The organism is Gordonia terrae, assembly GCF_051789125.1.
GTDB classification, from domain to species: Bacteria; Actinomycetota; Actinomycetes; order Mycobacteriales; family Mycobacteriaceae; genus Gordonia; species Gordonia terrae_A.
Genome location: NZ_CP196526.1, coordinates 2,459,615 through 2,920,987 on the forward strand (window position 1 = coordinate 2,459,615; position 461,373 = coordinate 2,920,987).

Consider the following 461,373-nt stretch of genomic DNA (forward strand, 5'->3'; position numbering starts at 1 on the left):
CATTGCGCGCGGTCCGGGAGCGCGATGCGTATGCGAACCTCGTACTGCCGAAGATGCTGCGGGACAGGCGGATAGAGGGGCGCGACGCAGCGTTCGCCACCGAACTCACCTATGGTACGGCGCGGGCACAGGGGTTGGTCGACGCGGTGATCGAGTCCGCGGCCCAGCGGCCCGTCGCCGACATCGACGGCACGGTCCTCGACGTGTTGCGGCTCGGTGCGTATCAGCTGTTGCGGACGAGGGTCGGCGCGCACGCCGCGGTGTCCACGTCTGTCGACATGGTCCGCTCCGAGAACGGTATGGGGCCTTCGGGATTCGCGAATGCTGTGCTGCGGAAGGTGTCGCAGAAGACGGAGGAGATGTGGGTCGATGAGCTGGCACCGTCGCCCGCCGAGGACCTGGTCGGCTATCTCGCGTTCCAGTACGCCCACCCACGGTGGATCGCCGAGGTCTTCCGCGATGCGCTCGGCGGCTCCGCCGGTCAACTGCAGGCGGCTCTGGCCGCCGATGACGAACGGCCGCCCGTACATCTGGTCGCTCGCCCCGGTTTCATGACCGCCGAAGAACTGGCTCTGACCAGCGGAGGCGACGTCGGCGACTACTCGCCGTACTGCGTGTACCTCCCCGGCGGTGATCCCGCCGACGTCGCGGCCATCCGCGAGGGCTACGCGGGTGTGCAGGACGAGGGGAGTCAGCTGGTCGCCCGAGCGGTAGCGGTGGCCGAGGTCGCCGATGACGCCGGTCGATGGCTCGACATGTGCGCCGGCCCCGGCGGAAAGGCGGCGCTCATCGGGTCGCTCGCGGAGATCGACGGTGCGCGACTCGACGCCGTCGAGGTGTCGGAGCACCGTGCCGATCTGATCCGCAAGGTCGTGTCGGATCTGCCGGTGACGATCCATGTCGCCGACGCCCGGTCGAGCGGCCTCGACGTCGGTTTCGACAGAATCCTGCTCGACGCGCCGTGTTCGGGGCTGGGGTCGCTACGCCGCCGGCCCGAATCACGCTGGCGCCGGAAGCCTTCCGACGTCGACGAACTCGTCGTCCTGCAGAAGGCTTTGCTCACCGAGGCCTTGCGGCTGGTGAAACCGGGTGGCGTGGTGGTCTATTCGACGTGCTCACCACATCCCGCCGAGACGACCTTGGTGGTTGCCGACATCGTCGGTTCCGTCGATGGCGCGCGCCAGCTGGATGCCCGTCCGCTGGTGACCGTGGGAAAGCTGGGTTCGGATCTACTGGGCGAGGGGCCGCATGTGCAGCTGTGGCCGCATGTACACGGCACCGACGCGATGTTCTTGGCGGCGTTGACGCGGGATCAGTAGGACGCACGCGCAGTCGACCGTGTCCTACCCACCCCCGCGGTCGGGCATGATCGAGGATCGGGCGTGGTGTGATGCCAGGGGTTCAGAACCGGCGGACCGATGAGTGATGGCAGCGGCGGTGATCCGCGTGGACCTCAGTGGGATGTGGACGGGGCAGGGGGGCTTGGGTTTGTGTTGAGATAGTCTTCGGACGATTTCCGCTGGTTGCCTGAGCGACTGACGCGGACCAAACTGCGACGGGGGACAGTATGGTGGAACGCTTTGCTGTGGATGAGGTCGGCGTCATCCACGAGGTTGGTGCCACAATCGCGCAATGTGGTACCGAGATCGGAAATCTCTGGAACACCGAGGGTGCGTTCCTACTCGCGGCATCGGCAATGCCGGCATCGGCGATCGGAGAGGCCTGTGCCGGCAAAGATGCCCTGGTGCGTGCCGTACTCGACCGAGCAGCGTCGAGGCTGGACCAGGTCGCCCACACCTGTTTTCAAGCCGGGCAGCAGGTGGTTGACACAGAAGATGAGCTTGCCAGCGGTTTCAGTGCGATCTCAGAGTTCTGATGACACGGCCGACGCGCTCCACCGTGAACCGATGGGACGTTCTGTCTCTCGACGACGCAGCGAATAGCTTGGACACTGCGGTCACATTGCTTTCGAGGTCCACGCAGAAGATGGTGGATGCTCCTATGAACGCTGGGGATTCGAAGGCGTGGATTGGTGCATCTCAACTCGGATGCGAAGCCAGAACTCAGTCGGATCGGACGGAGATCAACAAGATCGGCACCGATCTGACCACTGCGGCGACCGTGCTGCGGAACACCTCGACAGCAATCAGCGCCAATCGCAACGTCGCACTGATCCGATCGTTGGCGATGGAGATGGATCAGTTCAAGGTGCATGACGACTGGTCAGTCACCGACGCGCGGGATTACGCAGGCGAGCTGAGGGGTGTCGAGCCGGGTAGCACGACGGAGACCCGCATTCTTGCCGAGCAGGCCGTGCGAGCAGGCGAGGCCATCAACGCTCAACTCTCCTTACAGAGTCTCGCCGACCAGATGGGCGAGGATGATCGCAACGGTGCGCAGGCACTTGCCGCCGCTATCGGTAGCGCGGATGCCAATGCGCCGATCACGTCGGCGTACTCACCTCAGACTGCCAAAGCTGATTGGCTGGCGGTCATGCAGGGAACTGCCACGCCTGAGCAACGTGAGCGGTTTGCCCGGGCGACGGAGCTGACACCCGAGCAACGCGCGGCTTTGGTCCGCGGGGAGCATGCTGTGGTCCCCAAGGAGCAACTCGACTACCTGAAAGCCTTCTACGACGCCTCGGAAGGCGGAGTCGCAGGCCTGCCACGAGGTCTCGATGCCCAAGCCGCGTTCGGAGACCGCTACGGGGGGCCCGAGTCGGCAACGCTGAAACAGCAATTCGCGAACGGACTATATCTACTCGGTAATCCCGGGGTGCGAACGGAGCAGCGCCTCGAGCCGGGCTTTCTCGCCGGAACGTTGGGGGCGTTGGGAGTGACACCTCCCCAGCGGTTCGTGACCGGTGGAGTGAATGAGCTGCCCCCTTCGGTCAGGGACTTGCTGACGAAGTCGGCGGTGTCGGAACGAGATGTGTCCAGATCGATGACTCTCACTGGCCACTACGCGAATATCGAGGAGTTCCACGGGATTCAGAAGCTGATGGGTATCCTCGATCACCGATCGATAGAGGCGGGCGAGGGTAACCAGTTCGGAAGTGACATTGACAGGGCGCTCATTGCACGAGCCAGTGAGATCGCCGGCGGTGGGATCGGCAAGGATGCCTACAGCGTCGGCGACGACGAGATCGCGCGCGGCGACGTGGAAAAACTTCTCGGGAGAATGCTGGATAACGCCGGCAGCGATCACATCGCCGTTCACGACGCACTCATGGGTCGCCATGGAAGCGCAGGTCCGCTTGGCTCCATGCCCGAGGTCTACGACCTGAACGGGACACCGAGTTCTTACAACGCCAGCGACGCAATGCGAAACCTGCTCACATTCGATTGGTCGGATCACGTCGATGAAAACGGTGTGGGAGTCGGCAGCCAGGGAGTGAACAAACTGTTCAGTTGGATGCCAGATGCTGCGATTCCGCAGGACGGAAGTCCAGAGGCTATCGCGGAGAGCGAACGAGCTGGCCATGTCGCGAGCGAGCTCGCACGGATTTTCGGGGAGAACAGGACCGAACTCGTCGACATCGGCGACGACAAGCTTGCGATCGGCGAGCTCAATCCCGAACTCACGCAGACCCTTGCTAATGCTCTCGCTCCATACACTCCGGAGCTGGCCGGCGCCGACAGTGAGATATTTGCAACGCGGGGCGTGGCGGCGTTGGATTCCGCGTATCAGCTGAAGTCGATGTTCCAGGTGCTTGATTCCGACCCGGTGTCGGGACGGATCATCAACTCGATGGCAGCGATTCAGGTTGATCATATTCAAGAACTCTTCGGTGCAGATCCGAGTCGAGCCTCACTCGGTACTCTCGCAGGTCGGATAGAAGGTGCGATGACCGGGGGGATGCAGGCGCAGATCGACAACGACATCGTGGACCAACGAACTCACGCCGTTGAGAGCTACACCAAACACGGTGCGATGTTCGACAGCGGCAAGGCGTTGGTCTCAGCGGTGCCTGGCCTCGGCCCGGTCGTGAAAGCGATTCTCGACGTGTCCGCGCCAGAAGCAAAACTGGAGTTTGTGGGGCTCCCACCTGGGCAGGGCGGTGGCAATGCCGAGCTGTCCGCACTCGACAACCAGGTTTTCAAGAGCATGTCGACAGAGGCTCAGTACGTCCAGATGCTGGAGGGACATCTTCGGGCACACCCCGATCTGGCTGACGATCCGGAGTTTCGGCTCTTGTTTCCAGACCAAGACAAAGAGTTCTTCGAGGGGGTGCGGGCAACCGGTACGTTGCCGCCGAACTTGGTTGACATCGCCAAGGTCCCGGAATTCATGCTGAATCTTCCGGACGTCGAGATAGACAATTACAGCACGTTGTACGACCCGCAATTCGATCGTGCCAGGACCGCGACCGAGGATCGAGAGGGCTGGTGATGGGAGTCGTCCCACCACGCGTGGCCAGGGCGGTCGTTCGCCTATTCCTTCTTTTGGCAGTCCTCGCTGCGTCTAACGGGTGCGGTCCGACTAATCCGCCGCCGTCGGAATCGACGTCCGTGGCACCCTCGGCCGATCATCTGCCGCCACGGTATGGGGTCACCTTCCGCTGGGCGTCGACCGACGTGATCGACCTGCATGATCCGGCGGGAACCTTTGTGCGGGCTTTCGTCGAGTCGTTCGAGTTGGCATTCGCCGGTCGATCTCCGGAGTGGGGCTACCCGGGGTTCAGGCAGGCTGCGCCTGCCGACATCGACTCCCTCGTCGCTGGGCGGCTCGTCTCTCCGAGCTACTCCACGGACCTGACTGGCACATACTTCTTCCGGCCACTCAGACGCGAGGACGACGGGCTGTTCACGACCGTGGTCTTGTGCCGCAGCGACGTTCAATCTGTACGTAGGAATCCCGAGGATCCCGCTCGCGAATGGCTGAACACGAGTTTTCCATACTGGACCTTCCCCGCTGTCATCCGATTCGAACGCACGCCTGGCGGTCTTCCGGCAGTCGACCGAGGTGGAGAAGCCAGAGGTGCCAACCGTGACGTGTTCGGAACGTGGCGCGTTGTCGATTACGTTCGCCAATCCGTCGGGGGCACGCGTTATTCGAAGGAGACGGCGGAATGCGGCCGGATCGGAAGAAACCCCGACATTCCTCGACAGCCCAACGATTTTGGGCCCAGACCATGGCCGGCGATGAAGTCGTCCCCTGGCTGGCAGGTTCATCCCGCAGTGTAAGGACAACGCGCCGAGCTCCTGGACATCAGCTCGTTTCGATGCGCCGGATTGTCTATCGGGTCACTAAGGCCGCATAGCTTGGCGGGAACAAGGAGGCAGCGGTGGGCTACTCCGATCCCGTTGCAGCGTGCTATCTGCGACAGTTTGCAGCGGGGTCCTAGTCAGCGGCTTCAGTCTCGACCAGCTCTGCGAGCGCGGCGGTGACCGAACCCCAGCCGTCGATGAAGCCGAGTTCGCTGTGCCGAGCGCAATCGCTCGGATTGCCGTGCCGCACAATGACGTCGTACTCCGTTCCCTCGTTGTGCTCGGTCAGCGTGATCTCCGCGGTCATGGGGACCGGCGACGGCGTCGCCGGACGCCAAGAGCTGTCGACCGCATTGGTGAAGACGAGCCTGTGATGGGGCTCTGCGACGAGGAAGACGGCGTCCATGTGCGGGACGAACGTGGTGCCGTCATCACTCAACCTGGTGACGATCGCGCCGCCGGGACGCGCTTCGAGCCGGTCGACGCGGGTGACCGTCGGTGCCGGCGTCCACCACTTCGCGAACTGCTCCGGGCGGGTCCATGCGTCCCAGATGCGTTCGCGCGGAGCGCGGATCACGCGGTGCAGGGTCAGGTCGAGTTCGGCGTCGATCATCGATTGTTCTCCTCGATATTGGTGACGAAGTCTTCAAGTCGGTCGGTGCGTTCGGTCCAGGCCACGCGCTGGTGTTCGAGCCACGTCGACACCCGTCTCAACCGCCGGCGGTCGAGCGTGCACATCCGCGTTCGACCGGTCTTCTTGGTCATGACCAGCCCGCTGTCCTCGAGGATGCGGAGGTGCTTCATGAAAGACGGCAGGGTCATGGGGAAGGGGTCGGCGAGTTCGCCGACACTGGCTGGTCCGCGCCCCAGTCGTTCGACGACCGCACGGCGCGTGGGGTCTGACAATGCGCCGAAGATGTCGTCGAGAGCGATCGAACTGTGTGCCATATGGTTTAGTATCGCAGCTGCGGACACTGAACACAATGGCTAAGTGAAGCCACTCTTCACAGGGCGTGAGAAGTAGCTTCGGAGCTCGGCGTATCGGTGTACTGTCGAACGTATGAGCGAAACACTCAGGCGTCAAACCGAAGTGGGTGACGACGACCTTCGCCTGTTGGTGGATCGTCTCGCAAGGATGCGGCCCGGCATGGACGAAGCGGGCTCGCTTCACCGCTTGACCCTGCTGGAGGAGATCAAGTCGGCATGTACTTCGGCTCAGGTTCGGGAGACCGTGAACCTCGACCAGCTGCGTTCGGCGGACGAGGCTGTCCGGAACGTCCCGCAACGCAAGCGCGGACGTGGGCTCGCGGCCGAAGTCGGCCTGGCGCGCAAGGTGTCGCCACGTAAGGGAAGTCAGTACCTCGGTGTTGCCCGTGCTCTGGCGCATGAGATGCCGCACACGATGGCGGCACTCACCGCCGGTGTGCTCACCGAGTGGCGGGCAACGATCTTGGTGCGCAAAACCGCCTATCTGACACGCGAATCGCGCGAGGAAGTCGATCGACGGATGTGCGCGGACCGCCACTTGTTGGTGGGCGTGTCGGATCGCGAGGTCGAGGCGAAGGCCAAGGGGTTTGCCTACGAACTGGAGCCCGAGGCTGTCGTGCGGCGGAAGGCCAAGGCGGAGGGGGATCGTCGTGTCAGCATCCGGCCTGCGCCAGATCTCATGACCCAGCTGTCGGCGCTGCTGCCACTGACGGACGGTGTCGCGGTGTATGCCGCGCTCAAGAAGCACGCCGACTCGGTGTGCGGCTCTGACGATCGGACCCATGCTCAGGTCATGACGGACACGCTCGTCGAACGTGTGACGGGTCGATCTGTCGCGGAACCGACGCCGATCGCGGTGAACCTCGTCTTGTCCGACCGCTCTTTGCTCGGTGTCGACGATTCGGCCGCGAACGTTCCGGGTTTCGGTCCGATCCCGTCTACCGTCGCACGTCTACTGATCGCCGATTCGGTGGTTCCCGGCGGTGACACCGCGTCGACACTGCGTCGGCTGTATGCCCGCCCGGCCGACGGCGCGCTTGTCGCCATGGAGTCGCGATCCCGCGGCTTCCCACCTGCGCTTGCGCGATACATCCGCCTGCGCGATCAGCGCTGCCGGACCCCCTACTGCGGTGCGCCGATTGCTGAGATCGACCACGCGACAGCGCATCGCAGGTCCGGACCGACCAGTGCGGAGAACGCCGACGGGATCTGTGTCATCCACAATCGCGCGAAGGAGGCCGATGGCTGGCACTACAACGCCAAGGTCGTCGATGGCGTCCACGTGATACACGTGATCACACCCACCGGCGGCCGGCACATCAGCGTTGCACCGGCCGCCATCGGACATCGTCCGTCGTCTCGCAGCGAGGTCGAGACACGACTGCTGCAGCTACTCGCCGCAGCGTGACTGTGGACGGACCGACACGGCCGGGGCTCGTCGTATTAAGTTGTTCGTCGTGGCGGTGTGCCACGTCGTCTGTTGCTCTGTCTGGAAGTCAAGACAACGACCTTGTAGACGGTTATGAGAATTGACTCGATAGATTGAAGGGCCCGAATCTGCTGGAGGGTGCCGAGTTGTGACTCAACACCGCCGACTGTGGCTCGGTCGAGAGTCAGCCCGATTAGACGGCCGTGGTATCGAATCCTGCGAAGAGTGGCCTGCCGCCGGGTTTCGATGTCACTTTCCGGTGGACGTCAGATAGGGGCTTCCACCCGATGAGTGCCGAGAGCGCATTCGTTCGCGCATACGTGAAATCTTTCGTGGTGGCAGAAGAAGGCCGGTCGGTGTCGTGGGGATACCCCGGATTCCGAGATGCCTCTCCGCGAGGCATTGATGACCAGGTTCGAGCGGTGCCGAGCGAAAGTGCCATCACCGGTTTGGTGGGAACATCGGTGTTCAGCGTCCTCAGTCGTGAAGTCCGCGGTGAACAGACACGAATAGTGATGTGTGAGTTCGGGTATAAGTCGGTCCGCGATCGGACGAGTCGAGATGGCGGTTGGCGAACTCACCCCAGGCACAGCTGGACAACCATCATCGATTTCATGCGCGAGGGTGCGGCCCCGCCGGTCGCTCAGCGGGGTATGGCGCGCAGGCCATCGAGCAACGTATTCGGTGACTGGAAGGTTACGGACTTCCAGTACTTCGCTGTGGGCAGCGAGAATCAGGCCGAGATGGAGGTTGCGACGCCGCACCGAGACCGGCTGGTGTCCCACCCGAAGCAGAGCTCCGCGGAACCGGTCCCACAGCGCATCCCCCTCTTCTCCCCACTCCCGGCTGGCCGGCCAACGGCGTCTGAGACATCCGAGCGCTTTCGTCTGTACGAGCCCCGCGCCCTACACTTGTCGACCATGTGCACTGCCGGTTCCGCGCCCATGATCGCTCCGTCCATCCTGTCCGCGGACTTCGCGAATCTCGCCGCCGAGGCGGCGGCGGTTGCGCAGCCGGGCGCGACCCGGGCCGACTGGCTGCATGTCGATGTCATGGACGCACATTTCGTGCCGAACCTGACGCTCGGCTTGCCGATCGTGGAGAGCCTGCTCAAGGCGACCGACATCCCGCTGGACTGCCACCTGATGATCGAGAACCCGGAACGTTGGGCGCCGCCGTACGCGGAGGCCGGGGCACACAACGTGACGTTCCACGCGGAAGCCACGGAGAACCCCATCGCTGTGGGCCGCGACATCCGCGCGGCGGGCGCGAAGGCGGGTCTGTCGATCAAGCCGGGTACCGCGCTCGAGCCCTACCTGGAGATACTGCGCGAGTTCGACACCCTGCTGATCATGAGCGTCGAACCCGGCTTCGGCGGTCAGAAGTTCATGCCCGAGGTGCTCGAGAAGGCCCGCGCCATAAGGAAGTTCATCGACGCGGAGGATCTGAAGCTGCTCGTCGAGATCGACGGCGGCATCAACGCCGACACCATCGAGGAAGCGGCGGAGGCCGGTATCGACTGCTTCGTCGCAGGGTCGGCCGTCTACGGCGCCGACGATCCGGGTCAGGCGGTCGCGGCACTGCGCGAGTCCGCCGCCACCGCCCGGGCCCAGAACCAGAACTGACAGAACCACACCTGACCCGATGGACATCGCCGCCGCCATGGATCGCGCGATTCGCGCATCCGCCGAGGCGATGGGGATCAGCTCGCCGAACCCGCCGGTGGGTGCGGTGGTCCTCGCGAGCGACGGCACCGTCGCCGGTGTGGGCGCCACCCAACCGCCGGGCGGACCGCACGCCGAGGTCATGGCCCTGCGTGCCGCCGGCGAGGCTGCACGAGGCGGAACCGCGATCGTCACCCTCGAACCCTGCAACCACACCGGCCGCACCGGCCCCTGCACCGAAGCACTCATCGAGGCCGGGATCGCCGAGGTCCACTATGCGGTGAGCGATCCGAACCCGGTCGCGGCGGGCGGGGCCGACACACTCCGGGCCGCTGGGGTACAGGTGACCGGGGGAGTGGCCGCCGACACGGTCGAGAACGGTCCGCTGCGGCCATGGCTCACACGCGTGCGCCTCGGTCGTCCGATGGTGACCGCGAAGGTCGCCGCCGGAATCGACGGCCGGATCGCGGCACCCGACGGAACCAGCCAGTGGATCACCGGCCCGGCGGCCCGCGACCACGCCCACGCGCAACGCGCACGACTCGACGCCATCGTGATCGGCACGGGCACCGCACTCGCCGACAATCCGGCACTGACCGCCCGCACACCCACCGGCGCGCTGTATCCGCATCAGCCGACCCGGGTCGTCCTCGGTCACCGCGACCTCCCCGCCGACGCCAACCTGCGCGGTCAGTCCGGCGGGCCCCTGCTCAGGGTCGAATCCCATGATCCGGCCGACGTCCTCGCCGCGCTTCCGGACGCGCTGTGGATCCTCGTCGAGGGCGGTCCGCACATCATCGGGGCGTTCGTCGCCGCGGGGCTCGTCGACGAGGTGCACGCCTACGTCGCGCCGCTCGTCCTCGGTGCGGGTCGCAGCTCAGTGGACATCCCGGGCGTCACCACGCTCGACGATGCCCGACGGTTCCAGACCAGCTCGGTGAGCCGACTCGGTGACGATGTCCTCATCACCCTGTCCGCCGCGCCCCCCGACCGACTCGACCGGTGAACGTCGTCATGGTGTCGCCCCTTTTCACTCACCGGAATCGCAATGCGACTGACATCGGCGACCGTGCTAGCGTCGATGTCACCAGTTCTCGGGGCGGGGTGAAATTCCCCACCGGCGGTGATGAGGGTGCGGTGGATCCGCATCGTCCAGCCCGCGAGCGCCTGCCGACAGGCAGGGACAGCAGATTCGGTGAGAATCCGAAGCCGACGGTCACAGTCCGGATGCGAGAGAACAGGCGACACAAGGCCGCCCTGTCTGCTCCGAGCGAGCAGGAGGAGTGCGTGTTCACCGGAATCGTGGAAGAACTCGGCGTCATCGCCGACCGCGAGGATCTCTCCGACGCCGCCCGTTTCACCGTTCGCGGCCCCATCGTGACCACCGACGCAGGCCACGGCGATTCCATCGCCGTCAACGGTGTGTGTCTGACCGTCGTCGACCTCCGTCCGGGTGAGTTCACGGTCGATGTGATGCGGGAGACGCTCCGCCGCAGTTCGCTGTCCGACCTCGCCGCCGGTAGCACCGTCAACCTCGAGCGGGCCATGCCCGCCAACGGGCGCTTCGGTGGCCACATCGTCCAGGGCCACGTCGACGGAACCGGCACGATCGCCGCGGTGTCGCCGTCGGAGAACTGGACGGTCGTACGCATCGCGATACCCGCCGAACTCACCCGCTACCTCGTCGAGAAGGGATCGATCACCGTCGACGGTGTGTCGCTGACGGTGTCCGCGGTCGGCGGGTCGGGCGACGACTCCTGGTTCGAGATCTCGCTGATCCCGACCACCCTCAACGAGACCAACCTCGGTGCCGCCCGACCCGGTGCCGTGGTCAACCTCGAAGTCGACGTGATCGCCAAATACGTCGAGCGCCTTCATCTGGGTTCGGACACGACTGGTACTCCTGATGTTGCGGGGGCGAAATGAGCACAACGAGTGAGGTTCTGATGAGCGAGTCGCCGCAAGACGGTGCAGACGTGACCGCAGCCGAGGGCACCGGGGTCGCTTTCGACACGATCGAACGCGCCATCGCCGACATCGCGGCGGGCAAAGCCGTGGTGGTCGTCGACGACGAGGACCGCGAGAACGAGGGCGACCTCATCTTCGCGGCCGAGATGGCGACACCCGAACTGGTCGCCTTCATGGTCCGGTACACCTCCGGCTACCTCTGCGTCCCGCTCGACGGCGACGCGTGCGACCGTCTCGGTCTGCCGCCGATGTACTCGATGAACCAGGACAAGCACGGCACCGCCTACACCGTGACCGTCGACGCGCGCGAGGGCATCGGCACCGGGATCAGCGCAGCCGACCGCGCCACCACGATGCGACTGCTCGCCGACCCCGCCGCCAGCGCCGCCGACTTCACCCGGCCGGGTCACGTCGTGCCGCTGCGCGCCAAGGAGGGCGGCGTCCTCCGTCGTCCGGGACACACCGAGGCCGCCGTCGACCTCGCCCGGCTGGCGAACCTGGCCCCGGCCGGCGTGATCTGCGAGATCGTGAGCCAGAAAGACGTCGGCGCGATGGCACAGACCGATGAGCTGCGCGTGTTCGCCGACGAACACGACCTCGCACTCATCTCCATCGCCGACCTCATCGCATGGCGCCGCCGCCACGAGAAGCACGTCGTCCGCGTCGCCGACGCCCGCATCCCGACCCGTCACGGCGACTTCCGTGCGGTCGGATACTCCAGCGTGTACGACGACGTGGAACACGTCGCACTGGTCAAGGGCGACATCACCGGCGCCGAGGGCGAAGGTCACGACGTCCTCGTCCGCGTGCACTCCGAATGCCTGACCGGCGATGTCTTCGGCTCGCTCCGCTGTGACTGCGGCCCGCAGCTCGACGCGGCGATGGAGATGGTCGCCGACGAGGGTCGGGGGATCATCCTCTACATGCGCGGCCACGAGGGTCGGGGGATCGGCCTGCTGCACAAACTGCAGGCCTACCAGCTGCAGGACGCGGGATCGGACACGGTCGACGCCAACCTGGAACTGGGCCTGCCCGCGGACTCGCGGGACTACGGACTCGGCGCCCAGATCCTCGTCGACCTCGGCGTCCGGTCGATGCGGCTGCTCACCAACAATCCCGCCAAGCGTGTGGGGTTGGACGGTTACGGACTGCAGATCGTCGACCGCGTCGCCATGCCGGTGCGCGCGAACGCCGAGAACCTGCGCTACCTCCGCACCAAGCGGGATCGGATGGGCCACGACCTCGTCGGCCTCGACGACCACGCCGATCCAGCGGACCACATCGATCCGTCCGAAGGAGCTCCCGCATGAGCGGTCACGGAGAGCCGACCCTGGAACTCGCCGACGCCGGCCGGTTGCGCCTGGCCATCGTGTCGTCGCAATGGCACGAGACCGTCTGCGGCGCATTGCTCGACGGCGCGATCCGCGCGGCGCGCGACAACGGCGTCACCGAACCGACCATCGTGCACGTCGCCGGCGCCATCGAACTGCCGGTCATCGTGCAGGCTCTCGCGCGCACCCATGATGCGGTGGTCGCGCTGGGCGTCGTGATCAAGGGTGAGACACCGCATTTCGAGTATGTGTGCGACGCGGTCACCGCAGGTCTCACCCGTGTGTCGCTCGACGAGTCCACCCCGGTCGGCAACGGGGTGCTGACGGTGCTCACCGAGGACCAGGCCATCGCCCGCGCCGGGCTACCCGGGTCGACCGAGGACAAGGGTGCGCAGGCGACCGTCGCCGCCCTCGCTTCGGCGTTGACGCTTCGGGCCCTCGCGAACGAGACCGCAGCGGTGGGTGCCGGAGGGGCTTCGGCGTGAGTTCCCCGGGTCACCCCGCGGGGGATGCGGACACCGCCTCGTGGGACCTGGTGTACCGGCCGCGCAAGCTGCCCCGGTGGGCCGTGGCGGCCGCGATCGTCGTGCTCGCCATCCACATCACCTTCGGGCTGCTGCTGACGATCGACGACGTCGGCGTCCGCAATCTCGGCGGATCCGACCAGGTCGCCATCATCCTCATCGGGGTGCTGGTGGCGGGTGCGATCCTGCTGCTGACCCGGCCGCGCCTCCGGGTGGGCCCCGAGGGCGTCGAGGTCCGCAACCTCGCGACGACCCGGCTGTTCGAATGGGACCGTGTCCTCGGTCTCACCTACCCGGAGAACGGCTTCGGGGCCTGGCTGCTGTTCCCGGCGGACGAGCACATCACCGTCCTGGCTGTTCAGGCCGGTGACGGCCAGCGCGCGATCGACACCATGACGCGATTCCGCGAGCTCGAGGAGCGCTATCGCGGGACTGTCCGGCCCGGCCACTAGCCTGGAACACGTGGCCGACCCGACAACCTACCGTCCTGCGCCCGGAACCATCCCGACCGATCCCGGGGTGTACAAGTTCCGCGACGAGCACGGACGTGTCATCTACGTCGGCAAGGCCAAGAATCTGCGGTCCCGGCTGACTTCGTACTTCGCCGACATCACGTCGCTGCACCCGCGCACCCGGCAGATGGTGACCACCGCGGCGTCGGTCGAGTGGACCGTCGTGGGCACCGAGGTCGAGGCGCTGCAGCTCGAGTACAACTGGATCAAAGAGTTCGATCCGCGGTTCAACGTGCGGTATCGCGACGACAAGAGCTATCCGATGCTCGCGGTGACGCTGAACGAGGAGTACCCCCGACTGTTCGTCTACCGCGGTCCGCGTCGGCGCGGGGTGCGGTACTTCGGGCCGTACGCGCACGCCTGGGCGATCCGCGAGACCGTCGACCTGCTGACGCGCGTCTTCCCGGCGCGGACGTGTTCGGCCGGCGTGTTCAAACGGCACCGTCAGATCGACCGGCCCTGCCTGCTCGGCTACATCGACAAGTGCTCCGCGCCGTGCGTGGGTCGGGTCGACGCCGAAGAACACCGCGAGATCGTGGAGGACTTCTGCGACTTCCTGGCCGGGCGCACCGACCTCATGATCCGGCGGATGGAACGCGACATGGCCGCCGCCGCCCAGGATCTCGACTTCGAGCGGGCGGCCCGGCTGCGTGACGACATCGGCGCGATGCGACGCGCCATGGAGAAGCAGGCCGTGGTGCTCGGCGACGGAACCACCGCCGACGTGATCGCGCTCGCCGGCGACCAACTCGAGGTCTCCGTCCAGGTCTTCCACGTCCGAGACGGTCGCGTCCGCGGCCAGCGCGGTTGGGTCGTCGAACGCAGCGACAACGGCACCGACGGCGACGTCGTGGGAGAGTTCATCACCCAGTTCTACGGCGCCCAGGTCGATTTCGATGCCACGGTCGCCGTCGGCTCCGACCGTGCACGCGGTGAGTCGATCCCTCGTGAGGTGCTGGTGCCCGAACTGCCCTCGGACGCCGAGGAACTCGAGGAGTGGCTGAGCGGGCTCCGCGGCAGCCGCGTGCGCCTGCGGGTGCCGCAGCGCGGCGACAAGAAGGCCCTGTTCGACACGGTTGCGCGCAACGCAGGTGAGGCGCTTGCACAGCACAAGCTGCGGCGCGCGGGAGACCTCACGACCCGCTCGGCGGCCCTGACCGAACTCCAGGAATCGTTGCTGCTCGACCAGGCCCCACTGCGCATCGAGTGTGTGGACATCTCGCACGTGCAGGGCACCGACGTCGTCGCTTCGCTGGTCGTCTTCGAAGACGGACTCCCGCGCAAGTCCGACTACCGCCACTACTCGATCCGGCATGCCGCAGGCGAGGGCCGCTCCGACGACGTCGCCTCGATCGCCGAGGTGACCCGCCGCCGCTTCCTGCGACATCGAACCGACCGGGAGGCGCCGCCGCCGGTGTCCGGGGAGATCAGCGTGGCCGCCGAGACCCCCGCCCAGCCACGCAAGTTCGCCTACCCGCCCAATCTCTTCGTCGTCGACGGCGGCGCGCCGCAGGTCCACGCGGCGGCCGCGGTTCTCGACGAACTGGGCATCACCGACGTGGCGGTGATCGGGCTGGCCAAACGCCTCGAGGAGGTGTGGGTTCCCGGCGACGACGATCCGATGATCCTGCCGCGAAACAGCCAGGCACTGTTCCTGTTGCAGCGGGTGCGTGATGAAGCCCATCGCTTCGCCATCACCTTCCACCGCAGCAAACGCAGCAAGCGGATGACCGAGTCCGTGCTCGACGGGGTCCCCGGCCTGGGCCGCACCCGACGCACGGCACTGGTGACGCACTTCGGCTCGGTGGCCCGGCTCCGTGAGGCATCCTTGGACGAGATATCGCAGGTGCCGGGCATCGGCTCCACCACGGCGCGCGCGGTGCAGGCCGCCCTCGCCGGGGACAGCCCGGCGCCCCAACAGATCCCGACCCCGGCACCGGAGCGGGCCGAGAAGGAGATGACCGTGGCGACCGGCGATCCGCGACGAGGTGTCGATGAATAACCAGACGTCAGTGGACAAGCAGACAGAGGCCGACCCCGACGACAGCGGGGCCGGCCAGGACGGCGAACTCACCGTCCTGTTCGTCACCGGCATGTCCGGAGCGGGCCGGTCCACCGCGGCCAACGTCCTCGAAGACGACGGGTGGTACGTGGCCGACAACGTCCCGCCGTCACTCATCTCGACGATGGTCGGCATGGTCCGGGAGAGCGACCCGTCCATCACCAGACTCGCCATGGTCCTGCGCGCGTCCGACGCCAACCTCGCCCATGAACTCGAGCAACTGCGAGACCGGCTCGAGGAGTCCGGAATCCGAACCCGGCTGCTGTACCTGGACGCCAGCGACTCGGTCCTGGTGCGCCGCTTCGAACAGGTCCGGCGCCGGCACCCCCTGCAGGGCAAGGAAACCCTCGTGGAGGGCATCGCGCGCGAGCGCGCCATCCTGGCCCCGATCAAGAACGTCGCCGATCTCGTCGTCGAGACGTCCGCGCTGACGGCCGCCAAGCTGCGCGCGGTGGTCGAGGGGGTGGCACCCGGCGACACCGAGCCCAGGCTCTCGATCGCCGTCCAGTCGTTCGGATTCAAGTACGGGCTGCCGATCGACTCCGATCTCGTCGCCGATGTGCGGTTCCTGCCCAATCCGCATTGGATCGACGAACTGCGCGACCACAACGGGCAGGAGGCGCCGGTCCGCGACTACGTCCTCGGACAGCCCGACGCCGGCGGTTTCCTCGACCTCTACACCGGCCTGGTGTCCATCGTCGGTCGTGGCTACCTGCGAGAGGGGAAGCGGTACATGACGATCAGCGTCGGATGTACCGGCGGCAAACATCGCAGTGTGGCGATCGCCGAAGAACTGTCGGCGCGTCTGCGCCGAGCCGTCGACGAGGCGGGGCTCGCGTCCTACGACGTGCGCGTAATGCATCGCGACCTGGGGCGAGAATGACCCCGCGCGACCCGAGGATCGTCGCCCTCGGCGGCGGGCACGGCCTCTACGCGACATTGACCGCGATGCGCTACCTGAGCACCGACATCACCGCGGTGGTCACAGTCGCCGACGACGGCGGCTCCTCCGGCCGCTTGCGGGCCGAGCTCGGCCTGATCCCGCCCGGCGACCTGCGGATGGCGCTCGCCGCGCTCATGAGTGCGCCCAAGGCGCTCGAGGACTTCCAGGTGGCCGGGCATCCCGACACCCGCCGGCGTCACGAACTCTGGGCGGACGTGCTGCAGCACCGCTTCGGCGGACGCGGTGCGCTGGCCGGCCATCCGATCGGCAACCTCCTGTTGGCCGGGCTCACCGAGGTCCTCGGCGACACCGTGGCGGCGCTGGCCGAATTGCGCGACGTCTTCGGCATCCGCGGACAGGTGCTGCCGATGTCCACCGTTCCGCTCGACATCGAGGCGGACGTGTCCGGCCTCGAGGCCGATCCCCGGATCAGCCGTGAGATCCGCGGCCAGGTCGCGGTCGCCACCACGCCCGGCAAGGTTCGACGCGTGCGGTTGCTGCCGCACGAGCCGCCGGCGTGTGAATCTGCGCTCGAGGCAATCGAATCGGCAGACCTGGTGATGCTCGGACCGGGATCGTGGTTCTCCAGCGTGATCCCGCACGTGCTCGTACCCGGACAGCTGAAAGCCTTGCAGCGCAGCCCCGCCCGCAAGGTGCTGGTGGTCAATCTGGCACCCGAGCCGGGGGAGACCCCGGGCTTCTCCGTGGAGCGGCACCTCCATGTCCTGCACGCGCACGCCGACAGTTTCCGCGTCGACCACGTGCTCGTGGACGCGTCGTCGGTTCCCGCCGGGCGCGAACGCGACCACCTCGTCCGCGCGGCCGGATTGTTCGGTGCCGAGCTGAATGTCGGCGACGTCGCCGTCCCCGGTCGGCAGGTCCATGACCCGGCGAAAGTCGCCGCCGTCGTGAACGAACTGTGCGAAGGTGAACTGACCCGTTACTCTGGCCGGGCGGACGCCTGACTCATGTCGGTGATGCCGTCGTGCGATGACATGCAATCGTGCGGTGAAACACGCGCGGGCCGTGAATACGAGGGACGTGTGGTCTGGTGACAGGAGGACAGGGACCGGTGGCGATGACGGCGGCGGTGAAGGACGAACTCAGTCGCCTGTCGGTGACTCAGGTGAGTTGCCGGAGAGCCGAGGTGTCGGCGCTGTTGCGCTTCGCCGGTGGTCTGCACATCGTCGCCGGGCGTGTGGTGGTCGAGGCCGAGGTGGACATGGGCAACGTGGCCCGCCGTCTGCGCGGCGAGATCCACGATCTGTACGGATACGCCTCCGATGTCCATGTGCTGCGCGGCGGCGGTCTGCGCAAGTCCGCTCGCTACATCGTGCGCGTCACCAAGGACGGTGAAGGGCTCGCCCGGCAGACCGGCCTGCTCGACATGCGTGGCCGGCCCGTTCGCGGACTGCCCGCTCAGGTGGTCGGCGGCAGTGTCGCCGATGCCGAGGCCGCTTGGCGCGGCGCGTTTCTCGCGCATGGTTCGCTCACCGAACCCGGGCGATCGTCGGCGCTGGAGGTGAGCTGCCCGGGCCCCGAGGCCGCACTCGCGCTGGTCGGGGCGGCGCGCAGGCTCGGCGTCACGGCCAAGGCCCGCGAGGTCCGCGGCGCCGATCGGGTGGTCATCCGTGACGGCGAGGCGATCGGTGCGCTGCTGACGCGGATGGGTGCCCACGACACCCGGCTGGTCTGGGAGGAACGGCGCATGCGTCGCGAGGTTCGCGCGACCGCCAACCGGCTCGCCAACTTCGACGACGCCAATCTCCGCCGGTCCGCGCGGGCGGCGGTGGCGGCGGCGGCCCGCGTGGAACGTGCCCTCGACATCCTCGGCGACGAAGTACCGGACCACCTCATCGCGGCGGGGCAGCTCCGCATCACGCACCGGCAGGCATCCCTGGAGGAGCTCGGCCAGCTGGCGGATCCGCCCATGACGAAAGACGCCGTCGCCGGCCGTATCCGTCGCCTGCTCTCCATGGCGGACAAGAAGGCGCGCCAGGACGGCATCCCCGACACGGAATCCGCGGTCACCTCGGAGCTGCTCGACGACGCCTGAGGCCGCCCCGGTGGTCTCGACCCGGACCTGCGGTGTGCCGTGCCCTACAGGGCCTACTAGGCTGGGGGCGACGTGGGCGGAGGCGTGATCACTCCTGTGTGCAGCCGGTGACCGCTCACGGCGCGGCCAGACAGGGCTTGACTCACAGGCCTGACCATGAATACCGCTAAGGAGCACAACTGTGACTGTTCGGGTAGGCGTCAACGGATTCGGCCGGATCGGCCGCAACTTCTTCCGTGCCGTCGAAGCGCAAAAGGCTTTGGGCACCACCGACATCGAGATCGTCGCGGTCAACGATCTCACCGACAACGCGACTCTCGCGCACCTGCTGAAGTTCGACTCGATCCTGGGCCGTCTGTCCGACGACGTCACCCTCGAGGGTGACGACACCATCGTCGTCGGCGACAAGAAGATCAAGGCGCTCGAGGTCAAGGAGGGCCCGGCCGCGATTCCGTGGGGTGACCTCGGTGTCGACGTCGTCGTCGAGTCCACCGGCATCTTCACCGCCCGCGCCAAGGCGCAGGGTCACCTCGACGCCGGTGCCAAGAAGGTCATCATCTCCGCTCCGGCGTCGGATGAGGACATCACGATCGTCATGGGCGTCAACGACGACAAGTACGACGGCAGCCAGAACATCATCTCCAACGCGTCGTGCACCACCAACTGCCTCGGCCCGCTGGCCAAGGTCCTCAACGACGAGTTCGGCATCGTCAAGGGCCTGATGACCACCATCCACGCCTACACCCAGGACCAGAACCTGCAGGACGGCCCGCACAAGGATCTGCGTCGCGCCCGCGCCGCCGCGATCAACATCGTGCCGACCTCGACGGGTGCGGCCAAGGCCATCGGCCTGGTGCTCCCGGAGCTGAAGGGCAAGCTCGACGGTTACGCACTGCGCGTGCCGATCCCCACCGGTTCGGTCACCGACCTCACCGCGCAGCTGTCCAAGACCGCCACCGCCGACGAGATCAACGCCGCCCTCAAGGCTGCCGCCGACGGTCCGCTCAAGGGCATCCTCAAGTACTACGACGCCCCGATCGTCTCCTCCGACATCGTCACCGACCCGCACAGCTCGCTGTTCGACGCCGGCCTGACCAAGGTCATCGACGATCAGGCCAAGGTCGTGTCCTGGTACGACAACGAGTGGGGCTACTCCAACCGCCTCGTCGACCTCATCGGTCTCGTCGGCAAGTCGCTCTAGTCCACCCACGTCGTTCCACCTGAAAGGGAGTCAACGCCATATGGGTGTTCCCACACTGAAAGACCTTCTGGACGAGGGTGTTTCGGGCCGGGGCGTGCTGGTCCGGTCGGATTTCAACGTCCCGCTCGACGGGTCGACGATCACCGATCCGGGTCGCATCCTCGCGTCCCTGCCCACTCTCAACGCACTGATCGACGCCGGCGCCAAGGTGATCATCACCGCGCACCTCGGTCGTCCGAAGGGCGAACCGGATCCGAAGTTCTCGCTCGCGCCCGTCGCGGCGCGACTCGGTGAGGAGCTCGGTCGAAACGTGCAGCTGGCCGGCGACGTCGTCGGCACCGATGCGCTCGCCCGCGCCGAGGGCCTCACCGACGGCGACGTCCTGCTGCTGGAGAACATCCGCTTCGACCCGCGGGAGACCTCCAAGGACGACGCCGAACGTGAGTCGCTGGCCAAGGCGCTCGTCGAGCTAGTCGGCGATGACGGTGCCTTCGTCTCCGACGGTTTCGGGGTGGTGCACCGCAAGCAGGCCTCGGTCTACGACGTCGCGAAGTTGCTCCCGCACTACGCGGGTGAGCTGGTGGCGGCGGAGGTCGACGTGCTCTCCAAGCTCACCGAGGAGGTCACGCGTCCCTACGCGGTCGTCCTCGGCGGCTCGAAGGTCTCGGACAAGCTCGGGGTCATCGAGGCCTTGGCACCCAAGGTGGACACGCTGGTCATCGGTGGCGGCATGGCGTTCACGTTCCTTGCCGCACAAGGTCATCCGGTCGGAACCTCCTTGCTGCAGGAGGATCAGATCGACGTCTGCAAGAGCCTGCTGGAACGGTTCGGCGACGTCATCCACCTGCCCGTCGACGTGGTCGTGGCCGACAAGTTCGCGGCCGACGCCGAATCGGACACCGTGGCGGCCGACGCCATCCCGGACGGTTGGATGGGTCTGGACATCGGACCGGAATCGGTGAAGCGTTTCACCGCTGTTCTCTCCAACGCCAAGACCATCTTCTGGAACGGCCCGTCGGGCGTGTTCGAGTTCGAGAAGTTCTCCGCGGGTACCCGCGGGGTGGCCGAGGCCATCGCCGGCGCCACCGGCAACGGTGCGTTCACCGTCGTCGGCGGCGGCGATTCGGCCGCGGCGGTCCGGACCCTGGGTCTGCCCGACAGTGACTTCTCGCACATCTCCACCGGCGGCGGCGCCTCCCTGGAGTACCTCGAGGGCAAGGAACTGCCCGGCCTCAACGTCTTGGAGAGCTGATCAGATGGCAAGCAGGAAGCCCCTCATCGCGGGCAACTGGAAGATGAACCTCAACCACCTCGAGGCCATCGCGCTGGTTCAGAAGATCGCGTTCGCCCTGCCGGCGAAGTACTTCGAGAAGGTCGACGTGACGGTGATCCCGCCGTTCACCGACATCCGCAGCGTGCAGACCGTCGTCGACGGCGACAAGCTCCTGCTGACCTACGGTGCGCAGGACCTGTCGGCGCACGACTCCGGTGCCTACACCGGTGAGATCAGCGGTGCGTTCCTCGCGAAGCTCGGCTGCACCTTCGTGGTGGTCGGGCACTCCGAGCGTCGCACCTTGCACGGCGAGACCGACGAGGTCGTGCTGGCCAAGACCAAGGCCGCACTCAAGCACGAACTCACCCCGATCGTCTGCATCGGTGAGGGCCTCGACGTCCGTGAAGCCGGGGAGCACGTGGCGTACAACGTGGCGCAGCTCAAGGGCTCTCTCGCAGGCCTGTCGGCCGCCGAGATCGCCAAGACCGTGATCGCCTACGAGCCCGTGTGGGCCATCGGTACCGGTCGTGTGGCCAGCGCCGACGACGCACAAGAGGTGTGCAAGGCCATCCGCGAGACCCTCGCGGAGATCGCCGATGCCGAGACCGCCGCCTCGGTCCGCATCCTCTACGGCGGATCGGTCAACGCCAAGAACGTCGGCGAGATCGTGGGACGCCCCGACGTCGACGGCGCACTGGTCGGCGGGGCATCGCTGAAGTCCGACGAGTTCGCGACGCTGTCGGCAATCGCCGCCGGTGGCCCCTTGCCCTGACGGGCAGAACCTCCGCGTACACTGTGGCAGGTTGGCTTCGGTTCACCCCGGGCCGACCTGCTACAGCTGTATCTGAGGGTTTTACGGAAGGGCGTTTCGACTCGTGACTGTGCAAGGTGCACTCGACATCGGATTGATCGTGACCAGCGTGCTGCTGATCGTGCTCGTCCTGCTGCACCGCGGCAAGGGTGGCGGTCTGTCGTCGCTGTTCGGCGGCGGTGTCCAGTCCAGCCTCTCGGGATCGAGCGTCGTCGAACGCAACCTCGACCGCCTCACCATCTTCGTCGGCCTCATCTGGGTCATCTTCATCGTCGGCGTCGGCGTCGACATCAAGCTCTCCGGATAGCCTCCCGAGATGCCGCGCCCCGGTTCTGCCGGGATACTCGACGGCATGAGTGACACCGTTCCCGCGCAGGGAACTCCGGCATCGCGTCCGTCCATCTCGATCGTCGATCACATCGTCGTCGACGACGCGGGTAGGGCCCTGACCGAACCGCTGCGCGAAGACATCCGCCTCCTCGGCGGGATACTCGGCGACGTCGTCCGGGAACACTCCGGGACCGAGGTCTTCGATCTCGTCGAGTCCGCCCGCGTCGCGGCATTCCGTGTGCGGCGCAACGAGATCGACCGCACCGAGCTGGCCGAGATGTTCGTCGACCTCGACATCTCGACCGCCGTGCCGGTGATCCGGGCATTCAGCCACTTCGCCCTGCTGGCCAACCTGGCCGAGGACATCCACCGTGAACGCCGTCGCGCGATCCACGTGCGCGCCGGGGATCCGCCGCAGGACAGCAGCCTGGCCGCCACCTACGCCAAACTGTCCGGTGCCGGACTCGTCGACGAGGAGGTCGGCAAGGCCCTCGCCGACGCCGCCGTCGTCCCGGTGATCACCGCCCATCCCACCGAGACCCGGCGCCGCACGGTGTTCGAGACGCAGAACCGGATCACCGAGCTGATGCGTTTTCGCGGCCGCACCGAGCTGACGCCGGACGAGGATGCTGAGGTCACCGAAGCGATCCGCCGGCAGATCCTCACCCTCTGGCAGACCGCACTCATCCGGCTCGAGCGGCTCACGATCCAGGACGAGATCCGTTCCGGGCTGCGGTATTACGACGCGTCGTTCTTCGACGTGGTGCCCGCCATCAACACCTCGGTACGGGCCGCCCTGCGCTCGACATACCCGGCGGCCGGGCTCGCCGACGAGCCGATGATCCGGATGGGTTCGTGGATCGGCGGCGACCGCGACGGCAATCCGTTCGTGACCGGCGAGGTCGTGACGCTGGCAACCACACTCGCCGCGCAGACCGCCGTCGGACATCATCTGTCCGAACTCGAGCATCTCGCCCAGGAACTGAGTATGTCGGCCCGTCTCATTGACACCGACGAGACATTGCTCGAACTGACCGGGGCCGAGGCCGACCAGCCATCGGCCGACGAGCCGTTCCGGCTTGCATTGCGGCACATCCGCTCCCGGCTGGTGGCGACCGCACGGGACATGTTCGACGACGACTTCCTCACCGCCGGCGACCTCTTCCTCATCGACGGGAAACAGCCCTACGCCGACGCCGCGGAACTGCTCGCCGACCTCGACGTGATCGACGCCGCACTCCGCGCCAACAAGGACGACTCGATCGCCGACGACCGCCTGCTCGCGCTCCGGGAGGCCGTGCGCACCTTCGGGTTCCACCTGTCGGGGCTGGACATGCGGCAGAACTCCGACACCCACGAAGAGGTGATCGCCGAGCTGCTCGCCTGGGCCGGGGTCTGTCCGGACTACGCGTCGCTCGACGAGGCGGCGCGCGTGGAGATCCTGTCCGCCGAACTCCGCTCCCGTAGACCGTTGACCAGTGCGGATGCGGAGCTCAGCGAGCTCGCCGACAAGGAACTCGGGATCGTGCGCGCCGCCGCCCGGGCGGTGGCGACCTTCGGTCCCGAGGCGGTGCCGAACTACATCATCAGCATGTGCACGTCGGTCAGCGACATGCTCGAGGCGCTGATCCTGCTCAAGGAAGCCGGGCTCTACGACCCGAACGACGACGACCCGCGCTGCTCGGTGCGTGTGGTGCCGCTGTTCGAGACGATCGAAGATCTCCAACAAGGAGCCGAGACGCTCCTCGCGGTTCTCGAAGTGCCGTTCTACCGGGCGATGGTCGAGTCCCAGAACGGGATGCAGGAGATCATGCTCGGCTACTCCGACTCCAACAAGGACGGCGGCTACATGGCCGCCAACTGGGCGCTCTACCGGGCCGAGCTCGACCTCGTCGAGGCGGCGTCCCGCTCGGGTATCCGGCTGCGGCTCTTCCACGGACGTGGCGGCACCGTGGGCCGCGGCGGCGGTCCCAGCTACGACGCCATCCTGGCTCAGCCGCCCGGAGCCGTACAGGGATCCCTGCGCATCACCGAGCAGGGTGAGATCATCGCGGCGAAGTACGCCGAACCGGTGACCGCCCGCCGCAACCTCGAGACTCTGCTCGCCGCGACCATCGAGTCGTCGTTGCTCGACGTCGAAGGTCTCGGCGACGAGTCCGACTCGGCCTACGAGATCATGGACGACATCGCGGCGAAGGCACGAGCCGCCTACAGTCGGCTGGTCCACGAGACACCGGGATTCGTCGAGTACTTCACCACCTCGACGCCCCTGTCGGAGATCGGCGCGCTGAACATCGGCAGCCGTCCCGCCTCCCGCAAGCAGACCGAGAAGATCTCCGACCTGCGCGCGATCCCGTGGGTCCTCTCGTGGACGCAGTCGCGTGTGATGCTCCCGGGTTGGTATGGGACGGGCTCGGCGTTCGAGGAGTGGGTCGGCGACGATCCGGAACGCCTCGAGACGTTGCGACGGTACTACGCGAAGTGGCCGTTCTTCCGGACCGTCATGTCGAACATGGCGCAGGTGCTGGCGAAGTCGGACATGGGGCTGGCCCACCGGTACGCACAGCTGGTTCCGGACGAGGAGCTGCGCGACAAGGTGTTCGGGATGATCGTCGACGAACACGAACGCACGATCGCGATGTGCGCGCAGATCACCGGAACCGACGACCTGCTCCATGACAACGCCGCACTGAAACGCTCTGTCTACAACCGGTTCCCGTACCTCGAGCCGCTGAATCTGCTGCAGGTCGAACTGCTCCGCCGGTTCCGCGCGGGGGAGGACACGCCCATCGTGCGGCGCGGAATCCAGCTCACCATGAACGGTCTCGCGACCGCGCTGCGTAACTCCGGCTAGGAGATCACTTGATGTCGGCGGCGGCCGCGTCGTCGAGGAACCAGATCGTCTCCTCGGTGCCGCGGGCGCCGGCGGCAGGCCAATCGGCGGCGTCGGCGCCACGATGCGCCGCGGCAACGGCTTCGGCCTTGTCGGCCCCGGCGACCAGGAACCACACCTGGCGCGCGCGGTTGACGACCGGCAGGGTCAGCGTGATGCGACGCGGCGGCGGCTTCGGCGAATCCTCAACGGCGACAACTGACTTCGTGGTCTCGGCGGTGGCCGGGGAGTGGGGGAACAGCGAGTTGACGTGGCCTTCACCGCCCATGCCGAGCAGATGCACGTCGAACTCCGGAGCAACCCCGTCACTCGAGCGGCCGGCCAGGATCGCGGCGTAGTCGGCGGCGGCGGCCTCGATGTCGTCACCCAGCGGACCGTCCGACGGTGCCATCGGGAAGATCCGCGACGGGTCGACCGGCACCTTGTCGAGCAGCGCCTCACGCGCCTGACCGGAGTTGCGTTCGGGATCGTCGGCCGGCACGAATCGGTCGTCGCCCCAGTAGATGTCGACCTTCGACCAGTCGATCGTGCCGCTGTCGGCGGCCAGCGCCGACAGGATGCCGATGCCATTGCTGCCGCCGGTCAGCACCACGCTCGCGACGCCGCGCTCGGCCTGGGCGCGCGTGATCAGATCGACGAAGCGGGACGCGGCCGTGGTGACGAGCTCCTGCTTGGTGTCGAAGACGAGTGTCTCGGTGGTCATCGTGCGGCAACTCCTTGCGTGTCGGCGGCGAATTCGACCTCGGGCACACCCTGCAGTGCCTCCACATACACCTCGTCGGTGTCGAGGCGTCGAAGTTCCTCGGCGATACAGGCGGGCAGTTCACGACGGCCCATGGCAACGCGTCCGTCGGGTTTGCCCGGCATCGTCAGGACCGCGTTGTTCTCTTCGTCCACGGCGAGGATGGTCGGCCCCTCGTCGCGGAACAGGCGGATCTCGAAGCTCCCGCGCAGGCGGCGGGTCGGTACCTTCAGGGCGGAGCGCAGCCAGCCGGCGAGCAGGTCGACCGACGGGGAGTTCTGCGCGCCCGTCACCCGGACCTCGGTGATCGGAGTGTGCGGCGGCCGATCCAACGCGGAGGCGAGGATCGCGCGCCAGTGCGTGACGTGGGTCCAGGCGAGGTCGGTGTCGCCGGGGGAGTAGGTCTCGAGTCGTTGCGCGAGCACCGTCAGCGAGTCGTCCGCCTTGGTGGCGTCGACGATTCGGCGGTGACCGAGTTTGCCGAGCGGATCGTCGGCGGGACGCACGGGACCCTTGCCCGGCCACCAGGTGACGACGGGGGTGTCGGGGAGCAGGAACGGGGTGACCACACTGTCGGGGTGATCGGCCAGTTCTCCTTGCAGCGACAGCACCACCACCTCGGAGGCGCCGGCGTCCCCACCTACGCGGATCTGCGCGTCGAGCCGTGAATCACCTTCGCGCACACCGCGATAGACGACGATGACGCGGCTCGGGTGCTCGCGGCTCGCACCGACCGCCGCCTCGATCGCGCCTTCCATCGGCTCGCCCAGTTCGACGCAGACCACGAGGGTCAACACCCGGCCGAGGCTGAGTGCGCCACCGGCTGCGCGTACCTCGATGATCTTCTTCGCGACCTTTCCGGTCGACGTGTCGGACAGTTCGACGATCATCGGGAGGCCTCCTGAACGGGACGATCGGTGAGAGCGTGCGGACGTGTCGTCACGGCCTGCGCCATGCGCGGCCGGTGCGGGACATCATCTCCTCGGCGGAGCGCGGACCCCACGTCCCGGACTCGTAGGTGTCCGGCGACCCCGTTGCGGCCCAATGGTCGAGCACCGGATCGAGTATGCGCCAGGACAACTCGACTTCCTCGTTGACCGGGAACAGCGACGGCTCGCCCAGCAGGACGTCGAGGATCAACCGTTCATACGCCTCCGGGGAGGCCTCGGTGAAGGCGGTGCCGTAACTGAAGTCCATGTTGACGTCGCGGACCTCCATGCTCGAACCCGGCACCTTCGACCCGAAGCGCAGCGTGATGCCCTCGTCCGGCTGGACCCGGATCACGAGCGCGTTCTGGCTGAGCTCCTCGGTCATGGTCTGATCGAAGGGCAGATGCGGGGCGCGTTTGAACACGAGGGCGATCTCGGTGACCCGGCGGCCGAGGCGCTTGCCGGTTCGCAGGTAGAACGGCACGCCCGCCCAGCGGCGGGAGTCGACCTCGAGGGCGATCGCGGCGAAGGTCTCGGTCTTGGAATCCTTCGCGAAGCCCTCCTCTTCTTTCAGCCCCGGCACCTTCTCGCTGCCCTGCCAGCCGGGTCCGTACTGCCCGCGTGCGGTGTTCTCGTCGATCGGCAGCACGTTACGCGTCGCGGCGAGGACCTTGATCTTCTCGGCCTGCAACTGCTTGGGCTCGAACGAGATCGGCTCCTCCATGGCCACGAGGGCCATGAGCTGCATCAGGTGATTCTGGATGACGTCGCGCGCCGCGCCGATGCCGTCGTAGTATCCCGCCCGTCCGCCGAGACCGATGTCCTCGGCCATGGTGATCTGGACGTGATCGACGTAATGCGAACTCCACAGCGGATCGAACAGCTGGTTGGCGAACCGTAGCGCCAGGATGTTCTGGACGGTCTCCTTGCCCAGGTAGTGATCGATGCGGAACACCGACGACTCCGGGAACACGTTGTTGACGATCGCATTGAGCTCGCGGGCGGACTCGAGGTCGTGCCCGAACGGCTTCTCGATGACGACCCGCCGCCAGCTGTCACCGGTGGGGGCGGCCAGCCCGCTGCGCTCGAGCTGTTCGCACACCGTCGGGAACGCCTTGGGCGGGATCGACAGGTAGAACGCGTGATTCCCGTCGGTACCGCGTTCGACGTCGAGCGATTTCAGGGTGTCGCGCAACTTGTCGAACGCGGCGTCGTCGTCGAAGGCGCCCTGCACGAAGCGGAACCCCTCCGCCAGCCGCTCCCACACCTCTTCCCGGAAACCGGTGCGGGCGTGTTCGCGGACGGCATCGTGGACGATCGCACCGAAATCCTCGTCGCTCCAGTCCCGGCGGGCGAAACCCACCAGAGCGAACGACGGCGGGAGGAGGCCGCGGTTGGCGAGGTCGTAGACCGCAGGCATCAGCTTCTTGCGTGCCAGGTCTCCGGTGACTCCGAAGATGACCAGACTGCACGGACCCGCGATGCGGGGGAGCCGTTTGTCCTGCGGGTCGCGGAGCGGATTGGTCCGAGAACCGGACGCGACCGAATCCTCGCCTGCGGCCACCGCGCCTCAGCCCTTGTTCGCCGCGGACAGTTGCTCGGCGGTCGCGCCGAGCAGATCGTTCCAGGCGTCCTCGAACTTGCTGACGCCCTCGTCCTCCAACACCTTGAAGACGTCGACGGTGTCGACTCCCTGTGCCGAGATCTTGTCGAAGATCTCCTGCGACTCGTTGGCGAGCCCGACGATCGAGTCGGTGTTGACCCAGCCGTGGTCGGCGAAGGCGTCCATCGTCTTGCCCGGCATCGTGTTGACGGTGTTGGGGGCGACCAGCTCACTGACGTACAACGTGTCCGGGTAGTCGGGGTTCTTGACGCCGGTCGAGGCCCACAGCGCGCGCTGCGGACGGGCGCCCTTGGCCAGCAGATCGGGGAAGCGGGACTCCACCTCGAAGATCTGCTGATAGGCGGCATACGCCAGGCGGGCGTTGGCCAGTGCCGCCTTGCCCTTGAGTTCAACCGCTTCCGGCGTGCCGATGGCGTCGAGGCGCTTGTCGATCTCGGTGTCGACGCGCGAGACGAAGAACGACGCGACCGAGTGGATGCGCGAGAGGTCATGCCCCGCCGCGGCGGCGGAGTCGAGGCCGTCGAGGTAGGCGTCCATGACCTTCTTGTAGCGCTCGACGGAGAAGATCAGCGTGACGTTGACGCTGATGCCCTCGGCGATCACCTTCGTGATCGCGGGCAGGCCCGCCTCGGTGGCCGGGATCTTGATGAGCAGGTTGGGGCGGTCGACGATCTTCCACAGCTCGATCGCCTGGGCGACCGTGGCGTCGGTGTCGTGTGCCAGCCGGGGGTCCACCTCGATCGACACCCGGCCGTCGACGCCGCCGGACTGCTCGAACGTCGGTGTCAGGACGTCGCACGCGTTGCGGACGTCGTCGGTGGTCACCGTCCGGATCGTGGTGTCGACGTCGGCGCCACGGGCGGCCAGCTCGTTGACCTGGTCGTCGTAGGCGTTGCCCTTCGACAGGGCGGCCTGGAAGATCGACGGGTTGGTGGTCACCCCGACGACCGACTTGGTCGCGATGAGGTCGGCCAGTTCACCTGAGCTGATCAGGTCTCGGGACAGGTCGTCCAGCCACACCGAGACTCCGGCGGCGGACAATTCGGCGAGCTTCTCGTTCTGGGTCACGATTCTCTCCTCTTGCGTCGGTGGCCGGATCGCGGCCACCTTGATGGGTTGGTCGCTTGGTCAGCCGGCGACGGCGCGCTCAGCGGCGGCGGTCACGGCCTCGGCGGTGATCCCGAACTTCGTGAAGAGCACCTTGTAGTCGGCGGACGCACCGAAGTGCTCGATCGAGACGATCTCGCCGCCCGCACCGACGATCCGGTACCACGGCATCGCGATGCCGGCCTCGACGGCGACACGCGGAACCGACGGCGGCAGGACGTCGTCGCGGTAACCCTGCGGCTGCTCGTCGAACCATTCCACACACGGCATGGAGACGACGCGCGCCTTGATTCCCTTGTCCGCGAGTGCCTTTTGTGCCTCGACGGCGAGGTGGACCTCGGAACCCGTGCCGATGAGCACGACGTGCGGATCGCCCTCGGAGTCGCTGAGGACATATCCGCCGTTGGCGACGCCCTGGGCGGAGGTGCCCTCGAGGATCGGGATGTTCTGACGGGTGAGGGCGAGGCCGACCGGGTGATTGCGCCGGGTCAGCAGGTGCTGCCACGCGTACGCCGTCTCGTTGGCGTCACCCGGGCGCACCACGTCGAGGTTGGGGATCGCACGCAGGGCGGCGAGGTGCTCGATCGGCTGATGCGTCGGGCCGTCCTCGCCGAGACCGATCGAGTCGTGGGTCCAGACGTAGATCGGGTCGATCTCCATCAGGGCGGCGAGCCGGACCGCGGGACGCATGTAGTCCGCGAACTGCAGGAAGGTGCCGCCGTACGCGCGGGTGGGCCCGTGCAGAGCGATACCCGACAGGATCGAGCCCATCGCGTGCTCCCGCACACCGAAGTGCAGGGTCCGGCCGTACGGGTTCGCCGACCACTTCTTGGTGCTGATCGAGGTCGGACCGAACGACGGTTCACCGTCCATCGTCGTGTTGTTGGAGCCGGCGAGGTCGGCCGACCCGCCCCACAGCTCGGGCAGGACCGGGGCCAGGGCGCCGAGCACCTTGCCCGATGCACTGCGGGTCGCGACGTCCTTGTCGCCGACGTTCCAGCTCGGCAGCGCATCGGTCCAGCCCTCGGGCAGTTCCTGGGCGGTGAGCCGGTCGAACAGCGCCTTCTGGGCCGGGTTCTTCTCGGCCCAGGCGTCGAACGATGCGGTCCATGCCTTGCGCTGCTCGGCGCCTCGTTCGATCAGCTTGCGGGTGTGCCCGATGACCTCGTCGCTCACCTCGAAGTTCTTGTCGGGGTCGAAGCCGAGGACCTTCTTGGTCGCCGCGACCTCGTCCTCGCCGAGCGCCGCGCCGTGGGCCATGCCGGTGTTCATCATGTTGGGCGCCGGGTAGCCGATGATCGTCCGCAGACAGATGATCGACGGCTTGTCGATGACCTGCCGGGCGGCCTCGACCGCGGCTTCGATGGCGACGACGTCCTCGCCGCCCTCGACCGTCTGGACGTGCCAGCCGTAGGCCTCGTAGCGCCTGGCGACGTTCTCCGAGAGCGCGATGTCGGTGTCGTCCTCGATCGAGATCTGGTTCTGGTCGTAGAACACGATCAGGTTGCCGAGCTGCTGGGTACCGGCCAGCGAGCTGGCCTCCGAGGTCACACCCTCTTCGATGTCACCGTCGGAGGCGACGACGTAGATGTAGTGGTCGAACGGACTCTGGCCCGGAGCGGCGTCGGGATCGAACAGCCCGCGCTCGCGGCGTGCGGCCATCGCCATGCCGACCGACGAGGCGAGGCCCTGTCCGAGAGGGCCGGTCGTGATCTCGACGCCACGGGTGTGGCGGAACTCCGGGTGGCCGGGGGTCAGCGAGTCCCAGGTGCGCAGCGCCTCGATGTCGGAGAGTTCGAGTCCGAAACCACCGAGGTAGAGCTGGATGTAGAGCGTGAGGCTGGAGTGTCCGCACGAGAGCACGAACCGGTCGCGGCCGGCCCAGTCGGTATCGGTGGGGTCGTGGCGCATGACCCGCTGGAAAAGGGTGTAGGCGAGAGGCGCGAGACTCATCGCGGTACCGGGGTGCCCGCTACCGCACTTCTGCACGGCATCGGCGGCCAGCACACGGGCGGTGTCGACGGCCCGGGTGTCGATCTCGGTCCAGTCGTCCGGATGGCGGGGGGTGGTCAAAGCGCGGATCTCGTCTGTGTCGGCCACGATGCTGAATATCTCCTGTGCCTGCTGGTGCGATCGGTGAACGTTGAAGAGGTGGACGCCGGCGGCCCGTCGGCACCGCGGGTTCACCACTTGCCGACTCGTACCAGGCAACCGACCACTGTCGGCGCGTACCCGTCCAGAGTAATCGCCGCCGGGCTCACGCTGCGCGCCGACCGATGGTTACCGACGAGTTCGGGCGTCGTCGCCGGTCGAGGGCACGACCGAGGCGTCGCCCCGCCTCGATTCACGGTTGGCAGAGGCAAACGTCTACCATGCTGTGTAGTAGCCCGCGGCGTCTGTGCGGGCGGACGAGGAGTGTTCGTGAGGATAGGGGAGCGTGTGAGCGGGAACAGTTCCGCCGCATCTCACTCGACCGACACCGCATCGAATCCGCAGGTTTCGACGAATCCAGTCGCACCGGCCGATCAGTCGTGGGCCGGGCGCGTGCGTGCGACGCTGCTGGCCTACGTCGCACTGACCAAGCCGCGTGTCATCGAGCTGCTCCTGGTCGCGACGATTCCGGTGATGCTGCAGGCCGACCGCGGTCACGTGGACCTCGCGGTCATCGCATTCACCCTCATCGGCGGATGGCTGGGTGCCGGCAGCGCCAACACCCTGAACATGGTGGCCGACGCCGACATCGACAAGAAGATGAAGCGGACCGCACGCAGGCCGCTCGCCCGCCGCGCCGTCGCCACTCGCAGCGCGCTGATCTTCGGTCTCGCGCTCTGGGTCGCCTCCTTCGCCGTCCTCTATTTCGCAGCCAATCTGCTGTCGGCGCTGCTGGTCTCGGCGACCATCCTCTTCTACGTCGGCGTGTACACCCTCATCCTTAAACGCCGCACATGGCAGAACGTCGTGTGGGGCGGTGCGGCCGGATGTATGCCCACGCTGGTGGGCTGGGCCGCGGTGACCGGGTCGATCAGCTGGCAACCCATCGTCCTGTTCGCGGTCATCTTCTTCTGGACGCCCCCGCACACCTGGGCTCTGGCGATGCGCTACAAGGAGGACTACAAGGCCGCCGGCGTGCCGATGCTCCCCGTGATCGCCACCGAGGAACGCGTCACCCGCCAGATGCTGATCTACACCTGGCTCACGGTCGTCAGCTCGCTCCTGCTGATTCCGGCGACGAGCTGGATCTACACCGTCATCGCCCTCGCGGCCGGTGCATGGTTCCTCGAGCGCGTCACCAAGCTGTACCGCGACACCAAACGTGGCGCCGAGGTCGCACCCCTCAAGGTGTTCCTGCAGTCCAACGAATATCTGGCGATCCTGTTCTGCGGCCTCGCGATCGACGCGGTTGTCGGGTTGCAGACGATCTCGTCGTACTTCTGACCGTCCGTCCTCAGCTCTCGGCGGGCACCAGCACGGTCGTCCCGGTTGTGACGCGCGCCTCGAGATCGGTGTGCGCGGCAGCAGCGTCCGCGAGCCGGTAACGCTGTCCCACACGCACGTCGAGTCCGTCGAGGACAGCGTCGAAGTACTCTCCCGCCCGCCACGTCAGCTCCTGCGCCGTGGCGGTGAAGTGGGCGAGCGTCGGCCGGGTCACCGACAGCGAGCCCGCCGCGTTCAGCCGCTGCAGGTCGAAGGGCGGCACCGGCCCGCTCGCCGCGCCGAACAGCACGATGATCCCGCGGATCGCGGTCGAGGCCAGTGACTGTTCGAAGGTGTCGGCGCCGACGCCGTCGTACGCCACCGACACCCCGGTGCCGTCGGTCAGTTCGCGAACCCGCGCGGACAGATCATCCCCGTAGCGCAGGACGTGGTCGGCGCCGGCGGCGCGGGAGAGCGTTTCCTTCTCGTCGGAGCTGACCGTCGTGATGACCGTCAGGCCGCGCCGTTTCGCGAGCTGGGTCAGGATGAGACCCACCCCGCCACCGCCTGCGTGCACGAGGACCGTGTCGCCCGATAGTGGGTGGGCACTCCCGTCGAGGAGGTAGTGCGCGGTGAGCCCGCGGAGCAAGGACGACCCTGCGACCGCGTCGTCGACGCCGTCGGGAACGGGTACCGCCTTCGACTCGGGGACCGCGACGAGTTCGGCGTACGAGCTGGGCGCGGCGCACCACGCGACGCGCTGTCCCTCGCGCAGCGTGGTCACCTCAGGACCCGCGGCGACGACGACACCGGCGCCTTCCGTGCCCGGAATGTACGGCGGCGTCGAGGGGTAGAGACCACGCCGCAGGTAGGTGTCGATGAAGTTCACACCCACCGCGGTCGTGCGGACGATGACCTCGTCCGCGGCCGGGATGGGGTCGTCGACGCTGCCGTAGGCCAAGACGTCCGGTCCACCGTGGCGGGTCACCTGAATCGCTCGCACCACACTGTTCTACACGTCCGACGAGGCCGTGGTTCGGCACGTCTGGCCGCGGGAGCGTCGGTCGTGACCGGTATGCTGACCCCCATGACTGACACCACCGACGAGAAGCCGGGCAGCACGCCCGACGAGAACTCGGCCACGCAGAAAACGGTCGAGGCGCCCAGCGAGGTCGTGGCCTCGGTCCGCAAGTTCGTCGCCCGAGAAGGCGGCAGCGCCAAGGTGGTCCTGCAGGCCATCGGCGACGCCGGGGTCCGGATCACCCTCGTCGGCGATGCCAACGGGATCCTCGGTGACCGGGTCGTGCCCGACCTCGCCGCCGCACAGGCCGTGGTGGACGCGGTGGAAGGTCTCGAGATCGCCGAGTGGGACCGGGACCTCACCTCGGAGACGACCGTGTCGCCGTCTCACTACCGGAAGATGGCCGGCTGGGTCGCCCGTCAGAAACGATTCCCGAAGGCGCGCAACCGCGCCATCCTCTGACGCCGCAGGCGGCGGCATCGACGCACCGATCAGGCAGACTCGCGCAGCGGGTCTGCCTTTTTCGCGACCAGCACCTGCCAGGTCGCTCCGATCAACAGCACGGCGCTGCCGAACATGTGCGCGATCACGAGCGCAACCGGCAGATCCGTCGCGTACTGGACGAAGCCGATGAGGCCCTGCAGAGCGAGCAGGACGACGAACACCACGGCGGAACGCTGCTGCGGACGGGCGAAGACCCGGGCGTAGACGAGGGCGGCCACAGCCAACCCGACAAGCGTGAAGACCGCGTCGGCGTGCAACTGGGTGGCGTTGTCCGGGGCGAGCCCGTTGCGCGGGGCATCCGCGTCGCCGGCGTGCGGACCGGAACCGGTGACCACCGTGCCCAGATAGATCGTGACCCACGTGGCCAGGTACACCAGCCACGAGAGGTAGATGCCGAGTCGCCGGGTGGCGGTCGGGGGCGCCTCGGTGTCGAGGACCTCGGGTTCGGCGGGGGCGGGATACGGCCGCACCCGGTAGACCAAGACGGTCGCCGCCGACACCAGCGCCATCGACAGCAGGAAGTGCAGTGCCACGACCCATGGGTTGAGTTCGGTCAGGACGGTGATCCCGCCGATCACCCCCTGGAACGGGATGCCGAGTGCGATGAGCGTGACCAGCCACTTGTCGCGGCGGGCCGAGCCCGCGTACCGGAGGACGGCGATCCACGCGCCGATCGCGATGACGATCAGCACCCAGGTCAGCATGCGGTTGCCGAACTCGATCGCACCGTGCATCCCGAGTTCGCCGTGCGGCACGAACGACTCGTCGGTACACCGCGGCCACGTCGGGCATCCCAGACCCGACCCGGTGACCCGAACCGCGCCGCCGGTGGCGACGATGCCGACGTTCGAGATGAGCAGAGCGATCGCCCACCGATGCACGAAACGGGCGGTCGGCCGTCCGAATCCCGGGACGCGGCGCCAGAACCCGGTCGCCGGGCGATCGCCTGCGGCCGTCGACCGCTCGCGGACCGCGGCCGGTGCCTTGGAAGTATCGGATGTCATCGGAATCGGAACCACCTCACGGCCAAGGTGCCGGCCACCGCGGCCCACACCAGCAGAACGCCCACCCCGAAGGCGTCGAATGAACCCTCGGCCGCGAGCTCGAGTGCCTCGCTCAGCGCTCCCGAGGGGATGCACCGCGCGATCCAGTGCACGGCGTCGGGAACGTTGGAATCGACGACGACCAGGCTGCCGAGGCCGATGAACGCGAACCACAGCAGGTTCGCGAGAGCCAACACCACCTCGGCCTTCAGGGTGCCGCCGAGCAACAGGCCGAGTGCGGCGAAACACGCGGTGCCCACCACGAGGACGAACGCGCCGATCAACAGGCCGACCGGGCTCGGACGCCAGCCGAACGCCGCGCCGATCCCGCCGAGGATCAACGACTGCGCCACCACGACGAGCAGCACCGCCACCGACTTCCCGACGATGATCCCCCAGCGTGGAATCGGCGTCGCACCAAGTCTTTTCAGTGCCCCGTAACGGCGGTCGAATCCCACGGCGATCGCTTGACCGGTGAATGCGGTGGACATCACCGCGACGGTCAGGATGGCGGGCACGAACAAGGTCGCGCGCTCGGCCGGACCATCGCCCAGGCCGGTGTCGATGGGAAGCAGGCAGAGACCGACCAGCAGGGTGATCGGGATGAACATCGTCAGGAGCAACTGCTCCCCGTTGCGCAGCAGCAACTTGAGTTCGAGGGTCGACTGCGCGGCGATCATGGCGGGCAGCGAGGCCGCACGCGGTGCCGGACGGAAGAGGCCGTCGGGGAACACGCCTGGGGTCGATGCATCGGACGAGGGCCGGGGGAGGCCGGCAGAAGCTGATGAGGTCACGGTCGCAGGGCCCGTCCGGTGAGATCGAGGAAGACGTCTTCGAGACTGCGGGTCTCGACGCGGAGATCGGTGGCGAGCACGTTGATCTTCGCGCACCACGCGGTCACGGTCGCCAGCACCTGCGGGGTCATCGGACCGATGACGAGGTAGGCGCCCGGATTCGGCTCGGTGCAGTGATAGCCCTCCGGGAGTGCCAGCACCAGCATCGACAGGTCCAGTCCGCGCGGTGCGGTGAAGCGGAGTTCGTTCTCGGCTCCCGTACTCGTCAGATCCGCAGGTGTGCCGTCGGCGACCACCCGGCCGTGGTCGATGATCGCCACGTGGTCGGCCAGGTGTTCGGCCTCGTCCATGAGGTGGGTCGTGAGCATCACCGACACGCCGTCGGCACGCAGACGGTCGATGAGCTCCCAGACGACGAGCCGGGCGTGCGCGTCGAGGCCGGCGGTGGGCTCGTCGAGGAAGACCAGTTCGGGACGTCCGACGACCGCGCACGCCAGGGCGAGGCGCTGTTGCTGTCCTCCCGACAGGCGGCGGTAGGAGGTGCGTCGAACCTCGGTCAGACCGAGAGCCTCGAGCAGGAAGTCGGGGTCGATCGGGTTCGCCGAGTACGCCGCGACCAGGCGCAGCATCTCCTCGGCACGTGCTCCGGGGTAGGCGCCGCCGCCCTGCAGCATGACGCCGATCCGGCGGCGCAGGGCGTCGTTGTCGGCGATGGGATCGAGGCCGAGGACCCGGACCGTTCCGGCGTCGGGTGTGGTGAACCCTTCGCAGATCTCCACGGTGGTGGTCTTGCCTGCGCCGTTGGGTCCGAGAAGGGCGAAGACCTCGCCGCGTCGGAGGGTGAGATCCAGCCGGTCGACGGCGGTGCGGTCACCGAATCGCTTCACCAGACCCTTCACCTCGAGGGCCGGATGGTCCGACGAGGGTGTCCCGGACGGCCCGCCCGCGGAGGTGGATTCGGGATCGCTGCGGCGACGATCGTTCACGCGATCGTCGTCGTTGACTCGCCGAGAGGTCGTGCTCCGCACACTGGTCAGACTAGGCGCTCGGAGCCCAGGGACGAAAAACGGTGAGCAGGCCCACCGCAGGCACGATCACGAGCCGGTCGAGGACGACTCGACCGCCGGTTTGTCCGAACCCGACCCGTTGTCGCGGCGCCGCAGGCGGCCCGGGGACAGGTCTTCGAAGAAGAGTGCGGTCAGGACTGCCACCATGATCACGCCCGCCAGAAGCCCTTGTGCCAGCACGACTCCACTGGTGTTCGAGCTCGTCGGCATCACCACGATGGCGATGATCGCCGACGCCGCGATGGCCGAGATGCGGAACCATGCCCCGGTCGCCCACGCCGCGAGCGGGATCACGGCCCAGAGGAGATACCAGGCCTGCACGAACGGAAAGAACACCACCACTGTGGCCATTGACACACCCAGTGCGCCGAGGGGGTGCAGGCGTCCGCCCACGGTCGCCAGCATCCATCGCAGGACGAACACCGCGGCGACGAGCTGGGCGATCGGTCGGGCCACCTCGAGGATCGCCTGGGTGTGCTCGCCGAGACCGAGGGTCACGCCGATGCGTCCGGTGGTGACCGACAACAACGTGGGCATCGACATCCACGAGCGGACGATCTCGCCGGTCGACAAGGTGCCCGTCCACCCGAACCCGAGACCGGTGGCAAGGGAGATCCCGGCCGTCACGATGCCGAGGATGACCACGTAGAACATCGCCGAGACGCCCAGCGCGTACACGGTCCATCGCGATCGGCCCCACCACTCACGAACGGGTGCGTGACGTAGCGCGGGAAGTGTCGCCCCCCACCGCATGGCCAGGGCGATGCCGACGAAACCGAGGGCCAGCATCGAGGTGGCCTTGACCATCGCCGATGCCGCCAGCACGGCACCTCCGGCGATCAACAGCCACCCCGCCCGGGTCGGGACGAGGGTGCCGGGTCTGCGGAGGCGGTCTTCGCCGTAGATCGCCCGGAAGCTCAGTTCGAGGCCGACGAGCATCAGGCCGAGCATGAGCGCCTCGTTGTGGATGCCGCCGACGAGGTGGAGGATCACCAGCGGGTTCATCGCGCCGAGCCACAGTGCGGCCACCGATGACACCCCGCACCGGCGTGCGAGCCGCGGCAGCGCCCACACGATGAGTGCGATGCCGATCAGCGCCACGACCCGGTGCAGGAAGATCGCGGCGGTGATGTTCGCGCCTGTCACCTTGGTGATGCCCTCGCCGATCCACAGGAACAGCGGGCCGTACGGCGCCGGGGTGTCACGCCAGAGGTTGGGCACCGACCGGGTCAGGATGTGATCGACACCGAGTCCGCCGACCGGGCTGATGGAATACGGATCCATCCCGCGGTACGCGATCGCACTCTGGGCGAGGTACGAGTAGATGTCCTTGCTGAGCAGCGGGGGCGCGACGATGATCGGTGCGATCCACAGCATGAGGGTCCGGTCGGCCTGGCGTCGGCTCATGCGGCGTTCGGGACTGCGGCCGTGGCGGACCTCGACGCTGAACCGGCCCACCGCGAAGCGGCCGAGCAGCAGCCACGCCACGACCAGGGTGATCGCGCCGCCGATGGAGAGGGCGAGCGCGGTGCCGAACATCCGCGACGGCAGCGACAGGACCCGCATCCCGGCCACCGGGTTCTGCAAGACGGGCACCGCGCCGGTCCCGAGTGCGCCGACGAGGATCAGGACCGATCCGGTGGCACCGAACAGCTTGATCCGGCGGAGACGTCGGGTCTCCTCGGCGTTGAGGGGGCCGACCTCGCGTTCGTCGTCGTGCAGGCGGGCGACCGTCTTGCCGTACTCGCCGCGCTCCGGCCGGGCGGGCCGCTGTCTGCGCAGTCCGAGGTAGTCGCCGAGGTGGTGAAGGAGGGCGATCACTCGGGTCCACACGAGTCCGAAGTAGTCCGGCACACGGCGCGGAGCTGTGGTTTCGGGCACACGACGACTGTAATGGCCGAGACCAGGCGGCTCGCGACCACCCTTTACCGCCTCCCGGGGCGCGGGATGGCCACGTCGGACCCGAAGGCTAAGGGCACCCTTGCTGGCAGCACGGAATCAATTACGTCACACTCGTGTTGTGAAAACCATGCGGAACGATGCTGTGCTGTCTTCAGACAGCGGCAGCGCCGTGCCTTCCGCAGGTAGCGGCGCCCACACGACTCCCGGTGTCACCGACCCGCACCACGACGGCCAGACACGCGACGCCGTCGTCAATCTGCTCGTCGAGGACGGACCGCTGACCGCGGGCGAGATCGGCGAGCGGCTGGGTATCTCGGCTGCGGGCGTACGGCGCCACCTCGACGCGCTCACCAGTGCCGGCGACATCGAGGTCGCGTCGCCTGGATTCGGCCAGCGTGGTCGCGGACGACCGGCGAAGTGGTTCCAGCTCACCGCGTCGGGGCGCGGCAAGATGCGGCACGCTTACGACGATCTCGCCGGGGCCGCGATGCGCAAGCTCCGTGATCTCGGCGGAACCGACGCCGTGGCCGAGTTCGCCCGTGAACGTGTCGAGCGCATCGTCGCCGATGTGGCACCGAGTACGGACCCCGACACCGTGGCCTCGACCGTGGGCGAGATCGCCGACGCGCTGACCGGTGCGGGTTACGCCACCAACACACGTCAGGTCGGGAACGGTCTCCAGATCTGCCAGCACCACTGCCCGGTGGCCCATGTCGCCACCGAGTTCCCCGAACTGTGCGAAGCGGAGACCGCGGTCTTCACCGAACTGCTCGGCACGCACGTCCAGCGTCTGGCGACCATTGCCAACGGCGACTGCGCGTGCACCACCCACGTGCCGATCCATCCGCCGCCAGGCGGGGCCCGCACGGACAGACCCGAACAACCGCGGGGTGAACCGATCACCGATACACAGCCCGTATCCGACCGGCGCACCCCACTCCCGAACCCGATGACCACGACAACCCGAAAGGCCACGCGATGACTGTCACCGATCCGGCCACGACAACACCGTCGGCTCCGACGCCGCTCACGCAAGAGGAGACCATCGCCACGCTGGGCAAGTACGGATACGGCTGGGCCGATTCCGATGTCGCCGGTGCGAGCGCGAAGCGCGGCCTGTCGCCTGCGGTTGTCGCCGACATCTCCGGAAAGAAGAGCGAGCCCGAGTGGATGCTCGATCAGCGACTGAAGGCGCTGAAGATCTTCGACAAGAAGCCGATGCCGGGCTGGGGAGCCGGCCTCGAGGGCATCGACTTCGACAACATCAAGTACTTCGTGCGCTCCAGCGAGAAGCAGGCCGCCACCTGGGACGACCTGCCCGAGGACATCAAGAACACCTACGACAAGCTCGGCATCCCCGAGGCGGAGAAGCAGCGCCTGGTCTCCGGTGTCGCCGCGCAGTACGAGTCCGAGGTCGTCTACCACTCGATCCGTGAGGATCTCGAGAAGCAGGGCGTCATCTTCCTCGACACCGACACCGCTCTCAAGGAGCACCCGGAGATCTTCCAGCAGTACTTCGGGACCGTCATCCCCGCGGGCGACAACAAGTTCTCCGCGCTGAACACCGCGGTCTGGTCGGGCGGCTCGTTCATCTACGTGCCGCCGGGTGTCCACGTCGACATCCCGCTGCAGGCCTACTTCCGGATCAACACCGAGAACATGGGCCAGTTCGAGCGCACGCTGATCATCGTCGACGAGGGTGCCTACGTGCACTACGTCGAGGGTTGTACGGCGCCGATCTACAAGACGGATTCGCTGCACTCCGCGGTCGTCGAGATCATCGTGAAGAAGGGCGGCCGCTGCCGTTACACGACCATCCAGAACTGGTCGAACAACGTCTACAACCTGGTGACCAAGCGCGCCAAGGCCGAGGCCGGCGCCACCATGGAGTGGGTCGACGGCAATATCGGCTCCAAGGTCACCATGAAGTACCCGGCGGTCTGGCTGACCGGTGAGCACGCCAAGGGCGAGGTCCTCTCGGTCGCGTTCGCGGGCCCGGGGCAGCACCAGGACACCGGCTCCAAGATGGTGCATCTCGCGCCGAACACCTCCAGCAACATCGTGTCCAAGTCTGTCGCACGCGGTGGCGGACGTGCGTCCTACCGCGGTCTGATCAAGATCAACAACGGTGCCCACGGCAGCCGGTCGACGGTGAAATGCGATGCGCTACTCGTCGACACGATCTCCCGCAGCGACACCTACCCCTACGTCGACATCCGTGAGGACGACGTGACGATGGGTCACGAGGCGACCGTCTCGAAGGTCAGCGACGATCAGCTGTTCTATCTCATGAGCCGCGGTCTGACCGAGGACGAGGCGATGGCGATGGTCGTGCGCGGCTTCGTCGAGCCGATCGCCAAGGAACTGCCGATGGAATATGCGCTCGAGCTCAATCGCCTGATCGAGCTCCAGATGGAAGGAGCCGTCGGCTGATGGCCGATCCCACACTCCCGGTCTCCACCCCGGGTTCGCATGCCCCTGTCGTCAACAAGGGTGAGCTGTTCACCTCGTTCGACGTCAACGCATTCGAGGTGCCCGGCCCCCGCGAAGAGGCGTGGCGGTTCACCCCGTTCCGTCGACTCCGCGGACTCCATGACGGTTCCGCACAGCGAACCGGCGAGGCGGGCGTGGAGGTGACCATCCCCGAGAACTCTGACGGTGTGACCGTCGAGACCGTCGGCCGCGACGACAAGCGTCTCGGCGACGGCGGTGTTCCTTTCGATCGCATCGCCGCACAAGCCTTTTCGTCGTTCACGCAGGCGACGGTGGTCACCGTCGGCCGCGAGGTCGAACTCGCCGAGCCGCTGACCATCACGGTGACCGGTCCCGGTGAGGGCGAGACCGCGTTCGGACACATCCAGATCCGGCTCGAGGCCTTCGCCCGCGCCGTCGTGGTGCTGGACCAGCAGGGCGGCGGGACGTTCGCCGAGAACATCGAGTTCGTCGTCGGTGACAGCGCCGCGCTGACGGTCGTCAACGTCCACGACTGGGACGACGACGCCGTCCACGTCGCCGCCCACCACGTGCGGACCGGCCGTGACGCCGTGGTCCGCCACTTCGCGATCAGCTTCGGCGGCAACCTCGTGCGGCTCTCGCCGATCGTGCACTACGACGCTCCCGGCGGCGACGTCGAGATGTGGGGCCTCTATTTCGCCGACGCGGGCCAGCACCTCGAGCAGCGTCTCCTCGTCGACCACAGCCAGCCCAACTGCCGGTCGAACGTGGTGTACAAGGGTGCGCTGCAGGGCGACCCGTCCGGAGACCGCGCCCGCGAGGCGCACACGGTGTGGATCGGCGACGTCCTGATCCGTGCCGAGGCCGAGGGCACCGACACGTTCGAGCTGAACCGCAACCTGGTGCTCACCGACAACGCCCGTGCGGACTCGGTGCCGAACCTGGAGATCGAGACCGGCGAGATCGTCGGCGCCGGACACGCCAGCGCCACCGGACGTTTCGACGACGAGCAGTTGTTCTACCTGCAGGCTCGCGGCATCCCGGAGGACCAGGCGCGCCGTCTGGTGATCCGCGGATTCTTCGGCGAGGTCATCGCCAAGATCGGTGTGCCCGAACTGCGCGAACGACTCTCCGCCGCCGTCGAGCGCGAACTCGAACACTCCGGCGCCTGAACCTCGCCGCGTCCGTCTCCGAACTCCCACAGCCTGTTAGAGAGAACACACCATGACCACTCTGGAAATCCGTGACCTGCACGTCGATGTCGCCCAGACCGACTCCGACGCCGAGCCCATCCACATCCTCAAGGGTGTCGACCTGACCGTGAAGTCCGGTGAGACGCACGCGATCATGGGACCCAACGGTTCGGGCAAGTCGACACTGTCCTATGCCATCGCCGGTCACCCGAAGTACGAGGTGACCTCCGGATCGATCACCCTCGACGGTGAGGACGTCCTGGAGATGAGCGTCGACGAGCGGGCCCGCGCCGGTCTGTTCCTGGCGATGCAGTACCCCGTCGAGGTGCCGGGTGTCTCGATGTCGAACTTCCTCCGGACCGCGGCGACCGCCGTGCGTGGCGAGGCGCCGAAGCTGCGTCACTGGGTCAAGGAGACCAAGGAGGCGATGACCGCGTTGGAGATCGATCCGTCGTTCTCCGAGCGCAGCGTCAACGAGGGGTTCTCCGGCGGCGAGAAGAAGCGCCACGAGATCCTGCAGCTCGATCTGCTCAAGCCCCGCATCGCCATCCTCGACGAGACCGACTCCGGTCTCGACGTCGATGCACTGCGCGTCGTCAGCGAGGGCGTCAACCGGTACAAGGACCGCGACAACGGCGGCGTCCTGCTGATCACGCACTACACGCGCATCCTCCGTTACATCAAGCCGGATTTCGTGCATGTGTTCGTCAACGGCCGCGTCGTCGAGTCCGGCGGTTCCGAGCTGGCCGACGTGCTTGAGGAGAACGGCTACGAGCGCTTCACCTCGGCGGCCAAGGCCGTCTGAGCCGTTTTGAACCGAGTCCGTCCGAGTCCGCACACAGGAGGTGTACGCAGGTGACACTCTCGACCGAGACAACCTCGGCGGCGCTGGACGTCGACGCGCTGAGGGCTGATTTCCCCATCCTGTCGCGCACGGTGCGCGACGAGAAGCCGCTGGTCTACCTCGATTCCGGGGCCACGTCCCAGCGCCCGCTCCAGGTGCTCGACGCCGAGCGGTACTTCCTGACCCACCACAACGCCGCTGTGCACCGAGGCGCCCACCAGCTGGCCGAGGAGGCGACCGACGCCTACGAGGACGCGCGCGAGGTCATCGCGCAGTTCGTGGGTGCGTCGGCCGACCAGCTCGTGTTCACCAAGAACGCGACCGAGGCGCTGAACCTGGTGGCCTACACGCTCGGTGATGCGCGCTCGGCGCCGGTCCTCGGCGGCTCGGCTCTGGGTCCCGGCGACACGGTGGTCGTCACCGAATTGGAGCATCACGCCAATCTCGTCCCGTGGCAGGAACTCTGCCGGCGGACCGGCGCGACGCTGCGGTGGTACGGGGTCACCGACGACGGCCGGATCGACCTGGACTCACTGACTCTCGACGAATCGGTGAAGGTCGTCGCGTTCACCCAGCAGTCCAACGTCACCGGCGCGGTCGCCGATGTGCCCGAGCTCGTGTCCCGTGCTCGCGCGGTCGGCGCTCTCGTCGTTCTGGATGCCTGCCAGTCGGTTCCGCACATGCTGGTCGACTTCCCGGCACTCGACGTCGACTTCGCCGCCTTCTCCGGGCACAAGATGTTCGGTCCCAGTGGGGTCGGGGCGCTCTACGGCAAGGCTGAGATCCTCGATGCCCTGCCTCCGTTCATCACCGGCGGCTCGATGATCGAGACGGTGACCATGGAGGTGTCGACGTACGCGCCCGCTCCGCAGCGGTTCGAGGCCGGTGTGCCCATGACCTCCCAGGTCGTCGGGCTCGGTGCCGCTGTCCGCTATCTGCAGGCGATCGGCATGGAAGCCGTTGCGGCGCACGAGCACGCGCTCACCGAGCGGGCCCTCGACCGGCTGGCGACGATCGACGGTCTGCGCATCATCGGACCGGCGAACACCGAGAAGCGCGGTGGCGCGGTGTCGTTCCTCGTCGACGGCATCCACGCCCACGATCTCGGACAGATCCTCGACGACGAGGGTGTCGCGATCCGCGTCGGCCACCATTGTGCGTGGCCGTTGCACCGACGTTTCGGCGTCGCCGCAACCGCTCGCGCCTCCTTCGCCGCCTACAACACCTTCGCCGAGATCGACGCCCTCGCGGCCGCGATCAGCAAGGCGCAGAAGTTCTTCGGGACGGTCTGACCATGCGGATGGAGCAGATGTACCAGGAGGTGATCCTGGACCACTACAAACATCCGCACGGCCGCGGGCTCCGTGAGCCGTACGGCGCCGAGGTGCACCACGTCAACCCGACCTGCGGGGACGAGGTGACGTTGCGCGTGGCCGTGTCCGAGGACGGTACGACCATCGCCGACGTCTCCTACGACGGGCAGGGATGCTCTATCTCGCAGGCCTCCACATCGGTTCTGCACGACCTGATCGTCGGGCAGCCGGTCGCCGACGCTTTGGTGACCGTCGACTCGTTCACGTCGATGATGACCTCGCGCGGCAAGGATCCCGGCGATGAGGACACCATCGGCGACGGCATCGCGTTCACCGGGGTCAGCAAGTACCCCGCACGCGTCAAATGCGCGCTCCTCGGCTGGATGGCGTTCAAAGACGCACTCGCGCAGACGATTGACAGCCTTGACACACGAGTGGAGACAGCATGAGTGACGACACCGCAACCACAGAACAGACACCGACCGACACCGGCGTGACGGGCACGCCACCGGCGCCGGCCACGTCGCTTCCCGCGATCGACGATGTCGAGGAGGCCATGCGCGACGTCGTCGATCCCGAGCTCGGCATCAACGTCGTGGACCTCGGGCTCGTGTACGGCATCGAGGTGACCGACGATGCGGTGGCGAAGATCGACATGACCCTCACCTCCGCGGCGTGCCCGCTCACCGACGTGATCGAGGACCAGTCGCGCGGCGCACTGGTCAGCAGCGGCCTGTGCACCGACCTGGAGATCAACTGGGTCTGGCTTCCGCCGTGGGGGCCCGACAAGATCACCGACGACGGTCGCGAGCAACTGCGCGCCCTCGGGTTCACCGTCTAGTCGGGTTCCTGTTCGTCGGCGATGACGTCAAGGTTCGAGTCGCGAGTCGAGCGGATGATCCGCGAGGCGACCGAGCGCGGCGAGTTCGAGAACCTGCCGGGTGCCGGAAAGCCGCTGGACCTGTCCGACAGCGATGACCCGGACTGGTGGGTCAAACGGAAGATCCGCGACGAGAACCTCGACTCGACGGCCTTGTTGCCCGCACCGTTGCAACTCCGACGGGAGGCGCAAGACTTTCCGGAGTCGCTGCGCGACATCGCTGACGAGAACGCCGTCCGGAACATCCTGACCGATTTCAACCGCCGCGTGCGCGAGGCGCATCTGGCCTCGCGTCAGATGATGCTGCCGCACAGCGTCGTTGCGCACACCGTCGACGTCGACGATGTGATCAGACGCTGGCGGGCACTGCGCGGCTGAGGTGCCGCGCAAACGGGGCGCAAATCGGTTGCCACGCCCCGTACGGTGAGACGGTGATCCTCTCCGTGCAGGTCGCCGGGGACAGTGAGGTCCCGGCCACCGATCTGGGCTTCCTGCTCCACAAACATCCGGACCGGGTACAGACCTTCCCGACCAGCCAGGGCCTGGCCACCGTGTTCTACCCCGAGGCCACCTCGTCGACCTGCCGGGCGTTGCTCCACGTCGACGGGGCCGGCGCGCGGGTGCCCGGCGACACCGGGCGTCACGTGAACGACGTCGCCCACGCCGCCGGATCGCGACTCGTCGTCGCCATCGGCAAGGTGTACGGCGACGCGCTGGCCGGACGCTGCAAGCTCAAGCCCGACCTCGTCGATCACCGGTGGCCGGTGACCGTGACCATCCCGTCGGTCCCGTTGCGTGCGCGGACGACCCCGGCAGACCTGTTCGGCCCGCTCGGGTGGGCCGTGGAGGTCGAGCCGCAGGAGCTGCGACCGTCCGAGTGGGGAGACTCCGGCTACGCGACCGTGACGGTGCGCGGATCATTCACCGTGCGCGATACGCTGCGTCATCTCGCGGTGCTCGTGCCGGTCCTGGCCGACGATCAGCACTACTTCGTCGACGAGCCGGAGATCGAGAAGCTCGACCGGCTCGGCGCCGACTGGCTGGCCGCTCATCCGCAGCGCGACGCCATCGTCGGCGGTTATCTGAAAGGCATCCGTCCACTGGTGGACGGGGCGCTGGACCGCCTGAGCGGCGACGACACCCCTTCGCCCAGCCCGACTCCGCGGTCCCCCCAGCGCGACTCGCTGGCCCGCCGGCGCATCGACCGTGTCGTCGAGCTGATCCGGTCGTCCGGTGCACGATCGGTCCTCGACGTGGGGTGCGGGGAGGGTCGGCTCCTGGCGGCGCTGGCCGCAGACCCCGGTCTCGTCCTGGCGGGCGTGGACGTCTCGACGGCCGCGCTTGGTCGTGCCGACGCCGCCCTCGCGCGCGTCCGAGGAGTGGAGTTGTGGCAGTCGTCCCTGGTCTACGCCGACGCCCGGTGTCGCGGGTACGATGCGGTGATCCTGATGGAGGTCATCGAGCACATCGACCTCGACCGGTTGCCGAGGGCCGCCCACACCGTCTTCGACGGGATGGCACCTCGCGTGGTGATCGTCACGACACCCAATCGGGAGTACAACGCGCACTACGGAATCGACCTGCGGCACCCCGACCACCGGTTCGAGTTCACCCGCGCCGACTTCGCCCAGTGGTGCGACACGGTGGCCGCCGAGTATCGCTACGACGTCGAGATCGGCGGCATCGGCGACCTGCACCCGGACCACGGGACGCCCACGCAGTTCGCGGTCTTCAGCCGCCGCGACGCCGCCGCCGCACGGAATGAGGAAACCGCATGAGCCGGATCGACATTCCGTCGCTCGGGCTCGTCGTGCTCGTCGGCGTCGCGGGTGCGGGGAAGAGTACATTCGCGCGCGCTCACTTCCGCGCCACCGAGGTGTTGTCCTCAGACGTCTTCCGCGGGTACGTCGCCGACGATCCGACCGATCAGACCGCGACGGCCGATGCGTTCGCGGCCCTCGTCGACGTCGCCCGCCGGCGACTGCGCCGCGGCCTGCTCACCGTCATCGATGCCACCTCGCTGCGTCCGGAGGACCGGAAGGTGCTGGTCGACCTGGCCAAGGAGGAGGACGTCTTCGCGGTCGCGATCGTGCTCGACGTACCGGTCGCCGAGCTGCTGCGCCGGGCGACCGACCGCGACGACATCGACGAGGGCGTCGTCGTACGTCAGCACAAGCTCCTGCGTCAGCACGGAAAGCATTTGCGGCGAGAGGGTTTCCGGTTCGTCCATGTGCTGTCCGATACGGCCGGGATCGACGCGGCGGAGGTGGTGCGCACCCGCCTGTTCAACGACCGCACCGACGACCACGGCCCGTTCGACATCGTCGGCGACGTCCACGGCTGCGCCGATGAACTGTCCGACCTGCTGAGCGCTCTGGGATGGTCCCTGATCCGCAACGCCGACGGGCGGGCGGTCGCCGCACACGACCATCCCGACGGTCGCCGTGCGATCTTCGTGGGCGACCTCGTCGATCGGGGGCCCGACACCCCGGGTGTTCTGCGTCTGGTCATGTCCATGGTCTCGGCGGGACAGGCGATGTGCGTGCGCGGCAACCACGAGGAGAAGCTGCTACGCATCGTGCGCGAGCGAACCGCGCGAGGCGCCGAGCCGAAGGTCCTGGCACACGGTCTGGCCGAGACACTGTCTCAGTTGGCCGACGAGCCCGAGGAATTCGTCACCGAGGTGATCGCCTTTCTCGACGGCCTGGTGTCGCACTACGTCTTCGACGACGGACGCCTCGTCGTCGCGCACGCCGGACTCGCAGAGCGCTACCACGGGCGCACGTCGGGCCGGGTGCGCAACCTCGCGATGTACGGCGAGACGACGGGGGAGAAGGACCGGTGGGGGTTTCCGGTCCGGGTGGAGTGGGCGCGGGACTACCGGGGCAAGGCGATGGTCGTGTACGGGCACACGCCGGTACCGACCGCCGCCTGGTTGAACAACACCCTGTGTGTCGACACCGGGTGCGTCTTCGGAGGTCGTCTGACCGCTCTGCGATATCCCGAGGCCGAGATCGTCGATGTCGCTGCGAGCGTGGAGCACTGGCCCTCCGAACGTCCCCTCGGGTACGGCGGCACCACCGCCGACGCGCGTGTGCGGTCCACGATCCGAATCGACGACGTCCTGGGCAAACGTGCGGTGAGCAACCGGTTCGGACCGCCGATCACGGTGCGTGAGGACCACGCCGCGGCCGCGCTCGAGGTGATGTCCCGGTTCGCCGTCGATCCGGGGTGGCTCCGATACCTGCCGCCGACGATGAGCCCGGTGACCGGCAGCGCCGACGGATTGCTGGAGGATCCGGCGGCCGGATTCGAGTTCTTCCGGCGGTCGGGCGTCGAGCGGGTGGTGTGCGAGGAGAAGCACATGGGTTCCCGCGCGATCCTCGTGCTCTGCGACGGTGAGTCGACCGCGACGGAGGTCTTCGGTGTCCCCGGCGCCGCCGGTGCTCTCTACACCCGTACGGGACGGCCGTTCTTCGACCCGCAGGACACCGCGTCGATCATCGAGCGCGCCCGGTCGGCGGCGCGCTCGGTGTTCGATTCGCTCGGATGCCGCTGGATCATCTTCGATGCGGAACTGCTGCCGTGGAACATCAAGGGCGAGGGCCTGATCCGAAGCGAGTTCGCAGGCGTGGCGGCGGCCGCGAGGCCCGAACTCGATCTGTTGTCGGCCGAACTCGCCGTCGCAGCGGGCCGGGGCCTCGATGTGACGGGTCCGGCCACCGCGACGGCATCGCGGCGGGGCGACATCGACGCGTTCACCCGGGCCTATCTGAATCACTTAGAGGTCGGCGCGGGCGTGTCGGCAGCGCGTATCGCACCCTTCGAAGTGTTGGCGTTCGGTGGACCCGACGGGTCGCGCACCGCCGAGAAGCTGGCGCATGCATGGCATCTCGACGTCGCCGAGCAACTCCGCGCGGCCGACCCGGGACTGTTCGTGGCGACCGCGCACCGCCACGTCGATCTCGGCGATCCCGCCGCGATCGATGATGCCGCACGCTGGTGGCAGGACCTCACCGACGCGGGCGGGGAGGGCATGGTGGTCAAACCCGCCGAGAACATCACCCGCGACCGTCGAGGACGGATGGTCGCACCCGGGGTGAAGGTGCGCGGGCGGGAGTACCTGCGCATCGTCTACGGGCCGTCGTATCCCGACGACATCGCGCGACTACGAAGCCGGGATCTGCGCCACAAACGATCGATGGCGATGCGCGAGTACCAGCTCGGCCGAGAGGCGCTGGCGCGCCACACCGCCGGAGAACCGCTGTGGCGGGTACACGAAGCCGTCTTCGCCATCCTCGCCCTGGAGTCCGAGCCGGTCGACTCGCGGCTCTAGGTCGGGTCGTCGGCCCACGCCGGCGTCGACATGGCGCCGCGGGCGACGACCACGCGCGTCCGCATGTCGACGGACCTGATGACTCGGGTCATCGCACCCATCGTCCCGGTGAGGTCGTCGCGGTCGCTCAGGTAGCTGCGTTGCGCGGCGACGGGCATGGCGAAGAACGCTTCGAAGAACGCGACGGTCTGTGCCGGGTTCAGCTGCAGCAGCGCGTTCAGCCCGCGCAGACGCAGATTGTGTACTGCGCGGGTCTGCGCGGGCCACAGGTCCGACGCGGGGTCGCGGCCCGCGGCGAGTGAGGCGACCACCGCGTCGGTGCACATCAGGGAACTCGCGACGCTGTAGCCGGTCGTCGGGTTCTTGAATCCCCCTGCGGCACCGAAACGGAACGTCGGGTCGCGCCACGGTCGCGGAGACGAGCCGGTGAGCGGGAAGTCGACGTGCTCGACCCGCCGGATCGTGTCCGGCATACCGCCGAGGCGTTCGGCGAGGCGCCGTTCGAGCTCGTCGAGTCCCAGAGCGGGGTGCCCTGCGAGACAGGTTTCCTCGAGGAGGTATTCGCCATCGCCCAGCGGCACCACGTACAGAAAGGACGGTAGGGCGTGGCGGTGCGTGGCCCCGCCCCGCCAGTCCATCAGCAACGCCTCGTGTCCGGCGAGAACCGGTGCGGCCGTGGCCGCGTCGACGACGATCCCGTATGCGGTCTGGCGCGCCGCGTCGTGGGGGAGCGCACCGCGGCAGTCGACCACGGCATCACCGGTCAGTATGGAGCCGTCGTCGAGATGCACACGGCCGCCGTCGATCTGGACCACACGTGCGGCCATGATCGGAACCCCGTCGAGGGTGAGCGACCGCTGGAGGCCGGGGGTGTCGAACACGGTGTAGCCGCGGGCCACCTCCTCGAGGTCACGACCGGCGACCCCGACCCGTTCGGTCCGGGCGGCCACCGCCGAAGGGTCGAGCCAGTCGGGCAGCTCGTCGGACCAGCAGGCGAAGGTCGACTGCCAGACCCGCTCGGGGGCCGGGTCGACGAGTGTGGACGGCACGCCTGCGCGTATCAGTCGGTGGACGAGGGCGCGACCGGCCGGTCCGGCCCCCGCGACGATGACTTCGGAGCTCACACCCCGTCCTTCGTCACGGACGCCGGTCCGGACGGGCAACCGTCGGCGGACGATGGGTCACGCGCCACCGGTGGCAAGCATGCCGCCGTCGACGGCCAGCGTCTCGCCGGTGATCCACGCCGACTCGTCGCTCGCCAGGAAGGCGACCGCCCGGGCGACGTCCTCCGGTTCGCCGATGCGCTTCATCGGATACGAAGCGGCGGCGCGTGCCTCGTTGTCGCCCTCGGTGAACACCGACGCGAACTTGGTCCGCACGATCGACGGTGCGATCGCGTTGACGCGGATGTTCGGGCCGAGTTCCCACGCCAGTTCGGCGGTGAGTCGGATCAGTGCGGCCTTGGACGTCCCGTAGGCCGCGATGACACCGGTCGACCGCAGACCCGCGACCGACGAGATGTTGACGATCGACCCGCCGGTTTCCTTCATCCCCGCGCGATAGGCCTCCTGGACGAACCCGAGCGCGGCGACCACGTTGGTGTCGAACGTCTTGCGGTAAGCGGCGAGGTCGGCATCCATCAGCGGGCCCGCGAGGGGAGCGATACCGGTGTTGTTCACCAGTATGTGGATTCCTCCGCCCTGGGCGACCGCGGCCGCCACCGCTGCGGCGCGGTCGTCGGCGTCACCGGTGTTGCCCGCGCTCGCCGACACCGTCGCGCCCGGCACCGCCGCCCGGATCCGGTCCGCGGCCTCCGCGAGCGGCTCGGCCTTGCGGCTGGTGATGACGACCGAGGCGCCGCGTCGGGCGAGCTCGGTGGCGATGGCCTCGCCGATGCCGCGGCTGGCACCGGTCACCAGTGCCGAGCGGCCGGTGAGGTCGGAGGACTGGGGAAAGTTCTGCGGAATCGTTGTGGATTGCGTCACGCTCCACACCGTATCGGGCCACCGTGTCCCCGCGGGGGGAGTCGATGGCGTCCCCAGGAGACCGTGCGTGGACAAATCGGTGGCGCGACACCGGTAGACTGGCACGTCGTGATCACCGCGACCGACCTTGAGGTACGAGCGGGCGCTCGGACCCTGCTGTCGGCGCCCGGCGATGCCCTGCGTATCCAGCCCGGCGACCGCATCGGCCTCGTGGGCCGCAACGGCGCGGGAAAGACCACCACATTGCGCATCCTCGCGGGGGAGACCGAACCCTACGCGGGTTCGATCCGCCGCTCCGGCGAGCTCGGCTATCTCCCGCAGGATCCGAAAGAGGGCGATCTGGACGTCCTCGCCAAGGACCGCGTGCTCTCCGCACGCGGGCTCGACGAGATCCTGCGTGACATGGAGAAGCAGCAGGCGGCGATGGCCGAGGCCGCCGACGACAAACTCCGCGACAAGGCGGTCGCCCGCTACGGTCGTCTCGAGGAGCGCTTCTCGTCCCTCGGCGGTTACGTCGCCGAGTCCGAGGCCGCCCGTATCTGCAACAGCCTCGGTCTGCCCGACCGCGTCCTCAGCCAGCCGTTGCGCACGCTCTCCGGTGGTCAGCGCCGGCGCATCGAACTGGCCCGCATCCTGTTCGCGGCGTCCGACGGTTCCGGAAAATCCGACACCACCCTGTTGCTCGACGAGCCGACCAACCACCTCGACGCCGACTCCATCGCCTGGCTGCGCAGCTTCTTGCAGAACCATGAGGGCGGTCTCGTCGTGATCAGTCACGATGTCGACCTCCTCGCCGATGTGGTGAACCGCGTCTGGTTCCTCGACGCGGTCCGCGGTGAGGCCGACATCTACAACATGACCTGGAAGCGGTACCTCGACGCGCGCGCAACCGACGAGCAGCGTCGCCGCCGCGAACGGGCCAACGCGGAGAAGAAGGCCTCCGCGTTGCGCACGCAGGCCGCGAAGCTGGGTGCCAAGGCCACAAAGGCCACTGCCGCGCAGAACATGCTCAAGCGGGCCGAGCGGATGATCGACGCGCTCGACGACGAGCGGGTGGCCGACCGCACCGCCCGAATCCGGTTCCCCGAACCAGCCACGTGTGGCAAGACCCCGCTGATGACCTCGGGTCTGTCGAAGAGTTATGGATCCCTGGAGATCTTCACCGGCGTGGATCTCGCGATCGACAAGGGCAGTCGCGTCGTCGTGCTCGGCCTCAACGGTGCCGGCAAGACCACGCTGTTGAAAATGCTTGCCGGCGTGGAGAAGCCGGACACCGGTCGCCTCGAGCCCGGCTACGGGCTGAAGATCGGTTACTTCGCACAGGAACACGACACCCTCGACGATCAGGCGAGCGTGTGGGAGAACATCCGCCACGCCGCACCCGACGCCGGCGAGCAGGATCTCCGAAGCCTGTTGGGCGCGTTCATGTTCACCGGGCCGCAGCTCGATCAGCCGGCCGGCACCCTGTCGGGCGGCGAGAAGACCCGTCTGACGCTGGCCGGTCTCGTGTCGTCGGCGGCGAACGTACTGCTCCTCGACGAGCCGACGAACAACCTCGACCCGATCTCGCGCGAACAGGTCCTCGACGCCCTCCGGAGCTACACCGGCGCCGTCGTTCTCGTCACGCACGACCCCGGGGCGGCCGCCGCCCTCGACCCGCAGCGTGTCATCCTCCTGCCGGACGGCACCGAGGACCACTGGAGCGACGAGTACCAGGAGCTCATCGAGCTGGCCTGATCCTCGCCGCCCCGGTCGTTCAGCTCGCCGGCCAGTACTTCTTGCGCAGGTCGCCCTTCACGAGCTTCCCGGTGGGTGTCCGCGGCAGCTCGTCGACGAAGTCGACCGAACGCGGGGCCTTGTACGCGGCGATGTTGTCCTTGGTGAAGGTGATCAGGTCCTCGGCGAGTTCATCCGTGGGCTCCTGGCCCTCGGTGAGCTGGACGCAGGCCTTGGCGACTTCGCCCAGATCGGCGTCGGGAACCCCGATGACGGCGACGTCGAAGACGGCCGGATGGTTGATCAGGACGTTCTCGGCCTCCTGCGGGTAGATGTTGACGCCGCCGGAGATGATCATGAACGCCTTGCGGTCGGTGAGGTACAGATACCCCTCCTCGTCGACATAGCCCACATCGCCTGTCGTGGACCAGTTCTCGTGCTCGGGGTGCTGGGCGCTGCGCGTCTTCTCCGGATCGTTGTGATACTGGAAGGCCACGTCCTCGCGCTCGAAGAACACCTGGCCGACCTCGCCGGTGGGCAGTTCCTTGCCGTCCTCGTCGCAGATGTGGACCACGCCGAGCAGCGGTTTGCCCACAGAGCCGGGGTGGTCGAGCGCCTCCTGCGGCCCGATGAAGGTGGCGCCCGCGGCCTCGGTCGATGCGTAGTACTCGTGAATAACCGGACCCCACCACTCGATCATCGCCCGCTTGACCTCGACCGGACACGGCGCGGCCGCGTGGACGGCGATCTTCAGGCTGCTGACGTCGTACTTGGTGCGGACGTCGTCGGGCAGCTTGAGCATGCGGATGAACATGGTCGGCACCCACTGGCTGTGGGTCACCTTGTACTTCTCGATGGCCGCGAGAGCCGCCTCCGGATCGAAGCGGTCCATCATCACGACCGTGCCGCCGACGGAGTTCGTCATTCCGCAATAGCGCAGTGGCGCAGCGTGATACAGCGGGGCGGGGGAGAGGTACACCGCGGACTCGTCGAAGCCATACATCGGCGCGAAGATCGCCGTGTAGGCGTCGGGGATCTCGTCGACCTGTCCTTCGGGCATTGGTGTCTTGATGCCCTTGGGGCGGCCGGTGGTACCCGAGGAGTAGAGCATGTCGGTGCCCCGCGGCTGGTCGGTGCGGGGTTCGGGCGAGGCGTCGGCCAGGATCTTGTCGTAGTTGTCGAAACCGTCGAGGTCGCCGCCCCAGACCACGCGTCGACCCGCACCCGACAGAGCCTCGATCTCGGTCGTCGCCGACACGGCGTCGACGACCGAGGCGCCGGCGAACAGCACCTGCGCGTTGCAGTCGCCCAGGATGTAGTTGGTCTCGGCGGCGGTCAGATGATGGTTGACGGCCGTGACGTACAGACCGCTGCGCAGCGCGGCCCAGTAGACCTCGAACACGTGCAGGTCGTTGGCCGAGACCACCGCGATGTTGTCGCCGCGCTTCAAGCCGAGTGAGTCGAGGTAGTTGGCCAGCCGGGTCGAATTCTCGTCCAGTTGCCGGTAGGTCAGCTGCTCACCGGTGGCGGCACGAATGATCGCGGGCTTGTCCGGAGTGGACTTGGCGAAGACTCCTGGGAACAAGGGTGCACTCCTCGAAAACGAAGGGACGTTCACCCCGAACGAGCGCTATCTAACGCTCGTTCGGGGTGTCGTGAGTCACACTACCTGACAGACGTGTCCGATCCCCCTGGGCTCAATGCGATGCGAGGAACCGGTCCATGGTGCGCTCGGCCAATGCCGTGATCGTGAGCGCCGGGTTGACCAGGCCGACGGCTCCGGGCGCGAAGGACCCGTCGACGACATAGAGGTTGTCGTAACCGTGCACCGCGCCGTCATAGGATGCCGCCTGGTTCATCACGACCCCGCCGAGTCCGTGATAGGTACCCGCTGAACCGAATCCGACCGCACGGGTGTAGATCGGCACGCCGTTGGCCGGACGGCCGTAGCGCGCCTCGGTGCGTTGGTGGAACCGTGCGATGAAGGCGGTGGCCTGCCGATCGACGGCGTTGGTGCCCTCCGCGTGGGGGTAGCTGAGCTTCGCGGTACGCGTGGCGTGATCGAAGTCGACCGTCCCGCGCTCGTCGGTGAGCGCCTGCACGAGGTGGGTCGTGGCCGCCTTGCCGAGCGGCGCCGGCAGAGGCGTCGCCTGATAGACCATCGACACCGGCGAGTCGGTCAGATGGTCCTCGTAGATCCGCGCGTAACCGGGACCGCCCTGCACCAGGCCGAAGTCCTCGGACGGGTTGCTGCGGATGGTGAGGAAGTCGCCGTTGGTGCCGAACCCGTCGCCGATGCGCGGCGACAACCGGGGCAGCGTCCCCTTGGCCCGCGCCTCGACGAGCATCCGTGTGGTGTGGAACGAGCCGGCCGCCATGAACAGGTGGTCGGCTTCCGCGGTCACCGTCCGGACGGTCCGGCCCTGTTCGTCGCGGACGCGCGCGGTCACGACGAATCCCGCGCGACGCGAACGTGGGCGGATGTCGAAGACCTCGTGCATCGGCTTGATCGTGACGTTTCCGGTGCGTTCGGCGGCGGCCAGATACGTACGGTCCGTGGACTTCTTGGCCCCGCTGTTCACGCCGTAGCTCAGTTCGCCTGCGATGACCGACGGATCCTTGCGCCCGGCGATCTCGTCCCGGACGATGTCCCAGTCGATCGCGAAGTCGAAGAAGTGGGGCGTCGCACCGTAGCGGGCGATCACCTTGAGCCAGTTCCGTGCGCCGACGTAGTTGGGGTGGGCCAGGATGTCGGCGGGCATCGCCGACACCCCGAGCCCCTGCTTGGCCCGTGGATAGTAGGTCGCCGCGAGTTCGGCGTAATCGGCTGCGGCCGGGAAGACGTACTCGAAGTCCTGTCTGCGCGGTACGGGTGCGAACGAGCCGAAGACCAGCGAACCGCCGCCGACCCCGGCGCCGTAGACCGCCTCGATACCGTTGCCGACGACGTGGTCGAGAACTCCGGGGTATGGCTCGACCGGGATCGAGGTGGCGCTGTTGGCGCCCGCGCGGTTGCCGAACCAGGCGGCACGCTTGTCGGGCCTCGAGAATGCCGCGAAGGTGTTGCCGTCGGGACGGATCGGCCAGCGTCGTCCGCGTTCGAACACGGTGGTGGCGAATCCCGCCTGGCCGAGGCGCAGCGCGGCGACCGATCCGCCGAAGCCGGTCCCGATGACGATGGCCGTGCGGCCCGGGGCGGCCTGCGAGGTCGCGGGCACCGAGGCGAGGGCGCCGAGCGCCCCGGCCGCCACCGCGGAACGGATGACAGTCCGCCGCGAAACCGGCGGCGTCGAGATGTTGTCGAAGATCACCGGGAAACCTTAGCCCGCACAACTAAGGTTAGGAACTCCTAAGAACTGGCCACTCTGTGGAATGGGTCACCATCGGGATAAGCTGCCCGTCGTGGGTGGGCCGCTGGAGATCGAGGTGGATCGAGACAGCGTGGCGATGGGTGATGACGTCATCTCCCATGTGCGGCGGGTCGCGGTGACCCCGGGTACGCCGTTGAGTGTCGTCTTGGACGCGTCCGCACCCGAAATCCGTTCGCGCGGTTGGTCATGGGTGGCCGAGGTCGACGGCCGGGTCGCTGCGGTCTGGTCGGTCGACCACGGCGTGCAGATGCTGGTTCACGACTCTGCGGTGACCGACGCCGATGCACCGCGCCGAATCCACTACCGGTATTTCCTACAGATCGATCCGGCGTGGCTGCATCGGCGACTCGCCCACGGTGCGGCACCGAACCGGCGCGCGTTGGAACGGGACTATCGCCCGATCGGTGACCGACGACGCGAGGAGGAGGAGCGCCGCCGGGAGCGGGACTCGCCGGCGCGGTACCTGTCCGTCGAGTGCATTGAGGCGTTGCGCGGGTTGGGTGCGGAGTTCGATCTGCACAACGATCGCATGGCTCGCTTCACGGTGTCCGGATCGCTGATACGGGTACAACGCGCCGACACCATGACCATGACCTTCGACGCGTCGGGCCGGGTCTTGTCATCGATTCGGCCCGTCGCGGTCGCCGAGTGCTGGCTGATCGCCGTCGCGGGACAGCTGATGCGGCAGGCGCGCGGACTGCCTCCGGTCGCCGACGACCCCCGGACGCCGGCGCCGGACCTTCGGGCGATGGGTTCGGGGGTCTCCGGGGCGGCGCGCTGGACGACGAAGGGGGAGCCCGTCGTCCAGCTCACCGGCGACGACGCGGTCCGCGCCTACCGGTTGTCGGCCGGAAGGTCGATGAGCGAGCTCGTGGCGATCCTGACCGCGGAGTGAGCCGGGCGGTCAGTCGTGTGCGCGCACCGACTCCTCGACGAGGTCGAGCACCGCGTGGAGGTCGTCGGTGGGCTGTCCCGTCGCCAGTCGTGTGATGAGACCGTCGAGCACCAGATCGAGGTAGTTGAGCAGCACGTCGGTCGGCACGTCGTCCCGGAGGCGCCCGGCCTGCCGGCCGCGTTCCAGCCGGCTCAGGGTCGCCTGCTCGACCTCCGCCGAGTGCGCCAACCATTCTGCACGAAAGCCGTTGTCCGTACGCAACTTACGCGCGATCTCCAGCCGGGTTCCGAGCCAGTCGAAATCCTGAGGCCGGGTGAGCATGTCCCGCATGACCTGGACGAGACCCTGCTCGGCCGCCACGTCGGCCATGCGCTCGGCATCTTCCCGTGCGAGCGCGAGGAACAGCGCTTCCTTGTCCCGATAGTGATGGAAGATCGCGCCCCGGGACAGGCCCGTGGACTCCTCGATCCGTTTGACGGTCGCGCCGTCGTATCCGTACTCGGCGAAGCAATGCCGCGCGCCGTCGAGAATCTCTCGACGACGCGCGGCAAGCCGGTCATCGCTGACCTTGGGCACGTCGCGTGCCTCCTGTCAGCTCTTGATCATGTTGCGCAGCACGTACTGCAGGATGCCTCCGTTGCGGTAGTAGTCGGCCTCTCCGGGGGTGTCGATGCGGACCTTGGCATCGAACTCCACCGTCGAACCGTCCTCCTTGGTGGCGGTGACGTGCACGGTCGACGGCGTGGTGCCCGAGTTCAGCTCCTCGATACCGGCGATGTCGAAGGTCTCGGTGCCGTCGAGGCCCAGCGACTTGTGCGACTCGCCCTCGGGGAACTGCAGCGGGATCACGCCCATTCCGATCAGGTTCGAGCGGTGGATGCGCTCGAAGCTCTCGGTGATGACGGCCTTGACGCCGAGCAGGCTGGTGCCCTTGGCGGCCCAGTCGCGCGACGACCCGGTGCCGTACTCCTTGCCGCCGAGCACGACGAGCGGGATGTTCTGCTCGGCGTAGTTCTGCGCGGCGTCGTAGATGAACGACTGCGGTGCACCCTCCTGGGTGAAGTCGCGGGTGTAACCGCCGGTCACACCGTCGAGCAGCTGGTTCTGCAGACGGATGTTGCCGAAGGTCGACCGGATCATCACCTCGTGGTTGCCGCGGCGGGCGCCCAGGGAGTTGTAGTCCTTGCGAGCCACTCCGTTGGCGTCGAGGTACTGCGCGGCGGGGGTGCCGGGCTTGATCGTCGACGCGGGGGAGATGTGGTCGGTGGTCACCGAGTCGCCGAGCTTCGCGAGCACGCGTGCGCCCTTGATGTCGGTGACGGGCGACGGCTCGCGCTGCATGCCCTCGAAGTACGGAGGCTTGCGCACGTATGTGGACTCGTCGTCCCACTCGAAGGTCTTGCCCGACGGGGTCGGCAGGTTCTGCCAACGCTCGTCGCCCTTGAAGACGTCGGCGTAGTCCGAGGCGTACTGCTCCGGCGAGATCGACGATGCGATGGTCGCCTCGATCTCCTCGTTGGAGGGCCAGATGTCCTTGAGGAACACGTCGTTGCCGTCGGTGTCCTGGCCGAGCGCGTCGGTCTCGAAGTCGAAGTCCATCGTGCCGGCGAGGGCGTAGGCGATGACCAGCGGCGGCGACGCGAGGTAGTTCATCTTCACGTCGGGGTTGATGCGACCCTCGAAGTTGCGGTTACCCGAGAGCACCGCGGTGGCGGTCAGGTCGTTGTCGTTGATCGCCTTGGAGATCTCCTCCGGCAGCGGTCCCGAGTTGCCGATGCAGGTGGTGCAGCCGTAGCCGACGAGGTAGAAGCCGAGCTTCTCCAGGTACGGCCACAGTCCGGACTTGTCGTAGTAACCGGTGACGACCTGCGAACCGGGTGCCATCGAGGTCTTGACCCACGGCTTGGAGGTCAGGCCCTTCTCGACGGCCTTCTTGGCCAGCAGGGCGGCGCCCAGCATGACCGACGGGTTGGAGGTGTTGGTGCAGCTGGTGATCGACGCGATGGTCACGATGCCGTGGTCGAGGATCATCGACCCGCGCTCCTCGGAATCCACCCGCACCGGCTTGGAGGGACGGCCCTCGGCACCGTTGGCGGCCGAGTGCACCGGCTCGGCGCCATCATCGGCGAAGGACAGCGTGGCCGGATCCGACGCCGGGAAGCTCTCCTCGACGGCCTCGTCGAGCTTGGTCTGCGGGGCGGAGTTGCCGTTCTCGACGTAGTTGTGGATGTCCTTGCGGAACGCGTTCTTGGCGTCCCACAGCTCGATGCGGTCCTGCGGGCGCTTCGGGCCGGCGATCGAGGGCACGACGTCGGCGAGATCGAGCTCGAGGTACTCGGAGTAGACGGCCTCCTCGGCGTCCTTCTCCAGCCACATGCCCTGTTCCTTGGCGTAGGCCTCGACCAGCGCGAGCGTCTCCTCGCTGCGGCCGGTGAGCCGCAGGTACTTCACGGTCTCCTCGTCGATGGGGAACATCGCACAGGTGGAACCGAACTCGGGGCTCATGTTGCCGATGGTGGCGCGGTTGGCCAGCGGGACCTCGCCGACGCCGTTGCCGTAGAACTCGACGAACTTGCCGACCACGCCGTGCTTGCGGAGCATCTCGGTGATGGTGAGGACCACGTCGGTGGCGGTCACGCCGGGCTTGGCCGAACCGGTCAGCTTGAAACCGACGACACGCGGGATGAGCATCGACACCGGCTGACCGAGCATCGCAGCCTCGGCCTCGATACCGCCGACGCCCCAGCCCAGGACGCCAAGACCGTTCTCCATCGTGGTGTGCGAGTCGGTGCCGATGCAGGTGTCGGGGTAGGCGACGCCGTCGCGGACCATGATCGACCGCGCGAGGTGCTCGATGTTGACCTGGTGGACGATGCCGGTGCCCGGCGGCACGACGCGGAAGTCGTCGAAGGCGCCCTGGCCCCAGCGGAGGAACTTGTATCGCTCTTCGTTGCGCTGGTACTCGATCTCGACGTTGCGCTCGAAGGCCTGCGCGTTACCGAAGGCCTCGATGATGACCGAGTGGTCGATGACCATCTCGGCCGGCGCGAGCGGGTTCACCTTGTCGGGATCGCCGCCGAGCTCCTTGACCGCGTCACGCATCGTGGTGAGGTCGACGATGCAGGGCACGCCGGTGAAGTCCTGCATGATCACGCGGGCGGGGGTGAACTGGATCTCGATGCTCGGGTCGGCGTTCGGATCCCAGTTCGCGATCGCCTCGATGTGTTCTTTGGTGATGTTGGCGCCGTCTTCGGTGCGCAGCAGGTTCTCCGCCAGGACCTTCAGCGAGTAGGGGAGTTTGCCGGTGCCCTCGACCGCGTTCAGACGGTAGATCTCGTAGCTGTTGTCGCCGACGTCCAGCGTGCCGCGGGCGTCGAAGGAATTGATACTCACGTCTAAATCCACTCTCCTCATGTACCGGCGGGCTGCGCCGGCGATACTCGATGATCGGTCTTGCGGTCGGGCGGGACAGCTGGGCGGCTGCGTCTTCTCTGCATGTCGCTTCTGCACCGCCGATGTCCCTGCGCCGGCGGGCTGCACCGGCGCCATCGGATGTCCGCGAGGGCGACCCGCGACAACATCGTCCAGTCTAACAGTACGGGCGTACTGTTACCAAGCTCGTGCCCGGGACACGCCGAACCGGAAGGGCTGGTGGCCGGATACCCAGACGATCCCATTGTGTCGTACGGTGCAGGGCGGGGTTCGGCGAGTGGGAACTCGACCACGGCGCGATGCCGTGCGTCCATGTCCGGGAAACCCGGAGATCTCGAGAGGCAGGGGTGGCGATGGGCCCGCAGGCGACGACTCAGGTGTTGGCAGCTCCCGCGGAGAACACCGAACTCACCGGCCTGGTCGGCGTGGACATGACCGAGTTGTCGAAGGACATCGCCGACGACGGCGTCGCCGGCGCCACTGAGGAACAGCTCCCTGCCATGCTCGACGTCGTCGCCTACGCCCGGTCGAAGGGGCACGACGTCAGCTTCGTCGTGGTCGATCAGGTCCAGCCGCGCTTCACGCTGTATCGCGACATCGCCAACCAGTTGCAGGACCAGGTCGGTGGCACCGTGATCGTCCTCGGTCCCAACTCGGTCGGCAGCTCATCACCCGACTTCAGCCGGGTCGTCCAGGAGCAGGCGACCGACGATCTGACGCTGACCTACCCGCCCGGCGCTGCGCGCCAGATGATCGACACGATGACCGGGCCGAACGTCGACTGGACCGTCGTCGGAATCGCTTTGATCCTCGTGGTGCTCGTGGGGGCGGTCCTCGCTCGTCTGCGCTCCGCCCGGGCCCGCAGGCACGCCGCGCAAGGCCCGCTCGGACCCGTCGCCTCGACGGTCGGTCCGGATCGTGCCGAGGGCGAGGCGCCTGCGGACGAGCCGTCGTCGAGCCGGTCCCGCTGACCGACGCCTGACCTCGCCGAAGCGCCGCTGGCAGCGTCAGGCGCGGCGCGCATATCGCAGCTGGACGATGGCCGGAACGCGATGTGGGGCGTGTCCCGTGCTCTGTTGCCGATTCGAGACCTTCGGCAACCATCGAACTTTTGCCAGTTCACGGCATTTTCGCAGGTAATCACGCCTTTGTAATTCTGCGACAAGGTTTTCTCGTGTGGTTGATGTGACGTACGGTTCTGATGTCGCATGTGTTTCCTGTGAGTCCCACAGGGTCACTTGTTACTGAAGTGCAGTGTGTGATCGCGGGCCCCCGACCGCCGATCGCCAGCCGGGGATCGCGAGCATCCCCGCACGAAACCGCGAGGAGTTCCGGTGAGTCGAGGAAGAACTGGTGCGTCCTGGCCGGCGCGCATCTCGGCAGCCCTTGCTGTCGTGCTCATCTGCGCGGTCGGTGCCGGTCATGCGACCGCGGCGCCGAAGAAGACGCCCGAGTCGCCGGTGTCCGGCCTGATCAACCGCATCGCGTCGGTCAACCAGGACATCGCCGACCTGGATCAGGCGCTCGCGGCGCGGCAGGAGACGGTCAACCGGTCGATCGTCGACTTCCAGAACTCCCTCGCGCAGCGCCGCCTCGCCTCGGTCGCGGCGCGCGGTGCCCGCACCGAACTCGACCGTGCCGGCCGCGCCGTGGTCGACGCGCAGAAAGAGTTCGACCGCTTCGCTCGTCTTGCCTACCAGCAAGGGCCCGAACAGGTCTCGATGTCGAACTACGTCTCCTCGACCGACCCCCAGGCCGTGCTCGATCGCATGAAACTCCTCGATCAGGTCGGCAAGAAGCAGCAGGAGATGATCCGCAAGCTGCAGGTCGCCCGTAACCAGAAGGCCAACCGTCTCGCCGCGGTCGAGGCGACCCGCAGGCAGGCGTCCTTCGCCGCCAAGAGTGCCGAACAGCGCAAGAACGACGCGATGGCCGCGGTGACCGAGGCGAAGACCGCGATCACGACACAGCAGAAGCGCAAGGCCACGCTGATCACCGAGCGTGACCGGGTGCAGAAGCGGCTCAACACCATTCGCGGTTATGTGCCCAAGAAGACCGTCGAGGGCCCGTCGGCGAGCGACCTGCTCGCCGATCTGTTCCCGTCCGACCCGTCCGCGGGCGGCGTCCTCAAGGCGCTCCCGGCGACCCCGGCGACCGACAACCAGGCCCTCGCGGTGGCGGCCGAAGCCGCTGCTCGGCTGGCCATCGACGTGGGCCAGTCGGTCCTGGCGAGTCTGGTCGGACAGCAGCAGCTCCCGCAGTCGGAGTTGCTGAACGAACTCGGCATCGGCGGTGCCGACCTGACCGGGAGCAGCGGCGGGGACACCCTCAGCGCACGGCTCGGTTCGGGCAGTCTGGGCACTCTGTTCGGCAGTTCGTCCGGCGGAGGCGGCGGTGGCGGCGGGATGGTCCGCCCCGGGCTGCGCGGACCGCAGGCCGTCGAGATCGCGGTGAACCGTGCGCTGTCGCAACTCAACGTCCCCTACGCGTGGGGCGGCGGCGACGCCAACGGTCCGACGCAGGGCATCCGCGACGGCGGTGTCGCCGACAGTTACGGCGACTACAACAAGATCGGCTTCGACTGCTCGGGTCTGATGATCTACGCGTTCGCAGGCGTGGGTATCGAACTGCCGCACTACACCGGCTATCAGTACACCTCCGGCCCACAGTTCCCGTTGTCGCAGATGCGTCGCGGCGACATGATCTTCTACGGCCCGAACGCGAGCGCGCACGTCGCGCTGTACCTGGGCGACAACAAGATGGTCGAGGCGCCGCAGTCGGGTGACGTGGTCAAGGTGTCGCCGCTGCGCACCGACGGTGCGATGCCGAACGTCGTGCGACTGCTCTGATCAGGCCGGGCCGTCCAGAACGCACGACCCTTCCGAACGCACGACGCCGGTCAGGTCTTCTTGGCACCTTTTCAGTTCTCACCGCTAGGCTGGCACAAGCACACGCGGGGGTCTCGGCCTGCGCGCGGCGCGTGGCCATTCCCGACCGGCCGCGCCCACACCAGCTGACGCATCGCAGTTCAGACGAACAGCAGTTCAGAGGAACAGGAGCACGGGTTGACCGAATCGCACTCCCTCGACAAGGCGGCCCCGGGAGATCCCGGGACGAGCGGAGCGGACGCCTCGGTGCTGAGTGACGCCGACACCGCCCTGCTCGAGCGGGCCATCTACGAGGTCAAGCGAGTCATCGTCGGCCAGGACCAACTCGTCGAGCGCATCCTCGTCGGTCTCCTCGCGCGCGGGCACATCCTGCTCGAAGGCGTTCCCGGCGTCGCGAAGACGCTCGCGGTCGAGACGTTCGCGCGCGTGGTCGGCGGTTCGTTCTCGCGCGTGCAGTTCACCCCCGACCTCGTTCCCACCGACCTGATCGGTACCCGCATCTACCGGCAGGGTCGGGAGGAGTTCGACACCGAGCTCGGCCCGGTCGTCGCGAACTTCCTGCTCGCCGACGAGATCAACCGTGCACCGGCCAAGGTGCAGTCGGCGTTGCTGGAGGTGATGGCCGAGCGGCACGTCTCGATCGGTGGCAAGACCTACCCGATGCCCGATCCGTTCCTGGTGATGGCGACGCAGAACCCCATCGAGAACGAGGGCGTGTACCCGCTGCCCGAGGCACAGCGCGACCGCTTCCTGTTCAAGGTCCTCGTCGACTACCCGTCGGTCGAGGAAGAGCGCGAGATCGTCTACCGGATGGGTAACGTCCCGCCGACGGCCTCGCAGGTCCTCGACCCGGCGGCGATGCTGCGTCTGCAACGGACGGCGGCGAACGTCTTCGTCCATCACGCGCTCGTCGACTACGTCGTCCGGGTCATCAACGCCACCCGCAGGCCCGCCGAACTCGGTCTCAACGACGTCGCGTCCTGGCTGTCCTACGGCGCGTCGCCGCGTGCGACTCTGGGTATCGTCGCGGCCGCCCGCGCGCTGGCGCTCGTCCGCGGACGCGACTACGTGATCCCGCAGGACGTCGTCGAGATCATGCCCGACGTCCTGCGTCACCGGCTCGTGTTGTCCTATGACGCGCTGGCCGACGAGATCGATGCCGATCAGGTGATCTCCCGTGTCCTGCAGACCGTCGGCCTGCCGCAGGTGGGTGCCCAGCCCATGGCCCAGGGGCAGTACCCGGCCGCACAGTCACACGCGCCGAGTCCGCAGCAAGGTCCCAACGGCTATGCGGCGCAACAGGTTCCGCAGTCCGGCGGTCCGGTGAACCCGAATCAGGCGCAGGCGAACCGAAGTTCTTCGCAGTATGGCGGCTAATCGGGACCTGCCGAGCCTCGGCGCCGGATTGCTCGACGAGCCGCAACTGACCGCGGCTCTGAAGATGCTCGAGCTCACCGTGCGGCGCAAGCTCGACGGCGTGCTCCAGGGCGAGCATCTGGGCTTGATCCCCGGGCCGGGGTCCGAGCCGGGGGAGTCCCGCGCCTACCAGCCCGGCGACGACGTGCGCCGGATGGAGTGGTCGGTCACCGCGCGGACCACCCAGCCCCACGTGCGACAGATGATCGCCGACCGTGAGCTCGAGACTTGGCTCGTCGTCGACGCCTCGGCGAGTCTGGATTTCGGGACCGTCGGCTGCACCAAGCGCGATCTCGCCGTCGCCGCGTCCGCCGCGCTGGTCCACCTGACCTCCGGCGGCGGCAACCGCCACGGGGCACTGGTGGTGACCGGTGACGACGTGGTGCGGGTTCCCGCCCGCGCCGGCCGTGCGCACGCGCAGAACCTGTTGAAGGCCATCGCCACGACCCGCCGCAGCGCTCCCGGTGTCCGCGGTGATCTGAAGGCGGGCATCGAGGCGCTCCGCAGGCCGCAGCGACGACGCGGTCTCGCCGTCGTCATCAGTGACTTCCTCGGGCCCATCGACTGGGAACGGTCACTGCGCGCGATCGGCGCGCACCACGAACTCCTCGCGGTCGAGGTTCTCGACCCGCGCGATCTCGAGCTCCCGGCCATCGGTGAGGTCACGCTCGCCGACGCCGAGTCCGGTGAGATCCATGACGTCACGATCACCGACGAACTCCGACGCGACTTCGGGGCCGCGGCCCTCGCGCATCAACAGCGGGTGCACCGCACGCTGCGCAGCTGCGGTGGAGCGGTGCTGACGCTGCGCACCGACCGCGAATGGATCACCGACACCGTCAAGTTCGTGGCCCAACGCCGACGTGGACTCGCGGCGGGGGTGGGGTAGTCGATGTTGTCCAGTCCCTGGTGGCTGTTGCTGCTGCTCGTCGTGGCGCTGCTCGGCGCCGCCTATGTCTACATGCTGCGCCGGCGCAGGCAACGCGCGCTGACCTTCGCCAACCTCGACCTCCTGAAGTCGGTGGCCCCCGCCGAGCGCAACCGGCTCCGGCACCTCCCGATCGCATTGCTGATGATCTCCTTGGTCCTGCTGACCGTCGCGTTGACCGGACCGCAGGCCGACCGGAAGGTCCCGCGGAACAAGGCCACCGTGGTTCTCGTGATGGACGTGTCCCGGTCGATGAACGCGACCGATGTGTCCCCGTCGCGGATCAAGGCGGCGCAGGAGGCCGCCAAGAAGTTCGCCGACGAACTGACCGAGGGCATCAACCTGGGTCTGATCTCCTTCGCCGGGACGGCGGCGAGCCTGGTCTCACCGACCCCGGACCACAACGCGACCAAGGTCGCCGTGGACAAACTCCGCCTGGACGACAAGACCGCCACCGGGGAGGGGATCTTCGCCGCGATGCAACAGATCAGCACCCTCAACGCGGTCCTGGGCGGCACCGAGGGCGCACCTCCCGCACGCATCGTGCTGCTCTCCGACGGCAAGCAGACCGTCCCCGACGACCCGGATGATCCCCGCGGTGCCTTCACCGCGGCGCGCAAGGCCAAGGAAGAGAAGATCCCGGTCTCGACCATCTCCTTCGGCACCCGCACCGGCACCGTCGAACTCGAGGGCGACCGAGTTCCCGTGCCGGTGGACGACGACTCGCTGCGCAAGATCGCCAACCTCTCGGGTGGCGAGTTCTTCACCGCCGCGAGTCTCGACGAGCTCAACAAGGTCTACGAGAAGCTGCAGGACGACATCGGTTACGAGACCAGGCGCGGGGACAATTCGAGGCCGTGGCTCATCGCGGGTACCTTGTTCGCGCTGGTCTCGGCGTTCGCAGCGCTGGCGATCAACCGTCGCCTGCCCTGATGTGGGCAGTGCCGATCGGTACAGGCACGTCCGAGCCCGGTGACCGCCGTGTCACCCCCGCAACGAGAACGGATAGGTTGAACACCCATGACGGCAGCTAGCAACGAAGCGCAGAATCCCTCCCGTTCGGTCCTGGTCACCGGTGGCAACCGTGGGATCGGTCTCGCGGTGGCCCAGCGCCTGGCCGCCGACGGCCACAAGGTCGCGGTCACCCACCGCGGTTCCGGTGCGCCCGAGGGCCTGTTCGCGGTGAAGTGCGACGTCACCGACTCCGAGTCGGTCGACCGCGCGTTCACCGAGGTCGAGCAGCACCAGGGCCCGGTCGAGATCCTGGTGGCCAACGCCGGTATCACCGACAACATGCTCCTCATGCGGTTGTCCGAGGAGTCGTTCGAGAACGTCATCGACGCCAACCTCACCGGCGCGTTCCGGTGCGCCAAGCGCGCCACCAAGGGCATGCAGCGTGCCAAGTGGGGCCGCATGATCTTCCTCGGCTCGGTGGTGGCGATGTCGGGCATCCCCGGCCAGGCCAACTACGCGGCGTCGAAGGCGGGACTCATCGGCATGGCGCGGTCGATCGCCCGTGAGATCGGCTCGCGCAACATCACCGCCAACGTGGTGGCGCCGGGGTTCATCGAGACCGACATGACGGCATCAATGGAGGACCGCTACATCGAGATGGCCAAGCAGGCCATCCCGCTCGGCCGCACCGGCAAGCCCGAAGACGTGGCGGCGGCCATCAGCTTCCTCGCCTCCGACGAGGGCGGCTACATCTCGGGTGCCGTCCTGCCGGTCGACGGCGGTATGGGCATGGGTCACTGACCCGCCCGTCGCGCCAGACCAACAGCAACCCAACCAACGTCGATCTCAGGAGCACAACTTCGTGAGCGGAATCCTGGACGGGAAGACCGTCCTCATCACGGGCATCATCACCGATGCATCGATCGCCTTCCACGCGGCGGCCATGGCCCAGGAACAGGGTGCGACGGTGATCATCACCGGCATCCCCGAGCGACTTCGGCTGATCGACCGGATCGCCAAGCGGCTGCCGAAGGAGGTGCCGCCGGCCATCGGTCTCGACGTCACCAACGAGGACGACCTGAACGCGCTCGCGGGCAAGATCTTCGAACTGGCCCCGCAGGGTATCGACGGCGTGATGCACTCGATCGCCTTCGCGCCCCGCACCCTGATGGGCCCCGAGGCCAAGCCGTTCCTGGAAGGTCCGGGTCCCGACGCCGCCAAGGCCTTCGAGATCTCGGCGTGGAGCTATGCGTCGCTTGCACGCGCCGTGCTCCCCGCCATGAACGAGGGCGGCTCCATCGTGGGCATGGACTTCGATCCCCGCACCGCGATGCCGTACTACAACTGGATGGGCGTGGCCAAGGCCGCACTCGAATCGGTGAACAGGTATGTCGCCCGCGAGGTGGGAAACGCCAAGAACGTCCGCTCGAACCTCGTGGCCGCCGGGCCGATCAAGACGCTTGCCGCCAAGGCGATCGCCGGCACCGCGACCGACGATGCCAAGCAGCTCACCATGCTCAACGAGTACTGGGACGGGGCCTCACCCATCGGCTGGGACGTCGACGACCCGACCGTGGTCGCGAAGTCGGTGTGCGCGTTGCTCAGTGACTGGTTGCCCGGCACCACGGGGTCCATCGTCTACGTCGACGGCGGAGCCAGCCACAACACCTGGTTCCCGGAGGGCATGACCTCCGGCTCATGAGCTCTTCAGCCGCAGCGGGTGGATCGGCGACGGTCGATTCCGAGCCCTTCGACTCCGTCCTGTTCCTGTCGTTCGGCGGGCCGGACGGCCCGGATGACGTGATGCCGTTCCTCGAGAACGTCACCCGGGGCCGTGGCATCCCGCGTGAGCGGCTGGAGTCCGTGGCCGAGCACTACCTGCACTTCGGGGGTGTCTCGCCGATCAACCGTCTGAACCTCGAGATGATCGACGCCCTGCGGGCCGAACTGGACCGGCGCGGCATCGATCTGCCGGTCTGGTTCGGCAACCGGAACTGGCACCCGATGGCCGAGGACACGGTGGCGCAGATGTACCGGGACGGACACCGCCGCGTGCTGGTGTTCCCGACGTCGGCGTGGGGCGGCTACTCGGGGTGCCGCCAGTACCACGAGGACATCGATCGAGCGCTGACCTCGCTGACGCGTGCGGTGCCGGCGGCGACGGAACCCGACTCCGCGATGCTGCTGCGCAAACTGCCGCAGTACTGGTCGCATCCGGCGTTCGTCGCCGCCGGTGCCGACGCGGTCCGTCGAGCCATCGAGTCGCTGGGGCCGGGCGACGAAGCGCCGCGGTTGGTGTTCACCGCCCACTCCGTACCGGACTCGGCCGACGCGGCATCGGGTCCGGCGGCCGAGGGCGGGCACCTGTACTCACGCCAGGTGATGGCCGCCTCGCAGGCGGTCGCCGACGCACTGGGCATCGCCGAGTTCGACCAGGTGTGGCAGTCGCGGTCGGGGCCACCGCAGATCCCGTGGTTGGAACCCGACATCTGTGATCACCTCGAAGACCTTGCCGCACGGGGGATCCGGCGAGTCGTCGTGTACCCGATCGGGTTCATCTCCGACCACCTCGAGGTGATCTGGGACCTGGACAACGAGGCGGCAGAGGTCGCCGAACGCCTGGACATGGACTATGCGCGCGCCGGGACCGTCGGACCCGACCGCCGTTTCATCGAGATGATCGGGGAGTTCGTCGAGTCCTACGCAGGCGGCGGCGGCGATCTGACGGCGATGGGCTGCGCCGACAACGGCCGCACCTGCCGGGAAAACTGCTGCGTACCCGCGGCCCGTCCGACTCGACGCCCGCAGACGTCCGACGCCTGACTCAGCGACGCAGCAGTTCGACGATCGTCTGATTCACCGCGGCGGCCCGCGCCGTCCGGGTGAGAGTCTGCAGACCGCGTAGTGCCGAGTCGCCCGAATCCCATTGGCCCGCACCGTCTCCGATCTCGGCACTGCGCACGTTCGCCAGGTCGACGATCGCCTCCACCTGCGCGGCCGTGTCGATGAGCCTCGTCGAGCGCGTGTCCAGCGCATGTGGGGGCAGCGTCACCCGGTGACGGGTGGTCAGCGTGGCGAGGTCCGCGCGCAGGTCGGTCGCACCCGCGGACCGGCGCCCGTTGAGGCCCCCGATGATCGCCGCCGCATCGCGCACCGCCTGCCGTAACTCGTGTTCGAGGTCACCCGCCGAAGGACCCGCGGACACCAGATGGCCGAGGTCGAGGGGCGCGTCGTATCGGAACACCGTCCACCGGCAGGTGAGATGACGGGGATCGTCGCCGAGTGCATCCAGGTGGTCCACGGACACCTCCGGGACGACCGCGAGGGTGCCCGGCGCCGACCCGCCGTCGACGAGCAGCACCTCGCCCGCGAGGAGCGCGGCCGACGTTGCCGGGTGCGGGGGAAGTCCCTGGGGGTCGCCGGTGGAGGGGAGTCGCACCAGGAGACGCCGTGCCGGTCGGAGCACGCCGAGCAGATCGAGCACACCGTTCGCAGAACCGTCTGCGGCGTCACCGAATTCGGCGCCGGAGGCGGTGGGGTCGAACCATCTGACCTCATGCCGGTCGGCGGACTCCGCGAGCGCCTCGATCACGTCGTCGGGGGAGCAGCGCCCGGCCAGCCACGCCGCCGACCATGCGCCGAGGGCGCATGACGGCCACGCGACCGTGGACGCGAGGATCTCACTGCGTTTCATCGAGCTCACCGGTTTTCATCAAGAGGCCAGGATACCGGCGCCGATCGCGGCGAGCCGGGCGTGGCAACCGGGTTCGTGACGTCCGGGCGAATACGGTGTGTGCGCTGCGATGCGAGGGACCGATCGACAAGGTGGTGCGCTGATGGATGACCGATACGGACGCGATGTGCTTTCTCAGCCCCGTCGGGCCAAGCCCCGCCCGGCCGAGGTCGCCGCGGAGCGGGACCTCGTCGTCGAAGATGCCGCGACCGGATTCTGCGGCGCCGTCGTCGGACTGGAGAAGAGCTACTCCGGGGACCTCGTCCGCCTCGAGGACCGGCGGGGTCAGACCAGGGTCTTCCTCATGCACCCCGGCGCCTTTCTGATCGACGGCCGTCCGGTCACGCTCGTCCGTCCGCGCTCGCGAGGACCCCAACAGCCCGCGATGACCGCATCGGGTTCGCGGGCCGCGCCACGCACCAGGGCGCGGACCGCCCGCGCGAGCCGCATCTTCGTCGAGGGCGTGCACGACGCGACCCTGCTCGAACGGGTGTGGGGCGACGATCTGCGCGCCGAGGGCGTCGTCGTGGTCAGCCTCGATGGTCTGGACAACCTCGACGAGGCGCTCGCCGACTTCGCACCCGCCCCGCACCGGCGTGCCGGAGTGCTCGTCGACCACTTGGTCGCCGGTTCGAAGGAAGCGAACCTGACCGCGTCCGTGGGCGAACACGTCCTCGTGTGCGGGCACCCGTACATCGACGTCTGGGAGGCGGTGAAGCCCGCGTCGGTCAAGATCGACGCCTGGCCGCGGATCCCGCGCGGGACCGACTGGAAGACCGGCGTGTGCGCGGAACTCGGGTGGGGTCACCCCCGGGACGGCTGGCGGCGGGTGCTGGGCGGGGTCAGCAGCTTCCGGGATCTCGAGGTGGATCTGCTGCGGTCGGTGGAGGAACTCATCGACTTCGTGACCGCCGCCGAGGAGCCCAGGTGAGCGGGTCCGAGCACGGTAGCGGCCCGGCCCCCGTCCCGGTGCGGGCTTCGGGTCGGTCATCTCTGGCAGACTGGACACATGAGCGCCCTGCTGTGGCTGGCGGCCGCGATCCTCCTGGTGGTCGCGGAGATGTTCGGTGGCGAACTCGTGCTGCTGATGCTCGCCGGCGGCGCGCTTGCCGCCGCGGGAGTCGATGTCGCCTTCGACCCGCCGCTCTGGGTCGACGGACTGGTCTTCGCCGGGGTGTCGGTGCTGCTGTTGGCGGCGGTGCGGCCGATCGCACGACGCCACATGCTGAACCGGCCGGCGGTGCTCATGAACACCGAAGCACTCGAGGGTCGGCCGGCGGTGGTGACCGAGCAGGTGGACGCCCGTGACGGGCGGGTCAAGATCGGCGGCGACGTGTGGTCGGCCCGTGCCATGGACCCGACCCAGGTGCTCGAACCCGGAACCCATGTGACCGTCGTGGAGATCGACGGCGCAACCGCGGTGGTCTGGCGCGCCTGAACATCCCGACGCCGGACACCGGAACGACGAAGCTGGAAGGTGACCATGGAGTACGAGATCTTCGGTCTGATCGTCTTGGTGCTACTCGTGCTGCTCGTGGTGGTGGTCGTGGTCAAGTCGGTCGCCCTCATCCCGCAGGCCGAGGCTGCTGTCATCGAACGTCTGGGCCGGTACACCCGTACCGTTTCCGGCCAGCTGACGTTGCTGCTGCCGTTCATCGACCGGATCCGGGCGCGTGTCGACGTCCGTGAGCGCGTGGTGTCGTTCCCCCCGCAGCCGGTGATCACCGAGGACAATCTGACGCTGTCGATCGACACCGTCGTGTACTTCCAGGTCACCAACCCGCGGGCGGCCGTCTACGAGATCGACGACTACATCGCCGGCGTCGAGCAGCTCACCATCACGACCCTGCGCAACGTGGTCGGCGGGATGACCCTCGAAGAGACCCTCACCTCGCGGGACTCCATCAACGGCCAGCTACGCGGGGTCCTCGACGAGGCGACCGGTCGTTGGGGTCTCCGGGTCGCGCGCGTCGAGCTCAAGTCGATCATGCCGCCGCCGTCGATCCAGGAGTCGATGGAGAAGCAGATGAAGGCCGATCGCGAGAAGCGCGCGACGATCCTCTCCGCCGAGGGTCAGCGGGAGTCGGCGATCAAGACCGCCGAGGGCAACAAGCAGTCGCAGATCCTTGCCGCCGAAGGCGCCAAACAGGCCGCGATCCTCGCGGCCGAGGCCGAACGACAGTCACGCATCCTCCGCGCTCAGGGTGAGCGTGCGGCGTCGTACCTGAACGCCCAGGGCGAGGCGAAAGCGATCGAGAAGACCTTCGCCGCGATCAAGGCCGCCAAGCCGACGCCGGAACTCCTGGCCTACCAGTATCTGCAGCAGTTGCCGGAGATGGCCAAGGGCGAGGGAAGCAAGGTGTGGGTGGTGCCCTCCGACTTCGGTTCGGCGCTGCAGGGTTTCGCGAAATCCTTCGGAGTCCAGGGCGACGACGGGGTGTTCCGGTACGAGCCAGCCGACTCGCCGCCGTCGCCGATCGACGAGTCCGAGACCGAGGACTGGTTCTCGTTGGCGTCGGATCCCAAGGTCGCGCAGGCCGTCGCCGAGGCCGAGGCCGTCGCCCGCACGCCGGTGGCGCCCGAGATCACCTCGCGTGCGGCGCGGGCCTCCCGGCATGCATCGCCGATCGGTTCCGAGCCCGCCGAACTCGCCGACACCGGCTGGGCCCCGCCAGAACAGCAGGACTCCGCACCGACCGAACCTCCGTCCTGACGTTCGCGACGGATCAGCGGATGAGGAGATGTTCGATGCCGGCCATCCCGACCGCCCACATGACCGAGGCGAAGGTGCCCATGATGAACTGCTCGGCCGCATGGGCGGCACGCAATTCCGGATAGCGGGCGAGGCTCTTCACGGCCAGGATGATCGCGAGGCCCTCGGGCCATCCGGCCATCAGGGTGGTGACGACCGCGAGACGTTCGAGGTAGCCGATCACGCGTCCGCCGCGTAGCGGACCGGCGTCTCCGTCCGGGCGTCCCGTGTCGGACTGGGTCGGGTCGTCGGATCCGGGGGAGTCGGGGGCAGGGGTGTCGGCGGAATCGGGTGCGGGACCCGGCCGCCCCGCCGAGCCCACCCCGCCGGCCACCAGAACCGCTCGCACGACGGGTCCACCGCCGGTGACCGCCGCCAGGGCGGCGACGACGGGAGCCGCCGACGCCGGGAACCCGGTGACCGGTCCCGCCGCGGCAGCCAGGACGGCGGCCGCGGCGGCCACCACGAGCAGCCCGATGGCCGCGACGAGTTCCAGGCGCCTGGCGGTCGCCGCCGACGCCCGGTCGCGGGTCCGCCGGGTCACGACGATCCAGGCAGGTGCTGCGAGTGCGGTGACGACGAGGAGGGCGATCGCGGCGGTGGTCACGTGGTCCTTCCGTTCTGCGGCCGGCGGTCTGCCTCGGCCAGTGCGTCGGCGACGAGGTCCAGGGAATCGGACTCGAGATCCCATCCCGCGGCGCGGAGTCGTTGGCTCATCGCCTGCGGCGTGATGTCGAGCCGGGCGGCGGCCTCGGCCTGCGTGAGGCCACGTCGCATCAGCTCCACCGCCTCCTCGCCGGCGGCACTCCGGCTGCTCATGACGTCGGCGATGAGCCGGCCCGCGGTCTGGGCGTGGCGGCACCACCGCTCGTGCGGGCCGCGGACGCAGAACGGGATGCGCTGGCGTTTGGCGGCCTCCACCGCGTCACGTGCGTGGATGAATGCTGCGCCTCGACCCGCTCGCGTCGATTCGGGCAGTGGTTCGTCGACCGCGCCGGTCCCGATACCGACACTCCAGTGCCCGTCCGCGGTCAGTTGCAGCGCGATCCGCGCAGTCACCGCGGGGTCGGCGAGGATGCCCTGGATCTCGTCGCCGGCGGTGCGTTCGAAGCGGCGCACAGTGTCGACGGTGTCGAGCAGGGCGAGGGCGGTACCCACACGATCGACGTCGCGGCGACTGCCCCGTTGGTCGACGGTCATGACGAACATCCGTCAAGCCTAAAGTCTTGATCGGAAGGAATCAAGGTTCAGGACTAGATAGATCACGTGTAATGACTTGATGCCGGGTCGATCAAGGTTCTGTACTTGTCAGGTTGGCTTCCGACCCCGACCGGGACACCGGCAGTCTGGAATCGAGAACCAGTCCGGCGATCCCGATCGCGAACAACGCGCCGCTGACCACCAACTGCAACGGATGGGTGTCGCCGGTCAGTGAATCCCCCAGCATGACCACGGCCGCGGTCCCCGGGGCCATACCGATGATGCTGGCGACCGCGTAGGGAAGCGGTCGCACCGACGACAGCGCCGAGCAGTAGTTCGCCACGGAGAACGGACAGGCGGCGATGAAGCGCAGCGAACCGACCGCGAGCCACCCACGACGTTCCAGCCGGTACTCCACCGACTTGACGACCGGCTTCTTCAGGTAGGGCTGGACGCGATCCCGGCCGATCGTCCGGACCAGAGCGAAGGCCGCCACCGCCGCGACCGAGGACGCGATCATCGCCCCGACGAAGCCGACGAGCGGGCCGAAGAAGATCCCGGACATGACGGTGAACGTCGACCGCGGGATCGGGGCGATGGTGATCACCGCATAGGCGAGGAAGAACAGCCACACGAAAGACGGACCGAGGTCGTCGCCCCAGGTCCGCACACTCGCGACCGACGGCAAGGGCACGAAGTACGACGCGGCGAGAACGGCGGCGACGAGCGAAATGGCCAGCATGGCCCGGCGTACGACGCGACGGTCGAATCGTCGTCGTCGACCGGCTCTGGTGGCCGGCTCGTCAGGAGATCCGGTCCCGATCGGGTCGGCGATATTCTCGCTGACTGTCGATGGATCGGGCACCCGGACACTCTACTCTGGACCCCGCGGCGGTCAGGGTCTGCGAGTGTCCCACGTCACGCCCACCTCGACACCGGGCCGAGCGAGCGATCGGCTAGTGTCTTGTACGCGCTCATCACAGTGCATTGACGGAGGTGTGCTTCCCCACATGCCACAGCAAACTGACCAGCCCAATTCCGAGTCAGAACTCGATCAGGCCTACCAGGCGTGGTCTGCGGCCGCCGCGGCCGTTCTGGCGAAGTCGCGACGTGTGGACGTCGACGAGCTGCCCGACACTCCCGAGGCGTTGCTGTCGACCGACACCGCCGACGGGCTGACCATCCGGCCGCTCTACACCCGACGCGACGAGATCGCGGAGCCCGGCCTTCCCGGCCGGTTCCCGTTCGTCCGTGGCGCCGACCCCGCCCGGGACGTCACCACCGGGTGGCGTGTCACCGAACGGTTCGGCGACGACGCGACCTCACCGGCCGACCTCAACGAGCTCGTCCTCGAGGCCATGGCCAACGGCACCAGCGGTTTGTGGCTCTCGGTGAGCAGGCCTGCCGACGGGCTCGGCATCGACGACCTCGCGACCGTGCTGAACGGCGTCTACCTCGATCTGGTCCCGGTGACGCTCGATGCCGGCACCGAGGGGATCGCCGCAGCGCGTGAACTCGTCGCTCTCAAGGAGAAGGCGCAGGCCGCACCTGTCGCCGCTGCACCCACCGCCGCCACCGTCCACTCCTTCGGCCTGTCTCCGCTGACCGCGGCGTTCTCCGGCCGCCCGACCGTCGACCCGGACGAGGCGACCGCACTCGCGGCCTCCGGTCTGCCTGCCGGCGTGCGGTCGTTCCGCGTCGACGGCAGCGACTTCGCCACCGCGGGCGCCGACAACGGACTCGAACTGGCGCTGACCGTGGCCGCGGCCGTCGCCCACCTGCGCGACCTCACCGCAGCCGGCTTGTCTCCCGAGGCAGCCCTGGGCCAGCTCACCTTCGGTGTCTCGGCCGACGACGACCAGTTCGCCACCATCGCGAAGTTCCGTGCGCTGCGCAAGATCTGGGCACGGGTCGCCGAGGTGGTCGGCGCACCCCAGGCCGGTGGCGCGCTGACGCACGGCGTCACCGATCTGTCGATGTACTCCCAGCGGGATCCCTGGGTCAACATGCTGCGCAGCACCATCGCGGCGTTCGGTGCCGGTGTCGGCGGTGCCGACCAGCTCACCGTCCTGGGTTACGACGCGACGATCCCGGCGGACAAGCGCACATCGAGTGCGTCGTTCTCGCGCCGCATCGCGCGCAACACCCAACTGTTGTTGCTCGAGGAGTCCAACATCGGACGCGTCCTCGATCCGGCCGGCGGTTCGTGGTTCGTCGAATCGCTGACCGACGAGATGGCCACGAATGCCTGGACGGTGTTCACCGAGGTGGAGGCGGCGGGTGGATACCGCGCCGCGCTCGACACCGGGTGGATCGCCGAGAAGGTCGACGCCTCACTCGCGCGTCGTGACACCGAGGTCGCGCATCGCCGGATCTCGGTGACAGGCGTGAACGAGTTCCCCAACATCGACGAACGCGCGCTCTCGGAGACGCCGGGGGCTCCCGCCTCCGCAGCCACCGACGTCGTGACCGGAACCCCGCGGCTGGCCCGTATCGGACGCGCCTTCGAGGCTCTCCGGGATCGTTCCGATGTCGTCCTCGCCGAACGGGGCGCACGGCCGTCGGTCCTGCTCATACCGTTGGGCAGCGTCGCCGAGCACAACGGGCGCACCACCTTCATCGCGAACTTCCTGGGAGCAGGCGGTATCACCGTGGTGAACCCCGGACCGCTGACCGCCGACAAGATCGGTGACGCGGTTGCTGGTGCGAACACCCCGATCGCGGTGCTCTGCGGAACCAAGGCGCGCTACGCCGAGGAGGGGCCCGCCGCGCTCGCCGCCGCTCGGGCAGCGGGGCTGTCGAAGGTCCTGCTCGCAGGCCCGGACAAGGAATGGCCCGACGCAGACGACCGTCCGGACGGATCACTGCGCGTCGGCATCGACGCGGTGAGCACCCTGGACGATCTCCTCGATCAGCTGATCTCAACGGCGGGAGCGACAGCATGACGCAGACCGAACCCACTCTGTCGCAGTCGGAGTCGGCCCAGGGCGACCCGGTGCAGTCGATCCCCAGCTTCGCCGGGGTCGAGCTGACCGGCGACGCGACCGTCGCCGAGTCGGGGTCCGGTGCCGCGGTCACCGAAGAACTCGCCTCGGCACACGGCTATTCGGTGGACCAGGTCACCTGGAACACCCCGGAGCAGATCGACGTCACGCCGGTGTACACCCGCGCCGAGCGCGACGCCGTCCTCGCCGACGCCGAGCATCCGTACCCGCTCGACTCGGTCCCCGGCGCGGCGCCGTTCATCCGCGGGCCCTACCCGACGATGTACGTCAATCAGCCGTGGACGATCCGCCAGTACGCCGGCTTCTCGACCGCGGCCGAGTCCAACGCCTTCTACCGCCGCAACCTCGCGGCCGGCCAGAAGGGCCTGTCGGTCGCCTTCGACCTCGCGACCCACCGCGGGTACGACTCCGATCACCCGCGCGTCGCCGGCGACGTCGGCATGGCCGGTGTGGCGATCGACTCGATCCTCGACATGCGTCAGCTCTTCGACGGCATCGACCTCGGCAGCGTGTCGGTGTCGATGACGATGAACGGCGCCGTGCTGCCGATCCTCGCGCTCTACGTCGTGGCCGCCGAGGAACAGGGCGTACCGCCGGAGAAGCTGGCCGGGACCATCCAGAACGACATCCTCAAAGAGTTCATGGTCCGCAACACCTACATCTATCCGCCGAAGCCGTCGATGCGGATCATCTCGAACATCTTCGAGTACACCAGCCAGAAGATGCCGAAGTTCAACTCGATCTCCATCTCCGGCTACCACATCCAGGAAGCCGGTGCGACAGCCGACCTGGAGTTGGCCTACACCCTCGCCGACGGTGTGGAGTACATCCGTGCGGGCCTCGAGGCGGGTCTGGACATCGACAAGTTCGCGCCGCGCCTGTCTTTCTTCTGGGGCATCGGCATGAACTTCTTCATGGAGGTCGCGAAGCTCCGGGCGGCCCGTCTGCTGTGGAGTGAGCTGGTCGCGGACTTCGAGCCGAAGAACGCGAAATCGCTGTCGCTGCGCACACATTCGCAGACCTCCGGATGGTCGCTGACCGCCCAGGACGTGTTCAACAACGTGGCCCGCACCTGTGTGGAGGCGATGGCCGCGACCCAGGGGCACACGCAGTCGCTGCACACCAACGCCCTCGACGAGGCGATCGCGCTGCCGACGGACTTCTCCGCGCGGATCGCGCGCAACACCCAGCTGCTCCTCCAGCAGGAGTCGGGCACCACGCGCCCGATCGATCCGTGGGCCGGTTCGAACTACGTCGAGTGGCTGACGCATCAGCTCGCGCAGAAGGCGCGCCAGCACATCCGCGAGGTCGAAGAGGCCGGCGGCATGACGCAGGCGATCAACGAGGGCCTGCCGAAGCTGCGTATCGAAGAGGCCGCGGCCCGCACCCAGGCGCGCATCGACTCGGGCCAGCAGCCGCTGGTCGGCGTGAACAAGTACCAGGTCGCCGACGACGAGGAGATCGAGGTCCTCAAGGTCGAGAACTCCAAGGTGCGTGCCGAGCAGCTCGAGAAGCTGGACCGACTGCGTGCCGAACGAGATTCGGCGGCGGTCGAGGCGGCCCTCGCCGATCTCACCCGCGCCGCCGCGTCGTCGGAAGGCGGCCTGGAGAACAACCTGATGGCACTGGCCATCGAGGCCGCGCGGCACCAGGCGACGGTCGGCGAGATCTCCGAGGCACTCGAGAAGGTCTACGGTCGGCATCAGGCGGAGATCAAGACGATCAGCGGGGTGTATCGGCATGAGGCGGGCGAGGTGAGCAACATCGACGCGGCGATCGAGGCCGTGCGCCAGTTCGCCGAGGCGGAGGGTCGGCAGCCGCGTGTCCTGGTCGCGAAGATGGGTCAGGACGGTCACGACCGCGGCCAGAAGGTGATCGCGACCGCCTTCGCCGACCTCGGCTTCGACGTCGACGTGGGCCCGCTGTTCGCCACGCCCGAGGAGGTGGCCGCGCAGGCCGCCGACAACGATGTCCACGTGGTGGGTGTGTCGTCACTGGCCGCCGGACACCTGACGCTGGTTCCCGCCCTGCGGGAGGCACTGAAGGAGGTCGGCCGCGAGGACATCATGGTGGTCGTCGGCGGTGTGATCCCGCCCGGTGACTTCGCCGAACTGTACGAGGCAGGGGCTGCCGCGATCTTCCCGCCCGGATCGGTCATCGCCGACTCGGCCGTGGAGCTCATCGGCAAGCTCGCCGACACCCTCGGCCTGGAACTGCCCGGGGCGACCGCGAACTGATGGCGGTCCAACCTCGACGTCAGATCGACGTCGACTCGCTGGCCGACGCCGTGCTGGCCGATCGCCGCGCCGATCTGGCGCGCGCGATCACGCTCGTCGAGTCCAAGCGCGCCGACCACCGGGCGGCCGCCCAGGAACTGCTGCTGAAGCTGACGCCGCACGCGGGCAAGTCATTCCGCGTCGGCGTCACCGGTGTGCCGGGTGTCGGCAAGTCGACGACGATCGAGGCGCTCGGCATGCACCTGCTGGAGCTGGGCCACAAGGTCGCGGTGCTCGCCGTCGACCCGAGTTCGACGCGTACCCGCGGCTCGATCCTCGGCGACAAGACGCGTATGGGCCGACTGTCGACGGCGGAGAACGCCTACATCCGGCCGTCGCCGACATCCGGCACGCTCGGTGGCGTGGCCAAGGCCACCCGCGAGAGCATCGTGCTGGTCGAGGCCGCGGGCTTCGACGTCGTGCTGGTGGAGACCGTGGGCGTCGGCCAGTCCGAGGTGACGGTCGCCAACATGGTCGACACGTTCACGTTCCTCACCCTCGCCCGCACCGGGGATTCGTTGCAGGGCATCAAGAAGGGCGTCCTCGAACTCGCCGACGTGGTCGTCGTGAACAAGGCCGACGGCAAGCATCTCAACGAGGCGAAGAGCGCGGCCCGCGAACTCAAGAACGCACTGAAGCTCATCTATCCGCACGACGCGCTGTGGATGCCACCGGTGCTCACCATGAGCGCGATCGAGAACACCGGGGTCGACGAGTTCTGGAAGACCGTCGTGCGCCACAACGAGACCCTCACCGAGGCAGGCGAGTTCACCGCCCGACGCAATCAGCAGCAGATCGACTGGACGTGGGCGATGGTCAACGACATCGTGCTGTCCCGGCTCGGGGACTCGCCCGCGGTGCGCGACATCCGCGGCGAGGTCGAGCAGCAGTTGCGCGACGGGTCGTTGACACCGGCGCTAGCCGCCCAGCGGATCGTCGACGCGTTCGACGAGCGCTGAGTGCACCAATCGAGGTCGCATGCGATCTCGATCCGTCCGTGCGACCTCGATCGAGGTCGCGTCAACGGACTGGCGTCGCATGCGACGTCAATCCCGGCGGCTGCGTGGACATCTGGTGCGGCCCGGCGCCTCCGAGGGGGTCAGGCCAGCAGCGGTGCGAGTGTCTCTCCGAGCAGCGAGACCCGCCCCGGCACATGGCCGTTGGCGGGTGCGTTCACCGTGACGCCGTCGATACCGGTCGCGAGCAGATCGGCGTATCGGGCGGCCACCTCGTCGGGGTCGCCGACGATCGTCGAGCCGCGACGCGCCTCGGCCGCTGGTGTGCGCTCCAGGTACGCCTCGAGCTCGGCGGCCGCCTCGGCGTGGGTGGGTGCCACGCATGCCGACGTCTGCACGGTCACGGTGATCTCCGAGCGGTCCCGGCCGAGTCGTTCGCAGTGTTCGGCGAGAGCATCGAGTTTGCGGGGAATGTCGGCGGGTGTGCACAGCAGGTTCGATTCGTCGGCGTATTGCGCGACCATCCGCAGCGTCTTGCGTTCGCCACCGCCACCGATCATCACCGGGATCTTCGACAGCGGTGCAGGGACATTGAGCGCACCGGAGACCCGATAGCGGTCACCGTCGAGGCTCGGTGCCTCGCCCGCGAGCATGCCGAGGATGATCTGCAGCGCCTCCTCGAGGCGTTCGAACCGGTCGGTGAACGTCCCGAACTCGTAGCCGAGTGAATCATGTTCCAGCTCATACCACCCCGCGCCGATGCCGAGCTGGGCCCGGCCACCGGACACCACGTCGAGTGCCGTGACCGTCTTCGCGAGCAGGGTCGGGTTGCGGTAGGTGTTTCCGGTGACCAGCGACGACAGTCGCACCGTCGAGGTGTGCTGGGCGAGTGCCGCGAGAAGGGTGTAACACTCGATCATCGGGTCGTCGGGTTCACCGAGCATCGGCAACTGATAGAAGTGGTCCATCACGAAGACGGTGTCGAAACCGGAGTTCTCGGCTTCTCGCGCCTGCGCGACGACGGTGGGGAACAACTGGTCGGCGGCGACGCCGGGGTAGGTGAAGTTCGGGATCTGGTAACCGAGTCGAGTCACTCGTTCAGACTAGTCCGGTGGAGTCCACCGGCGCGGCGCCGACGACTTCCGTTGCGCGGCTGCGAGCGAACGAGCCGATCGTGTCGATGAGTTCGTCGAAGACAGCCTCGACGTCGGCGGACGTCGCGATTCGCGCGTTCGGTCCCGACGAGGACATCCAGCGTTCGTCGGCAACCGTCATGCCTCTCGTCAGCGTTCCGGCGAGTTCGACGGCCACGTGTGCGGGACGGGTCGTCACCGTATCCGGCGCCAGCGCGACGAGTGCGGCGAACGGATCGTGGAGGTGGGCGATGTACCCCTCGTCGTGGTCGTCGTGGAACTCGAAATAGAAGCGCAGCGCATCGACCAGGTGTCGGATGATCTCGTTGCCGGTGGCGGACCGCAGTCCGCGTTCGTCGGCCGGATCCGGGCATTCCACGGGTGTGCTCCCGGCGGCTGCGGCGAGCCGCACGACGTGATCGGGTGTGAGGACGACCGATTCGGTGAGATCGAGTGCGCACACGATGGGTTCGGGCGCACCGCCGATGCCGAAGGCGGCGAACACCTCCGCGGCGGCCTCCGGATCGACGGCGACATTCCACTCGGACGTGGGCGTCGTGTTGCCGTGGGTGTGGAATGCGCCACCCATGATCACGAGCCGGCGCAGGCGAGACGGCAGAGTCGCGTCCCGGCGGATCGCCGTGGCCAGCGAGGTGAGCGGGCCGGTCACGAGACCCACCAGTTCGCCGTCATGCGCGCGCGCCGCCTCGATCCAAGCGTCGGCGGCATCGACCGGGCTCGCGGTGATGGTGGGGGTGGGCAGCTCGGCGTACCCCACGCCGAGCGGACCGTGCGTGTCCTCGGTCGTCATCAGGTCGGCGACCAGGGGAGTGGCCGACCCCACGTGCACAGGGACCTCGGGCCGTCCGCACAGTTCGAGCCAGGCCAGGTTGTTGGCGGCGACCACGTCGACGGGCACGTTGCCTGCGGTGGACGCGACACCCACGAGATCGACGTCGGTGCGTGCGAGCAGATAGATCAGCGCGAGTGAGTCGTCGATGCCGGTGTCGCAGTCGAAGAACAGGCGCTGGGTCACCACACAATTGTGCCGGTCCGGCGCGAACCACACACCACCACCCCGACGGGCCTCTACGCTCGCCACATCCGGGACGAACGTCGTCGCCCCGACGAGTCCCGGAGGAACCGATGGCCTCGACACGACTCGCGCTGGCCGCACTCGGTGCCGGGGCGGTACTTCTCATCAGCGCGTGCGGAGCGAGCTCTACGCAATCGGACGGGTCCTCGACGGGTGGGTCCGCCGTCCCCGGCGGGTTGCCCGCTGATCCCGTCGTCACGCCGGTTGTCGGTTCGGTGATGTTCGCCCCGACGCCGTTCGCCGGTTCCGACGGCAAGAACCACCTCGTCTACGAGATCTCGCTGACCAACTACATGCGCACACCCGTCGCGATCGCCGGGGTGGAGGTGCTCGACGCCGACACCGACCGCACACCGCTCCTCGTCCTCGACGAGAACGGGGTCCGCAACCGCCTCAAGCCGACCGGTGCACCCTCGGTGCCGCCTGCTCCCGGTGCACCCGACGGGTTCTCGGAGGTGTTGGCAACGGGACAGAACGGCGTCCTGTTCATCCACGTGATCCTGTCGGGCGCCGCACCCAAGAAACTGGTCCACGAGATCTCGGTTCGCGCCGACGCGGCACCTCCCGGCATGCGGGACGTCGACGAACGCATCGCACCCGTCACGGTCGGGGACTCGGTCGTCCCGGTCCTGGGACCCCCGCTCGCGGGCGAGCGCTACATCGCCGCCGACGCCTGCTGCGACGCTGTCCGGCACACCCGCGCGATCCTTCCGCTGAACGGGTCGCCGGTCCTCGCCCAGCGCTACGCGGTCGACTGGGAGCAGGCCGATGCCGACGGACGGATCTTCGTCGGTGACGCGAAGGACCCCGCGAACTATCGGATCTTCGGCGACGACGTTCTCGCTGTCGCCGACGGGACTGTGGTCGCGAGTCGCAACGATCTGCCCGAGCAGACGCCGGGGACCTATCCGCCGGACCTGCCGATCGACGACGCCGACGGCAACAATCTCGTTCTCGACATCGGAGACGGCCTCTACGTGAACTATGCGCACATGCAACCGGGGTCGGTCCGCTTCACGGCGGGCGACCGGGTACGTCGCGGCGAGGTGATCGGCAAGGTCGGCAACACCGGGAACTCGGTGGCGCCGCACCTGCACGTGCACGTCATGAACGGGCCGGAATTCCTGGGTTCGCAAGGTGTCCCGAGCGTGACCGAGACGTTCACGATCACCGGGCAGGTGGCCGACACCGCGGCTTTCGACGCCTCGGAAGGGACGGGGGTGCCTCTGCGGCTCACCCCCGGAGTGACGGAGAGCACACACAGGGACCAGATGATCCTCGATCAGAACATCGTCACGTTCACCGCAGGATGACAAGGGTTTTCGACCCGTCATGCCCGGCCCGGTCGCGGTCCCGGCGGGCCGCGGCGACTGGACAACGATGTCATCATCCGTACGGTCGGACCCATGTCGATTCAGGACTCTGCCTTTGAATGGACGGAAACGAATCGCGAATGGCTGATCGAGAATCCCGCTCGCATCGTCGCCTACGTGGTCGTCGCGTTGATCGTCCGTTTCGTGATCCACCGTGCCATCGACCGCGCCACCCGGCCGCGGTCCCGTGATGCCGGCGACGGCCGCGGGACGGTCTTGATGCGGGGCCTACGCGCCAAGTCCGCATCCACCGAACGGACTGCCACGATCGCCGCTCGGCGGGCCCAGCGCGCCGCGACGATCGGGTCGGTCCTCAAGTCGACCGTGTCGATCGTCCTGCTCGTGTGGGTCGTGCTCTCGGTGTTGAGCGTCCTGGGCGTCAACATCGCACCGTTCATCGCCTCGGCCGGCATCGTGGGTCTCGCGGTCGGTTTCGGTGCTCAGAATCTGGTGCGGGACTTCGTGACCGGGGTGTTCATGCTGCTCGAGGACCAGTACGGGGTGGGTGACATCGTCGACCTCGGGGAAGCCGTCGGCGAGGTGGAGTCGGTCGGATTGCGGGTGACCACGCTGCGAGACATCGACGGCACCCTCTGGTACGTCCGCAACGGCGAGATCGCCCGCGTGGGCAACATGAGTCAGGAGTTCGCGGTCGCGCGGGTCGACGTCCCGGTCGCGCCGGGCGCAGACATCGACAAGGCGCAGCGGGTGGCCGACGACGCCGCGCGTGCGGCCGTCGCCGAGGATGCCACCGACATCCTGGGTCCGATCGAGATGCTCGGTGTCCAGGAGGTCTCCTCGGACCAGGTCGTCCTGCGTCTGACGGTCAAGACCAAGCCGAACGGCCAGTGGGCGGTGCAGCGGCGACTGCGCCGCGCGATTCTGCGGGCGTTCGTCGAGAACTCGATCGACCTGCCGTACTCGCGCGCCTGGGGGTCCCTCGCCGACGCGATCGCGAACTGAGCGGGGGTAGGACCAAAGCGTCTGCCGCACAACGAAGAAGACCCCGGCCGTAGCCGGGGTCTTCTGCATTGATCGTGGTGTCCGAGGGGGGACTTGAACCCCCACGTCCGTTAATAGGACACTAGCACCTCAAGCTAGCGCGTCTGCCATTCCGCCACTCGGACCTGCTCACTGCCCGCGGTTCTGCGTCGGTCTCCCGCCGTCGTCTCGCTGCAGCGGGATAACCCTAACCGAGGTTGCCCGCGTATCCCAAATCCCGTAGGAGTGAGGGGTGTCTTCACAGTCTGCGACCGACGAAGTCGTCGATCTGGTCAGCCAGCTGATCCGGTTCGACACCTCCAACACGGGTGAACCCGAGACCACCAAAGGCGAAGAGGAGTGCGCCAAGTGGGTGGCCCAGCAACTCGAGGAGGTGGGCTACACCACCCAGTACGTCGAGTCGGGACGCCCCGGCCGCGGGAACGTCTTCGCGCGGCTGGCGGGGCCGCCGGACTCCGACCGCGGCGCCCTGCTCGTGCACGCCCACCTCGACGTCGTCCCGGCCGAGCCGGCCGACTGGAGCGTCCATCCGTTCTCCGGCGCGGTCAAGGACGGCTACATCTGGGGTCGTGGCGCCGTCGACATGAAGGACATGGCCGGGATGGCCCTCGCGCTCGCCCGGCAGTTCAAACGCGACGGCACGGTGCCGCCTCGGGAGATCGTGTTCGCGTTCCTCGCCGACGAGGAGGCCGGCGGTGCCTGGGGTTCGCATTGGCTGGTCGAGAACCGGCCGGATCTGTTCGACGGGATCACCGAGGCGGTCGGGGAGGTCGGCGGGTTCTCTCTGACCGTCGACCGGCCGGACGGCACCCAGAAGCGCCTCTACCTCGTGGAGACCGCGGAGAAGGGTCTGGCGTGGATGCGCCTGACCGCCGAGGCGCGGGCCGGGCACGGATCGTTCCTGCACGACGAGAACGCCGTCACCGAGGTCGCCGACGCGGTCGCGCGCATCGGTCGCCACACCTTCCCCCTGGTGATGACCGAATCGGTCAGCCAGTTCCTCGCCGAGGTCAGCGCGGAAACCGGCCTGGACCTGAGCCCCGACGCGCCCGATCTCGAGACGTCGCTGTTCAAGCTGGGCAACCTCGCACGGATCATCGGCGCCACACTCCGCGACACCGCCAACCCGACGATGCTCAAGGCCGGGTACAAGGCCAATGTCATCCCGCAGAAGGCCGAGGCCGTCATCGACTGCCGCGTCCTGCCCGGCAGGCAGGCCGCCTTCGAGAAGGAGATCGACGAGCTCATCGGGCCCAATGTCACGCGCGAGTGGATCACGCACCTCGATTCCTACGAGACCACGTTCGACGGTGACCTCGTCGAAGCGATGAATGCCGCCATCCTCGAACACGATCCGCGGGGAAAGACGGTGCCGTACATGCTGTCCGGGGGCACCGACGCGAAGGCGTTCGCGAAGCTGGGCATCCGCTGCTTCGGCTTCGCGCCGTTGCAGCTGCCGCCCGAGCTCGACTTCGCCGCGCTGTTCCACGGCGTGGACGAACGGGTGCCCGTGGATTCGGTCCTGTTCGGTACCAAGGTCTTCGAGCACTTTCTGCGGCACAGCTGAGCACTCACATAGAGTGGCGGGAGGCTCCGCGACGGCGGGTGAGCACTCGTCGCCGCCGAGTGTCCGGACCGATCAGATGCGCGAACCGTCAGAAAGGTGACCACATGTCGTCATTCGACCCGTACTCCCCGCTACCGAGCCTGCCCGGCTTCACCCTGACCTCCGAAAGCGTCACCGACGGCTCGGGTCTGGCCAACGGTCAGGTCAGCGGGATCATGGGCGCGGGTGGCGCTGACCTCTCACCGCAGTTGAGCTGGTCCGGATTCCCCGCCGAGACCAAGAGTTTCGCGGTCACCGTGTACGACCCGGACGCGCCGACCGCATCGGGATTCTGGCATTGGGCGGTCGCCGACATCCCCGCGTCGGTCACGAGTCTGCCCGAAGGGGCGGGCGACGAGGACGGTTCCGGTCTGCCCGACGGTGCCGTCACCCTCACCAACGACGCATCCCTGCGCCGCTACATCGGTGCCGCACCGCCGCCCGGGCACGGCCCGCACCGCTACTACGTCGTCGTGCACGCGGTGGACACCGAGTCACTCGGCCTCCCGGAGAACGCGACGCCGGCCTACCTCGGCTTCAACCTCTTCTCGCACGCGATCGCGAGGGCGACCCTGGTCGGCACGTACGAGCAGGCCGCCGAGAACGTCTGAGTCCCAGGCCTCCGGCTCAGCGGGCCGCGCAGCCGACCGCGTCGGCGATCGAGGAGAATCCGCCCTCGCGCACCCGCTGGGCCAGCCCGGAGTTGAGTTCGTACAGCCACACCGGCCCGCCGTAGATGAAGCCGGTGTAGACCTGCAGCAGATCGGCCCCGGCGCAGATCCGCTCCCAAGCCTGGTCGACGCTCTCGATGCCACCGACGCTGACCAGCGCGATCCGGCCACCCACGCGGCCGTAGAGCCGACGCAGGACGGTCAACGACCGGTCGGCCACAGGCGGTCCGGACAGACCGCCCGCACCGATCTCGCGGACACGGTCCTGCGGGGTCCGCAGACCTTCCCGGCCGATGGTGGTGTTGGTGGCCACGATGCCGGCCAGGCCGAGTTCCACGGCGAGATCGGCGACGGCATCGATGTCGTCGTCGACGAGGTCGGGTGCGATCTTGACTAGCACCGGCACCTCCACCTGCGCCAGCACGGCGGACAGGATCGGCCGCAGCGAGTCGACGGCCTGCAGGTCGCGCAGACCCGGGGTGTTCGGTGAACTCACGTTGACCACCACGAAGTCCGAGAGCGGGCCCAGCAGGCCGGCCGATCGGGTGTAGTCGCCGACGGCCTCGTCGACCGGCACGACCTTCGTCTTCCCGATGTTGGCGCCGATCGGGACCCGAACCGCGCCCCGGCGCACGTCGGACAGGTGCCGGGCCGCCACCTCCGCACCGGGATTGTTGAACCCCATCCGGTTGATGAGCGCACGGTCGGCGGGCAGTCGGAAAAGCCGTGGCTGCGGGTTGCCGGGCTGACCCTCACCTGTGATCGTGCCAACCTCGGCGAAGCCGAACCCGATCTGTCCCCACGTGTCGATCGCACCCGCCGTCTTGTCGAAACCCGCGGCGAGCCCGATGGGGGCGGGGAAGTCGACGCCGAACACCCGAGAGCGCAGCACCGGGTCGTGCTGTGCGAGAAGACGTGCCGACACGAACGACAGGGGCGCGAACCGGCCGATGGTGCGCAATGCCACGAAGACGATGTGGTGGATGCGTTCCGGCGGCACCCGGAACATCACGGAGAGCAGCAGGGGATAGAACCACCGGTTGACTGCGACGAGCACGGCGGTGGAGCGTCGAGCGGTCAACATGCGCGGGCACTCCGGGGGTCGGGTCCGGTCTGATCGGTGGACTCGTGGTCCTCGGGTCCGCGGCTGCCCCGCGGCGGTCGGCGGCGCTTGAGTAACACCTTGCGGGTCCCGTCGGAATAGAGGCGCACCCGGGACAGCTCCCATCCGCCGAACTCGGCTTCCAGTGCCAGTCGCATCGAGGCGGTGACCCGGGTCACATCCGGGGGCAGGCGCAGCAGGATGCACTCGACGTCCTCGGAGGTCACCTCCCATCCGGTCGGATACCGGGAACCGAGGCGCGCCGCGGTGCGTGCGCGATGGGCTTGGAGTCGTCGATCAGTGCTCATCCGACCTGCTCACCGGCCCGGTTCGACAGGTGCGACGCCGGGAGGCGTTCCGGGGGCGGGAACCACCTGCAGTGCGCCCTCGCGCCCGGAGAGGACGTAGACCGCTCCCGCGGAATCGACCGCGATCCGGTCGGGCTGGGCGACGGAGGCGAACCGTTGCTTCTCGGTGGGTTCACCGTCGGCCAGGTCATATGCCACCACCTCGTTGTTGCCGGTCGTCGACACCCAGAGCAGGTCGCGGGTGTCGTCGTAGTCTACGGCGTACGGGCCGTCGGCCACGGGGTAGCGAAACCTCATCACCAGCGGCGATCCGAAGAACCCGAGGATCTCCCCGTCGCGCGTGTTGGCGATGAGAACGCGTCCGAACGGGTCGACGGTGGCGTTCGTGGCGCCGTTCCCGGCGCGAAGCGCGGGACCCAGCTCGCCGGACCGCGGATCGACCGGGGTCACCGACGACTGAGCCCGATCCAGGACGACGACCTGACCGTCGAGTCCATCGGCCGACCCCGGCGCGGCGGTGAGCGCGTCCACCCGGACGAACGAGTCGATGTCGTGCTTCTTCTCGAAGTCCTTGTCGTACACCAGAACACGTCCGTCGGCGGTGCCGACGACCACCTCGCCCGACGACGTCTCGACCACCGCGGTCGGGTCCTCGGCGTCGAGGTCGACGGTGCGCGCCGACCCGCCGGCGTCGACGACGACGAGCGAGCCGGGACCCACACCGAGGTAACCGCCGTCGGCATCGGCCGCGAGTGCGGTGACCTCCGGGATGTCGATCCTCGTCGGCGGGGTGGTCATGGCCCCGGTGTCGTACCGCAGCAGTTGCCTGCCGTCGGCGGAGACCACGCCGACCGTCTCGCCTGACGCGGCGAGAGCCCTGGCGCCGGCCGGGGCGGGGACGGTCGAGCCCGCGGGGGCCACCGCCGAGCTCGCCGGGGCCTGCACCGCGGTGGCCGGTGCGACGGTCGGGACATCCGGTGAGCCGTCGTCGGACGAACCGCACGCGGAGATCAGGCCGACGCCGGCCACGAGCGCCACGACGACCGCAACCGGTCTGCGCGACCTCGGGCCCGTTCCCGGGGACTGCTGAGGGGTACGGCGTCGTCGCGGCACATGCATGTCCCCATCTTGCGTGAACGGCGGCACCGATCGGACAGCCGGGTCGGGGACGTGTCGCCGAGTCGGGCCGCCTCGGCCGGTGCCGCGTAGCATCGGGCGCCGTGACCGACACCATGACGTGGACCCAGTCGATCGTCCTCGGAGCGATCCAGGGGCTCACCGAGTTCCTGCCGATCTCGTCGTCCGGACATCTGCGGATCGCCTCCGAACTCATGTTCGGGGAAGATGCCGGCGCATCGTTCACCGCCGTCACCCAACTCGGTACCGAGGCCGCGGTTCTCGTGTTCTTCGCCCGCGACATCGTCCGGATCATCACCGCGTGGTTCCGCGGGCTCCGCAACGCCGACGAACGCAACCTCGACTATCGGATCGGTTGGTATGTGATCTTCGCGACCATCCCGATCGGGCTGATCGGCTACCTCTTCAAGGACGAGATCCGCACCACCGGACGCAACCTCTGGCTCGTCGCGATCATGCTGATCGTCTTCGCCGGCGTCTTCTGGCTGGCCGAGCGGTACGGACAGAAGCAGCGCTCACTCGATCAGCTCACCCTGCGTGACGGCCTCATCATGGGCGGCGCGCAGTGTCTCGCGCTCATCCCCGGAGTCTCGAGATCGGGCGCCACCGCGAGCGCGGGCCTGTTCCTGGGCCTCGAACGCGAGGCGGCGTTCCGGTTCTCGTTCCTGCTGGCCATCCCGGCCGTCACCGCCTCCGGGTTGTTCAGCCTGCCGGATGCCTTCAATCCGAGCGGAGAGGGCATGGAGGCCAGCGGATCCCAGCTGCTGGTGGCGACGCTGATCGCCTTCCTCGTCGGATACGCGGCCATCGCATGGCTGCTCAGATTCGTCAGCGATCACTCGATGAACTGGTTCGGCGCCTACCGGGTGATCCTCGGCGTGACCGTCATCATCCTGCTCTCGACGGGAGTGATCTCGGCGACCTGACGCCGGTGGGCGAGGGCCCGCGCCGCGGCGCCGGAGTGGTCGCGCCGTGCGGGTCGTCGGGACCGGTGCCTATGGTTGTGGGATGACCGTGATCCTTCTCCGGCACGGCCGTTCCACCGCGAACACCTCGGGTGTGCTCGCCGGTCGCAGCCCCGGAGTCCACCTCGACGACCGGGGACGCACGCAGGCCGACGCGCTGGTCGCTCGCCTCGGGGACCATCTCGGTGCGATCAGGGCAGTCGCCCGATCGCCACTCGACCGGTGTGCCGAGACCGTCGCGCCGCTGCTGGCCGCGCTCGGCGCGACCGGGGAGGTGCCGCCGGAGATCGTCGTGGACGACCTCGTCGAGGTCGACTACGGCGGCTGGACCGGCCGACCCATCCGCGAACTGCTCTCCGAGCCGCTCTGGAAGGTGGTGCAGCAGCAGCCGTCCGCCGCGGTGTTCCCCGACGGGGAGGGCTTGGCCGACGTCCAGGCGCGGGCCGTACGTGCCATCCGTGAGCTCGACCGGATCCACGGTGGACCGGATGGGTCCGGTGTGTGGATCGCGTGCTCGCACGGCGACGTCATCAAGTCGATCATCGCCGACGCGATGGGCTCCCACCTCGATTCGTTCCAGCGGATCGTCGTCGAACCGGCGTCGATCAGCGTCATCCGGTACGGCTCGTCGCGCCCCTACGTCCACGCGGTGAACACCACCGAGACGCTGTCGGTGCCGAAGCCCCCGCCGCCGCAGGCCGACGGTCACGCGTCTGATGACGCGGTCGTCGGCGGTGACACGGGAGCCGATACAGCGCCACCTGCCAACGGGGCCACCACCATCCCGGCGGCATCGGGATAATGAACACGACGACGAAGGAGGTGTGATGTCTCGAGCCATCCACGTGTTCCGCAGCCCGGACCGATTCGTGGCGGGCACGATCGGGCAGCCCGGCGACCGCACGTTCTACCTCCAGGCGGTCCATGAGGCCCGCATCATCAGCGTGATGCTGGAGAAACAGCAGGTGCGGATCCTCGCCGACCGGATCGGCGCCCTGCTCGACGAGATCCACCGCCGCTTCGGCACCCCGATCCCGCCGGAAACCGACCGCGTCGGCGACTTGAGTCCACTCGTCATGCCTGTCGACGCCGAGTTCCGGGTCGGCACGATGGGACTGGGCTGGGACGCCGAGTCGGAGGCGGTCGTCGTGGAGCTGCTCGCGGTCACCGAGGGCGAGTTCGACGAGAGCGTGGTCCTCGACGACACCGACGAAGGTCCCGACGCCGTGCGTGTGTTCCTGACCACGGCCGCCGCCCGTGAGTTCGCGGCGCGCTCCTCGAAGGTCATCTCGGCGGGACGCCAGCCGTGTCCGCTGTGCAGCGAACCGCTCGACCCGGAGGGCCACCTGTGCATCCGGACCAACGGTTACAAGCGGGACGCGCAGTTGAGCAAGTCGCTGGACTTCATCGATCCGGATGTCTTCAACAGCCTTGCGGCGCAGAATGATCCAGGGCTGGCCGTCGACGACGACGACTTCGGTGACGCCGAGGACCCGGACGACCCCGACGAGCCCGGTGACGCCGGGCCCGCCGCCCGTGGCTGACGCGGGCCGTCGATGATGCCGGACGTCCCCCGGCCGGAGTCCGCGTCCGGGTCCGGCCGGGACCTGTCGGACCTGGAGATCTTGTCCGACGCGGAGCTCACCATCCTCGGCCGCATCCCGTCGGCGAGCAACGCGACGCTCGTCTGTGATGCCGTACTCGACGAGGACACCGCGCTGCGGTGCGTGTACAAGCCCGTGCGCGGCGAGGTGCCGCTGTGGGATTTCCCGGACGGCACGCTCGCCGGACGCGAAGTGGCGTCGTACCTCATCTCCGAGGCACTCGGCTGGGACACGATCCCGGCGACGGTGCATCGCGACGGGCCGCTGGGGCCGGGAATGGTCCAGCGCTGGGTCGAGACACCCGACAACGCCGACCATCCCGCACCCGAACCCGACACCCGGGTCGATCTCGTCGACCTGTGCCCGCCCGACGCGGTCCCGGTCGGATATCGCGCGGTGCTACGGGCGTTCGATCCCTACGGTGAACCCGTGGTGCTGGTCCATGCCGACGACCCACGGCTGCAGCGGATGGCGGTGCTCGATGTGATCCTGAACAACGCCGACCGCAAGGGCGGTCACGTTCTCGAAGGCCTGGACGGCAACGTCTATGGCATCGACCACGGGATCTGCCTCCACGAAGAGGACAAGCTGCGCACGGTGCTGTGGGGGTGGGCGGGGGAGCAGGTGCCCGGGCATCTCGTCGCCGACATCGCCGAGCTCGCCGAGCGTCTGGAGACCGAGACATCGCCTCTCCGGGAACAACTGGCCGGACACATCACCTCGGACGAGATCGATGCGCTGGCCATTCGCGCCATCGTCGTCGCCGAGTCCGCGACGATGCCGCAGCCGCCGGGACACCGGCCCATACCCTGGCCCCCGTTCTGATCGGGTGACCGAGTTCCGATCGCGCGACCCCTCACGTTCAGGGCCCTGAACGGGCCGGAGTCCGTGGGCAATACAGTGGACGCATGCAGTCGTGGCCCGATGTCGAAGTCCCCGAGGTGCCGGGCAGTGGACCCGCCCTCCGTCTCTACGACACCGCCGACCGCGCGGTCCGTCCCGTGGCGCCCGGTGAGACCGCGACCATGTACGTCTGCGGCATCACCCCATACGACGCCACCCATCTCGGCCACGCCGCGACGTACCTGACCTTCGATCAGGTCAACCGCGTGCTGCGGGACCAGGGCCACCGGGTTCACTACGTCCAGAACGTGACCGACGTGGACGACCCGCTGTTCGAGCGGGCCGACCGCGACGGCGTGGACTGGCGGGACCTCGGAGCCCGGGAGACTCAGCTGTTCCGCGACGACATGTCGGCCCTGCGTGTCCTCCCGCCTCGGGACTACATCGGCGCCGTGGAATCGATCAACGAGGTCGTGGAGGTCGTCGGCAAGCTGCTGGCCTCGGGTGCGGCCTACACGGTCGACGACCCCGAGTTCCCCGACGTGTACTTCCGGACCGACGCGACCGAACAATTCGGATACGAATCCGGTTACGACCGCGAGACGATGGCCGGCTTCTTCGCCGAGCGCGGGGGAGACCCGGACCGTCCCGGCAAGCGCGACCCGCTCGATGCGCTCCTCTGGCGTGCGCAGCGTCCCGGCGAGCCGTTCTGGGAGTCGCCGTTCGGCCCGGGCCGGCCGGGCTGGCACATCGAGTGTTCGGCCATCGCGCTGAACCGCCTCGGCGTCGAGTTCGACATCCAGGGCGGCGGCAACGACCTCATCTATCCCCATCACGAGTACTCGGCGGCCCACGGTGAGGCGCTGACGGGATCGCGGCGGTTCGCGCGGCATTACGTGCACACCGGCATGGTCGGGCTCGACGGCGAGAAGATGTCGAAGAGTCGCGGCAATCTGGTGTTCGTCTCGGTCCTACGCCGCGAGGGTGTGGACCCGGCCGCCATCCGACTCGCCCTGCTCGCCGATCACTACCGCGGCGACCGCATGTGGACCCCGGCGGTGCTCGACACGGCCCTCGATCGTCTCGCGCGGTGGCGGTCGGCCTTCGCCGCGCCTGCCGGTCCCGACGCGGCGCCGGTCATCGCGCGCGTGCGCCAGCACCTCGCCGACGATCTCGACACCCCCAAAGCGCTTGCCGCAGTCGACGCTTGGTGCGCCGACGTCCGCAACGGCATCGGCTCGTCGGCGTCGGCGCCGGGCGAGCTCGCCGCCGCGGTCGACGCGCTGCTGGGCGTTCCGGCGGCAGCCGCGTCCTGAGGACCGCCGGACACCACGCCGGGATGTCTGCCGGCGGGTGTCTGGGTAGAGTGCTGTCGTGGCGCGCGTGCAAGAGATCCGACCCGAGACCGATGCCGGAGTGTTCACCGTCGTCACCCGGACATCGACCTATCTGCTCGACTTCACCGAGATGACGCTGTTGCGTGCACCGGGAGTGGGCGGGACCGACGACGAGGACTGGACCGTCAGCAGGTTGCGGCGCGACTCCGAGGACATCCCGCTGCTGGGGGTGAAGTCCTGCCGTCTCGGTGAGTCCGCCCAGTTCTGGGTGCGGGCAGCCGACGATCCCGACGTCCGCACGTGGCGGATCACCACACCTGTGGTGTCCATCGAGCAGATCGGCTGACGCCCGCCTGTTCTCAGGCGCCGAACGGCCCCTGCCCCCGGCGTTTGAGGTAGCGCTCGAACTCCGCGGCCAGTGCGTCCCCGTCGATCTTGGCCATGACCTCGTCCGGGTCCACTTCGGCGTCGCCGCGCTCCTCCAGGCCGCGCACGTACTCCGCGATCTCTTCGTCGTCCTCGGTCATCTCGGTGACGGCGCGTTCCCACTCCTCGGCCTGCTCGGGCAGGGTCCCGAGCGGGACCTCGATGTCGAGCACCTCTTCGACCCGGGTCAGCAGGGCCACCGTCGCCTTGGGGTTCGGTGGTGTGGAGACATAGTGGGGGACCGCCGCCCAGAACGACACGGCGGGCAGCCCGGCCTGGACGAACAGGTCCTGTAGAACCCCGGTGATCCCGGTGGGTCCCTCGTAACGGCTCTCGGCGAGGTTGTACTTCGCGGCGGACTCGCTGCTGTAGGCGGCGCCGGTCACCGGTACCGGCCGGGTGTGCGGCGTGTCGGCGAGGAGCGCGCCCAGCATCACCGTGGTCTCGACGTCCAGTTCCTGCGCGAGTTCGACGATCTCCGCGCAGAACGCCCGCCACCGCATGTTGGGTTCGATGCCCCGGACGAGCACGATGTCGCGGTCGGCGCCCCGAGGGCTGCAATACGAGATCGACGTCGTCGGCCAGTCGATGCGGCGCGTCACCCCGTCGATCTGGTTGACGGTGGGGCGATTGACCTGGAAGTCGTAGTATTCATCGGAGTCGATGTCGGCGAGCGGCCGGGCGTCCCATTCCAGCGCGAGATGTTCGACGGCGCTGCTGGCGGCGTCTCCCGCGTCGTTCCACCCCTCGAAGGCCGCGAGCAGGATGGGTCTGCGCAGCTGGGGAAGGTTCGACATCTGCTCAGCGTTCACCGAACCAGCCTACGACCGAACACGCAGAGAGGGCGAACTACGCTGTCAACCATGTCCCCTGATTCTTCCGGAACCGATCCGCGCGACTTCGACACGACATTCATGTCGGCGATGTCGCGGCGGGTGCTGATCGGCGACGGGGCGATGGGCACCATGCTGCAGGCCGCGGATCTGACGCTCGACGACTTCCGTGGCCTCGAGGGTTGCAACGAGATCCTCAACGACACCCGGCCCGACGTGCTCGAGGGCATCCACCGTGCGTACTTCGAAGCCGGTGCGGATGCGGTGGAGACCAACACCTTCGGCTGCAATCTACCCAATCTCGGCGATTACGACATCTCGGACCGGATTCGCGAGCTCTCGTTCAAGGGCACCTCGATCGCGCGCGGCGTCGCCGACGAGATGGGTCCCTCGGCCGACGGCACCGCGCGTTTCGTGCTGGGGTCGATCGGACCGGGCACCAAGCTGCCGAGCCTCGGCCACATCACCTACGCGGCGATCCGCGATGCCTACCTCGAATGCGTCATCGGCATGCTCGAGGGTGGGGCCGACGCCGTGCTGATCGAGACCGCGCAGGACCTGCTTCAGGTCAAGTCGGCGGTGGTGGGCGCCCGGCGCGCGATGGAACGGGTCGGTCGCCGAATCCCGATCATCACCCATGTCACGGTGGAGACGACGGGCACCATGCTCCTCGGATCGGAGATCGGCGCCGCGCTGGCCGCGTTGGAACCCCTCGGTATCGACCTGATCGGGCTGAACTGCGCGACCGGGCCGGCCGAGATGAGCGAGCATCTCCGATACCTGTCCAAGCATGCGCGAATCCCGGTGTCGGTCATGCCGAATGCGGGACTCCCGGTCCTGGGCGCGAACGGTGCCGAGTATCCGTTGACGCCCGAAGAGCTGGCGCAGGCGATGAGCCAGTTCGTCGGCGAGTTCGGACTCGAGTTCGTCGGCGGGTGCTGCGGTACGACACCCGAGCACATCCGGCAGGTCGCCGCGGCGGTGGCCGAGGTGTCGCCCGCGACGCGTGCCCCGCAGCACGAGTCGGAGACGTCGTCGCTGTACTCGGCGGTGCCGTTCGACCAGGACGCGAGCTTCTTGGTGATCGGCGAGCGCACCAACACCAACGGGTCCAAGGCATTTCGCGAGGCGATGATCGCCGAGGACTACCAGAAGTGCCTCGACATCGCCAAGGACCAGACTCGCGACGGCGCGCACATGCTCGACCTCAACGTCGACTACGTGGGTCGCGACGGTGCCGCCGACATGACGGCGCTGGCCACCCGGTTCGCGACGTCGTCGACGCTGCCGATCATGCTCGACTCGACCGAGCCGGAGGTCATCCGCGCCGGACTCGAAGCGCTCGGCGGCCGATGCGCGGTGAACTCGGTGAACTACGAGGACGGCGACGGACCCGAGTCGCGGTTCACCAGGATGATGCAGCTCGTCGTCGAACACGGTGCGGCTGTCGTCGCACTCACCATCGACGAGGAGGGGCAGGCGCGTACGGCCGACTGGAAGGTGCAGGTCGCCGAGCGGCTCATCGCCGACATCACCGGCAACTGGGGTCTGGCCGAGGAAGACATCATCATCGATGCGCTGACCTTCCCGATCTCGACCGGCCAGGAAGAGGTCCGCCGCGACGGCATCGAGACCATCGAGGCGATCCGCCGTCTGCACGAAGCGCACCCCGAGGTGCACTTCACGCTGGGCATCTCCAACATCTCCTTCGGTCTCAACCCGGCTGCTCGGCAGGTCCTCAACTCCGTGTTCCTGCATGAGTGCGTACAGGCCGGCCTCGACACCGCGATCGTGCACGCATCGAAGATCCTGCCGATGGCCCGGATCCCCGAGGAGCATCGCGAGGTCGCACTCGACCTGGTCTACGACCGGCGCCGCGAGGGGTATGACCCCCTGCAGAAGCTGATGCAGCTGTTCGAGGGTGTCTCGGCAGCCTCGGCGCGCGAGTCGCGCGCCCAGGAGCTGGCCAAGCTGCCGCTGTTCGAGCGACTGGAACGACGCATCGTCGACGGCGAACGCAACGGCCTGACCGACGATCTCGACGAGGCGATGACGCAGGTCCCGCCGCTGAAGATCATCAACGACACGCTGCTGTCGGGGATGAAGACCGTGGGCGAGCTGTTCGGATCCGGTCAGATGCAGCTGCCGTTCGTGCTCCAGTCCGCCGAGGTGATGAAAACCGCGGTGGCACACCTGGAACCGCACATGGAGTCGACCGGGGAGGATGGCAAGGGCCGCATCGTGCTGGCGACCGTCAAGGGCGACGTGCACGACATCGGCAAGAACCTCGTCGACATCATCCTGTCCAACAACGGCTACGAGGTCGTCAACATCGGCATCAAGCAGCCGATCGCCACGATCCTCGACGTCGCCGCCGACAAGCGCGCCGATGTGATCGGGATGTCGGGCCTGCTGGTCAAGTCGACGGTCGTGATGAAGGAGAACCTCGAGGAGATCAATTCGCGCGGTCTCGCCGAGGAGTACCCCGTCCTGCTCGGTGGTGCGGCGCTCACCCGTTCCTATGTCGAGAACGACCTGTCGGAGACGTACGAGGGCGACGTGCACTATGCGCGTGACGCTTTCGAGGGCCTGCGGTTGATGGACGACATCATGGCGGCCAAGCGCGGCGGGGGACCGGATCCGGACAGCGACGAGGCGAAGGCCGCCGCCGAGAAGGCCGCCGAACGCAAGGCGCGTCACGAGCGGTCCAAGCGCATCGCCGCCAAACGCAAGGCCGCCGAGGAGCCGGTCGAGGTCCCGGCACGGTCGGATGTGGCCGCCGACAACGAGATCCCGACCCCGCCGTTCTGGGGCTCGCGGATCGTCAAGGGCATTCCGATCGCCGACTACATGCAGCTCCTCGACGAGCGGGCGCTGTTCCTCGGGCAGTGGGGTCTGCGCGGTGCCCGCGGAGGCGACGGGCCGTCGTATGAGGAACTCGTCGAGACCGAGGGCCGCCCGCGTCTGCGGTACTGGATCGATCGGTTGTCGACCGAGAACATCCTGCAGCACGCGGCGGTCGTGTACGGCTACTTCCCAGCGGTCAGCGACGGCGACACCGTGCACGTGCTGACCGAACCCGAGCCGGACGCACCCGTGCGCTTCAGCTTCACGTTCCCACGCCAGCAGCGGTCGCGGTTCCTGTGCATCGCGGACTTCATCCGGTCCCGCGAGGACGCCAAGGCGGCGGGCAGGGTCGACGTGCTGCCGTTCCAGCTCGTCACGATGGGACAGCCGATCGCCGATTTCGCGAACAAACTGTTCGCCGAGGACGCCTACCGCGACTACCTCGAGGTCCACGGCATCGGCGTGCAGCTGACCGAGGCCCTCGCCGAGTACTGGCATCAGCGCGTGCGCAGCGAACTGACGTTCGGTGACCGGGCGATGGACAGCGAGGACCCGGAGAGCGCCCAGGGGTTCTTCGACCTCGAATACCGCGGTGCGCGTTTCTCCTTCGGTTACGGCGCATGCCCCGACCTCGAGGATCGGGCGAAGATGATCGAGCTGCTCGAGCCCGGGCGGATCGGCGTGGAGCTGTCGGAAGAACTCCAGTTGCACCCCGAGCAGTCCACCGACGCGTTCGTCCTCCATCATCCGGAGGCCAAGTACTTCAACACGTGAGTGGGAGGCAGGGACGATGACGGTGATCGAGCGGACCGAGGGGCCGGTGCGGGTCATCGGCATCGACCGACCGGATCGGCGAAACGCGGTCGATCGGCCCACGGCCGACGCGCTGGCCGATGCCTTCCGTCGGTTCGATGCCGACGAGTCGGTCGCCGTCGCGGTCCTCCACGGTGCGGGCGGGACATTCTGCGCCGGAGCCGATCTCAAGGCGATCGCCGAGGGTGACCCCAATCGGGTCGACCCCGAGGGTGACGGTCCGATGGGTCCGTCACGGATGGAGCTGACCAAGCCGGTGATCGCCGCGATCTCCGGGTACGCGGTGGCGGGTGGACTCGAACTCGCGTTGTGGGCGGACCTGCGGGTCGTCGACGACGACGCGGTCCTCGGGGTGTTCTGTCGCCGCTGGGGCGTACCGCTGATCGACGGCGGCACGGTCCGGTTGCCCCGGTTGATCGGCGAGAGTCGTGCAATGGACCTCGTGCTCACCGGTCGCGCGGTGGCCGCTGACGAGGCACTGGCGATCGGGCTAGCGAACAGGGTCGTGCCGTCGGGTACCGCGCTCGCGGCCGCGATTGCACTGGCCACCGAGATCGCGGCCTTCCCGCAGACGTGCATGCGGCAGGATCGCATGTCCGTGCGTGAGCAACACGGGCTGGACACCGCGGCGGCCATCGCCAATGAACTGCGTCACGGGATGGTCTCCCTGACCGCCGACACCGTGGCCGGGGCAACGCGATTCGCCGGCGGCGCGGGCCGGCACGGCACGGGGACGTCGCCGGGCTAGCCGTCGAGGACCTCGGTCAGTTGCGGCACGATCTGCTTCTTGCGCGACACCACGCCCTTGCCGAACGCATGACCGCCGGTGACGGTGACGCCCAGCGCCTGCTCGACAGCCGCAATGGGCTCGCCCACCACGAGAAGGTCGGAGTCGCATGCGATCACGTCGGTGATCAACAGCAGGTAGAGGTCGTAACCCGCGGCGTCCTTCTCGGCGGTCATCGCGGCGAAGAACTCGTCACGTCGGTCGAGGACCTCGGCGGAGTCGACCGTGGTGAGCTGCGAGACCCGGACCGTCTTCGGGCCCATCGCGAAACTCTTGGAATCCCGGCCGATGATCGTCGACGCCAGTTCGTCACCCAGGGCGGTACCCGCCCGGAGCAGGGCGTCGCCGTAGTCGTCGACATCGACGCCGGCGATCGCCGCGAGTTCCGCGGCGGCGGCGCGATCGGCATCGGTGCAGGTCGGCGAGTGGAGCAGCAGGGTGTCGGAGATGATCGCCGACAGCATGATCCCGGCCTGGGGCCGCGGGATCTCGACTCCGTTCTCGGCGTACATCCGGGTGAGGATCGTGCACGTGCACCCGACCGGCTCGACGCGAACGTACAGCGGCGCCGCCGTCTCGAAGTTGGCGATCCGATGGTGGTCGATGACCTTGAGGATCGTGACGTCGGTGATGTCGGCGACACTCTGCTGCCGCTCGTTGTGGTCGACGATCATCACGTCGTGCCCGGCGGCGGTCTCGATGACCCGAGGCGCATCCAGTCCGAAATGATCGAGCGCGAAGGCGGTTTCGAGGCTCGGCTGACCGAGTGCCACGGCCTCGACATCGCTGCCCAGCGCCGACTCGAGGTGAGCGAGACCGATGGCCGCTCCGATGGCGTCGGTGTCGGGGTTGCGGTGTCCGAACACCAGGATCTTCGACATTGCGTCCTCGGCTTCCGGGTCGGCGGTGATGAGGTGCACCCAGACTACGACGATGACGTCAGGCCGCGACCGGATCGCGCCGAGGCGGCGCCGGGGTCGCGCACCGGACACGGCCGGGGTTTCGGGGGGCTCCGGAATGGATATGTTGTCCGATGGTCATCGGCCGGTCTCGGCCGGTCCGCCGGAGCAACGCGAAGGAGCACCAATGTCGGATGTGAGTGATTTCTCGGAGACCTGCGCACGTGTGGCGGATGCCGCGATGGAGGCAGGTGTGCGCATCGCGGTCGCGGAATCACTGACCGGCGGGAACCTCGCGACCGAACTGAGCAAGGCCCCGAATGCGGGTACCTGGTTCCGGGGTGGTGTCGTGGCCTACCACAAGGACGTCAAGTACAGCCTGCTCGACGTTCCTGAGGGGCCGGTGGTCAGCGAGACGGCCGCACGGGCGATGGTGGCATCCACCGCACGCCTCTTCGACGCAGATCTCGTCGTCGCCGTGACGGGCGAGGCGGGGCCCGAACCCGACGAAGCCGCACCCGGCACCGTGTGGTTCGGACTCGACCACCGTGGACGCGTGAGCGCCTCCCGCGAGGTGTTCGACGGCGAGCCCGAGGAGGTCCTCGCGAAGACGATCGGTCACGCGCTGGAGCTGATCGAGTCCTGCCTGGCGTCCTGACGGCGGTGGCGGACTCCGAGGCGCCCTCCATCGTGCGGTTGGGGATGATGGACGGGTGACCGACACCGCCCAGCACATCCACTCCGACTCCGGCTCGCCCACATCGGGTTGTTCGCTGCCCGCCGCCGTCCTCTGGGACATGGACGGCACCCTGCTCGATTCCGAACCCATCTGGGACGTCGCGATGGCCGAGCTGGCTGCGCGTCACGGTGTCGTCATGACGCCGGAACTGCGGGAGTCCACTCTGGGGAACTCGCTTCCCGATGCGCTGGCGAAGGTCCACGACGCCGCCGGCGTCCCACCGCACGAGCGCGATCCAGACGCCGACGGCCGGTGGACGCTGGACCGGGTGACCGAGTTGTTCGCCGAGGATCTGCCCTGGCGTCCCGGTGCGCGCGACGCGCTCGACCTGGTGGCCTCGGCCGGGATTCCGATGGCGCTGGTGACCAACACGGTCCGCGAGCTCACCGAGGTGGCCCTGACGACGATCGGCCGAGAGCGATTCGCCGTGACCGTCTGCGGGGACGAGGTCGCCACGGGAAAGCCCGCCCCCGACCCGTACGTGCGGGCCGCCGAACTGCTCTCCGTCCCGACCGCACACTGTCTCGCGGTCGAGGACTCGCCGACCGGTGCTGCGGCTGCCTCCGCCGCGGGATGTCCGACGCTCGTCGTCGAATCCGCGGCACCGGTCGCCCCCGGTCGCCTGCGGGTCTTCCGCGACTCTCTCGCAGGCCTGCGTCTCGGCGATGTCGCCGACGCGTGGACCGGCGGTCTGTCGCGTATCGCGACATGCCAAAATGAGGAATCGTGAAGACATTCGAGGAGCTGTTCGCCGAACTCAGCGAGAAGGCGCAGAACCGACCCGAGGGTTCGGGCACTGTCGCCGCCCTCGACTCGGGTGTGCACACCCTGGGCAAGAAGATCATCGAAGAGGCGGGCGAGGTGTGGCTCGCCGCCGAGCACGAGTCGGACGACTCACTCGGCGAGGAGATCTCGCAACTCGTCTACTGGTTGCAGGTGATGATGATCAAGCGGGGCCTGTCGCTGGAGGACGTGTACCGACATCTGTGACCGGTCGACCCGGTCCAGACGTTTTCCCATGACTTCCAGCGCCCCGGCGCACCCCCACGAAAAGGACATCGAAATGCTGCGAGTGGCCGTACCCAACAAGGGTGCGCTCTCCGAATCCGCGTCGGCCATCCTCTCCGAGGCCGGCTACCGCAGACGAACCGACTCCAAGGACCTCACGGTTCTCGACAACGGCAACGACGTCGAGTTCTTCTTCCTGCGTCCCAAGGACATCGCGATCTACGTCGCGTCCGGGCGGCTCGACCTGGGCATCACCGGCCGGGACCTGGCGCGGGATTCCGGCGCCGAGGTCGCCGAACAACTCGCGATGGGCTTCGGGTCGTCGAGCTTCCGTTATGCCGCGCCCGCCGATCAACAGTGGACCGTCGCCGACCTCGCGGACAAGCGTGTGGCGACCTCGTACCCGAATCTCGTGCGCGCCGACCTCGCCGCGCACGGCATCACCGCCGACATCATCCGCCTCGACGGCGCGGTCGAGATCTCGATCCAGCTCGGTGTCGCCGATGCGATCGCCGACGTCGTCGGTTCCGGTCGGACCCTGCGGCAGCACGGCCTCGTCGCGTTCGGCGAGTCACTGTGCGACTCCGAGGCGGTCCTGATCTCTCGCCGCGACGCCGACCTCACCAAGGCCGAACGGCAGTTCGTGGCCCGTGTGCAGGGCGTCGTGTTCGGTCAGCAGTATGTCATGATCGACTACGACTGCCCGCGTTCGCTTCTGGAGAAGGCGTCCGCCCTGACGCCGGGTCTCGAGTCGCCGACCGTGGCGCCGATGGCCGACCCCGACTGGGTCGCGGTCCGGGCGATGGTCCCGCGCAAGGACCACCAGAATCTGATGGACGAACTGTCCGAGCTGGGTGCCAAGGCCATCCTGGCCACCGACATCCGGTCCTGCCGGTTCTAGCCGTTCGCAGACCCACCAGTTTTCGACAAACCCACCGCTCGCGAGGCGGTGGGTTTGTCGATTGCGGGTGGGTTTGTGGCTAGTTCACCGCGCTGAGCATCACCGTCTGAGCCGACCGGCCGATGTGGCCCGAGGCGTCGTAGAGATCGGCGAACGTGGCTCCGAACCCGTCGGGCCCGGCGAGCATGTGCGCGTCGATGCCCAGCCATGGTCCGCTCGGCACGCGGGTCAAGTGGACCGTGGTGTCGGTGTTCATCCAGGTCCAGCTACTCGGGCTCAGACGCGTACCGAGGCCGTTGGCGACGTCGATCACGGTGAACATCGACTCCAGATCCTCGGTCTTCTCGCCGGCGACGAGCGGGATGGCCGGTCTGAGCCAGACCGCCGGCGTCGATCCGTTGCGGCCCTCGATCCGGATCGACTCGATGGTGCCGATGAAGCCGAGCGTGCCCCAGGCGACCGCCTCGCCGCTGTCGTCGGGAAAGCCGATCACCGATCGCGACTCGTCGGGCGGGCTCAGTGGTTCGGGTTCGTTCGCGATCTCGGAGGTGTCCGCGCCGCGCAGACGCCACCCCACCGATCGCGCCGCGGCGCGGAACGACCCGTCGGGCTGCTGCACCTCCAGTTCGGTCTCGACCAGACTGATCTGCCGCCCCGGGCGAACCACACGGGCATGAATCCGGTTGGTACCCAACCCGACCGGGCCCAGGATCTCGGTGGTCACGCGGGTGAAGTGCTGCGCGGGATCGGGTGCGCACCGGAGCAGCGACCGCATCATGAGGGCCGAGGGCGGCCCGCCGTGTTGCATCGTCGGCGACCAGACACTGAGCGTCGCCTCGGTCGGACGGAAGTACTCGTAATCGAGGTCCGATCCCGAAGGGGCGTCGATGGGTTCGTAGTACCAGCTCTCCACGGGGACAACTCTATGTCTCCCGGCATAGCGAGTGGGAACGGGGCCCGAGGCGAGCGGTCAGGCGGTGAACCCAGGGGGTGGTCCGGGATAAGGCGGGACCTCGCCGCCGAACTCGGGACACCGCGCACGGTGCTCGCAGAACTTGCAGAGCCACGAACGCTTCGGGCGGAAGTCGCCCGAGACGACAGCGGCCCTGATCGCCTGCCAGATGGCCCGCAGGGTGCGCTCGAAGCGGATCAGCTCGTCGTGATCGGGGCGGTAGACGAGTTGCTGGCCGTCGGAGAGGTACATCAGCTGCAACCGAGCGGGAACGACGCCGCGCGTGCGCAGGATCGCGAGCGCGTAGAACTTCATCTGGAACAGTGCCTTCGCCTCGTAGGCCTCGCCCGGCGACCGTCCGGTCTTGTAGTCGACGACGCGGATCTCGCCGGTGGGTGCGACGTCGATGCGGTCGATGAATCCGCGCATCAGCATGTCGTCGGCGTCGATCTCGACGTGCTCCTCGACGGCGTCGGCGTCGAAGGCCGTCGGGTTCTCCATCGTGTAGTAGGTGGCGATCAGCTTCTGGGCACCGGCGAGGAACGCTTCGTGACTGCCCTCGCCGATCACGTCGGCGAGAGCCGGATCGCTCTCGCACAGCGCCGCCCACGCACCCTCGACCAGCAGTTCGGCCGAGTCCTGCGTCCGGAGCTCGGCAGGCATGTCGAACAGGTGCTCCAACGCTGCGTGCACGACCGTGCCCCGGGTCTGCGCGGCTGTCGGGGTCTCGGGGAACCGGTCGATCGCGCGGTAGCGGTAGAGCAGCGGGCACTGTTTGAAGTCGGCGGCTCGCGACGGGGACAGCGCGAGCGGCCGGCCGACGATCCCACGCGCTCCGTCGCCGGGGGAGTCCTGACGCTGCGGGTTCCCGGCGTCGGTGGGGGTGTCGTCGGTCCCGCAGGTGTCCTCGGTGCCGATCATGGTGCTCACTCCTCGCAGGGTAGGCCTCGCCCCCGACAGCCCGCCGTTCCGACACTCGCCGGGGGCGCAGGCACCGTCGGGTAACGTCCACACGGCCCACGAACCGCCCGCGCCGCAGCGCCGGGCACGTTCGGATCGTTCACGAGAGGAAGCCCCTGTGCCCACCACCGGACCGTTCGTCGTCGGCGACCGGGTTCAGCTGACCGATGCGAAGGGGCGCAAGTTCACCGTTGTGCTGGAAGAGGGCAAGCACTTCCACACCCATCGTGGCGCGATCGCGCACGACGACCTGATCGGTGCCCCCGAGGGGAGCATCGTCTCGGCCATCAGCGGCACCCAGTACCTGGCGCTGCGTCCCCTGCTCGTCGACTATGTGCTGTCGATGCCGCGCGGCGCCCAGGTCATCTACCCCAAGGACGCCGCGCAGATCGTCCTCGAGGGCGACATCTTCCCGGGTGCACGGGTCCTCGAGGCCGGCGCCGGATCGGGCGCGCTGACGTGCTCGCTGCTGCGCGCGGTCGGCGGCGAGGGCCAGGTGGTGTCCTACGAGGTCCGCGATGATCACGCCGAACACGCGATCCGCAACGTGGAGACCTTCTTCGGGGGCCGGCCCGACAACTGGCATCTGACCGTCGACGACCTGGCCAACGTCGATCAGGACGAGCAGTTCGACCGGGTCATCCTGGACATGCTCGCACCGTGGGAGCTCCTCGACGTCGTCCGCGCCGTGTTGAAACCAGGTGGGGTCTTGACCGTCTACGTGGCCACGGTCACCCAGCTCTCGCGCGTGATGGAGCGGCTGCGGGAGCAGGAATGCTGGACCGAACCGCGTGCCTGGGAGACGCTTCTGCGCGAGTGGAGCGCAGTGGGCCTCGCGGTGCGTCCGGAACACAAAATGCAAGGCCACACGGCTTTTCTCATCACCGCCCGTCGCCTGGCCGACGGCACCACGACGCTGCGACCGCAGCGCCGCCCGAGCAAGGGCTGATGCGGGCCGCGGCGAGCGGCGAAACATCGCGAATACGTTGCGAAGACGCACATTTAACACACCGTCAACACCGCGGATCGCGGGGTGGACGGCGATTCCGCGTCGCTGCCGGTAGCGTAGGGATACGGCGCGAGCATTCCGATCGAGGGATCGGGTGATTGCCGGCGAGAGGAGTCAGCAATGACCGAATCTGACCGCCACGATGCCACGGGGGACCGAGGGGTCCCCGAGAGCGTCAGTGCATCCGACGAGGGCTTCACCCCTGCCTACACACCGCCTCTGCCACGCAGCGGCCCGAGCGCTTCCGCGCGCGGTGCAGCCGGCCGGGCGGGTGACGCCAGGGATCTGCAGGAGCGGGTCGACAGTCTCACCACGCGCAACGCGAAGTTGCTCGACACGCTCAAAGAAGCCCGGCAGCAACTCGTCGCCCTGCGCGAGGAGGTCGACCGGCTCGGACAGCCGCCCAGCGGGTACGGCGTGCTCCTCGACGTCCACCCCGACGGCACGGTCGATGTCTTCACCTCCGGTCGCAAGATGCGGCTCACGTGTTCGCCGAACATCGACACCGAGTCGCTGACCAAGGGGCAGACCCTGCGCCTCAACGAGGCGCTGACCATCGTCGAGGCTTGCGAATTCGACACGGTGGGCGAGATCAGCACACTGCGCGAGATCCTGGGTGACGGCAAGCGTGCCCTGGTCGTCGGTCACGCCGACGAAGAGCGGGTGGTGTGGCTGGCCGAACCGCTGCTCGGCGATGTCGACGGCGAGGACGGGCTCCGGCGGAAGCTGCGCCCGGGCGACTCCCTGCTCATCGACACCAAGGCCGGGTTCGCCTTCGAACGGGTTCCCAAGGCCGAGGTCGAGGATCTCGTCCTCGAAGAGGTCCCGGATGTGGGATACGAGGACATCGGCGGCCTCGGCCGCCAGATCGAGCAGATCCGCGACGCCGTGGAACTGCCGTTCCTGCACAAGGACTTGTTCCGCGACTACCAGCTGCGCCCGCCGAAGGGCGTGTTGCTCTACGGTCCTCCCGGATGCGGTAAGACGCTCATCGCCAAGGCCGTCGCCAACTCCCTCGCGAAGAAGATCGCGCAGGCACGGGGCGACGACGCCAAGGAGGCGAAGTCGTACTTCCTCAACATCAAGGGACCCGAGCTGCTGAACAAGTTCGTCGGTGAGACCGAACGTCACATCCGGCTGATCTTCCAGCGCGCACGCGAGAAGGCCTCGGAGGGTACGCCCGTCATCGTCTTCTTCGACGAGATGGACTCGATCTTCCGCACGCGCGGCTCGGGTGTCTCCTCCGACGTCGAGACGACCGTCGTGCCTCAGCTGCTCAGCGAGATCGACGGCGTGGAGGGGCTCGAGAACGTCATCGTGATCGGTGCCTCGAACCGCGAGGACATGATCGACCCGGCCATCCTGCGTCCCGGCCGGCTCGACGTGAAGATCAAGATCGAGCGTCCCGATGCCGAGTCGGCGATCGACATCTTCTCGAAGTACCTCACCGAGGCGCTGCCCATCCACGCCGACGACATCGGCGAGTTCGGCGGTGATCGCACGGCGTGTGTCAACGCGATGATCGAGAAGGTCGTCGAGCGGATGTACGCCGAGAGCGAGGACAACCGGTTCCTCGAGGTCACCTACGCCAACGGCGACAAAGAGATCATGTACTTCAAGGACTTCAACTCGGGCGCGATGATCCAGAACGTCGTCGACCGCGCGAAGAAGTACGCGATCAAGTCTCAGCTCGACACGGGCACGCCGGGTCTGCGGGTGCAGCACCTCTTCGATTCGATCCTCGACGAGTTCGCGGAGAACGAGGACCTGCCCAACACAACGAACCCGGACGACTGGGCCCGGATCTCGGGCAAGAAGGGCGAGCGGATCGTGTACATCCGCACGCTGGTCACAGGCAAGAGTTCCGGCGCCAGCCGGGCCATCGACACCGAGACCAACACGGGTCAGTACCTGTAACGATCCGCGTGTCATTCGGACAGACGGCCGACTCCTCAGGAGTCGGCCGTCTGCTCGACAGAACCGCCTGCGTGGTGTGCTCACGCACTAGAGTTGTCGTCGATGAACAGCACACCGATGGCGCGGGGACGGGTGATCGTCGATGGTGGGGCGCCGCATCCACTGGGCGACTCCCCGCGCATCACCATGGGCCGGGAGTCCGACAACGACATCGTCATCAATCACCCGATGGTGTCGCGTCGCCATCTAGCGGTCGAGTGGCGGGGCACGGCGTGGTACCTGGTCGACATCGGGAGCACCAACGGCTTCTTCGCGCACGGACAACGCGTGGCCGAGATGATGGTCACCGGCCCCATCCAGGTCCGTCTCGGTGATGTGAGCACCGGACCGGTCGTCGACCTCGTGGTCGACGCGGGGGCGCCGACCGCTCGACCCCCCGGCAGTCCGGGCCGCGGCATCCCGGTCCGGCCGGTACCGCCGGTCTCGCGCCCCATGTATTCGGGTCACCCGCAGTCAGGTCCTCGCGCAGGCGGCATGCCGGCCTCCGGTCAGATGCCGGCGCGGGCGCCCGGCGGTTACGCGCGTCCGGGTGGCGGCATGGACCCGATGCCGCGCGAACTCCTCAACGCACCGCATCTGCAGGCACTGCAGCAGAACGTGTCCGCGGTCTACCGGTTGCCGGGCGCGCCGACCCCGCCGGAGCGGGAGTCGATCTCGCTTCGCGGTGTGCAGCGCATCGGTCGCACCCCCGACAACGACATCGTCGTCAGCGACGTGCTCGCCTCGCGACATCACGCGCAGGTGTCCAACCGCGGCGGTGCCCTCGTCGTCGAGGATCTGGGCAGCGTGAACGGGACCTTCGTCAACGGCCGGCGGGTGTCGAGCGCGCCGCTCACCGACGGTGACGTCGTCACGATCGGCAACAGCGACTTCGTGGTGTCCGGCGGAACCCTCATGCGCGGGCAGGAGAGCGCGGCCGTCGCCGACGGATTGCATGTCCACGGGGTGAGTCTCGTGGTCGACGGTGGCAAGCGTCTGCTCGCCGACGTCGACTTCAGTGCGAGTCCCGGAACTCTGACCGCGGTCATCGGGCCGTCGGGTGCGGGGAAGTCGACGGTCTCCAAGATCGCGGCGGGATTGAACTCTCCGACAACCGGTCTCGTCACGTTCGAGAGCCGCAACGTCCATGCCGAATACGACGCCTTGCGCACCCGGATCGGGATGGTCCCGCAGAAGGACGTCCTGCACCACAAGCTCACCCTCCGTCAGGCGTTGCGCTACGCCGCGGAGCTGCGCCTGCCGCCCGACCTCTCCACGGCCGACCGCGATCGCGTCATCGACGGCGTGCTCAGCGAACTGCAGTTGACCGAACACGTCGACACGCGCGTGGAGAAGCTCTCCGGCGGGCAGCAGAAGCGCGCTTCCGTGGCGATGGAGTTGTTGACCGGCCCGTCGTTGCTCATCCTCGACGAACCGACATCCGGACTCGACCCGGCTCTCGACCGACAGGTGATGGCGACCCTGCGCCGGCTCGCCGATGCGGGGCGCGTGGTCCTCGTGGTGACCCACTCGCTGACCTATCTGTCGATGTGCGATCAGGTGTTGCTGCTCGCGCCGGGCGGCAAGACGTCGTTCTGCGGCGCGCCCGCCCAGGTCGAGGGGGAGATGGGCACCTCTGACTGGGCCGAGATCTTCGCCTACGTCGCCGACCAGCCCGATGCCGCGCACATGCGCTACCTCGAACGTCACCGTCGCGCGCCCAACCCGCCGCCACCGCAACGCCCGCCCGGCCCGCCGATACCGGTGCCGCACACCAGTTTCACCCGGCAGTCGTCGACGATCGCACGACGCCAGGTCCGATTGATCTTCGCCGACATCGGATATCTGGTGTTTCTCGTGCTGCTACCGGTGGTGCTCGGTCTGCTCACCCTGGTCATCCCCGGGTCCAGCGGGTTCGCTCGACTGGAGGTGATCCCCAACGCGCCACCGCCCAAGGACGGGGCCGAGGCGATCCAGATCCTCGTCGTCCTCGTCGTCGGAGCGGCGTTCATGGGTGCCGCGCTCACGGTCCGCGACCTGGTCGGCGAACGCGACATCTTCGAGCGAGAACGCGCGGTCGGATTGAGGCCGGGGGCATACCTGTTCGCGAAGATCGTGGTGTTCTTCCTCGCCGCGATCCTGCAGACCATCATCATGGTCGGCATCACCTTCGCCGGGCGCGGACTACCGGACTTCGGTGGTCCGATCCTGCCGCCGCCGCTGGCGCTGCTGGTCGCCGTGGCCGTCCTCGCCTGCGTCAGCACGCTTGTCGGTCTGGCCATCTCGTCGGCGGTGAAATCCAATGAACAGGTCATGCCGCCGCTGGTCATCGTCGTGATGGTGCAGCTGGTGTTCTGTGGCGGTCTGTTCAAGCTCGACGGCATCGGACTCGAACAGCTGTCGTGGATCTTCCCCTCGTTCTGGGGATACGTGGCCGCAGCAGGCAGCGTCGATCTCGCCTCGATCAATGTTGCGGCACCGCAGCGCATCTCGCTCTGGGAGACGTCGGTCGCGCACAGCGCGCTCGCCTACGGGGTGCTCGTGGTCATCAGCCTGCTGTTGCTCGCGTTCACCTATTCGAGGTTGCGCCTCAAGAAGCGCTGACGACGCCGGTCCCGTCACCTGGTGGGGCACGGTTCGAGCGTCCCGCGGAGGACGAACCGGTTGTCGTCGGAGCGTACGGAGAGCGGCACGCCGCTCGCGGCGATCGGCTGGACCCGGGGCCGGATCAGGCGATATCGGCGCCCACGATGCCGGACACCGGCTCCCTGGGCCGCCAGCACGTTTCTCACCCAGTCGGACCGGGCACCGTAGTTGAGCACGACGCGCAGTGTCGTGCCGGACACGAACACCATGACCGGTGTCCGGTAACGCCGACCACTGCGGCGCCCCACGTGTTCGACGACCGCCATGTGGGATGACCGTCCCGCCCAGCCGGCCACGATCGGATTGGTGACGCGCTTGTTCACCCGTGCGATGGCGCGCATCCGACCTGCCCCCAGGACGGACGCGAGCCCCGACATGACCGACCACCTTACGGGCGCTCTCCAACTCCATATGAAACATACTACCGCACAACAGAATTAAAACCCATTGCCACACAACCAATTTCCCTACGGGAATCTACGCCTGAGGCGACCGATACTCGCACATGCAACCAAAAAGGCCGGCCTCCGGGCCGTGTGGCGCAATTGTGGCCCGACATTCAGGTGACAGAAGGCGAGGGTTGAGAACCGGGGCGGCTCGGTATGCTCGCCGTTGGGTTGTAGTAGGCCTGTTCCCCACCCCCGCCCAACTTTTTGGAAGGTGTGATGATCGGCAAGCACGTGAACCGTTCGGACCTGATCTACCACTACACGACACCCGCCGGCCTCACCGGAATCCTGGGACACGAGCAGAGACCATCTGCCCAGCTATGGGCGACTTCAGCCATCTTCCTCAACGACGCCCAGGAACTAGTCTTCGGGGCGCAAGAAGCCGCCGCAGCGATCGCCACAGAACTCGAGACCATCCCACCCGACAGTGACCCCGGGTGGATACGCTCCGCGCTCACCGGCCAGAAATACACCCTCAGCACCTACTCCACCGAGGCCGGAACGCTACCCCAGTTGCTGCGCGCCTCGCCCTACGTGGCCTGCTTCTCAACTGAGGGCGACGACCTCGCCCAATGGCGCGGCTACGGCGCCGGCGGCGCCGGCTACTCAATCGGTTTCCGGCGCGATGTCCTCGCACAGCACGTCGCCACAGAACGCCTCACCTCAACTGACCAGGAACTCATCGGCACGCAACTCGCTCCTGTCCTCTACGGCGACGACGCTCGGCAACACCTCACTGTCGCCACCCAGCGCTTGGTCAGAAGGCTGCGCGATCGCGCTCCCGCCGGTGACTCAGGTGTTCACGACCACTTCCGGTTCCTCGACACATATGCCCCTGAACTGCCCCGCTGCAAACATGCCGCATTCAGCGGCGAACGTGAGTGGCGCATCATCGCCGGTCACGGTCGCGACGAACAATTTCGCGGCACTCACCTCGGCCCCACCCCGTACATCACCCTCGAGCTTCCCCTCGAAGCCGTCGCCACCATCACCATCGGCCCTGGACCCAACAAGACCATCCGCGCCGCTGCCGCCGCATACCTCGCCGATCGCGTCATCCACACCAACCGCCACGAAGAGATCGAGATCGCGCACTCAGTCGCGCCGTTCCGTCCCGCCCCCTCCTAAGGCGCAAGTGACCGACAACCACCACGCTCGCGTTCTCGGTGCCGCTTTCTCAGATGGCTCTCGCTGATCGCCTCTACTCTGACCGATACCGACCATCACCACGACCTAGCCGCGGCGCGACCACAACCCACGAAGGACGCTATGACACTCGAGGAAATGCGCAACCTCATCACCGACTCCACAGCCGGCGATTGGCACCGCATTACCAAGATCGGCCCCACCTACCGCGACCGATTCGGATCATGGAGCAGCCCCGCCGACAACACTTCGGGCCTCGAGCACGACACCCACCCCGACGTTGCCGTGTACCGCCCCGACATCGACTTGACCATCGCCTACGGCATGGCCGAGAACCAACACGATCGCAACGAACTCACTTTCGGGTGGACGAGCGCATTCCCAGATTCAAAGATCCATCAGATCAACCTCGTCGACTTCTTCTGGCGCGGTTCGCTCGTCGACCGACTCAACTACGTCCACGTCGACGGGGCCCGCGGAATCCTGCCCCTCGGCAGCGGACACCAGGGACTAGAGATCACCCGATACGAGTTGACCGTCGCGCGGCTGCTCAGCGACATCGCCGATCACCGAGAGTTCGACCGGTACTACTCCCGAGTGCCGTTCGAGATCCAGGACTGAACCCGTGACACTCAACCTCGTTGAGCTACGCCGAGGACCGGCCAACCGGAACATCTGGTTGCCTCCCTTCGACTTCCAAACTCCCTACGAGAACGACCGATGGTGGGATGAGCCCCGCTATCTTGACGACGACCCTTGGTTCGTACAAGTACTCGAGGACGCTGCCGAAGTTGCTCGCGTGGAATTCGACGACCCCGGTGACATCAACCCCCAGTACGAGAACGTGCCACCACTCGGACCCGAGCGTTTAGAGATCCAGTTCTTCGAAGTAGCCACGCCCGCCCGCCACCGCGGTATCGGGACCCGAGTGGTGCAGGCGCTACATGAGCTGCACAATGATCGACGGTTGTTCGCATACTCCGAAGAGGCACACGGATTTTGGGCATCGCTCGGCTGGGACCGGTTTGGTCACCCTGAAGGCGACAGGTACCACCGACCGCTATTCATCCAGCCGCCAACTACCTAGCGACCCCGCCATCCCCATACTCGACTTATGTCAACTCCCCCTGATCGTCGTCGCTCTCGCCGGGATGCCATCACGGCCGCGGGTGAAGCCCTCCTCGTGGAGGACGACGACGGCACAGAGACACCGGTCACCGCCCTCACTGTGGAGCGATGGTCAGCCGACCTACGGGCTAGCAGCACTTTCGTGTGCGCGGGATGCAAAGTCCGCGTCCGCCCGTGGAACATCCACTCCACCCACCGCACGCCGACATTCACGGCCTCACCTGATCCCCATACCCCGGATTGCCGCCGCGGCGCAGACACGCACAACGACGATGGGTCCGCGCGCGACGCGCGATCTGAGGTCCTGGGCCGCGACGTGGCAGTCCCCATATCCCTGGTCATACCTGGAGACTCCGTTCGCGCCGGCTCCACCGACGACACGAACCTAGACCAGCCAGCGCCCAGCACGCGGTCACGAACCCGCGCAGGATCAACCCCGCGGACGCTCGCCCCGGGCGGGCGAAGCAATCACGCACGCGCCCTCGGACGCGTCGTCGATGCGTGGATACACATGGCCGACCGAGAAACACGGCGCCGGCACCCACTCAAGCTGCCCGACGTTGACACCGACAACTACGCCTACGCCTTCAAACGACTCGACGCCTGGAACGGGCCCATCGCCCCATCGCCACCACGGGTCTTCTACGCCCAGCTCCGCTTCGCCGCGGCCCCAATCGAAAACGGCAACCTGCTCACCGTCACCCTGCAACCCACCCAACCCATCCACCAACTCAAGACCGCACCCCGTCTAGCCCACCTGATCATCGACCGAACCAACTGGTCACGGGGACGCCAAGCCGCCCTGCGCCGAGAACTTCACTGGGCCTACCCCGCCGGCCGCCAACTATGGACAGAACGCAGACACGGAGTCACCGTCTTCTTCCTCGGCCACCAAAATGACAGCGACACATCCCAATACACCACAACCGACCAGCGCCTGATCTACATGACCGACGACACGATCACCTACTGACACTTCCGCGCGGTGAAGCCGAACCTCTCCACCATTCGACCACCTAGAACTGTGCGCATGGCACGATCACAGGCGCTCATCAGAGTCCGGCCGGCGGTGGTGCTGTGCCGTGGGAGGCCAGGACGTCGACAGACCATAGACATGCCAGTATCCGTCGGCGTCTTGTTGCAGCGCCAGCACCCGGTATTCGGTGAATGCGGTCTCACCGAATACCCGCATGCTGTGGCCGGTGACGGGAACGAACTTGAGGTAGACAACGTCGTCGCGGTCAGTGTCCTCGTGGACCCCGGTGGCCAGCGAGTAACCCTCCAGTGCCTGGGCGACATCGTCAAAGTCCCACGCCTCGGGTGAAACGCTGAGATTCCCTACCGCGTAGGGGTATTCGTCACGTTCGAGTAGTGCAAACCACCATGCTCGCGCCACCGCGGCCGGGTCACGCAGGGTTTCCTCAATGCCGTCGGGGAACTGCTTATCGACCTCTGCGTCGTCGACGATCTCCAACGTCGGCACGGGCGAGATGATGTCCACAACGGCGGCGGCGAACGTCGGGGTGACCGACCGTAGCGCTTCGGCGAGTTGCCCCGGGGTGTGGGGTGGGTGTTGATTGCGGTCCACAAGGGCGGTGACCGCGCTCATCACCCGTTGGGGGTCGAGGTCGAGCTGGTCGAGCAGGAAATCGTCTGGATGTACCGCAGTGATGCCGTGCGGGTCGCACGCCTGTGAGGGAAAGTCTTTGAGGTTGGCAGTGACGATCAGCGCGGCCCCGGAGGCGACAGCCGAGGCCAGAACGTGTCGGTCCTTGGGGTGGTTGGTCATCGCATCGACGAGGGTGAGGTAACCCGCGCTGTGGTCGCTGGCATGCGGGAACGCCCGGCGCATCTGGGTAATGCGGTGATCAGCCTGCCCGGCAGTCACGCCGAGCTTGCCGGTGAGGTTGCGATGGACCTCGTCGAGAAGATGTGGCGTCCACACCGGTGTGAACAGGTCGTGCTCGGCAAGAGTGAGGAGCAGGTTGTTGAGGTGCTGCGGCAGCATCACGCAAGCGTCGAGCACGACGCGGAAAGTTGCGGCCACAAGCGTCAGCGGGTGGTGATGAAGCCGCCGGCCTCCGTCGGGCCGGGGTCCGGGGCAGCAAGCTCGGTGAGGGCCTCAGCCCGCTGCGTGCGCATGCGCTGTTGGTAGGCCAGGACGTCAGTGAGCTGCACCCGGCGATGCCGGCCGGGGGTGGTGTACGGGATCTCGTTGTCGGTCAGCAAGCGCACCAGGGTCGGCCGGGTGATACCGAGGATGTCGGCAGCCTCCTGAGTCGTCAGCATCGTGCGATGCGGCTCCACAGTCACCGCGGTGCCCTGAGTGAGGTTGGACAGCACAGTGCGCAGAATCTGCCGCAGCTCCTCGGGCAGTTCCGCCGAATGCTCACCGGCACGCACAATCACCGACTGATCCGCGGCGAGCACAGCGAGCAGCGCATCAAGTTGCTGCGCATCGCCACCATCGGTGTCAGGGAGAACAGTCTGATCCAGCAGCGTGGTCATAACTCAAGTGTAAAACGAAAAAAGCGAAAACGCACTGGTGGTGTTGTCGGTCCCGGTCCGCCACCTGACCCCCGGCCGTGCCGTCGTCGCGTGCAGTCGGCCCTCTGCATCACGAAACGACTGCAACAGTCCACCGATTGTGCGCGAACGTGGGGCCTATGACGACTGATCGGCCATCTTGAGGCTGCCGTAGCGTCTCGGGCGTGAAGAAGCTCATCGAGTACCTGCCGATGATCGTGATCTACCTTCTGGGCGCGATCGGCTTGCTGTCGGCAATAGCCCTGGCCAATCGCTGGGGCGTCGAGCAGCTTGGCACCGTCTCTTCGTGGGTCTCAGCAGCCGGCGCGATCGCCACCTGCATCGGGGTCGGGATCGCCGCCCGCACCTATTGGGTCCAGCGCCAGGACGAACTCGAGGACCAGGCCAGCCAGGCGCGATTGGTCGTTGCCTACCACCCAACCCTGCACGCCAAGCGCGACAACGATGGAGGAATTGTCGTCCAGGTCCGCATCAAGAACCGCAGCGACCGAACGGTTTTCAACGTGCAGATTCATCACCTACGGTTCGTCGTCGATGACGGCGGTGAACCGGTGGCGATGATGTGCACAGCTCCCGTGGACGTTCTGGAAACCACCCAGTGGTTGGGTGACACCCCCCGCGAGGCCGAACTCGCCCCGGACGCCGAGTTCTCCACGCTGTGGAGAGCGGCCGACGATGACCGCATTGCGCCGCCCGGAATCACCCTGAGTTACTCGCTGACAGATGCAAACGGCCGCACATGGGTCATCGGAAATGGCCGCGAGCCGCGGAAGCTGAACCGCTCCTGACGGGCCCCAGGGGTTCTCGATTTTTAGCCGGTGTCTTCTGGATCGAGCCACTGATCGAGCGACCAGGCACCGGACGCAGACACCCCGATAGCCGTGCTGAAGTGCTTCACCCCGCGGCGGTTCATCGCTCTCACGGTCCCTTCAATTGGGACCGACTCCGGAGCACCGGCACGAGGGATGATCGTGATGTCGACCGCGCTCGAAGACTCGTACGGCGCCAAATCGCCCACATCGATCGAGATCTCCCACCCCTCGGCTGTTTCCACGACTAGAGCATCACCAGCTGCGCCAATAGACGGCATCTCAGGCGACGTGTAGGACGGTGGGTGAATCTGGGAAAGGAGGGCTGTGGCCGGGTCGGGCCACCGCGGAGGGTCCGGACAACTCGCCGCTGGTCGTGCGTCGAGCACGTACAACTCGCCCCGCGCGATAGTCGCGGTCACACGCGCCCCGCTCACCGAATCAGCGCTGTCGTTTGTCACCGAGAACTTCACAGTGTTGGCGGCCGGATGATCCACAATCTGTCCCTCCACCTCCCGCACCAGCGTGTTCCGCCGCGTTTTCAGGTAGATCGCCAAGTCTCGCTCAAACGTGGTGGAGTCTTCCTGGTTGGCCCACAGCGAGTCGTATATGCCGGCGGTCGCTATCCCGAAGCCCGTCGACCGCGGTGACGTGGGCTTCGGCTTGCCGCTGTCATCGCGGACGCACTGCTCGTGACGCCGCATCCACTCTTCGATGGCGGCACGCGAGTCATCCAGCCTGACCAATTCATAGTCGCTCACGACGTGCACGGTCAGATCGACGTCTGGCTGCCGTCCGCCTGCTAGTAGTCGTTCCTCGAGCATCCGGATCTCGGAGGGGCCGGCGGGTTCGGTTTGCGCGGCGCCGCGGACGAAGATCGTTCCTCGCCGGTTCTTCTCATACTCTTTCTGCAAGGTGTGCAAGTGGTCACCCGCGCGCGGCGCCTCGACCATGACGACCAGTACCGTCACACCGTCGACCGTCACGTAACGCGGTGTCCAGCGGGGGCCGTCGACGTAACTCTTGATGCCCTGCTCGATCGCGGCGTGATCAGTCGCAGGGACGCCGGTGACCGAGCCGGGTTCGGCTCCGACGACCATGTACGCGACGCCCTCGAGTGCGCGGTGCGCCCGGTCGACCGGTCGGTTGGCGAAGCCCAGGATCGCCTTGGCGACCGTGAATTTGCCCGCCAGTTGACCGAGAGCCAGCTGGCCACTCTTCCATTCCAGCCAGTTTGTCTCCTGCGCGGTCGCCGGCGAATCACGAATCGCCTCAACGAGGGCAATCAGCTCGTCGTCGGTGCGCAGGGCGCGTGAGTGATCAATGGTGCTCAGGGACACGTGCGGTCACCCCTTGCTGGCGAACGCGTCGAGGTCCAGTGAGACCTCCACGCCGTCCTTCTCCACCACGATGCGCGGATGCTGGGCGCCGGTCGCGGTCAGGTATTCCCGTAGCGTCGACAGCAGCAGGTCGTGGCGGCGTTCGATCTTCGACACCGCGGCTTGCTCCACACCGAGCGCCGCGGCGACGTCGGTCTGGGTCATCTGGCCGGCCCTGCGGATCTCGGCGAGGGTCTGCACGTACACCCGGTCCAGAGCGGCGGTCTGCTCGCGGACCTGCTCGACCTGCTCGGCGATCACCGGGTTCGCGGCCAACGCGGCGATGGTGGACGACCCGGACATGATGACCCCCTGTTCTCGCCGACACCCGCCGTCCCAGTGTGCGGTGCAGAAGCGATCGATGACATCGGTGAACACCCCGAGATGCATGTCGGGGTGTGCACCGGGCCGGCTCAGCCGGCTGCGACGGGGTACCGCACCAGACCGAGCTCGGCCTCGTGCGACAACTGCTCATGCCGCGGCAGCACGCGCACGGTGTAGCCGAGCCGACCCGACACCGGGGGCGCGAGGAGTCTTGTGAAGAGCACCCGGCCCGACGCATCGCGCTCGTCGCCGGGGCTCATCTCCTCGACGGTGGGGTCGACGATGTCACCGTCATCGGTCACCCGGCCCACCACCACCTGAACCGACACCTCATCGGGGCCGAGATCACCGAGGCCGACATGTGCTGTCACGTGCAGGCCGTCGTCGCGACTCTCGTCGTCGACACCGGCGACCACGACCGACGACCATCCCGTCTCGAGCGACCGGCGATAGGCGGCGAGGTCGCGCGCCCCGGCGTAGGAGTTCGCGCATGCGGCCTCGTAGGCGCGGGCCGCGGGCCCGTACAGCGCAGTCGTGTAGTCGCGCACCATCCGCGAGGCGAGCACCTGCGGCCCCAGCCATGTCAGCGTGTGCCGCATCATCTCGACCCAACGCCTCGGCACACCGCTGCCGTCGCGGTCGTAGAACTGCGGGACCACGGTGTCCTCGAGGAGGGCGTACAGCGCCTCGGCTTCCAGGTCGTCCCGACGATGCTCGTCGGAGATTCCCTCGGCGGACGGTATGGCCCAACCGTTCTCGCCGTCGGCCATCTCGTCCCACCAGCCGTCGAGGATCGACAGATTGAGCCCGCCGTTGAGCGCGGACTTCATCCCCGACGTCCCGCACGCCTCCATCGGACGTACCGGATTGTTCAGCCACACATCGCATCCCGCATAGATGTGGCGTGCCATCGAGATGTCGTAGTCGGGCAGGAACACGATCCGGTCGCGCAGTTCCGGGTCCTCGGCGAACCGTACGACCTGCTGAATGAGCGATTTACCGCCCTCGTCGGCAGGGTGGGCCTTGCCCGCGATCACCAACTGGACCGGCCGCTCGGAGTCGGTGAGGATCGCGCGCATCCGCTCCGGGTCCCGCAGCATCAGGGTGAGTCGTTTGTAGGTGGCCGCACGCCGGGCGAACCCGATGGTGAGCACACCGGGATCGAACAGGTCTGCGGTCCAGGCGAGTTCGGCGTCGGTGAATCCGCGTTGCCGACCGCTGTCACGGGCACGGCGACGCACCTCCGCGACGAGGTCGGCGCGCAGTGCCTCGTGGGTCGCCCAGATCATCTCGTCGGACAGCGCGGCATACGCCTGTGGAGCCGAGTCCTCGTCTCCACCGGAGAAGTCGCGCCACACGGGTGCGACCCACGTGGGCCCATGCACACCGTTGGTCACCGCCCCGATCGGCACGTCGTCGGCGTCGAAGTCCGGCCACAGGTCGGCGAACATCGTGCGGCTCACCGCGCCGTGCAGTTGTGACACCCCGTTGCTGCGCTGACCGAGCCGGAAACCCATGTGCGCCATGTTGAACACGCCGGGATCGGCTTCGTCGCCGAGTTCGGCGATCGTCGCCGCCGACAGTCCGGGCAGCAACCGCGAACCGCCTGCGTCGTCGGCGTCGAGGTAGCGGGCGACGAGATCGGTGGGGAAGCGGTCGATCCCGGCTGGGACGGGGGTGTGGGTGGTGAAGACGTTCGACGCGCGGACGACCGCCTCCGCAGTGTCGAAGTCGAGACCGCCTGCCACCAGTTCACGGATGCGCTCCACGCCCAGGAATCCGGCGTGGCCCTCATTCATGTGGAAGACGGTGGGCTCGGCGCGACCGGTGATGCGTACGTACTCGCGGAGCGCACGGACACCGCCGACCCCGAGCAGGATCTCCTGCACGATGCGGTGCTCCTGATCGCCGCCGTAGAGTCGGTCGGTCACGGCGCGCAGGTCGTCGCCGCCGGCTCCGTCCGCGGGCTGGTCGCTGTTGCGGGCGATGTCGGAGTCCAGCAGCAGCAACGGGATCCGTCCCACCGACGCCACCCAGACCTGCGCCGACAACGTGCGCCCACCCGGCATGGCGACCTCGACGACGACCGGTGAGTCCCCGTCGGTGAGCAGGTCGAGCGGCAGCGCGTCGGAGTCGTTGACCGGGTATCGCTCGATCTGCCACCCGTCGTGGTCGAGGCCCTGCCGGAAATAACCCGACCGGTAGAACAGGCCCACACCGATCAACGGCAGCCCGAGGTCGGACGCCGCCTTGAGATGATCGCCCGCCAGGATGCCGAGCCCGCCCGAGTAGATCGGCAAGACCTCGGAGACACCGAACTCCATGGAGAAATAGGCGATCCCCGGCGGGACCGGGTGTCCTTCGGCGGCATGACGCCCGAACCACTGCTCATCGGCGAGATAACGCTCGAGTTCGTCGTGCGCGGCGGCCACGCGGTTGACGAAGCCCTGGTCGCCCGCGAGTGCTGCGAGCCGCGCCGGATCGGCGTCGGCGAGCACACGCAGCGGATCACCGGTCTCCGACCAGCGGATCGGGTCGATCTCGGCGAACAACTCCTGCGTGGGGGCGTGCCACACCCACCGCAGGTTGCGCGACAACGGACCCAGGGCTCCCAGCCCGGCGGGAAGGGGTACCCGAACGGTGAACCGGCGGAATGCTTTCACGGCGTCGACGGTACTCACGGCGTGCGGCGGTTGCGACCGGCGTGACGTGAACATCTACCCTCGAAGGATGCAGCGAATCATCGGGACCGAGGTCGAGTACGGAATCTCCGCGCCCGGCGACCCGACCGCGAATCCGATCATGACCTCCACGCAGGCCGTCCTGGCCTATGCGGCGGCCGCCGGGGTGCCGCGCGCCAAGCGCACCCGCTGGGACTACGAGGTGGAATCGCCGCTGCGCGACGCGCGTGGCTTCGACCTCGGCCGCGGGTCCGGGCCCGCCCCGATCATCGACGCCGACGAGATCGGTGCGGCCAACATGATCCTGACCAACGGTGCGCGACTCTATGTCGACCACGCCCACCCCGAGTACTCCGCACCGGAGGTCACCGACCCGCTGGACGCCGTCATCTGGGACAAGGCGGGCGAACGGGTGATGGAGGCCGCGGCCCGCCACGTGGCGAGCGTGCCGGGCGCGCCCAAACTGCAGCTGTACAAGAACAACATCGACGGCAAGGGTGCCTCCTACGGCACCCACGAGAACTACCTCATGGCGCGCGACACCCCGTTCACCGCGGTCATCGGCGGGCTCACGACGTTCTTCGCCTCACGGCAGGTCATCACCGGTTCCGGCCGGGTGGGCATCGGCCAGTCCGGGGACGAGGCCGGATACCAGTTGTCGCAGCGTTCGGACTACATCGAGGTCGAGGTCGGCCTCGAGACGACACTCAAGCGCGGCATCATCAACACCCGCGACGAGCCGCACGCCGACCCGGAACGGTACCGCCGGCTCCACGTCATCATCGGTGACGCGAACCTCGCCGAGACCTCGACCTACCTCAAGGTCGGCACCACGGCCCTCGTCCTGGACCTCATCGAGGCCGGCGTCGACTTCTCCGACATCGAACTCGCCCGCCCGGTGCAGGCCGTGCACACCATCAGCCACGATCCGACGCTCACGGCCACGGTCGCGCTGACCGACGGGCGCGAGCTCACCGGGCTCGCGCTGCAACGCGAGTACCTCGATCGCTGCCAGAGATTCCACGACCGCGAACACTCCGACGACGAGCGCGCGGCCCACGTGCTGCAAACGTGGGCGGACGTCCTCGACCGCCTCGAACGCGACCCGATGGAATGCGCCGACATCCTCGACTGGCCCGCCAAGCTCCGGATTCTCGAGGGCTTCCGGCAGCGCGAGAACCTGACCTGGTCCGCACCGCGCCTGCAGCTCATCGACCTGCAGTACTCGGATGTCCGCCTCGACAAGGGGCTGTACAACCGCCTCGTCGCGCGCGGCTCGATGAAACGTCTCGTCGACGAGAACGACGTGCTGGCCGCCATCACCCAGCCACCTCGCGACACACGCGCCTACTTCCGCGGCGAGTGCCTGCGCCGATTCGGCGCGGACGTGGCGGCCGCGAGCTGGGATTCGGTGATCTTCGACCTCGGCGGGGATTCGCTCGTCCGCATCCCGACCCTCGAGCCGCTGCGCGGCACCGAGGCGCACGTGGGTCGACTCCTCGACTCGGTGTCGTCGGCGGCCGAACTGGTGGACCAGCTCACCACCTGACACGGTGTCGGGGCTTGTGCCTCGTTCCACCACAGTTGTCGTCGCCACAGGTAGTGTGGGAGCACACGATTCCGCAAGGTCGGGTCACCGGGACGGACGTCCGGCACACAGCCGGCACCTCCGGGTTTCGCGACTCGGGTAGCCCGCCAAGGGGCGATCGGTTTCAAGGAGGCAGCAGATGGCGCAGGAACAGACCAAGCGTGGTGGCGGCGGCGACGACGAGGGCGTGGGCCCCGATTCCGGCGCCGGACAGGAACGCCGCGAGAAGCTGGCCGAGGAGACCGACGACCTGCTCGACGAGATCGATGACGTGCTCGAGGAGAACGCCGAGGACTTCGTCCGTGCCTACGTGCAGAAGGGCGGCCAGTGAGCGACAGGTTCGGTTCACTGCCCCCGCTGTCCCATACCCGTTCGGCCCCCGCCCTGAGTGCGGACATCTCGTCGTTCACCGAGTTCCTCCGGGTGCACGCACCGGACCAGTTGCCGCAGGCCCAGGTTGATCGCGTGGGGTCGTTCGCAGGCGGCACCGGCGGTGCCTCGGACGTTCCGCACGGCACCACGATCGTGGCCGTGTCCTTCCCCGGCGGCGTCGTACTCGCCGGTGACCGGCGCGCCACCATGGGCAACCTGATCGCGACGCGCGACGTCAAGAAGGTCTACATCACCGACGAGTACTCCGCGGCAGGCATCGCCGGCACCGCGGGGATCGCGATCGAGATGGTGCGCCTGTTCACCGTCGAACTCGAGCACTACGAGAAGATCGAAGGTGTCCCGCTCACGCTCGACGGCAAGGTCAGTCGCCTGGCGTCGATGGTGCGCGGAAATCTGGGCGCCGCCCTGCAGGGGCTCGCGGCCATCCCGCTTCTCGTCGGATACGACATCGATCACGACGACCCTAACGAGCGAGGCCGGATCTTCAGCTTCGACGTCGCGGGTGACCGCCACGAGGAGTTCGGCGGCTACACCGCCATCGGTTCCGGCTCGGTGTTCGCCAAGTCGTCGCTGAAGAAGCTCTACCGCCCCGACCTCAGTGCCGACGAGGCCCTGGCCATCGCGGTCGAATCCCTCTACGACGCGGCCGACGACGACTCGGCCACCGGTGGACCCGACCTGGTGCGCAAGATCTTCCCGATGGCGGCCGTCGTCGGAGCCGAGGGTGCACGGGAGGTCGAGGCGTCCGACATCGAGGCGGCCGCACGGGCCGTTCTCGAACGCCGGAGTGCCGAGCACGAGGAAGGTGCCCGATGACGTTCCCGTATTACGCCAGCGCCGAACAGATCATGCGCGATCGTTCAGAGCTCGCGCGCAAGGGCATCGCCCGGGGTCGCAGCGTCGTGATCCTCACCTACGCAGACGGGGTGCTGTTCGTCGCGGAGAACCCGTCGAACACGCTGCGCAAGACGAGTGAGATCTACGACCGGATCGGCTTCGCCGCGGTGGGCAAGTACAACGAGTTCGAGAGTTTGCGCAAGGCGGGCATCCAGCTCGCGGACATGCGCGGCTACAGCTACGACCGTGCCGACGTGTCCGGGTTGTCGCTGGCCAACACCTACGCGAATGCCCTGGGCAGCGTGTTCACCGAACAGGCCAAGCCCTTCGAGGTCGAGCTGTGTGTCGCCGAGGTCGCCCGGCCCGGAAAGCCCAAACGCTCACAGCTGTACCGGATCTCGTACGACGGATCGATCACCGACGAGACCCGGTTCCTCGTGATGGGCGGTACGACCGAGCCGATCGCGGCCGCGCTGAAGGAGAGCTACGAGCCCGACTTGGAACTCGGGCAGGCGATCGGGGTCGCGGTCACCGCGCTGACGACCCCCGCCGACAACGGTGGCGGCGCTCCCGCCGAACGGCGCGCGCTGACCGCGGGCGACCTCGAGGTCGCCGTCCTCGACCACAACCGTCCGCGGCGTGCGTTCCGGCGCCTGACGACGGCCACGGTCGAAGGGTTGCTCCCCGCCTCCGCCGACGCCGCCCCGACCGACGCCGGTGCGGACGACGGCACCGGTCAGACTCCCTCCGACGAAGCACGATGAGAACGCCGCGGCTCGCGACGACCGGTCTTCACACACCGGTTCGGCGCGGGTCGCGCGAGTAGGGTTGGTCAAGTGCAGCGACGAATCATGGGCATCGAGACCGAATTCGGTGTCACGTGCACCTTCCACGGCCATCGCCGGCTGAGTCCGGACGAGGTTGCGCGCTACCTCTTCCGCCGTGTCGTGTCCTGGGGGCGGTCGTCGAACGTCTTCTTGCAGAACGGCGCACGGCTCTACCTGGACGTGGGTTCACACCCGGAGTACGCGACGGCCGAGTGCGACAGTCTGATCCAGCTGATCAATCACGACCGTGCCGGTGAACTGGTTCTCGAGGATCTGCTCGTCGACGCCGAACAACGGCTGGCCGACGAGGGCATCGGCGGGGACATCTACCTGTTCAAGAACAACACCGACTCCGCGGGCAACTCCTACGGTTGTCACGAGAACTACCTGGTGGTGCGCGCGGGGGAGTTCTCGCGTATCTCGGACGTGCTGCTGCCGTTCCTGGTGACCCGGCAGCTCATCTGCGGCGCGGGCAAGGTCCTGCAGACACCCAAGGCTGCGACGTTCTGCCTGTCGCAGCGCGCCGAACACATCTGGGAGGGCGTCTCGTCAGCGACCACCAGGTCCCGGCCCATCATCAACACGCGCGACGAGCCGCACGCCGACGCCGAGAAGTATCGCCGCCTCCACGTCATCGTCGGCGACTCGAACATGTCCGAGATGACGACGATGCTGAAGGTCGGCTCCGCGGCACTGGTTCTCGAGATGATCGAGGCCGGCGTCGCCTTCCGCGACTTCGCCCTCGACAATCCGATCCGCGCCATCCGCGAGGTCAGCCACGACCCCACCGGTCGGCGCCCCGTACGGCTCGCCGGCGGTCGTCAGGCGTCGGCCCTCGACATCCAGCGCGAGTACCACGCCCGGGCCGTCGAGCATCTCACCAATCGTCGCCCGGACCCCGAGATGGACATGGTGGTCGATCTGTGGGGTCGCATGCTCGACGCCGTCGAGAGCGACGACTTCGCCAAGGTGGACACCGAGATCGACTGGGTGATCAAGCGGAAGCTGTTCCAGCGGTACCAGGACAAGTACTCGATGGAACTCTCCGACCCGAAGATCGCGCAGCTCGACCTGGCGTTCCACGACATCAAGCGCGGCCGGGGCGTGTTCGACGTCCTCATGCGCAAAGGCCTCGTGGCGCGCGCCACCACCGACGAGGCGATCAAGACCGCGGTCGACGAGCCGCCGCAGACGACCCGGGCCAAGCTGCGCGGCGACTTCATCTCGGCCGCACAGAAGGCCGGTCGCGACTTCACCGTCGACTGGGTGCACCTCAAGCTCAACGACCAGGCCCAGCGAACGGTCCTGTGCAAAGACCCGTTCCGGAGCGTCGACGAGCGCGTCGATCGCCTCATCGCATCCATGTGAGATGGGGGACAGGCGTCGTGGCAGCGTGCCTCCGCACGGCGCGATCCGCCACGTTCTAACCTGACCCGGTGGCAACTCCCAAAGTCGAGCGACTGCTCAACCTCGTGATCTGCTTGCTGTGGACGCGGGAGTACGTCACCGCCGACTACATCCGGCGCAACGTCGCCGGGTACTCCGACGGTGCACACGCGGACAAGAAGCAGTCCGACGAGGCGTTCAACCGGATGTTCGAGCGGGACAAGAACGAACTCCGCGATCTCGGTATCCCACTGGTGACCGGCCGGTCGCCCATGGTGGCCGGTGCCGAGGGTTACCGCATCGACCGCGACTCCTACGAGTTGCCGGAGATCTCCCTGGAATCCGACGAGGCCGCCGCCATCGCGATGGCGGCAGCGCTGTGGGACACCCCCGAGGTGTCGACGTTGTCCCAGACCGCGATCCTCAAGCTCCGCGCCGCGGGACTCGACGTGCGGTCCGAGGACGACCTCGGCATCACGTCCGGGGGGACGTCGCGATCACTCGGCCCCGAGGAGGTCATCGCCGGCCTGCTCAGCGCGGTCCAGGCCAATCGCGCCGTGGAATTCACCCACCGTGCGTCGGCCACCGCCGCGCCGACCACGCGGCGCGTCGAACCGTGGGGGGTGGTCTCACACCGCGGTCGCTGGTACGTCGTCGGCCACGATCGCGACCGGAATGCCACCAGGACCTTCCGGTTGTCCCGGATCTCCTCGGTCACCGCGGTCGGAGCCGCGGGAACGGTCGTCGTACCGCCGGGAACCGATCTCCAGCGGATCGTCGCCGACGCCGTCGACTCGGCAGCGGGATCCGACGGTCGCACGGCACGGATCTGGGTGGCCGCCGATCGCGCCGTGGGTCTGCGCCGTGCGGCGACGACCACCGAACCGGGCGAATTCGACGGCGAACCGGGAGATGTGCTGACCCTCGACATCCACTCGTTGACCACGGTCGCGCGCATGGTGCTCGGGGTCGGTCGCGACGCGGTCGTCCTCGACCCGCCCGAACTGCGCGAACTCGTCGTGGCGGGTCTCGACCGACTGACGGGGGTGAGTGTCTGATGGGTGCGGCACAACCGTCGCGTCTCAATCGCCTCCTCGCGATGGTGCCGTATTTCCAGGCCCGCCGCGGCATCTCGATCGTCCAGGCGGCGGCCGAGCTGGGGGTCACGCAGGCGCAGCTGACCAAGGACCTCGAGCTGCTGTTCGTGTGCGGGCTCCCCGGGTACTACCCCGACGACCTCATCGAACTCGAGTTCAGCGAGGGCTACGTCACGGTGGGGTTCACCGCCGGGATGGACCGGCCCCTGCGTCTGACGACGGTCGAGGCCAGCACTCTTCTCGTCGCACTGCGTGCGCTCGTGGAGACCCCGGGTGTGGTGGACGTCGCCGCGGCCCGTCGCGCGATCGCGAAGATCGAAGAAGCGGTCGGCGCCACGGTGCCGGGGGTGGCCGCGGCGTCGGACACCGCTGGTTCGTCGGCGGGGGAGAACCCCACCTACACGACCATCCGCGAGGCCACGAGGCGGGGACGGGCACTCCGTCTGCGCTATTACTCGGCCGGGCGCGACAGCATCACCGACCGCGTGGTCGATCCGATACGGCTGCAGGTCATGGACCAGCACACCTACCTCGAGGCGTGGTGCCGCATGGCCGAGGGGGTCCGGCTGTTCCGCTTCGACCGGGTGGACTCCGCGACGACGCTCGACGAACCGAGCCGTCCGCCGGCCGACGCGGGCGCCTCCAACCAGTCCGTTCTCGTCGCCGAGGACCCGGACCTGCCCGCCGTCGACATCGAGATCGACCCGGATCACCTCTGGGTTCTCGACTACTACCCGCTCGAACCGACCGAGCCGGTCGAGGACCGTCCGGACCCCGACCTACCCGTGCGTGCCCGCCTCGTCTACGGATCGCCGGAATGGCTGACCCGGTTCCTGCTCGGGTTCGGAGGGGCGGTGCGCGTACTCGACGCACCGGCCATCACCGCCGCCGTGGCCGAGTCGGCCGGCGCCGCGAGGTCGCGCTATCGGTGAGCCCGCCGCGCACCCACCGGCGGCGCTGATGTCGGGTAGCATTGACCGTGGTCTGATCCGATCTGAAGGGTTATCTCATGGGCTTCACGTCATGGTGGCACTGGGCGATCGTCATCGTCGTGCTGCTGATCCTGTTCGGCTCGAAGAAGCTGCCGGACGCTGCCCGAGGTCTGGGACAGTCGCTGCGCATCTTCAAGAGCGAGGTCAAGGAGATGCAGAAGGACGACGCCGCCGACACCGACGCGGCCGCGCCGACGGATCCGTCGCAGCGCGAGCTTCCCGCAGGTGACTCCACCCAGCCTGCTTCCCAGCCGAACGCCGACGTCAAGAAGTCGGCTTAGGGGCGCGTCGGAGAATCCGAGTGCGCATTCCGATCCCCCCTCGACTCGACCCGCGGCTCCGCAAACGAAAACTCAATCCCGACGGCACGATGTCGTTGGTCGAGCATCTCTATGAGCTGCGCACGCGGATGGTCATCTCGATGCTGGCCATCATCGTCACGACCATCTTCGGTTTCATCTGGTACAGCCATGGGATCCTGGGTCTCCCGTCCCTCGGCGACATGCTGCGCGGTCCGTACTGTGACCTGCCCTCCTCGGCCCGCGCCACGCTGACCGCGGACGACTCCTGCCGTCTGCTCGCGACCGGGCCGTTCGACCAGTTCATGTTGCGGCTCAAGGTCGCACTCACCGCGGGCGTCGTGCTGGCGTGCCCAGTCTGGATCTATCAGATCTGGCAGTTCATCACCCCCGGTCTGCACGACAACGAGCGTCGCAACGGGATCGCGTTCGTCGCCATGGCGACGGTGCTCTTCGTCTCCGGCGCGGTGCTGGCCTACCTGGTCGTCGCGAAGGCGTTCGACTTCCTGTTGACCGTGGGCAACGAGGTCCAGGTCACGGCCCTCGCCGGCGACCAGTACTTCGGGTTCATGCTGAACGTGCTCGTGATCTTCGGTGTGAGTTTCGAACTCCCGCTGCTGATCATCGCGCTCAACGTCGTCGGCATCCTCACCTATGCGCGGCTCAAGAGTTGGCGTCGCGGCCTCATCTTCGCGGTGTTCGTGTTCGCGGCCATCGTCACGCCGGGTCAGGATCCGTTCACGATGCTGGCTCTCGCCGGCGCACTCACCGTGCTGCTCGAGTTCTCGATCCAGTTCGCCCGTCTCTACGACAAGCGGCGCGCACGGAAGACGACGAGCTGGGAAGGCCTCTCCGACGACGAGGCGAGCCCGCTGCCGCCCACTCGTCCCATCACACCCGCCGCACCGATCAAGGTTCCGGCGAACGGTGCCGCGACCACCACCCGGACCTCCACGCGGGCGCGCGAGACTTTCGACGACGTCCTGTGAGCCAACTCGACTCGTTCGCGGCACGGCTCACCTTCCGGCTCGACGACTTCCAGCGCCGCGCCTGCGAAGCTCTCGAAGGCGGTCACGGTGTCCTCGTGTGCGCCCCGACCGGGGCTGGCAAGACGATCGTCGGCGAGTTCGCCGTCCACCTGGCCCTCGCCGGCGGCACCAAGTGCTTCTACACCACGCCGATCAAGGCGCTGAGCAATCAGAAATACGCAGACCTCGTGGCCGTGCACGGCCACGAGTCCGTCGGGCTGCTCACCGGCGACAGTTCGATCAATCCCGACGCCCCCGTCGTCGTGATGACCACCGAGGTCGTCCGCAACATGATCTACGCCGAGTCGCGTGCGCTGGACGGACTCTCACACGTCGTCATGGACGAGGTGCACTTCCTGGCCGACCGATTCCGCGGCGCGGTGTGGGAAGAGGTCATCCTGCACCTCGAGCCGTCCGTGCGGGTGGTCAGCCTGTCGGCGACGGTGAGCAATGCCGAGGAGTTCGGCGACTGGATTCAGACGGTCCGCGGCGACACCTCGGTCATCGTCGACGAACACCGCCCGGTGCCGCTGTCGCAGCACATGCTGGTGGGTCAACGTCTCTTCGATCTCTTCGACCCGGCCGACACCGGACCGGCGCGGAAGGCGGGTTCCCGACCCCGGGTCAATCCCGAGCTGAAGCGACAGATCCGGCATCGGATCCTCGTCGCCGACGACGAGCGGGAGGCCAACCGGGGCCGCGGACGCGGTGGTGGGCACCGACGGCGTGACGGTCGCGGCCCCCAGCTGTCTCGACCGAACCTCGTCACCCGGCTCGACCGCGAGGGTCTGCTCCCGGGTATCGGTTTCATCTTCTCCCGTGCCGGGTGCGACGCGGCCCTCGCCCAATGTCTGCGCTCGGGCATCTCGCTGCTCACACCCGCCCAGGTGGCGGAGGTCGACGAGGTCGTCGACCGTCACCTCACCGAACTCTCGCCCTCCGACCTCGACATCCTCGGGGTGCACGAATGGCGCGAGGGTCTGCGTCGTGGCCTGGCGTCGCACCACGCGGGAATGCTGCCGACCTTCCGGCACACGGTCGAGGAGCTGTTCGTCCGTGGTCTGGTGCGCATGGTGTTCGCCACCGAGACGTTGGCGCTGGGCATCAACATGCCCGCCCGTTCGGTGGTGCTCGAGCGACTGGTGAAGTACAACGGCGAGTCACACGTCGACCTCACCCCGGGGGAGTTCACCCAGCTGACCGGTCGCGCGGGTCGCCGCGGAATCGACGTCGAGGGCCACGCCGTCGTCGTCTGGACGCCCGAGGTGGTGCCCGAGGAGGTCGCGGGTCTCGCCGGGGCCCGTACGTTCCCGCTGCGCAGTTCGTTCTCGCCGGAGTACAACATGGCGGTCAACCTGCTCGGCCGCCTCGGCCTCGACGGCGCCCGCGAGCTGCTGCACCGCTCGTTCGCGCAGTTCCAGGCGGACCGGTCGGTGGTGGGGCAGGCACGCAAACTCCACGAGTCCCAGCGCGCCCTGCGCAAACTCGACGGCGAGCTGGCCCGCGCGGCGCAGGCACGCGGCCTCGAACCCGGTGGCACCCACTCCGACACGGCATCGGACGGTACCGGCTCACTCGACGGCACCGTCGACGACGGCGCGTACGCCGGTTTCCTCGGCTACATCACGCTCCGTGAGGACATCCGCCGACGCGAGCGAGACCTGAAGTACCGCAAGCGTGTCGACACCCACGACGCCATCACCGCCGACCTCGCCGCCCTCAAACGCGGCCACGTCATCGGTGTGCCGGTCGGACGTCACCGAGGTCTGGCCGTCATCATCGAACCGGCGACGCAGGCGCAGGACCCGAAGCCGCTCGTGCTCACCGAGGACGCCTGGTGCGGCCGTGTCGGCACGCGGGACTTCGTCAACCCGCCCGAGGTCCTGGGCAACATGCGCCTGCCGAAGAACGCCGACCGTCGTACCGGACGGGGCCGCCGCGATCTGGCCTCGGCGCTGCGATCGACCGGCATCGAGATGCCGCGCGGCAGGCAGAAGAAGCGCTCCGATGCCGCCGACGACGGCGAACTCGCGCACCTCCGCCGGACGCTTCGGTCTCATCCCGCTCACGAGTTGCCCAGCGGTGACGACCTCTTCCGGCTCGCCGAACGCCGCAACCGGTTGCTGCGCGACATCGTGAGCGCCGAACGGAGCATCGGCGAGCGGACATCCACCCTCGGGGTCACCTTCGACCACATCGTCGGAGTCCTCAGTGAACTGGGTTATCTCGAGCGGGCACCCGAAGCGGAGCAGTCGACCGGGCACACCATGCTCGTGACGGAGTCGGGCAAGTTACTCGGCCGCATCTACAGCGAGAGCGACCTGGTGGTGACCGAGTGCATCCGCGCCGGGGTGTGGGACGACCTCTCACCCGCCGACCTCGCCGCGGTGGTCGCCGCACTCGTCTACGAGAGCCGACGCGACAGTTACAGCGGCGTCGACGTGCTTCCCGGGAACAGCTCCATGCGGACGGCGATGGCCGCGACCGTCGAGATCTGGTCACGCGTCACCGCCGTCGAATCCCGCCATCGTGTGAGCACGACCCGAGAACCCGACACGGGATTCTCCGTCGCCGTCGCGACCTGGGCGTCGGGCCGCACCCTCGGGGAGGCACTTTTGCTCGCCGGCGAGCGCGGGCAGCTGCTGTCGCCGGGTGACTTCGTGCGGTGGAACCGACAGGTCGTCGACCTTCTCGAGCAGATCAGGCTCGGTGTCGGCACCGACACCCGCCTCGGTGCGACGGCGCGTGCGGCAGTGAAGGCGATCCGACGCGGGGTCGTCGCCGCCGAGCTGGGCTGAAGCGCCAACGCACGGCAGTTCGCGTCGTGTCCGCGTTGTCGGTTCACCGGACGACGCCACCCGCGGGCCACGTGCGATGTTGCCTGATACTCGCAGGCCCCTGGGGTAACGTTCATCCCGCATCCGGTGTCGGCGTGATCGACTCCGACGCTGCCGCGACGTCAGTTCGCCGACACCTGCTCCGCGGGTGGACGGCCGAGTGGGAGGGACACATGACCAACCCGTACAACCCCGATCCGTCCCAACCCAATCCGTCCCAGCCCGCCGGTGACCGGTCCGGCGCCGACGGCAAGACCGAGATCGTCAATCTGCCCGGCGGGGCGCCGGGTTCCGGTGGTTCCCCGTCCGGCCCCTCCCAGTCCGAGCAGACCCACGGCGAGCCGGCCCACGCGGATCCGACACGGATGGCACCGAACCCGGGGACCGGTCAGCCGCAGGCGGATCCGTATCAGGCGAACCCGTACCAGCAGAATCCGTATCAGCAGAATCCGTACCAGCAGCCCGGCGCCCAGCCCGCCCAGTCCGCGGCCCAGCCCGCCCAGTCGCAGCCGACCCAGGTCGGATATCCCGGTGCGCAGCCCGGCCAGTACGGACAGCAGGGTCAGTACGGACAGCAGGGCCAGTACGGACAGCCCGGTCAGTACGGACAGCCCGGCGGACAACAGGGCCACCAGGCCGCGCCCGGTTTCGGTGCGCCCGGTCAGCAGGCACCCGGCCAGCCGGGCGCCGACCAATATGGGGCCGGTCAGTACGGGGCACAGAATCAACCCGGCCAGAACCAGTACGGCCAGAATCCGTACGGGCAGAACCAGTACGGGCAGAACCCCTATGGCGGTTCGCCGATGGGCGGTGACCAGTTCAGCGGCATGGCCACCGGCAAGTCCAACAAGACTGCGCGGACGCTGATGTTCGCCGGCGGCGGCGCACTCATCCTGATCGCCGCGATCGTGCTGATCACCGCGTTCCTCGTCCCCGGCTGGGCACCCAAGAACCTCGATCAGCAGGCCGCCCAGGACGGGGTCCAGAAGATCCTGACCGAGGACTATCAGGCCAGCGACGTCAGCAACGTGAAGTGCCCCTCCGGCCAACGGGTCGAGACAGGGGCGTCGTTCACCTGCTCGGTGACGGTCGGCGGTCAGGACCAGCAGGTCAAGGTCACCTTCATCGACGACGACGGACGATACGAGGTCTCGCGACCCAGCTGACGCTCAGCCGGCCTGCGGCCAGGACAGCGCCTTCGCGAGACGACCCACCGATGCGCCGATGCCGAGTTCCTCGACGAGCTCGGCGAGTGCCGCCGGATCGGCGGGCGCAGGCGGGAGGGCGTCGGGGCCGCTGTCGATGGTCTCGGCATCGGTGCGCACCGACACCACGGTCCGGGCCGCCTGGAGGTAATCGGCGGCCGCCAGCAACGCTTTGCGGCTGCGGGTCGGAACGGTGGACGACGGGTCCGCGGCGGCTGCCTCGAGAGCATCGAGACTTCCGAATTCGGTGATGAGCTTGGCGGCGGTCTTCTCGCCGATACCGGCGACACCGGGTAGTCCGTCGGATGGGTCGCCGCGCAGCATCGACATCTCCGCGTAGCCGATGCCGGCGCGTTCGGGAGGCACGCCGTACTTCTCGGCCACCTCGCGGGGGCCCATCATCTCCGCCTTCGCCAATCCGCGGCCGACGTAGAGGACGCGCACGGGGACCGGATCGTCGGCGACCACCTGGAGGAGGTCCCGATCGCCGCTCACCACGATCACCGGATCGTCGGCCTCGTCGTAGGCGAGCGTCCCGATGACGTCGTCGGCCTCGCAGCCCACCGCGCCGGAGGTCGCGATCCCCGCCGCAGCGAGAACCGCCATGATCATGTCGACCTGCGGGGTGAGCGTGTCGGGAACCTCCTCGACGTCGACGGGATCGCCGTCGGCCCCCGTGCCGCCGGCCGGCACCGCCACGCGATGGCCCTTGTACGACGGGATCAGGTCGGTGCGAAAGGCCGGCCGCCAGTCGAGATCGAGGCACACGACCAGCCGTGTCGGATGTTCGCGCTGCACCAGGTTGGCGATGGTGTCGATGAACCCGCGGACCGCGTTCACCGGACGTCCGTCGGGGCTTGTCATCTTCTCCGGCAACGCGAAGAACGACCGGAACCACAGGCTCGCACCGTCGAGCAGCATCAACGAATCCGTCACCCCCACACTCTGTCACCCCGACCGGTCGGGCGTCAGCACCACGTCGACGCTCGCCGGTAGTGTTCGTCGCATGGCATCAGCGACCGGGACATCAGCCACAGCCTCAGGGACAGCCCGTGCGAGCGCACCGCCGCTGTTCGCCGCCGACGTCTACCGGAACCGTATGCGTCGAGCCGCCGAGCTCACCCGCGACGCGGGCCTCGACGCGCTGGTCGTCGCGCCCGGGCCCGACCTCCGCTACCTGGTGGGATCGCGGGCCGAGACATTCGAGCGGCTCACGGCGCTGGTGATCCCGGCCGCGGCTGAGCCGCGGCTGGTCATCGCGCGGCTCGAGGTCCCGTCGCTGGCGATGTCGGCGGTGAAGGATCTCGGCATCGAGGTCGCCGATTGGGTCGACGGTGACGATGCGCACGCATTGGCACTCGAGGGCCTGGCGACCCGTCCGCGGATCGCCGTGTCCGACTCGATGCCGGCACTGCACGTGATCCCGCTCGCCGAACACACCGGCGCCACTCCGCAACTGGCCACCGCCGTACTGCGCGAACTGCGAATGGTCAAGGACGCCGCCGAGATCGACGCCCTTCGCCGGGCGGGTGCGGCCATCGACCGGGTCCACGCACGAATGGGGGACTGGCTGCGGCCCGGCCGGACCGAACGGGAGGTCGCCGCGGACATCTCCCGGGCGATCCTCGACGAGGGGCACACCGAGGCGGCGTTCATCATCGTCGGGTCGGGCCCCAATGGCGCCGACCCGCATCACGAGTTCTCCGACCGGGTCATCGAACGATCCGACATCGTGGTCGTCGACATCGGCGGACCCGTCGAACCCGGATACAACTCCGACTCGACCCGCACCTACTGCTTCGGCGAGCCCCCGGCCGACATCGCCGACGCATATGCGGCACTGCACGAGGCCCAACGGGCCGCCGTCGCCGCCGTACGACCGGGCGTGGCCGCCTCGGCGATCGACGCGGCCGCACGCGACCTGCTGCGGTCCCGAGGTCTCGCCGACCACTTCATCCACCGCACCGGGCACGGAATCGGGCTGTCGGTGCACGAGGAGCCCTACATCGTCGACGGCAACGACGTCCCGCTGCGCGCCGGCATGGCGTTCAGTGTCGAGCCGGGGGTGTACTTCTCCGGTCGGTGGGGTGCCCGCATCGAGGACATCGTGGTGGTGACCGATGACGGCTGCGAGTCACTCAACAATCGTCCCCACCAGTTGGTCCAGTTGTAGGGGGCCGAACAGGTCAGTGGGTCAGCGGGTCAGCCGAGGAGGGACCGCGAACCCAGGACCCGTCCGACGCTGATCTCGATCACGACGCGTCGCGGATTCGGTTTCGGCTGCTTGTAGCGGCGTGCATAGCGCTCTTCGGCCTCGCGCACGCGGTCGGGCTCGCGCCGGACGGTCGCAGTCCCCTCGAGGGTCACCCAGCGCGGCCCGTCGACGTTCGTGACCGCTGCGTAGCCGCCACGCTCGACGTTGCGGACCTTCTGGTTGCCGTCGGAGGTGATCACCCGTGCCAGCCCGGCGTCGGGGTCCCAGGTGAATCCGACCGCGACGGCGTGCGGCGTGCCGTCGGCGCGCAACGTGGTGAGGGTTCCGAGGTGGCGTTCGGTGAGGAACGCCACCGCGTCGGGTCCGACATCGGCAGCGGTACGTGGCATGGTCTCCACGCTAGCGGCGACGGCGGGGCGCAACGGTGCCGGGGCCGATGCGATACTTCTCGCCATGGCGTTGCGCAGCAGAGCGGCTTCAGACCGGGGTTCCGAGGCGGCCGGTTCGCTGGTTCTCTTCGGGGGCCGTAGCGAGATCGGCGTCGCCACCGCAGCCCGGCTCGCGGCGGGGCGAGTGGTGGTCCTCGCTGCTCGACGCCCCGATGACCTGGTCGAACAGACCGAGCGGCTGCTGGCGGCCGGGGCGTCGGCGGTCCACACCGTTGCCTTCGATGCCGACGACGTCGACGGTCACCCCGCACTCGTCGACGACATGATCGAGCGGCACGGTCCGGTCGGGATCGCCATCATCGCCTTCGGCATCCTCGGCGACCAGACCCGCGCCGAGACCGATGTCAGCCACGCCCTGCAGATCGCCCACACCGACTACTACGCCCACATCAGCGTGCTGACACCGCTCGCGGCGGCCCTGCGCGCGCAGCGATTTGGCACCCTCATCGTGTTCTCGTCGGTCGCCGGCATCCGGGTCCGCCGGGCGAACTACGTCTACGGCTCCACCAAGGCCGGACTCGACGGCTTCGCCAGCGGTCTCGCGGATGCGTTGTACGGCAGCGGCGCTCGGCTGTTGCTCGCCCGCCCCGGCTTCGTCGTCGGGGCGATGACGCGCGACCTGATGGCGTCCGGGGTCAAACCCGCCCCGCTGTCGGTGAACGCCGAACAGGTTGCCGACGCCGTCGCACGCGCCTACCGCCGGGGACGCGGCGAGGTGTGGATCCCGTGGGCTCTGCGGCCGCTTTTCGTCGGTATGCGGCTGATGCCGCGCGCGGTGTGGCGGAGACTGCCTCGATGAGTGCCGGATCGCCCGATTTCGTGGTGGTGGGCATCGGCGCCGACGGATGGCGCGGACTCGGTGAGACCGCCCGCGACGAGTTGCGTACGGCGACCGCGATCTACGGTGCCACAAGGCAACTCGACCTGTTGGCCGAGTCCGGTGAGGAGTTGACCGCAGATCTACGGCCGTGGCGATCGCCGATGTCGGCGCACCTCGCCGAACTCGTCGAACAACCAGGCTCGCATGTGGTGCATGTCTTGGCGAGCGGCGACCCGATGTTCCACGGTGTCGGCGCGAGCATCGTGTCGCGCGTGGGTGCCGAACGCGTACGGGTGTACCCGGCGGTCTCGAGTATGAGCCTGGCGTGCGCCCGACTCGGCTGGGACCTCGCGTCGACCCGCGTGGTCAGCACCGTCCGTGCCGATCCGTCGGAGGTGCTGTCGGAGGTGACCGGGGGAGCGCGCGTGGTGGTCCTGAGCCGCGACGAGACGACCCCCGCGTCGATCGCGCGGGTGCTCTCGCAGTCGGGCTTCGGCGCATCGACCTTGACGGTTCTCGAGCAGTTGGGTGGTCCGGGCGAGCAGATCCGGCGCGGTACGGCGGACGCGTGGCCTCACCCGCCCGGCGACCCGCTGAACGTCGTCGCCGTGGACTGCGTGGGTCCCGCACGCACTCGGCTACCCGGTCGCGCGGACGACACCTACGAGCACGACGGCCAGATCACCAAATCCACCATCCGCGCGCTCACCGTCTGCGCGTTGGAACCCGCGGGCGCACAGGTGCTCTGGGATGTCGGATCCGGATCGGGCAGTGTCTCCATCGAGTGGTTGCGCGCCGACGACCGCGGCACGGCCGTCGCATTCGAACGCGACCCCGAGCGGGCCGACAGGTTGACCCGCAACGCAATCCGCCACGGAGTCGGGTCGCGCCTGTCGGTCCGGGGGCCGGCACCGCAGGCGTTGTCCGACGCGCCCCGTCCGCACGCGGTGTTCATCGGCGGCGGGCTCGACGACGAGATCCTCACCCGCGCGTGGGAGGCGCTGCGGCCGTCGGGGCGTCTCGTGGTCAACGCGGTGACCGTGGAGAACCAGACCCTGGTGGCGCGACGCCACCGCGATCACGGCGGCACGATGCGCCGCCTGGCGATCGAGACGGCCGCGCCGCTGGGCACCATGACCACCTGGCGGCCCGCCCTGCCCATCGTGCAGTGGGTCGTCGTGAAACCCCATGTACCCAACGGCCCCGACACCACCATCGAGGACACCGGAGCGGCGCCATGACCGTCTACTTCATCGGGGCCGGCCCCGGGGCACCCGATCTGATTACTCTCCGCGGAGCGCGCGTGCTGGGAGAGTGTGCGACCTGCCTGTATGCGGGATCGCTCGTCCCGACCGAACTGCTGGACCTCTGCCCCGAGGGTGCCGAACTCATCGACACCGCACGAATGCCGTTGTCCGACATCATCGGCCACATCGTGGACGCTCACCGGCGCGGCCACGACGTCGCGCGGCTGCACAGCGGCGACCTCTCCCTCTACTCGGCGATGTCCGAACAGCAGCGCGAACTCGACGCGCGAGGTATCGACCATCAGATCGTGCCCGGTGTGCCGGCGTTCGCGGCCGCGGCGGCGGCACTCGACACCGAGCTGACGGTGCCCGGAATCGGCCAGAGCCTACTCATCACGCGGGTCTCGACCCTGTCCACCGACATGCCCGCCGGGGAGGATCTCGCCACCCTGGCCTCGACCGGGGTGACCCTCGCCCTGCACCTCGCCGCCCATCGCGCCGAGCAGATCGTCGAAGCTCTGTCCCCGCACTACGGCGACGAGTGTCCGACCGCCACAGTTGCTTTCGCGAGTCGCGACGACGAGCTTATCGTCCGTTGTCCGTTGCGTAGACTGCCGGAGACCCTCCATGCGGCCGACATTCGCAGGACGGCAGTGATCTTCGTCGGCCGTGTGCTGGATCCCCGCCGGGCCGAGGCCACCGACAGTTACCTGTACTCGCACGCACGCATGACCAAGCTGCGTGCCGAGGGTGGTGGCACGGCGTGACGGGTGACCCCCGGGCGACCGGACGCGTCCTGATCCTGGGCGGCACCGGCGAGGCGCGGGCTCTGGCATCGGCTCTCGAGGGCACCGGTATCGGGTTCATCAGCTCCCTGGCCGGTCGGGTGAACAATCCGCGTCTGCCGGTAGGCCCGGTCCGGATCGGGGGATTCGGCGGGCCTGACGGGTTACGCGAGTGGTTGCTCGCCAACAGGATTCGCGCGGTTGTCGACGCCACCCATCCGTTCGCCGCCACCATCACCCGCAACGCCGCACGCGCGACCGCGGAGGCGGGTGTCCCGCTGCTGCGTCTGCGCCGCGAACCCTGGAGTCCGGGTGCGGCCGACCGATGGATCCGCGTACCCGATCTCCCCGCCGCGGCGGCCGAGGTCGCTCGCCGGGGAACGCGGGTCCTGCTCACCACCGGCCGCCAGGACGTCGGAGTGTTCGCCGGCATCGACACCGCATGGTTTCTGATCCGGGTCGTCGACGCGCCCACCGCCGCACTGCCCCCGCACCATGCGCTGTTGCGTTCGCGTGGACCCTACGACCACACCTCCGAGACGGCGCTGTTGCGCGACAACGGCATCGATCTACTCGTCACCAAGAACAGCGGCGGTGCGCTGACCGAGGCCAAACTCGCCGCCGCCGCCGATCTCGGGGTTGGCGTCGTCATGGTCGACCGGCCCGCGGAGCCGGACTCGGCCGCGGTGTCCGACGTCCGAGCGGCCCGGGAGTGGCTCGAGCTCCTACTCGACTGAGACCTGTTCGGACGGAACCTGGTCGAGTGGAACCTGGTGGGGCGGGACCTGTTCGGCCGAGTCTCGTCCCGTGTCGCCGGGTGCCGCTCCGGTCGGTGCCGAGTTCTCGCGTCCCGCGTCGTCGACGGGGGTGTGGCTACGGGGCGTGAAGACCAGCGTCCCCGCCGTCCGCGGGACGACCCGTGTCGCCGACGACCCGATGATGATCATCGTGCGCATGTCGACGACGGCGGGGTCGAACTCGGCGACCGTCGTCGTCGTGAGGGATTGCTCCGGCCCGCCGACGTCACGTCCGAGCACGATCACGCGGTCGGCGGAAACCGTCTGCGTCAGGGTGTGTTGAAGGGCGCCGACCTGCCATGTGCGACTGGCCGAGCCGGGGTTGTAGATCGCGATCACCAGATCAGCGGCGAGTGCCGCACGGATCCTGCGGTCGATCACCGACCACGGTTTGAGACGGTCCGAGAGGGAGATGACCGCGAAGTCGTGGCCGAGCGGCGCGCCGACCGCTGCGGCCACGGCGGTCGCCGCGGTCACCCCCGGCACCACCCGCACCGGGACGTCGTGCCAGCGGGGTTGCGCGGCCACTTCGGCGACCGCCGCGGCCATCGCGAACACCCCGGGATCACCTGACGAGACCACCGCGACGCGGGCACCGCGGCGGGCGAGGTCGAGCGCGAACTCCGCCCGTTCGGCCTCCACCCGGTTGTCGCTGGCGTGCACGCGTTGTCCGGGTCGGGGAGTGACCCGTTTGAGGTAGGTCGTGTAACCGACGAGGTCGGTGGCCGTCGCCAGTTCGGTGCGCACCTGCGGGGTGGTCCAGCTGTCGTGCCCGGGGCCGAGACCGACGACGACGACCTCACCGGGCACGGGCTGGGGTTCGAACTTCGGGTTGTTGCGACGGCCGGGCACCACCACGATCGAGAAGTACGGCACCTCGGTGGGATCCACCTCGGCCGCGGGCAGAACCCGCTCGACGGTCGTCGACGCGCGTTCGACGTAGAACGCCTCGTCGAGGCGACCCGCCTCGCGCAGCGCGTCCCGGACCCGCTCGAAGGTGCGGCCCAGTTTCATCACCACGATCGCGTCCGCGGATCGGAACCGGAACAGCAGCTCCGTCGTCGACGCGGTGCCGGGGACGACGGTCAGCGTCTCCTCACCCTCCACCAGGGGCACGCCGGTCGCCGCCGACGCCGCGCTCACCGACGTCACACCGGGAACGATCTGGGCGTCGAAGTGCGGGGACAACCGTTTGTGCATGTGCATGTAGGAGCTGTAGAACAGCGGGTCGCCCTCGGCGAGGAGGACCACATCGCGACCGGCGCGCAGGTGCACCGCGAGCCGTTCCGCGCTCTCGGCGTAGAAGTCGTCCAGCGCTCCCTGATAGCCACCGGGGTGGTCGGTCGTCTCGGTGGTGACCGGGTACATCAGGCGTTCCTCGGTCTGGCCCTCGCGCAGGTACGGTTCGGCGACCGATCGGGCGATGCTGTTGCCATGGCGCGCAGAGTGATACGCGATGACGTCGGCGGTGCTGATCAATCTGGCGGCCTTGACCGTCATCAGCTCGCTGTCGCCTGGGCCCAACCCGATTCCCCACAACTTGCCCGCGGCGGGGCCCGCCGGACGCGCGGCGTCCGGGTGATGCGTTGCACTGGAGGAGTGTTCGGGATTCACGGGGTCGGATCTCATTCCTGCGGGGTGGCGAGCGCGTTGAGGGCCGCGGCGGTGATCGCCGAGCCCCCGCGGCGGCCGGTGACGGTGATGAACTCGAGGTCGTCGCGGTCGGCGAGCGCTGCGCAGGACTCGACGGCACCGACGAAACCGACTGGGGCGCCGACGATTGCGGCCGGCCGCGGAGCCCCGTCGTCGATCATGTCGAGCAGGGCGAACAGCGCGGTCGGGGCGTTTCCGATCGCGACGACCGCCCCCTCGAGGCGGGGTCGCCAGAACTCGAGGGCGGCAGCGGTCCTCGTGGTTCCCATCTGCTCGGCGAGGGACGGCAGTGACGGCTCGGACAGATAGCAGAGCACCTCGCTGTCGGCGGGGAGTCTCTTGCGGGTGACGCCGGAGGCGACCATCGACGCATCGCACAGGATGGGTGCGCCCGCTTCGAGGGCGCCGCGTGCCGCCGCGACGACACCGGGTGTCGCGACCACGTCGCGGGTGAGGTCGGTCTGCCCGCACGCGTGGATCATCCGCACGACGACGGTCGCGACATCGGGGGCGAACGCGGAGAGATCGGATTCGGCGCGGATCGTGGCGAAGGACTGGCGGTAGATCGCAGCGCCGTCGCGCAGGTACTCGGTCATGGTGCTGACGAGCCTAACGGCGCCGCCGTTCGTATCCGCCGTCGGGCGTGGCCTCGACCGACAGATGCGTCGTGGCCGGGGAACCGCAGCCACGTGCGCACCCCACCCAGTGTTCGCGCTCGTCGAGCGGTTCCCCGTCGCGCGCCCGGGCGACGAGGTCGTCACGGACCGGTGCGTGCGCGGAGGCGCAGCCGGGCGCTCCCACGCAGCAGGTCAGGCGGGCCCACGGCGAGGAGGCGTCGAAGATCAGACCCATGGGGGCGAGGACCCGCACGACGGTCTCCGCGACGCCCTCGTCGAGATCACACATCAAGATCTCGCGGTCCGGGGTGAAGATCACCGGCGCCTGCACGGCGGCGATGAACTCGGCCAGGCGCGCAGGCAGCCGTCCCAGCTCGACCACCGAGCCCAGCAGAACCGAGCCGTCGTCCTGGTCGAACCACCCCACGATCGGTTCGGCAGCCGAGGGCTCGGCGATCAGGCCCGGCGAACCGACGACAGGGTCGAGCCCGGCACCCGCGAGCTGGTCGAGATCGTGTCGCTCGGCTGTTCCGAGGTCCTTCACCCGCCACGAGCCCGGCGACACCCGACCGAGGCCGGCGGCCACGGCCATCAGCGCTGCCACGATCGCGTCCACCCCGGACGCCGATCCGACCGCGGCCCCGCCCACGAGGATGTCGGCGGTCAGCGGTGCCTCGCTGCGGACGACGGCGCAGGCGTCGGGGCGACGGGCGACGATGTCGCCGCGGCCGTCGTCGATGCCGAAGAGGAACCGACCGGACAGCGTGGCCGCCGCGGGGTCGGACCGCAGCGCGTCGTCGAGCGCGGCGGCCAGCGGACGGGCGTCGGCGACGCCCCCGATCCGGCCGGTCAGCGGGCTGACCTCGATGTTGCGCACCTTGTCGTGGCTCGCGCTCGGGGCGAGCCCCGCGGCGACGACCGCCTCGGCGACGGCGTCGACATCGGTGATCCCACGCAGTTGCACATTGCCCCGGACCGTCAGTTCGAGGTGACCGTCGGCGTGCGCCGCGACCGCCTGCGCCAGGATCTCCAGTTGATCCGGACGGATACGACCACCCGGGAGCCGGATACGGGCCAGGGCGCCGTCGGCCGCCTCGTGTGTGCTGAACACCCCGGGGCAACGGTCGGCGGCGTCCCGGACTCGCTGGTTCATCCCACCAGCCTACGACCGGCGCCGGCGGTGGCCGTAGGCTGAACGCACCGCGAGCGGGCTGAAGCCGGTGCAATTCCGGCGCGGTCGCGCCACTGTGATCGGGGCCCGGGCATCGACGCCGGGGCAACCGGGAGTCAGACCAGTCCCTCGCACTCCACCGCCTCACGGCACCGACACGCACCGGGCGCGACAACCCGGCGAGGAGACACGATGATCCTGCTGCTCTCGACCTCGGACACCGATCTGCTGACGGCCTCGGCCGCTCACGACCCGGAGCCCGGTTCCGCACTCGCCCCGGTCGCGTACCGCGGTGCCAACCCGTCGCGCATCCTGATCGACGACATCGCCGGCCTGGCCGCGGACGCCGACCTGATCGTCGTGCGCATCCTGGGCGGCGTGCGGGCCTGGGAGGACGGTCTCGCCGCAGTCGAGGCGACCGGGAAACCACTGGTCGTGTGTTCCGGCGAACAGCAGCCGGATCCGGACCTCATGGCGCATTCCACGGTGCCCGCAGGCGTCGCCACGCAAGCACATCACTACCTCGCCGCGGGCGGTGTCGCCAACCTGGTGAACCTGCATCACTTCCTGTCCGACACCGTCCTGCTCACCGGCAACGGTTTCGAACCACCGCATCAGACTCCGGCGTGGGGAGTGCTCGAACGGCCCTCGAGCCACGAGGCGCCCCACACCCCGACGATCGCGGTGCTGTACTACCGCGCCCAGCATCTGGCCGGCAACACCCGCTACATCGCCGCGCTCTGCGATGCCATCGAGGCCAAGGGCGCACGCGCGCTGCCGATCTTCTGTGCGTCGCTGCGCACCGCACCCGACGACCTTCTCGAGCTGCTCGGCACCGCCGATGCCCTCGTGGTCACCGTGCTGGCCGCCGGCGGCGCCACCCCGGCCACCGCATCGGCCGGCGGCGACGACGAAGCGTGGAACATCGAACGACTCGCGGCACTCGACGTCCCGATTTTGCAGGGCCTGTGCCTCACCGGGTCTCGCGCGGACTGGGAGGACAGCGACGACGGCCTGTCGCCGCTCGACGTCGCCACCCAGGTCGCCGTGCCCGAGTTCGACGGCCGCATCATCACCGTGCCGTTCTCCTTCAAGGAGTTCGACGACGACGGATTGCCCTGGTACCAGCCCGATCTCGAGCGCTGCGCGCGGGTCGCCGGCATCGCGACCGCGCACGCGCGGCTGCGGCGGACACCGGCTGCGGACAAGCGGATCGCGGTGATGCTGTCGGCCTACCCGACCAAACACGCGCGGATCGGCAACGCCGTCGGTCTCGACACCCCGCGCAGCCTGTTGCGCCTGCTGGCGGCCATGCGCGACGCCGGTTACGACATCGGGCCCGAGACCGGACCCGGGGCGGTTCCCGGTCTCGCCGACGACGATTCGGACAGGCTGATCCACGAGATCATCGCCACCGGCGGACAGGACGCCGACTGGCTGACCGAGGAGACACTGGCGGCCAATCCGATCCGTCTGTCGGCGCAGGACTATCGCACCTGGTTCGACACCCTGCCCGAGGGCCTGCGCGATGCCGTCACCGAACACTGGGGTCCCGCGCCCGGCGAGCTCTTCGTCGATCGCACACACAATTCCGATGGCGACATCGTCATCGCGGCACTGACTTTCGGCAATGTCGCGATCATGGTGCAGCCGCCGCGCGGTTTCGGCGAGAACCCGGTCGCGATCTATCACGATCCCGATCTGCCACCGTCGCACCACTACCTGGCCTCCTACCGATGGCTGGCCGCCCACGACACCGGTTTCGGCGCCGACGCGATCGTGCACGTCGGCAAGCACGGCAACCTCGAGTGGCTTCCCGGTAAGAACCTCGGGATGTCGGCGAACTGCGGTACCGACGCCGCGCTCGGCGACCTGCCGCTGGTCTACCCGTTCCTCGTCAACGACCCGGGGGAGGGTACCCAGGCGAAACGGCGCGCCCACGCGGTGCTCGTCGATCACCTGATCCCGCCGATGGCGAGGGCCGAATCCTACGGCGACATCGCACGTCTCGAGCAATTGCTCGACGAGCACGCCAACATCTCCGCGCTCGACCCGGCGAAGCTGCCGGCCATCCGTCAGCAGATCTGGACGCTGCTGACCGCGGCGAAGATGGACTCCGACCTTGGGCTGACCGAACGCCCCGACGAAGAGGTGTTCGACGACATGCTGCTGCATGTCGACGGCTGGCTCTGCGAGATCAAGGATGTGCAGATCCGCGACGGCCTGCACGTCCTGGGCGAACCGCCGCGCGACGACGCCGAGGTCGACCTCGTGCTCGCGATGCTGCGCGCCCGCCAGCTGTGGGGCGGGACGTCCGCACTGCCGGGTCTGCGGGAAGCCCTCGGACTCGTCGAGGACGGGTCGGCCGAGCGAAACACCGTCGACGCGGTCGAGGTCCAGGCCCGCGAACTCGTCGCGGCGTGCGCGAAGGACGACTGGTCGGCGACCGCCGTCGCCGAGGCCACCCGCGGCCTGCCCGACGCGGTGGGCGACGTGCTCCGCTTCGCCGCGACCGAGGTGGTGCCCCGACTCCGTCAGACCACGGGGGAGGTGCCTCGTGTGCTGCACGCCCTCGACGGTGGCTTCATCCCGGCCGGGCCGAGCGGCTCCCCGCTCCGGGGATTGATCAACGTGCTGCCCACCGGGCGCAACTTCTACTCGGTCGACCCCAAGGCGGTGCCGTCGCGACTGGCGTGGGAGACCGGCCGTGCGATGGCCGACTCCCTGCTCGAGCGCTACCTCACCGACCACGGGGAGTACCCCGCATCGGTGGGGCTCTCGGTGTGGGGGACCAGCGCCATGCGCACCTCGGGTGACGACGTCGCCGAGGTGCTCGCGCTGCTCGGCGTCATGCCGGTCTGGGATGAGATGTCGCGTCGTGTCTCCTCGCTGGAGCTGATCGGCCTCGACGAACTCGGACGCCCCCGGATCGACGTCACCGTGCGGATCTCGGGCTTCTTCCGGGACGCCTTCCCACACGTGGTGACGATGCTCGACGACGCGGTCGCGCTCGCCGCCGCCGCGGACGAACCCGACGAGCAGAACTTCGTCGCCGCCCATGTGCGCGCCGCGATGTCCGACCACGGCGACCGGCGTCGCGCGATCACTCGTGTCTTCGGCTCGAAGCCCGGCACGTACGGCGCCGGGATTCTGCAACTCATCGACTCCCGTGAATGGCGCAGCGACGAGGATCTGGCCCGCGTCTACACCGAATGGGGCGGGTACGCCTACGGCCGCGATCTCGACGGTGTACCGGCCGTCGACGACATGCGCGCCGCCTACAAACGGATCGCCGTTGCCGCGAAGAACACCGACACCCGCGAACACGACATCGCCGACTCCGACGACTACTTCCAGTACCACGGCGGGATGGTGGCCACGGTGCGGGCGCTCACCGGGAAGTCGCCCGAGGCCTACATCGGCGACAGCACCCGGCCCGATTCGGTCCGGACCCGAACGCTGTCCGAGGAGACGGCGCGTGTCTTCCGCGCCCGCGTCGTCAACCCGCGGTGGATCTCGGCGATGCAGCGCCACGGGTACAAAGGTGCGTTCGAGATGGCCGCGACCGTCGACTACCTCTTCGGTTACGACGCGACCACCGACGTCGTCGCCGACTGGATGTACGAGAAGCTCACCGAGTCCTACGTACTCGACGAGACCAATCAGCAGTTCATGCAGCGGTCGAATCCGTGGGCGCTGCACGGCATCGCCGAACGTCTGCTCGAAGCCGTCGAGCGCGACATGTGGCGCGAACCACCCGCCGAACTGCTCGACGCCCTGCGCAACGTCTACCTGCAGACCGAGGGAGACATCGAGGGCCGCGGCGAGGATTCTCCCGCCGGCTGAGTCTGGCCTTTACACCGGCTGAGCGAGCCGTCGGGAGAAAATCCGGCGCCTCGTTCGTTGACCCGACGAACGCAGACGTCAACGGGTGCCGTTCGGGTACCGAAAGACAGGTGAAGCATCATGGCTCTCCGCTACCTCGCTGTCTACGCAGTGCTGGAGATCGCCGCTTTCGTCGCGATGGTCGTGACCCTCGGCTTCGGGTGGGCGGTGCTGATCAGCATCGCCGCCGTCGTCATCGGGCTGCTGACCCTGCAGTGGCAGGGCCGCAAGGTGTTCGGTGAACTCGGCCGGGCCGCCCGCAACGAGGTCGACGCGCGCGCACCGCTCGCCGACACCGCGCTCGTCGCGGCGTCGACCCTGCTGCTGATCGTGCCCGGGGTGGTCACCACCGCGGCCGGAATCCTCCTGCTCTTCCCGCCCACCCGACGCGTTCTGCGACCGGTCGTGCTTGCCGCGGGCGAACGCCGGGTCGCCACCGCGATGGACCGCGCCGGCATGTACGCCACCGGGCTCTACGGGCGTGGCGCGACGGTCGTCGAGGGTTCCGTGGTGGAATCCGACGCCACCGGGCAGGGCACCGCCGGGGCGCACCCGGGCGTTCCCCGGCTCCCGCAGGGTCACTGAGGTCAACCGCAGGGCTGCAAGGCACACTGAACGATCGTGGCAACCCAACTGCTCCTGGGCGGTGCGGTGTACTCACCCGCTGCGCCCGACGCGACCGCGATGGCCGTGACCGACGGCACCGTCGTCTGGGTCGGGACCGATGACGTCGGACGCGCACTGCACCCCGATGCCGAGATCACAGACCTCGGAGGATTGTTCGTCAGCCCCGGTTTCGTCGATTCGCACGTTCACCTGACCTCGACCGGGCTCGGTCTGGACGGGCTGACCCTCAACGAGGCGTCGAGCCGCACGCACTGTCTGCGGCTCGTCGAGAAGGCGGTCGCCGCCGGGTCCGACGCCGAAGCGGGGGAGCTCCTCTGGGGTCTGGGTTGGGATGACTCGACCTGGGAGGGCCCCGAAGAGGCCGACGGCCGGTATCCCACGACGAGCGAGCTCGACGCCATCGTCGGAACCCGGCCGGTCTACCTCGCGCGGGTCGACGAGCATTCCGCGGTGGCATCCACGGCGCTACGCCGCCTCATCCCGGATCTGGCGGACGCCGTCGGCTATCACCCCGAGGACCCGCTCGTCGCGGAGGCCCACCACCTGGTCCGCGGTGCCGCCCGACTCCTGGTGACCGCCGCACATCGGGAACGCGCGCAGCGTCGCGCGCTCGATCTCGCCGCGGCCCACGGAGTCGTCGCCGTCCACGAGAACGGCGGACCCGACATCAGCGGCATGGACGATTTCCTCGCGCTCGGCGAGCTCGACCACCCCGTCGAGATCCGGCGCTACTGGGGACAGGCCGTCTCCGATCCCGACCATGCCCGTGAGCTGATGTCGATCACTCGCGCCGACGCCCTCGGCGGCGACCTGTTCATCGACGGGGCGATCGGCTCGCACACCGCGTGGCTGTCCGAGCCCTACACCGACGATCCGCACACCTCCGGCATCAGCTATCTCGATGCCACGCAGATCCGCGACCACCTGCGTGCCTGCACGCTCGCCGGAATCCAGGCAGGATTCCACGTCATCGGCGACGCGGCCACCGGTGTCGTCGTCGATGCCCTCACCGAACTCGCCGAGGAGCTCGGTACCCCCGCGCTCGCACGTTGCGCGCATCGGCTCGAGCACGCGGAGATGGTCACCGCGCAGGACGCCGCCGTTCTCGCGCGCTGCGGTGTCATCGCCAGCATGCAGCCGCTGTTCGACGCCGAGTGGGGAGGCCCGGGCGACCTGTACGACGCCCGGCTCGGCCCCACCCGCGCGGCAACCCTCAACGACTTCGCGATGCTCGCGAAAACCGGTGTCGCCCTGTCTTTCTCATCGGATGCGCCGGTCACGGCCATCGACCCGTGGTCGACGATCCGGGCTGCGGTGCACCACCACCAGCCGACCAACGCGATCTCCGCGCGCGGCGCCTTCGCCGCCACGACCCGCGGCGGCTGGCGGGCGGGCGGTGTCAACGACGGGGTCACCGGCACCCTCACGCCCGGTGCGCCCGCCAGTTACGCGATCTGGGAGGTCGACGACCTCGTCGTCGCGGGCTCGCACGAGAAGGTCCAGCGCTGGTCCACCGACCCCCGCTCACGCGTGCCCGCGCTGCCGGACGTCTCGCCCGGCGCGGTGCTGCCGCGCTGTGTGCGCACCGTGCACCGCGGGCGGGTTCTCCACGACCGGGACGCCGGATGACCTTCTCCACGACGTGGCTCGTCCGCACCGGCACCGCGGTCGTGGCCGGCCTGGCGATGTGGGCGGCGTTCCCCCCGCGCAACTGGTGGTTCCTCGCCGTCGTCGGCCTGGGCCTGCTGTTCGCCGCCCTGTTCGTCGGTGCTCCCCGGGTCCGCACGGGAGGCTGGGTCGGGTTCGTCTTCGGTCTCGCGTTCTTCGTACCGCTGCTGCCGTGGATCGGCGTCTATGTCGGGCCCCTGCCCTGGCTGGCGCTCGCGGCGGTACTGGCCGTCTACCTCGCGGTCTTCGGGGCCATCGCGACGGTCACGATGCGACTAGCCGCCCCGCCGGTGTGGTTCACGCTGTCGTGGGTCCTCATCGAGGCGCTGCGTTCGGCGTTCCCGTTCGGCGGGTTCCCCTGGGGCAGGGCCGCGTTCAGTCAGGTGGACGGCCCGCTGCTCCCACTCGCCTCGGTCCTGGGTGCGCCCGGACTCTCCGCCGGGGTCGCGTTGTTCGGGTCGTCGGTCGTCTGGCTGGTGGTGATTCTCGTCCGTGCCTACCGGCGCACGCCGAACATCGACGCCCCCACCGAATCCGGTGACGCACCGCCGACGGGGGAGGGCTCGTCGGGGGTCGTGCGGGTCGCGACCCTTGCGGTCGCCATCGCGCTGCTGGCCCCGATGGCGGCGATCGCGCTGACACCGGGCACCGTGGACCGCAACATCGCGACTTCGTCGGCCCGCATCGGCGCGGTGCAGGGCAACGTCCCGCGACTCGGCCTCGACTTCAACGCGCAGCGGCGCGCAGTCCTCGACAACCACGTCCGCGCCACGCTCGCCTACGGCAAGGCCGTCGACGGCGGGCGCATCGATCAGCCCGACTTCGTCCTCTGGCCCGAGAACGCGTCGGACATCTCGCCGCTGGACAACGCCGACGCGGCCGCGGAGATCACCGCGGCCTCCGAAGCGGTCAACGCCCCGATCCTGGTCGGCACCCTGATCCGCAACCCCGACGGCCGGCCCACCAACTCGGTGCTCGTGTGGGACGGTTCCCAGGGGCCGGTCGACCGTTACGACAAACACATCGTCCAACCGTTCGGCGAATACCTGCCGTGGCGGCCGTTCTTCCGACTCTTCTCGTCGTACGCCGACATGGCGGGCGACTTCCGCCCGGGGACCGGGCCGGCGGTCGTCGAGGTGCCGGGACGTTCCGGAGAGGTCACCGTCGGAGTCGCCACGTGCTGGGAGATCGCCTTCGATCGCGCCGCGCGACAGTCGGTGCGCGAAGGCGCGCAGATGTTGTTCGTGCCGACGAACAACGCGACCTTCGGACGCACCGAGATGACCTATCAGCAGTTGGCCATGTCACAGGTGCGTGCCGTCGAGCACGGCAGGTCGGTCGTCGTGGCCGCCACCAGCGGTGTGAGCGCGATCATCAACCCGGACGGCTCGATCACCCGACAGTCCGGCGTGTTCACCGCCGATGTCCTCACCGCACGACTTCCGCTGCACGATGACACCACCGTCGCGACCCGTCTGGGCCCGTGGCCGGAGGTCGTGGCGATCGTTGCGGCGGTGGCGGGGCTTTTGTTTGCGCTGCGCTCGCGTACTAGGTTCTCACTCAGACCACGCACGGCCGCCGCACGGGCGACCGGGACAACGAAGGAGCTCGATGGCATCGGGGATTGACGCCACGGCAGGGCAGCGGCTGCCCGACGACCCGCCGCAACCCGTGGTCGGTGGAGACGGTACGGGTGCGCTGGTCGTCGTGCCGACATTCAACGAGCGTGACAACCTGCCGCTCATCGTGGCGCGTCTGCACGACGTCCTGCCCGGTGCCCATGTCCTGGTCGTCGACGACTCGAGCCCGGACGGGACCGGCGAGGTCGCCGACGAACTGGCGCGCGCGGACGAGACGGAACGAGTGCACGTCCTCCACCGGGTGGAGAAGGACGGCCTCGGCAAGGCGTATCTGGCCGGATTCGCCTGGGGACTCGGCCGGGACTACCCCGTCATCGTCGAGATGGATGCCGACGGAAGCCACGCTCCCGAGCAGCTGCACCGCCTGTTCGATGCCATCAACGACGGTGCGGACCTCGTCATCGGCTCCCGGTACGTTCCGGGGGGCAAGCTCGTCAACTGGCCGAAACGGCGCGAGTTCCTCTCCCGCGGCGCCAACACCTACGCCCGGATCGCCCTCGGCGCCCGGGTGCACGACATCACCGCCGGCTTCCGCGCGTATCGGCGCATCGTCTTGGAGAAGATCGAGCTCGACACCGTCGAGTCGGCGGGCTATTGCTTCCAGATCGACCTCGCCTGGCGCACGGTGCGGGCCGGCTTCGACGTACGGGAGGTGCCCATCACCTTCACCGAACGCGAGATCGGCGTCTCCAAGATGAGCGGCGGCGTGATGTCGGAAGCGTTCACGATGGTCGCCCGCTGGGGTGTGCAGAGCCGACTCGAACGCTGGGGCCTCGTCAACTCGCGGTAGCGCCCTCGCGGCCCGGATTCAGACAGACCAAGACCCGACCAAAAAAGACTCGACCCGGCAGGATTACCCTGCCGGGTCGATGTCGTCGTGGGCGACGGTGTCAGTTGGTGATGCCCTTGCGCCGCTGCTTGAGCAGGTCGAGCCGCTCGTTCAGCAGAACCTCGAGCTCTTCCTCGCTGCGTCGTTCGAGCAGCATGTCCCAGTGCGTACGCGGCGGTTTGGTCTTCTTCTCCTCGGGCTCGGCGCCCTCGAGGATGGTGCCCTCCATACCGTTCTTGCACGGCCACTTCGACGGGACCTCCGCGTCATCGGCGAACGGCACGTCGAAGATCTCGCCGTTGTCGGTGCGGTACTGGACGATGCGTCGCGGCGCGAGGTCGTGGTCGCGATCGGTCTCGTAGCTCACCGCGCCGAGGCGGCTACCCCGAAGTACTCGATCTGCCATGAAAGGATTCCTCTCAGCTTCGTCGGATTTCTCGGTCTGCCGGGAAATCTCTGTTGCTTGCTCCGCGTGCGATTCGCACGACTGAGTGGTCAACAGACATATTCTACGCGCTTGTGTGCGTGACATCGCCATCGGCGACGTTCCGTGTTGTCGCGCGACTCCTGGACGGCGGCCGCACGGTACGGTCTCGGTGTGGAACCTGGCTACCCTCACCGTCGCCGGCCATATTCGTGCGCGTGGTGTGGCCGCACCATGGTCGACTCCGACCTGGGGCGTCGTCGCAAGTATTGCAAGCGTTCCTGCAGGCAGCGAGCTTACGAACAGAGAACGCTGCTGGAGGGCACATCCATTCCCGCTGACGCCGTCATCCTGTCGTCGGCTGAGGCAGCCGATTTCGGGGACCGGATGTTCGCTCTGCGCTGCGCCGCCGAAGACCTGGGTACGGCGGTGGCCGAGCGCGCCGACCACGACGTCCTCGCCGATCTCGCCGAGACGCTGCTCGACCTCGCTCGCGATGCCGAGAAGCTGCGATGATCGCGCGCATCTTCGGCCCGTCGCTGGTCGTCACCCTGATCGCGATGGCGATCGCCTACCTCTACCTCGGCTGGACCGGACTCGCCCTGTGCGCGATCCTCGGTGTTCTGGAGGTGTCGCTGTCCTTCGACAACGCCGTCATCAATGCGACGATCCTTGAACGGATGAGCGCGTTCTGGCAGCGCATGTTCCTCACGGTCGGCGTGCTCATCGCCGTGTTCGGCATGCGTCTGCTCTTCCCGCTGCTCATCGTCTGGGTGACCGGGAACCTCAACCCCGTCGAGGCCCTGGACCTGGCGATGAACCCGCCTCCCGAGGGCCAGACGCACTTCGCCGACGGGCAGCCGAGCTACGAGACGATCCTGACCGACGCACACCCCCAGATCGCCGCCTTCGGTGGCATGTTCCTTCTGCTGCTGTTCCTCAACTTCGTGCTCACCGAACGGCGACACACCTGGCTGACCTGGCTGGAACGGCCGCTGGCCGCACTCGGCAAGCTCGACCAGCTCGCGGTCATCCTCGCCGCGGGTGCATTGGTGCTCGCCGCGGAGTACCTCGCCCCCGACGAGATCCGCGCCACCGTCCTGATCGCCGGAATCCTCGGGATGATCACCTACCTCACGGTCGACGGACTCAGCGCACTGTTCATGTCGGACGCCCCCGAGGACGATGACGACGCCGATGGCGGTGAGGGTGACCAGGGCGCGAGTGAGGGTGAGCGCACGAAATCGGGTCGGGCCGGGCCGACGCCCGTCACCGTCGCGACCGGCAAGGCCGGGTTCTTCCTGTTCCTCTACCTCGAGGTGCTCGATGCGTCGTTCTCCTTCGACGGCGTCATCGGGGCGTTCGCGATCACCTCGGACCCGATCATCATCGCGCTCGGCCTGGGCTTCATCGGTGCGATGTTCGTGCGGTCGATCACCATCTACCTGGTCCGCAAGGGAACGCTGGGGGAGTACCGATACCTGGAGCACGGAGCGCACTGGGCGATCGGTGCCCTGGCCGTCATCCTGCTGATCAGCATCGAGATCGAGATCAACGAGGTCATCACCGGACTCGTCGGCGTGGCCTTCATCGGGGCGTCGCTGGCGAGCAGCATCCACGCGAACCGGCGGGACGCGCGGGCAGAGCAGGCCAAAACGGTCGGGGTCTGAGGGCCAGAAACCCGCGGCTTCCGAACTCGAGATGAACGTCGGCGGGATGTTTGGAATCACTGTGGGCCGCCGCCTGTTTTCTGTCGTCCGACCGGTGTACAAATAACGGCGTCGGTGACGTGTGTCACGCGAGAACCGTAGCCAGACGGTCCGCGGCACCACGTCCGGGTAGTAGGTCGAAAACGCAGATTCGGTGGTGTTCATGGACAGCAAGCAGCAGCAGATGATCCGGTTCGAGACGGACTGGTACCCGCTGGGAGGTGGCTCCTCGCGGCAGATCGTCGAGGAGTTCGGCCTGACCGATCGAGATTTCTTCTCGGAGGTCAACCGACTGGTCGACGCCGACCCACCCGCCGCGCTGAGTGCTGCGGAGCTGCGCCGCATGCGTGAGGTCATCCGTCGTCGGCTGTGGATGGCACGCTGACGCGGACCCGCTGAGTTCGGTCGCCCACCGGCGCGGGGGATAATCGGGCGGTGCCTTTCTCCGACGACGATCTCGAATCGTTCTACCGCGAGATCGAGGCACGCACCGCATCGCGTGATCAGCCGCGACGCAGCCACCGCGGGGGCATCGACTATCCGGCCTGCCCGACGCCCGACAAGCTGCCGTTCGCCTCACCCGCGGACGCGCGCGACGGTATCGATCGCCTCCGCCGTCACATCATCGGCAACGCCCCCGATCTCCGGTACTACGAATGCAGCTGTGGCGCTTGGCACATCACCAGTTCGGCACAGCTGATCCACCGTCGGGTCCCGCCGCCGTCCGTGCGACGTCGTAAAGGTAAGAAGAAGCGGTGACTCCTGCGTCCTCCGGGCCCATCGTCCTCGTCGACCTCACGTGCGCCGAGCCGGCCTCGTCGGCCGCTGCCTACCAGCGGCTCCTGGACCGGCCGGTGGTCGCCTCGGCTGCCGAGGACCAACGGTTCGCCGTGAGGGTCGGCAACACCGCACTCCACCTCGGTGCATCGGAACGGGAGTCGTCGGCGGGGACCGGCGAGCACGGCGTGTACTTCATCGTCGACGACTCCGCGGCCGTCGGGCGACTGCTCGCCCGACGCAACCATCCGGTGACCCCGTCGCCCCTCGGACTGATCGGTGACCGGCCTCGCCTCGGGGTCGTCGACCGAGAGGCGCAGACCATTCCGCGCGACGGTCCGGCCGTTCGTGACGGCGATCTCACCGGCCTCGACCACCTCGTGTTCACCTGCGGCAGCCGCGATGCGGCCGTCGCGTTGTTCGCCGGCACCTTCGATCTCGACTTCCGGCTCGATCAGAGGATCGCCACCGACAGCCGACAGTTGTTCTTCCGGCGCGGCGACCTCATTGTCGAGGTCGTGGCCACCCCCGATCCGCAGCCGGCCGCTGAGCCGTCGGTCGTGCTGTGGGGTGTGGCATGGCGTTCGGCCGACGTCGACGCCTCGCACGCCCGCCTGACCGAGGCCGGATTCGACCTCAGCGACGTGCGTACCGGTCGCAAACGCGGTACCCGGATCTTCACGGTGCGCGACCGCGAACTGGCCACCCGCACGGTGGTGATCGGGCCCGCCGACTGACTCGGCAGGCCCTCTCACCTCGGTCGATTCCCGACCACACAACCCGGAAAACGCCAAACGGTGGGTTTTCGCACCCTCCTGAGCTAATCTGACTACAAATGTTGTCGAAATCCACTTTGCCGAGAACGACGTTGGGGGCACCATGACCGCGGTACACGAAGAACCGACATCGACCGACCTCACCGCAGCGGGACCAGCGGCACCGGCGACACCGGGCACCGAGGAGACAGTTCCTGTCGAGCCGCTGCTCAACCATCGTGACGACGAGATCGAGCTGATCCCGCCGGAGTCGCTCACCGCCAAGCTCACCGGCATGTACACATTCCTGCCGATCAACGGTGCGGCTTTCGTCATGCAGGTGATGCATCCGGTCATCGGCGACGTGGTCGGCAAGTACTCGGTCTTCCGCACCGATCCCGTCGGACGGGCCATCAGGTCGGCCGACTCGGTGCTCCGCTGGACCTACGGGGGCCAGGAGGCACTCGAGGAGGGCAAGCGCCTGCGCAGACTCCACCAGCCGCTACAGATGCGTAACTCGGAGGGCAAGCACATCAGCGCGCTGAATCCGGAGGCGTACGCGTGGGTCATCGCCACGGCGTTCCCCACGATCGAGACCGCGGCGCCGCTGGTACTCGGTCGCCACTTCACTCTCGAAGAGCGCAAGGAACTGCTCCGCGACAACCGACGGATCGCCAAGATCGTCCAGGTGCCGATGAAGGGATACCCGGAAACCCTCGAGGAGTTCGACGAGTACTTCGACGATTTCATCGAGAACAAGCTGGTCCGTCACCCCGTCGCGCTCGAACTGATCGATCAGATGCGCGCGGCTCCCGTCATCCCGAAGTCGGTACCCAAGGCGCTGCGGCCCGCGGTCAAGAAGGCGGCAGCCACCGCATCGGTGCCGTTCCAGAACTTCAACTACCTCACCACCGTCGGCGTGATGGACCCCCGTGTCCGTGAGATCCTCGGTCTGACCTGGACCGACGCCGAGCAGCGTCATCTCGAGCGAATTCATCGAAACCTGCGTTTCGCCTACCGCGCGCTGCCCGAGCGCCTGACGTACTTCCCGCTGGCCTATCACGCCCGTCGCCATCACGACGCGATCCAGGCCATGAAGGTGCGCGAGCAGGCGAGTGCCGCCTACCAGTACGGATCGAAGAAGGGCTGACCGCGCAGCCTCACACCATTCTTCGTCGGGTTGGTCACGTCGTCGGGGGCGCGACCAACCCGACGACGTGTTCACCGATCGCCGGCGACGCGGTGATGCCGGGAGACTCGATGCCGAAGAGATTGACCAATCCGTCGACACCGTGAGTCTCCGGGCCCGCGATGACGAAGTCACCAGGGGGCTCACCCCGTCCCGCGACCTTGGGACGAACCCCTGCGTAGTTCGGAACCAGGGCGCCCGTGGGCATCTCGGGCCAGTAGGTGCGGATCGCGTGCTCGAACGCGTGCACCCGAGAGGTGTCGACGGAATAGTCGATCGCCTCGGGTGACGTGGTCTCGTCGAGCCACTCCACATCGGGACCGAACCTGGCCGAGCCGGTGAGGTCCATCGTGAAGTGCACTCCGAGCCCGCCGTCGGACGGCACGGGGTAGATCAGGTGCCGGAACGGTGCGGGCGCGCCGGACAAGCCGAAGTAGTTGCCTTTGGCCAGCCGGCGTGGGGGGATGGGGTCGTCGAATCCGGTGAGCGATCGGGCGACGTCCCATGCGCCGAGTCCGGCGCAGTTGACGAGCAGACGACCGGTCGCCTCGCCGTTGGTGGTCTCCACGGTGAACCCGTCGCGACCGACGCGGCCACCGATCACCTTGCTGCGCAGCGCGATCGCACCGCCGGCGGCTTCGAGATCGAGTCGAAACGCCCGGACGATGCCGTCGACGTCGACGATGCCCGTCGACGGTGAGAACAGCGCGCCGGCACCTGCGACCGCCGGTTCCCGCTCCCGCAACTCCGCCGGCCCGATGAGTCGCAGGTCGCCGACCCCGTTGGCCGTGCCCAGGCGCATCAGATCCCCGAGACGCCCGAGCTGTGCGGCATCGGCGGCCACGATGAGTTTGCCGGGTTGCCTGCGGGTCACGCCGTGCTCGTCGCAGTATCGCGTCAGCAGTTCGCGTCCACGGACGCAGAAGCGGGCCTTCAGGCTGCCCCGGGGATAGTAGATCCCGGCGTGGAGAACCTCGGAGCTTCTCGACGTCGTCTGGGTGCCAACGGTTTCCGCCGACTCGAGCACGACGACCTCGAGCCCTCGGCGCGCGCAGGCACGTGCCACGGCGAGCCCCACGATGCCGCCACCCACGACCAGGCAGTCGGTCTTGGTCACGGTGGTCCTCTCGATTGTTGCGAGAACTGCGCCGGGTTTTCCGAGAACTGGAGCCAAGCTATCCGAGAGCCGGCAGCTGCGTGGGGCAGACTGGGCTGATGCGGCATTCAGATGTTCTCGCGATCGTGCAGGCCGGTGGGCGTGGTTCCCGGATGGAGGTTCTGACGGATCGGCGGGCCAAGCCGGCACTCCCGTTCGCCGGGAACTACCAGCTCATCGACTTTCCGCTGTCGAATCTGCACCACAGTCACATCGACGATGTCTGGCTGTGCGTGCAGTACGAGGCGGAGACGATCACCGAGCTCGTGGCCGGCGGTCGTCCGTGGGACCTCGATCGCACGAGCGGCGGGTTGCGGATCGTGATGCCCGAGGAGACCGACGCGCCCGAGACCGAGGACGGATTCGCCACCGGCAACGCAGACCTGCTGTATCGCATCCGCCACCGGATCGCCGATCACCGGCCCGCCGAGGTCATCGTGATGAGTGCCGACCACGTCTACGACTTCGACTTCCGTGACGCCCTCGAGACCCACCGCCGCCGTGAGGCCGAATGCACCGTCGTCACCACCACCTGTCCGCTCGACGAAGCCACGCAACACGCCACAGTCACGAGTCGTCGTGACGGCACGGTCCGCGAGTTCCGGTACAAGCCGGACCGCGCGACGACCCGCACGATCGCCACCGAGATCTTCATCTACGACCCGGCGGTCCTGATCGAGGGCCTGGAGTATCTGGCGAGCCAGACGTCGGCCGGAACCGCTAAAGACGACACCGGCCTCGGCGACTTCGGCGAGCATCTCCTGCCGTGGTTCGTCGACCGGGGCAAGACGGTTGCGCACGCGATGCCCGGGTACTGGATCGACGCGGGTCGGCCGGAGACCTATCTACAGGCGCATCGCGACCTGATCGGCGGGTCCCTCGACGTCTTCCGCACCGATCGGCCGATCCTCACCCGCCAGCCGCAACGCCCGGCCGCGCGCGTGGAGTCAGGCGCCGTGATCGAGGACAGCCTGGTCAGTAGCGGGGCACACATCCGCGGAACCGTTCGTCGCAGCGTTCTCGGACCCGGTGTCGTCGTGGAGAAGGGTGCGGTCGTCGCCGACTCGGTCATCTTCGCCGACGCGGTGGTCGGTGCGGGCGCGTCGATCGCGTGGTCGGTGCTCGACGAGCGTGTGCGCGTGGGGCCGGGTGCGACCGTCGGCGGGCACCCACGCACGCGGCCGGTGCCGACCGACAAGATAACGCTCGTCGGCATGGACACCCAGATCCTGCGGAACGCCCGCGTCGCGCTCGGTGATCGAGTCGAGCCGGGTCGGCGGATCCGTTGACAGGTACCGGCGCCGGGAGCGAAGCGAGCGGGCCTAGCACTCTCGCTCGGGCGCGGCTCTGGCGGGATCACGATCCCGACCCCGAGACCCGCGCGCGACTCACCGATCTCATCGACGCCGCAACAGGCGGCGACGCCCGTGCCGTCGCCGACCTCGAGTCGCGTTTCCGAGGCCCGCTGACCTTTGGGACCGCCGGGTTGCGCGGCGAGGTCGGCGCGGGGGAGACCCGGATGAACGTCGCGGTTGTCACCCGCGCGACGGCGGGCCTGGCCCGATATCTGAGCGACACCGTCGGGCCTGATGCTCGTGTCGTGGTCGGTTGCGATGCCCGACACGGCTCTGACGACTTCTTCGATGCCACCACCGAAGTGCTTGCCGCGCAGGGCTTCACCGTGTTCGCGCTGCCACGGCGGTTGCCTACGCCGCTGACCGCGTATGCCACCCGGGCGCTCGACTGCGATGCGGGCGTGATGATCACCGCGTCGCACAACCCGCCTGCCGACAACGGGTACAAGGTCTATCTCGGCGCCCGGGCCACCGACGAGTCGGGGCGGGGCGTGCAGATCGTCTCACCCGCCGACGCCGACATCGCGGACCGGATCGCGCAGGCGCCTCCTGCGGACGAGGTTCCTCGGGATCGGGACGCCGTGATCGGTGTCGGTGAGGACACCGTGGGGGACTACGTCCGCCGCACCGCGGGGTTGCGTGCAGACCCCGACCCCTGCCCGGTGCGCGTCGTGCTGACGCCGCTGCACGGGGTCGGCGGAACAGTGGCCCGTGAGGTTCTCCGGTCCGCCGGAATCGACGACGTCCACTCCGTCGCAGCACAATTCGCGCCCGACCCGGACTTTCCGACGGTCGCGTTCCCGAACCCGGAGGAACCCGGCGCCCTCGACCTCGCGCTCGACCTCGCCCGGGAGGTGCGCGCGGACGTCGTGATCGCGCTCGATCCCGACGCGGACCGGTGTTCGGTCGCGACGCCCTCGGGCGACGGCAGCTGGCGGCAGCTCACCGGCGACGAGATCGGGTGGTTGCTGGGGGAGCAGGCCGCACAGGATCCGACGCGCGATGGCGACACCCTCGCGTGTTCGATCGTGTCGAGCCGGTTGCTGGGAAAGATCGCCGCCCATCACGGTCTGCGTTTCTCGGCCACTCTCACCGGTTTCAAGTGGATCGCCCGAACCCCGGGGTTGCGCTTCGGATACGAGGAGGCGATCGGCTACTGCACCGATCCGCTGAGCGTTCGTGACAAGGACGGGATCGGGGCGATGGTCCGCGTCATCGGGCTCGTCGAATCCCTGGCCCGGCGGGGCCGCACGCTCACCGACGCGCTGGACGCGCTGGCACGCCGGCACGGATTCCACGCCACCGCACCGATGAGCATCCGGGTCGAGGACACCGACCGGATCGGGTCGATGATGCGACGGCTCCGGTCCGCGGAGATCGGCGACCTCGCCGGTTCGCGGGTCGTCGAGATCGAGGATCTCTCATCGGGTTCGGCCGATCTGCCGCCGACCGACGCGCTGGTCGTCCGCACCGCCGCCGACGACCGGGTGATCGTCCGGCCGTCGGGCACCGAACCGAAACTGAAGTGCTATCTCGAGGTGGTTCTCGACTGTCCAGACGGTGCGATACCCCGTGACGAGGCGGCACGGCGTCTCGAGGTGCTGTCGAACGATGTCGCCGCTTTGCTCGGAGTCTGACGAGTGGCGGCACTACGATCGGTCTGTGCCGCGTACCGACTCCGACCAGCGCCTGCGGGATCTGACTCTGCTCAGACAGGTCCGTGACCGCATCGACCGCGAGTATGCACAGCCGCTCGACGTCGAGGCACTGGCGCGGGGGGTGAACATGTCCGCGGGACATCTGAGCCGCAAGTTCCGCCAGACCTACGGCGAATCCCCGCATTCGTATCTGATGACCCGCCGGATCGAACGCGCGATGACCCTGCTGCGCCGCGGCGACCTCAGTGTCACCGAGGTCTGTTTCGAGGTCGGATGTTCGTCGTTGGGAACCTTCAGCACTCGTTTCACCGAACTCGTCGGGGTGCCGCCGACGGTGTATCGCGAACAGTCCGCCGATGCCACGGACGGCATCCCGGCATGCCTGGCGAAGAACATCACGAGACCGATCAGGAATCGAGAAGCGCAGCGCCGGTGAGGGTGCCTAGCCTGATCCCATGAACATCACCATCCAGTACACCTTCCTCCCGCACACCGACGGCGACGCCGCGCTCGGCTTCTACCGCGACCTCCTCGGATTCGAACTCCGCAAGGACGTCGGCTACGAGGGCATGCGATGGCTCACCGTCGGCCCGCCGGGACAGCCGGGCACGTCGATCGTTCTGCACCCGCCGGCCGCCGACCCCGGCATCACCGATGAGGAACGCCAGACCATCCTCGAGTTGATCGCCAAGGGCAGCTACGGGGCGGTCACCCTCGCCACCGACGATCTCGACGGGCTGTTCGAGAAGCTGCAGGCGAGCGGCGTCGACATCGTGCAGGAGCCGATGGACCAGCCGTACGGCGTCCGCGACGCCGCCGTCCGTGACCCGGCGGGCAACCTCATTCGCATCGATCAGGCGAGCTGAGACATGTGCGGTCCCGGTCGATGTCCGCCTCCCCAGGCCGTCGACACGGTCGTCGCCGTGGAACACGCCGCGGCGGCGACCCGCGCCCTGGTTAGATCGACCGGGAGTCCGCACGTTCGCCACGCGGATCCGAGTCCCGTTCACAGCGCCGACCCAGCACCGTCGGTCGCCGCCCCGATGGAGAGACGATGAGCCGAGCAACGCGCACCCCGCCTACTTCCCGAGCAGCAATGTCGGTGACCGACGCCCACCCCGCTGACACCCACGACCGCATCCGCGTCCACGGGGCGCGGGAGAACAACCTCAAGAACGTCGACGTCGACCTGCCCAAGCGGCGCCTGACGGTGTTCACCGGGGTCTCCGGATCCGGAAAGAGCTCGCTGGTCTTCAGCACCATCGCCGCCGAATCCCAGAGGCTCATCAACGAGACCTACAGCGCGTTCGTCCAGGGATTCATGCCGTCGATGGCGCGCCCCGACGTCGACGTTCTCGAAGGCCTGACGACGGCCATCATCGTCGACCAGGAACGGATGGGCGCCAATGTCCGGTCCACCGTCGGCACCGCGACCGATGCCAACGCGATGCTGCGAATCCTCTTCAGCCGCTTGGGAACCCCGTATATCGGTTCACCACAGGCGTTCTCGTTCAACGTCGCCTCCATCAGCGGTGCCGGTGCGGTGACCATCGAGAAGGCAGGCCAGAAGGTCAAGGAGCGTCGCAGTTTCTCGATCACGGGCGGCATGTGCCCGCGATGCGAGGGTCGCGGCGATGTCTCCGACTTCGACCTCACCGCGCTGTACGACGCGTCGAAGTCGCTGAACGAGGGCGCGCTCACCATCCCCGGTTACTCGATGGACGGCTGGTACGGCCGGATCTACCGTGGTTGCGGCTTCTTCGATCCCGACAAGCCGATCGCGAAGTTCACCAAGAAGCAGCTCAACGACCTGCTGTACAAGGAGCCGACCAAGATCAAGGTCGAGGGCATCAACATCACGTTCGAAGGTCTGATCCCCAAGATCCAGAAGTCCATGCTGAGCAAGGACCGCGAGGCTATGCAGCCGCACATCCGCGCCTTCGTGGACCGCGCGATCACCTTCGCGACCTGCCCGGATTGTGAGGGCACCCGCCTGACCGCGGAGGCCAGGGCGTCGAAGATCAACGGCATCAGCATCGCCGACGCATGCGCCATGCAGATCAGCGATCTCGCCCAGTGGGTGGCCGAGCTCGACGATCCGTCGACGGCCCCGCTGATCGCCGCGCTGCGTGAGCACCTCGACGCCTTCGTCGACATCGGGCTCGGATACCTCTCGCTCGAACGGCCGGCCGGCACGCTGTCCGGCGGAGAGGCGCAGCGCACCAAGCTGATCCGCCATCTCGGGTCGTCGCTGACCGATGTCACCTACGTCTTCGACGAACCGTCGATCGGCCTGCACCCGCACGACATCACCCGCATGAACGACCTGCTGCGGGCCCTGCGGGACAAGGGCAACACCGTGCTCGTGGTGGAGCACAAGCCGGAGGTGATCGCGATCGCCGACCGTGTCGTCGACCTCGGTCCGGGCGCCGGCACCGACGGCGGCGAGATCGTTTTCGAGGGCACCGTCGACGAGTTGCGCGCCGCGGACACCCTGACCGGCCGTCACCTCGAGGATCGCGCCGCGGTCAAAGACGAGGTGCGTGCTCCGAGCGGGCATCTCGAGGTCCGTGGAGCCGATGCGAACAATCTCCGGGACGTCGACGTCGACATCCCCCTCGGGGTCCTCGTGGTGCTCACCGGTGTCGCCGGCTCCGGCAAGAGCTCGCTGATCAACTCGACGGTGGCCAAGCAGGACGGTGTCGTCTCCATCGACCAGAGCGCCATCAAGGGGTCACGACGCTCCAACCCGGCAACCTACACCGGCCTCCTCGAACCGATCCGAAAGGCCTTCGCCAAGGCAAACGGCGTCAAACCGGCTCTGTTCAGTGCCAACTCGGAGGGTGCGTGCCCCAACTGCAACGGAGCGGGCGTGGTCTACTCCGACCTCGCGATGATGGCCGGGGTCGCTGCCCCGTGCGAGGTGTGCGAGGGCAAGCGGTTCCAGGCCGAGGTGCTCGACTACACCCTGGGCGGGCGCAACATCAGCGAGGTCCTCGAGATGTCTGTCGCCCAGGCCGAGGAGTTCTTCGCCGACGGTGACGCCAAACTCCCCGCCGCACATAAGATCCTGCATCGGATGGTCGACGTGGGTCTCGGCTACATCAAGGTGGGTCAGCCGCTGACGACCCTGTCCGGCGGTGAACGCCAGCGGCTGAAGCTGGCGAGCCATATGGGGGAGAAGGGCGACGTCTACATTCTCGACGAGCCGACCACGGGCCTCCACCTGGCCGATGTCGAACAACTGCTGGGCCTGCTCGACCGCCTCGTGGACTCCGGCAAGTCGGTGATCGTCATCGAACATCATCAGGCGGTGATGGCGCACGCCGACTGGATCATCGACCTGGGACCGGGCGCGGGCCACGACGGGGGGCGGATCGTCTTCGAGGGCACACCCGCCGAGATCGTGGCCGACGGTTCGACCCTCACCGGCAAGCACCTCGCCGAGTACGTCGGCGTCTGACGCACTCAACTCGATCAAACGGTCGTATGCGCCGATAACGCGCGTCACGACCCGTCAACGGGACGTGTGTCCGTCGACCGACCCGGTCCCGCTCAGCACCGCCGAGCGGGACCGGATTGCTGGCGCCGAGTTCTCTTGGATTTTCAATCTCTGTGGAGTTGTCAAGGAACTTGTCGCGGTCCCGGGCGCTGCCGGGTGCGAAAAGTGCTACGCGAGGTCTTGGGCTCAGGCGGCGTTGTCGAGTGTCATGGTGCGTCGGTTGTAGGCGGGTAGGGGTCGGCGCAGGGGGTCGATGGTGGCGGGCGGGACGAGCCAGGGGTGTCGGTCGTAGCCGAGGATGATGTCCCAGCCGTGGTGGTGGACTTGGGTGTGGCAGCGTTGGCAGAGCAGGCAACCGTTGTCGAGGTCGGTGGTGCCGCCGTCCGCCCAGTGCTCGATGTGATGGACCTGCGTATGCGACGGTGGCGCACCGCATTTGATGCAGCAGGTGTCGCGGACGATGACGGCTTTGCGCAGGTGTGCGGGGAACAGTCGGCGGGTCTGTCCCATCTGTAGCGGGACGCCTTCGCCGTCGAGCACGATCTCGGTCAAGGTCCCGTCGCACGACACCTGTTTGGCGGTCGCCTGACTGACGGATCCGGTCCACGGCAGCGACGCCGGGGCGGTGCCGGTGGCGGGGATGGTCAGCAAGAGTTGCGTGCGTGGGGACCCGATGCTGTCGATGCTCGCTCCGAGTGCGGCTTGGTCGAGGATGAGCTCGAAGGCGTCGGCGCGGCGTTGCTCGGCAGACCGGCGGTCTTCGGCGCCGTCGGGTTCGGGCCGCAGGCAGGACCGTTCGTCGATCATGGTCAGGAATTTCTCGCCGATTGTTTGGGTGAGGTCGGCGCGGATGTCGATGCGGCCGTCGTCGGTGGTGTGGGCGTTGACCGAGTTCAGTGACGAGTCGTCGGCGGCGGGGAGGCCGGTGTCGGCGGCGTCGGTGATGGTGTTGCCGATGGTGCGGGCGTGTTCGAGCACCTGTGTCGGTGTCGCTCCGGAAAGTGCCTGACCGATGAGGTCGACCTCATGGGCGGTCTGGTCTTCGTCGGAAAGAGTCTCGGGACAGCGTGTTTCGATGTGTGCCAAACCGCGCACGATTGCATCGACGACTTCGGTGGACAGACGTCCGTCGGCGGCATGACGGTTGACCCTTTCCCGAATCGGTAGTGCGTCGACGATCCGCATGACGCGTGAAGCGGCGGCGGGTGGGTGGCCCATCTCGATGAGGAGCTTCCGCGTGGTGCTGCCCGCCTTCCGGGCAACCCCGAGGGTGTCGAGTTGTGCTGTGTGGGTGACGATCTGATGGTCGACGACGTTGCGAATCAACCGCAGCGTGTTCAACGCCTCGAATGTCGTTCCGCCCGTGCGATCGCCGGTGGGCGGGGTGGTCTCGATGAGCTGATCGAGGAGGGTGTCGAGCTCTGCCATGACTCCACAGTACGCGAACATACGTTCGAATGCCAGGAATATCCACAGCCTGATCCAGCCGAATGCGACTGGTACGTAGGGGAATTGAGTTCATTCCTTTCCCACTCGGCAACTGTGGTGAACTCCAGTCACACCCGTCTCTGATTTCTTTCCGAGATTGGTGGATGTGTCCTCAACTGACGCTCATACGATCAGCGAGGTGCGTCGTCTGAAGAGCCGTTGCCCTCGCGCTGTCGATCCGCGCACCACCGGTTGCCGAGGCCCTTGTGACCAGCCACGCGAGCACGACGTCCCCCGGCCGACCAGAAGTGATCGCCCACTTGGAACGCGCCCACTGAAGGAGCGCAGCGCCAGGAGTCACATCCAAGCGACCCGCCAGCACCCTCGTATTGCCCTCTGTGTCACCCCGTCATGGCACGATGGGCCCCGATGAACGGCGGGCGAGGTGAGAGCGGATCCTTGCGATCCGTCTCAGGGGTAACCCCTGGGTGCAGTCCACAGTTGGTTCCTGCGTCCGACGCCGGCCCGCACGCTGCACGTGCTCCGCGGCGCCGCGACACCACAGTTCTGGTCACCACACCCGTCGTTCATCACCAGTTCAGCCTGCGGCAGCGGGGTGCCGCGTGACCGAAGCCTTCCTGAGCGCCGCCGAGGCGGCCGAGATCGCCGCGGCGTTCTCGCGCACCTACGCCGCCTGGACCTGGCCAGAAGTGGTGGACGCGGTGCGGGCCGTGATGCCCGCGCACCTCGTCGACGACGTGGCGTCGCGTGTGTTCGAGCTGTCCCCGCACGAACCCCGCCACGCCGCGGAGGTACTGACCGAGGCCCTGGCACCGTGGATCCACCCGCCCGAGCAGGTCCGCGTGCCGCTGATCCTCCGAGAACCGGTCTCGCCCGGCACGGTTCCCGACGATCTACCCGACCTGTACGACGTCACCCAGCTTGCCCACTGGCTCGATTTCACTGTCCCCGAACTCGAGTGGTTTGCCGATCGGGGCGGATGGCTGCGGACGGCACGTCCACCGCTGCGCCACTACCGGACCTGGCAGCGTCCCAAGCGCGACGGCGTGCGCCTCCTCGAAGCGCCGAAACCACGGATGCGCGAGACCCAACGGCGCCTCCTGCGTCGGCTCGTCGAGAAGATACCGGCGCATCGGGCCGCGCGGGGGTTCGTCCCGGGATCGTCGGCTGCCGCGTTCGCGTGGCCGCACACCGACCGTCCGGTGGTGCTGCGGGTCGATCTGCGGCACTGCTTCGAATCCATCACCGTCGCGCGTGTCCGCGCGGTGTTCCGCGACGCCGGGTACCCCGCGCACATCGCCCGCATCCTGGCCGAATTGTGTACCACGACAACGCCTGTCGATGAACTAGGCGGCATCGGGATCGGTCACGCCGCCCTGTTGCGCGAACGCCATCTCCCGCAGGGCGCGCCGACCTCACCCCATCTCGCCAACCTCGTTCTGCGTCCGCTGGACCGTCGAATCGACGGCTACGCCCGACGCCACGGACTCCGGTACACCCGCTACGGCGACGACCTCGCCCTCTCGGGTGACTCCATGGACGCCGACCGTGCACTCTGGACCGTCCTGCGCATCGTCGAAGCCGAGAACTTCACGGTGCACGACGACAAGGTCCGGATCATGCGCCGGCACCAGCAGCAGCGCCTCGCCGGCCTGGTGGTCAACGACCGGCCTCAGGTCGCCCGATCGGACTACGACAACCTGCGGGCTCTGCTGCACAACGCCCGCCGCCACGGCGCGGCGTCGCAGAATCACGACGACCATCCGGACTTCCGGGCACACGTGTACGGGCTGATCGCATGGGTCGGCGCGACACGGGAGGAGCGTCGCCGGCGACTCCTGACGATGGCCGACGCGGTGGACTGGGACACCTGACAGCCCGAGCACGTCCAGGACGAGAGGGGCGAGGCCACCACGATACGATCCGCTCGGAAGCGAGGGCTCGTGACACCTGCAGTGAAGACCGACCGTGCACTGGACCACTACCTGGGATCGGCCCGGGCTCGAGGCGGGACGCTCGCCGCGTTCGTCATCAGTTCGATTCTGGCCATCGTCGTCCTGCCGAATCAGCCACCGACGCCGTACCGGATCGACTTCGACGTCTACCGCATGGGCGGCCGGGTCCTGATCGACGGCGGCGACCTCTACGGCGACCTCCCGCGACTTGCCGAAGGAGCCCACCTGCCCTTCACCTACCCGCCCCTCGCCGCCGGCCTGTTCTCGGTGTTCACGATCGTCCCCCTGTGGCTGGGCCAGATCCTGTTCACCGCCATCTCGATCGGCTGCCTGCTCCTGGTGTGCCGAATCGTGCTGTCGCGCCTCGTCAACCGTCCGCCGGCCGACCTGTGGTGGCTGGCAACACTCGCCGCGACGATCGGGCTGTGGCTCGAACCGGTGCGCGACACGCTCAACTTCGGTCAGATCAACATCGTGCTGATGACGCTGGTCGTCGTCGACGCGATGCTGGGCCGCGGCCGGTGGTGGAACGGGCTGCTCGTCGGACTCGCCATCTCGATCAAACTCACCCCCGCGGTGTTCCTGCTGTATTTCTTCCTGCGGCGGGACTGGCGTGCGCTCGTCGTCGCCGCCGTGTCCGCGATCGGATACGCCGGCGTCGGATACCTGCTCACCCCGAGTCATTCGGTCACCTACTGGACGTCGACCCTGTTCGACACCGATCGCATCGGGAGCCCGCACTTCGCGAACAACCAGTCGCTCAAGGGTGAGCTCGGACGTCTCGGACTCGACTCCGATCTGGCGTGGTTCCTCGCCTCACTGGCCGTGGGCCTGTTCATCGCCTGGGTGGCCTGGCGCCTGCTGTCGGCGGCCCCCGGAAGTGACGCCACCGCGACCGGCCCCGGCGACCTCGCAGCGCTGATCGCCGTCGCCTGCGCGGCGCTGTACTGCTCGCCGGTCGCGTGGGACCACAGCTGGGTCTGGATCGTCCCGCTCCTCCTGCTGTTGATTCACCTCGCCACACGGCCAGAGGCTTCGTCGGCGTGGTGGTGGCTCGTGGGGTCGGGTCTGGTCATCTTCGCCGTGGCGCCCCATCAGATCGTCCCGCAGCGCTACGACGCCGAGCTGTCCTGGACGTGGTGGCAGCACGTGATCGGATCGTCATACCTGCTCTGGGGCTTGGTGGTACTCCTGGCGCTGGGGGTCTCCGCGCCGCGTCTGATCGGTGTGCGACCCGTCCACGACACGCTGATCCATCCAGCCTGACCACCCCGTCGCCACGGCATGCTTGAAACATTCGCTACTATCCGTTCCAATGGTGCATAGTGATGTAACGCACATCGGATCGATGGGGAGTGGCAAGAAGATGGCGAGTCGGAAAAAGCAGATCCAAACCGTGCTGGCGGCGGCGAGCCGGCGGTACCCGAGCTCGGAGCGCCCTCTGGCCGAGCCACCCGAGGGCTCGGACCTCAAGCCCGTGATGGGTGACCCGGGGATCCCGTGGCTCGGTAACACGCTCGAGGCGCTGGTCGACCCGCTGAAGTCGGCGATGGACCGCTACGAGAAGTACGGGCAGGTGTCGTGGTCGGGTGCACTCGGCATGAACATGGTGACCCTGGTGGGCCCGGATGCCATCGAGGCCGTCTGGATGAATCGCAAGAAGGCGTTCTCCAGCGAACTCGGCTGGGAGCCGATGATCGGACCGTTCTTCCGCCGCGGAGTGATGCTCATGGACTTCGACGAGCACATGCAGCACCGCCGCATCATGCAGCAGGCGTTCAGCCGTCCGCGCCTCAACGGCTACCTCGACATCATGACGCCGCACATCGAGAAGACACTGGCCAATTGGGAGGTGGGCAACGGCTTCCGCATGTACTCGCGGACCAAGGACCTCACCCTGTCGCTGGCCACCGAGGTGTTCATGGGCGCACACGTCAGCGAGTCCGAGGCCCACCGCCTCGAGCACGCCTTCGAGGCAGCCGTACGCGGCGGCCAGGCGATGGTCCGTAAGGACGTCGGCAATTGGACGTGGGCGCAGGGCCTCCGCGGGCGCGAGGCGCTGCAGGAGTACTTCCGCTCGGAGATCCCGCTGCGGCGCGGCAACGACGGCGACGACCTCTTCAGCGTCCTGTGCAACGCCGAGAGCGACGAGGGAGAGACCTTCACCGACGAGGACATCGTCAACCACATGATCTTCGTGATGATGGCCGCGCACGACACCAGCACCATCGCGTTGTCGATGCTGACCTACTTCCTGGGCCGGCATCCGGAATGGCAGCAGCGCCTCCGCGAGGAATCGCTCGCCCTGGACAAGCCGACGATCGACTACGACGACGTCGACAAGCTCCCCAGCATGGAGCTCGCGTTCAAGGAGACACTGCGGCTCAATGCCCCCGTCGGCATGCTCTTCCGGATGGCCATCGAGGACACCGAGATCTGCGGCCACTTCATTCCGAAGGGCACGCTCCTCGCCATCCATCCGTGGGCGACGATGCTGCGCAAGGAATGGTGGCCGAACCCGAACCACTTCGATCCGGAACGGTTCTCCGACGAACGTCGCGAGGACAAGGTGCACCGCTTCGCGTGGGCACCCTTCGGCGGCGGTGCACACAAGTGCATCGGGCTGTACTTCGGTGGCATGGAGGTCAAGTCGATCCTCCACCAGATGCTGCAGCGCTTCGAGTGGGACGTTCCGGCAGGCTACCGCCCGGAGCTGACCTACGGCACCGGCCCCACCCCGGCCGACGGCCTGCCGATCAACCTGCGGCACCGCAAGATCTGAGCGTTCCTGTCTCCGCTCCCTGAGGTATCAGGAGCGCAAGCGACGAGCCACGAAGGGGCCGTGCCGATCTCACGGTCGCCCTTCGTGGCTCGCTGCGCTCGCACCTCAGGGAGCAGATCTGGCCGCCTGCGGACTCCGTCGACTGTGCGGGTTTTCCCGTCGACTGTGCACCAGTTCCCGTCGACCGTGCACCTTTTGGCGTCGAGTGGGTAGTCCGCCCATACGCCGAAGGCAGCCCCTACGACGCGTTGAGAATGCTGATCTCGAAGACGAGGGTGTCACCGACCTCGATGCCCGCCTGGGGGTTCCCCGAGGCATAACCGTCGGCGGAGGTCATCGCGACGCCCACCTTCGACCCGACCTTCTGCCCGGCGATGGCCTTGCTGAAGCCGGGGATCACACCGTCGAGCGGGAAGTCGACCGGCGTCCCGCTCTCGTACGCGCTGTCGAAGGTCTCACCGGTGCGGCCGTTGACACCGACGTAGCAGACCGACACCGACGCGGTCTCCGGCACGACGGCACCATCACCCTCGACGAGGGTCTTCACCTGGGTCTCGGTCACGCTCAACGGTGTCTCGATGGTGATCTTCGGCGCTTCGGTCGCCGTCGACGCGACCATCTGCAGTCCTCCGGTGGCGCCCTTCTCGCTCCACTGCGGTGTGGCATCGGCCTTGGCGGGGGCGGTGGGGCAGTTCGCCGCGCCCGAGTCGGAGGCGCCGGCGTCGGCTCCTCCTGTCGCCGCTGTCGCGGTCGGTTCCGTTGTGCCCGAACCGGAGTCGGAGTCGGAGCTGCAGCCGGCCACCGTCAGGACGACGGCCGCACCGAGGACGAGGATCGCGTTCTTGATGTTCACCCCGGGAACGCTACCCGAGCCGCGCACAGTCACCGAGAGCTATGACCGGCCAGAACGCGGGCGGCGCGTTCCAGATCTGCCCGCACGGCTCGCGCCGCCGGCCACCGGCCGGCACTCAGCACCAACCCGACGACGGCCGGCACCGTCAGCACCGCTTCGGCGTGCACGCCGGTGCCGAGATCACGCTCCTCGAACGTCAGCGTCAACACTGCATCGACCGATCGCCACCGTCCGATCTCGCGCCAGGTCCGCCCCGGTTCACACGCCGTTACCTCCATCCGCGGCGCCACACCCGGCACGACGGTGACATCAGTCCAGCTCGTGCCGAGTCCACCCGCCCGGTCACCGATCTGGTGGAGGTCGTCGACGCGGCGCAGGCTCGACTGCCACTGAGGACGGTTCGACGGGTCGGCGAGATAGTCGAAGACGACATCGATCGGCGCGTCGAACTCGACCACCGAGTCGATCACGGTGACGCGGGCGGGGGAGAGCATCAGCGGATCAGTCCGGCGAGTTGCTCGACCTCGGCGACGCTTCCGGGCGACACGAGCATCGTGGTGACCCCACACGACTCCCACACCTTGATCTGCTCGCGGACGTGGTCGAGGTCGCCCACGATCGCCGAATCCTCGACGACAGCATCCGGAATGATCTGCGCCGCCTCGTCTTTCCTATTGCTGCGGAACAACGCGGTGACCTCGTCGACGACGTCGGCATAGCCCATCCGGCGGTAGACCTCGGCGTGGAAATTGGTGTCCTCGCTACCCATTCCGCCCATGTACAGCGCCAGGAAGGGCTTGATGGCCGCGTAGGTCCCCGCCTTGTCGTCGGTGACGACGATCTGTGCGGTGGCACAGATCTCGAAGTCCTCCCGGCTGCGTCGCGCACCGGGACGCGCGAAACCCTCGTCGAGCCACTCGTTGTAGGTGTCCGCCATACGCGGGGTGTAGAACAGCGGCAGCCAACCGTCGGCGATCTCGGCCGCCAGTGCAACGTTCTTCGGACCTTCGGCGCCGAGCATCACGGGGATGTCGCTGCGCAGCGGATGCGTGATCGGCTTGAGCGTCTTACCCAGTCCCGAGGCGCCCTCACCGTCGAAGGGCAGCGGATAGTGCGGGCCGGCACTGCTGACGGGTGCCTCCCGTGCCCAGACCTGACGCATGATGTCGATGTATTCACGGGTGCGCGCAAGGGGTTTGGCGAACTTCTGTCCGTACCATCCCTCGACGACCTGCGGTCCTGAGACGCCCAGTCCGACGATGTGGCGCCCGCCGGAGAGATGGTCGAGGGTGAGTGCGGCCATCGCGCAGGCGGTCGGCGTGCGAGCCGACAGTTGCAGCACCGAGGTCCCCAGCCGCACGCGCTCGGTGGATGAACCCAGCCAGGCGAGCGGTGTGTAGGCATCGGATCCCCACGCCTCGGCGGTGAAGATGCTGTCGAAGCCGGCCGATTCTGCCGCGGTGACGAGTTCGGCGTGATGCGTCGGAGGTTGAGCGCCCCAATAGCCCAGTTGCAAGCCCAGTTTCACTGGCTGACCCCCTCGGATTCGGCCGCGGCTTCGGCAGCGATCTGGTCGAACTGGGCGCCCATCGCCTCGGCGACGGCCTGGGCGCCCGACAGCGGCCGGACCATCACCATCAGGTCGTCGATCTGTCCGTCGGCGTTGACGTGGATGAAGTCGCAGCCGGTGATCTTCTTGCCGCCCACCACGGCTTCGAAGACGAGTGCCGAGTCGTGTCCGTCGGCGTCGTTGATCTCCCGGATGTAGTGGAAGTCCTCGAAGACGCGCAGCACGCCCCGCAGGATGGCCGCGGTGATCGCCTTGCCCGGGTACGGCTTGAACGCGACCGGACTGGTGAACACGACGTCGTCGGCGAGCAGCGATCTCATCGCCTGCTCGTCGCGCGCCTCGACGGCCTCTCGGAACTGCTTCATACGTCGACCTCCCTGTCGATGGATATCGATTCGACGCTAACCAATGTCCTACGACGAGGAGCCAGGAGTACGACCAATGCCGTGGCCAGCACGGCGATGCCCAGCCATCCGACGACGGTGATCGGCTCGGCGAGCACCACGACGGCCAATGCTGTCGCCACTGCCGGTTCGATCAACGTGATGGTGGTGGCGGTGGAGCTGTCGATACGACCGAGCCCCTGACTGAACAGCACGTAGCCGAGGAATTGCGGCACCAGGACGAGATACCCCAGAACGACGAGCGTGTCCGGGTGGTCGACGATCGCCGGCACACCGACCGCCACCACCGGCACCAGCAGCAGCCCGCCGAGTCCCATGACGCTGCCGGCCGCGGCGCCGCGCGGGACCGACCGGTTCATCAGTCGGCGCATCGCCCACGAGAACCCGGCGTAGGTGAGCCCGGCGAGCAGACCGAGACCGACACCGAGCGCCGCGGAATGACCGTCCGACACCGAATCGGAGTGCGACGACTCGCTGCGCGACAGTGCGAGGGCTGCGCTACCGGCGATGCCGAGGAGACAGGCGGTGCTCCATCGCCGGGTGAGTCGCCGGCCGTCGGCGATCCGCTCGATGACGGCCGACACCAGGGGCGCCGACGCCAGCGACACCACGGTGCCGAGCGCGACGCCGCCGACGCGCATCGAACCGAAGAAACACAACGGGTAGACCATCACGCAGACACCGCCGACGAGGGCGACCCGCCACTGAGCGATGAGCCGGGGCCACGAGCCGCGGAGCACTCGCACGTTGGCCGCAGCCTGCAGGAGCCCACCGCCACACATCGCAACGGCGCCGATGGTGACGGCACTGAGCGCCGGTGCGAGTGCCGCCGCGGTCCCCGAGGTGCCCCACAGGATGGCGGTGAGCGCCACCACGACCATCCCGACGCGCTCCGACGATCGGGTGTCGCCACTCATCCGCGCGCCGGCCGCGGGTGACGCGCGTAGAAGTCGAGATGCCGTCGTGCGGCGTCATCCCAGGTGAGTGAGGCGGACAACGTCTGCCCGGCCTGCCGGCGGTGATCATCGGACTCCAGAGACCTCTCCAGTGCCGCCGCGAGTTCGGGCACGGTCGAGGCGTAACGCACGGTCTCTCCGAACACCTCGCGCAGGATCGGAAGGTCACGCGCGACCACCGGCCGGCCGGTCGCCAGCGCTTCCATCGCCGCGAGCCCGAAACCCTCCTTGACCGACGGGAACGCGAAGGTGCGACACGCGGCTACCAGCGACGGCAGGTCGTCGTCGGGGATGTTGCCGAGTACGACGGGTTCGACGTCGAGTTCCGCGCGGCGCCGCTCGAACTCGGCTCGATAGTCGCGGTAGTCGAACAAGGTCTCGCCGCCGGCGAAGACCAGCCTCAGATCCGGATGGCTCTCCCGCAGAAGCGCATACGCCTCGAGAAGGTCGATGCTTCCCTTGCGGGGCTCGATCCCGCCCACCGCCAGCACGTAGTCACCGAGCTGCTCCGACCACCGTCGACGCGCGACGGCGGCGGCCGGCGATGCCGAGGCGGCGTCGGCGAACCGTTGGTGGGCAACACCGTTGGGGATCACGGTCGGATCCAGGCCCCAACCCTGCCGTACCTCCTCGGCCACCGCGCGGGACACGCAGATCCGGGCGTACGGTGCGACGACCGCCTTCTCGTGGCACTCGACCAGGACGGGCGTCGTGAACTGGTCGAGGTGATGGATCGTGCGGATGCACTCGCCGACGGCGTTGGCGCTGATGCAGTCCTGCGCGTGGACGATGTCGAAAGCATCGGGCTCGAAGGCGTGAGAGAGGGTGTCGATGGACCGCACGATCCGGTCGGTGATCGTCTCGTTCTCCCGGTCGGGAAACGGCACGAGCCGCAGGTGCACCGCCGGATCCACCGTCCGGAAGAAGCCGTCGTCGCCGCCACGCGCGAGTGACCACACCGTGACGTCGACCCCGAGACGGGCCATGGCCTCGGCCAGGTTCAACGTATGTACCACCCCGCCACGGGGTTTCGTCGAATACGTGAGCAGGGCGACACGCAGCGCGGGGGAGTCCACCCCGGTCATGGTAGCTCCGCCGACATCGACGACCGGTAGGCATCGGGCCGCAGTTCGGCGAGGTGGCTCAGCACCCGGCGCGCCCGGTCGATGTCGGCGTCGACGTCGACGGTCGCCGTGGCCATCCCGCCTTTCGATCGGGTCGTCGCGAGGATGTCGCCACCCGGCCCGACGACCTTGGCCTGCCCCAGGAACCGTAGGGATCCCATCACACCCGTCTGATTCGACGACACCACGAACACCTGGTTCTCGGCGGCCCGCGCGCAGTCGTAGAGGTCGAACAGCCGGGACTGACGGTCGGCGGGCAGTCGTGCGGCGCGGTCGGTGACGCTTGCAGGCCACGCGGACAGGGCGGCGATGACGCGCGCACCGTCGAGCGCGAGTGTCCGTGCCGACTCGGGGAACGTCTTGTCGTAGTCGATGAGCATGCCCAACCTGCCGACCGGGGTGTCGAAGGAGCTGAATCCGTCACCGGCGGCGTAGGCGAGGGACTCGCCGGCGGGTTGGTGCACTTTGCGGTGACTGCCGAGGATGCCGTCACCGGATACGCAGACAGCGGTGTTGTAGCGCTGGTCGCCGACGGCTTCGGTGTAACCGATGCACACCGTCATCTCACCTGCGGCGGCGGCGATGGCGGCGAGTTCTGGTCCGTCGCTGCGGAGTGCGGGCGGCAGTTCGGCGGGATCAGGGTGTCGCAGGTCGCCGAGGTATCCGCCGAGTGAGGCGTCGGGGAAGACGAGGAGGTCGACGCCGTCGCGGGCCGCGGCTTCGACGATGCCGACGGCCTTGGCGACACCGCGCTCCACGTCGCGACCGAAGTGCGCAGCCAGGGCACCGAGGGTGACCGTCCTCATGGTCGAACTGTACCGGTCGTCTCCGGTGCCGCGGCGGGTTGCGCGTTCGGCTCCGCCTGCCTCATGCCGCACCCAGCCCCGTGACGGTGGACGCCACCGCGACGGTCACCGCACCGTCCGGCCATCGCAACCGCACGCCGGGTTCGGCGGTGAGACGGCCGCAGTCGGCGACGGTCACCGGACCGGCGGCGGTGCCGACCGGCCGCGTGCTCGGGCGGTCCGTGCTGAGCATCGCGTAACCCGGGAAGCAGGTCAGCCATGCGCCCATCGATGCCGCGCGGGGCCGGGGGACCGCGGTCACGTCGAGTTCGGCGCCGGTTCCCGACGCCTCGGCGAGCATCCCGAGGGTGCCCGCGATCCCGGCCATGCTGACGTCTTTCGCCGACGCGGGCGCCAGATCGGTCAGGTGTGCGCCCATGGCGCACAGTTCGTCGCTGCTCCGCGAACTCGTCGAGTCCCACTGACGGTCGTGGTAGCCGGGCCGCCAGGATCCGCCGAGGTCGGCGTGCAGGGTGACGGTGTCTCCGACTGCGCCCCCGCCTGCGCGAAGCGGGCGGTTCGTGGTCCCCAGGGCCGTCACCGACAGGGCCGACGGCACGCCGACCTGGGTGTGCCCGCCGAGAACCGGTGTGCGCCAGGCCGCGGCGGCCGACGCGATCCCCCTGATGATGCGGGTGAGGTGCGAGGTGGTCGGGGCGCCCACGGCGTCGAGCAGACCCAAGGGCCGTGCACCCATGGCGCTGAGGTCGTTGAGATTGACCAGCACCGAACACCATCCGGCCCATTCGGGGTCGCGTTCGATCATCGACGGGATGATCGCATCGCAGGCGGCGATCACGTCGGTGCCCGGCACGGGGACGCCGTCGTCGCCGCGAAAACCCGCCGCGCCCAACCCTCCCGGCTGGCGTCCGAATGGGGCAAGCGCCTCGGCGAGTACAGCTTTCGTCCCGTCGACCGTGCGTTGAATTCTGTCGACTGGGTAGCGCATCTGCCGATGCAATCTGCCTTCGATCAGCGGACCCGCACCGTGGTCTTCCCAGCCGAGCCGCATGAACATCGGTGCAAAGCGGTCCTGCACGGTGGCATCGAACCGCAGCGCGCCCAGCTGTTCGACGTGCGCGCACGCCGCCCGGATCAATGCCGGTCCGACGCCCGGGGCGTGTCCCGGGTCGGCGACGACGAGCCGGCTGCCCGTCCACCATCCGATGTCGTCGTGGACGGCTCCCGACCACCGAGCAGGCGCGACACGGACGCCGCCGGCAACGCGTCCGTCGGGAAGGGTCGCCACCAGCACCGCGGTGCGGGGATCGGCGTCGAGGTCGTCGAGATCGGAACGTTCGAAAAGCCCTTGCCGCTCGACGAACTCGCGGTACCGCAGCGCTCGGTAGGCGTCGCGCTGGGTGGTGGTGTCTGCGACGGTGATCAGGAAGTCGGGGTGAGGCGCGACGCGGCGCCGCCCCGACAGAATCGACAGCTCGCCGAATGACTCGGGCGAGGCGGTGCGAGGGATTGGTGACACCTCAACCTCCCACTGTCGGTAGGAGACTGCACGCACCACACGCCGCACACCCGGCGCGCTGATCCGACCCGGACATCCCGATGAAGGTCAGGTGACCGGCGACCTCGCGGCTGATCTTCTCGACGATCGCCGGGTCCGGTGCCGGGGCATCGTCGACGTCCACGGCCAGGGTCCCGGCATGGCGCCGGAACGGCACGATGAACGGATACACACCCATGTCGGCGAGTTCCTTGGCACCGGCGATCATCTCGTCGGTGTCCTCGCCCAACCCCACGAGCAGATAGGTGGACACCTGGTTGCGTCCGAACACCCGGACCGCTTCGGCCCACGCCGCGCGATACTCCGACAACGGAACCGACGACTTGCCCGGCATCCACCGGCGACGCACCTCGTCGTCGAGCGATTCGACGTGGATACCGATCGCATCGGCACCGGCGTCACGCAGCTCGGTCAGCACCGCGAGGTCCGCCGGCGGCTCGCACTGGACCTGGATCGGCAGTTCGGGCACGGCGGACTTGATCGCGCGGACGCACCGGGCGAGGTGACGCGCGCCGCGGTCCTTTCCCGCGCTGGTGCCGGTGGTCATCACCATCTGTGTCACACCGTCGAGATCGACCGCCGCACGGGCGACCTCCGCGAGTTGCTCGGGCTTCTTCACCGCGACAGTCGATCCCGACCGCAACGACTCCTCGATAGAGCAGAAACGGCACCGCTGGTCCTCGGCGTAGCGGATGCAGGTCTGCAGCACTGTCGTTGCGAGCACGTTGCGGCCGTGCAAACGTGCGATCTTCTCGTAGCTCACCCCGTCCGCAGTCTGCAGGTCGTAGAACCGCGGACGACCGATCGCACTGACCTCGATGCCGACGTCGACACCGTCGTAGAGCACACGGTCGCCGTCGAACACGAACGGACTCTGTGGGTTTCGGGGAATCGCGGCGTGTAGGCCGTCGATCATGAGATGGCCGTCGTCGCTGGGCCCCGCGCCGCCGCTGCGTTGCAGCGGGGGATCGCCCCGGATTCCGAGCAACGCCAGGTCGACTCGGGTCGATACCGTCATGGGTACTCCTTAAGTGTGTTCCCTGAGTTCGAGGAGCGCCACCACTGCGCCCAGAGGTGCGTCCATCTACTGCTCCCTGAGGTGCGCTCCCTCTGCTCCCTGAGGTGCGAGGAGCGTTAGCGACGAGCCACGAAGGGCCGCCAACCACCCCGCCAAACCACCCTGACAACTACCGCGCAGCAACCAGATGCGGACGTACGCTGCGGATTCCGTCGATGATGTGGTCGGCGACGTACTTGGCGTCCCGGTCGATTCCGAGGAATCGACCCGAGCCCCACGTGTGCATCCACGGCAGGCCGATGAAGCTGAGTCCGGGGACCTCGGTGATCCCGCGGGTCTGCATAGGTCGCCCGCCGCCGTCGAACGCGCTGGCCTCGATCCACCGATAGTCCGGCCGGTAACCGATGGCCCAGATGATGGAGGTGATTCCCGCGGCCTCGAGATCGAGTTCGGTGGGGTCGCTGTCGGGCGTCCACACCGGCTCGTACCGCGACGGTGCGGGTGCGTCGATGCCATGGGCGTCGATGTGCCGGTCGATGTCACCGCAGATCGAGTTGTACACCGCGTCGGCGCGGTCGAGTGCGGCGGTCAGCGTCGGCGCGAAACGCAGTGTCGAGTCTTTGCCCTCGGTCAGCACGCCGTAGAGCTGCATGCCTTCGAGGGCGAATCGGCGCAGGTCGATGTCGCGCCCACCGTCGCGGCCGGTGACGTAGTGGTTGGTCTTTTCCTGGGCGGCGCGTCCCCCCGGGTATTGCTGGGTGGGGGTGTCGTACAGCCCCATGTCCGACAGCCACGTCATGCAATCGCGGCCCCGGTAGGTGCGGGCCACCCGCGGGGCGTTCCCGATCGCGAGGTGGACCTGGCGGCCGGAGAGGTGGAGATCTTCGGCGATCTGGGTTCCGGACTGTCCGGACCCCACGACCAGGACCGCCCCGTCGGGGAGTTGTTGCGGGTTGAAGTACTGCTCGGAATGAATTTGGTGCACAGTGGAATCGAGCGAGGGTGCGAAGGGAGGTATCACCGGCACCGGATATCCGCCGGTGGCGATGACCACCTGATCGCAGCTGAGCGAGAGCACTCCCTCGGGGCCGTCGAGCGTCAGGTCGAAACGCTCACCGGAGGGTCGCTGCACGCGGGTGACCCGCGTGTGTTCGACGAGCGGCGGCTCGAAGGTCTCGAGCCACCCACGCAGCCACGCCACCACCTCGTCGCGCGTCATGAACCCGTCCGGGTCGGGCCCGGCGTAGGTGTAACCGGGCAATCGGCAGTGCCAGTTCGGGGTCACCAGGGTGAACTCGTCCCAGCGCTTGTCGGCCCATGCGTGCACGGCGGTCTCGGCCTCGACGACGAGATGTTCAACGCCCGCCTCGCCGAGATACCAGCTGACCGAGAGTCCGGCCTGGCCGCCGCCGATCACGACGACGGGAACGTGTGCGTTCATGAGTGCTCCTGCGCGGCGGTGGTGGTTGCGGGCAACGGCGGATACATCGAGATGACCTCCACCTCGGCCGAATCCGCGTGGCGACCGGCGTCGACGGCGATCGCTTCCGACGAGGCCGCGGCGGAGGTGCACGCGAAGCCGTACTTGGCGCGGACTCTGGAACTCGCCTCGTCGAGGGCCGCGGTCGCACGATTGCGGAAGTCGTCGACGCGGTACGAACCCGGAGCCAGATGGTCGTGCAGCACGAGGCTGGGGGAGTAGTACTGGCGGAGAACACCGTCGGGCCATCGGACCTGCACTGTCATCTCAGGCATGGGCGAGGTCCCGCCAGGCGATGTCGCCGGCGGTCTCGGCCTCGGCGAGCATGCCGTAGACCTCGGGACGCCGGTCCCGCAGATGGAACATGCCGGCCCGCATGGCGGTGAAACTCTCCGCGATGTCCACCTCGGCGACTGCCATTCCGCTGTCGAGAAGCGTTGTGTCGAGCACATTTCCGCCCGGATCCACGATCTTGGCGTTCCCGACGTAGCGGAGCGAGCCGAACGTGCCGCTCTGGTTGGCCGCCACCCAGAACACCTGGTTCTCCAGTGCCCGGGCGGTGTCGAAGAGATTGAACCGATAGGTCCAGCGGTCGTCCTGGAGGTTCTCCGCGGTCGCGGTTCTCGCCGCGGGCCACGCGGAGAGACTGGCGATGATCTCGGCTCCCTTGAGTGCCATGATGCGGGCAGCCTCGGGAAACGCTTTGTCGTAACAGATCTGGAGTCCGATGCGCCCTACCGGGGTGTCGAAAACACCGTAACCGTTTCCCGACGAGTACGACATGTTCTCGCCCAGCGGTTGGTGGACTTTTCGGTAGCTGCCGTAAATCCGGTTCCCGTCGAGGACGGCGGCTGCGTTGTAGCGGGTCACGCCGTCCTCACCGAGTTCGCAGAACCCTATGGCCACCACCAGGTCTCCGACGATGGACTGGACCCGAGCTATCTCGGGCCCGTCGAGCGAGATCGCCGGTGGCAGTGACCGGGAGCTGTTCTTACGGGTGTCGCCGTGATTGCCCAGCGACGACAGGTACCCGCCGATAGCGGCCTCGGGGAACACGAGGAAGTCGACGCCCCGCGTCCGTGCCTCGGCGACATAGTGTTCGATGGTCGCGTAGTTCTGCTCGAGGTCGCGGGTGAAGTTGGCCGCGACGGTTCCGATGGTGGTCATGGTGAGTCCTCAGACCATGTAGGTGGAGTTGATGATCGCGCCCTTGCGGGCGTAGTGGATGAGGGCGTCCTGGACGTCGAGCGGATGAGCCGGGATGACGCCCTCGATCAGGTCCTCTTCGCGTCCGCCATGCAGGGCGAGACCGAAGCGGCAGCAGAACACGGTGCCGCCCTCGGCGATGAAGGTCTCGAGCGAGTTGTTGATGTTCTGTTCGCCGGGGAATCCGGAATCACCGGTCGTCGGGAAGCCACGCGTGGCAAGGCAATTGATGGCTCCGGGACCGTAGAAGTACATCGCCGACTCGAAACCCTTGCGGAGTGCGCGGGTGGCCTGCAGGACTGCCACGAACGACACCGACGACTCGTGGGCGATGCCGTGGACCAGGGTGAAGTAGCTCTCCCCGTCCTCGGCCTGGTAGTCGGGGAAGATCTTGGTTCCACCATAGATGTTGGAGCCCTTGGGAAGTGAGGGGTGAGGGATCTCCGCGAGAGACGCCGCGATGTTCTCGGTGATGGCTTCGTCGAAAGAGGGCACAAGAACTCCTGGGATGGCGAGACGCGGCCGCGGGGGCGGCTCGTCGTGAGAGAGAGGGGGGTGGGCGCCGTTGCCCTGAGTGATTCGACCGGCGAATCCGGTGGGATCGAGTAGCGATGACTGCTACGACACACAGTTCACTCGTCGTCGATTACCGATTGGTTACCCACGGAATAAATGAACGGCCGGTTCGCGTAACACGCGTCGTGTGCGCGGCGCCCGGGCATGACCGCGCCCGCAGAAGTGAAAATCCGACGAACCGGTCGGGTCGGGGGTCTGACCGGTTCGTCGGACGTATTCATCGTAACGCTCGCATGCGACGCCGGTCCACCGAGGTATCCGCAATTCTGTGACCTGTTCGATTGCAGATCGCACATCGCCCCGACTCGCCATTCAACTCCCCAACGATGCCACTCTTGAAGCATGCTCACCGCTGTCCTCTACGGTCTGGCGACCGCTGTCCCCATCGCGATCGGCGCTGCGATCGGCATCCGCTGGAACCTGCCGAGCCCGGTCCTGGCAACGCTCATGGCCTTCGGCGCAGGCACGATGATCGCCGCGGTCACCAACGAACTCTTCGAACCTGCATACGTCCAAGCGGGCACACTGCTCGCCTCGATTGCGCTGTTCTGCGGCACCGCGGTCTACGTCGTGGCCGACCGGGTCGTGGAGACCAAGCTCGGCTCGGCCGCCGTCGGCCCGGCGCTGATGCTCGGTGTCTTTCTCGACGGCGTGCCGGAGAACACCGCACTGGGCGTCTCGCTGACGGCCGGCGGGTCGCTCGTCCTGGTGGTCGCGATCGCGGTCGGCAACTTCCCCGAGGCGGTCAGCGGTGCGTCGTTGATGCGTCGCGAACACGACGCCTCCGGCCGCTCGGCGCTGATCCTGTGGCTGTTCACCGCAGTCGTCCTGGTTGCCGTCACCGTCGGTGGCTACGCGGTGTCGGACACGATCTCGCCGACCGCGATCAGCATCGTCCAGGCGTTCGCCGGAGGTGCGACGCTCGGCGTACTCGCAACGTCGCTCATGCCGGAGGCCTACCGCGAGGGCGGCTGGTGGGTGGGCCTGGCCACCGCCGGCGGGTTCCTGCTGGCGTTCGTGCTGGGTTGAGTCGACCACGGTTTACCCCCACCGCTCAGTGCGTCTGCGCGGCCTCCGGGTCGGCGGCCACGTGCCCGTCGGCGAGCTCGTTCAGTGCCCGGAACACCCTCTTCGACGCCTCAGCCCACGGCATGAGGATGGGGAACACGTGGAACATGCCGGGTTCTTCGATGGCGTGCGTCGGCACCTCCGACGCCTCGAGCCGGGCCGCGAAGTCGCGTATGCCGTCGCGGAACATCTCGCTACCGCCCCAGCAGACGAACGTCGGCGGGAACCACGACGGGTCGGGTTCGCCGTTGATGGGAGACACCCGCGCATCGTTCGGTTGGACACCGTGGAGGTACGGAGTCACCGGGATGCTCCAGGGGAGGATGTCGTACTGGGCGTTCTCGGTGATGGACGGATGGTCGAGGTCGAGGTCGATCTCCGGCGAGAACAACGCCAGCGCGCCCGGTCGTGGCAGGTCGTGGTCATGAAGGTAGGCGACCAGCGACGCGGCGAGCCCGCCGCCTCCGGAGTCGCCGGCGACGATGACGTGATCAGGATCGACGCCGCGCCCCAACAATCCCCGGTACACGTCTGCGGCGTCGTGAACGCCTGCGGGGAATGGGAATTCGGGTGCCATCCGGTAGTCGGCGATGAAGACCTCGTGGCCGGTGATGCGCACGAGGGATGCCGCGAAGGCCGAGTACATGATCGGCGACGTGCCGATGTACCCGCCGCCGTGGAGGTACAGGATGGTGGCGCCGATCTCCTGCTTGTCGTCACAATCGTCGACGTAGGCGTCGGAACTCGCCTTGGCGCGACACCACAGCCCGGGAACGCCGCCGACGATGTCGTCGGTGAGTTCGACCCCGTCGGTCAGTTCGACGAATGGTGGCATCACGACGCGACACACGTCGTCGAGGATCTTCTCCATCGACCGGAACTCCTCGATCGGCAGCCCCATCGAGTAGCCCATGAACGCGCGGATCGTCTGCCGGGTGACCGACTGGCCGAGGTTGTCGAGCAGTCCCGACGGGCCCGCCCACGGCTTGCGGAACGGCACCCGCGCCAGCCCGTTGAGCATGCTCTGCGCGAGTCCCACGACGGCGAGCGCGGTCACCGGTCCGGACGCGGTCTGGACCTCGGGACGATCTGCCATCACCATGCCGCCCAGGGTAACGAGAGTGCCGGGGCGCGGCTGGACGCGCGACCCACCGGGTGGGGCTGCGGCCACGACGCGTGGCAGACTACCCGGGTCCTCTAGTCCCCGAGATCCCCGTGAGGCGGCGATGGAGTTTTCAGCCTTCCCGGCTCCGGTCGAGGCCCCAGGCGAGTCGCGACAGACCTCGTCTGCGCAGGTCACGCTGGCCGAGGCGTGGGAATCGAACCGCACGATCCAGAAGTCGGCGGTGGGCCGCCTGTTCGCCGCCACCAACTCGGCCCTCTACGTGACGTTGATGGAACGCCACCTCGACTACGGCACCAAACTGTCGGAGACCGAGCTGACCGTGCGCCTGGACCGCGACCTCGCCGACCTCGAACTCACCGATCAGGCCAACGGCCTCGAACTCGTCAAGATGTGGGCCCGCCAGGGCTGGCTGCACCGCGTGACCGACGCCTCCGACCCGGACGCCCCCAACCTGTGCCATCTCACCAGCGAGGCGCGTTCGGTCCTGGACTTCATGCGACGCCAGCGGCGCGAGGACTCCATCGCGACGGGCGGCTCGATCACCGGCATCGCGGCCGAACTCCACCGCGTGGCGGGTCAGGTCAGCAACGACCCCGATCAGATCCGCTCCGACATCGAAGCACAGATGTCCGACCTCGACGCCGAACTCGCCGACCTCGACGCGGGCCGCCGCCCCCCGGTCGACCTTCGGATCGCCGAGGACGCCGCGCGCACCATCGGCTATCAGATGGAGCAGATCATCTCCGACATCGGCCAGTACGGCACGATGCTCGACCGCATCACCACAGCGCTGCTCGACGACCCGGGCGACTCCGACCTCGCCTACCGCGACCGTCAGCGACAACTGTTCGACGACTACGAGGCCCTTCTCGATTCGCCGCAGTCCGCGTCGTACCAGGCGTTTTCGCAGATGATCCAGGACCCGGAACGCCGCGCTCGCCTCAAAGCCGACATCGAGACGATTGTCGTCAACTTCCCGGGCATGGACGCGGGGCTGCGGTCGGTGATGGACAACTTCTTCGGTCTCGTGACCCACCAGATGGCGGAGGTCGGGCGCACCAGGCAGCGCTGTGCACGCCGTATTCGACGCTTCGTCGCGTCCGGGACGCTCGAGCAGAGCCGCGGCCTGGCCCGTCAGCTGAACGACGCCCTCGCCACTGCCAACGAACTGCTCAAGACGTCCCTCGCGGACCGTCGTATCGGATACGAGCTACCGCTCGCCGCGCCGACCGTGAACTCGATCGGCCGGCTCGCCTTCGAGATCCGCGAGCACGTCCCACCTGCGCCCGCGCTTCCGGCCGGCGTCGACGCCGATCTCACATCGTTCGCGTCGCTGTCGGGGCAGGTCGACACCACCGAACTCACCGACACGGTGAACGCCGCGGTCGCCGCCGGGCCGGTCGCTCTCGCCGACGTCATCGAAGGGCTCGAGGAGCCTTACCTCGCGCACGTCATCGTCCTGTGGTCGTGGGCCTCCAAACAGCAAGCGGTAGGGGAGAAGGTGCCGATGACCACCGTGCGATTCCGGTCCCTCATCGGCGACGACCACGCCATCGAAGTGCCCGACCTGACCTTCACCGAACCGATTCCGACTGCGGAGGTCGACGCCGAATGACCACCACCCCAGAAACCAGTACCGGGGACACCAGTACCGGGGACCCCAGCACGCGGGACTCCGCTGGGAGCGTGCCCGACGAATTCGCCGGCTTCGACGACCTCCCCACCGTCGCCAATCGCGCGGCGTCGCACACGCCGAACGCACCGCGCTTCGACGGCGACGTCAGCGAGCTGCCCGACCGCGCGTGCTGGGCGCTGCAGAACCTGTTGACCCGCCGCTACATCAGCGGAGACCGGCAGCCGCAGCTGTGGTCGTGGGTGGCCGAGTACCAGGACGTGCTGCGCGGGCGCCTCTCCGAACTCGACCTGCGCCTGCGCATCGTCGACGAACTGCAGGTCGCCTTCGTCGAGCAGGCGGGCTACGACTCCCGCTGGGGCCGAAAGATCCTCAAGCGCGAGACGATTCACACCTACGACGCCATCCTGGCGTTGCACCTGGCCAAGTACGTGCGCGCCGCGCGCGACGAGCCGGTCCTGATCACCCGCGAGGAGATCCACGAGCTCTTCGCCGGCGTCACCAACACCATCGACCGCGACCTCGCGCTCTTCGACAAGCGCATCGAACGCGCCCTCGACAAGATGGAGGAACTTGAGTTCCTGCGCAAGCAGCGCGACGACGCCGACACCTTCATCGTCAGTCCGGTGATCTCCGCGGTGATGACGGCGTCGGTGATCACCGATCTACAAAGGCAGTTCGAGCAGTTCATCGGATCCGGTGACACCGGGGAAGTACCACCGGAGGACCTCGCCGACGAGCCTGCGGAACGCGACGACGACCCAGACGATCTGGATGGCGCCTACGGCGAGAACGACGAAGGAGACGACTGGTGAGCGGGCAGGTCGACCAGTACCACCTGTCCCGGTTGCAGCTGATCAACTGGGGCGTGTTCGACGGGTATCACTCGATCCCGTTCAGTCCCAACGGTTCTCTGATCACCGGGTCGTCGGGTAGCGGTAAGTCGTCGTTGCTAGACGCGATCTCGCTGGCGTTTCTGCCGGATCATCGGCGCAACTTCAACGCCTCCGGCGACGCGACGGCAGCCGGGTCGTCCAGCGGCAAACGCACGGTCGGCAAGTACGTGCGCGGCGCGTGGGGTGAGCGGCGCGACGGCACCAACGCCCACCGCGAGATCATGTACCTGCGTGGCACCGGTCCGGCATGGGCGGCCATCTCGGTCACCTACACCTCCAGCTCCGGCGAGGCCATCACCGGCCTCGTGCTCAAATGGCTTGCCGCGGGCAAGATGACCGACGCGCACAGCTCGTACTTCATCTACGACGGCGACGCCGACATCGTCGAGGCCTGCAACGAGTGGGCCGCCAACAACTACAACTCGGCCAGGTTTCGCGACCGCGGCTGGCGCGGCGGACCCGGCGAGGGCAAGTACCTCTCGACGCTGTACTCGCTCATCGGCATCCGCGGCTCGGACGCCGCCCAGCAGCTCCTCGGAAAGGCCAAGTCGCTCAAGAGCGTCGGTGGTCTCGCGCAGTTCGTGCGGGAGTTCATGCTCGACGCCCCGACCAGCATCGTCGGGATCGCCGACGCACTCGACCAGATCGACCCGCTCGTCGAAGCGCGGGAACTGCTCGACGTCGCGCGGCGCAAGCGCACCATCCTGGGCAACATCGAGGAGGTGCACGAGCGGTACGCGGGGGAGGCGGCCACCTTCTCCGTCCTCGACACGATCGACAACACCACCATCCGCAGCTACGTCAACAACCTGCGGATCCATAACGCTCAGCCGGAGGTCGCCGACCTCGACGACCAGATCACCCGCCTCGACGGTGATCTCGCCGCGCTGACCACCCAGCACGACCAGCTCCGCCAGGACCACAGCCTGCTGCTGTCCCGGATCGCCACCTCCACCGGCGACCTCGCCCCACTGCGCGAACAGCTCGGCGGCGCACAGAAGCTCAGCACCGAGGTCACCGCCCGACGCAACGCGTACGAGGACAAGGTCTCCGCGCTCGGCTTCACCCCACCCACCCGGGCCGAGGGATTTTGGCTGCTGCGCGAAGAACTCACCGAGGAGGCCGCCAAGATCGACGGCCAGCTCGACGCCGGACGCGCGCACTATGCCGAGGCGCTGGCCAGCGAGGTCGCTGCGCGAACCCGCCGCGACGCAGCGATGGAGGAGCTCGGTCGCGTCGAGAACGCCGGCTCCGCACTGCCACGGACCGAGCACGAGATGCGTCGCGTCATCGCCCACGGGCTTCAGATCGACGAATCCGAGCTGCGCTACGTCGCCGAACTCGTCGAACTCGACCCCGACGAAGAGCGCTGGCGCCTGGCCGTCGAGAAGGTGCTGCGGAACGTGGGTCTGCGTCTGCTGGTGCCCGACAAGCATTTCCGCGCCGCCCTGCGCTTCGTGAACTCGCACGACATGCGCGGCCGGATCCAGCTGCATCAGGCCGACTCTCGCCCGATGCCTGCGGTCGAGCCGGGCACCTTGGCCTCGAAGCTGCGTCCCGTCGATGCGTCGCACCCGTGCGCCGCCGAGGCGATGACGGTCCTGTCGAAGCTGGGCAACCACATGTGCGTCGACAGTCCCGGCGAGTTCTCTCAGCACGCCAAGGCCGTCACCGACCAAGGCCTGCGAAAGGATTCGGCGAAGCTCGCGGTCAAGGACGATCGCCAGCAGCTGCGCCGGTCGCAGTACATCTTCGTCGGCGACGTCGCGTCCAAGATCGCCGCGCTGCGCGACGAACTCGAGTACGAGGAGCGGGCGTTCGAGGATGCCCGCCAGGATTGCGCCGAGCTCGACCGGGAGCGCAGCGCCAAGGAACGACGACGCGACGCGTATCGCCGTGTGTGCGAGCAGTTCACGCAGTGGAACGAGATCGACGTCGACTCCGTCGATGACCGGGTCGACCAGCTCACCGATCAGTACGACCTGCTGATCGAGGAGAACCCCGACGTCGAGGCATTGCAGCGGAAGGCTGAAGACCTGTGGGAGCAGGTGCGCAACGCGATTTCGCAGGCCGCGCTGGTCAAAGACAAGATCGCCCGCCAGGACTCCCGGCGTACCCAGCTCCTCGACCTCATCGACCGGCTCAAGCCCGAAGACGTTCCCGCGCAGGCTGAGAAGACGCTCGACGGCTTCCGCGAAGACCTCTCGGCGACTCTCGACGTACTCAACCCGGAGCCGTACCGCCAGGAGATCGTCAAGGCCGCGAGCCGTGAGCGCGACCGCATGCGATCGGATGCTCGACGCTCCCGCGATGAGCTGGCCCGCATCCTCGACACCTACGACGAGGAGTTCCCGGACGCCATCCCGAACGACAGCGATGACTTTGACGAACGTCTCCACGACTACGTCGCCGTCTGCCGCCGCATCGACGAGCGCGAACTGCCCGCCGCCTACGAGCGGATGCGCCGCCTGATCACCGAGCAGGCGCCCGGCGCGATCCTCGGTCTACACATGGCCGCCGACGCCGAGGAACGACGCATCGTCGAGCAGATCGAGCGCGTCAACACCGGCCTCGGTGCGGTGGCCTTCAACCGCGGCACCCGCCTGCGTCTGCGTCCAGGGCGCAAGAAGCTCGCCGCTGTCGAGGAGCTGACCGAGAAGGCCCGCCAGATCTCCAACCGTGCGACCGCGGTCAGCTTCGGCGACGAGCAGGCCATCCTCGAGCAGTACTCCGACATCCTGCTGCTGCGTGAACGCCTCGCCGGCAACACCCCGGAGGACCGCCAGTGGACGCGCGACGCTCTCGACGTGCGCAACCGTTTCGACTTCTACTGCGAGGAGCACGACGCCGAGTCGGGGGAGACCATCCGCACCTACTCCAACGCCGGCGACAACTCCGGCGGCGAGCAGGAGAAACTGATGGCCTTCTGCCTTGCGGGTGCCCTGAGCTTCAACCTGGCCAGCCCGCACGGAAACGACAACCGACCGATCTTCGCCCAGCTGATGCTCGACGAGGCGTTCTCCAAGTCCGACCCGCAGTTCGCCCAGCAGGCGCTGTCGGCATTCCGGAAGTTCGGGTTCCAGCTGATCATCGTCGCGACGGTCCAGAACACCAGCACGATTCAGCCATACGTCGACAACGTGGTGATGGTGTCGAAGACGGAGGCCGGGCCGGATCTGCGGCCGGTTGCCACAGCTACTTCGACGGGGATCAAGGCGTTCTCGGAGTTGCGACGGTCGGGGAGTCAGTTGTCGGTCTAGGGGAGTCGTGTCGGATACCCGCACTGAACGGAGCTTCGTCTGGGGCGTGCCTCGTGGAAGCCTGAAATTCTGGCGGTGTCGCGCTGCGCACGCTGAAGGAGCCGAGGCAGCGCGTTCGGATGCTGTCGTGTACGGAACTGGGAATGTGCCGCGACACACTCGAGATCCGATCGCAACTGCTATGCGCTATCTCCATGGTCGCAATCTCGTTCGAGAGTGTGGAGGACCGCCATACAGGCGGCGCCGACGCCCATTGCACGAGACCCTGAGGGCTTGCCGTGACTCCTAGTCGTGCGACGTAGGACTATTCCTTGGCCCCACCTCCCGTCAGGGCCGCAACCTGCTACCACTACAGAAGGAGATTTTGGTCATGGTCGTTAGAGGAGTTCTGTGAGCACCCTGGGTAGTTTCATCTGGTCTATCGCCGACCAACTTCGAGGTCCCTACCGCCCCAACCAGTACGGCCACGTGATCCTCCCGCTCACTATCCTGCGCCGCCTCGATTGCATCCTCGAGCCCGATCGGGGGACGGTGCGCGCGCTGGCGGCGAAGTACGACAACCCCAATCGCCTCAAGGTCGAGGTCAAGAAGGCCACCGGGCGGCCGTTCTACAACACCTCGAACTACTCCTTCGCGAACCTCCTCCAGGACGCCGACGGGCTGGCGGACAACCTGGCCGACTACATCGACCGGTTCTCCCCCGATGTCGACGTGTTCGAGTACTTCGACTTCAAGAAAGAAATCCTCGCCCTCGAGAAGGCCGAGCTCCTGCGCGAGGTCATCACCTCGTTCAAGGCCGTCGACCTGCACCCGGATGTCGTTTCCAACGCCGACATGGGCGATGCGTTCGAGTACATCATCCGCAGGTTCAACGAGGCCGCGAACGAGACCTCCGGTGATCACTACACCCCGCGGGACGCAATCCGGCTCCTGGTGGATCTGCTCTTCGCGGAGAAGAACGCCGACCTGACCGAGGCGGGCATTGTCCGCACCCTGTACGACCCCACCGCGGGCACCGGCGGCATGCTCGCCCTGGCCGAGGAACACCTGCTCGAACAGAACCCGGACGCGAAGCTGAGCCTGTACGGGCAGGAATACAACGGCCAGTCGTACGCGATCTGCAAGTCCGACCTGATCGCCAAGGGGCACGACGCGACCAACATCGCCTTCGGCAACACCCTCACTGACGACGCGTTCAAGGACAGGAAGTTCGACTTCTGCATGTCCAATCCGCCGTACGGGGTCGACTGGAAGCAGTACGCCAAGGCCGTCACGAAAGAGCGCGACGAAGCCGGCCCTTACGGCCGGTTCGCCCCCGGCCTGCCGGCGACGTCGGACGGGCAGATGCTCTTCCTGCTTCATCTGGCCCACAAGATGCGCGCCCCGGAGGACGGCGGTGGCCGCGTCGGCATCGTTATGAACGGCTCTCCGCTCTTCAATGGCGCCGCCCAGTCCGGACCCTCCAACATCCGCAAGTGGCTGCTGGAGAACGACCTGGTCGAGGCAATCGTCGCGCTGCCGACCAATATGTTCTTCAACACCGGCATCGCCACCTACATCTGGATCCTCGACAACACCAAGCACCCCGACCGCAAGGGCCTGGTCCAGCTCATCGACGGCACCTCGTTCTGGACCAGGATGCGCAAGAACCTCGGCTCCAAAGGGCGGGAGATCAGCGACACCGACCGCAAAGAAATCGTGAACTTGTATGCCGACTTCACCGACGCCGACCCGGACTACTCCAAGGTGCTGCGCACCGACGAGTTCGGCTACTGGACCATCACCGTCGAGCGTCCTCTGCTCGACGAGGATGGCAACCCTGTCGTCGACCGCAAGGGTAAGTCCAAGCCGGACTCGAAGAAGCGCGACACCGAGAACGTCCCGTTCACGTACGGCGGTTCGAACGCTGGCGCCGCAGGCAAGGTCGAGGTCATTCAGGCGTACTTCGACGCCGAAGTGAAACCCCATGTCCCCGACGCCTGGATCGACCAGGCCAAAACCAAGACCGGCTACGAGATCCCCTTCACCCGCCACTTCTACAAGTACATCCCACCCCGCACCCTGGCCGAGATCGACGCTGACCTGGACAAGCAGGTCGCCAAGATTCTGGACCTGCTGCGAGAGGTCGAGGGATGAGCGACTCGGTCCGCCTCAAGTGGCTCCTCACGGAATCCGACGTCCGAGCTGGGGCGGAAGCCAGAGATCTTCCTCTCTTGTCGGTCTCGATCAGCTGGGGCGTCCGACGCCGTGAGTCGGCGGACATGACCACACGGGCAGCGTCCGAGGATCTGTCCAAATACAAGCTCTGTCGCGCCGGCGATCTCGTCATCAACCGGATGCGGGCGTTCCAGGGAGCGCTTGGAATCGCACCGGAAGATGGAGTAGTTAGCCCTGACTACGCTGTGCTGCGAGTCGACCCGAGGGTCGACAAGCGGTGGCTGAACTACCTCCTGACCAGTGGATTCACTGTGGCGACGATGGCGAGCCTCGTTCGGGGCATCGGCGGTACCGAGGCCGGGAATGTCCGGACTCCCAGGCTGAACGTCAGCGACCTGCAGTCGATGACCGTCCCCTTCGTGGCGGCAGACGAGCAGCGCGCGATCGCTGACTACCTCCACCGCGAGACCGCCCGCATCGACACGCTCATCGAGGAGCAGCAGATCCTTGTCGGCTTGCTTGCCGAGCGTCGTGTTGCTGTCATGGCGGAGCCATTCGGTCAGGAATATCCAACGGTGCCACTTGGGTCGGCACTTGAGGAACTGATCGACCACAGGGGCAAAACGCCTGGCAAGGTTGGGGAGAAGACCGACGACTTCACCGACGAGGGCGTGCCGGTCGTCTCGGCCATTCACATCAAGAACGGGCAGATATCTTGGGATGAGCGAGAACGGTTTGTGCCCTACTGGATGTTCGAGAAGTGGATGCCGGTTCGGCTGCGTGCAGGGGACGTGCTACTCACTTCGGAAGCACCGCTGGGGAACGTTGCGCAGGTTACCAATGATGCGCCTTTGGTCTTGAGTCAGCGTCTGTTCGCGCTTCGGAGTCGCGAAGACGTTCTGGACTCCACCTACCTCCGGTATTTCCTCGAGAGCGACCGCGGCCAAGCTCTCTTGAGAGATGGCGCGAGTGGGTCGACCGTCGCGGGCATCCGGCAGTCGCGATTGGTGCAAATTCCGGTGCCGGTCCCGCCGCTCGACGAACAGCGCCAAGTCGCACAGCAGATCAAGGAGCAGATTGCCAAGATCGACACGCTTATCGCTGAGGCGGAGCTGTTTATCGAGCTCTCGAAGGAGCGGCGTTCGGCGTTGATCACGGCCGCGGTGACGGGTCAGATCGACGTACGGGAGATGGTGTGATGGCCGCTCACAACGAGGTCGTCTTCGAGTCCGAGATCTGCGCCCACCTCGAGTCCCACGGGTGGCTGTACACGGTGAACGACACCGGCTACGACCGGGAGCGGGCGCTCTTCCCCGAGGACCTGTTCGCCTGGCTGCAGGCGACCCAGCAGACGGCGTACGAGAAGGCGCTGAAGGCCGCGGGTTCGCAGGCGAAGTTCCTCGACGTGCTGACCACCGCGCTCGACAAGCCTCTTGAGCACGGTGGCGGGACGCTGAACATCCTGCGCAACGGGGTCCAGTACATCGGTGGTGGCCGGTTGAAGATGGCGCAGTTCCGTCCCGAGACCAGCCTGAACGCCACCACGAGCACCCAGTATGCGGCGATGCGGGTGCGGGTGATGCGGCAGGTGCATTTCTCCACCGCCGACCAGCGCAGCATTGACCTAGTCTTCTTCGTCAACGGACTCCCGGTCGCCACGGTGGAGTTGAAGACCGACTTCACACAGTCGCTCGATGAGGCGATCAACCAGTACCGCAAGGACCGGAACCCGATGACCAACGGGCGATCGGAACCGCTGCTGTCGTTCGGGCACCGAGCTCTGGTGCATTTCGCGGTCTCCAACGATTTGGCCGCGATGACCACCCGGCTCGAGGGCGAGAAGACGCACTTCCTGCCGTTCAACATCGGCTACAAGGGCGGCGCGGGGAACCCGCCGGCCGAGGGTGGGCGGTCGGCGACCGCGTACTTGTGGGAGCGGGTCTGGGACAAGGACACCTGGCTCAGCATCATCGGCCGGCTGATGATCGTCGAGACCCAGGAAGAGTGGGACGTCGTCACCGGGACATCGGTGCGGCGGACGAGCATGCTGTTCCCTCGGGTCCACCAGTGGGAGGCCGTGACGAACATCGTCGCCGCCGTCCGCGAAGAGGGGGTGGGGCAGCGTTACCTGATCGAGCACTCGGCGGGGTCGGGGAAGACGAACACCATCGCCTGGACCGCACACCGGCTCGCCCGGATGCACGTCGATGACAAGAAGGTCTTTGACTCGGTGATCGTGGTTGTGGACCGCACCGTGCTCGACGGGCAGTTACAGGACGCGATCCGGCAGATCGACGGGTCCGGGAAGATCGTGGCCACGATCAGTCCGGAGGACGTCCGCAAAGCCGGGGCGAAATCGAAGTCCGGACTGTTGGCGACGGCGCTCAAGAACGGGGAGCTGATCATCGCGGTGACGGTGCAGACCTTTCCCCATGCCCTCGACGAGATCCGCAAGGACTCCTCGCTCAAAGGCCGCCGTTTCGCGGTGATTGCCGACGAGGCGCATTCCTCGCAGTCCGGCCAGATCTCCTCCAAGCTCAAGGCCGTGCTGACCGCGGAGGAGGTCGAGGAGGGCGGTGAGGTCGACGTCGAGGCGATCCTTGCCGCGGAGATGACCGAGCGGGCCGAGTCGGAGAACATCTCCTACCTCGCGTTCACCGCGACACCGAAGAACAAGACCCTGGACATTTTCGGCCGCAAAGGCATCGATGGGAAGCCGGTCTCGTTCCACCTGTACTCGATGCGGCAGGCGATCGAGGAGGGCTACATCCTCGACGTGCTCAAGGGCTATCAAACCTACGACACAGCGCTGAAGATCGCCGGCAACGCCGAGGCCGGCGGCGATGGCGAGGTGGAGGAGTCAGCAGCACGTAAGGGTTTGATGCGGTGGGTGAAGCTGCACCCGACCAACATCAGCCAGAAGGTGCAGATCATCGTCGAGCACTTCCACGCCAACGTCGCCCACCTGCTCGAGGGCAAGGCGAAGGCGATGGTCGTGACCGACTCCCGCAAGGCCGCGGTGAAGTACAAGAAGGCGATCGACGCCTACATCACCAAGCGTGCCGCCGAGGACGCCTCATACAACTACCGCACCCTGGTCGCCTTCTCGAGCTCGGTCACGATGGACGAGGACGAGCAGTGGGCGCCCGAGTGGGGGCCGCAGCCGAGCAAGGACGACGAGTTCACCGAAGCCAACCTCAACCCTGGCGCCGGCTCCGACCTGGCGGCGGCGTTCAAGGGCACGACGTACACGATCATGTTGGTCGCCAACAAGTTTCAGACCGGCTTCGATCAGCCGCTGCTCTCGGCGATGTACGTCGACAAGAAGGTTTCCGGAGTCACTGCGGTGCAGACGCTCTCTCGGCTTAACCGCACCCACCGTACGGCGAGTGGAGAGCAGAAGCGCAAGACGTTCGTCATCGACTTTGTGAACGAGCCTGAGGACATCCGAGCTGCGTTCGAGCCGTACTTCACGGGCGCCACCCTGGAGACCGAGACCGACCCGTACGTCGTGGTCCACCTCGCGACCAAGCTCGACCAGGCCGGGATCTACACGCCGGAGCAGGTACGGGATGTCGCCGAACTCTGGGTGACCCGCAAGGGGAACAACGCACTCTCAGCCGCGATCAGCCCGCCCAAGCACGACTTTGCGCGGCGCTACGCGGCAGCACTCGAGACTGACGACAAAGTCACCCTCAACGAACTCGACCTATTCCGCAAGGATATCGCCACCTACGTCCGGCTTTACGACTTCATGAGCCAGATCGTCGACTACGGCGACCCCTACATGGAGATGCTGTCGATCTTCTTGCGGTTGTTGGAGAGGGTCATCGCTGACTCGGCATGGGCGGCGGAGGTAGACCTTTCGGACGTGGTCTTGGTCGGGCTCAAGCACACGCAGAGACCCAGAACGGACATCTCGCTGACGGGTGACGGTCAGCTGAAGGGAATCAGTGCCGCTGGAAGTGGCGTCCGGAAGGAGCCGAAACTCGTTGCCTTACAGGTAGTCATCGACAAGATGAATGACCTCTTCGGCGCAGAGGCTTTCACACAGTCACAGATCCGGGAGTTCGTGCAGGGGTTGGTCCAGCGATTGCTCGCCTACCCAGACCTGGTCAACCAGACCGCGGTGAACTCGAAGAAACAGTTCATGGAATCGCAAGATTTCCAGGCCGCCGTGACCGAGGCAGTCATTGAAAACCAGGGAGCTCACAACACTATGGCCGACTATTTCTTCAGCGACGGCCCGGCGATCAACGGGGTCATCATTGCGCTCGCGGATGCGTTCTACGAAGCGGCAATCGATCACAAGACGACCGCATAGCTACACTCAAAAGGTCGTTGGCAACGGGAGTCGTTTCGATATTGCGATGGTGCTTCTGCGGTGGGCTACGAAGCTCGCTGCTCATCCCGCCCGCGTCCGCATTTCTCGTCGTCGGCGCTAGAACGTCGGTTCGGTAGAGACTGCCGTCCTAGTCGAGACCTTCGAGCTCAGCCAGCAGGTAGTCTACGGCTGTGCTCAGTGATACGTCGGCGCCGCATCTTCAACCAATTACCTTCGACTGAAGGCCTTCAGCGCAACGAGCAATCAGGCTCTGCCCGAAGCCGTCTTGAGTCGGATGTTGTTGTGAACCTACGAATCCGGAGTCACATGCGACTGCTTGGAGCTAGTCCTCAACATCTGTGGAGATTCTAGCGCGCAGTTCCCGAAGTCCTTTTCGATAGGGAGATCCAGTCGCGTGGACATCATTCAGTGGAGGAAGGAGTTCCGCGATCACCGCCGCCTCCACCGGTCCGGGTCTGTTGGTCGCGAGCCAGGAGACCGACAGGTGCTCCCGCATCCACTCGGTGAGGGCTCGCTCGCCGAGGGGAGCAAGGGTGAACTTTCCGGGGGCTTGTAAGCGCTCGACGTGCGGCCGGAGTTTGAGGTCGTCGACAAGCAGAGCGGTGAGACTGCGCCGGAGTGCTGACCGGCGTGTTGAGCTCAAATGGTTTTTGGCAATCCGCTTGCCCACAGTCTGGGGTGCGGCCAAACCTACATACAGTGGGATGGTGATCGACGTTGGCGGGAAGTCAGGTGGCCAGGGTAGGTACTCAGAGCCCCACCACGCGTACACGCCGGTGCCGGCAGCTTCGGAAGCCGTTACATCGGGCGTGCGTCGGGGTCCGGTCAGCAGTTGCGACCAGGACATCTCGAGCGCCTCGTCCCGATTGCTGGCCCGCCGGCGCCCACCGTCGTCTGTCATTGCCAACGCCGCCCTTGCGGCGTGTGCCGGCAAGTGGCGACGCTGTCGGTCTGGAGTCGGTGGGCCCGGTCGCCCAACTTGGCGCATGGTGTTCCAAGTTGGACGCTCGGCGCGCGCGTCAGTGCCTTACTCGTCCTGGAGGCAGTCAGTCCTGAGCAGTAGAGCTGCCCGTCGGCTGAGTCTTTGCCTAGCTCGTGTTCATAGCTGGGACCGCCGTCGCGGTGCACCGACGATGGCAACGCCTCCGCGGTTCCAGGGCTATGTGCACAGAACACTGCGACCGTCGCAACTCCGATGCCAACAAATCGCATGAGGACCATCTCCCGGTAGACGTGTCTGTAGGCTTCGGCACCCACGTCCATCGCTGGTCCGGAGCGTGTACGGGTCCGCTCGGACATTATGACGCGGCATAGAGGGCGAGCGGAGCTCAATCGACAGAGGACTGCCGAACCAGCGAGCTCTGTGGCCGCACGGAGTCCGCTAGCGTCTTTGCGGTTGCTGTTCGCCCGCCGTGTCACCCACCAACCCCGATCGGCGAGTGGAAGATCGCCGCGTCCCGGCTGACCGAGCGCTGGCGGATGCGGCAGCAACTATCGTCGGAACGTCGAGATCACCGAGGGGACGTTCGTCGGGGAGGATTGAACAAACCGAACCCGCCGGAGATACCGTGGTCGTGCTGCTCGCGTCGACAGTAGCGTTCCCACGCAACCGATTACGCGACTCGCAAGACCGCCACGAGGAACTCCGACTTGTCTGTGAACGGCCGGACGTCCCACGATTCGAGCAAGAGATCCTGAGCGAAGCCGGCGGTGGTGGCGTTCTCGAGGAACTCGTCGAACGAGTAGTCCCGACCAGCGCCGAACCCGATGACAGCACGGCCGTCGTCACTAAGATGCGCGCGCAGTCGCTCGAGGACGGTCACTCGGGTGCTCGGCGCGAGAAACGCCATCACGTTGCCGGCGGAGACGATGAGGTCGAACGGCTCGTAGATGCCGCGGGCCGGGAGGTCGAGTTCGGCGAGATCGTTCACCAGCCAGCGCGGGCCTGGGTGGTCTTCTTCGGCGGCCTGGATGAGGACCGGGTCGACGTCGACGCCGACGACGTCGTGCCCAACCTCGGCGAGGTAGCCACCGACGCGCCCTGGACCGCATCCGGCGTCGAGGATGCGGGACCCGCGGGCCGCCATCGCGTCGATGAGCCGCGCCTCGCCGACCAGGTCGTTGCCCTCACGCGCCAGCTCGCGGAAGCGCTCCACGTACCAGTTTGAGTGGTTGGGGTTCTCGGCGACCTTCTGCATCCAGATGCTCTGTTCGACCATGCCTCCATTGTGCCGAACCCGCAGCTCGCCCCTGCGACACCGAAGGGCTCCACCGACGTCAACCCTGCCGCTCTCACCCCGCCGTCGATGAACGCCGATAGTAGGCGGACGCCGACGGAAGCCACAGGAGGACCAGGACGGCCACCTCGATCATCACCAGCAGCAGCTCGAGCGTGGCCGTCACCGCTCTCTCGTTCGTGGCGAGGGACATGGTCCCAAAGGCCACCCCGACCAGGCCGAACACGGTCGACGTGGTTCGTGCCCAACCGAGACCTCGCGCGTTGGCGTACGCCATTCCGATCCACAGGCTCGCGGCCACCAAGCAGAGCACAACGATCAGAGCAACCCCGATGCCCGTCCCGGTTTCCAGCGCGGAATCCAGTGCATCAGAACGTGACTGGATGATTTCAGAACCGTCGTTCATCAGATGTCGCGCACGCACTTCCTCGCTGATCTGCTCGACGAGCGACAGGGCGTAAAACATGCCGATGAGCTGCACACTCGCACCTGTACACATCAATCCACACGCTAGCCACATCGTGTGCGGCATCGACGCCAGCCGCGACGTCGACACAGGCTCTCCACCCTTCGTATCAGTGCTCATGCGGTGAAGGTAGAGCCACACCGCGGTACTGACAGATCCTCATACACAGGACGTCGATGGCTCTATCGTGGCGCCATGCCGAATACCGACGCCGTTGGCCGCTTGGACCAGCTTGCACACATCGAAGCGATCAAACACTTGAAGTACCGATACTGGCGGGCGTGTGATGCCAAGGACCCGAGCGGTTTTCGAAGTTGTTTCATCCAGAAGGGCGCTCGTATCGACTACGGCCCGCTCGGCACGTTCGACGACGCCGAACCGATGGCGCAGATCTTCGAGCAGGTTGCCCTGCACAGAGTCGACGGGCAGTACGTCATTCTCGACATGCACCACGGCTTCCACCCGGACATCGCACTCACCTCCGACACGACCGCGACGGGTCGGTGGACCCTCAAGTTCCGACAGGTGAACCTGCTCGACCGCACAGAAACGGTCATGGCAGGGGAGTACTCGGACGAGTACGTCGTCGAAGACGGCGAGTGGAAGATGGCGGCGAGCACGCTGACCGAGCGGTGGTCGGTCCGACGCCCGCTCGGCGACGACGCCACGGTCCGAACAGGGACGTTCGCAAGCCGTCCTGAGTGATCCCCACGCCCGAACCCTGCGTCAGCGAGCTGTCGGGGACCAGCTCATTGGACGACACCCCTGTGGACTGTGCGATGCCATCTCCCTCCTAGTGATCTAGCATCAAACGGCACGGCGATGACTGCGGGGGAGTCCGGTGATGACGACATACGTCGATGAAGTGCGGGCATATCTGTCCGGTTTCGGCGATCCACCTCGGCTGTACGACGCCCTGCGAGACACCGATCTCGTCATCCCGCTCGACTACGAGAACCGCCTGTTCACGGTGGTCGAGGCGGGTATTCCGTGGATGCTGGCGTTCACGACTCCGGAGCGGCTGCGCGACTTCGCCGAACTCACCGACCGAGACCTCGACGAGGTCCGCTACCTCGACGTTCCCGGCCATGCGCTCATCGACCGCGTACTCGACCAGGCCCCCGAACCCACCGGCCTCGTCGTCGACCCTGCGACGACTTCGACGATGACGTTCCCACCATCGCGCGAGCTGACTCCCCACTGCTACTACGACGACGACGGCGAGGTAGTCCGATGACCGAAAATTTGAGCGTCGATCCTGCAGTCCTCGCCCAGGCCAGCGCCGGCATCAACGGCGTGATCGACGGACTCGCCGACACTGGCGTGGGATCCGACTACAGCGCCGCGATCGGTCGCGGATACGGCGACCTCGACCTCGACGGCCGGACGATCGGCCACGCCGACCCCAAGAGCGGACTCGAGGAGTACTGCAACCGCTGGGAATGGGGCGTTCGAGCGCTCATCACCGGCGCGGCCGAGATCTCGAAGGGGCTCGGGCTCGGGGCCAGCCACTATGAGCGCGAAGAGAAGTGGGCGGGCGACCAGCTCAAGAACTACACCATGGATCTGATCGGCGACCCGAACCTGACACCAGAACAGGTCAAGGAGATGTCGTGGGGTCAGCTGTGGGACCACAATGGCAACGTCCTCAGCGACCCGCAGTGGGCGCTGACGCCGGAGGAGATGGAGCGTCACCGGCAGTTCGGCGAGGACAACAGGGCGACGTTACTCGAGGACCTGGAGACCATCGGCCGTCACCAGATCGACCCGTCGTCCCTCGTCACCGACACGATCGATGGTTTCGAACGTGACGGATTCACCGCAGACTCACCCAGCGGGCCCCAGGGCAGACCGGCTGACAAACCCGAGGCCGAATAGGTGGGCATGTTCGACGCCCTCGAAGGCGGCAAAGAGTTTCTCGGGGGACTGGTCGACGACGCCACCGAGGTCATCGGCGGCGGTCTGCGCGCCGTCGGTCTCGAGAGCATCGCCACCGGCGTCGAAGACTTCGGCGACGACGTCGCCAACTCGTTGGGCGCCATGCCCGACGAGAAGAACCTCGGGCAGACTTCCGATCCCAAAGAGTTGGTCCTCGGGGACCCTGCCGGGATCATTGCCCTCGCCGAGAAGTTCACCAGTTACGCGAGCAACTTCCTCAAGGCAGGCGAAGGCTTGCGCGGTATCTCTGTCGGCAACTGGAGTGGTTCGGGCGCGGCAGAGTATCGCGACGCGTCTGCACGCGAAGTACCGAAGTGGGTGTCGGCAGGCGACGCCGCCGCCAAAGCCGCAGCGGCACTGACGGGGTGGGCCGGAGTCGTCACCTTCGCGCAACAGAAGGCCGCCGAAGCGGTCCGCATCTGGGAAGAGGGCGAGCGCAAGCGGGACGAATGGGTCGCGAAAGCCAACATCTACAACGACGAGCTCGACGACTACCAGCACCACCGACGCGACGCCCCGCCAACACACCCCGGACCCGACCCGTGGCCCGCGTACAAGGCTGAGGCGGAGCGAGTCCTGAAAGTCGGCCGAGATCACCGGAACTCGTCGGCTCCAGGGGTCAAAGCCGAACTCAGCGGTGCCGCCGATATGGCACCGCCAATGCCGTCTGCGTTCGATCAGGCACGAATGACCGCCATCGACGCCGGCACTGCCGGTTCCATGGCGGTTGCGCACTTCGGTGCCGGTATGTTCGGCGCGGTCACCGAGGTGGTCAAGGGGCTCAACACACTGAGCCCCCAGAATCCGTACAACGTCGCCAATCCCCACCAGTACATGCGCAATTCCGCGGGCATGATGATGGGGATCGTTCATCAGATAGCCCATCCCGACGAGTTTGTGCGCAACTTCGCCGGGTCGGGATGGTCCACCGATCCGTCCCAGTCCCTGGGGAATGTCTTCGCCAACGTGGCAATGTCCGGCCTTCCTGGGCCGAAGGGCATCAACCTGCTGACCAGGCCCGGTCGGAACGCGCCGAGCCCACCGACACCTGAGATAAGCCCAACGTCGCGTCACCCCGACGCTCCGCCCGCGTCCCCGCATCCGTCGCCCGCCCCGCATGGGTCGTCGTCCGAGACCCCAGGCGCCAGCCCGAGCGCCGACGTACCGGGCCGGCATGGTCCCGACATCGCTGTAGACCACGGCGCACCGCCGGTGCCGAGGGCAGACACCGGTCCCACACCGGATGCCCCGACGCCAGAAGCACCGACTCCCGCGGTTTCACCGAGTTCGGCACCCCCGCCCGACGGTGCGCCGACGCCGACTGCCCTGGATTCTCCGCCCGGCGGTGGAGCACCTGAGACGCCCAGCCCTCGTTCCGACGCCGCGACCCCGGAGCAGCCTGCCGGCGTCGGCCCTCTCGAGGGCACCGGGCCACACCCGCCCCACCCCGCGAACCCAGGACCTGCGCCGACGCCCGAGCCGACGCCGACACACGGCGCAGACGGACCGGGATCATCGTCGCCGGGACCCACAGACAGCTCGCCTGCACCGCGGCATCTCGGCGACGACGACCCGCCGGGACCGAATCGCGGCGAGACCACTACGCCCGCCGCCACACACATCGGCGACCAGACACCCGGCCAGCCCACCCCGGGCCCGAACGCGGTCGACCGCGAGGGTGCGCCGAACCCGGCGTCCGCGAAACCCGATGAGCCCGTCGTCGACCGAGGCCCGGCTCGGCATGACGAACCTAGTGGCGGGCATCCACCAAGGGCTGGCGACGAACCATCCACTCCAGCAACGCCTCCCACACGGCCGGACGCTGATGTACCCGGGGTGCGTCCCACACCAGGGTCGGTTCACCCCGACCCCACGACGGCCGCGCGGCCCGACGCCGTCGACACCCCGATCAGAACCGACCCTCCGGGGGCCGGACCCATCGCGCCCGTCGCCGGTCACCATCCGGTGTCGACACCGAACACGACACCTGATCCCGCACAACCGAAACCAGCACACACACCAGGGAATAGCGCACCGGCGGGGCGCGCGGACAACCCCGCGGCGCCCCCGCGAACACCCGACCACACTCTGGACCGCACGCCACCCGCACGGACCACACCCGAGAGTTCCGCACCGCCGCGTGACCCCGACCGCGCTCGCCCGGTTCCCTCGAACACCCACCACATTCCCGAACCCGCCGTGCGAAACACGCCCGATGCGCCGCCTCACCCACCGCGAACGGCGCCAGAGGACCGGCCGATACCGCCGACCGTGATCCCGGACCGTCCGTTCACCCCGGAACGTCCATCGGCCGTCAACCCACGTCCCGCGAACCCCGACACGCCGTCACCGCGAGACCCCGCACCGACCACCAGACCGGACGGTGACAACCCGGACGGAAACAACTCGGCCCCTGACAATGACACCGGGGAGCCCTTCGAACCCGCGCGGCCCGAACGCACTGACGAGGGATCGACCGAGCGCGCCGACACCAGCGAGGGCAACGAGGCGCCCGAACAGTGCCGCAGCAACGGCGAGCCGGTCAACGTCGCGACAGGGGAGTACTTCCTCCCGCTGACCGATGTCGATCTTCCCGGGACCCTGCCGTTGCGACTGACTCACCGGCATCGATCTCGCTATCGCTGGGGGCGGTGGCTCGGGCCGACGACGCCGTCCACGTTCGACGCGCGTGCCATCGTCTCCGACAACGTGGTGACCATCGTCGACGCCGACGGCACGATGACGAATTTTGCCAAGCCGCAAGCAGATTCGGTGTCACGGAGCGTGAACAACACCGACTGGGAACTGCGGGCAACGGCGACCGAGGGCTACCAGCTGACCCATGTTCGCACCCTTGTCAGCTGGTTCTTCATCCCGATCCCCGAGCTCGACGGCGTCGACATCGCGGCCGGGAGCATCGCGGTCTCAGCCATGACCGACCGGCATCACAACCGGATCCGTTTTGTCTTCGACGAGAAGGGAAGGCCGGCGGCCGTCGAGCATTCCGCCGGATACCGAGTCGACGTGCAGTGCGACGGCGCCCGGATCCTGGGGTATCGCCTGACCGCCGGCGTTGACGGTGTGCGTGTCGACCAGCAGCTGTGCACGTTTGCCTACCACCGTGGCCATCTCGCCGTGTCGACCAACGCCGTCGGCGCGACAACGCGTTTCGAGTACGACGACGCCGGACGCATGACCTGGTGGCGTGACTCGATCGGAATGGAGTACCGGAACCGCTACGACGACCTCGGTCGCGTGACCATCCAGTCCGGCATGAACGGAGTGTGGTCGGGTCGATTCGAGTATCAAATCCGAACTGCCGGTCCGGGTTCGATCACGACGTACACCGACGCCGTCGGAGCGACGACGCTGTACGGCATCGACGCGGACAACAGGGTGCGGCAGGAGATCGATCCGCTGGGCCGGATCAGCCGAACCGACTACAACACCGGACGCCAACCGATGGTGCTCACCGGTCCGGATGGGCTGGCAACTCGTATGCGTTACAACGCTTTCGGCGATGTCGAGCAGATCGTCGGTCCCGACGGTGCGCTGACCGAGGTCAGTTACGCGGGTCCTGGGAGGCCGGAGAGGATCGTCGAACCCGGACCGGTCACCACGCGAATTGCCTACGACGCCAACGGCAACCCGGTGTCGGTGAGCGACAACGCCGGTGCGGTCACGTCGTACACCTACGACGACCAGGGTGCCCTGACCTCGCAGACGGATCCCGACGGCGTCATGGTTCGGTATCACAACAACGCGGCCGGGTTGCCCGTCGAGATCATCGACATGCTCGGCAACACGACCCGAATTACGTACGACGCGTTCGGGCGTCCCGTCGAGGTCGTGGACGCCGAAGGAGCCACGACCGCTGTCGGGTATGACGCGATGGGCAACCGGACAAGTCTCGTCGCTCCCGATGGTGGACATTCGCGGTGGGAGTACGACGGCGAGGGCAACTGCGTCGCGCATGTTGACCCCGTCGGCGCGACGACGCGTTGGGAGTACGGCCATTACGACCTGCCGGTCGCTCGAGTCGGCGCAGACGGTTCCCGGACAGAGTTCACCTACGACGCCGCCCGCCGGCTCGTCGCGGTCACCAACCCGGACGGACTGGTGTGGAGCTACTCGTACAACGCTGATGGCCCGCTGCAGTCCGAAACCGACTTCAACAATGCGACAACGACATACACCTACGACGCCGGCGGCCGACTCGCCACCCGAAAGAATGCGGCCGGACAGACTGTGGCGTTCGAGTACGACGCGGCGGGTCGTGTTGTCGCCGAACGCAGTTCCGACCCGCTCAATCCCGACTTCGATGGGGAGGTCACCGAGTACAGCTACGATTCCGCCGGTCGGCCGGAGAGTGTCGTCGGTGCGTTCGGATGGTGGCACTCGACCTACACCGCCGCGGGAATGCCGCAACTAACCGGCGTGAACGACGGGTCCACCGACTGGGTGAGCGAGTCGGGGTGGACCGGCGCGGGCCGGCTGGCGTCGGTGACGACGCCGACGGCGGTGCACACCCGCTACGGCTACGACCCGCGCGGCGTGCTCGACTTCGTCTCGTCGGCGGGTCGTACTTGCGACATCACGACCAGCGCTACCGGACGTGAGCAGCGTCGGCGGTTCGACGGCACGGCCATCGACTCGGCATGGGATCCGGTCGGCAGGCTCACCGGTCGGACCATCGCGACCGTTTCCGGCAACCCGGCGACGTTGAACCTCGGGTCAAGCGGTGCAGGTGCCGGGGGACCGGAACGCCCGGTTGCGCGGGCCGAGTACACCTACCGCGCCGATGGAATCCTCACCGCTTCGACGACGACGCTGGCCGATCGTGGCCGGACCGACTACCGAGTCGACGTGCTCGGTCGCATCACTGCGGCGATCCGCCCGTCCAGCACGGAGCAACTGACCTACGATGCCAGCAGCAACATCACTGCTTACGACATAGCGGACAGGTCAATAAGCACCACCGAGTCTCCGCTCCCTGAGGTGCGAGGCGGCACCCAGTCTCCGCCCCCTGAGGTGCGAGGCGCCACCCAGTCCCCGCCCCCTGAGGTGCGAGGCGCTAGCCGAGCCTCGAAGGGCTCCCGCTGGCGATACTCCGGCACCCTGCTGGTCGACGACGGCCGGACGTCGTATCGCTACGACCCGGCGGGTCGCGTCACTTCGATGAGTCGTAGACGATTGTCGCGCAAACCCGATGTGTGGCATTACGTCTGGGATGCTCACGATCGGTTGCGCAGCGTGACCACTCCCGACGGGACGTTGTGGACGTACACCTACGACCACCAGGGCCGGCGTCTCAGTAAGACCAACACGGCAACCGGGGCAGTCACCCGGTTCCACTGGCACGGTGAGCAGCTGGTCGAGCAGACGGAGTCCGCGCTTGATACACCTGACGCGGAGTCCAACGCTGGTCTCACGGTGACTACCTGGACGTTCCCGCCCTACGTATACACGCCCCTCGCACAGACACGAAGTACGGAACCGATCACGCCGTCAGACAGTGTTGAGTCCGCGGGCAGCGCACCGGACGGGGACGTGAGCCTCAACCTGGGTTCACCCGGGCCAGCCTCGTTCAAGCCGCGCGAGTGGACGCAAACCGAAGTCGACCGAGAATTCTTCGCGATCGTCACCGATCAGATCGCGTCTCCTACAGCGCTCGTAGATCCGCTCACCGGAGCGGTCACCGGGCACGCGGCAAGGACGCTTTACGGCGAGAGCACCTGGATTGGTTCCTCGACGCCATGGGCCTTCCCAGGTCAGTACTCGGATGAAGAGAGCGGTCTGCACTACAACCGCTATCGGTACTACCAACCAGGGACCGGAAGGTATCTGAGCCCAGACCCGCTGGGACTGGCGCCTGCGCCGAACCCACATACCTATCCGGAGAATCCAGCGGTCTACGCGGACCCTTTGGGGCTCGCACCAACCGACTGTTCGACTGTCAGCGACAACGGACCTGCGAACGACAGACCGCGGTTTGTGGTCAGCCCGGAGGGTACGGTAATGCCGACCAGCCGTGCTGACCTCGAAGACGGTTTCAGACGAGCGGGTTTCCCTGCAAGCCGGACGAGGAACTACGACGGCATGGAGTACGTAATGCCCGATGGGAGCAGAGTCCGAGTCATGGACGCACAGACCACCCCCGGGGGTGCCGGTCAGCGAGCTTCATTCGAGAATGCAAACGGTCAAGCTGTCGGCATCGACGGAAAACCCGTTCAGCCTCCTCGTGGACTGACCAAACCTGAGCGTAAGGCGTTTGTCCGCGAACGTACTCACGTTGAGCTGCACTGATGTCTACGCTCGCGATCGCGCGACACGCACTACCGCTACTTGTCTCGAGCTGCGAACTGCTGGAATTCAACATGAACTTCGCCGGCGAGGGCTGGCATCTGAACGCTACGTGCGACTTCCGCATCGAGGTTGCCGGTCACATCTACACCGACGAATCCGCGCCGGAAGAGTTGCGTGAGGTCGAGCGGAACGCAGTAGGCAGGTCGATCGTCTCAATCGAGTCGAATGCCGACATGGACGACCCGACGTTCTACCTGGACGACGGCACCCGGATCTCGCTCACAGCGGACCCAGATGATCCATACGAGCCATGGACCATGCGCATACCAAACATCACTTTGCTGGGAAGTTCACCCGCTCAGGTCAAAGCCGCGAAGCTAAACCAGGCTGCACTTGCCCCCGGGGAGTTGACAGCCCTAGGCGAGGTCATCCGTGTCCAGAAGTTCCCGCCTGGCTGGTCGATGTCAGGCGACAATTGGCATCTCGTCGTCTCCTGTCCATGGCAACGTAGTTCCGCCGGTGCAGCTCAGAACGCCCAGTCTGGTGACGTGCCCGACGTTTACATAGGTCGACGGATTGATCGCTTCGAGTACGAAACCCACCGCTGCGCAATAGAGTTCGACGATGGATCGCGGATTGATGTAACCGCCGATGATGGTCGGCAACCATGGTTCTTACGATATGGGGATGACAACGAGTTGATAGTGGGGCAACCCTTTCCGGCGCCTAGCGCCTAGTCATCTGCACGTGGTGCTGACACACCCGGCAGCCCGTCGAAGCTGGCGCTTCAGGCGTTCGATGTCAGGCGTTCGATAACGGCAGTTCGGGTCCGGGCGGAACAAGATCGATGTCGCATCAATCAGCGGACTCGAGTCGGTGTGACCCCTGACTGGGTCATGACACTCCGACGCCGATCGATCTTCGCGTTCCGAGCGGAGTCGGCAACCACTCGAAAATCAACGATCCCACCGACAATGCCGGTGGGATCGCTCTTCAGAACAGGCGAGCAACCGTCACGGATGAACGCCACGCTTGTTGAGCCAGGCCTGCGGGTTGATCTTGGTGCCGTTGGTGTCCCAGACCTCGTAGTGGAGGTGAGGACCGGTGGACTGGCCGCGGTTACCGACGGTCGCGATCTTTTGGCCGGCGCGGACTTTCTGGCCGGCGTGCACGAAGCTCTGGTCGACGTGTCCGAAGACGCCGACGGTGCCGTCGTCCTGCTTCACGCGGACCCACTGGCCGAAGCCAGAGGCGGGGCCGGACTCGAGGACGACGCCGTCGGTCACGGCGTAGATGGGGGTTCCGACTTTGTTGGCGATGTCGACTCCGTTGTGGTGGGTACCCCAGCGGGGGCCGTAGCCCGAGGTCACGGTGCCGCTGACCGGCTTCACTGCGTTTTTGATACCGGGGAGGCCGGGGTTGCCGGGGCCGAACACCGACGGCGGCAGGACGTCGCGAGCGAGGTCATTGATCTCGGGCGGCAGGACCAGGCCGGCCGGCAGCTTGACGTTGTCCGGCAGCGCGATCTTCGGCGCAGGCGGGGGAGCGGGCTGCGCCGTTGCCTGTGCGGCGGTCCCGGCCGTGAGGCCGACCGCGCCGACGAACGCGGCGAGAGCGCCCGTTCGCAGTGCGGTGCGGGTGGTGGAGCGCGAAGTGGCGCGATGCCGCCCGGGGCGCCGGTTATGCGACGTCGAGTCGAGCAGGGCGCGGGTCGAGGGCCGCGTCGAGTCGTGGGCGTTCAGTCGGTGTTGAGGCACAGCGTTGTCCATCTCAGGTTGGGTAACAGTTCGGTATCGGCAAGGACACGGCGACGTTACCCACACGCCCTTAAGCAGACCCTGAGAAGGCCGCGCCGGGCCTCAAAGAGTCGCAGCTCAGACGGCGCGGGAGACATGGGTCACTCAGGCGCATTCAGCGCCGTGGCACCGTGGAACCATGTCCGATCCCGAGTACACCCCTGACGGCCACCACATCGTCATCAACGGCCGGAAGTGGCGGGCGACGGATCCGCTCATCCCCGACGAGCGTCGGTCTGAACTGCAGTCGATCTTGATGGCGTGGCGTCGAGACGTGAAGCGCACCCGAGGTGCGCCCGAGTCGCGCGCGGGCGTCCAGGCGACCAAGGTTGCACTCGGGGAGCGCGGAACCCCGTGGTGGGAGCAGACCGAGGACGAGCGTCGCGAGAGGTGGGAAACCCACGTCGAGCGACCAGAAGACTGAAGCTCGCCTACCGCGGCAACAGCGACTCCGCCGCGTACCGTCCCGCGCGCTCAAAACTCTCGCCGATTTCGAAACTCGGGTCGATCTGCCAGTACCGCATGCTCGACACGTAGATCGCCGCGACCATCTGCGCCAAGAACTCCGGCGGGTGATCGGTGCGCACATCCTGCTGTTCGACGCCGCGCTCGATCAGACGCAGCACCTCCGACGTGAACACATGGCTGCGTTCGCCGAGCGTTCCCGACATCGATGAGATCCGCTCGATCTCGATCGTCACCGTGCGCATGTAGTCGGGGTCGGCCACCGACGATCGCGCGAAGTCCACGAACACCCCGACGACGCGGTCGTGAGTGCTCAGCGGCTTGTTCAGCATGGCGTCGACCACGTGCGAGAACGTCCCCATCAGCTGCGCATACAGGTCGGTGAGCAGGTCATCCTTGCTGGGGAAGTAGTTGAAGAACGTTGCCCGCGACACCTCGGCGCGTTCGGCGATGAGTTCCACCGTCGCCGCATTCCCGTCTGTCGCGAGCAGTTCGCGAGCCGCGGTCAGCAGTCGCTCTCGCGTCTGCTGCTTGTTGCGTTCGCGGCGGCCGACGGCCGGAGCTTCGGTCATTGGATGTGGCAGCCTTCCGTGCCGACGGACGTTCCCGATGACCAATTCTTGCATTCCCCTCCCAAACTTTGGATGGTCGTCTAACTTTTGCCTCTGAGTCCAGTGTGATCCAGCTCATGCAACGGGCGAAGTCACCAGAGTCGACCTCGGGGGGTCTTCCGGACGCCGGATTGACGGTTCGTGCCGCGGCATGCCCGGACTCCCGGCGCGCGGGACTCATTGCGCGACAGACTATTTCGAAACCGTTCAGCGACAACGGCGGCAGGGTTACAGTCGCCGGCAAGTCACCACATCCGACATTTCGGTCGCCCCTGGAGACGGGGTGGTCGGGAATGCCGGTGCCACGATCGAAGGGGATCGCATGAAATCACCCAGTGCACTCAGGCGTGTACTCCGGACCGCAACTGTGATCGGTTGCGCCGGGGTGCTCGCTCTCGGCGGTCTGACGGCGTGTGCCGACGACAGTTCGGAGAGCACGACCGCAGGCGAGACCAGCCAGCTGCCGAGCAACCCGGCAACCGGCGACCCGGTCAAGGTCGGTCTGATCGTCCCCGAGGGCGGCGCCGTGACCACCCCGATGGTCCGCGAGGGCAGCGAGGCGGCCGTGGAGTACCTGAACAAGAACGGCGGCGGCATCGGCGGCCATCAGATCGAGCTGGTCGTCTGCAAGCAGCAAGAAGAGCCCGCGTCGGCCACCAAGTGCGCGAATCAGATGGTGGAGCAGAAGGTTTCGGTTGTGGTCTCGCCGCTCGGCGCACAGGGTGCGGTCATGCTGCCGATCATCGCCGGTGCGAAGATCCCGTTCGTCGCGCAGGCCCCTGTCTCGCAAGCCGAGATGGCCACGCCCGGATCGTTCATGCTGTCCGGCGGAATCATCGCCGTCCTGGCGGGACAGGCCGCGACCGCAGCCAAGGACGGACTCAAGAAGGTCACGCTGATCATCGGCGATTCCGGTGACGCGGCCGCATCGGTACAGGCCTTGGGCGGTCCGATGTTCCAGCGCGCGGGCGTGACGCTGAAAGTCGTCACCGTCCCCGTGGGCGCCGCCGACCTGACGCCCCAGATCACCGCCGGCCTCGCCGACAACCCGGACGCGGTCAGCATCCTCGGCGACACCCGTCAGTGCATCTCGGTCCTCAAGACACTGCAGACCGTCGCACCAGACGCCACGAAGTACCTGATCGCGAGCTGCCTCGACAAGCCCGTCCTTGACGCCGTGGGCAACGAAGCCGTCTCCGGCGCAAAGGCGTTCACCACCGTCAACCTGAGCTCCGATGATCCCAGCGTCACCCAGTACCGAAGCGTGATGGCGCAGTACGCGCCGGACACCGATCCGGCCGGCCTCGCCTACATCGGCTACCAGGTCATGACCGCGCTCGGCGAATTGAACGGACTCGAGGGAACGGTCGACGCCCAGACGTTCACCACGGCGCTGTCACAGGCGAAGAACGTGCCGCTGCCCGCTGCGCCCGGAATCACCTTCACCTGCGACGGCAAGGCGTTCCCGCCCCTGACGTCCCTGTGCAGCAAGGCAATCCTGGTCAGCGACGTGTCTTCGGACGCCAAGCTCGAGAACACCGTCGTCACCAACAACTAGTTCCTCCACTGATCGGGGGTCGCGCCCGCGCGGCCCCCGATCACCGCACTTCCATGAGTGGGAGTTCCATGACCGACCATCTCGCATTCCTCGTTCTCGGGCTCGGCAACGGAGCGGTCTTCGCCGCACTCGGCCTCGCCCTGGTGATGACCTTCAAGAGTTCCGGTGTCGTCAACTTCGCCACCGGAGCTGTCGCTCTGTATGCCGCCTACACGTACGCGTTCCTGCGCGACGGCGAACTCCTCAACCCGATTCCCGGGTTCCCCTCGACGATCGACCTCGGCTCCGACGTGGGTGTCGCTGTGGCACTGCTCGTCTCAATGCTGATCGCTTCGATCCTCGGCGTGATCCTCTACCTAGTCGTGTTCCGCCCGATGCGTACGGCCCCCGCCCTGGCCAAAGCGGTCGCGGCGATCGGCGTCATGCTGGTCATCCAAGCGCTCATCGCACTTCGCGTCGGCGAGAACACCCCGAGCGTCGGTCCCATCTTCAAGGTCGACACCTTCACGATCGGCTCCAGCGCAGTGCCGACCGACCGTCTGCTGCTCGCCGTCGTCATCGTCGGCCTGGCGATCTGCGCTGGCCTCGTCCTGCGCTACACCCGATTCGGGGTGGCCACCGAAGCGGCTGCCGAATCCGAGAAGGGCGCCCTGGTCACCGGGCTCTCGCCGGACCGCATCGCGGTCACCAACTGGGCACTGTCGTCGGCCACCGCCGGACTCGGCGGCGTGCTGATCGCACCGATCGTGCCCCTCAACCCTGTTGCCTACACGATGTTCATCGTCCCGGCCCTCGCAGCGGCGCTCGTCGGCAACTTCACCGCGATCTCTGTGACGGTCGGCGCGGGCCTCGTCATCGGCATGCTGCAATCGGAAGCGACCAAACTGCAGGCAACCTGGGACTGGATGCCCGACGCTGGTGTCGCCGAGGCAGTCCCACTCATTCTCATCATCGGATTCCTGCTCATCCGCGGGCGTCCACTGCCCGGCCGAGGTGCGGTCACCCGCAACGACCTCGGTCGCTCGCCCCGACCCAACAGCATGCTCGTGCCCGGGCTCATCGGCGTCGCCGTCGCCGTCCTGGCACTGTTCGTCACCTCGGGGAGTCTGCGACTCGCCGTCATCGCTTCGATGATCTACGCGATCGTCGCACTGTCCCAGGTCGTCGTCACCGGGTATGCCGGACAGGTCTCGCTGGCACAGCTGACGCTCGCGGGAGTCGGCGCCTACGCACTCAGCAGGTTCACCGAGGATCTGAACCTGCCGTTCCCCGTCGCCCCGCTGCTGGCGGCATGCGCCGCGACGGTGGTCGGCGTCGTCGTCGGCCTTCCGGCTCTACGGGTCCGCGGTCTGCCCCTCATGGTCGCGACGCTGGCGCTCGCCGTCTTCTGTGAAGCGTTCTGGTTCCGGAATCCGTCACTCAACGGCGGACTCCAGGGCGCCCCGGTCGACGCGCCGTCGCTGTTCGGCATCGACCTCGGCATCGGCGCCGGCGAGGGCTACCCGCGGATCGCCTTCGGCATCACCTGTCTCGTCGTGCTCACCGCGGTGACCTACGGCGTGGCTGTCCTGCGCCGAAGCGGCCTGGGCGCTTCGATGCTGGCCGTGCGTGCCAACGAACGATCCGCTGCCGCAGCCGGGATCAACGTCGGCGCAACGAAACTAATTGCGTTCGCCATAGCATCGTTCATCGCCGGGCTCGGCGGTGCGCTGCTGGCGTATCAGCAGACCCTCGCCACGGCGGGCAGCTACGCCGTGTTCGCGGGCATCGGCCTGTTCGCCGTCATCTACGTCGCGGGCGTGACCTCGATCTCGGGAGCGATCCTCGCGGGCGTCATCGCTCCCGGCGGATTGATGTACTTCGTCGCAGACAAGTACGGATCCTTCGGCGACTACTACATGCTGATCAGCGGAATCCTGCTGGTGCTCACCGTCGTCACCAGCCCGGACGGCCTCATCGGGTACTTGCACAGGGTCCGGCTCCACGGCACTCGACGTGCACCGGCCGAAGACCGCGTCGGCGCGCCGGAACAGACTGGGCCCGCCACTCCACAGCCTCCCGAGAGGCGCGGTGACGGGGTTCTGCTGTCGGTTCGCGACGTCACGGTGCGCTACGGCGCGGTGACCGCCGTCAACGCCGTCGGCTTCGACGTGCGTGCCGGCGACATCGTCGGCCTGATCGGCCCCAACGGCGCCGGTAAGACGACCCTGATCGACGCCATCAGCGGATTCGCCACGGCCACCGGATCAGTGACCCTCGACGGAAAGACTCTCGACGGCCTCGCTCCGCATCGACGCAGCCGATCCCGACTGGGGCGCACCTTCCAGGACATCGAGCTCTACGGAGAACTGTCCGTGGCCGAGAACCTGGCGATCGCGGCACGTCGAGCACCGGGCGACACCGCCGACAATGTCGACACTGTTCTCCATATGCTCGACATCACCCACCTGAAAGAGGTTGCCGCAGCCGACCTCTCGCAGGGCCAACGGCAACTCGTCGCGGTGGCACGCGTGCTGGCCGCCCAACCCCGGATCGCGCTGCTCGACGAACCGGCCGCCGGACTGGACAGCACCGAGAGCCGTTGGTTGGGGGAGCGCCTCCGCGCCGCCAGGGCCCATGGGATGTCAATGCTTCTCGTCGACCACGACATGGATCTCGTGCTCAGCCTGTGCGATCGGGTGATCGTGCTCGACCTCGGCTCCGTCATCGCCGACGGCACGCCGGACGAGATCAGGCGGTCGCCGGCGGTCGTGAACGCATACCTCGGGACACCATCGTCGGCGACCGACGACGAGGAGCACGACGGAGGTCAGACGAAAAGCGTTCCGGCCGAACCGAATGCACAGTCGAAGGAGATGACGCCGTGACCGTCCTCGAGTGCCGAAACCTCGACGCCGGATACACTCGTGGCAAACCGTGCGTCCACGGACTCGAGTTGTCGGTGGCGCAAGGTGAGATCGTCGCGCTGCTGGGGCCCAACGGTGCTGGCAAGACGACGCTGCTCACGACACTCGCCGGCCTGCTCCCGCGTCTCGGCGGCGAGATCAGCCTCGCCGGACAGCAGGTCAAGTCCGGCAACGCCCGTGCCGCGGTGCGTGCCGGGCTGGTGCTGGTGCCAGACGACCGGTCGCTCTTCAAGCAGCTGACCACGCGACAAAATCTGCAGCTCGCCATCCGCCGACGTGGTTCAGCTCGGACCGTAGCCGTCGATCGCGTACTCGAGCACTTCCCGGCCTTGCGGGCCCGGTTGAAGGTGGCGGCCGGTGAACTGTCCGGCGGTGAGCAACAGATGCTGGCCATCGGCCGAGCCCTGCTGCAGCAACCCAAGGTGCTGCTCATCGACGAGCTGAGCATGGGTCTCGCACCCATCGTCGTCGAATCGATCCTGCCTGTACTCCGTGGTGTCGCCGACTCCGATGGCACCGCGGTCGTTCTCGTCGAACAACATGTTCGGTTGGCGCTCGGTATCGCCGACCGGGCGATCGTGCTCGTCCATGGCGAGGTCGCACTGACGGACTCCGCTGCGTCGCTCAGCAGCGACATCGGGCGTATCGAAGAGGCGTATCTGGGCAGAGCCCGGCGGTAGCCGCGGGCGTTGCGTCGCGCCGGGCGTTGACATGCAAGCAGCGACTTGCCTATTGTCAGGCGTGGCCGATGTGTTCCATGCACTGGATGATTCGACGAGGCGCGCGATCCTCGACGAACTCGTCGACCGTGACGGCCAGACGCTGTTCGAGATCTGTGGCCGGCTCACGTCCCGTCGTGGACTCGACCTGAGCCGCCAGGCGATCTCGCAGCATCTGGGCGTTCTGGAGTCGGCCGGCCTCATCCACACCGAGAAACGTGGACGTTCCAAGTTCCACTACTTCGACGCAACACCTCTCGCCGAGATCGCTGATCGGTGGCCGCCACATCCACAGAAGGACGCACCATGAAAATCACCCTCACGTCGATCTTCGTCGACGACCAGCGCAAAGCACATGACTTCTACACCGACGTCTTGGGATTCAGCGTCCGGCACGACATTCCGATGGGGGAGGACACCTGGTGGCTCACTGTTGTCTCCCCGGAGGATCCCGAGGGGACAGAGCTGCTGCTCGAACCCTCCGGTCATCCCGCGGTCAAGCCGTACCGGGACGCTCTCATCGAAGACGGTATTCCGCTGGCCCAGTTCTCTGTTGAGGATGCGCACGCAGAGTACGAGCGGTTGAAGCAGCTCGGTGTGGAGTTCACCCAGGGGCCCACCGACATCGGGCCGGCTGTCGTCGCCGTCTTCGACGACACGTGCGGCAACCTCATTCAGATCGCGTCACTGAAAGAGGCTCCCTCACAGTAACTTACGACGTCGCCTGTCAGGACGGGGCCGCGAGTGGCGGGATCTCGACAACCCGGTCGGGCACCTCGCCGGACTCCTGGACCAGCGTCACCCACCAGCCGATGTTGGGTGCCTTCTCCTTCCGTCCTCCGATGTCACCCTGCCAGCGGGTCAGCGCGGGCGCCGCGATGAACATCGGGGATGCCGGGTCCCGTACCACCTCGAGGAGTCGGGCTTGTCCACGATGGCGGACGACGTCGCCTCGCATGCGGAACGGGCCCAGCGCGAGCTTGACGGCGTTGACAACCGCATACACCGCGTTCATCGACCTGTTCGACGCATACTTCGGGGATGACGGATCGACGGGGTGGCGAACCGGGGTGAAGCGGTCGAAGTCGAACTGCAGTCCGGCGAGCGCTGCCTCGCGGACCATCCAGGCCAGGCTCAGCTCGGACGGTTCCGTGGTTCTGAGCCCACCGCCGATGTCGGAATGGACACCTTCGAACCAGACCTGCGCGACGTCGGTCACGTCGTTGCCTGCAGTGCTCCACACACAGGGGTCGAACGTCAGGCGGCGTTCGTCGATCGCAAGCGCCTGACGGGCCACGGCCACCTGGAGTCCGAGCTTGACGTCGTGGAACCTGTACCGCAGACGCGTGATCCCGGGTATGCCCAAGGCGCCCACGGTGTCGAACACCCCGATGAACCTCACCGGGACCTTGTCACCGGGCGTGTCCGGCGGCAGCTTCTCCGGCCCCGAGCGGTACAGGCGCAGAACTTTCTCGAACAGGTTCTCGGCGGGGTGGCCGGCGAGTTCGCGCGGGGTGACCAGACCGATGCGCCAGATCATGCCGACGAGACTGCGTGCCGTGTATGCGCCGCGGCTGAACCCGAAGACGAAGATGTCGTCGCCGGGCTCGTAGTTCAGCGCGAGGAAGCGGTACCCGTCGATCAGGTTCTTGTTCAGTCCGCGGCCGAACGCCCCGCCGAGGACCCGGTCCGACCACCCGGACCCCGTACCCACGCCGTTGACGTAGTGGACGAGCTGGACAGCACCGTCGTCGGCGGTCGTCTCGATCGCCCGGGCGATCTTCTCGACGTTGGAGATGAGCGGATCCTGCGACGACTTCCAGGTTCCGTCGCAGCAGACCACCAGGCGCTTCCTCATCTCGAGCCTCCACTGGTTTCGGTGCCACCACCTGGGTCGACGGTAACCCTCGCGGTGGGTTCGCGACACCGATGTCGGTTCTGCGGTTTACTGCGTTGGTGAGGTCCATGGCGGAGTGGTCGGTAGTGGTGAGGTGTTCACAGTGAGGTCTGGGTCGATGAGGGTTGGGTCAGTACGAGTACTTCGGACCGCAACCCTGTGTGCCGCCGTCGTCGGTGCGGTGATGCTGTCCGGCGCGACCACCCCGACCGCACACGCGGCGCCGTCGACCGCCGGCCTCGACCCCGTCCTGCGCACCGCATACGACCAGGCGTCGAACACCGCTCGTGCACAGGGCGTTCCGCTGTGGATCACATCCGGTACACGGTCCGATGCCGAGCAGCGCCAGCTGTGGCGCGACGCGATCGCGACCTACGGCAGTCCCGGCGCCGCACGCAGGTGGGTTCTGCCGGCCGAGGAGTCGCCCCACGTGCAAGGCAAAGCCGTCGACGTGGGCCCGCGCGAAGGCGCAGCCTGGCTCGAACGCACGGGAAGCCGCTGGGGACTGTGCCGCACATTCGCCAACGAGTGGTGGCACTTCGAGGTCGCCACCGTCCCCGGCGTCCCGTGCCCACCGATGTGGCCCGACGCCGCCGCGCGCGCCGACCGGCTCGCAACTCGGTAGCGAGCCGCCAGAAAGATGTGCCGCGGATGTCGAATGGCGGTCGGCACGGTCGTCATCACTGCACACGGGCCGACAGACGGTCTGATGAACAGGAGGTTCGACGATGCACTACTCACTGCTGTTGCACTACCCGGAGATGGACGCCTCGACCCTGGGTGAGGAGACCATGGCGCAGGGACAGGCGGCGTTCGCCGCGTACACCAGCGCACTGCAGGAGGCCGGCGTCCTGGTGACTGCCGAGGTGCTGCAGCACTCGGACGTCACGACGACGCTGCGCAAGGTCGATGGCCGACTGGTGGTGCAGGACGGGCCCTTCGCCGACACCAAGGAACAGCTCGGCGGGACCGTCGTCATCGACGTGGCCGATCTCGACGCGGCGATCGAGTGGGCACGCCAGGCGCCGCCGATCGAATGGGGGGTCGTAGAGATCCGCCCCGGCGCGACGTACACGGTCAACGGCTCCTGGACCCCGAACACGTGACTCGACGAGAAGCGCACACCGCCGCGGAACATGCTGCCCGCGAGTCGTACTCGCGGCTGGTGGCGCTTCTCGCCTCGTCGTCGGGTGATCTCGCCCTCGCCGAGGACGCCCTGGCGGTCGCGTTCGAACGGGCACTCGTCAGCTGGCCGTCGGACGGCGTGCCGGCCAACCCCGAGGGCTGGCTGCTCACTGTGGCCCGCAATCAGCAACGTGACGTGTGGAAGTCGTCGGCATGTCGGACATCGACGGTCCTCGACGACACCCTCTCTTGCGGAGCGATGGCCGTGACCCCATTCGACGACGTCGATCTCGACGCCATACCCGACAAGCGACTCGAGTTGATGTTCGCGTGCGCTCATCCGGCGATCGACGCGGCAGTACGGACGCCGCTGATGATGCAGACGGTCCTCGGCTTCGAAGCCGCCGACATAGCGGAGATCTTCGTCGTCGCGCCGGAAGCGATGTCGCAGCGGCTGGTCCGGGCCAAGCGCCGCATCCGCGACGCCCGCATACCGTTCGTCATCCCTGACCGTGGTGCGATGCCCGAACGTCTGCCCGCCGTCCTGGAAGCGGTGTACGGATGTTTCGCCAAGGCCTGGAACGATGAGGACGGCACGAATCCCGATGTCGCCGAATCGATGGCGGGGGAGTCGCTGTACCTGTCCGTGACACTCGCATCGTTGCTCGACGAACCGGAGGCGTGGGGGCTGGCGGCGTTGATCGCACTGTCTCTGTCCCGCGCACCGTCGCGAACCGGCCCGTTCGTACCACTTGACGAACAGGACCCGCAGTCCTGGGATGCGGCGCTCATCCGCGACGGCGAGGCGATGCTCCGGCGGGCCGCATCGGTCGGCCGGCCGCGCGGACGTTTCCAGCTCGAGGCCGCGATGCAGTCGGTGCACGCCGATCGCGCGCGGACCGAGGTCGTCGATTGGGCTGCGCTGCAGACCCTGTCGGCCGCCTTGCTCGACATCGCCCCCACGCTCGGTGCTCGCACCGCTCATGCCGCGATCGTCGGACGTTCGACGTCGGCGGCCGACGGACTCACACTGTTGGATGGGCTGGATGCCGACCCCGCCGTCGCCGACTTCGCACCCTTCCACGCGGCGCGCGCGGACCTGCTCGTCCGGTTGGGCGATGGCGAGGCGGCGCGGGAGCACTTCGAGCGTGCTGCTGCACTGACGCGTGATGAGCGAATGCGGGACCATCTCCGACGACGCGCCGCCGAGTAGCTGTGAGGGGCGGCGTAAGGCTCGGCGATTCAATGTGACCGGCTTTACCGCGGCATCCACAGTGACGACCAAACGGCGTGAACGCCTGAATCTGGCAACGCGGACGACCTAATGTGTGTGACGCAGGGCACAACAGTGCCGGGGCCCGCGTTCGGGTCGTTCACAACGGTCGAGTCCGCTCGACGATGGGAGGCAGTCATGACTGCAAGTGCCGAGGTCACCAACAACGTGACCACCGAGCCGTACCGCTCGCGACGCAATCACTGGAACAACCAGGTGCGCCGGCACGCGATGATGACCCCGGACAAGACCGCCATCACCTATCTGGACAAGCACACCACCTGGAAAGAACTCGATGACCGGTCTCACGCGTTCGGTGCGGCGTTGCACCGCCGGGGGGTGCGGTTCGGCGACCGCGTCCTGATGGCCCTGCTCAATCGCACCGAGTACATCGAGGCGATTCTGGGTGCCACACTCATCGGCGCGATCCCGGTCCCGGTGAACATCCGCATGAGTCCGGCTGAGGTTGCCTACCTGGTGACCGACAGTGGCGCGCGGGTGGTCGTGACAGAGAAGCTCCTGGCGCCACTCGCCGACGCGGTGAGCACCTCCACCGGCGGGATCGACACCATCATCGTCGTCGACGGCAGTGACAACGAAGCGCACCTCGACTTCGAGGACCTGCTCGCCGAAGACGCCTCGGATCTGCCCGAGATCGACGTTCCGGAAGAGACCGTTGCCGCGATCATGTACACATCCGGCACGACCGGTAAGCCCAAGGGCGCCATGCTCACCCACCAGAATTTCCAGGCGCAGGCGGTGACCACGATGGCCACCACCAACGGGCAGTCCGACGACGTGGCGTCGATCGTGCCGCCGCTGTTCCACATCGCCGGTATCGGCGGGTTCGCGCCCATCTTCTATCGCGGGGTCCGTGCGGTGCTGCATCCGCTCGGCGCCTTCGATCCGGACACCATGCTCGACACTCTCGAACGCGAGGGCGTCACATCGGTCTTCATGGTGCCCGCACAGTGGCAGGCCGTCAGCGCAGCGCAGAAGGCGCGGCCCCGGAACCTCAAGTTGCGGACCATGAGCTGGGGTGCGGCCCCGGCGTCCGACACCGTCCTGAACGCCATGAACGAGTCGTTCCCCGGGGCGTCCAACATGACGGCGTTCGGCCAGACCGAGATGTCACCGGTGACCACCATCCTCGAAGGCAAGGACGCGCTCCGCAAACTCGGCTCCATCGGCAAGGTGGTACCCGCGGTGACCGCGCGGATCGTCGACCCGCTGATGAACGACGTGAAACCCGGCGAGGTCGGGGAGATCGTCTACCGCGGACCCAACATGATGATCGGGTACTGGAACAAGCCCGAAGCCACGGCAGAAGCCTTCCGCGGTGGGTGGTTCCATTCGGGCGACCTCGTGCGCGAGGACGAAGAAGGCTTCCTCTACGTCGTCGACCGCGCCAAGGACATGATCATCTCCGGCGGTGAGAACATCTACTGCGCCGAGGTGGAGAACGTCCTCTACGGTCACCCCAGCGTCACCGAGGCCGCAGTCATCGGCCGCGCGGACGAGAAATGGGGCGAGGTCCCCGTCGCCGTGGTCGTGCTCGCCGAGGGTGTCGACGACCTCACCCTGGCGGAGATGGAGCCCTACCTCAACGAGAATCTCGCGCGCTTCAAGCATCCGAAAGACATCGTGATCATCGACGAGCTGCCGCGCAACGCCGGCGGCAAGGTCGTCAAGCCCCGATTGCGAGAGGCATACGGCAGCAAGGACGCCGGCCTGTCGGACTGACCGGCACGGCGTCCTCGGCAGCGGTCACTCCGGGTCGGCGAAGCGCGGCTCGCGTCGCGCCATCCCGGCGTGTACCGCTTCCATCTGGTTCGGCGACCCCATCAGCTCGACCTGCAGTTCGCTCTCGAGCATCAGCGCCGCCGCGGGGTCCGTTCCCGCCCAGGACTCGTCATAGAGCTTCTTGGCCGCCCGGACCGCGTGCGGCGACTTCGCAGCGATCTCGTGTGCGAGTTCGAGTGCGGCGGAGAGGGGATCGTCGACGACCCGCGTCACCAGACCGAGCCGCTGGGCTTCGGCTCCGTCGACGACGCGACCGGTGAACGTGAGTTCCTTGGCGACGTCGGCGGGGAGGAGCCGCGGCAGGGTCTGCGTGATCCCCATGTCGGGGACCAGACCCCACTTGACCTCCATGATGGACAGTCGGGCGTCGGGGGTCGCGTACCGGATGTCGGCGCCCAGTGCGATCTGCAGCCCGCCGCCGAAGCAGTTGCCGGTGATCGCGGCAATGACGGGTGCCGGGACACGGCCCCAATCGAGCGACACCCGTTGCGCGTGATTCCCGAGCACTCCGGGTTCGCGTTCCAGCAGGGAGCTCACGCCGCCACCCTGACCCAGGCTCGACACATCGAGCCCCGAACAGAAACTCTTGCCTGCTCCGTGGACGACCACGGCGCGGACGCGCGCATCGGCTGCCAGGGTGCCCGTGACCTCGATCAGCGCCTCGAACATCGCCGGGTCCAGCGCGTTGTGCTTCTCGGGCCGGTTGAGCGTCGCGGTGGCGACCCCCGTGTCGTCGATGTCGACCAGGATTCGCTGCTCGGTCACGTGTCATCGCCCTTCGGTCGTCGGGGGGTGCTTGATCGCGCTGAGCTGGCGACCGCGCCTGCGGTAGCGCCAGATGAAATAACCGACGCCGACGGCGAGGAGCAGGCCGATGATCACACCCCAGGCGGTCGCCGCCCGGAACCCGGGTGCTTCGACGTCGAAAATGCGCTCACCGGCGTGGGCGCCGTTGCCTCCGCCGGCGACCACCGTCAGCGTGAGGAGATTGGGGACGGCCACGACCACCCCGAGGACCGCGAACGCGATCGTCGGGACGTTCTTCATCCGACCGCGATTCACGAACGACCACATGAAGAAGAGGATCGGGACGAACGTACAGACGATCCCGAGAACGAGACCGGTCGCGATCCCGCGTCCGAACGATCCCTCGACGCGGCGTCCGATCTGACCGGCCCACCAGCGAGGGAGGAACGCTTCCAAGATGAAGTAGGTGACCACCAGCAAGGCGGCGATGACGAGGCCGATCACGACCTTCTTCACCACCGAGTTCGCTCGTTCGCCGACAGTCGGTTTCGTCGTCGGCTCCGCCACCCCGGGGGTTCCCGAAGGCGACGCGGCCGGCGGCATCGAGTCGTGGTGGGATCCCGTCGGGGGTACCGATCCGGGGCCGGATGCCGGTGGTGTCGCCCCCGGCCCGCCCGGTTGCCCGGCTTGTCCGCCTGGATACGAAGAGAACTGATCGTTGCCCATGCGCCGAGTGTAGGCGTGGCCGGCGAGCCGAATGTCTGAAAAGTCGGCGAGTTCAGTCAGTGTTGCGGATTCCGCCATAGATGCCCCGCCGCACGATCCACGGCTGCAGGATCGAGTCGACCGACCAGGCCGGAAAGCGGAACGGGCGCCCGTTGGGTGCGAACACCTGCAACCCGTCGGCCTGCACACCCAGGACCGAACCCCATCGACGACGAGGTGGTTCGTAGCGCCGCGCGCGGTGAGGGTGCCCGGTGAGATCGGCGCGGATGTTGTGGGCGAGCAGCCGATCCGCCCGATTGCGGGCCGAGCTGCGGAGGGCATCGGTGGCGGCGACATCGCCGACCGCGTACACGTGATCGTGCTCCGGAACACGCAATTCCGGTGTGACGCGGACGAATCCAGCCGGGTCGAGAATCTCGGCGGGCAGCCATTCGGTGTTCGGCGTGACGCGTCCGATCGCCCACAGCACGGCATCGGCATCCACCGGCGGCTGCCCGGTGGAGAAACTCACCGGTCCCGCGGTGATCTCGTCACACGCGAAACCGTCGGGTACCACGGCACGGTGGCCGCCGTGGACGTCGACACCGAGCCGGCGCAGACGTTTGTGCACGTCGGCCCAGGTACGCGGATGATGCTGCGGCAGGGCACGTTCACCGGGGTGGTACAGGGCGATGTGTTTGTCCGGCCAGGTCGCGGCGAGGTTGGCGGCCGCGCTCACCGCCGCGGCGCCGCCGCCGATCACGACGACGCCGGCGGATTCCGCGAATCGTCGGTGCACGGAGCGTAGTTCGGCGTCGACGCCGTCGATCGTCTGCACACCCGGCTGACGCCAGAAGCCGTTGCGGACGCCCGTCGAGATGACCAATGCGTCGTAGTGCTCGATCCGTTCGGAGCCGGACGCCTCGCGGACCGTGACCGTCCGGTCCATGAGGTCGGCAGCCGTGAGCGTGCCGTGCACGGTGCGGACCCCGTCGAGACGGCGAAAGCGTCCGAACGGAATGCGGTAGTCCCGGACCCAATCATCGGGGCGGCTGATGCGCATGCCGAGTTCCTGACCGCTGACCAGGGCCGGCTTCGACGAGATCCCGACGATGTCGAACCGGCGAGCGAGGTGTGTCGCCGTGAGGAGACCGGAGTCGCCGAGACCGGCGATGGCGACTCGCGGTCGATTCACGCCGTCGCCTGACCCGGTGGATGAGCGCCTGGGTGCGAGGGGCTGGTCCGGGACCGGGGCGGACGGGGGACGAAGCGTGACACCCGGTCGATGACTTGCTGGTAGTCCGGGCGCCGCTCGAGGCTGCGCTTCTCCATCATCGGGATGCTGGCCCCGAGGAACATCGCGAGCATGAGTACCGCGCCGACGAACAGCCACCACCAGTCACCGGGTGAGGCGGCCAGTCCGAACAGGGCCATGGACACCCAGAACAGCACCTCGCCGAAGTAGTTCGGATGACGGGACCAGGACCACAGACCGGTGTCGAGCACCGCCCCCGGCTCACGTCGGGCGACGAAGCGGCGCAACTGACCGTCGGCGATGTACTCGAGCGCCACAGCTGCGAGCCCGACGACGGCGGCAATCACCGTCAGCCACACCAAAGTCCCACCGGTGTGCGTCACCGCGACGTACACCGGGATCATGCCGAGGAACACCTGGATGGTGGGGAAGACGTGGATGGCGAGCAGGTCGACGACGAGCTCGGCGCGACCGGCACCGGACTTCAGCATCGGGTACCGCCAGTCCTCGTGGTGCAGACCGGGCCAACCTATCGCCCAGTTCGCGGTCAGCCGGATCGCCCACGCTGCGACGACGATCGCGACGACCCAGCAGTGCACCGCACCGATGCCTGCGTCGCCCGCCGCCCACCAGTACACGAGCAGAGCGGGCGGGATGACACTCCAATAAGCGTCGTACAGACTCGAATTCGAGTACACCCGGCTGAAGACGAAGATCACCAGCGTCGCCAGCAGATCGGCGACAAGGGTGTCGAGCCACAGACGGCCGGTGTCCGGGCCCCACGCCAGCCACGCGCCGGCGACGCCGAACGCCACCACGTAGGCGACGATCACGCGCACGAACGAACCTGTCCTGCTCACCGCGGCGGTCGTGGTCACGGACGCGTCCCTCCTACCCGGTTCGACATCTCAGAGCTGCTCTTCGATCGGACCGGCGAGCTTCTCCGGTTTCGTCGTGGGAGCGAACCGCGCGACGACCGCCCCGTCTCGTCCGATCAGGAACTTGGTGAAGTTCCACTTGATCCGGCCGCCCAGGACGCCGGACTTCTGATCGCGCAACCACACGAACAGCGGGTGCGCCTCGGGGCCGTTCACGTTGACCTTGGCGAACATCGGGAACGAGACGTCGTAGGTCAGCGAGCAGAAGTTCTTGATCTCCTCCTCGTCACCGGGCTCCTGGTGCCCGAACTGATCGCAAGGGAATCCCAGCACGCGTAATCCCTTGTCGGCGTAGTCGCGATGCAATTCCTCGAGGCCACGGTATTGCGGTGTGAAGCCGCACTGGGACGCGGTGTTCACGATGAGCAGGGGACTGCCCTGGAATGCCGAGAGGTCGACGGTGTTCCCGTCGATCCCGGTCGCGGCGAAGTCGTACGCAGAGGTCATGGTCGATACGCTACGTGCCGATCAAGCACTTACTTGGGAAATTCGGCGAAAGCGGACAGCGTGCCTGCCGAACCCCGGACACCTCATTCGCCGAAGCGCTCGGTACGGATTCGGGCGCGGTCGTGGCCTGCTTCGACCATCCATTGAGCGCAGTTCTCGACGAACCGGTTCGGCCCGCAGATGAAGACGGTGGGGTCGCGAGCCGGATCCATCGTGAGCGCGGCCAACTCTGCGGCGGACAGGCGCCCCGCCGGCCGCGGTGACCCGTCGGGAGCGACACGCGTGTGGATCAGATGGACATCCATCCGGTGGTGTTCGGTCAGGAGCGCGATCTCGTCGCGGTAGTACACGCGTTCCGGACTTCGCACCGAGTACACCAGTGAGAACGGCGTGTGTGGCGCCTCGACCTCCCGCGCGCGGATCATCGACATCAACGGCGCGATCCCCGAACCGCCGCCGATCAGCTGGACCGGACGGTCGTCGCCCGACGGCCAGGTGAAGAAGAATCCGTGGGGGTCGCTGATCTCGAGTGGGTCACCGGCCTCGACGACGTCGACGAGGTAGGGCGACACCTCGCCGTCCTCGAGCCGCTCGACAGTCACCTCGACCGACCTGGTCTCGCGGACATCGGACAGCGAGTAGGCACGTGCGGTCGAGTATCCGTCCTCGGCGGTCAACCGGATGTCGATGTGCTGACCGGGCAGTGCGTGGAGGGGTTCGGGCAAGGCCAGGCGCAAGGTCCGGGCCGACGGCGTGATGTCGACGACAGAGGTCACCGTCGTGAGATGCCACGTGGTCACGAGTACCGCTGTTCCTGCCAGGGGTCCCCGTACATGTGGTATCCCCGTTCCTCCCAGAAACCGGGGGCGTCTTCGGTCATGAAGCGTAGGCGGCGAACCCATTTGGCGCTCTTCCAGAAGTACAGGTGGGGCACAAGCAGGCGCGCCGGCCCGCCGTGCTCGGCGGCGAGCGGCTCACCGTCGTAGGTGTCGGCGATCCAGCCGCGTCCGCCGATGAGGTCGGCGAGCGGCACGTTGGTGGTGTACCCGCCGTGACAGTGGGCCATCACATACGGTGCCGGTTCCCACGGGAGCGCATCGAGCAGCGTGTCGAACGACACCCCGCGCCACCGGGTATCGAACTTCGACCATCGTGTGACGCAATGGATGTCGGTGGACACCTCGTCGTGCCGCAGGTCCTGGAACTGCTCCCAGGTGAAGGTCGCCGCGCGGTGGTCGGTCGACTGCACCGCGAGCTTCCATGTGTCGACGGACACCGACGGGGTCGGCTCGGCCGAGAGCACGGGAAAGTCGAGAGTCGTGTATTGGCCGGGAGGGAGACGCCGGGCGTCGCGGTCGCGCCGCCCCACGAATCCTCGGTTGACGATCGCCATGGTCGCGAAGTCTACGCGCACGTCGACGCGACGATGTGGTCGCGCACGTCGCCTACGCGAAGCCGAAGAGCGGCGGCACCGCCGCGACCACGATCGCCGCCCACAGCCCGAAGATCGGCAGGTAGTCGGTCTGCCACTTCTCGGTCGCATCGAAACCCCGGCGCCGGCTGATGAATCCGAACAGCAGGTACGCCGCCCACGAGAGATTCACCAGGAGAACGAGGTTCAGGCCCAGGGCCACGGTCTTGTTGGCGGTGAACCCGAACTCGGCGATCCGCGAGGCCATGATCGTGAGCATGACGGCGTCGACGGCGAGCGCCGTGACCACCAGGACCAGCTGCAACCGGTCGAACAGTTCTGGTCGGAGGTGCGGATCACGGGCGGAGATCGCGTAGAGCAGCAGGCCCAGGACGACGACGAGGATCAGGTCGACGAGGATCAGGAGTCCGCGGTCGACATCGACGACATTGCCGCTGGTCACCATCGCGACCAGCAGCACGACGAGCATCACCGCGGTGACGGGCGTGAACACCTTGGTGAGAACCGGCGCGATGTTCTCCACGACACTCTGTTTGGCCTCCACGAGCCACGCCGCGAGCAACGCGATCCCGGTTGCGGCGACCGGAACGACCCACTCGGTCACGACACTCTCGACGTCGATGTCGAGCGCGGCGAACGCCCCGACCGTCAACCCGGTCAGCACTGCCGCACCGAGAGCGAGAAGTGTTGCGTAGACGACCCATTCGCCGGTGAACCGGATGAAGTCCATTCGCCGTGGACCCGATCGCCAACGCCCGCCTACGTACATCAGACCCACCAGGAACCACAGCACGATCGGTGCATGGATGGTGACGATCACCTGGGTCGGTCCTTCGTCGACGAAGGGGTAGGCGTTGACCACGACCCCGGCGAGGACGAAGCCCGCCACCGCCGTACCCGCGGCGCGTGGCGACACCTGTCGCTTCCATCCGAAGTACAACGCCAGATAGGGGAGGACGAGCAGCGCCGCATTGCGGACGAGCACCCACTCGGGCATCACCTCGAGAGCGATCCGCAAGGTCGCCGACGCTGCCACGATGAGCGCGATCACCACCGGCAGCTCGTGGCGCAGGCGGCCGAGGTGCTCCACGGGTTCGGCCGTGAGGACCAGCTGTTTCCACAACCGGTCGGAATGCTCACGGGCGAACTCGCGGGAGAGTGCGTCGACGCGCCCCATGCGTTTGACGGCGACCAGGAACGCTTCGTCGTCGTCGAGGCCGGAGGCGGCGAGATCGGAGATCTGCCCGCGCAGGTGATCTTCCATCTCGTCGGCGTCGGTGGTGGCGATCGCCTGATGTCGGAGCACATACCCGCGCCAACGGTCGATCTGGGTCTCGAGCTCGGAGTCCGCGGTCATGCGAGCCCTTCCGCCGTCGGCGGCATCGCGACCGACCGCCAGACCTGATCGAGGGCGTCGGCGACCACTTCCCACTGCGAACGACGCTCGGCCAGGGCGGCAAGACCCGTCGCGGTGATCGTGTAGTGCTTGCGGCGACGTCCGGAATCGGCGCTACCCCATGACGCTTCGACGTGACCCGCGCGTTCCAGCCGATGGAGCAGGGGATAGAGCATCCCGTCGGTCCACTCCATGCGTCCACCGGACATCTCCCGGACGCGTTTGAGGATCGCGTAGCCGTACGACTCACCCTCGGCGAGGATGCCCAACACCAGCGGTGTCGCCGACGCCGCGACCAGATCCTTCTCGATATACATAGCACTCCTATACCTAGAACTGTTAGAACCATAGCAGTTCTAGGTATAGGAGTGCGTCGAACGCAGGGGCTACCCCGCAGCAGCTACTTCTTGGACAGCGATGACTCCTTGTGTGCCGCCTTCGACCCCGTCTTCGCGGACTTCACGATCCAGTAGGGCTCGTCCTCGCTGGCCTTGAACTTCTGACCCTCGAAGGTGAACTCCTTGGTGCGCTTCTCTTCAGCGGTACCTTCGGTTTCCCCCTGGGAAGTGTTCCAGCGGACGGTGTCGTTCTTCTTGATGGCCATGCCGGAGTGTGCCCAGCCGACATCGGGAGGTAAACCTCGCGCGTGGCCCGACCCTCTAGCGCAGAGCTGCTGCGAGCCGCCGCCACTGCTCGCGGGGGAACCCACGATGGTCGGCCTGCAGCACCTGCACACACACATGGTCGGCACCCGCGGCGCGATGCTCGTTGATCCGCTCGAGGATCGCGGTCTCGTCGCCCCACACGATGAGCCCGTCGAACAGGCGATCGCTGACCTCGGAGAGATCTTCTTCGGAGAAGCCGAGCCGGCGCAGGTTGTTGGCGTAGTTCGGCATCGCGAGGTAACCCTGGAGCCACTTGGTGCCGATCGCTCGCGCCTCGTCGCGATCCGCCGCGAAGATCGCGGTCTGCTCGGGAGCGAGCAGTGGTCCGTCTCCGAGTGTCTCGCGGGCGATCTTCGTGTGATCCGGCGTCACCAGGTAGGGGTGTGCACCGAGGGTGCGGTCCGCGGACAACTGGAGCATCTTGGGCCCGAGTGCCGCCAGGACCCGGGCGTCGGTGGGCACAGCAGTCGGCGCGGCGTCGAGGCCGTCGAGGAACGCCTTCGTCGTGGCGAGGGGTTTCTTGTAGCGCCCCGCCTCTTTGGCGTCGATCAGCGGTGCGTGACTGATGCCCAACCCGAGGAGGAATCGCTGCCCGAACTGTTCGGCGAATCGTGCATGGGCGGCCGCGACATCGGCGGGCTCATGCATCCACATGTTCAGGATTCCGGTCGCGACGACGGCGTTGGTGGTGGCACCGAGCAGGTTTTCGACCGAATCCAGCACCGGACCACCGACATCCGGGATCCACAGGGCCGAGAACCCCAGTTCGTCCAGTTCGGCCGCGGATTCCGCGGCCTCCCCGGTGTCGCCGTAACGCAGTGGTGAACTCCAGATTCCAACGCCTTCGAGTTTCATGCAGCCGACATTACCGATGTGCCGGGACCGTTCGTTCCAGTCGTGCATCCATCGCCGTCGTGAGCCGCTTGAACACGTTGATGCCCACGGCTCCGACCACGATGATGATCACACCGGCCACGGTGCCGAGTGAGTCGGTGACCAGGCCCGCGATGCCGATGGCGATGACGTACATCGGCACCCATTCGAACAGGTGCAGGACAGACTGCGGTTTCTCGTCGGTGGCCCAGCCCTCGCGTGACGCGGTGCGGTACGTGGCGTAGTCGGGATAGAACTCGGTGAAGGCGATCGCGAAGATGGTGCCACCGATCTGGATGATCCAGCCCGTCCAGAAGTTGTTCGAATCCTCCAAGACCAGGTCGCCGAAAGCTCCCGAGATGGCCGCGACACCGAACCCGCCGACCCACGCCCAGGTGATGACGTAGTTGATGCGGATGAACAGCGGGCTGTCCCAGAACTCTTTCTCGGTGGTCTCCCGTGCGTATTGCAGGGTGAACGGCTGACGTAGCAGGATCGAACCGAGCGCGAAACTGACGAGGGCGATGTTGGTGAGTTCGCCGCCCCACCTCTCGAGCCAGTCGATGACCGTCTCAGAGGCGAACAACGCGATGAGCGCCATCGACCCGAAGTATGCGACGTCGAACACCTCGAGCAGTTTGATGCTCGTACCTCGTTTGTGTCCGCCGATGACGAGCAGGAGAGACAGCGCGAACGCAGCGGCCGCGGCTTCTTCGAAACGGCCCGGACCCGTGATCAGTGCCATGAGAATCCACGGAGCCATTCCGGCGAACGGGGAGTTGAGGAACATGGTCAACGCCCGGCGCGCACCGGATGTCGATGGGGGATCGGCGGGCTCGGCACCCGTGACGGGCGAGGAGGTTGATTCGTCGGTCATGACTGAATTGTGCGGCTTCGCAGGGCGTCCCGCAGGAGTCTGCGACTATCCGGGCACGAGACAGACCTCTACGAGCGGAGAGAACTGCACCGCGAGCACGCAGCCGAGTGGGCGCCGAGGGGACGACAATCCGCCTGAACCGCCACTGTTCGGTGCCCCGTGGGGGAACATGGACGTCGCGTACAGGGCTCGGAGGGGAGCGCAGCGTGCCTGAACCGACATCCGACGACCGGTCCGACTCCGTGGCGCCCACCGGCGGGGCCGGTGCCGACCCGGCGGACACCGCGGTCGCGGAACGCTATCGGCTTCTCCTCGAACTGAGTCCCGATGCCGTCGCCGTGCACCAGGAAGGCGCGATCGTCTACGCGAACTCGGCGGCCCTCGCGTTCGCGCGCCTCGACGAACCCGCGGACATGCTCGGCCGGCCGATCGCCGATTTCGTCCACCCCGACGAACTCCGTCCGATGACCGAGCGCATCGCCGGGATGAGAGACCGTCCCGGAGCGTCGACCGAGCCGCGGGAGGTGATCATGGTCGACGCCCATGGGGTGCCGCGCCCGATGGAAGTGACCTCGGTACGCACCGTCTGGCACGGCCGGGCCGCCTATCAGGTGATTCTCCGCGACATCACCGCTCACAAGGCGGCGGAATCGGCACTGCGTCGCCAGGCGGCACTGCTCGACCATGTCAGCAACGCGGTCATCGCCGTCGCCGACGACATGACGATCCGGTCGTGGAACCCGGCGGCCGAGACGATGTACGGTCGCACCGCATCCGACGCACTCGGACGTGATCTGGGTGAGGTTCTCGGCGCGCGGGTCGACCCGCATGCGGCGGTGTCCCTCGGCGGCGCCGTCGACCAGGTCCACCGGCGCTCCGACACCGGCCGGTCATTCCTCGCCCACCTGTCGGTGACGATCATCGACGACGGCTTCCTCATCGTCGCGGAACCGAACCGGCGTCCGCTCGTCGAACGGCTCGGATCCGTACTCGCGGCGCTGCATCAGGCGATCATCGTGGTCCGGGAGGACGGCACGATCGAACTGGCCAATCCGGCAGCCGGAACGATGCTCGGTCCGCAGGCGGTCGCCGGTGCCAGCGTCCACCGGCTGTCACTCGACTTCGCCGACGGGGGATCACCGATCGAGCGCTGTCTGCGCAACGGCGAAGCGATCACCGATGCCACCGCGACGATCACGACGCCGACAGGGGAGAGGTGGCTGTCGTGCAGTTGTCGGCCCATCGACGACGACGGCAGGGACGTCGTCGCGCTGGTGTCCTTCCTGGACATCACCGACCGTCACCGGGAACGAACACAACTGGTCTGGGAGGCCGACCACGACCCCGTGACGGGCTTGTACAACCGCGCCGGCATCATCCACGAACTCGAATCACAGCTCAGCACGCTGCGTGCGGAGGACAACGCCTGCTGTGTCGCGATCTTCTACATCGACCTCGACAATTTCAAGATCGTCAACGACTCACTGGGTCACGCGGTAGGCGATGAGGTGCTGCACACGGTCGGGCAGCGGCTGGCCGCGGTGACACCTGATGAAGCAGCCGTCGGCCGCACCGGCGGTGACGAATTCGTCGTCGTCACCACGCTCGGCATCGCGTGCTCGGCAGAAGAGGTCGAGCACCAGATCGACAACATCCGCGGCTCGGTCTTCCGGCCGGTGTCCGTCAGCGGTCGGGCCGACCCGTTGGAGGTGGAGGCGAGCATAGGTGTGGCGACCGTCCAGGCCGACGACGACTACACCGCGACCGACCTCCTCCGTGACGCCGACATCGCGCTACACCAGGCGCGCAAGACATCTCGCGCCTCCTACGTCAGGTTTCGGACCCAGCATCGCGAGGAGATGCAGCGCAGGCAACGAATCGAAGAGGAATTGCGGCGCGCTCTCGATGCCGATCCCGGTTGCCTGGAAATCCACTACCAACCCATCGTGTCGACCGACGACGGCACCCTGGTCGGACTGGAAGCCCTTCTGCGATGGCGTCATCCGGAACTGGGTTCGATCTCGCCCGCCGAATTCATCCCGGTCGCCGAGGAATCCAACCTCATCGATCGCGTCGGCGCCTACGTTCTGGGAACTGCGGCAGCCGAGGTGGCCGCCACTACCGGTCTTCGCGGGGTGACGCTGTGTGTCAACGTATCTCGGCGAGAGCTCACCGACGGCCTGTTCATCACACGACTTCGCGAGACCTTCGAGCGATCCGGGTTGGCGCCCGAGGCGCTGTGCCTGGAGATCACCGAGAGCGCGCTCGCGCCCATCGACAGCGATCTGCTGGCCCTGCTCCGTGACGTGCGCGAGCTCGGAACGCAGGTGTCGCTCGATGATTTCGGTACTGGCGCCTCGTCTCTCAGCGAGTTCTACCGGCTGCCGGTCAACGTCCTCAAGACCGCGAAGTCGTTCGTCGACGCCCTGGACGAGCACCACAGCGCGAGGTCGATTCTGGCCGGGATCGTGACCATGGCCCACGCCGCCGGGATGCGGGTGGTCGCCGAAGGCGTGGAGACATCCGCCCAGGCCGAAACGGTCGCCGAGGTGGGATGCGACCTCGCCCAGGGCTATCACTTCGGACGTCCGGCACCCCTGGCCGATGTGTTCGCCTCCGGGGTACGGATCCGCGCCGACCGAACCGCGTGAGCACGCCTGAGGCCCGTGCGACGTCGTCCGCCCCTACAACGGTTGCCGCCCGCGGGGTGTCGTGGATCGCGAGGTGTTCGATAACCTCTGGATCGGCGGACTTCGCGAGTAGATTGGTCCGCAACGCCGGTTCACGGCGTCCATGCAACCGGACAGCGAGGTCACGGCCATGACACACATTCCGCGGTGGATTGCGACAGTGATCGGGGCCCGGTCATGACCGACTTTCAACGTCGCGAGGTCGCCGAACAGCACACCGCGAAAGTCATCGGCGTCACCGTCGCCGCGGCCGTGGGCGGGTTCCTGTTCGGCTTCGACAGTTCCGTCGTCAACGGCGCGGTCGACTCGATCGAAGCGGATTTCGGACTGGGAAAGCTGATGACCGGCTTCGCCGTTGCCATCGCGCTGCTCGGTTGTGCGCTGGGTGCGTGGTTCGCCGGCCGACTCGCCGACGTCTGGGGACGCAAGCGTGTGATGCTGCTCGGCTCGGCGCTGTTCATCATCTCGGCGATCGGGACCGGTTTCACCCAGACCATTCCGGATCTGCTGATCTGGCGTGTCCTCGGCGGCATCGGCATCGGCATCGCCTCGGTCATCGCGCCTGCCTACATCTCCGAGATCGCCCCTGCCCGCTATCGCGGAGCGCTCGCCTCGATGCAGCAGCTCGCGATCACCTTGGGCATCTTCTCCGCTCTGCTCTCCGACGCCTTGCTCGCCGACAGTGCCGGCAGCGCGTCAGCCGACTTCTGGTGGGGCCTGGAGGCCTGGCGTTGGATGTTCCTCGTCGGCGTCGTGCCCGCCATCGTCTACGGAGTGCTGGCGCTGCTGATCCCTGAATCACCGCGATATCTGGTGGGCCGCAACCGCGACGCCGAGGCGGCGCGGATCCTGCAGGAGGTGACCGGCGAGGAGAACCCCCTCGAGCGGGTCAAAGAGATCAAGCTGACCGTCAAGCGCGAGGCGAAGTCGTCGATCAAGGACATCTCGGGGCCCTCGTTCGGTCTCCACCCGCTCGTCTGGGTGGGCATCTGGCTGGCCATCTTCCAACAGTTCGTCGGAATCAACGCGATCTTCTACTACTCGACGACGCTGTGGCAGTCGGTCGGCTTCTCCGAGGCCGACTCGTTCAAGACATCGGTGATCACCGCAGTCATCAACGTCGCCATGACCTTCGTCGCGATCCTGTTCGTCGACCGGATCGGCCGGCGGAAACTGCTGCTCGCCGGATCGGTGGGCATGTTCATCGGTCTGCTCATGGCGTGTATCGCGTTCACTCAGCAGATCGGTGAGGGCGAGAACATCTCGCTTCCCGACCCCTGGGGCGTGGTCGCGCTGATCGGCGCCAACCTGTTCGTCGTCGCGTTCGCCGCGACGTGGGGCCCGGTCATGTGGGTGATGCTGGGTGAGATGTTCCCCAACCGAATCCGGGGAGTGGCGCTGGGCGTCTGCACCGCGGTGAACTGGGTTGCCAACTTCACCATCTCGATGCTGTTCCCGCCGATGACAGAAGCCGTGGGACTGGGAATCATCTACGGCTTCTTCGCCTTCTGTGCCGCGGCGTCGTTCTTCTACGTGTACCGGAAGGTCGAGGAGACCAAGGGGATGGAGCTCGAGCAGATGGATTCGGTCGCCGACGCGCGACTGTCACAGTTCACCGCCGTCCGCGCGGCGAAAGACAAGGCGTGAATGTTCGATCTCCGTGAGCTCTCCCGCCGTGTTGTCGCCGCCCCCATGGCAGGTGGGCCGACCACCCCGGACCTCGTCGTGGCTGCGGGCGCGGCAGGCGGCATGGGTCAACTCGCCGCCGGGTACCTGACACCCGAGAAGCTGCGGGCCGACATCGCGGCCGTACGGGCAGCAGGCACCGAGGTCTTCGGCGTCAACATCTTCGTTCCGGAATCGGAGCCCATCGATCGAGACGCGGTCGCTCGCTACCGCGCCGAACTCGTGCCCTACGCACGAGGTCTCGGAGTGACACTCCCAGAGGTCGACGACCTCGGTGAGGATGACGATCACTTCGACGCCAAGATCCGGCTGATGTGCGACGAGCGCATCCCGCTCGTCTCGTTCGCCTTCGGCTGCCCGCCACCGGACGTCTTCGACGAACTGCACCGGCACGGGTGCAGTGTCGGGGTCACGGTGACCACCGCCGCAGACGCCGAGACGGCGCGCGAGGCCGGCGCCGACTGGCTCGTCGTGCAAGGACCGGACGCCGGCGGACACCGCTCCGTCTTCGATCGTCGGACAACCCCTCCCACACTGCGCCTCGACGAGCTGATCGGTGAGGTCGGTGATCGGGTGGCGTTGCCGATGGTCGCAGCGGGCGGGATCTCCACCGCGGACCGTGCCGACGAGGTCCGCGCGCTGGGACCCGTTGCGGTGCAAGTCGGTACCGTCTTGTTGCGAACCACCGAGGCAGGTACCAAACCCGCACACGCGGCGGCCCTGGCCGACCCGATGCGCACCGACACCGTGGTCACGTGGGCGTTCAGCGGCAGACCGGCACGCGCGCTACGAAACCTGTTCACCGACAGGTTCTCCGACGCCGCGGTGGCCGAGTATCCGGCCGTCAACACACTGACAGGCGGCATCCGGCGCGCTGCGAGCAGCGACCCCGACGGGATCAACCTGTGGGCCGGTAGCGGGTTCCGCGATGCCGTCGCCGAGTCGGCAAGGGAGACCATCACCCGACTCGGCTGAGGCCCTTCGCGGCGCGGGCTCCACTTGCCGGAGCGGAGATGGGGCTCACACGCCGTGTGGGTCGAGGTTGTTCAGGGTCGCGACGACCTCAGCGTAGTTTCCGCGAACCTCCCCGTACCGGAGGAACTTCACGCGCTCCACCTGGATCTCGGTGGCGCCGGGCCGGGCGTCTAGTATCTCGACCACTTCGTCGACGAATTCGTCGAGGGGCATGGCGAAGTCGCTCTCGCGCTGGCCGGGCATGAGGTCGGTCCGCACCGCGGGCGGCACCAGTTCCACGACCTCGACGGTGGTGTCGGCGAGTTGCAGTCGCAACGATTCGCTCAGCATGTGGATCGCAGCTTTGCTGGCGTTGTAACTCGGTGTCACCTTCAGGGGAACGAACGCAAGACCGGAGGACACGGTCATGATGGTGGCGGCAGGCCGCGTACGCAGGTGATCGATGAACGCCGCTATCAGACGGATCGGGCCGAGGAGGTTCGTGGTGATGGTCGCCTCGGCGCTGTCGAGGAACCCGGCGGGTGAGGTCCAGTCCTCGGTACGCATGATGCCGGCCATCGTGATCAGGACGTCGAGGTCGGGGAACTCGGAGATCACTGCTCCGGCGGCCGCATCGATGCTCTCTGGGTCGGTCGTGTCGATGGCGATGGTGTGGAGCCCGGGATGATCGCTCTGGATCTGTGCGAGCAGTTCGCGCCGACGGCCACCCACGATGACCGTGTTGCCCTTGTCGTGCAGGCGCAGCGCAAGTGCCAGACCGATTCCACTCGTGGCCCCGGGGATGAAGATGGTGTTTCCGGTGATGTTCATGGTCTCAGTGTCGAGCGGTGCACCACCCGCATCCAGAGCGCGGTCATCGGGGGATCGCCGATCCCTGGCTGCGCTGCGACGGCCACGCGATACTGACGTGGTGGACCGTGATGCACTCGCCGGATTTCTCGTGAGCCGACGACACTCGCTGCAACCGTCGGATGTGGGTCTCGCGCCGGGCGCCCGCCGACGCACCTCCGGGCTACGCCGCGAGGAGGTCGCGCAGCTCGCGGCGATGTCGACCGACTACTACACACGTCTGGAGCAGCGTCGCGGGCCACAACCGAGCACGCAGATGCTGGCGGCGCTGGCTCGCGCGTTGCGGCTGACGGGCGACGAGCGCGACTACATGTTCCGCGTGGCCGGGCACAGCGCACCCGACAGGGTGGCCGGTTCGGACCACATCGCACCGGGCCTTCTCCGAGTCCTCGACCGTCTCACGGACACGCCGGCGCTGATCTTGTCCGCACTGGGGGAGACACTCGTCCAGAACGACTGCGCCCGAGCGCTGTTCGGCGAAGTGGAACATCTGACGGGTTTCGAGCGCAGCGCCATCTATCGGTGGTTCGTGCACCCGGACACGCGTGGTCTGTATCCGCGGGACGACCACGAGCGGCAGAGCCGCGCCCAGGTCGCCTCGCTGCGTGCTGCGTACGGGGCGATGGGCGCCACCTCGCGTGCCGGGGCGATGGTCGACGAACTCATACGGCGCAGTGACGAATTCGCAGACCTGTGGGACACGCACATCATCAGCCGACGATTCGAGGATCACAAGGTTCTGCTGCATCCCGAGTTGGGCGCCATCGAAGTCGATTGCCAGGCGTTGTTCACCGAGGACCAGTCGCAGGTGTTGCTCGTCCTGACCGCCGCCCCGCGCACCGATGCCGCGGGCAAGATCGAATTGCTCAATGTGATAGGCACGCAGAAACTCTGAGCGGGCAGCGACGATCCAGCCGTACGGTTCGCTCCGGACGTCACGACGACCCGGACGGCCGGACGTTGATTCGGCGGCCGATCGCGGCGAGCTGCCGGAGTTGCGCACGGGTCAGCCGGTCGATGACGAGTTCGCGGACATTCGCGAGGTAACCGGGAGCTGTTGCCACCACCTTCTCCCAACCCGCCTCGGTGAGAACGGCATTGGTGAACCGGCCGTTCTCCGGGCACGGATGCCTCCGCACCCAGTCGCGCTTCTCGAGTCGTCCGACCACGTGCGACAGGCGCGACAACGAACCGTAGGACAGCTCGGCGAGTTCGCTCATCCGGAGTGTGCGATCCGGCGCCTCGGACAACGCTGACATCACCTCGTACTCGAAGTGCGTGATCTGAGCATCACGCAAGAGCTGAGCATCGAGGGCATGGGGCAGATGCGCGAGCGTGGTCGCCATCTGGATCCAGGCGTCCATCTCCTCGTCATCAAGCCACCTCGGCTCGGGCGCAGTGGGCATCTGCGCAGTGTATCCGAAGTGAACAGCGGTGCCCTGTTGTTGACGCATCAAGTGTGACCCTCTAGCCTTCACTTGATCCATCAAGTCTCATCACTCGCAGTAAGGCGGCTCTGTCATGACCAACCCCCTCGTCCGCAGCGCGGGCATCCTCATCGGACGCGTTGCGCTCGGCGTGATCTTCCTGGCACACGGGTTGCAGAAGTTCCAGCAGAACGGGTGGTCGGGACCGCAGACCGGATTCGATGCGATGGGTGTTCCCGCCGCATCGTTCTCGGCCTTCGTCGTCACGTGGCTCGAGATCCTCGGAGGCATCGCCCTGATCGCGGGTCTGCTGACCCCGATCGTCGCGGCGCTGTTCGTCCTCGACATGGTCGGCGCACTGTTCATCGCCCACGTCGACAGCGGGATCTGGGTCTCCGATGGCGGATATGAGTTCGTCCTCGCACTCGCGGCCGGTTCGCTGCTGCTGGCGGTCGTCGGTGCCGGACGGTTCAGCGTCGACGCCGCGTTGGGGTCCAAGCTGGGCTGGCTCGCCACCGACGATGCGCGGTCGCGCGATCTCGCCGGCGCGTCCCGCTGAGGGACAACCCCACGACCGCCGGACCCCGCACACCGAGTGCGGGGTCTCGGCGTATCTGCGTGCCGTGTCTCGGTTCTCGGGCGGGATCGCCTACAGTCCGAGTGCAGGCGTCGTCGGATCGCCTGGGGCACGGTGACGGTTCGGCGCGGCTCCGCCTCCGCCGGTGGGTGAGGGACATGACCTGGTTGATGCTGATCGGCGCGATCGTTTCCGAGGTCGCGGCAACGCTGTCGCTGAAGGGTTCTCAGGACGTTCCAGCGCTGTACATCGTGGTGGTCGCCGGTTATTCGATCGCGTTCGTCCTCTTGGCCGCCGTCCTGAAGCGGGGCATGGGGATCGGTGCGGCGTACGGCATCTGGTCGGCGTCAGGCGTCGCTCTCACCGCAGCCTCGGCGACGTGGATCTTCGGTGAGTCCTTCACTGTGCTGATGGGGATCGGGATCGTCTGCATCATGGTCGGGGTTGTCCTCGTCGAGACCGGGCACCGGCCACCGGAACGTTCCGATCCCGCGGAGGCGTGACCGTGGGATATGCCTTTCTCGTCGTCGCGATCATCGCCGAGGTCAGCGGCACGCTGGCGTTGCGAGCCGCAGCCGGTGGCCGCCCGCGGTTCTATGCCCTGGTCGCGGTCGGATACGCCGTGGCCTTCGCCGCCCTGACCCTGGGACTGCGACACGGTGTCCCACTCGGGGTCGCGTACGGGATCTGGGCGGCCACCGGGGTGGCCGTCACCGCGATCGCGGCCCACTTCCTGTTCCGCGAACGACTGAACCGCCGCATGGTCGCAGGCATCGGCATCATCATTCTCGGTGTCCTACTGGTCGAGCTGGGCGCGCTCCACTGACAGAGCGGGCCGCCCGGAGGACCGGGGTGGCACTCGCGGCTCAGCTTTGGTCTGCCGCGGAGTCGCGTCGGGCTTCGGGCTCGTCGCTGTCGCGTGGATTGTCGAATGACACGTCGATCTCCTGAAACCCCTTGTTGCGCTGGGCGAGGACCTGAGCGGCGTAGGCCGCCTCGTCTCCCTCGGTGAGACTGACGTTGTCGGTGAAGGGTGTGAGCAGGGAACGCGGATAGAGATGGTCCACCCGAACGGCGTTCACTTCCAGGCAGATCACGATGATGATCGACGACACGTACAGAAAGGCGAGAAGTCCGAGGACGATCGCGAAGACGCCGTTGGTGGAGCTCGTGTTCCCGATGACGTGCTGAACGTAGACGGCACCGAAGGTCTGGATGATCTGCCAGCACACGGCGGCCCCGAAGGCGCCCGGCAGCACATCCCGCATCGACACGTTGCGAGCCGTGCCCACTCGGAAGGCCACGGTGAACACGAGAGTGCTGAGGGCGACCGAACCGAGAATCGTCAACCATCTGCCGACGATTCCGAGCTCGAACGCCGCCGAGAGCCCGTTCACGACGGTCAGACCGATGACCGCGACGCCGATGGTCGACAACAGCAGCAGTCCTCGAAGCCGGGCGAAGATCGGATCCGGTCGTTCGTTGCGCGGGACCGCCCAGATCGTGTTCATGGCATTCTGGGCCGCCACCGCCACGCCCAGTCCGCCGTACAGGGACACCACCACGCCGATCACGATGGCGGTGACACCGCCACTGAGCTTCTCGGGCTCTTCGAGCTGGCTTCCGATGACCGGGATCTGGCTCATCGCCGAGTCCAGGATGCGTTCCTGCAGCGACGGATTGTCCGCGAGCACGATGCCGAGGACCGTCGCGAACAGCAGGAGCAGCGGAAACAACGAGATGAAGGCGTAATACGCGCACAGCGCCGCGAGATAGGCACCCTGGTCGTCGACGAACTTGTAGACGACGGCAAGAGGGAATCCGGTCGCCGGATGTCGTCGCTGGAACCGATCGACGCGTTCGGTCAACGACATCCGCATGCCTCCCTGTCGACGATCCCGCCCCACTGTCTTCGTGTGATGAGCCTGTGCGCCAGGCCTGCTGGTGCGACTCTATCCCGGCTGACTGGCCGAACACCTCACGCGTGCCGGACGGGTTCCTCTCGGAACGGATCGAACCCGGGCATCCCGAGCGCGCGAAGAGGTGACCCCCCACGCCAGTAGGCGAGGCCGGCCAGACCGCGCGGGAAGTAGCGGGTGGTGGTGACGATGTCGACCGTGGTCTGCGATCCGTGACTCCCGACCACCGTGTGATCGACATAGGCACGACCGAACTTCGTGCCGGACAGTCTGACTCGGAGGAAGTCGGGCCGTCGGGCATCGACGACCTCTCCGCGTCGTCGTGCCGTGGCACGCAGGTCTTCCCAGATCGTCGACGCCGTGCCCCGTTCGGTCCTGCGGGCGGTCGATTCGAACATCTCTTCGCCGGCCCAGTCCGGGTCGGTGGGGATGGGCTCGGCAGCCGAGACGTCCGGGGTTGCGTTGGTCCACGGTGCCACACCGTCACCGCGCTGCGACCGCTCCAGTGTCCGGGCGACGGCCAGCGCATAGGGCGTGAGACCACCCCGTGGCCTGTCGATGATGGCGTCGACCGCACGATCACGGCACACCGCGTCACACTCGAGCGATTCGATCAGCGGTCGTGCGATCTTGCCGCGAATGGGGGTGACGAAACGGACCCAGCGACTGGCCAGAGCCGGCGTCAGATAGGGGAGGACGACCATCATCCGCGGGCGGAGCCCGGCAACCTCGGCGTAGACCTGCATCATGTCGCGGTACTCCAGGACGTCCGGTCCGCCGATGTCCCAGGTCCTCGAGTCCGGTACGGCAGCGGTCGCGGCCTCCACCAGGTAATGCAGGGCATCGTCGACCGCTATCGGCTGGATTCTGTTGTGAACCCACCGCGGGGTGGTCATCGCGGGAAGCCGCTCGGTGAGGTGCCGGATCAATTCGAAGGATGCCGAACCGGAGCCGATGAGCGTGCCGGCCTGCAATGCGACGGTCTCGATCGACGAGTTGATCAGGATGTCCCCGACCTCGGCACGCGACGCGAGGTGTTCGGAGAGTTCGGTGCCAGTGGGGTGAAGCCCGCCGAGGTAGACGATCCGCGAGACGTTGCAGTGCTGCGCCGCTGCCACGACGTTCTCGGCAGAGCGCCGCTCCTCGGCGGCGAAATCCGAGTCGGAACTCATCGAGTGCACGAGGTGATAGACGACATCGACGCCTGCGAACGCCTTGACCAGCGAGTCCCGATCCGAGAGATCACCTCGGACCACCTCGGCGTCGGCCTCCGTGGCCCAGGGCGCGTCGGAGAGTTTGGACGGCGTACGGGCCAGGGCGCGCACACGATGACCGCGCGCGAGCAGGCGAGGCGCCAGCCGGCCCCCCACGTAGCCGGTCGCACCGGTGACCAGGCAGGTTCGCGACTCGCTCACTTCACTCCTTGACGCTCGGGTGCCTCCAATCTAGGGGGCGATGTCGAGCGGAAGACGCTGTGCGGCGGGTCGGTGCACGATCGTTCCCGGCAGGCCACGGAAGTGTAACGATGGGCACCTTGCGTGCGGGTGGCCATCAGTGCTCGCCGCGGGTCTCGCTGTCAGTTCTCGTCCGTCGCACCGGGCATGTTCTCGAACCACTGACAGTCCTCGAGCAACCGGCTGCTCTTCCAGCCCTCCGGGGTGCGGACCATCGAGTGGTGGTAATTGCCACCGCACGTGCTGAGTTCGGTCATGCCGACAAACCGCATCGGGTTGTAGAACATCGCCCGTACCTCGGCACGGTCGCCGTCGAATGTGTACTCGATGTTGGTGATGAAATGCTGGCTGACCGACACGAACGCGAAGCTCTCCTCGAGCCAGGCAGCGATCTCGTCCCGATGACCCGCCTGTCCGAACGGTGTCGACGTGTAGTCGACTGTCGCGTCGTCGGTGAAGACCGATCGCCACAGATCCCAGTCCTTGGTGTCGACCGCCCGCGAGTATCGGGACAAGGTGTCGGCTATCCCGAAGCGATCACCGATCTCCTGAAGGTCCATCGTTCTCCTGTCCGAGCACGCGGGGCGACAAGGCAGCGCGGGATCTGGTTTCACGCTGGTGAAGACCCCGCCATCTCGCGACTATAGACAGCCGTCCAGACGTGTGTCGGAGAACGGGGATCACGACTGTCACTGCGCTACCGCTTGCGCCGTCTCAACTCCGGGATTCACGAATCGAGCGGACCGCACGTCGAACGGCGACCCCGGCGACGGCTCCGGTGACCACCCACGGACCGCCCACGAGCAGCGGATCGATCCAGGTGTGATTGTTGTCGACGCGCTTGCGACCTACGCGAGACGACCAACCGTGATGACTGAGTTCGGATTTGATGCCGGTCTCGGTGAACGGGTTGTCCGGACGTCCGGTGGCGAAGGAGGCCAGGTGTGCCTCCACAGACGCCACCCGGTCGGCTCCCAACAATATGAGCCAATGTGCCGCGCGCGCCTCACTGAAGCGGTACGCCGAACGCCGGATCACGCCCGACAACCCTCGCGGCGGCGTCGAGGTGCCGAAAACCGGTGTGAGGAAAGCGTGTTCGTTCGATCTTTCGCGCGGCCACCGTTCCGGCTGGTCCTCGGGCACCGCCCAGTGGACGCCGGGCGCCGGGCCCACGGCGAGCTCCTGCGGGAATGCGGGACGGTCGGCAGGGTCTGAATCGACGCCCCAGCCGGGGATCCGGTCGACAAGAGCGGAGGTGTCGGGATCGTCCGGTCGGTCTGCGGGATAGGCGGGCATGGGTCCTCCTCAGCCGGCGTCGGCGACGATGATGGGTTTGATGCAGTCGTCGAGCTTGGCGGAGAAGATGTGATAGCCCTCCGCGATGTGCTCCAACGGGATGCGATGAGTGACGATGTCGTTCGGCTTGAAGTACCCGTTTCGGATGTGCTCGAACAGGCGGGGCCACTGCCGCTTGACCGGGCACTGGTTCATGTTCAGCGTCAGCCCCTTGTTCATTGCGTCACCGAATTTCACCGCGCTGAACATGGGACCGTAGGCGCCCATCACCGAGACGGTGCCACCCTTGCGCACCGAGTCGATCGCCCAGTTCAGGGCGATGGGGGAGCCGCCCTGCAACTTGAACTTCGCGGCGGTCACATGCTGGAGGAAGTTCCCGTCGGCCTCCGCGCCCACGGCGTCGATCACGCGATCGGCACCGATGTTGTCGGTGATGTTCTTCAAGTGGACGATGATGTCGTCGTACTCGGCGAAGTTGTAGGTCTCGGCGTGCGCGAACTGGGCCGCCTTGTCCAGTCGGTACTGCAGGTGGTCGATGACGATGACCCGCCCGGCGCCCATGAACCACGCCGACCGCGCCGCGTACAGACCGACCGGACCGGCCCCGAAGACGATGACGGTCTCGCCCTGTCGAATGTCGGCGAGCTGGGCGCCGAAGTATCCGGTGGACAACGCGTCCGTCAACAGCAGTGCGTCCTCGGGATCCATCCAGTCCGGGATGATGGTCGGACCGACATCGGCGAACGGAACGCGGACGAACTCCGCCTGACCCCCGTCATAACCACCACAGGTGTGCGAGTACCCGTAGATGCCCCCGACCGCCGTTGCGTTCGGATTCACGTTGTGGCAGTTGGAATACAGGCCCCGCGCGCAGAAGTAACACGTCCCGCAATACACGTTGAACGGCACCATGACCCGGTCGCCGACCTCAAGGTTGCGCACCGATCCGCCCACCGACTCGACGACGCCGATGAACTCGTGTCCGAAGGTCATCCCGGGACGGGTGTCGGGCATCATGCCGTGGTAGAGGTGCAGGTCCGATCCGCAGATGGCCGCGTGTGTCACCCGCACGATCGCGTCGTTCGGGTGCTCGATGCGGGGCACCGGCTTCTCCTCGACGCGGACCTTGTAGGGGCCGCGGTAGACCATCGCCCGCATCGTGTCAGTACTCATGCGCGAAGGCTTACCCCCGCGTCGAGTCGACAAACCTGGCTTCTGCCGCAGGAACGTGAGAATGCGGCGTCAGCGCGCGCGGCCACGCTCCAGGGCATCGGTCGCCGCGGCGAACATCGTCGACTTGATCGCCGCGACCGTGCCGGGATCCTTGCCGAGAATCGGTGAAAGGCGTTGCATCGCAACGTCGACGACCGAATCCTCGGCGGCGGTGTCGTCGACGAGGCCCGCGGACCGCGCGTCGGCACCTCCATAGCGCCGACCTGTCGTCATGGCCTCGAGTGCCGCCTGAGGGCTGAGCTTTGACTGGATCAACGCCGCCATCCCCGCCGTGAACGGGATGTTGATGTCGACCTCGGGGAAGCAGTAGTAGCCACGATCCTGTCGCATGACCCGGAAGTCATGCGCGAGGGCGAACATCGCGCCGGCCCCGAAGGCATGTCCGTTGACCGCCGCCACGGTGGGCAGAGGAAAGGTCAGCAGCCGTACGAACAGTCGTTGCACCTGATCGACGTAGTCATCGGCCTCGTCCGGGTGCGCGAGGAGCCACTCCAGGTCGAGGCCGTTCGAGTAGAACTTGCCGGTCCCGACTGTGATCAGACCCTGTGCGTCGTGCTCGATCTCGTCGAGTTGCGCGCGCAACGCCGACAGCCGCTCCGGTGAGAATCGGTTCTCGTCGGCGCCGAGCGTGAGCACGGCGACCTTGTCTCGGTAGTGCAGGGTGGTCGTCACGGGTGTCCTTTCGTCGTGGGTGTGAGAGTCCTGTTGGTCATGGGTGGTTCCTGCTCCGGCGGTGGCAGCGTCAGGACTGCGCGGACCGCGGTGGCGAGTCGTTCGCGCACTCGGTCGTCGGGTGCGCGATGCCCACGTAGGAGCAACGCCGTGGGGAGTTCGACGACGCAGTCGCGGATCACGTCGACGGCAGCCCGGTCGCGACGATCCCACATCTCCTCCGACAGCCCGATCAGGACGGCGACGAGTTGCTCGTCGATACCTGCGATCGCCTCGGCCAGATCGCTCGGGAGATCGCGTGTCCCGCGCACGTCGTCGCGACTGACCCGCAGCAGGAATTTCCCGGAGGTCGGGTGTGCGGCGAGGAACCGGGCGGGACTGTCCGCGGCGGCGACGACCGCCTCGACCGCGCGGGAGCGTTCATCGGCGTACCTCCCCCTGGCTTCCGTGTCCCTGGCGCCCGACTCCCTGGCTCCGGCGTCGTCGGTGGCGGCGTCGATCGCGTCCCGCTGAAGCGCGAGGAACCGCTGGGCCGCCCGCAGCCACGTCCGGCCCACCAGGCCGGCTCGCGACTCGAATGCGTGATATATCGCGCCGTTGGACATCGACGTGAGTCGGGAGATCGCGCGCACGGTCACCGCCTCGGGTCCCGATTCGACGGCGACGGCCTCGACGGCGTCGAGTACCGCATCGAGGTCGTGGACGCGAGGACGGGGCATGCCGATCACCATAACAGAGCACTTGCTCTGTTATGGCCGCAGGGTCGTGGCCGACCATCCGAACGCGGGGTCGTCGAGCGCTGGAACGAGGTGTACAAAAGGAACCCGAGTACGAGACCGCTCCGGGAGAGGACCGTCGATGTCAGTGGTGTCTTATGTGATCGCCGGGTCCGAGGCGACCGGGGGAGCCGGTATCCAGGCCGATCTGCGGACCTTCGCCCAGCTCGGCACCTACGGTGTCGGCACGATCACCTGCATCGTGTCCTTCGATCCGAAGGCGGGATGGGCTCATCGTTTCGTGCCGATCGACCCTGAGGTGATCGCGGACCAGATCGAGGTCGCCACCGCGGCGCACGAACCCGATGTGGTCAAGATCGGCATGCTGGGCACGCCGGCGACGATCTCGACGGTGGCCGAGGCCCTGGCGTCCCGGCAGTGGCGACACGTCGTCGTCGATCCGGTGCTGATCTGCAAGGGCCAGGAGCCCGGTGCCGCCCTGGACACCGACAACGCACTGCGCTCGCAGATCCTGCCGCTGGCCACCGTGGTGACACCGAACCTCTTCGAGGCGGCGACGCTCGCCGGGATGGATGAGCTCACCTCGGTCGATGACCTCGCGGAGGCCGCCCGCCGGATCCATGACCTCGGCCCCGGCGTCGTCATCGTCAAGGGCGGCGTCGGACTCCCGGGTGACGACGCGGTCGATGTCGCGTTCGACGGCACCGACGTGACCGTGCTCCGGGCGCCGAAGGTGGGCGACGAGCGTGTGTCGGGCGCCGGCTGCGTATTCGCGGCCGCGACCACCGCGGAACTGACCAAGGGCGCCGACGTGCTGGATGCCATCCGGACCGCGAAGCAGTTCACCCACGACGGGATCGTCGGTCGCCTCGCCTCGCACGCCCCCTTCGACGCCGTCTGGCACGGCGCGCGCTAGCCCGCGGCGGGCGTAGCGTGTGGCCATGTCCACCACCTCCGACGCTGCCGTCATCGGCGCCGGGATCATCGGCCTGTCGACCGCGTACCACCTTGCCCGACAAGGGTTGTCGGTCACAATCTACGAGTCCGGTCGGCCTGGGTACGGCCAATCGGCAGGGCAGTCGCGCATCTTCCGCCACGCACACGACGACCCCAGACTCGTCGAGCTGGCGGTTCGTGCACGTCATCAATGGGACGAGTGGTCCGACCAGCTCGACACCCCGCTGATCTCCGCTGACGGCGCCGTCGCCCTGGGCGACGCGGTCGGAGACCGACGGGCGATCCTGGAGAGCGCTGACGTGGAGGTCGTGTCACTCGACCCGGAATCGCTACGGGAGGTACTGCCGATACTCGCGGACTACAACGGCCAGGCGATGCTCGACGTCCGCGGCGGCTCCATCGACACACGAGCCGCGATCACCGGGCTCGCCGACAGGTTCCGCGACGACATCGTCCACGAGGAGGTCATCGCCGTTCACAACGACGACGACGCCGTGACCGTGCGTACACCTACCACGATGGGGAAGCACGGCGCGGTCGTGGTGTGTGCAGGGCGAGGGACCGCGGCGCTCGCGCGCGGAGTGGGATTGACCCTCCCGCTACGCCTGGGCGCGCACGTTCGCGTGTCATTTCGAGTGCGGGACAGCACGGTTCGACTCCCGACGCTGCAGGACGGCGGCGGCCACTTCGGCGCCGAGGGTGTCTACGCCGCGGTGTACCCCGATCGGTCGGCCTACGGTCTGGGGATCGCCGACGACGTCGACGCGCTCGGCGACGGATCGATCGTCGACGGGGGCCGGCTCGGCGATCTGGCAACTGCGGCGCGCCAGTACGTGACAACCGCACTGCCCGGACTCGATCCCACCCCGGTCGAGACCGTGCACTGCTGGGTGACGACGCTGCCGTGGGGCGACGACGGTGTGGCGATCTGGCGCACGGGACCGGTCGTCGCGGTGGCCGGCCACAACATGTTCAAACATGCGCCCGTCGTCGGCGAAGCCCTCGCACGGACAGTGGTCGGGGGACGTGTTCCGGCCGGGTTCGGTCCCGACGACCGCCTGGGGGACTCACGCCTGGGAGCGCCGACGGTCTGAGACCCCGCACTCGCTCGTTGTCGGGACGGCGTGGTGTCAGAGTGACGTTCCGCGGGTAGTCGTGGGAGATCACGGTGTCGCCGACGGCGCCGCCAGACACCACCGCCGAGGAGCGCCATGTCCGACACTGTTGCAGACGTCGTACTGAATCGATTGCGCGAGTGGGGTGTTCGACAGATCTTCGGGTACCCCGGAGACGGCATCAACGGGTTGCTCTCGGCCTGGGGCCGCGCCGGCAACAACCCGCAGTTCGTCCAGTCGCGCCACGAGGAGATGAGTGCGTTCCAGGCCGTCGGGTACGCGAAGTTCTCTGGCCAGGTCGGGGTCTGCGCCGCGACCAGCGGCCCGGGCGGCGTCCATCTGCTGAACGGTTTGTACGACGCGAAGCTCGATCATGTGCCGGTGGTGGCGTTGGTCGGACAGACCGAGCGTTCGGCGATGGGCGGTGCCTATCAGCAGGAGATCGACATGCTGGCCCTGTACAAGGACGTCTGCAGCGACTTCGTGCAGATGTGTTTGGTGCCCGAGCAGATCCCCAACCTCATCGACCGGGCCATTCGGGTCGCTGTCGCGGAGCGGGCTCCCACCGCGCTGATCTTTCCCTCGGACGTGCTCGATCTGGACTATGAGCCGCCGCAGCAGGCGTTCAAGCAGGTGCCGTCCAGCCTGGGGATGACGCGTCCGACACAGGCACCCGACCCCGAGGCGATCAGGCAAGCGGCCGACATCCTCAACGCGGGCGAACGGGTGGCGATGCTGGTGGGGCAGGGCGCCAAGGACTGTGTCGCCGAACTGACGGCCGTGGCCGACACACTCGGCGCCGGGTGCGCCAAGGCGCTTCTGGGGCGGGACGTGCTACCGGACACCCTGCCGTGGGTCACCGGATCCATCGGCTTGCTCGGGACAACGGCGAGTCACCACCTCATGACCGGGTGCGACACCCTCCTCACCGTCGGGTCGAACTTTCCCTACTCTCAGTTCCTCCCGTCCTTCGGCCAGGCTCGGGGAGTTCAGATCGATCACTCGCCGAAGACCATCGGGATGCGATATCCCAACGAGCTCAACATCGTCGGCGACGCCCGGACGTCGTTGCAGGCTCTCATCCCGTTACTCGAGACCAAGAGCGACCGGACGTGGCGCGACGAGGTCGAGGCCTCGATCGAACGATGGTGGGCGACGGCGGCCGAGCAGGCGATGACCGACGCGAACCCGATCAATCCGATGCGGATCTTCCACGAGTTCTCGCGACGGGCTCCCGCCGACTCGATCGTGACGGCAGACTCCGGCACGGCGGCCGACTGGTACGCCCGCCACATCGTGTTCCGCGACGAGATGCGCGGTTCGTTGTCGGGAACGCTCGCCACGATGGGGCCCGCAGTTCCGTACGCCATCGGCGCGAAGTGGGCGCATCCGTCCCGGCCGGCCATCGCCTTCGAGGGCGACGGAGCGATGCAGATGAACGGGCTGGCCGAAATGATCACGGTCGCGCACTACTGGCGACAGTGGACCGACCCCCGCCTCGTCGTCGCCGTCCTGCACAACAACGACCTCAACCAGGTGACCTGGGAACAGCGAGCCATGTCCGGATCCCCGAAATTCGCTCCGTCGCAGGATCTTCCCGACGTCGACTATGCAGCATTCGCCCGCAGCATCGGGCTCCTCGGAATCAACGTCGACGACCCAGACGACCTCGGCGCCGCGTGGGACACCGCGTTGTCGGCAGACCGCCCGACCCTGCTGGATGTTCGATGCGATCCCACGGTGCCGCCGATACCACCGCACACGACGCGCGAGCAGGTCCTGGCCCTCGGGGAGTCCCTCCTCAAGGGCGATGAGGACGCCAGGGCCGTCGCCGAGAACGTCGCCAAGCAGAGCATCGGGCAGTTCAGTCCCGGCACCGACTGACGTTCGCGCGCCGCGGCCCGCCGCAATGCCGCCCGGTATGTACCCATGGTGTCCGAGGTGGTGCATCCTGGACACAGCACGTTGTCGTCGAGCAGAGGAGAACCGGGTGGCCACGACGCCTGAGGAAGTGGATGTGCTGATCGTCGGGGCCGGCATCTCCGGCATCGGCGCCGCGCGGTACCTGCGGACCGAGCATCCCCGTAAGTCGATGATCGTCGTCGAGGCTCGCGACAACGCGGGCGGAACGTGGGATCTGTTCCGCTACCCGGGGATCCGCTCCGACTCGGACCTGCACACCTTCGGTTACGAGTTCAAACCGTGGACCGACAAGCAGGCCATCGCCGACGCACCCCGCATCCTCGACTACCTGCACGAGACCATCGACGAGAACGAGCTCGCCGGGAACATCCGGTACGGCCATCGAGTCGTGGCGGCGGCGTGGTCCTCCGAGCTGGCCCGCTGGCTCGTCGACATCGAACGCACCGACACCGACCGAGGCGGGAACGGACACGAGCCGGAGCGCATCCAGGTCAGCGCCAGGTGGATCTTCTGCGGATCCGGCTACTACGACTACGACGCGGGCTTCACACCCGAGTTCAGTGGACAGGAACGGTTCCGCGGTCAGATCGTCCACCCACAGCACTGGCCGGAGGACCTCGACTACGCGGGCAAGCGAGTGGTGGTCATCGGAAGCGGGGCGACCGCGGTGACCCTGCTACCAGCGATGGCCGAAGAGGCTGCGCACGTCACCATGCTGCAGCGCACGCCGACCTACATCATCCCGCTGCCGCGGGAAGACGCGATCGCCAACACCTTGAAGAAAGTGTTCGGCGACAAGCGCGGCTATGCATTGACGCGACAGAAGAACGTCGCACAGCAACGCATCGTGTTCGAACTGTGCCAACGCTTTCCGAAGGTCGCCCGCCGGCTGATCCGCAAGATCAACCAATCCCAGCTCCCCGCGGGGTTTCCCGTCGACGAGCACTTCAACCCGCCCTACAATCCGTGGGATCAACGCCTCTGCGTGGTTCCCGATGCGGATCTCTTCCGGACCCTCCGTTCCGGTGCGGCGTCGATCGTCACCGACCGTATCGACAGCTTCACCGAGGACGGAATCCTGCTCGAGAGCGGCCAGGAACTGCAGGCCGACATCATCGTCACCGCGACAGGCCTCAACATCAAGATCATCGGCGGCATCGACCTCAGCGTCGACGGTGATCCCGTGTCCCTGCCCGACACCATCGTCTACCGCGGGATGATGCTGTCGGGTGTGCCGAACTTCGCGCTCGCCATCGGCTACACCAATTCCTCGTGGACACTGAAGATCGGCCTGCTGTGCGAGTACTTCTGTAAACTTCTGGCGCACATGGACTCTCACGGCCAGGACACGGTCTGGGCGGTGGCGGATCCGTCGATGCCGACTCGTCCGTTGCTCGACTTCGGCGCAGGATATGTACAGCGAGCGCTGGACACGTTGCCCAAGCAGGGCCCTGAGGCCCCGTGGGTCATGTCGATGAGCTACTACACGGATCGACGGCTGTTCCGCGGCAGCGTGATCGACGACAACCTCCGGTTTTCGCGGGCAGGGGACCGTTCGCAACCTCGGGCCGGCGCGCGGACCTAGACCGGTCGCGAACCCAGACCGGGAAAGACCGCCATGAAGGAGCACCCTTGGCACAGCCGCACCGCATTTTCAGGACCAGCTTCGCCAGCATCTACCCGCACTACCTGACGAAAGCCGAACGCAAGGGCCGCACCGCCGACGAGGTGGACCGGGTCATCTGCTGGCTCACCGGATACGACGCCGCCGGTCTCCAGAAGACCATCGACGACGACGTCGACATGGAGACCTTCTTCGCCGAGGCGCCTGCGTTCAACCCGGACGCCGCACTGATCACGGGCGTCATCTGCGGGCACCGCGTCGAGGACATCGAGGACCCGTTGATGCAAAAGATCCGTTACATGGACAAACTGGTCGACGAGGTCGCCCGGGGCAAGAAGATGGCGTCGATCCTGCGGGGCACGTCGTAGGCCCCGTGGTCACATGCGGGCGAACCGCGCGAGCCAGTAGCAGTAGACGCCGTAGGCGGCGATTCCCACTGCGGCAACGACCATCAGAATCTGCCCGGCGGGCAACCCGGCCAGGGACTTCACCGCACCGTCGATGCCGGTCGCCTTCGAGGGGTCGGCGGTGGCGACTGCGACGATGACGAGGATCCCGGTGCCCACCAGCACGGCGCCCTTCCCGCAGTAGCCGACGATCCCGGCAACGGTGGCACCCTTGTCGTCCGAGATCTTGAGATCGTCGAGAAACGAACGGCTCGCCCCCTTGTACACGTGGTAGATCCCCACGCCGATGATGATCAGTCCGGCCGCCACCAGCACGAATTTGCCACCGCCCGACTGCAGGAGCCGCGCTGTCAGCCCGGCGTTCTCCTGGCCGCTCGACTTGCCCTGGCCGGTTGCGAATCGCACGGCCGACCAGGCGAACCCGACGTAGACGACGGCCAGCGACAATGCCTTCCCGCGGTCGAACCACTGTTCGGCACCGTCGTTGTCCTGGCCTGGCTCGGTGGCATGCGGGCCGACGATGGCCTCGGCCAGGCGCCAGAGGGCGAGTGCCGCGAAGGCCACCACCGCGATCCACAGCACGACCCGGCCGCCCGATGAGTCGGCGAAGATGCCCAGGGCGCCGGACTGGTCGGCATTGCCGGTGTCGCCGAACGCGATTCGCAGGACGATGAAGGCGATCAGCAGATGCAGGACACCGCTGACGGCGTGTCCGGCGCGGGCCAACCGCTCGAACCACGGGCTGTCGGTGGCGCGGTCGACCGCGCCGGTCACCTGGTTGTGGGTCATCTCGATCATTCTCCCCGCGAGTTGCGGAGCTCTCGGGCCTGTTCGATGAACTTGCGGTCTTTCTCGTCGTTCTTGTCCGAGGCCTTGGTGTCCCGAGGGGGCAATTGCAGGTGCTCTTCGGCGGGCATCCCGGCCTGCAGCTGCCGGCCACGCTCGAGCTCGGAGTCGAACTCGGCCCCGAAGAGCAGCGCCAGGTTGGTCAGCCACAGCCACAGCAGGAACACGATCACGCCGGCCAGCGCGCCGTAGGTCTTGTTGTAGTTGCCGAAGTTCGACACATACAGGGCGAAGGCCGCCGAGGCCACGATCCACGTGACGATGGCAAGCACCGCCCCGGCACTGATCCAGCGGAACTTGGGCTGGCGGACGTTGGGCGTCGCCCAGTACAGGATGGCCACGATCAGGATCACAAAGATCAGCACCACCGGCCAACGGACGATGTTCCACACGGTCAGCGCGGAATCACCCAGACCGATCGCGTCACCGATGGACTGCGCGATGGGTCCGCTGACCGCGAGCATCAACGCGACAGCCGCGGCGAGGACCAGCGCCACGAAGGTGACCAGCAGCATGAGCGGGCGCAGCTTCCAGACCGGCCGACCCTCGTCGATCTCGTACATGCGGTTCATCGCCCGACCGAACGCGCCGACGTAACCCGATGCCGACCAGAGTGCACCGGCCAGACCCAGGACGAGCGCGAAGCCCGCGCTGGGCGCGGACACGAGCTGTTCCACCGGGCCTCGCAGGGTGTCCACCGCCGACGACGGACCGACATCATCGATCATCTTCAATACTGCGTCGGTCGTCTTCTCTCCTTGGCCGAAGACGCCCAGCAGCGACACCAGGGCGAGTAGGGCGGGGAAGAGCGACAGGACCGAGTAGTAGGTGAGGGCGGCTGCCAGGTCCGTGCACTGATCGCGGGAGAACTCCCGAGCGGTCTTCCGCAAGACGAACCACATCGACGGCTTGGTGAGGTCGGTCGGCGAGTCGGGCTTGCGCGGATCGTCCGGATCCGCGGACTCCGGATCGTCGCGTACGTCCTTCTCGACTGGGGGAGCATCGTCATCTCGCTTCACCCCAGGGTCATAACCCCGGGACGTCGGCGCCAAACTTCCTGCGGCCCGCGACCGTCCTCGCTGAGGCCCTCACCCGGTCATCAACCGACGATGCCGTGGGCCGCGTCGACAGCGGCTTGGAGGTCGGCCTGGATCATTCGCGTGATGGCCGCCGGCGTTTCCTGCCCCAGCGGCGTCAGGTCGACGGGGGCGCCTAGGGTCACCACCGGTGCGCGGCGGTCCCCCGGGTAGGCGATCCCCGCCGACACCAGACACACCTGCGTCCCGTCACGGAGGGCGCGGTGTGCGATGTGGCCGATGCCCGTCCCGAGCTTCTGCACCCGCCTCGGGTCGACCTCGTTACACGTGCCCTCGGGGAAGACGGCGATGCTGTCACCACGCGCCATCCGTTCGACGCAGACCGCGATCATCTGCCGTCCGGCATCCGCGGCGGCTCGCATGCCGTGATCCTTGCTCCGGAAGACCGGTATCCCGCCCAGCGTGTCTATCTTGCGACGTTGCCTGGGCTCCTCGAACAACTCGTCCTTGGCCAGGACCCGCAGACGCCCGATCCTTCCACGCAGGGGCGACCGGAACCCGGCTGCCGCCAACACCAGCGGATCCCGGTCGGAGACGTGGTTGGCGGCGATGAGCAGCGGTGCACCACTACGGGCCGCACTTCTGAGAGCGTCTCGATCCGCGGGTCGGACCATGGGCCGGATGCGTGCAGCCAACAGCCCATACATCATCCGAGCCCGAGCCCGGTCCTGTTGATGGGCCAGGTAGTGCTCGTATACCGCTCGAGAGTCGGTAAGGGTGACGTCCACGTAAGTTACGGTACCGTAGGTTGGCGTGGACCAAAGGCGGTTGGTCCGCCCGTCGGTTATCGACTGCCCGGCGAACTCAGTCGGGAACCACCACGGCGCGGCCGCGCAGTTCGTTGGCGGCGAGTCGCCGGTACGCCTCGAGACCGTTCTCCAACGAGAACTTTTCGACAGCGACCTCCAGAACGCCGTCGCGCGCCAGATCGAGGACCTCGATGAGCTCGTCACGGGCACCCCAGTAGGGAGCCCGGACCGACACCTCGTAGGGCTGCGTGAAGAACCCGACCTTGGCTGCGGCGACGCCGTCGCCGATACCGACGATCACCACGTCGCCCATCGTGCCGACGACCCCCATGGCAGTGTCGATGGTCGGCTGGAGTCCGACGAAGTCGAATACCGCTGTGGCGCCCTCGGTGCCGGTGATCTTCCGGACATTGGCGACGGCATCGGCATCACTGAGGACGGTCTCGTGGGCACCGACTTCCCGAGCGAAGGCGAGCTTGTCCTCGCTCACATCGAGCGCGACGATTCGCGACGGAGTGAGGTGCCGCAGCAGTTGGATTCCGATGTGGCCGAGCCCGCCGGCGCCGATCACCACCGCCGTCGTGCCGCCGACCAGCTTCCCCAGCGACGGTTTGATCGCGTGATAGGGCGTCAGACCTGCATCGGTCAAGGGCACCGCGGCCACCGGATCGAGGTCGCCGAGCGGAACGAGGTGGCGGGCGTCGTCGACGATCATGTACTCGGCCATCGCCCCCTCCTTGCCGAGGCCGGGCGGTGCGATGCCCAACTCGGCCGCCCGGGGACAGTAGTTCTCCAGTCCGCGTGAACAGAAATGGCACACGCCGCAACCCCACGGGCCGTACACGGCGACCGAGGTTCCTTCCGACAGCGTGGTGACCCCGCTGCCGACAGCGGCGACCACCCCTGCACCTTCGTGTCCGAGAGTCATGGGCAACGGATAGGGGAAACCCTCGGCAGGCATGTTCAACACGAAATCGTCGGAATGGCAGGCGCCGGCAGCGGTGACCTTCAACAGCACCTGACCGGGACCCGGGGCCGGCTTGTCGACCTCGCGCAACTCGGGAGCTTGACCTGGCGTGACGATCTGGATGGCTTTCATGCAGTGAGACCTTTCGATTCTCTCGTCCGTGTCGACCCACCTCCGGTCTACTCGCACATGGCCGGGTCCGCATACGTGACGGCGATTCAGCGCCCATCCGACCGGTACATGGCTCGTTGCATCCGCGAGATGTGCTTCCTGCGGCGTTCGCGCTCGGCACGTAGACGCGCATCGGAACGGGACGCCGCATACTCGTTCTCTCGTTGCAGGCGGTGATAACTGTCGAGCCGGCGGCGGGGAAGGACGCCGGATTCGACGGCCGCCAGGACAGCGCATCCGGGTTCGGTGGCGTGCGCGCAGTCGGTGAAGCGACACATGGTGGCCAGTTCGGTGATCTCCGAGAAGGCGGAATCGATACCGTCGTCGGCGTCCGCCAGGCCCACGCCGCGCAGTCCTGGGGTGTCCAGCAGCACCCCGCCCCGGGGGAGTGGCACCAGTTCCCGCCAGGTGGTCGTGTGTCGGCCCTTGCCATCGGACTCACGCACCGAATTGGTTGGCAGGAGTTCGTGCCCGAGAAGCCGGTTGCCGAGTGACGACTTCCCGGCACCGGACGGACCGATGAGCACCACGGTGCCCCGCAGGGCGGCCGCCAGGACGTCGAATCCGTCGCCGGTGACGGCACTGGTGACGACGACCTCCACGCCGGGGGCCACCGCCGTTGCGTCGGACAAAGCCTGCGGCACATCGAGACAGCGGTCGGCCTTGGTGAGAACGAGCACCGGGGTGCCGCCGCTCTCCCAGGCCAGGGCGAGCATCCGTTCGATCCGGCCCGGTGTGATCGAGTCGGCCAGCGAGGCGACGATCACCACGGTGTCGACGTTGGCCGCCAGCACCTGAACGCGAGAGCTCCGGGAAGCACTCGAGCGGACAACAGCGGTGCGGCGGTCGAGAACTGCTACGACGGCCGCCTCGACCGCCGGAGTCGGCGGTCGCACGGCGACCCAGTCCCCGGTGCAGGGCGTCATGCTGTCGTCATTGGTGTGCGGACCGACTGCGGCTCGGAGGCGCCGGTTGTCGGCGACGACATCGCAGAATCCGCGCTCGGCGCGGACGACCCTTCCAGGCAGGTGACCCGCGGCCCGGAACGGACCGAACGCCTCGTCGCGCGCGTCGTCCCAACCGAGTTCGGCGGGAGTGGGCGGTCGTGACGGGCGAGGGAAAACAGGGCGAGCATCGGAGGACGGAGAATCGGACGAGGGAAAGATCGGGTGAGTCAACGTGAGGACCTTTGTCGAAGCGGGCCCGGCTCGCGAGGCGTCTTCGACCCACCGATCGAGGTGGGGTCGAGCGCGAATTAGGCTGCGACGCCTGGGGTGAGGGCCCTGGGGGTGAGGATGATTCGGGCACAGCGCACACACGTGCGGTCCATGACGGTCATCGACTCACCTCCGATGTCTTCGTTGTCGACTGATTGTCAGGCGTGGGCGACGCTACCACCGACGGGTTCGCCGGCGCGCCTTGTTTTCCGGCCTCCCATCGTGCGGGTCGATGCGAGGGCGCGCGCCCTCACCACCGCCGCATCGGATCACGGACGGCGCAGCCGACACATTGCCGTGCCGCCGGCAAGACCTCAAGACGCTCGGGATCTATTGCCACGCCGCAGGTCTCGCATCGACCGTACGAGCCGTGACCGAGGCGCTCGACGGCTGCGTCGATCTCGTCGAGGCGCACTCGGGAACGTTCGAGTTGCGCCACCAGATGGCCTCGCTCGACGGCCAGGGTCGACCCCTCGGGGTCGTGCTCGTCGTCCGCGGCGGCATCCGCCGTCGCCTCGAGCACGGCGTCCAGTCGCGACGACAGCGAGTCGATGAGTGCGGCCGTCCGCACCCGTTCGGCAGTCAGGGCATCCCGCGACAACCGCGGGGAGTCGGATGCCCGCACATCGTCAGGCGGCGTCATGTCCCGCAGAAGGTCTGGAAGCTGTCACTGAAGGCCTGGGGGGCCGGCGCGGCGTAGTGGGCCAGCTCCGCGCGGCGCTCGTAGGGATGCGTGACAGCCTCCAGCAGGCGTTCGAACGGGTCCATGTCCCCATCGGTTGCGGCGCGCAATGAGGCGTCCACCTGGTGGTTCCGGGGGATGTAAAGGGGATTGACGCGGTCCATCGCATCGGCGGTCTCCTCCGCTGTCCGTCCGACGCGGTCCAGCGACGCGCGCCAGCGTTCGAGCCAGGGACCGATATGCTCGCGAGGTATGGCACTGGCGATGGGCACGTCGTCGCCGCGCAGGTCGTCGGCCAGTGCGCGGAATGTATTGGTCCAGTCGGCGCGATGCTCCCTCATCAGCGACAGGAGATCGTCGATCAGCTCGGGGTCGGTGAAGGCATCGGACAGGCCGATCTTGGCGGACATCCCGGCCGTGAAGTGCCGGTCGTAGCGCCCGTCGAAGGTTGTGAGCACCGCGGTCGCCGCCGCGATGGCCTCGTCGGGGGTCGGTCCCATCAGCCGCAGGAGAGTCTCGGCGAATCGGGCCAGGTTCCACTTCAGGACCGCGGGCTGATTGCCGAATGCGTAACGCCCGCCGTGGTCGATCGAGCTGAAGACCGCTGTCGGATCGAAGGCGTCGATGAACGCGCAGGGACCGTAGTCGATGGTCTCGCCCGAGATCGTGGTGTTGTCGGTGTTCATCACTCCGTGCACGAAGCCGACGAGCATCCACCTGGACAGCAGTTGCGCCTGGCGTTCCAGAACCGCCTCGAAGAACTTGAGGTACTTGTTGCCGCCGCCGGTCTCGGGCAACCCCGACAGCTCGGGGTAGTGCCGGGCGATCGCGTAGTCGGCCAGCGGTTGAACGAGTTCGGTGTTGCGCGCTGCGTATTCGAAGGTCCCGACCCGGAGGTGGCTGGCCGCCACCCGGGCCAGCACCGCGCCGGGTTCGATTCCGTTGCGCTGCACGCCTCGTCCGGTCGCCACGACCGACAACGACCGGGTCGTCGGGATACCGAGTGCGTTCATCGCCTCGCTGACGAGGTACTCCCGCAGCATCGGGCCGGTCACCGCGAACCCGTCACCACCCCGGGAGAACGGCGTGGGCCCCGAACCCTTGAGCTGCAGATCGACCCGAGATCCGTCGGCTTCGATGAGCTCGCCGAGCAGGAGCGCCCGGCCGTCGCCGAGCAGCGGTGTATACCCCCCGAACTGGTGTCCCGAATACGCGGTGGCAACAGGCGTCGCGTCGGCCGGCGCTGCCGCACCCGACAGGATCGCGATGCCGTCGTCGGACGTCAACGCCTCGACATCGAGACCCAGCGTCTCGGCGAGTTGCTCGTTGAGCACGAGGAGAGTGGGATCAGGCGCATCCGCGCCGCGCCACGGCACAGTCAGCGGCGTCAGCTCATCAGCGAACGTGCGGGTGAGACCGGTGATCGCGGTGCTGGTGCGGGCGGGGGAGTCGGGGGCAGCCACAGTATCGAGAGTAACCAGTTCCACGGCCGGCAAACCGCCTCGCGCAACGCGGCGTCGATCAGCACCGCTCTCGGTCGGCGACGCCGTCAGATCGCGATGGCCGCCCCGCAGATGCCGCAGGCCTCGAACTGTTTGCGGCCCCACCGGGCAATCGGGATGAAGAAGACCGTGAACTGAGTGAACTCGCGCATCCGAGTCCACTGGGTGGTGTTGTGGCAGCGCGGACACGTTCGGGTCTGTCCCGCGCCGAGGTGCTGCTGTTTGCGGCCGTAGCCGAAGAGGAAGAACACCTCATCATCGTAGAGACGCGTGGCATTCGGCGACGCCGGTCGCGTCTCGCCACCTTTGTCCCGGCCGGCGATCGACCGCCGTCGGTACGCTCGACGGTGTCCGGTTTGCCGGGACGGCCGACTCGTCGCCGTGATCGACGGACACGAATAGCTGGAGGTAGGCATGGATGGACTGATCTTGATCGCGGTCATCGTTCTGGTCGTCGTCGGAGTGGTCGTGATCGCGCAACGACGGTCAGGCGTGTCGGCGGCCCGCACGCTCGACGACGCCAAGGCCGATGCGCGACAGGCGATCGAGCGGCTCGGCGGTCAGGTATTCATGCTCGTCGGGGACGGGCCCGCGTCTAAGCAGGCACTCGCCGACGCCGGTGAGCGCTATACCGCCGCCGGTTCGCAGATCGAGCAGGCGAACTCGCCGGCGCAGGCCCGACTGGCCAAGCAGACCGCGATCGAGGGTTTGTACTACATCCGCGCCGCCCGCACCGCGATGAACCTGGACCCCGGTCCCGCCATTCCCGAGCTCGACGGTCAACGAAGCGCCGGGGCGGTCACCGAGGAACGCGAGGTCGACTTCGAGGGCCGGCAGGTGGCGGCGTCCCCGACACCGTCGGAGCGGACGCCGAACTACTACCCCGGTGGCCGTGTCGCCGGCCGGCCGGTGCCCGCCGGCTGGTACTCCGAGCCGTGGTGGAAACCGGCTCTCGTGGCCGGGGCGTGGGGACTCGGATCGATGCTCTTGTTCTCGGCGATGTTCTCCGGCATGGCGGGGGTCCCGTACGACGCCCAGGGGTTCGAAAGCGGATCGGGTGACGCCTCCGACGCGGCCGCCCTCGACGGCGGGGACCCCACCGACGGGGGCGGTGTCGGAGACGCCGGCACGGACAGCGGCTTCGGTGGCGACGGTTTCGGCGACGGTGGCGGTTTCGGCGACTTCGGAGGCGGCGGCTTCGATTTCTGACACCGCACGCCGGTCTGCCGTGGCGACTAGGCGGACTCGTCCCGGCGACCGGTGGGCACGACTCGCCGCAGGAATGTCAGCTGATCGGCGATCACCGTATCGAACAGCGGTGGCAGATACGGGCTGAAATGCCCGCCGGGGTAGGCGATGAACGTCGACGTTCGAATCCGTCGGGCTGTTCGCCGCGCGGATCGCGCCGGTGCGATGTCATCGCCGTCAGCGACCTGTATCAGCGTCGGACATGTGATGGCACCGGCGCGCCGACCCGGCGAATACAAGCCCACCCGGAGGACCACCCGTGCGGCCACCGTCTCGGGGTGATCTCCGCGCCGATGGCCGGATGCGGCCACCATGAGGTCGACGGCCTCCTCCGCGCCGGGAGCGGTCATCACGGCAACGCTCCCCGGCACCCCTACCGAGTCGACATAGACGGGTTCGGCGCGGCGAACCGCGCGCCAGGAGTCCCTGAGGGCCGCCGGCAGGAGCCGCACGGATCCTCTGACACCGGTCGCCCGCACAGCGGCGAGCCCATCGGTGTGCGGAACCTGCGCGATGATGGCTGCCAGGTCTTCGCCGTCGGCGCCCATGGTCAGGACGTGCCCGCCCGCGAACGACGTCCCCCACGCGACGACTGCCGTCGGGTCCACGCCGTCGAGCCCACGTGCCCAGGCGATAGCCGCCCGCCAGTCCTCGAGCTGCGAGGGGATGTCCAGTACCTGTCTCGGCGTCCCGTCGCTGTCTCCGAAGTTGCGATAGTCGAACAGCACGACCGCGTAGCCGGCCTGCGCGAAGCGAGCTGCATAGGCGGGCAGGCGTAGCTCCCGGACACTTCCGAAGCCGTGGGCCATGACGATCACCGGAACCGGGTCGGCCCCGGTCGGCGTGTAGATGCGCGCGGCGCAGCGCGTTCCGTGTGACTCGAACGCCGACTCGACGGTCGCGAACGACCCGTCTCCCACCGTGGGACTCATTCCTCGCCACCCCTCAGAGCTTGTTCTTGAATGCCATTCAAGAAGATAGCGCATCCCAGCCGCCAGTCAAGATATGGTCGTCTGGTGCCACGGAACCGACGACCCCGCGATCGCGAAGAGAAACGCGGCGAAATCGTCGACGCCGCGCGCGAACTGTTCCTGGACGTCGGCTTCGACAGCGTGTCGATCACGCAGATCGCTTCCGCCGCAGGGGTGACCTCGACGACGATCTACTGGTACTTCGCCGGCAAGGACGAGCTCCTCGTCGCCGTGCTCGACGGTTTGCTGACGACCTCGTTGAGCCGCTTCGGCGAACTCGCCGATCTCGAAGTCGCCGACCGAATCCTGTGGGTCGTCGACGAACTTCGATCGATGAGCACGTTGGTCGACACCGTCCACACGCGCCGGTTGTCATCCCCGCTCATCGACGACTGGCACACCAGGTTTCACGCACTCGCAGATGAGCTGACCCGGGCGACCCTGCCGCCCGACCTGACTCCCGAAGTCGCGCAGGCCCATTGCCGCATCGCCACCTTCGTCATCGAGGGTCTGCTCACCCACGCCCTCGGCATCGCCGAGACACGGGCCGTCGCGCGGTCCCTGGCCGCGGCCATCGCCACAACCGGGCCGTAGGCGGACTGACCCTGTCAGACGGGGGAGCGCAGCTGCCAGATGGCCTCTCGCCGATCAAGAAGTGGTGTGTGCCACCTGCGGACGTGAGGTCGACGCAGGTGACACACCGGCATGAGCACTTGTTGTGCTTTCCACTTCACGTGTGGGTGTGATCCGTAGTGATCACGACAGGAGAGAGGTGAACGTGATGATCGAGGTGGCACAGAGCATCAGCCCGATCGTGACCCCGGCATAAGCGTGGTCGGCTACTACCGGCGCTTCATCGGCAATGCTCCGCGCTTCGGTGGAGTGCACAGTCGAGCTGGTCACCGGCAGTACTCCTCTGTGAATCTCTGATCACCGTCCCCAGAACAGTAACTCCCGCAACGCGCGTGGCCCGACCCGGACGCGCAGCTGAGGCTGCACCGATGCCGACGAGCAGCAATTGTCACGGAACGGTAACGGTCCTCGATGAGGAGGTTTGGAACGTCGACAAGGGCGCTCGCGAACAGTGGAGTCGGGCGGGTGGCATGTGCGTCAGTATCGCACACATGTGCGATACTGTTTGCGTGAAAGCGCAGACACGGGCCGGGCTGACACCCGGCGACCTGGAGTCCCTGTCCGCAGCGCTCGCGGCCGGCAAGCGAGCCACCGTCTACCTTCGCGATCCCATGCCGTCGCTCGATCTCGCAGCCGGCACCTCGGCGCGAGTGGTCTCCGTCGACGGCTCCACGGTGATGGTGAGCCCCAAGGGCATCGACGATCAGTTGCCGTTCGAGGCCGACGAGCTGTCGAGGACCCGCATGACGACCCCGGCCCCGGAGTCCACTTCTCGGCGACGTACGCCCCCAACCTCGGTGACGCCCACCCGACCGACGGCCGATGCCGTTCGCCCGGAGCCGGATTCGCGCCCGCGGACGACTCCACCGAAGACCAGCACGACCCCACCGGCAGAACCGACGAGGCCGGTCGAGACCGGCCCCAGACCGGCGGCCAAGGCATCGCGGCGGCCCAAGACGCCGACCGCGCCGGTGAGTGTCACGGTCACGGCGGCGGGGGAGAGCACCTGGACGGTGTCGGTGTCCCACGGTGCCAAGAAGCAGGGCAGGCCAACGGAAGTGACGGCGGATCGGGTGGCACGAGCAGTGCGCGAACTGGGGGACGAGTCCGCGATAGCGGCCGTCGACAACGTCATCGAGTCCGCCCGTGCGGCGGCGCAGAGGCGGATCGAAGAACTCAGCAGCGAGCTCGAGGCCGCGCGCGCAGCTCTCGCCCATCTCGACGGCCAGACTGCCGAAGATTGAAGTAGGAGGGGCGACGTCCGTCCCTGTCTAGCGCAGCCCCAGTTCTCCGCTCTGTGCCACCACCTCCCGCCGGGAGGTCAGGCCCAGCTTCGCCAATACCGCCGAGACATGATGATCGGCGGTCTTCGAGGAGATGTAGAGCCGGGTCGCGATTTCCGCGTTGGAGAGACCTTGCGCGACGAGCCGGGCCACCTCGAGTTGCCTGTTGGTGAGGCCGCCCGGATTCACCCGGGTGGTTTGCCGAGGACGCTGCGGTACGACGCCACGACCACTGTCGCGCAGCACCGCACGCGCGCGGTCGGCGGTTCCGGCCGCGCCGAGTCCATCCAGCATCGTCACGCCGCGGCCCGGGTCGTCGGAGTCGAACCAACTCATGGCCGCACAGAACGGGTCGCCCGCCTCGGACCACCATCGAGCGGCCTCGGCATGGCGACCGTCGAGTGACATCTGGTGGGGCTCCGCCAACCGTGCGGTGTCGGTGTGCAGCCCCAGTCGCATCCTCCACACCGCCAGATTCCCTGCCGCCCAGCTCGTTCCGTCGTCATGACCGACGGTGACCGCGTCTGCGACCCTGTCGTCATGCTCGCCGGTCATCCAGCTGATCTCTGCCAGCGCCGTCAGGACTGCGAGGCGACGTGCGGGCTCGTCGATCTCGTCGGCGAGGGCCCATGCGTCCTCGACGCCCGACGGGTCGAACGGGTCACCACACCGAAGGGGCACCAGAACCTTGGCCAGGAGCGGCCAGAGCGTTGCGACCGGCATGCCGTCGGCGTCTATGACCGCCCCGGCGTCCTCGAGCGCGCCGCCCCAGTGCCCGCGAGTGAGCTGCAATCGACTGCGCACCGCGGTCTGCCAGTGTCGGCAGATCTGTATGTCGCGCTCGACGGTGAAGGGGAGGGCGACATCGAGAACACGGTCGGCATCGCGATATCTTCCCTGCTCGACATCGAGGCTGGCCACCTGGGAGTAGACGGTGGACGCCAGATCATCGAAACCGAGCGACCGCGCGGCTTTCATGTGCTCCAAAAGCCTTGCGCGCGCTGATGTATCACCTCCGGACAGCGCCGCCGAGTCGGAGACGACCTGATTCCACAGGCGCAACTCTTCGTCGGACGCCGCGCCCGAATCGGCCAGGAAGGTCTTGACGTGGGCGGCGTCTCCGCGCAGGAAGGCGAGGAACGCACGCTGGATCTGCGCCTGGCTGTAGACGGCGCTCGCACCTGCTTGCTGAGCGATCTCCGACGCACGCTCGAGGTGGGATTCTGCGCTTCGACGATGCGCGCTGTAGTACTCATACACACCGACGGCAACGTGCGCCGTCGCCACTCCGGTGTCGTCGCCCAGCTCGGTCCAGAGCGGGAAGGTCGCGTCGACACTGGCGATCGCATCGCGCAGCCGACTCACCATGTACTGCTCGTTGGCCAGCGCCAACAACACCTCCGCACGCTCACGCGCAGATGCACTGTGCTGGTTGCGCTTCGCGATCTCGTAGTAGGCGACGGCCTCGGTGTGCGCACCACCGCGGATCGCGTCCTCCGCGGCAGCGAGGGCGTGGCGCACGGCACGTTCGGAATCACGCGCAGCCACGGCGTGGTGCGTCAGGACCGACGGGTGGACCGCACCCAGTTGCTCCAGCGCATCGAGCAGTCGCACGTGGAGACGGATGACGCCGCCGGGCGGAATCGTGGATTCGATGGCACGACGGGCCAATTCGTGACGGAAGGCGATGCCGTCGACTCCCCACTCCAGCAGACCCGTCTCGACGAGCCGCTGCACCGCCATGTAGTCGATGTCGAGAGCGTGCAGAGCGTTGTCGGCGACTCCGTCCGGCGACGCGGCGATGACCTGAAGCGCCTCGAAGTCCGCGGCACTGACCTTCGTCGTCCTGGCGAGCACTGCGTCACGTACCGACGACGGGATCGGAAGTCCGGGTTCGCGGGCGACCTCGGTCGCGAAGTACGGGTTGCCGCCGGTGACGGCGTGCACGCGAGCCGGGTCGAGGCCCGTCCCACCGACCAGTTCGGCGATGGCTTCGAGACTGAGCGGCGCCAGCTCGACCCGGCTGACCTCCTCGGCGAGCAGCGTGCGTGCCGGCGCCTGAGGCTCGAGCTCTCGGTGGGTGAGGAGCAGGACCACCGGGATGGACTCGATGCGCCGACACAGGAACCGCAACACATCGCACGACGCGACGTCGGCCCAATGCAGATCCTCGACGACGAGCAGGGTCGGTTCGGATCGCAACTGAGTGAACGCCGCCTCACACGCCTCGGCGAGCATCGTCGGTTCGCGCGCCAGCCCCAGATCCCTGATGGGTCCCAACGGACGCGGGATCTCCAGCGGGTCACACCGGGCGTGCATGACCCGCACTCCGGGCGCCGCCTCGCACACTTGTCCGACCAATGCCGTCTTACCGGCGCCGCTCTCACCTGAGACCGAGAATGCCGACCCCTCCGGCAGGCGGGAGAATGCCGCGTTGATCTGCGACAACTGCTCCGCCCTCTCCAACAAGCGCACCGTCCGAGTGTAGGCCGCCCAGTCGGTCCCATAGGTGGTTCTGCTCCTCCGTTCGACCGACTCGTACGTCGAAAAATGGGAGGTCGCCACCGATGCCATCCCTATGGCCTGTCACCGATCGTTGGATATGTGCCGGTGATCGAGACCGGCCACGGACGACGCCCAGTCGTTCCTCACCAGAGAACGGAACATTCCCATGACGACAACCATCACACCGGACCTCGTCTCGCTGCGTGCCAAGCAGCAGATGGTCTGGAGCAGCGGCGATTACAACCGCATCGCGGCACTGACCGTTCCGGTCAACGAGGCGACGGTCGCCGCGGCCTCGATCATTCCCGGCGAGCGCGTGCTCGACGTCGCGACCGGTACGGGACACTCAGCACTCGCCGCAGCCCGCCAGGGGGCAGCGGTGACCGCGATCGACTACGTGCCGGCCCTACTCGACATCGGCCGCCACCGAGCCGATGCCGAGCACCTCGACGTGGACTTCATCGAGGCACCGGCGGAGATCCTGCCGTTCGGCAACGCGGCGTTCGACGTGGGGATCTCGACCATCGGCATCATGTTCGCGGCCGACCACGAACAGGCCGCGCGCGAACTCGCCCGGGTCGTTCGCCCAGAGGGTCGGATCGTGGTCACGAGCTGGACCGCGGGCGGCTTCGTCGGCGGAATGCTTGCGACCGTCGGCAAGCATGTGACGCCGCCGCCCGGCGCACGCCCCGCGACTCGTTGGGGAGACCAGGACTACGTCGCGGAGCTCTTCGGCAACCGCGTCGAGTCCGTCAGGTCGCGGACCGCGACGTTGACCGTTCGATTTGTCGACGCAGCCGCATTCGCAGACCTGTTCCTGGGCTACTACGGACCGACCTTCTCCGCGGCGTCGAAACTCAACGACGACGGCAGAGGAGCGCTCCGTGCCGACCTGGTCGCACTCGCAGAATCGCATCAGCAGCCGGCCTCCGGTGGAATCGCCATCGACTGGGAGTATCGCGTGGTGGAGGCCGTGCGCTCGTGACCACTCCACGGGTGCGGGGTCGTCGTTCACGACCCCGCACCCGACGCCCTGTCCGTCATCGGATGCGTCGCCGTTCTGCTCGTCCGTGGAATCAATCCGCCGGAGCACCCGTTGGTGCCACCATGCGAGCAATCACCTACAGCCGCTTCGGCGGACCCGACGTCCTGGAACTCACCGACCTGCCCACCCCGAAGGTCGGCCCCGACTCCGTACTCATCCGAGTACGCGCGTCGAGTGTCAACCCGGTGGACTGGAAGGTCCGAGCGGGTTATCTCGCCGGGATCATGGACACCGTCTTTCCGGTGATCCCCGGGTGGGACGTGGCCGGTGTGGTCGAGCAGGTCGGCCTCGACACACCCGAGTTCCAGGTCGGCGACGAGGTGTTCGGCTATGTCCGCAAAGACGTCGTCGGTGGGGAAGTGGCGGGCGGCACGTTCGCCGAGTTGGTCGCCGCCCCGGTCCGCACACTCGCGCACAAGCCGTCCAGTTGGTCGTTCGAGGAGGCGGCGGCCGTTCCGCTTGCCGGACTGACGGCCTATCAGACCATTCGACGGGCCGGCGTGCAGTCAGGTCACACGGTGCTGGTTCATGCCGCCGCGGGCGGCGTCGGATCGTTTGCAGTTCAGATCGCACGGTCTCTGGGTGCCCGAGTCATCGGCACCGCGTCGGAGACCAACCATGACTATCTCCGGGATCTCGGCGCCGAACCGATCACCTACGGCGACGGTGTGAGCGATCGCGTTCGCGCGCTCGCGCCCGAGGGCGTCGATGTCGTTCTCGATTACGTCGGTGGTGATGCACTCGACTCGGTGGCCGCCGTACTGCGTGACGGCGGCACGGTCGCGTCCATCACCGATGCGCGGGCGCGTGACGAGTTCGGTGGACAGTACGTGTGGGTGCGGCCCGACTCCGCGGACCTCGCCGAGCTCGCCCGCCTCGGAGACGCCGGCGACCTGAAACCGGAGGTCGCCGACGTGTTCGACCTGGCCGACGCGGCCGGCGCCCACGAGCGGAGCGAGTCCGGTCACGTGCGCGGCAAGGTGGTCGTACGCGTTCCCGCGTAGCCTGAAACGGTGTCTGCACGCCCAGCCCCGCTGTGGCTTTTCGCCGATCAGTTGGGGCCGCACATCCATTCGTCGGACGAGAACATCGACCGTGACGTCGTTCTGATCGAATCGTCGGCAGCGCTGAACCGGCGCGCCGGGCACCGGCAGAAGGCACACCTGCTGTTGTCCGGCATGCGGCACCTCGCTGAGGAACTCGGCGATCGGGCCCGATACGTCCGCGGGGTCGGATACCGCGACGCGCTGCAAGAATTGCCCGGCCCGGTCGCTGTTCATGAACCCACGTCGCGGGCCGCGCACGATTTCGTGCACCTCCTCCGCGAGGAAGGGCTCGTCAGCGAGATACTGCCCAACCCGTCGTTCGCGTTGTCGCGCGAGGAGTTCGCTCAGTGGGCCGGGGAGCACTCGACGTTTCGAATGGAGGCGTTCTACCGCCGGCAGCGGACGCGCTTCGATGTGCTGATGGACGGCGACCAGCCGACGGGCGGTACCTGGAACTACGACCACGAGAATCGCAAGCCGCCACCGAAACAGCGCACACTCGGTGTCGACGACCCATGGTGGCCGGAAGAAGACGCGATCGACGAAGCGGTCCGCGCGGACCTCGACGCGATGGATGTCGCGTGGTCGGGCGTCGACGGACCGAGACTCTTCGCAGTGACCGCCGACGAGGCGCGCCATGCGCTCCAGACATTCATCGACCATCGGCTCGCCACCTTCGGTCCGTACGAAGACGCGATCATGGCTGACGACTGGACGATGTCGCATTCTCTTCTGTCAGTGCCGCTGAATCTGTCACTACTCGAACCGCTCGAGGTCGTCCACGCCGCAGAGCAGGCCGCCCGCGAGGATCAGGTGAGCCTGGCCAGCGCCGAAGGTTTCATCCGACAGATCCTCGGTTGGCGTGAGTACGTCTGGCATCTGTACTGGCACTTCGATTCCGACTACGTCACCAACAACAAGCTCGATGCGACCACACCGCTTCCGCGCTGGTTCCGCGACCTCGACGCGGACGCGGTGACCGCCAGATGTCTCTCCGACGCCCTGTCGGGTGTCCGGGACGAGGCTGGGTGCACCACATCCCACGTCTGATGGTCCTGGGAAGCCATGCACTGCAACGCGGTTACGATCCGAGGGAGCTCACGGCGTGGTTCACGGCCAACTTCGTCGACGGTTATGAGTGGGTCATGCCGGTGAATGTTGTCGGAATGAGCCAACACGCGGACGGCGGATTGATGGCGACAAAGCCTTACACCTCCGGTGGCGCCTACATCAACAAGATGTCAAACCACTGCGGCGACTGCGAATTCGACCCCAAGAAGCGACTCGGAGACGATGCCTGTCCCTTCACCGCGGGCTACTGGTCGTTCACCCACAAGCACCAAGACCGCCTGGCCAAGAACATGCGAACTCGACGACAGGTCTCGAACATGAACCGGCTCAACGATCTCGAAGCCGTTCTTGAACAGGAACGTGAACGCGACCGGTTCTGAGGTTGGGTTTTGAGATGGCCGTCATGGTCTTTTCGTCACGTGTGACGTTTCTAGGTCGGAGCAAAGTGCGTGGGGAGTAGCCGTGGCTGACTCGACGCCGAATTCCTCACGTGCGAAGCAGCCGGAGTCGGCTGGCCATGCGGAAGGTGTCTGGGCGCGTGGTTTCGGTCGCGAGGAAGTCATCGACCGCGTGTGTTGCGATGAACGTTGTGGGGGTGTCTGTGTCGGTCAGGATGTCGATGACGTTGATGAACCGCTGCTGCGCTTCGCGGCTTGCATCGTTGAACAGTGGGATATCGGTTATGACCCAGCTACGGAACGCGTCGACCCAGGAGAGATATTCGACCGTCGACAGTGGTGAGTCGCAGAGTTGAGCGAACGAAATCCACAGCTGATCGTCACGGACCGCCAGCGCAGGAAATTGTCGGCCCCGGACGGTAAGCGTCGCTTTCTCGTCGTCGGATGAAGGGCTACCAGTGGGTGAAGCGGTCAGCCACCTGCCGGACGCGAAGCCCGTGGTGTGGCGTGGTGTCAGCGTCCGGTAGTCGGTGGGACCGTCGAGGTGGAAGACGTCGAGGTGGCTCTTGATCATCTCGATTCCCGACTCAAAGGTGTGGTGCCAGATAGGATTTGGCAACAGCGAGTCCGGGGAGTAATTCGAGGTGACCACCACGGTCAGGTGCTGAGCAAACACGCGCTCGAGGAGGCGCGTGAGAAGGCGAGCGTCACCGGAATCGTGGACATGAAACTCGTCGAAGAACAGCAGCTGAGTCTGCCCGAGTAGTTCGGTGAGTGCGCGGTCCAGCGCTCTGGGATCATCGCGGGAGTCGTGCACGCGGAGGTGCAGCTCATCGAAGAAATTGTGGAAATGAACCCGGGTTTTCGGCATTGGTACTGCATCGAAGAATGCTTGAGCCAGCCAGGACTTTCCGCGACCGGCTGGCCCGTGGACATAGAGTCCATGTGACTTCTCATTCCGGCGGGCCCGCAGTCGACGACCGGCGGGCTGAGTGAGCATCGCGAGTCGTTCGGCGAGACGCCTCTGGTCTTCGTTGAGAACGATGCCGGCCTGGACGGCGGAGCTGTCGATTGCCTCGATGACGCGCTGGCTCACAGGTAGCACTCGACGATCGTTGCACGCTTGCTACCGGATGCACCGACACTGTGTGCGACCTCGCACATCGCGAATCTGGCAGGACATGGGTAACCAACGCCTTGCAGTGGCCGATGCCCAGACGCGACCGGAGGCGTCAAGGACTGCTTGACACCGCCTCACGTGTGCGTCAGGCTGTCCCTGACATAGGAGGTAAGGGTGACGTTCATCGAGATGGCAACACAAGCCGACATCACTTCTGCTGTGAGGGCCGTAATCACTGCGGGAGCAACGGAAGCCGGTCGATGCGCCGATGAAATCATCGGCTTTGGGCCGCTTCCCGGCACCAAGGAGTGGGATGAAGAACAAGCTACAACCGTTCCGGCGGAGCGCGCCCTGGCGTGGCATCTGCTGAGTTTGCGCATCCAACTCGCGGCGGGGTTGGACGGAATCGAGACGATAATCGTCTTGCGGATGCAGGGAGCGTCGTGGGCTGTAATCGGGCAAGCAACGGGCATGAGTCGCCAAGCCGCCCATGAACGATGGGGCGCGCGAGCGCGCGCAACCCTGGACCCGATGGGGACTGGAATGCCGGCAATTGTCCCTGATGACAGCCCTGTTCGTTGAGCCGCCGCCGGGACGGCGCATGGTGTTTTGACACGGCCGATACGTCCTAGTTAAGTGCCGATAAGATACATTATGTCAGGTAACTGCTTTGTGCAGCCCTACTGAAACACGCTCTACCGCGCCTTACGATCCGAGTTCTGATGCGCAGCGAAGTCACCCGACCACGATTGACCATCGGCTGATGAAAATTTGGAGCGGGCTCATCAACGGCGTCGCCGACTATCCGACGCGAACCACCGTCTCGACGGAGGGCAAAGGCAGAGTCGGCGCTGCAGCCGCTGCCCTGTTCACGCCTGGTACGGTCGCGGCCATCGACGGCGGAACCACAGCCCTCGTTCTGGTCGAGGCACCCTGCGACGGCGCTTCCTCCCCCGCGAGCTACCCGACCCCGATCCGATCACATACGTGGCCAATAGCATTCGCACCACCCCGTACCGATACACAGCACGAGCCATCGTTTCCGCACCTGCCGAAACGATCGCTGCCCGGCTGAATTCCGCGGTCCCCGGCCGAGTGCGACCCCTCAACGACCACACGTGCACCGTCACCCTCGGAGCTGACTCACCCGAACCCATCGCCGCGGACCTCATCGCCCTCAGCGCGCCCTTCACCCTCGACGCCCCACCTGAACTCCTCGACAACCTGCACACCCTCGCCGACCGCCTGGCCGCTGCCACACGTCCACCAGATATCCCAATCCCCGTAGCGTGACGCTTCCCTCAGGTGACTCCTCGGCCGGGTTGAGCTCTCGGCCGCTCTGGACTGAATTTGAACCTGAAGGCAGCCGATACTGTGTCCCCATGGGCGATATAGAGAAGCCGGCGACATATAGATCTGAACAGGCGCGGCAGCATCTGGACGCCGCGACAACCACACCCAATCGGCTCGTCGACCTGGTAATTCCGTGGTGGCATCGTGGTGCGTTCATGCGATAGGTCATTCAAGACTTGATGCATCACGCGGCGGAACCGACGGTGGTTAGCACGACACAAGAGGACTGGCATCGAACTCACTTATCTTCGCCCGATCCCAAGTGCGGTCGCTCCCGGGGTGCCGATGCCCTCGTACGTTTTAGGCCGGGCCGCGTTGCCACGGAATCCAACCCGATGACCTGTGGATTGGCGTCGATGATGCACTGGATGAATCAATGATGCATCAGATGAGACGTCCCGGCGTTCTGTAAAGGATGGCCGCGGCAACCCGGTCCGGCGCATAGTCGTGGCATGCTGCGTTTCTGTGCTGATGTCTCCCGCAGACTCCCCCGGACGACGCTGGCCGTCCCCCACCCAGTCCAAAGCTGTCCAAACCACCGTCCGTCGGCGGTGGCACCAATAAGTGAGCCGCGGCGCTGCAGGACCGGAAAATGCAACGACCGAAAGCATCGCATCCTGCCCGTCGCCCTGCCGGTCCCTCACCACCTGGCGGGGACCTGACCGGACTACAGCACATTCCCGGTCATGCCCGCCATCGACCCGGACACAATCTGGTCCGCCTCTGCAATGTCGCCGCGCTCGGCGAGCCACCGCGCGGACTCTGGCAGTCGAAACCAGCACTTGCGTGACTTAAGTCACGCAGTGTTGGTGTCGCAGATCAAAGCAATCACAGTGACGTGGTGTATTCATGCCTGGAATGGTTGCCGCCCAGCCAGATTTGCTGATGATTGACTGAGCTCCGCACTGTCACAGGCAACCCGAAAGAGAGTAATTGCGCTCCTGGCACCTTGCCCCGGTCTCCGCTAACAGCCAGTTGCAGTTCTGGCTTACGCCTACATTTGTTGAGCGAGTTGGGATTTGGTGCACACCAGGGTGCCGTCGCGCGCGCCGGTGTGCATCCCGGGAAGGGAGGGGCGTAGGACAGGTCGCTGACCGCTTCGACGTAGGCCGTTAGGCCGTGGGACGGACCGGGCAAGACGCATGCTAGTCGGACATCGGACTCGGGCACCGCATCCGGCATTGCCTGAATCAACGCCCAAGGCCGACCGAACCGGAGGATCTGGCGTTCCAGCACGTCGCCAGTGAGCGGCGATGCCGGTCACTTGACACCATCGATTGTGAGGTGCAACATACCTTCTTGAGGGATCGCTCAAGAGTGATTGCTCAAGAAGAAGCCTCCGGTCCTCCTGGTCACAACCGTCGAGTTCACGACGTGGAGCCCGAGCTGCATCACCACCTGTTTCTCTTCGGGAGATCACATGCCTACTGACTCGATCTCGATCGTTGGTGCAAGCGCGGCCGGCGTTGCCGCGGCACGGTCGCTACGTGCCCATGGTTTCGACGGCCGCGTCGTTCTCATCGACGCAGATCGGCGGCTGCCCTACGAGCGGCCGCCGTTGTCCAAGACGGACTCGGCCGAGACCTTGACCGACATTCTTCCGGCCGACGACTACGCGAAGAATGACATCGACCTGCTGCTTGGGCACCGCGTCGATGCCCTCGACAACACCCGCCGTGAACTCGTTCTCGACGGCGGTCAACGTCGCATCCCTGCAGACAAGGTGCTGCTGGCCACCGGTGTCCGCGCCCGCCGCCTGACGGTTCCGGGTGCCGACCTGGCCAACGTGTTGACTCTGCGAGACGCGAGTGACGCCCACGCGGTTCACTCCCGACTGGGTCTCGGCGGTCCCCTCGTCGTCATTGGCGGCGGTTTCATCGGACTCGAGCTCGCTGCGCTCGCCCGATCCCGGGGAATCGACGTGACTGTCGTCGAACTCGGCCCGGTACCGCTGGCACGCCCGTTGGGATTGCCTCTCAGTCGATGGCTCACCGACCACCACCTGCGTCGGGGCGTTCGTGTCATCACTGATGTCACGGTCTGCGAGATGCGTGGTACCGACTCGGTGGAAGCGGTCGTCCTGTCCGACGGCACGACACTCGATGCCGCTACCGTCGTGGTGGGTGTCGGTGTCGATCCTCTTAGCAACCTCGCCGAGGACGCGGGGGTCTACTGCGCTGCGGGCATCGTCGTGGACGATGCGTGCCGCACGAGCTCGGACTGGATCTTCGCCGCCGGTGACGTTGCCAGCCGGCCAGGGCTGCACGGCCTGGGACGGGCACGTATCGAACACTGGGACAGTGCGGTGCGGCACGGCGAGATCGCCGCGGCGTCGATGCTCGGCATCAAGCACAGCGGCGACATCACACCGTACTTCTGGTCCGACCAGTACGACCTGATTCTTCAGATGTACGGCCAACGCGATGCAGGCCACACCTACGTGAGCCGCGCGGCCACGGACACCAGCGCGCTGGCGTTCTGGATGGTCAACGGGGTCGTGACCGCCGCCGCCGGAGTCAACGCCAGCAAAGACCTTCGCGCGGCGAAGACCCTCATCGAAAACCGCACCCCTGTCCGTGCCGACGAACTCGCGGACCCCGGGGTCAACCTACGTGCGCTGGCCAAGCGAGCGAGCCACTCTCATACCCCTGCGATGGAGGCCCCCGCGTCATGCCTTGGATAGCTGCTTGCTCAGTCGACGATGTGCCCGACGACGGCGACAGCTTCAAAGTCGAGACGACCCCCCCGATCGCGATATTCAACTCCGCCGGACAGTACTTCGCCACCGCCGACACTTGCACCCATGCCGAGTTCTCTCTGTCCGAGGGCTACGTCGAAGACTGCACCGTCGAATGCCCAGTGCACCTGGCGACCTTCTGCCTCAAGACCGGTGCGGCACTGAAGCTCCCAGCAACCGAAACCTTGCAGACCTACCCGGTCCGGGTCAGCGGAGACGCCATCGAGATCGACGTCCCCTGACCAACACTCCTGCCAACCCCGAAAGAAAAGGAACTCATCATGACCTCAGTGACCGAACTCGGTTACGTCGGCCTCAATGTGACCGACATCGAGGCCTGGCGCGAGCTGGCCACCACAATCCTCGGACTCTCGGCCGAGGACACTGCGCACGGCAGCCTACGGCTACGGTGTGACGAGCGTGGGTACCGCGCCGAACTGTTCCCCAGTGACACCGACTCCCTCGCCCACCTCGGCCTGCAGGTCGCCAACCTCACCGCGCTGGCCGACCTCACCGAAAAGCTGCACAGTCAGGGCCACAGCATCAAAGCTGGCGACCAGGAACTCGCCCGCGAGCGGGGGGTCAGCGCGGTGTCGCTAGTGACCGACCCGGCCGGCAACACCGTGGAGCTGTACGTCGGCCAGCCCTACGCCGACACCCCGTTCGTCTCACCCACCGGCGCACGATTCATCACCAAGGGCCTGGGTTACGGCCACGCATTCCTCACGGTGCCCGACCTGCCCGCCGCCGAGAAGTTCTACATCGACGGCCTCGGCTTCCGCATCAGCGACCGAATCCCCGCCGGACCCAACGACGCACTGTTCCTGCGCTGCAACCCACGCCATCACAGCATCGGCCTGGCCAGCGTCCCCAACATGCCGCCTATGCTGCTGCACATCATGTTCGAGGTCGACAGCCTCGACACCGTCGGGCACGCCTACGACAAGTGCCGTCGCGGAGCCGCGCCGATCGTGAACACCCTCGGTCGGCATTCGAACGATCTGATGCTCTCGTTCTACCTGCGCAACCCGTCCGGTTTCGACATTGAGTTCGGCACCGAGGGTCTGCAGATCGACGAGGCGTCATGGAACGCCGCAGAGAACCGCTACGAGGTTGAGAGCTTCTGGGGTCACATCCGCACTCCCGACAACGTCCGCGGAGCTGAGGAAGGCTGGCAGTACTGATGCCGCAGCTATTCGAACTCGACGCCGACGTCGAGGAACGCCCACTCGACTCGTGGGGATCGATCGCGGCGGAACTGGCTGGAGCCGAGATCAAGTTCGTGTCCGGCAAGCGATGGACCCATCGAGTCATCGCCGCAGGGACCTCCGGTCCCCCGCTGGTGATGTACCACGGGATCGGCGGGCACGCCGAGACCTACGCCCGCAACATCCGCGCGCTATCCCAGACGTTCCGGGTCTACTCGGTCGATGCAATCTTCCACGGTTACAGCGGAAAGAACGATTTCAACCTCGCAACGATGTACGACCTTCTCACCGAAGGATTCATCGACCTCATCGATGCGCTCGGTTACGCCAGCGTCCTCTTCGAAGGTGAATCGATGGGCGCGCAGTTCGGTGCGACAGTGGCACTGCGCTACCCGGAGCGCATCGACCGGATGGTTCTCAACGCCGGCTTCTACCTCAACACACCCAAGCGAGGCGGCTTCCGACCCACCGGCCGCAGCGCGTCAAATCTCGGCGAACTCTCCGCCAAAGCAGTCACCGACCCAAGCGTGGAGAACGTCCGCGCGCGGATGGAATGGCTTGTGGCAGAACCGGTCCGGATCACCGACGACATCGTGTCGGTGCGCAGTCACATCTACTCCGAACCCGAGGTGAACGCCTCATTGCATCGGATCTTCAATCTCGACGCCGGCACCTTCGGACCCCACCTCTACGACATCGGCTACAGCCACGCCGACTTAGAGGGGTGGAAGCCCGAGACCCTAATCCTGTGGGGCGAACACAACCCCGGCCACGGACCCGATTACGGGGCCTACTGGGCGGATACCATCGGTGCTCGCTTCTACGAGGTCCGAGACGCCGGCCACTGGCCGCATTGGGAGAAGCCCGACGAGTACAACACCGTGCTCACGCAGTTTCTCTCCAGCTGAACAACGAGAACAACCCATCTCGAATCGCTTGAGCGAGCGACCAATCGCTCACCATCTGGAGGTCACAGTGACTCCCCACGACCGAGCCTTCGCCAACAGCGCAGGCACCACCATCAGTCGCTCCATCTTCTCCGACTCCGAGGTGTACCAACGGGAACTAGCCCGGGTCTTCTCCCGGACCTGGCTATTCCTCGCCCACGAGGGACAGTTCCGCAAGCCCGGCGACTTCTTTACCACCTACATGGGCGCCGACCCGATCATCGTCACCCGCCAGCGGGACGGCAGCTACCGAGGCCTGCTTAACTCCTGCCGGCACCGCGGCATGCGGGTATGCCGCTTCGACGAGGGCAACGCGAAGGTTTTCACTTGTCCGTACCACGGCTGGGGCTACAACACCGAAGGCTCGCTGGTCAACGTGCCCGACCAGGAAGCCACCTACGGCGACTCCCTTGACACCTCGGCGTGGGGGCTGAAGACGGTGCCCCGCATCGAGACCTACAGAGGCCTGATTTTCGGCACGTGGGATGACGAGGTCCCGCCGCTGGTCGAGTACCTCGGTGACTTCACCTACTTCCTCGACGTGCTGCTCGATCCCGATGGCAACGGCACTGAGGTGGTACCCAACGTCCACAAATGGCGGATGCGGGGCAACTGGAAACTGGCCGCCGAGCAGTTCGCGGGCGATATGTACCACGCCCAGTCGACCCACCTCTCGGCGTTGATCGTCGAAGCCCAGGCGTCACACGGCATCATGCCTCCGGCGACCGGGTTCCAGGTCGGGTTCCCCAGCGGGCACGGGCTCGGGGGTTTCGACGGGTATGACTATTGGCGTGCCAGCGGCGTGAGTGACGAGACGGTCGACTGGATGGCCGGTCTCGCCGACCGCACCGAGGCGCACCTCGGGTCTGCGCGGGCCAGGGACATGGTGCTCATCCACGGCACGATCTTCCCCAACATCTCGTTGCTCTGGCCGCGTTGGAACCTGCGCGTGTGGCATCCCAAGGGTCCGGATGCGATGGAGGTCTACTCGTGGTGCATCGTCCCGAAGAAGGCTCCCGATGCGGTAAAGAGAGATTTGATCCTCGATTACCAACGTCACTTCAGTGCCTCGGGCACGTGGGAGCAGGACGACGGCGAGCAGTGGAATTATTCGACCAACAGCAGCGACGGGTTCATGACTCGTGACCTACCGTTGCACTACGCCATGGGGCATGGTCGGGCGCCCAACACTCGCCACCCCGACTTCCCCGGGCTGGTCGACGAGGTCACCAGCGAGGTCAACCAGCGACTGTTCTACGAGCGGTGGGAGCAGATGATGGCATCACCACACCCCAAGGAAAATGGGGCAGCACTGGCGGCCGCAATTCCGCCAGCCGAGACCGCAGGGGTGAAGTGATGACCGCCGCGACCGTCCCCGCCACTTCAGCGTCCCCGGTCTCGATTGACGATGTGCTTTTGCATCACGAGATCTCGCAATTCCTTTACCGCGAGTCTCGGATGTTGGTCGAGCGCGATTACGAATCGTGGCTCGCGTTGATGGCCGATGACTTGCACTACTACATGCCGATCCGCAAGAACAAGCATCCGCGTCTGCCCGAGACGACCGAGGGGCCTCTCGCACTAGCGCTGTTCGATGACGACAAGCCGTTCCTGGTTCAACGCGTGGCGAAGATCGCGACGGGTGTGTCCTGGTCGGAAGATCCGCTGTCGCGGGTCACGTACTCGATCGGCAACGTCATCGTCGACATTGCCGAGGATGCCGCGGCTGATGCGTTGAATGAGTACACCGTGTACTCGACGTTCATCCTGCAGCGAAACCGACTCGAGGACGAGGCCGACACCTACACCGGCGTGCGTCGGGATCGGATTCGACGAACAGTTAACGGTTTACAGATTGCCCGCCGACATATTCAGCTCGATCAGTCGGTCATTCTCACCAAGAACATGAGTGTGTTCTTCTGACCGGAAAGGCAGACCCATGTCGTGGTTGAACGAACAGGTGGCCGTGATCACCGGCGCCGGTTCCGGTCTCGGTCGATCGATCGTGGACACCTTTGTCCGTGAGGGCGCGAACGTCGTCATTCTTGAACGCTCGCCGGCGAAGTGCGCCGACCTGCGCTCGTCCTACGATCCCGCCCGTGTCGGGGTCGTAGAGGGTGACGCCACCGTCTACACCGACAACGTCGCGGCGGTCGAGTTCGCCGAACGGCTCTTCGGTCGGCTGGATTCCTTCATCGCCAATGCAGGCCTGTGGGACTTTGCACGACCGTTCGAAGAGATGTCGGCCGAACAGATCTCGTCTGCGTTCGATGAGATGTTCTCGCTCAACGTCAAAGCCCCGATGCTGGGTGCACGGGCTGCACTAGCTGCGTTGCGCGCCTCGAACGGCTCGTTCTTGGTCTCGTTGTCGAACGCTGCTCTGTTCCCAGGCGGCGGCGGCACCTTGTACGTGTCGTCCAAGCATGCAGGTGTCGGGCTGGTCAAGCAGCTCGCCTACGAGCTCGCACCCGATGTGCGGGTCAACGGTGTCGCACCTGGCGGCATGGCCACCGACCTGCGGGGGCCACAGTCACTGGGACTCGATCAGACGGCGTGGAACTCCATGCCCGTCGACGACATCCTCGCCGCCAATACTCCGTTGCAACGGGGGCCGAGTCCATCGGAGTACTCGGGCGCATACGCGCTACTGGCCTCGCGCGAGTTCGGCACCACCGCAACGGGAACGGTGCTCGACGTCTGCGGCGGCATGGGCATCATTGGTGCCGTTGCCGAACGTCGCGGACAGGAAGCAGATGTGTTGAAGTCCTGACGATCTCAGGATGAGATTGCCAGCGGCCCGGTGCGTGATGACACATCGCGCAGCGGGCCGCCCCATCGGTCCATGACCGCACTGTCTCGGCCGCACGAACCACCTCAGTAGTGGTGTTGTTCGAGATAGAGCTTGACCAATTGCGCACTGCGTAGCATCGCCGAGCGGAACGCCTCAGCGGAAAACCGCTCGGAGATGGCCGCTCCGCGCGTCAGGTGGATTGTGAATTCGGCGGCCTCTCGAGACGCAGCGGTGGGGTTATCGGCGCCGAGCGCGACCGCGAACGGTTCGATCATCGCCGCGATGGCCGTGTCGACCTCGACACGGAAGCGGTCCACGGTGGCCACCACATCTGCCTCCTCCGGATGCTCCAAGATCACAAAGAGGGTCAACCGGTAGTAGAGGATCTCGTCGATGATCGCGTCAGCGGCACCGAGGAACAGGTTCTCGATGGTGTCTGTCCCATGAGTCCGACGGCCACGTTCAATGCCCTCCACCACTCGGAGAGACCCACGATCGAGGATCTCTGCCAGCAGACCTGCTTTGCTGCCGAAGTAGTGGTAGAGCGACCCGTTCTTTGTGCCCGATTTAGTACAGATCTGGGCCACCGATGTCGCCGAGTAGCCTTGTGTGCCCATCAGTTCTAGACCCGCCGTGAGGATTTGGGCCCGCGCCGACGGATCGGGAACACGCTCGATCACGCTCACTTCACCGATCGCCTTTCAGCGCGGCCGCCCCGTGTTCGGCGATGGCGACGTCCTGGTCACCAAATCCCCCACTCACCCCAACGGCGCCCACCACATCGGAACCGTCGACGATGGGGTGGCCACCTGCGAGGATGAGCAGGGACTCGTCGCCGGCCAGACCGGTGACCAACATCGGATCGGCAGCACACACTTCCCACATGACCTTCGTCGACACCGACATGACCGCCGCTGTGAACGCCTTTCGGGTTGCGAGATCGACCCCGACTTGCAGGGCACCGTCCTGACGTGCGCTCGCGATCTGATGACCGCCGGTGTCAACGACGGCTACCGCGACGCGTGCACCGATTTCTTCGGACTTTGCCAGGGCGGCATCGAGCACTGCGAGGGCCCCGGTCAAAGTGATCGTCCGTTGTTCCCGTACTACCGCGGCGGCGTCGCGTGATGTCATTAGATCTCCTTGTGCTGCAGATGCGCTGTTTGCCTTCGCCAGTCACGAATCGGCGGTGGACCGTTGTCGCCTGGTGAGAACGTTACCGAGTTCGTCGGCGGCTGCGCGGACCGAGGAGGCGTGGGCAGACGGGTCGAAGCGTGCGGAAGGGCCGGTGACGCTGCGGCGCGACGCGGATGACATCTCAGGAGAGGACGAATCGATGACGGCTGTAGCATCCGAATCTAGCGTCGACCGTGACGCGACTTCACTTCCGAATCGTGCAGAAGCGTTGCTTGATTTGTTGGCGAGTAACGCTGTGCAGACAGAGAAGGACCGCCGAGTTGCCGAGGCGAACATTGAGGCTTTGAGCGATGCCGGTCTGTTCTAGATCGCCGTGCCCAAGCGGCTCGGTGGGCACGAGGCCGATTTCACCACGCATCTACAGGTCACCTCGACGCTGGGGCGAGCCTGCGGATCGACGGCTTGGGTTGCGAGTCTGATCAACGTGTGCCACTGGCTGATTGGCCTGTTCCCCGACGAGGCCCAGAACGATGTGTTCGGTTCTGACCCCGATACGCGGGTGTGCGGGGTATTTGCCCCGACATCAACCACGCGGGCCGTCGATGGTGGTCCTGTCGTGACCGGAAGGTGGGGCTTTGCGTCCGGGTCGTTGCGGCCAGTGGGCACTGCTCGGCGTTCCGATCGTCGACGAGACGGGCGCGCAGATCGACCAGGGCCTTGCGCTCGTACCGATGAGCGAATTGGCCATCGAAGACACCAGGTATGTGGTCGGGATGAAAGGCACCGGGAGCAACACCATCGTCGCCGAGGACGTGTTCGTGCCGGCACATCGCATTCTGTCTCTGCCGCAGGCAGTAGAGGGGCAGTCCGCGACCCCGCATACCGACGAGACGCTCTACCGCTCGGCGTTCGTACCGGTTGTGTCGCTGATACTGGTCGGACCACAGCTCGGTCTGGCTCAGGGAGCCCTTGAACTGGTCCTCGCATCCCTCGCAAAGGGGCGTGGCATCTCGTACACGTTCTATGACCGTGCCGTGGACGCAGGTTCGACGCAGATCAACATCGCCGAAGCGGCCTCACTGATCGACACCGCGCAGCTCCACATGGCGCGCGCCGCCGCCGACATCGACGCGGCCGCGGCCAGCGGCGAGTACATGGACTTTCAGACTCGAGCCCGAGTGCGCATGGACGTCGGGGTAGTAGCCACTCGAGCTCGCGCCGCGATGGACCTCCTGCTCACTGTTCAGGGCGCCGGATCGTTTGCCGAGTTCAACATGCTCCAGCAGAAATGGCGCGACCTCGAAGCTGGCTCGAGGCACGCGGTTGTCAATCCGTCGATAGCGGCCGAGATCTACGGACGGTCGCTGTTGAACGTGAAGGAGCAGGTCACACCTTTGGTGTAACCGCAACACAACATGTGTTAGGCCCGAGTCGAGCTGGCTCCGCGCCTGCGCCCGCGCAAAGGGGCGCTGATCAAGTCTAAACGGGCGGTTTGCCCCACGCTTCCAACCAGCGGATCGTCCCGGCGTGTGTTGGGCTGACCCGGATTCGCTGACCAGCGACCATTATCTGGCCGCTCTCGGGTACTCGGCGTTGCAGGGTTTGAGGTCCTGATTCCGGCGGCGGTGGCAAAGGCGTCGATGCTGCACGAACGCCTGCCAGCTTTCGAATCTCATTGGAATCGCCGTCCTTGGAGGGTGACGGTGAAGGCATCTTCGCCTATCGAATGACGCCTGCAGCTCCGTCACCATCTGGGTCGCGGGTGTTCTCTGTCTGGCAGACCGATGTCATCTTCTACGGGGCCGATCTCCTCAAGTGTCTCGAGAACGAGATGGCCGGGGGTGGAACTCGTCGCCTGTCCCCTAGAAGCGTCGACGTCACAGGTTCTCACGTCGATCGATTTGGGACCGTACCTGTCCTAACTCCGCGACACACTCGAATCATGAGTGAAACCGAATCGACTGCAGGGCAGCCCGATCAGACCAGTATCACCGACTACAACGATCCGAACGCGCCGTGGAACCAGGCATGGGACCAAGAGGGCGGCATCGCCAACTGGAACGATGATGTGATCAAGGAGTTCCGGGAGAACATGGGCAAGGTGGGCGGCGCTTACTCTGGCGTCGACCTCATCCTTCTCACCACCACCGGAGCCAAGAGCGGAAAGCCGCACACGACTCCACTGGGACCCTGCTACCGGGACGACACCATGTACGTGAGCTCGTTCATCGAGGACAAGTACCCGGCATGGTGGTACAACATCAAGGCGAATCCGCAGGTCACCATCGAATTTCAGGATAAAACGTACGAGGGCACCGGCAAGGTGCTCGAAGGCGCGGACTATGACGAGTTCGCCGCCTGGGTGCTGGCCAACAACCCACTGCTGGCAGACTTCCAGTCCAAGGTTGACCGCCCCATCCCGCTTGTCGTGCTAACCACCGTCGGTTCCGCCGCGTGATGCATCAAGTCTTGAATGACCTATCGCATGAACGCACCACGACCGGGACCGCGACTACTCACCGACGTCCCAGCGGCGTTCTCTCAGCGAAGGTCAGGCCAGAATGGAGCTTGTGCTGATCGAGGAAATCGCGGTCAAGGTAGCCGAGAGCGTGCCCCGGTTGGGATCTACCCGACTGGTCGCTGTAGACGGGCCGGGCGGCGCAGGAAAATCGACTCTGGCGGAACGTCTCGCCGTAGCATGCTGTGCTGAGCTGCTCCACACCGATGACTTTGCATCCTGGGACAACCAGATCGACTGGTGGCCCAGGCTGGAAAGGCAGGTTCTGGAATCGCTCGGCCAGGACCGTCCCGCCCGGTACCAGCGCTATGACTGGAACACGCGCGCCTTGGCGGAATGGCACGAGATAGCAGGCCCGGATGTGCTGATCCTGGAAGGCGTGTCGTCTGCGCGCGAGGCTGTACGTGATCGTCTGTCGCTGTCGATCTGGGTGGAAACCCCGCGCGATACGCGGCTCGCGCGGGGGCTGGACCGCGACGGGGTCGAAGCTCTGCCGTTGTGGGAGCAGTGGATGGCTGCTGAGGATGCCCACTTCGCCGACGATCGAACACCAGACCATGCGGATCTGATCGTCGACGGATGGCACAGCCAGGAATGAACGCTGATCACGTCCCACCTGCGGTCGGGTAGTGCGCGGTTCGGATACCTAGCCCCACCAGATGCGTTAGTTGTCGGCCGCCTCCACATCTCATTTGCCCTTCTGACTACGGTTTCCTATAGTTAGGGGATGGGAAATCCGCTGAGCACCAACCTGAACGACATGAGTGCGTTTCTGCAGGCGACGGGGTTCGTGATCGAAGAGCAGTCGGGAGCTCAGGTGTCCGGGTACGTCGAGCTCGGGGCAGACCATCTGACGCCCTGGGGCGTAGTGCACGGCGGTGTGTATGCAACCATCGTCGAATCCGCGGGCAGCATCGGCGCGAGTGCCGCCGTTCGCGACAAGGGACAGTTCGCTGTCGGACTGCACAACAGCACCGACTTTCTGCGTTCGAGTACAGGCGGACGGGCGCGGGTCCTGGCTGAGCCCATACAACAGGGGCGGACACAGCAACTGTGGCTGGTCACGATCACCGACGAAACGCGTGGCAAAGCCCTCGCCCGCGGCCAACTCCGCCTGCAGAACGTGCCGCTGCCCGACTGAGCAGGCTGCTGGGCATCTCTGCGCACGTGAGCGACGCTGCACCGTTCACTCGCAGGCGACGGTCGGACCCGGTTGAAGACGAACCCGCGTGCCGACATTTCCCTGCGACCGACAAGAATTCGGAGCAGATCGCACCAATCGCTCAGCCCTGCACCGACATCACCGTCGGAACACCCTCAGTTTCGTGACCAAGGGATCTTGCATCCTCCAACCGCGAACCCGTCTCTCCCCCGGCGTCATTCACGCGGATCTTGTGTCAGGTACTACTGCACGGGTTACTGATGGCGCTTAGATGCGCCTCCCAGGCAACGACTTCGGACGACGAACGCCGCAGAGGCCTACCCGTTCGCCCGTGGCTGACATTGCGAGTCGGCGTTTCAACCCTGGGTCTTGTCGGTTCGACCAGTCGTTGACGCCAGGGTTTCGGCGAGGGCAGGATCGGCTGCTGCAACGATCAGGCGGGCGGCCGACCCCAGCTGTTCGAGCTGAGCGGCGTCCATGGCGTCGACGACGAGCCGCCGCACCTCTTCGACGTGCGTGGGCGCAATACGCTGGAGCTCCCGCCAACCCGTCTCGGTCATGAGTACTTCGGTTCGTCGGCCGGCGCCACCGCACGCCCGGCGCTCCACCCACCCGGCAGCCTCGAGACGTGAGACGGCGTGCGACAGCCGGGACAATGACCCCTTCGCCTCCATGGCCAGATCACTCATCACGCTGACGCGCCCGGGAGCTTCCGACAAAGACACCATCACGCTGTACTCATAGAAGTTGATTCCGCCAACCTGCTTCAACTGCGCGTCGAGCTTTCCGGGCAGGGTCATCAACACTGCGACGAGGGATGCCCAGTCGCGCTGCTGATCGTGAGAAAGCCACACATCATCGTGCGCATCCGGGGTGTAGGTCACCCAGCCATGCTAGCCAACTTGAATATTCAATATCGGCGCGTATGGTTCAACTTGCACGTTCAAGTTCGCGCCTACTCAAGGAGAACCACATGACCCTGTTCCGTCTCGACGCCAGCATCCGAGTCGAGGGATCACACAGCCGCGCGATAGCCGACATCGTCGAAGGAGAGTGGAAGTCGGGGCATCCCGACGATCGGATCATCCGGCGCCACGTCGGCACCGACCCGATCCCCTCGTCGACCTGGGCAACAGCTGCCTTCGCCGGCAATACCCCCGAGGATCAGCGGTCACCCGAGCAACGTGACGCGCTAGGTGTCGCGGCCGAACTCGCTGATGAGCTGATCGCCGCCGACGCTCTCCTGTTCGCCGTGCCGCTGTACAACTTCGGGGTGTCCCAACATTTCAAGACCTGGGTCGACACGGTCATCACCGACCCTCGCTTCAGTCCGGTCGCCGCTCCGGTTCTCGCGGGCAGGCCCGCCGTGCTCGTGACGGTCCAAGGCGGCAACTATGCGGCCGGGACGCCTCGCGAGGGCTGGGACCACGCGACCGACTGGATGCGTCGCATCCTCGCCGATGTCTGGAGCCTGGAGCTCGAGGTCGTCGAGACCGCATTCACCCTCGTTGGCGAGAACCCTGCGTTGGACGAGTTCTCCGACCCCGCCGCAACACTCCGTAGCGAAGCCGAGCAACTCGCTCGCAAGGCCGGACAGGCACTCGGGGCCGCTCGCCTCTGAGAGATCGGGGGCCGGCTGTCTTGGTGCGCGGCATCAAGACGGAGGTCGCATCGTTCCGCAGGTCGGTGACTGTCGACGATAAGGGCGATGCCGTCACCCCCGATCGCCTGAGACAGACCCTGATCCCCCACTTGCAAATGCGATCGCAGGAAGGGCTTCTCGTAGTGCCGGGCCCGGTTCGCACAGTGTTCCGTTCCCTGCTCCGATATTCCGACACCGAACATGCATGGGGCTACCAGCAGAGCACCGCATCTGTATCTGCATCATCGTGACCGCTCCTTCTTGCGCCACTGTCAACGGCCAATGTCGCTACGAATACCGCTGCCACCGAAGGCTTTAGAGACCCGATCGAGAATTTCGGCAGATGGCGAAGCCCCACGTCATCGCGCTTGCAGATGTGACTGCGCGAGGCCGTAACCCGAAGCACACTCAACATGGGCCGCTGGGCCCCTAACCGAAGCGGGCCGGGTCGCCACGACGGCGGCCCGGCCCGACTCCCCCGACCATGCGTCTGGTCGGATCAGGAACGGGCTCAGCAGAACTCTGTGATCTGCAGCTCGATGTTGCCGCTCTTTGGACCGGTCAGGCCGACACTGGGGTCCATTGTTTGTCCGGGGACCGGCCGGGCATCGGCTGTCCGATCAAAGCAAGCGGGACAAAGAAGTTCACCTGGCCGATTGCCATGGCGAGAGTGGCCAGGGCCTTGTCGTCGTAGTGCTTCGCTGCCAGGTCGTAGAGACTGTCGGGCACCCGCTCACCCTGTGTGGCCGGCTGCTGAACAGCTTCTACCAACGCCAGCGCGACACGTTCGGGGTCGGTGAAGTAGGGGGCGTCGCGCCAGGTCGCGACGGCGGCAATCCGTTCTTCGGTTTCTCCGGCGGCGCGCAGGTTGGCGGTGTGCAGGATAGCCAGGTAGGTGCTGCCGACGATCTGGCCGGCCCGCAACTGCACCAGGCCGATGGTGGCATGTGGAACCGCTCCGGTGCCGGTGGCTCTGAACAGCGCCGCGCCGATGTCGCCGAGTTCGGGGACTAGCTCCTGCGGGTTGGGCATCCGAGAGCCTTCGCGCTGCTGGGTTGTGGAGTTCGCGGTCATGGTGTGGGTTTCCTTTTCTCTGTGGTGAATTGCGGTGGGTTTTCGGACGATCAGACGTGTTGAGTCCGAAGCCGGGCGCCGATCACAGGCATGGCTGCGGCGGTCGATCCCCCGTGCGGCAGCCATGCTCGGGTGGCGAATGTGGCGGCGGCAAAGAACAGGGGTGTCGCCCACTTATCGGGGCCGTCGCCGACGGTCATGTGTGAGGTGGCGGCGCCGCCGTAGACGAAAACCAGTCCGGCGTAGGCCCATTCCTTCGTCTGCGGGTGACCAGGAGTCAGGATTGCGGCGATTGCGGCGGCTTTGGCGACGCCCAGGATGGTGGCGAAGTACATGGGGTAGCCGAGGTGGTTGAACGAATCGCGAACGTAAGAGACCCGCGCGAGGTCCCAGTAGGCCCCGACCGCGGTCTCGACAAGGACGGCGCTTACAGGGACCCAGCGGGCGAGTCTGAGGCCGCGGGACATCATCGAAATAGCATGAGAGGACATATTTGTTGCTCCTGGAAACTTGTTGACTCGGGAGTGGTCAGGCCGCGGAGGTGACGCCGGTTCTGGTCGCGGCGTGGTGCAGGGCGGCGGCAAGCCGCGCGTTTTCGGGGGCGCTGAACGCGAAGGCAGCGCGGCGGCGGGTGTAACCGTAGGTAAGGCCGCTATGTGGGTCGGCGAATCCGTCCGACCCGGCGGAACCGGTGTGTCCGAAGGCGTGTGCGCCGAGGAACGGATGCAGCAGGCTCTTCGCTTCGAAACCCAGCGTGTAGGGGGCGCGCTCCCCGCGCACCAGATCGGGACCGACCGAGTGGATCGCTGAAAGTGTGGCGATGGTTTCCGCTGACAGAAGCGCTTTCCGATGCTCGATGCCGGTGGTGGCCGCGGCATACATGGCTGCAACGCCGCGGGCGCTGCCGACGCCACCGGCCGAGCCCTGGCCTAGGCGGCGTACTGCCGTGTTGTTGGGCAGTTCCATGACGTCGGCGGCGGTGAAGCCGCGAGCATTGAGGTTGTATGAGATACCGGCGATGCCATGCGGGTTGGGTGAGTTGGAGGCGAAAGCCGCTTCCATCTCCGGCGTGGCCCGCCATGGCTGTATCGGCAGATAGCGGTGATCGAGTTCAGCGGGCAGTCCCAGGTAGACGTCGAGTTCGAAGGGGGCTCGGATCCGGTGCTCGAAGTGCTCCTGAATGGTGCTGCCGGTGATGGCCCGCACCACCTCGCCGAGGATGGCGTAGGTGACGAACCCGCCGTAACCGTGTACCGTCCCCGGTTCGAAGAAGGGCCGTTGGCCCACCAGCCGCTCGGCAATGACTCGTTCGTCGGAGAGTTCCTCGACGGTGAAGCCACCGTCGACCCCGACGATCCCGGACCGGTGCACCAACACGTCGCGAGCGGTGATGTTCCCTTTGCCCGCTGTGGCGAACCGTGGCCAGTAGTGGGCGACCGGTTTATCGACATCGAGGCTCTCGTCCTGAATCAGGAGTGCCACCACCAGGCCCGCGGCCCCCTTGGTCGTTGAGTGCAGACCCGTCAGGGTGGTACCCGACACCTCCGGCCCGGCCCACAGGTCCACCACCTGCCGGCCATGCACGAATGCGGCGAGCTGAGCGCCTGATTCCCCGCCCTCCTCGGCAACGACGGCGGCGAACTCGGCGCGCACCCGCTCGTATCCGCCGGCGACGGTACCGTGTATTTCGATCGCGCTCACTGTGTCATTCCCTTCTTGATAACTGCGTGGTTCCCGCAGGGGGAAGACCTCGGCTCCGGAATCCGGCGCGGTCGGCGGTCTAGTGCATTGACGGACGGCGGTGAACAAACGTGACCGCGGCGCGGAAAACCAGCAAGTAGAGCGTTTTGGGGGCTTGCCGGGATCACAGAGCCCGAATACGGCCGTCGTCTGTCCGAGTCGATCGCGCCGTGCTTGCGGCGAGCTACGCCGGAAAGTTGGCGACGAATGCGGGATGGGGTCACGTTTCCCGCGCGCGGTTCGTCATTGATACGGGACGAGATCGAGGAGGACTTCGTGCACGATGCGCATTTGTTGGCCGAGGAATTCGAGGGACACCGCGCTCACTTGCGCGCGGTCGCCTTTCGGATACTTGGTTCGCTCACTGAGGCCGACGACGCCGTGCAGGAAGCGTGGCTGCGGTTGGCTCGAAGCAACACCGGCGATGTCGACAACCTCGGCGGTTGGCTCACCACCGTCGTGGGCCGGGTCTGCCTGGATATGCTGCGGACACGCAAGACCCGCCACGAGGAACCCCTCGACTCCGAGCACTTGCCCGACCCAGTGATCGTCTGCGAGAACACTCCTGACCCCGAAGGTGAGGCACTGCTCGCCGATTCGGTGGGGCTGGCGCTCTTGGTGGTGCTGGAATCGCTCAGTCCGGCCGAACGACTTGCCTTCGTCCTACATGACATGTTCGCCCTGCCGTACGAGCAGATCGCCCCGATTGTCGACCGCACCCCGCAGACAGCGAAGAAGCTGGCCAGCCAAGCGCGCCGTCGAGTCCAAGGCGTGACACCGAATCCGGACCTGCGTCGTCAACGTCGCCTCGTGAATGCCTTCCTCACCGCCGCCCGTGGCGGCGACTTCGACGAACTCCTGCAACTCCTCGACCCTGACGTGGTGCTGCGGGCCGACGCCGGCGAAGCGATGCGAGTGATCCGCGGCGCGGCCGCAGTGGCCGGGCAAGCCGAAACGTTCCAGCGCATGGCCACCCTGTGTGCCATTCATCCCGCTGTGGTCAATGGTGGTGCGGGACTGGTCAACACCGTCGACGGCGCCCCATTCTCGGTCATCGGATTCTCCGTCGCCGGCGACCGAATCACCGCGATCGACATCCTCTCCGACGCGAGCCGGCTCGCCCGCCTTGATCTGGCCGCAGTCCTGAACTGACAGCGGCCTGCCCATGCTGACGAGCAGTCAGCCTGCCGGAGGTCGTGTTGCCACTTTGGCGACAGTCGTGCCGGTGACCGACCCTTGCAATATGCAGTGCTACCAGCCAAAGCTCACGAATGGGCCTACCAGTGCCGCCCTACCGTCACGTGTGTAGTCCCCACGCGACGGGCAGGTGCCGAAGTGGGCCATCAGCGCAGTGCGGCCACGACTTGATCGGCCATTGCCTGCTGGCCGCGTGCGTTGGCGTGCATGGCCGGGAAGCTGACCGCACCCAACGTCGGCTCGACCCATCGCCGCTCGCCCGCGCAGGCGTCGTGGCCGGCGGAGACCTTGGTCATGCCTACATAGGTTGCGTGTGTGGCTGCGGCGGCGCGGCGCATGGCGTCGTTGAGGGCGGTGAAGACTCGGTGCAGGTATTTGGTGTCTCCGGGCGCCGTAAGCAAAGACGCCGAGCAGAGCGCAGTGCCGGCGGCCGGGTAGATCTGCGGATACCCGACGAGGAGGACGCGGGCACGCGGCGCGGCGCTGTCGATGCGGCGCAACGCGTTGACGAGGTCGGGGTAGGTCGAGGAGTTGATCTTGTCGACCAACGAGGTGCCGAACTTGTCGCGGCACGGGGTGGCCGACAACGGCGCGGACAGCCAGGCCTGCTGGCAGGCCGAGGTCGAGTCGTTGAACAGCCCGTTGTTGTTCGCGCCGATCGTGAGGGTGACCAAGCGGGTGGCCGGACCTACCGCGCTGATCTGCGGTCCTTGCCACCGGTATTGCGACTGGGTCAGATTCTCGGTCGTCGCGCCCGCGCAACTGACGTCAGCGACAGTGGTTCCGCGTCGCTTGGCGACGAGGCTGGAGTAGTTGACCAACGAGTTCGAGCAGAAGGTTGCCGCACTCGTCGCCTGCGGGAACACGGATGCGCCTGCGCTGTAGCTGTCACCAAGATTCACGTACGGATATCCGTCCGCGTCCGCTGCCTGGGCTCCGCCGGCCTGGGCGAATCCGCCGACGAGGGCGACGGCGGTGGCCGCCGCGGTCAGCATGAGTCGGGTGCCGAGGCGTCGGCGGGGTCTGCGGCCATTCGGCACGGGCATTCGGTAACTCCGGATCGTGGTGCTCAAGTTACTGATGTTGTTATTGAGACTAACACCAATGGGTCGACACACCTGCACTCGGCGGGCGTCGGTGGTCAATTCGTCATCATCATCGCGACTGCGACCGCGGCCGTGGCAACGGCAACGCGCTGTCGTCGAAGCTGAACCGGGCCATACCGCGCCCGACCATGCGTACGTGACCCGCCTCGTCAACCAATGTTGACGAACAGTGGAACTGCGGGCACCCTGGTCGGCATGAAGGTAGGACTGGACAGCGACGACGACATGACACCGATCGAGCAACTCGCCCAGGTCGCGACGCGACGACAGCAAATCGCGCGAGAGGAAGAGGTCGCAGTGCGGCGGGCGCGCTTGGCCGGGCTCTCGTGGGCAGAGATCGGGAGCCTACTTCAGGTCTCGAAACAGGCCATGCACAAGAAGTATCGGAAGGTCGGCTGAAGAACGGCGCCCGGCGTGGCCGCCAAGGCACTCGGCCGGACCGCTCGTTTCAGTCGTTGTCTGTGGCGGGGCCGTCTTGGGTTGCCCCGCCCTCGCCGGTCCAGTCGCCGGACTTCTCCCCTTCTGCCGGGTCGGACTGTACGTCGGGGTTGGCACCCTCCGGTCCCGTGCCGAGCTCTTCGGTGTGCGGGTCGGTCTTCTTCTCAGTCATACGACTCTCATACCCGAACACGACCGCGCTCAACCCGCCATGGCCGGTCTCGCCAGCTCGAACGACAATTCAGCGTCATTGCGCAGCGACTGCCGCGGTCACGAGGTCGACCAATTCGCGGGCGAGCATGCCTGCAGGGTCGTAGCGCGCGTCGTAGGACGCCACACTGATCGAGGTCGTCGTCGAGAGCTCACCGATGTCATCGATGAGCCGGCGCACCTCAGCTGACAGAACCCCGCCGGGCTCCGCGTATTCGTTGGCGGGCGCGATGGATGCACTCATCCCATCGACTCTGTCACCGGGTGACGGCGAAGTTGGGAGTGTGACAGGCGCTAGTCTCGGCGGCGAGCGTTCTCGCCTACGCCACCGTCGTGACGCCGAGAATTGGTTGTCAACGCATCAGCGTGAACGTCCGCCCACTGCCAGAGGCCTTCAAGTGCCGCACCCAGCCCGGCACCACGGTGCGCGGTCAATTCGTAGGACTTGTTGGGCAACTTTGCGACGACCCCTGCCTGCGCAAGCACGTTCAGGCGCGCTGCCAGCACGCTTGATGAGCAGTTCCCCATCCGTCGGCGAAGCTCCAGGAATCCCAGCGGACCGGGCTCCAGTTCCCACACCACGCGCAAGACCCAGCGTTGTCCGAGCAGGTCCATAGCGGCGTAGATCGCCGCTTCGGGTGAGTCCGACTCCCGACTGGAGCTCCTTGCGCTTCTCATTTCGAACCATCATACTCACGCTTCGAAATCAGAAGTACTTCTAGATCAGAAGTCTGAGGCAGATTCGGAGCCGGAGTTGAGAAGTTCCACGAACATCCTCGTCACGGGCGCATCGAGGGGTATCGGAGCCGCGGTCGCGCGAACCCTCGCGCGCGACGGTCACCATGTAGTCATCAACTACCGCGAGAAGCGCAAGCGCGCTGAGCAACTGGTCGAAGAGATTCGAAGAGACGGAGGAACCGCAACCGCAATATGTGCGGATCTCAGCAACCAGACATCAGTCGCGGACATGATCGACATCATCGGCGAACAGTTCGGCCACCTCGACAGCCTGGTACTGAACGCCTCCGGGGGCCTCGAGCGCGGTGCTGCTTCCGACTATCCCATGATGATCAATCGCAACGCGCAGCTACTCACCCTCGAACTCACACTCCCGATCCTCCGCCCAGGGGCAAGGGTCGTATTCGTCACCAGCCACCAAGCTCACTTCGTTTCAACACACCAGGTGCCGGACGACTACTACCCCGTTGCCGTCAGCAAACGCGCCGGCGAAGACGCAATCCGAGAACGCATACCCGCTCTGACACGCTCAGGCGTCGGCCTCTCGATCGTCTCCGGAGACATGATCGAAGGAACGATCATCGTCCGCCTCCTCGAGCGTCGTGACCCCGATGCGGTCGGCAAACGCCGCGACGCTGCCGGCCTACCTTCTATCGAGGAGTTCGCCGAGGCCATCGCCGAAGAGTCCGTTCGATCCGATATCGTGCCTCGCACGGTCTTCGTAGGCGGAAGTGACTATCTGCAAGCAGTCGACCAGCTCACCTGAGCTTTCGCTGTTGTAACTGTTGTTCGCTTTATCTGGGCGGTCCCGTCGAGGCGATCCAGGCAGCGGTTCTGCTGCACCTCGACCGCTCCCATCTCGAGCATCACTCAATCGAGCACACAGCACTCACCCCTCGAGGCCTTGTCGCCTTACCCGTGAAGAAGGGGGTACGCCGGCACGCATCCACAGCTCGCGGATCGCCACCCCGACAAGGACCAGCGTCAGCGAGACGGTGCTGTGCAGGTACACGCCGTCGATGGCACCCGGAGTGGCCAGGACAAACAGGGTCAGTGCCGCGAAAGGCGTTACCACGGTGATGATTCCGACGACTAGACGTCTGGATGCGAACGCATCGACGATCGCAGCGACCACCACGAGGACAAACGCTGCGAGCGCGTAGACCGCCGGGTTCTGCCACCACTCCGGGCCAGGCGAAAAAGCCAGGTCGACATAGCCCGTACCGGTGACAGGAAGGTAGGGAGTGTAGATCGTCCACCCTCCGAGGCCGCCTCCGAACGAAGCACCGACCGACTCGTGTACCCGCCACCAGGTGATCCCACCCGCAAAGAGAGCCGAGACCACAAACACCCACCACATGACATGACCGACGATCCGCGCGCTGAACACCAGAGGCCTTTGGGACATGTTTGCAACTATGGCCCACAACAAAGAAAGCAGCTTCGATCGGCGGCGCGACACGCGCCGCCGGTCGTGTCAGCCCCTGACGTCTACTCGGGGAAATCTGCTTCGCGCGAGAGTGTTTCGTTCGCTCGGATATCCGCCGACGCCGCCTCCAGGGTGTCGGCGACGGCGTCGAAACCGGCATTGCCGAGCACCAGCCGCCGAGGAGGCTGGTCCAGGTCCATCGCCGCGATCACCGCACGAGCACCGCGGCGAGGATCGCCGGGCTGCACACCGTCCATTTCGACAAACGTTGCCCGGACCTGCTCGAGCATGTCGTGATACTCCGAAATCGGTTCTGACACCGGCTCGGAGGCGAAGCCGGCATAGGCATTCGTGCGGAACGCTCCCGGTTCGACTGCCAGGACGGAGATGCCCTGTGCGGCGACCTCGTCGCGCAGCGTCTCCGTCACGGCTTCGATGGCGAACTTCGTCGCGCTGTAATAGCCGAACCCGGTCGCCGCGACGAGTCCGGCCACCGAGCTCACGTTGACGATCCACCCGTCGCCGCGGGCGCGCATTCCTGGCAACACCGCGCGCGTGACGGACAGTACTGCGAAGAAGTTCAGCTCGAACATCGCGCGGACCGAAGATTCGTCCATGCCCTCGATCGATCCGAACCAGCCGCGGCCGGCGCTGTTGACCAGCACGTCGATACCGCCGAAATGCTCCTCGGCTGCGCGCACCGCACGCAGCACTTGGTCGGCGTCGGTGACATCGAGCGGTACAACCAGAACGCGGTCACCGTACTGCTCGGCCCACGGCGCCAGCTCCTGCGGACGCCGGGACGTGAGTACCACTCGATCCCCTGTCTCCAGCGCCGCCTCGGCGAACGCCACCCCGAAGCCGCCAGGCGTTCCTCCGGTGATGAACCATCGCCGCGTCATGGCTCGATCACCAGCCGGCTGATCAGCGAACCATCCAACGCGAAGCGGTAGTGCAAGTCCGCGACTCCGCCGGGGAAGTTTCCCTCCAAGTGCTGTCCGACGTCGATCGTCGTTGCGGTTGTGATCGCACCGGTGAACTCGGATGTGTACGTGTACTCACCGACCGAGGCGGCCAGCCAGGCTCCGATTTCGTCGCGACCTGTGTAGTCGCGACCGTCGTCGGTCACGACGGCATCGGCGGTGAACATGGCGAGCGTTCGGCCGTCCTCTCGGGCGCCCAGTTCGGTCATGAACGTCTTGATGGTGTTCGGGAGGTCGTCCCATTCTGTGGTCATGACCCCACGGTGGGGCTTCCTCCAAGGGGAAGGTCAACCCCGGCGCGGCGCAGGCGTCGGATCCACCCTGCGGTGTTGACGTTGCCCCAGGGGGAAGCTGGAGGATGTCCATACGCGATCAAGCGGGGCGGCGCACCACAGCGCGCATCACTGAGGAGGGCGCGATGGGCGCACAGGTTTCGATCGGTGACTTCGCAGTCATGACCAGCCTGAGCAGGAAGGCGTTACGGCACTACCACGACATCGGCATTCTCGAGCCGGCCCACATCGATCCCCACACGGGCTACCGCTTCTACGACACCGGCCAGGTCGATCATGCACACATCATCCGCCGGTTCCGGTCTCTCGGAATGTCCATTCCCGACATCAAAGCGCTCCTGAGCACAGACGACGCAGCGACTCGCACCGAGATCATCACGACGCATCTCGAACAGATGGAGGTGCAGCTGCAGCAGACTCGTGACACCGTCGCCGCGCTGCGCGAATTGCTCTCTCCGGTAAACACTCCCACCTTCGTGTCGGTGCGGCATGAACCTGCGCTGGCCGTGTGGTCCATCGGCGCCACCCTCGAGGTCTCGGAGCTCGACAGCTGGTTCTCGACGACACTGACGACTCTGCGGGACGCCGTTGCCGCAACAGCGAGCGCAGCATCCGCAGTCGTGCCGGGCGGCCTTTATGATCGAGCGCTGTTCCTCGAGTCATACGGTGAGGCAACACTCTTCGTTCCTGCGCCGGAGGCCGCGGCTCCCCCGGACGGCATCCGGGCCGAGATCTTGCCCCAGGCCGACTATGCGATGCTCACCCACTCCGGCGGTCACGACGGCAGTATCGACCGCAGCTACGGAGCCCTCGGCAGGTACGCGAACGAGCGGCTGATCAGCCGCGAGGGACCGATCCGCGAACGCTACATCGGGGACACACAATCAGGCCCGACAACGTTCTCCGCCACGGAAATCTACTGGCCGATCTTGAGCACCGCGCCACCGAGGGGGTGACAGCAGTCCACTGCGAGGCAGCGCTCGCGGGTACCCCGCAGCTGGGATACAGGGATCGCCGGGTGGGTGTCAGGAGAAGGATGGCGGTCTCGACAGCTGCAGTGCCGAGGTTGCGTCGGTGCCGATGTCGACTGCGTCACGACGGGGCCACGTGCGACTCCGCAGGGCTGATCTCTACTGCGCCGGGTACCGTGGGCCTCGGCATCAGGTCGGAAGAGGACGGGAGCATTCGATGTCGAGGTTGATCGACCTCCTACTGGGAGACCGACGCGATCCTCGTGCGGTTCTGGCCGAAGAATTCGGAGTGCCGATACCGGAGTCGGCGAGTCCGCCGGAAGCGGCGCGGGTCTGGGCACGCGGTGTATTGGCTGCCGCCGGGGTGCGGCCGGAACAGAACCGGACGGCTGCGATTGCGGTCCTGCGCCGGGAGAAGAAGCTGGCCGTTCGCCCGGCAAGGTACTTGGTGGACTACCTCGCCGAGTACCACCCCGAATCGGACTCGCAGTAGGAGTGATCGCCTCCGCCCTCGAGCGTCGAGTAGATCGCCACCAGGGGCGATCCGGGCTCCCGCCCCGCGCGACGGCACACGGCGATGATCATCGCGTATTCCACCCCGTCAGGCCCGTAGCCCAGCCGCGATCCGTTCGATGCGTGGCAACGCGATGGCCAGTACAGGCAGATACGCTGCCGCCCAGACCGGCGCGCCGAAGCTGAGAATGCAACCCCCGGCCACCGGGATGACCTCGTGTCGGGTCGCGTTCACCCCCGCGACCTTCCACGCCCACGACCGCCCTTCCACGAACTCGGTGATCTCGAAGGGCAGGGGCACCCCCGGAAGTGTCGTGATCGTTCCGCGCGCCCCGAACGTCAACCTGATGCCTCCGTCCAAACGAGCCCCTGAGACGGTAGGGCCCCATTCCGGCCAGGTTCGTACATCGACGATCGTTGCCCACACCGCTTCGACGGGCAGGCTCGTGCGCAGCTCGGCTGTCGGCATGCCGTGTCGAAACGAAGTACGAACTCGCAGCGTCGACCTCAGCAGTGGCTGCGTCGCGGGACGCCTCATCGCTTGATCCGACTCGAGGGCGGTGAATGGCTCCACCCTGGCCGTGTGGGACCGGCTTGGTCGAGCGTGTGAGGGCTCATCAGGCCATCGTCGCAGAATATGGGCGGTTCGGCACTGATCGATGCATCCGAAGTCTGTCAGACAGCGACCGCGCGCCGTCAGCGAGTGCGGCTCCGGACCCAAGTCAGGGAGCTTGTTTCCACCATGCGATGACGTACAGAGTGAGCGATGCGACGAGACCACCGAGAACCCACAACACCACCGAGTAGTCGACCCACGACCCGAACGGCGGTGTGCCGGGGAAGATGTTGCGCAGGGGTAGCACCGCGAAGAGCATCACCGCGAACCAGGTGACCATCGGAGGCTGAAAGGCCTTGCGGCGCCGAACAGTTTGAATCGACACGAACAGCGTGCAGATCGGCAGGATCACCAGCATCACGCACAGCGCGAGATCGAATGTGAGGGATCCTGCTGTCCTCGACGACGTGATCGTGAATGCATTCCCACCGGCGGCGGTGGTGTCCCCGGCGTTCACATCCCAGCCGATGAGCGAGTCCGTGAACGCCACCTCTGTCGGCAACTCGAGTTCATTCGGACCATACGCCTGCACCGTGACCGAATCCGAAACGTAGCTGTCGAACGGCCAGAGCCTGATGTCGCCATTGCTGTACAACGACACAGGCAATACACCTGGCCGTGTACCGGCGGTGAACGTCAATTCGGTGGCCGAGACCATCGGTGAGACGTCAACGGTCAGGTCCTCTCTGAGTTCTCCCCTGGCGTCGACCAGATCCCGGCCGGGATAAATCGAGACATTGCCTGCGATCTCGAAGGCGGCACCGTTGACGGCGTTGATGTCGAGGTACACCAAGACCTCGTTGGGCGCCGGCCTACGTGGATCCGAATCGTCCCCGGAATCGCCTGCGGCATAAGCCAGCAGCACAGCGATATAGACGATCAGCAGGCCGATGACAATTGCTACGCCCTTGACCCACGCCGGTTTACCGGACTCCGCCATACGCCAGCCTCCACGATCGTCACCGTTCGGCGGCCGTGAAGGGCGCCGGCTGACGGTGAGTGTATCGACTGAAGCTCATGAGGACGATAGATGCTAAGCCTGGCGTCGCATTTCGTCCTCGTTTTGAACCTCCGCAGCGGCGGGCTCTGATCGAGCAGGATCCTCGTCGAGTTGTGCTCGCACTTCGATTAGATGCACATCCACCTGTAGACGTCTACGTTTCACTGACGCAGCGGCTACAGATGGTTCGCAGAACCCGACCGGCCGCTCTTAACCGCTCGATATCTTTCGATTTCTCCCCGAACGATGAAGGAGCCCGCCGACCGGCCTGCAATGTTCGAACTGATCTCTCGCCACGACCTCCTCGAGGGAGCCGGCGAAAATCTGCGCAACACGACCCGCACGTGGGTCGAAGCCCTGCCGAACGCGTGCGCGAAGTCAGGCTCGACGCAGATCAACGACACGTGCTCGCATTGTGGTCCGGCGTCCAGGGAATAGGCGTCATGTTCGGGCGCCGCGGTGCCGACGCCATCGCATCGGAGCAGGTGACGGCGGACTCGATTCTCGCCGTTCTCATCGACGGGACTCTGGGTGTCCGCTAGCAAACGGCGCTCCCGACTTTATGCGGGATTTCCGGCGCGGTGGTCAGGTCGTAGGGGAATCTGCATGAGGCTCCGGTGATTCCCGCCCAGGGCTACTGACCCGCACCTGCAATGCTGCAACCACTGCAGCCACCAACGCGATGATCAAGTAACGATCTCCGAGTTGACGCGCACTGTGATCACCGACGGCGACGATCACGACTGCCACGCCGAGAATGAGCCACGGGAGGGCTCGCGATCCGACCATGCGGGCAATCGTATGTCCAGAGACCCACCGGTAGGAATCGGCGGCGACTGGGCACCACTCGGATCAGCTGTGCCGCTGCGCGACTGTTGCCACGATGATCGCCAACCAAGCCTGTGGCGCCGCCGCGAATAGTCCACCAAACGCTGAGGCATTCCCGGCCAGCGCGGCGACTGCGATGGCGATGTAGACAATCACCATCAGCCACGACGTCGACTTCCGAAGCGAGATCGCAGCGACCACAGCCGGCACAGCACACAGAACGGCAGTCCCGACGAATGGCCATATGCCATAGACCTCGAAGGCCGGTGACCAACACTCGTCCCAGGTCTCGACTCCGCCGGTCGGGCGGTAGACCTGACACTCGGACAAATGGGCAGCACTGTCCACCGCAGCCCAGATGTTGAGCGCAATCCCGGCGAGCGCGATGAACAACCAGGCTGCCCTCAGGTCGACCCTCGAGTCGGGAAGGCCGATCTCGCCACGCCTGCTCACGGATGAAGCCGAGGCATGCAGGCGTCGCGATCAAGCTGTCGCATGCAGCACAACCTACATTCGGTAAACCGTCAGAACTCGGCCCTGCCCCAAGTCACCTGTTCACCGAACAGGCGTCACTCCTCCCAGTGCGCCGTTTCCGCCGCCGCCTGATGGGTCTGCCGGAGGAACTTCAGGACCATCGCGTCCGGGTCCGGGGCTTGTCGCACGAGGTGATAGGGCAGCACGTACTCCCCCAGCGTGCTGTCCCAATGTGCGGGAGCCTCGACCGCCGGATGAGTGTCGTAGCCCTCGGGATGCGGATAGGCGTATGCGTAGAAGGCGCCTTCCTCGGCTCCGCCCGGCCAATAGCCGGCGCTCGAGACCTCATCGCTGTAGGCCTCATGCATGACCCAGTCGGGACAGTTCGGAACGCCCCCTGGGTGCTGCGGAGCGGGCCGTCCCGAGAAACGGGTGACGGCGAGATCGAATGCGCCCCAGAAGAAATGGACGGGCGATGACTTGCCTCGGAACTCGCCGCGGAATTTCGCGAAGACTCGCTGGGCGCTGACGAGCGACCGCCAGAACCGGGTCACGGCCTCTGCGTCATACGACGCGTGCGTGGTGTCGTCGGCGAACGGGGTCGCGTCCGGCAGTTCGACGGGTGTCCCGACGATGTCGATGTCGAACCCGAGCTCACCGAGGTGTCGCGTGTATTCGGCGTAGAAGTCGGCGACGGTACGCGGTTCGAGCGCCATCCGACGACTGCTGCCGTCGGTGACGAGGAACAGGAGTTCGTGTTCGACGAAATCGAAGCGGATCTCGAGACCGCGGGTTCCGACGGCCATCAGCGAGGTGGTGAGCCCTCGTGCGTCGACATACAGCGACACACCCCACCAGTGGTTGACCTCCGGACCGAGCGCGAGGCGAGTCTTCCCGACGATCTGGGTCCACAGCTGCAGCGTGTCCCTGGTGTCGATCCACGACTCGACCGGTAGGGCAGGCCACGCCTCGTAGTGAGTTTCCATGACCTCATGATCCATGACGCGTCAACTCAAGAGGCTGGGCGAACGACATCGCCTGGCTGCGGGGCCGACCGGCACCGGAAGCTTTCGCCGGACCCTGACGTTCGCACGTGTATGTCGACGCCAGCCCACTCTCTCGATCCCGCTCTCGTGTCCATTGTGGCCGAGCATCAAGAGTCCATCTTGATCACGATTCGACGCGATGGTCGCCCGCAGTCGTCGAATGTCATCCACCTGTGGGAGCCCGATACATCGTCGGCGCTCATCTCGGTGACTGCTCCGCGAGCCAAATCCCGGAACGTCGAGCGCGACCCGCGGGTCAGTCTGCACGTGCTGGGCGACGGCTTCTTCTCCGCATACGCGGTGGCGGAGGGCTGGGGCGAATTGAGTCCTGTTGCCGCTCAACCCACCGACTCGACAGTCGATGCACTCGTCGACTGGTACCGCCGGATGCGCGGCGAGGACCACCCGGACTGGGATGACTACCGCGCCGCGATGGTCCGAGAGCAGCGTCGACTGCTCCGGGTTCGCGTCGAGCGGCTCTACGGCATGACTCGCCTACCGCGCTGAGCCCGCCGTGCGAGTAGAGCAGATGTCGCCTACTCACACCTCGGCGACGCAGACCACCAATTTACGTTCGTCGTAGGTGAAGTACTGCGTCGTGCTGTCCGGGCACTGATTCTCGTCGGTGGTGGCGGTCAGGATCTCGAGCACCTTCACGGTGTCGGGCTTACCGGGCGTGCACGGGCTGTGCGTCGGACTGTCGTTGCCCGTGGGAATCGTCATGCACTCGCCCGGCACCCAGTCGATGTCCAGACAGAGTGCCCCCTGCTCACGCCCGCCCACGGTGACGTAATAGGTCTGGTCGACGTCCGATGCGCAGCCGTCCTGCGTGGGCGCCTTGGCGACAACCTTGTAGTTGGCCTCGTTGCTTCCGCAGACCGCGTGGTCGATGTTCGCGTCCAGCATGGTTCCGGAGAGGGTCACGCAGTCGCCGATCTTCGCGTCGAAGTCGACGTCTCCACCTTCGTCGGCCCCGTTCTGCCCGACGACCGCCGAGCTCGCCGATGCACTCGAGGTCGACACAACTGTGCCGCCGTCATCACTGCTACACCCGGACAACACCGCGATCGAACATCCGACGATTCCGATCAGACTCGTCAACCTCACCAATGCCGACACTTCCACCCACCCCTGACATGTATCTCGTTGAACGTCGGCAGGTGTGCGGGACTCGCAGGCGCACTCGGCCGAAAAGGACGATGACGAATGTTGCCCGGCGGTGTGCACTGCCCGCAACCAGGACATTCGATCAACCGACCTACTTCTTCCGCCGGGTCCGGGTGGACCGGGCGTTGCGCCACCCCTCCTTTTCTGACAACATACGTTCTCAGTTGAAAGGGGGGAGTACGTGGGAGCTCCGGTGATCCGCTGTTCTGGTGTCTGCGCGCAAGGGTGCCGCGATCACTCGTGCCAGCCCGACCAGACCGGCGATGCGTCATCCGCGACCGTCACTCCCCCGTGCACCTCCAACCCTGACGCCTGGTTCCCCGACCAGGCTGCTGACGTGCGCAGCGCGGCGAGCCGACATGCGCTCGACCGGTGTATCCGCTGCCCGATCCGATCAGGATGCGCCCGTCTCGCCCTCGACGGCTCCAGCTTCGTCACCGGGATCTGGGCCGGGGTCTACATTCCGCCCGCGGGCAAACAACACTCTGCGCGAACACATGCCCTCAGGCGGTTGCAGACCGTCGGTTATCCCGGTGAAGCCGCGTCCTAGCGGGCCGTAGCCTTTCTCGCAGAAGGTCGTCGTTCTGCGCCCGTCTCTGTCACTGTGGTTTGGAAGCGAATTCGGTGAACGGAACCGATTCGGTACCGGCGACAATCCAGGCGGCAGCAAATGAAAAGAATCTGGTGCATACTTTCGACCTTCGTGCTCGCCGCGGGCCTGGCGAGCTGGACGCCGGCGACAACATATGCGGCGCCCGGTCCCGGCGGTGCGACCGTCCTCACGCTGGACCCGGCATTTCGATCGCTCCCGATGAATTGGCTGCGAGGAGAGCTGTTCGCAGCGCCCAACGAAGTCGTCGAAGTGCCCTACAACAACTTCCCCGGCGCGACCAACACACATCGAGGGCGCGACAAACTCGACGAGATGCTGCATGCCATTCCCGGGCGAAAGATCGTGGTGGGCCACAGTCAGGGCGCACAGGTGCAAGACGACTGGTTGCGCACCTACGGACCCACGAGCGATATCGACCCGGCGACGGTGACGTTCGTGCTGACCGGAGACCTGGAAAGTAAATACAACGGTTGCGCCAACCAGGGTGGTTGCCGAGCCGACTACGGCGGCAACAACTTTCCCGATGACACTCGGTACACCGTCAAAATCGTCGCGCGGCAGTACGACTACTGGGCCGACGCCCCGAATCGCGACCGCCTGAACGACGCCGCAGAGCGCAATCACACCGCGTCGAACTCGTTCGGCGGTCGTGGCGAGAGCCGCCCGGTACACAACGACTACAGCATGATCGGGCTCAACGATCCCGCCAACAAGACGTTCGTCGAAGGCAATGCCACCTACATCCTCGGCGCGCCCGCGACCTACTACCTACCGATGGTGTCTCAGATGTGGACGACCACGGCCCGAAAAGAAGCCGAAGACGCCCGACTCCGCCCGGAAGTCGAGAAAGCGTACGCGCGTCCCATGGGGGCTCCCCCGGCACCACCGGTCGGGAATTGACCGCCACCACCCTTTCCGAGCCGATAACCAAAACGATCTCGTCGTAGTATCGCCCCGATTACCATCGAATCCGACCCTATGCGACCGCGGCAGATCGGAACCGGCGTGAAAAAGACACTGAACTCCCTGTCCGAGAGCGAGTACGTACTGGTCAGGGAGACCAAGAAATCGCAGATGGCCGGTCTCGACGAAGATGGCCTCATCGACCTGCATTCGCGAATACGTCGGGCCCGCAACAAATACGTCACCCTGTACCGCCGTGCGGGTGCGGAGAAGGTGAAATCAAAGGGCGGTCGCGGCAGCGCGAAGGCTGCCAATGTCCGCAATGCCGCGAAGGCGGAGGTGTTCGAGGATGCCCTCAGCCGAGTGAGCCGGCGACTCGCGCGCGTATCCCGCGACGCCGCCCTGGAACTGAAGGCCGAGAGGTTGGCTCGTGCCCGGACCGACGCCCCGGACCTCGGCGATGGTGCCTCAGGAGACGGAAAGGTATCGTCCGCCGGGCGTGCTCGCGTCGACAAGACGCGAGAGTCATCGGGACGAAAGAAGTACGAGGCGTCGACAATCGCGAAAGGCGCAAAACGGCAGGCCAAGAAGGATCGACGCCACGATTCCTAGCGGCCGCGCCCACTCCGTCCTTGCGGAGTCGCCCGAGGAGGCTGAGCAGTCAGCGCATCTGTCGATGCGGAAGACGCAGATGCAACAGCGGGAACGGGCGTCCGTCGGCATCGACAGGTGACCGTCCGACCTGCTCGAATCCGCGGCTCCGGTAGAACGCCACGGCCCCCGGGTTCTGTTCGTTCACATCGACGTCGGTCACGTGGGCGTCGTCGATCGCACGGGCCAGCAACGTGGAGCCGATGCCCTCACCGTGGACGACCGGGTCGACGAACAGCATTTCCAGGCGCCCATCAGAGGTGCCGCTGAAACCGACGACCGTCTCATTGCTCTCGGCAACCATCACCTCGACCGAGGGAAAGAACTCGGTCGCCATGCGACTCGCGTAGCGCTCGACGTCGGACGGGGCGAGGAAGTGGTGGGTCGCTTCGACCGCCGCACGCCAGACGGCGACGAGGCGGTCGGTGTTTTCGGGTTCAGCCGGCCGCACGATCACGTCGGTCATGCTCGACCGACTGTTCGGGGTGCGGGCCCAGTGTCGCGAGAAGGCATGTTGCGCAGAGTAGTTGGAGTGCGCGAGGACAGGCAAACCGATTCTTGGGCGCGTCGCGGCGATGGGGCCGCCCACTCAGTTCATCAGATGACATCCGGGCCGATGTCGGGTTTCCTCCTGCGCTCCAGGTCGTCGACGCACCATCATGGTCCCCGACGGATCGCGTCCCCACCCGGGGACGCGTCGACAACGAACGGGGGTTGTACACATGCTCGAGATTCGCGGCCTGTCCAATGAGACGGTGGTCCTGGACGGCGAGTGGTTCGAGAAGCTGCGAGGCGGCACATCCAAGACCCGGCTCCCGGCATCGTCGTTCGTCTCCGCGGATGTGCAGGACATCGATCGACGTAAGAAGTTGTTCGGCAGCGAACGCGAGCAGCTGCTGCAGGTGACCTTCACCTTCTCCCGTCCACCGTTCGTCGGCCTGATGACGTCGGCGGAGAATCGAAGCAAGGTCGAAGCGCTGATTGCCGGGCTCGAGGCCGCCCGCGACGCAAGCTGAGGGCTAGGCGGGACGGTCTTCTCCCCCGCCCCGCGGGCGGCCCGATACCGGGTCCTCGCTGCGGCGCTGTTGCGCGCGGATCAGCTCGAGCAGCAGACGTCGAAGCTGCGGCTCCGACTCCCCGATAGCCGCGATCAGATCAGGATCGGACCGTTCGCGTTCGAGCAGGGCGTGGTACACATCCGTTCCGGCCTGCGTCGCGCTGACGTGCTTGCGGCGCTCATCGCGTGAATCCACCTGCCGAAGCACATAACCCATGCGTTCGAGTCGCTCAATCGTGCGACTCGCCGTCTGATCGGTGACTCGTGCGTGTTTGGCGATCTCCCGCTGAGTTGCGGGGCCGGTCGACAGCACGTGCAGCACGACGAGACCGGCGCTGGAGATGTCGTACTCCCGGAGCACACCTTCCCAGGCATGCTCGACCATCCGCGCCGCGGCCGACAAGAGGCGACCCGTCGGCCACCCATCCATCCCGTCGTTCATCTGACCTGCCGATTCCCTGTTCCGCCCGACGCTGACTTGCATTTGTTCAGCCTGCTGAACATCATGGTGCTGTCCGACGCCTGCCGCACACAAGGAACGGAAGCCCAGTGAACTCACGCACCTCAGACCGACGAGTCAGTCGTCTGCGATGGATTCTGCCAGCACTGTTCATCATCGGATGGCTGGCGGTGGGTGCTACAGGCGGACCGTTCGCCGGCAAGCTCGGGGATGTCCAGGCCAACGACAACACGTCGTTCCTGCCGGCGTCGGCGGAGGCGACCGAGGTGTCGCAACTCGAGGCGGACTTCGTCGATTCCACCGAGATCCCCGCGGTCGTCGTCGCCGAGCGTGGCACCGGGGTCACCGACGCGGATCTCGCCTTCGTGTCCGATGCCGTCGCGAAGGTGGCCGGAACGTCCGGGATCGCCGAGCGAACGTCCCCGCCGATCCGCTCCCAGGACGGCCAGGCGATCCAGCTCATCGTGCCCGTCGACTCGGCCGGTGAGGTGTCCGAGAGCGTCGAGGCACTGCGCGAACCGCTCTCATCCGGAGCGCCGGGTGGACTCTCGGTGTTCGTCACCGGACCCGCCGGCACCGCCGGCGACCTGACCACGGCCTTCGGCGGGATCGACGGGCTGCTCCTGCTGGTTGCAGGTGCGGTGGTGATCTTGATCCTCATCGTCGTCTATCGCAGCCCGATCCTGCCGTTCGTCGTGATCGTGTCGGCTGTGTTCGCGCTCGGCCTCGCCAGCCTCCTCGTCTACGTCCTGGCGTCGAACGACGTCATCACATTGAACGGTCAGAGCCAGGGCATTCTGTTCATCCTGGTCTTCGGTGCCGCAACGGATTACGCCCTTCTCCTGGTATCTCGATATCGCGAGGAACTCCGCCTGACCGACGACAAGTACGACGCCATGAAGGCCGCGTGGCGCGCCACGCTGGAACCGGTCGCGGCCTCTGCGGGAACGGTGATCGCGGGCGTCCTCTGCCTGCTGCTGTCCGACCTGAACTCCAACCGGGGACTCGGACCGGTGGCCGCGATCGGCATCGCCGCGTCGTTCCTCGCCTCGATGACCTTCCTGCCCGCGGCACTCACCCTGCTGGGCCGCACCGCGTTCTGGCCGAAGCGCCCAGTCGCCGATCCGGATTCCGGGCGACGCGACGATGGTCATCGGTTCTGGGGTGCGCTCGCATCACGGATCGGCCGGCACCCTCGGCGGTTCTGGGTGGCGACAACTTTACTTCTCGTGCTGTTCGCTCTGTTCCTCCCCCAGTTCCGTGCCGACGGTGTCGCCCAATCCGACACCTTCCTCCTACCGGTGGAATCGCAGGAGGGACAGCGGGTTCTGACCGCACACTTCGACGCCGGGGACGGTTCGCCCGCGGTCATCATCGCCAACGACGACTCGCTACAACAGGTGCGGGCGGCGGCCACCGGCGTCGAGGGCGTCGCCGAGGTCGCCCCGGTCACGTCGAACGGTGCCCCCACGATCGTCGACGGGCGAATTGCCCTGCAGGCCACCCTCACCGATCCCGCCGACTCCCTGGCCGCCGAGGAAACCATCGAACGGTTACGCGACGCGGTACGCGGCGTCGACGGCGCCGACGCGCTGGTGGGTGGCCCGACGGCCGTCGATCTCGACACCAAGACCACCGCGATCCATGACCGCAACCTGATCATCCCCATCGTCAGCGTCGTGGTGCTCCTGATCCTGTGTGCGCTGCTGCGCTCCATCGTCGCGCCGGTGCTGCTCATGGCCACGGTGATCCTGTCTTTCGCCGCGACACTGGGCATCTCGTCGATCGTCTTCAACCACATCCTGGGATTCCCCGGCGCAGACCCGGTTGTGCCGCTGTTCGCGTTCGTCTTCCTCGTCGCGCTCGGTATCGACTACAACATCTTCCTGATGACCAGGGTCCGTGAAGAAGCGCTCCAGATCGGCACGCGCCGAGGCGTTCTCCGCGGACTCACCGTCACCGGTGGCGTCATCACCTCCGCGGGTGTCGTTCTCGCCGCCACGTTCTCGGCACTCGCGGTCATTCCGTTGATCTTCCTGGCTCAGATCGCGTTCATCGTCGCGTTCGGTGTCCTGCTCGATGCCCTGATCGTGCGGACCCTGCTGGTCCCCGCCCTCGTGTACGACATCGGCCGGCCCGTCTGGTGGCCGAGCACGCTGGCGAAGAAGGCGGACGACCCCGACACTGCGCCGCTACCCCCTGCGCCCTGATCCGAGATAGTCCGCACGATGTCTCGCGCCCGGTTGCTCAGTTGTTGACTGACAGACTTCACCTCGACCGGTGGACTTCGATCGAGGTCTATCGGTCGAGGTGAAGTCTGTCGGTCGCGGGTGGTTCAGCGGGCCCCTCGCATGGCGGTCTTTCGTGCTTCAGACGACGGCCACCCCGCCCGGCGCGGCGGGCCGCGGCGGCAGCACCGCGTCGACGAGACGACGTGTGACCGGATCGCGGTCCGGGGCACGGAAGTCACGCGCCTCGAACCGGTCGACGACCCGCCCCCCGTCCAGAACCACCACGTCGTCGGCGAAAGCCTGTACGACGGCGAGGTCATGGGCGATGAGCACGTAGTCGACCGATGTCGTCGAACGCAGGTCGGCGAGGAGTTCGAGGATCTCGTCCTGAGTCGTGACGTCCAGGGCCGACGTCGGTTCGTCCAGGATCACCAGCGCCGGCTCGACCCCGAGCGCCCGGGCGATGCCGACCCGCTGGCGCTGTCCGCCGGAGAGCTGATGTGGATACCGGTCGCCGATGACGGCGGGATCGAGTCCGACCAGATCGAGCAGCTCGTCGGTACGCCTCCGCGCCGCCGGGCCGGAAGCGACGCCGAGCCGGCTGATGGGTCGGGCGATCTGCTCGCTCACCCGGATGCGCGGGTTCAATGCGCTTCCGTGATCCTGGAACACCAGTTGGACGTGGCGTGCGCGTTCGGCGCGCCGCAGCCTCGAGATCTCGATCTCGACCCCGTCGCGATGGATGGTCGCCGATCCCCGGGAGGTCGATTCGATCCCGGCCAGAATGCGGGCGAGCGTGGACTTCCCGGACCCGGACTCCCCGATCAGCCCGAGTGTGCGTCCGCGGTCCACCCGGATCGACACGTCGTCCAAGGCGGTGAAGTCCTCGGTCCGCCCGCCGGTCGCGGTGAACACCTTCGACACCCCGGAGATCACCGCGGCCGGGGCGGTGGCGGCTCTGGATTTCTCGCGCTCGCCGAGGTGGGCGTCGGCGGAGAGTTCGGGAACCGCGGAGATGAGCCTGCGGGTGTACTCGTGTTGCGGAGCTCCGAGCAGTTCGGCGGTGGCGCCGTACTCCACGAGACGGCCGTAGCGGAGAACCGCGACCGAGTCACTCAGCCGTGCGACGACGCCGAAGTCGTGGGTCACCAGCAGCACCGCGATGCCGAGCTCGCGGCGCAGGCCGTCGATGAGGTCCAGGATGTGGACCGAGAGGGTCGGGTCGAGTGCGGTCGTCGGCTCGTCGGCGATCAACAGATCGGGTTCGGGCAGGCAGGCCGCGGCGATCATGACTCGCTGCCGCATTCCGCCGCTGAGCTGATGCGGGTAGCTGCCCAGGACGCGACGGGCATCGTGGATACCCACGCGTGCCAGCCAGTCCGCGGCCAGTTCGCGTGCGTCCGCCCTGCTCGACCGACGATGCAGTCTGATCAACTCGACCAACTGGTTGCCGATCGTGAACGACGGGTCGAACGAGGTCGCCGGATTCTGGAAGATGGTCCCGATCCTCCTGCCGCGCAGTGTGTTCAGTTCACGTTCCGGCGCGCCGACGATCTGCCGCCCGTCCAGTGAGATCGATCCGGTCACCTCCGGCCGGGCACTCGCCGGCAGCAGACCGGCGATCGCGGACGCGGTGACGCTCTTGCCCGATCCCGACTCCCCGACGAGTGCCAGGACATGGTTGGTGGGTAGGTCGAGACTCAGGTCGGTGACGGCGTCCACGCCACCGTCGCGGTGGGGGAAGCGAACCGACAAGTGCTCGACGCGCAGTAGCGACGCGGCGCCGGACTCCGTGGTGCGCGTCGCGACATCGTCGTGGGTGGCAGTCATGATCGAGGGCTCCATCGCGGGTCGAGTACGTCTCGCAGTCCGTCGCCGAGCCAGTTGAATGCCAGGCCGACGACGAGGATCGCGATACCCGGGACGATGGCCACGAACGGGCTTCCCGAGATCAGCACCTTGGCACCCTCGGCGACCATTCGGCCCCAGTCGGGGGTCGGTGGCTGGACGCCGATGCCGAGCGCACTGAGACTCGATGCCAGCACGATCAGGATTCCGATCAGACTGGTCCAGTAGACGATGATGGTGGCGCCGACGTTCGGCAGGATCTCCGACCGCAGGACCGTCCACGACGACGCTCCCAGACCGACTGCGGCATCGACGTATTCGAGTTCACGCTGCCGACGCGTCTCAGCGTGCACGATGCGCGTCACGTAGGGGACCGCGGCGAATACCACAGCAGCGGCCACCACCCACACCCCCATGCCGATCACCTCGGCCAGTGCGAACGCGACGATGACGACGGGGAAGGCGAACAGGATGTCGACGATGCGCATGACCCCAGAGGACAGCCACGACCGCGACCAACCGGTGAGCAGGCCGATGACCGAACCGATGACGACGGCGACCGAGGTGGCGATCGCGGTCGGCACGATCGTCGCCCGACCACCCCAGATGAGGCGGCTCACGATGTCGCGACCCTGCTCGTCGGTACCGAACAGATGACCCTCGGTGCCCGGTGTCAGGTACCGCGACGCCGGGTCGCCGACCGTCGGGTCGTGGGGGGCGATCCACGGCGCCAGCACCGACACGACGATCACCACCGCCAGTACCGACACCGCGACGACGAGTTGCCGGTGATGGGTCCATGCAGGCCGGCGCCGCCTTTGACGGGCCGGGACCGGGGTGGCGACGTCGGCAGTGCGGTCGATGGATTCGTCGGACAGGGTCACGTCAGCTCCTCAGCCGTGGATCGAGTAGGTCGCCGAGAACGTCGGTGACGAGGTTGACGAGGACGAAGACGACGGTGACCAACATGACGCCGCCCTGGATCACTGGATAGTCGTGTGCGCTGATCGCGTTCATCAGATCGGTGCCGACGCCGGGCCAGCTGAAGACGAACTCGACGAACACCGCACCGCTGAGCAGCGTCCCGATCTCGAGTCCGGTGGTGGTGACGATGATCGGCGCGACATTGCGCCCCACGTGCTTGACCAGGATCCGCCGGCGCGGCACGCCCTGACTACGCAGGGTACGGATGTAGTCCGACTCCATGCTCTCGATGACGCCGGCACGGGCGAAGCGCGCCAGGATCAGCATGGAGATGAGTGCGGCGGAGAATGCCGGGAGGATGAGGTGATGGATCAGGTCACCGGCTCCCCCGCTCCCGGAAGCGTCCCGCATCCCGGTGGCGGGCAACACCTTCCACTCCAGGGCGAACAGCCAGATCAGCAACAGCCCGAACCAGTACACCGACAGGTTGGAGCCGATCTGTACCAGCAGCATGATCGCGCGGTCGACGAACCTGTTGTGGTTCAGCGCGGCGATGGTGCCGATCAGCACCCCGAAGACAACCGAGACCACAACTGCAGCCGCAGTGAGGACCAGAGTGTTGCCGAATGCCGTGCCCAAGGTGTCGAACACCCTCGAGCCGTTGATGATCGAGCGGCCACCACCGTCGGTGAACAAACTCGACACCCACGTGAGGTACTGGGCCACCACACCGTCGTTCAGTCCGTAGGCCTCCTGCAGATCGGCCACCGCGTCGGGCGGGAGCACCCCGTGCAGGCTCGCCTTGATCGGATCACCCGGACTGGCCTTGCCGAGCACGAAGACCAGGATCGAGATGACGAACAGCACCGGCACGAGCAACAGGACTCGGCCTGAGATCCGGAGCGCGAGGCGATGCCTTCGGGTCGCACGACGGAGCGTGACCCAGCGACCCGGCCGCCCCTCCCCCGGCTCGCCGCGTTGCGCCGGCGGACCGGGCCGTGCGGCGGCCTCGTTCGTGAGCAGTGTCGTCGACATCAGCCTTCCTTCGACACCGGACCGAGGTCATACCAGTTCGTGTTCGGCCAGACGAATCCGCGGACCTGCGGCGAGATGGCGTAGTAGCGAGTGAAGTTCACCGTCGGTATCACCGCATGATCGGCGGCGATGACCTTGTCGGCGTTCTGCCAGTTCGCGATCCGCACAGCGGGATCGGCGGTGTAGCGTGCCGCGTCGAGGGCACGGGTGATCGCCGGGTAGTCGACGTAGCGCTCGCCGCCGTTGGCGACGACGGTCGAGTTGAACCCCTCGAGCGCCCATTCCGGGTAGGTGCCGCCGTACTCGCCGAGGTGGAAACCGTCGTCGGGCTGCGGGTTGGAGATGCGTGACGAGTAGTTGCCGCGCTCGAGTGCGACGACCGGCGCGTTGATCCCGACGGCCTTCAGGTTCGCCGAGATGGCCTCTGCCTCTGGCTGACCCGCGAGGTCGGCGATGATGTTGAACGACACCTGACCGCTTCCGACTCCGGCGCCGGCGAGCACCGCCCGTGCACGCTCGGGATCGTAGGAGTAGTTCCGGAGGTTCGCGTCGTACGCCTCGTTGCCGGGGTTGAGGAACGACCACAACGGCTGGGCGTGACCGGAGTAGATGTTGTCGGCGAGACTCTGCCGGTCGATGGCGAGCGAGACCGCCTCGCGCACCGATGGGTTCTGCGCCCACCGGTTTTCGAAGAGGAATGACACGTAGTCCAGTTGCGCCCCAGTGCCCTTCGGCACCACCGCTCCCTTCCGTTCGAGCAGCTCGACATCGGTCGGCTGCACTCGGGTGAGGATGTCGATCTCCCCACTCTGGAACGCTGCGAGCCTGCTCTGGTTGTTCGGGATGGTCCGGAACACCAGGCGCTTGAGCGAGGGACTCTCACCCCAGTAGCCGTCGAAACGATCGAGCGTGATGTGGTCGTTGATCTTGCGCTCGACGAATCGATACGGCCCTGTGCCGGTCGGATGTTCGGACAGGCCGTCGTTGCCGTACTGCCGCAGGGCTGCGGGGCTGAAGATCAGCGGCGACCCGATGGACTGGGCGAGCAGACGGGGAAAGCCCAGATACGGCCGGTTGAAGGTGAACTCGTAAGTGTGATCGTCGACGATGCGGGTGCCCTTGAGGTCGTTGAAGCGCGCCTTGAGCATCGCGGCGCTCTTCTCGTCATAGAACTCGAAGCCGGGGTCGGAGAACCTTTTGACGTTGAAGTCGAGTGCGGCGGCGTCGAAGTCCGTTCCATCGTGGAACTTCACTCCGCGGCGGAGATCGAATGTCCAGGTGCTGGCGTCGGGACTGTGTCGCCACGCCGTCGCGAGGCCCGGGGCCAACTCCGTCACGCCCTGGTCGCTCGACAGCACCTCCTGCACAAGCGGCTCGTAGATGTTGCGTGACGCACGGAAGGTCTCCCAGAAGTACTCCCGCTGCGGGTCGATTGCCGTCGGTTCCGTGTAGAGCCCCACCACCAGGGTGTCGGAGGGATTCTTCGAGGCGATCGAATTGCCTCCTCCTCCGCCGCAGGCGGTCGCGATGACGGCAACCGACAGTGCCAGGGCGGCAGCGATGACGCCGCGACGGCGGATCCGTTCGATGAGCATGGTGCTGTGGCCGTTCTACGAAGGGGGTGCGCCGGCGATCGCCTGCCCACGTCGGGGCACGACCCTACGGGCCCGGCGCGTCATCCGGCATCTCTTCGGTTCAGCGTGATCCGATGTCGGACAACAGGAATAGTCACCCTCGTCGAGCGCTCAGATTCGGTTGCCGCACAGTTTGATTCCCGTCCGGCGCGATGAAATCTCGGCGCGCGAAACGATCGATTTCCGTCGCCCGCACGCCGATACTCGTGCGAGTGACCCTCGAGTTCCGGAACCTGTCGACGCCAGCGGAAGTGAGGTCGGCGCTCAGCACCTTCTTCCGATCCATGGTGGGATTACCGCCGTTGACACTCGACGCCACCACGATCACCGATCCCGGGCGCTACATCGGCGCTCTCGACGACGGCCGGGTGATCGGCGGAACCGACTCCTATGGCGGCTATCTCGTCGTCCCCGGTGGTGCTCGTGTCTCCCACGCCGCGGTGACGCATGTCGGCGTGCTGCCGACACACCGGCGCCGCGGGGTGCTGAGCCGGCTGCTCGCGGCGCAGTTCGACGACCTCGCACGGCGCGGGGAGATCGTCGCGACGCTGCGGGCGTCGGAGGCCGTCATCTACGAGCGGTTCGGCTACGGGGTGGCGAGCAGCGTCCGCTCGGTTCGGGTGGATGCGCGGCGTGCCCGGTTGCGGACCACGCAGCCGGAGGGCGGCCCGGTCGACCTCCTCGACGACGCGGTGACCACCACCCGGTTGAGAGACATCGCCGGGCGCGTGGAGTCACCGGGTTCCATCGGGCTCCCGGAGCCGTGGTGGGAACTCCAGCGTCTGCGCCGTGCCGCTGACCCGGCCTCCGTCCACGTCGTGGTGCACCGCACCGGAGACGTCGACGATGGCTTCGTCATCTACCGTCCTGAGGACTCCGAGCACTGGTTCGAGAGCAACGAACGCAGGATCACGGTCACCGACTTCGTCGCCACGGACGACGCCGCACGGGCCGGCCTGTGGCGACACCTGCTCTCGCTCGACCTCGTGGACGTCATCGACGTCGCAGCCGTGGCACTCGACGACCCGATCGTGCTGGCGGTCGACGACCGTCGGTCGCTGACGCTCGGGCCCGAACGCGACGAGACCTGGCTCCGCCTCATCGACGTCGAGGCGGCGCTCGGTGCACGAACATATGCCGAAGAAGACCCGGTGAGCGTCGCCGTCGTCGATCCGCAACTGCCGTCGAACTCCGGCGTCTACGAGATCGCCTCGAAGTCGGTGCGGCGCACCGACGCGCGGCCGGATGTCACGGTCGACGTGTCCGCGCTGGGTGCCACCTATCTCGGCGGCACCCGGTGGCGCCAACTTGCGGCGGTCGGCCGGGTCACCGTGCACCGGGACGACGCGATCCGTCGTCTCGACGTGCTGTTCGGCACCGACCGGTTGCCCTTCTCCGGGACCTCGTTCTGAGCCCTGCGCCGACTCCTCAACCGATCCCCGAAAATTCTCGACAAGAAAGCAGTGAGCACATGACCGACACCGCGGCGCCGACCGCGCCGGTGTATCTGCAGCCCGCCACGGCCACCGACGCCGAACTGGACGAACGTTTCGCACCGATCTTCGAACGCATCGCCGCGGGAAACGTCGACCGCGAACGCCGCCGCGAATTCGCCCACGACCAGGTGTCGTGGCTCAAGGCCGCAGGTCTGGGGCGGATCCGGATCCCCGTCGAGAAGGGCGGGCTGGGGGCATCGCTGGAACAGACCTTCGCGATCCTGGCTGCACTCGCCGAGGCCGATGCCAACGTGGCCCACGTCTGGCGTAACCACCTCGCTTTCGTCGAGGACCGACTCAACGCACCGCAATCGGCCGCCAACGACCGGTGGCTCGACAGATTCCTGGCCGGCGAGTTCGTGGGCGGCGGATGGACGGAGGCGGGCAACGGCACCCTCGCCGCGATGGCCACGACCATCCGCCCCGACGGCGACGACTACCGGGTCACCGGGGCGAAGTTCTACGCGACCGGCAGCCTGTTCGCCGACTGGCTCGACGTCATCGGCCGCACCGACGACGGCGCACTGCTCACCGCCCTCGTCCGTCGTGACCACCCGGGTGTCGAACTCGTCGACGACTGGACCGGATTCGGGCAACAGACCACCGCGAGCGGCAGCGCGAACTACATCGACGTGCCCGCCGACGACGGGGACGTGTTCCCGGTTGACGAGCGATTCGTGTACCAGGGGCACTTCTACCAGGTCGCGATACTCGCGGTCCTGACCGGGATCATCCGTGCCGCCTTGCGCGACGGCGTGACCGCCCTGCGCGCACGCGGACGCAACTATCCCCAGGGCCTCGACCCGGTGCCGGCGTCGGATCCCCAGCTGCTGCAGGTCATCGGGAGTGTGTCGGCCCACGGATTCGCCGCGGAAGCGGCCCTGCGGCAGACCGCTCTCGAGTTGGACCGCCTCGCCCTCGCGCACGCTGCCGGCGATGCCGACGAGCGCGCACTGCGTATCCGGACCTCCCAGGTGGCCACCGACCAGGCCCAGCTGGTGATCATCGACGCCGCGCTCGACGCCACGACCACCGTGTTCGACGCACTCGGGGCGTCGGGGGTGTCGACAACCACGCTGCTCGATCGGCATTGGCGCAACGCGCGAACCCTCGCATCGCACAACCCGCGCGTCTACAAGGCACGCATCCTCGGGGACTGGGTGGTGAACGGCACCGATCCGGTACCCAACCTCTTCGCCGCCGGTCGCGGCGGACAGGGCAACTGACGATGGCCGACCCCTTCCTCGCGCTCGGACTGACCGGCTCGGCGGTTCTGCGGCTCCTCGATGACCCGGAACTGAGGGCCGACTGGGACGATCTCCCGCTGGCGTTCTCGATCCTCGGGATCGACCTGCTCGACGGACGTGCCGGTCCCGCTGCTGCGACCGTCGACGGAAGTGCCGCCGCGGCTGTCCTTCTGGCGCGTACCGTCGCTGCGCGCGTCCTCGTTCCCGCGCCGCCTCGTCGCGATCATCCGTACAACCTCGCGCGTCGCGTCGCATCCCTCGGCCATCTGTCGGCGGGCCGGAGCGGGGTGGTGTTCGGATCCGTAGATCACGCGAGCCCTTCCGACGACCCGTGGGCGGGAGCCGCCGATGTGTCAGTGGACACGTCCCCGACGGGTCGAGCCGTCGCCGCAGCCCGAGCGGTGCGGGCGTTGGAACGAAGCTGGCCGCTCGAGTCGGTAGTGGGCGACCGCGAGTCGGGGATCTTCGTGCGCTCCGACGAGATCCACCACGTCGACGTCGAGGGCATCTACCGGATCGCCGGCCCGCTGACGGTGCCGGAGCCGCCACACGGTCCGTCCGTCATCGCGTGGTATGCGGCCGGTGCGCACGACGCGCCCGAAACTGACGGCGCGGTCGACCTCGTGATCGGCGGCGCCGGTCCGGTCTCCGTCGTGGATCCCGGCGAGGCGATCCCCGGCGACGCGGCGGGCGTCGTACTCCGACCGGAGGCGGACTCCGATCTCGCCGAGGTGCTGGCCACCGCGCGTCGGTGGCTGACAGACCGGGCACGTCCCACGGATCGGTCTCAGCCCCTGCGCACGGCTCTCTCCCTACCGACACCCGCACGCGACAGCGGACGCCCGGCATTCGCCGTACCCCAGCCCCATCCATGGCTGTAGTGATCACCGACCTGCCCGGCCCGGCCCCGGCACACCGACACAATCCTCAGGAGTACCCATGACCGAGCGTCGCGACGGACACGTCATCCTCGGGATCAACGTGCTGGTCCTCGGCTACCTGCCCGCGGCGTGGCAGTCGCCCCAACTCGATGCTCGGTCCTTCGTGGACCCCGCATACTGGCGACGGATCGGGGCGGCGGCCGAGCGGGGCACCCTCGACGCCCTCTTCCTGGCCGACGTCCCGGCCCTCGGCGATCCCGCCCACGACGCCAACCCCGCACACCTCGAACCGACGGTGAACTGGGGCCACGTCGCCGGTGTCACCGAGAACGTCGGCCTGGTGTCGACGGCCTCGACGACGTTCAACGATCCCGTCGAACTCGCCGAACGACTGCTGTCGCTCGACCTCGCCTCGGGTGGCCGCGCCGCCTGGAACATCGTCACGAGCCGGGGTACGGCACCCGCCCGCAACTTCGGCCTGCCCGATGTCCCACTCCGCGACGACCGGTACGAACGTGCCGCCGAGTTCGTCGACCTCGTTCGCGCACTTTGGGATTCGGCCGCCACCGGACAGGAGGTACACCATCGGGGTGACTTCTTCTCCGTGGATACGCGGCTGCGGGTACCACCCTCCCGGCAGGGCCATCCGGTGCTCTTCCAGGCGGGCGGTTCGGCCAAGGGTCGCGCACTGGCGGGGCGGGTTGCCGAAGGTGTGTTCGCCGCCGAACTGACGCAGGACAAGGCCATCGAACACTATCGCCTGGTCAAGGGTCTCGCCCGCGCCGCCGGCCGCTCCCCCGACGACGTCAAGATCCTCCCGGGATTACTGTTGTCCCTGGGCAGTACGGAGGAAGAGGCCCGTCGGCGGAGCGACGACCTGCACGACCGCGGCCCGGCGTCGTACTCCCTCGGATGGCTGTCGCAGGCCATCGGTTATGACGCCACCAAGCTCGAACTCGACGAGCCGTTCCCCGAGGACGTGCTGGCCGCCCCGGCGGACCTCCAGACCTTCGCCGGCAGTGTGGGTTTCCGCGAATCGATCGTCGCCCAGATCAGAAAGACCAACCCGACGGTTCGGGAATACCTCAAACAGACGCGCTACACCGGTTCCGGACATGCTGGTTTTGTCGGGACGCCGGAGCAGCTGGCCGATCACATCGAAGACTGGTTCCATTCCGGCGCGATCGACGGCTTCAATCTCCAACCGGATGTTCTCGTCGACGGCCTGGACGTGATCGTCGACGAGCTCGTGCCAATTCTCCGTCGCCGCGGGCTGTTTCGACGCGAATACGACACGCACACGCTGCGGGACCACCTCCGGGCGGCGTCACCCACCCCTGCCTGGGCGCTCTGACTCCTCGCCGAATCGGAGAGAAAGAACCGCAGCGAGCGCAACGAGTTTCTCGGCGACCGAATCCGCGCATACTCGGTCCCGACCGTTCATCACCTCGCGGCCATCGTCGAAACAGCTGCGCGCCAGCGTGTTCCGACGACATCGCGATTCGAGAAAGCAGGGAGTCATGACCGCATCCGCGGAGACCCCACCGACCACCGATGCCGGCACGTCCCGGCATTCTCCGGCGGGCCCGAATTCGCCGGCACCATCGCCGACGACACTGTCCCTCGGCGGACGCAACCTCACGTCCGCGGAGACCACAGGACTGGAGAAGGACGCGCTGGGCACCTGGGGCGTGTTCGCCCAGGGGCTCGCCGCGGCGGCGCCGAGCGTCGCGATTGCCGTCGTACCGTTCGCGCTGTACACGGCGGCCGGCAAGGGGGCGGCCTGGGCGGCGATCGTCGGACTGGTGATAGCTCTGCTGATCGCCGGCACGATCGGTTTCCAGGCCCGCCGCACGGTGTCGAGCGGATCCTTGGGCACCTACACCGGCAACGGTCTCGGTCCGGGATTCGCGTTCGTCGCGGGCACCAGCCTGCTGCTGGGATACATCGGCTTCGCCACCACCGGCACCCTCGGCGGCGTACTGTACGTCGACGCGTTCCTGTTCGAGATCGGATTGGGCAGCGAGGCAACGTGGTTCAAGCTGCTCCTCGTCGTCATCGTCGTCGGAGTCGGCATCTACCTGCCACTTCGGGGAGCGACCCTCGCGGCAAGGTACGAACTCGCCTTCGAGGTGCTGGCGCTGGTGTCCATCGCCGTCATCATCATCGCGTCGTATGTGGCCTACGGATTCCGGTTCGACGCCGAGCAATTGAGCCTCTCCAACCTGGGTGACAGTTCGACATTCGTCGCGGCGGTCACCGCCGTGGGTGCCTATGCAGGATTCGAGAGCGTGGCATCGCTCGGCGCCGAGGCACGCGATGCGCACCGCACAATCGCCCGGGCACTGTTGCGCGTCGTGCTGATCATCGGGGTGCTCTACCTGCTGGCCACCTACCCCCAGGTGCTGCACTTCGACGGTTTCGACGGGGACAAGGCCGTCCTGCCCCAGCTCGCCGACGACACCGGGGTTGCGTGGATCAACCCGGTCGTGAGCGCGGCGGTGGCCATCGCGTTCATCGTCTTCGTCACGGCTGTCACCACCTCGGCCGCCCGGTCATTGTTCACCCTGGCCCACGAGGGTGCCCTCCCGAAGGTGCTCGCGCAGGCGCACCCGCGGTACCGCACGCCGTGGGTCGGCATCCTCCTCGTCGGCGCGGTGGCGCTGGTGTTCGCCGTCGTCGCGACGTTCAGCTCGGCCGGTCGGCTGGTCTTCGACGTCTACGGCGCCTACGTGGCCAACTGGGGCTTTCTGATCAGCTACCTTCTCGTGGTCATCGCGACGCCGATCTGGCTGTACCGGATCAAGGCCCTCACACCGGTGCGCGCCGTTGTCTCCGGTCTTGCCGCGCTCGGGCTCGGCTACGTCATCCTCAACAACGTCTATCCGCAGCCCGAGTGGCCGTTCAACGTCCTGCCGCTGGTGTATGCGGCCATCCTGGCCGTCGCGGTCGGCTGGTACCTCTACCTGCGCCGGACACGCCCGGATGTGGCGCGCCGCATCGGTAGCATCCAGACACTGTCGGTCGAGGAGCAGGCCCGGCTCGCCGACCTCGGCATCGTCGAGGTCCTTCACGCCGAGAGCGACTCCACCACAGACGATCACCGGCGCCCCGACACAGACCACATCGACGCGGCACCGCGTCATTGACGTTGAGCCCGGTCGGCCCGGGGCCGAGGCGCCGTCCCGAGGTCGACCGGGGTCAGGTCTCGGTCGTCTCGACGGGGCTCCGCCGCCGCCGGACGACCCCGGTCGCCACGGCGATGACGGCACCGACGGCGAGGACAACCGCCGACGCATACGGAAGAGCGTTGTCGACGGCGCCCACGACGAGCACCACCGGGATGACCAACGCGGGCCAGGGGACCACGGTCTTCCAGTTGCCCGAGCTCCACCCGAGAATCGAGCAGATCCCCACGGTGAAGAGCGCTATACCGCCGCACAGGATCCATCGCCCGGCAGACTCCAACTCACCGATCGGGTGGAGCACATACTGTTCGATACCCACCCCCAGGAGAGCTGCACCCAGGGTGAGCGGCAGGTGACCGTAGATGTACCCGTCGGCCCGCCCGCTGCCCACCGCACTGTCGTCCTCTTGGATCTCGACCTTGGCCTCGGCCCCTCCGATGTCGAAGTACATCCACCAGACGGAGGCGGCGATCGTGAACCCCAGGGCTGCCACCGCGGTCGACGACCATGCCCAGTGGCTGTCCTTCATGCCGAGCACGATGGCCGAGATCGATTCGCCGAGAACGAGGATGACGAACAGCCCGAAGCGTTCGGGAAGGTGTTCGAGGTGTAGCGGTACGTCCGGGCCCCAGCGCGTCGCGGCGAAGGGCGCCACCGCCTCTACGAGAATGCCCACCGCCCACAGGATGTAGGTGACCGGTGACGGCATGAACAGCGAGACCGTCCAGATCAGCGCACTCACGATGGTGGCCGCGAGATAGATGTCGACCGTGACGCGCACCTCGACGATGTGTCGCCAAGCCCGGAAATACAACGCCGCCAGGATGACCCGGGTCGTGATGTAACCCACCCCGAACGCCACGGTACCGTCGCCGCCGACCGCGGTCGCGGCACCCGCGGCCATCACCGCGACCGCGAATGTCGCGGCCAGTTTCAGGACCCGGTAGATCACGTCATTGGTGTCGAAACGGTTGGCGTACAGCGTCGTGGTCACCCACGACCACCACGTGACCACGAACAACCCGGCGAACACACCCACGCCCCGCCAGCCCATGCTGTCGGTGAGCGCCAGCGCCAATTGGTGGATGACGAGGACATAGGCGAGATCGAAGAACAGCTCGAGCCTGGTGGCCGCCCGATCCTCCTCCACGCGCAACCGGGGAGGTTCGACGAGCGGGGCCCGCTGGCCCGCACCGCTGCTGTCCTCGCTGTCCCGTACATCGATTGCGTCGTCGACGCCGGCAGTGTCGTCTTGCCCACCGTCGGTCGGCGACTGCGTACTCTCACCCATCATCGGCGTCCCATCCTCGGCCGGGCGGGCTCGTCTGCTACCCGCCCTGCCCTGCGGGCGTCGACGCATTGGAGCGACGCCTCGTCGGTGCACTCCGGTACCCCACCGTCGCAACACCTAAACGACAGGGGCAACCTCGAACAGCGGCCGCCCTCGACCACGGTGGGGTCCGGACATCGCGACCTAGGAGGCGAGTCGTTCGTAGATCGTGGCGTTCGCCAGACCGCCGGCCTCACACATGGTCTGCAGGAGATATCGCCCGCCGCGCTGCTCGAGAGCGTTGAGACCGGTGGTGGCCAGGCGCGCACCACTGGCCCCGAGGGGGTGCCCCAGCGCTATCGCGCCGCCGTGCACATTGACCTTGTCGAGGTCGACACCGAACTCCTCCGACCACGCCAACACGACCGGGGCGAACGCCTCGTTGACCTCGAACAGGTCGATGTCGCCGATGTCGAGGCCGCCGCGCGCGAGCGCTTTCCGCGTGGCCGGGATGATTCCGGTCAGCATCAGGAGCGGATCATCGCCCGCAACCGCGATGGTGTGTACCCGCGCACGTGGTCGCAGGCCGAGTTCGGCAGCCTTCTCCTCACTCATCACGAGAACCGCCGCCGATCCGTCGCTGATCTGGCTGGCGTTCGCCGCCGTGATCTGCCACCCGATCTCGGGGAACCGTCGGGCGATCGCCTCGTCGTAGTAGGCGGGGCGCAGACCACTCAGCCCCTCGAGCGTGCTGCCGACGCGGATCCCCTCGTCGGCATTCAGGCCCGCCACCGCCACCAGCTCGTCGTCGAAGAGTCCGTTCTTCGTCGCGGTCGCGGCCCACTCGTGTGAACGCAACGAGAACTCGTCCATCGCGCGCCGCGAGATGCCCCACCGGGCGGCGATGAGTTCGGCCGAGATGCCCTGTCCGACCAGGCCTTCGGCGTATCGCTCATCGAATGCGCGTCCGTTGAGGTCGGCGGTACCGAATGCCGCCGACCCCATCGGGACCCGCGACATGGACTCGACGCCGGCGGCGACCACCACGTCGTAGGTGCCGGCGATGATTCCCTGCGCGGCAAAGGCGATCGCCTGCTGCCCACTGCCACACTGCCGATCGACCGACACCCCGGGAACCGACTCGGGATAGCCGGCGGCAAGCAGCGCTCGGCGGGCGATGTTGAAGCTCTGCTCCCCCACCTGACTGACGACCCCCGTGATCACGTCGTCGATCACCGCGGGATCGATGCCCGTGCGGTCCACGACCGCCCGCAGGCTGTGCGCCAGCAGATCCACCGGGTGCACGTCGTGGAGCGCGCCGGTCGCCTTTCCCTTGCCGATAGGTGTCCGTACCGCGTCGACGATGACCGCAGACCTCATGACCGAACCTCCTCGTGACCGGTCGGCTGTGAAAGGACCGACCCGAACCACAGCTGACTTTTGTCAGCCATAGTCAGATGTCTACGCTCTGACTATGGTCATGTCAAGTCAGGCTAGAATGGGTTCATGATGCACCTGAAGGGACCGTTGGCCGAGCGGGACAATTGGCAGGCGACCGGCTGTTCGATCGCCAAGGCGGTCGACCTCATCGGGACGCGTTCGGCCATCCTGATCCTTCGCGAGGCGTTCTACGGGGCGACCAGATTCGACCAGTTCAGTCGACGCGTCGGGGTCACCGACGCAGTGGCGTCGGCCCGGCTCAAAGAGCTCACCGAGGCCGGGATCTTCGTCAAGGTGCCCTACCGCGACGCGGGCCAGCGCGAGCGACACGAGTACCGGTTGACCGACATGGGTCGCGACCTGTTTCCGGTGGTGATGTCCTTGATGGAGTGGGGGAACAAGCACCTCCAGCCCGACGGCGCGCCGCTGACCCTGACCGATAGATCGCGCCACCCGGTGCATGTCGGTGTCGTCGCCGACCCCTCGACGATGCTCGCACCCGAAGACGTCGAGGTGCGCATCACCCGACCCCGATGACCACAGACGGCCGCGGGACCCGGCACAGGGCAGACCGATGATCCTTCCGAAGGTGCTGGACCCACGATTGGTGACCATTCGACGCGGAGGATCGCTCACCGATACCGACCATCACCTGCTCGCACTGTGGGCGGCGTCATGCGCGGAGCACGTGCTGCCCCTTTTCGAGGCTGTGCGTCCGGATGACCACCGCCCGCGCGAGGCCATCGCCGCGGTTCGTGGGTGGGTGCGCGGCGAGATCACGATGATGGATGCTCGCGCGGCGGGCGGGCACGCGATGGGAGCCGCTCGCGATCTCCGAGGGGCCGCACGCTTCGCGGCCTATGCGGCAGGTCAGGCAGCGGTCACCGCGCACGTTGCCTCCCACGACCTCGGTGCGGCGGCGTACGCGATCAAGGCGGTCCGTGCCGCCACCGGGGATTCGAATTCCCGCGACGCCGGTCGACGCGAATGCCGTTGGCAGCGTGACGAACTCCCGCCCGAGATCCGAGATCTCGTACTCGAGGACCAGCAGTTGCGAAACGAGCTGTGCTGGTCGGTGTTCGACGACTGATCCCCTCCAGCCACCTGCCCGATTCGTTGGCGGCCATACCGGCCTGCTAGTGTTGGCATCACGTTCACGCGGTGCTGTAACCCGCTTGTTGAGCCAGAGGCCGGGGCGCTTACAGGAACCCCCGGTCTTGTCCAAACTTCCACCTCACCCGTAGGCCCGGTTGATGCGTGGCCGCGTGGGGTATGCCCGGCATCATGACCCTTCATCGTGACGTCGTGCCCGGCATCCACCGCCTGGAGTACGCGCACACCAATCAGTATCTGGTCGAAGACGGGGATCGATTGGTTCTCGTCGACGCCGGCCTCCCACGCTCATACCAGGCGCTGGTCACCGCGATCCGGGAGCTGGGCCGCGACACCGACTCGGTCTCCGATCTCATCATCACGCACGGGCACTTCGACCACGTCGGCACTGCGCGTCGGCTGGCGAGGGAGTGGCATCTGCCGATTCACGTGCATGTCGACGATGCCTGGCTGGCGTCTCACCCCTACCGGTACGCCCACCAGAACCTGACGCGTTTCGGTGTGCCGCTGCGCAACCCGCGATCCCTGGCCTTGCTGGGGCGGATGACGGTCGCCGGTGCGCTCGCGGTCCGCGGCGTCGACCCGTCGACCGTGACCCGATTCGGCGACGCTGCCGTTCTCCCCGGGGGCGCAACGGTGATCGCGACGCCGGGGCACACGTTCGGTCACGTGTCGCTGCACTTTCCCGAGCGGAATGCGGTCATCGCCGGAGACGCCCTGGTGACGCTCGACCCCTACACGGCGGCCACCGGGCCGCGGATGATCGCCGGATCGGCAACCGCCGACCTGGAACGCAATCGCTCGTCTCTCGACGCCCTGGCGGCCACCGGGGCGGACACTCTTCTACCGGGGCACGGGGTCCCCTGGCATCACGGCGTGGCCGTGGCCGTCGAACGGGCGCGCGGCACCGACGGCTGACGGGCTGCGTCCGCGACCACCGCACCCGCACACCGACGGGCCGGCACCCGCTGGTGCCGGCCCGTCGGTTCGCTCATCGCAGTAGTACTCGGCGACAACTCATTTCGCCGCGGTACGACGCAACTTGGTGTTGACGAACTCGCCCATGCCCCAACGCCCCAGTTCACGTCCGTAGCCCGACCGCTTCACCCCGCCGAAGGGAAGGCCGGGCAGCGTGGTGCCGTGTTCGTTGACATAGGCCATCCCGACCTCGAGCCGGTCCGCCACCTTCTCGGCCTTGTCGATGTCGTCGCTCCACACCGAACCACTGAGGCCGAACTCGACATCGTTGGCAAGAGCGACGGCTTCGTCGGCCGAGGACACCTTGTACACCATCGCGACCGGCCCGAAGATCTCCTCGGCGTAGGCGTCCATGTCGGGGGTGATGTCGGTCAGCACCGTCGGGGCGAAGAAGGCGCCGTCGCGGTCCAGTGGTTTGCCACCCGTCCGCAGCGTGGCGCCCTGTTTCACCGCCGTGTCGACCTGCTCGGCCACCGTGTCACGGGCCGAGAGCGAGGACAGCGGGCCCATCCGTGTGGACGAATCCGCGGGATCGCCCACCGTTGTCGCCTCGAACTGCTTCACCACCCCGTCGACGAACTCGTCGTACAACTCGTCGATGACGATGAACCGCTTGGGCGAGTTGCACGCCTGCCCTGCGTTCGACAGTCGCGCCCGCGCCGCGATCGTGGTGGTGCGTTCCATGTCGTCGGAATCGAGCAGGATGAACGGGTCCGACCCACCCAGTTCGAGCACCGACTTCTTCAGGTTCTCGGCCGCGACCTTGGCCACCGCGGCGCCCGCCTTCTCGCTGCCGGTGAGCGACACGCCACGAATCGCGTTGTGGGCCAGAAGCTCCGCGATCTGGTCACTACTGGCGTAGGTGTTGATGTAGACGTCCTCGGGGACACCTGCGTCATGGAGGATGTCGGCCATGACAGCCGACGACGCCGCACAGATCGAGGCGTGTTTGAGGATGACGGTGTTGCCGGCGAGCAGGTTGGGCGCCACGAAGCGCGCCACCTGGTAGTAGGGGTAGTTCCACGGCATCACCCCGACCAGCGGCCCGATGGGTGCGACTTGCACGACGGATTCCTGTGCGCCCTGTGGGTCGAGGGCCTCCGGGGCGAGTAGATCGGGGCCGTGCTCGGCATACCAGCGATAGATGTCGGCAGCCAGCTGCACCTCCCCCGCCGCCTCCTTCGCCGGCTTGCCCATCTCGGTGGTGATGACCGAAGCGAGTTCCTCGGCCCGCTGCTCGTAGAGGTCGGCGGTCCGGGACAACGTGGCCGCCCGCTCAGCGGGCGAGGTGGCCCGCCAGTCGTCGAACGCCGCCAGCGAGCGCTCGGCAAGACCCGCGACCTCGCCGTCCTGGAGTCCGGGGAATTCCTTGTCGGTCGTGCCGGTGGTCGGATTCGCGGTCACATATGTGCTCACAGAGCACCTGCCTTCCAGTGTCGTTCGATTCCGAATGTCGTTCGATCCAGACTGTGCTCAGCCCGGACATGGTCGGGTACCCGCGACCCAGGGCGACAAACACCGGCACTGCCCACTTCACACCTCGCCACCGAACCTGTTCTAATGTGTCGGCGGCTCCGCGTCGGTTCATCTCGACCGACACGGCTGTCGCCGACGTCGACCGTGGGGGCGTGTCGTCGAGCAGGGTCGTCGGAATGTGCTCCGAGGGGGAACCAAGCAGTGTCATCGTGGCAGAGGGCCGCCGGGCTCAGTTGCGCGTTTCTGATCGCCGTTGTCGCGAGTATCGCTGCGCCACAACCATCGTCGGCCGCCCCGGCCAGGCTCAGCGAGTCGTCCCGCGTCCTCGCGGTCTCGTCGGCGACGCCCGCCCGGGCAACCATGACCGTGTACTCGGCCGCCATGAAGCGGCCCGTCCGGGTGAGCGTGTTGGTGCCGCGCAACAGCACCCGCCCGCGACCCACCGTGTATCTCCTCGACGGCATCGACGGTGGCGTGTACACCAACTACACCCAGAGCGGGTGGACCTTCCAGACCGACATCGTGGAATTCATGGCGGACAAGCAGGTCAATGTCGTCATGCCGATCGGCGGAACCGGGTCGTACTACACCGACTGGCGCAAGCTCGATCCCGTGCTCGGCCGGAACATGTGGGAGACCTTTCTCACCGAGGAACTGCCACCGCTCATCGACAAACGCTTCCGCGGGAACGGCGGCAACGTCATCGGCGGGCTGTCGATGGGGGCGCTCGGCGCGATGTCGATCGCGGTGCGCCATCCCGATCTCTATCGCGGAGCGGTCGCGTTCAGTGGGTGCCTCGACCAGGGGACCCCGGAGTTCCGGCAGGCGACAGCGACGTCGGTGACGACCCGCGGAGGTAACCCCGAGAACATGTGGGGTCCGCTCTCGCATTCGACCTGGGACGCCCACAACCCCGCCGACCACGTCGCGGCCCTACGGGGCAAGCCCGTCTATGTCGCAGTCGGCAACGGCCTTCCCGATCCCGCACTCGGCGTGGCCGGTCTGGCCTCCCCGGTGGGTGGCGTGCTCGAGGGCGTCGTCGCGCGGTGCACGGACAGCTTCAAACGCCGTGCGGATAGCGCGGGGGTCGACATCACCTACGACTTCCGTGCCGGCCTGCACTCCTGGGGTTACTGGAATCAGGACCTGCACCGCGCCTGGCCGACCATGGCGCGAGCACTGGACATCCCCCGCTGAGCAGGCGCACATCCCGGACGCGAGATGAAGTTCGGCGACCGCCGGGAAAGCCATTTTCTGTCGATCGATAGGGTGCGAGGTGGTGACGCGACCGAGGTGTCGTGCACCCGCCCCACTCGTGAAAATCGGAGAAGGAAGTGGTCGCCACCGTGGCCGTGCTCGATGAGAAGATCAGCGATCTGTACGCGCAGGTTGTCGCGCGCAATCCCGGCGAGGCCGAGTTCCACCAGGCGGTGCGCGAGGTGTTCGACAGCCTGGGCCCGGTCCTGGCGAAGCATCCCCACTACGCCGACGCCGGCATCATCAAGCGCCTGACCGAACCCGAACGTCAGATCATCTTCCGGGTGCCCTGGGTCGACGACGACGGCGAGGTCCAGATCAACCGGGGATTCCGGGTCGAGTTCAACTCGGCACTCGGTCCGTACAAGGGCGGTCTGCGATTCCACCCGAGCGTCTACCTGGGAGTCGTGAAATTCCTCGGCTTCGAGCAGATCTTCAAGAACGCACTCACCGGACTGCCCATCGGCGGCGGCAAGGGCGGGGCCGACTTCGATCCCAAGGGACGCTCCGACGGCGAGATCATGCGGTTCTGCCAGTCATTCATGACCGAGCTGTACCGGCACATCGGCGAGTACACCGACGTGCCTGCCGGCGACATCGGGGTCGGCGGCCGTGAGATCGGCTACCTGTTCGGACAGTACAAGCGCATCACCAACCGGTACGAGTCCGGCGTCCTGACCGGTAAGGGACTCGCGTGGGGCGGTTCGCAGGTCCGTACCGAGGCCACGGGGTACGGCGTGGTGTTCTTCGTCCGCGACATGCTGGCCGCCGCCGGCGACAAGCTGGACGGCAAGACGGTCGTCGTATCCGGGTCGGGCAACGTCGCCATCTATGCCATCGAGAAGGTGCAGCAACTCGGCGGGCGCGTGGTCGCCTGCTCGGATTCGGGTGGCTACGTGGTCGACGAGGGCGGTATCGACCTCGAACTCCTCAAAGAGATCAAGAACGTCCAGCGCGGCCGGGTCGCCGACTACGCCCGCGCGCGTCGTGAGACGGCCACGTTCGTCGAGTCGGGTTCGCTGTGGAACGTCCCAGCCGACATCGCGGTCCCCTGCGCGACGCAGAACGAGCTCAACGGCGTCGACGCGGCGCAGCTGATCAAGAACGGATGCCAAATCGTCGCCGAGGGCGCGAACATGCCGACCACCCCCGAAGCGGTCCGCCTCTTCAACGAAGCGGGCGTCAGCTTCGCGCCGGGAAAGGCCGCGAATGCGGGCGGGGTGGCGACGAGCGCACTCGAGATGCAGCAGAACGCCTCTCGGGATTCATGGTCATTCGCCCACACCGAGGACCGGCTGTCCGAGATCATGTCCGGCATCCACGATCACTGCCTGCACACCGCGGACCACTACGGCGTACCGGGCAACTACGCGACGGGGGCCAACATCGCGGCGTTCACCCAGGTTGCCGACGCCATGCTGGCACTGGGCCTCATCTGACCTCAGTCGGGCTCACCCGCGAGGACGCGGACGTCCGACACGTCGTACTCGGCCACGACCGCCGAGAGGATCGCCGCGCTCTGGGCTTCGCCGACGCCCTCGCCCCGGAATGCGTCGACGGCTGCCTGCGAGGCCCATCTCTCGAAGATGTTGATCCGATTCGGGTCGACCGGGTCGGCGCAGATCGCGAAGTCCAGGCAGCCGGGTGTGCGGCGCGCCGCCGAAACCACCTCCGCGCATTCGTCGAGGTAGGCGGTGCGTCCTTGCGCGTCCACCTCGAGACGTCCGGCAACGATGACCATGTGAGCCCTCCGCTTTCTCGGTGACGGTTCGATCGGCCCTCTGATCGGGCGTCAGAGGTCCGACCGTCCGGACCGGCGAAACTCATCGGTTTCCGTCGTCGCGGACAAACAACTCCGCGCGGCCTAGGCTGATCGGATGGCACTGGTTCTCGGTCCGATCCTGCGACACGTCGACGAGACGTCCGCCCTGGTCTGGGTGCAGACCCACGAACCGGCCGAGGTCGAGGTCCTCGGCCACACCGCGGGCACCTTCGAGGTCAGCGGTCACCATTACGCGCTCGTCGAGGTGACGGGGCTGGAACCCGACACCGTCACCGAATATCAGGTTCACGTCAACGGCGCGCCGGAGTGGCCGCTGCCGGAGTCGGACTTCCCCCCGAGTGTGATCCGCACCCGCGGACCCGAGACCGCCGGTCGGCACAGGTTCGTGTTCGGCTCGTGCCGCTACCCGCGAGCCGAGGACCCGAAGATCGACGAGAAACTGGGCCTCGACGCCCTCGATTGCTACGCCATCCGGATGCGCGGCCTCCCCGTGGAGGAATGGCCCGACACGCTGATCCTGCTCGGCGATCAGGTGTACGCGGACGAACTGACCCCACAGGTCAAGGAGTCGCTCGCCTCGAGCCGGACGTCGGCGACCGGCCCGTCGGATGAGGTCGTCGATTTCCAGGAGTACGAGGGGCTGTACCGGCACACATGGGGCGATCCGGAGATCCGGTGGATCCTGTCCACCGTCGCCACCGCGATGATCTTCGACGACCACGACATCCGCGACGACTGGAACACCTCGGATACATGGCGGCAGCAGATGAGTGAGAAGCCGTGGTGGCGGGACCGTATCCGCGCGGGTCTTGCGTCGTACTGGGTGTATCAGCACCTCGGCAACCTCTCCCCCGCCGAGCTGGAGGACTCCGCCGACTATCGCCGCGTTCGCGAGATCGACGGCGATTGCTGGCCGTATCTGGTCGAGCTCGCCGACCGCGCCGATCACGAGACCGACGGCACCAAGGGGATCCGCTTCAGCTTCCGATGGGACCTCGGTGCCACGAGGCTGATCATGATCGATTCGCGGAACGGTCGCATCCTGGCCGGAGGAACTCGAAAGATGTTGAGCGACATAGAGTTCGACTGGATCGAGAAGCAGGTCGCCGACAACCTCGACAGCGTGGACCATCTGGTCCTCGGATCGTCGCTCCCGTGGCTGCTGCCGCCCGTCATCGGGGACGTTGAGACCATGAACGAGATCGGCGCCCGGCGGCGCGGGCTTCGCGGACGCCTCGCCGAGAAGATCCGACAGGGCGCCGACCTCGAGCACTGGCCGGCGTTCTTCGACTCCTTCGTCCGCCTCAGCGAGATGATCCGCGCCGTGGCCGACCGCGACTCGGGTCCCGCGACGGTCAGCGTCCTGTCCGGCGACGTCCACCACAGCTATGCGGCCCGGGCCGACTTCCCCGAGCCGACCCGCGCGGCCGTCCACCAGTTGGTCTGCTCGCCGGTCCACAACGAGATCCCGCCGTACATCAAGGTGGTGTTCCGGCTCGGCTGGTCGGCTCGGCTGGCCGCCGGGGTCCGGCGTTGGGTCCGCCGACAGGGGTCTCCGGAGCTGCCGGTGGCCTGGCACAACACTCTTGGACCACTGTTCGGCAACACCATCGCGATCCTGGCCGTCGACGACAGACGTGCCCAGGTCACCTTCGAGCAACCCGACCTCGACGGGACGCTGGGCACAGCGGGGCACCTCGCGCTGACGCCGGACGTCGCGGCAGCCGAACGCGACCAGGGCGCGCCGTCGCCGCGACAGCACTAGTCCAGACAGAATTCGTTGCCCTCGGGGTCCTGGAGCACGATGTGACCCCCGCTCATCGGTGGCGCGGGCTCGTGCCGTTCGACGCGCGTGGCGCCCAGGGCGACTAGCCGGGCCGCCTCGGCCTCCAGCGCACGCATGCGCTCGTCGCCGCCCAGCCCGGGCGCGGCCCGGACGTCGAGGTGGACACGGTTCTTCGCCGCCTTCCCCTCGGGCACCCGCTGGAAGAACAGGCGCGGGCCACGCCCGTCGGGGTCGACGACACCCGATGCGTCGTTGCGGTGCTCGGGCGGAACACCGAACGCTTCCAGCGCCGCGTCCCAGGTGTCGAATCCCGGGGGCGGGTCCTGCACTCGGTACCCGAGCACGTCCGCCCAGAAGGCGGACAGCGCCGCCGGATCACCACAGTCGAAGGTCACCTGAATCTCTGAAGACATGGGAGATACTCTGCCCCCGATCGAGGACAACCAGGGTCCTATTGCCAGCTTGCGACAATCTTCAGATCTCGTCTCTTTGCACGTACCATCGACGGCATGCATGTCCACGAACTCCTGCCCACCACTCCGACGAACACCGCGGAGGCGCTCGACCTGTTCGACTCGTCACCCGCCGTCGATGCCGACTTCATGATCGGCACCTGGCGCGGAGCCGAGCTCCCGACCGGGCATCCCCTGGACGGGTTCCTCGCGGCCAGCGGTTGGTGGGGTAAGCAATTCGTCGATGCCGAGACCGTGCACCCGCTGCTGTTCCCCACGCGGGACGGATCCGCACTCTGGGCGATGAACCCGGCGATCGCCTTCGGCGGACTGGGGATCGCCGAGAAGGCGCCCGGAGTCAAATCGATGTCCTTCGCGACCCCGATCGCCGCCACCCGGCTGCTCAGCCAAACCAGACGAGCCCGCGCCCGCCTGCGGACCACTCGGTACCGGGGCACCGACACGGCGACCATGGTCTACGACCAGTTGCCGATCAACGACGTCTTCCACCGTCTCTCCGACGAGGCCGTGCTCGGCGCGATGGACCTGAAGGGCTCGGCGGCTCCCTACTTCTTCGTCCTGCGACGCGACGACTCCCTGCGCGTGCTCTGACCTGGTCGCCCTCGCCCTGAATGGCCTGACGACCGCCGGCCGCCGAGAGCCGAAGAGGCGTTCAATGGATCCATGGACACCTCACACAGATCTCGCATAACGCATCTCGGTGCCGCGGCGGCCGCGTGCGCTGCGCTGACAGGCATCGCACTCGGCTCACCGGCGGTCGCGCACGCATCCCCGGCGATACCGAGCGGCTACTACCAGGGCGACGTGCCGGGCCAGCCGATCGCGAACACGCTCTGGTACGGCAAGAACTTCACCGGCTCCTCCGTCGTGAACGACACGGCCATCGGCTGGGCTTTTCCGGGAGCGGTCTACCCGGGCAGGTCCGTGCAGGACGGCGCGCCGGTGATCGTCGTGGACTATTCCGGAACACCTCTAGGTTTCGTGCGCGACGAACTCCGACCCGACGGCCGGGGAGGCTACTGGGGACGTGCGCTCACCGGAACCACCGAGCTGACCCGCTTCCACCTGATCCGGCCCTGAACTGCCACGCTCAGGTCCGGTATCAGAGCTCGGCCAGCGCGGTGCGGATGTCGTTGGCCGATGCCACCGCCTCCCGCAGCCCCACCTTCGCCTCGGAACGCCCGCGCTCCGCGGCGGCCAGACGCTGCCGGGCAAATCGCAGCTCCTCCTCGCACCGCGCCAGCTTCTCGCGTAACTCCTGCGCCGCTCCGGCGAGTTCGTCGATCTCAGCCGACACGGTGTCCACCGCCCGCGACGCCTCGGTCAGTGTCGCCCGCGCGGCCTTCTCGTCTTCTTCGGCACCCGCCAGGTGCGCCTCCAGTTCGCGACGGGCCTTGTCGGCTTGCTCTGCCCGCTCGTCCGCGTCGGGCCCCTCGGTGTCCGTGCTGGACGCCGGCGACGGGTGCGACGCCTCGGATTTCGACGACTCAGCGACGACCGGATCCGGCACGACGAACACACCGGCCGGCCCGAAACCGCTGTACTCGACGGCGGTGACCAACCGACCGTGCATGAGCTGGTCCAGGACCTCCTCGTCGGCCACCGCGGCACGCAGTGTCTGAGTGACCTCCCGAATTGCGCTGTCCGCCAGCGTGACCCGCAAGTCAGCCGCCGTGCGGGCGATGCCGTCAGCGGAGGCAGTGAGCAGTTGCTGTCTGCGCCGCGACAGCTCGCGCATCTTGTCGGCCGCCGAACGGCGTTGCGCCGCCGAGAGATCCGCGGCAAGCTGGGCGATGAGGGCGCTGTCGTCGGGGTTCGCCCGCACCCATTGGTTGACGGCCCAGGCCGACTGGGTCGGCCGACGCAGCTTGGAGACACGTGCGGCGAGGTCGCGATCGCCGTCGTCCTTGGCCGCCTTCGCGAGCTCGTTGCGGCGTTTCACGAACACGTCGGGAGCCAACCCGTAGAGCTCGTCGACGATCTCGTCGAACTGAGACATCGCGACACCTATTCGAGTCGACGTCGCGGGCACATGGGTCGATCCTACGACGGAAGGCCGGACGCCCGGGGACATCTCACAACCGACCTCCGCCGCCTTGCAGTCATCTCGCTTCGACGGGCGGCGACGACGATCCGGAACTATGCTGGCGCTTTCCCCGCGCGGCGGACGATCGTCGCGGCAGAAGGCGAGGACGACGATGATGTCCGGTGAACACAAGTCCCTGGGTCACATCCGACTGACATCACACAGCGGTGGTATAGATGCGCCGCCCATCCGCTGGGGTGCCGCGACGGCATCGGAACGCGGACCCGTCATCGGGACCACGGTCACGCGGGGGCACCGTAACGTGATCGGCACCCACAGCGGGTCCTACAGCGTCTACCGCGCGCTGGCCGTCGCCGCGGGGGCGCTGGCCCGCGAACACCGTGCCGACCTCACCAACACCTCGCCCACCGACCACATCGGGCCCTACCCGCAGTGGCGAGATCCACGGGCGATCGTGTCCCTCGATCCGTGGGGCGCCACGGTGGCGCAGAGTTTCCCCGACGAGATCGGGCGGGGCTACGACATCAGACCCACCATCGCCGTCACGAAGGCGCACGTCATCCTGCCCGAGATCGCCGAGGCAATCGAGAAGGGTCGCCTCGTGCCGGACGGTGAGACCCTGCTGCCCAATGGCGCGGCGCTCGTCACCAAGGCGGCGGTCGAACCCGTCTGGCATCTCCCCGGTGTGGCCGAGAGGTTTGGGTGTTCGGAGGCGGAACTGCGCCGCGTCCTGTTCGAGGAGACCGGCGGGATGTACCCCGAGCTCGTGACGCGCTCCGACCTCGAGGTGTTCCTGCCGCCCATCGGCGGGCAGACGGTCTACATCTTCGGTGATGCGCGCGATCTCGCCGACCCGTCGGTCGAACTCACCGCCCGCGTCCATGACGAATGCAACGGATCCGACGTGTTCGGCTCCGACATCTGCACGTGTCGCCCGTATCTGACCCATGCGATCGAGGAATGCATCCGCGGCACACAGAACGGTGGTGTCGGGCTGGTCTCCTACTCGCGCAAGGAGGGCAGGGCACTCGGCGAGGTCACCAAGTTCCTCGTCTACAACGCCCGTAAGCGCCAGGTCGGCGGCGACACCGCCGACCAGTACTTCGCCCGTACGGAATGCGTTGCCGGAGTGCAGGACATGCGGTTCCAGGAACTGATGCCTGACGTGCTGCACTGGTTCGGGATCACCAAGATCCATCACCTGGTGTCGATGTCGAACATGAAGTACGACGCGATCACCGGCGCTGGGATCGAGGTCGGCGAACGGGTGAACATCCCCGACGAGCTGGTACCGGCCGACGCACGTGTCGAGATCGACGCGAAGATGGCCGCCGGTTACTTCACGCCGGGACCCGTCCCCGATGCCGATCAACTACGCCAGGTCAAGGGCCGGGGGCTGGAGTGACCCCGGTCGAATCGACTGCCCCTGAGGGGCTGGAGGCCGTCGAGGCTGTCGCTCTACTGCGTTCGACCGCGACGATCCGGGACCGGGCGCGTCAGCTGCTCGATCGGGCACGGACCGGCGAGTCGTCGTGGTTCACCGTGCACGACTCCTTTCTGGACCCGGCGGCCGAACTCGTCGTCGACACGAGTCGAACACGATATCCTCACGGCGACATACCGTTCCACAGCCGCTGGCGCCACTTCGAAGCCGGGGGTGTCGACCGTCTGGCAACTCTTGACGACCGGCTTCCGGCCACCGAGGGAGCGGAACGCAGCCGCACCCTCATCGACATCGTGCTCGTCAGCGTGCTGCTCGACGCCGGCGCCGGACCCGACTGGAGCTACCGCGACTCGAACGGGCTCACACTGGCACGCTCGGAAGGTCTGGGCGTCGCGAGCTGGGAGGCCTTCGGTGCCGGTCTGTTCTCCAGCGACCCGACACGACCACTGCAGGCCGACGCCGCCGGACTGGAGGCGATCACCGTCGACGCGCTCAGCGCCGCCTTCCAGGTGGCAGACGACAACCGGCTCGCCGGCCTGTCCGGACGCGTCGACCTCCTGCGCGGCCTCGGCCGCGTGCTGGCCTCCCGCCCCGAGATCTTCGGCGCCGACGCACGGCCCGGCGGGCTGTTCGATCACCTCACACGGGGCGGTCGCTCCCGGGTGCCGGCATCCGACATACTCCAGGCGGTCCTGGAACACCTGGGCCCGATCTGGCCGACGCCCAACATGATCGGGTCCCACCCACTGGGCGATTGCTGGCGCCACGACGCGGTCACCGGACCCGGACTCACGGCCGGGTGGGTGCCCTTCCACAAGCTGTCGCAGTGGCTGACCTACTCGATGCTCGAGCCGTTCGTCTGGGCGGGTGTCGACGTGACCGGGCTCGACGACCTGACCGGCCTGCCCGAGTACCGCAACGGCGGGCTCCTGCTCGACACCGGCGTGCTCGCACTCCGGGACGACGCCGGTGCGGCACGCGAATGGGACGTCGACGACGAGCTCATCGTCGAGTGGCGAGCCCTGACCGTCGCGCTCCTCGACGAGCTCGCCGATCGCGTCCGGGACCGTCTCGGGTCGGATCCGGCCGCGATGCCGCTCGCGTGCGTCCTGGAGGGCGGCACCTGGGCAGCCGGCCGCCTCCTCGCCGCACGACTCCGAAACGGACTGCCGCCGTTGTCCATACGAAGCACCGGCACCGTCTTCTAGCCACAACACCGTCAGTCGTATCCCGAACCTCGCACGTGCTGGAGGTCGGTCGACCCCGAGAGGAATCCATGGGCACCGTTGCCGTCATCGATCACCCGCTGGTGCAGCACAAGCTGACCCTGATGCGCCGCAAGGACACGTCCACCAACGATTTTCGGCGACTCCTGGACGAGATCTCGATTCTCATGGCCTACGACGTGCTGCGGGACATCCCGATGCACGAGGTGACCATCGACACCCCCCTCGAGTCCACCCGGGCGAACGTCATCGACGGCAAGAAGCTCGTGTTCGCCGCCGTCCTGCGAGCAGGCGCCGGCATCGCCGACGGCATGTTGACGGTGGTACCCGGCGCGCGCGTCGGCCACATCGGGCTCTACCGCGACCCGAAGACGATGGTCGTCGTCGAGTACTACTTCAAGATGCCGTCGGAACTGTCGGAACGGGACGTGGTCGTCGTCGATCCGCTTCTGGCGACCGGGCATTCGGCGGTCGCTGCGATCGATCGCATCAAGGAACATTCCCCGAAGTCCATCAAATTCGTGTGCCTGCTGACCTGCCCGGAGGGCATCGCGGTCCTGCACCGCGCGCACCCCGACGTGCCGATCTTCACCGCGGGGGTCGATCGCGAGCTCGACGACAACGGTTTCATCCGGCCCGGACTCGGCGACGCCGGCGACCGGATCTTCGGGACCGCCTGATCCGGGACCGGGCGCCGTCTAGGACACCTGCCACGCCACCGCCGCGCCGATCGCGCCGGTCGCGTTGATCGCCCAGTGCAGCGCGATCGGTGCCAGCAGACTCGTGGTGCGCTGACGGAGCCAACCCAGCACGAAACCGGCCGCCCCGGTCGCCACCACGGCACCCGCGATCCCCGCGACCTGGGCGAGGGCTCCCGAACCGAGCACATCACTCAGGCCCTCGTTGCCCGCGGTCAACCCCGTCGAGGACAGGATGTGCCAGAGTCCGAACGCGACCGCCCCAGCCAGCAGCGTCACCATCGGGCCGAACACCCTGCCCAGGGCACCCTGCAGGACACCGCGGAACAGGATCTCCTCGGGAATCGCCGTCTGCAGCGGAATGATCACGAATGCGGCAAGGAGGGCGTCGGACGTATCGTCGTAGCGGTCCGACAGGAAGAACTCGCGCGTCGCCGGAATCGCGACCGCCGTCGACACGACTGCCGCAACCACAATGACCGAGGCGACCGCGAACGGAATGCCCGCGCGCAGTTCTGATCGACTCATCCCGAGGTCGCGCCACCCCAGGCCACCTGCCCGTGCCACCAGAACCGACGCCGCCGCGGCCACCGGGACGATCACCACGGCCACCGCGCCGTCGACCCGGTGCGCGAGGACGTTCACCCCGATCAGCAGGAGGGCCACCGTGACCAGAAGCACGACGCCGTTTCGGCGGGACGGGGTGGCCACGCGTCGAGTGTGCCGTACACCGCCGTCGGGGTGTCGGTGATCCACGGGCCCGTGTCGCAGAATGATGCGGTGCGCAAGCCCGAGACCGTCGTCGATCGCCTCGAACGGCATCAGGTCGTGCTCTACCTCGGCGCCATCGTCGCCGGGTTCGTGCTCGGCGTGTCCGCACCCGAACCCGCGGAGGTCCTCGCCGTCGCGATCACCCCGCTCGTCGCCACACTGCTGTACGTGACCTTTCTGCAGGTGCGGTTCGCCGACCTGCTCGACTCGATGCGCGACCGACGGTTCCTGGCCGCGGTTCTCGTACTGAACTTCTGTGTCGCACCGGTGGTGGTGGCGGCGTTGTCGTTCGTACTACCTGCCGATGACGCGATCCGTCTCGGAGCGCTGCTGGTGCTGTTGTGTCCCTGCGTCGACTACGTCGTCGTGTTCACCGGCCTCGCCGGCGGGGACGCTCGACGGATGCTGGCAGCGACCCCGATCCTGCTCGTCGTCCAGATGCTGGCGGCGCCGCTGTACCTCGCGTTGCTGCTGGGCGACGGCCGTTCGGTGATCGATCCCGGCCCGTTCGTCTGGGCGTTCCTGGTGCTGATCGTGTCGCCCCTGGCACTGGCCTGGATCACGCAGATGTGGTCGCGCACATCACCGGTCGGGCGACGCTTGCAGGACGGAGCCGCGACGACGATGGTGCCGCTCATGATGGGCGTGCTGTTCGTCGCGGTGAGTTCCCAGGTGCCGCGGGTGGACTCACGATTCGCTGACATCGCCGGCGTGATCCCGGTCTATGCGACATTTCTCGTCGTCATGGCCCTCGTGGGGCTGGTCATGACGCGCTTGTTCCGGCTCGCCCCGGCGTCGGCCACCGCGGCGGTGTTCTCGGGTGCGACCCGGAACTCACTCGTCGTCCTCCCGCTCGCCCTGGCACTGCCGGTCGGCGCCGAACTCGCGGCCGCGACCGTGATCGCTCAGACGCTCGTCGAACTCGTCGGGATGGTCGTGCTGGTGTGGGCCTTCACTTGTGCGGCACGTCGGCGCTGAGCCCGCCGTCCATGACGAACTCTGCACCGGTGGCGTAGGACGATTCATCACTGGCGAGGAACACCACAAAGGTCGACACCTCGCTCGATTCGGCCGCCCTGCCCATCGGCACGGTGACCATGTCCTCGGGAATCCCCTCGGTCATCGGGGTGCGGATGAGACCGGGGTGGATGGAGTTCACCCGCACGTTGTGCGGAGCCAGTTCCAGCGCAACGGATTTGGCCAGGCCCCGTACCCCCCACTTGGTGGCGACATAACCGTGGGCCCACGGACTCCCGCGCAATCCCTCGACCGAGGACACGTTGATGATCGACCCCCCGCCCGCGTCGATCATCAGGTCGGCGACGGCCTGGATACCGAGGAACGTCCCCGTCAGGTTGACGTCGAGGATCTGCTTCCACTTGTCGAGCCGGAACTTCTGGATCGTCGACCCGTTCACAATGCCCGCATTGTTCACCAGGACGTTGACCTTGCCGTACTCGTCGACGGCGGTCGTCACCGCGGCCTGCCAGTCCTCCGGTGACGTGACGTCGAGATGCACATAGCGTGCCGCGTCTCCGAGTTCGGTAGCGAGCTGCTTGCCCTCGTCGTCGAGGATGTCGCCGATCACCACCTTCGCCCCCTCGGCGACGAGGGCTCGGGCGTGCTCGGCACCCATCCCCCGCGAACCGCCCGTGATCACCGCAACCTTGCCGTCTACGCGTCCCATGGCGAGCAACGCTACCGCGACCACAGCGAAAATAGAACAGGTTCCACCAAGAAAATGGTCTACTGAACAGACAGAAGTCCGGACAGGTGTACACCGCGCCGACCGGCGCCTTTCGATGCAAGGAGTTCCACACATGTCCATACGGGTAGCCCTCGTGGGAACCGGCAACGTCGGCAGGTTGTGCTTGACGCAGCTGATCGACGATCCGCGCTTCGACCTCGTGGCCGTGTGCGTATCCACCCCGGAGAAGGTCGGGGTCGATGCGTCGATCCTCGCCGGCTCGGCAGCGCCGACAGGCGTTCTCGCCGTCGACGACCTCGACGCGGTAATAGCGATGGAACCCGACTGCGTCGTGTACTGCTCGATGGGAGACACTCGCCCGGTCGAGGCGTTCGACGACGTGATGCGCGTCCTCGCCGCGGGCATCGACGTCGTGGGATCGTCGCCGAACACGCTGCAGTACCCGTGGGGAGTGATGCCGGAGCGTGCCATCGCCAAGGTCGAGGAGACCACCGCGGCCAGTGGTGCGAGCCTGTTCGTCACCGGTGTCGATCCCGGTTTCGCGAACGACCTCATCCCCCTGGTGTTCGCCGGCACCTGCCAGCGGATCGAGCAGGTTCGCGCCATGGAGATCGCCGACTACGCCACGTACGACGGCGCGACTGTCATGTTCGACGTCATGGGCTTCGGCAAGCCCCTGGACCAGACCCCGATGCTGTTCCTTCCGGGCGTTCTCGGCCTCGCATGGGGGACCACGATCCGCCAACTCGCCGCAGGCCTCGGCGTCACCGTGGACGACATCGACGAGGTTCACGAGAGTGAGCCCGCACCAGAGGATTTCGACATCGCAGCCGGACACATCGCCGCCGGGACCCGCGCAGCCGTGCGCTTCGAGATCATCGGCAAGGTCTCCGGCAAGCCGGTGATCGTCATCGAGCACGTGACCCGGCTTCGGGAAGACCTACGACCGGACTGGGCGCAGCCGGCACAACCCGGCGGATGTTACCGCGTGGAGATCACCGGCGAACCGTCATACACCGTCGACATCTGTCCCACCAGTCGCAAGGGCGACCACAACCACGCCGCGATCGTGGCGGCCGCCGGACGCATCGTGAACGCGATTCCCGCCGTTCTCGACGGCCCGCCGGGAATCCGTACGACATTGGACCTTCCGCTGGTGACGGGTCCTGGGATCGCGTAGCGAGAGAAGGGATACAGCGAACTCCGCCACCGAATGATCCCGATGGGTCGAGGGTTCAGACCATCCCGGCGTCGTGCATGAGGATCGCGACCTGGACGCGGTTGCCGGCATCGAGCTTGGTGAAAATGTGCGAGATGTGCGCCTTGACCGTCGCGAGGCTCATGTGGAGACGCTCGGCGATCTCCGCGTTCGACGCGCCGCGCGCGAGTTCGATCGCGACGTCACGTTCCCGCGCGGTGAGCAGGTCGACTCGTCCGACAGCGTGCGACGCGCGACTGGCACCGGAGTTGACGACCTGTTTGATCAACGCGGCCGTCACGGTGGGACTCAACACCGGCCGGCCGGCGAGCACGTCGCGGATGGCGGCCACGATGTCGCTCGGTGGCGTGTCCTTCAGCAGAAAGCCGTCGGCACCCACGGCAAGCGCTCGGACCACGTAGTCGTCGGCGTCGAACGTCGTCAGCACGATGACTGCGGGCGGAGACGCCAGGGCCTTGAACCGGCCGGTGGCGGCGATCCCGTCCAGGACCGGCATCCGCAGATCCATGAGCACCAGATCGACGGGTTCGAGTGCGTGTGCGTCGATGGCCTCCTGGCCGTTCGCGGCCTCGGCGACTATCTCGAGGCCCGCATCGCCCCCGAGCAGGAGCCGGAGGCCCGACCGGACGAGGGGGTCGTCGTCGACGATCATGATGCGCGCGGTCATGACTGCCACGGTAGCCACACGTGCAACAGGAAGCGTTTGTCCTCACTGACCGTCGCCGACTGCCGTCCGCCGTGCAGTTCGACCCGCTCGGCCAGACCGACCAGCCCGAACCCCCGTGTGGGAGAGGACGAACCCGCCGACAGTGGCAGTGCATTCTCGACGAGCAGGTCCACGCCGTGGTCGGGACCCCCGCGGATGTGCAACGCGACGGGCGCGCTCGGCGAATGCCGACGCGCATTGGTCAGCGCCTCCTGGACACACCGATACAACGTGCGCGAGATCGCGGGACTCAGAGCGTCGATCTCGGCGTCACAACGCGCGTCGATCCGCATGCCCAGCGCACGAGCCTCGTCGATGAGGGACATGAGGTCCAGTGCTGTCTGCGGCTCCTCCGGTCGCGCATCCCCTGGACCCTCGCGTAACACACCGAGCACCTCACGGAGTTCGGTCAATGCCAGGTGTGACGCCTCCTGGATCGTCTGCGCGGTGTCGCGGACCTGCTCTCGCGTCAGATCCGAGCGGTAGGCCAGGGCTCCGGCCGACATGCTCATCGCCGAGATGCGATGGGCCAGGATGTCGTGCATCTCCCTGGCGATGCGGGCTCGTTCCAGGGAGCGCGCCTGCATCACCTTCGCCTGCTGCTCCGCCTCCGACGCGAGCGCACGAGCCTGCCAGCTCGCGAGAAGCTCGCGGCGCGAACCGATGTAGAGACCCCACGCGACCATCGCCGCCGTTGCGACGGCCGTGACCGAGTACTGGACGATGACGGGATCGTTCGCCTCGGTGGGAGTCGCGAAGAATGCGAGCGCGATGATGCCCGCGACGACGGACAACACTGCCTGCGGGATGATCTCGCGCCACTGTCGCCGGGTGGACAACGACACCATCGCGAGAATCCCCGGCCCGAGTGACGACGACGACACGATGGTCGCGAGGTTGGTGAACGTGGCAACCGCGACCGGATGCCGACGGCGCCACCAGATCACGAGGTAGGAGACCACTCCGAGCGCGAGATCGAGGACGAACCACCACCGGGCCTCCTCCCAGAGGTACGACGCGCGCGTGGCGAAGGTGCCCGCCGACACCAGGAGCATCACCGCCAGGCGCCACAGGCGGCCGCCCCAGGTCATCGGGGGCTGATACTGCTCGGGCCGCAGTGAGATGTCCTTGCCGGCCTCCGGCCGGTGTGGGACATCGTTGCCGGCCTCCGGCCGGTGTGGGACGCCCGCCGAGGGAGAAGGAGATCGACGAGGGCGCACGTGACAACCGTAGCCGCACCTCGGTCACCCGAACATCGGACCGATGGGTGCCGACCCCTACGACTTTCGGCTGATGCGACGCTGTCCTCTCGCCCGATGCGCGCGGACGTGCGTGGAGGACACGATGAACGTCATGATCACAGTGAAGAATCTGACGAAGCGCTACGGCGAACACGTCGCGGTCGACGATGTGTCCTTCACCTGCCGTCCCGGCCAGGTGACGGGGTTCCTCGGACCCAACGGTGCCGGCAAGTCGACGACCATGCGGATCATCGCCGGCCTCACTCCGCCGACGTCGGGCGTGGCCCAGCTCAACGGCGCCGACTACCGATCGATCCCGAATCCCGCCACGCAGGTGGGAATCCTGCTCGACGCGTCCGCACAACATGCGGGCCGCACCGGGGCGGAGGTGTTGCGCCTGTCGGCGATGACGATGGGCGTGGGGCGTGACCGTGTCGACGAGATGCTCGAGATGGTCAGCCTGACACCGGAAGAAGCAGGCCGCCGGGTACGCAACTACTCACTCGGCATGCGGCAACGACTCGGGATCGCCGCCGCCCTGGTCGGGGACCCGAAGATCCTGATCCTCGACGAGCCGGCCAACGGACTCGACCCGGCAGGCATCCACTGGATGCGAACCCTGTTGCGCGAGTACGCCAATCGTGGCGGCACAGTCCTGCTCTCATCGCACCTGCTGCACGAGATCGAGATCATCGCCGACGACATCGTCGTCATCGGTGGCGGGCGGATCGTCGCCCAGGGCACCAAGGAAGAGCTCCTCGCCGGGGCCGGGACCCGGGTTCGATCGCTCGACGATGAATCGCTCGGCACCGCGCTCGCCGCTGCCGGCATCACGGCGCGCCGCAACACCTCCGGCGGGCTCGACGTCGACGCTGACGCCGTCGACGTCGGCCGGACCGCCGCCGCGGCCGGTGTCGTCCTCACGGAGTTGCGCCCTGCGGACGGCGCTCAACTCGAGGCCATGTTCCTCCAGCTCACCGCAGGTTCTCAGCGCGAACAGCCCACACTTGAAGGAGCACTTCGATGACCCTCGCCGACTTCGGTTCACCCATCGCCCCGCCGGTCGCGATCGACGTCGACCGTCCCGGCATCCCGTTCACACGTCTGGTCCGTGTCGAACTCCGCAAGCTCGTCGACACCCGCGCCGGGTTCTGGTTGACGGCGTCCATCGGTGTGATCGCGGCGATCGTCGTGGTCGCGATGCTCGTCGCCAACCGGAACTCACCCGAGAATCTGAACCTCGGGCAGTTCTTCGGGATGATGAACATCCCCACCGCGATCATCCTGCCGATCCTGGCGATCCTCCTGGTCACCGGCGAGTGGAGTCAGCGCACCGCGCTGACCACATTCACACTCGAGCCACGGCGCGAGCGGATCATCGGGGCCAAACTGGTTGCGGCACTGATCACCGCGGTTGCTGCCGTCGCAGTCGCACTCTTCCTCGGCGTCGTCGGCAACGGCATCGCCGGTCTGGCGTTCGCCGACCCGGCCGGGGCCTGGGAGCTCACCCTCGCCGGGTTCGTCAACTCCTTCGTGTTGCAGGCGTTCGGTCTGCTGCTCGGCTTCGGCTTCGCCGCGCTCATCTTGAACACCCCCGGCGCGATCGTCGCGTACTTCGCCCTGCCGACCGCGCTGTCCGTGGTCAGCGAGCTGGTCCCCTGGTTCAAAGACAACCTCGGGCAGTGGGTCGACACGACCCTGACCAACATGCCGTTCCAATCCGGCGACTGGGCCACGGGTGGCGAATGGGCCCGACTGCTGGTGTCGGCGGTCATCTGGATCGCCCTGCCACTCGGGCTCGGGGTTCTGCGGGTGCTGCGGTCGGAAGTGAAATAGGAACGACGGGGAGGCGTGACGGTCACGGTCCCGTCCGACGCAGGCCGTCACGTCGTCGATGTTGATACCGTGACCGGGTTCTCAAGAAGCGAGGAACCCACGTGTCATCGACCACCTCCGCATCCGACCCGGCCTCGGAACCGACGCCGGCGAAGCTGACCGAGCCGGGCGAACAGGCCGCGTCGACGAGCGACGAGGACGCACGACCGGCGTGGTGGCGGCGTCGACTCGATCGTTACTCATGCGTCGGACTCACCGTCGCGCTGGTCTTCCTGTGGTTGTCGGTGACACCGTCACTCCTCCCCCGCGGCCCGCTGTTCCAGGGCATCGTCAGCGGCGCCTCGGCCGCGGTCGGTTATGCCCTCGGCGTCGGTGTCTCGTGGCTGATCCGATACATGATCTCCCGGGACGAACCGTGGCCGTCGCCGATGCGCCGGGTCTGGGTGGCGCTGGGCCTGGCCACCGTGGCAGGCACCGTCGTGATGCTCATCGCGTTCCAGCGATGGCAGGATCAGATCCGCACGATGATGGATGTGGACCTGCTGTCGTGGACGGCGTATCCGCAGATCGTGCTCATCGCGATCGTGGTCTTCGCGCTCCTGATGACCATCGGCCAGGCCTGGGGCGACGGTGTGGCATGGCTCGTGCGGAAGCTCAATCGCGTTGCTCCGCCACGGATCTCGGCTTTCACCGCCGTTGCCGTCGCGGTCGTCGTCACCGTCCTCGTCCTCAACGGCGTGGTCGCCGACTACGGGATGAAGGCGCTGAACTCGTCGTTCGCCGCGGTCAACGAGGAGACGACGGCCGACTCCAGTCCGCCGACGACGCCCCTGCGTTCGGGCGGCCCGGGCTCACTCGTGACCTGGAACTCACTCGGACGTCAGGGGCGGATCTTCGTCTCGGTGTCACCGACCGTCGAACAGCTGAGTGCGTTCAACGGGACCCCGGCGATCGAACCGATCCGGGCGTACGTCGGGTTGGGGTCGGGCAGCGACCTGCGCGCCAACGCCGACCTCGCCGCGGACGAACTCGTCCGGGCCGGTGGGTTGCAACGCAAGGTCATCGCCGTCGCCTCGACGACGGGCACCGGGTGGATCAACCAGGCAACCGTGGACTCTCTCGAGTACATGTACAACGGCGATGTCGCGACGGTCAGCATGCAGTACTCGTACCTGCCCAGCTGGTTGTCGTTCCTTGTCGACAAGGAACGCGCCCGCCAGGCCGGTCAGGCCCTGTTCGAGGCGGTCTCGAAACGGGTGCGTGAGGTGCCCGAGGCCCAGCGGCCGAAACTGGTCGTGTTCGGCGAGAGTCTCGGGTCCTTCGCGGCCGAGTCGGCGTTCGGGACGATCCCGGCGCTCAGCGCGCGAACGGACGGCGCGCTGTTCACCGGTCCCACATTCAACAACTCGTTGTGGGTGGACACCACCGGCGCGCGCGATGACGGCAGCCCCGAAGTCCTGCCGGTCTACGACGACGGCCGTGAGGTCCGGTTCATCGCCGATGCACCCGACCTCGATCGGCCGACCCCGGACTGGATGACGACGTCCGGGCGCGCGGTGTACCTCCAGCACGCATCCGACCCGATCTCCTGGTGGTCACCCAGCCTCATCCTGCGTGAACCGGAGTGGTTGAAAGAGCAACGCGGACGCGACGTGCTGTCGGCGATGCGCTGGATTCCGTTCGTCACCTTCCTCCAGGTGAGCGCCGACATGGCGGTCTCGGTCGGGGTGCCCGACGGCCATGGACACAACTACCGGTCCGCGATCCCGGCAGCGTGGGCGAAGATTCTCCAACCACCGGGATGGACCCAGACCAAGACCGACGAGCTCATCCCCCTTCTCCGACGCGACTGAGCGCAGCGGCACGGTGGAACTCCGGCCGGGCCACATCCATCGGGGCAATTTCGGTCGGGCGCAGGACCGAGCCGTCGTCGCATACTCAGGGGGTGAGCGCTTCCCCGACCGACCGCGACCGACTCCGGCAGCTGCTCGACGCCGTCCTCGCCGAGGACCACGGCTCGCTCGACGCCATGGCCTCCGGCGCGTACTCGTCCCCGTTCCACTTCGTCCGGCAGGTCAGACGTGGAGCCGGGGAGGCACCCGTCGCCCTGCGCCGACGGGTCCTCCTCGAACGAGCTGCGTGGCTGTTGCAGCGAGGCGAGTCGGTGACCGACGTCGCCTTCGACTCGGGATACTCATCGGTCGACGGCTTCTCCCGCGCATTCAACCGGGCGTTCGGTCACAGTCCCGGCCGGATGGGTGCCGTCGGCGAACACAGCCACTGGCTGCCGGCACCGAACGGTATCCACTTCCACTCGCCGACCGCGCTCTATGTCGACAGCGGCTCGCCGACCACCGAGGACGCGGGCAACGTGGTGATGCTGATGATCCGCCACGATCTCGACGACACCGAGGCGCTTCTCGACGCGGTCGAGAACATCGACGACGACGCCTGGCGGGCGCCACGCCTGAACGGTCACCAGTCCCTGTCCTGGAGTGGTCCGGAAGAGACTCTGGCGCAGGTGATGTCGCATGTGGTCGCGGACAAGCTGCCATGGTTGGCGACAATCGGTGGCGACGATCTCCCGCCTCCCGCGCCCACCGAACTCACCGCCCTCGTCGAACTGCACCGCGACATCGCGCCGCGATGGCTGGCACTGGTCCGCGACATCGACCGGCGTGGGGCGTGGCAGGACAGCGTGATCGACGCCCTGTGCGATCCACCTGAGTCGTTCCTGCTCTCCCAGATCGTCGCTCACGTCCTCACGTTCTCGGCGCATCGTCGACTCCTCGCGCGCTGGATGCTGCGCGACGCCGGCGTCGACGTCGCCACACCGACTCTCGACCCCGACCCGATCATGTGGCACCGCAAGCATTCCGGAGGTTTCTGATGGCATTCCGCTACTACACCGCGACGACTCTCGACGGTTACCTCGCCGACGACCACGACAGTCTCGACTGGCTGCTCAGCCAGCCGCAGGAGGAGGGCGGGGCGATGAACTACGACGACTTCTTCGCCGGCGTCGGCGCGGCGGTGATGGGGCGGACAACCTACGAGTGGATCGTCGAACACGAAGTGGCCGAGGGGAAGCCGTGGCCGTACGAGATCCCGTCGTTCGTGTTCAGCCACCGGGCGCTCACGCCGGTCGCCGACAGCATCACCGCTCTCGAGGGCGCACCCCGGGATCACCGCGATCGCCTTCTGGCAGCGGCCGCGGATCGCGACGTCTGGGTGGTCGGCGGCGGCGACCTGGCCGCCCAGTTCGCCGAGTCCGGCATGCTCGACGACATGATCATCGCGATCGCGCCGGTCACGCTGGGGTCGGGACGACCGCTGTTCCCACGACCCTACGACCTCGAACTCCGCGACTTCGCGCGCAACGGCGCCTTCCTGTGTGCGCGCTATTCCCCGATCGGGTCACGGACGCGTTCCGCGAGCGCCTGAGCGGCGGGAATTCAGCCTTCTCCCACCGACTTGCGCATGGTCTCGGGTACCTTGCCGCGAGCCCACCGCGGCAAGATGAAAATGCCCTCGGCTTCGGCGGTCACGTGCTCGCCCACTGAGATGGTGCCGGTGACGAACGTCTTCACGCCTTCGACCCGCTCGACGCGAGCTTCGCCCCGGATCGGGCCGAGCGGCGTCGCCCGCCGGTACCGGACCGTGAGCGTGCCGGTCATCCCGGGCACCCCCTGGAACTCCGCCGTCGATCCGAGCAACTGGTCGAAGATCAGGGCGAGCACCCCACCGTGGACGAGTCCGGCCGGCCCCTCGTACTGAGGGCCCAGGTCGACCTCGGTCCAGCTGTGGTCGGCCTCGTGACGGAGCTCGACCGGAGGGGCAATCGGGTTGCGCCGCCCCAGCACCGCGTTGCCCCATGAACGCTTGGTGCCGTCGGAGTTGAACCGGATACCGAAGGGGCCGGGCAACTGTTCCTTGCGCAGGATCTCGGTGGCCGCCGCGATCAGTCGCCGCGCCTCGGCGATGTCGGCATCGCCGACCTCGGTCCGCACCGTCGCATCGACCAGTTCGCGGACGCTTCCCGCGATCGACGAGGCCAGCTCGGTCCGGTGTGCGAGTTCCTCAGGATCGATGTCCTCCTGGATGTAACCGCTCATCCGTCCATCTAACAGGGTGCGCCTGCGCCCGAGGCCGACACCCGTGCGCGCACGGCTCCGGGCACGAACCCTTCTGACCGCCGAGTAAGCTCGCCCGCATGACTGACCACGCCTGGAATGACCGCGACTGGACTGCGTTCGACGTCAGCGTTGCCGACAACGTCGCCGAGGTCGTACTGACCGGCCCCGGCAAGGGCAACGCGATGGGCCCCGACTTCTGGCGCGAGCTCCCCGAACTGTTCGGCCACCTCGACACCGATCCCGGAGTGCGGGCGGTGGTGCTCACTGGTTCGGGCAAGCACTTCTCCTTCGGTCTGGACCTCGTCGCGATGGGCGGTACGTTGTCGAGCGTGCTGGCGGGCGACGCGCAGGCCGCCCCGCGGACCGAGTTCCTCGACTCGCTGCGAAAACTGCAGGCAGCCATCACCGCGGTCGCGGACTGCCGCAAACCGGTGGTCGCCGCCGTGTCGGGCTGGTGCATCGGCGGCGGTGTCGACCTGATCTGTGCCGCCGATGTGCGATACGCGAGCTCCGATGCGAAGTTCAGTGTGCGTGAGGTCAAGGTCGGCATGGTCGCCGACGTGGGAACGTTCGCACGGCTGCCGTTCATCATCGGCGACGGCCACATGCGCGAGCTCGCGCTGACCGGCAAGGACATCGACGCCGCCCGCGCCGAGAAGATCGGCCTGGTCAACGACGTCGCCGGTGACCCCGCGGGCGTCCTCGACCTGGCACGCGCGACAGCGCGGGAGATCGCCGACAATCCCCCTCTGGTGGTGCACGGGATCAAAGCCGTCCTGGATCATTCGCGCAGCGCGGCCGTCCACGACAGCCTCCGCTACGTCGCCGCGTGGAACTCCGCGTTCCTGCCCAGCGAGGATCTCTCCGAGGCCATCACCGCGGTCTTCGAGAAGCGCAAGCCGGAGTTCAAGGGCCGCTGACCCTTCGGGCTCGTCAGCGTTCGGCGCGGTGGATCTCCGTGGCGAGCGGATGCTCGTCGTCGAGGCCGGCGAGCATCCGCACGCCGTCGAACGGACGACCGTGCGGCGCGGCGATCTCGATGCCGGACGTCCGCCGGGTGACCGAGGCGGCGAATCGATCACGCAGCCGGTCGTTGGCGGCCATCACCGTGCCGACCCAGCTCACCCGCGCGGAGTCGCCCGGACGATGCCCGCTGCGCTCGAGCGCGGTGACCGCCGAAGCCGCCAGCTCATCGGCCGCGTCGGCCAGGATCTGTTGTGCCACCGCATCGTCCGCGATCGATGCGGCGTCGACCCGACGCGCGAAAGCTGCCACGCGCGTCACCCGATCCGGGTCACCCTGCAGTTCCATGTACAACTCCGGGAGCGGTCCGAACTCCTCGTGCGCCGCGTCTTCGAGGACTGTGGCCGGACCGCGACCGTCGTACGACCGCAGAGCCGCCTCGATTCCGGCGCGGCCCATCCAGTAGGCGCTGCCGGCATCGCCGAACAGATGCCCCCAGCCGTCGACCCGGTGCACCCCGGCCGCTCCCACACCGAGGGTCACCACTCCCGTTCCGACCGCGGTGACAGCACCGAACTCCCCTCGGTTGGCCGACAGGTACCCGGTCACCGAATCATGCGCCAGCGCAACCGAAACGATCCCGAGGTCCGCGAGTTCGTCGAGGATCTCCTCGGGCCGGGAGGCGGACGGAGTCAGGCCCGAGACACCTGCGGCCACCGTCGTACCCGGCACCTCGCCCGAGATGTCTCGCACCGTCGCTGCGATCTGGTCGACGACCGCACGGTCGGTCCGGATCGGCGCCGCCTCGAATTCGTCGACACCGTCCGCGGACTCGACACGCACACGCGTGCCCGTCTGACCTCCGTCGATGAGGATGTGTCGGCGCGTTGCAACGGTCACGGGGCCGAAGCTACTCCCCCCGGCAACCGGTCCGATGCCATACCCGACAACGCCGCCATCGTCGTCGACACCCGGCGCCCGTGACACACTGGACTGATGAAGGTGCGGCGCCGCCTTGCGGTCAAGATCGGTTCCATTCCCTGGATGCCTCGTTTCCTGCCTCAGATAGTGGTGAGCGACAACGCGATCCAGGCCGTCACCGGGCAACGTCTGAGCCTGCTCGACATCGCCGACCTACCCAACATCACGATCAAGGTCCCCGGGCGAAAGAGCGGCGTGGTCCGCACCACCCAGTTGCTGGCTGTTCCCGACGGGCCCGACTGGCTGATCGCGGGATCGTACTTCGGCAGTCCCAAGATGCCTGCGTGGGTGTACAACGTCCGGGCCGCGGACGAGATCGAGATCGTCGTCCACGGGGAGACCACGGCGGCGACCGCGACCGAACTCACCGCGGGTGAACGCACCGCCGCGTGGCAGACGCTGCGCGCGGTCTGGCCGAACTTCGACCTCTACGAACGACGCACCGACCGCACCATCCCGGTCTTCCGCCTGCGCCCTCGCTGAGTGGTCTCAGCCGGGATAGCTTCAGTCGGGGTCGGAGACGAACTGCGGCCGATCCGCCGTGAGGTCGACCGATCCGACCAGATACTGCTCGTCGACGGTCTCCACACGCGGACCGTCGTCGTCATAGCTCGGCGTGTACGCCACGCGCCACCGCACCGGTCCGACGACGTCGACGGTGCCGAGGTCGGTCGTCTCGGGCTCGGTCGAGCTGTGGCCGGGTGAGGTCGTCGGCGCGCGCAGGAGGTAGCGGAGCCCGGACAGGTCACGCGGTGCCGTCCACCGGACACTGCCGGGAACCGCGGACCGGAACAGTCGCTGGGTGCAGCCGGCGATCTCCGCGGCCGGGTCGATGCGGGTGGAGTTCGCACAGCCCCGGAGGTGCTCGGACACCGCCTCACTGACGGCGCTCGTTCCGCTCGGGCTGAGTTCGCCCGTCACCCGAACCGACACCGGGCCGCGCGGCTCGATCGGATAGGTGTCCCCGGCAACGCGGCCGACGAAGTCGGTGTCTGCCGAGCCCCACCGTTGCGGTCCGGGGAACAGGTGCACCGTGTCGCCTCGGCCCACCGCACGGCCGAACAGGGTGGGCCGGACCACCTGCAGCGCATCGATGCGCACGGCCACGGCGCCGTCGACGACCGCCCAGCCATCGGCCACCCGCGTCACCCGAACGGCGGTGTCGGCGACACGTCCGCCCATCCGATACGACGCAGGTACCTCGGTCCGGCCCGCGGCGTAGGACGAGCCGGCCGACTCGTCCGACGCCGCCGAGCCGATCCGGATCTCGCTCATGGGAGCAGCCGCACGCTGCGCGCGGAGCACCTCGTCGGTGAGAAACGTTGCCTCGGGACGAGGTTCGATGACTGCGAGCGCGGTGGCGGCGTCGGCGTCGGCGAGTGCGTTCAGATAGGTGCGGACGGCGTCTTCGGGTGTGGTGGCCCGATCGTCCTCGCGGGACAACCCGGTCAGGAGAGCGGCCACCAGGACCACGGTGAGAAGGACTGCGGCACCGGCGAAGACGACCACCCATCGTCGGCGGTTCACCGCCGCCCCACCCCCGGTCCCGTACGTCGAGGGGTTCGGGCCCGGGGGTGCGGCGATGTGATCAGGGGCTGTCCGATCAGGAGTCCGATCCGGCGGAGGTCGAACCCGCGGCGAACGAATCCGTGAGACGCCCCGCCAGGATCTTCGCGAATTCGGCGGGGTCGTCGAGTTCGCCGCCTTCGGCGATCACGGCCATCCCGTAGATCAACTTGGCCGTCGGAACCAGTTGCTCGTGCTCGCCCGCCGCATATGCCTTGTTCAGTGCCCCGACCAACGGGTGATCCGGGTTGAGTTCGAGGGCACGCTTGGACTTGGGGAACTCCTGGCCGGACGCGCGGTACAGCTTCTCCAGCTGAGGCGACATCGAGAACGTGTCACCCACCAGACAGGCGGCCGACTCGGTGAGCCGCGACGAGAGCCTGGTCTCGCTGACATCGTCGGACAGCGTGGTCGTGAGCCACGACAGCAGATCCGCGTAGGTCTTGTTCTGCTCCTCCTTCGAGGAATCGTCGGCGTCATCGTCGTCGGCGTCGAGGTCGACGGCACCCTTGGCGATGGACTGGAAGGTCTTGCCGTCGAACTCCGCACCCGCCGACACCCACATCTCGTCGACCGGATCGGACAGGATCAGCACCTCGATGCCCTTGGCGCGGAACGCCTCCATGTGGGGCGAGTTGACGATCTGCTGCCGGGACTCGCCGGTCATGTAGTAGATCGTGTCCTGCCCGCTCTTCATCCGGCCGATGTAGTCGGCGAGCGTGGTCAGCTCGTCCTCGGCGTGGGTGGTGGCGAACGACGACGCCTTGAGCAGTGCGTCGCGATTGTCCGGGTCGTTGACGAGGCCTTCCTTGAACACACGACCGAAGCCGTCCCAGAACGTGCGGTAATCGTCCGGACGGCTGTCGCGCATCTCGGTGACCGTGGAGATCACCTTCTTGGTGAGGCGGCGCCGGATCGCGCGGATCTGCCGATCCTGCTGGAGGATCTCGCGGGACACGTTGAGCGACAGGTCGGCCGCGTCGACGACGCCCTTGACGAAGCGCAGGTACTCCGGCATGAGCTCGGCGCAGTCGTCCATGATGAAGACGCGCTTGACGTACAGGTGGATGCCGACCTTGCTGTCACGCATGAACAGGTCGAACGGCGGCTGAGTCGGGATGAAGAGCAGCGCCTGGTATTCGAAGGTCCCCTCGGCCTGGAGCGTGATGGTCTCCAGCGGCGCGTCCCAGGCATGCGAGACGTGTCGGTAGAACTCCTGGTACTCCTCCTCGCTGACCTCCGACCTCGACTTGGCCCACAGGGCCTTCATCGAGTTGATGGTCTCCGTCTCGACGACCGTCTTCGTCTCCGGAGCCTTGGATTCCTCGCCCGACTCCTCGTCGGAATCGGCGGCGGGGGCCTGCACCGGCACCGTCTTCTCGACGTCCATCCGGATCGGCCAGGCGATGAAATCGGAGTACCGCTTGACCAACTGGCGCAGCTTGCCCTGGTCCGCGTAGTCGTACAGATGATCTTCGGTGTCAACGGGTTTGAGCGTCAACGTGACCGACGTTCCCTGCGGCGCGTCGGCGACGTCATCGATGGTGTACGTGCCGTCGCCGGTCGACTCCCACCGCGTGCCCGTGGTCTCCCCCGCCTTACGGGTCACCAGGGCGACCTTGTCGGCGACCATGAAGGTCGAGTAGAAGCCGATGCCGAACTGTCCGATCAGCTCCTCGGCCGCGGCGTCGGAGACACCGTTGGCCCGCGCCTCGGCCAGCGAACGCCGCAACTCCGCCGTGCCCGAACGCGCCAGCGTGCCGATGAGGCCGACGACCTCGTCGCGTGTCATGCCGATGCCGTTGTCGGCGACCACGAGGGTGCGCGCCTGCGCATCCGGCGCCAGCGTGATGTGGAGATCGGAGGTGTCGACGTCGAGGTCCTTGTCGAGCAGCGACTCCAGTCGGAGTTTGTCGAGCGCATCGGATGCGTTCGAGATCAGCTCGCGCAGGAAGCTGTCCTTGTTGGAGTAGATCGAGTGGACCATGAGATCCAGCAGTTGCCGGGTCTCTGCCTGGAACTCGTGGACTTCGGGCTGAGCGCTCATCGCAGACCTCCATGTTCTGTTCTCATGCACCGGCGGCGGCGATTCGGTGCCGGTGCGACGCGTCGGGGACGGACACCGACTTTACCGATCGGCGGTGTGGCTACCCTGGGTCGGGGACCGACTACCCCGGACGAGACCCCGGTCCGTCGGGGACGATCAGGAAGCCAGGTGGATGGGCACACCGCGACTGCTGTTGGTGCACGCGCACCCCGACGACGAATCCCTGTGGACCGGCGGGCTCATCGCGCGTCATACCGACGCCGGCGGCGAGGTCGACCTCGTGATGTGTACGTGGGCCGACGGCACCGTCCGGCACCGCGAACTGTCCGAGGCCGTGGGCATCCTCGGTATGCCGCGGCCGCCCATCATGCTCGGCTACGCCGACGACCGGCGCCCGGAATCGGCCCCCGACGCTCCTCGACTGTGCGCGGCCTCGTTCGACGACCAGGTGCGTGCCCTGACCCACCACATCCGCGCGCTGCAACCCGACATCGTCGTCACCTACGACCCGCTGGGCATATACGGCCATCCCGATCATGTGCACGCCCACCGGCTGGCGTGCGCCGCCGCCGACGCCGCCGCGTCGACGAAGCTCTATCACCGCGCCGGACCCGCGTGGCGCGTGCGATCGCTGTATTTCGCCACCATCCCCGAGTGGATGATGGACGAGCTCGGCGAGAGCCTCTTCGCCGACATCCCGCGTGAACAGCTGCCGGGGACCCCGGAATCAGAGATCGACCTGGTCGTGGACGTGTCCGATCTGACGGAGCGCAAAGAGGCGGCCGTCCGCGCGCACCGGTCGGAGATCCACCGCAGCCGCGCGATCTCCGGTTTCATGGCACTGCCCGACGAGGTCCAGAAGAAACTCCTCGGCGTCGAGTGTTATCAACGTCGCGACCTCGTCCCCGGTGGCTGCGACCTGATCTAGCGGGAGCGCCGCGGGCCCTCGCCACCGCAGCGGCGGTCGGCCTACCCGGGATCGGGGTGGGAGGTCCGCTGATCATCGAACGGGGTCACCGCCGATCGCAGCCCGCTGGCGCGTTGCACCCGACGGTTCACCGCCGCAGCGAGTACCTCGGGCGTGCCGACGATCCGAACTCTGGTGCGGGCACGTGTGATCGCGGTGTAGAGCAGCTCGCGCGTGAGCAGTTCAGATCCTGTGGGCGGTAGGACCACGGTGATCTGATCGAACTGGCTGCCCTGACTGCGGTGGATGGTCATGGCATGAACCGACACCACGTCGGCGAGCTGTGTCGGGTGCAGTAGACGCACGGCGCCTGCACGCCGGAAGGCCACCCGCACGGCATCTCGACCGACGCCGCGCTCGCGTCCGGACCGACTCTCGGGGTCGGCGATCACGACTCCGGTATCACCGTTGAACGTCGACGTCTGACGGTCGTTCGCTGTCACGAGAATCGGTTGTCCCGCATACCATCCCGCGTGCTCGGCAGCCGTCGTTCCCAACCAGTCGGTGATCCGTGCAGACCATCCGCGTACGCCCCACGAGCCCTCACGGTGCGCGCACAGCACCCGGTGTGCGTCGAGTGCGTCCAGCGCGGCGTCGGCGTCCCCCTTCCGAGCCGCGGCACGCAGCGCCCTCCCCCAGCCCACCAGGTCGTCGCGCACGTCGTCGAGGGCGTCCGGCGAGATCAGTTCGACATCGGTGACGTCGGTCGAGGCGACCAGACGTAGGACCTCCTCGGCGTCCCCGGCGTTCACCGCGGCGGCCACCCGCGAGATCCCGCCGCCGAATCGGAATTGCCTGCGCAGCGTGATGACACCGTCGGTGAGACGTGCGGCGTCGTCGGTTCCCAGTCCGTCCGGCGCTAGTCCGGCAGCCTCGACGGCGTGCCGGAACACCGACATCTGCTCCCCCGAATCCGGCCGCACATCCGCACCATCCGTGCGTTCGACGAGATCGGCGAGAACAGCACCAGCCTCGACCGACGCCAGCTGATGCGGGTCGCCGACGAAGATCACCCGCGCGTCCGGACGGACCGCGTCGAGCAGTCGGCTCATCGCGGTCATCGACAACATCGATGTCTCGTCGACGACGATGACGTCGTGGGGAAGCGTGCGACCCCGGCCGTACCGCGGATTGGCTCCCGGGCGCCAGCCGAGCAGTGAATGCAGGGTGACCGCATGCGCGGTGACCGGCAGATCGGAACCCGACTGGACCGACTCGGCTTCCACCGATGCCTGCAACTGCGCGGCGGCCCGGCCCGTCGGTGCGCACAACCCGATGCGCAGACCGGGTCCTTGCAGAATGTGCAGAACGGCGAGAATCCGTGCGACGGTGTAGGTCTTGCCCGTCCCCGGTCCACCGGCGAGAACAGTCGTCCACCGCGTCGCGGCCATCGCGGCGGCGAGCTTCTGGAGGTCGCCGTCATGGGCGGATGAGTAGACGGCGGAGATCGCCGCCCGCAGCGCCGCGGTGTCGGCCGGTGGTGCTGACCGTGCCCGGCGATCCAGGATCTCCCGGATCATCTGCTCCTGCCGGAAGTACTTCTGGAGGTAGACGAGTGGACCGTCGACCGAATGGCGAACCACCAGCGGGCGTAGCGGACCGGCATCACTTCCGGCGACGAGTGGACTCTCGAGGAGTTCGCCGAGCAGGGTGCCGGTCGCCGGGATCGTCAGATGCGAGGTGTCGTCACCGGCGAGCTCGTCGAGCCGGTCCAACGCGAGACAGGTGGAGCCGAGGCGGACGGCGCGGACCGCCAGGGCGGCGCCCAGCCGCGCGGTGTCCGACACCGGTTCGGCACACATCCCCACGAGACGTTCGGTGATGTGGACGTCGGCGGCTGCGAGCACGCCCGCCTCGTTCCATTCCGCCAGGACGCCGCTCGCGCCCTGCACCCGCTGGTCGTCGGAGATACTCATCGGGCTCCTGTCGCGAGGGCATCGGACAGCGCGGTGACCAGTGATGCGGGCAGTGCCCACTCGAACACGCCGCATCCTGCCGGTGTGGCCGGGCCGGCCATCCCCCGCACGAAGTGGTACTGGACCGGACCGAGGTGACGAACCGGGTCGTAACCGGGCACTCGCCAGCGCAGATAGCGGTGCAGCGCAACCGAATACAGCATCGCCTGCAACGGATAGTGGGCCGAGATCATCTCACCCGCCATCGCCGCGGCGTCGAAGTCCTCGACGACCAGGTCGCCCGGACGGATGCGGTTGGTCTTGTAGTCCACGATCACGTAGCGCCCCTCGGGAGTGCGCAACACCGAGTCGATGCTCCCGGTGAGAAAACCACGCAGCCGCCGGTCCGGAAGCTCTCGCAGGTGCCCGGAATACTCCCGTAGCGGATCCTCGGGAGTCAGGTGTTCGTCCATGAGGTCGGCGAGCAGACCCGGTGTCGCACCGGCCGCCGGATCCTTGTCGTGGGGCTCCGCCGGACCCAGCGGCAGCTCGAAGTCGAGTTCGGCGAGCCGGTCGTCCGGGTCGACACCCCACAGGTCGCCGAACCCCAGCGGGGTGGTGAGGACCCCGACGAGCGCGTTGACCAGGGTGTCGGGATCGACGTCGGCGGCGAGGGAACCGATCGCGTCCGAACACAGCTCGCGCACATGGGTTTCGATGTCCGGGGCCGAGGTGTCGACGTATTCGAGGACCTCGTGGACCAGGGTGCCGAACGCAGCTCCGTAAGGAAGTCCGTTCATCAGTGACGGCGTCCCCGCGCGGATGCCGCCATCGCCGGTCACGTCCTCGACCACCTCGGGGATCCCGACCGGTTCGTCGGACAGGATGTCCTCGGCCGGCTCGCTGCCGGTGGTCACGACGGACTCAGCGGGGGTCCCGGGAGCCCCGTGCGCCACGTCCGCGACGATCGCCGAATACGACGTGCGTCGCCACTCCTGGTCGATGCTGCGCCGGAAGTCCGCGACGCCGAGGGCCGCGGGGTCCGGGCCCGGGTGGGGGCGCGCCGCCGGGCCCGCGAGCTCGATGCGGCCTGCAGGTTCGACGGAGATCTGCCGATCGCGATCGGTCAGTGTGCGCAGGACGGTGACACAGGCGGCATCGTCTTCGGGGATCGGCACATCCGAGCCGACCGACCACACGACCTCGCCGTCCGCGCGTGGTGTCTCGACGGCGCTGTCACGTCCGAAGATCAAGCGGTGCAGGGGCCCGCTCGCGGTGTTCATCGACGGCGCCCACCACGCGACGACCTGTGATCGTGCCCGGGTGAGGGCGACGTAGAGCAGTCGCAGATCCTCCCCTGCGGTCTCCTCGGCGTAGCGCTTGCGACGGGCCGCGCGCCCGGGCGCCTGTCCCCCGCCCACATCGAGCCGACGCGTTCCCGAGTCGTCGTGGTAGGTGATGTTGCCGCGGTCGCCGATCCACGTGCCGTCCCAGCCGTAGGGCACGTACACGATCGGGAACTGCAGGCCCTTGCTCGCATGCACGGTCATGATCTGCACGGCCTGGGTGTCGCGATCGAGCCGGCGGCTCTGGTCCTCGTAACGCTGCCGGGCGGAGGTGTCGGCGATCCGCTCGCTCAGCCACTCGACCAACGCGCTCACACCGTCTGAGGTCTCGACGACGTGCTTGTTGCACAGCGCGGAGACCTGGAGGAGGTCGGTGAGGACGCGTTCGCCGTTCTCGGTGGCCAGCACCCGGGCCGCGACGTCGTGGGTGTCGAGGAGCCGTTGCGCCATCGCCGCGAACCCGCCCTGTACGAAGACCCGTCCCAGCGCGGACAGTTCGGCACCGAGACCCGCGATGTCGGGTTCGGTTGCGGTCGCCACCCGCTCCGTCGACCACCCGAGCAACGTCGTGAGCGCGGCGAGGCGGACCCGGTCGGCACGCGACGGCTGCTCGACGGCCCGCAGCACCCACAGCCAGTGGTGGGCGGCCGTCGTCGAGAACACGTTGACCCCGGACCCGATCACCGAGTTGACACCCCGCTCGGCGAGTTCCCGCTGTAGCGGTTCGATCGTGCTGTTGAGCCGCACCAGGATCGCGATGTCACCGGGATCGACCGGGCGCGACACCCCGTCCACGTCGATGCGCGTGCCCTGCGCGAGGGTGTGCGCGATGTCGTCGGCGACATCGGTGGCGATCCGTGCCCGGACCTCCTTCACCGACGGCAGGTTGTAGGAGTTCAGGGACGCGAAGTCGCCGCGAAGGAATGCCCGGATGCGCAGCGGGGACCCGTTCTCGAGCCTGCTGCCCGCGGCGGACGCGGTCACCGGGTGCACGACGATGTCCGGATGCCCCAGTGCCGCTTGCCCGTACAGGTGCCCCAGCGCGTCCACGAGCGCACCGTCGGATCTCCGGTTGACGTCGAGCGCCTGCAGGGTGTCGGCGGATGACACGGCGGCGAGGTAGCTGAGTACCTCCGCGCCGCGGAAGCCGTAGATGGACTGCTTCGGGTCGCCGACGAGGATCAACCGGCGGTGACCGTGGAAGCAGCGACGCAGGATCTCCCATTGCAGCGGATCGGTGTCCTGGAACTCGTCGACGAGCACCACCGAGAACGTACTGCGGATGCGGGCGCAGGCCCGCTCACCCACAACCGGGTCCGTCACGATCCGGTGGAGGATCGCCTGGAGATCGTCGTAGGTGCGCACCCGCGAATCACGTTTGCGCGTCTCGACGATCCGTCGCACGGCGGTGGCGAAGCTCACCCGGCGGGCGGCCACGGCGTCGGGGTTCGTACCATCGGCGAGGTCGTCCTGGTCCGGTGCGAGTTCCACCGAGGCCTGCCGGACCGCGTCACGAGCGATCTCCCGCGCCTCGGCGAATCCGAAATCGGGTGTGTCAGTGGACCAGAACCCGCGGAGGTAGAGGTCGAGCGCCACTTCTTCGGTGAGGTCGTCGACCTCCTCGACGATCGAGTACACGAGTTCGCGCTCACCCAGGAACCCCAGGGCCTCCAACATCCGGTTGCAGAAGGTGTGCGTGGTGGCGATGGTCGAGGCGTCGAAGTCGCTCAGGGCCCGCGCGAGATTGCGGCGGCGGGTGACGACCTCGTCGGCGGAGCCGCTCGCCAGCATCCGCAGCAGCGGATCGTCGGGCTCTCCCGCACCCGCCGCAGAGCGGTCGGCAGCGTCGAGTGGGTGGGGGGACTCGAGGGCGTCGAGAAGCTCACGGACGCGTTCGCGCATACGCTCGCGCAACTCCGCGGTCGCCGCCCGGCTGAAGGTGACGAGCAGCATCTCCGAGATCGGTACGCCCTCGGCGATGTGCCGCGCCGCGAGTCCGACGATCGCGTACGTCTTCCCGGTGCCCGCACTCGCTTCCAAGACGGTGGTGTGTTCGGGGAGGTCGGCGGTGATGTCGAAGGTGCCGGGGCGCGTCATGTGCCCTCCCGGTGGGCGTTGAGGGGTGTCCACACGGCGCGCGCCAGACCGGCGAAGAGCGGGTCGTCCTCTCCCATCGGCAATTCGACGCCGCCCAACGGGTTCTCCGCGAGGCCGCGTCGGGCCAACAGGTCGTCGAATTCGACATCGGCGAGCACGTCGCCGCCGAAGGCGAGCCGGACGTACCGATCGTGGCGGGCACCGAACTTGTCGTCGAAGACCTTGCGCGCGTTCATCAGCGCGAATCTGCTTCGTCGGCCCGGGCCGTCGTTCTCCATGAAGGCGCATGCTGGCTCGAGCGGCAGGGGCAGCGGTCGGCGCAACCCCTCGTCCCGGAGTCGCACCAGATCGTCGAGCAGGGACACCGGGTCGTCGGGACGCCGAAGGGTGATGGTGTGGGTTCCACCGCCGCGTGCGGCGCGTCCGACGAGCACCGCGGTCTGTACGCGACCCGCCGCCTCGTTTCCCTGTGCCGCCGCCGCAGCGACCGACAAGAGCGTGATCCATCCGCTCAGTTGCTGTTTGGCCTTCAGCCGCGAATAGGTGGCCCGCACGACCGTCGCCGGGCCGTCCGGATCGCCGAACACCTCGCCCACCGTCCCATGGAGCCGCCGGCCGTCGGGCAACGCGATGAGGACGTCCAGGGTTGCCGGCGCACCGGAACGCAACGGTTCGACGACGCCGTGCAGACGTGTGACCGCACGCGAGATCGCCCGGAGTTCACGCGTACCGAAGGCGAACGGCGGCAAGGTGCCGCGCCGCAGCTCGGCTGCTTCGCAATCCGCGATGGGCACCCCGGTCAGCATGCGTGACAGGAATCGATCCCCGATCCCCCACTTGTCCAGCGGATCGAGTTCGACGTCGAGCTGGTCATCGTGGCCAGTGTCGTCGTCGGGGATGCGTGCGCCGAGCCGCTGACGCACGAAGGCGGTGATCGGGTCGACGTGGAAGTCCACGAGGGCCGTCAGATCGATGTCCTCGGTGTCGGACGTGCGTTCGGGCGCGGGCAGGGTCTCGCGTGCGGCGACGACGACTCTCCCCGACGGTTCACGCATGCTCTTCGCTCCTTCGAGCAACGCCGCATCGTGACTGAACGGGCCGTCGACACCCTCGACACCGCCGGGCACGAAGTTGCGCGTGTCGAACCCGTGGAGGGTGTGCCGACGAACGGGACTCGTGCCGGCAAGTCGCGTGAGGGCGTCGACGAGTTCGCTCACCACCACCGCAGGGGGCACCCGGCGGCCCGACACGGGGTCGGCGCCGCTGTAGAAGACGAGCAGTGCGTCCCGGGCGGCACAGATGGCGTCGAGGAAACACTGTCGGTCCTCGTCACGCGGATTGCGTTCTCCTACCAGCGGATCGACCCCGAGCACGTCGTCGCCGTCGATGCGTTGCACCCGGGGGAAGACGTCGGCGTCGATGCCGAGCAAGACGATCACCCGGTGCGGCACCGACCGCATGGGCACCATGGTGCAGACCGTGAGCTCGCCGGTGCGGAAGTTCGATCGCGTCGGACGGCCGGCGACGAGGGCGGACAACAGATCTCGCACGTCGGCCAGACGCAGGATCTCGTCGGCTCCGTCCGATGCGCTGTCGCCGAACGCCTCGCTCAACATCCGGATGGCCTGTGCGCGCTGCCAGTCCTCCGTGGGCTCGGTGTCGGTGAGCGAGGTCACGGCGTCGACGAGCGTCTGCGCCCAGCGCCGGGCGGGCGCTGGGGTGCCCAACGCGGTCAGCACGTGTCCGAGCCGGTCGAGGAACTCGTCGAAGCGGCCGACGAGATCGATCCCGGTGCTCTCCACGCCCGCCAACGGCAGCGCGGTGCCGAGCCACTCGTCGTCGGCCTCCTCGGCAACGACCCCCAGGGCGATGCGGTCCAGGCCGGCGTCGAACGTACCCTGGCGGAACCGCTCCAGCCCGTACCTCGCGCGTTGCCCGGCATCGAGACCCCAACGGACATGGCTGTGCGACAACCATTCCCGAACCAGGTCGAGATCGTCGTCGGTCATCGCGAAGCGTGCCCGGACCGGCGGGCTGCCGAGCAGGTCGACGACGTCGCCCGCGGTGACCCGCCCGGCGGCCAGTTCGACGACGCCCACGATGACATCGACGATCGGATTGACGTGTCGTATCCCGCGGTCGGCGAGCCTGACCCTCAGGTCGAAGGCCGGGTGAGGAAGTCCGGCCTGACCGAACGCCCCGCGGATCAGCGGCGCGAAGGTCTCGACGTCGGGACACATGATCAGGACATCGCGCGGCTGCAGGGTCGGGTCCGCCGCGAACAGATGCAGCAGCCGGTCCCGCAGCACCTCGATCTGCCGTTCCGGACCGTGGCAGGCGTGCACCTCGACCGAGTCGTCGGCGCTCACACGGGGCGAGGTGGCCTCGCCTGCCGTGTCATCACGGATGGCGGACTGGAGCGCGCCGAGCAGAGTCGCGGCCCGCGTGTCGTCACGCGGTGGATGGTGCAGATCCCGCTCGACGATGGGTCCGAGGCGGAGCTGCAGCTCTTGTAGATCCCGGGAAAGACCCGCCAGCAACGGATTTCGAAGCTCAGGCAGGGACCGTTCGCGGCGACGCGGCGGAACGGCCACCCGTTCTTCGTGTTCGCCGATCCCCCCGAGGTCTTCCCACCGACCGATCGTGTCCCACAGCTGCGGACTCGGATGCGGTACGAACAGGTGGACGTCGTGGTGGGCGCCCGCCGCGCTCATGATCCGACGGAACGACTCGGTGATGCGGGTGGGGCCGAACACCGACAGTCGCTCCGGGAGTCCCCCCGCCGACGCGTCCGTGCGCAGCCGGTCACACACCTCGGCCAGGGTCTCCGCCGGATGCGGCACGCCGATCTCGTCGCGGACCGCACGCCAGAATCCCGGCTGCCACGCGAGGTCGTCGCGTAACGGCCCTCCCGCCCCGTCGAGATCGGTCCCCGCCGCCCAGTCCGCGATCATCGACGGCCGTGACCGCCCGTAGTGCTCGAACAACTCCGCGATGTGACGTGCGGTCGCATATCGGCGTCCGATCCGGGGCGATTCGGCGTCTCCGCCGCCGATGTGACGGGCGATGACGTCGAGTTCGGGATCGTCGATCCGGTCATCGAGAACACGCAGGACCGGCCATGTGAGTTCGGCGGCACGCCACGGTTCCGACGCGGACGAGCGGGTCGCGGTCTGCAGACGGGTGCCGTCGGTCACCGCGGCGGCCACGGCGTCGGCCAGCCGCCCCGGGCCCGTGAAGTCGATGTTGGCGGCGACGCCGTCGGATCCCGTTGTCCCCGATCCGAGTCGACGCGCGAGATGCTGTGCGAGCCAACGTTCCACACCGGCGACCGGCACCGACACGATCTCGGCCCGCATCGGGTCTCGCAGGGGACTCGAGAGCACCTCGGCCAGCGCATCGGCAAGAGTGTCGGTGCGTTCGGCCCTGTGCAGGATCAACACGGCGGGAGTATCAACACGGCGGGATCGACATGGCGGGGCGGTCGGCTCGGCGTCGTCAGCCGGCGACGTGCGCGCGGGGGGCGTGGAACCGCGCGGGTTCGCCGAGGCGGGCGGTCAGCAACGCCCGCGCGTCGTCGGGTATCGGGGACGGACGACCGGTGTCCGGGTCGACCACCACCATCGTCGTCTCGGCGGTCGCGCACAGTGTGCCCGACTGGTCGAGCAATCGCAGCACCATGACGAACGAGGAGCGCCCGACTCGTCCGATGCACGTCCGGATGTGGACGGGATCGACCGAGTAGTACACGGGTGCGGAGAACTCGATGTCCTGGCGGGCGACGAGGAAGGAGAAGTTGCGCGGACGGCCTGGCATCCACTCCAGGAACGAGCGGACCCGACTCTCCTCGAACAGGCGCGAGATCTGCACGTTGTTGATGTGGTTGTTGATGTCCATGTCGCCCCAGCGCAACGCCACCGGCACGTCCAGGGAGTAACCGGGCGCGTCGCCGGCTCCGCCCGGGGAGGCCGCGCCGTCAGAAACTGCGGCAGCGGAGGTCGAGGCAGAGGAAGCGGGGTCGAGGTCCACGGGCGCGATCTTAGTGCGAGACACGCGTGCTCTGAACTGCGGCACTCGTCGGCGTTCAGGTCGTAGACTCTCGCCGGGGCAGGAATCCGAGGTGGACAGTGGTGTGCGGCCGTGCGGCGGCCGCGGTGAGGGGTTCGGGTGAACATCGACACGGCGAGGGCCCGACTCCGCCCGGTGTCGTCCGTCGACGTCGACGAGCTCGTCCACCTGGACAGTGATCCCGAGGTCATGCGTTTCGTCAGCGGTGGCGCTGCCACCCCGCGTGCCGTCATCGAGGACTGGGTGGTCCCCCGCGCGGAGACCGAACGACGGATGTACGGCACGGGCACCTGGGTGCTGTGCGATCCCGCGACGACGGCGTTTCTCGGGTGGATCTCGCTGCGGACGCCACGACACAGCACTCGCGCCGAACTCGAGCTGAGTTACCGGTTGCGCCGCACGGTCTGGGGTCGTGGACTCGCGACCGAGGCCGCCTTCGCACTGATCGCCTTCGCGTTCGACCATCTGAGCACCGACCGGGTCTTCGCGAGCACCGTCGCCCGCAACGCCTCGTCGAGACGCGTCATGGAAAAGCTCGGCATGACCCTCTCCGCGATCCACCTCTGCGACGACGAGGCCGACTCCGCCGAGCTGCTCACTATCCACCCCGACCGGGACCGGTCCGAGGTGGAGTACGAGATCCTGCGCGCGGACTGGCAGGAGCGATCCCTGCGCTGGTCGTCGGCGGGCGATCTGTCCGCGTGAACGCAACACCCCTCTGGACGCGCCTGTCCGATCATCATTGACTACCGTTGACGGTGTGCACGGTCTTGCTCCGACCCCGTCGCCACGCGGTTCCACCGGTTGGCGCTCGGCACCCCCGGTCGGGTTGTCCGCAAGATCGTCGTCCAACGAGCGAGAAGGAGATGTCTGGAGATGAGCAGCCCCGCCGCCCAGGCCCCCGCTGTAGCGGCCACCACCCGCAGGAAAGTGGTCATCATCGGTTCCGGCTTCGGCGGATTGTTCGCCGCCCAGCGACTGGCGAAGGCAGACGTCGACGTGACGCTGATCGCCAAGACCACCCATCACCTCTTCCAGCCGATGCTCTACCAGGTCGCGACCGGCATCGTCGCCGAAGGTGAGATCGCCCCGGCCACCCGCGTGGTGCTGCGCAAGCAGAAGAACACCGCCGTGCTCATGGGTGACGTGACCGAGATCGATCTCACCGCGAAGACGGTGACCTCGCAGCTCCTCGAACGCGTCACCGTCACGCCGTACGACGACCTGATCGTCGCGGCCGGCGCCGACCAGTCCTATTTCGGCAACGACCACTTCGCCGAGTACGCGCCGGGCATGAAGACGATCGACCACGCGCTCGAACTCCGCGGACGCATTCTCGGTGCGTTCGAACAGGCCGAACTGTCGCACGATCCGGCCGAGCGCGCCAAGCTGCTCACCTTCGTGGTCGTCGGTGCCGGGCCGACCGGCGTGGAACTGGCCGGCCAGATCGCCGAGATGAGCGACAAGACCCTCAAGGGCGCGTTCCGCAACATCGATCCCACCGAGGCGCGGGTCATCCTCCTCGACGCCGCGCCCGCTGTGCTGCCTCCCTTCGGTCCCAAACTCGGGGCCAAGGCGGCCGCCCGGCTCGAGCGCATGGGCGTGGAGATCCAGCTGAACGCGATGGTCGTCGACGTCGACTACGACGGACTCGTCGTCAAGGAGAAGGACGGCACCACCCGGCGCATCGAGTCGCAATGCAAGGTGTGGTCGGCCGGCGTCCAGGCCAGCCCGCTCGGCCAGCAGCTCGCCGAACAGTCGGGTGTCGAACTCGACCGTGCCGGACGGGTGAAGGTCCTGCCCGACCTCACGATCCCCGGTCACCCCGAGGTTTTCGTGGTCGGCGACATGATGGCCGTCGACGGTGTCCCCGGTGTCGCTCAGGGCGCCATCCAGGGCGGCCGCTACGCGGCTGATGCCATCAAGGCCGAGCTGAAGGGTCAGACCCCTGACCAGCGCAAGCCGTTCAGCTACTACGACAAGGGTTCGATGGCGACCATCTCGCGGTACTCCGCGGTGATGCAGGTGCCGATCCCGGGTATCAAGAAGACGTTCGAGACGGAGGGCTACTTCGCGTGGCTGGGCTGGCTCGCGCTGCACCTCGTCTACCTCGTGGGTTTCCGCAACCGGTTGAACACCCTCATCAACTGGTTCTTCGCGTTCACCACCCGCGGTCGCTCGCAGCTCGCCGTCACCGAGCAGCAGGTCTACGCACGGACCGCGATCGGGCAGCTCTCCGCGCTCGAGAAGGCCGGCACACCGTCTGATTCGGAACCGGCCAAGACCGATGCCGGGACGGTGGACTCGGGGTCGACCGCCGCCGAGACCACCGGTTCGGTGCCGACCGAGGGCAAGGACGCCGACGGCAAGGAATCCGAGGCCGAGGCCAGCTGACACCGTCGCCGTGCGACAGGCCCTGCGGGGCCTATCGCACGGCGGCGAGCGCGTCGAGTTCGAGAACGTCGGCCAGACGGCGGGTCGCCGCGACCGACGCGCCCAGGGCGTTCGTCAGACTCGCGTCGCCGGCAAGCCGCAGGCGGGCAGCGAATTCGGTGGGGTGCACCACATCGGGACGAAGATCCGGGTAGCGGAAGACACTGCTCATGGCGCGGTGACCGATCGATGCCGCCGGTGTCCCGGCCCCCAGGGCGACCCGGTGGGCCAGCGTGATGTCGCCACCCACCTCCACCCGCAGTCCCCCGGTCCAGGTGCCGGTCCGGTCGCGGTCGACCATCTCGGCCGGCATCGTCGTCGACCGTCCTATCTGGACGTGTTCGTGGAGATCGAGCGTGGCTTCGGTCCCCATCCGCACCACGATGTCGGAGTCGTGCACCGCGCCGCCGGCCACCACGGTGGGTTGCGCGTCCAACCGCAGATGGCCGGCGTCGGCGACCTCGATGTCCCACCTCATCACCGAATCGGCACGACCGCGGGCGGGCAACGCGATGGTGGCGGCCACACTGCCGACGCTGAGGTGCGCACCGGTCTCGACCCGGATGCGCACGACGATCTCGTCGCCGCCGAGCGGGGTGGCCGCGGTGCCGATCAACTGCACATGACCGGGTGCGATGACCCGGACCCCGAGGCCGCCCGACGCCCGGTGGCGGACGCCGCGGTCAGCGGTCGCGACGATGTCGACCTCGGTGCGCATCGTCATCCCGCCGGAACGGGCGCCGCCAACTGGGCGCGGACCCAGGCCAGCACGTCGGTCGCCGCCGGATCGTCGGTGAGGGAGATCATGGCGGTCGGACGGCCCTCGCGGACCTTCGCGGCGTCACGCCGCATGACGCCGAGGTCGGCGTTGACGCGTTCGGCGAGATCGATCTTGTTGATGACCAGCAGATCGGAGAACGTGACGCCCGGACCACCCTTGCGGGGCACCTTGTCGCCCCCGGCGACGTCGATGACGAAGATCTGTACGTCGATCAGACCGGTCGAGAAGGTGGCCGTCAGGTTGTCGCCACCCGACTCCACGAGGATCAGGTCCAGGGGCGGGTTCGCCTCGACGAGATCGTCGATGGCATCGAGATTCGCGGTGATGTCGTCGCGGATGGCGGTGTGCGGGCATCCGCCGGTCTGCACGGCGGTGATCCGCTCGTCCGGGAGAACGGCATTGCGGCGCAGGAAGTCCGCGTCCTCGGTCGTGTAGATGTCGTTGGTCAGCACGGCGACCGACAACTCGTCGCGCAGTTGCCGGCACAGCGCGGCCACCAGGGCTGTCTTGCCGGACCCCACCGGCCCGCCGACCCCGATGCGCAGTGCCTCCCCCGGCTCCCTGCGGCGGCGCGGCCGGTCGTGATCGTGGGTGTGGGGCTGCCCGTCGATGAGATGCGGGGGCATGGTGGTCTCCTCTGGGTCGGGACGCGTGGACAGCGTCGGAATCAGGACATGAAGAGCGGCATCGGTTGCCGCTCATGACGTTCGGCGAAGATGTCGAGCACCGGATCGGACAGGTCCGCCAGCCCCACCGCGGCCTGGGCGGCGACGCGTTCACACTCCGCGCCGAGGTCAGCGATCATGATCGAGACGTCGGCGGGATCGAGGGCGAGCAACCGCTGTCCGGCGGTCGCCGAGCCGCTCATGGCGGTGTAGACGAGGACCAGCGCGGTGTGGAAACCCGAGAGGGACGACGCCGCGCCGATCGAACCGCTGATGACCGGTAGATGGGTCGTGGGCCGGTGTGCGGACCAGTCGGCGTCGGGCCACATACGCCGCGCCAGGCGCAACATTCCCCGACCCTGTGCCAGCGACGCTTTGCGCGCCGCGGCAGACGGTGTGCGGGCGTCGGTCTCACGTTGCGCCGTGGTCACGTCGAGCGCGCCGTCGGCGACGGCTGCGGCCACCGACGCAGCCACCAGTGCACCGGTGGTGACCCGCCGGTACAGGAAGGCGGCGAGATCGCTTGCGCTGCGGACGAATCCGTCCGCGATGGCCTGTTCGACGCCACCGGAGTGGACGTGACCGCCGACCGGCAGGCGCGAGTCGGCCAGGGTGAGCATCATCGCCAACGGGGCGTGGAGCGCCGCGGACGTGTCCGGGTCGTTCATCAGAACAGGAAATACCGTTGTGCCATGGGCAGTTCCGCCACCGGTTCGGACTCCCACACCTCGCCGTCGACCTTCACCGTGAAGGTGTCGGGGTCGACCTCGATGGTGGGGCACGCGTCGTTGTTCACCATGTCCGCCTTGCCCACCGAGCGGGTGTTCTTCACCGGCACCAGCCGGCGATCGACGCCGATCCGGCCGGCCAGGTCGGCGTCGGCGCCGGGGGCCACGAAGCTGACCGAGGTCGCGGCCGCCAGTTTGGGTGCGGCACCGAACATCGGCCGCGGGAAGACCGGTTGCGGCGTCGGGATCGACGCATTCGCATCCCCCATCGCGGCCCAGGCGATGGCGCCGCCCTTGATCACCAGGTCCGGCCGGACACCGAAGAAGGCAGGGTCCCAGAGCACGAGGTCGGCGAGCTTGCCGATCTCGACCGATCCGATCTCGTCGTCGAAACCGTGCGCCCGTGCCGGGCAGATCGTGTACTTGGCGACATAACGGCGTGCGCGATGGTTGTCGGCACGGCCATCACCGGGCAGCGAACCCCTTTTGCGCTTCATCACGTGTGCGGTCTGCCAGGTTCGCAACACGACCTCGCCGATCCGGCCCATCGCCTGCGAGTCCGAGCCGATCATCGAGATGGCACCCAGATCGTGCAGGAGGTCCTCCGCGGCGATCGTCGACGGCCGGATCCGGCTCTCCGCGAAGGCCAGGTCCTCCGGGACCGTCGGATTGAGATGGTGGCACACCATCAGCATGTCGAGATGTTCGTCGAGGGTGTTGACCGTGTGCGGACGGGTCGGATTGGTCGACGACGGCAGGACATTCGGATAGGCCGCCACGGTGATGATGTCGGGTGCGTGGCCACCGCCGGCACCCTCGGTGTGATAGGCGTGGATACCCCGGCCCGCGATGGCGCCGAGCGTGGTCTCCACGAACCCCGCCTCGTTCAGGGTGTCGGAGTGCAGTGCGACCTGGACGCCCGTCTCGTCCGCGACGCGCAGGCAGGCGTCGATCGCCGCGGGTGTGCTGCCCCAGTCCTCGTGCAACTTGAAACCCGAGGCCCCGGCGCGGATCTGCTCGTGCATCGACTCGGCGCTGACGGTGTTCCCCTTGCCGAGCAGCGCGATGTTCATCGGCCAGTGGTCGGTCGCGGCGAGGATCGACGCGAGGTGCCAGGCGCCCGGCGTCACCGTGGTGGCCTTGCTGCCCTCGGCAGGACCCGTGCCGCCACCGACCACCGTCGTGACGCCATTGCCCAGCGCCTCGTCCATGATCTGTGGACAGATGAAGTGGACGTGACAGTCGACGGCGCCGGCCGTGATGATCTTGCCGTTGCCGGCGACGATCTCCGTCGACGGCCCGATCACCAGATCGGGGTGCACCCCGTCCATCGTGTCGGGGTTGCCCGCCTTCCCCATCGCGACGATTCGACCGTCCCGAATACCCAGGTCTGCCTTGATGATTCCCCAATGGTCGAGGATCACGACCCCGGTGATGACGGTGTCGGGAGCACCATCGGCACGGGTCGCCCGGCTCTGCCCCATCGACTCCCGGATGACCTTGCCGCCGCCGAAGACCGCTTCCTCGCCCGCGCGGCTCGGACCGCCCGACAGGTCGTCGGTGACCTCGATGAGCAGATCGGTGTCGGCGAGTCGGATCAGATCTCCGGTCGTCGGACCGAACAGTTGGGCGTAGCGGTCGCGTCCCAGGATGGCCATGTCACTCGCTCTCTTCGGTGCCGGGCGCCGGAACCGCAGCACGCTGGACCGGACCACACCGTCCGGGCGGGTCCAGCGAGATTCCGTACACCTCACGGCTTCCGCCGAGGGGCACCAGCGCGACGGTCATCTCGATCCCCGGCTCGAACCGCACGGCCGTGCCCGCCGGGATGTCGAGCCGGCGGCCGTGTGCGAGCGCCCGGTCGAACTCCAGGGCCGGATTCGATTGTGGGAAGTGGACGTGGCTGCCCACCTGGACGGGACGGTCGCCGGAGTTGACGACGGTCACCTCGACGACCGGTGCACCGGCGTTGAGCTCGATCGTGCCCTCGGCGGCGATGATCTCACCCGGGACGAGTGTCGATCCGGAACCGGACGAGCGGGTGGCCGACATGTCGGTCCTCTCTACGCGAGGCGGTCACGGCGGGCGGCGTAGTCGCTACCCCGCCGCGGCGGCGCCGGTGGTCTAGGCGATCGGGTCGTGGACGGTCACCAGTTTGGTGCCGTCGGGGAACGTCGCCTCGACCTGGACGTCGTGCAACATCTCCGGGACGCCGTCCATCACGTCCGCGCGGCGGAGGACCTCACGTCCCGACGACATGAGCTCGGCCACCGACCTGCCGTCGCGGGCCCCCTCGAGCACGTGATCGGTGATCACGGCGATCGCCTCGGGATGGTTCAACAGCACACCGCGGGCCTGCCGCCGCCGGGCGAGTTCGGCCGCGTACGAGATCAGCAGCCGTTCCTGTTCATGCGGCGACAATCGCACCGAGACACTCCTCGAGAATGTGGTCGGACGGGCGGTCGATTCCCGGTGCCCGGCCGGTCAGTGGATGTCATCCTGCCATGCCACCTTCGCGACGGCGCGGCGAGCGGTTCGCGGTGCCCGCGACCCTCACCCGTCGAGACCGCTGTCGCCCCTGGCGACTTCGCCGCGGCGTCGTGCGATCACTTCATCTCGATGTTCTGCAGGCGCACCTGTGTCTTGGCGAGCAGGGTGCCGTCCTGGTCGACCATGTCGACGGCCCAGAGCTGCTGACGACGGCCGCGATGGACAGGCGTCGACGTCGCGGTCACGGTTCCCGACCCGACGGACCGGATGAAGTCGGTGTTGTTGTTCACCCCGACCGCCGTACCGCCTATGCCGGTGTCCTGCAGCCAGAGGTACGCGCTCATGCTCGCGACGCTCTCGCCGATCGCACAGTAGACGCCGCCGTGCACGATGCCGAACGGCTGATGATGACTCGGCGTGATCTCCATCGTGGCGATCATCTTGTCGGGTCCCGCCTCGACGACCTGGAGGCCCAGGACGCCGTCGAGTCCCTTGCCGAATGAACCCTGGAGGATCTCGTCCGCACTGTTCGCTGCCATGCCGTCCACAGTGGCATGTGCCCCCACCGGCGGCGACAGCGGTCCGGGGAACACCGGTGTCGCGGCGCGCGTTGTCCGTCGTACATACCGAAAGGCCCCGCACCTCGAGGAGATGCGGGGCCTTCCGTGCCGTGGACCGGGGGTCTCTGCAGCCCTCAGGACTCTCGCGCGGTCCGACGTGACACTTAATGTAGGCTAGCCTTACCAACGTGTCAAGCGCCGCGGGAATGTCCACGTCAGAGGCGTGTTGGACCTCGGACGCGGTGCATGGCACGCATGTGAGCAACAACCGGGTATCCAGCGGACCCACTATCGGAGGCAGAGCAGTAAAATGAGAAAGATGAATGGCCTGGGCGACCTCGAACGCGCTGTGATGGACTCGTTGTGGGAGAGCTCTGCCCCGCAGACGGTGCGGCAGGTACATGCCGAGCTGTCGCGAGATCGTTCCCTCGCCTACACCACCGTCATGACCGTGTTGCAGCGGCTGGCGAAGAAGAATCTCGTGACGCAGATTCGCGACGATCGAGCTCACAAGTACGTGCCGACCCACCCCCGCGAAGACCTCGTGGCGAGTCTGATGGTCGACGCACTGAGCGAGGCCGAAGCACCCGGTTCGCGTCACGCGGCGCTCGTGTCGTTCGTCGGTCGAGTCGGCGCCGACGAAGCAGCGGCACTGCGCCACGCCCTCGATGAGCTCGAAGCCGCCCGCGGAACGGGCGACACCGGCTAGATTCGCGGAACCCCCCAGCAGCCCACTTTTAGGAAATCACCAGATGACCGCCTTGCTCTTCGGCATCGTCAGCCTGGTGCTCGCCGGCCCTGTACCCGAGGCATTGTCCCGGGCTCGGTGGCCCATCCGGGCACCACGTGCGGCGATGACGCTGTGGCAGGCCATCGCGCTGGCCGCCGTCCTCTCGGCCTTCAGCTGTGGCCTGGCGATCGCGGCGAATCTTCTCGTGATCGGCCCGGACGGCACTCCGATGACGCATCCGCTACGCGAGATCGAGCGCCTCGGGCTCCCGCTCTGGCTGCTGTGTGTCGGTGTCTTCGTCCTCACCTTGCTCGTCGGCGCCCGGTTGTTCTTCACCGTGATCCGCGTCGGGCTCCGCACCCGCGCCCGCCGCAAGGCCCACCGCCAGCTCATCGACATCCTCGATCGCTGTGACCGGACCGACGACGTCAGCGATCCGCTCTATGCTCGCGACGTCCGCATGATCGATGTCGAGCAACCCCTCGCCTACTGCCTGCCGGGTCTTCGACAGCGCGTCGTCGTCAGCGAAGGCGTGGTCCACCGCCTCACCCGCGACGAGCTCGTGGCGGTGATCGCGCACGAACGCGCCCACCTGCGCGCGCGGCACGACCTCGTCCTCGAGGCTTTCATCGCCCTGCACGAGGCCTTCCCCCGGTTCGTGCGCAGCAGTTCCGCGCTCGGTGCCGCCGAACTCCTCGTCGAGGCACTCGCTGATGACCAGGCAGTTCGCGCGACCACCCCGACCACACTCGGCCGCGCGCTCGTGGCCTGTGCCGATGCCGTCGCGCCGCGTGGCGCCATGGCCGTCGGAGGTCCCACCACCCTCACCCGCGTCCACCGACTGCGTGACGACCGACCCTCTCGGTTCGTCGCGGCGAGCGCCTACATCGCGGCTGCCGCGATCCTCGTGCTCCCCACGCTCGCGGTGGCCATTCCGTGGCTCACCGAACTGAACCGCCTCATGACGGCCTTCTGACGCGGTCGGGATTCCCGTTCCGCTGTCTGTGGTCCCCACCGCCCCTGTGCCGTCACACCGATCGCGCGCCTGGGTCACACCGGAGGCAGATCACCGGATGGGACACAGAGGCAATAGGCTGTCGGCATGAACAACGTCGACTCATCGTCACCTTCCGCGAAGGCCCAGATCGGTGTCACCGGCCTGGCCGTCATGGGTTCGAACATCGCCCGCAACTTCGCCCGTCACGGGTACACGGTCGCGCTCCACAACCGGAGCATCGCCAAGACCGACGCGCTGCTCGAAAACCATGGCAACGACGGCGAATTCATCCGCACCGAGACCGTCGCGGAGTTCGTGGCCGCCCTCGAGCGGCCGCGCCGGGTGCTCATCATGGTCAAGGCCGGCGATCCGACCGACGCCGTGATCGAAGAACTCGCCGACGCGATGGAGCCCGGCGACATCATCATCGACGGCGGCAACGCCCTCTACACCGACACCATCCGTCGCGAGGCCGCGATGTCGGCGCGAGGACTGAACTTCGTCGGCGCCGGCATCTCCGGCGGCGAGGAGGGCGCGCTCAACGGCCCGTCGATCATGCCCGGTGGTCCCGTCGAGTCCTACGAGTCGCTCGGCCCACTCCTGGAGTCGATCGCCGCGCAGGTCGACGGCGAGCCGTGCTGCACCCACATCGGCCCCGACGGCAGCGGCCACTTCGTGAAGATGGTGCACAACGGCATCGAATACGCCGACATGCAGCTCATCGGCGAGGCCTACGACCTGATGCGCAAGGCGCTCGACATGCCGGTCGCCGAGATCGCCGACGTCTTCCGCGCATGGAACAGCACCGAACTCGAGAGCTACCTCATCGAGATCACCGCCGAGGTCCTCAGCCAGGTCGACGCCGAGACCGGCAAACCACTGGTCGACGTCATCGTCGACGCCGCGGGCCAGAAGGGCACCGGCCGCTGGACCGTGAAGTCCGCTCTCGACCTGGGCATCCCGACCACCGGCATCGCCGAGGCCGTCTTCGCCCGCGCGCTGTCGAGCGCCACCGACCAGCGGGCCGCCGCCCAGGGTCTGTCGTCGGGCAACCTCGGTGCGGCGCCGGCCGACCGGGAGAGCTTCGTCGAGGACATCAAGACCGCGCTCTACGCCTCGAAGGTCGTCGCCTACGCACAGGGCTTCGATCAGATCGCGGCCGGCAGCGCCGAATACGGCTGGGACGTGGACCGGGGCGCACTCGCGACGATCTGGCGCGGCGGTTGCATCATCCGGGCGCAGTTCCTCAACCGCATCCGCGAGGCGTACCACGACGATCCCGCCCTGCCGAGTCTGTTGCTCGCGCCGTACTTCCGCGAGGCCGTCGAGGTCGGCATCGACAGTTGGCGCCGGGTGGTTTCGACCGCGACCCTCCTCGGTATCCCGGTTCCGGCGTTCGCGTCGTCGCTGTCGTACTACGACGGTCTACGGGCCGAGCGTCTTCCGGCCGCGTTGACCCAGGGCCTGCGCGATTACTTCGGCGCGCACACCTACCAGCGCGTCGACAAGGAAGGCACGTTCCACACGCTGTGGAGCGGAGACCGTTCCGAAGTGACCGAATAGGAGTCGACGAACCCCAGTGCGATTCATCGAAGGCCATCGGCCGACACACGACCTGACCTACGACGATCTGTTCATCGTCCCGGGCAGGTCGGACGTCAGCTCGCGGTTCGACGTGGACCTGTCGACGTCGGACGGCAGCGGGACCACGATCCCGCTGATCGTCGCGAACATGACGGCGGTCGCCGGTAAGCGGATGGCCGAGACGGTCGCCCGGCGCGGTGGGCTCGTGGTCCTCCCGCAGGACCTGCCCATCGAGGCGGCCGCCGCATCGATCGCGTTCGTGAAGTCGCGGCATCTGGTGGCAGACACCCCGGTCACCCTCGACCCGGGGCATTCGGTCACCGACGCCGTGGCGCTCATACCGAAGCGTTCTCACGGCGCGGCAGTCGTGGTGGAGGACGGCCGCCCAGTGGGTGTCGTCACCGAGAAGCGGTGCCGGGACGTCGACCGCTTCGCGCGGGTACGGGAGATCGCCGACCCGGACATCGTCACGTTTCCGGTCGACACGCCACCCCGCGAGGTCTTCGACGCTCTCGGCGACCTTCACCTCGATCTCGCGGTCCTCGTCGAACCGGACGGCCGGCTCGCCGGGGTGCTCAACCGCGTCGGCGCACTGCGCCATGCGATCTACACCCCGAATGTCGACGCGGCCGGCGCATTGCGCATCGCCGCGGCCGTCGGCATCAACGGCGATGTGGTCGGCAAGGCCCGCGCGCTCGTCGCGGCCGGCGCCGACCTGCTCGTCATCGACACAGCGCACGGCCACCAGGAGAAGATGCTGACCGCACTGTCGGCGATCGCCGACGCCGACCTGGGCGTTCCGCTCGCCGCGGGCAATGTGGTGTCGGCCGAGGGCACTCTCGATCTCATCGCCGCGGGCGCCTCGATCGTCAAGGTCGGTGTCGGACCGGGAGCGATGTGCACGACCCGGATGATGACGGGGGTCGGACGGCCCCAGTTCTCCGCCGTTGCCGAATGTGCGGCCGTTGCAGCCGGACACGGCGCCTCGGTGTGGGCCGACGGCGGTGTCCGGCACCCCCGTGACGTCGCGCTGGCGCTGGCCGCCGGGGCGTCGAACGTGATGGTCGGGTCATGGTTCGCCGGTACGCACGAATCGCCGGGCGACCTTCTCGAAGACGCCCAGGGGCCGTACAAGGTGAGCTTCGGAATGGCCTCGAAGCGGGCCGTCGCGGCGCGTTCGAATGGCGACAGCACCTACGATCGCGCACGCAAGAGCCTGTTCGAGGAGGGCATCTCGACGTCGCGGATCCGGCTCGACCCCGAGCGACCCGGCGTCGAGGACCTGATCGATCACATCTGCGCGGGGGTCCGCAGCACGGCCACCTACACCGGGGCACGAAACCTGCGGGAACTGCACGACAAGGTGGTGCTGGGCATTCAGTCGCCCGCCGGCTTCGCCGAAGGACGACCCCTGCCGGGCGGGTGGTGACGTGGAGATCCTGCTCCTGGTCGCGAGTCTCGTCGGTTTCATCGCGCTGACGCTGGGAACCGCGCTGTTCGTCGCGGCCGAGTTCTCGCTGACCGCCCTGGAACGCTCGACCATCACCGCCGACGTCGCCGATCGCGGGGACCGGCGTGCGCGGATGGTTCAGCGCGCGCATTCCACCCTGTCGTTCCAGCTGTCGGGCGCCCAGCTGGGCATCACCATCACGACGCTCATCACCGGCTACATCGCCGAACCGGTCCTCGCCCGGATCCTGCGGCCGCCACTGAACGCACTGGGGGTCGGCGACTCGGTCGCATCGGCGACATCGCTGATCCTCGCGCTGGTGATCGCGACGTCGTTGTCGATGGTGCTCGGCGAGCTGATCCCGAAGAACCTGGCGATCGCCAAGCCGCTGGCGGTGGCACGGGCCACCGCGGGACCGATGACCGTGTTCTCGGCGGTGTTCCGCTGGGCGATCAACGGACTCAACGGCACCGCGAACTGGATCGTGCGCCGGCTCGGCATCGAACCGACCGACGAGCTGGCGTCGGCACGCTCGCCTCAGGAACTCGTGTCGCTCGTCCGCAATTCGGCTCGCCGCGGCGCCCTGGATCAGCAGACCGCGACCCTCGTCGACCGGTCGCTGCGCTTCGGCGAGCTCACCGCCGAGGATCTGATGACCCCCCGCGTCACGATCGACTGCCTCGACCGTGCCGACACCGTCCGCGATCTCGTCATGGCCTCCTCGCGCACCGGTCACTCCCGGTTCCCGGTCGTCATCGACGGCGACCTCGACGATCTCGTCGGCGTCGTCCACATCAAGCAGGCGTTCACCGTTGCGCCGGAGCGGCAGGCGACCACGTCGGTCACCTCGATCGCGCGGCCGGTACCGCGCGTGCCCGCCAGCCTCGACGGTGACGCGCTCATGGAACGGATCCGCGCCGACGGCATGGAACTCTGCGTGGTGATCGACGAGTACGGCGGCACCGCGGGCATCGTCACCACCGAGGACCTCATCGAGGAAATCCTCGGCGACGTCACCGACGAGCACGACGACGAACGCGCCGATGTCGCCGTCGACGGCAACGGCTTCCTGTGCGCCGGTCTGCTCCGGATCGACGAACTGTACGACGCGACCGGATACCACGCTCCCGACGGTCCCTACGACACCCTGGGCGGACTCGTGATGTATTGCCTGGGGCGCATTCCCGAGGTCGACGACACGGTCGACCTCCCGCGCCGCTCCCCCGTCGGCGATTCCGACGACGACGCCCAGCAGTCCACGGACCGTGGCCCCGATGTGACGTGGCGGGCGACCGTCGCGCAGATGGATGGTCGCCGGGTCGACGTGGTCGCGATCCGTCCGGCTCCCGCGGGTGCGGTGCCACCGGCGGGCCAGGCGGAAGCCGAGGTGCGACATGGGTGACCTCTGGGCGGTCGGACTGACCTTCGTGCTGCTCGCGGGCAACGCGTTCTTCGTCGGTGCCGAGTTCTCTCTGATCTCGGCCCGACGTGATCGGCTCGAGGCACTGGCCCAGAGCGGAAAGAACCGCGCGCGCACCGTCATCCATGCCGGTGAGCGATTGTCCCTGATGCTCGCCGGGGCCCAGCTCGGCATCACGATCTGTTCGATCCTGCTGGGCCGCGTCGGTGAACCCGCCGTCGCCCACCTCATCGAGCATCCGCTGCACCTGGCCCACGTCCCCGATGCCCTGCTGCACCCGATCTCGTTCGCCATCGCTCTGTCCCTGGTGGTGGTGCTACACATCCTCCTGGGTGAGATGGTGCCCAAGAACATCGCGCTGGCCGGGCCGGAATCCGCGGCGATGCTGCTCGTCCCGGTGCACCTCATGTTCATCCGCCTCGTCCGCCCGCTCATCGCCTTCTACAACTGGCTGGCCAACATCTCGTTGCGGCTGCTCCGCGTCGAGCCGAAAGACGAGCTGGAGTCCACTGTGTCGCTGGGCGAGCTGGCCGAGATGGTCGGCGAATCCAAGCAGGAGGGCCTCATCGATGCCGAGGAACACGAACGCCTGACCCGAGCACTGCAGTCGATCGGTCGAACGGTCACCGAGGTGATGATCTCGTTGGACAGGATGCGCAGTGTCGGGGTGCAGGTGTCGGGTTCCGGCGGTATCGGGCCGACGCTCGGCGCTGTCGAGAAGGCGGTCTCCGAGACCGGATTCTCTCGCTTTCCGGTGCGCGGACCGGACGGCACGTTCACCGGTTATCTCCACCTCAAGGACGTGCTCGACGAGATCCTCGACGAGCACGTGGGCCCGGACACGATCATCGGCGTCGACAAGATCCGCCCACTCCCGGTCATCGCGTCGACCACGCCGCTGGACGAGGCCACCGGCGTGCTCCGACGCACCAGTTCGCATCTGGGAGCTGTCGTCGACGACAGCGGCCGCACGATCGGCATCGTTCCGCTCGCCGACCTGGTGGAGGAGTTCGTCGGCAACGTTCGCGACGAGACCCACCGGGTGTGAACGTGGGGAGCTCACGAACGGCCACCGCGGCGACGCTGCTCGGCGCCGAGGAATGGCGGTCGCGCAAGGAGGCCCACCGCGCCGCGGTCGACGATCTCATCGGTCCGTACCTCACCGCTCGACGACGCGGGGCCCGGCATCCGGTGATCGACTTCCTGTTCACCTACTACTCGTCGCGGCCCGCGCACGTGCTGCGCTGGCATCCCGGTTACGGCGTGGTCCTGGCCGACGGCGAGGAGTTCCTGTCCCTGCGCGGCTACGAACGGGTCGAGGCGGGTGTCGCGGTCGCCGAGTCGTGGCTGCGTGGTCGGGCAGGCACGCTCACCGCCGCAGCCGACCTGCTCCGCGCCACCGCGGCACGTCCCCCGCGTCTGGGCTGCTTCGGTCTTCACGAGTGGGCGATGGTCTATCGCAGCGACGACATCCGGCACGACCTGCCGCTCCGACTGGGCCGTGCGGGCACCGACGCGGTCGTCGAGGCCATGCCGTTGCGCTGCACGCATTTCGACGCGTTCCGCTTCTTCACCGACCCGGCCCGGCCCCGCAACGAGACGGAGCTCAGCAGGGGCACGCAGATCGACCACGAACAGCCCGGTTGCCTCCACGCGACCATGGACCTCTACCGCTTCTGCTTCAGCCTCGCGCCGCTGATCCCGTCCGAGTTGACGTTGGAGTGTTTCGCGCTGGCCCTGCGGGCTCGCGACCTGGACATGCGCGCCAGCCCGTATGACCTGAGCGAACTCGGCTACGCGCCGGTGCCGGTCGAGACGCCGGCCGGGCGCGCCGAGTACGTGCGCGAACAGTCGGTGATCTCCGAACACGGAACACGCCTGCGGTCGAGGCTGTTCGATCTGTGCACGGAGCTCGCGGACCGGGCGCACACCCGCGACGGGAGGCGCCTGCCGCTCGCCGTTACCGACGAGTAGCATGTATGCGTTGTCATTTCGCTCGAGAAAGGCTGCCATGTCTGACCGGATCACCGTCAACGGGTTGCAGGTCGCTACGGTCCTGCACGACTTCATCAACAACGAGGCGTTGCCCGGTACCGGTGTAGATGCGGACGCCTTCTGGGCCGGCGCGGCATCGGTGATCGCCGATCTCGCCCCGCGCAACCGCGAACTGCTCGCCGTGCGTGACGACTTGCAGACCAAGCTCGACACCTGGCATCGCGACCACAAGGACGCCGACCTCACCCCCGGTACCGCCGACTTCGACGCATACAAGTCGTTCCTGACCGAGATCGGGTACCTCGTCGGGGTGCCCGAGGACTTCCAGATCACGACCTCCGGCGTCGACCGCGAGATCGCCGACACTGCCGGGCCGCAGCTCGTGGTCCCGGTCCTGAACGCGCGCTTCGCGCTCAACGCCTCCAACGCACGCTGGGGTTCGCTCTACGACGCGCTGTACGGCACCGATGCGATCCCCGAGACCGACGGCGCCGAGAAGGGTTCGTCCTACAACAAGGTCCGCGGCGACAAGGTCATCGCCTACGCCAAGGACTTCCTCGACAAGGCGGTGCCGCTGGAACAGTGCAGCTACACCGACGTGCGGGCGTTCGCCGTCCACGACGGCGCGCTGCAGGTGACGCTGGACGGGGACACCACCTCGACACTCGCCGATCCGTCGGCCTTCGTCGGGTACCGCGGCGACGCCGCCTCCCCGACCTCGATCCTGCTGCGCAACAACGGACTTCATCTCGACATCGAGATCGACCCGTCGTCGCCGATCGGCTCCACCGACCCGGCAGGCATCAAGGACGTCGTCGTCGAGTCCGCCATCACCACGATCATGGACTTCGAGGACTCGGTCGCCGCGGTCGACGCCGAGGACAAGGTCATCGGTTACCGCAACTGGCTGGGCCTCAACAGGGGCGATCTCGCCGAAGAGGTCAGCAAGGGCGGCAAGACCTTCACGCGAGTGCTCAACGGCAACCGTGAGTACACCGCACCGGACGGCACCACGTTCGATCTGCACGGGCGTTCGCTGCTCTTCGTCCGCAACGTCGGCCACCTGATGACCAACGACGCCATCCTCGACGCCGACGGCAACGAGGTCCCCGAGGGCATCCTCGACGGCCTGGTCACCTCGCTGATCGGTATCCACGGTCTCAACAGTGAAGGCCTGCAGAACTCGCGCACCGGCTCGGTGTACATCGTGAAGCCCAAGATGCACGGTCCCGACGAGGTCGCCTTCACCGTCGAGCTGTTCGGCCGGGTGGAGAAGGTCCTCGGCCTGCCGGAGAACACGCTCAAGGTCGGGATCATGGACGAGGAGCGCCGCACGACGGTGAACCTGAAGGCCTGCATCAAGGCGGCATCCGAGCGCGTCGTCTTCATCAACACCGGCTTCCTCGACCGCACCGGCGACGAGATCCACACGTCGATGGAAGCCGGCGCGATGGTGCGCAAGGGCGAGATGAAGCAGCAGACCTGGATCGGCGCCTACGAGAACTTCAACGTCGACACCGGCCTGCACGCGGGCCTGCAGCACAAGGCGCAGATCGGCAAGGGCATGTGGGCCATGCCCGACCTGATGGCCGACATGCTCGAACAGAAGATCGGACATCCCAAGTCCGGTGCCACGACCGCGTGGGTCCCTTCGCCGACCGCTGCCACCCTGCACGCACTCCACTACCACCAGGTGGACGTGTTCGAGCGCCAGGACGAGATCGCCAAGCGCGATCCCGCTTCCGTCGACGACGTCCTCACGATTCCCCTCGCCCCCAAGACCGATTGGTCCGACGAGGAGAAGCAGCAGGAACTCGACAACAACTGCCAGTCGATCCTGGGGTACGTCGTCCGCTGGATCGATCAGGGCGTCGGCTGCTCGAAGGTGCCCGACATCCATGACGTCGCACTGATGGAAGACCGTGCGACGCTGCGCATCTCGAGCCAGTTGCTGTCCAACTGGCTGCGGCACGGCATCGTCACGGAAGCCGACGTCGTCGCTTCGCTGGAGCGCATGGCACCGGTTGTCGACCGCCAGAACGCCGGTGATGCCACCTACCATCCGATGGCACCCGACTTCGACTCGAACATCGCGTTCCAGGCGGCCAAGGAGCTGATCCTCGAGGGGACCACGCAGCCGAGCGGTTACACCGAGCCGATCCTGCACCGCCGCCGCCGCGAGTACAAGGCCGCCAACCCGGCGGGCTGACACCTGCGGCCCCTGCGCTCTGAGGGCCACACCGATACGACCGTGCCGAACCGCCGAGGTTCGGCACGGCGTATCGTCGTACCCTGCACTGGGCTCCGGGCTCGCCGGATGATCCCGGACCAGACTGCTGATCGGGCGAGGGACGCACCGAGCAGGGAGGGCATCGGCGTTGGCACATCATCGCAGTAGCGGCGGGGAGAGCATCCGAAGCCGTGGCGTGAGCCGAGGCGTCGTGTTCGCCCTCTTGTCGATCCTGCTGATCGCGGCGATCGTCGTCACCTGGCAGGACCTGGGCGATCAGATCGATCGCCAGGCTGAGGAGGCTGCGGCGCAATGCGTCGAGGGACGCGCCGAGGTACCGATCGTCGCCGATCCCGACATCGCGCCCGGGCTCTCGGCCATCGCGGGCGACTTCGCCGAGACAAACCCGGTCGTCCGCGACAGGTGCGTCACCGTGGCCGTCCGGCCGGGCGACGCGAAGATCACCCTCGACGGACTCACGGGAACCTGGGACGCCGCGTCGATGGGCGCCTATCCCGCAGCCTGGGTGCCGCAGTCGTCGGTGTGGTCGGCAGACCTGGCCGCCGCGAAACCCGACGCCATCGAAGGAGACACCAGATCCCTCGTGTCGACCCCGGTGGTTCTCGCCGTGTCGCCCGCTCTGAACGACGCGATCGGCGCCGACCTCGACTGGTCACAGGTCCCGACTCTCCAGCGCCGGGACAACTCGCTCGCCGACGTCGGTCTGCCGGGCTGGGGTTCGCTGCGGATGGCGATGCCACTCGGCGCCCAGTCCGACGCGAGCGCGTTGGCCGCACAGGCGGTCGCCACGCGCGTGACCCGCACATCCGGGCCCCTCACCGCCGCCGACGCAGAGTCACCTCGGGTCAGTTCGAGCGTTCCGGCGATGCTCGAGGGTGCACCGCTGTCCCCTGACGGCACCCCCAAGGGAGCTGCCACGCTGATCGCCGACGCCCCGGACCCGGCGAAGGCCGGCATCCACGTGGTGCCCATCACCGAACAGCAGTTGTTCCAGATGACGCGAGCCGACACCCGTCCTCGGCTGGCCGAACTCATCCCCGGCGGCCCCACACCGATCGCGGACTATCCGATCGTGCGGCTCTCGGGCACCGACGTCGCCGACTTCGCGGCCGATGCCGTCGCCGAGTTCATCGAGTTCGCCTCGCAGCCCGAGCAGTTGCAACTGCTCACCGAACTCGGGTTCCGGGGCGACGCCCCGATGCCGAAACCGACACCGACCGTGACCTTCCCCCGGACACCCAACCCGATGCCCACCCCGGAGAACGGGGCGATCGTCGCGATCAACCGGCTGGTCTACGGACCCGCGAGTGTGCCGGCGAGCTCCAGCGCGCCGGCCGTGCCGTCGGGAACCGCGGGCGGCTGACCCGCGGTTCCCGCGTCCTCAGCTGCTGTATGCCTCGATGGGCGGGCAGCTGCACACCAGGTTGCGATCGCCGTACACGCCGTCGATCCGACGGACGGACGGCCAGACCTTGGCCCGCGCCCCCGCCGACGGAAGGCCCTGCGGGTATACCGCGACCTCGCGCGAATACGGGTGATCCCATTCGCCGACGAGCGCTTCCGCGGTGTGCGGAGCACCGCGGAGCGGATTGTCGTCGGCCGGCCATTCGCCGCGGCCCACGAGCTCGATCTCTTCGCGGATGGCGATCATCGCCTCGCAGAAGGCGTCGATCTCATCGAGGTTCTCGCTCTCCGTCGGCTCGACCATGAGGGTGCCGGCGACGGGGAAGCTCATCGTCGGGGCATGAAAGCCGTAGTCGGCGAGCCGCTTTGCGACATCGTCGACGGTGACCCCGGTGGTTTTCGTGATCCCGCGCAGGTCGAGGATGCACTCGTGGGCGACGAAACCGTCGTCTCCGGTGTAGAGCACGGGATAGTGCTCACCGAGGCGCTTGGCGACGTAGTTGGCGGCCGCGATGGCCGTCAGCGTCGCCCTCCGCAGACCGGCCGCCCCCATCATCGCGATGTAGGCGTAGGTGATCGGCAGGATGGCCGCCGACCCGTAGGGCGCGGCTGCGATGGTCGTCGACCCCGGTAGCTCGTCGGCGAGCGGATGCCCGGGCAGGAACGGGGCGAGGTGGTCCCGGACCGCGACGGGTCCGACGCCGGGACCGCCACCGCCGTGGGGGATGCAGAACGTCTTGTGCAGGTTCAGGTGACTGACGTCGCCCCCGAAGTGGCCGGGACGGGCGACCCCGACGAGCGCGTTGAGGTTCGCTCCGTCGACGTAGACCTGACCGCCGGCGTCGTGCACGGCACCACAGACCTCACGGACGTCGTGCTCGAACACCCCGTGGGTGGACGGGTAGGTGATCATGATGGCCGCCACCCGTCCCTCGTTGGCGGCGATCTTCTCGCGCAGGTCGTCGAGGTCGACGTCGCCGTTGTCGCGACAGGACACGACGACGACGCGCATTCCGGCCATGACCGCCGACGCCGCATTGGTCCCGTGCGCGCTGGACGGGATGAGACAGACGTCCCGGTCGAGGTCACCTCGGCTGCGGTGATATCCGCGGATGGCGAGCAGTCCCGCGAACTCGCCCTGCGATCCCGCGTTCGGCTGCAGGCTGACACGGTCATAGCCGGTGACGGCGACGAGCCAGTCCTCGAGTGTCGAGATGAGTTCTCGGATCCCGACGGTGTCCTCGGCCGGCGCGAACGGATGGAGCTGGGCGAAGCCGGGCCACGTGATGGGTTCCATCTCGGTGGTCGCGTTGAGTTTCATCGTGCACGAGCCGAGCGGGATCATGCTGCGATCGAGCGCGATGTCCTTGTCGGACAACGCCCTCAGGTAGCGCAGCATCGCGGTCTCGGTGCGGTACCGGTTGAACGCCGGGTGGGTGAGGAACTCGGTGGTGCGGTTCTCGATCGGTTGCGCGAACGACCGCGGCGTCACCCCGTCGACATCGAAGGCCCGCAGCACCGTGTCGAGATCGGCTTCGGTGGTCGTCTCGTCGCAGGCGACAGCGACCGTGTCGGCGTCGACACGACGCAGGTTGATCCCCTCACGGCGCGCGCGCTCGACGATGAGATCGGCGTTGCCGGGTGAGCGGACCTCGATGGTGTCGAAGAAGTTCGCGTGCGCGATGGACAACCCGCCTGCGGCGAGCGAGTCTGCGAGTCGGGCAGCGGCGGCGTGCGTCCGTCTGGCGATCGCCCGCAGCCCGTCGGCACCGTGATACGAGGCGTACATGGCGGCCATCACGGCCAGCAACACCTGGGCGGTACAGATGTTGCTGGTCGCCTTCTCACGACGGATGTGCTGTTCGCGCGTTTGCAGCGCCAGACGATAGGCCAGGTTCCCGTCGGCGTCCTTGGAGATGCCGACGAGGCGCCCCGGGAGCTGGCGGGCGTACCGCGAACCCACCGCGAGGTATCCGGCATGAGGACCGCCGAAGCCCATCGGGACGCCGAAGCGCTGCGTCGTGCCGAAGCAGACGTCCGCGCCCTGCTCCCCCGGCGGCGTGATGAGGGTGAGCGCGAGGAGGTCGCCGCCGACCGCCACGAGCGCACCGCGCTCATGCGCGGCCTCGATGACGCCCGCAGCATCGACAACGCGTCCGGAAGCGCCCGGCACCTGGAGGATCACGCCGAAGAATTCGCCGTCGGGCAGCCCCTGCCCGGGAAGATCCGGGTGCAGTGACGCCTCCACGACCTCGATCCCCAGCGGTTCCGCCCGGGTGTCGATGACGGCGCGTGTCTGTGGGAAGAGATCGGCGTCGACGACGACGCGGGGAGACTTCGACTTGCCCGCACGACGCATGAGGGTCATCGCCTCGGCCGCGGCGGTCGCCTCGTCGAGCATGGAGGCGTTGGCCACCTCCATGCCGGTGAGATCGGCGACCATGGTCTGGAAGTTCAGCAGTGCTTCGAGCCGTCCCTGGCTGATCTCCGGCTGGTAAGGCGTGTACGCGGTGTACCAGGCCGGGTTCTCCAGGACGTTGCGAAGGATGACGCCCGGTGTGTGGGTGCCGTAGTACCCGAGGCCGATCATCGAGCGCGCGACGGTGTTACGCGCCGCCAGATCGCCGAGCTGCGCGAGCACCGCGGATTCGCTCAGCGGTTGGGGCAGGGCGCCCAGCACATCGGAGTCGAGTTCGTCGGCGATCACGGCCGGCACGACGCGGTGGGCCAAGTCGTCGAGCGAGGAGACGCCGATCGCGTCGAGCATGCGTCGGGTCTCGTCCGCGTCGGGGCCCACATGCCGGTCGACGAAACGATCGGACGGAGTGTCCGTGGCGGTGTCGGGCAGGGCCACATCAGGAGTGGGCGTGTCGGGGTTGGGCGCATCGGGGTTGGGCGCGTCGGGGTTGGGCGCGTCGGGGTTGGGCACGGTCGAGGACAACCTCTCGCAGGCGCCGGTGAAGGGCACCGGCAGGCTGGCCCTCCCCCTCTGTCATGTCGTCGGCCGGGGCCGAGTGACGCCTGAGAGATTCGGTGGGCCCGCAGCACTGCGGGACGACCTTTCACCGTGGGCGGACGACGAGTCGTCACTTTCCAGAGACGTCGTCACCACCACGGTCCTGGGTGCCTGAGAGTTTGACGGAGAGGTGTTGCTCCTTCGGCGGCCACCGACCAGACGGTCAGCGGCGCTCTCCCGCAGCGTAGCGACGCGGGACCGAGTCTACGCGGACCGAGGACTACCCGGTGCGACGGGCACGGTTCTTGCGCCGCATGGCGAGTTCGTCCTCGGGCGCTGTCTCGCTGACACCGCCGTCGGCACGCTCACCGGGGAAGTCCGCGATGGTGCCGGTGAGTTCGCGCATCGCGCCGCTGACCGCGATGCCGAACACGCCCTGGCCGCCCTGCAACAGGTCGACGACCTCTTCGGCCGACGTGCATTCGTACACGGTGGTGCCGTCGGAGAACAACGTGATCCGGGCGAGGTCCTCGACGCCGCGCTGGCGGAGGTGATCGACCGCGACTCGGATGTTCTGCAAAGAGATACCGGTGTCGAGGAGCCGTTTCACGATCTTCAGGACGAGGATGTCCTTGAAGGAGTAGAGACGCTGGCTACCGGATCCGGCCGCACCCCGAATCGACGGGACGACGAGCGACGTGCGCGCCCAGTAATCGAGCTGGCGGTAGGTGATACCCGCGATCTGGCAGGCGCTGGGCACCCGGTACCCGACCAGTTCGTCCGGCACGGTGTCGTCGGGGAACAGCCCCGGTGCGATCTCACCGAGACTGCCCTGCGTCGGAACGGCATTCGGACGATCGGTCTGACCGGAGGCCGATGACTCGGTCCCGGGGCGAGCAGCTGACGGGTCGCTCGACTTCTCTTCGTTGTCGACCGGACGATCGCCCACTTCTGACTCCCTCGCAAAGCTCGGATCGGACGCCGCACCACGGTGCCTGACATCCACGTCCACAGTACGCGGTCCAGGCCGTTCCGGGTCACCCGATGGTCCTCATCGGCCCATGAGTGGAACCCGATGTTGCTGATGACGCTATGCGGCTGATGTCGGTGGATCAACGCGACTCGCCCTACGGCTCAACCTCAACTTGAGATTGAGACAAATGGTGATCGGGCGGTGTCCATTCCGTGATCAGAGAGCGCAGCAGAGCTCAGGCGCCGCCGCTGGCCTTGAAGTCATCCGGGGACACGTTGTCGAGGAACTCCTTGAACTTCTCGACCTCGTCTTCTTTGACCTCTTCGGCCGGGGCGGCGGCGGTCTCCTCGGAATCCTCGTCGGGAATCAACAGGCCGGCCTCGGCGAGGACTTCCTCGTCGGCGATGATCGGCACCTCGGCGCGCATCGCGACCGCGATCGAATCCGAGGGTCGCGCCGAGACGCGGAGATCACCGCTGAAGACCATCTCGGCGTAGAAGGTGCCTTCTTGCATGTCGACGATCCGGACCTCGAGAAGTGTCTGCCCGAACTCCTTGATCAAGTTGACGATCAGATCGTGGGTGAGCGGGCGAGGCGGCTCGATCCCCTTCTGGCGCAACGCGATCGAGGCAGCTTCGCTCTGTCCGATCCAGATCGGCAGGTAGCGCTCGCCGTCGACCTCGCGCAGCAACAACACCGGCTGGCTCTGCGGGGGCTCGACCCTGATGCCCACCACACGCATCTCGCTCATCTCGCACCTCCCAGACGCCACTTACGGCGCTCGATTAATGATCTCGACGCTACACCGACTACGCGGAGAGCGGCGGCCGACTCGCGGCGGCCTGCCACCGATCCTTGCTGTTCAACCGGCGCGACAGCGCGCCGCAAAAATGTGTCAGTCCAGTGCGCCGCGTACCGCGGCCTTGACGAGCTGGGTGTGCAAAGTCACCGACAACGCGGCGATCTCGCGCACCAACTCCTCGGCGCGGTCGCGCGCCCCGGTCCCCTTGCCCTTGGCGATGGGGTTGGCGATCTGTGCGACGAGTCCGGCCTCGCGGTCGGCGGACACCTTGAACGCGCGGAGGTGCCGGGTCTCGAGCCCATAGCTCGCCAGCGCGGCGGCCGCCTCGACCAGCCGCACGGCATCCTCGTCGAAGAAACCCGCCGGGCCGGCAACCAGCAGTCCGTTGCGCTGCAACTCGGTGACGAACGCCGAGTCGACGCCCGTCCGCTCGATCAGCGATTCGCGGGACACGCGCCCCGCGCGGGCGCCGAAATCGGTGGCCGGCGCGACGGTCCCGCGTGCTGCGGACAGCACGCGGGTCCCGCCCGGACCGAACCCGCCGTCACCGTTGTCGATGGCGTCGAGTTGTTCCTTGATGACCTTGAGCGGAAGATATCGGTCTCGCTGGGCGGTCAGCACGAAACGCAGCCGATCGCAGTCGGCTTGGCTGAACCGCCGATAACCCGAAGGTGCCCGTTCCGGGGTCACCAGACCCTCCGACTCCAAGAATCGGATCTTCGAGATCGTGATGTCCGGGAAGTCATCACGCAATTGGGCGAGGACGGTGCCGATCGACATCGATCCTTCGCCGCGGGGGGCCGTGGACGCCGTCACGGGTGTCAGGCGTCTGCCTCGTCGCGCGGGCCGCTCAGGAAGACCAGACGGAACTTGCCGATCTGAACCTCGTCGCCATTGCTGAGCGATGCCGTGTCCACCGGTTCCCGATTGACGTAGGTCCCGTTCAGGCTGCCCACGTCGACGACCTGGAACTCGTTGTCGCCGAGCCGGAATTCGGCGTGACGGCGACTGACGGTCACGTCGTCGAGGAAGATGTCGCTGTCGGGGTGACGGCCCGCGGACGTCGTCGGCTGATCCAGTAGGAACCGCGACCCCGCATTGGGTCCTCTCTTCACGACAAGCAGCGCGGTCCCGGGCGCGAGTCGTTCGACCCCCGTCTCGGCCGGCTCACTCGAGGTACTCGTCCCGGCATCGAGCTCATTGATGAACTCTTCCCGGAACACCGAGGTGGTCTCCACCGGCGCCTCGAAGTCCCTGTCGTTTTCGCTCACCACTTCTCCTTCGTCGTCGTCAGTGCCAACCGCTCAGTCCTTGCATACATCCGGCGGAACCATTGCGCTCTCCGGGACGCTCCCCGTCGGTTCTCTCCACGATGGCCGATCGAATCTACATGACATCTGCGGCCGGGTAGATCTCGGCGCGTGATCGTGAACATCGGTGTCACGTCGCGCCTCGTTCCCACTGCCGTAACCGTACCGGTCATGCCGATCGCACCGTCGAGCGAGTCGACTCCGGCATCGACGATCATATCGTCACCGAAGCGATCACCCGGGTCGATCTCACCACCGGCCGGTCGCGGCAGGAAAATCATCACCCCTCGATGACGGCGCGGTAGCCGGCCGCGTCCAATACCTCGCCCAGGTGCTCGTCGAGTGTCGCTTCGTCGGCCGCCTCGATCTCGACCAGCCAGCCCTCGCCGTACGGGTCGGAGTTGACCAGGTCGGGAGAGGCGTCGAGCGCATCGTTGACCGCCGAGACCGTGCCCGCCAGGGGGCCGAAGATGTCCGAGACGCTCTTGGTCGACTCGACCTCGGCGAACGACTCGCCGATCGTCACCTCTGCGCCGCTGTCGGGCAGCTGCACGAACACCACGTCACCCAACGCGTCCTGTGCGTAATCGGTGATGCCGACGCGCACCGTGGTGGGTCCGAGCCGTTCGATCCACTCGTGCTCCGCGGTGTAGCGCAGGGTGTCTGGAACTTTGCTGTCGGTCACTGCGAACCCCTTTCGTTCTCGGTCAGACTCTACTGTCTGCCGAGGTGCCTGCCGGGCGACGCGGCGGCATGAGCCGCACCACCAGGATCGTCTGATACCAGTACAGGACGAAGGACCACAGATAGAGTCCGACTCCCCAGATCATGAAGGCCCACCCGATGGGGTAGGCGATGGTCCCCACGATCGAATCGAGTTGTCCGGCAAGGAGCCACGGGAAAGCGCTCATGAGCGCGAAGGTCCCGGCCTTGCCGATGTAGAGCACCGGCAACGCGAACACCCCGCGCGACCGGAGGAGTGGCGCGGACGCGAACAGCAGGACGTCGCGCGCGATGATGACGCCGATCAGCCACCATGGCAGGAACTCACGGATGCCGAACGCGATCGGGATGATCACGATGTAGAGCCGGTCGGCGGCCGGATCGAGCAACGCCCCGATCCGCGACGACTGGTCGAGGAGGCGGGCGATCTTGCCGTCGGCCCAGTCGGAGAAACCGGAGAACATCAACACGGCGAAGGCCCACCCGTCCGCCTTCTCGACCAGCAACAGCCAGACGAACACCGGGATGAGTGCGAGCCTGAGCACGCTCAGCGCGTTCGGGACCGTCACGATCCGGTCCGGAGCCGGCGTGGCCGCCGCCTCCGGTTCGGTCACCGGAAGATCCCGATGATGCCCTGAAGCGTCTTGGCCCCGCCCGAGGAGAACAGGTTGTCGTGGACCATGTAGGTCCATGTCGTCGTCGACCGGTGCAGGTCCGCCGTACCGAGGTCGACGCCGTCGGCGGTGATGGTCGCCTCGCGGAACGTCTCCCGGGCCTTCGTCAGCGCCGTACCGGGCAGATCGGCGAACTCGGACAGGATCAACCGGTGGAACTCGTCCAGCGGGCTCTCCTTGCCGAGTGAGCGCAGATGGATGCTCGCGCGCACGTCGGAGACGAACGCGAGATGATCCGCCCAGGCACGGTCGAGGTGGTACAGCACGATCTCGCGCGCCGCCTGCGAGAGCACGTCACGAGGCACCGGAGTCGACCCGGCGGACGCCGCGGCGACGGCTCCCGTTGCGGTGCCGGACTTCTCGGTCTTCTCGGTGTCGGTCTTCTCGGTGTCGGTCTTCTCGGAGTCGGCCTTCTCGGAGTCGGCCTTCTCGGCGACGGCCGCCGACTCGCCGAGCAGCTGCGCGTATCGCTCGGGTTCGAGCTCGGCGAGTTCGTCGAGCGCGGCATCGGTTGTCAGGATCCGCATGCGGCGGTCGACGATGATGTCGCGCTGCTGGTTCACGAGCTTGTTGTAACGCCAGGTGTTGGCGTGCAGTTCGAGCATCACACCCTCGGCGATCCGCTGCGCCTGCTCGATGAGGTCGATGCCCTTGCCGCCCATGGACCCGTCCTCGTTGGGGGACACCGGGTCACGCTTGAACGCCAGGTTCCTGGTGACGACCGGGTCCTCGAGGCTGGAGAAGAAGACCGACGTACCCGGGTCGCCCTGACGGCCGGCGCGTCCGCGGAGCTGGCTGTCGAGCCGTTCGGTGTCGTGCCGTCCGGTACCCACGACGCACAGACCGCCGAGCTCGATCACCTCGTCATGTGCTTTGTCGTCCTCGTGCGAACCGCCGAGCTTGATGTCGGTACCCCGGCCGGCCATCTGCGTCGAGACCGTCACCGCTCCGCGGGCGCCGGCCTCGGCGATGATCTTGGCCTCCTCGGCGTCGTTCTTCGCGTTGAGAACCACCGACGGTACGTCCGCCTTGTCCAGGAAGTACGCCAACTCCTCGGACTCGGCGACGTCATGCGTGCCGATGAGCACCGGTTGACCGGTCTCGTGGATCTCCTTCACGTAGGCGACGATCGCCTCGACCTTGTTGGCCTTGGTGTCGTAGACCCGGTCGGGCAGGTCGGTGCGCCCGTTGGGGGTGTTCGGCGGGATCTGCGACACCCGCAACTCGTAGAACTGACGGAACTGCTCGCCCGCCGCGATCGCGGTGCCCGTCATCCCGCACACCTTCGGATACCGGCCGACGAGCGCCTGCACGGTGATGGTGTCGATGACCTCGCCGGAGTCGGTCTGGGTGAGACCCTCCTTGAGCTCGACCGCGGCCTGTACGCCGTCCGGCCAGCGCTGCAGCTGGGCGACGCGGCCACGGGACGCGTTGATCAGGTGCACGCCGCCGTCGCGCACGATGTAGTGGATGTCGCGCTCGAGCAGGTAGTGCGCATGCATCGCGATGCTGACATGCACCAGCGTCGTGCCGACATGTTCCTCGCTGTAGAGGTCGATGCCGCCGAGCTCTTCTTCGACGAACGCCGCGCCCTCGTCGGTGAGCGTGACGTTGCGTCCCTCCGCATCGACTTCGTAGTGCTTGTTCTTCATCCGCGACACGACGTCGTGGATCGCCTGGTCCGGCACCTCGGTCTCGGTGGAACCGGCGAGCACCAGCGGCACCAGGGCCTCGTCGACGAGCACCGAATCGGCCTCGTCGATGATGGCGACGTCGGGCTTGGGCGAGACGAGGTCGGACTCGGACAGCGCCAGCTGATCGCGCAGGACGTCGAAGCCGATCTCGTTCACCGAACCGTAGGTCACATCACCTGCGTATGCGCGGCGGCGCTCCTCGCGACTCGAGTTCTCCGCGATCGCGTGGACCGCGATCCCGAAGACGTCGAACAACGGCTTCATCCACTCCGCGTCACGGGTCGCCAGGTAGTCGTTGACCGAGATCACGTGAACCTGATGACCCTGTAGGACATACCCGATCGCGGCGATCGCACCTGCGAGGGTCTTGCCCTCACCGGTCGCCATCTCGACGATGTCGCCTTCGAGCAGGCGTAGCGCACCCTGCAGCTGCACATCGAAGGGTCGTAGGCCGATCGACCGGTCGGCGGCCTCACGAACCAGCGCGAGGAATCTGGCGCGGTCCGCGGCGTTCTCGCCGATGTCGAGTTTCTCGGCCTCGCCGGCGAATGCGTCGTCGGCGAGTTCGGCGGCCCAATCCGTGTGGGCTTCGGCGTCTTTGATCACGCCCACCGACTTCGACTGGTTACGAGTCGACTGGGCACCCAGCAGACGCCACATGCTGTTGGTCAGCTTTCCCACCGAAACATTTCTCCTGATCGTTTCCCGGTCAACTTTCCGGCTCACCCCCGTGCGGCGGCCAGGTCAGCCACAACGGTACGCGGCTGCTGGTCGAGCGGCGTCGGCGACATTATGATCAGTCCACCGATTCCGCCCGAGGACAAGGACGACCCATGACCAGGACTCGCCGGAACAGGGTTCGCTGGCGTCTCATACGTGCTGTGCTCGCCGGATTGCTGGTGGCCACCGGGGTCGGTCTGGGTGCGTTCAACGACTGGTGGGTTGCGTTGTTCTTCGGAATCCCGCTGGTCTTCGTCGGGATCGCGGTCAGCCCGCGCCCCTCGAGAGTGTCCGAACTCCCCGAGTTCCGGCGCGCCATCTCCTCCCCCGATGCGCCGCAGGTCGAGGTCGAGGCCCTCACACGCAGCAGCCTCACCGCCGAGGACCTCCAGCCGACGATGGTCACCGCCACCATCAATCCCCCGGACGACACGGCCTACCGCGCCCGCTGGATCACCTCGATGACGAAGGGCAACTTCCAGTCGCTGACCGACAGTCCGTTCACGACGCTGCCGCCGGATGCCCTGCCACCCCGGGAACAGACCGAGACGCCCGAGTTCGACGACCAGCCCGGCCGCTGGGCGGTGGTGTACCCGGTGGTGACCCTGCTGGCCGCTGGCGCGCTGCTGTTCGGGGTCGCCGACGGGTGGCATGTGGAAGGGCCGTCGCTGTCGGACTTCGGGTCCGTCGTACAGCAGGCCGAGTCGCAGGAGGAAGTCGCTGCGTCGCTCGCCGAACAGCACGAACGCATGCTCGCCGCGATCGCCGAGTATCAGGGACCCGAGGCGGTCGGCAACGTGCTGCGGTTGACCTACTCCTTGGGCACCTCCCCGTCCGGCCAGGCTGTCGTCTTCGATCCGAGCAACGGCCGTGCTTACAGCATCTATGTGTCCGACTCGAGTTCGAGTCGGTCCGAGGTGTCCAACTCCGAACGCGCCGGCATGACCTTCGACGCGGCGACGATCGATCCTGCCGTTCTCCCGCCGACTGCCGAGAAGATGCTGGCCGCCGTCGCGCCGTACGCGAGCGAGCCTGTTCTGAGCAGGATCGAGATCGACCGTGCCGAGCCCGGCGCACCCGTGCTCCTCGCCGGCACCATCGATCCCGGACCCGACACGTCCGAGGACTACAAGGTCCAGGCCCGCCCGGACGGGACCGTCGCCGAGTTCTTCGACCCCGCCGACTTCCAGAAGTCGTTCCAGCTCGCTCGCGACCAGCTCGTGGCGGCACGCGTCCCACTGAACGCACCCGTCATCGAGCAATTCATCATCCAGGGAATCGCCGACGGAGTATCACCGGTGACCGCGAGCGACATCCAGAACTCGGGCGGCGTCCTGGTTCGGTACCGGATCGGTGACCGCGGCGGCGAGGTCTCCATCGCGCCCGGCCATTTTCCGGCCGCGAGCATCTCCTCCAGCCGGTATCGAGCCGACGGCTTCCGCTTCGACAACACCTCCGCGGAGGTGTTCGACCGGGTCCGCGCCGACCTGATGCGGCGGGCGTCGGTGCCCGAGTACGACCGCGACGCGGTGGGTGTCGAGGTGGAACGCAACCGGGTGGACGACGAGCAGCCGTTCGTCATCGCGATGGAGATCGCACACACAGAAGACGCCGAGGGTCTCTACACACTGGACGGCACGTACATCAAGCCCGGTCTGTACTGACCCGCGCCCACGCACGGCAGAGGACGTCCGGCGGCGTCACGCCTTGGGCGTGCCCGCTTCCAATGCCCGGCGCGTGACCGCCTGCAGTTCGGCGACCGCAGCCTCCGGAGGGTGCAGCACTCCGCGATCGGTCATCGTGCTGACGATGTCGCGAACCCGGCCGTAGTAGGTGGCCTGCTCGGCGGGCGTGCTGCTGGCGGCTGCGTGGTTGTAGAGCTTAAGTGCACGATCGAGATCGTCCTGATCGCCCTGCTCCAAGTAGGTCGATCCCACGCGACGGCCATGCTTCTCGCATGCGATCCAGGCTCGTCGCAAAGCGGCCACGGACTGCTGGTAGGCGTCGGCGCGCGACCGGTTCCGCGGGTACTCGTCGGTGCGCAACGCGGTCGCCTCGTCGAGCGCCAGATGGAACGTCTGCGTCTGTTCGACTGTCACATCGGTGACAGCCGGGTACCGGAGGAGCATCGCGGGATCGAGTTCATAGGTGCCGTACGCGCCGAGGATCTCGTCGTGCCTGCGCGTCGCCTCTTCCCACAGACGTTCGGCGGCCTCGTCGGATCCGGCGTCGACGATCCGCGGCCCGGACGAGGGTGGCCGGGTGAGGTCCACCGGCTCGGCGTCGGGCGTCGCCTCGGCACGCGGCCGCGATGCGGCGGATGCGGACGACTTCTTCTTGGTCGTCACACGCTCCGGGGCGTGCCGACGGAGGCGCGTGAGTATCTCGGCCACGGCCGGGTCACCGTCGACGACCGCGACGCGCCAGAACTCGGTCTCGGCTTCGGACCTGTCGGAGACCGGGATCGACTCCGCTTCAACGGGTTTGCCGTTCTGTGTCGCGAAGGTGAGCTTGAGGTATTTCTGCCCGGCGACGGTGAGGTGCCGGGCACGTCCGCCGGCCATGTCCGACGTCGAATCCGACGGCCCGCCGACCGCGACGGTGACCAGCGACGCCAAGGGATAGGCCTGCAGGGTGCGGTCCTCGTTCCCGAAGTAGACGGTGTCGTCGTCCACCGTGAGCAACACGGCGCCGCGGTCACCGAGGCGGCCGTAGGCGGCGCTCAGCAGCGACGCGGCGAGTGCCGCGACGACCACCGCCGAGGTGACGAGGCCACTCACCCCGGCGATGTTGAGTCCCACCAGTGCGACCATCCCGGCGAGCATCAGCACCCATGCGGAGGTGGCAGAACGGTGGTGGCGTCCGGACAGATACTCCGTACGACAGGTCACCGGGACCATGTGGCGCCCCCATTCGTCATATCCATACCCCCGTCCGGTCGGCTACCGTCGTGACCGTGAGCTCTGACGAATCCCGTCTCTCGACGCACCGGTGTCGACCGGTGCCACAGCGTCATCAAGGCCGCAAGCACCGCATCAGCTTACGCATGGCACTGCTGCTCAGCGCGGTGATCATCGCTCTCGGTCCCACCGTGGTGGCCGCCGGTCAGGCATCGGCTGCTCCCGGGGTGCCCGACTTCGTCGGCAAGACCTACTCCTCCACCGCGGTGACCGGCGAGCAGATCCCGGGCGGTGGCCCCCTCGAGGTCAGTTTCCCGGCCGCCAACCGCATCTCATTGTCCGCGGGGTGCAACCGGCACATCGGTGATCTCCGCGTCGACAACTCGCTTCTGCGGCTCAGCTCGCTCGCCTCGACGATGATGGCGTGCCCCGGCCCCCGATCGCAGGCCGACGCGTGGATCACCGAGTTCACCCGGGAACCGCTCACCTGGTACTCGGTGGGGCACGCCCTGGTCCTCGTCGGACCGGGCAGTCAGGTCCTGCTGACGGAGCGTCAGGCATGAACCGCCGCGTGCCGACCGTCGTGACCGTCACCGGCGCCGCCGGCAGCATCGGGTACGCGAGCGTGTTCCGCATCGCCGCGGGCGCGATGCTCGGACACGAGCAGCCCATCGCGCTCCGCCTCCTCGAACTCCCCCAGGCCCTGGCCGGAGCGGAGGGTACCGCGATGGAACTCGACGACGGGGCGTTCCCGCTCCTGAAGTCGGTGGATGTCCTCGACGACCCGCGCAAGGCGTTCGACGGCGCGAGCTTCGGTCTGCTCATCGGCGCTCGTCCGCGCACCAAGGGCATGGAGCGTGCGGATCTGCTCGCCGCCAACTCGGACATCTTCGCCGCCCAGGGCGCGGTCATCAACGATGTCGCCGCCGACGACATCCGGGTGATCGTCGTGGGCAACCCCGCCAACACGAACGCCGCGGTGGCGGCGGCTCACGCACCCGAGGTGCCCGCCGAGCGATTCACGGCCCTGACCCGCCTCGACCACAACCGTGCGATCGCACAACTCGCCCGCCGCGCCGGGGCGGATGTCGACGAGATCAGTCGGGTGAGCATCTGGGGCAATCACTCGGCGACGCAGTATCCCGACATCTTCCACGCACGCGTGGGCGATCGCAGCGGTGCCGACATCGCCGCGGACCGGGACTGGCTCGTCGACGACTTCATCCCGACCGTCGCCCGCCGGGGAACCGCGATCATCGAGGCGCGCGGATCATCGTCGGCGGCATCCGCGGCCAACGCCACGATCGATCACGTGCACGACTGGGTCCTCGGCACCCCGCCCGACGACTGGACGTCGGCGGCTCTGCCGTCGCCGGGCGTCTACGGTGTGCCCGAAGGGCTCGTGTGTTCGTTCCCGGTCCGTTCGGTCGACGGTCGGTGGCAGATCGTCGAAGGTCTGGAGATCAACGAGTTCTCCCGCTCCCGGATCGACGCGTCGGTCGCCGAACTGCAATCCGAGCGGGACGCCGTCGACAAGCCGTAATCTCTGCTCATGTCGAAGAAGGACAAGAAGCAGGCGCGGATCGCGAACAAGGTCTACGAGGCCGAGATGTTCCGGCTGCAGACCGAGCTCGTCAAACTGCAGGAATGGGTCCGCGCGAGCGGCGCACGGGTCGTGGTGGTCTTCGAGGGACGTGACGCCGCGGGCAAGGGCGGCACCATCAAACGGATCACCGAATACCTGAGTCCGCGCGTCGCACGCGTCGCCGCGCTGCCCGCCCCGACCGATCGCGAACGCGGACAGTGGTACTACCAGCGATACGTCGCACACCTGCCTGCGCCGGGTGAGATCGTGTTGTTCGACCGTTCCTGGTACAACCGCGCGGGCGTCGAGAAGGTCATGGGTTTCTGTACGCCCGAAGAACATTCACGTTTTCTCCGGCAGACGCCGATCTTCGAGCAGATGCTGATCGACGACGGCATACTGCTGCGCAAGTACTGGTTCTCGGTGTCCGACGACGAGCAGCTCAAGCGATTCCGCTCACGCATGAACGACCCTGTGCGGCAATGGAAGCTGAGCCCCATGGACCTCGAGTCCGTATACCGGTGGGAGGACTACTCGCGTGCCAAGGACGAGATGATGGTCCACACCGACACTGCGCTGAGTCCGTGGTACGTCGTCGAATCCGACGTCAAGAAGCACGCGAGGCTCAACATGATCTCCCACCTGCTCTCGACACTCGACTACGAAGAGGTCCCGCGACCGAAGGTGTCCCTGCCGAAGCATCCGATCGAGTCCGGGAACTATCACCGACCGCCTCGTTCACTGTCCAAGTACGTACCCGACCACGTGGCGACGCTGATCCGCACCGACCACTGATGTGGATCGGGTTCTGCGAGTTCGACTATCTGCTCGGTGACGTCCACTCGCTGAAGCAGAAGCGCTCGGTGGTGCGGCCCATCGTCGCCGATCTCCGCAAACGGTTCGCCATCTCGGCGGCCGAGGTCGGGCATCTGGACGTGCACCGGCGGACGGTGATCGGGGTGAGTGTCGTCGCGGCCGACCGCGGCCATGTCGTGGACGTGCTCGACCAGGCAGAGCGATCTGCGGCGGGTCACCCGGAGGTGGAACTGCTGTCGGTTCGACGCCGCGTACTCAGCGCCGACGACTTCTGACCGCGCCTCACACCACGCCGGCCGCGGCGGCGGCACGGCGGTAGGCCTCGGCGAGCGAGTCCACGGTCTCGTGGGCGTTGAGGCCACTCGGATTGGGGACCACCCACAGGTCTGCGCCGTCCCAGGTCTCGTCCTGGCGTCCCGGAACGGCGTCGCGTCGTCCGAACGCGCTGCGGTAGGCGGTGATACCAGCCACCGCGACCACCCTCGGGCGGATCGCACGGACGCGCTCCCGCAGCCGGCGGCCACCCTCGCGTAGTTCGTCGTCGGTGAGTTCGGCTGCGGTGGCCGTGGCGCGCGGTACGACATTGGTGATCCCGATGCCCCGGTCGAGCAGCGTCGCGCGGTCCGCGTCCGACATCCCCGCCGACGCGTCGATCACATGATCGACGATCCCGGCACGCGCGAGGGCGGGATAGAAACGATTGCCGGGCCGGGCGAAATGTGCGCCCGTCGCGGCCGTCCACAGACCGGGATTGATGCCGACGAACAACAACCGGCACTCGTCGCCGACGAGGTCGTCGACCGTCCGGTCGGCGTAATCGAGCAACTCTGCCCTGGTGAAACCCATCGGTGTCGCCGAGTCAGGATTCCGAGGTCGTGGAGCCGTGCCGACCCGACACGCAGAACTCGTTGCCGTCGGGATCGGCAAGCGTCACCCAGGCGAAGCCCGGCATCTCGCGGTCGGCGATCTTGGTCGCCCCGGCGGCGACCAGGCGCGCGACCTCCGACTCGAGATCCTCGGTCGTGAGATCGAGGTGCATGCGGTTCTTGCCGGGCGTCGGGTCGTCGACCCGCTGGAACGCCACGAGCGGTGCGCCTTCGACATGTGCCACGACCACGAAGTATCCGTCGTTCTCCTCGACGATGCGTCCACCGAGCTGCTCGGCCCACCAGGTGGCCAGCGGCATCGGTTGACGAGAGTCCACGGTGATCATGCCCAGCGCGAGTGTCATGGGCATCAACCTACCGGCGGGCGCCGACATCTCGCGACGGGCGAGTCGGCCCACCGCTGTGCCGCGTTGTCCACTAGCCACCCACCGGGTGCGGCCACCACTTACACTCACGTCGATGCTCGGACTCTCGTACTCGGTCTTGGGCGGTCTCGGCGCTCAGATCGGTTCCGATGCCGTCGAACTCGGCACGCGCAAGCAGCGGGCGATACTCGCCCAGCTGATCCTCGCCGAGGGCACGCCGCTGCGCGCCGACGCGCTGATCGAGGGCATCTGGGGAGACTCGCCGCCCGAACGCGCCGAGGTCTCCCTGCAGTCCTACATCTCGGGCTTGCGCAAGGCGCTCGAGCCGAGCCGCCGGCCCCGGAGCCCGTCCACGGTGCTGCTGACCCACGGAACCGGGTACAGCCTCCCCACGACCGCGGAGCAGGTCGACCTGCGTCGGTTGACGGCGACCCTGGCGAACGCACGAACCCTGATGCAAGACGGTGACACAGCGGGTGCTGCTCCCCTGCTCCAGCAGGTGCTCGACACCTACCGGCCGCTGCTGCCCGAGTTCGAAGGGCTCCCCTTCCGCGACGAGGCCGCCGACCGCCTGGAACGGATGCTGCAGGCCGCCCGGGAGATGTCGTTCGAAGCGCGCATGGCAGCGGGCGACCACCGTCTGCTGGTGACCGAGCTGGAGAGTGCGGTCGAACGGTCGCCGCTCGACGAGGGCCTGTGGGTGCTGCTCGCCACCGCGCTGTACCGCCTCGGACGCCAGTCCGAGGCTCTCGGCGCGATCGCGAACGCACGTCGCATCCTCGCCGACGAGATCGGCGTCGATCCCGGACCCCGCCTGCGGGCCCTCGAAGGTGACATCCTCGACCACGCGCCACACCTCGACGCCCCGGCGCGGTCCGAGAGCATGACCGTCGGCCCGTCGGTTCCCGCGAGGGTGCCTGCCGCGCCGACGACACCGGCGTCGGAGCCGTCGTCGGGGCAGTCGTCTGGGCAGTTCGAGTTCGACGAGGCACCGTCACTGGTCGGCCGGGCCGACGAGTTGTCCGCGCTGCATCGTGCGGTGCTCGCATCGATGTCGGGGCACGGCGGCGTGGTCGTGGTCGAGGGCGAACCCGGGGCGGGTAAGACCGCGCTCCTCGACGAGGCCGGACGCCGAGCGGCCGGCGCCGCGGAGTTGCGCGTGCTGTGGGGACGCTGCGTCGACGATCCGGCAGCCCCCTCGATGTGGCCGTGGGTGCAGATCCTGGGTTCGGTTCTCCCCCGGCTCGATCCCGGCGACCGCGAACGACTCCTCGACAGTTCGCTCGGACGGATGGTCACCGAGGGGGTCAACGTGATCCCGCCACCCCGGCAGATGCCCGACGCGGCCGCGCGCTTCCAGTTCTACGACCAGGCAGCAGACCTGCTCGACGGGGTGGCGGCGACGTCGAAACTGATCATCGTCCTCGACGACCTGCAGTGGGCGGACGGGGCTTCGCTGGAGTTGTTCGCGCACATGGCCTCTCGACGCACGCCGGGGGTGACGTTCTTCGCGTCGCTGCGCTCGCCGTCGTCGCGACCGGTCGTCGCCTCGACCCTGGCGACGCTCGCCCGACTCCCCGAACACCGGCGCATCCATGTCGGCCCCCTCACCGGCGACGACATCTCGGAGCTGATCCGCCGCGAGACACAGCAGTGGCCCGAAGTGGCCACCGTGTCGTCGATCGAACGACGCACCGGCGGCAACGCGTTCTTCGTCCGCGAGCTGGCACGCATCCTCGCCGACCGCGGCTCGATCGCGGGCAGCGCCGTCCCGTCCGGGGTCCGGGACGTGGTCCGGCAGCGCCTCGTCGGCTTGCGTCCGGAGACCACCGAACTCCTCGAACTCGCAGCGCTGATCGGAACGCGTGTGGACCTCGTCCTGCTCGCGACCGCCGCCGGGCGACCGGTCGACGAGGCGCTCGACCTGCTCGAGCCCGCGGGGACCGTCGGGGTCATCCGTCTCGGGCCCGATGACCCGTTCGGCTTCGGATTCAGTCACGACATCATCCGCGAGGCCATCGCCGGTGGCATCGCCGCGAAGCGCGCCCGCCGCCTCCACCTGGCGATCGCCGACGCACTCGCCGGCAACTCGTCGCCACACGCGGTGACACGCGTCGCCCGGCACCTGTGGTCGGCGGGTCCGCTGGCCGATCGCGACCGGACCATGACGGCCCTGCTCTCCGCGGGTGACATCGCGTTGCGCACCTACGATTTCGACGGTGCGCAACGCCATCTGGGCGACGCGGCGACGCTGGCGCGCAACATCGGCGATCAGCAGACCGAACTGGTGGCGATCACCACCCGCCTCGCGGGCGAGGTCGCTGCGCACGGGTACTTCGCTGCCGACCCCGATCTCCAGGAGCGCGCCCGAAGCCTCGCCTCGACCCTGGGCGACACCCGCCTCCTCGCGACTCTGGACTACGCCCGCTGCGCCGCCCACATCCAGATCGCCGACGCGCACACCGGACATCGACTCGCACAGGACCTGCGCCGTCGCGCCGAGGGGTCCGACGATCCGGTCGTCGTCCACCTCGGCATGCAGGTCGCCGGCATCGACGAGTTCACGCGGGGCAACTTCGGGGCGGCACACCGGATCCTGGACACCTACGCACCCGTCGGAACCGACCTCGAAGGCCTTCGCGACGACCAGCTAGCGATGGCCCGCGGATTCCGCGCGTGGGCCGCCGCCATCCACCTCGGTGCCGATGCCGGACGCGCCCTGTTCGCAACGATGGCCGATGCACGCCCGGATCCCCGGTCGCAACTGGGCATGGCGATCTTCGCGGTCGGCGCGGCGTCCATGCTCGGCGATGCGGACTGGGTCCTCGACGCCGGTCGCGCGATCGTCTCCGAGAGCGGCGGCGCGCTCGCGTACCTCCGGCGCGGAGGCGAGCGCATGTACTGGTGGGCACGGGCGATGACCGGCGACATCGACGACGCTCTCGCCAGGATCGATCAGCTCGGCGCCGACCACCGCGACATGGCGGACCACCCGCGTACCGGCGAGGGATTCTGGCTCGGTCTGCATGCCGAGACCCTGGTCGTCGCGGGCAAGCTCACCGACGCCGCCGTGCTACTCGATCGTGCCTCCGACTTCGCCGAACGCACCGGCGAACGGTACGCCGCCGCTCATCTCGCCCTGGTGCGTGCCCGCTACGAGTACGCCAACGGACGCCCGGCAGCACAGGTCGGCACGACGCTGCGGAGTGCCCGTGACACCGCGCTCGCCCAAGAGGCCCACGCCCTGGTGGCACGCATCGACGAGCTCGGACGCACATGGGGTCTGTCGCCGCCGCGGTGACCTCCGGAACCGTGTCCGGCCCTGCCGAGCCGGCCGGATCAAGTCCGCCTCAAGTCGTCGCCAAGGTCTTCCGGAGAACGTGGTCGGACACCCGGCGCTGCCGGAGCTGACCGACTCCCGCCGGACGACCCGGCCGCACTCGAGGACCCGCCGATGACCGTAAGACCCGCAGCCTCACCTGCCGAGAACTCCGAACGACTGATCGTCCGCACCCGCACGTCGGTGCTCGCGCAACTCCGCGACCGCATCGCCGGCGACGTGGTCGGACCCGGCGACGCGGGCTACCTCGAGGCGCGGTCGGGATTCAACCGGCTCGGCGGCCACCGCCCGGCGGTGATCGCCCTACCCGACAATCACTTCGACGTCGTGGAGGCGGTCCGCTTCGCCGCCGACGAGGATCTGCGCATCGCCGTCCAGGCGACCGGTCACGGCACCGGCCGGGCCGCCGACGGCGGCCTGCTGATCAACACCTCCCGGCTCACCTCGGTGGTCGTGGATCCGGTGACCCGGACAGCCCGGATCGGTGCCGGCGCCACATGGCAGATGGTCCTCGACGCCGCCGTCCCGTATGGGCTCGCACCGCTGATGGGGTCGTCGAGTGCCGTCGGCGCGGTCGGGTACACGCTCGGAGGCGGGTTCGGCTGGCTGGGAAGGCATCACGGACTGTGTGCGGACTCCGTGCGGGGTTTCGATCTGGTGACGCCGGACGGCACGCCGATTCGGGTCACCGACGCCAGCTTCCCAGACGTCTTCTGGGCACTGCGGGGCGGCGGCGCGGGCAGCCTCGGGGTGGTGACGTCGATGGAGATCACGCTCGCCGACGTCTCGACCGTGTACGCGGGCAACCTCTTCTACCCCGCCGCCGACGCCGAGGAGATCATCCGCCGCTTCCGCGACTGGGCCCCCGCCCAGCCCGAAGAACTGACCTCGGCAGTGGCCGTGCTCAACCTCCCGCCCACCGACGGCATTCCGGAACCGTTGCGCGGCCGGAGTTTCGCGGTGGTGCGGGGATGCTGGTCCGGTGACGTCGAGACCGGCCGCGCCATCGTCGACGAGTGGCGCCGCTGGCGGAGACCGGTCGTCGACACCTGGGATGTCATGCCGTTCGCGGCCGTCGACGCCATCAGCATGGACCCGACCGAACCGATGCCCGTCATGGTGACCACCGAATGGTTCGACGACCTGCCCGACGAGGCCGTGGACATCATCGCCGGACGGGTTCGCCCGCCCGCGGCCACCGCCCCGCTGATCGTGTCGGGCGAGATCCGGCACGCCGGCGGTGCGATCGCGCGCGGGGCGCTGCAGGCGGCGAACGATCGCGCACGCTCGGGACAGTTCCTGCTCGAACTCGTCGCGGTCGTCGGGGACCCGCAGGTCGCGCTCGCCGTCGAGTCGACGCTGCGGGTCACCCGCACCGAACTGGCTCCGTTCGTGACGGGCGCGGCGTACCTCAACTTCACCTCCGGCACCGAACGTGCCGGACGCGCCGCCGACGCCTTCAGCGCCGACCATCGACGACGGCTCACCGAGATCAAGAACGCCCTCGACCCGGGCAACCGCTTCTGCCACGGGGACATCTGACCGCTGTGACGGCACCGCTTGCATCGGCGACGCCCGATATGCGCTGATGGTCGGCATGACCTCCGACACCTCGTCCGGACCGGCGGGAACTCCAACGTCGACGTTGCTCGTCGTCGACGGCGCCAACGTCGTCGGGTCGGTCCCCGACGGGTGGTGGCGGGATCGCCGGGCGGCGGCAGAACGTCTACGGGACAGGCTGGAATCGGTCGCCGAAGCCGGGCTCGACGGCCTGGCGGGACCGTTGGACGTGGTGCTGGTGGTGGAGGGCAGGGCTCGAGGCATCGCTCCGGGCGCGGCGGTCCGGGTCGTCGAGGCCCCTGCGTCGGGAGACGACGCGATCGTCGCGGTCGTGGCCGGTTCACCCGGCCGTGCCTGCGTGGTGGTCACGGCCGACCGCGAATTACGCACGCGGGTACAGGAACTCGGCGCACACACGGTGGGTCCGTCGACCATCCCGCGGTGATCGGGGCGGTGCGGGCGTTCCGGCGCCGTCGCCCGATATCCGTGCCCGATTTTCCCGATCACCACCGCACATTCGCTCGCAACACGAATAATCCTCCCCACAGTCGGCGTCGGCCGACACGGGAGGATCTCATGAACGATGTCGACGTCCTGATCGCAGGCGCCGGGCCCATCGGACTGACCGCTGCCATCGAACTCCGACGCCGCGGGGTCGGTGTCCGGATCGTCGATCCGCTTCTCGAACCACCGCAGTATGCGAAAGCCGTTGGCATACAACCACGCACGCTCGAGGTCTTCGAGGGCATGGGCGTACTCGAACAGGTCCTCGATGCCGGTATGGAGATGCGCGGACAACTCGTGTACGTCAACGGGAACCAGGTCTCGCGCGTCGACCTGATGACGCCGGCCGACGTGCCCTACCGCTTCCACCTCCTTCCCCAGTATGCGACCGAACGCATCCTGCGCGAACGCCTCGCCGGCCTCGGCACCGTCGTCGAACGCGGGGTGTCGGTCTCGGCCTTCGAGCAGGACGCCGACGGGGTCACCGTGACACTCGCCGGCGGCGCCGGGGACGCGACAATTCGCGCCGGCTACCTGATCGGGGCCGACGGGGCGCACAGCATCGTGCGCAAAGGCCTCGGCTTGAGCTTCGAGGGCGCCGCCTTCGACGAGCAGTACATGCTCGGCGACGTCGCCGTGGACTGGTCGATGCCGCGCGGCTATGCGATCCGGTCGATGCACCAGACTGCCGACGGCACCTCCGACGATCTCCTCGTGTGCATACCTCTTCCCGGACGCGGTCGCTACCGGATGTCGATGCTGGTCCCGGAGGAACTGCGCATCGCGCCGAAGACGAGTGGCGACGGTGTCGCCCATGGGTTCGAGGGGAACCGCACGCCGGAACTGTCCCACATCCAGGCCGTCGTCGACCGGCTGGCGCCCGAGCCCGCCACCGTCTCCGACATGCGCTGGTCCTCGGTGTTCCGCATCAGCCATCGGATCGTCGACTCCTACGGCCGGGGACGGGTCTTCGTCGCGGGCGATGCCGCCCACATCCACCCGCCGACCGGCGCCCAGGGAATGAACACCGGGGTGCAGGACGCTCACAACCTGGCCTGGAAGCTGGCGCTGGCGGTCGCGGGCGACGCGTCGTCGACGCTGTTGGAGTCCTACGATCTCGAACGCCGCCCCGTGGGCGAGGAGGTCGTCGGCCGAACCGTCCGCGACGCGCGTGAAGGCATCGGTACCGACTCCACCGATCTGGAATTCGTCATGCGACGTGAGGCGCAGCTGCTGATCTCCTACGCCGACAGCCCGATCGTCGCGGGGTCGACGATCCCCAGTCGGCCCGCCGCACCACGTGCCGGTGAACGTGCCCCGGATGCGATCGGTCTCAGCCGTGAGTCGGTCAACAACCCCGTACGGTTGTTCACTCTGCTGGGTGCGGGCGATCACTCGCTTGTCCTCTACGCGGACGCCTCCGCGGGCGCCGAGGACGTCGCGGCGCTCGAGGCGCTCGCCCGAGAGATCACCGCTCACTCACACGGGCACGTCGGCGTCCACGTGGTCGCAGCACCGACCGCTCAGGTCGGCAGCACCGAACTCCCGCTGCTGCGCGACACCGACGGCCGCTTCGCCGCCGGATATCTGCCGGACGGCTCGACGGCCTTCGTCATCCGACCCGACGGGTATCTCGGATACCGCGGGCCCGTCACCGAATTCGAGCCCGCGCTCGCCTACCTGGCGTCGACGTTCCGGTAACCCTTTCTGGTGGAGCACCAGCACCGCGGCCACCGCGGGGTGCACCGTCGGCAGTCCGTAACCTTGGACACCGTGACCATCTGGGGGCGAACCGGGACCGATCGTGCCGGGGACAGTCGTATCCGCATCGACCGACCCCTGTGGAGTGTCGCCGGCCACCTCGCCGACCGGGCGGGTTCGTCGTTGCGATCACGCGCCGCCGACTCACGCATCGGTCGCGCGATGGGTACCGGCGAGCTGATCTACCTGGTCGCCCCGGCGGGTCATCCGAACTACGGCGACGAGCTGATCGCGCAGACGTGGCTGCGCCACCTGGCGCGGGTTCGCCCGAACGCCACGGTCGTCCTCGACTGTCACAGCCCCGGATCCGCCGCAGTTCTGCTGCGGGACGCGCACCCGGACATGATCGTCGTCGACACCCTCTGGCAGCTGACCAACCACGCCGGCGAGACCGAAACCACCGCGCCCTGGGAATGGGTGACTCGTGCCGCACTCGACCCGGGGGCGGCCCCCCGCCTGGCCGCGGGGATCGACCTTCTCAATGCCGCGACCACCGTGCACCTACTGGGCGGGGGATACCTGAACACGGTGTGGCCGCACCACGTCTCGCTGTTCGTCGCCGCGGCCGCGGTTGCCGAGCGCTCAGGTGCACGACTCGTGTCGACCGGACAGGGTTTGGTTCCGACCCTCCGGGGAGCATCCTGGGCAGCGCTGTGCAACGCGTTCGCCGGCTTCGACATCGTCGACGTCCGTGACGCGGCGTCGAGGGACGCACTCGACGGCATCGTGGAAGTGCGACACTCCGGCGACGACGCCTGGCTCGCCCTGCACCGTCCGGAACCTCGGCTCTACCGGCGTGACGAGCCTGCCGGAGAGGTCGAGACCTCGGGGCGCAACGGGGTCGTCCTGTGTCTTCAGTCCGACCTGACCGAGTCGTTCACCGGTCCGCGCGGGACCGGCGTCGCGGCACTCACCGATTTCGTGCGGTCGACGCTCGATGCCTGGGAGATACCCGGGTCCGCCGTCACCGTCGTCGAGGGCATTCCCGGCCACGACTACGAGGTCGCCCACCGGCTCGGTGCGCGCCTCGACGGCGCGACGGTCCTCCCCTTCCGCGACGTGTGGCAGGACGGTCTGCCCGCCGGGCACCGGAGAACCTGGATCAGCACCAGATTCCACCCGCATCTCCTCGCCGCCGCCGCGGGCGATCCCGGCGTCGCCATCGTCTCGATGCCGGTGTATTACTCGACCAAGCACAGGTCTCTGACCGATGCCGGATCGGACTGGACCGTGGTCGATTCTGGTACGACCATCCCGGATCGTCCCACCGGCCGCGGCTTCGACACCGCACACCGCGCCCGGGCCATCGAGGCCAAACTCGCCACGGCCGACGACATCTATCCGGTCTCACGCGTGCTGGCACACCGGATCTGAGTGCGGCCACCGCGTCGTCGGATCACTTTCCGCCAATCCGCCCATGATCGGGCCGTGTCGGACAAAATGGCGGGATGAAGCACCGGTCGCCTGTGCGCTCGACAGTTGTCCGCATCTCCGTTCTCGGCGTGACGGCTGCCCTCGGTCTCGCGGGGTGCTCCCCCTCGGAAACGGCGTCGGGCGCCTCGTCCGGGTCGACGTCCCCGGCGACGACGCCGGTGTCGGTCCCCGCCGACACCGCAGCGGCGTTCCAGAAGGTCCTCGACGAGACACGCTCCTCGGGCGGGTTCCCGGGCGTGATCGCCCGGGTCATCTCACCGGCCGGAACGTGGACGGGGACCTCCGGCGTCCGGGCAGCGGGCGGTGACGAACCCATCGAGCCGGCCGACCACACCCGGATCGGGTCGCTCACCAAGACGATGACCGCGACGCTCCTGTTGCAACTCGTCCAGGAAGGCCGGGTCTCCCTAGACGACCCGATCAGCAGATACGTCCCCGACGCCCCGAACGGCACCGCCACGTTGCGCCAGGTCGCCGACATGACCAGCGGCATCCCGTCGTACACCGCATCCGAGGCATTCGACAAGCGGTTCTTCGCGGACCCGGAATCCGCCTGGACCGCAACCGAACTCGTGGACACCGCGAAGTCGCTGCCACCTGACTTCGCACCAGGACGGGGGTGGCAGTACTCGAACACCAACTACGTCCTGCTGGGCCTGGTGATCGAGAAGGTCCTGGCGAAGCCGATCGGTGAGGTGTTCGCCGACCGGATCTTCACCCGGTTGGGCATGGACGAGTCCTCGTGGCCCGGCGAGTCCGTCGAGATACCCGACCCCCACGTCGACGGCCTGACCGATCAGGGTCAGCCCGCCGGACAGACGGTCAACTCGACCCGGTGGAATCCGTCGTTCGCGTCCACCGCGGGGGCGGTCATCTCCACCATCGACGATCTCCAGACCTGGGGCGAGGCCTTGTTCACCGGCCGCGGCGTCCTCGACCCGGACACCCAACAGTTGCGGCGCGACTCGATCCTCACGTCGCCGCCGCCGAACACCCCGACCGCGGGCTACGGCATCGGCATCGGCAACCGCGACGGCTGGTGGGGCCACGACGGCGACTTCCCGGGCTTCAACACCTCGCTGTTCCACAACTATTCGTCGAACACCACCATCATCATCGTGGTGAACACCGACGACAACGTCACGATCGACGGGAAGCCCACCGCGCCGGTGTACGCCGTGCAGGCCGGGTTGATCGCGGCGCTGCCGGACTGACCACAGCCACTCCGCGACAGTCGTGTTCCGGCGTAAGGTCGGCGGCATGGCCAGAACAATTGCGAGAGCCGACACCGTCGATCGCGCCGGACTCCTCGACTTCATCCGCCCTCGCCATCACATGATCCTGAGCACCACTCGATCCGACGGCAGTCCGCAGATGTCGCCCGTGACCGGAGGGGTCGACGAGGACGGACGCATCGTCATCTCCACCTATCCCGGCCGTGCGAAGGCGAACAACATCCGGTCCACGCCGGTGGCAAGCGTGATGGTGTTGTCGGACGAGTTCAACGGCGCGTGGGTTCAGGTCGACGGCGACGCCGAGGTCCTCGACATGCCCGAGGCCGAGGACGCCCTCGTCGACTACTTCCGCAGCATCTCCGGCGAGCACCCGGATTGGGACGAGTACCGCGCGGCGATGCGCACACAGGGCAAGTCGCTCATCCGCATCACCCCCACGCGCTGGGGACCCGTCGCCACCGGAGGCTTCCCGGCCGACGTCGCGGCCCGGCTCGACGCCCGGGACAGCTGACGGACCGCCGCCGGTGAGCCGCGCAGCCGCCGACATCGAGATCCGCGCGCTGACGAAGAGTTATGGTGCACACCGTGTTCTCGACGGTATCGACCTGCATGTGCCGTCGGGGGGCGTGACCGCACTGCTGGGCCCGAACGGGTCGGGCAAGACCACGACCGTCAGCATCGCGTCGACGCTGTTCCCCGCCGACTCCGGGACGGTCACCATCGGCGGACACGACACCCGCACCCAGACCCGCGCGGTCCGCGCCATGATCGGCGTGACCGGCCAGTCCGTCGCCATCGACGAGTTGTTCAGCGGCCGGGAGAACCTCGCGCTCATGGCCGGGCTACGCCACCTCGAACGCCGCCACGGCCGCGCGCGGGCCGACGAACTGATCGAGCAGTTCGATCTCACCGATGCCGCCGACCGTCTGGTGTCGACGTACTCCGGCGGGATGCGACGCCGCCTCGACCTCGCGATGACCCTCATCTCGACGCCACGCGTGATCTTCTTGGACGAACCCACCACCGGACTCGACCCGCGCAGCCGGCGCGTGTTGTGGGACATGATCTCTCGGCTCGCCGCCGAAGGCGTCACCGTCCTGCTCACGACGCAGTACCTCGAAGAGGCCGACCAGCTGGCCGACCGCATCGCCGTGCTCGATCGCGGCACCATCGTCGCCGAGGGGACCGCCGCCGAGTTGAAGAAGCGCGTCCATGACTCAGAGGTGCGACTCACCTTCGCCGACACCGAGTCCTTCGACGCCGCACGTGGCCTCGTGCCGCACGCACGGCCCGTCGCCGAGTCCCGCAGGCTCGATCTCGCGACCGACGACACGGCCACCACGATGCGGACCGTGCTCAACCGTCTCGACGCCGCCGGCATCGCGGTCACCGACGTGGCGGTCCACACCCCGACCCTCGACGACGTGTTCTTCGCCCTGACCGGCAACCCGGCGGACCCTCCGGCCCCGACCGGCGACGACGGGGCGCCATGATGACCGCCCTCACCCGCGCGGTGTCGGACTCGCGGGTCATGGTGCGGCGCAACATCCGCCGCCTGATCCGGTTCCCGGTGCTCACCGTGATGCTGGTCGGGCTGCCGGTCGTGTTCCTGCTGCTGTTCGTCTTCGTGTTCGGCGGCCAGCTCGGCGCCGGGATGATCTCGCCGGCGGGCGGGAGCGGACGCGCCGCCTACCTCGACTACGTCGTGCCCGGAATCGTGCTCGTGACAGTGGCTTCGGCGGTCCAGGGCACCGCGATAGTCGTCGCGATGGACATGACGTCGGGCATCATCAACAGGTTTCGCACCATGGACATCAGCAGGTCGGCGGTTCTGGTGGGCCACGTGTTCGCCAGTCTCGCGCAAGCACTGTTCAGCATCGTCGTCGTCATGGCGGTGGCCGTCGCGATCGGTTTCCGCCCCTCGGCCGATGCGCTCGACTGGCTGGGCGCGGTCGCCGTCGTCGTGATGTTCGGGACCGCGCTGATCTGGCTGTCGGTGTATCTGGGCCTGGCGGCCAAGAGCGTCGAGACCGCGAGCAACACACCGATGTTCCTCACCCTGCTGCCCTTCCTCAGCACCGGGTTCGTTCCCGCCGAGTCGCTGCCCGCCGGGCTGCGTCAGTTCGCCGAACACCAACCGTTCACCCCGGTGATCGAGGTGCTCCGCGGCACGCTGACCGACGCTCCGCTGTCGACGGCGAGCGTGGTGGCATCGGCCGCATGGAGCGTCGGCATCGGCGTCGTGTCCTATGTCCTGGCTCTGCGAACCTACGAACGGCGACGCATCCCCGGCTAGGGTCGGTCCCGTGCCCGAGAAGGTCGACTTCAAGAAGACTCTGGACGCCTACAAGGCACGCCGGGGTGTGATCCGAGTCCTCGACGTGCCGACGATGCGTTTCCTCATGATCGACGGCGCGGGCGACCCGAACACCGCGCCGCAGTTCAGCGCGACGATCGAGACGCTGTATCCGGTCGCCTACGCACTGAAATTCGCGAGCAGTCGCGAACTCGACCGGGACTACGTCGTCCCGCCGCTCGAAGGACTGTGGTGGGCTGACGACATGAGCGCATTCACCGGCGCGCGCGACAAAGGTCGCTGGAACTGGACGCTCATGCTGATGGTCCCCGAATGGATCGACGACGAGAGGGTCGGCGCCGCTGTCGCGGGGGTCAGCGCGAAGAAGCCACCGCCACGGATCGACGATCTCCGGCTGGCCGAGTTCGCGGAAGGCCTCAGCGTTCAGACCCTGCATCAGGGTTCGTTCGACGACGAAGGTCCCGTCCTCGATGAGATGCACCGCAGGTTCATCCCCGACAACGGACTACACATGTCGGGCCGCCACCACGAGATCTACTTCAGCGATTTCCGGCGGGTGGCACCGGACCGGCTACGCACCATCCTGAGGCAACCGGTGATCCGGGACTGAGGAGCCGGCCGGCGCCGGTGCGCTCCGTGACGTCTGGTCCGCGGGTGCCCAGCCCAGAGCCGGCCCGAGCCGGCCGGCGAGGTCGCCGACGATCTGCAAGTAGTCCGCCTCGTCGAACGAGAACGGCAGCGCGAACGCCACTTCCGTGGCGCGCTGGAATCCGGCGTGCTCGTACAGCTTCTCAGCGAGCTCCTCCGCGGGTCCGACGTAGTCGGGAGAGAACATCATGCCGCGCGGCCCCTGGGGCTGCCGCGTCCGTTCGTACCGCGCCTCGGCATACGCCTGGTACTTGCGTACCTGTTCCGGGGTCGCCGAATCCGTCGGGATGACCACGAGTCCCTGAGACACCCGCGCGCGGTCGGGATCGACGTGATGGGCGCGGTAGGCGTCGATGTGCTTGGCCTGGATCGTGGCGAAGTCGCGTGACCGTGTGCCCTCGGTGGTGACCACCGACGACGTCAGATAATTGATCCCCTGCCGGCCCGCCCAGATCGCCGAATCGAGACCTCCGCCGTACCAGACCCTGTCGGCCAGCCCCGGCGAATGCGGTTGCACGCTTCGCGAGAAGGTCTCGATACCGACAGTGCCCTCGAAGTCACTGACCGGCTCGCCGCGCAGGTTGTCCAGCAACCGCACCACGCGGTCCTTCGAGAAGTTCTCGACGTCGTGGGTCTCCGGGTAGAGCGACGTCTTGAAGTCGTCGTACCGCATCGGGACGCCTACGGACACACCGGGATTGAGTCGTCCGTCGCTCAGGATGTCCACGGTGGCGAGGTCTTCGGCCAGGCGCAGCGGATTCTCCAGACCGAGCGGGATGACCGCCGTGCCCAGGTGGATCCGGCTCGTCCGCACGGCCGCGGCCGCCAGCACCGCGACCGGCGAGGAGATGCCGTACTGCAGATGCCGGTGGCGGACCCACACACTGTCGAAGCCGAGATCCTCGGCCAGTTCGATCATCCGAAGCGTCTCGAGATGACCGGTCCGCGGGTCCCGCGCGTCGAACCGACCGATGGTCAGGAACCCGAGTGAGGAGAGCCGTTCACCGCGTCGTGGCATGGCGACGATTCTGTCACCGCTCCGATCGCCCGGTCGCCCGCAGAATCACCGTGAGCCCAACTTCGCCGAGGTCGGCCGTCGCGGTCCGCGTCTATAGTCGGGTCACACGGACCCGACCGAACGGATCGTCATGTCGACCACAGTCGCAGAGAGAATCGTCGAAGAGCTCGAACGTGCCGGAGTCCGACGCGTTCACGGCCTGCCGGGTGATTCGCTCAACGGATTCACCGATGCCATCCGACGCACCGACGCGATCTCGTGGCGGCATGTCCGCCACGAGGAATCGGCCGCCTTCGCCGCGTCCGCGGAGGCGGCGCTCACCGGTGAGCTCGCCGTGTGCGTCGGGAGCTGCGGGCCCGGCAACCTGCATCTGATCAACGGGTTGTTCGATGCGCACCGCAGTCGTGTCCCGGTGCTCGCGATCGCCGCACACATCCCGGCGACGGAGATCGGCACGGGGTATTTCCAGGAGACACATCCCGAACAGTTGTTCCGGGAGTGCAGCGCCTACTGCGAGATGGTCAGCACACCCGACCTGATGCCACGCCTGCTCGACATCGCGCTGCGCACCGCCGTGGAACGCCAGGACGTCGCGGTCCTCGTCATCCCGGGCGAGACGTTCCTGGCACCGTGCCCGAAACGTCGGGCCGGTGCGCCGATCCGTCGGATTCCCCGCGTGACCCGCCCCACCGACGCCGAGATGACCCGCGCCGCCGACACTCTCAACGCAGCCGAGAAGGTGACCATCCTCGCCGGCGCCGGGGTTCACGGCGCACACGACGAGGTCGTCGAACTCGCCCGCGTTCTGCAGGCCCCGATCGTGCATGCGTTGCGCGGCAAGGAGTTCATCGAGTACGACAACCCCTACGACGTCGGTATGACCGGGCTGCTGGGCTTCTCGTCGGGATACCGCGCGATCGAGAAGTGCGACACGCTGCTCATGCTCGGCACCGACTTTCCCTACGAACAGTTCTATCCGTCGAAGGCGACGATCATCCAGGTCGACATCCGCGGTGAACAGATCGGCCGGCGCTGCCCCGTCGACCTCCCGCTCCTGGGCGACGTCGGCGACACCGTGCGGGCACTCTTGCCGTTGATCGAGGGCGACCGCGACTCCGAACACCTGTCGACGTCGTTGCAGCACTACGTGAAGGCACGCCGCCGTCTCGACGAGCTGGCCGACAACGACCAGAACCGGGCACCGATCCACCCGCAATACCTGACGCGTCTCCTCAGCGAGAAGGCCTCTGACGACGCGGTGTTCATCCCCGACGTCGGATCACCGGTGGTGTGGGCGGCGCGGTACCTCGAGATGAACGGCGCCCGCCGCCTCATCGGCTCGTTCACCCACGGTTCGATGGCGAATGCGGTGTCGCAGTCGATCGGCGCCCAGACCGCGTTCCCGGACAGGCAGGTGATCGCCCTCGCGGGCGACGGCGGGCTCGCGATGCTGCTCGGCGAGCTGCTCACCATCACCCAGAACAGACTGCCGGTGAAGATCGTCGTCTTCAACAACTCATCCCTGAATTTCGTCGAGGTGGAGATGAAGGCTGCGGGCTTCGTGAACTACGGCACCGACCTGGAGAATCCTGATTTCGCGGCCCTCGCCGAGGCGGTGGGCATCCGCGGGCGCCGCATCGAGCAACCGGATGACCTCGACGGTGCGGTCGCGGAGTTCTTGGCCCACGACGGTCCGGCGCTGCTCGACGTCGTGACCGCGCGCCAGGAACTGTCCATCCCGCCGACGATCACCGCGGCGCAGGCGAAGGGTTTCACGCTGTACGCATTGCGCACCGTGCTGTCCGGTCGGGGCGACGAACTGGTCGACCTCGCCGAGACCAACGTGTTCCGCCGGTTGTTCGACTAGCGTTCGCGGTCGGCCATCACCTCGAGCCCGGTCAGCGCTTCCCCGACCCGCTCTGCCCAGGTCGAGCTGTCGACGCGATGGACAGCGGACTCTCCCGTGTACGCGCTGGAGACGACGACATCGGGCGCGAGCGTGGCGATCAACCGCAGCGAGTCGGCGAGGAGCGAGGCGTCGCTGATGCCCGGAAGGTAACCGGCCGTCCAGCGTCCGCGTGTCCCCAGGTAGAGCGTGTCCCCGGTGAACAGACAGCGCTCGCCGCCGGCAAGCGGGACGAGGTAGCTCGTGCTCCCTGGTGAATGACCGGGCGTCGGGATGACCTCGACACCGTTCCGGTCGACGTGTCGCCCGGTCAGGAGGACGTCGACGCTCGCATGGGTACCGATGCGATCGGCCTCGGCGGCCGGTGCGTGGAGCGTCGACCCGAAACGGTCGGCGATGGTGGCGAGGAGGGGCCCGGCCTCGTCCTGGTGTGACAGATAGTGGTCGTCGACCCCGCCCAGCCGCGCGAGCTCATCGAACTCGTCGTCGGTCGCCACGGAGTAGAAGAGAACGTTGCGGTCGGTTCTCCACAGATAGGCGTGCGTGGTCAAGCCGGGAAACGGGTTGTTGGACCGCGTCTCCCACAGATCGGATAGCACTCTGCGCATCGAATTCCTCCTCGTGTCCGGCGTCGACTCCGACGATGCAACTTCGAGTTCACTTGAGGTCAAGCCCGGGAGCGCACGTGCGCGCAGATATTGCGAAGTGATACACATGGAGCAATTCGTCTCACGATGGGGAGAACCTTGTCCAGCCTTCCGCACACCGCCGTCGCACCCGCCTTTCCCACAGCCGTCACCTACGACGCCGCGATGGCCGGCAGAGGCCTGAGCCGGGTTCGTGCCCTGGTGCGCACGATCACCGGCAAAGACCTCTTCCCCGAGGCCGAACACCTGCGGACCTTCGCCGAGGACATGTTCCGCACCGATCCGGTCGCCGAACGGTTCGTCGACGAGGTCTACGGCACGCTCGGCGGCGAGGCCGCGCGTGCGCTCCTGGACCAGGCACTCACCGAAGGCCTCGAGAGCATCAGCGATCCGCCGGCCGCCCTGGTCGACCTGTTCGAGGAGTTCGAGACGGTGCCGGACTGGGTCAACCCGGATCTGATCGCTCAGGGCGAGGAGATCTGGCGCCGCTGGGGCACCGGGCTGTTCAGTGTCGCGGGCGGGATCACCCTCGAGATGTACACCGAGTCCGCCGTCGCCAAGCCCCTGTCGCTCGCGGGCGGCTACGCCGGCGACAACGCGCTGCGACGGTTCCTGGAGACAGCGCGTTTCTGGATCGACGTGTCCCAGCCCGGGGCCCTGCTGACGCCGGGATCCGACGGGCGGGCGACCGCCATGCGCGTGCGCGTGATGCACGTCTGGGTTCGGCGCACCGTCGCCGACCATCCGGAATGGGATCGCAATCGATGGGGTGACCCGATCAGCCAGTCGTATCAGCTGCTCACGCTGCTGGGCGGGAGTGTGGTCCCGGCGCTGGCCCTGTGGCTGACCGGCGTTCAGACGACCCCTCGCGAGATCCGCGTTCTGCTGCACTATCAGCGATACCTGGGACACCTACTCGGCGTGCGAACCCAGTGGTACCCGGAGACCATCGCCGACTCGCTGCGGTTGCTGGCATTCGTGGGCGCCACCCGCAGCTACGACGCGGGCGCTTACGGAGCCGAGCTGATCGAGTCGTTTCCCGCGGCGTTCGCCAACGAGTCCGCGACGGGACTCCAGCGTCTACGCGGCAGATACAACGCGATGATGTACGCCGCCTACTCCAGCATCTACATGATGCCGACCACCCGCCTGCGGTACGACATGCCCAGCCCGGTCCCGGGCATCGCGCTCATCCTGCTCCGGATGCCGGCCGTGGCGCTCACCGAAACCCTGCGCCGGATCTCCCCGGCCTTCCGCCGTGTGCACGAGAACGTGATGTGCCGTCATCGGGAGAACTGGCACGACTGGCAGACATCGGGACGGCCGGCGGAGTACGCCCACGGCAAGGGTCTCCGACGCTGACCGGGCCCGATACCGGCCGCCGAAAAGTTACTCCCGAGTTTGACTCGGTCGCACGCACCATTAGCGTGGTCGGAATGACCCAGACTCCTACCACTGCCCCGACCGTGTCCGATGACGCCCCTGGGCTCGAGTCCCGCGTCGGCCATTACTACCGCCTCGACGACAGCTACCACGTGGGCCGAGAGAAGATCCGCGAATACGCCCGCGCGGTGCAGGACTACCATCCGGCTCACTGGGAGCCCGAAGCCGCAGGGGCACTCGGCTTTTCCGGACTCGTCGCGCCGCTGACGTTCACGTCCATCCCGGCGATGGCCGCCAACCGCGAACTGTTCGAGTCGGTCATCGTCGGCTACGACACCTACGTGCAGACCGAGCAGGTCTTCGAACAGCACCGGCCCATCGTCGCCGGCGATCAGCTCGTCACCGACGTGGAGCTGTCGAGCGTCCGCAAGGTCGCGGGGCGAGAACTGGTCACCGTGACCAACACCATGACCGATGCCGCGGGCGAACGGGTGCACACCATGCACACCACCGTCGTCGGCGTCACCTCCGACGAGGTGGATCCGGAACTCGGTCCCGCCGTGCGCAAGGTGATGATGCACGACGTCAACATCTTCAGTCACGACGAGGCGGCGGACCTCTACGTGAAAACCGTGCGGCCGGAAGGCGAGATCCGTATCGCCGACGACGCGGGCCGGCCATCGGGTGCCCGTTCCTTCGACGAGCTGACAGTCGGTGACGAACTGCCAGTGCACAATGCGCGGCTGTCCCGCGGCGATCTCGTCAACTACGGCGGTGTGGCGGGTGACGCGAACCCGATCCATTGGGACGAGTCGGTGGCGAAGTTGGCCGGCCTGCCCGACGTGATCGCCCACGGCATGCTCACGATGGGGCTGGGTGCGGCCTTTGTGGCGTCGTGGTCGGGCGACCCGGGAGCCGTGACCCGCTACTCGGTGCGGTTGTCGCAGACGGTGCCGGTGCCGGCGGCCGACGGCGGCCACATCGAGTTCAGCGGACGTATCAAGTCGCTGGACCCCGAGACGCGCTCGGGAGTGGTCATCATCGTCGCCAAGTCGGGTGGCCGCAAGGTGTTTGGGCTGGCCACGATGAACATCCGGTTCTCCTGAACCAAGTGGCGTTACTCAGTACTCGCCTTTGATCACGAAGTAGGAGCCGCGGATCACGCCGGCGAGTTTCGACTTCTGACGAGCGAACTTGAATGTCGTCTCGAGCTCCTTCGGCACCTCCATCCCGTCGGACAGCTTGAAGCCGACGGCGCGCTTGCCGGACGGATCGTGACTCCACATCACATTGACGGCCAGACCGGACTCGTAGAACACATAGGACATGTGTAGCCGGGCGTCGGGTTCGCCGACCTCGAAGTCGCTGACCTCGAGCGCGGGTGAGGCGATGGTGATGTCACGCTCCGTGGCCAGGATCCGTTCGACGCGCGCCAGCACGTCGGGTGCGTCCGGGGCTGCGACGACGGTGAAGGCGTGGCCGAACTTCGTCTTGTAGTACCGGGCCTCGTTCGCGCGCAACCCGGCGAGTGCTTCGGCCACCGGTGAGGCCTCGAGTCCCTCGGTGGAGACGTTCGTGAAGTCAATGACGTGACCCATGTTCACACTCCTCGCCAAGGTGCACGTCACAGAGTAAAGCCCCCGACCTCGTCGGTCGGGGGCTTTGACGGTCCTGCGGCTGGTCACTCCAGGACGAACACGGGGATCTGTCGATCGGTCTTCGTCTGGTACTCCGCGTAGGGAGGGTAGGCCGCTACGGCGAGCTCCCACCAGTGATCGCGCTCCTGGCCGTCACTCAGCTCACGGGCGGTCAGTTCCTTCACCTCGGTGCCGTCCTGCGCGGTGACCTGGGGATTCGCCTTCACGTTGTGGTACCACGCCGGATGCTCGGGAGCACCGCCCTTCGAGGCGACCATCAGGTACTTGCCGTTCTCCTCGACCCGCATCAAGGGCACGTACCGCTTCTTACCGGACTTGGCACCAGTGGTGGTGAACAGGACGATCGGGCGATCCATCACCGTCACGCCGTCGGTGGTGCCCTGCTCGAGGATCTTCTCGGTCTGTTCGCGGACCCAGCCTTCGGGACTCAACTCTGCATTAGCACTCATGGTGGGCGGAACACCGCGATCGGTCGAGATATTCCCGGCGCTTGCGTGTGTCCGTTGTCGTGCCCCTCGGTTACTGTGGCCGGACCCCAACCCCTGACTGTGAGATCCCACCGATGCGCCCGCCATCCCGAGTGATCGTGCCGACCCCGGTCGGCACCGTTGCCGTCGACAGCGACGGCGCGGCAGTGGTGCGCGTGGCGTGGCTGCCGGACACCGAGGCAACGGTTGAGGGCGAGACCACCCACCCCGTTCTCGCCGAAGCGGTTCGGCAACTGCGGGCCTACTTCGCCGGCGAGCTCACCGAGTTCGACCTGCCCGTCGACCTCGACAGGATGTCGGACAGCGCTCGCGCAGTTCTCTCGACGCTGTATCACGAAGTCGCACATGGCCAGACCGTCACCTACGGCGAGCTCGCGGCGATGACCGGCACGCGGGTCTCCGCGCGCGGCGTCGGGACGATCATGGGCATCAATCCGGTCCCGGTGATCATCCCCTGCCATCGAGTCGTCGCCGGCGACGGCCTCGGTGGCTATTCAGGTGGTGCCGACGGGCAGGGACTGGCGACCAAACGCTGGCTGCTCGAGTTCGAGGGCGCGTTACCGCCGACACTGTTCTGATCCGACCGTCGTTGCATGTGCGCCGGCGACATGGTGTCGCATGCGACCTCGGTTCGGCTCCGCGACCTCGATCGAGGTCGCGTGACCGGGTTGATGTCGCACGCGACATCACGTCAGGGGTGCGTGGGCGTCGAACCCCGCGTCACGCCGGTGACGAAGCGGCCAGATGCTCGCCGATCAACGATTGCAGACGTCGCGCGTCGTGACCCAGCCATACCGAGAGGTGGGTGCCGGTGTCGATGGGTTCCAGGCGCGCGTCGGGCAGCTGCTCGACGGCGATGAGACTCTGCTCGTACGGGACGTCCGCGTCGGTGCGCGCGTGGATCGCCAGGACCGGCGCGCTGACGTCCCCGAACGGGAGGTCGAGCCCGCGGAACTGGTCGAAATCGTTGTCGAAACCCGCTTTTCGATTGCCGGACACCGTACCGAAGAGATCGGTGACGAGGGCGTTCTGATCGTCGTCGGCGACGATCTCGTCGGTCAGGGCACGGATCTGCGCCCGTGAGAGGTCGCCTTCCCCGGACAGCAGCGTCGAGATCGCGGTGGACGGCGCCTTGGCAGCCAACGTCGTGGCGAGCCATCGTCCGACACGAGTGAACAGCAATTTCTCTTCCGACAGTTCGAGCCTTCCGCGCAGAGTGCTCCGCGGATCGAATCGGGTGCTCACCGCCGCGACTGCCACCACCGACGTCACCCGGTCCCCTGCGTCCGCGGCCAGCGCATAGGCGGCGGGTCCGCCGCCCGACCAGCACATCACCGCGAACCGTTCAATCCCCAGAGTGCTGAGCAGTGCATCGATCAGCGCGGCCTGCTCCGCGGGCGCCCGGGTGCCGGAACCCAGTGGCGTCCCGAGATAGCCCGGCCGCGACACCGCGATCACCCGATGCGACCCACCGAGGAAACGCGTCATCAATGCGCCCTGGTCGTATCCCCCGGGCGAACCGTGCAGGAACACCACGACGGGGCCGGTTCCGACGTCCACGTACTCGATCGGCCCTGCCGGGGTCTGCGCGACGGAAGGCTCGCCAGGTGCGATGCCGGAGCGATCGAGTCCCATGTGCAGTCCTCCGTTGTGCGGCGACGGTGGTGCGAGGGTAGCCCCACGCGCCCGGACACGGACCAGATGTACGGAACACGACGCACGTTCGACCAGACCGCCGCCAGTCGTCGAGGTCGGCCGCATCGTTTCGCGAAATTAATTTGAGACTATTTCGCGACTTATGAGACAGCGCACCCCGCGTGACACCACTATCCACAACCTCTTCCGACGCCGTCTCGAATCGACCGGCGCGTCGCGGAACTCGCTCTCGTAACTTTTGAGATAGTCTGCCGAGGTGACAGAAGACGCGACGGACGGGCCGCCGGGCATGACCCTGGGCTACGCACGCGAGACCCCCGGCACCCATGCGCTCCTCCCCCAGATCGATGCGCTTTCCGACGTGGGCGTCAACCCCGCTCGCATCTACACCGACGCGGCCGACGGGCCCCGGATGGGTGATCACCGACCGGGATTGACAGCGCTTCTCGACTACGCGCGCGCCGGCGACACCACCGTCGTGGTGGGAATCGACCGCCTGGGCACGACCCCGCACGAGGTCATGGCGATCGCGAACGAACTCACCGGCAGGCGAATCGGTCTCCGCTCTCTACGCGAAGGCATCGACACCGACGATCCCGCAGGCGCGATGATCGTCGCCGTACTGGCGTCGTTTGCCGAACTCGACGACACACCCGGCACGCAGGCACTCTCGGGTCGTGCCGCACGCGGCCGATCGGCACGAACAATCGGCCGCCCCCGAGCGCTCGACGCCGAACAGATCGCCCGTGCGGAGCAGATGCGTGCCCGCGGGATCTCCGTGCCGAGGATCGCGCAGGAACTCGGGGTCAGTCGGGCGACGCTCTACCGCACCCTGGCCGAAAGGCGCTCGGTCCGTTGAAGAATCCCGACTCAGACCTGCCTGAACTCGACATCGTCACCGAGTACGGCGTCGTCACGCGGCTCCCCACGTCGTTTCCCATCTACGACGCCGACCTCGACGCACACCTCGACCCCGACCTGTTCCAGCAGGGCTTCATCGACGCCGAGGCGGAACTCTGCGCACTCCCGGCGCCGTGGGCGCGCCAGTTGGCGTCATCGGTCCTCGCGTGCCCGCCTGATCCCGACGACGAGGAGCCCAGTTACACACGCGGTTATCGCGCGGCGCTCTACGGGTATGTGCGGCACGGGTCGACGTGACACCACCTGGGGAGGCTCGACTCCCGCTACGGTGAGACCGTGGACGTCCGGAACGAACCCCGACTGGCGACGCCTGCCGACGCCGCGGCCATCGCCGAACTGCTCGACGCGTTCAACCGGGAATACGACGAACCGACACCGGGACCTGAGGTGCTGGCTCCCCGGCTCGCTGAATTGCTGTCGAACCCTGAGGCTTCGAGCCCCGGGACCTTCGCCGTGGTGGTCGGGACCCCGATCGTTTCGCTGGGGTTGGTCACCATCCGCACCAACGTGTGGCTCGACGGTGGTATCGCCCTTCTCGACGAGATGTACACGGTTCCCGCGGAGCGCAGCCGTGGCCTAGGCAGTGCGGTGCTCACCGCGGCCGTTGCCGAGGCAGCACGACGCGGTGCCGGTGAGTTCGAGATCGAGGTCGACGAACCCGACGTCGACGCGCACCGGTTCTATGCACGTCACGGATTTCCACTGCGGGACCCCGTCACCGGTGATCGCGCTTTCGTGTTACGCAAAGAGATCGGCGGCTGAGCCTCGGGCGCCGTAGGGTACACACGTGGTCCAGCTGACTGTGGGAAGCCATCGCGACGACGCGACGACCGACGTCCACCTCTCCGCGGAGAAGTTCAACCGCCACACCTTCTGGTGCGGCCAGAGCGGGTCAGGGAAGACCTACGCGCTCGGGGTGGTCCTCGAACAGTTGTTGCTTCGTACCCGACTCCCGTTCCTGATCCTGGATCCGAATGCCGACTTCACCCGGCTCCGGGAAACGCGCGGCACCACCGACTCCGCGACGGCCGACGCGATCGCGTCGTCGGACATCCGGGTTCTGCACTCCACGCGGCGCGACCAGCCACAGCTGCGGACTCGGTTCCTCTCCCTGCCCCTGACCTCCAAGGCCGCAGTGCTGCAGCTGGATCCGATCGCCGACGCCGACGAGTACAACGTCCTGCTGCACGCCGACGCCACGCTCACCGACACCCTCGACCAGGGCAGCTACATCAGCGCGTTACGCGCATCCGACAACCCCGGCCATCAACAGCTCGCGCGACGGATCGAGAACCTCCAGGTACTCGACTGGGACCTGTGGGCTCGCGGCGACGTCGCGGCCACCGACGTCGTCGACGAACGGCCACAGGCCACCGTGCTCGACCTCGGCGGGTTCGCGCACCCGGCCGAACCGAAGGTCGCCGCACTCAGCGTGCTCGAACACCTGTGGTCGCGGCGCGACGAACGTCGTCCGATCCTCATCGTGATCGACGAGGCCCACAACATCTGCCCACCGACGGCCACGAGCGCGGTCGAGCAGCTCCTCATCGACCGCGTCGTCCAGATCGCCGCCGAGGGCCGGAAGTTCGGCCTCTGGCTCTTGCTGTCGACGCAGCGACCGACGAAGATCCACCCGAATGTGCTGTCCCAGTGCGACAACCTGTGTCTGATGCGCATGAACGCGCCACGCGACCTGGCGGAGTTGGCCGACACCTTCGGGTTCGTCCCCGACCAGATGCTGGCCCAGTCCCCCGAATTCCGCCAGGGCGAAGCGCTGTTCGCCGGCGGGTTCATCCGGGAACCCACGCACACCCACATGGGCACTCGCATCACCGAAGAAGGCGGTGCCGACGTCGCGGTGCCGTTGCTCGGCTGACGCCCTTCGATCCTGCACACGACGCGAGGCCGCTCCCGATGTCCTGGGAACGGCCTCGCGTCGATCTGTCTCTGTCGGGCTGACAGGATTTGAACCTGCGACCACTTGACCCCCAGGTATCGAGAGTGTGTTCGACGATGTACATCGAGGCAGGTCACCGTACGTTCCGGACGCTACCGAACATCCCCGGATTCCAGCGAAAGGGCGTACGAATGGGCGTACGTCGAACACTTGGACGGCTCAGCTACCAGGCGACGGGGGTTCGTCTTCGGCGGGGGCGTCAGGCTGGTCGCCTGGGGGCAGGGCCTTCTGCGGCTCCGGACTACCAAACTCACGAATCTCGCCCACCATGTCGCTGACGCTGGTCAGGATTCGACTCCCCTCTTCGGTTGCGTCCGCCACGGGATTCAGGAACAGCACAAGTCCCGCCATCGCCGCGACTACCGTCTTCTTCCACTTGTCGCCCGCGAAACTGATGACCGGAACGGACAGCCCGAACAGGGTTCGCGCATTTTCCATCACTGGCGCGGTGCCGAATGTCCCAGTGTTCGCGAGTAGCCAGTCGATGTGATCAACCAGTGCCTTGATCTGTTGGGCGAGATCGTCTGGCAACCCGGCATCCTCGACCAGCGTTCGCCACTGGGCGAGTGATTCACGGAGCGGTCCCAGCTTGTCGTCGTCCAGGACGGGGTAGACGGGCCGACGCCGCATATGGAGTCCAAGGCTCCTCAGATGGTCCAAGTTGTGAAGCTCGATAATTCCGTGCGGCGGGCGGTTGCCGTTCCACCAGCTATCGGGATAGACGACCGCCCCGTACCAGGCTGGCACATATTGAATGAAGAGTTCATGCTCCAGGTCGTCGGGGTCCAAGGAAGTCAGGTAGGTAAGAACCTCGTTCATCAACCCCACGACTGCACCGTGTCGCTGTGCAAACGCTGTCGTACCGACATCGACCCCCAGCACAGCCTTCCACGCTTCCGCGACGTTGCTCACGCCGGAAGTGGCCACGGCACGCAAGATTTGGTCCAACGCGGTGGCCGGATTGTTCGGTATCGCCATAGCGAACGAGTATTCCAGGCGGTACGGACAGATCGGACGTGACTCGCCCTTACCCCCGACGGCAGACCAGCGACATCAGTCGATGTTCGCGCTGGAACCGAAGCATGGTGAAGGCTTCGCGCATGGCTGGGTCCGCCAGGGCGCTCAACGGCAGTCCTGGGGTGTCAGGCAACCGGCAGGGGTCAGCGACCACACCAGACCCGAATAGGTCGGCCTGGGCCATCTGAGCGTCTGCCGGTGATAGGTCATAGCCCATCGGGCCGGGGACGATCTTCAGGCGGCGAAGGGATCGGCGGATGTTGCGGGGTGTGGTGCCCCACTGGTCGGCCAGCTCGGCAACGGCCGCCATGGTTGGTTCCTTTCAGTGAGTAAGGTTCGACATCCCCAAGGACCCGCTGAAGGTCCAGCGTCGGCGGTCGGCCACCCTGGCGGCGGGCGCTGGGGCCGGTAGCGAGGTGGTGTGCCAGGCGCGGACTTGGACTCTGCCCACACCGGCCACGGTGATGACGCGGTACTGGGTGGACTTGATCAGGGCCAGGACTTCGCCGCTGATCTGTTCGGCCCGTGCCTGGGTCAGCGCGTAGACCGCGATGGTGAAGGTGGGTGTGGTCAGGACCCCTGTCTGGTCTTCGGTGCCCCCGTTCAGCGACACCTGAACGAATTCGGCCGGCCTCCCCGCGGGGACATCATCGTGGACTGGAAGGCCATACGGGGCAACCACTTTCAGCATGGTCCGCAATGCGGGCGGTGTGGGCTTCATCCATCCACCCGCTGAAGTAGGACCACACCACCGGGGTGCCAGCGGAGAGGGTTGTACTTGCCGGAGCCGGGTACGCCCTGGACTTCGTAGACCGGCCAGCCGGTGGGTGACTCACCTGGTATCCGAAAACGATCCTTGCTGCCCACCTGATCGACCCAGGACCGGGGTACGAGCATCACCCGATCCACCACCAGCCGGTTGTGTCCTTCGGCCAGTGGCTCGGTGCTGTCGGGGAAGTTAAAGCCGTAGCACCGTCGTTCGACGGGGTCGGCCCATTGCTCGATCACGTTTCCGTAGTCGTCCTGCCCACCGTCGATGAAGGCCAGGTGTTCGACCAGCGTCCGAGCCTTCACAGCATCGACCCACCGTGAAGCGGGTCCCCCATGTAGTCGGCGTCTTCGCCCAGAAGGAACGGGTGGACATCGGGCACCGTCGCGCCACGGCTGTCGCCGGTCAGGATCGTGGAAGCCCTGGGCCGACGCTTGTGTTCGGAACATATGTCCTGCAAGTCCCGGATTTCCTGGGGCTGGAACAGTCCTCCACTGCCGATCTTCACGGATTCCGCGTAGTCACCTGCACTTCGCTGATAAACCGCGCCAGAGCCACGTTCAGCCCAGCGGAGGACAGCACCGCGAAGTACGTCCTTCACGATTTCCAGGTGGACCGGGGTCAGGGTGTTGGTTTCGTCCCCAAGGCAGGGGGCCGCGCTGATGGCGCGTGCCCAGGCGGATCGGATCATGGGTTCGGCCTGCTCAGCGGTCAGGTCGTCATCGAACGGGCTGAGGTCGCTGAACTGGATGGGCGGTGTGGGCAGTGCGGAAGTCATGGTGGCTCAATACCTTTCAGAGGAGGAAGGCCCCCGACCATACCCAGGGAGAATGAGCAAGAACCTGGGGCGGTCGGGGGCCAAGTCGGGATCATTCGCCGATGGTGAACTTTCCGATTCGGTTGGCACGCGGGACGGTGTGGCCCACACGCCAGGTGGCACGAACCGCGATGGAGTCGGAACTGAAGTAGGCATCGGTGCTGGTGGCCACCTGGATTTCGCCGTACGCGCTGATGACTTCAGCGGAGTCCACGATCAGGCCCGACGATGACGGGACGGCGGCGGACACCAGGGTGGGGATCGAGAGCAGAAGCTGAGCGGCATCGTTGGTACCCGCACCCCGAAGCGACTGGTTCGACCCGGTGGCGGTCTTGAGCTTTCGCAATGCGGCCCAGCCGATGGGGTCCAGGATCAGGTGGGACGGGGTGGCACCGTTGGCCTGAAGTGCGGCCACCAGGTCGATCAGCGAATCGAGGTCGCCAGTCACCGGGTCTCCGGTGACCACACCATCGACGTTGACCAGGCCAGCGACGGGGGCGACGGTGGGCGCGGTCGGTGCCACCTGGCTGATGAACAGGGCGTTCGCCTTCTTGGTGAGTGCGCGCCTGGCCGACTTGGCCAACTGATCGGAGGTGCCGTTCTGCACGTCCTGTTCACGCGACACCCGCATGAGTTGAGTGATTTTGCTGGTGTAGGCCAGGGTTTCCGACAGTTCCGGATCGGCTTCGGGGATTTCAGCCCCCTCGGCGGTCACCTGGGCTTCGTCGTCGGACACGTAGGCCACCCGCACGGCCACCTGGTCGCCTTCGACATCAGCGGCCTTCGTGGACGCCTGCACGATCAGCGCGTCCGGAACGATGTCGGTCGGGGCAAAGGCCTGGACATCGGGATGCCATGCCTGGTCGGTGTTGGTGGTCTTGAGAGTCATTGTTTTTCCTCGTTCAGTAGTCGGGGTGGGAAACGAAAATGACGCGGCCCACCAGAGCGTCAAATCAATTCGAGGCAACCCAAGGCCATCGCTTAAGCCTGAAAGGAACACGAATTGACGAGCATAAGGTGGAACCGCGTCAAGCTTTTCCACACCCCGCCCCAGACGGGGATAAGAACGAATATAACAGATATGTTCTCAACTCAGGAAATGCCCGCCCATACACCCCAGGCGAGCAATTCCTTTTCTATTCAGTTATGAGCTTGCCGCAACTCTTTATTCCGAGCCTTTCTGCATTCCGAGCTACACGCCTTCGTCTGATTCCGCGTCAGCGGAGCACCACACACCAGGCATGGGATCGGGCCGCGTCGGCGGGCAGCTATCCGGCAGGCTTGCGAACAGTACCGGCGACGGTGCGGGATGCTGATGAGCTTCCGTCTGCACACGAGGCAGTTGAAGCCCTTCCGTGCCCGCCCGACCTTCGACCGTCGAGGACGATTCACCCTCTGACCCAACTCATCTGACATGTTGCACCTACCCTCCTTCTAAACTCGGTGCAGGTGTAAAAGATCCGAACGGCAATGCCTACCGGGGGCCGGAAACACCTCGCATGGGGGTAGCCCCCTGGGTGTATTACTCCTGCATACGGGGACCAAACGCGCCCGTCCAGGCTTCGCTGGCGTCCACCTGACCTTCTACGTGGTCGTGGCTCTGACCTTGGGTGTGGTCAGGGGCAGGACGACGCGGCCCGTCGATGATCCCGAAACGATCGCGCACGTCCTGAACCGCTGCACCCACTGCCGCCGCGTCCACCGTGCCGTCGTCGGTCAGCAGACCATCCAGGCCAGCATCACCGCGACCGGCCCAGAAGGCTTCCGGCCGTACCTGGTCACCCAGCTCCCGTTCGACGGCGGCACGCTGCAAGCCTGTGAGCACACCAGACAGCCGTTCGACTTCGGCGCGTGCTTCGTTGCGTTCGACCCGGTACCGGGCTTCACGGGGGCAACTCTGAAGGCTCCATCAGCAAGCGTCCAAACGGTACCTACCAGGGGCGAATGCGCTACACCGATCCGCTCACTGGGAACTACAAGCGGGTGTCGGTCTACGGCAAGACCGCGAAGGAGTGCCGCGACAAGTTGCAGGCCGTCCGTGATCGGCTCGACGCGGGCGCACCGGCCACCGACGCGAAGGACAGCGTGGGGGCCTGGATGGAACGGTGGCGCACCACGTCTCTGGCCGCGTCAGACCGAAAGCCGACGACGAAGACCCTGTACGACGGGCTCAGCCGGAAGCACCTTGAAACCGGGGACTTTGCCGCCACACGGCTAGATCGTTTGCGGCCCAGCGATGTTGAGTCCCTAGTGGTGGCCCTCCGAAAGAAGAAGCTGGCCGATTCCACCGTTCGATCGGTCTACACCGTCCTTCGCGCTGGCCTGGATGGTGCGGTACGTGACGGCCTACTGGCGACGAACCCGGCGACGAAGGTCCCCCGACCCCGCGTGGACCGCGAAGAAGCCAAGTCACTGACCCCGGCGCAGGTGGCTCAGTTGCTACAGGAAGCCCGTTCCAGCCGGTACTACGTCGGGGTGCTGATGCTTGCCCATACCGGCCTACGGAGGGGGGAGGCGGCGGCGGCACAGTGGCGAGGCATCGACTTCACGAAGCAAGAACTGGCCGTGACTCACACCCTGTCCCGCATTGATGGCGAACTGGTCCTGTCGGCACCAAAGACCAGACGATCCCGGCGACGGGTCCCGCTGTCGGACGCCGTTGTGACCGAGTTGAAGGCGACCCGGAAGCGGCAGGCGGAAGAACAGCTTCGTGCTGGCTCGGCATGGGGCGGTCACCAGGACATGGTGCTGACCACCGAACTGGGCACGATGGTCGATCCCCGGAATCTCCTCCGCGTCGTTGAAGTCGCCGCGAAGTCAGCGGGCCTGGAAGACGTGGGCGCACACACGCTACGACATAGTGCCGCCACCGCCTGGCTGGAGGCGGGCGCACACATCAAGGCGGTGGCCGATCTGCTGGGCCACGGGTCCATCAGTGTGACCGGCGACCTGTACGGCCACACCACCCCAGAGCAGGCAAAGAACGCGGTGACCATGCTGGCCGCCCGACTTGCCGAGTAGTCCAACCTACAGGAGCTTGTCGAACACGTCTCGGTAAGGGCAGCCCCGATGTCCACGGTTGCCGGGGCTCCCGGGGCTTCCAGGATTGCCCGGGTTACCGGGGTTTCCAATGTTGCCGAAGTTGCCCAGGTGCTTGTCCACCACCTGCTGGTCGTGTAGTTCGCCCACGTACTGGCCGCTGAGCCGATGAACGTGACCCGCCGTGCTGATCTGGCCGATTGCTCGACCCCGCATGTCGTGGATGAACCGGCCCCTGATGAATCCAGCGGGACGACCATCGACGCGGTACAGATAATCCGTCATGCAACGAGTATGGCGAACGGGTCTGACAACCTTCGCGAGTAATGGGCGTATTCAATGGGCGTACGTGAATGCGAAAGGGGCGGTTCCCGTTTCCAGAAACCGCCCCTGACCTGCTGTCGGGCTGACAGGATTTGAACCTGCGACCACTTGACCCCCAGTCAAGTGCGCTACCAAACTGCGCCACAGCCCGTTGCTCCCTGCCGAAGCGGAGCGATGTAAAGCCTAGCCGACGAGGACGGTCCCGAACCAATCGGCTGGTCAGCCACCTTTTCGGTGCCGCCGGTCAGACGTCGCAGATCGTGTCGCTCACCGACACGATCAGCGACATCTGCGCATGCGCCTCAGACCGCCGACCGCTTCTTCAGCATGATCCAGCCGGCGGTGACCAGCACGGCACCCACGAGGGACCCGATGATGCCGCTGGGACGGAGTTCGAGACCGTCACCGGAGATGAGGCTGATGAGCAGTCCACCGACGAAGGAACCGACGATCCCGGCCACGAGGGCAAGGCCCCAGTCGACGGTCCGCAGGTTCTTGCCGCCGAGGAGGATCTGGGCGAGTGCGCCGATGACCATGCCGAACACGATGATTGCCAAGATGAGCACGAGACACAGTAGCCCGGAAACGGTCTCGCAGACTCAGAAACACCACAGATGGACACATTCACCACAAGTGCGGTGGTGGACGTGTCCATCCGTGGTGGACCTGTGAGGTAGGAGCTCAGCGCTTGCGGCGTTGTTCCCGCTTGTCGCGCACCCGCACGTTGATACGGACCGGCGATCCGTCGAAGTTGAACTGCTCGCGCAGGCGCCGTTCGAGGAAGCGACGGTAGCCGGCCTCGAGGAACCCGGTGGTGAACATCACGAAGGTCGGCGGCCGCACCGACGCCTGGGTCGCGAACATGACGCGCGGCTGACGACCACCGCGCAGGGGCGGCGGGTTGGCGGCGATGACGTCCTTGAGCCAGTTGTTCAACGGGCCGGTGGACACGCGCTTGTCCCACGAGTCGAGTGCGGATTCCAAGGCGGGCACCAGCTTCTGCACGGAACGCCCGGTCGAGGCGGAGATGTTGACGCGACGCGCCCACGGCACACGTGCCAGCTCCCGGTCGATCTCCTTGTCCAACTGGTACCGGCGATCCTCGTCAACGAGATCCCACTTGTTGAACGCGATCACGAGTGCCCGACCGCTCTCGATGATGAGCGACAGCACTCGCAGGTCCTGTTCGGTGATCGGCTCGGAAGCGTCGATCAACAGGATCGCGACCTCGGCCGCGTCGAGCGCCGACCGCGTCCGCAACGATGCGTAGTACTCGTGTCCGCTGGCGGTGCGCACCTTTCGACGCAGCCCGGCGGTGTCGACGAAATGCCACGTCCGACCGCCGAGTTCGACCAGCTCGTCCACCGGGTCGACGGTGGTCCCGGCGACGTTGTCGACGACGGACCGCTCGGTGCCGGTCAGTTTGTTCAGCAGCGAACTCTTGCCGACATTGGGCTTGCCGACGAGCGCGACCCGTCGCGGACCACCCAGGGTCGGCGCCGCTTCGCGCGGTGTTTCGGGCAGTCGGTCCAGGATGATGTCGAGCAGGTCGCCCGCTCCCCGACCGTGTGCTGCCGACACCGGGTGCGGCTCACCCAGCCCGAGTGACCACAGCGAGGCCGTGTCCGACTCGAGGCGTTCGCTGTCGACCTTGTTCGCGCACAGGATGACCGGCGTCTTGGACCGCCTCAGTACGCGGGCGACGGCTTCGTCGGTCGCGGTGGCACCGACCGTCGCGTCGACCACGACGACGATGGCGTCGGCGGTACGCATCGCGAGTTCGGCCTGCGCGGCGACGGCCTGCTGCAGCCCCTTCGCGTCGGGCTCCCACCCGCCCGTGTCGACGACCGTGAAGCGGCGCCCCGACCACATCGCGGCATAGGACACACGGTCGCGCGTCACCCCGGGGACGTCCTCGACGACTGCTTCGCGTCGACCCAGGATGCGGTTCACGAGAGTGGATTTGCCCACGTTGGGGCGACCCACGATCGCCACGACGGGCATGTGCTCGCCGCCTGCGGCCTCGTCGGCGCCGCCGACGTCGGTCAGCTGCCAATCGGATTCGTCCGACCATGTCCCGTCGCCGGGCAGGGCCGTCAGGTCTCCGTCGTAGTTGTCGCTCACCGTCTTGATGCTCCGATCCGGGCCTGCACGAGCGCACTCAGTTCGTCGAGTACCTCCGCGAGGGTCTTGTCACTGGTGTCGACGACGATCGCGTCGTCGGCGGCGCGCAGCGGGGAGACCGCACGTGTCGAATCGAGATGGTCGCGCCGGTTCACGCTGGCCAGCACGGCGTCGAAGTCGCTGTCCCGGCCGCCGGCCAGGTTCTGCTTGTGGCGCCGTTCGGCACGGGCCTCCGGCGTCGCCGTGAGGAAGATCTTGACGTCGGCGGCGGGGAACACTACGGTGCCGATGTCCCGTCCCTCGACCACCACGAACCGGCCCTGTGCGTTCTGACGTTGCAGGGCAACCAGTTTGGTGCGCACATCAGGTACCGCGGACACCGCCGACACCGCACTGGTGACGTGCTCGGTGCGGATCGGGCCGGAGACGTCGCGTCCGCCGAGAAAGACCTTCGAACCGTCCCCATCGGGAACCAGCTCGATGTCCACGTCGGCCGCGATACGGGAGATGCCTGCCGGATCATCCAGTGCCACGCCGGAATCGAGAACGGCCAGGGTCACCGCGCGATACATCGCACCGGTGTCGAGGTAGCTCGCCCCGACCTTCGACGCCAGGAGTTTGGACACCGACGACTTCCCGGTTCCGGCCGGTCCGTCGATCGCCACCACATGGGTCACGTCCGCCGGCGAATCCGGTCCGTTCTCGGTCACAGGCCGACCGCCTTGTACAGCGCACCGACCTCGTCGTTGCCGAGCACGCGCAGGCTGCCCTGACGCTGCTCACCGAGCGACACGGAACCCACATGTGTGCGAACGAGTTTCACGACCGGAAAACCGACCTCGTCCATCATGCGACGGACCACGCGATTGCGGCCCTCGTGCAGTGTGATGCGGACCAGGGACTGACCCTCATGCACCTCGATCACGGTGAACTTGTCCACCGTCACCGGGCCGTCGTCGAGTTCGATGCCCTCACGCATCCGGCGAGCGATACCGCGGGGCACCTCGCCCTTCAGGGTGGCCAGGTAGGTCTTCGGCACCTCGAACGACGGATGCATCAACCGGTGGGCGAGCTCACCGTCGTTGGTCAGCAGCAACAGTCCCTCGGTGTCGGCGTCCAGACGACCGACGTGGAACAGCCGTTGTCCGGCCATCACGCGCTCGGCCACCACGTCACCGACACACGGCCGGCCCTGGTCGTCGGACATCGTCGACTGCCAGCCCTTGGGCTTGTTGAACGCGAGGTACTGACGCGTCTCGTCCATGATGACGCGCGCCCCGTCGACGCGGATGATCGCGGTGTCGGGGTCGATGCGCAGTCCCTGCTCGGTGACGATCTCACCGTCGACCTCGACCCGCCCGGCGGCGATGAGCTCCTCGGCTCCTCGGCGGGAGGCCACGCCGGCCTGCGCGAGCACCTTCTGCAGGCGGACACCGTCCTCGACGTAGGCCGCTCCCGAACCCTGGTCGGGCGGCGGCGCCTGGTGACGTGCCGGCCGGGCGTTGTTCAGCCGGATCTTGCCGACTTCGGCGTTGGGTGTCGACGATCCCTTGCGATGGGTCTTCTTCGTACGCGGCTGTTGTGCGGGCCCGCCCTTACGGCGCTTTCCCGGTGAGCCATCTCGGCCAGCGGATGCCATGTTCTCTCAGTTCTCTGTGTCGGTGCTTCCACCGTCGATGATCAGTTCCTTCGAGTCTGACGGTTGGGACGACAGTTTGGCGAATCGGGGATCCGCCAGCAGCTCTTCGTCGAGGTCGTCGATCAGGTCCACGTCGGGCAGCAGGGGCGCCAGGTCGGGGAGGTCGCCGAGCGAGGCGAGCCCGAGTCGCTCCAGGAACAGCTCGGTCGTCGCATAGGTGGTGGCGTTGGTCGTCGGGTCGTTGCCCACCTCGCTGATGAGGCCGCGCGCCACCAGGGTGCGGATCACGCCGTCGACGTTGACACCGCGGATCGCGCTGACCCGCGCACGTGTGACCGGCTGGCGGTAGGCGATGACGGCGAGCGTCTCCAGTGCGGCACGCGTCAGCTTCGATCGGGCCCCGTCGAGCAGCAGACGTTCGACATACGGCGCGAAGTCCGCACGGGTGTAGAAGCGCCAGCCGTCGCCGGCGAACCGCAGGTCGATGCCACTACCCGACGCCGTGAGTTGCGACGACATCTCGTTCAGCGTCTCCCTGACCCGCGTCCGGTCCTGGTCGACGGCAGTGGCCAGTTCGTCGGTGGACACCGGCGTGTCGACGACGAGCAGCACTGCCTCCAACGCCGAACGCAGCCGGGCGTCGTCGAGGTACTCGCCCTCGCCGTGCAGGATGGTCTGCTCGGCCTCGCCCGGTCCCGGATCCACCGTGGTCCCATCGAGCGGGGTCCCATCGAGCGGGGTCCCATCGAGCGTGGTCCCATCGGCGGGCCGGGCCTCGGCGTCCGGTGACGTCTCGTCGATGTCGATGTCGGTGCCGGGGTCGAGTTCGGTCGTCCCGTCGTCAGCTGTCATCCGTAGTCCTCTGCCTTGTCGATGCGCAGGTCGTCAGCAGCGCGGTCACCGGTCCACATGACGGCGAGTTCCTCGAGCGCGACCGGTTGCTCGAAGGTGACCGCCCGCTCGCGGAACAACTCGAGCAGACCGAGGAAGCTGCCGACGATCTCCAAGCCGGTCTCGCACGCGGCGGTGAGTTCCCGGAAGTCCAGCCACCGATCCGGCTCGGCGCTGAGCAATGCGGCCATCCGGCGCGCCTGTCCCGGCACCGACACCTTCTGCACGTCGTGCAGGTGGTCGAGGCCGACGGTGGGTACCGGCCGTGGAGTGAGTCCCGCGGCGGCCACCTGGGCGAAGCCCGCGGCGTCGACCCCGAGCGTGACCTCCGGCAGCAGATCCTCGAAGCGCTTCTCCAGCGACACTGCACGCGGATAGCGCTGCAAGGCCGCGGCCTCGAGCTCCCCGAACAGCGCGGCGACCTGTTTGTAGGCGCGATACTGCAGCAGGCGGGCGAACAGCAGGTCCCGGGCTTCGAGGAGCGCGAGATCCTCCGGGTCGTCCACCTCACCGGACGGCAGGAGCCGGGCCGCCTTCAGATCGAGCAGGGTCGCTGCCACGACGAGGAATTCGGTCGTCGCATCGAGACCCATCTCGGGGCCGAGTTCGCGCGTGTAGGCGATGAAGTCGTCGGTCACCACGTGCAGGGCGACCTCGGTCACATCGAGGCGGTGCTGCGAGATCAGGTTCAGCAGCAGATCGAACGGGCCCTCGAAGTTGCGTAGTTTGACGCGGAAGCCGGCCTCCGCACCGGATCCCTCGGCGGCGGCCACCTCTCCCGTGGCGTGCTCCCCCGCACCGCCCTCCGGGCCGACCTCGGCCACCGGCTCCGCTGGCGCCTCGTCCGTGCCGACCGTCATGTGCGTGTGACGTTGCGTGCGATCACTTCTCGCGCGAGGGCGCGGTACGCCTTGGCCCCTGCCGACCGCGGCGCCCAGGAGGTGATCGGTTCGCCGGCCACGCTGGTCTCCGGGAACCGGACGGTCCGGGCGATGACGGTGTCGTACACCGCGTCGCCGAACACCTCGACCACACGGGCCATGACCTCACGTGAATGCAGAGTGCGCGCGTCGAACATCGTCACGAGGATCCCGCCGAGGTCGAGACGCGGATTGAGCCTGTCGCGCACCTTGTTGATCGTGTCGGTGAGCAGAGCAAGCCCGCGCAGGCTGAAGTACTCACACTCCATCGGGATGAGCACCGTGTCGGCGCACGCGAGTGCGTTCACGGTCAGCAGACCCAGCGACGGCTGACAGTCGATGAGCACCACGTCATAGCGATCCAGCACCGGATGCAGTGCGCGCCCGAGCGACTGCTCCCGGCCCACCTCGGTGACGAGCTGGATCTCCGCCGCCGACAGGTCGATGTTGCTGGGCAGCAGGTCGAGCCCGTCGACGCGCGTACGCATGAGGACCTCGTCGGTGGCGACCTGCGGCGGAACGAGCAGGTTGTAGACGGTCTGATCCAACTCGTGGTGCGGTACACCGAGACCCGCAGACAGCGCGCCCTGCGGATCGAGATCGACCAGCAGCACCCGGCGGCCGTATTCGGCAAGTGCCGCACCGAGATTGATGGTCGACGTCGTCTTGCCGACGCCGCCCTTCTGGTTGCAGACCGCGATGACCGTGGCGGGTCCGTGACGGTCGAGCGGAGCAGGTTCGGGCACATCGCGATACGGCCGGCCGGTGGGACCGATCTCGTCGACCTCGTGCTCCGCTTCCTCGGTGTCGTTCCCGGGCGACACCTGGATGCTGTACTGATCCCCCGGACGGGCGCCAGACCGCGGTGCGCTCGGAGTGGTCACGTGTCCGCCGCTCCCTTCGCTGTTCGATACCGTCCTGCTCGGTGACCTCGCCGTTCGAAGTGCCGATGTTCGACGACGCCGCCGTGCTGTGATCCTGCCGGTCTGTCCGTCGGCAGCCGGGCTTCGTATCAGCCTAGGACATCTGCTCGGTCATCCCGGCGTCGGCGCGCCCGAGGTGGTCCGACGGTCAGCGTGCGCGCGGATGCGCGACCGCATACACCTCACGCATCGTGTTCACGGTGACCAGCGTGTAGACCTGCGTCGTGGTGACCGACGCGTGCCCCAGGAGCTCCTGGACCACGCGGACGTCGGCGCCCCCGTCGAGCAGGTGTGTCGCGAAGCTGTGCCGGAGCGTGTGCGGCGACACGGCCTTGTCGAGTCCCGCCCGTTCGGCCGCGGTGACGAGTACCTGCCATGCGCTCTGCCGAGACAGTCGACCGCCACGGGCGTTGAGGAAGAGGGCGGGTGTGGACCGCGACACCAGCGCGGGGCGGCCGCGCACGAGATATGCGTCGAGCGCGTCGATGGCGGGGCCACCCAGGGGCACGAGCCGTTCCTTGCCGCCCTTGCCCCGAAGTCGCACCGCTCGCGCGTCCCGGTCGAGGTCGTCGACGTCGAGGGATGTCGCCTCGGAGATGCGCGCCCCGCAGCTGTAGAGGAACTCCAGCAGAGCGCGATCGCGCAGACCTCGTGGATGATCGTCGGCTCCGGCGGCATCGAGGATCGCCAGCACCTCGTCGACAGGCAACGACTTGGGCAGTCGGCGGGCCGCACGCGGCGGCCGCACCTCATGCGCGACGTCGGTCGAGACGATCCCCTCGTCGACGGCGAACTTGTGGAACCGTCTGGTGGCGACCAGCGTCCGCGCGGTCGAACTGTCGGCGAGCGGGGCGACACCGGCCTCGGGGTCTCCACGCCGCAGCTCGACGAGGAATTCACGGACGTCCTCTTCGGTGACCTCGCCCAGCGAGGTGATGCCCCGCGCGTCGAGGTACCGGCGGTACCTCTCGAGGTCCCGCCGGTACGACGACACCGTGTTGGCCGCCGCACCCCGCTCCACCGTCAGATGGTCGAGGTAGCGCGAGATGTCGGCGACGAGGGTCACGACCGTCGGCGTCGATCCCGGAGAGCGGTCGGTTCGTCCGGCCACGGTGCGTCGACCTTCCGTAGGTCGGCGGCGGTGTGATCCGCAGTGGCCGCTGCGAGGATGCCCGCGACGCTGGTGGCGTTGACGATCTCGCCGGCCAGCACCTTCGCGACGGCATCGTTCAGCGGAACCCATTCCACCGACATGTCGGCTTCCTCGTCGACGCGTTCGGCCTCGTCGAGGTGGTGCAGACCCTCCGCGAGATACAACCTCAGCGCCTCGTCGGTGAACCCCGGCGACAGAGCGAGGTCGACCAGGACGTGCCATGAGTCCGCGGCCAGGTCGGCTTCCTCGGCGAGCTCGCGCTGCGCAGCGGCCAGTGGCTCCTCGTCCGCCTGGTCCAGCAATCCGGCCGGCAGCTCCAGGAGGCGCCGTCCGACCGGGTGCCGGTACTGGCGCACCATCGCGACCCGCCCGGCGTCGTCGCGCGCGAGGATCGCCACCGCACCGAAGTGCTCGACGACCTCCCGCTCGGCGACCCGGCCCCCGGGCATCTCGACGTCGTCGAGACGCAGCGCGATGATCGCCCCGTCGTAGACGGTGCGGGAACCCTTGACCTCGAAGTCGTGCGCCAAGGCGGTCAGTCCCTGCCGGCGTTCTGACCGAGAGCTGCGGCGTCGTCGAGACCCGCGACCGGTTCGACGGTCACCGCGTTGACCGCGGCCACCGCGTCCGCGGGTGCGTCGTTCGACTCGTAGTCATCGCCGAGATCCACCGGAAGTCGCTCGGCCGCCTTGTATTTCAGCGCGGCCTCGATGAACGAGCGGAACAGCGGATGCGGGCGCGTGGGACGGCTCTTGAGCTCCGGGTGCGCCTGCGTGGCAACGAGGTAGGGATGCACGGACTTCGGGTACTCGACGAATTCGACGAGGTGCCCGTCGGGTGATGTCCCCGAGAACACGAGTCCGGAGTCGGCGATCTTGTCGCGGTAGGCGTTGTTGACCTCGAAGCGATGCCGGTGCCGTTCGGACACCTCACGCGTCCCGTAAGCCTCGGCCACCACCGATCCGGCCTTGAGCACGGCGTCGTAGGCGCCCAGTCGCATCGTGCCGCCCAGGTCGGCTTCGCCGGCGACGGCGTCTGCCTGATCGGCCATGGTCGAGATCACGGGATGTGGTGTGTCCGGGTCGAATTCCGTGGAACTCGCCTCGTCCAGCCCGACCGAACGGGCTGCCTCGATGACCACGCACTGCAGTCCTAGACAGAGCCCGAGGAGCGGGATGCCACGACGCCGGGCGTAGGAGATCGCGCCGACCTTGCCCTCGATGCCGCGGATGCCGAAGCCGCCGGGGATGAGGATCGCGTCGACGTCGCCGAGCGCGGCCTGCGCACCGGCGGGCGTCTGACAGTCGTCGGAGGGAACCCACTTGATCTCGGTGCGGGCCTTCCACGCGAACCCGCCGGCGCGGATCGCCTCGGTGACCGAGAGGTACGCATCGGGCAGGTCGACGTACTTGCCGACCAGTGCGACGCGAACGGTCTCGCGCGGCTCGTGCACGCGGCGCAGAAGTTCTCCCCACACCGTCCAGTCGACGTCACGGAACGGGAGTCCGAGCTTGCGCACGACGTAGGCATCGAGATGCTCGCTGTGGAGCACCTTCGGTATGTCGTAGATCGACGGCGCGTCGGGGGTCGAGATAACGCCGTCGAGCTCGACGTCGCACATGAGCGCGATCTTCTTCTTCAGCCCCTCCGGAACGTCCCGATCGCAGCGCAGGATGAGCGCGTCTGGCTGGATGCCGACATTGCGCAACGCCGCGACGGAGTGTTGGGTCGGTTTGGTCTTCAGCTCGCCCGACGGCGCGAGGTACGGCACCAGAGAGACGTGGAGGAAGAAGACGTTGTCGCGGCCGACATCATGGCGCACCTGACGCGCGGCCTCGATGAACGGCAGCGACTCGATGTCGCCGACCGTGCCGCCGATCTCGGTGATGACCACATCCGGGACCTCGCCGTCGGCGTCGGGCTCGCCCATGGCCAGCACGCGCGACTTGAGTTCATCGGTGATGTGCGGGATGACCTGAACCGTCTCCCCGAGGTACTCGCCGCGGCGTTCCTTGGCGATGACCGTCGAATAGACCTGTCCGGTGGTCACATTCGCCGACTGCGAGAGGTTGCGGTCCAGGAATCGCTCGTAATGGCCGACGTCGAGGTCGGTTTCGGCGCCGTCCTCGGTGACGAACACCTCTCCGTGCTGGAAGGGGTTCATCGTGCCGGGATCGACATTCAGATAGGGGTCGAGCTTCTGCATCGTGACCCGGAGGCCCCGCGAGGTGAGAAGCTGACCCAGGCTGGAAGCCGTCAGGCCTTTGCCCAGCGAAGAGGCGACACCACCGGTCACAAAGATGTGCTTGGTGTCGTGTACATGGCGAAGTGGTCGCAAAAGAAGTGTCTCCCGTCGGCCGAATCGGGGCCGATGCCCTGATTACCTACGGGACTCCAGGGTAACACCACCCGGCCGAACCGCTGTACCGCCACACCGCGTCACGGCGTGGCGGTACTCACTCCGACTCAGGCGGCGGGTCGGGGTGGGGCGGGTTCGCCTGCCGCGCCGACGGTGATGGCCGTCGCGCCCGGCCCGGTGCCATACGACCCCGTCGTTCCGTCCTTCTCGGCGGCCAGCGCCAGGATCGTGGTGATCAGGCCGGTCGGTTGATCGACGTTGTCCACGGTCGACACCGCATTCGCGAGAGACGGGTCCGAACGGACGATGGCGATCGGGGATCCGCCGACCGCGGACCCGGTACGTCCCACGAGAACGCCACCCACCCCGCGTGCCGCCATCGCGGCCGAGAATCGTCCGACCAGGGCGCCCTGTGCACCCGAGTCGGCGTCGAACTCGTCGCCGGTCACCACGACCACCAGGTCGGTGGGCGTGATCGCATTGTCGGCGTAGTCGATGAACCCACCGTCACGAAGAGTTCCCAGCCCTGTCCGGCGATCACCCGCCGATGCCGGTCGTGCCGTCTCGTTCGACAGCACGAGTGCACCCAGGAGATCCCCCACCCGTCCGCCGGAGTCGGTCAGTTCGGCCCGCAGCATCGTGCCCGGCGGGATGGTCTGGTCGACGATGGTCCGCAGTTCCTCGGACTTGGCGTCGGCCAGCAGTGTGTCGGTCAAGGCGATCTGACCGCCGAAGCGTGCACCTGCCCCCGAGATCGACTCCTTGACCGCGTCGACGTCGGCCTCGGCCGCGTTCGGTGCGGTCACCACGAGAACCGATTGCCCCCGGAGCTTGTTCGCGATGAGCCGTGGCGTGATGGCGAGGTCGAAGCTGTTGGACGCGTTGAGCTTCGCGTTCAGGTCATCACGTTGGTCCTCGAGGTCGCCGATACGGTCGCGGCTGGTGCCGGTCATCGAATTGACGCGGTCACCGACGAATCCCGACCCGAGGAACAACCCCAGCGCCAATGCCAAAAAGACTGCGACCAGTGAGATCGCGTGCTGTCGAAGCGAGATCATCGGCTACCGGTTCCAGACCTCTCGTGCCCAGTCGAGCAGGGCATTCCACTGCATCACGATCCAGTCGGTGATGTCGGTGCCGGCGTTGGACAGCATGAGCGCGGCGATGACGGCCACCAGGGCGGCGAGGACCACGCATGCGATGGCGGCGCCCGACACGCGGCTGCGGTACAGGGTCGCGACGGCCTTGGCGTCGACGAGCTTCTGCCCCACCTTCAGCCGGGTCAGGAACATCGACGGGTTGCTCTCCCGGCGGGACCGGTCGAAGAAGTCGTCGAGCGATCCGGGATAGCCGACGGTGACGATGAGGTCTGCGCCGTGATAGTCGGTCAGCAGCAGCGCGAGGTCTCCGGCCGATCCCGCCGCGGGGAACGTCGTCGCGCCGATGCCGAGGTCCTGGATGCGTTCCAGGCCACTCGCATGGCCGTCGGTATCCGCCGGAAGCACCAGCTGCGCACCCGATTTGAGCGTCGCGGTCTTGAGGTTCTCCGGATCGCCGACGATGATCGACGGCTTGTAGCCGGCCTTCATCAGGGTGTCCGCGCCGGTCCCGACGCCGACCATGACCGGCTGGTACTCCTTGATGAACGGCTTCAACGCCCGCAGGTCGGCGGCGCGGTCGGCGCCCTCTCCGACGATGACGACGTGGCGGCCGGCCACATCGACGTCGATCTCGGGGACGCCCACACCGTCGATCAGCAGCGGCGATTCACTGCGGATGAACTCGATCGTGTTGCCCGAGAACGCCTCGAGATGATCGACCAGCCCTGCCTTGGCACCGATCATGATGTCCGCGATGTCACGTTCGTCGAGTTCGGTACCCAGCGCCAGGCGTCGCTCACCCACGAACAGACGGTCGTCGTTGACGCGGACCTTGGCCCCGTCCTTGACGCGCTTGAAGATCTCCGGACCCACGTCGTCGAGCAGGACGATGCCCGAGGCGACCAGGACCTCCGGACCCAGGTTCGGGTATCGGCCGGTGATCGAGCGCGAGGCGTTGACGACGGCCACCACGTTCGCCTCGACGAGGGCGTCGGCGGTGACACGGTCGAGATCGACCTCGTCGAGGATGGCGATGTCGCCCGGCCCGACCCTGTTCAGGAGCCGTTTGGTGTTCTTGTCGATTCTGGCGATACCGGTCACGCCAGGCAGTTCTTCGGTGTTACGCGCGAGCAGTGCAGGCATCTTCATGACGGCCATGATCGGCCGAACGCGCGCGGCAACCGGGGAGGCGCGCCGCAACAGCAGCAACTTTTGTCACACAGGTACCACCTGTTTCAGTGGCCACCGGTCAGTGTTCGGCGCGTTCGGCCTCCGCGGTCGCCAGCAGTTCCTCGGCGTGGGCACGACCGGTGTCGGACTCCCCCAGGCCGGCCAGCATGCGTGCGAGTTCGGCGACCCGCTCGTCGCGGTCGAGTGTCCGCACGCTGCTGGTGACCAGCGCACCCTTTTTGCTCTTCCCGATGACGAGGTGGTTGTCGGCGAACGCCGCCACCTGCGGCAGATGCGTGACGACGATGACCTGATGGGCCCGTGCCAGCCTCGACAGTCGCTTGCCGATCTCGACGGCCGCCCGCCCGCCGACCCCAGCATCGACCTCGTCGAAGACCATGACGGAACCGGACGTGGGGGCGGCGAGGACGACTTCCAGCGCCAGCATCACGCGCGAGAGTTCGCCGCCCGACGCCGACTTGGCGATCGGCAGCGGCGTCGCGCCCGGGTGTGCGACGAGGGCGAACTCGACCTTGTCCGCGCCGTCGGCGCCGGCGTGGACCTTCTCACCCTCGACGGTGATGGTCAGCCGGTCGTCGGATGAGGCCGGGTCGGGGTTCACCGCCACCGCGAGGGCGGAGTCACCCATGGCCAGGCCCTTCAGTTCGCGCGAGACCTTGTCCGCCATGGACTTCGCGGCCTTCGCGCGCAGCGTGTGCAATCTGCCGGCCGCCGACTCCACCTTGTCGCGTGCGGCTTCCGCCGCGGTCTCGAGCTCTTCGATGGAGGCCCGCGGATCCTCGATCTCGGCCAGACGGGCCTCGGCCTTGCGCCGCCAGTCGATCACGCCGTCGACGTCGGGCGCATATTTGCGCACCAGGGTCTTGAGTTCGGCCTGGCGGGCGAGCAACTTGTCGAGCTCATCGGCGTCGGCGGGTAGGCCCGAGGTGAAGGCGGTGAGTTCGGCCCCGACGTCGGTGATGACGGTGAGGGCTTCGGCGACGCGCGGGACCAGATCTCGCAGGGTGTCGTCGGCCGCGGACTCGAGGAGGGTGCGCACGGCACCCAGCCCCTCGATGACCGACGCCCCCGAGTCGCCGGCGACGATGTCGTGTGCCTGATCGGCGGCACCGCGGATGGACTCGAGGTCGGAGAGCCTCCGGATGGTCGCAGTCAGTTCCTCGTCCTCGCCGGGGACCGGCTCGACCGCCGCGATCTCTTCGATCCCGAAGCGGAGCCGGTCTGCCTCCTGAGCGAGTTCCCGATAGTTGGCGCGACGCGCGTCGAGCTCGTCGAGCACATCGATCCAGGCCGACCTCGCCGTGCGATAGGTCTCCAGTGCCGAGGCCGCCTTGGGACCGGCGAAGGTGTCGAGTGCCGCGCGCTGATGTTCGGGGCGTAGCAGTCGGAGCTGGTCGTTCTGCCCGTGGATGGCGAGGACCGCAGTGGTGAGTTGGCCCATGACACCCACCGGAACCGATCGGCCGCCCAGATGAGCGCGGGAACGCCCGTCGGCGCTGACCGACCGGACCGCGATGACGGTGTCATCGTCGTCGAGTTCGGCGCCGGCCGAGTCCAGGATCTCGGCGATGGCCTGATCCCTCGGCGCACCCTCAGCACCCGCGAGTCGGAATCTGCCCTCGACGACCGCCTTCGAACTGCCGGTGCGCACCCGCGTCGCGTCGGCCCGTGCGCCTGACAGCAGATGGAGACTCGTGACGATCATCGTCTTGCCTGCGCCGGTCTCGCCGGTCAGCACGGTGAAACCGGGATGGAAGCGCGCCTGCGCCTCCTCGATGACACCGAGTCCGGTGATCGAGATCTCTTCGAGCACCGCTATGCCTGCCTCCCTCGCCATCCCGTGACCGGGAGGGCGAACTTGGTGACGAGTCGGTCGGCGAACGGATCGGAGTCGATGCGGATCCAGCGCACCGACCGTTCGCTGCGCACGACCTCGACCCGTGCTCCGGCCGGCACCTCGAGTGCGCGGCGACCGTCGCAGAGTGCCAGCGCGGATCGTCCGTTCTTGTCCACTTCCACCGCGATCCGCGAACGTGGACTCGTGACCATCGGCCGGGCGAACAGCGCGTGAGCGTTGTTGGGGACCACCAGGATCGCCTCGAGGTCCGGCCACATGACCGGGCCGCCCGCGGAGAACGCGTAGGCCGTCGACCCGGTGGGGGTCGACACCAGTACGCCGTCGGCACCGAACGCCGAGACCGGCCGTCCGTCGACCTCGGTGACGAGCTCGAGGACACCGTTCTTGCTCGTGTTCAGGATGGCCACCTCGTTGAGCGCCCAGCTGCACGCCGTCGGCGGGTCGGGGTCAGCAGGGTCGACGATCGCGACATCGAGTGTCATCCGCGGTTCGATGCGGTAATCGCGGGCGATCAGCTGTGCCATGACCGCATCGACCCGGTGCGCCTCGGCCTCGGCCAGGAACCCGATGTGTCCGAGGTTGATGCCCAGCACGGGGACCTCGGCCGGGCAGGCGAGTTCGGCGGCACGCAGGAAGGTGCCGTCGCCACCCAGCACGATGACGAGTTCACAACCGTCGGCCGACGCGGATTCGGCGGTGGTGACCTCGACGACCGCGCCCAGCGACCGCAGATACTCCCGGTCGACGGGCACGTTTTGCGGTCGAGGCGCTTGGTCCTCGGGGTTGCGGTACAGGACATCGTGGTCGGCGTCGCGATCCAGTGTGTCGTGATCCACCACGCGCAGCGCGACGCCCGCAGCGGCACAGTGTCGGGCGATGGCCTCGATGGTCTCGAGAACGTTCTCGCGCCCGGTGTGCGCGACCACCAAGAACTCGCGGATACCGGCGGACTCCGGTACCGATTCGTCGGCCACTGGGGTTCCCTCCATCAAGAAGTCGGTGTGCGGTGTGACGCCGCCGGTTCGATCGGTCAGCGCGGACCCTCTGCGACCGCCCGCTCGACCATCGTCCGCAGTTCGGCAGTGCGCTCGTCTCGGTCGGCCTCGGGTTCTGTGTCTCGCTGCTCGGGCGATCCGATGCCGGGATCCGCGGCGGTCGTGTCCGATCGGTCGACCCTATCGCCCCGTACCGACTCCCCGCCTGCCCGGTGGTCCGGCTCCTTCCGTAGCCACAGGAAGAACTCGACGTTGCCCGACGGGCCGGGCAGCGGACTGGCCACCACACCCTTGGTCCTCAGCCCCAGGGCGGCGGCCTCGGTGGCGACGCCCAGCACTGCCTCGGCACGCAGCGCGGGATCCCGCACGACGCCGCCGGACCCCACTCGGTCTTTGCCGACCTCGAACTGCGGCTTGACCATCGGGAGCAGATCAGCGCCCGGAGCGCAGCATCGCGCCAGCGCGGGCAGGACGAGAGCCAGGGAGATGAACGACAGGTCGGCGACCACGACGTCGACGGGTCCGCCGATGAGTCCGGGCTCCAGATGACGGACGTTGGTGCGGTCGTGCACGCGTACCCGGTCGTCGTTCTGCAGCCGCCAGATCAGTTGGCCGTATCCGACGTCGGCGGCGACGACCTCCCGGACTCCCCGCCGGAGAAGGACGTCGGTGAATCCGCCGGTCGACGCACCGGCATCCAGGCACCGCCGTCCCTCGACGGAGAGGCCCTGGGGTTCGAAAGTGTCGAGCGCGCCGAGGAGTTTATGGGCCCCGCGGGACGCCCAGTCGTCCTTCGGTGCCTCGTCGACGACGATCGGGGTGTCACGGGTGACGCCGGTCGCCGCTTTCGCCGCGACGGTTCCGTTCACCTTCACCACCCCGGCGTCGACGAGGTCGCGCGCCTGCTCCCGTGACCGTGCGAGTCCGCGGCGCACGAGTTCGGCATCGAGTCGAGCTCTGGTCGCCATGATCAGGAACACTCCGGAGCGGCCATGGTCAGTGACGACGCGAGGCCGCTCATCGGCGGTCGACGGCGTCGAGCGCCGCGGTCAGCGCGTCGTGCGCCTGCTCGAGAAGGGTCGCCTGACGTTCGAGTGCCGCCAGGGAGAACGTGTCGCCCACGGACTCGCGGACGGCGTCGACCTGGGCTACCAAGTCATCGACCTCGGCCTCGACGTCCGGGATCTCCAGCTGAGCATCCGACGCGAAATCGTCGGCAACCGGGTCGAACTGGCGACGCGGCATCGCCCCCGGTGTGGGACGGTGCGGGCCGGGTGCCGGGGTTCGGTGCGCAGACATGGGATCGGTCGGCTGGCTCATCGTGCACCACGCTAGTCGACGACTGCGACACCCAGCGACGCGAGCTTCGACCTCGCCGCACCCTCCGCGGACACACGGAGTTCCTCCGGGTCGGCGGTTCCGGCGTCGACGGCGGCCCAGGTGGCAGCTGCCAGCGCAGGTACGAGACCGATCTCGTCACCCGATCCGCGCACCGTCACGGTCGACCCCTCGACGGTGACGTCCCAGCCGGGCTGCGCGACGACACGCACCGCCTCGATGTCATCGAACAGTCCGGCGAGGTCGTCGATCACAAAGGTCGGACGCTGTTCCGGTGACGCACCCAGCAGGTCGATGACCGTGCTGACACCGGTGAGGACCAGCGCACTCTCGATGCCGACCGCGTGTGCACCCTCGATGTCGGTGTCCAGGCGGTCGCCGACCACGAGCGGCGCACTCGCACGGGCTCGCGCGATGGCATCGGCCATGAGCGGCGCAGCGGGCTTGCCCGCGACCATCGGCTCCTTACCCGTGGCGTTGCGCAGGGCAGCCACCATCGAACCGTTGCCGACGAGCAGTCCCCGCTCGGAGGGCAGGGTGGCATCGATGTTCGTCGCCACCCAGAGCGCACCGGCACGGATGGCCAGGGCGGCCTCGGACAGCTGTGCCCAGCCGGTGTCCGGGGAGTGACCCTGGATGACCGCGGACGGACGGTCGTCGGCGCTGCGGGTCACACCGACACCCACCTCGCGCACCTCCTGGGCCAGTCCGTCGGTGCCGATCACCAGGGCTCGCGAGCCCGGCTCCAGATGTTCCGACAACAGCCGCGCACCGGATTGCGCGCTCGTGACGACGAGGTCGTCGGTCGCCTCGAAGCCGAGCTCGCGGAGGTGGGCCGCCACCTCGGTCGGGCGTCGGCTCGCGTTGTTCGTCACGAAGAAGCGCGGCAGTGTCAGACGGTCCAGGGTGTCGACCGCATTCGGTAACGCGCGATGGCCGGCGAACACTGTGCCGTCGAGATCGAGGAGCAGAGCGTCGAACCGATCGGCAAGCGCCGCCCGGCCCGAGACGGACGACGGGAGCGGCTCCTGCCGGACCACGGTTTCCACGGTCCGGGGTTCTGCTGTTCGGGGTTCTGCTGTTCGGGGTTCCGCTGTTCGGGGTTCCGCTGTTCGGGGTTCCGTTGTTCGGGGGCTGACGGTCGGTGAGGTGACCTCGGCCGCACCATCCTCCATCGCCGCGATCGGATTCGGAACACCTTCGACGATGGTGGCCACGGCGGTGTCCGAGTCGAGGGCGGTGTCCGAGACCACAGCGGAGACGTCAGCGGGATCGACCAGATCACTGGGATCGTCCTCGACATAGCTCGACGTCGCGGACAGGTCCGCGGTTCCCTCCACGGCATCGATGTTCTCGGACGTCGGAGCGGTCAGAGCGCTCTCCGGATCGGCGTCCGGCTCGATGGCTTCGACGGCACTCGCCGACGCTTCGGCCTGCGAGGGCTGATCATCGTTCGCCAGCTCGATCAACCGGAACTCCGCGTCGGTCACGTCGTCCTCATCGGCGGACGCGGCGTTCATGTACCAGGTCACCGCGTCATCGCGGCGCCCGGCGGCCTCGAGCGCCGACGCATACGCGTAGAACAGGCGCGCGGGTCCGGTGCCCACCTGTCCGGGCTTCAGGTTCTCGGCCTGGAGCGTGACCACGGCTTTCTCCGGCTCACCGAGATCGATGCGGGCGCCCGCTTCGACGATCCGCATCTCGGTGGCGTCTTCCCCGGTCAGCGCACGACCTTCGTCACCCCGGGCGATCTCCACGGCCCGCTCGGGCCTGCCGAGTCCGCGCTCGCAATCGGCGATCAGCGGCAGGAGGGCGGAATTGCCCGTGATGCGCTTGGCTGCGCGGAGCTCGGTGGCCGACTCCTGCCATTCGCCGGCGTTGTAGGCGGCGATGCCGGCTGTCTCCCGGACCACGCCGACCCGGGACGCACGTGAACGAGCAGCTCGCGCATGTTCGAGGGCTTGCACTGGGTCCTCGAGGAGCAGCTGCGACACCATGACCAGATGGCGCGCGACGATCTCGGCGTTCGCCTTGTCCAGCGTCAGCAGATCGCGGCGAACCTCGGGATCCAGGTCGGACGCCGAGACCGTATCGGGGATGGCAGGCCCGGGCTGTCGGCTACCACGATCGGTGCTGCGCTCACCTGCACGACGATCGGGGCGACCACCCCGGCCCCCGTCGCGCTGTCCACCATCACGCTGTCCGCGTGCGTCCCGCTGGCCGCGTCCCTCACGACGCGGACGATCCCGATCACTCATAGCTGCCAATCTATGCCCTAGAACTTCACTGGTTAACGCTACTCCGGACGTCGAACGTGGCCGGAACATGAGAAAAGCCCCGTATCCGACGAAAGAAATTCATCGAATACGGGGCCCTTCTGAAATTGTGTTCGGCGGTGTCCTACTCTCCCACACTGGTTAGGGTGCAGTACCATTGGCGCTGGAGGGCTTAGCTTCCGGGTTCGGAATGGGGCCGGGCGTTTCCCCTCCGCTATGGCCGCCGTAACTTTATGAAACACACACAACTGTGTTTGTTTGTTGTGTGTTGTTTCAGAAGTACATAGTGGATGCGAACACACCAAAAAAGTGTTTTGGGTGTGTGGGTGTTGTTGTAAGTCCTCGGCCGATTAGTACCAGTCACCTGAACACATTGCTGTGCGTACAGTTCTGGCCTATCAACCCCATGGTCTGTGGGGGGCCTTAACCCCGCGAAGGGGGTGAGAAACCTCATCTTGGAACAGGCTTCCCGCTTAGATGCTTTCAGCGGTTATCCCTTCCGAACGTAGCTAACCAGCGGTGCCCCTGGCGGGACAACTGGCACACCAGAGGTTCGTCCGTCCCGGTCCTCTCGTACTAGGGACAGGTTTCCTCAAGTTTCTTACGCGCGCGGCGGATAGAGACCGAACTGTCTCACGACGTTCTAAACCCAGCTCGCGTGCCGCTTTAATGGGCGAACAGCCCAACCCTTGGGACCTACTCCAGCCCCAGGATGCGACGAGCCGACATCGAGGTGCCAAACCATCCCGTCGATATGGACTCTTGGGGAAGATCAGCCTGTTATCCCCGGGGTACCTTTTATCCGTTGAGCGACACCGCTTCCACTTGCCGGTGCCGGATCACTAGTCCCGACTTTCGTCCCTGCTCGACATGTACGTCTCACAGTCAAGCTCCCTTGTGCACTTACACTCAACACCTGATTGCCAACCAGGCTGAGGGAACCTTTGGGCGCCTCCGTTACCTTTTAGGAGGCAACCGCCCCAGTTAAACTACCCACCAGGCACTGTCCCTGAACCCGATCAGGGTCCGAGGTTAGAAGTCCAATACGATCAGAGTGGTATTTCAACAACGACTCCATGAACACTGGCGTGCCCACTTCACAGTCTCCCACCTATCCTACACAAACCGAACCGAACACCAATACCAAGCTATAGTGAAGGTCCCGGGGTCTTTTCGTCCTGCCGCGCGTAACGAGCATCTTTACTCGTACTGCAATTTCGCCGAGTCTGTGGTTGAGACAGCAGAGAAGTCGTTACGCCATTCGTGCAGGTCGGAACTTACCCGACAAGGAATTTCGCTACCTTAGGATGGTTATAGTTACCACCGCCGTTTACTGGGGCTTAAATTCTCAGCTTCGCTCCCCAAAGGGAACTAACCGGTCCTCTTAACCTTCCAGCACCGGGCAGGCGTCAGTCCGTATACATCGTCTTACGACTTCGCACGGACCTGTGTTTTTAGTAAACAGTCGCTTCTCTCTGGTCTCTGCGACCCACACCAGCTCAGACCGAAAAGGCCGTCACCAGAATGGGTCCCCCTTCTCCCGAAGTTACGGGGGCATTTTGCCGAGTTCCTTAACCACAGTTCTCTCGATCGCCTTAGTATTCTCTACCTGACCACCTGTGTTGGTTTGGGGTACGGGCCGTGTACCAACTCACTAGAGGCTTTTCTCGGCAGCATAGGATCATGGAATTCACCGCAACGGCTACGCATCACCTCTCAGGCTATGTGAACGACGGATTTGCCTATCGCTCGCCCTACAGGCTTACACCAGTACAACCACTGACTGGCCCCACTACCTTCCTGCGTCACCCCATCGCTTGCCTACTACCAGCCAAGGTCCCATGCATCACCCCACTCGGCACCCGAAGGCACTCTCGGAGGATCAGGATGGTTAGTACAACTGATTCAGCATGGGCGCGGATACACGGGTACGGGAATATCAACCCGTTGTCCATCGACTACGCCTGTCGGCCTCGCCTTAGGTCCCGACTCACCCTGGGCGGATTAGCCTGGCCCAGGAACCCTTGGTCATTCGGCGGCAGAGTTTCTCACTCTGCTTTCGCTACTCATGCCTGCATTCTCACTCCCACACCCTCCACCACTAGATCACTCTGTGGCTTCCACGGATGCAGGACGCTCCCCTACCCACCCACACACCTAGCCAATCCCCCGCAAGGGAAAGGCGGGCTCTTGTGTGAGTGCCGCGGCTTCGGCGGTGTACTTGAGCCCCGCTACATTGTCGGCGCAGGATCACTTGACCAGTGAGCTATTACGCACTCTTTCAAGGGTGGCTGCTTCTAAGCCAACCTCCTGGTTGTCTTCGCGACCCCACATCCTTTTCCACTTAGTACACGCTTAGGGGCCTTAGCCGGCGATCTGGGCTGTTTCCCTCTCGACTACGAACCTTATCGCCCGCAGTCTCACTGCCACACTCTCACTTACCGGCATTCGGAGTTTGGCTGACGTCAGTAACCCTGTGGGGCCCATCGGCCATCCAGTAGCTCTACCTCCGGTAAGAAACATGTGACGCTGCACCTAAATGCATTTCGGGGAGAACCAGCTATCACGGAGTTTGATTGGCCTTTCACCCCTACCCACAACTCATCCCCTCCATTTTCAACTGAAGTGGGTTCGGGCCTCCACGACGTCTTACCGACGCTTCACCCTGGCCATGGGTAGATCACTCCGCTTCGGGTCTAGACCCGGCGACTCCAACGCCCTATTCAGACTCGCTTTCGCTACGGCTACCCCACACGGGTTAACCTCGCCACCGAGCACTAACTCGCAGGCTCATTCTTCAAAAGGCACGCCATCACCCACCCACCGAAATGGCGCAGGCTCTGACGGATTGTAAGCGTCCGGTTTCAGGTACTATTTCACTCCCCTCCCGGGGTACTTTTCACCTTTCCCTCACGGTACTTGTCCGCTATCGGTCACCAGGAAGTATTCAGGCTTACCGGGTGGTCCCGGCAGATTCACAGCAGATTCCACGAGCCCGCTGCTACTTGGGAGAACATCACGCAAGACCATGTGTTTTCAGCTACCGGACTCTCACCGACTACGGCAGACCATTCCAGGCCACTTCACCTAACACACGATTTTCTGACTCACGCCCAGACAGGTAGATCTGAGAAGATGAACCCCACAACCCCACACACACAACCCCTACCCGGTTACACATGCGCATGGTTTAGCCTCCTCCGCTTTCGCTCGCCACTACTCACGGAATCACAATTGTTTTCTCTTCCTATGGGTACTGAGATGTTTCACTTCCCCACGTTCCCCCCACACAGCCTATACATTCAGCTGGTGGTAACACGACATCACTCGTGCTGGGTTTCCCCATTCGGACACCCTCGGATCACAGCTCGTTTGACAACTCCCCGAGGACTATCGCGGCCTACCACGTCCTTCATCGGCTCCTGGTACCAAGGCATCCACCGAACGCCCTTACACACTTACAACAACACCTACAAACCACCCCCACACCCCACCAAAGTGAGACCCGAGGATCGAATGTAGACACCACACGAACCACGTTCGTGCACAAAACAAATTCTGCTAAATCACAGACCAACAAAAAGTTGATTTGAAATAAAGATGCTCGCATCCACTATGCACTTCTCAAACAACACACACCATCCAACCTCCCGCACCTCCGCACCCCACCACAGGACACCTCACCGGCACGATCAACCAGACAGCTAGGTCAAAGACAACACACACCAGCCCGAAAGCCAGCCGCGTGTTCCCTCAGAACCCCGATAGTGTGACGCGAACGCACCCACCTCACAGTGGAATGCTCGCCATGGACAAACCAGCACCAAGCCGGCCACCACAACGTGTCTGATGTTTCACCCGTGAACACACACACGCCGCAGAACAGACGCCCACGAAACGTGTGTAGTTGTGTGCTCCTTAGAAAGGAGGTGATCCAGCCGCACCTTCCGGTACGGCTACCTTGTTACGACTTCGTCCCAATCGCCGATCCCACCTTCGACAGCTCCCTCCCACAAGGGGTTAGGCCACCGGCTTCGGGTGTTACCGACTTTCATGACGTGACGGGCGGTGTGTACAAGGCCCGGGAACGTATTCACCGCAGCGTTGCTGATCTGCGATTACTAGCGACTCCGACTTCATGGGGTCGAGTTGCAGACCCCAATCCGAACTGAGACTGGCTTTAAGGGATTCGCTCCACCTCACGGTATCGCAGCCCTCTGTACCAGCCATTGTAGCATGTGTGAAGCCCTGGACATAAGGGGCATGATGACTTGACGTCATCCCCACCTTCCTCCGAGTTGACCCCGGCAGTCTCCTGCAAGTCCCCGGCATAACCCGCTGGCAATACAGGACAAGGGTTGCGCTCGTTGCGGGACTTAACCCAACATCTCACGACACGAGCTGACGACAGCCATGCACCACCTGTACACCAACCACAAGGGAACGACTATCTCTAGCCGCGTCTGGTGTATGTCAAACCCAGGTAAGGTTCTTCGCGTTGCATCGAATTAATCCACATGCTCCGCCGCTTGTGCGGGCCCCCGTCAATTCCTTTGAGTTTTAGCCTTGCGGCCGTACTCCCCAGGCGGGGTACTTAATGCGTTAGCTACGGCACGGATCCCGTGAAAAGGAACCCACACCTAGTACCCACCGTTTACGGCGTGGACTACCAGGGTATCTAATCCTGTTCGCTACCCACGCTTTCGCTCCTCAGCGTCAGTTACTACCCAGAGACCCGCCTTCGCCACCGGTGTTCCTCCTGATATCTGCGCATTTCACCGCTACACCAGGAATTCCAGTCTCCCCTGTAGTACTCAAGTCTGCCCGTATCGCCTGCACGCCTACAATTGAGTTGCAGAATTTCACAGACGACGCGACAAACCGCCTACGAGCTCTTTACGCCCAGTAATTCCGGACAACGCTCGCACCCTACGTATTACCGCGGCTGCTGGCACGTAGTTGGCCGGTGCTTCTTCTCCAGGTACCGTCACTCACGCTTCGTCCCTGGTGAAAGAGGTTTACAACCCGAAGGCCGTCATCCCTCACGCGGCGTCGCTGCATCAGGCTTGCGCCCATTGTGCAATATTCCCCACTGCTGCCTCCCGTAGGAGTCTGGGCCGTGTCTCAGTCCCAGTGTGGCCGATCACCCTCTCAGGTCGGCTACCCGTCGTCGCCTTGGTAGGCCATTACCCCACCAACAAGCTGATAGGCCGCGGGCCCATCCCACACCGCAAAAGCTTTCCACCACAGAACATGCATCCCATGGTCATATCCGGTATTAGACCCAGTTTCCCAGGCTTATCCCAGAGTGCAGGGCAGATCACCCACGTGTTACTCACCCGTTCGCCACTCGAGTACCCAGCAAGCTGGGCCTTTCCGTTCGACTTGCATGTGTTAAGCACGCCGCCAGCGTTCGTCCTGAGCCAGGATCAAACTCTCCATGAAAAACCATCGAAAAAACCAACCCCCACAAAAGAAGGCCAGCATTTCAACACAACCAGGAAAGCAAACCTGACCAAAATAAACCTAGCAAAACAAATGACACCCACACCCACAAAAGGCGAGGCGCCACAAAAACATCAACATCCACAAAAGATGCTCGATGCCACAAATGGCATCAGACAATTCATCATCACACTATCGAGTTCTCAAAGAACACACACCCACCGGACGTCCTCGTTGAGAGGCCGGCTCCGAATGAGCCTCCCAGAGCGCAGTCAACCCGCGCTCTTGTTCTCGGGAGTGCCCCGCACGGGCGGCCCGAACCAGTGGCTCGGGCACTTTTACTTCCCCGGTGCTTGCGGCTCCGGGGGAGTTGCTCTCTGCGGTGCGTCGATTAAGTTACACAGGCGCGAACAACGCGTCAAATCGCCTGGTCAGAGGCCTAGTCTCGCTCCCGCGAAACTCTTCTTGCCGCGTCGTACCACCAGCCACCGTCCGTGGAGCAGGTCAGAGTCTGCCGGCTGCCACTCCGGGTCGTCGATCTTCACGTTGTTCACGTAGGCGCCGCCCTCGGACACCGCTCGACGCGCAGCCTTGTTGCTTTCGGAGAGCTTGGTGTTGACCAGCAGCTCGATGATCGTCGGTCGCGCATCCGGGTACTCGGCGATCGAGGTCTCGCCGAGCGCGGCGGCAAGTGTCGACTCGTCGAGGTCGCCCAGGTCTCCCCGACCGAACAACGCCTGACTCGCCAGTTGCACGGCCGCGGTGTGGTCCTCGCCGTGGATGAGAGTGGTCATCTCGGCGGCCAGGCGTTTCTGCGCCTGCCGCAGGTGCGGCGCCTCCGCAGTCGCGCGCTCGAGTTCCTCGATCTCCTCGCGACCGAGGAACGTGAACCACCGCAGGTACCGGATCACATCGGCGTCGGCCGTGTTCATGAAGTACTGGTACCAGGAGTAGGGACTCGTCAGCTCGGGATCGAGCCAGAGACTCCCGCCTCCCGTGGACTTACCGAACTTCTTGCCATCCGACGAGGTCACGAGCGGAACCGTCATCCCGTGCAGTGCGACACCGTCGAGCCGTCGCGCCAGGTCGACGCCACCGACGATGTTGCCCCACTGATCCGACCCGCCGATCTGCAGCATGCACCCGTGTCGCCGGTTCAGCTCGACGAAGTCGTTCGACTGCAGCAGGAGGTAGCTGAATTCCGCGTAGCTCATGCCGTCGGCCTCGAGGCGACGCTTCACCGTGTCGCGGGCCAGCATCACGTTCACCGAGAAATGTTTGCCGAGATCACGCAGGAACTCGATGGCCGACAACTGACCGGTCCAATCGAGGTTGTTGACCACGATCGCGCCGGTGGGCGATTCGTCGATGTCGACGAAACGACGGAGCTGCGCATCGATCCGGCCGGCCCACTCGGCGACGGTGTCGGGAGTGTTCATCGTCCGCTCCCCCACGTCGCGCGGGTCGCCGATGAGTCCGGTCGCGCCTCCGGCGAGCACCACGGGGCGATGTCCCGCGAGCTGGAAACGCTTCAGAGTCAGCAACGGGACGAGGTGTCCGGCATGGAGGCTCGCCGCCGTCGGGTCGAACCCCGCATACAGGGTGATGGGACCGTCGGCCAGTGCCTCGCGCAGCGCATCGAGGTCGGTGGACTGTGCGATCAGTCCGCGCCACTGCAGTTCGTCGAGGATCTCGACGAGTCCGCCGGCGGCTGCGGTCGGGGTGGTCTCGGCTTTTCCGGTCGTCTCGGCACTCACCCCTCGATCTTGTCATCCGCCCAGTTGGCGGCAAGGACCAGGTGAGAACCGGCAGCTACGCGCCGGACAGGACTCGGAGTGGTCGCGCTATCCCGCCGAAGCGATCAGGCGCTCGTGCTCGGCATCGTCGACCTCGCGCGCCTCGTCGATGAGCATGACGGGGATGCCGTCGGCATCGATGCGGTAGGCGACGTGGAGTCTCGGGTTGTACAGCTCGTCACCCGCGTCGATCAGCGGGCCGTGGTCCTGCGGGCAGGCCAGGCGTTCGCGCACGATCGGGTCGATGGCCTCAGCGCGTGTCGTCACCCGAGTCAGCCTAGGGCATCGCTGGTCGCGGCCCTGGCCCAGTCCAGCTTGGCGACGACGGTGCGCGTGTAACGGCGGTATCGGCCGTCCTCGTCCCGATACCAGATCCGGCCGCCGGGTCGCGGAACACCTTCGGACACGAACCCGGTGCTCAGCGGACGGAACGACGCGGACTGCGGGATGTCGTCCACGATCCGGATGAGGTGCGGCCGCTGCTCGGCCTGGAATTCACCCAGGGCGATGCGCAACTGGGTGACCGTCAGCGAATCCGGTTTCACCTCGGGCCGCAGCGTCATGGCCGCGATGACCACCTGCTGCCCCGGTTCGCCGACGCCGTACACCACGACCTGGTCGACAACATCCATCCGCGAGAGCGCCTGCGTCAGCGGCGGGATGAACACCGGCCCGTCGGCCGTCCGCAGCACGCGGTCGGTGGCACCCAGGAAGTAGAGATCGCCGTCGGCATCGCGGACGAACAGGTGGCCGGAGACCTCCCAGCGATCCCGCGAGTTGAAGACGTCGCGGAGGACCGTTCCGTTGGTGTCGAACTTGTGCTTGGCCTTGGCCAGCAACAGGCCGGGTTCACCGACCTCGGCCCGGCGCACGAAGCCGGAGTCATCGATCCGCAGCCGGTCGTGCGCGATGTCGTAGGCCGCGACCTCGACGGGGTTCGTCTCCGGCAGCGGCCGTCCGACGGACGACAACTTGTCACCCGAGACGTTCGCGAGAATCGCGGACCCGTCGGCGGTAGCGAAGAACTCGAGGATGCGGGCGCGGGGAAAGCTCGAGCACACGTCTTCCCACAGACCGGCCGACATGCCCGAACCCATGAACAACCGGATCGGGTTGTGCTGATTGATGCGGAAGCCGGGGTCGCGGACGATCCCGCTGAGCATCGACCAGGTGTAGGACACCACCGTGATGCCGTAACGCTGCACCTCCACCGAGAAGTTCGCCGGGTCGATGCCGTTGGACAGTGCGATGCGCGAGCGTCCGACGACCGTCGCCCCCAACGTGGTGAGCAGGCCCGACGCATGGTGCAGCGGCGGAAGGCAGTAGACCGTGTCGCGGTCGGTCAGCGCCGCCGCGGACGCGGCGCCGAACGCCGACATCGCGAACCGGTGATTGGTCACCGGCCACGGGACGAGCTTGCCGTAGGCGCGGCTGAACAGGATGAACGCGAGGTCTCCGGCGAGCCCGGGGTCCGGGCGGTACCACGTCGGCATGACGACCTCGTCGGGATCGATACGTTCCATGTCCACGATCGACGTCCCGTCGGCACCCTCGATGGCACGCGATTCGCCGCTGCCACCGCCGAGGACGAGGACCCGC

Annotated in this window: 423 protein-coding genes, 2 tRNA genes, 3 rRNA genes, 1 pseudogene and 2 riboswitches (2 of these 431 only partly in view); of the genes and pseudogenes, 232 read left to right on the forward strand and 197 right to left on the reverse strand. The window is 67.1% G+C overall.

Annotation, left to right across the window (positions count from 1 at the left end; genetic code table 11):
- The 3 genes from ACSUZC_RS11205 to ACSUZC_RS11215 all read left to right on the forward strand — a co-directional run.
- Positions 1-1,319: the 3' portion of an RsmB/NOP family class I SAM-dependent RNA methyltransferase gene (locus tag ACSUZC_RS11205; protein WP_439032837.1), read on the forward strand. It extends 163 nt beyond the left edge of the window; only the last 1,319 of its 1,482 coding nucleotides appear in the window; its start codon lies beyond the left edge, outside the window; its stop codon occupies positions 1,317-1,319.
- A gap of 248 nt (positions 1,320-1,567) precedes the next feature.
- Positions 1,568-1,876: a hypothetical protein gene (locus ACSUZC_RS11210; protein ID WP_439032838.1), complete on the forward strand. Its 309-nt coding sequence runs from the start codon at positions 1,568-1,570 to the stop codon at positions 1,874-1,876.
- 125 nt (positions 1,877-2,001) lie between these two features.
- The gene (locus ACSUZC_RS11215) at positions 2,002-4,392 is read left to right on the forward strand and encodes a hypothetical protein (protein ID WP_439032839.1); all 2,391 of its coding nucleotides are present in this window, start codon (positions 2,002-2,004) and stop codon (positions 4,390-4,392) included.
- A 951-nt stretch (positions 4,393-5,343) separates the two neighbouring features.
- Here the strand turns inward: ACSUZC_RS11215 and ACSUZC_RS11220 are convergent.
- On the reverse strand, positions 5,344-5,823 hold the full coding sequence (locus ACSUZC_RS11220; RefSeq protein ID WP_439032840.1) for an SRPBCC domain-containing protein: 480 nt from the start codon (positions 5,821-5,823) through the stop codon (positions 5,344-5,346).
- On the reverse strand, positions 5,820-6,158 hold the full coding sequence (locus ACSUZC_RS11225) for an ArsR/SmtB family transcription factor (RefSeq protein ID WP_439032841.1): 339 nt from the start codon (positions 6,156-6,158) through the stop codon (positions 5,820-5,822). Before ACSUZC_RS11225 ends, ACSUZC_RS11220 begins: the two co-directional genes overlap by 4 nt.
- A 187-nt stretch (positions 6,159-6,345) precedes the next feature.
- Here ACSUZC_RS11225 and ACSUZC_RS11230 point away from each other — a divergent pair, with 187 nt between their 5' ends.
- The 16 genes from ACSUZC_RS11230 to ppc all read left to right on the forward strand — a co-directional run bounded on the left by ACSUZC_RS11230 (position 6,346) and on the right by ppc (position 25,155).
- Positions 6,346-7,605, forward strand: a complete 1,260-nt coding sequence (locus tag ACSUZC_RS11230; protein WP_439033091.1) for a DUF222 domain-containing protein — start codon at positions 6,346-6,348, stop codon at positions 7,603-7,605.
- A gap of 941 nt (positions 7,606-8,546) precedes the next feature.
- Entirely contained in the window at positions 8,547-9,251 is a 705-nt protein-coding gene (gene rpe, locus ACSUZC_RS11235; RefSeq protein WP_439032842.1) for a ribulose-phosphate 3-epimerase, read from the forward strand.
- Between the two features lie 19 nt (positions 9,252-9,270).
- On the forward strand, positions 9,271-10,296 hold the full coding sequence (ribD, locus tag ACSUZC_RS11240; RefSeq protein WP_439032843.1) for a bifunctional diaminohydroxyphosphoribosylaminopyrimidine deaminase/5-amino-6-(5-phosphoribosylamino)uracil reductase RibD: 1,026 nt from the start codon (positions 9,271-9,273) through the stop codon (positions 10,294-10,296).
- 80 nt (positions 10,297-10,376) lie between these two features.
- A riboswitch (FMN riboswitch) is annotated at positions 10,377-10,533 on the forward strand.
- A 44-nt stretch (positions 10,534-10,577) separates the two neighbouring features.
- Positions 10,578-11,216 (forward strand): riboflavin synthase, encoded by a 639-nt coding sequence (locus tag ACSUZC_RS11245; RefSeq protein WP_439032844.1) that lies wholly within the window; start codon positions 10,578-10,580, stop codon positions 11,214-11,216.
- Positions 11,217-11,236: 20 nt separating this feature from the next.
- Positions 11,237-12,568: a bifunctional 3,4-dihydroxy-2-butanone-4-phosphate synthase/GTP cyclohydrolase II gene (locus ACSUZC_RS11250; RefSeq protein ID WP_439032845.1), complete on the forward strand. Its 1,332-nt coding sequence runs from the start codon at positions 11,237-11,239 to the stop codon at positions 12,566-12,568.
- A complete protein-coding gene (ribH, locus tag ACSUZC_RS11255; protein ID WP_439032846.1) occupies positions 12,565-13,074 on the forward strand; it encodes a 6,7-dimethyl-8-ribityllumazine synthase in 510 nt (169 codons plus the stop codon). The genes ACSUZC_RS11250 and ribH overlap by 4 nt, the downstream gene beginning before the upstream one ends.
- On the forward strand, positions 13,071-13,565 hold the full coding sequence (locus tag ACSUZC_RS11260) for a PH domain-containing protein (protein WP_439032847.1): 495 nt from the start codon (positions 13,071-13,073) through the stop codon (positions 13,563-13,565). The genes ribH and ACSUZC_RS11260 overlap by 4 nt, the downstream gene beginning before the upstream one ends.
- Positions 13,566-13,575: 10 nt before the next feature.
- On the forward strand, positions 13,576-15,627 hold the full coding sequence (gene uvrC / locus ACSUZC_RS11265; RefSeq protein WP_439032848.1) for an excinuclease ABC subunit UvrC: 2,052 nt from the start codon (positions 13,576-13,578) through the stop codon (positions 15,625-15,627).
- Positions 15,620-16,570, forward strand: a complete 951-nt coding sequence (gene rapZ / locus ACSUZC_RS11270) for an RNase adapter RapZ (protein WP_439032849.1) — start codon at positions 15,620-15,622, stop codon at positions 16,568-16,570. Before uvrC ends, rapZ begins: the two co-directional genes overlap by 8 nt.
- On the forward strand, positions 16,567-17,595 hold the full coding sequence (locus ACSUZC_RS11275) for a gluconeogenesis factor YvcK family protein (protein ID WP_439032850.1): 1,029 nt from the start codon (positions 16,567-16,569) through the stop codon (positions 17,593-17,595). Before rapZ ends, ACSUZC_RS11275 begins: the two co-directional genes overlap by 4 nt.
- Positions 17,596-17,708: 113 nt before the next feature.
- Positions 17,709-18,686: a DNA-binding protein WhiA gene (gene whiA / locus ACSUZC_RS11280; RefSeq protein WP_439033092.1), complete on the forward strand. Its 978-nt coding sequence runs from the start codon at positions 17,709-17,711 to the stop codon at positions 18,684-18,686.
- A 181-nt stretch (positions 18,687-18,867) separates the two neighbouring features.
- Entirely contained in the window at positions 18,868-19,887 is a 1,020-nt protein-coding gene (gene gap, locus ACSUZC_RS11285; protein ID WP_238422330.1) for a type I glyceraldehyde-3-phosphate dehydrogenase, read from the forward strand.
- A gap of 40 nt (positions 19,888-19,927) precedes the next feature.
- Positions 19,928-21,139, forward strand: coding sequence for a phosphoglycerate kinase (locus tag ACSUZC_RS11290; RefSeq protein WP_439032851.1), 1,212 nt, complete (start codon positions 19,928-19,930; stop codon positions 21,137-21,139).
- A 4-nt stretch (positions 21,140-21,143) separates the two neighbouring features.
- On the forward strand, positions 21,144-21,932 hold the full coding sequence (gene tpiA, locus ACSUZC_RS11295) for a triose-phosphate isomerase (protein ID WP_439032852.1): 789 nt from the start codon (positions 21,144-21,146) through the stop codon (positions 21,930-21,932).
- A 109-nt stretch (positions 21,933-22,041) separates the two neighbouring features.
- Entirely contained in the window at positions 22,042-22,278 is a 237-nt protein-coding gene (gene secG, locus ACSUZC_RS11300) for a preprotein translocase subunit SecG (RefSeq protein WP_238422406.1), read from the forward strand.
- Positions 22,279-22,323: 45 nt separating this feature from the next.
- On the forward strand, positions 22,324-25,155 hold the full coding sequence (gene ppc / locus ACSUZC_RS11305) for a phosphoenolpyruvate carboxylase (RefSeq protein ID WP_439032853.1): 2,832 nt from the start codon (positions 22,324-22,326) through the stop codon (positions 25,153-25,155).
- Between the two features lie 4 nt (positions 25,156-25,159).
- Here the strand turns inward: ppc and pgl are convergent, their stop codons facing one another.
- From pgl to tkt, 5 genes are read right to left on the reverse strand one after another with little or no spacing between them, the layout of a single operon-like run.
- Positions 25,160-25,897, reverse strand: coding sequence for a 6-phosphogluconolactonase (gene pgl / locus ACSUZC_RS11310; RefSeq protein ID WP_439032854.1), 738 nt, complete (start codon positions 25,895-25,897; stop codon positions 25,160-25,162).
- Complete coding sequence (locus ACSUZC_RS11315; protein WP_439032855.1) at positions 25,894-26,826, reverse strand: glucose-6-phosphate dehydrogenase assembly protein OpcA; 933 nt, start codon at positions 26,824-26,826, stop codon at positions 25,894-25,896. The genes pgl and ACSUZC_RS11315 overlap by 4 nt, the downstream gene beginning before the upstream one ends.
- Positions 26,827-26,875: 49 nt before the next feature.
- On the reverse strand, positions 26,876-28,429 hold the full coding sequence (gene zwf, locus ACSUZC_RS11320) for a glucose-6-phosphate dehydrogenase (RefSeq protein WP_439032856.1): 1,554 nt from the start codon (positions 28,427-28,429) through the stop codon (positions 26,876-26,878).
- Between the two features lie 6 nt (positions 28,430-28,435).
- On the reverse strand, positions 28,436-29,557 hold the full coding sequence (tal, locus tag ACSUZC_RS11325; RefSeq protein ID WP_439032857.1) for a transaldolase: 1,122 nt from the start codon (positions 29,555-29,557) through the stop codon (positions 28,436-28,438).
- Between the two features lie 60 nt (positions 29,558-29,617).
- Positions 29,618-31,696: a transketolase gene (tkt, locus tag ACSUZC_RS11330; protein ID WP_439032858.1), complete on the reverse strand. Its 2,079-nt coding sequence runs from the start codon at positions 31,694-31,696 to the stop codon at positions 29,618-29,620.
- 339 nt (positions 31,697-32,035) lie between these two features.
- Between tkt and ACSUZC_RS11335 the strand changes: the two genes are divergently transcribed.
- Positions 32,036-33,031 (forward strand): heme o synthase, encoded by a 996-nt coding sequence (locus ACSUZC_RS11335; RefSeq protein WP_439032859.1) that lies wholly within the window; start codon positions 32,036-32,038, stop codon positions 33,029-33,031.
- A 10-nt stretch (positions 33,032-33,041) separates the two neighbouring features.
- Here ACSUZC_RS11335 and ACSUZC_RS11340 read toward each other — a convergent pair whose 3' ends face one another.
- Positions 33,042-34,013, reverse strand: a complete 972-nt coding sequence (locus ACSUZC_RS11340; RefSeq protein ID WP_439032860.1) for a quinone oxidoreductase family protein — start codon at positions 34,011-34,013, stop codon at positions 33,042-33,044.
- A 72-nt stretch (positions 34,014-34,085) separates the two neighbouring features.
- On the opposite strand from ACSUZC_RS11340, the gene ACSUZC_RS11345 reads away from it, so the two are divergent.
- Positions 34,086-34,493, forward strand: coding sequence for a hypothetical protein (locus tag ACSUZC_RS11345; RefSeq protein ID WP_439033093.1), 408 nt, complete (start codon positions 34,086-34,088; stop codon positions 34,491-34,493).
- Positions 34,494-34,522: 29 nt separating this feature from the next.
- Here ACSUZC_RS11345 and ACSUZC_RS11350 read toward each other — a convergent pair whose 3' ends face one another.
- The 4 genes from ACSUZC_RS11350 to mptB form a co-directional block, all read right to left on the reverse strand.
- Positions 34,523-35,539 carry a COX15/CtaA family protein gene (locus tag ACSUZC_RS11350; RefSeq protein WP_439032861.1) on the reverse strand — a complete coding sequence of 339 codons (1,017 nt, stop codon included), beginning with the start codon at positions 35,537-35,539 and terminating at the stop codon, positions 34,523-34,525.
- Positions 35,536-36,372, reverse strand: coding sequence for an ABC transporter permease (locus ACSUZC_RS11355; protein WP_439032862.1), 837 nt, complete (start codon positions 36,370-36,372; stop codon positions 35,536-35,538). The genes ACSUZC_RS11350 and ACSUZC_RS11355 overlap by 4 nt, the downstream gene beginning before the upstream one ends.
- On the reverse strand, positions 36,369-37,400 hold the full coding sequence (locus ACSUZC_RS11360; protein WP_439032863.1) for an ABC transporter ATP-binding protein: 1,032 nt from the start codon (positions 37,398-37,400) through the stop codon (positions 36,369-36,371). Before ACSUZC_RS11360 ends, ACSUZC_RS11355 begins: the two co-directional genes overlap by 4 nt.
- A gap of 66 nt (positions 37,401-37,466) precedes the next feature.
- Positions 37,467-39,293 (reverse strand): polyprenol phosphomannose-dependent alpha 1,6 mannosyltransferase MptB, encoded by a 1,827-nt coding sequence (gene mptB, locus ACSUZC_RS11365; RefSeq protein WP_439033094.1) that lies wholly within the window; start codon positions 39,291-39,293, stop codon positions 37,467-37,469.
- Positions 39,294-39,468: 175 nt separating this feature from the next.
- Between mptB and ACSUZC_RS11370 the strand changes: the two genes are divergently transcribed.
- From ACSUZC_RS11370 to ACSUZC_RS11415, 10 genes are read left to right on the forward strand one after another with little or no spacing between them, the layout of a single operon-like run.
- On the forward strand, positions 39,469-40,323 hold the full coding sequence (locus ACSUZC_RS11370) for a helix-turn-helix transcriptional regulator (protein ID WP_439033095.1): 855 nt from the start codon (positions 39,469-39,471) through the stop codon (positions 40,321-40,323).
- A complete protein-coding gene (sufB, locus tag ACSUZC_RS11375; RefSeq protein WP_439032864.1) occupies positions 40,320-41,774 on the forward strand; it encodes a Fe-S cluster assembly protein SufB in 1,455 nt (484 codons plus the stop codon). Before ACSUZC_RS11370 ends, sufB begins: the two co-directional genes overlap by 4 nt.
- A complete protein-coding gene (sufD, locus tag ACSUZC_RS11380) occupies positions 41,774-42,967 on the forward strand; it encodes a Fe-S cluster assembly protein SufD (RefSeq protein WP_439032865.1) in 1,194 nt (397 codons plus the stop codon). The genes sufB and sufD overlap by 1 nt, the downstream gene beginning before the upstream one ends.
- A 52-nt stretch (positions 42,968-43,019) precedes the next feature.
- Complete coding sequence (gene sufC / locus ACSUZC_RS11385; protein WP_439032866.1) at positions 43,020-43,793, forward strand: Fe-S cluster assembly ATPase SufC; 774 nt, start codon at positions 43,020-43,022, stop codon at positions 43,791-43,793.
- Between the two features lie 50 nt (positions 43,794-43,843).
- Positions 43,844-45,124, forward strand: coding sequence for a cysteine desulfurase (locus tag ACSUZC_RS11390; protein WP_439032867.1), 1,281 nt, complete (start codon positions 43,844-43,846; stop codon positions 45,122-45,124).
- 2 nt (positions 45,125-45,126) lie between these two features.
- Positions 45,127-45,594, forward strand: a complete 468-nt coding sequence (gene sufU, locus ACSUZC_RS11395; RefSeq protein ID WP_439032868.1) for a Fe-S cluster assembly sulfur transfer protein SufU — start codon at positions 45,127-45,129, stop codon at positions 45,592-45,594.
- A complete protein-coding gene (locus ACSUZC_RS11400) occupies positions 45,591-45,986 on the forward strand; it encodes a metal-sulfur cluster assembly factor (RefSeq protein WP_439032869.1) in 396 nt (131 codons plus the stop codon). Before sufU ends, ACSUZC_RS11400 begins: the two co-directional genes overlap by 4 nt.
- A gap of 21 nt (positions 45,987-46,007) precedes the next feature.
- Positions 46,008-46,403 (forward strand): DUF1992 domain-containing protein, encoded by a 396-nt coding sequence (locus ACSUZC_RS11405; RefSeq protein WP_439032870.1) that lies wholly within the window; start codon positions 46,008-46,010, stop codon positions 46,401-46,403.
- A gap of 53 nt (positions 46,404-46,456) precedes the next feature.
- Positions 46,457-47,803: a 3' terminal RNA ribose 2'-O-methyltransferase Hen1 gene (locus ACSUZC_RS11410; RefSeq protein ID WP_439032871.1), complete on the forward strand. Its 1,347-nt coding sequence runs from the start codon at positions 46,457-46,459 to the stop codon at positions 47,801-47,803.
- On the forward strand, positions 47,800-50,361 hold the full coding sequence (locus ACSUZC_RS11415; protein WP_439032872.1) for a polynucleotide kinase-phosphatase: 2,562 nt from the start codon (positions 47,800-47,802) through the stop codon (positions 50,359-50,361). The genes ACSUZC_RS11410 and ACSUZC_RS11415 overlap by 4 nt, the downstream gene beginning before the upstream one ends.
- Here the strand turns inward: ACSUZC_RS11415 and ACSUZC_RS11420 are convergent.
- Together ACSUZC_RS11420 and ACSUZC_RS11425 are read right to left on the reverse strand one after the other, a co-directional pair.
- Positions 50,358-51,485, reverse strand: a complete 1,128-nt coding sequence (locus ACSUZC_RS11420) for a lycopene cyclase family protein (protein WP_439032873.1) — start codon at positions 51,483-51,485, stop codon at positions 50,358-50,360. The two genes, ACSUZC_RS11415 and ACSUZC_RS11420, sit on opposite strands and share 4 nt — an antisense overlap.
- A 57-nt stretch (positions 51,486-51,542) precedes the next feature.
- Entirely contained in the window at positions 51,543-52,355 is an 813-nt protein-coding gene (locus ACSUZC_RS11425) for an SDR family oxidoreductase (RefSeq protein WP_439032874.1), read from the reverse strand.
- Between the two features lie 99 nt (positions 52,356-52,454).
- On the opposite strand from ACSUZC_RS11425, the gene ACSUZC_RS11430 reads away from it, so the two are divergent.
- Entirely contained in the window at positions 52,455-54,083 is a 1,629-nt protein-coding gene (locus ACSUZC_RS11430) for an ABC-F family ATP-binding cassette domain-containing protein (protein WP_439032875.1), read from the forward strand.
- A gap of 19 nt (positions 54,084-54,102) precedes the next feature.
- Here the strand turns inward: ACSUZC_RS11430 and ACSUZC_RS11435 are convergent, their stop codons facing one another.
- On the reverse strand, positions 54,103-55,647 hold the full coding sequence (locus ACSUZC_RS11435; protein ID WP_439032876.1) for an acyl-CoA synthetase: 1,545 nt from the start codon (positions 55,645-55,647) through the stop codon (positions 54,103-54,105).
- Between the two features lie 112 nt (positions 55,648-55,759).
- The gene (locus ACSUZC_RS11440; RefSeq protein WP_439032877.1) at positions 55,760-57,373 is read right to left on the reverse strand and encodes a GMC oxidoreductase; all 1,614 of its coding nucleotides are present in this window, start codon (positions 57,371-57,373) and stop codon (positions 55,760-55,762) included.
- Between the two features lie 91 nt (positions 57,374-57,464).
- Here ACSUZC_RS11440 and ACSUZC_RS11445 point away from each other — a divergent pair, with 91 nt between their 5' ends.
- A complete protein-coding gene (locus tag ACSUZC_RS11445; protein WP_439032878.1) occupies positions 57,465-58,328 on the forward strand; it encodes a hypothetical protein in 864 nt (287 codons plus the stop codon).
- A 9-nt stretch (positions 58,329-58,337) separates the two neighbouring features.
- On the opposite strand, the gene ACSUZC_RS11450 is transcribed toward ACSUZC_RS11445, so the two are convergent.
- Both ACSUZC_RS11450 and ACSUZC_RS11455 read right to left on the reverse strand, forming a co-directional pair.
- On the reverse strand, positions 58,338-58,904 hold the full coding sequence (locus tag ACSUZC_RS11450) for a TetR/AcrR family transcriptional regulator (protein ID WP_439032879.1): 567 nt from the start codon (positions 58,902-58,904) through the stop codon (positions 58,338-58,340).
- Positions 58,905-58,919: 15 nt separating this feature from the next.
- Positions 58,920-61,742, reverse strand: coding sequence for an aconitate hydratase (locus tag ACSUZC_RS11455; protein WP_439032880.1), 2,823 nt, complete (start codon positions 61,740-61,742; stop codon positions 58,920-58,922).
- Between the two features lie 371 nt (positions 61,743-62,113).
- On the opposite strand from ACSUZC_RS11455, the gene ACSUZC_RS11460 reads away from it, so the two are divergent.
- From ACSUZC_RS11460 to ACSUZC_RS11495, 8 genes are all read left to right on the forward strand, one after another.
- Positions 62,114-62,731 carry an Rv1476 family membrane protein gene (locus ACSUZC_RS11460; protein ID WP_439032881.1) on the forward strand — a complete coding sequence of 206 codons (618 nt, stop codon included), beginning with the start codon at positions 62,114-62,116 and terminating at the stop codon, positions 62,729-62,731.
- 363 nt (positions 62,732-63,094) lie between these two features.
- Positions 63,095-64,609, forward strand: coding sequence for an NlpC/P60 family protein (locus tag ACSUZC_RS11465; protein ID WP_439032882.1), 1,515 nt, complete (start codon positions 63,095-63,097; stop codon positions 64,607-64,609).
- A gap of 216 nt (positions 64,610-64,825) precedes the next feature.
- Positions 64,826-66,025, forward strand: coding sequence for an AAA family ATPase (locus tag ACSUZC_RS11470; protein ID WP_439032883.1), 1,200 nt, complete (start codon positions 64,826-64,828; stop codon positions 66,023-66,025).
- A complete protein-coding gene (locus ACSUZC_RS11475) occupies positions 66,015-66,953 on the forward strand; it encodes a DUF58 domain-containing protein (RefSeq protein WP_439032884.1) in 939 nt (312 codons plus the stop codon). Before ACSUZC_RS11470 ends, ACSUZC_RS11475 begins: the two co-directional genes overlap by 11 nt.
- Before the next feature lie 3 nt (positions 66,954-66,956).
- Positions 66,957-67,925: a VWA domain-containing protein gene (locus ACSUZC_RS11480; RefSeq protein ID WP_439032885.1), complete on the forward strand. Its 969-nt coding sequence runs from the start codon at positions 66,957-66,959 to the stop codon at positions 67,923-67,925.
- 87 nt (positions 67,926-68,012) lie between these two features.
- Entirely contained in the window at positions 68,013-68,747 is a 735-nt protein-coding gene (fabG1, locus tag ACSUZC_RS11485; protein ID WP_439032886.1) for a 3-oxoacyl-ACP reductase FabG1, read from the forward strand.
- Between the two features lie 61 nt (positions 68,748-68,808).
- Positions 68,809-69,648 (forward strand): NADH-dependent enoyl-ACP reductase InhA, encoded by an 840-nt coding sequence (gene inhA / locus ACSUZC_RS11490; protein WP_439032887.1) that lies wholly within the window; start codon positions 68,809-68,811, stop codon positions 69,646-69,648.
- Positions 69,645-70,769, forward strand: coding sequence for a ferrochelatase (locus tag ACSUZC_RS11495; RefSeq protein ID WP_439032888.1), 1,125 nt, complete (start codon positions 69,645-69,647; stop codon positions 70,767-70,769). The genes inhA and ACSUZC_RS11495 overlap by 4 nt, the downstream gene beginning before the upstream one ends.
- Position 70,770: 1 nt before the next feature.
- On the opposite strand, the gene ACSUZC_RS11500 is transcribed toward ACSUZC_RS11495, so the two are convergent.
- Positions 70,771-71,640: a serine/threonine protein kinase gene (locus tag ACSUZC_RS11500; protein ID WP_439032889.1), complete on the reverse strand. Its 870-nt coding sequence runs from the start codon at positions 71,638-71,640 to the stop codon at positions 70,771-70,773.
- 142 nt (positions 71,641-71,782) lie between these two features.
- Between ACSUZC_RS11500 and ACSUZC_RS11505 the strand changes: the two genes are divergently transcribed.
- The 3 genes from ACSUZC_RS11505 (at position 71,783) to ACSUZC_RS11515 (ending at position 74,392) form a co-directional block, all read left to right on the forward strand.
- Positions 71,783-72,610: a DUF3097 domain-containing protein gene (locus ACSUZC_RS11505; protein ID WP_439032890.1), complete on the forward strand. Its 828-nt coding sequence runs from the start codon at positions 71,783-71,785 to the stop codon at positions 72,608-72,610.
- Between the two features lie 78 nt (positions 72,611-72,688).
- Positions 72,689-73,117, forward strand: coding sequence for an NfeD family protein (locus ACSUZC_RS11510; protein ID WP_439032891.1), 429 nt, complete (start codon positions 72,689-72,691; stop codon positions 73,115-73,117).
- A 45-nt stretch (positions 73,118-73,162) separates the two neighbouring features.
- A complete protein-coding gene (locus ACSUZC_RS11515; RefSeq protein ID WP_439032892.1) occupies positions 73,163-74,392 on the forward strand; it encodes an SPFH domain-containing protein in 1,230 nt (409 codons plus the stop codon).
- Positions 74,393-74,405: 13 nt separating this feature from the next.
- Here the strand turns inward: ACSUZC_RS11515 and ACSUZC_RS11520 are convergent, their stop codons facing one another.
- The 3 genes from ACSUZC_RS11520 to ACSUZC_RS11530 form a co-directional block, all read right to left on the reverse strand.
- Positions 74,406-75,038, reverse strand: a complete 633-nt coding sequence (locus ACSUZC_RS11520) for a hypothetical protein (protein ID WP_439032893.1) — start codon at positions 75,036-75,038, stop codon at positions 74,406-74,408.
- Entirely contained in the window at positions 75,035-75,640 is a 606-nt protein-coding gene (locus ACSUZC_RS11525; protein WP_439032894.1) for a hypothetical protein, read from the reverse strand. The genes ACSUZC_RS11520 and ACSUZC_RS11525 overlap by 4 nt, the downstream gene beginning before the upstream one ends.
- 82 nt (positions 75,641-75,722) lie before the next feature.
- Positions 75,723-76,496, reverse strand: coding sequence for a TVP38/TMEM64 family protein (locus ACSUZC_RS11530; protein WP_439032895.1), 774 nt, complete (start codon positions 76,494-76,496; stop codon positions 75,723-75,725).
- Positions 76,497-76,641: 145 nt separating this feature from the next.
- On the opposite strand from ACSUZC_RS11530, the gene ACSUZC_RS11535 reads away from it, so the two are divergent.
- Genes ACSUZC_RS11535 through meaB form a run of 3 tightly spaced genes read left to right on the forward strand, consistent with a single transcriptional unit; the run spans position 76,642 to position 81,871 of the window.
- Positions 76,642-78,576, forward strand: a complete 1,935-nt coding sequence (locus tag ACSUZC_RS11535) for a methylmalonyl-CoA mutase family protein (protein WP_439032896.1) — start codon at positions 76,642-76,644, stop codon at positions 78,574-78,576.
- Positions 78,573-80,873 (forward strand): methylmalonyl-CoA mutase, encoded by a 2,301-nt coding sequence (gene scpA / locus ACSUZC_RS11540; RefSeq protein WP_439032897.1) that lies wholly within the window; start codon positions 78,573-78,575, stop codon positions 80,871-80,873. Before ACSUZC_RS11535 ends, scpA begins: the two co-directional genes overlap by 4 nt.
- Positions 80,873-81,871 (forward strand): methylmalonyl Co-A mutase-associated GTPase MeaB, encoded by a 999-nt coding sequence (gene meaB, locus ACSUZC_RS11545; RefSeq protein WP_439032898.1) that lies wholly within the window; start codon positions 80,873-80,875, stop codon positions 81,869-81,871. The genes scpA and meaB overlap by 1 nt, the downstream gene beginning before the upstream one ends.
- 140 nt (positions 81,872-82,011) lie before the next feature.
- On the opposite strand, the gene ACSUZC_RS11550 is transcribed toward meaB, so the two are convergent.
- Together ACSUZC_RS11550 and ACSUZC_RS11555 are read right to left on the reverse strand one after the other, a co-directional pair.
- Positions 82,012-82,962: an LLM class F420-dependent oxidoreductase gene (locus ACSUZC_RS11550; RefSeq protein WP_439032899.1), complete on the reverse strand. Its 951-nt coding sequence runs from the start codon at positions 82,960-82,962 to the stop codon at positions 82,012-82,014.
- Between the two features lie 4 nt (positions 82,963-82,966).
- Positions 82,967-84,037, reverse strand: a complete 1,071-nt coding sequence (locus ACSUZC_RS11555) for a nucleoside hydrolase (protein ID WP_439032900.1) — start codon at positions 84,035-84,037, stop codon at positions 82,967-82,969.
- 110 nt (positions 84,038-84,147) lie between these two features.
- Between ACSUZC_RS11555 and ACSUZC_RS11560 the strand changes: the two genes are divergently transcribed.
- Entirely contained in the window at positions 84,148-85,410 is a 1,263-nt protein-coding gene (locus ACSUZC_RS11560) for a M23 family metallopeptidase (protein ID WP_439032901.1), read from the forward strand.
- Positions 85,411-85,503: 93 nt separating this feature from the next.
- A complete protein-coding gene (locus tag ACSUZC_RS11565; RefSeq protein ID WP_439032902.1) occupies positions 85,504-86,433 on the forward strand; it encodes a mechanosensitive ion channel family protein in 930 nt (309 codons plus the stop codon).
- A 75-nt stretch (positions 86,434-86,508) separates the two neighbouring features.
- On the opposite strand, the gene ACSUZC_RS11570 is transcribed toward ACSUZC_RS11565, so the two are convergent.
- Positions 86,509-86,597, reverse strand: a tRNA-Leu gene (locus ACSUZC_RS11570).
- Between the two features lie 107 nt (positions 86,598-86,704).
- Here ACSUZC_RS11570 and ACSUZC_RS11575 point away from each other — a divergent pair.
- Positions 86,705-88,039 carry a M20/M25/M40 family metallo-hydrolase gene (locus ACSUZC_RS11575; protein ID WP_439032903.1) on the forward strand — a complete coding sequence of 445 codons (1,335 nt, stop codon included), beginning with the start codon at positions 86,705-86,707 and terminating at the stop codon, positions 88,037-88,039.
- A gap of 104 nt (positions 88,040-88,143) precedes the next feature.
- Positions 88,144-88,689 carry a YbhB/YbcL family Raf kinase inhibitor-like protein gene (locus ACSUZC_RS11580; protein WP_439032904.1) on the forward strand — a complete coding sequence of 182 codons (546 nt, stop codon included), beginning with the start codon at positions 88,144-88,146 and terminating at the stop codon, positions 88,687-88,689.
- Positions 88,690-88,705: 16 nt separating this feature from the next.
- Here the strand turns inward: ACSUZC_RS11580 and ACSUZC_RS11585 are convergent, their stop codons facing one another.
- Genes ACSUZC_RS11585 through ACSUZC_RS11595 form a run of 3 tightly spaced genes read right to left on the reverse strand, consistent with a single transcriptional unit; the run spans position 88,706 to position 91,278 of the window.
- Complete coding sequence (locus ACSUZC_RS11585; RefSeq protein ID WP_439032905.1) at positions 88,706-89,833, reverse strand: quinone-dependent dihydroorotate dehydrogenase; 1,128 nt, start codon at positions 89,831-89,833, stop codon at positions 88,706-88,708.
- On the reverse strand, positions 89,827-90,159 hold the full coding sequence (locus ACSUZC_RS11590; RefSeq protein WP_439032906.1) for a DUF5703 family protein: 333 nt from the start codon (positions 90,157-90,159) through the stop codon (positions 89,827-89,829). Before ACSUZC_RS11590 ends, ACSUZC_RS11585 begins: the two co-directional genes overlap by 7 nt.
- Positions 90,160-90,168: 9 nt before the next feature.
- The gene (locus ACSUZC_RS11595) at positions 90,169-91,278 is read right to left on the reverse strand and encodes a YncE family protein (protein WP_439032907.1); all 1,110 of its coding nucleotides are present in this window, start codon (positions 91,276-91,278) and stop codon (positions 90,169-90,171) included.
- A gap of 101 nt (positions 91,279-91,379) precedes the next feature.
- On the opposite strand from ACSUZC_RS11595, the gene ACSUZC_RS11600 reads away from it, so the two are divergent.
- The 6 genes from ACSUZC_RS11600 to ACSUZC_RS11625 all read left to right on the forward strand — a co-directional run bounded on the left by ACSUZC_RS11600 (position 91,380) and on the right by ACSUZC_RS11625 (position 96,391).
- Positions 91,380-92,222, forward strand: a complete 843-nt coding sequence (locus tag ACSUZC_RS11600) for an undecaprenyl-diphosphate phosphatase (protein WP_439032908.1) — start codon at positions 91,380-91,382, stop codon at positions 92,220-92,222.
- A gap of 82 nt (positions 92,223-92,304) precedes the next feature.
- Entirely contained in the window at positions 92,305-93,063 is a 759-nt protein-coding gene (locus tag ACSUZC_RS11605; RefSeq protein ID WP_439032909.1) for an MSMEG_4193 family putative phosphomutase, read from the forward strand.
- 25 nt (positions 93,064-93,088) lie between these two features.
- On the forward strand, positions 93,089-93,805 hold the full coding sequence (locus ACSUZC_RS11610; protein WP_439032910.1) for a DUF3090 domain-containing protein: 717 nt from the start codon (positions 93,089-93,091) through the stop codon (positions 93,803-93,805).
- Positions 93,806-93,820: 15 nt separating this feature from the next.
- Positions 93,821-94,690, forward strand: a complete 870-nt coding sequence (locus ACSUZC_RS11615; RefSeq protein ID WP_439033096.1) for an SCO1664 family protein — start codon at positions 93,821-93,823, stop codon at positions 94,688-94,690.
- Positions 94,691-94,773: 83 nt separating this feature from the next.
- The gene (gene mshC / locus ACSUZC_RS11620) at positions 94,774-96,024 is read left to right on the forward strand and encodes a cysteine--1-D-myo-inosityl 2-amino-2-deoxy-alpha-D-glucopyranoside ligase (protein ID WP_439032911.1); all 1,251 of its coding nucleotides are present in this window, start codon (positions 94,774-94,776) and stop codon (positions 96,022-96,024) included.
- Positions 96,025-96,082: 58 nt separating this feature from the next.
- Positions 96,083-96,391, forward strand: a complete 309-nt coding sequence (locus ACSUZC_RS11625) for a hypothetical protein (protein ID WP_238422393.1) — start codon at positions 96,083-96,085, stop codon at positions 96,389-96,391.
- A gap of 13 nt (positions 96,392-96,404) precedes the next feature.
- Here the strand turns inward: ACSUZC_RS11625 and ACSUZC_RS11630 are convergent, their stop codons facing one another.
- Entirely contained in the window at positions 96,405-97,283 is an 879-nt protein-coding gene (locus ACSUZC_RS11630) for a PAC2 family protein (RefSeq protein ID WP_439032912.1), read from the reverse strand.
- 51 nt (positions 97,284-97,334) lie between these two features.
- On the opposite strand from ACSUZC_RS11630, the gene metH reads away from it, so the two are divergent.
- Together metH and ACSUZC_RS11640 are read left to right on the forward strand one after the other, a co-directional pair.
- Positions 97,335-100,925 carry a methionine synthase gene (gene metH / locus ACSUZC_RS11635; protein ID WP_439032913.1) on the forward strand — a complete coding sequence of 1,197 codons (3,591 nt, stop codon included), beginning with the start codon at positions 97,335-97,337 and terminating at the stop codon, positions 100,923-100,925.
- A gap of 16 nt (positions 100,926-100,941) precedes the next feature.
- Entirely contained in the window at positions 100,942-101,712 is a 771-nt protein-coding gene (locus ACSUZC_RS11640; RefSeq protein ID WP_439032914.1) for a crotonase/enoyl-CoA hydratase family protein, read from the forward strand.
- Here the strand turns inward: ACSUZC_RS11640 and ACSUZC_RS11645 are convergent.
- Positions 101,709-102,632: a manganese-dependent inorganic pyrophosphatase gene (locus ACSUZC_RS11645; protein ID WP_439033097.1), complete on the reverse strand. Its 924-nt coding sequence runs from the start codon at positions 102,630-102,632 to the stop codon at positions 101,709-101,711. The two genes, ACSUZC_RS11640 and ACSUZC_RS11645, sit on opposite strands and share 4 nt — an antisense overlap.
- A gap of 205 nt (positions 102,633-102,837) precedes the next feature.
- Between ACSUZC_RS11645 and ACSUZC_RS11650 the strand changes: the two genes are divergently transcribed.
- The 4 genes from ACSUZC_RS11650 to hisG all read left to right on the forward strand — a co-directional run bounded on the left by ACSUZC_RS11650 (position 102,838) and on the right by hisG (position 105,298).
- The gene (locus ACSUZC_RS11650) at positions 102,838-103,308 is read left to right on the forward strand and encodes a CinA family protein (protein ID WP_439032915.1); all 471 of its coding nucleotides are present in this window, start codon (positions 102,838-102,840) and stop codon (positions 103,306-103,308) included.
- 115 nt (positions 103,309-103,423) lie between these two features.
- The gene (locus ACSUZC_RS11655) at positions 103,424-104,119 is read left to right on the forward strand and encodes an HAD family hydrolase (RefSeq protein ID WP_439033098.1); all 696 of its coding nucleotides are present in this window, start codon (positions 103,424-103,426) and stop codon (positions 104,117-104,119) included.
- Entirely contained in the window at positions 104,116-104,379 is a 264-nt protein-coding gene (locus tag ACSUZC_RS11660) for a phosphoribosyl-ATP diphosphatase (protein WP_439032916.1), read from the forward strand. The genes ACSUZC_RS11655 and ACSUZC_RS11660 overlap by 4 nt, the downstream gene beginning before the upstream one ends.
- Positions 104,380-104,452: 73 nt before the next feature.
- Positions 104,453-105,298, forward strand: coding sequence for an ATP phosphoribosyltransferase (gene hisG, locus ACSUZC_RS11665; protein WP_439032917.1), 846 nt, complete (start codon positions 104,453-104,455; stop codon positions 105,296-105,298).
- 79 nt (positions 105,299-105,377) lie between these two features.
- Here the strand turns inward: hisG and ACSUZC_RS11670 are convergent, their stop codons facing one another.
- Together ACSUZC_RS11670 and ACSUZC_RS11675 are read right to left on the reverse strand one after the other, a co-directional pair.
- Complete coding sequence (locus tag ACSUZC_RS11670) at positions 105,378-106,211, reverse strand: thioesterase family protein (protein WP_439032918.1); 834 nt, start codon at positions 106,209-106,211, stop codon at positions 105,378-105,380.
- A gap of 57 nt (positions 106,212-106,268) precedes the next feature.
- Positions 106,269-107,171, reverse strand: coding sequence for a RecB family exonuclease (locus ACSUZC_RS11675; protein WP_439033099.1), 903 nt, complete (start codon positions 107,169-107,171; stop codon positions 106,269-106,271).
- Between the two features lie 157 nt (positions 107,172-107,328).
- On the opposite strand from ACSUZC_RS11675, the gene ACSUZC_RS11680 reads away from it, so the two are divergent.
- The 3 genes from ACSUZC_RS11680 to ACSUZC_RS11690 all read left to right on the forward strand — a co-directional run bounded on the left by ACSUZC_RS11680 (position 107,329) and on the right by ACSUZC_RS11690 (position 112,779).
- Complete coding sequence (locus ACSUZC_RS11680; protein ID WP_439032919.1) at positions 107,329-108,159, forward strand: tRNA (adenine-N1)-methyltransferase; 831 nt, start codon at positions 107,329-107,331, stop codon at positions 108,157-108,159.
- 180 nt (positions 108,160-108,339) lie between these two features.
- The gene (gene arc / locus ACSUZC_RS11685; protein WP_439032920.1) at positions 108,340-110,136 is read left to right on the forward strand and encodes a proteasome ATPase; all 1,797 of its coding nucleotides are present in this window, start codon (positions 108,340-108,342) and stop codon (positions 110,134-110,136) included.
- 117 nt (positions 110,137-110,253) lie between these two features.
- Complete coding sequence (locus ACSUZC_RS11690) at positions 110,254-112,779, forward strand: FHA domain-containing protein (RefSeq protein ID WP_439033100.1); 2,526 nt, start codon at positions 110,254-110,256, stop codon at positions 112,777-112,779.
- A 14-nt stretch (positions 112,780-112,793) separates the two neighbouring features.
- Here the strand turns inward: ACSUZC_RS11690 and ACSUZC_RS11695 are convergent, their stop codons facing one another.
- The gene (locus ACSUZC_RS11695; protein WP_439032921.1) at positions 112,794-113,198 is read right to left on the reverse strand and encodes a nitroreductase family deazaflavin-dependent oxidoreductase; all 405 of its coding nucleotides are present in this window, start codon (positions 113,196-113,198) and stop codon (positions 112,794-112,796) included.
- Positions 113,199-113,486: 288 nt separating this feature from the next.
- Between ACSUZC_RS11695 and ACSUZC_RS11700 the strand changes: the two genes are divergently transcribed.
- The 4 genes from ACSUZC_RS11700 to ACSUZC_RS11715 all read left to right on the forward strand — a co-directional run bounded on the left by ACSUZC_RS11700 (position 113,487) and on the right by ACSUZC_RS11715 (position 116,517).
- Positions 113,487-114,398: a DUF2971 domain-containing protein gene (locus ACSUZC_RS11700; protein ID WP_439032922.1), complete on the forward strand. Its 912-nt coding sequence runs from the start codon at positions 113,487-113,489 to the stop codon at positions 114,396-114,398.
- A gap of 141 nt (positions 114,399-114,539) precedes the next feature.
- Positions 114,540-115,037: a hypothetical protein gene (locus tag ACSUZC_RS11705; protein WP_439032923.1), complete on the forward strand. Its 498-nt coding sequence runs from the start codon at positions 114,540-114,542 to the stop codon at positions 115,035-115,037.
- Between the two features lie 4 nt (positions 115,038-115,041).
- Positions 115,042-115,503, forward strand: coding sequence for a GNAT family N-acetyltransferase (locus ACSUZC_RS11710; protein WP_439032924.1), 462 nt, complete (start codon positions 115,042-115,044; stop codon positions 115,501-115,503).
- Positions 115,504-116,055: 552 nt separating this feature from the next.
- Positions 116,056-116,517, forward strand: coding sequence for a hypothetical protein (locus ACSUZC_RS11715; RefSeq protein ID WP_439032925.1), 462 nt, complete (start codon positions 116,056-116,058; stop codon positions 116,515-116,517).
- A 66-nt stretch (positions 116,518-116,583) separates the two neighbouring features.
- On the opposite strand, the gene ACSUZC_RS11720 is transcribed toward ACSUZC_RS11715, so the two are convergent.
- Together ACSUZC_RS11720 and ACSUZC_RS11725 are read right to left on the reverse strand one after the other, a co-directional pair.
- On the reverse strand, positions 116,584-117,591 hold the full coding sequence (locus ACSUZC_RS11720) for a PIN domain-containing protein (protein ID WP_439032926.1): 1,008 nt from the start codon (positions 117,589-117,591) through the stop codon (positions 116,584-116,586).
- 5 nt (positions 117,592-117,596) lie between these two features.
- Positions 117,597-118,052 (reverse strand): helix-turn-helix domain-containing protein, encoded by a 456-nt coding sequence (locus tag ACSUZC_RS11725; RefSeq protein ID WP_439032927.1) that lies wholly within the window; start codon positions 118,050-118,052, stop codon positions 117,597-117,599.
- A gap of 203 nt (positions 118,053-118,255) precedes the next feature.
- On the opposite strand from ACSUZC_RS11725, the gene ACSUZC_RS11730 reads away from it, so the two are divergent.
- Entirely contained in the window at positions 118,256-118,879 is a 624-nt protein-coding gene (locus ACSUZC_RS11730) for a hypothetical protein (RefSeq protein ID WP_439032928.1), read from the forward strand.
- 23 nt (positions 118,880-118,902) lie between these two features.
- On the opposite strand, the gene ACSUZC_RS11735 is transcribed toward ACSUZC_RS11730, so the two are convergent.
- The 3 genes from ACSUZC_RS11735 to glgP all read right to left on the reverse strand — a co-directional run bounded on the left by ACSUZC_RS11735 (position 118,903) and on the right by glgP (position 123,266).
- Entirely contained in the window at positions 118,903-120,240 is a 1,338-nt protein-coding gene (locus ACSUZC_RS11735) for an AlbA family DNA-binding domain-containing protein (RefSeq protein ID WP_439032929.1), read from the reverse strand.
- Between the two features lie 6 nt (positions 120,241-120,246).
- Positions 120,247-120,582, reverse strand: coding sequence for a helix-turn-helix domain-containing protein (locus tag ACSUZC_RS11740; protein ID WP_439032930.1), 336 nt, complete (start codon positions 120,580-120,582; stop codon positions 120,247-120,249).
- Between the two features lie 110 nt (positions 120,583-120,692).
- Complete coding sequence (gene glgP, locus ACSUZC_RS11745) at positions 120,693-123,266, reverse strand: alpha-glucan family phosphorylase (RefSeq protein WP_439032931.1); 2,574 nt, start codon at positions 123,264-123,266, stop codon at positions 120,693-120,695.
- A 67-nt stretch (positions 123,267-123,333) separates the two neighbouring features.
- On the opposite strand from glgP, the gene dop reads away from it, so the two are divergent.
- From dop to ACSUZC_RS11800, 11 genes are all read left to right on the forward strand, one after another.
- A complete protein-coding gene (gene dop, locus ACSUZC_RS11750) occupies positions 123,334-124,833 on the forward strand; it encodes a depupylase/deamidase Dop (protein WP_439032932.1) in 1,500 nt (499 codons plus the stop codon).
- Between the two features lie 178 nt (positions 124,834-125,011).
- Positions 125,012-125,203, forward strand: coding sequence for a ubiquitin-like protein Pup (locus ACSUZC_RS11755; RefSeq protein WP_439032933.1), 192 nt, complete (start codon positions 125,012-125,014; stop codon positions 125,201-125,203).
- Entirely contained in the window at positions 125,200-126,081 is an 882-nt protein-coding gene (gene prcB, locus ACSUZC_RS11760) for a proteasome subunit beta (RefSeq protein WP_439032934.1), read from the forward strand. The genes ACSUZC_RS11755 and prcB overlap by 4 nt, the downstream gene beginning before the upstream one ends.
- Positions 126,078-126,866, forward strand: coding sequence for a proteasome subunit alpha (gene prcA, locus ACSUZC_RS11765; RefSeq protein ID WP_439032935.1), 789 nt, complete (start codon positions 126,078-126,080; stop codon positions 126,864-126,866). Before prcB ends, prcA begins: the two co-directional genes overlap by 4 nt.
- 72 nt (positions 126,867-126,938) lie before the next feature.
- The gene (gene pafA / locus ACSUZC_RS11770) at positions 126,939-128,297 is read left to right on the forward strand and encodes a Pup--protein ligase (RefSeq protein WP_439032936.1); all 1,359 of its coding nucleotides are present in this window, start codon (positions 126,939-126,941) and stop codon (positions 128,295-128,297) included.
- Positions 128,298-128,365: 68 nt separating this feature from the next.
- Complete coding sequence (locus ACSUZC_RS11775; protein ID WP_439032937.1) at positions 128,366-129,373, forward strand: helix-turn-helix transcriptional regulator; 1,008 nt, start codon at positions 128,366-128,368, stop codon at positions 129,371-129,373.
- Positions 129,373-130,344: a helix-turn-helix transcriptional regulator gene (locus ACSUZC_RS11780; RefSeq protein WP_439032938.1), complete on the forward strand. Its 972-nt coding sequence runs from the start codon at positions 129,373-129,375 to the stop codon at positions 130,342-130,344. The genes ACSUZC_RS11775 and ACSUZC_RS11780 overlap by 1 nt, the downstream gene beginning before the upstream one ends.
- A gap of 77 nt (positions 130,345-130,421) precedes the next feature.
- Positions 130,422-130,685, forward strand: coding sequence for a Sec-independent protein translocase subunit TatA (tatA, locus tag ACSUZC_RS11785; RefSeq protein WP_439032939.1), 264 nt, complete (start codon positions 130,422-130,424; stop codon positions 130,683-130,685).
- Positions 130,686-130,705: 20 nt separating this feature from the next.
- Positions 130,706-131,692 carry a twin-arginine translocase subunit TatC gene (gene tatC, locus ACSUZC_RS11790; protein ID WP_439032940.1) on the forward strand — a complete coding sequence of 329 codons (987 nt, stop codon included), beginning with the start codon at positions 130,706-130,708 and terminating at the stop codon, positions 131,690-131,692.
- Entirely contained in the window at positions 131,689-134,529 is a 2,841-nt protein-coding gene (locus ACSUZC_RS11795; protein WP_439032941.1) for a DEAD/DEAH box helicase, read from the forward strand. The genes tatC and ACSUZC_RS11795 overlap by 4 nt, the downstream gene beginning before the upstream one ends.
- Before the next feature lie 212 nt (positions 134,530-134,741).
- Entirely contained in the window at positions 134,742-135,734 is a 993-nt protein-coding gene (locus tag ACSUZC_RS11800; protein ID WP_439033101.1) for a DUF4333 domain-containing protein, read from the forward strand.
- Positions 135,735-135,737: 3 nt separating this feature from the next.
- On the opposite strand, the gene ACSUZC_RS11805 is transcribed toward ACSUZC_RS11800, so the two are convergent.
- Positions 135,738-136,694, reverse strand: coding sequence for a 5'-3' exonuclease (locus ACSUZC_RS11805; RefSeq protein WP_439033102.1), 957 nt, complete (start codon positions 136,692-136,694; stop codon positions 135,738-135,740).
- An 85-nt stretch (positions 136,695-136,779) separates the two neighbouring features.
- Here ACSUZC_RS11805 and ACSUZC_RS11810 point away from each other — a divergent pair, with 85 nt between their 5' ends.
- A complete protein-coding gene (locus ACSUZC_RS11810) occupies positions 136,780-137,946 on the forward strand; it encodes a M24 family metallopeptidase (protein WP_439032942.1) in 1,167 nt (388 codons plus the stop codon).
- Positions 137,947-137,975: 29 nt separating this feature from the next.
- Here ACSUZC_RS11810 and ACSUZC_RS11815 read toward each other — a convergent pair whose 3' ends face one another.
- On the reverse strand, positions 137,976-138,377 hold the full coding sequence (locus ACSUZC_RS11815) for a pyridoxamine 5'-phosphate oxidase family protein (RefSeq protein ID WP_439032943.1): 402 nt from the start codon (positions 138,375-138,377) through the stop codon (positions 137,976-137,978).
- A gap of 64 nt (positions 138,378-138,441) precedes the next feature.
- Between ACSUZC_RS11815 and ACSUZC_RS11820 the strand changes: the two genes are divergently transcribed.
- The 4 genes from ACSUZC_RS11820 to ACSUZC_RS11835 are packed head-to-tail and all read left to right on the forward strand — an operon-like array spanning position 138,442 to position 142,026.
- The gene (locus ACSUZC_RS11820; protein ID WP_439033103.1) at positions 138,442-139,236 is read left to right on the forward strand and encodes an SDR family NAD(P)-dependent oxidoreductase; all 795 of its coding nucleotides are present in this window, start codon (positions 138,442-138,444) and stop codon (positions 139,234-139,236) included.
- Complete coding sequence (cbiE, locus tag ACSUZC_RS11825) at positions 139,233-140,498, forward strand: precorrin-6y C5,15-methyltransferase (decarboxylating) subunit CbiE (RefSeq protein ID WP_439032944.1); 1,266 nt, start codon at positions 139,233-139,235, stop codon at positions 140,496-140,498. Before ACSUZC_RS11820 ends, cbiE begins: the two co-directional genes overlap by 4 nt.
- On the forward strand, positions 140,495-141,271 hold the full coding sequence (gene cobM, locus ACSUZC_RS11830; RefSeq protein WP_439032945.1) for a precorrin-4 C(11)-methyltransferase: 777 nt from the start codon (positions 140,495-140,497) through the stop codon (positions 141,269-141,271). The genes cbiE and cobM overlap by 4 nt, the downstream gene beginning before the upstream one ends.
- The gene (locus ACSUZC_RS11835; RefSeq protein ID WP_439032946.1) at positions 141,268-142,026 is read left to right on the forward strand and encodes a cobalt-precorrin-6A reductase; all 759 of its coding nucleotides are present in this window, start codon (positions 141,268-141,270) and stop codon (positions 142,024-142,026) included. The genes cobM and ACSUZC_RS11835 overlap by 4 nt, the downstream gene beginning before the upstream one ends.
- Here ACSUZC_RS11835 and ACSUZC_RS11840 read toward each other — a convergent pair.
- Genes ACSUZC_RS11840 through ACSUZC_RS11850 form a run of 3 tightly spaced genes read right to left on the reverse strand, consistent with a single transcriptional unit; the run spans position 142,015 to position 145,509 of the window.
- Positions 142,015-143,715 (reverse strand): precorrin-2 C(20)-methyltransferase, encoded by a 1,701-nt coding sequence (locus ACSUZC_RS11840; RefSeq protein WP_439032947.1) that lies wholly within the window; start codon positions 143,713-143,715, stop codon positions 142,015-142,017. The two genes, ACSUZC_RS11835 and ACSUZC_RS11840, sit on opposite strands and share 12 nt — an antisense overlap.
- Positions 143,712-144,335, reverse strand: coding sequence for a precorrin-8X methylmutase (locus ACSUZC_RS11845; RefSeq protein WP_439032948.1), 624 nt, complete (start codon positions 144,333-144,335; stop codon positions 143,712-143,714). The genes ACSUZC_RS11840 and ACSUZC_RS11845 overlap by 4 nt, the downstream gene beginning before the upstream one ends.
- Before the next feature lie 13 nt (positions 144,336-144,348).
- The gene (locus ACSUZC_RS11850) at positions 144,349-145,509 is read right to left on the reverse strand and encodes a precorrin-3B synthase (RefSeq protein WP_439032949.1); all 1,161 of its coding nucleotides are present in this window, start codon (positions 145,507-145,509) and stop codon (positions 144,349-144,351) included.
- Between the two features lie 210 nt (positions 145,510-145,719).
- On the opposite strand from ACSUZC_RS11850, the gene cobN reads away from it, so the two are divergent.
- The 5 genes from cobN to ACSUZC_RS11875 all read left to right on the forward strand — a co-directional run bounded on the left by cobN (position 145,720) and on the right by ACSUZC_RS11875 (position 154,137).
- Positions 145,720-149,373 carry a cobaltochelatase subunit CobN gene (cobN, locus tag ACSUZC_RS11855; RefSeq protein ID WP_439032950.1) on the forward strand — a complete coding sequence of 1,218 codons (3,654 nt, stop codon included), beginning with the start codon at positions 145,720-145,722 and terminating at the stop codon, positions 149,371-149,373.
- Positions 149,374-149,493: 120 nt separating this feature from the next.
- On the forward strand, positions 149,494-149,997 hold the full coding sequence (locus ACSUZC_RS11860; protein ID WP_439032951.1) for an FxsA family protein: 504 nt from the start codon (positions 149,494-149,496) through the stop codon (positions 149,995-149,997).
- Between the two features lie 36 nt (positions 149,998-150,033).
- Complete coding sequence (locus ACSUZC_RS11865; protein ID WP_439032952.1) at positions 150,034-151,668, forward strand: amidohydrolase; 1,635 nt, start codon at positions 150,034-150,036, stop codon at positions 151,666-151,668.
- Entirely contained in the window at positions 151,665-153,335 is a 1,671-nt protein-coding gene (lnt, locus tag ACSUZC_RS11870) for an apolipoprotein N-acyltransferase (RefSeq protein WP_439032953.1), read from the forward strand. Before ACSUZC_RS11865 ends, lnt begins: the two co-directional genes overlap by 4 nt.
- Positions 153,319-154,137, forward strand: a complete 819-nt coding sequence (locus tag ACSUZC_RS11875; protein ID WP_439032954.1) for a polyprenol monophosphomannose synthase — start codon at positions 153,319-153,321, stop codon at positions 154,135-154,137. Before lnt ends, ACSUZC_RS11875 begins: the two co-directional genes overlap by 17 nt.
- A 100-nt stretch (positions 154,138-154,237) precedes the next feature.
- On the opposite strand, the gene ACSUZC_RS11880 is transcribed toward ACSUZC_RS11875, so the two are convergent.
- Positions 154,238-154,582, reverse strand: coding sequence for an RNA polymerase-binding protein RbpA (locus tag ACSUZC_RS11880; protein WP_058250448.1), 345 nt, complete (start codon positions 154,580-154,582; stop codon positions 154,238-154,240).
- A 252-nt stretch (positions 154,583-154,834) separates the two neighbouring features.
- Between ACSUZC_RS11880 and ACSUZC_RS11885 the strand changes: the two genes are divergently transcribed.
- From ACSUZC_RS11885 to ACSUZC_RS11910, 6 genes are all read left to right on the forward strand, one after another.
- Positions 154,835-155,116 carry a hypothetical protein gene (locus ACSUZC_RS11885; RefSeq protein ID WP_439032955.1) on the forward strand — a complete coding sequence of 94 codons (282 nt, stop codon included), beginning with the start codon at positions 154,835-154,837 and terminating at the stop codon, positions 155,114-155,116.
- Positions 155,113-156,270: a DUF475 domain-containing protein gene (locus ACSUZC_RS11890; RefSeq protein WP_439032956.1), complete on the forward strand. Its 1,158-nt coding sequence runs from the start codon at positions 155,113-155,115 to the stop codon at positions 156,268-156,270. Before ACSUZC_RS11885 ends, ACSUZC_RS11890 begins: the two co-directional genes overlap by 4 nt.
- Before the next feature lie 202 nt (positions 156,271-156,472).
- Complete coding sequence (locus ACSUZC_RS11895) at positions 156,473-156,694, forward strand: DUF3263 domain-containing protein (protein ID WP_238419451.1); 222 nt, start codon at positions 156,473-156,475, stop codon at positions 156,692-156,694.
- A 50-nt stretch (positions 156,695-156,744) separates the two neighbouring features.
- Entirely contained in the window at positions 156,745-157,068 is a 324-nt protein-coding gene (locus ACSUZC_RS11900) for a hypothetical protein (protein ID WP_439032957.1), read from the forward strand.
- The gene (locus tag ACSUZC_RS11905; RefSeq protein ID WP_439032958.1) at positions 157,065-157,823 is read left to right on the forward strand and encodes a VOC family protein; all 759 of its coding nucleotides are present in this window, start codon (positions 157,065-157,067) and stop codon (positions 157,821-157,823) included. The genes ACSUZC_RS11900 and ACSUZC_RS11905 overlap by 4 nt, the downstream gene beginning before the upstream one ends.
- A gap of 142 nt (positions 157,824-157,965) precedes the next feature.
- A complete protein-coding gene (locus ACSUZC_RS11910) occupies positions 157,966-158,991 on the forward strand; it encodes an oxygenase MpaB family protein (protein WP_439032959.1) in 1,026 nt (341 codons plus the stop codon).
- A gap of 34 nt (positions 158,992-159,025) precedes the next feature.
- Here the strand turns inward: ACSUZC_RS11910 and ACSUZC_RS11915 are convergent, their stop codons facing one another.
- Entirely contained in the window at positions 159,026-160,147 is a 1,122-nt protein-coding gene (locus tag ACSUZC_RS11915; RefSeq protein WP_439032960.1) for an NAD(P)/FAD-dependent oxidoreductase, read from the reverse strand.
- A gap of 98 nt (positions 160,148-160,245) precedes the next feature.
- Here ACSUZC_RS11915 and ACSUZC_RS11920 point away from each other — a divergent pair, with 98 nt between their 5' ends.
- From ACSUZC_RS11920 to ACSUZC_RS11940, 5 genes are all read left to right on the forward strand, one after another.
- Positions 160,246-161,475, forward strand: coding sequence for a glucose-1-phosphate adenylyltransferase family protein (locus ACSUZC_RS11920; protein ID WP_439032961.1), 1,230 nt, complete (start codon positions 160,246-160,248; stop codon positions 161,473-161,475).
- Positions 161,472-163,178 carry a phospho-sugar mutase gene (locus tag ACSUZC_RS11925; protein WP_439032962.1) on the forward strand — a complete coding sequence of 569 codons (1,707 nt, stop codon included), beginning with the start codon at positions 161,472-161,474 and terminating at the stop codon, positions 163,176-163,178. Before ACSUZC_RS11920 ends, ACSUZC_RS11925 begins: the two co-directional genes overlap by 4 nt.
- 25 nt (positions 163,179-163,203) lie before the next feature.
- Positions 163,204-163,635: a helix-turn-helix domain-containing protein gene (locus ACSUZC_RS11930; protein WP_439032963.1), complete on the forward strand. Its 432-nt coding sequence runs from the start codon at positions 163,204-163,206 to the stop codon at positions 163,633-163,635.
- 19 nt (positions 163,636-163,654) lie between these two features.
- Positions 163,655-164,065 (forward strand): VOC family protein, encoded by a 411-nt coding sequence (locus ACSUZC_RS11935; protein WP_238419459.1) that lies wholly within the window; start codon positions 163,655-163,657, stop codon positions 164,063-164,065.
- Positions 164,066-164,253: 188 nt separating this feature from the next.
- Positions 164,254-166,662: an ATP-binding cassette domain-containing protein gene (locus ACSUZC_RS11940; protein ID WP_439028764.1), complete on the forward strand. Its 2,409-nt coding sequence runs from the start codon at positions 164,254-164,256 to the stop codon at positions 166,660-166,662.
- Positions 166,663-166,887: 225 nt separating this feature from the next.
- Here ACSUZC_RS11940 and ACSUZC_RS11945 read toward each other — a convergent pair whose 3' ends face one another.
- Positions 166,888-168,150: an HNH endonuclease gene (locus ACSUZC_RS11945; RefSeq protein ID WP_439028765.1), complete on the reverse strand. Its 1,263-nt coding sequence runs from the start codon at positions 168,148-168,150 to the stop codon at positions 166,888-166,890.
- Between the two features lie 602 nt (positions 168,151-168,752).
- Here ACSUZC_RS11945 and ACSUZC_RS11950 point away from each other — a divergent pair.
- The 3 genes from ACSUZC_RS11950 (at position 168,753) to ACSUZC_RS11960 (ending at position 172,887) form a co-directional block, all read left to right on the forward strand.
- A complete protein-coding gene (locus tag ACSUZC_RS11950; RefSeq protein ID WP_439028766.1) occupies positions 168,753-170,024 on the forward strand; it encodes a reverse transcriptase family protein in 1,272 nt (423 codons plus the stop codon).
- A 69-nt stretch (positions 170,025-170,093) separates the two neighbouring features.
- Positions 170,094-171,371 carry a glycosyltransferase 87 family protein gene (locus tag ACSUZC_RS11955; RefSeq protein ID WP_439028767.1) on the forward strand — a complete coding sequence of 426 codons (1,278 nt, stop codon included), beginning with the start codon at positions 170,094-170,096 and terminating at the stop codon, positions 171,369-171,371.
- 100 nt (positions 171,372-171,471) lie between these two features.
- Positions 171,472-172,887 (forward strand): cytochrome P450, encoded by a 1,416-nt coding sequence (locus tag ACSUZC_RS11960; protein WP_439028768.1) that lies wholly within the window; start codon positions 171,472-171,474, stop codon positions 172,885-172,887.
- A gap of 238 nt (positions 172,888-173,125) precedes the next feature.
- On the opposite strand, the gene ACSUZC_RS11965 is transcribed toward ACSUZC_RS11960, so the two are convergent.
- From ACSUZC_RS11965 to ACSUZC_RS12025, 13 genes are all read right to left on the reverse strand, one after another.
- Positions 173,126-173,740, reverse strand: a complete 615-nt coding sequence (locus tag ACSUZC_RS11965; RefSeq protein WP_439028769.1) for an FKBP-type peptidyl-prolyl cis-trans isomerase — start codon at positions 173,738-173,740, stop codon at positions 173,126-173,128.
- Positions 173,741-173,769: 29 nt separating this feature from the next.
- Positions 173,770-174,234 carry an SRPBCC family protein gene (locus tag ACSUZC_RS11970; RefSeq protein ID WP_439028770.1) on the reverse strand — a complete coding sequence of 155 codons (465 nt, stop codon included), beginning with the start codon at positions 174,232-174,234 and terminating at the stop codon, positions 173,770-173,772.
- Positions 174,234-175,268, reverse strand: a complete 1,035-nt coding sequence (locus ACSUZC_RS11975) for an LLM class F420-dependent oxidoreductase (RefSeq protein ID WP_439028771.1) — start codon at positions 175,266-175,268, stop codon at positions 174,234-174,236. Before ACSUZC_RS11975 ends, ACSUZC_RS11970 begins: the two co-directional genes overlap by 1 nt.
- Positions 175,265-175,675 carry a nuclear transport factor 2 family protein gene (locus ACSUZC_RS11980; protein WP_439028772.1) on the reverse strand — a complete coding sequence of 137 codons (411 nt, stop codon included), beginning with the start codon at positions 175,673-175,675 and terminating at the stop codon, positions 175,265-175,267. Before ACSUZC_RS11980 ends, ACSUZC_RS11975 begins: the two co-directional genes overlap by 4 nt.
- A complete protein-coding gene (locus ACSUZC_RS11985; protein ID WP_439028773.1) occupies positions 175,672-176,631 on the reverse strand; it encodes a DMT family transporter in 960 nt (319 codons plus the stop codon). The genes ACSUZC_RS11980 and ACSUZC_RS11985 overlap by 4 nt, the downstream gene beginning before the upstream one ends.
- Positions 176,628-177,755 carry an MSMEG_0565 family glycosyltransferase gene (locus tag ACSUZC_RS11990; RefSeq protein WP_439028774.1) on the reverse strand — a complete coding sequence of 376 codons (1,128 nt, stop codon included), beginning with the start codon at positions 177,753-177,755 and terminating at the stop codon, positions 176,628-176,630. Before ACSUZC_RS11990 ends, ACSUZC_RS11985 begins: the two co-directional genes overlap by 4 nt.
- Positions 177,752-178,600 (reverse strand): carbon-nitrogen hydrolase family protein, encoded by an 849-nt coding sequence (locus ACSUZC_RS11995; RefSeq protein ID WP_439028775.1) that lies wholly within the window; start codon positions 178,598-178,600, stop codon positions 177,752-177,754. The genes ACSUZC_RS11990 and ACSUZC_RS11995 overlap by 4 nt, the downstream gene beginning before the upstream one ends.
- Positions 178,601-178,661: 61 nt before the next feature.
- A complete protein-coding gene (locus ACSUZC_RS12000) occupies positions 178,662-180,119 on the reverse strand; it encodes an MSMEG_0567/sll0787 family protein (RefSeq protein WP_439028776.1) in 1,458 nt (485 codons plus the stop codon).
- A gap of 1 nt (position 180,120) precedes the next feature.
- Positions 180,121-181,176, reverse strand: coding sequence for an MSMEG_0568 family radical SAM protein (locus ACSUZC_RS12005; protein ID WP_439028777.1), 1,056 nt, complete (start codon positions 181,174-181,176; stop codon positions 180,121-180,123).
- Between the two features lie 169 nt (positions 181,177-181,345).
- On the reverse strand, positions 181,346-182,617 hold the full coding sequence (locus tag ACSUZC_RS12010; protein ID WP_439028778.1) for an MSMEG_0569 family flavin-dependent oxidoreductase: 1,272 nt from the start codon (positions 182,615-182,617) through the stop codon (positions 181,346-181,348).
- Positions 182,614-182,931, reverse strand: a complete 318-nt coding sequence (locus ACSUZC_RS12015) for an MSMEG_0570 family nitrogen starvation response protein (protein ID WP_439028779.1) — start codon at positions 182,929-182,931, stop codon at positions 182,614-182,616. Before ACSUZC_RS12015 ends, ACSUZC_RS12010 begins: the two co-directional genes overlap by 4 nt.
- Positions 182,924-183,823, reverse strand: coding sequence for a carbon-nitrogen hydrolase family protein (locus ACSUZC_RS12020; RefSeq protein WP_439028780.1), 900 nt, complete (start codon positions 183,821-183,823; stop codon positions 182,924-182,926). The genes ACSUZC_RS12015 and ACSUZC_RS12020 overlap by 8 nt, the downstream gene beginning before the upstream one ends.
- 9 nt (positions 183,824-183,832) lie before the next feature.
- Complete coding sequence (locus ACSUZC_RS12025; protein WP_439028781.1) at positions 183,833-184,357, reverse strand: MSMEG_0572/Sll0783 family nitrogen starvation response protein; 525 nt, start codon at positions 184,355-184,357, stop codon at positions 183,833-183,835.
- Positions 184,358-184,780: 423 nt separating this feature from the next.
- Between ACSUZC_RS12025 and ACSUZC_RS12030 the strand changes: the two genes are divergently transcribed.
- The gene (locus ACSUZC_RS12030; RefSeq protein ID WP_439028782.1) at positions 184,781-185,467 is read left to right on the forward strand and encodes a ZIP family metal transporter; all 687 of its coding nucleotides are present in this window, start codon (positions 184,781-184,783) and stop codon (positions 185,465-185,467) included.
- 25 nt (positions 185,468-185,492) lie between these two features.
- On the opposite strand, the gene ACSUZC_RS12035 is transcribed toward ACSUZC_RS12030, so the two are convergent.
- Positions 185,493-186,608 (reverse strand): alpha/beta hydrolase, encoded by a 1,116-nt coding sequence (locus tag ACSUZC_RS12035; RefSeq protein WP_439028783.1) that lies wholly within the window; start codon positions 186,606-186,608, stop codon positions 185,493-185,495.
- Between the two features lie 124 nt (positions 186,609-186,732).
- Between ACSUZC_RS12035 and ACSUZC_RS12040 the strand changes: the two genes are divergently transcribed.
- The 6 genes from ACSUZC_RS12040 (at position 186,733) to ACSUZC_RS12065 (ending at position 198,902) form a co-directional block, all read left to right on the forward strand.
- Positions 186,733-188,247 (forward strand): DUF3375 domain-containing protein, encoded by a 1,515-nt coding sequence (locus tag ACSUZC_RS12040; protein ID WP_439028784.1) that lies wholly within the window; start codon positions 186,733-186,735, stop codon positions 188,245-188,247.
- Entirely contained in the window at positions 188,244-189,080 is an 837-nt protein-coding gene (locus tag ACSUZC_RS12045) for a DUF4194 domain-containing protein (protein WP_439028785.1), read from the forward strand. The genes ACSUZC_RS12040 and ACSUZC_RS12045 overlap by 4 nt, the downstream gene beginning before the upstream one ends.
- A complete protein-coding gene (locus tag ACSUZC_RS12050) occupies positions 189,077-192,421 on the forward strand; it encodes an ATP-binding protein (RefSeq protein WP_439028786.1) in 3,345 nt (1,114 codons plus the stop codon). Before ACSUZC_RS12045 ends, ACSUZC_RS12050 begins: the two co-directional genes overlap by 4 nt.
- Before the next feature lie 390 nt (positions 192,422-192,811).
- Positions 192,812-194,557 carry an N-6 DNA methylase gene (locus ACSUZC_RS12055; protein WP_439028787.1) on the forward strand — a complete coding sequence of 582 codons (1,746 nt, stop codon included), beginning with the start codon at positions 192,812-192,814 and terminating at the stop codon, positions 194,555-194,557.
- Entirely contained in the window at positions 194,554-195,777 is a 1,224-nt protein-coding gene (locus ACSUZC_RS12060; RefSeq protein ID WP_439028788.1) for a restriction endonuclease subunit S, read from the forward strand. The genes ACSUZC_RS12055 and ACSUZC_RS12060 overlap by 4 nt, the downstream gene beginning before the upstream one ends.
- Positions 195,777-198,902, forward strand: coding sequence for a type I restriction endonuclease subunit R (locus ACSUZC_RS12065; protein ID WP_439028789.1), 3,126 nt, complete (start codon positions 195,777-195,779; stop codon positions 198,900-198,902). Before ACSUZC_RS12060 ends, ACSUZC_RS12065 begins: the two co-directional genes overlap by 1 nt.
- Positions 198,903-199,245: 343 nt before the next feature.
- On the opposite strand, the gene ACSUZC_RS12070 is transcribed toward ACSUZC_RS12065, so the two are convergent.
- From ACSUZC_RS12070 to ACSUZC_RS12080, 3 genes are all read right to left on the reverse strand, one after another.
- The gene (locus ACSUZC_RS12070) at positions 199,246-199,911 is read right to left on the reverse strand and encodes a GIY-YIG nuclease family protein (protein ID WP_439028790.1); all 666 of its coding nucleotides are present in this window, start codon (positions 199,909-199,911) and stop codon (positions 199,246-199,248) included.
- A gap of 625 nt (positions 199,912-200,536) precedes the next feature.
- Positions 200,537-201,142 carry a class I SAM-dependent methyltransferase gene (locus ACSUZC_RS12075; RefSeq protein ID WP_439028791.1) on the reverse strand — a complete coding sequence of 202 codons (606 nt, stop codon included), beginning with the start codon at positions 201,140-201,142 and terminating at the stop codon, positions 200,537-200,539.
- A gap of 73 nt (positions 201,143-201,215) precedes the next feature.
- Entirely contained in the window at positions 201,216-201,641 is a 426-nt protein-coding gene (locus ACSUZC_RS12080; RefSeq protein ID WP_439028792.1) for a hypothetical protein, read from the reverse strand.
- A gap of 180 nt (positions 201,642-201,821) precedes the next feature.
- Between ACSUZC_RS12080 and ACSUZC_RS12085 the strand changes: the two genes are divergently transcribed.
- The 5 genes from ACSUZC_RS12085 (at position 201,822) to ACSUZC_RS12105 (ending at position 210,607) form a co-directional block, all read left to right on the forward strand.
- Entirely contained in the window at positions 201,822-202,331 is a 510-nt protein-coding gene (locus ACSUZC_RS12085) for a nuclear transport factor 2 family protein (RefSeq protein ID WP_439028793.1), read from the forward strand.
- 139 nt (positions 202,332-202,470) lie between these two features.
- Entirely contained in the window at positions 202,471-202,863 is a 393-nt protein-coding gene (locus ACSUZC_RS12090) for an SseB family protein (protein ID WP_439028794.1), read from the forward strand.
- The gene (locus tag ACSUZC_RS12095) at positions 202,860-203,504 is read left to right on the forward strand and encodes a hypothetical protein (RefSeq protein WP_439028795.1); all 645 of its coding nucleotides are present in this window, start codon (positions 202,860-202,862) and stop codon (positions 203,502-203,504) included. Before ACSUZC_RS12090 ends, ACSUZC_RS12095 begins: the two co-directional genes overlap by 4 nt.
- 6 nt (positions 203,505-203,510) lie before the next feature.
- The gene (locus tag ACSUZC_RS12100; protein ID WP_439028796.1) at positions 203,511-209,870 is read left to right on the forward strand and encodes a putative T7SS-secreted protein; all 6,360 of its coding nucleotides are present in this window, start codon (positions 203,511-203,513) and stop codon (positions 209,868-209,870) included.
- Positions 209,870-210,607: a hypothetical protein gene (locus ACSUZC_RS12105; protein WP_439028797.1), complete on the forward strand. Its 738-nt coding sequence runs from the start codon at positions 209,870-209,872 to the stop codon at positions 210,605-210,607. Before ACSUZC_RS12100 ends, ACSUZC_RS12105 begins: the two co-directional genes overlap by 1 nt.
- A 276-nt stretch (positions 210,608-210,883) precedes the next feature.
- Here the strand turns inward: ACSUZC_RS12105 and ACSUZC_RS12110 are convergent, their stop codons facing one another.
- Positions 210,884-211,639, reverse strand: a complete 756-nt coding sequence (locus tag ACSUZC_RS12110) for a M23 family metallopeptidase (RefSeq protein WP_439028798.1) — start codon at positions 211,637-211,639, stop codon at positions 210,884-210,886.
- A gap of 166 nt (positions 211,640-211,805) precedes the next feature.
- Between ACSUZC_RS12110 and ACSUZC_RS12115 the strand changes: the two genes are divergently transcribed.
- Positions 211,806-212,090 (forward strand): hypothetical protein, encoded by a 285-nt coding sequence (locus ACSUZC_RS12115; protein ID WP_439028799.1) that lies wholly within the window; start codon positions 211,806-211,808, stop codon positions 212,088-212,090.
- Between the two features lie 7 nt (positions 212,091-212,097).
- Here the strand turns inward: ACSUZC_RS12115 and ACSUZC_RS12120 are convergent, their stop codons facing one another.
- On the reverse strand, positions 212,098-212,703 hold the full coding sequence (locus ACSUZC_RS12120; RefSeq protein ID WP_439028800.1) for a TetR/AcrR family transcriptional regulator: 606 nt from the start codon (positions 212,701-212,703) through the stop codon (positions 212,098-212,100).
- Positions 212,704-213,064: 361 nt separating this feature from the next.
- Between ACSUZC_RS12120 and ACSUZC_RS12125 the strand changes: the two genes are divergently transcribed.
- The 5 genes from ACSUZC_RS12125 to ACSUZC_RS12145 all read left to right on the forward strand — a co-directional run bounded on the left by ACSUZC_RS12125 (position 213,065) and on the right by ACSUZC_RS12145 (position 218,636).
- Positions 213,065-214,300, forward strand: coding sequence for an ABC transporter substrate-binding protein (locus ACSUZC_RS12125; protein ID WP_439028801.1), 1,236 nt, complete (start codon positions 213,065-213,067; stop codon positions 214,298-214,300).
- 68 nt (positions 214,301-214,368) lie between these two features.
- Positions 214,369-217,167: an ABC transporter permease subunit gene (locus ACSUZC_RS12130; protein ID WP_439028802.1), complete on the forward strand. Its 2,799-nt coding sequence runs from the start codon at positions 214,369-214,371 to the stop codon at positions 217,165-217,167.
- Positions 217,164-217,886: an ABC transporter ATP-binding protein gene (locus ACSUZC_RS12135; RefSeq protein ID WP_439028803.1), complete on the forward strand. Its 723-nt coding sequence runs from the start codon at positions 217,164-217,166 to the stop codon at positions 217,884-217,886. Before ACSUZC_RS12130 ends, ACSUZC_RS12135 begins: the two co-directional genes overlap by 4 nt.
- Positions 217,887-217,917: 31 nt before the next feature.
- Positions 217,918-218,235, forward strand: a complete 318-nt coding sequence (locus ACSUZC_RS12140; protein ID WP_439028804.1) for an ArsR/SmtB family transcription factor — start codon at positions 217,918-217,920, stop codon at positions 218,233-218,235.
- Positions 218,232-218,636, forward strand: coding sequence for a VOC family protein (locus tag ACSUZC_RS12145; RefSeq protein ID WP_439028805.1), 405 nt, complete (start codon positions 218,232-218,234; stop codon positions 218,634-218,636). The genes ACSUZC_RS12140 and ACSUZC_RS12145 overlap by 4 nt, the downstream gene beginning before the upstream one ends.
- A gap of 16 nt (positions 218,637-218,652) precedes the next feature.
- On the opposite strand, the gene ACSUZC_RS12150 is transcribed toward ACSUZC_RS12145, so the two are convergent.
- Entirely contained in the window at positions 218,653-219,783 is a 1,131-nt protein-coding gene (locus ACSUZC_RS12150; protein WP_439028806.1) for a DUF2235 domain-containing protein, read from the reverse strand.
- 157 nt (positions 219,784-219,940) lie between these two features.
- Between ACSUZC_RS12150 and ACSUZC_RS12155 the strand changes: the two genes are divergently transcribed.
- The 4 genes from ACSUZC_RS12155 to fadD5 all read left to right on the forward strand — a co-directional run bounded on the left by ACSUZC_RS12155 (position 219,941) and on the right by fadD5 (position 223,963).
- A complete protein-coding gene (locus tag ACSUZC_RS12155) occupies positions 219,941-220,447 on the forward strand; it encodes a M15 family metallopeptidase (RefSeq protein ID WP_439028807.1) in 507 nt (168 codons plus the stop codon).
- Between the two features lie 103 nt (positions 220,448-220,550).
- A complete protein-coding gene (locus tag ACSUZC_RS12160) occupies positions 220,551-220,928 on the forward strand; it encodes a YciI family protein (protein WP_439028808.1) in 378 nt (125 codons plus the stop codon).
- Entirely contained in the window at positions 220,925-222,160 is a 1,236-nt protein-coding gene (locus ACSUZC_RS12165; protein WP_439028809.1) for an RNA polymerase sigma factor, read from the forward strand. Before ACSUZC_RS12160 ends, ACSUZC_RS12165 begins: the two co-directional genes overlap by 4 nt.
- Positions 222,161-222,358: 198 nt before the next feature.
- Entirely contained in the window at positions 222,359-223,963 is a 1,605-nt protein-coding gene (gene fadD5 / locus ACSUZC_RS12170; protein ID WP_439028810.1) for a fatty-acid--CoA ligase FadD5, read from the forward strand.
- Positions 223,964-223,987: 24 nt separating this feature from the next.
- Here the strand turns inward: fadD5 and ACSUZC_RS12175 are convergent, their stop codons facing one another.
- The 12 genes from ACSUZC_RS12175 to ACSUZC_RS12230 all read right to left on the reverse strand — a co-directional run bounded on the left by ACSUZC_RS12175 (position 223,988) and on the right by ACSUZC_RS12230 (position 233,358).
- Entirely contained in the window at positions 223,988-224,788 is an 801-nt protein-coding gene (locus ACSUZC_RS12175) for a crotonase/enoyl-CoA hydratase family protein (protein ID WP_439028811.1), read from the reverse strand.
- Between the two features lie 3 nt (positions 224,789-224,791).
- Positions 224,792-225,496: a hypothetical protein gene (locus tag ACSUZC_RS12180; RefSeq protein ID WP_439028812.1), complete on the reverse strand. Its 705-nt coding sequence runs from the start codon at positions 225,494-225,496 to the stop codon at positions 224,792-224,794.
- Positions 225,497-225,548: 52 nt separating this feature from the next.
- Positions 225,549-226,670, reverse strand: coding sequence for an FAD-dependent oxidoreductase (locus tag ACSUZC_RS12185; RefSeq protein WP_439028813.1), 1,122 nt, complete (start codon positions 226,668-226,670; stop codon positions 225,549-225,551).
- On the reverse strand, positions 226,667-227,590 hold the full coding sequence (locus tag ACSUZC_RS12190) for a DUF1295 domain-containing protein (RefSeq protein WP_439033104.1): 924 nt from the start codon (positions 227,588-227,590) through the stop codon (positions 226,667-226,669). The genes ACSUZC_RS12185 and ACSUZC_RS12190 overlap by 4 nt, the downstream gene beginning before the upstream one ends.
- Positions 227,591-227,638: 48 nt before the next feature.
- Positions 227,639-228,115 (reverse strand): glutathione peroxidase, encoded by a 477-nt coding sequence (locus ACSUZC_RS12195; protein WP_439028814.1) that lies wholly within the window; start codon positions 228,113-228,115, stop codon positions 227,639-227,641.
- 83 nt (positions 228,116-228,198) lie between these two features.
- On the reverse strand, positions 228,199-228,915 hold the full coding sequence (locus ACSUZC_RS12200; protein WP_439028815.1) for an FAD-binding oxidoreductase: 717 nt from the start codon (positions 228,913-228,915) through the stop codon (positions 228,199-228,201).
- Positions 228,912-229,508: a sulfite oxidase-like oxidoreductase gene (locus tag ACSUZC_RS12205; protein ID WP_439028816.1), complete on the reverse strand. Its 597-nt coding sequence runs from the start codon at positions 229,506-229,508 to the stop codon at positions 228,912-228,914. Before ACSUZC_RS12205 ends, ACSUZC_RS12200 begins: the two co-directional genes overlap by 4 nt.
- A 52-nt stretch (positions 229,509-229,560) precedes the next feature.
- Positions 229,561-230,904 (reverse strand): permease prefix domain 1-containing protein, encoded by a 1,344-nt coding sequence (locus tag ACSUZC_RS12210; RefSeq protein ID WP_439028817.1) that lies wholly within the window; start codon positions 230,902-230,904, stop codon positions 229,561-229,563.
- Positions 230,901-231,260, reverse strand: coding sequence for a PadR family transcriptional regulator (locus ACSUZC_RS12215; RefSeq protein ID WP_439028818.1), 360 nt, complete (start codon positions 231,258-231,260; stop codon positions 230,901-230,903). The genes ACSUZC_RS12210 and ACSUZC_RS12215 overlap by 4 nt, the downstream gene beginning before the upstream one ends.
- An 83-nt stretch (positions 231,261-231,343) precedes the next feature.
- Positions 231,344-231,547, reverse strand: a complete 204-nt coding sequence (locus tag ACSUZC_RS12220) for a DUF2945 domain-containing protein (protein ID WP_238419569.1) — start codon at positions 231,545-231,547, stop codon at positions 231,344-231,346.
- A 55-nt stretch (positions 231,548-231,602) separates the two neighbouring features.
- A complete protein-coding gene (locus tag ACSUZC_RS12225) occupies positions 231,603-232,463 on the reverse strand; it encodes an LLM class F420-dependent oxidoreductase (RefSeq protein WP_439028819.1) in 861 nt (286 codons plus the stop codon).
- 10 nt (positions 232,464-232,473) lie between these two features.
- Positions 232,474-233,358: a hypothetical protein gene (locus ACSUZC_RS12230; RefSeq protein WP_439028820.1), complete on the reverse strand. Its 885-nt coding sequence runs from the start codon at positions 233,356-233,358 to the stop codon at positions 232,474-232,476.
- A gap of 206 nt (positions 233,359-233,564) precedes the next feature.
- Here ACSUZC_RS12230 and ACSUZC_RS12235 point away from each other — a divergent pair, with 206 nt between their 5' ends.
- The 3 genes from ACSUZC_RS12235 (at position 233,565) to ACSUZC_RS12245 (ending at position 238,709) form a co-directional block, all read left to right on the forward strand.
- Positions 233,565-236,009, forward strand: coding sequence for a sensor domain-containing protein (locus ACSUZC_RS12235; protein ID WP_439028821.1), 2,445 nt, complete (start codon positions 233,565-233,567; stop codon positions 236,007-236,009).
- 216 nt (positions 236,010-236,225) lie between these two features.
- A complete protein-coding gene (locus tag ACSUZC_RS12240; protein WP_439028822.1) occupies positions 236,226-237,695 on the forward strand; it encodes a sugar porter family MFS transporter in 1,470 nt (489 codons plus the stop codon).
- Positions 237,696-238,709, forward strand: coding sequence for a nitronate monooxygenase (locus tag ACSUZC_RS12245; RefSeq protein WP_439028823.1), 1,014 nt, complete (start codon positions 237,696-237,698; stop codon positions 238,707-238,709).
- 45 nt (positions 238,710-238,754) lie between these two features.
- On the opposite strand, the gene ACSUZC_RS12250 is transcribed toward ACSUZC_RS12245, so the two are convergent.
- Positions 238,755-239,519 carry an SDR family oxidoreductase gene (locus ACSUZC_RS12250; RefSeq protein ID WP_439028824.1) on the reverse strand — a complete coding sequence of 255 codons (765 nt, stop codon included), beginning with the start codon at positions 239,517-239,519 and terminating at the stop codon, positions 238,755-238,757.
- Between the two features lie 100 nt (positions 239,520-239,619).
- Here ACSUZC_RS12250 and ACSUZC_RS12255 point away from each other — a divergent pair, with 100 nt between their 5' ends.
- Positions 239,620-240,453 carry a helix-turn-helix transcriptional regulator gene (locus ACSUZC_RS12255; protein WP_439028825.1) on the forward strand — a complete coding sequence of 278 codons (834 nt, stop codon included), beginning with the start codon at positions 239,620-239,622 and terminating at the stop codon, positions 240,451-240,453.
- 40 nt (positions 240,454-240,493) lie between these two features.
- Here the strand turns inward: ACSUZC_RS12255 and ACSUZC_RS12260 are convergent, their stop codons facing one another.
- Positions 240,494-240,964, reverse strand: coding sequence for a MarR family winged helix-turn-helix transcriptional regulator (locus tag ACSUZC_RS12260; protein ID WP_439028826.1), 471 nt, complete (start codon positions 240,962-240,964; stop codon positions 240,494-240,496).
- A 115-nt stretch (positions 240,965-241,079) separates the two neighbouring features.
- Here ACSUZC_RS12260 and ACSUZC_RS12265 point away from each other — a divergent pair, with 115 nt between their 5' ends.
- The 3 genes from ACSUZC_RS12265 (at position 241,080) to ACSUZC_RS12275 (ending at position 242,388) form a co-directional block, all read left to right on the forward strand.
- Positions 241,080-241,544 carry a DoxX family protein gene (locus tag ACSUZC_RS12265; protein WP_439028827.1) on the forward strand — a complete coding sequence of 155 codons (465 nt, stop codon included), beginning with the start codon at positions 241,080-241,082 and terminating at the stop codon, positions 241,542-241,544.
- A 176-nt stretch (positions 241,545-241,720) separates the two neighbouring features.
- A complete protein-coding gene (locus tag ACSUZC_RS12270; protein WP_439028828.1) occupies positions 241,721-242,065 on the forward strand; it encodes a DMT family transporter in 345 nt (114 codons plus the stop codon).
- 2 nt (positions 242,066-242,067) lie between these two features.
- Complete coding sequence (locus ACSUZC_RS12275; RefSeq protein ID WP_439033105.1) at positions 242,068-242,388, forward strand: DMT family transporter; 321 nt, start codon at positions 242,068-242,070, stop codon at positions 242,386-242,388.
- A 40-nt stretch (positions 242,389-242,428) separates the two neighbouring features.
- Here ACSUZC_RS12275 and ACSUZC_RS12280 read toward each other — a convergent pair whose 3' ends face one another.
- From ACSUZC_RS12280 to ACSUZC_RS12310, 7 genes are all read right to left on the reverse strand, one after another.
- Positions 242,429-243,436, reverse strand: a complete 1,008-nt coding sequence (locus ACSUZC_RS12280; protein WP_439028829.1) for a YihY/virulence factor BrkB family protein — start codon at positions 243,434-243,436, stop codon at positions 242,429-242,431.
- A gap of 104 nt (positions 243,437-243,540) precedes the next feature.
- Positions 243,541-244,896, reverse strand: a complete 1,356-nt coding sequence (locus ACSUZC_RS12285; RefSeq protein WP_439028830.1) for an NAD(P)H-binding protein — start codon at positions 244,894-244,896, stop codon at positions 243,541-243,543.
- Between the two features lie 161 nt (positions 244,897-245,057).
- The gene (locus ACSUZC_RS12290; protein ID WP_439028831.1) at positions 245,058-245,495 is read right to left on the reverse strand and encodes a nuclear transport factor 2 family protein; all 438 of its coding nucleotides are present in this window, start codon (positions 245,493-245,495) and stop codon (positions 245,058-245,060) included.
- Between the two features lie 154 nt (positions 245,496-245,649).
- A complete protein-coding gene (locus ACSUZC_RS12295; protein ID WP_439028832.1) occupies positions 245,650-246,231 on the reverse strand; it encodes a hypothetical protein in 582 nt (193 codons plus the stop codon).
- Positions 246,232-246,240: 9 nt separating this feature from the next.
- Positions 246,241-247,389: a zinc-dependent alcohol dehydrogenase gene (locus ACSUZC_RS12300; protein WP_439033106.1), complete on the reverse strand. Its 1,149-nt coding sequence runs from the start codon at positions 247,387-247,389 to the stop codon at positions 246,241-246,243.
- Positions 247,390-247,473: 84 nt separating this feature from the next.
- Positions 247,474-248,136 carry an enoyl-CoA hydratase/isomerase family protein gene (locus ACSUZC_RS12305; RefSeq protein ID WP_439028833.1) on the reverse strand — a complete coding sequence of 221 codons (663 nt, stop codon included), beginning with the start codon at positions 248,134-248,136 and terminating at the stop codon, positions 247,474-247,476.
- Positions 248,133-248,855, reverse strand: a complete 723-nt coding sequence (locus ACSUZC_RS12310; protein WP_439028834.1) for a TetR/AcrR family transcriptional regulator — start codon at positions 248,853-248,855, stop codon at positions 248,133-248,135. Before ACSUZC_RS12310 ends, ACSUZC_RS12305 begins: the two co-directional genes overlap by 4 nt.
- Before the next feature lie 139 nt (positions 248,856-248,994).
- Between ACSUZC_RS12310 and ACSUZC_RS12315 the strand changes: the two genes are divergently transcribed.
- The 5 genes from ACSUZC_RS12315 to ACSUZC_RS12335 all read left to right on the forward strand — a co-directional run bounded on the left by ACSUZC_RS12315 (position 248,995) and on the right by ACSUZC_RS12335 (position 254,860).
- Positions 248,995-249,789: a hydroxymethylpyrimidine/phosphomethylpyrimidine kinase gene (locus tag ACSUZC_RS12315; RefSeq protein ID WP_439028835.1), complete on the forward strand. Its 795-nt coding sequence runs from the start codon at positions 248,995-248,997 to the stop codon at positions 249,787-249,789.
- Positions 249,790-249,814: 25 nt separating this feature from the next.
- Complete coding sequence (locus tag ACSUZC_RS12320) at positions 249,815-250,924, forward strand: NAD(P)/FAD-dependent oxidoreductase (RefSeq protein WP_439028836.1); 1,110 nt, start codon at positions 249,815-249,817, stop codon at positions 250,922-250,924.
- A 117-nt stretch (positions 250,925-251,041) separates the two neighbouring features.
- Complete coding sequence (locus ACSUZC_RS12325) at positions 251,042-252,829, forward strand: thiamine pyrophosphate-requiring protein (RefSeq protein WP_439028837.1); 1,788 nt, start codon at positions 251,042-251,044, stop codon at positions 252,827-252,829.
- A 106-nt stretch (positions 252,830-252,935) separates the two neighbouring features.
- Positions 252,936-254,453: a flavin-containing monooxygenase gene (locus ACSUZC_RS12330; protein ID WP_439028838.1), complete on the forward strand. Its 1,518-nt coding sequence runs from the start codon at positions 252,936-252,938 to the stop codon at positions 254,451-254,453.
- Between the two features lie 47 nt (positions 254,454-254,500).
- Complete coding sequence (locus ACSUZC_RS12335; RefSeq protein WP_439028839.1) at positions 254,501-254,860, forward strand: DUF2200 domain-containing protein; 360 nt, start codon at positions 254,501-254,503, stop codon at positions 254,858-254,860.
- 9 nt (positions 254,861-254,869) lie between these two features.
- Here ACSUZC_RS12335 and ACSUZC_RS12340 read toward each other — a convergent pair whose 3' ends face one another.
- The 8 genes from ACSUZC_RS12340 to ACSUZC_RS12375 all read right to left on the reverse strand — a co-directional run bounded on the left by ACSUZC_RS12340 (position 254,870) and on the right by ACSUZC_RS12375 (position 262,381).
- Positions 254,870-255,688: a DUF1206 domain-containing protein gene (locus ACSUZC_RS12340; protein ID WP_439028840.1), complete on the reverse strand. Its 819-nt coding sequence runs from the start codon at positions 255,686-255,688 to the stop codon at positions 254,870-254,872.
- A 5-nt stretch (positions 255,689-255,693) separates the two neighbouring features.
- Entirely contained in the window at positions 255,694-256,764 is a 1,071-nt protein-coding gene (locus tag ACSUZC_RS12345; RefSeq protein ID WP_439028841.1) for a YihY/virulence factor BrkB family protein, read from the reverse strand.
- Positions 256,765-256,844: 80 nt separating this feature from the next.
- Entirely contained in the window at positions 256,845-257,570 is a 726-nt protein-coding gene (locus tag ACSUZC_RS12350) for a lysophospholipid acyltransferase family protein (RefSeq protein ID WP_439028842.1), read from the reverse strand.
- A 76-nt stretch (positions 257,571-257,646) separates the two neighbouring features.
- Complete coding sequence (locus ACSUZC_RS12355) at positions 257,647-258,690, reverse strand: NAD(P)-dependent alcohol dehydrogenase (protein ID WP_439028843.1); 1,044 nt, start codon at positions 258,688-258,690, stop codon at positions 257,647-257,649.
- 86 nt (positions 258,691-258,776) lie between these two features.
- Entirely contained in the window at positions 258,777-259,907 is a 1,131-nt protein-coding gene (gene rsgA / locus ACSUZC_RS12360) for a ribosome small subunit-dependent GTPase A (RefSeq protein ID WP_439028844.1), read from the reverse strand.
- Between the two features lie 289 nt (positions 259,908-260,196).
- Positions 260,197-260,589, reverse strand: a complete 393-nt coding sequence (locus tag ACSUZC_RS12365) for a TraR/DksA family transcriptional regulator (RefSeq protein ID WP_439028845.1) — start codon at positions 260,587-260,589, stop codon at positions 260,197-260,199.
- Positions 260,586-262,091, reverse strand: coding sequence for a protein adenylyltransferase SelO (locus ACSUZC_RS12370; RefSeq protein ID WP_439028846.1), 1,506 nt, complete (start codon positions 262,089-262,091; stop codon positions 260,586-260,588). Before ACSUZC_RS12370 ends, ACSUZC_RS12365 begins: the two co-directional genes overlap by 4 nt.
- 86 nt (positions 262,092-262,177) lie before the next feature.
- Complete coding sequence (locus ACSUZC_RS12375) at positions 262,178-262,381, reverse strand: zinc-ribbon domain-containing protein (protein WP_439028847.1); 204 nt, start codon at positions 262,379-262,381, stop codon at positions 262,178-262,180.
- A 163-nt stretch (positions 262,382-262,544) separates the two neighbouring features.
- Here ACSUZC_RS12375 and ACSUZC_RS12380 point away from each other — a divergent pair, with 163 nt between their 5' ends.
- Positions 262,545-263,339 carry a DUF1542 domain-containing protein gene (locus ACSUZC_RS12380; RefSeq protein ID WP_439028848.1) on the forward strand — a complete coding sequence of 265 codons (795 nt, stop codon included), beginning with the start codon at positions 262,545-262,547 and terminating at the stop codon, positions 263,337-263,339.
- A 26-nt stretch (positions 263,340-263,365) separates the two neighbouring features.
- Here the strand turns inward: ACSUZC_RS12380 and ACSUZC_RS12385 are convergent, their stop codons facing one another.
- Positions 263,366-264,310, reverse strand: a complete 945-nt coding sequence (locus tag ACSUZC_RS12385; RefSeq protein ID WP_439028849.1) for an alpha/beta hydrolase — start codon at positions 264,308-264,310, stop codon at positions 263,366-263,368.
- Between the two features lie 84 nt (positions 264,311-264,394).
- On the opposite strand from ACSUZC_RS12385, the gene ACSUZC_RS12390 reads away from it, so the two are divergent.
- Entirely contained in the window at positions 264,395-264,943 is a 549-nt protein-coding gene (locus tag ACSUZC_RS12390; protein WP_439028850.1) for a TetR/AcrR family transcriptional regulator, read from the forward strand.
- Positions 264,944-265,105: 162 nt separating this feature from the next.
- Here ACSUZC_RS12390 and ACSUZC_RS12395 read toward each other — a convergent pair whose 3' ends face one another.
- The gene (locus ACSUZC_RS12395; protein ID WP_439028851.1) at positions 265,106-265,252 is read right to left on the reverse strand and encodes a hypothetical protein; all 147 of its coding nucleotides are present in this window, start codon (positions 265,250-265,252) and stop codon (positions 265,106-265,108) included.
- Between the two features lie 221 nt (positions 265,253-265,473).
- Between ACSUZC_RS12395 and ACSUZC_RS12400 the strand changes: the two genes are divergently transcribed.
- Positions 265,474-266,226: a DUF6319 family protein gene (locus ACSUZC_RS12400; protein ID WP_439028852.1), complete on the forward strand. Its 753-nt coding sequence runs from the start codon at positions 265,474-265,476 to the stop codon at positions 266,224-266,226.
- A 27-nt stretch (positions 266,227-266,253) separates the two neighbouring features.
- Here the strand turns inward: ACSUZC_RS12400 and ACSUZC_RS12405 are convergent, their stop codons facing one another.
- Positions 266,254-268,740 (reverse strand): ATP-binding protein, encoded by a 2,487-nt coding sequence (locus ACSUZC_RS12405; protein ID WP_439028853.1) that lies wholly within the window; start codon positions 268,738-268,740, stop codon positions 266,254-266,256.
- 196 nt (positions 268,741-268,936) lie between these two features.
- Here ACSUZC_RS12405 and ACSUZC_RS12410 point away from each other — a divergent pair, with 196 nt between their 5' ends.
- The 3 genes and pseudogenes from ACSUZC_RS12410 to ACSUZC_RS12420 all read left to right on the forward strand — a co-directional run bounded on the left by ACSUZC_RS12410 (position 268,937) and on the right by ACSUZC_RS12420 (position 272,312).
- Positions 268,937-269,755: a class I SAM-dependent methyltransferase gene (locus ACSUZC_RS12410; RefSeq protein WP_439028854.1), complete on the forward strand. Its 819-nt coding sequence runs from the start codon at positions 268,937-268,939 to the stop codon at positions 269,753-269,755.
- A gap of 122 nt (positions 269,756-269,877) precedes the next feature.
- Positions 269,878-270,819, forward strand: coding sequence for an NADP-dependent oxidoreductase (locus ACSUZC_RS12415; RefSeq protein WP_439028855.1), 942 nt, complete (start codon positions 269,878-269,880; stop codon positions 270,817-270,819).
- A 9-nt stretch (positions 270,820-270,828) separates the two neighbouring features.
- Positions 270,829-272,312: pseudogene (locus tag ACSUZC_RS12420) on the forward strand (cryptochrome/photolyase family protein).
- A gap of 106 nt (positions 272,313-272,418) precedes the next feature.
- Here ACSUZC_RS12420 and zapE read toward each other — a convergent pair.
- The gene (gene zapE, locus ACSUZC_RS12425; RefSeq protein ID WP_439028856.1) at positions 272,419-273,426 is read right to left on the reverse strand and encodes a cell division protein ZapE; all 1,008 of its coding nucleotides are present in this window, start codon (positions 273,424-273,426) and stop codon (positions 272,419-272,421) included.
- 213 nt (positions 273,427-273,639) lie between these two features.
- On the opposite strand from zapE, the gene ACSUZC_RS12430 reads away from it, so the two are divergent.
- From ACSUZC_RS12430 to hcaB, 9 genes are all read left to right on the forward strand, one after another.
- The gene (locus ACSUZC_RS12430; protein ID WP_439033107.1) at positions 273,640-274,032 is read left to right on the forward strand and encodes a hypothetical protein; all 393 of its coding nucleotides are present in this window, start codon (positions 273,640-273,642) and stop codon (positions 274,030-274,032) included.
- A 189-nt stretch (positions 274,033-274,221) separates the two neighbouring features.
- A complete protein-coding gene (locus ACSUZC_RS12435) occupies positions 274,222-274,743 on the forward strand; it encodes a WYL domain-containing protein (RefSeq protein WP_439028857.1) in 522 nt (173 codons plus the stop codon).
- A gap of 1,480 nt (positions 274,744-276,223) precedes the next feature.
- Positions 276,224-277,486 carry an NAD(P)/FAD-dependent oxidoreductase gene (locus ACSUZC_RS12440; protein ID WP_439028858.1) on the forward strand — a complete coding sequence of 421 codons (1,263 nt, stop codon included), beginning with the start codon at positions 276,224-276,226 and terminating at the stop codon, positions 277,484-277,486.
- Entirely contained in the window at positions 277,474-277,782 is a 309-nt protein-coding gene (locus ACSUZC_RS12445) for a bifunctional 3-phenylpropionate/cinnamic acid dioxygenase ferredoxin subunit (protein WP_439028859.1), read from the forward strand. The genes ACSUZC_RS12440 and ACSUZC_RS12445 overlap by 13 nt, the downstream gene beginning before the upstream one ends.
- 39 nt (positions 277,783-277,821) lie before the next feature.
- Positions 277,822-278,724 carry a VOC family protein gene (locus ACSUZC_RS12450; RefSeq protein WP_439028860.1) on the forward strand — a complete coding sequence of 301 codons (903 nt, stop codon included), beginning with the start codon at positions 277,822-277,824 and terminating at the stop codon, positions 278,722-278,724.
- The gene (locus ACSUZC_RS12455) at positions 278,724-279,656 is read left to right on the forward strand and encodes an alpha/beta fold hydrolase (protein ID WP_439028861.1); all 933 of its coding nucleotides are present in this window, start codon (positions 278,724-278,726) and stop codon (positions 279,654-279,656) included. Before ACSUZC_RS12450 ends, ACSUZC_RS12455 begins: the two co-directional genes overlap by 1 nt.
- Before the next feature lie 67 nt (positions 279,657-279,723).
- Positions 279,724-281,052 (forward strand): aromatic ring-hydroxylating oxygenase subunit alpha, encoded by a 1,329-nt coding sequence (locus ACSUZC_RS12460; protein ID WP_439028862.1) that lies wholly within the window; start codon positions 279,724-279,726, stop codon positions 281,050-281,052.
- The gene (locus ACSUZC_RS12465; RefSeq protein WP_439028863.1) at positions 281,052-281,618 is read left to right on the forward strand and encodes a 3-phenylpropionate/cinnamic acid dioxygenase subunit beta; all 567 of its coding nucleotides are present in this window, start codon (positions 281,052-281,054) and stop codon (positions 281,616-281,618) included. The genes ACSUZC_RS12460 and ACSUZC_RS12465 overlap by 1 nt, the downstream gene beginning before the upstream one ends.
- 16 nt (positions 281,619-281,634) lie before the next feature.
- The gene (hcaB, locus tag ACSUZC_RS12470; protein WP_439028864.1) at positions 281,635-282,465 is read left to right on the forward strand and encodes a 3-(cis-5,6-dihydroxycyclohexa-1,3-dien-1-yl)propanoate dehydrogenase; all 831 of its coding nucleotides are present in this window, start codon (positions 281,635-281,637) and stop codon (positions 282,463-282,465) included.
- Between the two features lie 104 nt (positions 282,466-282,569).
- Here hcaB and ACSUZC_RS12475 read toward each other — a convergent pair whose 3' ends face one another.
- From ACSUZC_RS12475 to ACSUZC_RS12485, 3 genes are all read right to left on the reverse strand, one after another.
- On the reverse strand, positions 282,570-283,172 hold the full coding sequence (locus ACSUZC_RS12475; protein WP_439028865.1) for a TetR/AcrR family transcriptional regulator: 603 nt from the start codon (positions 283,170-283,172) through the stop codon (positions 282,570-282,572).
- 1 nt (position 283,173) lies between these two features.
- Positions 283,174-283,620 carry a GlcG/HbpS family heme-binding protein gene (locus ACSUZC_RS12480; protein ID WP_439028866.1) on the reverse strand — a complete coding sequence of 149 codons (447 nt, stop codon included), beginning with the start codon at positions 283,618-283,620 and terminating at the stop codon, positions 283,174-283,176.
- Positions 283,621-283,867: 247 nt separating this feature from the next.
- Positions 283,868-284,041 carry a hypothetical protein gene (locus tag ACSUZC_RS12485; RefSeq protein WP_439028867.1) on the reverse strand — a complete coding sequence of 58 codons (174 nt, stop codon included), beginning with the start codon at positions 284,039-284,041 and terminating at the stop codon, positions 283,868-283,870.
- A gap of 217 nt (positions 284,042-284,258) precedes the next feature.
- Here ACSUZC_RS12485 and ACSUZC_RS12490 point away from each other — a divergent pair, with 217 nt between their 5' ends.
- The 4 genes from ACSUZC_RS12490 to ACSUZC_RS12505 all read left to right on the forward strand — a co-directional run bounded on the left by ACSUZC_RS12490 (position 284,259) and on the right by ACSUZC_RS12505 (position 287,282).
- A complete protein-coding gene (locus ACSUZC_RS12490; protein WP_439028868.1) occupies positions 284,259-285,026 on the forward strand; it encodes a hypothetical protein in 768 nt (255 codons plus the stop codon).
- A 539-nt stretch (positions 285,027-285,565) separates the two neighbouring features.
- Positions 285,566-286,081: a nitroreductase/quinone reductase family protein gene (locus ACSUZC_RS12495; RefSeq protein ID WP_439028869.1), complete on the forward strand. Its 516-nt coding sequence runs from the start codon at positions 285,566-285,568 to the stop codon at positions 286,079-286,081.
- 103 nt (positions 286,082-286,184) lie between these two features.
- The gene (locus ACSUZC_RS12500; RefSeq protein ID WP_439028870.1) at positions 286,185-286,739 is read left to right on the forward strand and encodes a uridine kinase family protein; all 555 of its coding nucleotides are present in this window, start codon (positions 286,185-286,187) and stop codon (positions 286,737-286,739) included.
- Between the two features lie 129 nt (positions 286,740-286,868).
- Positions 286,869-287,282: a PaaI family thioesterase gene (locus ACSUZC_RS12505; RefSeq protein WP_439028871.1), complete on the forward strand. Its 414-nt coding sequence runs from the start codon at positions 286,869-286,871 to the stop codon at positions 287,280-287,282.
- A 377-nt stretch (positions 287,283-287,659) separates the two neighbouring features.
- Here the strand turns inward: ACSUZC_RS12505 and ACSUZC_RS12510 are convergent, their stop codons facing one another.
- Positions 287,660-288,187, reverse strand: coding sequence for a MarR family winged helix-turn-helix transcriptional regulator (locus ACSUZC_RS12510; RefSeq protein ID WP_439028872.1), 528 nt, complete (start codon positions 288,185-288,187; stop codon positions 287,660-287,662).
- 89 nt (positions 288,188-288,276) lie between these two features.
- Here ACSUZC_RS12510 and ACSUZC_RS12515 point away from each other — a divergent pair, with 89 nt between their 5' ends.
- On the forward strand, positions 288,277-288,924 hold the full coding sequence (locus ACSUZC_RS12515; RefSeq protein ID WP_439028873.1) for an FMN-dependent NADH-azoreductase: 648 nt from the start codon (positions 288,277-288,279) through the stop codon (positions 288,922-288,924).
- A 582-nt stretch (positions 288,925-289,506) separates the two neighbouring features.
- On the opposite strand, the gene ACSUZC_RS12520 is transcribed toward ACSUZC_RS12515, so the two are convergent.
- From ACSUZC_RS12520 to ACSUZC_RS12530, 3 genes are read right to left on the reverse strand one after another with little or no spacing between them, the layout of a single operon-like run.
- Positions 289,507-290,019 (reverse strand): carboxymuconolactone decarboxylase family protein, encoded by a 513-nt coding sequence (locus tag ACSUZC_RS12520; RefSeq protein ID WP_439028874.1) that lies wholly within the window; start codon positions 290,017-290,019, stop codon positions 289,507-289,509.
- A gap of 50 nt (positions 290,020-290,069) precedes the next feature.
- Positions 290,070-290,510, reverse strand: coding sequence for a DoxX family protein (locus ACSUZC_RS12525; RefSeq protein ID WP_439028875.1), 441 nt, complete (start codon positions 290,508-290,510; stop codon positions 290,070-290,072).
- 37 nt (positions 290,511-290,547) lie between these two features.
- On the reverse strand, positions 290,548-291,828 hold the full coding sequence (locus ACSUZC_RS12530) for a serine hydrolase domain-containing protein (protein ID WP_439028876.1): 1,281 nt from the start codon (positions 291,826-291,828) through the stop codon (positions 290,548-290,550).
- Positions 291,829-292,035: 207 nt separating this feature from the next.
- On the opposite strand from ACSUZC_RS12530, the gene ACSUZC_RS12535 reads away from it, so the two are divergent.
- Complete coding sequence (locus ACSUZC_RS12535) at positions 292,036-292,911, forward strand: sigma-70 family RNA polymerase sigma factor (protein WP_439028877.1); 876 nt, start codon at positions 292,036-292,038, stop codon at positions 292,909-292,911.
- A 191-nt stretch (positions 292,912-293,102) separates the two neighbouring features.
- Here ACSUZC_RS12535 and ACSUZC_RS12540 read toward each other — a convergent pair whose 3' ends face one another.
- Entirely contained in the window at positions 293,103-294,002 is a 900-nt protein-coding gene (locus tag ACSUZC_RS12540; protein WP_439028878.1) for an SGNH/GDSL hydrolase family protein, read from the reverse strand.
- A gap of 255 nt (positions 294,003-294,257) precedes the next feature.
- Between ACSUZC_RS12540 and ACSUZC_RS12545 the strand changes: the two genes are divergently transcribed.
- Complete coding sequence (locus tag ACSUZC_RS12545; RefSeq protein ID WP_439028879.1) at positions 294,258-294,461, forward strand: hypothetical protein; 204 nt, start codon at positions 294,258-294,260, stop codon at positions 294,459-294,461.
- A 49-nt stretch (positions 294,462-294,510) separates the two neighbouring features.
- Here the strand turns inward: ACSUZC_RS12545 and ACSUZC_RS12550 are convergent, their stop codons facing one another.
- From ACSUZC_RS12550 to ACSUZC_RS12560, 3 genes are all read right to left on the reverse strand, one after another.
- Positions 294,511-294,672, reverse strand: coding sequence for a hypothetical protein (locus ACSUZC_RS12550; RefSeq protein WP_439028880.1), 162 nt, complete (start codon positions 294,670-294,672; stop codon positions 294,511-294,513).
- A 75-nt stretch (positions 294,673-294,747) separates the two neighbouring features.
- On the reverse strand, positions 294,748-294,954 hold the full coding sequence (locus ACSUZC_RS12555) for a hypothetical protein (RefSeq protein ID WP_439028881.1): 207 nt from the start codon (positions 294,952-294,954) through the stop codon (positions 294,748-294,750).
- A 50-nt stretch (positions 294,955-295,004) separates the two neighbouring features.
- Positions 295,005-295,388, reverse strand: coding sequence for a winged helix-turn-helix transcriptional regulator (locus tag ACSUZC_RS12560; protein ID WP_439028882.1), 384 nt, complete (start codon positions 295,386-295,388; stop codon positions 295,005-295,007).
- 76 nt (positions 295,389-295,464) lie between these two features.
- Between ACSUZC_RS12560 and ACSUZC_RS12565 the strand changes: the two genes are divergently transcribed.
- Positions 295,465-296,214 carry an SDR family oxidoreductase gene (locus ACSUZC_RS12565; protein WP_439028883.1) on the forward strand — a complete coding sequence of 250 codons (750 nt, stop codon included), beginning with the start codon at positions 295,465-295,467 and terminating at the stop codon, positions 296,212-296,214.
- A gap of 123 nt (positions 296,215-296,337) precedes the next feature.
- Here the strand turns inward: ACSUZC_RS12565 and ACSUZC_RS12570 are convergent, their stop codons facing one another.
- The 3 genes from ACSUZC_RS12570 to ACSUZC_RS12580 all read right to left on the reverse strand — a co-directional run bounded on the left by ACSUZC_RS12570 (position 296,338) and on the right by ACSUZC_RS12580 (position 298,114).
- Positions 296,338-296,838 carry a hypothetical protein gene (locus ACSUZC_RS12570; RefSeq protein WP_439028884.1) on the reverse strand — a complete coding sequence of 167 codons (501 nt, stop codon included), beginning with the start codon at positions 296,836-296,838 and terminating at the stop codon, positions 296,338-296,340.
- 101 nt (positions 296,839-296,939) lie between these two features.
- A complete protein-coding gene (locus tag ACSUZC_RS12575; protein WP_439028885.1) occupies positions 296,940-297,779 on the reverse strand; it encodes an oxidoreductase in 840 nt (279 codons plus the stop codon).
- Positions 297,776-298,114 carry a nuclear transport factor 2 family protein gene (locus ACSUZC_RS12580; protein ID WP_439028886.1) on the reverse strand — a complete coding sequence of 113 codons (339 nt, stop codon included), beginning with the start codon at positions 298,112-298,114 and terminating at the stop codon, positions 297,776-297,778. The genes ACSUZC_RS12575 and ACSUZC_RS12580 overlap by 4 nt, the downstream gene beginning before the upstream one ends.
- Before the next feature lie 164 nt (positions 298,115-298,278).
- On the opposite strand from ACSUZC_RS12580, the gene ACSUZC_RS12585 reads away from it, so the two are divergent.
- Positions 298,279-299,109, forward strand: a complete 831-nt coding sequence (locus ACSUZC_RS12585; protein WP_439028887.1) for a MerR family transcriptional regulator — start codon at positions 298,279-298,281, stop codon at positions 299,107-299,109.
- 232 nt (positions 299,110-299,341) lie between these two features.
- Positions 299,342-299,617: a hypothetical protein gene (locus tag ACSUZC_RS12590; protein WP_439028888.1), complete on the forward strand. Its 276-nt coding sequence runs from the start codon at positions 299,342-299,344 to the stop codon at positions 299,615-299,617.
- Between the two features lie 108 nt (positions 299,618-299,725).
- Here ACSUZC_RS12590 and ACSUZC_RS12595 read toward each other — a convergent pair whose 3' ends face one another.
- From ACSUZC_RS12595 to ACSUZC_RS12610, 4 genes are all read right to left on the reverse strand, one after another.
- A complete protein-coding gene (locus ACSUZC_RS12595) occupies positions 299,726-300,106 on the reverse strand; it encodes an SRPBCC family protein (protein ID WP_439028889.1) in 381 nt (126 codons plus the stop codon).
- Positions 300,107-300,359: 253 nt separating this feature from the next.
- A complete protein-coding gene (locus ACSUZC_RS12600; RefSeq protein WP_439028890.1) occupies positions 300,360-301,193 on the reverse strand; it encodes a DUF4436 family protein in 834 nt (277 codons plus the stop codon).
- Positions 301,194-302,105: 912 nt separating this feature from the next.
- The gene (locus tag ACSUZC_RS12605) at positions 302,106-302,534 is read right to left on the reverse strand and encodes a hypothetical protein (protein ID WP_439028891.1); all 429 of its coding nucleotides are present in this window, start codon (positions 302,532-302,534) and stop codon (positions 302,106-302,108) included.
- 116 nt (positions 302,535-302,650) lie between these two features.
- Positions 302,651-303,541 (reverse strand): DUF5996 family protein, encoded by an 891-nt coding sequence (locus tag ACSUZC_RS12610; protein WP_439028892.1) that lies wholly within the window; start codon positions 303,539-303,541, stop codon positions 302,651-302,653.
- A 111-nt stretch (positions 303,542-303,652) separates the two neighbouring features.
- On the opposite strand from ACSUZC_RS12610, the gene ACSUZC_RS12615 reads away from it, so the two are divergent.
- Positions 303,653-304,108 carry a PPOX class F420-dependent oxidoreductase gene (locus ACSUZC_RS12615; RefSeq protein WP_439028893.1) on the forward strand — a complete coding sequence of 152 codons (456 nt, stop codon included), beginning with the start codon at positions 303,653-303,655 and terminating at the stop codon, positions 304,106-304,108.
- A 33-nt stretch (positions 304,109-304,141) separates the two neighbouring features.
- Here ACSUZC_RS12615 and lppU read toward each other — a convergent pair whose 3' ends face one another.
- Entirely contained in the window at positions 304,142-304,726 is a 585-nt protein-coding gene (gene lppU, locus ACSUZC_RS12620; protein WP_439028894.1) for an LppU family putative lipoprotein, read from the reverse strand.
- A 235-nt stretch (positions 304,727-304,961) separates the two neighbouring features.
- Here lppU and ACSUZC_RS12625 point away from each other — a divergent pair, with 235 nt between their 5' ends.
- The 3 genes from ACSUZC_RS12625 to ACSUZC_RS12635 all read left to right on the forward strand — a co-directional run bounded on the left by ACSUZC_RS12625 (position 304,962) and on the right by ACSUZC_RS12635 (position 306,896).
- Positions 304,962-305,318: a WhiB family transcriptional regulator gene (locus ACSUZC_RS12625; RefSeq protein ID WP_439033108.1), complete on the forward strand. Its 357-nt coding sequence runs from the start codon at positions 304,962-304,964 to the stop codon at positions 305,316-305,318.
- Positions 305,319-305,438: 120 nt separating this feature from the next.
- A complete protein-coding gene (locus ACSUZC_RS12630) occupies positions 305,439-306,281 on the forward strand; it encodes a PE-PPE domain-containing protein (protein ID WP_439028895.1) in 843 nt (280 codons plus the stop codon).
- A 105-nt stretch (positions 306,282-306,386) separates the two neighbouring features.
- Complete coding sequence (locus tag ACSUZC_RS12635; protein ID WP_439028896.1) at positions 306,387-306,896, forward strand: hypothetical protein; 510 nt, start codon at positions 306,387-306,389, stop codon at positions 306,894-306,896.
- Positions 306,897-306,945: 49 nt separating this feature from the next.
- Here the strand turns inward: ACSUZC_RS12635 and ACSUZC_RS12640 are convergent, their stop codons facing one another.
- A complete protein-coding gene (locus ACSUZC_RS12640) occupies positions 306,946-307,401 on the reverse strand; it encodes a GNAT family N-acetyltransferase (protein ID WP_439028897.1) in 456 nt (151 codons plus the stop codon).
- A gap of 256 nt (positions 307,402-307,657) precedes the next feature.
- On the opposite strand from ACSUZC_RS12640, the gene ACSUZC_RS12645 reads away from it, so the two are divergent.
- On the forward strand, positions 307,658-307,951 hold the full coding sequence (locus ACSUZC_RS12645; protein ID WP_439028898.1) for a hypothetical protein: 294 nt from the start codon (positions 307,658-307,660) through the stop codon (positions 307,949-307,951).
- A 3-nt stretch (positions 307,952-307,954) separates the two neighbouring features.
- Here ACSUZC_RS12645 and ACSUZC_RS12650 read toward each other — a convergent pair whose 3' ends face one another.
- Positions 307,955-308,434: a MarR family winged helix-turn-helix transcriptional regulator gene (locus ACSUZC_RS12650; RefSeq protein ID WP_439033109.1), complete on the reverse strand. Its 480-nt coding sequence runs from the start codon at positions 308,432-308,434 to the stop codon at positions 307,955-307,957.
- Between the two features lie 107 nt (positions 308,435-308,541).
- On the opposite strand from ACSUZC_RS12650, the gene ACSUZC_RS12655 reads away from it, so the two are divergent.
- On the forward strand, positions 308,542-310,662 hold the full coding sequence (locus ACSUZC_RS12655) for an MMPL family transporter (protein ID WP_439028899.1): 2,121 nt from the start codon (positions 308,542-308,544) through the stop codon (positions 310,660-310,662).
- Between the two features lie 159 nt (positions 310,663-310,821).
- Here the strand turns inward: ACSUZC_RS12655 and ACSUZC_RS12660 are convergent, their stop codons facing one another.
- The 4 genes from ACSUZC_RS12660 to ACSUZC_RS12675 are packed head-to-tail and all read right to left on the reverse strand — an operon-like array spanning position 310,822 to position 316,085.
- A complete protein-coding gene (locus ACSUZC_RS12660) occupies positions 310,822-312,513 on the reverse strand; it encodes an ATP-binding cassette domain-containing protein (RefSeq protein ID WP_439028900.1) in 1,692 nt (563 codons plus the stop codon).
- On the reverse strand, positions 312,510-313,415 hold the full coding sequence (locus ACSUZC_RS12665) for an ABC transporter permease (RefSeq protein WP_439028901.1): 906 nt from the start codon (positions 313,413-313,415) through the stop codon (positions 312,510-312,512). The genes ACSUZC_RS12660 and ACSUZC_RS12665 overlap by 4 nt, the downstream gene beginning before the upstream one ends.
- Before the next feature lies 1 nt (position 313,416).
- Positions 313,417-314,490, reverse strand: a complete 1,074-nt coding sequence (locus ACSUZC_RS12670; RefSeq protein WP_439028902.1) for an ABC transporter permease — start codon at positions 314,488-314,490, stop codon at positions 313,417-313,419.
- Positions 314,490-316,085 carry an ABC transporter substrate-binding protein gene (locus ACSUZC_RS12675; RefSeq protein ID WP_439028903.1) on the reverse strand — a complete coding sequence of 532 codons (1,596 nt, stop codon included), beginning with the start codon at positions 316,083-316,085 and terminating at the stop codon, positions 314,490-314,492. The genes ACSUZC_RS12670 and ACSUZC_RS12675 overlap by 1 nt, the downstream gene beginning before the upstream one ends.
- Before the next feature lie 251 nt (positions 316,086-316,336).
- Here ACSUZC_RS12675 and ACSUZC_RS12680 point away from each other — a divergent pair, with 251 nt between their 5' ends.
- The 5 genes from ACSUZC_RS12680 to ACSUZC_RS12700 all read left to right on the forward strand — a co-directional run bounded on the left by ACSUZC_RS12680 (position 316,337) and on the right by ACSUZC_RS12700 (position 322,897).
- On the forward strand, positions 316,337-317,536 hold the full coding sequence (locus tag ACSUZC_RS12680; RefSeq protein WP_439028904.1) for a GNAT family N-acetyltransferase: 1,200 nt from the start codon (positions 316,337-316,339) through the stop codon (positions 317,534-317,536).
- Between the two features lie 59 nt (positions 317,537-317,595).
- Entirely contained in the window at positions 317,596-318,846 is a 1,251-nt protein-coding gene (locus ACSUZC_RS12685; RefSeq protein ID WP_439028905.1) for an acyl-CoA dehydrogenase family protein, read from the forward strand.
- 2 nt (positions 318,847-318,848) lie between these two features.
- Positions 318,849-319,748, forward strand: coding sequence for a N5,N10-methylene tetrahydromethanopterin reductase (locus tag ACSUZC_RS12690; protein ID WP_439028906.1), 900 nt, complete (start codon positions 318,849-318,851; stop codon positions 319,746-319,748).
- Positions 319,749-319,806: 58 nt separating this feature from the next.
- Positions 319,807-321,102, forward strand: coding sequence for an NtaA/DmoA family FMN-dependent monooxygenase (locus ACSUZC_RS12695; protein ID WP_439028907.1), 1,296 nt, complete (start codon positions 319,807-319,809; stop codon positions 321,100-321,102).
- 166 nt (positions 321,103-321,268) lie between these two features.
- On the forward strand, positions 321,269-322,897 hold the full coding sequence (locus ACSUZC_RS12700) for an APC family permease (RefSeq protein WP_439028908.1): 1,629 nt from the start codon (positions 321,269-321,271) through the stop codon (positions 322,895-322,897).
- A gap of 52 nt (positions 322,898-322,949) precedes the next feature.
- On the opposite strand, the gene ACSUZC_RS12705 is transcribed toward ACSUZC_RS12700, so the two are convergent.
- Positions 322,950-324,230 carry a low temperature requirement protein A gene (locus ACSUZC_RS12705; RefSeq protein WP_439028909.1) on the reverse strand — a complete coding sequence of 427 codons (1,281 nt, stop codon included), beginning with the start codon at positions 324,228-324,230 and terminating at the stop codon, positions 322,950-322,952.
- 180 nt (positions 324,231-324,410) lie between these two features.
- On the reverse strand, positions 324,411-325,586 hold the full coding sequence (locus ACSUZC_RS12710; RefSeq protein ID WP_439028910.1) for a thiolase family protein: 1,176 nt from the start codon (positions 325,584-325,586) through the stop codon (positions 324,411-324,413).
- A 126-nt stretch (positions 325,587-325,712) separates the two neighbouring features.
- Here ACSUZC_RS12710 and ACSUZC_RS12715 point away from each other — a divergent pair, with 126 nt between their 5' ends.
- The 3 genes from ACSUZC_RS12715 to ACSUZC_RS12725 all read left to right on the forward strand — a co-directional run bounded on the left by ACSUZC_RS12715 (position 325,713) and on the right by ACSUZC_RS12725 (position 327,677).
- A complete protein-coding gene (locus tag ACSUZC_RS12715; RefSeq protein WP_439028911.1) occupies positions 325,713-326,183 on the forward strand; it encodes a winged helix-turn-helix transcriptional regulator in 471 nt (156 codons plus the stop codon).
- A gap of 37 nt (positions 326,184-326,220) precedes the next feature.
- Positions 326,221-326,736, forward strand: coding sequence for a putative immunity protein (locus ACSUZC_RS12720; protein WP_439028912.1), 516 nt, complete (start codon positions 326,221-326,223; stop codon positions 326,734-326,736).
- A gap of 194 nt (positions 326,737-326,930) precedes the next feature.
- Positions 326,931-327,677: an MBL fold metallo-hydrolase gene (locus tag ACSUZC_RS12725; protein WP_439028913.1), complete on the forward strand. Its 747-nt coding sequence runs from the start codon at positions 326,931-326,933 to the stop codon at positions 327,675-327,677.
- 99 nt (positions 327,678-327,776) lie between these two features.
- On the opposite strand, the gene ACSUZC_RS12730 is transcribed toward ACSUZC_RS12725, so the two are convergent.
- Positions 327,777-329,153: an NAD-dependent succinate-semialdehyde dehydrogenase gene (locus ACSUZC_RS12730; RefSeq protein WP_439028914.1), complete on the reverse strand. Its 1,377-nt coding sequence runs from the start codon at positions 329,151-329,153 to the stop codon at positions 327,777-327,779.
- Between the two features lie 261 nt (positions 329,154-329,414).
- Here ACSUZC_RS12730 and ACSUZC_RS12735 point away from each other — a divergent pair, with 261 nt between their 5' ends.
- Together ACSUZC_RS12735 and gdhA are read left to right on the forward strand one after the other, a co-directional pair.
- On the forward strand, positions 329,415-330,410 hold the full coding sequence (locus ACSUZC_RS12735) for an alpha/beta hydrolase (protein ID WP_439028915.1): 996 nt from the start codon (positions 329,415-329,417) through the stop codon (positions 330,408-330,410).
- Positions 330,411-330,559: 149 nt separating this feature from the next.
- Positions 330,560-331,909: an NADP-specific glutamate dehydrogenase gene (gdhA, locus tag ACSUZC_RS12740; RefSeq protein ID WP_439028916.1), complete on the forward strand. Its 1,350-nt coding sequence runs from the start codon at positions 330,560-330,562 to the stop codon at positions 331,907-331,909.
- Between the two features lie 2 nt (positions 331,910-331,911).
- On the opposite strand, the gene ACSUZC_RS12745 is transcribed toward gdhA, so the two are convergent.
- On the reverse strand, positions 331,912-332,211 hold the full coding sequence (locus ACSUZC_RS12745) for a putative quinol monooxygenase (protein ID WP_439028917.1): 300 nt from the start codon (positions 332,209-332,211) through the stop codon (positions 331,912-331,914).
- A 136-nt stretch (positions 332,212-332,347) separates the two neighbouring features.
- Between ACSUZC_RS12745 and ACSUZC_RS12750 the strand changes: the two genes are divergently transcribed.
- A complete protein-coding gene (locus ACSUZC_RS12750; protein ID WP_439028918.1) occupies positions 332,348-334,018 on the forward strand; it encodes an alkaline phosphatase D family protein in 1,671 nt (556 codons plus the stop codon).
- Here the strand turns inward: ACSUZC_RS12750 and ACSUZC_RS12755 are convergent.
- Complete coding sequence (locus ACSUZC_RS12755) at positions 334,015-334,452, reverse strand: VOC family protein (protein WP_439028919.1); 438 nt, start codon at positions 334,450-334,452, stop codon at positions 334,015-334,017. The two genes, ACSUZC_RS12750 and ACSUZC_RS12755, sit on opposite strands and share 4 nt — an antisense overlap.
- 96 nt (positions 334,453-334,548) lie before the next feature.
- On the opposite strand from ACSUZC_RS12755, the gene ACSUZC_RS12760 reads away from it, so the two are divergent.
- Positions 334,549-335,103 (forward strand): GXWXG domain-containing protein, encoded by a 555-nt coding sequence (locus tag ACSUZC_RS12760; protein ID WP_439028920.1) that lies wholly within the window; start codon positions 334,549-334,551, stop codon positions 335,101-335,103.
- 72 nt (positions 335,104-335,175) lie between these two features.
- Entirely contained in the window at positions 335,176-335,592 is a 417-nt protein-coding gene (locus ACSUZC_RS12765; protein ID WP_439028921.1) for a hypothetical protein, read from the forward strand.
- A 22-nt stretch (positions 335,593-335,614) separates the two neighbouring features.
- Here ACSUZC_RS12765 and ACSUZC_RS12770 read toward each other — a convergent pair whose 3' ends face one another.
- The gene (locus ACSUZC_RS12770) at positions 335,615-336,511 is read right to left on the reverse strand and encodes a hypothetical protein (protein WP_439028922.1); all 897 of its coding nucleotides are present in this window, start codon (positions 336,509-336,511) and stop codon (positions 335,615-335,617) included.
- A 202-nt stretch (positions 336,512-336,713) separates the two neighbouring features.
- Here ACSUZC_RS12770 and ACSUZC_RS12775 point away from each other — a divergent pair, with 202 nt between their 5' ends.
- The 3 genes from ACSUZC_RS12775 (at position 336,714) to upp (ending at position 339,909) form a co-directional block, all read left to right on the forward strand.
- A complete protein-coding gene (locus tag ACSUZC_RS12775; RefSeq protein ID WP_439028923.1) occupies positions 336,714-337,964 on the forward strand; it encodes a GTP cyclohydrolase II in 1,251 nt (416 codons plus the stop codon).
- Positions 337,961-339,211 (forward strand): URC4/urg3 family protein, encoded by a 1,251-nt coding sequence (locus tag ACSUZC_RS12780; RefSeq protein WP_439028924.1) that lies wholly within the window; start codon positions 337,961-337,963, stop codon positions 339,209-339,211. The genes ACSUZC_RS12775 and ACSUZC_RS12780 overlap by 4 nt, the downstream gene beginning before the upstream one ends.
- Positions 339,212-339,279: 68 nt before the next feature.
- Positions 339,280-339,909 (forward strand): uracil phosphoribosyltransferase, encoded by a 630-nt coding sequence (gene upp, locus ACSUZC_RS12785; RefSeq protein ID WP_439028925.1) that lies wholly within the window; start codon positions 339,280-339,282, stop codon positions 339,907-339,909.
- An 18-nt stretch (positions 339,910-339,927) separates the two neighbouring features.
- Here the strand turns inward: upp and ACSUZC_RS12790 are convergent, their stop codons facing one another.
- Positions 339,928-340,638 (reverse strand): lysostaphin resistance A-like protein, encoded by a 711-nt coding sequence (locus tag ACSUZC_RS12790; protein ID WP_439028926.1) that lies wholly within the window; start codon positions 340,636-340,638, stop codon positions 339,928-339,930.
- Between the two features lie 51 nt (positions 340,639-340,689).
- Between ACSUZC_RS12790 and ACSUZC_RS12795 the strand changes: the two genes are divergently transcribed.
- Complete coding sequence (locus tag ACSUZC_RS12795) at positions 340,690-341,676, forward strand: arsenic resistance protein (RefSeq protein WP_439028927.1); 987 nt, start codon at positions 340,690-340,692, stop codon at positions 341,674-341,676.
- Here the strand turns inward: ACSUZC_RS12795 and ACSUZC_RS12800 are convergent.
- Positions 341,651-342,385: a glucose 1-dehydrogenase gene (locus ACSUZC_RS12800; RefSeq protein WP_439028928.1), complete on the reverse strand. Its 735-nt coding sequence runs from the start codon at positions 342,383-342,385 to the stop codon at positions 341,651-341,653. The genes ACSUZC_RS12795 and ACSUZC_RS12800 overlap by 26 nt on opposite strands.
- Before the next feature lie 133 nt (positions 342,386-342,518).
- Between ACSUZC_RS12800 and ACSUZC_RS12805 the strand changes: the two genes are divergently transcribed.
- Positions 342,519-343,586, forward strand: a complete 1,068-nt coding sequence (locus ACSUZC_RS12805) for an NAD(P)H-dependent amine dehydrogenase family protein (RefSeq protein ID WP_439028929.1) — start codon at positions 342,519-342,521, stop codon at positions 343,584-343,586.
- A 55-nt stretch (positions 343,587-343,641) separates the two neighbouring features.
- Here the strand turns inward: ACSUZC_RS12805 and ACSUZC_RS12810 are convergent, their stop codons facing one another.
- On the reverse strand, positions 343,642-344,292 hold the full coding sequence (locus ACSUZC_RS12810; protein WP_439028930.1) for a response regulator: 651 nt from the start codon (positions 344,290-344,292) through the stop codon (positions 343,642-343,644).
- Entirely contained in the window at positions 344,289-345,449 is a 1,161-nt protein-coding gene (locus tag ACSUZC_RS12815) for a sensor histidine kinase (protein WP_439033110.1), read from the reverse strand. Before ACSUZC_RS12815 ends, ACSUZC_RS12810 begins: the two co-directional genes overlap by 4 nt.
- A 235-nt stretch (positions 345,450-345,684) precedes the next feature.
- Between ACSUZC_RS12815 and ACSUZC_RS12820 the strand changes: the two genes are divergently transcribed.
- From ACSUZC_RS12820 to ACSUZC_RS12840, 5 genes are all read left to right on the forward strand, one after another.
- On the forward strand, positions 345,685-346,599 hold the full coding sequence (locus ACSUZC_RS12820) for an ABC transporter ATP-binding protein (RefSeq protein WP_439028931.1): 915 nt from the start codon (positions 345,685-345,687) through the stop codon (positions 346,597-346,599).
- Positions 346,596-347,408 carry an ABC transporter permease gene (locus ACSUZC_RS12825; RefSeq protein ID WP_439028932.1) on the forward strand — a complete coding sequence of 271 codons (813 nt, stop codon included), beginning with the start codon at positions 346,596-346,598 and terminating at the stop codon, positions 347,406-347,408. The genes ACSUZC_RS12820 and ACSUZC_RS12825 overlap by 4 nt, the downstream gene beginning before the upstream one ends.
- 101 nt (positions 347,409-347,509) lie before the next feature.
- Complete coding sequence (locus ACSUZC_RS12830) at positions 347,510-349,261, forward strand: alpha/beta hydrolase (protein ID WP_439028933.1); 1,752 nt, start codon at positions 347,510-347,512, stop codon at positions 349,259-349,261.
- A 92-nt stretch (positions 349,262-349,353) separates the two neighbouring features.
- Positions 349,354-350,298 (forward strand): helix-turn-helix domain-containing protein, encoded by a 945-nt coding sequence (locus tag ACSUZC_RS12835; protein ID WP_439028934.1) that lies wholly within the window; start codon positions 349,354-349,356, stop codon positions 350,296-350,298.
- Positions 350,298-350,852, forward strand: coding sequence for a dihydrofolate reductase family protein (locus tag ACSUZC_RS12840; RefSeq protein ID WP_439028935.1), 555 nt, complete (start codon positions 350,298-350,300; stop codon positions 350,850-350,852). The genes ACSUZC_RS12835 and ACSUZC_RS12840 overlap by 1 nt, the downstream gene beginning before the upstream one ends.
- Before the next feature lie 11 nt (positions 350,853-350,863).
- Here ACSUZC_RS12840 and ACSUZC_RS12845 read toward each other — a convergent pair whose 3' ends face one another.
- The gene (locus ACSUZC_RS12845; protein WP_439028936.1) at positions 350,864-351,523 is read right to left on the reverse strand and encodes a PaaI family thioesterase; all 660 of its coding nucleotides are present in this window, start codon (positions 351,521-351,523) and stop codon (positions 350,864-350,866) included.
- Positions 351,524-351,621: 98 nt separating this feature from the next.
- Between ACSUZC_RS12845 and ACSUZC_RS12850 the strand changes: the two genes are divergently transcribed.
- Entirely contained in the window at positions 351,622-352,464 is an 843-nt protein-coding gene (locus tag ACSUZC_RS12850) for a crotonase/enoyl-CoA hydratase family protein (RefSeq protein WP_439028937.1), read from the forward strand.
- 13 nt (positions 352,465-352,477) lie between these two features.
- On the opposite strand, the gene ACSUZC_RS12855 is transcribed toward ACSUZC_RS12850, so the two are convergent.
- A complete protein-coding gene (locus ACSUZC_RS12855) occupies positions 352,478-353,407 on the reverse strand; it encodes an N-acetylglucosamine kinase (RefSeq protein WP_439028938.1) in 930 nt (309 codons plus the stop codon).
- A gap of 96 nt (positions 353,408-353,503) precedes the next feature.
- Between ACSUZC_RS12855 and ACSUZC_RS12860 the strand changes: the two genes are divergently transcribed.
- Positions 353,504-353,971 (forward strand): nitroreductase family deazaflavin-dependent oxidoreductase, encoded by a 468-nt coding sequence (locus ACSUZC_RS12860; protein ID WP_439028939.1) that lies wholly within the window; start codon positions 353,504-353,506, stop codon positions 353,969-353,971.
- Positions 353,972-353,992: 21 nt separating this feature from the next.
- Here ACSUZC_RS12860 and ACSUZC_RS12865 read toward each other — a convergent pair whose 3' ends face one another.
- Together ACSUZC_RS12865 and htpG are read right to left on the reverse strand one after the other, a co-directional pair.
- On the reverse strand, positions 353,993-355,015 hold the full coding sequence (locus ACSUZC_RS12865; protein ID WP_439028940.1) for a hypothetical protein: 1,023 nt from the start codon (positions 355,013-355,015) through the stop codon (positions 353,993-353,995).
- A gap of 76 nt (positions 355,016-355,091) precedes the next feature.
- Positions 355,092-357,101: a molecular chaperone HtpG gene (gene htpG / locus ACSUZC_RS12870; protein WP_439028941.1), complete on the reverse strand. Its 2,010-nt coding sequence runs from the start codon at positions 357,099-357,101 to the stop codon at positions 355,092-355,094.
- A gap of 172 nt (positions 357,102-357,273) precedes the next feature.
- On the opposite strand from htpG, the gene ACSUZC_RS12875 reads away from it, so the two are divergent.
- Positions 357,274-358,029, forward strand: a complete 756-nt coding sequence (locus ACSUZC_RS12875) for a PIG-L family deacetylase (protein WP_439028942.1) — start codon at positions 357,274-357,276, stop codon at positions 358,027-358,029.
- A gap of 41 nt (positions 358,030-358,070) precedes the next feature.
- On the opposite strand, the gene recD is transcribed toward ACSUZC_RS12875, so the two are convergent.
- The 4 genes from recD to ACSUZC_RS12895 are packed head-to-tail and all read right to left on the reverse strand — an operon-like array spanning position 358,071 to position 367,303.
- Entirely contained in the window at positions 358,071-359,984 is a 1,914-nt protein-coding gene (recD, locus tag ACSUZC_RS12880) for an exodeoxyribonuclease V subunit alpha (protein ID WP_439028943.1), read from the reverse strand.
- Positions 359,981-363,406 (reverse strand): UvrD-helicase domain-containing protein, encoded by a 3,426-nt coding sequence (locus ACSUZC_RS12885; RefSeq protein ID WP_439028944.1) that lies wholly within the window; start codon positions 363,404-363,406, stop codon positions 359,981-359,983. Before ACSUZC_RS12885 ends, recD begins: the two co-directional genes overlap by 4 nt.
- Positions 363,403-366,849, reverse strand: a complete 3,447-nt coding sequence (gene recC / locus ACSUZC_RS12890; RefSeq protein ID WP_439028945.1) for an exodeoxyribonuclease V subunit gamma — start codon at positions 366,847-366,849, stop codon at positions 363,403-363,405. Before recC ends, ACSUZC_RS12885 begins: the two co-directional genes overlap by 4 nt.
- A 55-nt stretch (positions 366,850-366,904) precedes the next feature.
- On the reverse strand, positions 366,905-367,303 hold the full coding sequence (locus ACSUZC_RS12895) for an acyl-CoA thioesterase (RefSeq protein ID WP_439033111.1): 399 nt from the start codon (positions 367,301-367,303) through the stop codon (positions 366,905-366,907).
- A 270-nt stretch (positions 367,304-367,573) separates the two neighbouring features.
- On the opposite strand from ACSUZC_RS12895, the gene ACSUZC_RS12900 reads away from it, so the two are divergent.
- Complete coding sequence (locus ACSUZC_RS12900) at positions 367,574-368,179, forward strand: GNAT family N-acetyltransferase (RefSeq protein ID WP_439028946.1); 606 nt, start codon at positions 367,574-367,576, stop codon at positions 368,177-368,179.
- A gap of 171 nt (positions 368,180-368,350) precedes the next feature.
- Positions 368,351-369,868 (forward strand): NAD(P)/FAD-dependent oxidoreductase, encoded by a 1,518-nt coding sequence (locus tag ACSUZC_RS12905; RefSeq protein WP_439028947.1) that lies wholly within the window; start codon positions 368,351-368,353, stop codon positions 369,866-369,868.
- 31 nt (positions 369,869-369,899) lie between these two features.
- On the opposite strand, the gene ACSUZC_RS12910 is transcribed toward ACSUZC_RS12905, so the two are convergent.
- The 7 genes from ACSUZC_RS12910 to ACSUZC_RS12940 form a co-directional block, all read right to left on the reverse strand.
- Positions 369,900-370,625 (reverse strand): urease accessory protein UreD, encoded by a 726-nt coding sequence (locus tag ACSUZC_RS12910; RefSeq protein WP_439028948.1) that lies wholly within the window; start codon positions 370,623-370,625, stop codon positions 369,900-369,902.
- Between the two features lie 2 nt (positions 370,626-370,627).
- Complete coding sequence (ureG, locus tag ACSUZC_RS12915; RefSeq protein ID WP_439028949.1) at positions 370,628-371,314, reverse strand: urease accessory protein UreG; 687 nt, start codon at positions 371,312-371,314, stop codon at positions 370,628-370,630.
- Between the two features lie 41 nt (positions 371,315-371,355).
- Positions 371,356-372,021 (reverse strand): urease accessory protein UreF, encoded by a 666-nt coding sequence (locus tag ACSUZC_RS12920; RefSeq protein ID WP_439028950.1) that lies wholly within the window; start codon positions 372,019-372,021, stop codon positions 371,356-371,358.
- Positions 372,021-373,739 (reverse strand): urease subunit alpha, encoded by a 1,719-nt coding sequence (locus ACSUZC_RS12925; protein ID WP_439028951.1) that lies wholly within the window; start codon positions 373,737-373,739, stop codon positions 372,021-372,023. Before ACSUZC_RS12925 ends, ACSUZC_RS12920 begins: the two co-directional genes overlap by 1 nt.
- A gap of 1 nt (position 373,740) precedes the next feature.
- Positions 373,741-374,133: an urease subunit beta gene (locus ACSUZC_RS12930; RefSeq protein ID WP_439028952.1), complete on the reverse strand. Its 393-nt coding sequence runs from the start codon at positions 374,131-374,133 to the stop codon at positions 373,741-373,743.
- Positions 374,134-374,205: 72 nt separating this feature from the next.
- Positions 374,206-374,508: an urease subunit gamma gene (locus tag ACSUZC_RS12935; protein ID WP_439028953.1), complete on the reverse strand. Its 303-nt coding sequence runs from the start codon at positions 374,506-374,508 to the stop codon at positions 374,206-374,208.
- A gap of 179 nt (positions 374,509-374,687) precedes the next feature.
- Positions 374,688-375,110 (reverse strand): PaaI family thioesterase, encoded by a 423-nt coding sequence (locus ACSUZC_RS12940; protein ID WP_439028954.1) that lies wholly within the window; start codon positions 375,108-375,110, stop codon positions 374,688-374,690.
- 331 nt (positions 375,111-375,441) lie between these two features.
- Between ACSUZC_RS12940 and ACSUZC_RS12945 the strand changes: the two genes are divergently transcribed.
- The 9 genes from ACSUZC_RS12945 to ACSUZC_RS12985 all read left to right on the forward strand — a co-directional run bounded on the left by ACSUZC_RS12945 (position 375,442) and on the right by ACSUZC_RS12985 (position 386,921).
- On the forward strand, positions 375,442-375,840 hold the full coding sequence (locus ACSUZC_RS12945) for a BlaI/MecI/CopY family transcriptional regulator (RefSeq protein WP_439028955.1): 399 nt from the start codon (positions 375,442-375,444) through the stop codon (positions 375,838-375,840).
- Between the two features lie 43 nt (positions 375,841-375,883).
- Positions 375,884-376,837 carry a M48 family metalloprotease gene (locus ACSUZC_RS12950; protein ID WP_439028956.1) on the forward strand — a complete coding sequence of 318 codons (954 nt, stop codon included), beginning with the start codon at positions 375,884-375,886 and terminating at the stop codon, positions 376,835-376,837.
- A 126-nt stretch (positions 376,838-376,963) separates the two neighbouring features.
- Positions 376,964-378,421 carry an NADP-dependent phosphogluconate dehydrogenase gene (gndA, locus tag ACSUZC_RS12955; RefSeq protein WP_439028957.1) on the forward strand — a complete coding sequence of 486 codons (1,458 nt, stop codon included), beginning with the start codon at positions 376,964-376,966 and terminating at the stop codon, positions 378,419-378,421.
- 16 nt (positions 378,422-378,437) lie between these two features.
- A complete protein-coding gene (locus ACSUZC_RS12960) occupies positions 378,438-379,871 on the forward strand; it encodes a GuaB1 family IMP dehydrogenase-related protein (protein ID WP_439028958.1) in 1,434 nt (477 codons plus the stop codon).
- Between the two features lies 1 nt (position 379,872).
- On the forward strand, positions 379,873-381,294 hold the full coding sequence (locus ACSUZC_RS12965) for a hemolysin family protein (RefSeq protein ID WP_439028959.1): 1,422 nt from the start codon (positions 379,873-379,875) through the stop codon (positions 381,292-381,294).
- Positions 381,287-382,360 carry a hemolysin family protein gene (locus tag ACSUZC_RS12970; protein ID WP_439028960.1) on the forward strand — a complete coding sequence of 358 codons (1,074 nt, stop codon included), beginning with the start codon at positions 381,287-381,289 and terminating at the stop codon, positions 382,358-382,360. Before ACSUZC_RS12965 ends, ACSUZC_RS12970 begins: the two co-directional genes overlap by 8 nt.
- A gap of 2 nt (positions 382,361-382,362) precedes the next feature.
- Positions 382,363-383,286 carry a 3-methyladenine DNA glycosylase gene (locus ACSUZC_RS12975; RefSeq protein WP_439028961.1) on the forward strand — a complete coding sequence of 308 codons (924 nt, stop codon included), beginning with the start codon at positions 382,363-382,365 and terminating at the stop codon, positions 383,284-383,286.
- A 37-nt stretch (positions 383,287-383,323) separates the two neighbouring features.
- A complete protein-coding gene (locus ACSUZC_RS12980; RefSeq protein ID WP_439028962.1) occupies positions 383,324-385,516 on the forward strand; it encodes a malate synthase G in 2,193 nt (730 codons plus the stop codon).
- A gap of 169 nt (positions 385,517-385,685) precedes the next feature.
- The gene (locus ACSUZC_RS12985) at positions 385,686-386,921 is read left to right on the forward strand and encodes a substrate-binding domain-containing protein (protein ID WP_439028963.1); all 1,236 of its coding nucleotides are present in this window, start codon (positions 385,686-385,688) and stop codon (positions 386,919-386,921) included.
- An 18-nt stretch (positions 386,922-386,939) separates the two neighbouring features.
- Here the strand turns inward: ACSUZC_RS12985 and gcvP are convergent, their stop codons facing one another.
- From gcvP to secA2, 8 genes are all read right to left on the reverse strand, one after another.
- Entirely contained in the window at positions 386,940-389,810 is a 2,871-nt protein-coding gene (gene gcvP, locus ACSUZC_RS12990; RefSeq protein WP_439033112.1) for an aminomethyl-transferring glycine dehydrogenase, read from the reverse strand.
- Between the two features lie 256 nt (positions 389,811-390,066).
- A riboswitch (glycine riboswitch) is annotated at positions 390,067-390,168 on the reverse strand.
- Between the two features lie 30 nt (positions 390,169-390,198).
- Positions 390,199-390,867 (reverse strand): MerR family transcriptional regulator, encoded by a 669-nt coding sequence (locus ACSUZC_RS12995; protein ID WP_439028964.1) that lies wholly within the window; start codon positions 390,865-390,867, stop codon positions 390,199-390,201.
- Positions 390,868-391,126: 259 nt separating this feature from the next.
- Positions 391,127-391,642, reverse strand: coding sequence for a bifunctional nuclease family protein (locus tag ACSUZC_RS13000; RefSeq protein WP_439028965.1), 516 nt, complete (start codon positions 391,640-391,642; stop codon positions 391,127-391,129).
- A 144-nt stretch (positions 391,643-391,786) separates the two neighbouring features.
- Positions 391,787-392,473 (reverse strand): transcriptional regulator FtsR, encoded by a 687-nt coding sequence (gene ftsR, locus ACSUZC_RS13005; protein WP_439028966.1) that lies wholly within the window; start codon positions 392,471-392,473, stop codon positions 391,787-391,789.
- Positions 392,474-392,514: 41 nt separating this feature from the next.
- Complete coding sequence (gene garA / locus ACSUZC_RS13010) at positions 392,515-392,967, reverse strand: glycogen accumulation regulator GarA (RefSeq protein WP_005199386.1); 453 nt, start codon at positions 392,965-392,967, stop codon at positions 392,515-392,517.
- Between the two features lie 316 nt (positions 392,968-393,283).
- Positions 393,284-393,688 carry a glycine cleavage system protein GcvH gene (gene gcvH, locus ACSUZC_RS13015; protein WP_439028967.1) on the reverse strand — a complete coding sequence of 135 codons (405 nt, stop codon included), beginning with the start codon at positions 393,686-393,688 and terminating at the stop codon, positions 393,284-393,286.
- Between the two features lie 22 nt (positions 393,689-393,710).
- Positions 393,711-394,340, reverse strand: coding sequence for a CDP-alcohol phosphatidyltransferase family protein (locus tag ACSUZC_RS13020; RefSeq protein WP_439028968.1), 630 nt, complete (start codon positions 394,338-394,340; stop codon positions 393,711-393,713).
- Positions 394,337-396,775: an accessory Sec system translocase SecA2 gene (secA2, locus tag ACSUZC_RS13025; RefSeq protein ID WP_439028969.1), complete on the reverse strand. Its 2,439-nt coding sequence runs from the start codon at positions 396,773-396,775 to the stop codon at positions 394,337-394,339. Before secA2 ends, ACSUZC_RS13020 begins: the two co-directional genes overlap by 4 nt.
- 152 nt (positions 396,776-396,927) lie before the next feature.
- Here secA2 and ACSUZC_RS13030 point away from each other — a divergent pair, with 152 nt between their 5' ends.
- Positions 396,928-398,478 (forward strand): hypothetical protein, encoded by a 1,551-nt coding sequence (locus ACSUZC_RS13030; protein WP_439028970.1) that lies wholly within the window; start codon positions 396,928-396,930, stop codon positions 398,476-398,478.
- Positions 398,479-398,514: 36 nt separating this feature from the next.
- Here the strand turns inward: ACSUZC_RS13030 and ACSUZC_RS13035 are convergent, their stop codons facing one another.
- Complete coding sequence (locus tag ACSUZC_RS13035) at positions 398,515-399,714, reverse strand: hypothetical protein (protein ID WP_439028971.1); 1,200 nt, start codon at positions 399,712-399,714, stop codon at positions 398,515-398,517.
- Between the two features lie 56 nt (positions 399,715-399,770).
- Between ACSUZC_RS13035 and ACSUZC_RS13040 the strand changes: the two genes are divergently transcribed.
- From ACSUZC_RS13040 to ACSUZC_RS13055, 4 genes are read left to right on the forward strand one after another with little or no spacing between them, the layout of a single operon-like run.
- Complete coding sequence (locus ACSUZC_RS13040; RefSeq protein ID WP_439028972.1) at positions 399,771-400,277, forward strand: META domain-containing protein; 507 nt, start codon at positions 399,771-399,773, stop codon at positions 400,275-400,277.
- The gene (locus ACSUZC_RS13045) at positions 400,274-401,257 is read left to right on the forward strand and encodes a malate dehydrogenase (protein WP_439028973.1); all 984 of its coding nucleotides are present in this window, start codon (positions 400,274-400,276) and stop codon (positions 401,255-401,257) included. The genes ACSUZC_RS13040 and ACSUZC_RS13045 overlap by 4 nt, the downstream gene beginning before the upstream one ends.
- A 9-nt stretch (positions 401,258-401,266) precedes the next feature.
- Positions 401,267-402,094, forward strand: coding sequence for a polyphosphate kinase 2 (gene ppk2 / locus ACSUZC_RS13050; RefSeq protein WP_439028974.1), 828 nt, complete (start codon positions 401,267-401,269; stop codon positions 402,092-402,094).
- Positions 402,094-402,390, forward strand: a complete 297-nt coding sequence (locus ACSUZC_RS13055; RefSeq protein ID WP_439028975.1) for a DUF503 domain-containing protein — start codon at positions 402,094-402,096, stop codon at positions 402,388-402,390. The genes ppk2 and ACSUZC_RS13055 overlap by 1 nt, the downstream gene beginning before the upstream one ends.
- 7 nt (positions 402,391-402,397) lie before the next feature.
- On the opposite strand, the gene ACSUZC_RS13060 is transcribed toward ACSUZC_RS13055, so the two are convergent.
- Both ACSUZC_RS13060 and ACSUZC_RS13065 read right to left on the reverse strand, forming a co-directional pair.
- Entirely contained in the window at positions 402,398-402,961 is a 564-nt protein-coding gene (locus ACSUZC_RS13060) for a mismatch-specific DNA-glycosylase (protein ID WP_439028976.1), read from the reverse strand.
- 13 nt (positions 402,962-402,974) lie between these two features.
- Positions 402,975-403,346, reverse strand: coding sequence for a VOC family protein (locus tag ACSUZC_RS13065; protein ID WP_439028977.1), 372 nt, complete (start codon positions 403,344-403,346; stop codon positions 402,975-402,977).
- A 115-nt stretch (positions 403,347-403,461) separates the two neighbouring features.
- Between ACSUZC_RS13065 and ACSUZC_RS13070 the strand changes: the two genes are divergently transcribed.
- From ACSUZC_RS13070 to ACSUZC_RS13115, 10 genes are all read left to right on the forward strand, one after another.
- Positions 403,462-406,668, forward strand: a complete 3,207-nt coding sequence (locus ACSUZC_RS13070; RefSeq protein ID WP_439028978.1) for a BTAD domain-containing putative transcriptional regulator — start codon at positions 403,462-403,464, stop codon at positions 406,666-406,668.
- A gap of 153 nt (positions 406,669-406,821) precedes the next feature.
- A complete protein-coding gene (locus ACSUZC_RS13075) occupies positions 406,822-408,249 on the forward strand; it encodes an FAD-binding oxidoreductase (protein WP_439028979.1) in 1,428 nt (475 codons plus the stop codon).
- Between the two features lie 55 nt (positions 408,250-408,304).
- On the forward strand, positions 408,305-408,712 hold the full coding sequence (locus tag ACSUZC_RS13080) for a hypothetical protein (protein ID WP_439028980.1): 408 nt from the start codon (positions 408,305-408,307) through the stop codon (positions 408,710-408,712).
- Positions 408,713-408,843: 131 nt separating this feature from the next.
- Positions 408,844-410,472, forward strand: coding sequence for an FAD-dependent monooxygenase (locus tag ACSUZC_RS13085; protein ID WP_439028981.1), 1,629 nt, complete (start codon positions 408,844-408,846; stop codon positions 410,470-410,472).
- A gap of 72 nt (positions 410,473-410,544) precedes the next feature.
- On the forward strand, positions 410,545-411,906 hold the full coding sequence (locus ACSUZC_RS13090) for a polysaccharide pyruvyl transferase family protein (RefSeq protein WP_439028982.1): 1,362 nt from the start codon (positions 410,545-410,547) through the stop codon (positions 411,904-411,906).
- 74 nt (positions 411,907-411,980) lie between these two features.
- The gene (locus ACSUZC_RS13095) at positions 411,981-413,180 is read left to right on the forward strand and encodes a serine hydrolase domain-containing protein (protein WP_439028983.1); all 1,200 of its coding nucleotides are present in this window, start codon (positions 411,981-411,983) and stop codon (positions 413,178-413,180) included.
- Between the two features lie 46 nt (positions 413,181-413,226).
- Positions 413,227-413,712, forward strand: coding sequence for a PPOX class F420-dependent oxidoreductase (locus tag ACSUZC_RS13100; RefSeq protein ID WP_439028984.1), 486 nt, complete (start codon positions 413,227-413,229; stop codon positions 413,710-413,712).
- Between the two features lie 13 nt (positions 413,713-413,725).
- Positions 413,726-414,694 (forward strand): ATP-binding cassette domain-containing protein, encoded by a 969-nt coding sequence (locus ACSUZC_RS13105; RefSeq protein ID WP_439028985.1) that lies wholly within the window; start codon positions 413,726-413,728, stop codon positions 414,692-414,694.
- Positions 414,694-415,497 carry an ABC transporter permease gene (locus tag ACSUZC_RS13110; RefSeq protein ID WP_439033113.1) on the forward strand — a complete coding sequence of 268 codons (804 nt, stop codon included), beginning with the start codon at positions 414,694-414,696 and terminating at the stop codon, positions 415,495-415,497. Before ACSUZC_RS13105 ends, ACSUZC_RS13110 begins: the two co-directional genes overlap by 1 nt.
- A 10-nt stretch (positions 415,498-415,507) precedes the next feature.
- Complete coding sequence (locus ACSUZC_RS13115; RefSeq protein WP_439028986.1) at positions 415,508-416,128, forward strand: GyrI-like domain-containing protein; 621 nt, start codon at positions 415,508-415,510, stop codon at positions 416,126-416,128.
- Here ACSUZC_RS13115 and ACSUZC_RS13120 read toward each other — a convergent pair.
- Positions 416,090-417,184, reverse strand: a complete 1,095-nt coding sequence (locus ACSUZC_RS13120; RefSeq protein WP_439028987.1) for an LLM class flavin-dependent oxidoreductase — start codon at positions 417,182-417,184, stop codon at positions 416,090-416,092. The genes ACSUZC_RS13115 and ACSUZC_RS13120 overlap by 39 nt on opposite strands.
- A 130-nt stretch (positions 417,185-417,314) precedes the next feature.
- Here ACSUZC_RS13120 and poxB point away from each other — a divergent pair, with 130 nt between their 5' ends.
- Positions 417,315-419,051 (forward strand): ubiquinone-dependent pyruvate dehydrogenase, encoded by a 1,737-nt coding sequence (poxB, locus tag ACSUZC_RS13125; RefSeq protein ID WP_439028988.1) that lies wholly within the window; start codon positions 417,315-417,317, stop codon positions 419,049-419,051.
- On the opposite strand, the gene ACSUZC_RS13130 is transcribed toward poxB, so the two are convergent.
- On the reverse strand, positions 419,048-419,698 hold the full coding sequence (locus ACSUZC_RS13130) for an MBL fold metallo-hydrolase (RefSeq protein ID WP_439028989.1): 651 nt from the start codon (positions 419,696-419,698) through the stop codon (positions 419,048-419,050). The two genes, poxB and ACSUZC_RS13130, sit on opposite strands and share 4 nt — an antisense overlap.
- Positions 419,699-419,824: 126 nt before the next feature.
- Between ACSUZC_RS13130 and ACSUZC_RS13135 the strand changes: the two genes are divergently transcribed.
- Both ACSUZC_RS13135 and ACSUZC_RS13140 read left to right on the forward strand, forming a co-directional pair.
- Positions 419,825-421,099, forward strand: a complete 1,275-nt coding sequence (locus tag ACSUZC_RS13135) for an oxygenase MpaB family protein (protein WP_439028990.1) — start codon at positions 419,825-419,827, stop codon at positions 421,097-421,099.
- Positions 421,100-421,173: 74 nt separating this feature from the next.
- Positions 421,174-422,226, forward strand: coding sequence for a fused (3R)-hydroxyacyl-ACP dehydratase subunits HadA/HadB (locus tag ACSUZC_RS13140; RefSeq protein WP_439028991.1), 1,053 nt, complete (start codon positions 421,174-421,176; stop codon positions 422,224-422,226).
- Positions 422,227-422,241: 15 nt separating this feature from the next.
- Here ACSUZC_RS13140 and ACSUZC_RS13145 read toward each other — a convergent pair whose 3' ends face one another.
- Together ACSUZC_RS13145 and ACSUZC_RS13150 are read right to left on the reverse strand one after the other, a co-directional pair.
- A complete protein-coding gene (locus ACSUZC_RS13145; RefSeq protein WP_439028992.1) occupies positions 422,242-422,718 on the reverse strand; it encodes a phage tail protein in 477 nt (158 codons plus the stop codon).
- Positions 422,719-422,801: 83 nt separating this feature from the next.
- Positions 422,802-423,227 (reverse strand): nitroreductase family deazaflavin-dependent oxidoreductase, encoded by a 426-nt coding sequence (locus tag ACSUZC_RS13150; protein WP_439028993.1) that lies wholly within the window; start codon positions 423,225-423,227, stop codon positions 422,802-422,804.
- Between the two features lie 113 nt (positions 423,228-423,340).
- On the opposite strand from ACSUZC_RS13150, the gene ACSUZC_RS13155 reads away from it, so the two are divergent.
- Positions 423,341-423,844 (forward strand): methylated-DNA--[protein]-cysteine S-methyltransferase, encoded by a 504-nt coding sequence (locus tag ACSUZC_RS13155; RefSeq protein ID WP_439028994.1) that lies wholly within the window; start codon positions 423,341-423,343, stop codon positions 423,842-423,844.
- Positions 423,845-423,986: 142 nt separating this feature from the next.
- Here ACSUZC_RS13155 and ACSUZC_RS13160 read toward each other — a convergent pair whose 3' ends face one another.
- Positions 423,987-424,901 (reverse strand): alpha/beta fold hydrolase, encoded by a 915-nt coding sequence (locus tag ACSUZC_RS13160; RefSeq protein ID WP_439028995.1) that lies wholly within the window; start codon positions 424,899-424,901, stop codon positions 423,987-423,989.
- A gap of 310 nt (positions 424,902-425,211) precedes the next feature.
- Between ACSUZC_RS13160 and ACSUZC_RS13165 the strand changes: the two genes are divergently transcribed.
- From ACSUZC_RS13165 to ACSUZC_RS13180, 4 genes are read left to right on the forward strand one after another with little or no spacing between them, the layout of a single operon-like run.
- Positions 425,212-425,781 carry a recombinase family protein gene (locus ACSUZC_RS13165; RefSeq protein ID WP_439033114.1) on the forward strand — a complete coding sequence of 190 codons (570 nt, stop codon included), beginning with the start codon at positions 425,212-425,214 and terminating at the stop codon, positions 425,779-425,781.
- Positions 425,778-426,080 (forward strand): hypothetical protein, encoded by a 303-nt coding sequence (locus ACSUZC_RS13170; RefSeq protein WP_439028996.1) that lies wholly within the window; start codon positions 425,778-425,780, stop codon positions 426,078-426,080. Before ACSUZC_RS13165 ends, ACSUZC_RS13170 begins: the two co-directional genes overlap by 4 nt.
- A gap of 39 nt (positions 426,081-426,119) precedes the next feature.
- Complete coding sequence (locus ACSUZC_RS13175) at positions 426,120-426,605, forward strand: GNAT family N-acetyltransferase (RefSeq protein ID WP_439028997.1); 486 nt, start codon at positions 426,120-426,122, stop codon at positions 426,603-426,605.
- A 25-nt stretch (positions 426,606-426,630) separates the two neighbouring features.
- Positions 426,631-427,719, forward strand: a complete 1,089-nt coding sequence (locus ACSUZC_RS13180) for an ATP-binding protein (RefSeq protein ID WP_439028998.1) — start codon at positions 426,631-426,633, stop codon at positions 427,717-427,719.
- Positions 427,720-427,959: 240 nt separating this feature from the next.
- On the opposite strand, the gene ACSUZC_RS13185 is transcribed toward ACSUZC_RS13180, so the two are convergent.
- From ACSUZC_RS13185 to ACSUZC_RS13215, 7 genes are all read right to left on the reverse strand, one after another.
- Positions 427,960-428,778, reverse strand: a complete 819-nt coding sequence (locus ACSUZC_RS13185; protein ID WP_439028999.1) for a hypothetical protein — start codon at positions 428,776-428,778, stop codon at positions 427,960-427,962.
- Positions 428,779-428,827: 49 nt separating this feature from the next.
- Positions 428,828-429,127, reverse strand: a complete 300-nt coding sequence (locus ACSUZC_RS13190; protein ID WP_439029000.1) for a hypothetical protein — start codon at positions 429,125-429,127, stop codon at positions 428,828-428,830.
- A gap of 12 nt (positions 429,128-429,139) precedes the next feature.
- Complete coding sequence (locus ACSUZC_RS13195; protein WP_439029001.1) at positions 429,140-429,430, reverse strand: hypothetical protein; 291 nt, start codon at positions 429,428-429,430, stop codon at positions 429,140-429,142.
- Positions 429,431-429,534: 104 nt separating this feature from the next.
- Complete coding sequence (locus ACSUZC_RS13200) at positions 429,535-429,891, reverse strand: hypothetical protein (protein WP_439029002.1); 357 nt, start codon at positions 429,889-429,891, stop codon at positions 429,535-429,537.
- Complete coding sequence (locus ACSUZC_RS13205) at positions 429,888-430,364, reverse strand: hypothetical protein (protein ID WP_439029003.1); 477 nt, start codon at positions 430,362-430,364, stop codon at positions 429,888-429,890. The genes ACSUZC_RS13200 and ACSUZC_RS13205 overlap by 4 nt, the downstream gene beginning before the upstream one ends.
- A gap of 91 nt (positions 430,365-430,455) precedes the next feature.
- On the reverse strand, positions 430,456-431,445 hold the full coding sequence (locus ACSUZC_RS13210; RefSeq protein WP_439029004.1) for a phage major capsid protein: 990 nt from the start codon (positions 431,443-431,445) through the stop codon (positions 430,456-430,458).
- A 480-nt stretch (positions 431,446-431,925) separates the two neighbouring features.
- A complete protein-coding gene (locus ACSUZC_RS13215; protein ID WP_439029005.1) occupies positions 431,926-432,216 on the reverse strand; it encodes a hypothetical protein in 291 nt (96 codons plus the stop codon).
- A gap of 131 nt (positions 432,217-432,347) precedes the next feature.
- On the opposite strand from ACSUZC_RS13215, the gene ACSUZC_RS13220 reads away from it, so the two are divergent.
- Positions 432,348-433,424, forward strand: a complete 1,077-nt coding sequence (locus ACSUZC_RS13220) for a tyrosine-type recombinase/integrase (RefSeq protein WP_439029006.1) — start codon at positions 432,348-432,350, stop codon at positions 433,422-433,424.
- Between the two features lie 6 nt (positions 433,425-433,430).
- On the opposite strand, the gene ACSUZC_RS13225 is transcribed toward ACSUZC_RS13220, so the two are convergent.
- From ACSUZC_RS13225 to ACSUZC_RS13345, 25 genes are all read right to left on the reverse strand, one after another.
- Positions 433,431-433,727, reverse strand: coding sequence for a 4-fold beta flower protein (locus ACSUZC_RS13225; RefSeq protein WP_439029007.1), 297 nt, complete (start codon positions 433,725-433,727; stop codon positions 433,431-433,433).
- Positions 433,728-433,843: 116 nt separating this feature from the next.
- A tRNA-Pro gene (locus tag ACSUZC_RS13230) sits at positions 433,844-433,917 on the reverse strand.
- A 151-nt stretch (positions 433,918-434,068) separates the two neighbouring features.
- Complete coding sequence (locus ACSUZC_RS13235) at positions 434,069-434,332, reverse strand: GlsB/YeaQ/YmgE family stress response membrane protein (protein ID WP_238419767.1); 264 nt, start codon at positions 434,330-434,332, stop codon at positions 434,069-434,071.
- 115 nt (positions 434,333-434,447) lie between these two features.
- Entirely contained in the window at positions 434,448-435,890 is a 1,443-nt protein-coding gene (gene der / locus ACSUZC_RS13240; RefSeq protein ID WP_439029008.1) for a ribosome biogenesis GTPase Der, read from the reverse strand.
- Positions 435,887-436,600, reverse strand: coding sequence for a (d)CMP kinase (gene cmk, locus ACSUZC_RS13245; RefSeq protein ID WP_439029009.1), 714 nt, complete (start codon positions 436,598-436,600; stop codon positions 435,887-435,889). Before cmk ends, der begins: the two co-directional genes overlap by 4 nt.
- Positions 436,597-437,529, reverse strand: a complete 933-nt coding sequence (locus ACSUZC_RS13250) for a pseudouridine synthase (protein WP_439029010.1) — start codon at positions 437,527-437,529, stop codon at positions 436,597-436,599. Before ACSUZC_RS13250 ends, cmk begins: the two co-directional genes overlap by 4 nt.
- 6 nt (positions 437,530-437,535) lie before the next feature.
- Positions 437,536-438,381: an SMC-Scp complex subunit ScpB gene (gene scpB / locus ACSUZC_RS13255; RefSeq protein ID WP_439029011.1), complete on the reverse strand. Its 846-nt coding sequence runs from the start codon at positions 438,379-438,381 to the stop codon at positions 437,536-437,538.
- Positions 438,378-439,280 carry a segregation and condensation protein A gene (locus ACSUZC_RS13260; RefSeq protein WP_439029012.1) on the reverse strand — a complete coding sequence of 301 codons (903 nt, stop codon included), beginning with the start codon at positions 439,278-439,280 and terminating at the stop codon, positions 438,378-438,380. The genes scpB and ACSUZC_RS13260 overlap by 4 nt, the downstream gene beginning before the upstream one ends.
- A complete protein-coding gene (locus ACSUZC_RS13265; RefSeq protein ID WP_439029013.1) occupies positions 439,277-440,224 on the reverse strand; it encodes a ParA family protein in 948 nt (315 codons plus the stop codon). The genes ACSUZC_RS13260 and ACSUZC_RS13265 overlap by 4 nt, the downstream gene beginning before the upstream one ends.
- A 187-nt stretch (positions 440,225-440,411) precedes the next feature.
- Entirely contained in the window at positions 440,412-441,329 is a 918-nt protein-coding gene (xerD, locus tag ACSUZC_RS13270) for a site-specific tyrosine recombinase XerD (RefSeq protein WP_439033115.1), read from the reverse strand.
- Positions 441,326-441,946, reverse strand: coding sequence for an NUDIX domain-containing protein (locus tag ACSUZC_RS13275; RefSeq protein WP_439029014.1), 621 nt, complete (start codon positions 441,944-441,946; stop codon positions 441,326-441,328). The genes xerD and ACSUZC_RS13275 overlap by 4 nt, the downstream gene beginning before the upstream one ends.
- Positions 441,947-441,951: 5 nt before the next feature.
- Positions 441,952-443,754, reverse strand: coding sequence for a CTP synthase (locus ACSUZC_RS13280; protein ID WP_439029015.1), 1,803 nt, complete (start codon positions 443,752-443,754; stop codon positions 441,952-441,954).
- Between the two features lie 128 nt (positions 443,755-443,882).
- Complete coding sequence (locus ACSUZC_RS13285) at positions 443,883-444,833, reverse strand: copper transporter (protein ID WP_439029016.1); 951 nt, start codon at positions 444,831-444,833, stop codon at positions 443,883-443,885.
- A 3-nt stretch (positions 444,834-444,836) separates the two neighbouring features.
- Complete coding sequence (gene steA, locus ACSUZC_RS13290; RefSeq protein ID WP_439029017.1) at positions 444,837-446,024, reverse strand: putative cytokinetic ring protein SteA; 1,188 nt, start codon at positions 446,022-446,024, stop codon at positions 444,837-444,839.
- Positions 446,025-446,124: 100 nt separating this feature from the next.
- Entirely contained in the window at positions 446,125-447,879 is a 1,755-nt protein-coding gene (recN, locus tag ACSUZC_RS13295) for a DNA repair protein RecN (RefSeq protein WP_439033116.1), read from the reverse strand.
- Between the two features lie 2 nt (positions 447,880-447,881).
- The gene (locus ACSUZC_RS13300; RefSeq protein WP_439029018.1) at positions 447,882-448,898 is read right to left on the reverse strand and encodes an NAD kinase; all 1,017 of its coding nucleotides are present in this window, start codon (positions 448,896-448,898) and stop codon (positions 447,882-447,884) included.
- A 56-nt stretch (positions 448,899-448,954) separates the two neighbouring features.
- Complete coding sequence (locus tag ACSUZC_RS13305) at positions 448,955-449,887, reverse strand: TlyA family RNA methyltransferase (RefSeq protein WP_439029019.1); 933 nt, start codon at positions 449,885-449,887, stop codon at positions 448,955-448,957.
- Positions 449,888-449,936: 49 nt separating this feature from the next.
- Complete coding sequence (locus ACSUZC_RS13310) at positions 449,937-450,239, reverse strand: hypothetical protein (protein ID WP_439029020.1); 303 nt, start codon at positions 450,237-450,239, stop codon at positions 449,937-449,939.
- A gap of 11 nt (positions 450,240-450,250) precedes the next feature.
- Positions 450,251-452,515, reverse strand: a complete 2,265-nt coding sequence (locus tag ACSUZC_RS13315; protein ID WP_439029021.1) for an HAD-IIA family hydrolase — start codon at positions 452,513-452,515, stop codon at positions 450,251-450,253.
- Between the two features lie 129 nt (positions 452,516-452,644).
- Positions 452,645-452,761: ribosomal RNA gene (gene rrf, locus ACSUZC_RS13320) — 5S ribosomal RNA — on the reverse strand.
- A gap of 102 nt (positions 452,762-452,863) precedes the next feature.
- A 23S ribosomal RNA gene (locus tag ACSUZC_RS13325) occupies positions 452,864-455,997 on the reverse strand.
- Positions 455,998-456,455: 458 nt separating this feature from the next.
- A 16S ribosomal RNA gene (locus ACSUZC_RS13330) occupies positions 456,456-457,978 on the reverse strand.
- Together the 16S, 23S and 5S rRNA genes form the textbook arrangement of a ribosomal RNA operon.
- Before the next feature lie 431 nt (positions 457,979-458,409).
- Entirely contained in the window at positions 458,410-459,735 is a 1,326-nt protein-coding gene (gene tyrS / locus ACSUZC_RS13335; protein ID WP_439029022.1) for a tyrosine--tRNA ligase, read from the reverse strand.
- 87 nt (positions 459,736-459,822) lie between these two features.
- On the reverse strand, positions 459,823-460,041 hold the full coding sequence (locus tag ACSUZC_RS13340) for a Trm112 family protein (protein WP_439029023.1): 219 nt from the start codon (positions 460,039-460,041) through the stop codon (positions 459,823-459,825).
- 5 nt (positions 460,042-460,046) lie between these two features.
- Positions 460,047-461,373, reverse strand: partial view of an AMP-binding protein gene (locus ACSUZC_RS13345; protein WP_439029024.1) — the 3' end only. Its footprint extends 1,670 nt past the window's final position; 1,327 of the gene's 2,997 nt are visible here — the last part of the coding sequence; its start codon lies beyond the right edge, outside the window — the gene reads right to left on this strand; the stop codon is at positions 460,047-460,049.

Excerpts from the sequence above, each read along its gene's own strand:
- ACSUZC_RS11210 (WP_439032838.1), top strand. The coding sequence starts at position 1,568 with ATGGTGGAACGCTTTGCTGTGGATGAGGTCGGCGTCATCCACGAGGTT.
- ACSUZC_RS11215 (WP_439032839.1), top strand. The coding sequence starts at position 2,002 with ATGAACGCTGGGGATTCGAAGGCGTGGATTGGTGCATCTCAACTCGGA.
- ACSUZC_RS11220 (WP_439032840.1), bottom strand. The coding sequence starts at position 5,823 with ATGATCGACGCCGAACTCGACCTGACCCTGCACCGCGTGATCCGCGCT.
- ACSUZC_RS11225 (WP_439032841.1), bottom strand. The coding sequence starts at position 6,158 with ATGGCACACAGTTCGATCGCTCTCGACGACATCTTCGGCGCATTGTCA.
- ACSUZC_RS11230 (WP_439033091.1), top strand. The coding sequence starts at position 6,346 with ATGCGGCCCGGCATGGACGAAGCGGGCTCGCTTCACCGCTTGACCCTG.
- rpe (WP_439032842.1), top strand. The coding sequence starts at position 8,547 with ATGTGCACTGCCGGTTCCGCGCCCATGATCGCTCCGTCCATCCTGTCC.
- ribD (WP_439032843.1), top strand. The coding sequence starts at position 9,271 with ATGGACATCGCCGCCGCCATGGATCGCGCGATTCGCGCATCCGCCGAG.
- ACSUZC_RS11250 (WP_439032845.1), top strand. The coding sequence starts at position 11,237 with ATGAGCGAGTCGCCGCAAGACGGTGCAGACGTGACCGCAGCCGAGGGC.
- ribH (WP_439032846.1), top strand. The coding sequence starts at position 12,565 with ATGAGCGGTCACGGAGAGCCGACCCTGGAACTCGCCGACGCCGGCCGG.
- rapZ (WP_439032849.1), top strand. The coding sequence starts at position 15,620 with ATGAATAACCAGACGTCAGTGGACAAGCAGACAGAGGCCGACCCCGAC.
- ACSUZC_RS11275 (WP_439032850.1), top strand. The coding sequence starts at position 16,567 with ATGACCCCGCGCGACCCGAGGATCGTCGCCCTCGGCGGCGGGCACGGC.
- whiA (WP_439033092.1), top strand. The coding sequence starts at position 17,709 with ATGACGGCGGCGGTGAAGGACGAACTCAGTCGCCTGTCGGTGACTCAG.
- ACSUZC_RS11290 (WP_439032851.1), top strand. The coding sequence starts at position 19,928 with ATGGGTGTTCCCACACTGAAAGACCTTCTGGACGAGGGTGTTTCGGGC.
- tpiA (WP_439032852.1), top strand. The coding sequence starts at position 21,144 with ATGGCAAGCAGGAAGCCCCTCATCGCGGGCAACTGGAAGATGAACCTC.
- ppc (WP_439032853.1), top strand. The coding sequence starts at position 22,324 with ATGAGTGACACCGTTCCCGCGCAGGGAACTCCGGCATCGCGTCCGTCC.
- pgl (WP_439032854.1), bottom strand. The coding sequence starts at position 25,897 with ATGACCACCGAGACACTCGTCTTCGACACCAAGCAGGAGCTCGTCACC.
- ACSUZC_RS11315 (WP_439032855.1), bottom strand. The coding sequence starts at position 26,826 with ATGATCGTCGAACTGTCCGACACGTCGACCGGAAAGGTCGCGAAGAAG.
- ACSUZC_RS11345 (WP_439033093.1), top strand. The coding sequence starts at position 34,086 with ATGCTGACCCCCATGACTGACACCACCGACGAGAAGCCGGGCAGCACG.
- ACSUZC_RS11350 (WP_439032861.1), bottom strand. The coding sequence starts at position 35,539 with ATGACATCCGATACTTCCAAGGCACCGGCCGCGGTCCGCGAGCGGTCG.
- ACSUZC_RS11370 (WP_439033095.1), top strand. The coding sequence starts at position 39,469 with ATGCGGAACGATGCTGTGCTGTCTTCAGACAGCGGCAGCGCCGTGCCT.
- sufB (WP_439032864.1), top strand. The coding sequence starts at position 40,320 with ATGACTGTCACCGATCCGGCCACGACAACACCGTCGGCTCCGACGCCG.
- sufD (WP_439032865.1), top strand. The coding sequence starts at position 41,774 with ATGGCCGATCCCACACTCCCGGTCTCCACCCCGGGTTCGCATGCCCCT.
- sufC (WP_439032866.1), top strand. The coding sequence starts at position 43,020 with ATGACCACTCTGGAAATCCGTGACCTGCACGTCGATGTCGCCCAGACC.
- sufU (WP_439032868.1), top strand. The coding sequence starts at position 45,127 with ATGCGGATGGAGCAGATGTACCAGGAGGTGATCCTGGACCACTACAAA.
- ACSUZC_RS11400 (WP_439032869.1), top strand. The coding sequence starts at position 45,591 with ATGAGTGACGACACCGCAACCACAGAACAGACACCGACCGACACCGGC.
- ACSUZC_RS11405 (WP_439032870.1), top strand. The coding sequence starts at position 46,008 with ATGACGTCAAGGTTCGAGTCGCGAGTCGAGCGGATGATCCGCGAGGCG.
- ACSUZC_RS11415 (WP_439032872.1), top strand. The coding sequence starts at position 47,800 with ATGAGCCGGATCGACATTCCGTCGCTCGGGCTCGTCGTGCTCGTCGGC.
- ACSUZC_RS11455 (WP_439032880.1), bottom strand. The coding sequence starts at position 61,742 with ATGAGGAGAGTGGATTTAGACGTGAGTATCAATTCCTTCGACGCCCGC.
- ACSUZC_RS11460 (WP_439032881.1), top strand. The coding sequence starts at position 62,114 with ATGGGCCCGCAGGCGACGACTCAGGTGTTGGCAGCTCCCGCGGAGAAC.
- ACSUZC_RS11475 (WP_439032884.1), top strand. The coding sequence starts at position 66,015 with ATGGCGGCTAATCGGGACCTGCCGAGCCTCGGCGCCGGATTGCTCGAC.
- ACSUZC_RS11480 (WP_439032885.1), top strand. The coding sequence starts at position 66,957 with ATGTTGTCCAGTCCCTGGTGGCTGTTGCTGCTGCTCGTCGTGGCGCTG.
- fabG1 (WP_439032886.1), top strand. The coding sequence starts at position 68,013 with ATGACGGCAGCTAGCAACGAAGCGCAGAATCCCTCCCGTTCGGTCCTG.
- ACSUZC_RS11495 (WP_439032888.1), top strand. The coding sequence starts at position 69,645 with ATGAGCTCTTCAGCCGCAGCGGGTGGATCGGCGACGGTCGATTCCGAG.
- ACSUZC_RS11500 (WP_439032889.1), bottom strand. The coding sequence starts at position 71,640 with ATGAAACGCAGTGAGATCCTCGCGTCCACGGTCGCGTGGCCGTCATGC.
- ACSUZC_RS11505 (WP_439032890.1), top strand. The coding sequence starts at position 71,783 with ATGGATGACCGATACGGACGCGATGTGCTTTCTCAGCCCCGTCGGGCC.
- ACSUZC_RS11510 (WP_439032891.1), top strand. The coding sequence starts at position 72,689 with ATGAGCGCCCTGCTGTGGCTGGCGGCCGCGATCCTCCTGGTGGTCGCG.
- ACSUZC_RS11515 (WP_439032892.1), top strand. The coding sequence starts at position 73,163 with ATGGAGTACGAGATCTTCGGTCTGATCGTCTTGGTGCTACTCGTGCTG.
- ACSUZC_RS11525 (WP_439032894.1), bottom strand. The coding sequence starts at position 75,640 with ATGTTCGTCATGACCGTCGACCAACGGGGCAGTCGCCGCGACGTCGAT.
- ACSUZC_RS11535 (WP_439032896.1), top strand. The coding sequence starts at position 76,642 with ATGCCACAGCAAACTGACCAGCCCAATTCCGAGTCAGAACTCGATCAG.
- scpA (WP_439032897.1), top strand. The coding sequence starts at position 78,573 with ATGACGCAGACCGAACCCACTCTGTCGCAGTCGGAGTCGGCCCAGGGC.
- meaB (WP_439032898.1), top strand. The coding sequence starts at position 80,873 with ATGGCGGTCCAACCTCGACGTCAGATCGACGTCGACTCGCTGGCCGAC.
- ACSUZC_RS11560 (WP_439032901.1), top strand. The coding sequence starts at position 84,148 with ATGGCCTCGACACGACTCGCGCTGGCCGCACTCGGTGCCGGGGCGGTA.
- ACSUZC_RS11565 (WP_439032902.1), top strand. The coding sequence starts at position 85,504 with ATGTCGATTCAGGACTCTGCCTTTGAATGGACGGAAACGAATCGCGAA.
- ACSUZC_RS11580 (WP_439032904.1), top strand. The coding sequence starts at position 88,144 with ATGTCGTCATTCGACCCGTACTCCCCGCTACCGAGCCTGCCCGGCTTC.
- ACSUZC_RS11585 (WP_439032905.1), bottom strand. The coding sequence starts at position 89,833 with ATGTTGACCGCTCGACGCTCCACCGCCGTGCTCGTCGCAGTCAACCGG.
- ACSUZC_RS11590 (WP_439032906.1), bottom strand. The coding sequence starts at position 90,159 with ATGAGCACTGATCGACGACTCCAAGCCCATCGCGCACGCACCGCGGCG.
- ACSUZC_RS11595 (WP_439032907.1), bottom strand. The coding sequence starts at position 91,278 with ATGCATGTGCCGCGACGACGCCGTACCCCTCAGCAGTCCCCGGGAACG.
- ACSUZC_RS11605 (WP_439032909.1), top strand. The coding sequence starts at position 92,305 with ATGACCGTGATCCTTCTCCGGCACGGCCGTTCCACCGCGAACACCTCG.
- ACSUZC_RS11610 (WP_439032910.1), top strand. The coding sequence starts at position 93,089 with ATGTCTCGAGCCATCCACGTGTTCCGCAGCCCGGACCGATTCGTGGCG.
- ACSUZC_RS11615 (WP_439033096.1), top strand. The coding sequence starts at position 93,821 with ATGCCGGACGTCCCCCGGCCGGAGTCCGCGTCCGGGTCCGGCCGGGAC.
- mshC (WP_439032911.1), top strand. The coding sequence starts at position 94,774 with ATGCAGTCGTGGCCCGATGTCGAAGTCCCCGAGGTGCCGGGCAGTGGA.
- metH (WP_439032913.1), top strand. The coding sequence starts at position 97,335 with ATGTCCCCTGATTCTTCCGGAACCGATCCGCGCGACTTCGACACGACA.
- ACSUZC_RS11640 (WP_439032914.1), top strand. The coding sequence starts at position 100,942 with ATGACGGTGATCGAGCGGACCGAGGGGCCGGTGCGGGTCATCGGCATC.
- ACSUZC_RS11645 (WP_439033097.1), bottom strand. The coding sequence starts at position 102,632 with ATGTCGAAGATCCTGGTGTTCGGACACCGCAACCCCGACACCGACGCC.
- ACSUZC_RS11650 (WP_439032915.1), top strand. The coding sequence starts at position 102,838 with ATGTCGGATGTGAGTGATTTCTCGGAGACCTGCGCACGTGTGGCGGAT.
- hisG (WP_439032917.1), top strand. The coding sequence starts at position 104,453 with ATGCTGCGAGTGGCCGTACCCAACAAGGGTGCGCTCTCCGAATCCGCG.
- ACSUZC_RS11675 (WP_439033099.1), bottom strand. The coding sequence starts at position 107,171 with ATGATCGGCACCGAGGACACCTGCGGGACCGACGACACCCCCACCGAC.
- arc (WP_439032920.1), top strand. The coding sequence starts at position 108,340 with ATGACCGAATCTGACCGCCACGATGCCACGGGGGACCGAGGGGTCCCC.
- ACSUZC_RS11690 (WP_439033100.1), top strand. The coding sequence starts at position 110,254 with ATGGCGCGGGGACGGGTGATCGTCGATGGTGGGGCGCCGCATCCACTG.
- ACSUZC_RS11695 (WP_439032921.1), bottom strand. The coding sequence starts at position 113,198 with ATGTCGGGGCTCGCGTCCGTCCTGGGGGCAGGTCGGATGCGCGCCATC.
- ACSUZC_RS11700 (WP_439032922.1), top strand. The coding sequence starts at position 113,487 with ATGATCGGCAAGCACGTGAACCGTTCGGACCTGATCTACCACTACACG.
- ACSUZC_RS11705 (WP_439032923.1), top strand. The coding sequence starts at position 114,540 with ATGACACTCGAGGAAATGCGCAACCTCATCACCGACTCCACAGCCGGC.
- ACSUZC_RS11715 (WP_439032925.1), top strand. The coding sequence starts at position 116,056 with ATGGCCGACCGAGAAACACGGCGCCGGCACCCACTCAAGCTGCCCGAC.
- ACSUZC_RS11725 (WP_439032927.1), bottom strand. The coding sequence starts at position 118,052 with ATGACCACGCTGCTGGATCAGACTGTTCTCCCTGACACCGATGGTGGC.
- ACSUZC_RS11740 (WP_439032930.1), bottom strand. The coding sequence starts at position 120,582 with ATGTCCGGGTCGTCCACCATCGCCGCGTTGGCCGCGAACCCGGTGATC.
- dop (WP_439032932.1), top strand. The coding sequence starts at position 123,334 with ATGCAGCGAATCATCGGGACCGAGGTCGAGTACGGAATCTCCGCGCCC.
- ACSUZC_RS11755 (WP_439032933.1), top strand. The coding sequence starts at position 125,012 with ATGGCGCAGGAACAGACCAAGCGTGGTGGCGGCGGCGACGACGAGGGC.
- prcA (WP_439032935.1), top strand. The coding sequence starts at position 126,078 with ATGACGTTCCCGTATTACGCCAGCGCCGAACAGATCATGCGCGATCGT.
- ACSUZC_RS11780 (WP_439032938.1), top strand. The coding sequence starts at position 129,373 with ATGGGTGCGGCACAACCGTCGCGTCTCAATCGCCTCCTCGCGATGGTG.
- tatA (WP_439032939.1), top strand. The coding sequence starts at position 130,422 with ATGGGCTTCACGTCATGGTGGCACTGGGCGATCGTCATCGTCGTGCTG.
- ACSUZC_RS11800 (WP_439033101.1), top strand. The coding sequence starts at position 134,742 with ATGACCAACCCGTACAACCCCGATCCGTCCCAACCCAATCCGTCCCAG.
- ACSUZC_RS11805 (WP_439033102.1), bottom strand. The coding sequence starts at position 136,694 with ATGCTGCTCGACGGTGCGAGCCTGTGGTTCCGGTCGTTCTTCGCGTTG.
- ACSUZC_RS11810 (WP_439032942.1), top strand. The coding sequence starts at position 136,780 with ATGGCATCAGCGACCGGGACATCAGCCACAGCCTCAGGGACAGCCCGT.
- ACSUZC_RS11815 (WP_439032943.1), bottom strand. The coding sequence starts at position 138,377 with ATGCCACGTACCGCTGCCGATGTCGGACCCGACGCGGTGGCGTTCCTC.
- ACSUZC_RS11820 (WP_439033103.1), top strand. The coding sequence starts at position 138,442 with ATGGCGTTGCGCAGCAGAGCGGCTTCAGACCGGGGTTCCGAGGCGGCC.
- cbiE (WP_439032944.1), top strand. The coding sequence starts at position 139,233 with ATGAGTGCCGGATCGCCCGATTTCGTGGTGGTGGGCATCGGCGCCGAC.
- cobM (WP_439032945.1), top strand. The coding sequence starts at position 140,495 with ATGACCGTCTACTTCATCGGGGCCGGCCCCGGGGCACCCGATCTGATT.
- ACSUZC_RS11840 (WP_439032947.1), bottom strand. The coding sequence starts at position 143,715 with ATGAGATCCGACCCCGTGAATCCCGAACACTCCTCCAGTGCAACGCAT.
- ACSUZC_RS11845 (WP_439032948.1), bottom strand. The coding sequence starts at position 144,335 with ATGACCGAGTACCTGCGCGACGGCGCTGCGATCTACCGCCAGTCCTTC.
- ACSUZC_RS11850 (WP_439032949.1), bottom strand. The coding sequence starts at position 145,509 with ATGAACCAGCGAGTCCGGGACGCCGCCGACCGTTGCCCCGGGGTGTTC.
- cobN (WP_439032950.1), top strand. The coding sequence starts at position 145,720 with ATGATCCTGCTGCTCTCGACCTCGGACACCGATCTGCTGACGGCCTCG.
- ACSUZC_RS11860 (WP_439032951.1), top strand. The coding sequence starts at position 149,494 with ATGGCTCTCCGCTACCTCGCTGTCTACGCAGTGCTGGAGATCGCCGCT.
- lnt (WP_439032953.1), top strand. The coding sequence starts at position 151,665 with ATGACCTTCTCCACGACGTGGCTCGTCCGCACCGGCACCGCGGTCGTG.
- ACSUZC_RS11875 (WP_439032954.1), top strand. The coding sequence starts at position 153,319 with ATGGCATCGGGGATTGACGCCACGGCAGGGCAGCGGCTGCCCGACGAC.
- ACSUZC_RS11880 (WP_058250448.1), bottom strand. The coding sequence starts at position 154,582 with ATGGCAGATCGAGTACTTCGGGGTAGCCGCCTCGGCGCGGTGAGCTAC.
- ACSUZC_RS11885 (WP_439032955.1), top strand. The coding sequence starts at position 154,835 with ATGGTCGACTCCGACCTGGGGCGTCGTCGCAAGTATTGCAAGCGTTCC.
- ACSUZC_RS11890 (WP_439032956.1), top strand. The coding sequence starts at position 155,113 with ATGATCGCGCGCATCTTCGGCCCGTCGCTGGTCGTCACCCTGATCGCG.
- ACSUZC_RS11895 (WP_238419451.1), top strand. The coding sequence starts at position 156,473 with ATGGACAGCAAGCAGCAGCAGATGATCCGGTTCGAGACGGACTGGTAC.
- ACSUZC_RS11910 (WP_439032959.1), top strand. The coding sequence starts at position 157,966 with ATGACCGCGGTACACGAAGAACCGACATCGACCGACCTCACCGCAGCG.
- ACSUZC_RS11920 (WP_439032961.1), top strand. The coding sequence starts at position 160,246 with ATGCGGCATTCAGATGTTCTCGCGATCGTGCAGGCCGGTGGGCGTGGT.
- ACSUZC_RS11935 (WP_238419459.1), top strand. The coding sequence starts at position 163,655 with ATGAACATCACCATCCAGTACACCTTCCTCCCGCACACCGACGGCGAC.
- ACSUZC_RS11940 (WP_439028764.1), top strand. The coding sequence starts at position 164,254 with ATGAGCCGAGCAACGCGCACCCCGCCTACTTCCCGAGCAGCAATGTCG.
- ACSUZC_RS11945 (WP_439028765.1), bottom strand. The coding sequence starts at position 168,150 with ATGTTCGCGTACTGTGGAGTCATGGCAGAGCTCGACACCCTCCTCGAT.
- ACSUZC_RS11960 (WP_439028768.1), top strand. The coding sequence starts at position 171,472 with ATGGCGAGTCGGAAAAAGCAGATCCAAACCGTGCTGGCGGCGGCGAGC.
- ACSUZC_RS11970 (WP_439028770.1), bottom strand. The coding sequence starts at position 174,234 with ATGCTCTCCCCCGCCCGCGTCACCGTGATCGACTCGGTGGTCGAGTTC.
- ACSUZC_RS11980 (WP_439028772.1), bottom strand. The coding sequence starts at position 175,675 with ATGAAGCAGTTCCGAGAGGCCGTCGAGGCGCGCGACGAGCAGGCGATG.
- ACSUZC_RS11985 (WP_439028773.1), bottom strand. The coding sequence starts at position 176,631 with ATGAGTGGCGACACCCGATCGTCGGAGCGCGTCGGGATGGTCGTGGTG.
- ACSUZC_RS11990 (WP_439028774.1), bottom strand. The coding sequence starts at position 177,755 with ATGACCGGGGTGGACTCCCCCGCGCTGCGTGTCGCCCTGCTCACGTAT.
- ACSUZC_RS11995 (WP_439028775.1), bottom strand. The coding sequence starts at position 178,600 with ATGAGGACGGTCACCCTCGGTGCCCTGGCTGCGCACTTCGGTCGCGAC.
- ACSUZC_RS12005 (WP_439028777.1), bottom strand. The coding sequence starts at position 181,176 with ATGACGGTATCGACCCGAGTCGACCTGGCGTTGCTCGGAATCCGGGGC.
- ACSUZC_RS12010 (WP_439028778.1), bottom strand. The coding sequence starts at position 182,617 with ATGAACGCACACGTTCCCGTCGTCGTGATCGGCGGCGGCCAGGCCGGA.
- ACSUZC_RS12015 (WP_439028779.1), bottom strand. The coding sequence starts at position 182,931 with ATGCCTGAGATGACAGTGCAGGTCCGATGGCCCGACGGTGTTCTCCGC.
- ACSUZC_RS12020 (WP_439028780.1), bottom strand. The coding sequence starts at position 183,823 with ATGACCACCATCGGAACCGTCGCGGCCAACTTCACCCGCGACCTCGAG.
- ACSUZC_RS12030 (WP_439028782.1), top strand. The coding sequence starts at position 184,781 with ATGCTCACCGCTGTCCTCTACGGTCTGGCGACCGCTGTCCCCATCGCG.
- ACSUZC_RS12035 (WP_439028783.1), bottom strand. The coding sequence starts at position 186,608 with ATGGTGATGGCAGATCGTCCCGAGGTCCAGACCGCGTCCGGACCGGTG.
- ACSUZC_RS12040 (WP_439028784.1), top strand. The coding sequence starts at position 186,733 with ATGGAGTTTTCAGCCTTCCCGGCTCCGGTCGAGGCCCCAGGCGAGTCG.
- ACSUZC_RS12045 (WP_439028785.1), top strand. The coding sequence starts at position 188,244 with ATGACCACCACCCCAGAAACCAGTACCGGGGACACCAGTACCGGGGAC.
- ACSUZC_RS12060 (WP_439028788.1), top strand. The coding sequence starts at position 194,554 with ATGAGCGACTCGGTCCGCCTCAAGTGGCTCCTCACGGAATCCGACGTC.
- ACSUZC_RS12065 (WP_439028789.1), top strand. The coding sequence starts at position 195,777 with ATGGCCGCTCACAACGAGGTCGTCTTCGAGTCCGAGATCTGCGCCCAC.
- ACSUZC_RS12070 (WP_439028790.1), bottom strand. The coding sequence starts at position 199,911 with ATGCGCCAAGTTGGGCGACCGGGCCCACCGACTCCAGACCGACAGCGT.
- ACSUZC_RS12075 (WP_439028791.1), bottom strand. The coding sequence starts at position 201,142 with ATGGTCGAACAGAGCATCTGGATGCAGAAGGTCGCCGAGAACCCCAAC.
- ACSUZC_RS12085 (WP_439028793.1), top strand. The coding sequence starts at position 201,822 with ATGCCGAATACCGACGCCGTTGGCCGCTTGGACCAGCTTGCACACATC.
- ACSUZC_RS12090 (WP_439028794.1), top strand. The coding sequence starts at position 202,471 with ATGACGACATACGTCGATGAAGTGCGGGCATATCTGTCCGGTTTCGGC.
- ACSUZC_RS12095 (WP_439028795.1), top strand. The coding sequence starts at position 202,860 with ATGACCGAAAATTTGAGCGTCGATCCTGCAGTCCTCGCCCAGGCCAGC.
- ACSUZC_RS12100 (WP_439028796.1), top strand. The coding sequence starts at position 203,511 with ATGTTCGACGCCCTCGAAGGCGGCAAAGAGTTTCTCGGGGGACTGGTC.
- ACSUZC_RS12105 (WP_439028797.1), top strand. The coding sequence starts at position 209,870 with ATGTCTACGCTCGCGATCGCGCGACACGCACTACCGCTACTTGTCTCG.
- ACSUZC_RS12110 (WP_439028798.1), bottom strand. The coding sequence starts at position 211,639 with ATGGACAACGCTGTGCCTCAACACCGACTGAACGCCCACGACTCGACG.
- ACSUZC_RS12115 (WP_439028799.1), top strand. The coding sequence starts at position 211,806 with ATGTCCGATCCCGAGTACACCCCTGACGGCCACCACATCGTCATCAAC.
- ACSUZC_RS12120 (WP_439028800.1), bottom strand. The coding sequence starts at position 212,703 with ATGACCGAAGCTCCGGCCGTCGGCCGCCGCGAACGCAACAAGCAGCAG.
- ACSUZC_RS12125 (WP_439028801.1), top strand. The coding sequence starts at position 213,065 with ATGAAATCACCCAGTGCACTCAGGCGTGTACTCCGGACCGCAACTGTG.
- ACSUZC_RS12130 (WP_439028802.1), top strand. The coding sequence starts at position 214,369 with ATGACCGACCATCTCGCATTCCTCGTTCTCGGGCTCGGCAACGGAGCG.
- ACSUZC_RS12140 (WP_439028804.1), top strand. The coding sequence starts at position 217,918 with ATGCAAGCAGCGACTTGCCTATTGTCAGGCGTGGCCGATGTGTTCCAT.
- ACSUZC_RS12145 (WP_439028805.1), top strand. The coding sequence starts at position 218,232 with ATGAAAATCACCCTCACGTCGATCTTCGTCGACGACCAGCGCAAAGCA.
- ACSUZC_RS12150 (WP_439028806.1), bottom strand. The coding sequence starts at position 219,783 with ATGAGGAAGCGCCTGGTGGTCTGCTGCGACGGAACCTGGAAGTCGTCG.
- ACSUZC_RS12155 (WP_439028807.1), top strand. The coding sequence starts at position 219,941 with ATGAGGGTTGGGTCAGTACGAGTACTTCGGACCGCAACCCTGTGTGCC.
- ACSUZC_RS12160 (WP_439028808.1), top strand. The coding sequence starts at position 220,551 with ATGCACTACTCACTGCTGTTGCACTACCCGGAGATGGACGCCTCGACC.
- fadD5 (WP_439028810.1), top strand. The coding sequence starts at position 222,359 with ATGACTGCAAGTGCCGAGGTCACCAACAACGTGACCACCGAGCCGTAC.
- ACSUZC_RS12180 (WP_439028812.1), bottom strand. The coding sequence starts at position 225,496 with ATGGGCAACGATCAGTTCTCTTCGTATCCAGGCGGACAAGCCGGGCAA.
- ACSUZC_RS12195 (WP_439028814.1), bottom strand. The coding sequence starts at position 228,115 with ATGACCTCTGCGTACGACTTCGCCGCGACCGGGATCGACGGGAACACC.
- ACSUZC_RS12205 (WP_439028816.1), bottom strand. The coding sequence starts at position 229,508 with ATGGCGATCGTCAACCGAGGATTCGTGGGGCGGCGCGACCGCGACGCC.
- ACSUZC_RS12210 (WP_439028817.1), bottom strand. The coding sequence starts at position 230,904 with ATGACCGCGGACTCCGAGCTCGAGACCCAGATCGACCGTTGGCGCGGG.
- ACSUZC_RS12215 (WP_439028818.1), bottom strand. The coding sequence starts at position 231,260 with ATGTATATCGAGAAGGATCTGGTCGCGGCGTCGGCGACACCGCTGGTG.
- ACSUZC_RS12220 (WP_238419569.1), bottom strand. The coding sequence starts at position 231,547 with ATGGCCATCAAGAAGAACGACACCGTCCGCTGGAACACTTCCCAGGGG.
- ACSUZC_RS12225 (WP_439028819.1), bottom strand. The coding sequence starts at position 232,463 with ATGAAACTCGAAGGCGTTGGAATCTGGAGTTCACCACTGCGTTACGGC.
- ACSUZC_RS12230 (WP_439028820.1), bottom strand. The coding sequence starts at position 233,358 with ATGACCGACGAATCAACCTCCTCGCCCGTCACGGGTGCCGAGCCCGCC.
- ACSUZC_RS12240 (WP_439028822.1), top strand. The coding sequence starts at position 236,226 with ATGACCGACTTTCAACGTCGCGAGGTCGCCGAACAGCACACCGCGAAA.
- ACSUZC_RS12245 (WP_439028823.1), top strand. The coding sequence starts at position 237,696 with ATGTTCGATCTCCGTGAGCTCTCCCGCCGTGTTGTCGCCGCCCCCATG.
- ACSUZC_RS12250 (WP_439028824.1), bottom strand. The coding sequence starts at position 239,519 with ATGAACATCACCGGAAACACCATCTTCATCCCCGGGGCCACGAGTGGA.
- ACSUZC_RS12260 (WP_439028826.1), bottom strand. The coding sequence starts at position 240,964 with ATGCCCACTGCGCCCGAGCCGAGGTGGCTTGATGACGAGGAGATGGAC.
- ACSUZC_RS12265 (WP_439028827.1), top strand. The coding sequence starts at position 241,080 with ATGACCAACCCCCTCGTCCGCAGCGCGGGCATCCTCATCGGACGCGTT.
- ACSUZC_RS12270 (WP_439028828.1), top strand. The coding sequence starts at position 241,721 with ATGACCTGGTTGATGCTGATCGGCGCGATCGTTTCCGAGGTCGCGGCA.
- ACSUZC_RS12280 (WP_439028829.1), bottom strand. The coding sequence starts at position 243,436 with ATGTCGTTGACCGAACGCGTCGATCGGTTCCAGCGACGACATCCGGCG.
- ACSUZC_RS12290 (WP_439028831.1), bottom strand. The coding sequence starts at position 245,495 with ATGGACCTTCAGGAGATCGGTGATCGCTTCGGGATAGCCGACACCTTG.
- ACSUZC_RS12295 (WP_439028832.1), bottom strand. The coding sequence starts at position 246,231 with ATGCCCGCCTATCCCGCAGACCGACCGGACGATCCCGACACCTCCGCT.
- ACSUZC_RS12300 (WP_439033106.1), bottom strand. The coding sequence starts at position 247,389 with ATGCGGGCGATGGTCTACCGCGGCCCCTACAAGGTCCGCGTCGAGGAG.
- ACSUZC_RS12310 (WP_439028834.1), bottom strand. The coding sequence starts at position 248,855 with ATGCCCCGTCCTCGCGTCCACGACCTCGATGCGGTACTCGACGCCGTC.
- ACSUZC_RS12315 (WP_439028835.1), top strand. The coding sequence starts at position 248,995 with ATGTCAGTGGTGTCTTATGTGATCGCCGGGTCCGAGGCGACCGGGGGA.
- ACSUZC_RS12320 (WP_439028836.1), top strand. The coding sequence starts at position 249,815 with ATGTCCACCACCTCCGACGCTGCCGTCATCGGCGCCGGGATCATCGGC.
- ACSUZC_RS12325 (WP_439028837.1), top strand. The coding sequence starts at position 251,042 with ATGTCCGACACTGTTGCAGACGTCGTACTGAATCGATTGCGCGAGTGG.
- ACSUZC_RS12340 (WP_439028840.1), bottom strand. The coding sequence starts at position 255,688 with ATGACCCACAACCAGGTGACCGGCGCGGTCGACCGCGCCACCGACAGC.
- ACSUZC_RS12355 (WP_439028843.1), bottom strand. The coding sequence starts at position 258,690 with ATGAAAGCCATCCAGATCGTCACGCCAGGTCAAGCTCCCGAGTTGCGC.
- ACSUZC_RS12365 (WP_439028845.1), bottom strand. The coding sequence starts at position 260,589 with ATGACGCCGCCTGACGATGTGCGGGCATCCGACTCCCCGCGGTTGTCG.
- ACSUZC_RS12380 (WP_439028848.1), top strand. The coding sequence starts at position 262,545 with ATGGATGGACTGATCTTGATCGCGGTCATCGTTCTGGTCGTCGTCGGA.
- ACSUZC_RS12385 (WP_439028849.1), bottom strand. The coding sequence starts at position 264,310 with ATGAGTCCCACGGTGGGAGACGGGTCGTTCGCGACCGTCGAGTCGGCG.
- ACSUZC_RS12400 (WP_439028852.1), top strand. The coding sequence starts at position 265,474 with ATGTGCGATACTGTTTGCGTGAAAGCGCAGACACGGGCCGGGCTGACA.
- ACSUZC_RS12410 (WP_439028854.1), top strand. The coding sequence starts at position 268,937 with ATGACGACAACCATCACACCGGACCTCGTCTCGCTGCGTGCCAAGCAG.
- ACSUZC_RS12415 (WP_439028855.1), top strand. The coding sequence starts at position 269,878 with ATGCGAGCAATCACCTACAGCCGCTTCGGCGGACCCGACGTCCTGGAA.
- ACSUZC_RS12430 (WP_439033107.1), top strand. The coding sequence starts at position 273,640 with ATGGCAACACAAGCCGACATCACTTCTGCTGTGAGGGCCGTAATCACT.
- ACSUZC_RS12440 (WP_439028858.1), top strand. The coding sequence starts at position 276,224 with ATGCCTACTGACTCGATCTCGATCGTTGGTGCAAGCGCGGCCGGCGTT.
- ACSUZC_RS12445 (WP_439028859.1), top strand. The coding sequence starts at position 277,474 with ATGCCTTGGATAGCTGCTTGCTCAGTCGACGATGTGCCCGACGACGGC.
- ACSUZC_RS12450 (WP_439028860.1), top strand. The coding sequence starts at position 277,822 with ATGACCTCAGTGACCGAACTCGGTTACGTCGGCCTCAATGTGACCGAC.
- ACSUZC_RS12455 (WP_439028861.1), top strand. The coding sequence starts at position 278,724 with ATGCCGCAGCTATTCGAACTCGACGCCGACGTCGAGGAACGCCCACTC.
- ACSUZC_RS12465 (WP_439028863.1), top strand. The coding sequence starts at position 281,052 with ATGACCGCCGCGACCGTCCCCGCCACTTCAGCGTCCCCGGTCTCGATT.
- hcaB (WP_439028864.1), top strand. The coding sequence starts at position 281,635 with ATGTCGTGGTTGAACGAACAGGTGGCCGTGATCACCGGCGCCGGTTCC.
- ACSUZC_RS12480 (WP_439028866.1), bottom strand. The coding sequence starts at position 283,620 with ATGACATCACGCGACGCCGCCGCGGTAGTACGGGAACAACGGACGATC.
- ACSUZC_RS12485 (WP_439028867.1), bottom strand. The coding sequence starts at position 284,041 with ATGCGTGGTGAAATCGGCCTCGTGCCCACCGAGCCGCTTGGGCACGGC.
- ACSUZC_RS12495 (WP_439028869.1), top strand. The coding sequence starts at position 285,566 with ATGAGTGAAACCGAATCGACTGCAGGGCAGCCCGATCAGACCAGTATC.
- ACSUZC_RS12500 (WP_439028870.1), top strand. The coding sequence starts at position 286,185 with ATGGAGCTTGTGCTGATCGAGGAAATCGCGGTCAAGGTAGCCGAGAGC.
- ACSUZC_RS12505 (WP_439028871.1), top strand. The coding sequence starts at position 286,869 with ATGGGAAATCCGCTGAGCACCAACCTGAACGACATGAGTGCGTTTCTG.
- ACSUZC_RS12515 (WP_439028873.1), top strand. The coding sequence starts at position 288,277 with ATGACCCTGTTCCGTCTCGACGCCAGCATCCGAGTCGAGGGATCACAC.
- ACSUZC_RS12520 (WP_439028874.1), bottom strand. The coding sequence starts at position 290,019 with ATGACCGCGAACTCCACAACCCAGCAGCGCGAAGGCTCTCGGATGCCC.
- ACSUZC_RS12525 (WP_439028875.1), bottom strand. The coding sequence starts at position 290,510 with ATGTCCTCTCATGCTATTTCGATGATGTCCCGCGGCCTCAGACTCGCC.
- ACSUZC_RS12540 (WP_439028878.1), bottom strand. The coding sequence starts at position 294,002 with ATGCCCGTGCCGAATGGCCGCAGACCCCGCCGACGCCTCGGCACCCGA.
- ACSUZC_RS12545 (WP_439028879.1), top strand. The coding sequence starts at position 294,258 with ATGAAGGTAGGACTGGACAGCGACGACGACATGACACCGATCGAGCAA.
- ACSUZC_RS12550 (WP_439028880.1), bottom strand. The coding sequence starts at position 294,672 with ATGACTGAGAAGAAGACCGACCCGCACACCGAAGAGCTCGGCACGGGA.
- ACSUZC_RS12555 (WP_439028881.1), bottom strand. The coding sequence starts at position 294,954 with ATGAGTGCATCCATCGCGCCCGCCAACGAATACGCGGAGCCCGGCGGG.
- ACSUZC_RS12560 (WP_439028882.1), bottom strand. The coding sequence starts at position 295,388 with ATGAGAAGCGCAAGGAGCTCCAGTCGGGAGTCGGACTCACCCGAAGCG.
- ACSUZC_RS12575 (WP_439028885.1), bottom strand. The coding sequence starts at position 297,779 with ATGACGCGGCGATGGTTCATCACCGGAGGAACGCCTGGCGGCTTCGGG.
- ACSUZC_RS12580 (WP_439028886.1), bottom strand. The coding sequence starts at position 298,114 with ATGACCACAGAATGGGACGACCTCCCGAACACCATCAAGACGTTCATG.
- ACSUZC_RS12585 (WP_439028887.1), top strand. The coding sequence starts at position 298,279 with ATGGGCGCACAGGTTTCGATCGGTGACTTCGCAGTCATGACCAGCCTG.
- ACSUZC_RS12590 (WP_439028888.1), top strand. The coding sequence starts at position 299,342 with ATGTCGAGGTTGATCGACCTCCTACTGGGAGACCGACGCGATCCTCGT.
- ACSUZC_RS12595 (WP_439028889.1), bottom strand. The coding sequence starts at position 300,106 with ATGCCGACAGCCGAGCTGCGCACGAGCCTGCCCGTCGAAGCGGTGTGG.
- ACSUZC_RS12600 (WP_439028890.1), bottom strand. The coding sequence starts at position 301,193 with ATGGCGGAGTCCGGTAAACCGGCGTGGGTCAAGGGCGTAGCAATTGTC.
- ACSUZC_RS12610 (WP_439028892.1), bottom strand. The coding sequence starts at position 303,541 with ATGGAAACTCACTACGAGGCGTGGCCTGCCCTACCGGTCGAGTCGTGG.
- ACSUZC_RS12615 (WP_439028893.1), top strand. The coding sequence starts at position 303,653 with ATGTCGACGCCAGCCCACTCTCTCGATCCCGCTCTCGTGTCCATTGTG.
- ACSUZC_RS12630 (WP_439028895.1), top strand. The coding sequence starts at position 305,439 with ATGAAAAGAATCTGGTGCATACTTTCGACCTTCGTGCTCGCCGCGGGC.
- ACSUZC_RS12640 (WP_439028897.1), bottom strand. The coding sequence starts at position 307,401 with ATGACCGACGTGATCGTGCGGCCGGCTGAACCCGAAAACACCGACCGC.
- ACSUZC_RS12645 (WP_439028898.1), top strand. The coding sequence starts at position 307,658 with ATGCTCGAGATTCGCGGCCTGTCCAATGAGACGGTGGTCCTGGACGGC.
- ACSUZC_RS12650 (WP_439033109.1), bottom strand. The coding sequence starts at position 308,434 with ATGAACGACGGGATGGATGGGTGGCCGACGGGTCGCCTCTTGTCGGCC.
- ACSUZC_RS12660 (WP_439028900.1), bottom strand. The coding sequence starts at position 312,513 with ATGACTGCCACCCACGACGATGTCGCGACGCGCACCACGGAGTCCGGC.
- ACSUZC_RS12670 (WP_439028902.1), bottom strand. The coding sequence starts at position 314,490 with ATGTCGACGACACTGCTCACGAACGAGGCCGCCGCACGGCCCGGTCCG.
- ACSUZC_RS12675 (WP_439028903.1), bottom strand. The coding sequence starts at position 316,085 with ATGCTCATCGAACGGATCCGCCGTCGCGGCGTCATCGCTGCCGCCCTG.
- ACSUZC_RS12685 (WP_439028905.1), top strand. The coding sequence starts at position 317,596 with ATGACCGACACCGCGGCGCCGACCGCGCCGGTGTATCTGCAGCCCGCC.
- ACSUZC_RS12690 (WP_439028906.1), top strand. The coding sequence starts at position 318,849 with ATGGCCGACCCCTTCCTCGCGCTCGGACTGACCGGCTCGGCGGTTCTG.
- ACSUZC_RS12695 (WP_439028907.1), top strand. The coding sequence starts at position 319,807 with ATGACCGAGCGTCGCGACGGACACGTCATCCTCGGGATCAACGTGCTG.
- ACSUZC_RS12700 (WP_439028908.1), top strand. The coding sequence starts at position 321,269 with ATGACCGCATCCGCGGAGACCCCACCGACCACCGATGCCGGCACGTCC.
- ACSUZC_RS12705 (WP_439028909.1), bottom strand. The coding sequence starts at position 324,230 with ATGATGGGTGAGAGTACGCAGTCGCCGACCGACGGTGGGCAAGACGAC.
- ACSUZC_RS12710 (WP_439028910.1), bottom strand. The coding sequence starts at position 325,586 with ATGAGGTCTGCGGTCATCGTCGACGCGGTACGGACACCTATCGGCAAG.
- ACSUZC_RS12715 (WP_439028911.1), top strand. The coding sequence starts at position 325,713 with ATGATGCACCTGAAGGGACCGTTGGCCGAGCGGGACAATTGGCAGGCG.
- ACSUZC_RS12720 (WP_439028912.1), top strand. The coding sequence starts at position 326,221 with ATGATCCTTCCGAAGGTGCTGGACCCACGATTGGTGACCATTCGACGC.
- ACSUZC_RS12725 (WP_439028913.1), top strand. The coding sequence starts at position 326,931 with ATGACCCTTCATCGTGACGTCGTGCCCGGCATCCACCGCCTGGAGTAC.
- ACSUZC_RS12745 (WP_439028917.1), bottom strand. The coding sequence starts at position 332,211 with ATGGTCATCGTTGCCGGACGTCTCGAGGTGGACGCGCAAGGACGCACC.
- ACSUZC_RS12750 (WP_439028918.1), top strand. The coding sequence starts at position 332,348 with ATGGCACTGGTTCTCGGTCCGATCCTGCGACACGTCGACGAGACGTCC.
- ACSUZC_RS12755 (WP_439028919.1), bottom strand. The coding sequence starts at position 334,452 with ATGTCTTCAGAGATTCAGGTGACCTTCGACTGTGGTGATCCGGCGGCG.
- ACSUZC_RS12760 (WP_439028920.1), top strand. The coding sequence starts at position 334,549 with ATGCATGTCCACGAACTCCTGCCCACCACTCCGACGAACACCGCGGAG.
- ACSUZC_RS12765 (WP_439028921.1), top strand. The coding sequence starts at position 335,176 with ATGGACACCTCACACAGATCTCGCATAACGCATCTCGGTGCCGCGGCG.
- ACSUZC_RS12770 (WP_439028922.1), bottom strand. The coding sequence starts at position 336,511 with ATGTCTCAGTTCGACGAGATCGTCGACGAGCTCTACGGGTTGGCTCCC.
- ACSUZC_RS12775 (WP_439028923.1), top strand. The coding sequence starts at position 336,714 with ATGTCCGGTGAACACAAGTCCCTGGGTCACATCCGACTGACATCACAC.
- upp (WP_439028925.1), top strand. The coding sequence starts at position 339,280 with ATGGGCACCGTTGCCGTCATCGATCACCCGCTGGTGCAGCACAAGCTG.
- ACSUZC_RS12800 (WP_439028928.1), bottom strand. The coding sequence starts at position 342,385 with ATGGGACGCGTAGACGGCAAGGTTGCGGTGATCACGGGCGGTTCGCGG.
- ACSUZC_RS12805 (WP_439028929.1), top strand. The coding sequence starts at position 342,519 with ATGTCCATACGGGTAGCCCTCGTGGGAACCGGCAACGTCGGCAGGTTG.
- ACSUZC_RS12810 (WP_439028930.1), bottom strand. The coding sequence starts at position 344,292 with ATGACCGCGCGCATCATGATCGTCGACGACGACCCCCTCGTCCGGTCG.
- ACSUZC_RS12820 (WP_439028931.1), top strand. The coding sequence starts at position 345,685 with ATGATCACAGTGAAGAATCTGACGAAGCGCTACGGCGAACACGTCGCG.
- ACSUZC_RS12825 (WP_439028932.1), top strand. The coding sequence starts at position 346,596 with ATGACCCTCGCCGACTTCGGTTCACCCATCGCCCCGCCGGTCGCGATC.
- ACSUZC_RS12840 (WP_439028935.1), top strand. The coding sequence starts at position 350,298 with ATGGCATTCCGCTACTACACCGCGACGACTCTCGACGGTTACCTCGCC.
- ACSUZC_RS12845 (WP_439028936.1), bottom strand. The coding sequence starts at position 351,523 with ATGAGCGGTTACATCCAGGAGGACATCGATCCTGAGGAACTCGCACAC.
- ACSUZC_RS12850 (WP_439028937.1), top strand. The coding sequence starts at position 351,622 with ATGACTGACCACGCCTGGAATGACCGCGACTGGACTGCGTTCGACGTC.
- ACSUZC_RS12860 (WP_439028939.1), top strand. The coding sequence starts at position 353,504 with ATGAAGGTGCGGCGCCGCCTTGCGGTCAAGATCGGTTCCATTCCCTGG.
- htpG (WP_439028941.1), bottom strand. The coding sequence starts at position 357,101 with ATGAGCGCTCAGCCCGAAGTCCACGAGTTCCAGGCAGAGACCCGGCAA.
- ACSUZC_RS12875 (WP_439028942.1), top strand. The coding sequence starts at position 357,274 with ATGGGCACACCGCGACTGCTGTTGGTGCACGCGCACCCCGACGACGAA.
- recD (WP_439028943.1), bottom strand. The coding sequence starts at position 359,984 with ATGAGTATCTCCGACGACCAGCGGGTGCAGGGCGCGAGCGGCGTCCTG.
- ACSUZC_RS12885 (WP_439028944.1), bottom strand. The coding sequence starts at position 363,406 with ATGACGCGCCCCGGCACCTTCGACATCACCGCCGACCTCCCCGAACAC.
- ACSUZC_RS12895 (WP_439033111.1), bottom strand. The coding sequence starts at position 367,303 with ATGGACATCAACAACCACATCAACAACGTGCAGATCTCGCGCCTGTTC.
- ACSUZC_RS12905 (WP_439028947.1), top strand. The coding sequence starts at position 368,351 with ATGAGCAGCCCCGCCGCCCAGGCCCCCGCTGTAGCGGCCACCACCCGC.
- ACSUZC_RS12910 (WP_439028948.1), bottom strand. The coding sequence starts at position 370,625 with ATGCGCACCGAGGTCGACATCGTCGCGACCGCTGACCGCGGCGTCCGC.
- ureG (WP_439028949.1), bottom strand. The coding sequence starts at position 371,314 with ATGCCCCCGCATCTCATCGACGGGCAGCCCCACACCCACGATCACGAC.
- ACSUZC_RS12920 (WP_439028950.1), bottom strand. The coding sequence starts at position 372,021 with ATGAACGACCCGGACACGTCCGCGGCGCTCCACGCCCCGTTGGCGATG.
- ACSUZC_RS12925 (WP_439028951.1), bottom strand. The coding sequence starts at position 373,739 with ATGGCCATCCTGGGACGCGACCGCTACGCCCAACTGTTCGGTCCGACG.
- ACSUZC_RS12930 (WP_439028952.1), bottom strand. The coding sequence starts at position 374,133 with ATGTCGGCCACCCGCTCGTCCGGTTCCGGATCGACACTCGTCCCGGGT.
- ACSUZC_RS12940 (WP_439028954.1), bottom strand. The coding sequence starts at position 375,110 with ATGGCAGCGAACAGTGCGGACGAGATCCTCCAGGGTTCATTCGGCAAG.
- ACSUZC_RS12945 (WP_439028955.1), top strand. The coding sequence starts at position 375,442 with ATGAGAAAGATGAATGGCCTGGGCGACCTCGAACGCGCTGTGATGGAC.
- ACSUZC_RS12950 (WP_439028956.1), top strand. The coding sequence starts at position 375,884 with ATGACCGCCTTGCTCTTCGGCATCGTCAGCCTGGTGCTCGCCGGCCCT.
- gndA (WP_439028957.1), top strand. The coding sequence starts at position 376,964 with ATGAACAACGTCGACTCATCGTCACCTTCCGCGAAGGCCCAGATCGGT.
- ACSUZC_RS12970 (WP_439028960.1), top strand. The coding sequence starts at position 381,287 with ATGGGTGACCTCTGGGCGGTCGGACTGACCTTCGTGCTGCTCGCGGGC.
- ACSUZC_RS12980 (WP_439028962.1), top strand. The coding sequence starts at position 383,324 with ATGTCTGACCGGATCACCGTCAACGGGTTGCAGGTCGCTACGGTCCTG.
- ACSUZC_RS13000 (WP_439028965.1), bottom strand. The coding sequence starts at position 391,642 with ATGAGCGAGATGCGTGTGGTGGGCATCAGGGTCGAGCCCCCGCAGAGC.
- ftsR (WP_439028966.1), bottom strand. The coding sequence starts at position 392,473 with ATGTCGATCGGCACCGTCCTCGCCCAATTGCGTGATGACTTCCCGGAC.
- ACSUZC_RS13030 (WP_439028970.1), top strand. The coding sequence starts at position 396,928 with ATGACCAGGACTCGCCGGAACAGGGTTCGCTGGCGTCTCATACGTGCT.
- ACSUZC_RS13035 (WP_439028971.1), bottom strand. The coding sequence starts at position 399,714 with ATGGTCCCGGTGACCTGTCGTACGGAGTATCTGTCCGGACGCCACCAC.
- ACSUZC_RS13045 (WP_439028973.1), top strand. The coding sequence starts at position 400,274 with ATGAACCGCCGCGTGCCGACCGTCGTGACCGTCACCGGCGCCGCCGGC.
- ppk2 (WP_439028974.1), top strand. The coding sequence starts at position 401,267 with ATGTCGAAGAAGGACAAGAAGCAGGCGCGGATCGCGAACAAGGTCTAC.
- ACSUZC_RS13055 (WP_439028975.1), top strand. The coding sequence starts at position 402,094 with ATGTGGATCGGGTTCTGCGAGTTCGACTATCTGCTCGGTGACGTCCAC.
- ACSUZC_RS13060 (WP_439028976.1), bottom strand. The coding sequence starts at position 402,961 with ATGGGTTTCACCAGGGCAGAGTTGCTCGATTACGCCGACCGGACGGTC.
- ACSUZC_RS13065 (WP_439028977.1), bottom strand. The coding sequence starts at position 403,346 with ATGACACTCGCGCTGGGCATGATCACCGTGGACTCTCGTCAACCGATG.
- ACSUZC_RS13070 (WP_439028978.1), top strand. The coding sequence starts at position 403,462 with ATGCTCGGACTCTCGTACTCGGTCTTGGGCGGTCTCGGCGCTCAGATC.
- ACSUZC_RS13075 (WP_439028979.1), top strand. The coding sequence starts at position 406,822 with ATGACCGTAAGACCCGCAGCCTCACCTGCCGAGAACTCCGAACGACTG.
- ACSUZC_RS13080 (WP_439028980.1), top strand. The coding sequence starts at position 408,305 with ATGACCTCCGACACCTCGTCCGGACCGGCGGGAACTCCAACGTCGACG.
- ACSUZC_RS13085 (WP_439028981.1), top strand. The coding sequence starts at position 408,844 with ATGAACGATGTCGACGTCCTGATCGCAGGCGCCGGGCCCATCGGACTG.
- ACSUZC_RS13095 (WP_439028983.1), top strand. The coding sequence starts at position 411,981 with ATGAAGCACCGGTCGCCTGTGCGCTCGACAGTTGTCCGCATCTCCGTT.
- ACSUZC_RS13100 (WP_439028984.1), top strand. The coding sequence starts at position 413,227 with ATGGCCAGAACAATTGCGAGAGCCGACACCGTCGATCGCGCCGGACTC.
- ACSUZC_RS13110 (WP_439033113.1), top strand. The coding sequence starts at position 414,694 with ATGACCGCCCTCACCCGCGCGGTGTCGGACTCGCGGGTCATGGTGCGG.
- ACSUZC_RS13120 (WP_439028987.1), bottom strand. The coding sequence starts at position 417,184 with ATGCCACGACGCGGTGAACGGCTCTCCTCACTCGGGTTCCTGACCATC.
- poxB (WP_439028988.1), top strand. The coding sequence starts at position 417,315 with ATGTCGACCACAGTCGCAGAGAGAATCGTCGAAGAGCTCGAACGTGCC.
- ACSUZC_RS13130 (WP_439028989.1), bottom strand. The coding sequence starts at position 419,698 with ATGCGCAGAGTGCTATCCGATCTGTGGGAGACGCGGTCCAACAACCCG.
- ACSUZC_RS13135 (WP_439028990.1), top strand. The coding sequence starts at position 419,825 with ATGGGGAGAACCTTGTCCAGCCTTCCGCACACCGCCGTCGCACCCGCC.
- ACSUZC_RS13140 (WP_439028991.1), top strand. The coding sequence starts at position 421,174 with ATGACCCAGACTCCTACCACTGCCCCGACCGTGTCCGATGACGCCCCT.
- ACSUZC_RS13145 (WP_439028992.1), bottom strand. The coding sequence starts at position 422,718 with ATGGGTCACGTCATTGACTTCACGAACGTCTCCACCGAGGGACTCGAG.
- ACSUZC_RS13150 (WP_439028993.1), bottom strand. The coding sequence starts at position 423,227 with ATGAGTGCTAATGCAGAGTTGAGTCCCGAAGGCTGGGTCCGCGAACAG.
- ACSUZC_RS13155 (WP_439028994.1), top strand. The coding sequence starts at position 423,341 with ATGCGCCCGCCATCCCGAGTGATCGTGCCGACCCCGGTCGGCACCGTT.
- ACSUZC_RS13160 (WP_439028995.1), bottom strand. The coding sequence starts at position 424,901 with ATGGGACTCGATCGCTCCGGCATCGCACCTGGCGAGCCTTCCGTCGCG.
- ACSUZC_RS13165 (WP_439033114.1), top strand. The coding sequence starts at position 425,212 with ATGACCCTGGGCTACGCACGCGAGACCCCCGGCACCCATGCGCTCCTC.
- ACSUZC_RS13185 (WP_439028999.1), bottom strand. The coding sequence starts at position 428,778 with ATGGCGATACCGAACAATCCGGCCACCGCGTTGGACCAAATCTTGCGT.
- ACSUZC_RS13190 (WP_439029000.1), bottom strand. The coding sequence starts at position 429,127 with ATGGCGGCCGTTGCCGAGCTGGCCGACCAGTGGGGCACCACACCCCGC.
- ACSUZC_RS13205 (WP_439029003.1), bottom strand. The coding sequence starts at position 430,364 with ATGACTTCCGCACTGCCCACACCGCCCATCCAGTTCAGCGACCTCAGC.
- ACSUZC_RS13220 (WP_439029006.1), top strand. The coding sequence starts at position 432,348 with ATGCGCTACACCGATCCGCTCACTGGGAACTACAAGCGGGTGTCGGTC.
- ACSUZC_RS13225 (WP_439029007.1), bottom strand. The coding sequence starts at position 433,727 with ATGACGGATTATCTGTACCGCGTCGATGGTCGTCCCGCTGGATTCATC.
- ACSUZC_RS13250 (WP_439029010.1), bottom strand. The coding sequence starts at position 437,529 with ATGGCATCCGCTGGCCGAGATGGCTCACCGGGAAAGCGCCGTAAGGGC.
- scpB (WP_439029011.1), bottom strand. The coding sequence starts at position 438,381 with ATGACAGCTGACGACGGGACGACCGAACTCGACCCCGGCACCGACATC.
- ACSUZC_RS13260 (WP_439029012.1), bottom strand. The coding sequence starts at position 439,280 with ATGACGGTCGGCACGGACGAGGCGCCAGCGGAGCCGGTGGCCGAGGTC.
- ACSUZC_RS13285 (WP_439029016.1), bottom strand. The coding sequence starts at position 444,833 with ATGATCTCGCTTCGACAGCACGCGATCTCACTGGTCGCAGTCTTTTTG.
- steA (WP_439029017.1), bottom strand. The coding sequence starts at position 446,024 with ATGAAGATGCCTGCACTGCTCGCGCGTAACACCGAAGAACTGCCTGGC.
- ACSUZC_RS13305 (WP_439029019.1), bottom strand. The coding sequence starts at position 449,887 with ATGGCGACCAGAGCTCGACTCGATGCCGAACTCGTGCGCCGCGGACTC.
- ACSUZC_RS13310 (WP_439029020.1), bottom strand. The coding sequence starts at position 450,239 with ATGAGCCAGCCGACCGATCCCATGTCTGCGCACCGAACCCCGGCACCC.
- ACSUZC_RS13315 (WP_439029021.1), bottom strand. The coding sequence starts at position 452,515 with ATGAGTGATCGGGATCGTCCGCGTCGTGAGGGACGCGGCCAGCGGGAC.